The organism is Lujinxingia vulgaris (assembly GCF_007997015.1).
Taxonomy (GTDB): Bacteria; Myxococcota_A; Bradymonadia; order Bradymonadales; family Bradymonadaceae; genus Lujinxingia; species Lujinxingia vulgaris.
Window position 1 is genome coordinate 172,477 of the sequence record NZ_VOSM01000001.1, and the last position, 461,373, is coordinate 633,849.

Annotated in this window: 368 protein-coding genes, 5 tRNA genes and 1 pseudogene (2 of these 374 cut by a window edge); 186 read left to right on the top strand and 188 right to left on the bottom strand. The window is 64.6% G+C overall.

Annotated elements, in window-relative coordinates; all coding sequences use genetic code 11:
* From FRC98_RS00690 to FRC98_RS00700, 3 genes are all read right to left on the bottom strand, one after another.
* Positions 1-545, bottom strand: partial view of a phosphate/phosphite/phosphonate ABC transporter substrate-binding protein gene (locus FRC98_RS00690; protein WP_230467136.1) — the 5' portion only. Its footprint begins 406 nt before the window's first position; only the first 545 of its 951 coding nucleotides appear in the window; the start codon lies at positions 543-545; its stop codon lies beyond the left edge, outside the window.
* 249 nt (positions 546-794) lie between these two features.
* Positions 795-1,937, bottom strand: a complete 1,143-nt coding sequence (locus tag FRC98_RS00695; RefSeq protein WP_230467137.1) for a 4-hydroxyphenylpyruvate dioxygenase family protein — start codon at positions 1,935-1,937, stop codon at positions 795-797.
* 191 nt (positions 1,938-2,128) lie between these two features.
* On the bottom strand, positions 2,129-2,731 hold the full coding sequence (locus FRC98_RS00700) for an HD domain-containing protein (RefSeq protein ID WP_146979388.1): 603 nt from the start codon (positions 2,729-2,731) through the stop codon (positions 2,129-2,131).
* Between the two features lie 82 nt (positions 2,732-2,813).
* Between FRC98_RS00700 and FRC98_RS00705 the strand changes: the two genes are divergently transcribed.
* The 9 genes from FRC98_RS00705 (at position 2,814) to FRC98_RS00745 (ending at position 13,739) form a co-directional block, all read left to right on the top strand.
* Positions 2,814-3,722 carry an NAD-dependent epimerase/dehydratase family protein gene (locus FRC98_RS00705; RefSeq protein WP_146979389.1) on the top strand — a complete coding sequence of 303 codons (909 nt, stop codon included), beginning with the start codon at positions 2,814-2,816 and terminating at the stop codon, positions 3,720-3,722.
* A gap of 415 nt (positions 3,723-4,137) precedes the next feature.
* The gene (gene cpaB, locus FRC98_RS00710; protein ID WP_230467138.1) at positions 4,138-5,016 is read left to right on the top strand and encodes a Flp pilus assembly protein CpaB; all 879 of its coding nucleotides are present in this window, start codon (positions 4,138-4,140) and stop codon (positions 5,014-5,016) included.
* Positions 5,017-5,268: 252 nt separating this feature from the next.
* Complete coding sequence (locus tag FRC98_RS00715; protein ID WP_230467139.1) at positions 5,269-6,648, top strand: secretin GspD/PilQ domain-containing protein; 1,380 nt, start codon at positions 5,269-5,271, stop codon at positions 6,646-6,648.
* A gap of 12 nt (positions 6,649-6,660) precedes the next feature.
* Positions 6,661-8,520 (top strand): TadA family conjugal transfer-associated ATPase, encoded by a 1,860-nt coding sequence (locus FRC98_RS00720; RefSeq protein WP_146979392.1) that lies wholly within the window; start codon positions 6,661-6,663, stop codon positions 8,518-8,520.
* A 183-nt stretch (positions 8,521-8,703) separates the two neighbouring features.
* Positions 8,704-9,558 (top strand): type II secretion system F family protein, encoded by an 855-nt coding sequence (locus FRC98_RS00725; protein ID WP_146979393.1) that lies wholly within the window; start codon positions 8,704-8,706, stop codon positions 9,556-9,558.
* Between the two features lie 51 nt (positions 9,559-9,609).
* Positions 9,610-10,539, top strand: a complete 930-nt coding sequence (locus FRC98_RS00730; RefSeq protein ID WP_146979394.1) for a type II secretion system F family protein — start codon at positions 9,610-9,612, stop codon at positions 10,537-10,539.
* A 58-nt stretch (positions 10,540-10,597) separates the two neighbouring features.
* Positions 10,598-11,917: an FHA domain-containing protein gene (locus FRC98_RS00735; protein WP_146979395.1), complete on the top strand. Its 1,320-nt coding sequence runs from the start codon at positions 10,598-10,600 to the stop codon at positions 11,915-11,917.
* A 16-nt stretch (positions 11,918-11,933) separates the two neighbouring features.
* Positions 11,934-13,256: a tetratricopeptide repeat protein gene (locus tag FRC98_RS00740; protein ID WP_230467140.1), complete on the top strand. Its 1,323-nt coding sequence runs from the start codon at positions 11,934-11,936 to the stop codon at positions 13,254-13,256.
* 39 nt (positions 13,257-13,295) lie between these two features.
* On the top strand, positions 13,296-13,739 hold the full coding sequence (locus FRC98_RS00745) for a Flp family type IVb pilin (RefSeq protein WP_146979397.1): 444 nt from the start codon (positions 13,296-13,298) through the stop codon (positions 13,737-13,739).
* A 25-nt stretch (positions 13,740-13,764) separates the two neighbouring features.
* On the opposite strand, the gene FRC98_RS00750 is transcribed toward FRC98_RS00745, so the two are convergent.
* From FRC98_RS00750 to FRC98_RS00790, 9 genes are all read right to left on the bottom strand, one after another.
* The gene (locus FRC98_RS00750) at positions 13,765-14,457 is read right to left on the bottom strand and encodes a heme exporter protein CcmB (RefSeq protein WP_146979398.1); all 693 of its coding nucleotides are present in this window, start codon (positions 14,455-14,457) and stop codon (positions 13,765-13,767) included.
* Between the two features lie 16 nt (positions 14,458-14,473).
* Positions 14,474-15,181, bottom strand: coding sequence for an ABC transporter ATP-binding protein (locus FRC98_RS00755; RefSeq protein ID WP_146979399.1), 708 nt, complete (start codon positions 15,179-15,181; stop codon positions 14,474-14,476).
* A 27-nt stretch (positions 15,182-15,208) separates the two neighbouring features.
* Positions 15,209-16,531 carry a hypothetical protein gene (locus FRC98_RS00760; RefSeq protein WP_146979400.1) on the bottom strand — a complete coding sequence of 441 codons (1,323 nt, stop codon included), beginning with the start codon at positions 16,529-16,531 and terminating at the stop codon, positions 15,209-15,211.
* A complete protein-coding gene (locus FRC98_RS00765) occupies positions 16,528-17,094 on the bottom strand; it encodes a zinc ribbon domain-containing protein (RefSeq protein WP_146979401.1) in 567 nt (188 codons plus the stop codon). The genes FRC98_RS00760 and FRC98_RS00765 overlap by 4 nt, the downstream gene beginning before the upstream one ends.
* Positions 17,091-19,280 carry a heme lyase CcmF/NrfE family subunit gene (locus FRC98_RS00770; RefSeq protein ID WP_146979402.1) on the bottom strand — a complete coding sequence of 730 codons (2,190 nt, stop codon included), beginning with the start codon at positions 19,278-19,280 and terminating at the stop codon, positions 17,091-17,093. Before FRC98_RS00770 ends, FRC98_RS00765 begins: the two co-directional genes overlap by 4 nt.
* Before the next feature lie 15 nt (positions 19,281-19,295).
* Positions 19,296-19,838, bottom strand: coding sequence for a cytochrome c maturation protein CcmE (locus FRC98_RS00775; protein ID WP_230467141.1), 543 nt, complete (start codon positions 19,836-19,838; stop codon positions 19,296-19,298).
* A gap of 251 nt (positions 19,839-20,089) precedes the next feature.
* Positions 20,090-20,926 carry a hypothetical protein gene (locus tag FRC98_RS00780; protein ID WP_146979404.1) on the bottom strand — a complete coding sequence of 279 codons (837 nt, stop codon included), beginning with the start codon at positions 20,924-20,926 and terminating at the stop codon, positions 20,090-20,092.
* A gap of 38 nt (positions 20,927-20,964) precedes the next feature.
* Positions 20,965-22,953, bottom strand: coding sequence for a protein kinase domain-containing protein (locus FRC98_RS00785; RefSeq protein WP_146979405.1), 1,989 nt, complete (start codon positions 22,951-22,953; stop codon positions 20,965-20,967).
* A 62-nt stretch (positions 22,954-23,015) separates the two neighbouring features.
* Positions 23,016-24,125, bottom strand: coding sequence for a TadA family conjugal transfer-associated ATPase (locus FRC98_RS00790; protein ID WP_146979406.1), 1,110 nt, complete (start codon positions 24,123-24,125; stop codon positions 23,016-23,018).
* A 324-nt stretch (positions 24,126-24,449) separates the two neighbouring features.
* On the opposite strand from FRC98_RS00790, the gene ccsA reads away from it, so the two are divergent.
* From ccsA to FRC98_RS00810, 4 genes are read left to right on the top strand one after another with little or no spacing between them, the layout of a single operon-like run.
* A complete protein-coding gene (gene ccsA / locus FRC98_RS00795) occupies positions 24,450-25,157 on the top strand; it encodes a cytochrome c biogenesis protein CcsA (RefSeq protein ID WP_146979407.1) in 708 nt (235 codons plus the stop codon).
* 57 nt (positions 25,158-25,214) lie between these two features.
* A complete protein-coding gene (locus tag FRC98_RS00800; protein ID WP_146979408.1) occupies positions 25,215-25,502 on the top strand; it encodes a CcmD family protein in 288 nt (95 codons plus the stop codon).
* The gene (locus FRC98_RS00805) at positions 25,502-26,644 is read left to right on the top strand and encodes a hypothetical protein (protein WP_146979409.1); all 1,143 of its coding nucleotides are present in this window, start codon (positions 25,502-25,504) and stop codon (positions 26,642-26,644) included. The genes FRC98_RS00800 and FRC98_RS00805 overlap by 1 nt, the downstream gene beginning before the upstream one ends.
* Positions 26,645-26,686: 42 nt before the next feature.
* Entirely contained in the window at positions 26,687-27,658 is a 972-nt protein-coding gene (locus FRC98_RS00810) for an NAD-dependent epimerase/dehydratase family protein (protein ID WP_230467142.1), read from the top strand.
* Between the two features lie 361 nt (positions 27,659-28,019).
* On the opposite strand, the gene FRC98_RS00815 is transcribed toward FRC98_RS00810, so the two are convergent.
* Positions 28,020-29,945, bottom strand: a complete 1,926-nt coding sequence (locus tag FRC98_RS00815) for an arginine--tRNA ligase (RefSeq protein WP_146979411.1) — start codon at positions 29,943-29,945, stop codon at positions 28,020-28,022.
* 428 nt (positions 29,946-30,373) lie between these two features.
* On the opposite strand from FRC98_RS00815, the gene FRC98_RS00820 reads away from it, so the two are divergent.
* The 3 genes from FRC98_RS00820 to FRC98_RS00830 all read left to right on the top strand — a co-directional run bounded on the left by FRC98_RS00820 (position 30,374) and on the right by FRC98_RS00830 (position 32,468).
* On the top strand, positions 30,374-31,132 hold the full coding sequence (locus FRC98_RS00820) for a hypothetical protein (RefSeq protein ID WP_146979412.1): 759 nt from the start codon (positions 30,374-30,376) through the stop codon (positions 31,130-31,132).
* Positions 31,133-31,379: 247 nt separating this feature from the next.
* Positions 31,380-32,111 (top strand): hypothetical protein, encoded by a 732-nt coding sequence (locus tag FRC98_RS00825; RefSeq protein ID WP_146979413.1) that lies wholly within the window; start codon positions 31,380-31,382, stop codon positions 32,109-32,111.
* Between the two features lie 126 nt (positions 32,112-32,237).
* Positions 32,238-32,468, top strand: a complete 231-nt coding sequence (locus tag FRC98_RS00830) for a hypothetical protein (protein WP_146979414.1) — start codon at positions 32,238-32,240, stop codon at positions 32,466-32,468.
* A 31-nt stretch (positions 32,469-32,499) separates the two neighbouring features.
* On the opposite strand, the gene FRC98_RS00835 is transcribed toward FRC98_RS00830, so the two are convergent.
* Positions 32,500-33,729 carry a hypothetical protein gene (locus FRC98_RS00835; RefSeq protein ID WP_146979415.1) on the bottom strand — a complete coding sequence of 410 codons (1,230 nt, stop codon included), beginning with the start codon at positions 33,727-33,729 and terminating at the stop codon, positions 32,500-32,502.
* Between the two features lie 185 nt (positions 33,730-33,914).
* Here FRC98_RS00835 and FRC98_RS00840 point away from each other — a divergent pair, with 185 nt between their 5' ends.
* Positions 33,915-34,874 (top strand): hypothetical protein, encoded by a 960-nt coding sequence (locus FRC98_RS00840; RefSeq protein ID WP_146979416.1) that lies wholly within the window; start codon positions 33,915-33,917, stop codon positions 34,872-34,874.
* Positions 34,875-34,979: 105 nt separating this feature from the next.
* Here FRC98_RS00840 and FRC98_RS00845 read toward each other — a convergent pair whose 3' ends face one another.
* The gene (locus tag FRC98_RS00845; RefSeq protein ID WP_230467143.1) at positions 34,980-35,837 is read right to left on the bottom strand and encodes an alpha/beta fold hydrolase; all 858 of its coding nucleotides are present in this window, start codon (positions 35,835-35,837) and stop codon (positions 34,980-34,982) included.
* A gap of 289 nt (positions 35,838-36,126) precedes the next feature.
* On the opposite strand from FRC98_RS00845, the gene FRC98_RS00850 reads away from it, so the two are divergent.
* The 4 genes from FRC98_RS00850 (at position 36,127) to FRC98_RS00865 (ending at position 39,938) form a co-directional block, all read left to right on the top strand.
* Positions 36,127-37,020: a hypothetical protein gene (locus FRC98_RS00850; protein WP_146979418.1), complete on the top strand. Its 894-nt coding sequence runs from the start codon at positions 36,127-36,129 to the stop codon at positions 37,018-37,020.
* Positions 37,021-37,049: 29 nt separating this feature from the next.
* On the top strand, positions 37,050-37,589 hold the full coding sequence (locus FRC98_RS00855) for a polyhydroxyalkanoate synthesis regulator DNA-binding domain-containing protein (RefSeq protein ID WP_146979419.1): 540 nt from the start codon (positions 37,050-37,052) through the stop codon (positions 37,587-37,589).
* Between the two features lie 108 nt (positions 37,590-37,697).
* Positions 37,698-39,095, top strand: coding sequence for a zinc-ribbon domain-containing protein (locus FRC98_RS00860; RefSeq protein WP_146979420.1), 1,398 nt, complete (start codon positions 37,698-37,700; stop codon positions 39,093-39,095).
* Between the two features lie 3 nt (positions 39,096-39,098).
* Positions 39,099-39,938 carry a hypothetical protein gene (locus FRC98_RS00865; RefSeq protein WP_146979421.1) on the top strand — a complete coding sequence of 280 codons (840 nt, stop codon included), beginning with the start codon at positions 39,099-39,101 and terminating at the stop codon, positions 39,936-39,938.
* 106 nt (positions 39,939-40,044) lie between these two features.
* Here FRC98_RS00865 and FRC98_RS00870 read toward each other — a convergent pair whose 3' ends face one another.
* Positions 40,045-41,421, bottom strand: coding sequence for a phosphomannomutase/phosphoglucomutase (locus FRC98_RS00870; protein ID WP_146979422.1), 1,377 nt, complete (start codon positions 41,419-41,421; stop codon positions 40,045-40,047).
* A gap of 148 nt (positions 41,422-41,569) precedes the next feature.
* Positions 41,570-42,343, bottom strand: coding sequence for a hypothetical protein (locus FRC98_RS00875; protein ID WP_146979423.1), 774 nt, complete (start codon positions 42,341-42,343; stop codon positions 41,570-41,572).
* A gap of 159 nt (positions 42,344-42,502) precedes the next feature.
* On the opposite strand from FRC98_RS00875, the gene FRC98_RS00880 reads away from it, so the two are divergent.
* On the top strand, positions 42,503-44,362 hold the full coding sequence (locus FRC98_RS00880) for a hypothetical protein (RefSeq protein ID WP_146979424.1): 1,860 nt from the start codon (positions 42,503-42,505) through the stop codon (positions 44,360-44,362).
* A gap of 13 nt (positions 44,363-44,375) precedes the next feature.
* Here FRC98_RS00880 and FRC98_RS00885 read toward each other — a convergent pair whose 3' ends face one another.
* Both FRC98_RS00885 and FRC98_RS00890 read right to left on the bottom strand, forming a co-directional pair.
* Positions 44,376-46,769, bottom strand: a complete 2,394-nt coding sequence (locus FRC98_RS00885) for a transglycosylase domain-containing protein (protein ID WP_146979425.1) — start codon at positions 46,767-46,769, stop codon at positions 44,376-44,378.
* Positions 46,769-48,211: a hypothetical protein gene (locus FRC98_RS00890; protein ID WP_146979426.1), complete on the bottom strand. Its 1,443-nt coding sequence runs from the start codon at positions 48,209-48,211 to the stop codon at positions 46,769-46,771. Before FRC98_RS00890 ends, FRC98_RS00885 begins: the two co-directional genes overlap by 1 nt.
* Positions 48,212-48,383: 172 nt before the next feature.
* On the opposite strand from FRC98_RS00890, the gene FRC98_RS00895 reads away from it, so the two are divergent.
* From FRC98_RS00895 to FRC98_RS00910, 4 genes are all read left to right on the top strand, one after another.
* Positions 48,384-49,343, top strand: coding sequence for a bifunctional riboflavin kinase/FAD synthetase (locus FRC98_RS00895; RefSeq protein ID WP_146979427.1), 960 nt, complete (start codon positions 48,384-48,386; stop codon positions 49,341-49,343).
* Entirely contained in the window at positions 49,336-49,797 is a 462-nt protein-coding gene (locus FRC98_RS00900) for a PaaI family thioesterase (RefSeq protein WP_230467144.1), read from the top strand. The genes FRC98_RS00895 and FRC98_RS00900 overlap by 8 nt, the downstream gene beginning before the upstream one ends.
* A 169-nt stretch (positions 49,798-49,966) precedes the next feature.
* Positions 49,967-51,034 carry a DUF3078 domain-containing protein gene (locus FRC98_RS00905; RefSeq protein WP_230467145.1) on the top strand — a complete coding sequence of 356 codons (1,068 nt, stop codon included), beginning with the start codon at positions 49,967-49,969 and terminating at the stop codon, positions 51,032-51,034.
* Positions 51,035-51,038: 4 nt separating this feature from the next.
* The gene (locus tag FRC98_RS00910) at positions 51,039-51,986 is read left to right on the top strand and encodes a CPBP family intramembrane glutamic endopeptidase (RefSeq protein WP_146979430.1); all 948 of its coding nucleotides are present in this window, start codon (positions 51,039-51,041) and stop codon (positions 51,984-51,986) included.
* Between the two features lie 805 nt (positions 51,987-52,791).
* On the opposite strand, the gene FRC98_RS00915 is transcribed toward FRC98_RS00910, so the two are convergent.
* The 6 genes from FRC98_RS00915 to FRC98_RS00940 form a co-directional block, all read right to left on the bottom strand.
* Entirely contained in the window at positions 52,792-53,301 is a 510-nt protein-coding gene (locus FRC98_RS00915; protein WP_146979431.1) for a GNAT family N-acetyltransferase, read from the bottom strand.
* 78 nt (positions 53,302-53,379) lie between these two features.
* Entirely contained in the window at positions 53,380-55,728 is a 2,349-nt protein-coding gene (locus FRC98_RS21195) for an FG-GAP repeat domain-containing protein (RefSeq protein ID WP_230467146.1), read from the bottom strand.
* A 30-nt stretch (positions 55,729-55,758) separates the two neighbouring features.
* Positions 55,759-57,243, bottom strand: coding sequence for an ABC transporter permease (locus FRC98_RS00925; protein WP_146979432.1), 1,485 nt, complete (start codon positions 57,241-57,243; stop codon positions 55,759-55,761).
* Positions 57,240-57,956: an ABC transporter ATP-binding protein gene (locus FRC98_RS00930; protein WP_146979433.1), complete on the bottom strand. Its 717-nt coding sequence runs from the start codon at positions 57,954-57,956 to the stop codon at positions 57,240-57,242. Before FRC98_RS00930 ends, FRC98_RS00925 begins: the two co-directional genes overlap by 4 nt.
* Positions 57,957-57,958: 2 nt before the next feature.
* Positions 57,959-59,722 carry a hypothetical protein gene (locus FRC98_RS00935; RefSeq protein WP_146979434.1) on the bottom strand — a complete coding sequence of 588 codons (1,764 nt, stop codon included), beginning with the start codon at positions 59,720-59,722 and terminating at the stop codon, positions 57,959-57,961.
* A 265-nt stretch (positions 59,723-59,987) separates the two neighbouring features.
* Entirely contained in the window at positions 59,988-60,938 is a 951-nt protein-coding gene (locus FRC98_RS00940; protein ID WP_146979435.1) for an isopenicillin N synthase family dioxygenase, read from the bottom strand.
* Positions 60,939-61,289: 351 nt separating this feature from the next.
* Between FRC98_RS00940 and FRC98_RS00945 the strand changes: the two genes are divergently transcribed.
* The 4 genes from FRC98_RS00945 to FRC98_RS00960 are packed head-to-tail and all read left to right on the top strand — an operon-like array spanning position 61,290 to position 68,249.
* Positions 61,290-63,221 carry a hypothetical protein gene (locus tag FRC98_RS00945; RefSeq protein WP_146979436.1) on the top strand — a complete coding sequence of 644 codons (1,932 nt, stop codon included), beginning with the start codon at positions 61,290-61,292 and terminating at the stop codon, positions 63,219-63,221.
* Positions 63,218-65,413, top strand: a complete 2,196-nt coding sequence (locus FRC98_RS00950) for a hypothetical protein (protein ID WP_146979437.1) — start codon at positions 63,218-63,220, stop codon at positions 65,411-65,413. Before FRC98_RS00945 ends, FRC98_RS00950 begins: the two co-directional genes overlap by 4 nt.
* Positions 65,410-67,200, top strand: a complete 1,791-nt coding sequence (locus FRC98_RS00955) for a WD40 repeat domain-containing protein (RefSeq protein ID WP_146979438.1) — start codon at positions 65,410-65,412, stop codon at positions 67,198-67,200. The genes FRC98_RS00950 and FRC98_RS00955 overlap by 4 nt, the downstream gene beginning before the upstream one ends.
* Entirely contained in the window at positions 67,197-68,249 is a 1,053-nt protein-coding gene (locus FRC98_RS00960; protein ID WP_146979439.1) for a hypothetical protein, read from the top strand. Before FRC98_RS00955 ends, FRC98_RS00960 begins: the two co-directional genes overlap by 4 nt.
* Positions 68,250-68,282: 33 nt before the next feature.
* Here the strand turns inward: FRC98_RS00960 and FRC98_RS00965 are convergent, their stop codons facing one another.
* The 3 genes from FRC98_RS00965 to nirK all read right to left on the bottom strand — a co-directional run bounded on the left by FRC98_RS00965 (position 68,283) and on the right by nirK (position 71,819).
* Positions 68,283-69,101 carry a class I SAM-dependent methyltransferase gene (locus tag FRC98_RS00965; RefSeq protein WP_146979440.1) on the bottom strand — a complete coding sequence of 273 codons (819 nt, stop codon included), beginning with the start codon at positions 69,099-69,101 and terminating at the stop codon, positions 68,283-68,285.
* Positions 69,102-69,154: 53 nt separating this feature from the next.
* Positions 69,155-70,168: an SCO family protein gene (locus tag FRC98_RS00970; protein WP_146979441.1), complete on the bottom strand. Its 1,014-nt coding sequence runs from the start codon at positions 70,166-70,168 to the stop codon at positions 69,155-69,157.
* 133 nt (positions 70,169-70,301) lie between these two features.
* On the bottom strand, positions 70,302-71,819 hold the full coding sequence (gene nirK, locus FRC98_RS00975; protein ID WP_146979442.1) for a copper-containing nitrite reductase: 1,518 nt from the start codon (positions 71,817-71,819) through the stop codon (positions 70,302-70,304).
* 570 nt (positions 71,820-72,389) lie between these two features.
* Between nirK and FRC98_RS00980 the strand changes: the two genes are divergently transcribed.
* From FRC98_RS00980 to FRC98_RS00995, 4 genes are read left to right on the top strand one after another with little or no spacing between them, the layout of a single operon-like run.
* Positions 72,390-73,631 (top strand): NnrS family protein, encoded by a 1,242-nt coding sequence (locus FRC98_RS00980; protein WP_230467147.1) that lies wholly within the window; start codon positions 72,390-72,392, stop codon positions 73,629-73,631.
* Positions 73,632-73,641: 10 nt separating this feature from the next.
* The gene (locus FRC98_RS00985; RefSeq protein WP_230467148.1) at positions 73,642-74,136 is read left to right on the top strand and encodes a CopD family protein; all 495 of its coding nucleotides are present in this window, start codon (positions 73,642-73,644) and stop codon (positions 74,134-74,136) included.
* A gap of 54 nt (positions 74,137-74,190) precedes the next feature.
* A complete protein-coding gene (locus tag FRC98_RS00990; protein WP_146979445.1) occupies positions 74,191-74,655 on the top strand; it encodes a hypothetical protein in 465 nt (154 codons plus the stop codon).
* Positions 74,655-75,050, top strand: a complete 396-nt coding sequence (locus tag FRC98_RS00995) for a hypothetical protein (RefSeq protein ID WP_146979446.1) — start codon at positions 74,655-74,657, stop codon at positions 75,048-75,050. Before FRC98_RS00990 ends, FRC98_RS00995 begins: the two co-directional genes overlap by 1 nt.
* Positions 75,051-75,069: 19 nt before the next feature.
* On the opposite strand, the gene FRC98_RS01000 is transcribed toward FRC98_RS00995, so the two are convergent.
* The 5 genes from FRC98_RS01000 to FRC98_RS01020 all read right to left on the bottom strand — a co-directional run bounded on the left by FRC98_RS01000 (position 75,070) and on the right by FRC98_RS01020 (position 80,282).
* Positions 75,070-75,870, bottom strand: coding sequence for an ABC transporter permease (locus tag FRC98_RS01000; RefSeq protein ID WP_146979447.1), 801 nt, complete (start codon positions 75,868-75,870; stop codon positions 75,070-75,072).
* A gap of 29 nt (positions 75,871-75,899) precedes the next feature.
* Entirely contained in the window at positions 75,900-76,904 is a 1,005-nt protein-coding gene (locus tag FRC98_RS01005) for an ABC transporter ATP-binding protein (RefSeq protein WP_146979448.1), read from the bottom strand.
* A gap of 55 nt (positions 76,905-76,959) precedes the next feature.
* On the bottom strand, positions 76,960-77,820 hold the full coding sequence (locus FRC98_RS01010) for an ABC transporter permease (RefSeq protein ID WP_146979449.1): 861 nt from the start codon (positions 77,818-77,820) through the stop codon (positions 76,960-76,962).
* 27 nt (positions 77,821-77,847) lie between these two features.
* Positions 77,848-78,783, bottom strand: coding sequence for an ABC transporter ATP-binding protein (locus tag FRC98_RS01015; protein WP_146979450.1), 936 nt, complete (start codon positions 78,781-78,783; stop codon positions 77,848-77,850).
* A 62-nt stretch (positions 78,784-78,845) separates the two neighbouring features.
* The gene (locus FRC98_RS01020) at positions 78,846-80,282 is read right to left on the bottom strand and encodes a serine/threonine protein kinase (RefSeq protein ID WP_146979451.1); all 1,437 of its coding nucleotides are present in this window, start codon (positions 80,280-80,282) and stop codon (positions 78,846-78,848) included.
* Between the two features lie 126 nt (positions 80,283-80,408).
* Between FRC98_RS01020 and queG the strand changes: the two genes are divergently transcribed.
* From queG to FRC98_RS01035, 3 genes are all read left to right on the top strand, one after another.
* The gene (gene queG, locus FRC98_RS01025; RefSeq protein ID WP_146979452.1) at positions 80,409-81,563 is read left to right on the top strand and encodes a tRNA epoxyqueuosine(34) reductase QueG; all 1,155 of its coding nucleotides are present in this window, start codon (positions 80,409-80,411) and stop codon (positions 81,561-81,563) included.
* Between the two features lie 139 nt (positions 81,564-81,702).
* Positions 81,703-82,596: a R2-like ligand-binding oxidase gene (locus FRC98_RS01030; RefSeq protein WP_230467149.1), complete on the top strand. Its 894-nt coding sequence runs from the start codon at positions 81,703-81,705 to the stop codon at positions 82,594-82,596.
* A 43-nt stretch (positions 82,597-82,639) separates the two neighbouring features.
* Positions 82,640-83,512 carry an N-formylglutamate amidohydrolase gene (locus tag FRC98_RS01035; RefSeq protein ID WP_230467150.1) on the top strand — a complete coding sequence of 291 codons (873 nt, stop codon included), beginning with the start codon at positions 82,640-82,642 and terminating at the stop codon, positions 83,510-83,512.
* An 87-nt stretch (positions 83,513-83,599) separates the two neighbouring features.
* Here the strand turns inward: FRC98_RS01035 and FRC98_RS01040 are convergent, their stop codons facing one another.
* Both FRC98_RS01040 and FRC98_RS01045 read right to left on the bottom strand, forming a co-directional pair.
* The gene (locus FRC98_RS01040) at positions 83,600-84,190 is read right to left on the bottom strand and encodes a YqaA family protein (protein ID WP_146979454.1); all 591 of its coding nucleotides are present in this window, start codon (positions 84,188-84,190) and stop codon (positions 83,600-83,602) included.
* A 124-nt stretch (positions 84,191-84,314) separates the two neighbouring features.
* Positions 84,315-86,093: a hypothetical protein gene (locus FRC98_RS01045; protein WP_146979455.1), complete on the bottom strand. Its 1,779-nt coding sequence runs from the start codon at positions 86,091-86,093 to the stop codon at positions 84,315-84,317.
* 174 nt (positions 86,094-86,267) lie between these two features.
* Between FRC98_RS01045 and FRC98_RS01050 the strand changes: the two genes are divergently transcribed.
* From FRC98_RS01050 to rpsU, 4 genes are all read left to right on the top strand, one after another.
* Positions 86,268-87,398 (top strand): esterase/lipase family protein, encoded by a 1,131-nt coding sequence (locus tag FRC98_RS01050; RefSeq protein WP_146979456.1) that lies wholly within the window; start codon positions 86,268-86,270, stop codon positions 87,396-87,398.
* A 152-nt stretch (positions 87,399-87,550) separates the two neighbouring features.
* On the top strand, positions 87,551-89,431 hold the full coding sequence (locus FRC98_RS01055) for a choice-of-anchor D domain-containing protein (RefSeq protein WP_146979457.1): 1,881 nt from the start codon (positions 87,551-87,553) through the stop codon (positions 89,429-89,431).
* A gap of 261 nt (positions 89,432-89,692) precedes the next feature.
* A complete protein-coding gene (locus FRC98_RS01060) occupies positions 89,693-90,370 on the top strand; it encodes a coiled-coil domain-containing protein (protein ID WP_146979458.1) in 678 nt (225 codons plus the stop codon).
* A 111-nt stretch (positions 90,371-90,481) separates the two neighbouring features.
* The gene (gene rpsU, locus FRC98_RS01065; RefSeq protein ID WP_115603347.1) at positions 90,482-90,706 is read left to right on the top strand and encodes a 30S ribosomal protein S21; all 225 of its coding nucleotides are present in this window, start codon (positions 90,482-90,484) and stop codon (positions 90,704-90,706) included.
* A 109-nt stretch (positions 90,707-90,815) separates the two neighbouring features.
* On the opposite strand, the gene FRC98_RS01070 is transcribed toward rpsU, so the two are convergent.
* Both FRC98_RS01070 and FRC98_RS01075 read right to left on the bottom strand, forming a co-directional pair.
* Positions 90,816-92,330 (bottom strand): serine/threonine-protein kinase, encoded by a 1,515-nt coding sequence (locus FRC98_RS01070; RefSeq protein ID WP_146979459.1) that lies wholly within the window; start codon positions 92,328-92,330, stop codon positions 90,816-90,818.
* Between the two features lie 107 nt (positions 92,331-92,437).
* Entirely contained in the window at positions 92,438-93,475 is a 1,038-nt protein-coding gene (locus FRC98_RS01075) for a PEGA domain-containing protein (RefSeq protein ID WP_146979460.1), read from the bottom strand.
* A gap of 234 nt (positions 93,476-93,709) precedes the next feature.
* Here FRC98_RS01075 and FRC98_RS01080 point away from each other — a divergent pair, with 234 nt between their 5' ends.
* Entirely contained in the window at positions 93,710-95,710 is a 2,001-nt protein-coding gene (locus FRC98_RS01080; protein WP_146979461.1) for a serine/threonine protein kinase, read from the top strand.
* A 121-nt stretch (positions 95,711-95,831) separates the two neighbouring features.
* On the opposite strand, the gene FRC98_RS01085 is transcribed toward FRC98_RS01080, so the two are convergent.
* The 6 genes from FRC98_RS01085 to FRC98_RS01110 all read right to left on the bottom strand — a co-directional run bounded on the left by FRC98_RS01085 (position 95,832) and on the right by FRC98_RS01110 (position 101,769).
* Positions 95,832-98,036: a fused MFS/spermidine synthase gene (locus FRC98_RS01085; RefSeq protein WP_146979462.1), complete on the bottom strand. Its 2,205-nt coding sequence runs from the start codon at positions 98,034-98,036 to the stop codon at positions 95,832-95,834.
* Between the two features lie 112 nt (positions 98,037-98,148).
* Positions 98,149-98,664 carry a hypothetical protein gene (locus tag FRC98_RS01090; RefSeq protein ID WP_146979463.1) on the bottom strand — a complete coding sequence of 172 codons (516 nt, stop codon included), beginning with the start codon at positions 98,662-98,664 and terminating at the stop codon, positions 98,149-98,151.
* Between the two features lie 70 nt (positions 98,665-98,734).
* On the bottom strand, positions 98,735-99,172 hold the full coding sequence (locus FRC98_RS01095) for a Fur family transcriptional regulator (RefSeq protein WP_146979464.1): 438 nt from the start codon (positions 99,170-99,172) through the stop codon (positions 98,735-98,737).
* Between the two features lie 123 nt (positions 99,173-99,295).
* Positions 99,296-99,988, bottom strand: coding sequence for an SDR family oxidoreductase (locus tag FRC98_RS01100; protein WP_230467151.1), 693 nt, complete (start codon positions 99,986-99,988; stop codon positions 99,296-99,298).
* 142 nt (positions 99,989-100,130) lie between these two features.
* On the bottom strand, positions 100,131-101,255 hold the full coding sequence (locus tag FRC98_RS01105; RefSeq protein WP_230467152.1) for a hypothetical protein: 1,125 nt from the start codon (positions 101,253-101,255) through the stop codon (positions 100,131-100,133).
* Entirely contained in the window at positions 101,146-101,769 is a 624-nt protein-coding gene (locus FRC98_RS01110; protein WP_146979467.1) for a membrane protein insertion efficiency factor YidD, read from the bottom strand. Before FRC98_RS01110 ends, FRC98_RS01105 begins: the two co-directional genes overlap by 110 nt.
* A gap of 184 nt (positions 101,770-101,953) precedes the next feature.
* Between FRC98_RS01110 and FRC98_RS01115 the strand changes: the two genes are divergently transcribed.
* Positions 101,954-102,850, top strand: a complete 897-nt coding sequence (locus FRC98_RS01115) for a universal stress protein (RefSeq protein WP_146979468.1) — start codon at positions 101,954-101,956, stop codon at positions 102,848-102,850.
* 106 nt (positions 102,851-102,956) lie between these two features.
* On the opposite strand, the gene FRC98_RS01120 is transcribed toward FRC98_RS01115, so the two are convergent.
* Positions 102,957-103,724 (bottom strand): SDR family oxidoreductase, encoded by a 768-nt coding sequence (locus FRC98_RS01120; RefSeq protein WP_146979469.1) that lies wholly within the window; start codon positions 103,722-103,724, stop codon positions 102,957-102,959.
* Between the two features lie 135 nt (positions 103,725-103,859).
* Between FRC98_RS01120 and FRC98_RS01125 the strand changes: the two genes are divergently transcribed.
* The 6 genes from FRC98_RS01125 (at position 103,860) to FRC98_RS01150 (ending at position 112,515) form a co-directional block, all read left to right on the top strand.
* Complete coding sequence (locus tag FRC98_RS01125) at positions 103,860-104,954, top strand: hypothetical protein (protein ID WP_146979470.1); 1,095 nt, start codon at positions 103,860-103,862, stop codon at positions 104,952-104,954.
* 55 nt (positions 104,955-105,009) lie between these two features.
* Positions 105,010-108,222 (top strand): [protein-PII] uridylyltransferase family protein, encoded by a 3,213-nt coding sequence (locus tag FRC98_RS01130; RefSeq protein ID WP_146979471.1) that lies wholly within the window; start codon positions 105,010-105,012, stop codon positions 108,220-108,222.
* A gap of 130 nt (positions 108,223-108,352) precedes the next feature.
* The gene (locus tag FRC98_RS01135) at positions 108,353-109,276 is read left to right on the top strand and encodes a branched-chain amino acid transaminase (protein ID WP_146979472.1); all 924 of its coding nucleotides are present in this window, start codon (positions 108,353-108,355) and stop codon (positions 109,274-109,276) included.
* A gap of 168 nt (positions 109,277-109,444) precedes the next feature.
* Positions 109,445-110,524 carry a class I fructose-bisphosphate aldolase gene (locus tag FRC98_RS01140; protein ID WP_146979473.1) on the top strand — a complete coding sequence of 360 codons (1,080 nt, stop codon included), beginning with the start codon at positions 109,445-109,447 and terminating at the stop codon, positions 110,522-110,524.
* A 92-nt stretch (positions 110,525-110,616) separates the two neighbouring features.
* Positions 110,617-111,438 carry a hypothetical protein gene (locus FRC98_RS01145; RefSeq protein ID WP_146979474.1) on the top strand — a complete coding sequence of 274 codons (822 nt, stop codon included), beginning with the start codon at positions 110,617-110,619 and terminating at the stop codon, positions 111,436-111,438.
* 183 nt (positions 111,439-111,621) lie between these two features.
* Positions 111,622-112,515 (top strand): universal stress protein, encoded by an 894-nt coding sequence (locus FRC98_RS01150; protein ID WP_230467153.1) that lies wholly within the window; start codon positions 111,622-111,624, stop codon positions 112,513-112,515.
* Between the two features lie 18 nt (positions 112,516-112,533).
* On the opposite strand, the gene FRC98_RS01155 is transcribed toward FRC98_RS01150, so the two are convergent.
* On the bottom strand, positions 112,534-113,148 hold the full coding sequence (locus FRC98_RS01155) for a hypothetical protein (RefSeq protein ID WP_146979476.1): 615 nt from the start codon (positions 113,146-113,148) through the stop codon (positions 112,534-112,536).
* Positions 113,149-113,409: 261 nt separating this feature from the next.
* On the opposite strand from FRC98_RS01155, the gene pdhA reads away from it, so the two are divergent.
* The 4 genes from pdhA (at position 113,410) to FRC98_RS01175 (ending at position 117,928) form a co-directional block, all read left to right on the top strand.
* Positions 113,410-114,486, top strand: a complete 1,077-nt coding sequence (gene pdhA / locus FRC98_RS01160) for a pyruvate dehydrogenase (acetyl-transferring) E1 component subunit alpha (RefSeq protein ID WP_146979477.1) — start codon at positions 113,410-113,412, stop codon at positions 114,484-114,486.
* 10 nt (positions 114,487-114,496) lie between these two features.
* Positions 114,497-115,474 (top strand): pyruvate dehydrogenase complex E1 component subunit beta, encoded by a 978-nt coding sequence (locus tag FRC98_RS01165; RefSeq protein WP_146979478.1) that lies wholly within the window; start codon positions 114,497-114,499, stop codon positions 115,472-115,474.
* A gap of 88 nt (positions 115,475-115,562) precedes the next feature.
* Positions 115,563-116,858 carry a pyruvate dehydrogenase complex dihydrolipoamide acetyltransferase gene (locus FRC98_RS01170; protein WP_146979479.1) on the top strand — a complete coding sequence of 432 codons (1,296 nt, stop codon included), beginning with the start codon at positions 115,563-115,565 and terminating at the stop codon, positions 116,856-116,858.
* Between the two features lie 101 nt (positions 116,859-116,959).
* Complete coding sequence (locus FRC98_RS01175) at positions 116,960-117,928, top strand: NAD(P)H-dependent flavin oxidoreductase (RefSeq protein WP_146979480.1); 969 nt, start codon at positions 116,960-116,962, stop codon at positions 117,926-117,928.
* 75 nt (positions 117,929-118,003) lie between these two features.
* Here the strand turns inward: FRC98_RS01175 and FRC98_RS01180 are convergent, their stop codons facing one another.
* The 6 genes from FRC98_RS01180 to FRC98_RS01205 form a co-directional block, all read right to left on the bottom strand.
* Complete coding sequence (locus FRC98_RS01180; RefSeq protein ID WP_146979481.1) at positions 118,004-118,777, bottom strand: toxin-antitoxin system YwqK family antitoxin; 774 nt, start codon at positions 118,775-118,777, stop codon at positions 118,004-118,006.
* Between the two features lie 148 nt (positions 118,778-118,925).
* The gene (locus FRC98_RS01185; RefSeq protein WP_146979482.1) at positions 118,926-119,390 is read right to left on the bottom strand and encodes a hypothetical protein; all 465 of its coding nucleotides are present in this window, start codon (positions 119,388-119,390) and stop codon (positions 118,926-118,928) included.
* Between the two features lie 4 nt (positions 119,391-119,394).
* Complete coding sequence (locus FRC98_RS01190) at positions 119,395-119,919, bottom strand: GtrA family protein (protein ID WP_146979483.1); 525 nt, start codon at positions 119,917-119,919, stop codon at positions 119,395-119,397.
* Positions 119,920-119,983: 64 nt separating this feature from the next.
* Positions 119,984-120,868, bottom strand: coding sequence for a GNAT family N-acetyltransferase (locus FRC98_RS01195; protein WP_146979484.1), 885 nt, complete (start codon positions 120,866-120,868; stop codon positions 119,984-119,986).
* A 12-nt stretch (positions 120,869-120,880) separates the two neighbouring features.
* Positions 120,881-121,663, bottom strand: coding sequence for a hypothetical protein (locus tag FRC98_RS01200; RefSeq protein WP_146979485.1), 783 nt, complete (start codon positions 121,661-121,663; stop codon positions 120,881-120,883).
* Positions 121,664-121,824: 161 nt separating this feature from the next.
* On the bottom strand, positions 121,825-123,069 hold the full coding sequence (locus FRC98_RS01205; protein WP_283809630.1) for a serine/threonine protein kinase: 1,245 nt from the start codon (positions 123,067-123,069) through the stop codon (positions 121,825-121,827).
* A gap of 310 nt (positions 123,070-123,379) precedes the next feature.
* On the opposite strand from FRC98_RS01205, the gene FRC98_RS01210 reads away from it, so the two are divergent.
* Positions 123,380-123,628 (top strand): hypothetical protein, encoded by a 249-nt coding sequence (locus tag FRC98_RS01210; protein ID WP_146979487.1) that lies wholly within the window; start codon positions 123,380-123,382, stop codon positions 123,626-123,628.
* A 108-nt stretch (positions 123,629-123,736) separates the two neighbouring features.
* On the opposite strand, the gene FRC98_RS01215 is transcribed toward FRC98_RS01210, so the two are convergent.
* Positions 123,737-124,894: a calcium/sodium antiporter gene (locus FRC98_RS01215; RefSeq protein WP_146979488.1), complete on the bottom strand. Its 1,158-nt coding sequence runs from the start codon at positions 124,892-124,894 to the stop codon at positions 123,737-123,739.
* Between the two features lie 157 nt (positions 124,895-125,051).
* Between FRC98_RS01215 and tgt the strand changes: the two genes are divergently transcribed.
* The 3 genes from tgt to FRC98_RS01230 all read left to right on the top strand — a co-directional run bounded on the left by tgt (position 125,052) and on the right by FRC98_RS01230 (position 129,764).
* Positions 125,052-126,584 (top strand): tRNA guanosine(34) transglycosylase Tgt, encoded by a 1,533-nt coding sequence (tgt, locus tag FRC98_RS01220; RefSeq protein ID WP_146979489.1) that lies wholly within the window; start codon positions 125,052-125,054, stop codon positions 126,582-126,584.
* Between the two features lie 165 nt (positions 126,585-126,749).
* Positions 126,750-128,984, top strand: a complete 2,235-nt coding sequence (locus FRC98_RS01225; RefSeq protein ID WP_230467154.1) for a transglycosylase SLT domain-containing protein — start codon at positions 126,750-126,752, stop codon at positions 128,982-128,984.
* A gap of 57 nt (positions 128,985-129,041) precedes the next feature.
* Positions 129,042-129,764 (top strand): NAD(P)H-binding protein, encoded by a 723-nt coding sequence (locus tag FRC98_RS01230; protein ID WP_146979491.1) that lies wholly within the window; start codon positions 129,042-129,044, stop codon positions 129,762-129,764.
* Positions 129,765-129,825: 61 nt separating this feature from the next.
* On the opposite strand, the gene FRC98_RS01235 is transcribed toward FRC98_RS01230, so the two are convergent.
* Positions 129,826-130,476 carry a M23 family metallopeptidase gene (locus FRC98_RS01235; RefSeq protein WP_146979492.1) on the bottom strand — a complete coding sequence of 217 codons (651 nt, stop codon included), beginning with the start codon at positions 130,474-130,476 and terminating at the stop codon, positions 129,826-129,828.
* A 106-nt stretch (positions 130,477-130,582) separates the two neighbouring features.
* The gene (locus FRC98_RS01240) at positions 130,583-131,935 is read right to left on the bottom strand and encodes a glutamate--cysteine ligase (RefSeq protein WP_146979493.1); all 1,353 of its coding nucleotides are present in this window, start codon (positions 131,933-131,935) and stop codon (positions 130,583-130,585) included.
* 267 nt (positions 131,936-132,202) lie between these two features.
* Here FRC98_RS01240 and FRC98_RS01245 point away from each other — a divergent pair, with 267 nt between their 5' ends.
* Both FRC98_RS01245 and FRC98_RS01250 read left to right on the top strand, forming a co-directional pair.
* On the top strand, positions 132,203-134,560 hold the full coding sequence (locus FRC98_RS01245) for a hypothetical protein (protein ID WP_146979494.1): 2,358 nt from the start codon (positions 132,203-132,205) through the stop codon (positions 134,558-134,560).
* Positions 134,557-135,600 (top strand): type I phosphomannose isomerase catalytic subunit, encoded by a 1,044-nt coding sequence (locus FRC98_RS01250; protein ID WP_146979495.1) that lies wholly within the window; start codon positions 134,557-134,559, stop codon positions 135,598-135,600. The genes FRC98_RS01245 and FRC98_RS01250 overlap by 4 nt, the downstream gene beginning before the upstream one ends.
* A gap of 383 nt (positions 135,601-135,983) precedes the next feature.
* Here FRC98_RS01250 and FRC98_RS01255 read toward each other — a convergent pair whose 3' ends face one another.
* Positions 135,984-137,288, bottom strand: coding sequence for a hypothetical protein (locus FRC98_RS01255; RefSeq protein ID WP_146979496.1), 1,305 nt, complete (start codon positions 137,286-137,288; stop codon positions 135,984-135,986).
* A gap of 323 nt (positions 137,289-137,611) precedes the next feature.
* On the opposite strand from FRC98_RS01255, the gene FRC98_RS01260 reads away from it, so the two are divergent.
* Together FRC98_RS01260 and gcvPB are read left to right on the top strand one after the other, a co-directional pair.
* The gene (locus tag FRC98_RS01260) at positions 137,612-138,379 is read left to right on the top strand and encodes a ParA family protein (RefSeq protein ID WP_230467155.1); all 768 of its coding nucleotides are present in this window, start codon (positions 137,612-137,614) and stop codon (positions 138,377-138,379) included.
* Between the two features lie 171 nt (positions 138,380-138,550).
* The gene (gene gcvPB, locus FRC98_RS01265; protein WP_146979498.1) at positions 138,551-140,116 is read left to right on the top strand and encodes an aminomethyl-transferring glycine dehydrogenase subunit GcvPB; all 1,566 of its coding nucleotides are present in this window, start codon (positions 138,551-138,553) and stop codon (positions 140,114-140,116) included.
* 94 nt (positions 140,117-140,210) lie between these two features.
* Here gcvPB and FRC98_RS01270 read toward each other — a convergent pair whose 3' ends face one another.
* The 28 genes and pseudogenes from FRC98_RS01270 to FRC98_RS01400 all read right to left on the bottom strand — a co-directional run bounded on the left by FRC98_RS01270 (position 140,211) and on the right by FRC98_RS01400 (position 165,570).
* Complete coding sequence (locus tag FRC98_RS01270) at positions 140,211-141,359, bottom strand: acyl-CoA dehydrogenase family protein (RefSeq protein ID WP_146979499.1); 1,149 nt, start codon at positions 141,357-141,359, stop codon at positions 140,211-140,213.
* Between the two features lie 91 nt (positions 141,360-141,450).
* Positions 141,451-141,930, bottom strand: a complete 480-nt coding sequence (locus FRC98_RS01275; protein ID WP_146979500.1) for a cyclic nucleotide-binding domain-containing protein — start codon at positions 141,928-141,930, stop codon at positions 141,451-141,453.
* 147 nt (positions 141,931-142,077) lie between these two features.
* Complete coding sequence (locus FRC98_RS01280; RefSeq protein WP_146979501.1) at positions 142,078-142,566, bottom strand: hypothetical protein; 489 nt, start codon at positions 142,564-142,566, stop codon at positions 142,078-142,080.
* 275 nt (positions 142,567-142,841) lie between these two features.
* Positions 142,842-143,696, bottom strand: coding sequence for a hypothetical protein (locus FRC98_RS01285; RefSeq protein WP_146979502.1), 855 nt, complete (start codon positions 143,694-143,696; stop codon positions 142,842-142,844).
* 18 nt (positions 143,697-143,714) lie between these two features.
* On the bottom strand, positions 143,715-144,263 hold the full coding sequence (locus tag FRC98_RS01290) for a hypothetical protein (protein ID WP_146979503.1): 549 nt from the start codon (positions 144,261-144,263) through the stop codon (positions 143,715-143,717).
* A 6-nt stretch (positions 144,264-144,269) separates the two neighbouring features.
* Positions 144,270-145,358 (bottom strand): hypothetical protein, encoded by a 1,089-nt coding sequence (locus FRC98_RS01295; RefSeq protein ID WP_146979504.1) that lies wholly within the window; start codon positions 145,356-145,358, stop codon positions 144,270-144,272.
* Positions 145,358-147,160, bottom strand: coding sequence for a hypothetical protein (locus FRC98_RS01300; protein WP_146979505.1), 1,803 nt, complete (start codon positions 147,158-147,160; stop codon positions 145,358-145,360). The genes FRC98_RS01295 and FRC98_RS01300 overlap by 1 nt, the downstream gene beginning before the upstream one ends.
* Positions 147,160-147,921, bottom strand: a complete 762-nt coding sequence (locus tag FRC98_RS01305; protein WP_146979506.1) for an OmpA/MotB family protein — start codon at positions 147,919-147,921, stop codon at positions 147,160-147,162. The genes FRC98_RS01300 and FRC98_RS01305 overlap by 1 nt, the downstream gene beginning before the upstream one ends.
* Positions 147,918-148,694, bottom strand: a complete 777-nt coding sequence (locus tag FRC98_RS01310; protein WP_230467156.1) for a motility protein A — start codon at positions 148,692-148,694, stop codon at positions 147,918-147,920. The genes FRC98_RS01305 and FRC98_RS01310 overlap by 4 nt, the downstream gene beginning before the upstream one ends.
* A gap of 63 nt (positions 148,695-148,757) precedes the next feature.
* On the bottom strand, positions 148,758-149,495 hold the full coding sequence (locus tag FRC98_RS01315) for a tetratricopeptide repeat protein (protein ID WP_146979507.1): 738 nt from the start codon (positions 149,493-149,495) through the stop codon (positions 148,758-148,760).
* Positions 149,496-149,514: 19 nt separating this feature from the next.
* Complete coding sequence (locus FRC98_RS01320) at positions 149,515-150,792, bottom strand: hypothetical protein (RefSeq protein ID WP_146979508.1); 1,278 nt, start codon at positions 150,790-150,792, stop codon at positions 149,515-149,517.
* Entirely contained in the window at positions 150,792-151,781 is a 990-nt protein-coding gene (locus tag FRC98_RS01325; RefSeq protein ID WP_146979509.1) for a hypothetical protein, read from the bottom strand. The genes FRC98_RS01320 and FRC98_RS01325 overlap by 1 nt, the downstream gene beginning before the upstream one ends.
* Entirely contained in the window at positions 151,778-153,754 is a 1,977-nt protein-coding gene (locus FRC98_RS01330) for a hypothetical protein (RefSeq protein ID WP_146979510.1), read from the bottom strand. The genes FRC98_RS01325 and FRC98_RS01330 overlap by 4 nt, the downstream gene beginning before the upstream one ends.
* Entirely contained in the window at positions 153,751-154,452 is a 702-nt protein-coding gene (locus FRC98_RS01335; RefSeq protein WP_146979511.1) for a porin family protein, read from the bottom strand. Before FRC98_RS01335 ends, FRC98_RS01330 begins: the two co-directional genes overlap by 4 nt.
* The gene (locus tag FRC98_RS01340) at positions 154,449-156,071 is read right to left on the bottom strand and encodes a hypothetical protein (RefSeq protein WP_146979512.1); all 1,623 of its coding nucleotides are present in this window, start codon (positions 156,069-156,071) and stop codon (positions 154,449-154,451) included. The genes FRC98_RS01335 and FRC98_RS01340 overlap by 4 nt, the downstream gene beginning before the upstream one ends.
* 190 nt (positions 156,072-156,261) lie before the next feature.
* Positions 156,262-157,347 (bottom strand): hypothetical protein, encoded by a 1,086-nt coding sequence (locus tag FRC98_RS21200; RefSeq protein ID WP_230467157.1) that lies wholly within the window; start codon positions 157,345-157,347, stop codon positions 156,262-156,264.
* A gap of 166 nt (positions 157,348-157,513) precedes the next feature.
* Positions 157,514-158,188, bottom strand: a complete 675-nt coding sequence (locus FRC98_RS01350; protein ID WP_146979513.1) for an MBL fold metallo-hydrolase — start codon at positions 158,186-158,188, stop codon at positions 157,514-157,516.
* Positions 158,185-159,159: a hypothetical protein gene (locus FRC98_RS01355; RefSeq protein WP_146979514.1), complete on the bottom strand. Its 975-nt coding sequence runs from the start codon at positions 159,157-159,159 to the stop codon at positions 158,185-158,187. The genes FRC98_RS01350 and FRC98_RS01355 overlap by 4 nt, the downstream gene beginning before the upstream one ends.
* 71 nt (positions 159,160-159,230) lie before the next feature.
* Complete coding sequence (nusB, locus tag FRC98_RS01360; protein WP_146979515.1) at positions 159,231-159,677, bottom strand: transcription antitermination factor NusB; 447 nt, start codon at positions 159,675-159,677, stop codon at positions 159,231-159,233.
* Positions 159,678-159,689: 12 nt separating this feature from the next.
* Positions 159,690-160,160 (bottom strand): 6,7-dimethyl-8-ribityllumazine synthase, encoded by a 471-nt coding sequence (ribH, locus tag FRC98_RS01365; protein WP_146974188.1) that lies wholly within the window; start codon positions 160,158-160,160, stop codon positions 159,690-159,692.
* 38 nt (positions 160,161-160,198) lie between these two features.
* Complete coding sequence (ribB, locus tag FRC98_RS01370; RefSeq protein WP_146979516.1) at positions 160,199-161,344, bottom strand: 3,4-dihydroxy-2-butanone-4-phosphate synthase; 1,146 nt, start codon at positions 161,342-161,344, stop codon at positions 160,199-160,201.
* A 21-nt stretch (positions 161,345-161,365) separates the two neighbouring features.
* The gene (locus FRC98_RS01375; protein ID WP_146979517.1) at positions 161,366-162,004 is read right to left on the bottom strand and encodes a riboflavin synthase; all 639 of its coding nucleotides are present in this window, start codon (positions 162,002-162,004) and stop codon (positions 161,366-161,368) included.
* Positions 162,005-162,007: 3 nt separating this feature from the next.
* Positions 162,008-163,165, bottom strand: coding sequence for a bifunctional diaminohydroxyphosphoribosylaminopyrimidine deaminase/5-amino-6-(5-phosphoribosylamino)uracil reductase RibD (gene ribD, locus FRC98_RS01380; RefSeq protein ID WP_230467158.1), 1,158 nt, complete (start codon positions 163,163-163,165; stop codon positions 162,008-162,010).
* Between the two features lie 6 nt (positions 163,166-163,171).
* The gene (gene nrdR / locus FRC98_RS01385) at positions 163,172-163,693 is read right to left on the bottom strand and encodes a transcriptional regulator NrdR (RefSeq protein ID WP_146979518.1); all 522 of its coding nucleotides are present in this window, start codon (positions 163,691-163,693) and stop codon (positions 163,172-163,174) included.
* Positions 163,694-163,714: 21 nt separating this feature from the next.
* Positions 163,715-164,173 carry a ribose 5-phosphate isomerase B gene (gene rpiB, locus FRC98_RS22145; RefSeq protein WP_347342145.1) on the bottom strand — a complete coding sequence of 153 codons (459 nt, stop codon included), beginning with the start codon at positions 164,171-164,173 and terminating at the stop codon, positions 163,715-163,717.
* Positions 164,174-164,230: 57 nt separating this feature from the next.
* Positions 164,231-164,437: pseudogene (locus FRC98_RS22150) on the bottom strand (acyl carrier protein); the annotation flags it as partial.
* Between the two features lie 256 nt (positions 164,438-164,693).
* Complete coding sequence (gene rpmF, locus FRC98_RS01395; RefSeq protein WP_111727862.1) at positions 164,694-164,882, bottom strand: 50S ribosomal protein L32; 189 nt, start codon at positions 164,880-164,882, stop codon at positions 164,694-164,696.
* A gap of 100 nt (positions 164,883-164,982) precedes the next feature.
* A complete protein-coding gene (locus FRC98_RS01400; protein WP_146979520.1) occupies positions 164,983-165,570 on the bottom strand; it encodes a YceD family protein in 588 nt (195 codons plus the stop codon).
* A 189-nt stretch (positions 165,571-165,759) separates the two neighbouring features.
* On the opposite strand from FRC98_RS01400, the gene FRC98_RS01405 reads away from it, so the two are divergent.
* Complete coding sequence (locus FRC98_RS01405) at positions 165,760-166,230, top strand: LEA/WHy family protein (RefSeq protein WP_146979521.1); 471 nt, start codon at positions 165,760-165,762, stop codon at positions 166,228-166,230.
* 38 nt (positions 166,231-166,268) lie between these two features.
* Here the strand turns inward: FRC98_RS01405 and FRC98_RS01410 are convergent, their stop codons facing one another.
* Positions 166,269-167,429, bottom strand: coding sequence for a hypothetical protein (locus FRC98_RS01410; RefSeq protein WP_146979522.1), 1,161 nt, complete (start codon positions 167,427-167,429; stop codon positions 166,269-166,271).
* Positions 167,430-167,918: 489 nt separating this feature from the next.
* Here FRC98_RS01410 and FRC98_RS01415 point away from each other — a divergent pair, with 489 nt between their 5' ends.
* The 10 genes from FRC98_RS01415 (at position 167,919) to FRC98_RS01460 (ending at position 182,901) form a co-directional block, all read left to right on the top strand.
* Positions 167,919-168,911, top strand: a complete 993-nt coding sequence (locus FRC98_RS01415) for a M23 family metallopeptidase (RefSeq protein WP_230467159.1) — start codon at positions 167,919-167,921, stop codon at positions 168,909-168,911.
* 47 nt (positions 168,912-168,958) lie between these two features.
* A complete protein-coding gene (locus tag FRC98_RS01420) occupies positions 168,959-169,678 on the top strand; it encodes a glutathione S-transferase N-terminal domain-containing protein (RefSeq protein WP_146979524.1) in 720 nt (239 codons plus the stop codon).
* 151 nt (positions 169,679-169,829) lie between these two features.
* On the top strand, positions 169,830-172,418 hold the full coding sequence (gene leuS, locus FRC98_RS01425; protein WP_146979525.1) for a leucine--tRNA ligase: 2,589 nt from the start codon (positions 169,830-169,832) through the stop codon (positions 172,416-172,418).
* A gap of 1,296 nt (positions 172,419-173,714) precedes the next feature.
* Entirely contained in the window at positions 173,715-174,149 is a 435-nt protein-coding gene (locus FRC98_RS01430) for a hypothetical protein (protein WP_146979526.1), read from the top strand.
* Positions 174,150-174,869: 720 nt separating this feature from the next.
* Positions 174,870-175,271 carry a BlaI/MecI/CopY family transcriptional regulator gene (locus tag FRC98_RS01435; RefSeq protein ID WP_230467160.1) on the top strand — a complete coding sequence of 134 codons (402 nt, stop codon included), beginning with the start codon at positions 174,870-174,872 and terminating at the stop codon, positions 175,269-175,271.
* A complete protein-coding gene (locus FRC98_RS01440; RefSeq protein WP_146979527.1) occupies positions 175,271-176,230 on the top strand; it encodes a M56 family metallopeptidase in 960 nt (319 codons plus the stop codon). Before FRC98_RS01435 ends, FRC98_RS01440 begins: the two co-directional genes overlap by 1 nt.
* A gap of 92 nt (positions 176,231-176,322) precedes the next feature.
* Complete coding sequence (locus tag FRC98_RS01445) at positions 176,323-177,501, top strand: TolC family protein (RefSeq protein WP_230467161.1); 1,179 nt, start codon at positions 176,323-176,325, stop codon at positions 177,499-177,501.
* Complete coding sequence (locus FRC98_RS01450; protein WP_146979529.1) at positions 177,498-179,213, top strand: efflux RND transporter periplasmic adaptor subunit; 1,716 nt, start codon at positions 177,498-177,500, stop codon at positions 179,211-179,213. The genes FRC98_RS01445 and FRC98_RS01450 overlap by 4 nt, the downstream gene beginning before the upstream one ends.
* A 9-nt stretch (positions 179,214-179,222) precedes the next feature.
* Complete coding sequence (locus tag FRC98_RS01455; protein WP_146979530.1) at positions 179,223-182,339, top strand: efflux RND transporter permease subunit; 3,117 nt, start codon at positions 179,223-179,225, stop codon at positions 182,337-182,339.
* Positions 182,340-182,493: 154 nt separating this feature from the next.
* Entirely contained in the window at positions 182,494-182,901 is a 408-nt protein-coding gene (locus FRC98_RS01460) for a VOC family protein (protein WP_146979531.1), read from the top strand.
* A 197-nt stretch (positions 182,902-183,098) separates the two neighbouring features.
* Here the strand turns inward: FRC98_RS01460 and FRC98_RS01470 are convergent, their stop codons facing one another.
* Positions 183,099-190,865, bottom strand: coding sequence for an IPT/TIG domain-containing protein (locus FRC98_RS01470; RefSeq protein ID WP_146979533.1), 7,767 nt, complete (start codon positions 190,863-190,865; stop codon positions 183,099-183,101).
* A gap of 535 nt (positions 190,866-191,400) precedes the next feature.
* Positions 191,401-193,359, bottom strand: a complete 1,959-nt coding sequence (locus FRC98_RS01475) for an ABC-F family ATP-binding cassette domain-containing protein (RefSeq protein WP_146979534.1) — start codon at positions 193,357-193,359, stop codon at positions 191,401-191,403.
* Positions 193,360-193,504: 145 nt separating this feature from the next.
* On the opposite strand from FRC98_RS01475, the gene FRC98_RS01480 reads away from it, so the two are divergent.
* The 4 genes from FRC98_RS01480 (at position 193,505) to FRC98_RS01495 (ending at position 198,894) form a co-directional block, all read left to right on the top strand.
* Entirely contained in the window at positions 193,505-193,801 is a 297-nt protein-coding gene (locus tag FRC98_RS01480) for a GNAT family N-acetyltransferase (protein ID WP_146979535.1), read from the top strand.
* Between the two features lie 240 nt (positions 193,802-194,041).
* Positions 194,042-196,216: an alpha-ketoacid dehydrogenase subunit alpha/beta gene (locus FRC98_RS01485; RefSeq protein ID WP_230467162.1), complete on the top strand. Its 2,175-nt coding sequence runs from the start codon at positions 194,042-194,044 to the stop codon at positions 196,214-196,216.
* Positions 196,217-196,362: 146 nt separating this feature from the next.
* Positions 196,363-197,496 (top strand): MBL fold metallo-hydrolase, encoded by a 1,134-nt coding sequence (locus tag FRC98_RS01490; protein ID WP_146979536.1) that lies wholly within the window; start codon positions 196,363-196,365, stop codon positions 197,494-197,496.
* A 105-nt stretch (positions 197,497-197,601) separates the two neighbouring features.
* Entirely contained in the window at positions 197,602-198,894 is a 1,293-nt protein-coding gene (locus FRC98_RS01495) for a hypothetical protein (RefSeq protein WP_146979537.1), read from the top strand.
* A 101-nt stretch (positions 198,895-198,995) separates the two neighbouring features.
* Here the strand turns inward: FRC98_RS01495 and FRC98_RS01500 are convergent, their stop codons facing one another.
* The 3 genes from FRC98_RS01500 to FRC98_RS01510 all read right to left on the bottom strand — a co-directional run bounded on the left by FRC98_RS01500 (position 198,996) and on the right by FRC98_RS01510 (position 205,806).
* On the bottom strand, positions 198,996-199,466 hold the full coding sequence (locus FRC98_RS01500) for a KR domain-containing protein (protein WP_230467163.1): 471 nt from the start codon (positions 199,464-199,466) through the stop codon (positions 198,996-198,998).
* 196 nt (positions 199,467-199,662) lie between these two features.
* Positions 199,663-201,369, bottom strand: a complete 1,707-nt coding sequence (locus FRC98_RS01505; protein WP_146979539.1) for a hypothetical protein — start codon at positions 201,367-201,369, stop codon at positions 199,663-199,665.
* A 234-nt stretch (positions 201,370-201,603) separates the two neighbouring features.
* On the bottom strand, positions 201,604-205,806 hold the full coding sequence (locus FRC98_RS01510; protein ID WP_146979540.1) for a hypothetical protein: 4,203 nt from the start codon (positions 205,804-205,806) through the stop codon (positions 201,604-201,606).
* A gap of 242 nt (positions 205,807-206,048) precedes the next feature.
* Here FRC98_RS01510 and FRC98_RS01515 point away from each other — a divergent pair, with 242 nt between their 5' ends.
* The 3 genes from FRC98_RS01515 to FRC98_RS01525 all read left to right on the top strand — a co-directional run bounded on the left by FRC98_RS01515 (position 206,049) and on the right by FRC98_RS01525 (position 210,079).
* Positions 206,049-208,001: a hypothetical protein gene (locus FRC98_RS01515; protein ID WP_146979541.1), complete on the top strand. Its 1,953-nt coding sequence runs from the start codon at positions 206,049-206,051 to the stop codon at positions 207,999-208,001.
* Between the two features lie 312 nt (positions 208,002-208,313).
* Positions 208,314-209,117, top strand: coding sequence for a hypothetical protein (locus FRC98_RS01520; protein WP_146979542.1), 804 nt, complete (start codon positions 208,314-208,316; stop codon positions 209,115-209,117).
* A gap of 383 nt (positions 209,118-209,500) precedes the next feature.
* Positions 209,501-210,079: a hypothetical protein gene (locus tag FRC98_RS01525; protein WP_146979543.1), complete on the top strand. Its 579-nt coding sequence runs from the start codon at positions 209,501-209,503 to the stop codon at positions 210,077-210,079.
* Here the strand turns inward: FRC98_RS01525 and FRC98_RS01530 are convergent.
* Complete coding sequence (locus FRC98_RS01530; protein ID WP_146979544.1) at positions 209,980-210,267, bottom strand: 4a-hydroxytetrahydrobiopterin dehydratase; 288 nt, start codon at positions 210,265-210,267, stop codon at positions 209,980-209,982. The two genes, FRC98_RS01525 and FRC98_RS01530, sit on opposite strands and share 100 nt — an antisense overlap.
* 33 nt (positions 210,268-210,300) lie before the next feature.
* Positions 210,301-214,473: a serine/threonine-protein kinase gene (locus FRC98_RS01535; protein ID WP_230467164.1), complete on the bottom strand. Its 4,173-nt coding sequence runs from the start codon at positions 214,471-214,473 to the stop codon at positions 210,301-210,303.
* A 327-nt stretch (positions 214,474-214,800) separates the two neighbouring features.
* On the opposite strand from FRC98_RS01535, the gene FRC98_RS01540 reads away from it, so the two are divergent.
* The 4 genes from FRC98_RS01540 (at position 214,801) to FRC98_RS01555 (ending at position 218,865) form a co-directional block, all read left to right on the top strand.
* Entirely contained in the window at positions 214,801-215,592 is a 792-nt protein-coding gene (locus tag FRC98_RS01540) for an exodeoxyribonuclease III (RefSeq protein WP_146979546.1), read from the top strand.
* Between the two features lie 112 nt (positions 215,593-215,704).
* Positions 215,705-217,171: a M20/M25/M40 family metallo-hydrolase gene (locus tag FRC98_RS01545; RefSeq protein WP_230467165.1), complete on the top strand. Its 1,467-nt coding sequence runs from the start codon at positions 215,705-215,707 to the stop codon at positions 217,169-217,171.
* Positions 217,172-217,319: 148 nt separating this feature from the next.
* On the top strand, positions 217,320-217,988 hold the full coding sequence (locus FRC98_RS01550) for an L-threonylcarbamoyladenylate synthase (RefSeq protein WP_146979548.1): 669 nt from the start codon (positions 217,320-217,322) through the stop codon (positions 217,986-217,988).
* Between the two features lie 82 nt (positions 217,989-218,070).
* Positions 218,071-218,865 (top strand): CAP domain-containing protein, encoded by a 795-nt coding sequence (locus FRC98_RS01555; RefSeq protein WP_146979549.1) that lies wholly within the window; start codon positions 218,071-218,073, stop codon positions 218,863-218,865.
* Positions 218,866-218,947: 82 nt separating this feature from the next.
* Here the strand turns inward: FRC98_RS01555 and FRC98_RS01560 are convergent, their stop codons facing one another.
* A complete protein-coding gene (locus FRC98_RS01560; RefSeq protein WP_230467166.1) occupies positions 218,948-220,711 on the bottom strand; it encodes an ABC transporter ATP-binding protein in 1,764 nt (587 codons plus the stop codon).
* A gap of 284 nt (positions 220,712-220,995) precedes the next feature.
* Between FRC98_RS01560 and FRC98_RS01565 the strand changes: the two genes are divergently transcribed.
* From FRC98_RS01565 to FRC98_RS01575, 3 genes are all read left to right on the top strand, one after another.
* Positions 220,996-223,476 carry a hypothetical protein gene (locus FRC98_RS01565; protein WP_146979551.1) on the top strand — a complete coding sequence of 827 codons (2,481 nt, stop codon included), beginning with the start codon at positions 220,996-220,998 and terminating at the stop codon, positions 223,474-223,476.
* A 10-nt stretch (positions 223,477-223,486) separates the two neighbouring features.
* Positions 223,487-224,737: a DUF1501 domain-containing protein gene (locus FRC98_RS01570; protein ID WP_146979552.1), complete on the top strand. Its 1,251-nt coding sequence runs from the start codon at positions 223,487-223,489 to the stop codon at positions 224,735-224,737.
* Positions 224,738-224,910: 173 nt separating this feature from the next.
* The gene (locus FRC98_RS01575) at positions 224,911-225,579 is read left to right on the top strand and encodes an HD domain-containing protein (protein ID WP_230467167.1); all 669 of its coding nucleotides are present in this window, start codon (positions 224,911-224,913) and stop codon (positions 225,577-225,579) included.
* 3 nt (positions 225,580-225,582) lie between these two features.
* On the opposite strand, the gene FRC98_RS01580 is transcribed toward FRC98_RS01575, so the two are convergent.
* Together FRC98_RS01580 and FRC98_RS01585 are read right to left on the bottom strand one after the other, a co-directional pair.
* Positions 225,583-226,482, bottom strand: coding sequence for a histone deacetylase family protein (locus FRC98_RS01580; protein WP_146979554.1), 900 nt, complete (start codon positions 226,480-226,482; stop codon positions 225,583-225,585).
* A gap of 7 nt (positions 226,483-226,489) precedes the next feature.
* On the bottom strand, positions 226,490-227,329 hold the full coding sequence (locus tag FRC98_RS01585; RefSeq protein ID WP_146979555.1) for a TspO-related membrane protein: 840 nt from the start codon (positions 227,327-227,329) through the stop codon (positions 226,490-226,492).
* Positions 227,330-227,505: 176 nt separating this feature from the next.
* Here FRC98_RS01585 and FRC98_RS01590 point away from each other — a divergent pair, with 176 nt between their 5' ends.
* Positions 227,506-228,054 carry a hypothetical protein gene (locus FRC98_RS01590; protein WP_146979556.1) on the top strand — a complete coding sequence of 183 codons (549 nt, stop codon included), beginning with the start codon at positions 227,506-227,508 and terminating at the stop codon, positions 228,052-228,054.
* Between the two features lie 215 nt (positions 228,055-228,269).
* On the opposite strand, the gene FRC98_RS01595 is transcribed toward FRC98_RS01590, so the two are convergent.
* Positions 228,270-228,343, bottom strand: a tRNA-Leu gene (locus tag FRC98_RS01595).
* A 117-nt stretch (positions 228,344-228,460) separates the two neighbouring features.
* On the opposite strand from FRC98_RS01595, the gene FRC98_RS01600 reads away from it, so the two are divergent.
* Entirely contained in the window at positions 228,461-229,312 is an 852-nt protein-coding gene (locus tag FRC98_RS01600; protein WP_146979557.1) for a hypothetical protein, read from the top strand.
* A gap of 46 nt (positions 229,313-229,358) precedes the next feature.
* Here FRC98_RS01600 and FRC98_RS01605 read toward each other — a convergent pair whose 3' ends face one another.
* Positions 229,359-231,329, bottom strand: coding sequence for a polysaccharide deacetylase family protein (locus tag FRC98_RS01605; protein ID WP_146979558.1), 1,971 nt, complete (start codon positions 231,327-231,329; stop codon positions 229,359-229,361).
* Positions 231,330-231,337: 8 nt separating this feature from the next.
* Positions 231,338-233,260 (bottom strand): hypothetical protein, encoded by a 1,923-nt coding sequence (locus tag FRC98_RS01610; protein WP_146979559.1) that lies wholly within the window; start codon positions 233,258-233,260, stop codon positions 231,338-231,340.
* Positions 233,261-233,464: 204 nt separating this feature from the next.
* On the opposite strand from FRC98_RS01610, the gene FRC98_RS01615 reads away from it, so the two are divergent.
* The 3 genes from FRC98_RS01615 (at position 233,465) to FRC98_RS01625 (ending at position 238,963) form a co-directional block, all read left to right on the top strand.
* Positions 233,465-234,025: a hypothetical protein gene (locus FRC98_RS01615; RefSeq protein WP_146979560.1), complete on the top strand. Its 561-nt coding sequence runs from the start codon at positions 233,465-233,467 to the stop codon at positions 234,023-234,025.
* Positions 234,026-234,106: 81 nt separating this feature from the next.
* Positions 234,107-238,078 (top strand): tetratricopeptide repeat protein, encoded by a 3,972-nt coding sequence (locus FRC98_RS01620; protein ID WP_230467168.1) that lies wholly within the window; start codon positions 234,107-234,109, stop codon positions 238,076-238,078.
* A 102-nt stretch (positions 238,079-238,180) separates the two neighbouring features.
* Positions 238,181-238,963: a double zinc ribbon and FHA domain-containing protein gene (locus tag FRC98_RS01625; protein ID WP_146979562.1), complete on the top strand. Its 783-nt coding sequence runs from the start codon at positions 238,181-238,183 to the stop codon at positions 238,961-238,963.
* A 240-nt stretch (positions 238,964-239,203) separates the two neighbouring features.
* On the opposite strand, the gene FRC98_RS01630 is transcribed toward FRC98_RS01625, so the two are convergent.
* Both FRC98_RS01630 and FRC98_RS01635 read right to left on the bottom strand, forming a co-directional pair.
* Positions 239,204-239,425, bottom strand: a complete 222-nt coding sequence (locus FRC98_RS01630; protein WP_115603245.1) for a cold-shock protein — start codon at positions 239,423-239,425, stop codon at positions 239,204-239,206.
* 460 nt (positions 239,426-239,885) lie between these two features.
* On the bottom strand, positions 239,886-240,692 hold the full coding sequence (locus FRC98_RS01635; protein WP_146979563.1) for a tetratricopeptide repeat protein: 807 nt from the start codon (positions 240,690-240,692) through the stop codon (positions 239,886-239,888).
* A gap of 137 nt (positions 240,693-240,829) precedes the next feature.
* Here FRC98_RS01635 and FRC98_RS01640 point away from each other — a divergent pair, with 137 nt between their 5' ends.
* Positions 240,830-241,243, top strand: a complete 414-nt coding sequence (locus FRC98_RS01640) for a hypothetical protein (RefSeq protein WP_146979564.1) — start codon at positions 240,830-240,832, stop codon at positions 241,241-241,243.
* Here FRC98_RS01640 and FRC98_RS01645 read toward each other — a convergent pair.
* Entirely contained in the window at positions 241,240-242,916 is a 1,677-nt protein-coding gene (locus FRC98_RS01645; RefSeq protein WP_146979565.1) for an MYXO-CTERM sorting domain-containing protein, read from the bottom strand. The two genes, FRC98_RS01640 and FRC98_RS01645, sit on opposite strands and share 4 nt — an antisense overlap.
* 108 nt (positions 242,917-243,024) lie before the next feature.
* Between FRC98_RS01645 and FRC98_RS01650 the strand changes: the two genes are divergently transcribed.
* Positions 243,025-244,812 carry a hypothetical protein gene (locus FRC98_RS01650; RefSeq protein ID WP_146979566.1) on the top strand — a complete coding sequence of 596 codons (1,788 nt, stop codon included), beginning with the start codon at positions 243,025-243,027 and terminating at the stop codon, positions 244,810-244,812.
* On the opposite strand, the gene FRC98_RS01655 is transcribed toward FRC98_RS01650, so the two are convergent.
* Positions 244,799-245,659, bottom strand: a complete 861-nt coding sequence (locus FRC98_RS01655; RefSeq protein ID WP_146979567.1) for an SIR2 family NAD-dependent protein deacylase — start codon at positions 245,657-245,659, stop codon at positions 244,799-244,801. The genes FRC98_RS01650 and FRC98_RS01655 overlap by 14 nt on opposite strands.
* 55 nt (positions 245,660-245,714) lie before the next feature.
* The gene (locus FRC98_RS01660) at positions 245,715-246,278 is read right to left on the bottom strand and encodes a hypothetical protein (RefSeq protein ID WP_146979568.1); all 564 of its coding nucleotides are present in this window, start codon (positions 246,276-246,278) and stop codon (positions 245,715-245,717) included.
* Between the two features lie 326 nt (positions 246,279-246,604).
* Between FRC98_RS01660 and FRC98_RS01665 the strand changes: the two genes are divergently transcribed.
* Entirely contained in the window at positions 246,605-247,723 is a 1,119-nt protein-coding gene (locus tag FRC98_RS01665; protein WP_146979569.1) for a hypothetical protein, read from the top strand.
* Between the two features lie 312 nt (positions 247,724-248,035).
* Here FRC98_RS01665 and FRC98_RS01670 read toward each other — a convergent pair.
* Positions 248,036-248,119: transfer RNA gene (locus FRC98_RS01670), tRNA-Leu, on the bottom strand.
* A 212-nt stretch (positions 248,120-248,331) separates the two neighbouring features.
* Between FRC98_RS01670 and FRC98_RS01675 the strand changes: the two genes are divergently transcribed.
* The gene (locus FRC98_RS01675; RefSeq protein WP_146979570.1) at positions 248,332-248,901 is read left to right on the top strand and encodes a hypothetical protein; all 570 of its coding nucleotides are present in this window, start codon (positions 248,332-248,334) and stop codon (positions 248,899-248,901) included.
* A 184-nt stretch (positions 248,902-249,085) separates the two neighbouring features.
* Positions 249,086-249,241: a hypothetical protein gene (locus FRC98_RS21205; RefSeq protein WP_230467169.1), complete on the top strand. Its 156-nt coding sequence runs from the start codon at positions 249,086-249,088 to the stop codon at positions 249,239-249,241.
* Positions 249,242-249,441: 200 nt separating this feature from the next.
* Here FRC98_RS21205 and FRC98_RS01680 read toward each other — a convergent pair whose 3' ends face one another.
* Positions 249,442-250,851, bottom strand: coding sequence for an HD domain-containing protein (locus FRC98_RS01680; RefSeq protein ID WP_146979571.1), 1,410 nt, complete (start codon positions 250,849-250,851; stop codon positions 249,442-249,444).
* A gap of 94 nt (positions 250,852-250,945) precedes the next feature.
* On the opposite strand from FRC98_RS01680, the gene FRC98_RS01685 reads away from it, so the two are divergent.
* The 9 genes from FRC98_RS01685 (at position 250,946) to FRC98_RS01725 (ending at position 261,577) form a co-directional block, all read left to right on the top strand.
* On the top strand, positions 250,946-252,013 hold the full coding sequence (locus tag FRC98_RS01685; RefSeq protein ID WP_146979572.1) for a glutathione S-transferase: 1,068 nt from the start codon (positions 250,946-250,948) through the stop codon (positions 252,011-252,013).
* 289 nt (positions 252,014-252,302) lie between these two features.
* Entirely contained in the window at positions 252,303-255,104 is a 2,802-nt protein-coding gene (locus FRC98_RS01690) for a DUF4397 domain-containing protein (protein WP_146979573.1), read from the top strand.
* Positions 255,105-255,594: 490 nt separating this feature from the next.
* Positions 255,595-255,666, top strand: a tRNA-Gln gene (locus FRC98_RS01695).
* A gap of 216 nt (positions 255,667-255,882) precedes the next feature.
* Positions 255,883-256,506 carry a 50S ribosomal protein L25 gene (locus tag FRC98_RS01700; protein WP_146979574.1) on the top strand — a complete coding sequence of 208 codons (624 nt, stop codon included), beginning with the start codon at positions 255,883-255,885 and terminating at the stop codon, positions 256,504-256,506.
* A gap of 87 nt (positions 256,507-256,593) precedes the next feature.
* Complete coding sequence (gene pth / locus FRC98_RS01705) at positions 256,594-257,205, top strand: aminoacyl-tRNA hydrolase (RefSeq protein WP_230467170.1); 612 nt, start codon at positions 256,594-256,596, stop codon at positions 257,203-257,205.
* 114 nt (positions 257,206-257,319) lie between these two features.
* On the top strand, positions 257,320-257,529 hold the full coding sequence (locus FRC98_RS01710; RefSeq protein ID WP_146979575.1) for a hypothetical protein: 210 nt from the start codon (positions 257,320-257,322) through the stop codon (positions 257,527-257,529).
* 100 nt (positions 257,530-257,629) lie between these two features.
* A complete protein-coding gene (gene rpsF / locus FRC98_RS01715) occupies positions 257,630-258,031 on the top strand; it encodes a 30S ribosomal protein S6 (protein WP_230467171.1) in 402 nt (133 codons plus the stop codon).
* 9 nt (positions 258,032-258,040) lie between these two features.
* Positions 258,041-258,484, top strand: a complete 444-nt coding sequence (rplI, locus tag FRC98_RS01720; protein WP_146979577.1) for a 50S ribosomal protein L9 — start codon at positions 258,041-258,043, stop codon at positions 258,482-258,484.
* 120 nt (positions 258,485-258,604) lie between these two features.
* Positions 258,605-261,577, top strand: coding sequence for an FAD-binding and (Fe-S)-binding domain-containing protein (locus tag FRC98_RS01725; RefSeq protein ID WP_146979578.1), 2,973 nt, complete (start codon positions 258,605-258,607; stop codon positions 261,575-261,577).
* 29 nt (positions 261,578-261,606) lie between these two features.
* Here FRC98_RS01725 and FRC98_RS01730 read toward each other — a convergent pair whose 3' ends face one another.
* Together FRC98_RS01730 and FRC98_RS01735 are read right to left on the bottom strand one after the other, a co-directional pair.
* Positions 261,607-263,025, bottom strand: coding sequence for a redoxin domain-containing protein (locus FRC98_RS01730; RefSeq protein ID WP_146979579.1), 1,419 nt, complete (start codon positions 263,023-263,025; stop codon positions 261,607-261,609).
* Positions 263,026-263,124: 99 nt separating this feature from the next.
* On the bottom strand, positions 263,125-263,919 hold the full coding sequence (locus FRC98_RS01735) for an alpha/beta fold hydrolase (RefSeq protein ID WP_146979580.1): 795 nt from the start codon (positions 263,917-263,919) through the stop codon (positions 263,125-263,127).
* Between the two features lie 96 nt (positions 263,920-264,015).
* On the opposite strand from FRC98_RS01735, the gene FRC98_RS01740 reads away from it, so the two are divergent.
* Positions 264,016-265,170, top strand: a complete 1,155-nt coding sequence (locus FRC98_RS01740) for a metallophosphoesterase family protein (RefSeq protein WP_146979581.1) — start codon at positions 264,016-264,018, stop codon at positions 265,168-265,170.
* On the opposite strand, the gene FRC98_RS01745 is transcribed toward FRC98_RS01740, so the two are convergent.
* The 8 genes from FRC98_RS01745 to FRC98_RS01780 form a co-directional block, all read right to left on the bottom strand.
* Positions 265,153-268,179, bottom strand: a complete 3,027-nt coding sequence (locus FRC98_RS01745; RefSeq protein ID WP_230467172.1) for a hypothetical protein — start codon at positions 268,177-268,179, stop codon at positions 265,153-265,155. The two genes, FRC98_RS01740 and FRC98_RS01745, sit on opposite strands and share 18 nt — an antisense overlap.
* 10 nt (positions 268,180-268,189) lie before the next feature.
* The gene (locus FRC98_RS01750; protein WP_146979583.1) at positions 268,190-268,915 is read right to left on the bottom strand and encodes a hypothetical protein; all 726 of its coding nucleotides are present in this window, start codon (positions 268,913-268,915) and stop codon (positions 268,190-268,192) included.
* A 179-nt stretch (positions 268,916-269,094) separates the two neighbouring features.
* Positions 269,095-270,198, bottom strand: a complete 1,104-nt coding sequence (locus FRC98_RS01755; RefSeq protein ID WP_146979584.1) for a hypothetical protein — start codon at positions 270,196-270,198, stop codon at positions 269,095-269,097.
* A 218-nt stretch (positions 270,199-270,416) separates the two neighbouring features.
* Positions 270,417-271,265, bottom strand: coding sequence for a hypothetical protein (locus tag FRC98_RS01760; RefSeq protein ID WP_146979585.1), 849 nt, complete (start codon positions 271,263-271,265; stop codon positions 270,417-270,419).
* Between the two features lie 62 nt (positions 271,266-271,327).
* Complete coding sequence (locus FRC98_RS01765) at positions 271,328-272,833, bottom strand: hypothetical protein (protein WP_146979586.1); 1,506 nt, start codon at positions 272,831-272,833, stop codon at positions 271,328-271,330.
* A gap of 28 nt (positions 272,834-272,861) precedes the next feature.
* Positions 272,862-274,574 (bottom strand): putative ABC transporter permease subunit, encoded by a 1,713-nt coding sequence (locus FRC98_RS01770; protein WP_146979587.1) that lies wholly within the window; start codon positions 274,572-274,574, stop codon positions 272,862-272,864.
* Positions 274,571-275,416, bottom strand: a complete 846-nt coding sequence (locus tag FRC98_RS01775; protein ID WP_230467173.1) for an ABC transporter ATP-binding protein — start codon at positions 275,414-275,416, stop codon at positions 274,571-274,573. Before FRC98_RS01775 ends, FRC98_RS01770 begins: the two co-directional genes overlap by 4 nt.
* A 50-nt stretch (positions 275,417-275,466) precedes the next feature.
* Complete coding sequence (locus FRC98_RS01780; protein WP_146979588.1) at positions 275,467-277,026, bottom strand: hypothetical protein; 1,560 nt, start codon at positions 277,024-277,026, stop codon at positions 275,467-275,469.
* Between the two features lie 204 nt (positions 277,027-277,230).
* Here FRC98_RS01780 and FRC98_RS01785 point away from each other — a divergent pair, with 204 nt between their 5' ends.
* Entirely contained in the window at positions 277,231-277,716 is a 486-nt protein-coding gene (locus FRC98_RS01785; RefSeq protein ID WP_146979589.1) for a hypothetical protein, read from the top strand.
* 27 nt (positions 277,717-277,743) lie between these two features.
* On the opposite strand, the gene FRC98_RS01790 is transcribed toward FRC98_RS01785, so the two are convergent.
* The 7 genes from FRC98_RS01790 to FRC98_RS01820 all read right to left on the bottom strand — a co-directional run bounded on the left by FRC98_RS01790 (position 277,744) and on the right by FRC98_RS01820 (position 287,420).
* A complete protein-coding gene (locus FRC98_RS01790; protein ID WP_146979590.1) occupies positions 277,744-278,532 on the bottom strand; it encodes a TatD family hydrolase in 789 nt (262 codons plus the stop codon).
* A gap of 21 nt (positions 278,533-278,553) precedes the next feature.
* Positions 278,554-279,741 carry a hypothetical protein gene (locus FRC98_RS01795; RefSeq protein ID WP_146979591.1) on the bottom strand — a complete coding sequence of 396 codons (1,188 nt, stop codon included), beginning with the start codon at positions 279,739-279,741 and terminating at the stop codon, positions 278,554-278,556.
* A gap of 30 nt (positions 279,742-279,771) precedes the next feature.
* Positions 279,772-281,748 carry a methionine--tRNA ligase gene (metG, locus tag FRC98_RS01800; protein WP_146979592.1) on the bottom strand — a complete coding sequence of 659 codons (1,977 nt, stop codon included), beginning with the start codon at positions 281,746-281,748 and terminating at the stop codon, positions 279,772-279,774.
* A 117-nt stretch (positions 281,749-281,865) separates the two neighbouring features.
* Complete coding sequence (locus FRC98_RS01805; protein ID WP_146979593.1) at positions 281,866-283,335, bottom strand: PSP1 domain-containing protein; 1,470 nt, start codon at positions 283,333-283,335, stop codon at positions 281,866-281,868.
* A gap of 63 nt (positions 283,336-283,398) precedes the next feature.
* Positions 283,399-284,427 (bottom strand): DNA polymerase III subunit delta', encoded by a 1,029-nt coding sequence (gene holB / locus FRC98_RS01810; RefSeq protein ID WP_283809631.1) that lies wholly within the window; start codon positions 284,425-284,427, stop codon positions 283,399-283,401.
* A 60-nt stretch (positions 284,428-284,487) separates the two neighbouring features.
* Positions 284,488-285,927 (bottom strand): trypsin-like peptidase domain-containing protein, encoded by a 1,440-nt coding sequence (locus FRC98_RS01815; RefSeq protein WP_146979595.1) that lies wholly within the window; start codon positions 285,925-285,927, stop codon positions 284,488-284,490.
* The gene (locus FRC98_RS01820) at positions 285,924-287,420 is read right to left on the bottom strand and encodes an HAD-IG family 5'-nucleotidase (protein ID WP_146979596.1); all 1,497 of its coding nucleotides are present in this window, start codon (positions 287,418-287,420) and stop codon (positions 285,924-285,926) included. The genes FRC98_RS01815 and FRC98_RS01820 overlap by 4 nt, the downstream gene beginning before the upstream one ends.
* Before the next feature lie 419 nt (positions 287,421-287,839).
* On the opposite strand from FRC98_RS01820, the gene FRC98_RS21210 reads away from it, so the two are divergent.
* The 5 genes from FRC98_RS21210 (at position 287,840) to FRC98_RS01845 (ending at position 293,172) form a co-directional block, all read left to right on the top strand.
* Positions 287,840-289,885, top strand: coding sequence for a hypothetical protein (locus FRC98_RS21210; protein WP_230467174.1), 2,046 nt, complete (start codon positions 287,840-287,842; stop codon positions 289,883-289,885).
* A 212-nt stretch (positions 289,886-290,097) separates the two neighbouring features.
* Positions 290,098-291,078, top strand: coding sequence for a fumarylacetoacetate hydrolase family protein (locus tag FRC98_RS01830; RefSeq protein WP_146979597.1), 981 nt, complete (start codon positions 290,098-290,100; stop codon positions 291,076-291,078).
* A 124-nt stretch (positions 291,079-291,202) separates the two neighbouring features.
* Positions 291,203-291,844: a maleylacetoacetate isomerase gene (gene maiA / locus FRC98_RS01835; RefSeq protein ID WP_146979598.1), complete on the top strand. Its 642-nt coding sequence runs from the start codon at positions 291,203-291,205 to the stop codon at positions 291,842-291,844.
* 9 nt (positions 291,845-291,853) lie between these two features.
* Positions 291,854-292,306 carry a GNAT family N-acetyltransferase gene (locus FRC98_RS01840; protein WP_146979599.1) on the top strand — a complete coding sequence of 151 codons (453 nt, stop codon included), beginning with the start codon at positions 291,854-291,856 and terminating at the stop codon, positions 292,304-292,306.
* Between the two features lie 137 nt (positions 292,307-292,443).
* Positions 292,444-293,172, top strand: coding sequence for a metal-dependent hydrolase (locus FRC98_RS01845; protein WP_146979600.1), 729 nt, complete (start codon positions 292,444-292,446; stop codon positions 293,170-293,172).
* A gap of 132 nt (positions 293,173-293,304) precedes the next feature.
* Here FRC98_RS01845 and FRC98_RS01850 read toward each other — a convergent pair whose 3' ends face one another.
* Both FRC98_RS01850 and FRC98_RS01855 read right to left on the bottom strand, forming a co-directional pair.
* Positions 293,305-293,685 carry a fluoride efflux transporter FluC gene (locus FRC98_RS01850; protein ID WP_146979601.1) on the bottom strand — a complete coding sequence of 127 codons (381 nt, stop codon included), beginning with the start codon at positions 293,683-293,685 and terminating at the stop codon, positions 293,305-293,307.
* Positions 293,682-294,098, bottom strand: coding sequence for a fluoride efflux transporter FluC (locus tag FRC98_RS01855; protein WP_146979602.1), 417 nt, complete (start codon positions 294,096-294,098; stop codon positions 293,682-293,684). Before FRC98_RS01855 ends, FRC98_RS01850 begins: the two co-directional genes overlap by 4 nt.
* Positions 294,099-294,783: 685 nt before the next feature.
* On the opposite strand from FRC98_RS01855, the gene FRC98_RS01860 reads away from it, so the two are divergent.
* The 3 genes from FRC98_RS01860 to FRC98_RS01870 all read left to right on the top strand — a co-directional run bounded on the left by FRC98_RS01860 (position 294,784) and on the right by FRC98_RS01870 (position 297,185).
* Entirely contained in the window at positions 294,784-295,578 is a 795-nt protein-coding gene (locus tag FRC98_RS01860) for a hypothetical protein (RefSeq protein WP_146979603.1), read from the top strand.
* A gap of 179 nt (positions 295,579-295,757) precedes the next feature.
* Positions 295,758-296,447 carry a PH domain-containing protein gene (locus FRC98_RS01865; RefSeq protein ID WP_146979604.1) on the top strand — a complete coding sequence of 230 codons (690 nt, stop codon included), beginning with the start codon at positions 295,758-295,760 and terminating at the stop codon, positions 296,445-296,447.
* A gap of 90 nt (positions 296,448-296,537) precedes the next feature.
* Complete coding sequence (locus FRC98_RS01870; RefSeq protein ID WP_146979605.1) at positions 296,538-297,185, top strand: hypothetical protein; 648 nt, start codon at positions 296,538-296,540, stop codon at positions 297,183-297,185.
* Between the two features lie 126 nt (positions 297,186-297,311).
* On the opposite strand, the gene FRC98_RS01875 is transcribed toward FRC98_RS01870, so the two are convergent.
* Positions 297,312-297,902: a hypothetical protein gene (locus tag FRC98_RS01875; RefSeq protein WP_146979606.1), complete on the bottom strand. Its 591-nt coding sequence runs from the start codon at positions 297,900-297,902 to the stop codon at positions 297,312-297,314.
* Positions 297,903-298,152: 250 nt separating this feature from the next.
* Here FRC98_RS01875 and FRC98_RS01880 point away from each other — a divergent pair, with 250 nt between their 5' ends.
* The 7 genes from FRC98_RS01880 to FRC98_RS01910 all read left to right on the top strand — a co-directional run bounded on the left by FRC98_RS01880 (position 298,153) and on the right by FRC98_RS01910 (position 303,412).
* A complete protein-coding gene (locus FRC98_RS01880) occupies positions 298,153-298,848 on the top strand; it encodes a hypothetical protein (RefSeq protein ID WP_146979607.1) in 696 nt (231 codons plus the stop codon).
* 102 nt (positions 298,849-298,950) lie between these two features.
* Positions 298,951-299,619, top strand: coding sequence for a hypothetical protein (locus FRC98_RS01885; protein ID WP_146979608.1), 669 nt, complete (start codon positions 298,951-298,953; stop codon positions 299,617-299,619).
* Between the two features lie 73 nt (positions 299,620-299,692).
* Positions 299,693-299,766: transfer RNA gene (locus tag FRC98_RS01890), tRNA-Arg, on the top strand.
* 339 nt (positions 299,767-300,105) lie between these two features.
* Positions 300,106-300,879: an HmuY family protein gene (locus FRC98_RS01895; RefSeq protein WP_230467175.1), complete on the top strand. Its 774-nt coding sequence runs from the start codon at positions 300,106-300,108 to the stop codon at positions 300,877-300,879.
* Positions 300,879-302,282 carry an MXAN_6640 family putative metalloprotease gene (locus FRC98_RS01900; protein WP_146979610.1) on the top strand — a complete coding sequence of 468 codons (1,404 nt, stop codon included), beginning with the start codon at positions 300,879-300,881 and terminating at the stop codon, positions 302,280-302,282. Before FRC98_RS01895 ends, FRC98_RS01900 begins: the two co-directional genes overlap by 1 nt.
* An 8-nt stretch (positions 302,283-302,290) precedes the next feature.
* Entirely contained in the window at positions 302,291-302,782 is a 492-nt protein-coding gene (locus FRC98_RS01905) for a hypothetical protein (RefSeq protein WP_230467176.1), read from the top strand.
* A gap of 138 nt (positions 302,783-302,920) precedes the next feature.
* Positions 302,921-303,412, top strand: a complete 492-nt coding sequence (locus FRC98_RS01910) for a response regulator (protein WP_146979612.1) — start codon at positions 302,921-302,923, stop codon at positions 303,410-303,412.
* Positions 303,413-303,434: 22 nt separating this feature from the next.
* On the opposite strand, the gene FRC98_RS01915 is transcribed toward FRC98_RS01910, so the two are convergent.
* Together FRC98_RS01915 and FRC98_RS01920 are read right to left on the bottom strand one after the other, a co-directional pair.
* Positions 303,435-304,109: an HAD family hydrolase gene (locus tag FRC98_RS01915; protein WP_146979613.1), complete on the bottom strand. Its 675-nt coding sequence runs from the start codon at positions 304,107-304,109 to the stop codon at positions 303,435-303,437.
* A gap of 22 nt (positions 304,110-304,131) precedes the next feature.
* Positions 304,132-304,878, bottom strand: coding sequence for an SRPBCC family protein (locus tag FRC98_RS01920; RefSeq protein WP_146979614.1), 747 nt, complete (start codon positions 304,876-304,878; stop codon positions 304,132-304,134).
* 238 nt (positions 304,879-305,116) lie between these two features.
* On the opposite strand from FRC98_RS01920, the gene FRC98_RS01925 reads away from it, so the two are divergent.
* From FRC98_RS01925 to gmk, 6 genes are all read left to right on the top strand, one after another.
* Complete coding sequence (locus FRC98_RS01925) at positions 305,117-306,274, top strand: cysteine desulfurase family protein (protein WP_146979615.1); 1,158 nt, start codon at positions 305,117-305,119, stop codon at positions 306,272-306,274.
* Between the two features lie 171 nt (positions 306,275-306,445).
* Positions 306,446-307,537: a tRNA 2-thiouridine(34) synthase MnmA gene (gene mnmA, locus FRC98_RS01930; protein WP_347342146.1), complete on the top strand. Its 1,092-nt coding sequence runs from the start codon at positions 306,446-306,448 to the stop codon at positions 307,535-307,537.
* Positions 307,538-307,539: 2 nt separating this feature from the next.
* Entirely contained in the window at positions 307,540-308,367 is an 828-nt protein-coding gene (gene rnc, locus FRC98_RS01935; protein ID WP_146979616.1) for a ribonuclease III, read from the top strand.
* A 102-nt stretch (positions 308,368-308,469) separates the two neighbouring features.
* Entirely contained in the window at positions 308,470-308,703 is a 234-nt protein-coding gene (locus FRC98_RS01940; RefSeq protein ID WP_146979617.1) for a Sec-independent protein translocase subunit TatA/TatB, read from the top strand.
* 23 nt (positions 308,704-308,726) lie between these two features.
* The gene (locus FRC98_RS01945; RefSeq protein ID WP_230467178.1) at positions 308,727-309,617 is read left to right on the top strand and encodes a YicC/YloC family endoribonuclease; all 891 of its coding nucleotides are present in this window, start codon (positions 308,727-308,729) and stop codon (positions 309,615-309,617) included.
* Positions 309,618-309,671: 54 nt separating this feature from the next.
* Positions 309,672-310,283 (top strand): guanylate kinase, encoded by a 612-nt coding sequence (gene gmk / locus FRC98_RS01950; protein WP_146979619.1) that lies wholly within the window; start codon positions 309,672-309,674, stop codon positions 310,281-310,283.
* A 98-nt stretch (positions 310,284-310,381) separates the two neighbouring features.
* On the opposite strand, the gene FRC98_RS01955 is transcribed toward gmk, so the two are convergent.
* The 4 genes from FRC98_RS01955 to FRC98_RS01970 form a co-directional block, all read right to left on the bottom strand.
* Positions 310,382-314,434 (bottom strand): serine/threonine-protein kinase, encoded by a 4,053-nt coding sequence (locus tag FRC98_RS01955; RefSeq protein WP_146979620.1) that lies wholly within the window; start codon positions 314,432-314,434, stop codon positions 310,382-310,384.
* A gap of 57 nt (positions 314,435-314,491) precedes the next feature.
* Positions 314,492-315,139, bottom strand: a complete 648-nt coding sequence (locus FRC98_RS01960) for a hypothetical protein (RefSeq protein WP_146979621.1) — start codon at positions 315,137-315,139, stop codon at positions 314,492-314,494.
* 167 nt (positions 315,140-315,306) lie between these two features.
* The gene (locus FRC98_RS01965) at positions 315,307-317,196 is read right to left on the bottom strand and encodes a penicillin-insensitive murein endopeptidase (protein WP_146979622.1); all 1,890 of its coding nucleotides are present in this window, start codon (positions 317,194-317,196) and stop codon (positions 315,307-315,309) included.
* 4 nt (positions 317,197-317,200) lie between these two features.
* Positions 317,201-317,593, bottom strand: coding sequence for a RidA family protein (locus FRC98_RS01970; RefSeq protein ID WP_146979623.1), 393 nt, complete (start codon positions 317,591-317,593; stop codon positions 317,201-317,203).
* Positions 317,594-317,831: 238 nt separating this feature from the next.
* Here FRC98_RS01970 and FRC98_RS01975 point away from each other — a divergent pair, with 238 nt between their 5' ends.
* Positions 317,832-320,726 (top strand): AAA family ATPase, encoded by a 2,895-nt coding sequence (locus tag FRC98_RS01975; RefSeq protein WP_146979624.1) that lies wholly within the window; start codon positions 317,832-317,834, stop codon positions 320,724-320,726.
* A 73-nt stretch (positions 320,727-320,799) separates the two neighbouring features.
* Here FRC98_RS01975 and FRC98_RS01980 read toward each other — a convergent pair whose 3' ends face one another.
* The 5 genes from FRC98_RS01980 to FRC98_RS02000 all read right to left on the bottom strand — a co-directional run bounded on the left by FRC98_RS01980 (position 320,800) and on the right by FRC98_RS02000 (position 326,100).
* Positions 320,800-321,654: a Rossmann-like and DUF2520 domain-containing protein gene (locus FRC98_RS01980; protein ID WP_146979625.1), complete on the bottom strand. Its 855-nt coding sequence runs from the start codon at positions 321,652-321,654 to the stop codon at positions 320,800-320,802.
* Positions 321,651-322,235, bottom strand: a complete 585-nt coding sequence (gene nadD / locus FRC98_RS01985; RefSeq protein ID WP_146979626.1) for a nicotinate (nicotinamide) nucleotide adenylyltransferase — start codon at positions 322,233-322,235, stop codon at positions 321,651-321,653. Before nadD ends, FRC98_RS01980 begins: the two co-directional genes overlap by 4 nt.
* Positions 322,228-323,427, bottom strand: coding sequence for an exo-beta-N-acetylmuramidase NamZ family protein (locus tag FRC98_RS01990; RefSeq protein ID WP_146979627.1), 1,200 nt, complete (start codon positions 323,425-323,427; stop codon positions 322,228-322,230). Before FRC98_RS01990 ends, nadD begins: the two co-directional genes overlap by 8 nt.
* Positions 323,424-324,821 carry a hypothetical protein gene (locus FRC98_RS01995; RefSeq protein WP_146979628.1) on the bottom strand — a complete coding sequence of 466 codons (1,398 nt, stop codon included), beginning with the start codon at positions 324,819-324,821 and terminating at the stop codon, positions 323,424-323,426. Before FRC98_RS01995 ends, FRC98_RS01990 begins: the two co-directional genes overlap by 4 nt.
* A 214-nt stretch (positions 324,822-325,035) precedes the next feature.
* Positions 325,036-326,100, bottom strand: a complete 1,065-nt coding sequence (locus tag FRC98_RS02000) for an AAA family ATPase (protein WP_283809632.1) — start codon at positions 326,098-326,100, stop codon at positions 325,036-325,038.
* A 310-nt stretch (positions 326,101-326,410) separates the two neighbouring features.
* On the opposite strand from FRC98_RS02000, the gene FRC98_RS02005 reads away from it, so the two are divergent.
* Together FRC98_RS02005 and FRC98_RS02010 are read left to right on the top strand one after the other, a co-directional pair.
* Positions 326,411-327,316 carry a dioxygenase family protein gene (locus FRC98_RS02005; protein ID WP_230467179.1) on the top strand — a complete coding sequence of 302 codons (906 nt, stop codon included), beginning with the start codon at positions 326,411-326,413 and terminating at the stop codon, positions 327,314-327,316.
* 117 nt (positions 327,317-327,433) lie between these two features.
* Positions 327,434-328,366 (top strand): hypothetical protein, encoded by a 933-nt coding sequence (locus FRC98_RS02010; protein ID WP_146979629.1) that lies wholly within the window; start codon positions 327,434-327,436, stop codon positions 328,364-328,366.
* 572 nt (positions 328,367-328,938) lie between these two features.
* On the opposite strand, the gene FRC98_RS02015 is transcribed toward FRC98_RS02010, so the two are convergent.
* From FRC98_RS02015 to FRC98_RS02025, 3 genes are all read right to left on the bottom strand, one after another.
* The gene (locus FRC98_RS02015; RefSeq protein ID WP_230467180.1) at positions 328,939-330,750 is read right to left on the bottom strand and encodes an SMP-30/gluconolactonase/LRE family protein; all 1,812 of its coding nucleotides are present in this window, start codon (positions 330,748-330,750) and stop codon (positions 328,939-328,941) included.
* 363 nt (positions 330,751-331,113) lie between these two features.
* Positions 331,114-333,660, bottom strand: a complete 2,547-nt coding sequence (locus FRC98_RS02020; protein WP_230467181.1) for a hybrid sensor histidine kinase/response regulator — start codon at positions 333,658-333,660, stop codon at positions 331,114-331,116.
* Positions 333,661-334,005: 345 nt separating this feature from the next.
* Complete coding sequence (locus tag FRC98_RS02025; RefSeq protein ID WP_146979632.1) at positions 334,006-335,001, bottom strand: lysylphosphatidylglycerol synthase transmembrane domain-containing protein; 996 nt, start codon at positions 334,999-335,001, stop codon at positions 334,006-334,008.
* A 286-nt stretch (positions 335,002-335,287) separates the two neighbouring features.
* Between FRC98_RS02025 and FRC98_RS02030 the strand changes: the two genes are divergently transcribed.
* The 3 genes from FRC98_RS02030 to FRC98_RS02040 all read left to right on the top strand — a co-directional run bounded on the left by FRC98_RS02030 (position 335,288) and on the right by FRC98_RS02040 (position 338,970).
* Complete coding sequence (locus tag FRC98_RS02030; RefSeq protein WP_146979633.1) at positions 335,288-335,662, top strand: hypothetical protein; 375 nt, start codon at positions 335,288-335,290, stop codon at positions 335,660-335,662.
* Positions 335,663-335,671: 9 nt separating this feature from the next.
* Entirely contained in the window at positions 335,672-337,450 is a 1,779-nt protein-coding gene (locus tag FRC98_RS02035) for a hypothetical protein (RefSeq protein WP_146979634.1), read from the top strand.
* 71 nt (positions 337,451-337,521) lie between these two features.
* A complete protein-coding gene (locus FRC98_RS02040; protein ID WP_146979635.1) occupies positions 337,522-338,970 on the top strand; it encodes an HD-GYP domain-containing protein in 1,449 nt (482 codons plus the stop codon).
* Positions 338,971-339,058: 88 nt separating this feature from the next.
* Here FRC98_RS02040 and FRC98_RS02045 read toward each other — a convergent pair whose 3' ends face one another.
* The 12 genes from FRC98_RS02045 to coaE all read right to left on the bottom strand — a co-directional run bounded on the left by FRC98_RS02045 (position 339,059) and on the right by coaE (position 354,255).
* On the bottom strand, positions 339,059-341,803 hold the full coding sequence (locus FRC98_RS02045; protein WP_146979636.1) for a hypothetical protein: 2,745 nt from the start codon (positions 341,801-341,803) through the stop codon (positions 339,059-339,061).
* A gap of 52 nt (positions 341,804-341,855) precedes the next feature.
* Complete coding sequence (gene dnaK, locus FRC98_RS02050) at positions 341,856-343,673, bottom strand: molecular chaperone DnaK (protein WP_146979637.1); 1,818 nt, start codon at positions 343,671-343,673, stop codon at positions 341,856-341,858.
* 57 nt (positions 343,674-343,730) lie between these two features.
* On the bottom strand, positions 343,731-344,849 hold the full coding sequence (locus FRC98_RS02055) for a J domain-containing protein (RefSeq protein WP_146979638.1): 1,119 nt from the start codon (positions 344,847-344,849) through the stop codon (positions 343,731-343,733).
* A gap of 213 nt (positions 344,850-345,062) precedes the next feature.
* Positions 345,063-346,268 (bottom strand): acetylornithine transaminase, encoded by a 1,206-nt coding sequence (locus FRC98_RS02060; RefSeq protein WP_146979639.1) that lies wholly within the window; start codon positions 346,266-346,268, stop codon positions 345,063-345,065.
* 16 nt (positions 346,269-346,284) lie between these two features.
* On the bottom strand, positions 346,285-347,700 hold the full coding sequence (gene hslU / locus FRC98_RS02065) for an ATP-dependent protease ATPase subunit HslU (RefSeq protein ID WP_146979640.1): 1,416 nt from the start codon (positions 347,698-347,700) through the stop codon (positions 346,285-346,287).
* Positions 347,701-347,766: 66 nt separating this feature from the next.
* The gene (gene hslV / locus FRC98_RS02070) at positions 347,767-348,315 is read right to left on the bottom strand and encodes an ATP-dependent protease subunit HslV (protein ID WP_146979641.1); all 549 of its coding nucleotides are present in this window, start codon (positions 348,313-348,315) and stop codon (positions 347,767-347,769) included.
* A 3-nt stretch (positions 348,316-348,318) separates the two neighbouring features.
* Positions 348,319-349,266 (bottom strand): tyrosine recombinase XerC, encoded by a 948-nt coding sequence (locus FRC98_RS02075; protein ID WP_146979642.1) that lies wholly within the window; start codon positions 349,264-349,266, stop codon positions 348,319-348,321.
* 33 nt (positions 349,267-349,299) lie between these two features.
* A complete protein-coding gene (locus FRC98_RS02080) occupies positions 349,300-351,471 on the bottom strand; it encodes a RelA/SpoT family protein (RefSeq protein ID WP_146979643.1) in 2,172 nt (723 codons plus the stop codon).
* A 177-nt stretch (positions 351,472-351,648) separates the two neighbouring features.
* Complete coding sequence (locus FRC98_RS02085) at positions 351,649-352,050, bottom strand: helix-turn-helix domain-containing protein (protein ID WP_146979644.1); 402 nt, start codon at positions 352,048-352,050, stop codon at positions 351,649-351,651.
* A gap of 47 nt (positions 352,051-352,097) precedes the next feature.
* Positions 352,098-352,400 carry a type II toxin-antitoxin system HigB family toxin gene (locus tag FRC98_RS02090; RefSeq protein ID WP_146979645.1) on the bottom strand — a complete coding sequence of 101 codons (303 nt, stop codon included), beginning with the start codon at positions 352,398-352,400 and terminating at the stop codon, positions 352,098-352,100.
* Between the two features lie 84 nt (positions 352,401-352,484).
* The gene (locus tag FRC98_RS02095; RefSeq protein WP_146979646.1) at positions 352,485-353,588 is read right to left on the bottom strand and encodes an SDR family oxidoreductase; all 1,104 of its coding nucleotides are present in this window, start codon (positions 353,586-353,588) and stop codon (positions 352,485-352,487) included.
* A gap of 16 nt (positions 353,589-353,604) precedes the next feature.
* A complete protein-coding gene (coaE, locus tag FRC98_RS02100) occupies positions 353,605-354,255 on the bottom strand; it encodes a dephospho-CoA kinase (RefSeq protein WP_230467182.1) in 651 nt (216 codons plus the stop codon).
* 185 nt (positions 354,256-354,440) lie between these two features.
* Between coaE and FRC98_RS02105 the strand changes: the two genes are divergently transcribed.
* The 5 genes from FRC98_RS02105 to FRC98_RS02125 all read left to right on the top strand — a co-directional run bounded on the left by FRC98_RS02105 (position 354,441) and on the right by FRC98_RS02125 (position 358,958).
* Positions 354,441-355,427: a hypothetical protein gene (locus tag FRC98_RS02105; protein WP_146979647.1), complete on the top strand. Its 987-nt coding sequence runs from the start codon at positions 354,441-354,443 to the stop codon at positions 355,425-355,427.
* The gene (locus tag FRC98_RS02110; protein ID WP_146979648.1) at positions 355,424-356,728 is read left to right on the top strand and encodes a hypothetical protein; all 1,305 of its coding nucleotides are present in this window, start codon (positions 355,424-355,426) and stop codon (positions 356,726-356,728) included. The genes FRC98_RS02105 and FRC98_RS02110 overlap by 4 nt, the downstream gene beginning before the upstream one ends.
* Before the next feature lie 95 nt (positions 356,729-356,823).
* On the top strand, positions 356,824-357,420 hold the full coding sequence (gene yihA / locus FRC98_RS02115; RefSeq protein ID WP_146979649.1) for a ribosome biogenesis GTP-binding protein YihA/YsxC: 597 nt from the start codon (positions 356,824-356,826) through the stop codon (positions 357,418-357,420).
* Complete coding sequence (gene rimI, locus FRC98_RS02120) at positions 357,417-357,902, top strand: ribosomal protein S18-alanine N-acetyltransferase (RefSeq protein WP_146979650.1); 486 nt, start codon at positions 357,417-357,419, stop codon at positions 357,900-357,902. The genes yihA and rimI overlap by 4 nt, the downstream gene beginning before the upstream one ends.
* A gap of 87 nt (positions 357,903-357,989) precedes the next feature.
* The gene (locus FRC98_RS02125; protein ID WP_146979651.1) at positions 357,990-358,958 is read left to right on the top strand and encodes a ribose-phosphate diphosphokinase; all 969 of its coding nucleotides are present in this window, start codon (positions 357,990-357,992) and stop codon (positions 358,956-358,958) included.
* Between the two features lie 92 nt (positions 358,959-359,050).
* On the opposite strand, the gene FRC98_RS02130 is transcribed toward FRC98_RS02125, so the two are convergent.
* From FRC98_RS02130 to FRC98_RS02140, 3 genes are all read right to left on the bottom strand, one after another.
* Complete coding sequence (locus tag FRC98_RS02130) at positions 359,051-359,923, bottom strand: metallophosphoesterase family protein (protein ID WP_146979652.1); 873 nt, start codon at positions 359,921-359,923, stop codon at positions 359,051-359,053.
* Positions 359,924-359,949: 26 nt separating this feature from the next.
* On the bottom strand, positions 359,950-360,456 hold the full coding sequence (locus FRC98_RS02135; protein WP_146979653.1) for an HNH endonuclease: 507 nt from the start codon (positions 360,454-360,456) through the stop codon (positions 359,950-359,952).
* Positions 360,457-360,706: 250 nt separating this feature from the next.
* The gene (locus tag FRC98_RS02140; protein WP_146979654.1) at positions 360,707-361,462 is read right to left on the bottom strand and encodes a ComFC family protein; all 756 of its coding nucleotides are present in this window, start codon (positions 361,460-361,462) and stop codon (positions 360,707-360,709) included.
* Between the two features lie 89 nt (positions 361,463-361,551).
* Here FRC98_RS02140 and FRC98_RS02145 point away from each other — a divergent pair, with 89 nt between their 5' ends.
* Positions 361,552-362,019, top strand: a complete 468-nt coding sequence (locus FRC98_RS02145) for a 23S rRNA (pseudouridine(1915)-N(3))-methyltransferase RlmH (protein ID WP_146979655.1) — start codon at positions 361,552-361,554, stop codon at positions 362,017-362,019.
* A 114-nt stretch (positions 362,020-362,133) separates the two neighbouring features.
* Here the strand turns inward: FRC98_RS02145 and rsfS are convergent, their stop codons facing one another.
* Positions 362,134-362,580, bottom strand: coding sequence for a ribosome silencing factor (rsfS, locus tag FRC98_RS02150; RefSeq protein WP_146979656.1), 447 nt, complete (start codon positions 362,578-362,580; stop codon positions 362,134-362,136).
* Between the two features lie 91 nt (positions 362,581-362,671).
* Positions 362,672-363,988, bottom strand: a complete 1,317-nt coding sequence (locus FRC98_RS02155) for a glutamate-5-semialdehyde dehydrogenase (protein WP_146979657.1) — start codon at positions 363,986-363,988, stop codon at positions 362,672-362,674.
* A 247-nt stretch (positions 363,989-364,235) separates the two neighbouring features.
* On the opposite strand from FRC98_RS02155, the gene FRC98_RS02160 reads away from it, so the two are divergent.
* The 5 genes from FRC98_RS02160 to FRC98_RS02180 all read left to right on the top strand — a co-directional run bounded on the left by FRC98_RS02160 (position 364,236) and on the right by FRC98_RS02180 (position 371,281).
* The gene (locus FRC98_RS02160) at positions 364,236-364,526 is read left to right on the top strand and encodes a co-chaperone GroES (RefSeq protein WP_115603148.1); all 291 of its coding nucleotides are present in this window, start codon (positions 364,236-364,238) and stop codon (positions 364,524-364,526) included.
* 108 nt (positions 364,527-364,634) lie between these two features.
* Positions 364,635-366,293, top strand: coding sequence for a chaperonin GroEL (groL, locus tag FRC98_RS02165; protein ID WP_146979658.1), 1,659 nt, complete (start codon positions 364,635-364,637; stop codon positions 366,291-366,293).
* A gap of 271 nt (positions 366,294-366,564) precedes the next feature.
* Positions 366,565-368,283, top strand: a complete 1,719-nt coding sequence (locus FRC98_RS02170; RefSeq protein ID WP_146979659.1) for a serine/threonine protein kinase — start codon at positions 366,565-366,567, stop codon at positions 368,281-368,283.
* Between the two features lie 20 nt (positions 368,284-368,303).
* Positions 368,304-369,827, top strand: a complete 1,524-nt coding sequence (locus FRC98_RS02175; RefSeq protein WP_146979660.1) for a serine/threonine-protein kinase — start codon at positions 368,304-368,306, stop codon at positions 369,825-369,827.
* 188 nt (positions 369,828-370,015) lie between these two features.
* Entirely contained in the window at positions 370,016-371,281 is a 1,266-nt protein-coding gene (locus tag FRC98_RS02180) for a peptidylprolyl isomerase (protein ID WP_146979661.1), read from the top strand.
* 142 nt (positions 371,282-371,423) lie between these two features.
* On the opposite strand, the gene FRC98_RS02185 is transcribed toward FRC98_RS02180, so the two are convergent.
* A complete protein-coding gene (locus FRC98_RS02185) occupies positions 371,424-374,450 on the bottom strand; it encodes a fused MFS/spermidine synthase (RefSeq protein ID WP_146979662.1) in 3,027 nt (1,008 codons plus the stop codon).
* A gap of 190 nt (positions 374,451-374,640) precedes the next feature.
* On the opposite strand from FRC98_RS02185, the gene FRC98_RS02190 reads away from it, so the two are divergent.
* From FRC98_RS02190 to FRC98_RS02210, 5 genes are all read left to right on the top strand, one after another.
* On the top strand, positions 374,641-375,090 hold the full coding sequence (locus tag FRC98_RS02190) for an RrF2 family transcriptional regulator (RefSeq protein WP_146979663.1): 450 nt from the start codon (positions 374,641-374,643) through the stop codon (positions 375,088-375,090).
* Positions 375,080-375,982 (top strand): pyridoxal-phosphate dependent enzyme, encoded by a 903-nt coding sequence (locus FRC98_RS02195; protein WP_146979664.1) that lies wholly within the window; start codon positions 375,080-375,082, stop codon positions 375,980-375,982. The genes FRC98_RS02190 and FRC98_RS02195 overlap by 11 nt, the downstream gene beginning before the upstream one ends.
* Positions 375,983-376,066: 84 nt before the next feature.
* A complete protein-coding gene (locus tag FRC98_RS02200) occupies positions 376,067-376,348 on the top strand; it encodes a ubiquitin-like small modifier protein 1 (RefSeq protein WP_146979665.1) in 282 nt (93 codons plus the stop codon).
* On the top strand, positions 376,345-377,289 hold the full coding sequence (locus tag FRC98_RS02205) for a PLP-dependent cysteine synthase family protein (protein WP_146979666.1): 945 nt from the start codon (positions 376,345-376,347) through the stop codon (positions 377,287-377,289). Before FRC98_RS02200 ends, FRC98_RS02205 begins: the two co-directional genes overlap by 4 nt.
* A gap of 4 nt (positions 377,290-377,293) precedes the next feature.
* Positions 377,294-377,821 (top strand): M67 family metallopeptidase, encoded by a 528-nt coding sequence (locus FRC98_RS02210; protein ID WP_146979667.1) that lies wholly within the window; start codon positions 377,294-377,296, stop codon positions 377,819-377,821.
* On the opposite strand, the gene FRC98_RS02215 is transcribed toward FRC98_RS02210, so the two are convergent.
* The 3 genes from FRC98_RS02215 to FRC98_RS02225 form a co-directional block, all read right to left on the bottom strand.
* Positions 377,793-380,030, bottom strand: coding sequence for a transglutaminase domain-containing protein (locus FRC98_RS02215; RefSeq protein WP_230467184.1), 2,238 nt, complete (start codon positions 380,028-380,030; stop codon positions 377,793-377,795). The genes FRC98_RS02210 and FRC98_RS02215 overlap by 29 nt on opposite strands.
* A 78-nt stretch (positions 380,031-380,108) precedes the next feature.
* Positions 380,109-380,972, bottom strand: coding sequence for an MBL fold metallo-hydrolase (locus FRC98_RS02220; protein WP_146979669.1), 864 nt, complete (start codon positions 380,970-380,972; stop codon positions 380,109-380,111).
* 47 nt (positions 380,973-381,019) lie between these two features.
* Complete coding sequence (locus FRC98_RS02225; RefSeq protein WP_230467185.1) at positions 381,020-382,582, bottom strand: M61 family metallopeptidase; 1,563 nt, start codon at positions 382,580-382,582, stop codon at positions 381,020-381,022.
* 250 nt (positions 382,583-382,832) lie between these two features.
* Here FRC98_RS02225 and FRC98_RS02230 point away from each other — a divergent pair, with 250 nt between their 5' ends.
* Complete coding sequence (locus FRC98_RS02230) at positions 382,833-384,452, top strand: DUF4388 domain-containing protein (RefSeq protein ID WP_146979671.1); 1,620 nt, start codon at positions 382,833-382,835, stop codon at positions 384,450-384,452.
* Between the two features lie 29 nt (positions 384,453-384,481).
* On the top strand, positions 384,482-384,868 hold the full coding sequence (locus tag FRC98_RS02235) for a hypothetical protein (protein WP_146979672.1): 387 nt from the start codon (positions 384,482-384,484) through the stop codon (positions 384,866-384,868).
* 66 nt (positions 384,869-384,934) lie between these two features.
* On the opposite strand, the gene FRC98_RS02240 is transcribed toward FRC98_RS02235, so the two are convergent.
* The 4 genes from FRC98_RS02240 to FRC98_RS21215 form a co-directional block, all read right to left on the bottom strand.
* Positions 384,935-385,969: a sensor histidine kinase gene (locus tag FRC98_RS02240; protein ID WP_146979673.1), complete on the bottom strand. Its 1,035-nt coding sequence runs from the start codon at positions 385,967-385,969 to the stop codon at positions 384,935-384,937.
* Positions 385,970-386,016: 47 nt separating this feature from the next.
* Complete coding sequence (locus FRC98_RS02245) at positions 386,017-387,534, bottom strand: OmpP1/FadL family transporter (RefSeq protein ID WP_230467186.1); 1,518 nt, start codon at positions 387,532-387,534, stop codon at positions 386,017-386,019.
* Between the two features lie 23 nt (positions 387,535-387,557).
* Positions 387,558-389,117: a class I SAM-dependent methyltransferase gene (locus tag FRC98_RS02250; protein ID WP_146979675.1), complete on the bottom strand. Its 1,560-nt coding sequence runs from the start codon at positions 389,115-389,117 to the stop codon at positions 387,558-387,560.
* Between the two features lie 127 nt (positions 389,118-389,244).
* Complete coding sequence (locus FRC98_RS21215; protein WP_230467187.1) at positions 389,245-389,418, bottom strand: hypothetical protein; 174 nt, start codon at positions 389,416-389,418, stop codon at positions 389,245-389,247.
* A gap of 247 nt (positions 389,419-389,665) precedes the next feature.
* On the opposite strand from FRC98_RS21215, the gene asd reads away from it, so the two are divergent.
* Both asd and FRC98_RS02260 read left to right on the top strand, forming a co-directional pair.
* Complete coding sequence (asd, locus tag FRC98_RS02255; RefSeq protein WP_146979676.1) at positions 389,666-390,523, top strand: archaetidylserine decarboxylase; 858 nt, start codon at positions 389,666-389,668, stop codon at positions 390,521-390,523.
* 167 nt (positions 390,524-390,690) lie between these two features.
* Positions 390,691-392,331, top strand: coding sequence for a class I SAM-dependent methyltransferase (locus FRC98_RS02260; RefSeq protein ID WP_146979677.1), 1,641 nt, complete (start codon positions 390,691-390,693; stop codon positions 392,329-392,331).
* 152 nt (positions 392,332-392,483) lie between these two features.
* On the opposite strand, the gene FRC98_RS02265 is transcribed toward FRC98_RS02260, so the two are convergent.
* The 3 genes from FRC98_RS02265 to FRC98_RS02275 form a co-directional block, all read right to left on the bottom strand.
* Positions 392,484-393,023, bottom strand: coding sequence for a hypothetical protein (locus tag FRC98_RS02265; protein ID WP_146979678.1), 540 nt, complete (start codon positions 393,021-393,023; stop codon positions 392,484-392,486).
* A gap of 28 nt (positions 393,024-393,051) precedes the next feature.
* Complete coding sequence (locus tag FRC98_RS02270) at positions 393,052-395,235, bottom strand: DEAD/DEAH box helicase (protein ID WP_146979679.1); 2,184 nt, start codon at positions 395,233-395,235, stop codon at positions 393,052-393,054.
* 153 nt (positions 395,236-395,388) lie between these two features.
* Complete coding sequence (locus tag FRC98_RS02275) at positions 395,389-395,823, bottom strand: DciA family protein (protein ID WP_146979680.1); 435 nt, start codon at positions 395,821-395,823, stop codon at positions 395,389-395,391.
* Between the two features lie 298 nt (positions 395,824-396,121).
* On the opposite strand from FRC98_RS02275, the gene FRC98_RS02280 reads away from it, so the two are divergent.
* The 12 genes from FRC98_RS02280 (at position 396,122) to sctV (ending at position 409,766) form a co-directional block, all read left to right on the top strand.
* Positions 396,122-396,193, top strand: a tRNA-Val gene (locus FRC98_RS02280).
* A 178-nt stretch (positions 396,194-396,371) separates the two neighbouring features.
* A complete protein-coding gene (gene infC / locus FRC98_RS02285; RefSeq protein WP_146979681.1) occupies positions 396,372-396,896 on the top strand; it encodes a translation initiation factor IF-3 in 525 nt (174 codons plus the stop codon).
* Positions 396,897-397,113: 217 nt separating this feature from the next.
* A complete protein-coding gene (gene rpmI / locus FRC98_RS02290) occupies positions 397,114-397,311 on the top strand; it encodes a 50S ribosomal protein L35 (protein WP_146976317.1) in 198 nt (65 codons plus the stop codon).
* A 64-nt stretch (positions 397,312-397,375) separates the two neighbouring features.
* Positions 397,376-397,732 (top strand): 50S ribosomal protein L20, encoded by a 357-nt coding sequence (rplT, locus tag FRC98_RS02295; protein WP_146979682.1) that lies wholly within the window; start codon positions 397,376-397,378, stop codon positions 397,730-397,732.
* A 147-nt stretch (positions 397,733-397,879) separates the two neighbouring features.
* Complete coding sequence (gene pheS / locus FRC98_RS02300) at positions 397,880-398,911, top strand: phenylalanine--tRNA ligase subunit alpha (RefSeq protein ID WP_146979683.1); 1,032 nt, start codon at positions 397,880-397,882, stop codon at positions 398,909-398,911.
* A 56-nt stretch (positions 398,912-398,967) separates the two neighbouring features.
* Positions 398,968-401,448 (top strand): phenylalanine--tRNA ligase subunit beta, encoded by a 2,481-nt coding sequence (pheT, locus tag FRC98_RS02305; RefSeq protein ID WP_146979684.1) that lies wholly within the window; start codon positions 398,968-398,970, stop codon positions 401,446-401,448.
* A gap of 202 nt (positions 401,449-401,650) precedes the next feature.
* Complete coding sequence (locus tag FRC98_RS02310) at positions 401,651-401,932, top strand: integration host factor subunit alpha (protein WP_146979950.1); 282 nt, start codon at positions 401,651-401,653, stop codon at positions 401,930-401,932.
* A 50-nt stretch (positions 401,933-401,982) separates the two neighbouring features.
* On the top strand, positions 401,983-402,738 hold the full coding sequence (locus tag FRC98_RS21220; RefSeq protein ID WP_230467189.1) for a MerR family transcriptional regulator: 756 nt from the start codon (positions 401,983-401,985) through the stop codon (positions 402,736-402,738).
* Positions 402,739-403,177: 439 nt separating this feature from the next.
* A complete protein-coding gene (gene rpoD / locus FRC98_RS02320; RefSeq protein WP_230467190.1) occupies positions 403,178-404,740 on the top strand; it encodes an RNA polymerase sigma factor RpoD in 1,563 nt (520 codons plus the stop codon).
* Between the two features lie 93 nt (positions 404,741-404,833).
* Positions 404,834-405,958, top strand: coding sequence for a serine/threonine protein kinase (locus FRC98_RS02325; protein WP_146979686.1), 1,125 nt, complete (start codon positions 404,834-404,836; stop codon positions 405,956-405,958).
* Positions 405,959-406,255: 297 nt separating this feature from the next.
* Positions 406,256-407,473, top strand: a complete 1,218-nt coding sequence (locus tag FRC98_RS02330) for a hypothetical protein (protein WP_146979687.1) — start codon at positions 406,256-406,258, stop codon at positions 407,471-407,473.
* 202 nt (positions 407,474-407,675) lie between these two features.
* Complete coding sequence (gene sctV / locus FRC98_RS02335) at positions 407,676-409,766, top strand: type III secretion system export apparatus subunit SctV (protein WP_146979688.1); 2,091 nt, start codon at positions 407,676-407,678, stop codon at positions 409,764-409,766.
* Between the two features lies 1 nt (position 409,767).
* Here the strand turns inward: sctV and FRC98_RS02340 are convergent, their stop codons facing one another.
* Positions 409,768-410,553, bottom strand: coding sequence for a hypothetical protein (locus tag FRC98_RS02340; protein WP_146979689.1), 786 nt, complete (start codon positions 410,551-410,553; stop codon positions 409,768-409,770).
* Positions 410,554-410,770: 217 nt separating this feature from the next.
* Between FRC98_RS02340 and FRC98_RS02345 the strand changes: the two genes are divergently transcribed.
* Positions 410,771-411,727: a double zinc ribbon and FHA domain-containing protein gene (locus FRC98_RS02345; protein ID WP_146979690.1), complete on the top strand. Its 957-nt coding sequence runs from the start codon at positions 410,771-410,773 to the stop codon at positions 411,725-411,727.
* A gap of 24 nt (positions 411,728-411,751) precedes the next feature.
* Here the strand turns inward: FRC98_RS02345 and FRC98_RS02350 are convergent, their stop codons facing one another.
* From FRC98_RS02350 to FRC98_RS02370, 5 genes are read right to left on the bottom strand one after another with little or no spacing between them, the layout of a single operon-like run.
* A complete protein-coding gene (locus tag FRC98_RS02350; RefSeq protein ID WP_146979691.1) occupies positions 411,752-412,669 on the bottom strand; it encodes an alpha/beta fold hydrolase in 918 nt (305 codons plus the stop codon).
* Between the two features lie 3 nt (positions 412,670-412,672).
* A complete protein-coding gene (gene pyrE, locus FRC98_RS02355; RefSeq protein WP_146979692.1) occupies positions 412,673-413,233 on the bottom strand; it encodes an orotate phosphoribosyltransferase in 561 nt (186 codons plus the stop codon).
* Positions 413,234-413,264: 31 nt separating this feature from the next.
* Positions 413,265-414,041: a polymer-forming cytoskeletal protein gene (locus FRC98_RS02360; protein ID WP_146979951.1), complete on the bottom strand. Its 777-nt coding sequence runs from the start codon at positions 414,039-414,041 to the stop codon at positions 413,265-413,267.
* 3 nt (positions 414,042-414,044) lie between these two features.
* A complete protein-coding gene (locus FRC98_RS02365; RefSeq protein WP_115603108.1) occupies positions 414,045-414,362 on the bottom strand; it encodes a bactofilin family protein in 318 nt (105 codons plus the stop codon).
* A gap of 39 nt (positions 414,363-414,401) precedes the next feature.
* Positions 414,402-414,734, bottom strand: coding sequence for a bactofilin family protein (locus FRC98_RS02370; RefSeq protein ID WP_146979693.1), 333 nt, complete (start codon positions 414,732-414,734; stop codon positions 414,402-414,404).
* Between the two features lie 364 nt (positions 414,735-415,098).
* On the opposite strand from FRC98_RS02370, the gene FRC98_RS02375 reads away from it, so the two are divergent.
* Together FRC98_RS02375 and FRC98_RS02380 are read left to right on the top strand one after the other, a co-directional pair.
* Positions 415,099-418,482 carry a hypothetical protein gene (locus FRC98_RS02375; RefSeq protein ID WP_146979694.1) on the top strand — a complete coding sequence of 1,128 codons (3,384 nt, stop codon included), beginning with the start codon at positions 415,099-415,101 and terminating at the stop codon, positions 418,480-418,482.
* A gap of 57 nt (positions 418,483-418,539) precedes the next feature.
* Positions 418,540-419,805: an OmpP1/FadL family transporter gene (locus tag FRC98_RS02380; RefSeq protein ID WP_146979695.1), complete on the top strand. Its 1,266-nt coding sequence runs from the start codon at positions 418,540-418,542 to the stop codon at positions 419,803-419,805.
* Positions 419,806-419,813: 8 nt separating this feature from the next.
* Here FRC98_RS02380 and FRC98_RS02385 read toward each other — a convergent pair whose 3' ends face one another.
* The 6 genes from FRC98_RS02385 to FRC98_RS02410 all read right to left on the bottom strand — a co-directional run bounded on the left by FRC98_RS02385 (position 419,814) and on the right by FRC98_RS02410 (position 426,436).
* Positions 419,814-420,836, bottom strand: a complete 1,023-nt coding sequence (locus tag FRC98_RS02385) for a lamin tail domain-containing protein (RefSeq protein WP_146979696.1) — start codon at positions 420,834-420,836, stop codon at positions 419,814-419,816.
* Entirely contained in the window at positions 420,833-421,504 is a 672-nt protein-coding gene (locus tag FRC98_RS02390; protein ID WP_146979697.1) for a hypothetical protein, read from the bottom strand. The genes FRC98_RS02385 and FRC98_RS02390 overlap by 4 nt, the downstream gene beginning before the upstream one ends.
* Complete coding sequence (locus tag FRC98_RS02395) at positions 421,501-421,992, bottom strand: hypothetical protein (protein WP_146979698.1); 492 nt, start codon at positions 421,990-421,992, stop codon at positions 421,501-421,503. Before FRC98_RS02395 ends, FRC98_RS02390 begins: the two co-directional genes overlap by 4 nt.
* A 131-nt stretch (positions 421,993-422,123) precedes the next feature.
* On the bottom strand, positions 422,124-423,578 hold the full coding sequence (mpl, locus tag FRC98_RS02400; RefSeq protein ID WP_146979699.1) for a UDP-N-acetylmuramate:L-alanyl-gamma-D-glutamyl-meso-diaminopimelate ligase: 1,455 nt from the start codon (positions 423,576-423,578) through the stop codon (positions 422,124-422,126).
* Between the two features lie 29 nt (positions 423,579-423,607).
* On the bottom strand, positions 423,608-424,282 hold the full coding sequence (locus FRC98_RS02405; RefSeq protein WP_146979700.1) for a PilZ domain-containing protein: 675 nt from the start codon (positions 424,280-424,282) through the stop codon (positions 423,608-423,610).
* A 27-nt stretch (positions 424,283-424,309) separates the two neighbouring features.
* Positions 424,310-426,436: a serine/threonine protein kinase gene (locus FRC98_RS02410; RefSeq protein WP_146979701.1), complete on the bottom strand. Its 2,127-nt coding sequence runs from the start codon at positions 426,434-426,436 to the stop codon at positions 424,310-424,312.
* 112 nt (positions 426,437-426,548) lie between these two features.
* On the opposite strand from FRC98_RS02410, the gene FRC98_RS02415 reads away from it, so the two are divergent.
* The 10 genes from FRC98_RS02415 (at position 426,549) to FRC98_RS02460 (ending at position 439,127) form a co-directional block, all read left to right on the top strand.
* Positions 426,549-427,955 (top strand): DEAD/DEAH box helicase, encoded by a 1,407-nt coding sequence (locus tag FRC98_RS02415; RefSeq protein WP_146979702.1) that lies wholly within the window; start codon positions 426,549-426,551, stop codon positions 427,953-427,955.
* A complete protein-coding gene (locus FRC98_RS02420) occupies positions 427,942-429,144 on the top strand; it encodes a DUF790 family protein (RefSeq protein WP_146979703.1) in 1,203 nt (400 codons plus the stop codon). Before FRC98_RS02415 ends, FRC98_RS02420 begins: the two co-directional genes overlap by 14 nt.
* A gap of 166 nt (positions 429,145-429,310) precedes the next feature.
* A complete protein-coding gene (locus tag FRC98_RS02425; RefSeq protein WP_146979704.1) occupies positions 429,311-430,471 on the top strand; it encodes an MYXO-CTERM sorting domain-containing protein in 1,161 nt (386 codons plus the stop codon).
* 68 nt (positions 430,472-430,539) lie between these two features.
* A complete protein-coding gene (locus FRC98_RS02430; RefSeq protein WP_146979705.1) occupies positions 430,540-431,553 on the top strand; it encodes an MYXO-CTERM sorting domain-containing protein in 1,014 nt (337 codons plus the stop codon).
* A gap of 274 nt (positions 431,554-431,827) precedes the next feature.
* Positions 431,828-432,307: a GbsR/MarR family transcriptional regulator gene (locus FRC98_RS02435; RefSeq protein ID WP_146979706.1), complete on the top strand. Its 480-nt coding sequence runs from the start codon at positions 431,828-431,830 to the stop codon at positions 432,305-432,307.
* On the top strand, positions 432,300-433,784 hold the full coding sequence (locus FRC98_RS02440; protein WP_146979707.1) for a TolC family protein: 1,485 nt from the start codon (positions 432,300-432,302) through the stop codon (positions 433,782-433,784). Before FRC98_RS02435 ends, FRC98_RS02440 begins: the two co-directional genes overlap by 8 nt.
* Positions 433,777-434,979, top strand: a complete 1,203-nt coding sequence (locus FRC98_RS02445) for an efflux RND transporter periplasmic adaptor subunit (RefSeq protein WP_146979708.1) — start codon at positions 433,777-433,779, stop codon at positions 434,977-434,979. Before FRC98_RS02440 ends, FRC98_RS02445 begins: the two co-directional genes overlap by 8 nt.
* A gap of 102 nt (positions 434,980-435,081) precedes the next feature.
* Positions 435,082-438,168 carry an efflux RND transporter permease subunit gene (locus FRC98_RS02450; RefSeq protein WP_146979709.1) on the top strand — a complete coding sequence of 1,029 codons (3,087 nt, stop codon included), beginning with the start codon at positions 435,082-435,084 and terminating at the stop codon, positions 438,166-438,168.
* Positions 438,165-438,452 carry a PG0541 family transporter-associated protein gene (locus FRC98_RS02455; RefSeq protein WP_146979710.1) on the top strand — a complete coding sequence of 96 codons (288 nt, stop codon included), beginning with the start codon at positions 438,165-438,167 and terminating at the stop codon, positions 438,450-438,452. The genes FRC98_RS02450 and FRC98_RS02455 overlap by 4 nt, the downstream gene beginning before the upstream one ends.
* A 144-nt stretch (positions 438,453-438,596) precedes the next feature.
* On the top strand, positions 438,597-439,127 hold the full coding sequence (locus FRC98_RS02460; protein WP_146979711.1) for a hypothetical protein: 531 nt from the start codon (positions 438,597-438,599) through the stop codon (positions 439,125-439,127).
* Between the two features lie 88 nt (positions 439,128-439,215).
* Here FRC98_RS02460 and FRC98_RS02465 read toward each other — a convergent pair whose 3' ends face one another.
* Positions 439,216-440,730, bottom strand: coding sequence for a hypothetical protein (locus tag FRC98_RS02465; protein WP_146979712.1), 1,515 nt, complete (start codon positions 440,728-440,730; stop codon positions 439,216-439,218).
* Positions 440,731-441,060: 330 nt separating this feature from the next.
* On the opposite strand from FRC98_RS02465, the gene FRC98_RS21225 reads away from it, so the two are divergent.
* Positions 441,061-442,221, top strand: a complete 1,161-nt coding sequence (locus tag FRC98_RS21225) for a hypothetical protein (protein WP_230467191.1) — start codon at positions 441,061-441,063, stop codon at positions 442,219-442,221.
* A 135-nt stretch (positions 442,222-442,356) separates the two neighbouring features.
* Entirely contained in the window at positions 442,357-443,979 is a 1,623-nt protein-coding gene (locus FRC98_RS02475) for an MSCRAMM family protein (protein ID WP_146979713.1), read from the top strand.
* A gap of 151 nt (positions 443,980-444,130) precedes the next feature.
* Here FRC98_RS02475 and FRC98_RS02480 read toward each other — a convergent pair whose 3' ends face one another.
* Entirely contained in the window at positions 444,131-444,799 is a 669-nt protein-coding gene (locus FRC98_RS02480) for an HhH-GPD family protein (RefSeq protein WP_230467192.1), read from the bottom strand.
* Positions 444,800-445,109: 310 nt separating this feature from the next.
* Here FRC98_RS02480 and dcm point away from each other — a divergent pair, with 310 nt between their 5' ends.
* Positions 445,110-446,306, top strand: coding sequence for a DNA (cytosine-5-)-methyltransferase (gene dcm / locus FRC98_RS02485; RefSeq protein WP_146979715.1), 1,197 nt, complete (start codon positions 445,110-445,112; stop codon positions 446,304-446,306).
* Between the two features lie 4 nt (positions 446,307-446,310).
* On the opposite strand, the gene FRC98_RS02490 is transcribed toward dcm, so the two are convergent.
* The 8 genes from FRC98_RS02490 to FRC98_RS02525 form a co-directional block, all read right to left on the bottom strand.
* Positions 446,311-447,588, bottom strand: a complete 1,278-nt coding sequence (locus FRC98_RS02490) for a DUF6339 family protein (RefSeq protein WP_146979716.1) — start codon at positions 447,586-447,588, stop codon at positions 446,311-446,313.
* Complete coding sequence (locus FRC98_RS02495) at positions 447,585-448,517, bottom strand: hypothetical protein (protein WP_146979717.1); 933 nt, start codon at positions 448,515-448,517, stop codon at positions 447,585-447,587. The genes FRC98_RS02490 and FRC98_RS02495 overlap by 4 nt, the downstream gene beginning before the upstream one ends.
* Positions 448,517-450,424: a hypothetical protein gene (locus FRC98_RS02500; RefSeq protein ID WP_146979718.1), complete on the bottom strand. Its 1,908-nt coding sequence runs from the start codon at positions 450,422-450,424 to the stop codon at positions 448,517-448,519. Before FRC98_RS02500 ends, FRC98_RS02495 begins: the two co-directional genes overlap by 1 nt.
* The gene (locus FRC98_RS02505; protein ID WP_146979719.1) at positions 450,425-451,435 is read right to left on the bottom strand and encodes a PD-(D/E)XK motif protein; all 1,011 of its coding nucleotides are present in this window, start codon (positions 451,433-451,435) and stop codon (positions 450,425-450,427) included.
* Positions 451,432-454,056, bottom strand: coding sequence for a Z1 domain-containing protein (locus FRC98_RS02510; protein ID WP_146979720.1), 2,625 nt, complete (start codon positions 454,054-454,056; stop codon positions 451,432-451,434). The genes FRC98_RS02505 and FRC98_RS02510 overlap by 4 nt, the downstream gene beginning before the upstream one ends.
* Before the next feature lie 12 nt (positions 454,057-454,068).
* A complete protein-coding gene (locus FRC98_RS02515; RefSeq protein ID WP_146979721.1) occupies positions 454,069-454,914 on the bottom strand; it encodes a hypothetical protein in 846 nt (281 codons plus the stop codon).
* A 306-nt stretch (positions 454,915-455,220) separates the two neighbouring features.
* The gene (locus tag FRC98_RS02520; protein ID WP_146979722.1) at positions 455,221-456,102 is read right to left on the bottom strand and encodes an AraC family transcriptional regulator; all 882 of its coding nucleotides are present in this window, start codon (positions 456,100-456,102) and stop codon (positions 455,221-455,223) included.
* A gap of 32 nt (positions 456,103-456,134) precedes the next feature.
* Positions 456,135-457,046, bottom strand: a complete 912-nt coding sequence (locus FRC98_RS02525; RefSeq protein WP_146979723.1) for an NAD(P)/FAD-dependent oxidoreductase — start codon at positions 457,044-457,046, stop codon at positions 456,135-456,137.
* Between the two features lie 816 nt (positions 457,047-457,862).
* Between FRC98_RS02525 and FRC98_RS02530 the strand changes: the two genes are divergently transcribed.
* The 4 genes from FRC98_RS02530 to FRC98_RS02545 all read left to right on the top strand — a co-directional run.
* A complete protein-coding gene (locus FRC98_RS02530; RefSeq protein WP_146979724.1) occupies positions 457,863-458,672 on the top strand; it encodes a hypothetical protein in 810 nt (269 codons plus the stop codon).
* A gap of 227 nt (positions 458,673-458,899) precedes the next feature.
* Positions 458,900-460,030: a DUF4236 domain-containing protein gene (locus FRC98_RS02535; RefSeq protein WP_146979725.1), complete on the top strand. Its 1,131-nt coding sequence runs from the start codon at positions 458,900-458,902 to the stop codon at positions 460,028-460,030.
* Positions 460,031-460,091: 61 nt separating this feature from the next.
* Positions 460,092-460,847 carry an ion transporter gene (locus tag FRC98_RS02540; protein ID WP_146979726.1) on the top strand — a complete coding sequence of 252 codons (756 nt, stop codon included), beginning with the start codon at positions 460,092-460,094 and terminating at the stop codon, positions 460,845-460,847.
* Between the two features lie 238 nt (positions 460,848-461,085).
* A protein-coding gene (locus FRC98_RS02545; RefSeq protein WP_146979727.1) for a hypothetical protein crosses the window boundary here: on the top strand, positions 461,086-461,373 show its 5' portion. It continues 27 nt past the right edge of the window; the window shows 288 of its 315 coding nt (coding positions 1-288); it begins with the start codon at positions 461,086-461,088; its stop codon lies beyond the right edge, outside the window.

The window sequence follows — 461,373 nt, forward strand, 5'->3', positions numbered from 1 at the left end:
TCGTCGATGACCTTGCCCAGCGGGAAGAGGTAGCCCGAGGTGGAGGTCGGCGAGGTAAACGCGATGGAGCGGCCCTTAAGGTCGGCGATGGACTCGATGTCGCTGTCGGCCAGGGCGTACCACTGCGAGTAGTAGAAGGGGTTTCCACCGCGCTCTTCAACGACGAGCAGCTCGACGCCGGCGTTCTCATGGGCGACCAGGTAGGGAAGACCGCTGAAGTAGGCGACATCGGCGTTATCCGAGCGCAGCGCCTCAACCACCGCCGAGTAGTTCGTCGGAAGGAAGATCTCGACCTCGTAGCCGGTCTGCTCCTCGATGAACTCCGCCATGCGTTCGGCGTCGAGCTCCAGGCCCTCCGGGTTTTCCTGCGGCTGGAAGGCGAAGGTCAGCTCGATCTCTTCTGCGGCTTCTTCTTCGGTGGCCTCGGCGGCCTCTTCGGTGACTTCGGCCGGCTCGGCCTCCTCTTTTTCACAGGCGGTCAGCGCGAGGCTGGCACCCAGGAGAAGTGCGAGCGAGGGGCGATGAAGTCGATTGATGTGTGCCATCATATGCAATCCTCAGAGATAAGGAGAGAGACAGCGCCGGGGCGAAGCTCGCCCGACGCACCAGATTTGACCGTCATAGATGAGCGCTGGTGCGTCAGACGTCAATGAGAAATTGATAATTGATTTCAATTAGGGGTGTTTGCCAGCCATGCGCAGAGCAACACAGGCCGACACCGAGATGTCAGCCTGTGCTGCGTGCATGCTGGCATCTCCCGGCTCCCTGCAGGGGGGAGCCGAGAGAACGCGCGATCAGACGCGACCGCGCTCCACCTGGTCACGCTCGATGGCCTCAAAGAGGGCGCGGAAGTTGCCGCCGCCGAAGCCCTGGTCGCCCTTGCGCTGAATCAGCTCGATGAAGAAGGGGCCAGCCTCGGGCTGGTCGTAGTAGATCGCCGCTTCTTTCATGAAGATCTGCAGGAGGTACTTCTCGTCGGCGCCGTCGACCAGGATGCCGTGGTCTTTGAGCACGTCGTAGTCCTCATCGATCTTGGAGACTCCCTGCTCGGCCATGCGGCCCGGGGCGGCGTCGTAGTAGCTCGGCGGGGTGTAGAGGAACTCCACGCCCTTGGCCTCCATCTCTTTGATGGAGCCGATGATGTCGTCGAGGTTGAACGCCGCGTGCTGAACACCGCCACCGCCGAAGTCTTCGAGGTACTTCTGGATCTGGGAGGCGTTGAAGAAGGGGCGCTGCGGCTCGTTGTTGGCGAACTTGATGCCGCCTTCCGGATCCCACATCACGATCGACTTCAGACCGGAGCCGGACTGACGGGTGGGGTCGACATCGCTGGTGTGGAAGGCGATGTCCCAGAACTGCTCCATGCCCAGCACGTCGCGGAACCAGTCGACCAGGGGCTTGAGCGTGCGCACGTTGGAGGTGAGGTGATCGATGGTGGTGAAGTTGAAGCGGTTGTTGCCGCCGGTGTTCACCGTCTCAAAGCCGGCGTCGTAATCGGTGTAGCCCTTCTTCTCGACGAAGCCGTAGGTGGTGTTACCCAGGGGCGTGGCGATCTCAAAGGAGCGACGGGTGCCGCCGCCAGCTTCTTCGGTGCGGATCTCGTCGATAAAGGTGGCGCCGCGCTCTTCGAGGCGCTTCCAGGCTTCTTCGATATTCTGGACGGCGAAGTTGACGGTGCCGATGCCCGCGGTGTGGAACTTGCGGTGGTAGGCCGCCCAGCTGTCCTCGCGCTGCGACTCGACGCACTCAATGATGATGTCGCCGGCGGCGTAGACTTCCGCCTTATCACCGGTCTTCTCTTCCCAGGCCGGGGTGGAACGGGCGACGAGCGTGAAGTCCAGCATATCGACGTAGAACTTGCGGCTGCGCTCCAGATCGAGCGTGACAAAACGAAGACCGTCGTAGCCGGTGATGCCGAGGTTCTTAATTTGCGACATGTGCGCCTCCAGAGTGTGAGGGGTAGAAGCCGTTGAGTGGTGCGCGAGCAGCCCGAGGGACCGCTGCCTCAACGTGCCGGGGGGATAAGCCGCCGATCGAACTAGCCTAATGTTGCACCCCTGTAAAGACGGTGCTTTGTTGGGGCGAACACGTTGGCTCGAAGCAAGTGCGGCAACATCTTTCGTCGAGTTTAGTCGAAGTGGAAGTCGAACCAGCGCCCCTCCCGATAACAGGTGCGCAGGGCGTCGAAGATGGCGCGGGCAGGCTCAACGCCGCGATCGTCGAAGGTCTCGTCGTCGTCGAAAAAGCGCGAGATGTCGCCGCGTTTCTGCTGCCGATACTCCAGGGCCTTGGCAAGCATCTGGATGCGGTCGGCGACTTTGACGATGCGGGCCTCCAGGGTCTTGCCTTCGCGGTACTCGCGGTAGGCGTCGCGCCAGGAGGGCAGGGTGGCCAGGATGTGATCGGCGGCCTGTTCCTCGGCCCGGTCGACCGCCTCTTTGCCGAGGAGTTGCTTGACCGGGCGCGGGAGGTCGGTGAGCATCGCCTCGCTTAAGTCGTGGACCAGCGCGATGCGCATCACTCGCTCGGCGTCAGGCGTAGGCTCGGGGTGGTGATCGGCCAGCCACAACGCGACGAGCATCACGCCGTGAACGTGGGCGGCGATCGATTCGGGTCGCTCCACCCCGCAGATCTGCCAGCCGGTTCGTGGCAGCGCCTCCAGACGTTCGGCGCGGCTGAGCAGCCTCAATAGATCGTTGGCGTTGCCGGGCGCCGGGCGCTGATCGTTCATCGTTTCTCCGGTGGGGCGTTTAGGGGCCGGCAAGCGCGACCCTGGACATAGAGCGACCGGAAGTTTGAACAGTGAGACGCAGATGGCAAGTCAACATGGCGGTAGAGTAGCGATCTGCGGCGCAGACGATCGGGTGGGCGGGCAGATCGCCCGACGCCTCGTGGAGGAGGGGGTGGAGGTACGCGCGTTGGCCGCGCCTGACGCGCCGCGCTGGCATCTCTTTGATGTGGCGGTCGACTGGCATGTCGGCTTGCGCGCCGGTGATCACGCGCACGAACTTTCGCAGGCGTTTGCCGGCTGCGGAGCGCTCTTTATCGCCGACGCGGCGCGCCTGGCCTCCGGGGCCCCCGACGCCTCAACGGCTCGCCGCATCGCGGTGCGCGAGCTGCGCATGCGTCTGGACGCGGCCCGGGCTGCGCAGGTGCCGCGGGTTGTTTTTGTGAGTTGCGAGCGCGCCTTTGACCCGCAGGCGATCGAGGGGGCAGCCGGACTGCCCGATGATCATGGCGAGCCGGTGCGCGAGGCATTGATTGCGATGGAGGCTGAACTCTACCGCTACATCGCCGCCGGAATGCATATCTGCATTGTCGCCGCCGCGCTGGCGCTGGGACCGGGAGACGTGCGTTCGGAGTATGTCGGGGCGCTCGACGCCGGCGGCGCAGGCTGGAGCGGTTATGCCCACTTCTGCGACGCCCGCGATGTTGCCCAGGCGGCGATCAACGCCGCGCGCCGGGGGCGCGCCGGGCGCCGATACCCCTTTATTGGCGAGGCGATCACCGCCGAGAGGTTTGCCGAGTTGAGGCGCGAACACGGGGGCGGGGGAAGCTCACACATCGATGAGGTCAGCTGGCCGCCCTCCTGGGCGATACGTCTCGACGCGCTGAAAAGCGAGCTCGCGGCCGGAGAGCTCGGAGTTCGCTCACGGCCCCTGGCGCTGACCCTTCGTGACGCGGGGCGCTGGTATCGCCGCGCCGGTATGCTGCTCTTTTAGGGGCGCGCGGGGCTCTCAACAGGGCAATCGCAAAGTGGGTCCCCATCACCCGCCACCGTGGGGGGACCCCTTGTGGGTCCCCGCCCTGGGAGTGCCGGAGGAGCACAAGACCCCTTTTTATGGATTGGGTGGGTTCTCCATAAAAAAAACTTGTGGGACTTTGCGATTGCCCTGGGGATCTCAACCGGGATGCTGGAAGCGTTGCGCAGCATCTGTTAGTCTCGTTGACCACACGAGCTATGAAGATTGACCCGCCGGCCTTCTGTCTGGGATGACGCAGGTCGAAGGCTCGGGACTGACTTGCCCATGGCGGGTGAGATGGTGTAGGGAATGTAGTTAAGCATAGATGAAGGCTAACCGGCAGTCGCGCGACGCGCGCTGCGATGCTCAGGGCTCACGGCGAGGAGAAATTAGAATGGCCAAGAAGAAACTACTTATCGCGGCGGTCATCGTCGGCGCGTTTGCCGCCTTCCTGCTCTACCTCTACACCGCGCAGATTCAGGAAGAGAAAGACGAGCTGATGGCGAACCCCCGCGAGGTGATCGTGGCGGCGCGCGACATCGCCGCCGGCACGATGCTCACGCGTGAGCACGTCAACACCAAGACGGTGCCCGGGCAGTTCTTGCCGGCCAACCCGCTCCTGAGCCAGGACCTTGAGATCTACCTGGATATGCCGGTGAGCGAGTCGATCCGCGAGGGCTCGATGATCCTCACCAGCGACTTCGCCGTAGCCGAGGTTGCGCGTACGCTCTCGGGTCGTATCCCGGCCGGTGAGCGCGCGATGACGATCCCGGTCGATGCGATCTCGGGCGTCTCCGGTCTTCTTCGCCCCGGCGATCGCGTCGATATTCTGGGAACCTTCCCGGTGGGCACCGAAGACAACCTGATCCCTGAGGCAGCCGGCAACGACAGCATCGGCTATGTGACGATGAACCTGCTTCAGAACGTCACGCTGCTCGCTGTCGGTCAGGAAGTCTCCGACATTCCCAGCGGTGATGCCCGCGGCAACCGTGGTCAGTACAGCACGGTCACCCTCTCCCTGACGCCGAGCGAGGCCGAGCTGCTGGTGATCTCGCAGACCCGCGGCAAGCTGATGCTGCTCTTGCGCCACCGTGACGACATTGAAGCGGTCACCGTCACCAAGACCACGCTTCGCGAAGTGCTCGAAGAGCTTGAAGTCATCAACCGCGATCGCCAGAAGCGCGTGGAGCGCCGTCCCAATTGCGGCCCGAACCAGAAGCTGAGCGGCGGCAAGTGCGTCGACACCATCGAGTTCCTGCGTGGCGGCCAGTAAGTGATCTGAGAGCTCAACGCTAAGCCTTCATAAAAGGCGTGCTCCTCCGGGTGGGGAGCGCGCTTTTTTTTATGCGTCAAAAGCCTCATCACCCGCGCGATCTCCCCGGATCAGGTAGCCGGGTTTTTCGATTGCGTTTTATGCCACTTCGGGCGAGACTGCCCGTGTTCTATAGCCTAGTCGAGCCAGCAGACCGTCCTGGTGTGCGGATTGCTGAAGTGAATGCACTGGTATGCAGCTGTAAGGAGAACCATGAAGACGCTTGTAAGGGTAGGCGCGCTGTGGGCGGTCTTGTGTGTGGTGATGCCCCTGCTTGTGTGGCCGATGGACTCGGCGCACGCGCAGGAGACGGTCGTTCCCGACCATGAATTTACGATCGCAGTCGGTGAAACGCTGACGATCAACGCGCGCGGCGTGCGCCGCGTCTCCATCGGCCTGCCGGATGTGGCCGATGCGCAGACCAGCAACGACGCGCAGTACCTCTTTATCTCCGGGAAGCGCGAGGGTGTCACCACCGTCAACATCTTCTCGGGCTCGGGCGACGATCAGCGCACGCTGCTGATTCGCGTGGTGGGTGTGAACCCCACCTCCCTGGCCGAAGAAGTTCGCGCGGTGCTTGGCGATCGCGCCGGTGTCGATATCCGCGTGGTTAAAGGCCGCGTGCTCATTGAGGGCGAAGTCGCCAGCGAGATCTTCCAGCGTAAGATCGACCGCCTCACCGAGCTTTACCCCAACCAGGTGCTCAACTTCGCCACCTACCGCGAAGCCTTCGTTGAAGGTGCGCGCATGGTCGCTGTTGATGTCTATTTCATTCAGCTGGCCACCACCAACCAGGACAACCTGGGTGTGCGCTGGAACCAGTTCATCGGCTACAACCTCACCGGCGGCCAGGGCGATGTGCCCCTCTACTATGACGCCGGCGACCTGGGCCCGGGTGTGCTCCCGGCTGAGTCCAGCCTGCCGCCGCGCCCGATGGCGCTTACCGGTGGCAGCAGCCTGACGACCTACTCCTCGCTCGTGGGTAACCTCAACTTCGCGCTCGACCTTCTGGTCGACAGCGGGATGATCAAGACGATTCAGCACGCCACGCTGGTGACCGAGGCGGGCACCGAGACTACCTACCACTCCGGTGGCACGCTGCTGGTCCCGGCGATCACGGCCAATGCGTCGAGTTATGAGACGATCCCTTACGGCCTGAAGCTGGCGATCACTCCGGTTCTGGACTTTGAAAACCGCGTCAAGCTCACCGTGGATCTCGAGTTCAGCGAGCTGGATTACGCCAACGCCGTCGGTCAGGTCCCCAGCCTGCGCAACAACGACATCACCAGCACCGTCAACATGCTCGAGGGTCAGTCGGTGCTGGTCAGCGCGCAGGACAATACGAACATGACCTCCAACGAGCGAGGCTTGTGGCTTCTGAGCCGTATCCCTATCCTTGGGTGGGCGTTTAAGAGCCGCAACATGTTCAACCAGCAGACCAACAACGCCTTCTTCATTACCCCCCGGGTTTACGAGCCCGGTACCGATTACCACCGCACCCTGGTGCAGGGCGTCTTCCAGCACCTGCTCGACGCGGGCGCTCAGGCCGAAGATCTTCCTGAGCTCTCCAACGCGCAGCCGCAGGGTGAATAAGAGGCAAGGCCCATGAAGCAGATTCGCGTCCTCGACAACCGCGGCCAGGAGTACCTCTTCCCGCTGGATAAACCGGTGATGGAGGTCAGCATTGGCCGCAGTCAGAACAACGATATTGTTCTGAACAGCAAGACGGTCAGCCGGCGTCACGCGATCATCAAGCTGATGGGTGAGCGCGTGATGCTCGTCAACCAGTCGGCCAATGGCGTGTTCGTCAATGGTGAGCGCGTGGAGCGGGTGCGCGAGCTTCGGCTGGGAGAGTACGCGGCGATCGAGCCGTACCGCTTCTGCGTGGAGCCGGCCGGGCCGGGGGCGGTGCCTTCGCCCTCGCCGGCGGGCTATGGGCCGGGAAATAACCGCGCGACGATTCCCCCCACCGGGCGCGCCACCCCGGCGCCTGCTGCGGCAGCGCCGGGGCGTCAGGCCGCCCCCGGTGGCGTGGCCACCGCGTCGCGGCCGGAGCGCCGGCCGGTGGCTCCACCGGACAAGAAGAAAAAAGCCGAGACGGTGGAGGAGCTCCTGGGGGATCTGGCGCCCAACCCGGACTACCAGGAGCAGCGCGTCAGTCTGCGCGGTGACGAGGTCGTGATTCACGACCGTAAGGTGCGAAACGCCTTCATTGGCTTTAAGTCTGAGCTGCACGACGAACTTAAAGAGCGCCTCGATCTGCACAGCTTCCAGATCACCGACTACAGCTCGCCGCGGGTTATCCGTCAGGTCTCTGAGAAGCTCAAAGAGCTTATCGGCAGGCGTCAGCGCGAGATTCCGCCGCCTTATACCCCTGACGAAGTCTTCAAAGAGATGATGGACGAGGTCTGCGGCCTGGGTCCCATCGAAGACCTGGTCAAACATAAGGGCGTCTCGGAGATCATGGTCGTTGACCGCGAGCACATCTACGCCGAACTCAACGGCAAGATCGTGCTCACCGACCGCATCTTCAATGACGAGAAGTCGATGATGACGGTCATCGAGCGTATCGTCATCCCGCGCGGTCGCCGCATCGACGAGTCCAACCCGCTGGTGGATACGCGTCTGGCCGACGGCTCACGTGTTAATGCGGTGATCCCGCCGCTGGCGCTCAAAGATCCCTGCCTGACGATTCGTAAGTTTCCCGACGAGCGCCTCTCGGTCAAAGACCTCATCGACTTTGGAAGCCTCACCGATGAGATGGCGAAGTTTCTGGCGCGCGCGGTGCGCTCCAAGAAGAACATCATTATCTCCGGCGGTACCGGCTCCGGTAAGACGACGCTGCTCAACGTGCTCTCGAGCTTTATCGGACTGACCGAGCGCGTGGTCACGATTGAGGACGCCGCCGAGCTGCAGATCTACCAGGAGCACGTCATCAGCCTGGAGACGAAGCCCCCCAACCTTGAAGGCAAGGGTGAGATCGGCATTCGTGAGCTGGTGAAGAACGCGCTGCGTATGCGCCCGGACCGTATCGTCGTCGGTGAGTGCCGTGGTGGCGAGGCGTTGGACATGCTTCAGGCCATGAACACCGGTCACGACGGCTCGATGACCACGGTTCACTCCAACAGCCCCACCGAGGCTATTGCGCGTCTGGAGACACTGGTTCTGATGAGCGGGATGGAACTTCCCACCCGCGCGATCCGTGAGCAGATCGCCGGATCGGTCGATGTGATCATTCAGCAGTCGCGCTTTATGGACGGCAGCCGCCGCATCACCTACATCACCGAGGTGGTGGGCATTGATGATGACGGCTTTGTGAAGCTCGAAGACATCTACCGCTACCGTCAGAAAGGGGTCAACGAGAAGGGCAAGGTCTACGGTTACCACCTGGCGACCGGTTACCTGCCCAGCTTCCTTGATGAGTTCCTGATCAAGGGTCTGGCTAACCCCGAAGACTTCTTCTAAGCGCCGAGTTTTGTGGCGCGGTCTGCCCCGGGCGGGCGAAGTGCGCGGTTGCAGACTCGGGGGCTGCTCGATAGAGTTTGCGTAGCATCGAAAGGCTGGATTGGCGTCAGGTCGACCGATTCAACCCGGTGGGGCCATGGCCGACCGGATTGAACAGGGCACCTACAGCGAGGAAAACACACCGTGTTATACTTATGGTTAGCGTTGGCGCTGGGGTTTGGTGCCGGGTTTCTTGCGATCTGGGCCGGAGGCGACTGGATCGCCGAGCGCCTGGCCGCGGAGCGTGGCGTCTACGAGCGTCTCATCGGTAAAGAGCTGCATCGACTCTTTCTGCCGGTTTCTCCCCAGGAATTTGTGCTGATCCACGCCGGATTTTTGCTGATCTGCGTGCTCGGCGGTGGCCTGCTGGTAAAGAGCCCGATTCTGGGGATTATCGGCGGGCTCCTCATCGGGATCTTTGCCCCACGCGCCTACCTCAAGAAGGCCTGGTCGAGCCGTCTGACGGCGATCGATGAGCAGGTCGAAGAGGCGATGGTCTATATGGCTAACAGCTTCAAAGCCAACCCCTCGATGCCCGAGGCGATTCAGGACGTCTGCAATGCCATGGGCCCGCCGATTAGCCAGGAGTTCGGGGTTCTGCTCAAGGAGTACCGCCTGGGTACCCCGCTCGATCAGGCGCTGGTGAACCTTCAGCGTCGCGTGCCTTCGCGCAACCTGGAGCTTGCGATCTCGGCGCTGGTCATCGGGCGAACCGTCGGTGGCAACATCCCGGAGATTCTCAGCCAGATCTCGGGCACCATCCGCGAGAGCTTCCGTCTGGAGCGCGTCATCGATACGCAGACCGCTCAGGGGCGGATGCAGGCCTGGGTGATGGGGTTGATGCCGGCGGTGGTTATCGCGGTCTTCTACAAGATGGATCCCACCTTGATTCAGCCGCTCTTTGAGACCTTCGTCGGCTACATCGTCCTGGGTCTGGCGGGAGTGTGTAACATCATCGGCGTGGTCATGATCCTGAAGATTGTTCAGATCGACGTTTGATCGAGTCGCGGGCGGGCCTGCTGCGGTCTGCTCAACTTGAGCGAGGTACGTGTGAATTCGACGATCATTCTGTTCGGCGCGCTGGGTCTTATCTTTCTGGCGTTTGCGCTCTTCGTCTGGGGCTTTGTGCCCGAGGAGATCGAAGAGGACGAGATCTACGGCTACCGCCTTACAAGGCGTAAGCGGATGCTGGAGGAGGACGCGCTCTATGCGCTGGTACTCCCGCTGGTGAAGCTTTTTGCGCACTACATCCGCAGCCTTCCGAACCTGCCCTTTGTGAACATGGAGGAGCTGCGCTCGTCGCTTCGCGACAAGCTGATGCGCTCGGGTTTTATGGGCTCGTTTACTCCCAATGAGTTTCTGGGGATGTGCTGCGTTTCGGGGCTCGGTGGTTTTGTTTTTGTGCTGCTCTTTACCCAGCTGATGACGGGGCTTCCAAACGTTGGTCTGGCGTGTGTGGCGGGCTTTCTGGCACTGGGGTTTCCCTGGCTCTCGCTGAGCGGGGCGATCAGCAGTCGTCTCATTGAGATTGACCGGCGCCTTCCCTACACCGTTGACCTCCTGGTGCTCTCGATGCGCGCCGGTCTGGACTTTATGTCGGCGCTCGACCGCGTGGTCGCCCGCGGTCAGATTCAGAACCCGGACGACCCGATGATCCAGGAGCTGGGCGTGGTGCTTCAGGAGATGCGCGTGGGTACGGCGCGTACCGACGCGCTGATCAACCTGTGTGAGCGGGTCAACTCGGAGTACCTCAACTCGATGGTCGGCGCGATCATTCAGTCGGAGCGCCGCGGTACGCCGCTGGCCAACGTCCTGGAGATTCAGGTCGATACGATTCGAAACAAGCGCACCGCCAAGATCGAGAAGGCCGCCAGTCAGGCGGCCGTCAAGATCCTCTTCCCGCTGCTCTTTATCTTCGGAGCGGTCATGATCGTGATCATGGGCGCGATGATCATCAAGGTCTCCGGCACCGGGTTCTGATTGAGGTGCGCTGGCAGCGCTCGCCACTTTACGTTCAGCAATTGCGGAAGAAACCTCCATGTCCTCCTTCTGGTTAGAGTTCGACCATAACGGTCAGACGCAGAACGCCTCGTTTAACAGCCAGTCCGTAACGATCGGCCGCGACCGCGGCTCGGACTTTATTCTCGACCACCCTACCGTCTCGCGTCAGCACGCGCTGATCGTCGAAGAGGGCGGGGGCAACTACCGCCTGGTGGTGCTCTCGCGTGGTGGTCTGACTGCGGTTGACGGGCAGCCGGTCAGCGGAGAGGTTTCCCTGTGGGACGGGGCGATGCTCACGCTGGGCAAGCATTCGGTGCGTTTTCGTGCGCCGGATGCGACGGCGCGTGCACCTCAGGCGGCGCCGGCGCAGCCGGCAGCGATGCCTCAGACGGGCGGCTTCGGTGCGACGCCGGCGGGCGGTGGTTTCGGTCAGCCCGCCGCAGGTGCTGCGCCGAGTGGATTTGGTCAGCCGGCAGGTGGCGCGGCTCCGAGTGGCTTCGGTCAGGCTCCCAACGCCGGTGGTTTTGGCCAGCCCGCAGGGCAGGGCCAGCCGTCGGGTTTCGGCCAACCCGCCCCTGGCGTCGGGCAGCAGCCGGCCCCCGGTGGTTTTGGGGCTCCGCCTCCTTCCGCTGCGCCGGCTGAAAAGAAAGAAGCGAAGAGTGGTGGCGACGCCGGGATCATCTCCTGGGATGAGATCGCGGCCAGCGATGAGGCGCTCTCTGAGGCCGAGGACGACGCCGCGGCCAGCGATTATCAGCGCATTCAGTCCGCCAGCAAGAAGGCCGGCGCCAAGCCCGATGAGACCAACCCCGTCGTGGTCATTATTGGCGTTTTGATCGCTGTGGGAATGCTCGGTTACACCTTCCTTGGTGGTGGCGAAGCGACCGATACCGGGGGCGAGGAGCAGGTGGCATACTCGGAGCTTCCGCCGGTTCAGCTGGACGTGGACTGCGTGGCCGAGACCGATTGCATGCGTAAGGCGCAGGAGACCTATCTGATCGCCACGGATCTTCTCGGCAAGCGCGACGTCGAGAACCGCAATCTTTTCGATGGTTATAAGCGACTTCTCGAGGCCCGTGAGTTGATGACCATGGGTGGGGTTGAGCAGTTCCCCGAGGAGATGAACGGCTGGCAGGCGTTGCACGATGACGCTCGGGCCCAGCTGGATACCTATTACAAGAATTTCCGGGCAGCCTTCCACAGCGCCAAACAGCGCCAGCGCTACATCGAGATGGCCGAGACGCTCAAGCAGATCGAGGCGTTCTTCCCCGATAAGACCTCGCGAGAGAACCGCTGGGCGGCCGAGATGGAGCTGAATATGAAGAGCAGCGGCACCTACCCGCGGACCATGCGTTAAAGGCGATATGAGTCAGATGAATGGACCTTTCGAGAGCCTGCGCTGCGTGGTTGCGCAGGCTCTTCTCGTTGCGATGGTGGCCTTGTTTTGCGGCTGTGTGACAACGCAGACGCTGGGCGACCGCGCGTACAAGAGCGAAGAGTATCCGCTGGCGTTGCAGTACTACGAGCAGGCCATCTCGGAGGGCTCCCGCGATCCGGAGCTCTACTATCGGGCGGCCCGTGCGGCGACTAACGTGGGGGCGTTCTCCCAGGCCGAGCGGTACTACAGCCGCTCGCTTCGGCATGGCGGCGGGGTACATGTGGCGCGTGCGTTGGCTCAGCTTTATGTGCAGACCAACAACTTCGCGCAGGCCGTGCGGGTCTATCAGTATTTGATGCGGGTCGAGGAGGATGTGCAGCCGGTCTACAGCAATATGGGCGCGGCGCTGATGTATTCGGGACGCTACCTCGATGCCGAGTCGTTTATGATCATCGCGCAGCAGATGAAGCCCACCGATCCGGTGCCCTACATCAACCTGGGGGTGCTTTACGATCGGCACATCCGCAATCGCCCGCGGGCGGTGGCCTTTTACAACTGCTTTACTGAGCTCACCGGCGACGCTTCGCAGAAACGCCAGGTGGAGAACCGTCTGTTGGAGATGGCCAATGAAGGCCCGATCGACGCGTCTCGGGTCGGGCTACAGTGTGGCGAGGTGTACCGTCTGCCGGAGCCGGTGGCGGTGGACTTGAGCGAGGCGCTCAAGGACTACGGCGGTGAGGTGGACCTGGGGTTTGAAGTTGAGGCCGGGGAAGAGCCCGCCGAGATCGAGGTGGAGCGCGTCGTGCCGGCTGAGGAGCCTCCGAGCGAGCCTGAGGCCGATGAGTCCGATGCGGTTGAGGCGAGCCCTGAAGCGCCGGGGGATGCGCCAGGTGATGCCGCGGGTGCGGGAGAGGAAGACGCGGCGGAATCGGCGCCTCCGGCCGCTGGCGACGCAGAGGGAGTGGCCAGCGAAGAGGCTTCAGATGAAGCCGAGCTCGCCGCGCTGAAGTTTTACGAAGATGGTCGTTACGATGACGCGCTGCGCGCGCTGCGCGCGCTTGAGGCGCGCAGCGAGGAGGGTGACCGTGTGCTGGGGCTTGCGCTCTACCGCACGGGGCGCTTTGAGGAGGCCACCGAGTGGCTGGAGCTTAGCGTGGAGCAGAAGCCCTCGCCGGAGGTCGCCGGCGCGTTGCTGGACGCCTACCGGCGTCTTGGTCAACGCGATGCGATGGGACCGCTGTGTGAGCGCTTTGAGGGATGGCCGGATTACGAGGCTGTGCTGGAGCGCTGCCCGGGTGAGGGGATGTCGGACGAGTGAGGCCGGTGGTTGTGTCTGCGGTGCAAGAGGAGAGCAGCTATGATGCGTCGAATGCGCAGCGCCTGGGAGCGAACCCCGGCCTGGTTGGGGCGGGGAAGGGGAGCGACGGCGGCGGAGTATATGGTGCTCCTGATGCTGGCAGCGCTCTTTATCGTGGCGATGATTCGGGTCTTTGGCTCGTCGGTGACCTCGAAGTTCGAAGCGAGTCGCCAGGAGATCTCGGGGATCAGCAGTGAGGATCGTGGGACAAGTGCGGCGGGGCAGGGCGCGGCCGGTGCAAATAATGGTGAGCAACGCAGCATGACCCGCACGACGGTTGCGGCGGCGGCCACGAACTCAGCCGCCGCTGAGGCCCGCGCGCGTGGGGAGCGCCCGCAGGCCAGATGGTGGTCGGTGGGAGGCGTGAGCTGGATTGTGGTGGCGATCGTGCTGGGGCTCTTCGGGCTCTTAGGCTACGTGATCTTTGGCGGGAAGAAGGAGTGAGACGCCCGTCTTACTCCACCGCCTCTTACTCCACCGCCGCAAGCACGAAACGGAAGAGCAGCACGCAGAGCACACCGTAGGCCAGATCCATGGCGATCATCGCCTTGACCCACCCCTGAACCTGGGGCCAGTCCTGCCCGGCGAGCAGGGCGGCGCTGATTTTGACCCCGGCGATGAGCAGTGGGATGAGCAGGGGGTAGAGCAGCACCGGCAGGAGCACTTCGCGAAGATCGTTTTTGACGAGCATCGCCGAGACGAGTGTGCCCAGGGTGGCAAAACCCAGGGTGCCGATGAGCACCGAACCCAGATGCAGCGCCCAGGTCGGGCCCAGATCGACGGAAAACGCCAGCAGGAGCAGGGGGATGAGCGCGAGCTCAAAGAGAAGCATGAAGATCAGGTTCGCGGCGAGTTTGCCTATGTAGAGGCTGACCTGACTGCCCGGAATCAGCGCCAGGGCGCGCAGGCAACCGCTGGCCGTCTCATGTTGAAAGCTGCGCCCGATGGCCAGCGTGCCGCTGAAGACGATCGAGATCCACAGGATGCCGGGGAAGACCTCCGCGGTGGCGTCGCCGCTGCGGTAGAAGGCAAAGGTGAACACCGCCATCAGCAGCACCGAGAAGGCCACGGTGGTGGTGAGGATCTCGCGGGTGCGCCACTCCCGGCGCAGATCTTTGGCCAGGATCGTGCGGCTCTGTCGCAGGATGAGCGAGGTCTTCATAACCGATTGCCGGGGCTCAGGCGTGGGCCTGATAATGCGAGACGAGTGGGGTGCCGGGGGGGAGCGGGCCGCTGGCACGCAGCTGGCCTTTGCGCAGGATGAGCACGTTATCAGCCAGCGTCTCAATGAGCGAGAAGTTGTGGGAGATGATCACCACGATGCGGCCCTCATCGCGAAGTTCGCCTAGCAGGCTGCTGACAAGGGCGGTGCCGGCCTGGTCGAGCCCGGTGGCCGGCTCATCGAGGAGCACAAGCTGGGGGTCGTGCAGGAGGGCGCGTGCGATGGTCAATCGCTGCTTCATGCCGCGCGAGTAGGTGCCCACCGGGCGGTCTGCCGCCGCGCTTAAGCCCACGCGCTCCAGCCACCCTTCGACGATCTTCTGGATGTGGGGGATGCCGTAGAGCTGACCAAAGAAGGTGAGGTTCTCGCGGCCGGTGAGCTCGTCGTAGACGAGTGTCTGGTGGCTGACCCAGCCGATGCGGGCGCGGCCGCGGCGGGCGAAGTCGGCAAAGGCGACCTTGCCAAAGCGCACCTCGCCATCGGAGGGGGCGTCGACGGTGGCCAGAATGTTGAGAAGCGTGGACTTGCCGGCTCCGTTATTGCCCAGCAGGGCGGTGATGGAGCCGGCCTTAAGTGTGGTGCTGACCCGGTGGAGCGCAAAGGTGCGCCCGAAGACGCGCGAGACGTCTCGCAGCGTCACTGCGTTGGGGGAGCGTGGGGGCATGGAGCGCTCGGGGATGCCGGCCGACGATCAGCTTTGAGGGGCGTGACCCAGGTCGCGCAGCTTGGAGAGGATGAGCGAGAGACGCTCGCGCAGTAGCCCCACCTCCGCGTCGATCTCCCACCGAGTCTCTTCGTCTGCGCTCTGGCGAAGACGCCTGAGCTCGGCCAACTCGTCGAGGATCAGCTCGCGCTCGGCGTTGAGCGCGCTCAAGATCTCGTCGCGCTTGCTGCCGTCATTGAGCCGGCGGTGCTCCCGAAGTCCGAATCCGACCACCAGGAGCGAGACGAGGATACCCAGCGCCAGCGCGATCCAACCGCCCAGCGGGCGGCCAAAGGGCAGCCCGCGCAGCTGGAAGGCATAGGGCTGGCCGGCGGCCACGTCGCTGCGGTTGGCGATGAGAAACTCCATGTCATCGCGCAGCCCCAGCGAGGAGGCGTCGGTGGTCAGCTCAAAGCCCGGGGCGACCATCTCCAGGGTGCTCAGGCGAGGGGTGCGCTTGTACTGGGTCTGCAGCGGGGCGATCAGCTGGAGGGTGTCGGTCGGCCAGGCCATCTCCTGCTCGTAGTTGAAGACGTCATCGCGCGCCGAGACCGAGAAGCGAATCTGCATCGTCACCGGCTCGCCGGGCTTAATCACGCCCTTCCAGAAGACGACGTTGTTGATGACCTCGAAGCTTCCCTGGCCATCGGCGCGGATGCCTTCGGCTTTGACGGGCAGGCGAATCGGCAGGCCGCGCTCGTATGCGGGGTCGGGGAGCATCGCCACATCGACGGCGTGCTCGGCGTCGAGGGTAAAGGTCCAGGTCTGGCTGAGGATGATGTACTCCTCCCAGGGCTCGACGATGACGCGTTTGGAGGCGACGCGAAGCCCGGAGAGGTCGTGGCCGCGATCGAAGACGCGCACATCCATGCGCACGCCGTCAGCCGCCGCGTAGGCGCGCGAGCTGAAGGGAACGCCGCCGTAGGTGGCGTGGGCGCTGAGACGAAGACCCTGCTGGGCGACCGCGGCCGGCACCTGATTGAAGACGGCCAGGCCCTCGGCGTTGGCCACCGAGGTCCAGCGTGCAACGGGCTCCGGCGGGGTGACCTCGAAGGGCCCCCGGGGACGCGCGGCCTCCAGGATGACCGGGGTGCCGGTGAGATCGGCGCCCGGGTCGGCGCCGTGCTCGAGCTGCACGTTGATCGTCCACGGCTGAGCCGCGGCGGTGGGTGCAGCCTGGGGCTGGCCCTGTGCCATCGGGGCAGCCGGCGCCTGCGGGAGGCCGGGGGCATCCTGGGCGAAGGCCGGGGCGGCACAGAGCGCCATAACAAGCGCGGCGATGGAGGCGGGAAGGAGCGTTACAAACTTCATCCGGTGACCTCGGAGGTCAGGGGGGCAGCGTGGCGGGGGCGCTCGTCCGCATCAGCAGCGGAGGATTCGCGTGGCGTTCCACAAATGGCGCAGAAGCGCGCGCGGGGGCTAAGCGGCTCACCGCATTCGGTGCAGGCGTCAGTGGCCTTAGCGGTCTTCTGGGGGGGCTGTGAGGCATCTTTTGCCCCCGGCGCCTGTGCTTCGGGCTCAGGAAGGGCCTGCTGGCGAGCTGCGACGGCGTCTTCGATGTGGGATTCCCACTCGCGTCCGCCGTGAATGGCGTCGAGACGACGCATGATGGCGACGGCGCGGCGCTCATGGGAGCGCTTGAAGCGGGCGTAGTCCTCGGTGGAGATCTTGGCGGTCTGGTGGTCGTATTCGATATCGCGAAGGGACTGCACCAGGGCGGCCTTGCGGGCCATCAGGCCCTCGATCTCACGGAGCTCCTCATCGAGGACTTCGAAGCGAAGTTGCGCGTCGCGCTGCGCCAGAAAGGGGCGAAGCATGTTGAGCAGGCCCCAGAGCGTAAACGCGATGGCGACGATCAGCAGGGGGAGGCTCATGAGGGCTCCGGCTGCACGGGGGATTCAGCGCTCGGGGTGTCGACGAGCTCGGCGACGGGAGCTTGCTCCAGGCGGCGGACGTCACCCCAGGAGGTGTGCGACTCGACGGTCCAGATGAGCATCGGGGAGAAGACGATCATGACGACGCCGCCGAAGATCGCGGCGCGCCCGATGCCGCCGGCGCCCGGGCGCAGCGACTCCAGGGATTCGCGCGTGGGCCACAGACAGATCAGCGTGCCGAGCACCAGGATGATGCCGCCGAACCAGAACCACCAGGTGAAGGGGCTGACAAAGATCTTGAAGGCGGCCTGGCGGCCGTCCGGGTCGAAGTTAACAAGCGCCACGTAGACGTCTTCCAGCGGGGTGGAGCGGATGTCGATCTCGCTCACGGGCATGTTCGGGCTGGAGTGGAAGACGGACTTCCCGGGGTGCATCTCGTAGAGGGCGCGACCGTCTCGGGCCACCTGCACGGCCGAGGAGTAGAGGACGCGCTCGCGGTTATGCTGATCGCTCAAGCCCTGGTAGGTGAAGGTGAAGTCGCCGATCTGCACCGACTCCCCCTGGGCCAGGCTGACGTCTTTTTCGATCTTCATGGCGTTGCCGGCAAAGGCGACGAACGCGAAGACCACGCCCAGGTGCACGATGTAGCCGCCGTAGCGGCGTTTTTGTTTCATGCAGAGGCGGTAGAGCGACTCGCCGAAGCTCTCATCGTGCATGCGCCGGCGGGCGCTGATGCCGCGGGAGAACTCCTGGACGATGGTGGCGCCGACAAAGAAGCACAGGGCGATGGCGATGATCGCGTAGGTTGCGTCCAGGCTGTCGGGGCTGACCAGGCCCTGGCCTCGCACCACCCAGTAGAGGCCGACGCTTAAGGGGGTGAGGATGAGGGCTGCGGCGATGGGGATGATGAAGTTGCGCTGGAAGTTCTTCCAGTTGGCGCGTCGCCAGGCGATGATCGTGCCGATGCCCATCATCAGCATCATCAAGAGTCCCAGGGGGATCATCCAGCGGTTAAACCACTGGGGCCCCATGGCGATGTCCTGGCCGGTGAGGCCCTCTTTGATGCGCGGCCACAGGGTGCCGAAGAGCACCACGGCGGTCATCGAGAGGAACATCCAGTTGTTGAAGATGAAGGCGGCCTCGCGGCTGACCGGGCTATCCAGGCGCTGCTCGCTCTTGAGTGCCTTCCAGCGGTAGACGAAGAGCGCCACGCTGAAGACGGTCACGGTGAGGAGCAGGTTGAGGAAGTAGGGGCCGATGTCGCTCTGGGCAAAGGAGTGCACCGACTCAATAAGCCCGCTGCGGGTGATGTAAGTGCCGAAGATGGTCAGCAGGAAGGTGCCGATCATCAGGCCGACGTTCCAGCGCTTGAGCATCCCGCGGCGCTCCTGAATGAGCAGGGAGTGGATCAGCGCGGTGGAGGTCAGCCAGGGCAGCAGGGCGGCGTTTTCGACCGGATCCCAGGCCCAGTAGCCGCCCCAGCCCAGCTCCTCGTAGGCCCACATGCCGCCGAGGATGTTGCCGATGCTCAAGAAGAGCCAGGGCCAGAGGATCCACTTGCGGGCGGCCTCGACCCAGGCGTTGGAGAGGTTGCCGCTTAAGAGCGCGGCGATGGCAAAGGCGAAGGGCACGGTCATCGAGGCCATGCCGGTGAGCAGGGCGGGCGGGTGCAGCACCATCTTCGGGGTCTGCAGAAGGGGGTTGAGGCCCTTGCCCTGGGTGGGGTCGTCGATGAGGTGGTAGCCCTCAAAGGGGTTGGAGCCGAAGACCAGGATGATGAGCAGACCGGCGGCCACCGCCATGCTCACAGCCATCACCCAGGGCATAAAGTCCTGGTAGCTCTTGCGGTTGGTGTAGACGCAGATGGCCGTAAAGAGGGTGACCTTCCATACCCAGAAGAGCAGGCTTCCGGCCTGACCGCCCCAGAAGGCGCCTAGCAGGTAGAAGGTCGGCATGCTCTGGTCGGAGAACGCCGCCACGTACTTGATGCTGAAGTCGTGGGTGAGCAGCGCGTGGATGAGCACCATCGAGGCGACTGAGAGGGCGCCGAAGGTGGTGTAGGTCGCAAAGCGCGTGGCGTGTAAGAAGCGCCGCGAGCCGGTGCGTGCTGCGATGATGCCCATCGTCACGCCAACAATCGCGACGTAGAGCGCCAGATAGATGGCAAGGGATCCGAGCCAACTCATAGACTGTCCGGGGTTTTAGCGTGCGGCTTGTGGCGAGAGCTCAGCGCCGGTGGGGGGGGCGCCCTCATAGCGGCTGGGGCATTTGACGAGGACCTCGTCGGCGTGGAGCGTCAAGGTCTCATCGACGACGCCCTGGGCGACAACTTCGCTGTCTTCCTGGAAGGTGTCGGGGAGCGCCCGGGTGTAGACGACTTTCATGCCCACGCCCTGCTCGGAGATGCGGAAGGTGTTGTGGATGCCGCCGGCTTCGCCCTCAAAAGAGCCCGGCTCGACGATGCCTTTGATGCGCACGGTCTTGCCGATGAGATCGTCACCTTTGGCCACGGCCTGATCCACTTCATAGAAGTAGGTCTCGCCCTCCAGGCCGTCGAGGACCAGGAAGGCGATGGCGACGATGGCGACCAGCACGCCGATGATCAGGCCCCAGCTCGGGCCGTCGGCCTGCGAGGAGGGAAGATCATCGAGGGCGTCGAGCTCCTCATCGAGGAGGTCGGCGTCGAGGTCACCGTCCCAGCCGCGGGGGTTGGGGTCGGAGGGGGGCGTGGTATGAGTGCTCATAAGCGGATCCAGAATCAAACGGTTGACGAAGCCACCGTGGGAACGTCGATGTCGGGGCCGGGCATTCCCCGAAAATGCAGCGAGTTCGGGCGCCGGCGACCAGTAGGGAGGGTTAGCGTAAGCGCACCATGCTGGCAAGGCTATGGCTTGCGGCATTTTGACGCGTGACCAGGCCTTAAACGTCAGACGCGGCGCCCCGGGATGTCGGGGGCCGCGTCTGTGGAGGTGCCAGAAGGGTGAGGTCGCGTCGTTTACCAGAGGTTGATGATATGGTTGTTGTCCTCGTCCTCTTTGGGGGGCGTCTTCTTTCTGGGAGTGCGCCGGGTGGTGGAGCGTCGCGTGGAGCGGCGCGGGGCCTTTTTGACGGTGGGATCGGTGAAGTCCTGTTGGATGCGGAAGATCGTCTCGTCGTAGCCCAGCGCAAGCTCGTAGGCGGGGCGGGCTGGCTCGAAGTAGGGGGAGCCGTCGACGCCAGGCTCAAAGGCCGGGGTGCGGATGGTGACCTCGGCGGTGCGACCCGGGACGCCCTCGAAGGCGAACTGGGCGACGCCGCGATCGTCGGTGCGGGCGACCTCTTCACCGTCGAGGTGGATGGGGAGGTTGTTGCAGGCGCCTTCTTTGATGCGATCGTCGCAGTTTGCCTGGACCCAGCCCATGTAGGTGTGGCGCATCGAGATGACCTTCGGTTTGAGGGTCAGAGGCAGGCTGGAGAGCTGGCCGCCGATGGTCTCGGTGACGCGGAGCTGATCGACGAGCTCGCCATTCTCGGCGACGCGGAAGCCCTCGGGCGCGATGACTTTGAGGGAGACCTCGGTGCCGGGCTTCTCAACCAGGGTGGCTTTGAAGATGCCGTCGGCGTCGGTAAAGCCCACGATCTGGCCGTCGAGCTCGACGGCGGCCGCGCCGATGGGGGCGTCTTCGGGGCCGGTGACCTGGATGTCGATGGGGAACTCAAAGTCCGGCGGGGGGGGCGGGGGGGCCTGGGGCTCGGACTCACACGCGCTGAGCGCAAGGCTCAGCAGGGTGAGCATGGCGAGCGCGCCGAGATGGCGAGCGAAACGAGAGGTGCGGGTATGTGAGTTGAGCATCGTAAGCTCCGGGGCGCGTCGGGGAGGCGGCGTGGCGATCACTTATCGGTGTCGTCTTCGTTGCGAGTGACGGCGACAACTTCGGCGGAGGTGGTTGCCTGGATGAAGTCGTCGGCGTTGGCCGAGGGGTCGACGGCGCTGAGATCTTCGTAGTCGTTGCGGGCTTTGCCGACCAGTCCCTTGTCGAGCTCGCCCTCAACGCGCTCGCGCAGGTCTTTGATGTAATCTTTGATCTCGCGGTTGTCGTAGATCTCGCGCCAGAGGGCCAGATCGTCTTCGGCGGGCTCTTTTTGAGCGCGGATGACCTGAGTGACGGCCTCAAGGGCGGGGCGGTAGCTATCGAGCTGCTCGCTGCGACGCGCTTTGTCGCCTTCTTCTTTGAGCCGTCGGGCTTCGGCGCGAAGCTCGTCGAATTGATCTTCGGTGATTTCGGCCGGGCCGCTGGCGGGCGGGTTTTGTTTGAAGCTCTGCGAGATGGTCAGGCGCTGGTCGACGACGACGGTGCCGGGAAGCGGAACAGGGGGGGCGTTGGCCTGGGCTGCGGGATCCTCGGCGGCAGCCGGCGCGGCGGCTGCGGGAGCATTCGGGTCGGCAGCGGGTTCCTGCGTGCCGGGCTGGGCCGGCGCTGCGGCCTGCTGCTGGGGTTGGGGGGCTGGTTGAGCGGGTTCACCGCCCATAAACATCATGGCGACCAGGGTGAGCATCATCAGTGCGGCGACGCCGCCGATGACCACCTTGATGTCGAGCCCGCCGCTGCCGCCGCCGGACTTGAGCGCGGCGGCGAACTCGGCGGGGGTCTGCTGACGCTGGGTCGGGTCGGGGTGAAGGGCGGTCTGCAGGGCCTGGGCGAGCTTCTGATCGCCGAGCTGAGCCAGGCGAGAGCTGTCCAGGGGCAGGCCGGTGAGGGCGGCGGTGGCGACGGCGGCCAGGCTGAAGACGTCGGTGGCCGGGGAGAGCTGACGCTGGGCCGGCGGAAACTGCATCTCGGGGGGGCCGAAGGCACCCAGGCCGCCGCGGTCTTCAAAACGCAGCATGTCGAAGGGCTCGACCATCGCCTCGCCCTGGGGTGTGATCCAGACCGCGTCGGTGGTGAGGTTGGCGTAGGCGAGCTGCTGGGCGTGGATCGTCTCGAGCACCTCAGAGACGGATTTAAGCCAGGCGATGACCTGCTCGGGGTCTTGAGGGCCCTGCTGCTGGATGATCTGGGTGAGGCGGGTGCCTTCGGGGCGGTCGATCTCAACCCACATGCCGGATTTGGAGACGAACATGCCGTTCATCGGCACCAGGTTGGGGTGGCGCAGAGCGTGGAGCTGGGCGATGCGCTGGCGCAGCGGGGTGGACATCTGCTCGGCGGGGCCTTCCCAGACGCGTTTGAGGACGACGGGGCGGCCGAGCTGGTTCTGTGCAAAGATCAGCGTGATGTCGCCGCGCTGGATCGCATCGGGGGTGAAGATATAGCCGCGCTGCAGATCCTGGTCGTTCTCAATGGGGTCGCCGCCGGATGCCTCGGCGCCGGCCATCAGGGCGTTGACGTCGACAAACTGGGTGTTGCCATCGTAGCCGGCGGCCTGCTGCTCGGGGGTGTAGTGGGCGGCCTGCTCGGCGAAGTCTGCGATGTTCACAAACTGGGTGCTGCCCTCGTAATCGGGGGCCTCGTCGCCGACGTAGACCTGATGGCCGCCGGAGCCACCCATGGAGGGGGCTGCCGGTTGTGCTGGTTGTGCCGGGGCGGCCGGTTGAGAATAGCCGCTGTAGTCGGGGGCGCTGCTGGTGATGTGATCGTCGGCGCCGGGGCCGCCCATCATATCCGGAGGCAGCTCAAAGAGCTGGGTGGCCTCGTCGGAGGGGCCGTCGAAGGTGGGAGGGGGCGCGAACTGGGGCTCAGGGGCGCCCTGCAGCGCGTTGAGGTCGACCATCTGGGTCTTGTCATCGGCGTCGGACTCAAAGCCGCCGTCGCCTCCCTGCTGGCGCTGGTTGGCTCGGTCGATGAGGCTTCGGCGGGCTTGTTTGAAACGATCGTCGGACATGTTCAGGCCGTAAAAAGAGGGGCGCAGGCTGCGGGGGGCTCACAGGTGATGCGTCATGAGAATCAGTCGCGGGGTTTGGCGAACCAGCGTTCATCGATAGGCAGGCCGCGCTCGCGGATGGCGTCGATGAAGGTGGGGAGGTTGCCCATGCCGATGTGTTCGCCGAGGACCTTGCCGGTATCCGGATCGTTGCCACGGTTGCGGAAGACGAAGATCGGACGAATACGATATTCGCCGCGCTCATCGAGGCCGAGGACCTCGCAGATGTGGGTGATCTTACGGCTACCGTCGTTGAAGCGGCTGGTCTGAATGATGACCTGGATGGCGGAGGCGACCTGGCTGCGCAGGGCGGCCAGGGGCATGTCGACCTCGCTCATCATGGCCATGGTTTCCAGACGGCGCAGGGTGTCGTCGGGGTAGGTGGCGTGGGTGGTGGACATGGTGCCACCGTGACCGGAGGTCATGGCCTGAAGCAGGGTCAGCGCCTCGCCGCCGCGGATCTCCCCGATGACGATGCGGTCGGGACGAAGGCGCATCGCGGAGTGGAAGAGGTGCTCGATCTCGACGGCGCCGCGGCCTTTGGCGTCGGGGCCGCGGGTCTCAAGCATCAGGCAGTGGGGCTGCTGCATCTGAAGTTCGGAGGAGTCCTCGATAACGATGATGCGGTCGTCGTCGCTGATGAGCGAGCTGACGCAGTTGAGCAGCGAGGTCTTTCCGGAGCCGGTACCGCCGGCGACGATGATGTTGCGCTCCATCTTGACGCAGATGTCGATGAAGTTGGCCGCTTCGCGGGTGATCGAGCCGTAGCTGATGAGCTTGTCGATGGTCAGATCGAACTTGCCGAAGCGGCGAATGGCCATCGAGACGCCGTTGCGGGCGCAGGGGGGCAGCACCACGTGCACGCGGCTTCCGTCAGGGAGGCGCGCGTCCATGCGGGGGTGAAGTTCGTTGAGGGTTTTGCCGACGAACTGGGCGATGTTTTTGGCGCCGCCCATCAGGTCGTCTTCGTTCTCGAACTTCGCGTCGGTCTTTTGCAGCTTGCCCTTGACCTCGATCCAGATGTCGTTGGGGCCGTTGACCATGATCTCGCTGACGGAGTCGTCATCGAGGTAGGGAGTCAGCACGTGAAAGTAGCGCCGGATCGACTGTTCGAAGATTTGCTGTGGGATCATGGTGACTGCTTACGTGAGGCGCGCAGCGCTCTCAAAGAGAGCGGACTGGTTGCGTATGTCGCGCAGCTTTTGCGCTGCAGCGGGTCGGCGGGCGTAAACGATTGTCATCATCGCGGAGTATACACAAGCGCTCAAAGGGGCGTCAATCGGGCAGGATAGGGCCGCCGGGGCGGCTTGTGAGGGGGGGGAGGGCGTGCTAAAGCGGCGCGGGAATGCGGCCTGAAGCCATGGTGTTGTGGGCGGGCCGAAGGCCGGTCGGGCGTTGAGCGCGGGTGTCGCGCGAGATGATGGGTCGGCCCAAAAGTCAGGACGGTGGTTGAGCCGATGTTGAAGTTTATCGACAGGACGATTTTTCCGGTGGTCGCCGCGCTGGCTGTGCTGAGCACGCTTGTGGCGATGGGGCTGATCTTCTTTTACGCGCCGGTCGAGCAGACGATGGGCATTGTGCAGAAGATCTTTTATGTGCACGTGCCCTCGGCGATGGCCTCGTATGCGGGGTTTACGGTGACGGCGGTGTGCAGCCTGATCTACCTCTTTTCGCCGCGTGACCACTGGGATCACGGGGCGGTGGCCGGCGCAGAGCTGGGGCTATTTTACTGCATCTTTGTGCTGATCAGCGGTCCGTTGTGGGCGTACAAGGCCTGGGGAACGCCCTGGACCTGGGATCCGCAGCTGACGGCGACCTTCGTGCTCTTTTTGCTCTACGGGGGCTATGTGCTCCTTCGCCATTTTGGCGGGAGCAGCATGAGGCTCAAGAAGATCGCGGCGGTGCTGGGTGTGATCGCCTTTGTGGACATCCCGCTGATTCACTACTCGGTGCGGATCTGGGGCGGGTTGCACCCGGTGGTTGAGCGCGAGGGAGGCGGGGGGCTGGCGCCGGAGATGGCGCAGGTCTTCGGGGTGAGCATGCTGGCGTTTTTGCTGATGTTTGCCACGCTCTTGTGGCTGCGTTTTCGGGTGCGCTGGCGGGAGGCCGAGCTCGACCGGCTCTACCTGGAAGTTGAAGATCTGGCGCGGGTTCGCGAGGCGTGAGGCGAGGTGCACCTGGCGAGGTTTGGGCGCGCGGGCGTGGTGAGTGAAGGAGAGAGCATGAAGAAGCAGTGGAAAGGGTTGATGAGCGCGCTGATGGTGTTCGCGGCGGTGGTGGGGGCGTCGCCCCTGGCGAGCGCGCAGGGGGCGCAGACGTCGCTGGCCTCGCAGGACACCTCGGTGCCGGGCGGGACGTTGTTGATGATCTGCTACATCATTCTGTGGGTGATGATCGGCGGGTATGTGTTTTTTGTGATGCGTCGGCAGAAGGCGCTGGCCGAGGACCTGGAGCGCCTGGAAGGGCGGCTGGATGAGGTGCTGGGGACCGGTGCTGAGGGAGATGTGTGATGGCGAGTCGAAGTGAAGCGTTGCGGGTTACCCCGGTGGTGGGGGCGAGGGAGAGGCTGGCGTTTGCGCGTTTTGGTCGCGAGATTGGAAAGGGGGATCCGAACCATCGCACGTTGCCGGATCTGGTGGTCTGGAACGACCTTCGCCCGGGCGGAAACCCCTGGTTTGAGCATGGCGAGGCCGAGCTCTTTCTGGCGCGGCGTGGCGACCGGATCGTGGGGCGCATCTCGGCGCAGATCGACCAGGAGCATCTGAAGCGCTACGAGGATGATGCGGGCTTCTTTGGCTACTTCGACTGCGAGGATGATGCGGAGGTGGCCCAGGCGCTGCTGGATGCGGCGGCCGACTGGTGCCGGGCCCGGGGCATGGTGAAGATGCGCGGGCCCTTTTCGTTTTCGATCAACGAGAAGTGCGGGCTGCTGGTCGAGGGCTTTGATACGCCGAACTACGTGATGATGCCGCATAACGCGCCCTATTATGAGAGGTTGATCACGAGCGCGGGCTTTGAGGGCATTAAAGATCTTTATGCGTGGCGCTACCATCGCGAAGATCCGCCGGAGTCGGTGCTGCAGATCGCCGACGCGGTGGCGGAGTATCCGGGGCTGGTGGTGCGGCCGCTCAATATGGATGACATCGAGGGGGACCTCGAGATCATCATGGATATTTTCAATGATGCCTGGTCGAAGAACTGGGGATTTGTGCCGCTGACGCGCGCGGAAGTGCACGCGATCGCGCAGCAGTTCAAGCTGATTGCCGATCCGAATCTCTGCCTGATCGCCGAGGTGGAGGGGAAACCCGCGGCGATGGCGGTGGCGCTGCCGAACATCAATGAGACGGCGGCAGACCTTGACGGCAAACTCTTTCCGCTGGGGTGGGCGAAGTTGCTCTATCGGCTTAAAGCGAAGCCGCCTAAGACCTTTCGGCAGATTTTGCTGGGGGTCAAACGCGAGTACCGGGGTAGCGTGCTGGGGGGCTTAAGTGTGCTGCTTTATGTGACCATCCATCGCACGGCGTATTCGCGGGGTTATCAGGAGGCCGAGGCCAGCTGGACGCTCTCGGATAACGACCGCATCAACCAGGGGATGGCGTTTATGGGGGCGGAGCACTACAAGACCTACCGCATTTATGAGCGGGAGATTTAAGGCGCCGTTTAGGGTGCTATGAAGGTTGAGCGGAGGCTAACGATGCGGGTGTTTCTGACGGGTGGAACGGGGTTTGTGGGCTCGCATGTGGCCGAGGTGCTTCAGGATGCGGGCCACGAGGTGGTGGCGCTGGTGCGGGAGAGCTCGGATGTGCGTCATCTGAGCGCGCTGGGAGTCGAGCAGGTCGTGGGCTCGATGGGGGCGCCCGAGGCGCTTCTGGAGGTGTTGAAGGGCTGTGAGGTGGTGATTCACGTGGCGGGGATGACCACGGGGAAGAGCCCGCAGGAGCTCTTTGAGGTCAACGGGGCGGGGAGCGGGAAGTTGGCTCAGGTGGCGGCCGAGGCCGGTGTCGGGCGCTTTATTTATGTGTCGAGTACGGCGGCGCAGGGGCCGGGTCAGGGGAGAGAGCCCCGGCCGCGGGGTTTGCGGCCGGAGCCGGTGAGCCATTACGGGCGCAGCAAGTTGATGGGGGAGGGGGCGGTGCTGGCGGTGCGTGAGCAGATGGGGGTGACGATTTTGCGGCCGCCGCCTGTGTATGGGCCCCGCGATCGGGATATGTTTCAGGTCTTTCAGCTGGCGAAGTTCGGCGTGGGGCCGGTGCTGGGGGACGGGTCGCGCTGGTTGAGCGTGATTCATGTGCATGATGTGGCGCGGGCGGCGCTGCGCTGTCTGGAGGATGAGGGCACGGCGAACATCTATACGGTGGATGACGGCGGGCGCTACACCTGGCGGGATCTTACGCGGATTGTGGGGGAGGCGGTTGGCAGGCGGCCGGTGCATCTGCCGATCCCGCAGGTGCTCTTCGGGGCGGCGGCGGTGCTCAGTGAGGTGGGGGGCAAGATGGTGGGGGCGACGCCGATCTTTAATACCGACAAGTATGCGGAGATGTCGCAGCAGTCCTGGGTGTGCGGGCATGAGGCCATCGCCGAGAAGCTGGGGTGGGCGCCGAGCTTGAATCTTGAGGAAGGGGCGCGGCAGACGGCGCAGTGGTATCGGGAGCAGGGCTGGATATAGAGGATTTTGACGAGGGAGGGGCAAGCGCGACGTGGTTATGTTCGAGGCCAGGTGAGGTCAGCGAAGCGGTTGCGTTCGCGGGGGGATGAAGGTCAGCGACGTGATTGCGTTTGACGCCTGTTGACGTCAGCAAAGAGGTTGCGTTCGCGGGGGGATGAAGGTCAGCAATGCGGTTTCGTTCGCGGGGGGATGAAGGTCAGCGAAGTGGTTGCGTTCGCGGGGGGATGAAGGTCAGCGAAGTGGTTGATGTTCAGGCTGAATCAAAAAGGCCGCCCGGAGTGCCGGGCGGCCTTTTTGATTATTAAGTTATTTTAATGCAGGACGATCTTTTAAAGTCGTCATTGCACTGACTTGATTGAAACTACATCTCGTCGAGGGTCTCGATGCCGAGGATGGAGAGGCCTGCGCCCAGGGTGTTCTGGACGGCGCGGGCCAGGAGGATGAGGCCGTCTCTACGGGGGCCTTCCAGGTCGACGATGCGGTGGTCGGCGTCGTTGTAGAGGGTGCTGAAGGTTTTGGAGATGTTGAAGAGGGTCTCGGTGATGCGGCCTGGCGAGAGCTGGGTGGCGGCGGTCTCGACGGTGCGGGGCCAGTCCTGGAGCTGGCGGATCACCGCGAGTTCGAGATCGGTGGAGAGGCTTTGGAGCGCGGCGTTGCGGGCCTCATCGCTGAGCTCGGGCCAGCCGCCGAGCTTGCGGGCAATTGAGGAGATGCGCGCGTAGCTGTAGAGGCAGTAAGGGCCGGTGCGACCCTGGAAGTCGATGGACTTCTGGGGGTCGAACTGCACGGTGGAGCGCGGGGAGAAGTCGAGGATGAAGTACTTAAGCGCGGCCAGGCCGATGACGCGGGCGCGGTGGGCTTTGTCTTCGTCGGAGAGCTCGGGGTAGCGCTCGGCGACGGCGGCTGCGGCCAGGGATTCCATCTCGTTCATCAGGTCGTCGGCGTCGACGACGCGGCCCTCGCGGCTCTTCATCTTGCCGTCAGGGAGCTCCACCATGCCGTAGGAGAGGTGGTTGAGGTTGCCCTCAAGCTCGGGGCGCAGCATGGCGAGGATGCGGAAGAGCACATCGAAGTGGTAGTTCTGCTCGTCGCCGACGACATAGATCATGCGCTCGACGTCGTACTCGTCGAAACGGGCCAGGGCGGTGCCGAGGTCCTGGGTCATGTAGACGCTGGTGCCATCGCCGCGCAGAAGGACCTTCTGGCCCTGGAGGCCGAGGGCTTCGAGGTCGCAGACGACCGCGCCGTCGTCGAGTTTTTTGAACTTACCCTGCTGCAGGCCCTCTTCGACGATGGATTTGCCGAGTTTGTAGGTGTTGGACTCGTAGTAGACGCGGTCGAAGTGCACGCCCAGGCGGCTGTAGGTCTCATCGAAGCCGTCGAAGACCCACTGGTTCATGGTCTTCCACAGCGCCACGACTTGCGCGTCGCCGGCTTCCCAGTCGCGGAGCATCTGTCGGGCGGCGCCGCCGAGCTCGCTTAAGGTGTTGAAGTAGGTGTCTTTGAAGGCGGCGAAGAAGGCTTTTTTGAGGGCGTCGGCGTCGTCGCCGTGCGCTTTTCTGGCGTCTTTGCTCTCGGGGGAGCCGAGCCAGGCCTTCAGGCGCTCTTCGGCCTCGGGGCTTGTTTGCCAGGCCTTGTATTCTGTGCGGAACTCCTGGTCGAAGCGCACGTAATACTTGCCGACGAGGTGGTCGCCTTTAAGGTCGGCGCTCTCGGGGGTCTCGCCTTCTCCGAAGCGCTGGTAGGCGAGCATGGATTTGCAGATATGGATGCCGCGGTCGTTGATGAGGTTGACGCGGGTGACGTTGTGGCCGGCGAAGTCCAAGATGCGGGCTACGGAGTCACCGATGAGGTTGTTGCGCACGTGGCCCAGGTGCTGGGGCTTGTTGGTGTTGGGGGCGCTGAACTCGATCATGATCTTGTGAGGATCGAGGACATCGCGCCCGAAGTCGTCGCCGAGCTCCAGGGCCTGGGAGGTGACGATGTTGGCCAGCTGCGCGGGGTTGAGGCGCAGGTTGACGTAGGGGCCATCGGCGCTGACGGCGTCGACGAGGGGATCGTCGGCGATCACTCCTTCGAGGTGTTCAGCGATCTGAGCGGCGATCTGAGGGGGGCCTTTGCGCAGGTGTCGGGCCAGCAGGAAGACGGGGAATCCGCGGTCGCCCATGGTCGGGTCCGGCGGGTTGGCCAGGGTGATCTGTGCGGCGATGTCCGAGGGGATCTCGAAGGCCGCCAGGGCCTGGTCTTTGAGCGCGATGAGGTGGGATTCGATCTGGGCGATGCGCATGGACTCTCCGGTGGGCGCCCTCAACGTGAGCCCCCGGGGGGCAAAAGGGCGAAGACGGTGCGAGACGAGGCAGGGCTCGTCGAAGGTTTTGATCGGGGGCGCCGGGGGGGCATTGAGGCGCGCCCGTTAAGGTTGGCAGCGTCGCCGGGCAAACAAGGTTCGCCGGGCGACTGAGGGCGCAGAAGATAGGAGTGGCGGGCGGCGATGGCAAGAGGGGCGATGTTTGGTGAAGGGGCAGGGGCGTCTAAATTAGGGGTGGAGCGCGACCTGTTAGCCCGAAGTTGTGTGTGGCGGCGGGTCGAGACGACAAGATCACTTGCCGCGCGGAGCCCGATGGCCCGGCGGGGGCAGACGGTGGCGCGGGGAATTCAGCGACTCGGCCTGGGCCGCTCGTCAGCCGGTCGCCAACGTCAGCAGGGGAGTACGCTATGGCGAATAAGGAACAAGGCAGTCGAGAGTATCGCAACGAACCGGTGACAGGTGCGCATGCCTATGGCGAGGAGATCGTCATGGAGGGTGGTGCCTTTGTGGATCGACCAATCTCGCAGATCTCGTGGGGAGCTATTGTGGCGGGGGTCTTTGTGACCTTTGTCGTGCTGACGCTTCTCAACGTTCTGGGGTTGGCTATAGGAGCGGTGGTCTTTGATGCCTATCAGCCCAACCAGGGTGGAGAGCTCGGATTGGGTGCGGCGATCTGGTGGACGGTCAGTGCGTTGCTGGCGCTCTTTGCCGGCGGCTGGGTGACCGGACGCATGAGCGGGGTGCACCATCGCCAGGAGAGCCTCTTGCACGGGATCGTGACCTGGGCGGTGACGGTGACCGCGCTGTTGCTGGCAGTGAGCACGGTGTTTGGCCAGTTGGTTGGCGGAGCGTTCGGGTTTCTGGGCAGCACCGCGTCCAGCGCGGCCGGAGCGCCGGGGTGGCTCAATCAGATTCAGGGTGCGGCCGGGGAGTTGGGCTTGACCGCCGAGCAACTCTCGCAGCTGCAGGCGGATGCGTTGATGGCCGGTCAGGAGGCATCGACGGCGATGGCTGCGGCCTCTTTCTGGGCCTTTGTGGCGATCTTGCTGGGGGCGCTGGCGTGTGCCTTTGGCAGCGCTCTGGCGTCTTCGTCGCTGAGCGAGGAGGAGTTTTATGAGCGCGGTGGGGCCAAAGCTCACCGTCGTTTGCGAACCCGGGAGGTATGAGTTTGAGGCTTATTTTTCGGGCTGATCCGCCCCCGGACGTCGGGGCAGTGAGGCTTGAGTAAGGGCAAATAAGGCCCCCTGCGCTGCGGCGCAGGGGGCGTTTTTTTTGGAAATTTTGAGGGTAGGACGCAAAGGCGGGCGCCGGGCTGCGACAACAAGGGTACGAGGCCCGGTGTGGGCGTCGGGGGCGGCCGAGGGGCGGCCCTGGAGAGCGCTATTTTTTCAGATATGGTTCGGGGAGCGGGCGATGTCCCGCGATGCCCATAAGGAGGGGATGATGCGTATGCTTTTGAATGTAGGTGGATGTGGGTTTGTGTGGGTGATGATGTTGGGTGGGGCGATGCTCTGTGCGGGGTGTGGGGGGAGTGATGAGGTTGCGGCGGCGGCCTCGTGGCGGGGGGATGTGATTCCGGTCGAGGAGGTGTCGGAGAGCCCGGGAGGTGGGAAGGGGGATGGAGGGGCGTCGCCCCTGGCGAGTGAGGGTGGAGGTGCCAGCGCTGCGGAGGGGCAGGAGGAAGCAACGCATGAGGAGGAGGGGGCGGTCGAGGAGGTGTCGGTGCGTGATGAGCGTGCGCATCGCTGTCGGGTGACGTGTTTTAAGGTGATGTGGTGCCAGGAGAGCTCGGAGGCGATGGTCTCGTGTGTGGAGATGTGCGAGCTGGAGGAGGAGAGCGGGGCGGTGAAGGAGCCGGTGGTGCGCTGTCTGGAGGGGGCCGAGACCTGCCGGGAGGTGGATCGATGCCACCGGCGGTTGGAGATCTGCGACGAGGTGTGCGGGGCGAAGCATCACTGCGGGCAGTGGGATGATACGCGGGGGGATTGCCACCTGTGGTGCGCCGAGGAGGTGTGGTCGGGGCGGCTGACCTGGGAGAATCACGGATGTGTGACGGAGCAGGCCCGCGGGATGCGCTGCGACGCGCTGGATGTGGAGCGCTGCGGACTTCGGGAGGTGGAGGAGGGGAAGGTGTACGGGGGATGAAGGTGCGCGCGGCGAGTGTTGGAGGAGGTTGACCGGGGCGCGCAGCCGCGTAGGGTGTGCGCGATCGGGGCGCCGGCGGTGGTCGGTGCCCCGGTGGTGGACTTCTTTTACGAGTGAGATTGAGACGTGAAGTTACGAAAGCCTGGCAACACGACGTATAACCTCTTGCACGGGCTGCCGCTGGTGTTGCTGGCGCTGGGGCTGATCTTCGGGGTGCATATGGGCTACCAGGTGGCGGTGGGGGAGCGGGAGGCCGACGCGGGGCTGGCGATCGCGGGCTTCATCCTGGTGTATTTTGCCTACCGGGCGCACTTTTCGATGCAGATGCTCTTTGTGAAAGACGAGGCGAAGGGCTGAAGCTCGATGTGAGGAGGGGGGCGCCGGGAGGTCAGCCGTGAGCGGGGGCGTTGAGGGCCTTTAGGATGGCGTCTCGGAGCTCGATGAGGCGTTCGGTCAGCGAGGGGGCGTCGTCGGGGGCGTTGCGCCAGCGGTCGAGGAGGCCTTCGCGGGCCACAAGCGCGGTGTCGCCGTGGCGGACCAGGCGAGCACGCTGGAGAACTTCGAGGAGCTCATGGGCCTTTAAGGGGCGGCAGTCTTCGGCCTGATCGCGGCAGTGAGGGACGCGGTCGGCCGGGGTCAGGTCGAGGGTGGTGGCCAGATCATTGAGCGCGTCGATCAGGGGGCCGAGCTCCTGGCCGCGCCACCAAAGGCGCACACCGTACATGTCGTCGGTGAGGGTGAAGGTGTGGCGGCCAGCGCGGTCGCATGAGGTGAGCATGGCCATGATCATGGCGACGTAGGGGTTGCAGGTGACGATGAGGGTGGCCAGCTCGGGGCTTTGTTTTGAGGCCAGCGCCAGGGTGTTGGGGTTGAGGGGGATGGAGCCAAACCAGCGCGCGGGTTGGTCGGGGACATCGTAGGAGGCGCGACTCCAGCGTTTCTGAGGCAGAGGTTCGTTGCGCAGAAAGAGAAGGAGCTGGGCGGGGATGCCGATCCAGATGGCGGTGCGTGAGGAGAACTTGCGGGCGCTAAACGCGCTCAGAAAACTCTGGCCTTCAAAGGAGAGTGCGGCGTGGGATTGGGGCAGGGGCTGGCCGGTGGTCCAGTCGAAGTCCTGGCGGTGGTAGGCGTAGCCGAGCATGGCGGCCAGGGCGGAGGCGCGGCGCTCGACGGTGGCCGGCGCGAGCTTTGTGTGGGCAGTGATGGCGCGGCGACAGGCCTCGCGGGTGGCGGCCGGTTCGGGGGTGTCGGCGAGCTCGGCGCGTTTGAGCTGGTGGACGGTGCGCACGAGCTGGCGGGAGAAGAGGGCGTTGGCGAAGATGCGCGGTCTTGCCGGCGGGCTCAGCGCAAATCGTTGTCCCTCCGCGCTCAACCCCCACTCGCCGCCTCCCTCGATGGTGGCCAAGCCAAGCCAGCGGGAGAAGTCGGCGTAGTAGCGTGCGGTGCGCGGGTCGACCTCCATGGCCTCGGCGATGGCGCTGAGCTCGTGGATGCCTTTGTGGAGCTGGTCGATGAGCGCCAGGAAGGTGGCCAGGTTGTTGGCCTGGGGAGCCTCGGAGATGGCGTCGAGAAGATCGAGCTGGGGCTTCTCGGAGATGTCGTCGAAGGTGTCGTTCATCGCACTACTCTAGCGCAGAAGGGGACCGGAGGCGACGCCCGCGTTTTGCATGGGCGGGGGCTGTGTTATGGTCCGCGCCGAAACCGCCGCCGGCGCCACCCTGCAGCCCAGTGAGGCTTAACGTTGAGGCGCAACCGGCATGAGACGACTGACCACGACTGAAACACAAGCATGGGAGCGACCCGATGCCTACAACCCAGAAGATGATCACCGTGACGTTGATGGCCTGCGCGCTGTGGGGATGCAGCAAGACCGAGGCGCGGGTGCTCAATGTGGTGACGCACGAGATTGAGAAGTGCCGCGCGTCGGAAGACACCTTTTACGAGGTTAAGCTCCACGGCGATGAGACCTACGAGGTGCTGACGCAGACCTGTCATGAGGCGATCTCGGAGGTTGAGATGGCCAGCGAGTGGCGCGGCAAGGTGACGACCGGGCCGGTGTCGTGGATGGCCGGTGAGGATAAGGCGACGCGCGCGTTTGTGCTGAGCAACGTGGAGTGGCCCGAGCTGGATCGCGCCATGCGGATGGCTAACAACCCGGAGGCCAACGCGAAGTCGCTGGCCGAGGCCGAGAAGAGCTTTGCGGCGGCGCAGGCCGAGTACCCGAAGAGCGGTTGGGTGCGTCTGGCGCGCCTGGACAACCTGCTGAAGTTGCGTGAGGAGACGCGCTCGGGCACCGAGGCGCCGGAGACGCTGGGTGAGGAGGCTTCCGCGGTGATCGAGGAGATCGACGCCTGGGCCAAAGAAAGCGGGGAGGGCGAAGTCGCCGCTGAGGCTCGCCTCAAGGCCATCGCGTATTACGAGCGTTATATCACCCGTCAGGAGGGGGCGCTGGAGTCGTTGGGGTCGCGCACGCCCTGGTTTGAGGCGGCGATCGAGCAGGCTAAAAAAGATGGTGATACCGAGACGGTGGAGGAGTACTCCAAGGAGCTTGAGGAGCGTCTGGCGCGGGAGCCGGCTGAGCGTGAGGCGCTGGAGGTGCGGCTGCATCGGCTCAAAGAGCTTCGCTGTGAGCAGACCACGGCGTTGAGTGTGAGCGGCGTGGAGGATAACGCGCTGCGAGAGACGATCAGCTCAAAGCTCTCGGCGATCACCTGCCCGGTGCCGGCGCGGGTGGCGGCCGATGCCGAGGGCGCGGCGGAGTAAGCCGACTTCGCACAAGCTGAGCTTGCGTTGAGGATGTTGGTCTCAACGTATCGACCCGTCACGTGTTGTGGCGGGTCGATGTCTTTTGGGGGGAGGGCGCGGGGGTTATCGGGTGAGGAAGTCGGCCAGGGCGCGGTTGAACTCCAGGGGGGCGTCTTCCATGGGGCTGTGGCCGCAGCCTTCAAAGATGTGAAGGCGGGCGTCGGGGATGTCGCGGTGGAGGCGGTGGGCGGTGTCGAGGGGGAGGAGGTGATCGCGGTCGCCCCAGAGCAGAAGGGTGGGCAGCGCGATGGTGTGACCACCGGCGCTGCGGTCACCGGCGGCGACGATGTCGCTGGCGAGTTTGAGCATGAACTTCAGGCGCGCCGGATCTTTAAGAGGGGTCAGGTAGGCGTCGAGCTCGGGGAGGGACATGCGCGCACGGCGCCACTGCATGGGTTCAAGCAGGCGGATGCCCAGGCGGTTCATGCCCAGGCTCGCCACGGAGGTGGGCAGCGCCTTGATGAGGGGGGCTGTGCGCGGGGAGGTGCGAAGTTTAAGTCCGGGGCTGACCAGGCTTAAGGACTGCAGGCGGGGCTCGGGGCTTTGGCGGGCGTGCAGAAAGCTCAGGGTGGCGCCCAGGGAGTGACCGACCAGGTGGATGCGTGGGGCATCGATGGCGTCGAGGAGGGCCTGGAGCCAGTCGGAGAGGGCGTCGATGGTCGGGGGAATGCGGGGGGAGCGAAAGGTCCGGTCGAAGCCGTGGCCGGGCAGGTCGGCGACAATGACGCGGAAGTTTTCAGCGGCCGGCGAGATCGCCAGGCGAAACGCCATGGCGTGGGCCATGATGCCGTGGAGAAAGACCACCGTGTCGGGGCCCTGGCCGCACTCCCACCAGTGGAAGGGGAGGTTCTGGAATGGCGAGGGGGTGTAGACCGAGCGCAGCGCGGCGGGGGCGGAGGCGGGGATCCAGGCGTTGATCATGGCAAGAATCGGGGGCGAAGGGGGAGAAGTGACGCCGAAGCCTGGCGAGAGCATAGCGGCGAACGGGCAAAGGGAAAGGAAAAGCGCGAGCGGCCATCGCGCGGCAGGTGGTGATGGCGTTGACGGTAGAGGAAAGGGGGGGCGACTTGACGCTCCACACCCCCCTTGATAGAACCGCCAGACGTATTGGAAGTGACCCAGGCTGCACCGGCAGCGATGGCCTCAAGTGAGGGGCTGCGCTGCGAAATGACTGAGCATGCTGCGCCGTCGGGCTGTTGGAGGTTGGTGGATGAGTGCATGGAAACGCCGAGTAGTGAGTCTGTGGAGCGCGCTCAGTGTCTTGACGCTGGCGGCGCCCGCGATGGCCGGCAGCAATGACCTGGAGCTGTCGCGCTTTGCGACCTTCAATGACACCACGGATGAGTCTGGGTGCACGGAGACCTGCGGGTTTGCCGAGCCTGATGATCAGCTCTTCTACGACCTCTCGCGAGATCTGGGGCAGGTGATGGCGCCGCGTTTTGTGGCGCCCTCCGAGACGCTGGGGCAGGCGGGCTTTGCGGTGATGTTTATGGGGAGCCTCTCGGCGATCCCTCATAACGAGCGGCACTGGCAGGAAGGTGTGCGCGACCGCAACCCGGAGTCCACGCTCTTTACCGGGCATTTGCAGGTGCGAAAGGGGCTCCCCTTCTCGTTCGAGGTGGCCGGCAACCTGGGCTACCTCTACGACAGCGAGATGTTCACGATGGGGGCCGATGTGCGCTGGGCGCTCAACGAGGGGTTTTATTATTTCCCCGACGTGGGTGTGCGCGGCACGGTCAACACGGTGGTGGGCGCGCGTGAGCTCAACATGGTCAACGTGGGGTGGGACGTCTCCGCCTCGAAGTCCTTTGCGCTGGGCGGGGTGATGGCGCTGACGCCTTATGTGGGCTTTCAGCAGCTTTATGTGATCAGCTCCAGCCGGGTGCTCAACGCGTATCCGGAAGATCCGCGGCCGCCGCAGTTTAATCCGGACAGCCCCGGCCAGGTGTTTGCGCCGGAGTTTGTGTTTAGCCAGGAGCAGATCCAGATCAATCGATTCCTGGGCGGGCTTCGCATGCACGTGTGGATCTTGAACTTCACGTTGGAAGCGGTCTTTTCGGATACGGTTCAGCAGTATACGTTTGCGGGCGGAGTGGACTTCTAAACTGCGACCCGTCAGCAAGGCTTGAAGGCATGCCAAAGCTCGTAAAGCGCTACGCGAACCGAAAGCTCTACGATACCGAATCGAGCACGTACATCACCCTGGAGAACATCGAAGAGATGGTTCGAGAGGGGGAGGATGTGCGCATCATCGACAACTCCACGGGGGAAGATATTACCAGCGCGACGCTGGCGCATATCGTGCTCGATCAGCAGCGGGCTAACCCGGCGTTTCCGGTCTCGGTGCTGCGGGGGATCATTCAGTCGGGGGAGGAGTTTTTTGCCCGGCTGCAGTGGCCGGTGACGCAGTTTCGCGATGAGTTTAGGCGTCGGGCCGAGGCGTTGGAGGAGGGGGGCAAGGCGATCCGGGAGTTTGTCGACGGGACGCAGCGCTCGCTCGACGATATGCAGCGTCGGCTCGATGATCGCTTTCGCGACGCGGTCGACCAGCTCACGCACCTGCCGGAGATGCAGCGCGAGATCGATGAGCTCAAAGAGACGGTCGAGGATCTCGAAGATCGGCTGGTGCGCCTGGAGGCGATGGCTGCGCAGGAGCGTCAGAACTCGAAGTAGAACGATGCACGACGAAGGGGGGTTGGTGGCGCGAGTGTTTCGCGCTAGATTGGGGGCCGAAGTTGGGGCCTAAGTCCGCAAGATAAAACGAGAAACCGAGGCGTGGCGATGATCATCCGGTGTCCCGAGTGTTCGACAGGATTCAACCTCCCCGACGAGCGGGTCAACGAGAAGGGCGTCAAGCTGCGCTGCTCTCGTTGCAGCCATGTCTTTCGCGTGCGAGCGGGGGAGGGCGACGACGTGGAGATCTTTTATCAGGATGAGGATAACGCCGAGGAGGGCGCTGAGGTGACGTCGTCGGAAGATGTGGGAGAGAAGAAGTTGAAGTTGCCGGCCAGGGGCGGGCTTAGTCTGGGCGGCTCGTCGAGCGCCAACCCCTTTCCGAGCGCGGGCCTGAGCCTGAAGCCGAAGAAGGCCAGCGCGCCGGGTGGGGATGATGCGTTTGAGGGGGCGTTTGATGAGCCCTCGGAGGCCGAAGAGATGGAGGAGGCCGAGGCGCCGGCAACACCAGCGGCGAAGTTCGGTCCGCCTCCGGGGGTGAAGGTGGCCGGGGCACCTCCGACGGCGGCTGCGGCGCCGGCGGCGGAAGCACCGGTGGACGACGCGGGGCCGATACTCGGGAATGGCAGCTCCGCGTTTGGCGACCCTTCGGAGTTTGTGGACGACTCGTTCGGGGCGGACGGGCCTTATTTTGATCCGAACACCGGCAAGGTGGAGTCGCCGGTGGCCCCGGCTGGCCCGGGGGCCGCTGGACCTCCGGCGGGAGCCCGTCGCCCGGGTGCTCCGGCCGCGCGTGGGGCAGCGCCGGCGGCGGCTGCAGCGCCGGCTCCTGTGGCGGCGGCCCCGGCGAATTTTGACGACATCGACGATCTTGAGCCGCATCGCATCGGCGGGAGCGGGGGCTCGAAGGTGGTCACGCTGCTTTTGATCGTATGCCTGGTCGCGATGGGTTTTCTGGGCACGGTGGCGGCGCTCAACGGCGGCTTTTTGGACTTCAAGCAGTTCGGTCAGATGATCGAGGTGGCGTTTGGCGACGGGGAGTACACCCCGCGGGAGGCGTGGGCCAAACCCACGCAGACCACGATCATTCAGGCGCCCGAAGATCCCCTTGTGGTGGAGAGCGTGTACGGCCAGCTGGTCGATGTGGGGCGCAGCGATAAGGTGCTGGTGGTGCGCGGGTTTGTGCGCAGCTACGCCGAGGAGTCCTTCCATAACGTGAAGCTGCGCGCGACGGTCTCGAGCGCCGAGGGGCGTCCGCTGCGCGAGGTCAACGGGGTGGCGGGTGTCGATGTGAGCGCCGCCGAGGTCGCCGGGCAGAAGAGCGTGGAAGATGCGCGCGGGCTGGTTGAGGGTGGCGGTCAGTCGCTGAGCCCGAAGAGCGTGGTGCCCTTTACGCTGGTCGTCGACGAGGTGCCGCAGACGGTGCTTGACGGGGGCAGTTTCGGGCTGAAGGTCTCGGTGATGGATCAGGCCGGCGGTGGTGCGCCGGTGGCCGCTGGCGAGTGAGTGATGTCGGATTCCTCCCAGGAAGAAGAGCTCGGGGAAGAGCCGCCGGCGGCGTCGGGTGAAGTTCCCGACCCGCTGGCGGCAGCTTATGAAGCCATGGTGCGTCACGCCGTCGGTCTGCCGGAGATCCCGATGCGGGCCGCCGCGCTCGCTGAGCGTCTGGAGGCGCTGGAGCCCGATGAGGCGGTGTGGTGCCTCGACCAGCTGATTCGCGGTGCGCTCTGGGGTGATGCCGACGCGATGGAGGCCATGCTGGCGGCGTCTTTCTGGCTGGTGACGGTCGATGTGGACGCGAAGTACGCGACGCTGAAGGCGCTGTTTGAGGCGGCCTATCAGGCGGAGCGGGCGTCGGTGGTGGCGCTGTTGCGCGACGCCCCGCCGGTGCGGGCGCTGGCCAGTGGGCGGAGGTTGCCGGAGGTGCGGCTGCCGCTGGATCGGGAGATCACGCTGGGTGAGCGGCGGATGATGGCCAGCGGGCAGGACCGGCGGCTTTTGGAGCGCCTGGTGATGGATCCGAGCCCGCTTGTGATCGGCAAACTTCTGTCCAACCCGCATACCCGCACGCGCGATGTGCTGGTGATCGCGGCACGACGCCCGACGACGCCCGATCTCTTGTGGGAGGTGGCCCGGCACCCGGCCTGGTGGCGGCGCCTGGAGGTGCGGGAGGCCCTGGCACGTAATCCCTTTGGGAACACCGGCATGGCGCTGAAGGTGTTGCCCACGTTGCCGCTGAAGATGTTGAGGCAGGTGGCCGGAAGCGGGGAGCTGCACGAGCTTGTGCAAGAGTTCGCCGCGCTGCTGGTGAAGTTGCGCGAGGAGCGCACCGCGCCCTGGCGGGTCTGAAGGCTCGCGCCGCGTCGGAAAAGACGTCGAATTATTAAGACGCAAAGAGCCTCCCGGAATGGCCGGGAGGCTCTTTGTTTATGCGACGTCTCGTGTGCCTGTGCGTTTACTGAGCGAGCTGGCGCTTGGCGTCGGCGACGGCGTCGTCGAGGAGCTTGAGGTAGGCGTCGCGGGTCTCGGGGGAGTTGCCCTCGGCGCGCATCACGAGCACGGGCTGGGTGTTGCTGGCACGGACCAGGCCCCAGCCGTGGGGGAATTTGACGCGCACGCCGTCGATGGTGTTGGTCTCAAACTCGGTGGAGAAGTGCTGGGCGACCAGGCCCGGGACGCGGAACTTGAGCTGCTCGGAGCAGTCGCGGCGGATCTCGGGGGTGACGTGGGTTTGGGGCACGTCGGCCAGGAGCTCGCTTAAGGTCTTGTCGGTGTTGGAGAGGATCTCGGCCAGGCGGCAGGTGGCGTAGAGCGCATCGTCAAAGCCGAAGAAGCGATCGTTGAAGAAGATATGACCGCTCATCTCGCCGGCCAGGTGCGCGTTGGTCTCCTGGATTTTGGCTTTGATGAGGCTGTGGCCCACCCGGGCCATCACCGGCTCACCACCATGCGCCTTAATATCATCGAAGAGGGTCTGTGAGCACTTCACCTCGCCGATGATCGTGGCGCCGGGGTTGTCTTTGAGGACCTGGCGGGCAAAGAGGATCATGAGGCGGTCGCCCCAGATGATCTGGCCTTTTTCGTCGACGACGCCGATGCGGTCGCCGTCGCCGTCGTAGGCCACGCCGAAGTCGCAGCCGAGCGTTTTGACGCGATCGATGAGGTCGACGAGGTTCTCGGGGACGGTGGGGTCGGGGTGGTGGTTGGGGAAGGTGCCGTCGGGCTCGGAGTAGAGCTCTTCGACGCGGGCGTTGATGGCGTCGCGCAGAAGTTCGGGGGCGATGATGCCGGCGACGCCGTTTCCGGAGTCGACGGCGATGTGGAGCTTGCGCTGGCCCATGTTGATGTTGTCGCGGACCCACTCGACGTAGTTTTTGCGAAGATCGGGCATGGCCGAGCAGCTCAAGTCGTCGCCGGAGGTGAAGTCGCGGGCTTCGATGAGGCGACGCAGCTCCTGGATGGTGTCTCCGTGGAGGGTTTCTTTGCCGATCATCATCTTAAAGCCGTTGTACTCCCCGGGGTTGTGGCTGCCGGTGATTTGCACGGCGCCGTGGAACTCGGAGGTGACGGCGGCGAAGTAGACCAGCGGGGTGGGCACTACGCCCAGGCTGACGACGTGGGCGCCGGCCTCGCGCATGCCGCGCTGGAGCGCGTCGAAGATGCGATCGGAGGAGCGGCGCGCGTCGCGGCCGACGCCGATGCGCGGGGCGCTCTGGGTGCGGCGAGTGACCATGGTGGCGAAAGCGCGTCCGATGTCGCAGACGAGGTCGTCGTTTAGATCGGTGTCGGCGATGCCACGGATGTCGTAAGCGCGAAAGATCTCGGCGTTCATGAAGGCTCCGTCGTCGGGAGGGCGAAGGTGAGCGGCGCAGACGTCGAGGCCGGTGTGAATAAAAGAGAGCGGCCCGAAGCTAAGCGCGGCAAAACGTTTAGCAAGGCCGGATGTAGCACCACGGTGGCGCGGGGGGCAAGTTTGGGGATCAGGGGTTGCGGTCGGGGCGGATCTCGAGATCGAAGGTGCGCCAGCGGGCGGGCAGGCAGAGGAGCTCATCGCTGAGTTCGAGGCGAAGCCAGAAGCGTACGGAGGGGTCGTCGAGGAGCTCGAGGGCGGGGAGGTTGGGGAGCTCGAAGGTGAGGTCGAGGCGGTGGGCGCTGGCGCGTGTGCGGGTGGAGGGTTGAGGGGGGCGGCGCCCCAGGGAGAGTTCGGCCGGAGCGCCGGCGTCGGGGCGAGTGGCGATGAGGGAGATGGCGCAGAGGTGGGGCAGAAGGCCGAGTTTTTGGGCGGTGCCGCGCTCCTCGATGGCGCAGAGGAGGTTGAGGGTGCTGTGGCCACGGGTGAGCGATGCGCCGGCGACCAGGCGTCGCTGGGGAAGATCGCGGGCCTGGGCCGGCAGCGTGGTGCGGGCGTCGGCGGGGCGAAGTTCGGGGGGCAGGGCGCCGCGGTCGGGGAAGGCCAGCCAGCCCGGATCACCGGGGCTTCCTGTGACGCGGATGGCCACCGGATCGTCGCCCTGCATCATGGAGTAGCCGATGACGGCGTGCTGGCGGGTGAGGCCGGCTTCAATGCGCGCGACGAGTTTTTTCGCGGCGTCTTCGGCCTCAAAGCGCTGCAGGTAGATCTGGCGGTCGAGGGTGCCAACGCGCAGGATTGTGTGGCCGTCGGTGGCGATGACCTCCGGGAAGCGCTGGCCGTCGGGGCCGCGGTGGGTGCGCCAGAGGAGGAAGGGAAGATCGGTGGGTGATGGTGCGGTCAAGGTGGGCCCCTGGAAGTGAGAGTGTGGCGGGTAGGGGAGTGTAATGGCAGCGGCGATGCGATGCCAGCAGCGAGGGTTGTTTTGACCCGGAAGAGATGGTGGTCCACCATGGCTGGCGAGTCGACGTGGCGGTTCTCAAAAGACGTTGAGGGAGTAGCGATGAAGTTGAAGACGACAGGGATGTTGGTGGCGCTGGTGGTGGCGGGGATGTGGGGGTGTGAGACGCCGCGCAGCGGTGAGGGGAGCGAGGAGGGGGAGAAGGGGGCAGAAGTTCAGGAGCAGAGCGGGTCCGGGGAGGAGCTTGTACTGCAGGCGGCGGCGTTGCGCGACCGGGGCTTCGAGGTGCCGGTGACAATCGAAGCGGCCGAGGCGGTCGCCGGGCGACCGGCCTTGCCGGGGGCGGTGGAGGCGGAGCGGGCGCGGATCTCAACGGGGCTTTACGGCGATGCGGGGGCGTTGAGGCTGGAGGCGGATCGGAGCCGTTCGCGGGCCTCGGCCGTACTTTCGGAAGATGGTTTGCGGGTGCAGCAGGTGGGGGAGGGGGCTTCTTCGCAGTGGGCGGCGGCGGTTGCCGCGAGCCGGGCGCTGGAGGAGGAGGTCTTCGGGGCGATGGCGCCGGCGCAGACGGTGGATGGGTGGCTTGCGCGGGAGGTGGTGCTGGGGGCGGGGCCGATGTTTGCGGCGACGCTGGCCCTGGCGCAGGCGCAGCAGATGAAGGTGGATGCGGCGCTGATGGCAAGGCGGCCCGATCTTGTGGAGCGGGTCGAGGGGGTGGGGACGTTGCTCAAGGGTGAGGGGAATGGTTTGGGGGCGGCGGTGACCCGGGAGGCGCTGGCGCTGGGCGCGGCGCTCTACCGTGCCCGAGGTTGGGCGGGGGTGGAGTGGGGGCGGGTTGAGGGGGCCGCTCGGAGCGTGGAGGTGGTGCGACCGGATCGGTGGTTGGCCGGCGACGGGGTGGCGACCTGGCAGTGGCCCGAGGCGTTTGAGGAAGTGCAGGAGGCGCGTGGTTGGGAGGAGGTCGCCCGCGGGGAGGTGGGGCCGCTTCTGACGAGCGTGTGGTTGGAGGAGGTGCTGCCGGCCAGTGAGGCGCGCTCGATCTTCGGGGCGTGGTTGGCCGACAGCTACCGGGTCTATGAGGAGCCGGGGGAGGCCGGGCAGGCCTTTGTGTGGTTGACCGCCTGGCGTACGCCTCATGAGGCGCAGCAGGTGGCCGGGGCTTTGGAGCAGGCGCTGCTGGCGACGTTGGGGCGGGATGCGCGCGCCGGGCGGATGCGCGTGGCGGTGCAGGGGCTCAACGTGGCGCTGACGAGCTATGAGAGCGCTCAGGATCCGCAGCTTCTCGATGATGAGATCAAGGCGCTGGCCGGGGCGGCGGTGGCGTTTTTGCCCGAAGATCCGGCGCCGATGACCTTTGTGCCCACGACCTACGAGCGTTACGTGGAGGCGGCCCGGGAGGCGACGCTTGAGGACTCCACGTGGATCGATCCGGCGGCGGGCTGGCAGATGTCGCTGGGGGCGTTTGATGCGTGGAAGGTCCAGAAGAGCGATGAGGTGCACGTGCGCTGGTTTGCGACCCATGAAGACGGCGCGCTTGTGCAGTGGACGACCGAGCTTGTCGATCCGCTGGGGCCAACGTTTGGCGAGGAGGGGTATGTGAGCCAGCTCAAAGCAGCGTTCGCGAGCTCGGTGGTGGGGTCCTCGCCGCAGGTTGTGGTCTCGCAGGGGGAGGAGGGCCCGCGGGTGCTGCTCTCGGCAGCCGGAGAGGTGGATGGGGAGGCGACAGAGCTGCGCCTGTGGCAGTGGGAGCGTGGGGAGGTGATCGTCTCGTACAGCGTGCAGGAGCCGGGCAGCGGGTTCGGGGAGCGGCTGGGGGAGGCGCAGACGGCGCTGGAGACGCTTGAGGTGTACGGTGAGCCCCTTGTGGCGGCGTCGCGGGAGGTTGAGGTTGAGGCCGGGCAGGAGGGCGTCGACCACCGTGATGAGGCGCAGGGGATACTTGAGTTTCGGGTGGAGGAGTGAGACTCGCTACAGCCTAGCGAATCGCATCAAGGCGCAGAATCTGGCGGGATGCGCGGGTGGGGGCGAAGTCGCCCGGAGCGGTGCCCGGCACGAATAGGTAGGGCTGGCCGGGTTCGCCGGGCCGGGCGCGCAGGCCGGTGTCAGGGTCGATGAGGACTTCGTCGAGGGGGATGTTGCGCTCGGGCCAGGTGATGGCGGGGTTTTCGAGGTGGGGGTAGAGGTCGGCCAGGATGGGGAGGGCTGTGCGGCCGCCGTGTTCGCCGCGGCCCAGGGGTTCGGTGTTTTTGTCGCTGCCGACCCAGACCACGAAGGTGTGGTGGGGATCGGCGGCGGCGATCCAGGCGTCGAATTCGTTGGTGGTTCCGGTTTTGGCGATCAGGGGCCAGCCGTCGGGGAGGTCTGAGGCGGTGCCGCGGGTGGCGACCTGCGTGAGCGCGTGATGCAGCAGGGCGTTGGCGCGGGGGCCCAGGGCCTGCTCGGGAGGGTTGAGGGGGGCGGCGATGCGGGAGAGGCGCGCCGGGGCGGAGGCTGTGAGGGAGGTGAAGTGGCCGCGGTCGTTGATGCGGCCGCTTTTGAGGTCGACGATGCGGTCGATGCTGCGGCTGGAGGTGGTCAGGCCGCCGCGGGCGACGCTTGCGTGGGTGCGGGCCATGTCGGGGAGGGTGACGCAGCTTGCGCCCAGGGCCAGTGAGGCGGTGGGGTCGAGCTCGGCGGTGACGCCCATCTTTCGGGCGCGGTTGATGAGCGCGGGGGCTCCCAGGCGCTCGTAGAGGTGTACGGCGGGGATGTTGCGGCTTGCGACCAGGGCGTCGAGGGCGGTGATGGTGCCTTTGAAGTCGGCGTCGGCGTTGCGGGGCTCCCATCCTCGAGGCTGGCCGCGGGTTTCCACGGTGGTGGGGATGTCGCGTAGGGGGCTTGCCAGGGTGAGGGAGCCGGAGAGGGCTTCGGCGAAGAGGATGGTTTTAAACAGACTTCCGGGCTGGCGGCAGGCGCGCGTGGCGCGGTTAAAGGCGCTGCGATCGAGGCGGTGGCTGCCGACGCTGGCGAGGATGTCGCCGCTGGTGTGGTCGAGAAGGAGCAGGGCGCCTTCGGCGCGGGGGGCGGCGTGAAGCTGCCAGGGGGCGTCGGGGCTCAGGCGGTGGATAATGACGAGATCGCCGGGGTGGAGGAGGTTCAGGTAGGCGTGTGGGTCGCGTGGCGCGTCGGTGCGGGGATTGATGCCGCCGAGCCAGCGGAGCTCGTCTGCGGGGAGGGTGAGCTCACCCCGGGGGGCGTGCAGGAGGATGCCGCGGCGGTCGACGGTGCGGACGAGCGCCGGGGTAACTCGAGTCGCGGCGTTGAGACCCTCGAAGAGGTGCGCGGGAGTGGGGGCGTTGGGGTTGGCGTGTGGGGCGTCTTTTAAACGTGCAACCGGGCCAGGAAAACCCTGGCGGCGGGCGTGGGCTTCGACGCCCTCTTGCAAGGCCTGACGGGCCAGGGCCTGCAGGGCGGGGCGGTGGGTGGTGACGATGCGCTGTGCGGCCTCATTCCAGTCGGTGTCGGGGTGGTGTTCGGCGACGTGCTGTAGGGCGTCGGCGTGGGCTTCGGGAAGTCGCAGGGCTGGCGAGGTCTCGGTGGTCGGGAGGCCCCCGAAGTCCAGAGGGGCTGCGACTTCGCGCTGGTAGGTGGCCGCATCGATGACGCCGATGTCATGGAGGCGGCGCAGCACGCGGTTTCGTTTCTGGGTGGCGATCTCGGGGGAGGCCACCGGGTTGTAGTTGCTGGGGGCGGGCAGGATGCCGGCGAGCATGGCCATCTGACCCGGGGTGAGGTTGTGGGGGGAGGTGTGGAAGTAGCGGTGGCTTGCGGCGGTGATGCCCCAGGCCTGCTGGCCGAAATAGACGTTGCGAAGGTAGGCCGCGAGGATCTCGGGCTTGGTGTAGTGGGCCTCGAGCTGGCGGGCGAGGAGGAGTTCCTGGATTTTGCGGTGGGTGGTCTTCTGCCGGTCCAGGAAATGTTTGGCGACCTGCTGGGTGATGGTGCTTGCGCCCTGCACGACTTCGCCAGCGCGCAGGTTGACGAGGGCGGCGCGGGCGATGGAGCGGGGGTTGTAGCCGCGGTGTGCGAAGAAGTCTTCGTCTTCGGCGGCGAGTACGGTGGTGATGAGCAGGGGGGGCAGATCGTCGTAGGTGGTGGGGAGGGGGGGCGCAGGCGAAGTGATGGGCCAGGCGTCGGCGGTGGTGATGTGGCCGGGGAGCTCGGGGTGCCAGGCGTTGAGGTCGGGCAGCGGGGGGAGGTTGGCGTGGGCGCGGGCGCTGAGCCGGGAGAGCCAGAGCGCGAGCGCGAAACTGGCGAGCAGGGCCAGCATGAAGGTGTAGAGGAGCGCGCGCTTGAGGGTCGAGCGCCAGGCCGGGGGCGTACGCTTCATCAGAAGCTCATGCCGGCGCCCAGGCCGATGTTCCAGAGGCGCACGGTTTCAAAGACGCCGTCGTCGCGCAGCTGCCAGAGGCCGCCGTACTGGGCGTGGGCGTAGAGGGGCCCCCAGAGGCCGAGGCGGCCTTCGGCGACGGTGAGGGCGCCGTCGAGCTCAAAGAGGCCGTCGGCGACGCCTTCGGAGGCGGGGGCGTCGAGCTGCGCTTTGTAATAGAAGGCGCCGAGCTGCAGGCGACTGGCGAGCTGGAGGGCGGCGCGGGTGCGCAGGGCGGCGTTGCCGGGGCCCTGGGCGTCTTCATAGGCGGCGCTCAGGGTCAGGATGCCGGCCAGGCGGGCCTGGATCCAGGCCTGGGCGCCGTGGCGGGTGGCGGGGTCGGTGGAGCGAGCCACACGAAGTTTGGGGCCGGCCAGCCCGGGCTCGGTGGGGGAGAGGGTCTGGAAGCGGGAGACTTCGTAGAGAGGGTCGATGTATTCGGGGAGGTAGCGGTCGGTGAGACGGCGGTACTCCACGCGCGCGGAGAGCTCGACGGGGTCGGCGATGTTCTGGCGCCAGAGCAGGCCGGCGTGCAGGCCGCTTCCCAGGCCGAGGTGGGTGTTGAGGTCGAGGTAGGGGGTGATGGAGAGGCGCGCGCGCTCGACGAGGTTAAAGCGGGCGTCGAGGCCGAGCAGGGTGGTGGGTTGGGAGCTTTCGACCAGGGGCTCTCGGGTGGGGCCGGCCAGGGCTGTGCCGTCGGGGTTGCGCTGAAGGTCGGTCGGAGCTCGGAGGTCGGTGACCAGGGTGGCGCCGAGCTGGAGGCGGTCCAGTGCGCGGGGGGCGCTCTCGATGAGTGTGGTGGGGCGCAGGTGGGCGCGGATTCCTAAGAGGTTGGGGCTGACGAGGTTGTTGGCCAGAAGTTCAACGCCGGCGCGCTTTAAGTCGAGGTGCGCGCGCAGGCCCAGGCGGTAGTGGTCGGTGGTGATGACGTTGTAATAGCCGCCGATGATGGTGCCGTTTCCGAGCGAGGCGCCGCCGAGCTCCCCGAGGCGTACGTAGAGCGGGTCGTTGAGGGTGCCGTACTCCAGGCGTCGGATGATGCGCAGGTAGTCGGAGAGCTCCAGCCAGTCTTCTTCGCGCAGGAGGGCGTCTTGCTCGGGGGCGCGGTCGGCCAGGCGCAGGCGCAGGGGGACTTGCAGTCCGGCGTGGAAGAGCGCGGAGCAGGTGCCGCCGCCTTCGCAGAGGGGCGCGGGCAGGGGCTTGATGAAGGTGAGGCGCGGGGTGAGGTTGAGGAAGATGTCTTCGGCGATGGGGCCGACGCCGGCCTCGGCCGAGAGCATGATCACCGCGGCGTCGGCGCTCTTCGCGTCCTCGTTGGCCTGGGCGCTGGCCCGGGGGGAGAAGGCCAGCAGGCTAAGGCCTGCCAGGAGGGTGGTGAGGGTGCGGTGCCGCAACCAAAGCATAGAGGGGCCCATGGCGAGTTCATCAACAGAGATCCGGCAGGCAGCCTAGCGCGAGGCGTCGGGCGGGACAACCGGGGTGGGGAGCGGCGGGCTTGTCGGGGCGCAGGTGGATCATTACACTCCGCGCGATCCTGCGGCCTATGAAGGGCCGCCATCGACCGGTGAGCAGAAGATGACGCGAGTGTACACGACGATCGAGGAGGCCGGCGCCGAGCTGGAGCGCTCGGTGGTGACGATAGGCAACTTTGATGGGATGCACCGCGGGCATCAGGCCATCTTTGCGCAGGTCAAGGAGCAGGCCGCGCAGCTGGGGGCGACGCCGGTGGCGATGACCTTTGATCCGCATCCGGTGGCGTTCTTCAGGCCGGAGGCAGCGCCCGCAAAACTCAGCGTGGCGCCGCAGAAGTACGCGCTGATGGGGAGCTACGGGGTGGAGGCGGTGGTGGCGCTGCGCTTTGATAAGGCGCTGGCCTCGATGAGTCCGCAGGCGTTTATCGAAGAGGTGCTTGTCGAGGGGCTGGGGGCGGTGGAGGTGGTGGTCGGCGAAGATTTTCGTTTCGGGCATCAGCGCGAGGGGACGACGGAGCTTTTGAGGGAGCAGGGGGAGCGTTTCGGGCTGAAGGTGGTGGTGCCGAAGCTCGTGGAGGTGGAGGGGGAGGTTGTCAGCTCGACGCGGGTGCGCGCGCTGGTGGCTTCGGGAGAGCTTGAGGCTGTGCGCCGTCTGCTGGGGCGGCCTCATCGGCTGGCTGGCGAGGTGGTGCATGGGGAGGCGCGGGGGAGGGCGTTGGGGTTTCCGACGGCGAACCTGGAGGTGGCCGAGGGCATGGCCCTGCCGCCGGACGGGGTGTATGCCACGCGCCTTGCCGTGGGCGGCGCCGGTGGGGGCTGGCAAGCGATCACCAATATCGGGACGCGACCGACCTTTGGGGGCGGGGCGCGCACGGTGGAGACCTTTGTGTTGGAGGAGGGGGTGGAGGAAGAGCTCGACCTCTACGGGGAGGAGGTGATGCTCTCGCTTTATCGTCATGTGCGCCCGGAGATGAAGTTTGAGTCGCCTGCGGCGCTTGTGGCGCAGATTCAAGACGATGTGGCGCAGGTGCGCGCCTATTTTGAGGAGGGCGGCGATGCCTGATCCCGATGTTCTGAAGCGCTTTGCTTCCGAGGAGCACAGCGAGGCGACGTGGCGGTCGATGTGGCAGGAGCTTCGCCGCGGCACCGCGCTGGAGGTGCACGAGGTGGAGCTTATCGCGGTGGATGACGAGGGTATTACGCTCTCGATGGCGATGGGGCCGCACGCCTTGCAGCCTTTCGGGCTTTTGCACGGGGGCATCAGCATGCTGCTGGGGGAGTCGGCAGCGAGTATGCATGCATGCTGGAAGCTGGACCTGACGAAGCGTGTGCCGGTGGGCATTGAGATCAACGGCTCGCATATGCGCAGCGCTACCGAGGGGGTGATCGTGACGCGGGGGCGAGTGCTGCGAAAGAGCCGCACGTTGATTCACCATGAGGTTGAGATCGTGCAGGCTGAGAGTGGGAAGACGCTCTCGGTGATTCGGGTCACGAATCTCTTTAAGGCGATCGCCTGAGTTTGTCGGGGGATGGGGGGCGTTGGTGGCAGAGCGAGTTGCCAGGGGGGGGCGTCTTGTTCTCTGCGATGTTGTGTCTAAGCTGGCGGCCGAGTACGTGCCGGGCCCGTTGCCGGGCTGCGTGATGAGTCTGTTGTTCGCTCCGGGCGTTTTACGAACGGAGCTGTGTGTGAATGAACATGTCGTTCAACCTGAAGTGGAGAAGTCGATGTTGAAGTTGCAGAAGTTGGGCGTTGCGCTGGGTAGTGGTCTGGCGGTGATGGCGATGGCAAACGGGGCGTTTGCGCAGGATGCGGATGCGCCGCAGTACGTGGGGCAGGAGGCGCTCGATGTGAACGAGCAGCCGCAGGGGTTCAGTGGCAACCTGGGTGTGGAGGCCAGCTTCAACCTTGTCTCCAACCAGAATGTGATCGGTCAGAACGAAGGCACGTCCTTTTTGCTGGGTGGGGCGGTCAACGGCGGACTCGATTATTTTTCGGGCAAGCATCAGTGGCGCAACACGCTTGGCTACAACACGAGCTGGGCGCGCACGCCGGTGCTCCAGGAGTTCGTGAAGAACAACGATAAGCTGGAGCTGGAGAGTATTTATAACTACCTGCTCAACGACTGGATCGGTCCGTATGCGCGTGCGAGCGCCGAGACGAGCTGGTTTGCCACGGAGCTGGTGAGCGCGGAGCCCACCGGATATCTGATCACGCGCGAAGATGGCACGGTGGACGGGGAGGTGACCGATCGTCTGCGCGTGGCCGACCCGCTCACTCCGCTCAACCTCTTCCAGTCTGCCGGTGTGGCGCTGGAGCCGGTGCGTCAGGAGGCGGTTCGCGCCACGCTTCGGGTGGGCTTTGGTGCCCGTGAGGCGCTGGCCGCCGGCGTGCTCGTGGTCCAGGACGACGATGCGACCGCCGATGTGGAGCTCGTGGAGTTGAGCAACGCGTACCAGGCCGGTGCTGAGGCGTTCATCGGGGTGGAGGGTAAGTTCCCCGAGCAGCGCGTGGACTACCGGGTGGGGGCCACAGCGCTTGTGCCCTTCTTGAACAATGATGACGAAGATCGCTCCCCCTTTGAGCTGACGCGTATCGGGATGACCGGAAAGGTGCGCGTGGCGATTGTGGACTGGATGGGGCTGACCTACAGCCTGATGGTGTTGAGCGATCCGCAGCTGCTCGATGAGACGCAGGTCCAGAACAGCGTGCTGCTGACCTTTAACTACACGCTGATCGACACCGCCGAGGAGTAAAGCTGTGGGAGAAGAGCGCGCTGCGGTTTCGGGTGAAGGGGGGGCGTTGAGGCGCTATCTGGTGTGGACCTTTATCGCTTGCTGGGGATGGGCCGGCGCGTTCTATCTGGGAGGGGTGGAGTTTGGCGGGGCGATGGGGCTTCTCATCGCCCTGCCTTATATGCTGATCCCGGCGATCGTGGCGATGGTGGTGGACCGCCGTGCGGGTCGGCGAGTACGGGAGAGTCTGGCGATTCGGCTCAAGATTAATCGGTGGTGGCTTGTGGGCTGGGGGTTGCCGGTGGTGCTGGCTTTTGCGGCGCTTTTTGCGGCGCTTTTGATCCCCGGGGTGGGGTTTGATGCGGGGCTGGGGGGCATGCTGGAGACGCTGGGGCGCGTGTTGCCGCCGGATGAGGTGGCGAAGGCCGAGCAGGCGCTGGAGCGTTTTCCGCCGCTGCTCTTTTTGCTGATTCAGCTGGCGCAGGGATTGGTGGCCGGGGCGACGATCAACGCGGTGTTTGCGTTTGGGGAGGAGGCGGGATGGCGCGGGTTGATGCTGCGGGAGCTGGCGCCGATGGGGTTCTGGAAGAGCGCGCTGGTGATCGGGGCGGTGTGGGGCGTGTGGCATGCGCCTTTGATTTTGCAGGGGCATAATTACCCGGAGCATCCGGTGCTCGGGGTGGGGATGATGACGCTGTGGTGCGTGCTGCTCTCTCCGCTCTTTAGCTGGGTGACGGTCAAGGCGGGGTCGGTGCTGATGGCGGCGGTGATGCACGGGACGCTGAATGCGACCTTTGCGTTTTCGTTTCTCTATCTCGATCGCACGATTCCGCTGGTGACGGGGCTCAACGGGCTTGTGGGGATGGGGGTGTTGGTGGTGGCCAACGTGCTCTTATGGCGAGTGGAGCGGCCGGAGCTCGATGTTACGATGTGGTCTTCGGGGGCGGGGCGTGAAGGTCGGCGCGTGGAGTAGCGGATCTTGGTAGCGAGAACGGCAGGTCGGCGCGTGGAGTAGCGGATCTCGGTAGCGAGAACGGCAGGTCGGCGCGTGGAGTAGCGGATCTTGGTAGCGAGAACGGCAGGTCGGCGCGTGGAGTAGCGGATCTCGGTAGCGAGAACGGCAGGTCGGCGCGTGGAGTAGCGGATCTCGGTAGCGAGAACGGCAGGTCGGCGCGTGGAGTAGCGGATCTCGGTAGCGAGAACGGCAGGTCGGCGCGTGGAGTAGCGGATCCTGGTAGCGAGAACGGCAGGTCAACGCGTGGAGTAGCGGATCTTGGTAGCGAGAACGGCAGGTCAACGCGTGGAGTAGCGGATCTTGGTAGCGAGAACGGCAGGTCGGGCGCCCGAGTAGCGGATCTTGGTAGCGAGAAGCGGAGGTCGGGTATCCGAGTAGCGGATCTTGGTAGCGAGAAGCCAAGGTCGGGCGTCTGAGTAGCGGATCTCGGTAGCGAGAAGCCGAGGTCGGGCATCCGAGTAGCGGATCTCGCCAGCGAGAAGCGGAGGTCGGGGGTCCGAGTAGCGCTTCTCGCCAGCGAGAAATGCACTTAGTCGAGCCAAACATCATTTCTTGCTGGCAAGAAATGATGTTTGGAATGTTATGTTTGCTGTCATTATGTGGAAAGCGGCATCTGTCGGAGGGGAGGCCGTGCTGGCCCTTCGCCACGTCAGCCAGGTCTTTCACCATGCGCGTGGCCCCGGGCCGCACGCTACCTGGCTCCAACGACGCCCGCACCGAGCTCGCCGCCAACGCTCTCCCCGAGCGCTACATTATCAGGCGATCAGCTCACCGCACCCTTTCCTACGCGGCGCTCCATGAAGAGGGCTCCCTCATCGTAGCCTACCGCGGGGCGGATCGGGCAGAACCCCTGTTTTTCCCAGAAGGGCGCGGCGTCTTGCACGGCGACCAAGGTGATAAGGTCAAAGCCATGGGCGATGGCCGCGTCTACCAGCGCGCTGATAAGCGCGGAGGCGATGCCACGGCCACTGTGGGCGGGGTCTACCGCCACGTCGTGCAGGTGAAGGGCGTCGGCGCGCTCCGGCAGCGCGGTGAGAACGCGAGCGAGACCGGGGCTCTCTTGTGAGGGCCAGGGGTGCGCCAGCAGGTAGGCCGCGAGGCGACCGGGGGCGTCGGCCGGGGCGCCGAAACAGAACTCCGGGGCCAGCGTAATCTTTGAGAGCAGCGCGGCGGTGGGTTCCTGGAGTCCGTCGCCGTAGGCCAGGCGTTGGAGGCGGTCGAGCTCCGGGGCATCGCTCGGGTGGAGAGGGCGAAGGGAAGGTGTCGATGTCATTTTGAACCTCGTTGCGGACAAAAAAATACCGGCCCCTTAAAGGGGCCGGTGTCGGGCAACAGTTACCCCTTCGTTGGGTCAGCCCGGGACGGGCGCGCATACGCCGTTGTTGAGGCAGTAGTAGTTCTCAGGGCATTGGTCGCTGGAGGTGCATTTGCAGCCGACGGTCGCGCGCAGCTCGTTGTTCTCTTCGTTGCACTCGCGGAAGCTGCGCTGGCCGGTGCCGTCATCGTTGATGCGGGCGATGACCTCCATGTGCTGGCCGTCGCCGGCGGAGATGGGGGCGTCGTACCAGTCGTAGGTGAACTCAAGGCGGGAGCCCGGGGCCATCAGGTCGTCGGAGAGGACGACGTCGATGAGCGTCTCCTGGTCGCCTTCGACCAGGTAGAGGGCGACGGGGAGGCCTTCGATGACACCGCGGCTTCCCTGGTTGGAGGCGATGAAGGTCAGGGTGACGTGGTCTTCTTTGCAGACGCCGCCGCCCTGGCTGACGACCAGGTCGGGGGCGTTGAAGAGGCCTTCGCCCTGGACGTTCTGGCGGTAGTTGTTGAGGTAGTCACGGCGCCAGTTGTCGATGCGGCCGGAGGGAATGGCGCCGGGGCGGTTGACGGTGCCCGGGCAGAGCGCGTCGTCGATGCCGTCGCAGACGTTGGTGACGCTGTAGGCGTGCTGGTTCCAGACGGGGCGAGTGGCGACCCAGCGGTTCTCAATGTCGCGGATGACGCGGACGCCGTTGGAGGCGCCGCCGAGCTCTTCAAAACGCGGCCAGTACTGTGCGCAGCGGGTGCCGACGCCGGAGTAGTCGTTGGAGATGACGACGATCTCGGCGTGGTAGTCGGCGTCGACGTCGACGATGACCGGGAGCTCGCGGGTGGTGCCGCTGGTGTTGGCGATCTGGAAGAAGATGTCGGTGGAGCCGTCGGGGTTGCCTTCGCCGTCGTAGACGCGAAGGAAGCATTCGTCGCCGTAGACCACCTCGGCTTTGCCGTCGCCCTGGAAGTCGAAGACCGAGGAGCCGGTCACTTTGCTGGAGAAGTCCTGGGAGGGGAGCTTCCACATCAGCTCCCCGCGCTCGTTGAAGACGACATAGAAGCACGGGCCGGCGGTGGAGATGTTGGGTAGGCCATCGCCGTTAAAGTCGGCGATGGTGGGGGGGCCGGAGCCGCTGGTGGTGCATTCTGCGGTGGAGTAATGGGGGTGGCCTTCGGTGGGCATGGGAGCAAGCCAGATGCGCTGGCCGGTGAGGCCGTCGTGGAGTTTGACGGAGTCGCCGACGTTTCCGGTGACGACGGCGACCTCGGGGAGGCCGTCGAAGTTGCCGTAGTCGAAGGTGCCGCCGACCATCTGGCCGAAGTCAGCCACCGCGGGGAAGCCGCCGACGCCGTCGTCGTAGGTCCAGAAGGTAGGGCATTCGGCGGTGGTATCGGAGGTGCGGTTGAAGCTGAAGGCGCCGCCGGCGGCGACGACCTCCAGGTTGCCGGTGCCGTCGAGGTCTGCGACCAGGGTGTTTTTGGGCGCGCCGCCAACCTCGGTGTTGACGCAGAGCTGCGCGCCGGTGATGCCGTCGAAGACGCGGTTGGCGCCGACGACCTCAATGCGGCCGTCGTGGTCGAGGTCGACGAGGTAAGCGCTGTCCCAGCTCATGGAGAAGCTTCCGGTGCGCCACATCTCGGTAAACCCTGTGGTGTGGTCGTCGAAGGCAATCAGCCCGCTGCCGCCGCTGAGGACGGCGACCATCTCGTTGCGACCGTCGCGATCGATATCACCGACGGCGACCGAGGCGGCGCCGGAGACGCGCACCGAAGGGTCGGTGAGATCGAAGACGGGCTCGTAGGTGCGCCCGTTGACCGCGCGCAGGATGCCGTCGGAGGTGTACTGGCTGCCGGCGAAGGTGGAGAAGATGATCTCGGGGATGTTGTCGCCGGTGATGTCGACGACAGCCGGGGTCATCATGATCTGTTTGTGCGTGGGGACCGGGGTGTTTTCGTCGGCCTGCCAGGCCACGTCGACCACCGGGTCAAAGACGTCGCCTTCGGGCTGGTAGATGCAGGCGTCGCCCAGGTCGGGGAGGCAGCGCTCCAGGGTGGGCTCGCAGAAGTTGCCCTCGGGGCAGTCCAGGGTGTTTTCGCAGGCGTCGCCCGGGGTGACGCAGCCGCCGGCCAGGCAGAGCTGATCGGGGGCGCAGCAGTCCTCGTTGCAGATCTGGAGGGCGGGGCATTGGGGCGCGGCGTCGGGGGTGTCGGCGTCGGTGCCACCGTCGGAGGAGGGATCGGTGTCGGGGAGGGTCGCGTCGAGTGAGGTGTCGCCCTCAAAGACATCGCGATCGTCGCCGGGGCCGGTCAGGCCGCCGGTGTCTGCGCAGTCGCCGCAGCCGGAGAGGGCCAGAGCCAGAAAGGCCACTTTCAAAGGGAGTGAGAGCGTGCGCATGCAAGACCTCGACGTGAGCAGGAAAGTCGATCAGCGAGCGGTAAGGGCGGCTGCCGGAGAGATGGCTCCGGCGCGGCGCGCCGGGAGAAGTGCGCCAAGCCAGCAGAAGAGCAATGCGGTGGCCAGGCCCAGGGCAGCCATCCAGGGCTGCCAGCTGAAGAGGGAGTCTGGCTTAAAAGGAAAGTCGCCTACCAGCGAGCCAAACGCAAGGTCGAGGCCCATCGCCGCGAGCCAGCCCAGGGCCAGGCCTCCGAGCGCAGCGAGGAGTGCCACGACGGTGGCCTCCCCGAGTACGAGCAGGTGGATGGTCCGGCGCGTGGCGCCCAGCGCCCGCATAAGGCCAATCTCGGCGCGGCGCTCCAGCACCATCATCGAGAAGGTGTGGGTGATGTTGAGCGCGGAGATGCCCAGGATGATGAGTGCGATGAGGTTGAAGAGCAGCGTGATCAGCGAGATGAGCAGGCCGATGCGTTCGGCCTGTTGATGACGTGCGGAGAGTTGCAGGCCGAGCTCCTCGGTGAGTCGGCGAGTGAGGGGGGCGACCTGGTCGTTGGAGCGGGCCTCGACGAGGAGGGAGTGGTAGGTGTCGGCGCTCTCGTCGCCGGAGTAGCGGCGGTTGAGGCGTTGCACCACGCTTAAGGGCAGGGTCGCGCCCATGGGCATGGCGCGCTCGGAGAAGGCGACAAGGCGCGCACGTTCGGTCTGGCGAGCGGCGCGCTCGTTGCGACCGAGAAAGCTCTGGCCGAGGACGAGGTCAAATTCCAGGCCCACCAGCATCTCTTCGGTGAGGCGCGGGAGCTGGCCGCCGATGCCCTGGCTGCCTTTGAGTGCGGTGCGCAGACTTCCGTTGAAGAGCTCAATGAGGTTGGGGTGGGCGATGACGGGGATGGGCCAGGCGCAGGTGCGTCGTTGGGCGTGGCAGTAGGCCTGCGCCCCGCAGGTTTCGCTTACGTTGTCGCCGGGGGTGCAGGCGGCAGGCTCACAGACGTCGCCGGCGCATTGGAACCCCGTGGGGCAGGGAGCGTTTGCGCTGCAGGAGGCCGGGTTGGCGTGGTCGACAAAGCCCAGGGGATCGGTGATGGGATCGTCGACGAGGTCTTGAGGGATGCCGTCGGCGATAAACTCGATGGTGAGATCGCGACCGAGCAGGGAGCCCCCACCGCGGGCGCTGGCCGGGAAGGTGAGTTTTTGTTTGGGGAAGACGGCCTCGACTTCTTCGAGCTCGGCGACGCGGCGCACAAGCCCGTCGTCGAGGCCGCCGCCGGAGCCGAAGAGGCCGCCGAGCGAGGGGCCATCGGCGGCCGGGTCGACGACCTCGAGCTGGCCGATGACGAAGACGCGCTCCAAAATCTGGGTGCGCACCCCTTCGCCCAGGGCGGTGAAGAAGAAGAGGGTGGCGATGCCCACGGCCACACCGAGCCCGGAGAGGGCGAAGTGGGCGCGGTTGCGGCGCAGGCTCTGGGTGACCAGGGCCACCAGACGACTTCGGGAGGAGGTGGGGGCAGAGGAGCTCACGCGACCTCGGGGGAGAGCGGGGTCTGGGCGACGTCTTCGACGATGCGGCCCTGATCGAGCACCACGCGGCGGTGGGCCCGGGCGGCCACATGATGTTCGTGGGTCACAAGAATTACGGTGATGCCCTGCTCGCCGTTGAGGCGCTCGAAGATCTCGAGGATCTGCAGGCCGGTGTCGCGGTCGAGGCTGCCGGTGGGCTCGTCGCAGAGCAGGATGTCGGGCTTGGCGAAGAGGGCGCGGGCGATGGCCACGCGCTGCTTCTGGCCGCCGGAGAGCTGAGGGGGGCGAGCGTCGGAGAGGTGTTTGAGGCCGACGCCCTCCAGAAGGTCGAGGGCGCGTTGGTGGGCGTCGGCGGCCGAGAGGCCGCCGCCGAAGAAGGAGGGAAGCGCGACGTTTTCGGCCGCGCTGAGGTGGTTGAGCAGGTTGAACTGCTGGAAGACGTAACCCAGGTGGCGCTGGCGGGTCGCAGCGAGCTCGCGCTCCGAGAGGGTGTGCAGGGCGGGGGCGTCGGGGCCGCCCAGGGTGACGCTGCCCTGGTAGTCGGTGTCCAGCCCGCCGATGGCGTTGAGCAGGGTGGTCTTGCCGCTGCCGGAGCGTCCGACGATGGCTACAAACTCACCGCCCTCGATCGTCAACTCAATGCCATCAAGGGCGGTGACCTCACGCTCGCCGGCGTGAAACCGGCGAGTGAGGTTGTGTACGACGAGGTTCATGACTACTCGGTCGGGGCGTCGGCGGGGGTGCCCGGCTCGGGGAGGGGGGCGACGAAGTCGAGGGAGGCGGTGGCGAAGAGGCCTTCGTCTTCGACGGCGACCTCGATCAGCAGCTCCTGGAGGGGGTCGAGGGTGCTGATGACGTTTCCGATCATGGGCATCGAGCCGAAGTTCTCGCGCAGGCGCTCGAAGTTGAAGTAGAGGCCGTTGAGGTTCTTCTCGGAGGCGAAGCGGGCGCCCAGATCCAGGCCTTCGACGTCTTTGAGGGCGGGCTCGTCGCGCTTGCCGGTGAGGTATTCGTAGACGGCGTCTTCACCCATGCCGGCCGCAGCGATGGTGAGGTTGTCGCCGCGCTGGAAGAGGCGGGCGGGCAGGGCGTTGAGGTTGGCCGGGACGAGCACGCGGGCGTCTTCGACGGGCTGGCCCTTGTAGTTGAGGGGGCGGAGCTCGGCGTAGCCGGTGGCGAACTGGCCGAGGCCGTCGACGAGGGCTTCGAGTTTGCGCTGTTCGCTGAAGTTGGCGGAGACGAGCAGACCGCTGGCCGAGATCACGCTCAGCGCCTGCTGGATGGGGGCGCCCTGACCGAGCGCGCCCATCAGCTGACGGGTGCCGATGCCGTAGAAGGCGATGAGGGAGTGGCCGCTCATCGCGGCGATGACGTCGTCTTCGAGGTTGAGGTTGTAGTTGCGGCCCATCTCCACGAGGTTGCGACGGATGGCGCGGCTGTTCTCTTCGGGGAGCCCGTCGAGGAAAGCCTGGTAGGCTTTGGGCATATCGAAGCTGGTGCGGATGCCGAGCATGGTGTTTTTGGTGAGCAGGTTGGCCCAGTCGGCCTCCATCTCGCTTAAGTAGGCTTCGCGGGCCTTTTTGACGAGCTCGTCATCGCCGCCGGCGTACGCTTTGAGCAGAATGCGGGTGTCCGTGGCCTTTAAGCCCACGCCCGCGCCTTCGGCGTTGTTTTTGGAGAAGAGCGCGACCTGCTCGATGAGCTCATCGACCGGGGTGGGGTTGGGGTTAGGCGCCTGCTCGACGCGGGCCAGGTAGCGGTCCGGATCGACGTAGACGCTTAAGGGGAGGTCTTTGGCCAGGTTGTCGCGGAAGGCGATAAAGGGCGCGCTCTTTCCGAGCGACTCTTCAGTCTTGGTGGTCTGAATCTGGGTGGCGATGGCCAGGGCGGTGCCCTCTTCGAGCGCTTCGATGGCGTCGAAGGCCGGCAGGGCCACAAAGGCGATGTTGCCTTCGTAGAACCAGGCAAGCTCCAGCCCGCCGGACTTGCCGCTGATCTTGAGCGAGGTGTCGCCCATCTTCTCGTTGCGCACCGGCTCGGTGATCTCAAAGGTCTTGCGCAGGCGCTCGACGAAGACGCTCTCAAAGGCCTGCTTGTCGGCGACGTACGTGACCAGCACCGGTCGGTTGACGACCATGGCCACCATCAGGGAGCCATCGGGGGTGATGCCGGCGCGCTTCCAGCTCTCCGGGTCGTTGAGCTTGATGCCCCACTCGCGTTGAATCTGAGATTCGATCATGCGGGCCGCCGGGTTGAAGGCTTCGGTGCGGCGCATGACGATGTCGAGGGCTTCTCGGGTCTCATCGAGTTTGGGGGCGATGATGAGCGCGTCGGTGCTCAGGGGGAGCTGCTCGGAGAGCTGGGTGATGCGATCCTGAGCCGAGGCGGGGATGGCTCCCTTCTTGGAGCCGCACCCGTCGCAGGCCGGCGCCACGAGAAGCGCGGCCAGGGCGAAGAGGAGGATGAGTAGACGTTGCATAGAGGCACTCCAAAAAGGGGCAGGCGTTGAGCCCCGGTAGGGGGAGAGGTTTTTTAAATCGCCGGGGGGGCGTGTTGGCCCGGGGCGAAGCACGGCTATCGTAGCGCGGGCCAGATAAGAGGACAAAGGGGGCAGCGTCAAGAGTGGCGAGCGTGCGGAGGCTGTCTGGCTGTCTGGCAGCGCGTCGCGGGCAAAAGAAAAGGCCGCGAGCGAGCTCGCGGCCTTTTCTTGCGACGCCCCTGCGGGTGCAGGGGATGAGGCGGCCTTACTTCAGGCCGATCTCACGCAGGCGCTCAAAGAGGAACTCTTCGGCGGTGATGGGCTCGCTGGCCGGCTCTTCGCCCTCGTCGAGGCAGGTGTCGAGCACCTCCAGGACGTAGTCGGGGTGCGGGTGCACGAAGAAGGGCATGGAGTAGCGGCTGGTGGCGTCACCCTCGGGGTTGACCACGCGGTGGGTGGTCGAGGGGAGCTTGTTGTTGGTGATGCGGGCGAGCATGTCGCCGGAGTCGACGATCATCTGACCTTTGATGGCGTGGATGGGGCGCCAGGTGCCGTCGCGCTCCAGAAGCTCCAGGCCGGACTGGGTGGCTTCCGGAAGCAGCGTAATCAGGTTGATGTCTTCGTGCTCGGCGGCGCGCATGGTGCCGGGCTCATCAAAACCGTCGCAGACCGGGTAGTGAATGACGCGGATGATGGAGTTTCCATCCTTGATCATGTTGGGGAGGAAGCTCTCTTCCTGACCCAGGTAGATGGAGATCGCCTTGAGCATCGTCTCGGCGGAGTTTTCCATGGCCTGGTAGAGCTCCTGCGCCTTCTCGCGAAGTTTGGGGACCTCTTCGGGCCAGACGTTTTTCTGGATACGCTCGGCCATGGGGTGGTCGGCGGGAAGGTCGCGGCCCAGGTGCCAGAACTCTTTGAGGTCGGCCTTCTCGTTGTTTTTGGCGTGCTCGACGCCAAAGGAGGTGTAGCCACGCTGGCGGCCGGTCTCGGGAGACTCGTAGCGGCGCTTGGTGTCTTCCTCAAGAGCGAAGAACTGCTCGAAGAGGTCGTAATTTTCGTAGAGGAGGTCGGTGTCGACGCCGTGGCCTTCGACAGCCACGAATCCGAGCTCTTTGAGAGCGTCACCGATCTTTTTAACGAAGGCCTGGCGGGCGGCTTCGTCACCGTGGGTGTAATCGCGAAGGTCGACGACGGGGATGGTCTGTTCCTTTGCCATGACAGCAACTCCGAGGGGTTTGGCGCGGGGGCCAGAGGGGGCGTGTGTGCCGCGGGGAGAGCGGCGCGGGGGTGCTGGGCAGGAACACTTACCAGAAGGTGAGACAAACGCAAGGGAGGGGGGCGCGGGGGGGCTGGCCTGTAATTCGACTGACACAAAGGCGAGAGGGGGGCCAATCGGGGTGGAAGTCGTGGCCCTGCGCCGCGTATCGGTGCACGGAGCGGTGGTGGTGGCGACCGTTGATTGTGGGATAGCGCTTCGCTAGATTTGTTGCGCTTTGTTACAACTATGTTCATGAGGGCAGCGGAGATGATGGTGGCGGGCATGATGCCACGAGCAGTGGGGCCGTAGATGATGCGAAGATGGGCCGGAGCAGGGGTGGTAGGGGTGGCGCTGTGCGCCTGTGTGTTGGGGTGCGGATCGGGGCAGGGGTCGGAGACTCCTGCGACAGGGGCCGACTGGGAGGTGCATGGGGCGCGCTGTGAGCCGATGATCGGCGCGAGCACGTACGTCGCGTTTGACGCGGCGGGCCGCGGGCTGGGGGTGATGCTCCAGGACCTGGATGTGGCGCTCTACTCCAACGACGCAGGGCGAAGTTGGCGACCGATGTGGGACGTTGCCAATGATGAGCAGGGCACGCTGCGGGTGCTGAACTCGGAGCTGAGGTATGGGCGCGTCGGCGTGGCGGTCGATGAGACGCACGTGTTCGTGTTCGGTGTGCGTGCGTTTCCGGGGCTTACCATCAGCGATCGCTTTGAGCTCGATTACGCGTATGCGAGCGCCGACGGTGGCGAGAGCTTTGAGGTGCTCACCGCCGAGTTTGGGGTCTTTGATGTCGTGGGGCAGGAGTGGTTCGGGAATCGACGCTATGTCATCGGTGATGCGCAGCTTGTGAGCGATGGGGAGCGCTTCGCAGCGAGCCTCGACGGGGGGCAGAGCTGGGAGGAGCATCGTCCGCGCACTGCGATGGCCGAGGTGGGAGCGGATCTGGCGCGTTTTGGCCCCAACCCGAACGGGAGCGGAGGCACCGCGCCCTATACGACCTGGAGCGACGGGGCGGTGCGCCTGAACTTCTTTGGTCAGGTGCATTTCGACAGCCCACAGAACTACATGCCCTACGAGCGTATCGATGAGGCGACGGGGGAGGCGGAGCTTGCCTGGTTGAACTTCGGGGGGCTTCCGCTCGACGGAGTGGTGGCGGTGTTGAGCGTGCGGGAGGGTGAGGTCGATGTGGTGGTGGCGATCGATCCGCAGAGTGTTGGCGAGCAGCTCGACTACCGGATGCGTTGCACGCTGGGCGCTGAGGTGCAGCCGCAGCGTGGGACGATGCCGCAGCCGAAGGCGCTGCGTGACGTGCAGCCCGGTGAGGTGGCGATCTACTCGCCGGTCAGGATGGGCACCGATCGCCACCTCAACACCGAGCGCAACTTTGGGCTGACGCAGGCGCTCAAGGTGTACACGCAGAATGAGCAGAGCGTGATGACGGGCAGCGCCCACTCCGGGCGCATTAACCGCGCGATCCCGGGTGCGTTCGACGGGGTGGAGAGCCTGGGGAGTTTGACCCGGGTGCGGGAGAACGAGGTCGAGGTGCTCTTCCAGGCCGATGATGCCTTCGGAGGTGGCTACTCCAGCGATGGGCTGCGGCGCTTCAATGCGCTCAACGGCGCGGTGCTCGGTGACGGTTTGACCGGCTACCGAAGTTTTCCGACCAGCAGCAAGGGGATGGATTCAGCGAGCTCGACGATGGGGGTGACGATCGCCAATCGGGATGCGGGCTCGCTGGAGATTCGCTCGCCATCGGGCGGTCCCGATGCACAGGCCTGGCGCTTTGGGGGCAACACCTTCTTGAGCGGCCGCTTTATGATCAACGCAGGGTCGCATCGTCAGTCCAGCGATGAGCTTGGGGATATTTATGTGCAGGTCAGCGATGTGCTCGGTGCTCGCAACGCCGACCATCTTCGGTGTCTGGAGGATCTGAGCCTGCCGGGCTGTGCGGTGTTGCCGGATTCTCCGGGGTGGAGCCTGCACGGGCTGGGTAAGCGCATCATGACCACCGACCGGGAGGGGCGCCTCTACGCGATTGAGCCGATGCGACGCCAACTTCTGGTGCATCGGCCTGAGCGAGGCGTGGATCAGTGGGATGTGGTGGTCGAGGGGCTCCTGGAGCCCGTCGATCTGAAGATCGTGCATCGCGACGGGCGCACCTTTGCGCTCATTCTGGATCACGACATCATCGCGGTGGATGTGGAGAGTGAGTTGCCGGTGCAGCGGAGGGTGTGGTGAGACGACCGAATCTCGTAACAGGCGTTATGGCTTTTCTGGGCGCCGCGATGCTGCCCGGGCTGTGGATGTTGGAGCGCGCCGCCGATGAGAACGCCCCGGTGTATCGGCCAGAACTTGTGGGGTGCGCGTCGTTGGGGCCCTGTCTGGACCCGACCCAGGGGGCTCAGGGCGTCATTCGCCTGAGCGAGAGCCAGACCCAGGTCTGTGTGAGCGGTGCGAACCTGGGGAGTGGTGGTCAGGTGATGATCGATCACCGGGCCTATGCGGCCGATAGCTGGAGCGCGCAGCAGGTCTGTGTGTCGCCGGGTGCCGATGGGCTGAGTGGCGGGCGCATCTGGGTGGAGCGCGAGGATGGGCTGCGCTCCAACTCGCTGGGGATCTTCGGGGCGGCGCAGGTCGCGGGTTGGGAGGTACCCGAGGAGGTCTATCCCGGCACGCTGCTTTATGTGCAGGGGGAGCAGCTTGAGGGCGTGGGTGTGGTGGGCCAGGGGGCGACGATTGTGCGCGCCGATGATGATCGCGTCGCGTTTACCTACCTGCGTCCGGGCATCTACCAGGCGCAGGTGGGCACCGAGCCCGGACCTACCATCGAGGTGCTCCCGAAGCTGGAGCGAAGCTGCCAGGTGGGGCCGAACACGCACTGTTCGCTGGTGATCAACCGGGTGGAGAGCAGCGCGCAGGTCCTCTCGGTGCAGGTGGGCGGGCTTGAGGCCGAGGTGGTGCGGGCAGGTGAGTTTGAGCTGAGCTTCGCCTGGCCCGAAGGGCTGGAGCCCGGCGAGCACGTGGCCATCGTCGAGATGACCCACGGTCGGGTGGAAGCTCCAGTGGAACTTCTGGCCTATGACGCGGCCACGCTTGTCGATTTTTCGCCCGCCGGTGGTTTTATCCAGCGGCGCGCCGAGCGCCTGCCGATCTTCGATGGGTATCTGGTGGCGCCGATGTTTTCGCATTTTCAGCAGAGTGACGGGCCGCCCGTCTTTGATAGCTACGGCCTGGCGAGGATGCCGCTGGAGCCGGCCGCGCAGCAGGCGGCCTTTCCGGAGGGGCTGCGCGAAGGGCGAACCCCGGAGCGCGCGCGTTATCTTTTTGATCGCCTCGTCGATACCACGCGCAATCCCTGGTTGAGCGTGGATGATGGCGTGCTGCGGGTGATGAATAAGTCGGGTGAGGCCGATGGCCTGCAGGTGGTTACGCTTGGGCCGGGGGAGACGCCGGGAGCCTGGCAGCGCACCGTGGGGGGAGCGGGCGGCGGGGCGTTCTACACCTTTTTTCGGGTGGCGGGGGCGCGGTGGTTTGGGGCGTCGCCGGTGGTGGCGGTGGGGCGGCCTTTTGCTGATGTGCCGGTGGATCTGGATCTTCGCGGGGTGGAGGTTGCGGAAGATGCGCAGGCGGCGCTCGACGCGCTGACGTACCGGGACACCTCGGTGGGTTGGGTCAGCGAAGAGGCCGTGTTTGCGTCGACGTGTGGTGAGGCCGGAGCGCCGGCGGGGGTGATGCGCCTTAGCCTTGTAGCCGATGAGGTGGAGGGCACCCTTGTGGCGAGTGCTCCGCTGGCGGTTCGCGATGGCCTTGATGAAACCCGCGCGATTTTAGGGTGCCATGGCCGCGAGGAGGGCTTTTACTGGGTGGAGCGCCACGACGGGGTCGACGCGCTTTTCTTTCTGGGTCATGACGCCGCCGAGGCGGAGCTTGTCGTGGAGCTTCCCGCAGATATTCCCGGGGTTGGCGATCGCTACGATGTTCCGCGCGCTGCCCCCTCCGACCCGCAGCGCTGGCGAAGCGGGCTCGCGAACTTTGAGGTGCTCAATGGCGGCGATGTCGTGTTCTTGATGTCGCCCACCGACGCGCCGGCAGAGCTTGTGGTGGCGCGCTGGGATGCGGCAGCCGAGAGCTGGGAGGTGGGTGAGGCCCAGGAGGTGGTGATGCGCGACGGCCTCGGAGATCGCTGCGTGGGGCCGGTGGAGACGCTAAGCTGCATGCGGGAGATCGGGCTCTACGGCTGCGGGCCGATGGCCTGCGACGTGGGTCTGCGCCTGCCCGGGGTGCAGGAGGGCGTGTGGGTGCGGGGCGCGAACTTCCGCGTTATCGACAACGCCGTGCATGTGATGCTGGAGGCCGAGCATTTAAGTCGACCCAACCACGATGTGTGGAACCGCCACGAGCTGCAGTATCGACGTATGGAGTTGCCATGATGGAAGCGATGCGTGGAGCCCGGGGGCTTACCCTGCTGGGCGTATGCGCGATGGTGGCGGTGAGCTGCGGACCTGGAGACGATCCCGACGCCGCCGAGAGCTGGCCGCCGCGTTTTGATGCTTTTGATTTCGGAACCTCCAGCCTGGTGCTCTTCCCGGGGACCTGCCGGGTGGTCGACTTTACGATGCGCACCTCGCCGCCAACCCCACTCGATGCGGTGGAGCTTGTGATTGAGGAGGGCTCCACTGGCATCGAGACGCTGCGGGAGTTCGGCCAGGACGAGGGCAGTCCGGAGGCCAACGCAATGTGGCGCGTCTGCGCCAGAGAGGGCGAGCCTGCCCCGGGGCGTATGGTTGTGAGGTTTCGCGAGCATCCTGACTACTATGCGGAGCTGCCGATCACAGTGCGCACCTCCCAGAGCGATCTGGAAGGGGAGCGGCCGGCGCTGCGCCTGCCGCTGCCTGGTGCGGCAAGCTTCGCCACCGACGTACGCTGGGATGAGGCGCGCGGCCAGATCGAGGCGGTCAGCGACTCCGGTGAGGTCGTGATCTTCGAGGATACGACCCTGCAGGTGGTGAAGAGCTATGAACTCGAGCCGGGCCAGCTCAGCCTGTACGGGGAGGGGCGCGTGATGCGCGTCGATTCGCAGCGCTCGCTGGCCTATCACGTCGATCTCGCCAGCGCGAAGGTGCTCTCGAGCTTTGGCTACGAGAGCTTTACGCCTTTTGAGAGTGTGGGTGGGCCGCTGCTCGACGCTGCCGGTAGGCCGGGGCTCGTCGCGCAGGCGGGGCTTGGCGGAATCGGCTGCTATGTGGCGGCCCTCGATACCCGAAAGGGCCAGCTTCACGAGATTGTTGTCAACGGCATGACGACCAATGGGGAGTCGATGATCCCGCGGGTGAGTGTCTCCCCGGATGGCTTTCGCGTGGCGTGGACGGGGGTATGTGCCTCGCAGAATTTTGCCGGAATTCATGACGTGCGCCTCGGGCAGACCTGCAACCTCCCGGTGTACAGCTGGACCGGGACCGGCGTCCGTCCGGTCTTCTCGCCAGACTCCAACTGGCTGCTCGACTCTCCCGGGCGGGGCGACTTCGACTTGAGCGTCTACAACGTGGCGGCGTGCGCGCGACGCGCAAAGTTGGATAAGCGCAGCACCAACCCGGCAGTCTTGCGTGGCGCGGCGATCGCTTCGGGGGGCGATCGCGTGGCGCTGGTGCGCAACGGGCTTGAACTCTTTGAGGTGCCTCAGGGCAGCAATCAGGATCTTGTGCCGCTGGAGCTCGGTGATGGGAGTTACGCGCACGCGCTCTACCCCGAGCGTGAGCCGCGCACCTTCAGTGATGAAGAGCATGCCGTGCTTCCAACGCTTGTTTTTTCGAGTGACGGGCAGCGGCTGGCCGGTGTGAACAGCGCCAGCGCCAGGGTCTTCGATCTGCAGGCTCAGACCTATGTGGAGACCCCGCGTTTTGATGCCGAAAAGGTCAGCGCAGGGCCGGGTTATGTGCGCGTGGGCGTCGAAGAGGGCAGCGCTTCGGGCGATGTGATTTATCAGGTGGGGATGGAGGTCTCGCTCGCTGCGGTGCTGGAGCCGGGCGATGTGTTTCTCGGGTTTGATGCCGCCCCTTACCTCTACTTTGAGCGCGCCGGGAGTTATTACCGACAGATGTTGCCGGCCGGGGAACCGGAGCTTCTTGGCGAGGAAGCGCCGAGCTTTGAGCCCTTTGATGACGCCAACTCGGCGTTGCGAGTCGAGGTTGGCGAGCGAGCGATTGAGGTGTGGCGATGATCGTTTCAGTCTGGAAGAACATCCACGATCGCGCGTGGTTGACGTTGGCGATCTTCGCGGTGGCGCTCATGGGAGCGGCGTGTTCTGGGGCGGATGACGATTCCCAGGACGATCCCTTTGCGATCGACCAGTCTGGTGAGGTGTGTTTTGCCAACACGCTCGACATCGACGCGCCCACCGCCTCGACAATGGGCACGGCGAGCTCGCGGCGAGAGTGGGACTCGGAGCTGCTATGCTGGACCTATGATCGGGAGGAGCTCGAAGGAGATCAGGTGCGCTTTACGCTCTCACGCACCTTCTCCGTGAGCCCGGACGGCCGGCGCTTCGGCTGCCGCTTAGACGGGCAGGGCAACGCGCTGCGCGGGGAGATCACCTCGGGGAGCTGTGTGATCGAGCAGGAGCAGGGATTTTTGCGCATGGAGCTGCGTGAGCCGGCCGAGATCTCGTTGCAGGACATTCACAGCACCAGCGCGCTGCTCAACTTCACCTTTGAGGAGCGGCGCGGGGAGGTCTACCAGCGAGGAAACCTGGCGCGCCTCTCGATTCGCAATCAGCGAAGTCTAGTGCAGGGGCTCGACCGCGGTGAGGAAGACCTCGATGTGCGCGGTCCTTCCGGTGATCCCTGGGCCGGGGAGTGCCCGCAGCTCCCGACCTGCGTTGACGCCGACCTCTCAGGCGGCCCGCAACTCTTTGGGGAGTCGCTGGCCGACGAGGAGGCTCAGGAGGTCTGCCAGGATCTGGCCGATCAGCTGAACTACGGCGTGATACGTCTGGGCGTTACCGACGACGTGCAGATCGACTGGCAGGGCACCGGCGATGAACTCTACCCCGGGGTGCGCGAGCTCAACCTCTGCGAGGTGACCGCCTTTTTAGGGAGCCTGGAGACCCGCAACATCTACCGGCTGCGCCTGGGGCAGCAGAGCGGCTTTACGATGGAGCTTCGGGGGCTGCATCAGGCGCCAATCAACGGCGTGACGCGCACCCGGCTCTGCGAGCTGCGCTGGAATGCGCCGACCACTGCGGTGGCGTGTGAGGCAGCGAGCGAATAGCACACCTGCGCTCGCTGCCTCGAGCCCCTGCGCTTATTCGGGAAGTCGTCCCACCACCATAAACTGCCGATCGAGTTTGATCTCGTGGAGCTCGGCTTCAAAGCCGCCGGCCTCAAGCTCGGCGATGATCTGCTCGGGGGTCATGCGGTGTTGGGCGGGCGGGCCCTGGGGGGAGTCTTTTGTGTAGTCGACGATCCACACCGAGCCGCCCGGGCGGAGGCGAGTGGTGAGGTGCTCGGCGTAGGCCTCGCGATCGGGGATGTGGTGCCAGGTGTTGACGCTTAAGATGCGGTCGACCGACTCGGGCTCAAGCCCGGAGGCATCCGCGCGGGCCTGGACGGTCTCGACGTTGACCCAGCCGCGGGCTTCGGCCTCCTCGTCGATGTAGCGCAGCATCGCGTCTTCCATATCGACGGCGTAGACAAGCCCTTCGGGGCCGACCTGGCCGACCAGGTGGGGGATGAAATAGCCGGTGCCCGCGCCGATGTCGGCCGCGCTCATGCCCGGCTCAATCTCCATGGCTTCGACCACAGCGGCGGGACGTTGCCAGAGGTCGCGCTCGGGGCTGTTCCAGCGATCGACGTAATCTTCGGGGTTTTTAAAGGCGTGGTCGTGATGCCCGTGGGAGTCGTGGGCGTGGTCGTGGGAGTCGTGGTGCTCAGTCACAGCGGGCTCTTCGGTGGCGCCGTCTTCGACGGCGGGTTCATCATCGTCGGCCACAACGGCCCGGGCGGAGTCGTCAACGACCGAGGCCTCGGCCTTCTCCATCGTCGAGGGGCCAGAGCAGGCAAGCGCGCCGGCCAGCAATAAGGTCAGCGCGCCGGGGCAGAGGCGCAAAAGGTGCGATGTCATCACAGATCTCCATCAAGCGGTGAGGGACGTTATCCACAGGTCACCGCTCCACCTTACTCGAAGACCCGGATTCGGATCACCTCCTGCGGCACCGCCGTGCAGCCGAAGTAGAAATCGCCGGGCTCATCGAACTTCTGCAACGCCGACTGGCCCGGGGCCAGGGAGATGTCGCCGACGAAGTGGTACATGTAGTCATCGTTCTTCCAGCGGATGGCGTCGCCCACGTTCACGCGCAGATAGGAGGGCAGGGTGGGGTTCTGCTGAGCCGCACGGGTATACGAGCCGGCCTCAATCGAGACGTCGCGGACCTCGCCGACCTCCGGCATCCGCTCACCGAGGGAGGGATCTTTGAGCAGCGCGCGCACATCTTCGGTCATGGCTTCGACCGAGGTGCCGTAGGGGTAGCTCACCGCGATGCGCTGGCCGTCCATCACCAGGTAGATCTGACCGCTGTGGTCCCATTTGTAGTCGCGGCCGGCGATGGGTTTTTCAAGCTCGACGCGGCGGCGGACCACGCCCCAGGCGTCGTAGGTGGGCTGAAGATCCTGCCCCTCGCGGGCGGTCAGGCCGACGATCTCCCCTTTGTAGTGGCCCAGGTAGGCGCGGAGCTCCTCGGGCGTTTCTTTCTCGGGGTCAATGGTCACGAAGAGAAACTGCACCTGGTCGGCGTCTTCGCCCAGGTTCTCTTCGATCTTCTCAAATTTTTTGAGGTTGGTGGGGCAGACGTCCAGGCAGCTGACGTAACCAAAGAAGACCATGGCCAGGGGGTGGGGCTGGCGCTTGAGCGAGAAGGCTTTGGCGTTGTGGTCGACGCCGTGCAGCGCCGGTGCGAGCCGGGGCGGGTTGTAGTGGATGCCGCGCAGCTCGTGGGGGGCCTCGGCGGTGGCGGCCGGCTCGTCGGTGTCGTCGGCCACCAGCGCGCTGTTGAAGATGATGGCGCTCAGGCCACCGAAGACGAGCAACGCGGCGGTGATCAGGAGGTTGCGACGCGTCAGGAAGGTGGGGGAAGCGGGGCGCGCCGGATCATGTGTCGGGGCGATGGGGTCGGGGAGAAGTTCGGCGGTCATGGGAGCCTCCGGCGCGGCGGGTGGGGCTGAGAGGTCGGTGTGGCGTGGGGTGCCAGGTCATGGCGTGCTCATGGTTTGGGACAGGTTCGGTGCGTTGCCTCCCGGGCCGCGAGCGGCCCGGGAGGCAGGGGGGTCAGTGACCGGCGGGAGGCAGGCCGTCGAGACCCTTGAAGATGCTGTCGTCGGCTTCGCCGCTGACCTCCAGGATGCCGACGGCACCCTTATCGAGGCGGCTCAGGGCGTGGTCGACGAGCAGGTAGCTGCCCGGGTAATCGACCTCAAACTCCACCATCGTCGCGCCGCCCGGGGGCACCGAGGTGGTCTGCACGTTGAGCAGCGGCTCGTTGAGCAGGGCGCCCTCGGGGTAGACCCGGTCGAAGATCTCACCGATGACGTGGAAGGCGCTGTGCAGGTTGGGGCCACCCACCCCGAAGAAGATGCGCAGGGTGTCGCCGACTTCGGCCTTCATGGCGCGGTCGCCGGTGATGGAGCCCACCCGACCGTTGAGCAGCACGTAGGTGGGGAGCTCATCGAGCAGGCGCTCGCCATCTTCCTCCATGTGTCCGTCGGTGCCGGGGCGGGCGTTGGTGTAGTATTCGCCCTGGACGACGTAGTACTCGTGGTCGACTTCAGGCAGGCCTCCCGGGGGTTCCACCAGGATGAGTCCGTACATGCCGCGCGCCATATGCGTGGGGATGTGCGGGGTGGCGCAGTGGTAGACGTAGATGCCGGCTTTGAGCGCCTTGAACTGCAGCGAGCGACGCTCACCGGGAGGAACCTGCAGGTAGACGGCGCCGCCGCCAGGGCCGGTGGCCGAGTGGAAGTCAATCGAGTGCGGCATCAGGCTGGTCTCGTGGTTATCGAGGTGGATGACCACATCGTCGCCTTCCATCACGCGGAGCATCGGGCCGGGGACTTTGCCGTTGTAGGTCCAAAGCTCGAAGGTGGTGCCGTCTTCGATCTCGGCGATGACCTCTTCGGTCTCAATCACAAACTCGACTTTCTCGGGGCGAGTGCGGTTGAGAGGGGCGGGGATGTCGGAGGCGTCCCAGCCCACCTCATCGATCGTTACCCGTTTGGCGGGCTTGAGCGAGGCGCCAAAGCCCGGGGCCGGGCCGCCGCCGTGATGCGCCATCGCGGGGGCGTTGGCCGTGGCCACCATCTCGGGGGCCGCCGCCGAGCCTTCAACCGTGAGCTTGCCGACCATGCCCGCCTGACGGTGGCCGGGGATGGTGCAGTAGTAGGTGTCGCTGGCGGTGGCCACAAAGGTGAAGGTGGTGGTCTCATCGACCTTCATCACCGCGTCGCTCTTGGTGCCGGCGCTCTCCAGGCCGATGTCATGGGCCATCGCCTCTTTGTTGATGAGGGTGATGGTGACCTCGGTGCCCGGCTTGACCTTAAGCTCCGGGTTGATCTGGCCGTCGATGGCGCCACCGACACCTTTGTAGCCGGTGATGTGGGCTTCCAGGGTGAACGCAACCTGCTCGGCAGGGGCCTGCTTTGTGGCCCCCTGCTTGAGCACCGAGCCGGGGGTGTGCGCACGCTCAGTGTCTTCGAGGATGCAGCCGGTGAAGGCGATGGAGGTCAGCAGCAGCGTCGCCAGTATGGCGAGTCGCCGGGGCGAAGGAATCTGGAAAATATGCGTGGTCATGGCCAACCTCCATTGCGATCTGTGGCGCCGTAGATAGGCGCCGGGGGCCTGACGTGTGCTGGCGAGGCCCTTCGCCAGTGCTCCTTTCGGGTGGAGCGTTTGATTCGCCCCGAGGTAGTGCGAGAGCTATGCCACCGATGAAAAATTCCCGTGTGGCAAAACTGACCAGGGGTTAAGGGCCGCATGAATTCTGGACTTTACGGCATACTACAAACGCAGAAATTTCTGCCCGAGGTCGTGGGAGGCGCCGATCCTCCCGGAAGAGGCGCAGGTCTTGCTCCGCAAGAAATGCGCGTGGCGCAAAAAGTGCGCAATTCTTGCGTCGGCGTTTTGAAATGCGCGTGGGGTTTCTCGAAAAATTCATGGATGCAGCGAGGGGTGGGAGGTCGGCTGAGGACGTGGATTGCGTCGTCTTTTCAGGGGGATGCGAGGAATGTGAGCGTGTGCAAGCGCGCCCCCCTTCAGGATAAATGCCCTGGCCCGGTACAGAACTTGCGACAAGGGAGGTCGCGACGTAGTGATGCGCAAAAGTTGCGCGTCCCTCGCAGACAACCAGACTTTGAGGTGAGCATGGTTCAGATCGATCTTTTGGCCCCGAACGCGCCCGCGCCAACGCGCGCCCCCCGCGCGCTGTGGGCCTGTGGGTTTCGGCCCTTCTTTCTGGTCGCCGCGATCTTTGCGGTGGTCGCGGTGCCCTGGTGGGCGACGATTTTTGCGCGCGGTCTCAGCGTGGCCACAGGCTGGTCGGCGCTGAGCTGGCACGGTCACGAGATGATCTTTGGTTTTGCGCTGGCGGTGATCGCGGGCTTTTTGCTCACGGCGGTGCAGAACTGGACCAAAGGCGTCACCGCGCAGGGGCCGTGGTTGATGGCGCTGGTGGCCCTGTGGGTGGCCGGGCGCGTGGCGATGAGCGGGGTGTGGGAGCCGGGAATCCTCGGCGCGATCCTGGACCTGAGCTTCATCCCGGCGTTGGCGGTGGCGATCGGGCGGCCGCTGTTAGCCTCGAAGAGTCGTCGTAATTACAAATTTCTGGGGATGCTCGGCGCACTTTTTGCGCTGAACCTCCTGATGCACCTCGCTTCGCTCGGTGCGCCTGTTGCTGGAGAGCGCCTGTGGCTTTTAGGAGCCCTCGACCTCGTCGTGGTGATGATGCTGGTCGTCGGGGGGCGCGTCATCCCGATGTTTACCAGCAACGCCACCGGCGTGGCCGTGCGTAAGTCGGCCTGGCTGGACAAGGCGCTCTTCGCGTTTGTGGGGCTGAGCATTGTCTCGCAGATCGCGATGGGGCTCGGTGCGCAAAGTTTGCGCTGGGTCGCCATCCTGAGCTCGGCGCTGGCCGGCGTGGCTGTTATCGCCCGGATGGTCGGCTGGGGCACCCGCGCCGCGCTCAAGGTGCCGCTTTTGTGGGTGCTGCACGCCGGTCACGCCTGGATCGGCGTGGGATTTATGCTGCGCGCGACCGCCTACCTCTGGCCCCAGGTCTCCTCGGCAATGGCCACCCACGCCATCACCGTCGGTGCGGTGGGGATGCTCACCTTAGGGATGATGGCGCGCGTGGCCCTGGGGCATACCGGGCGCAAACTTCAGCCGCACCGCTCGCTGGGCTGGGCCTTTGCGCTCCTGGGCGTCGCCGCGCTCGGCCGCACCTTCCTCCCCATGGTCGCCCCGGCGCTACTCGCCGGCGCCTGGCCGGGCTATTACGTGGGTTTTGTGAGCTTCTCTGCTGCGTTGTGGGCGGTGGCCTTTCTGATCTACGCGGTGGTGTACCTGCCGGTGCTCACGCGACCCCGGGTCGACGGCCGGCCGGGGTGAGGAGGCGATGATGGAGATGCTCTACAAGGTCGCCGTGGCCACCCACGTCATCGCGGCCACCATCTGGGTGGGCGGGGTGCTCTTTATGGCGCTGGTGGCCATTCCGGTGGCCCGCACGCTTGATCCGAAGTCGCGCGCGAACATCACCTCGGCCATTGGACGCCGCTTTCAGCGGGTGGGTTGGGCGAGCCTGGGGTGGCTGGTGCTCAGCGGCTCGTTCATGATGTACTTCTGGGGGGCGCGCTGGGCCAACCTCGTCGATCTTTCTTTCTTCCAGGCGCCGCATACCCGGGTGCTCGGCCTGAAGCTCGTGGTGGTTACCCTGATGATGCTGCTGAGTCTTACGCACGACTTCTTTGTGGGGCCGCGCGCCTCCGGGGGCAGCACCCCGGAGCAGATTGCGCGCTACCGCAAAATGGCCGCGTGGCAGGGGCGAATCACCGGGGTGCTCGTGATTCTCATCGTCATACTCGCCACGATGGTCGCGCGGCCCTGGCTTGTGTGATTATCTTAACGCGTTGATTTTGCTTGTGAATGTTCGTTTCTGGAGGCGTCTTGTATGCCCACATTGAGCCGAATCTTTTTGAAGCTGGGGCTTTTGTATTTTGTGCTGGCGATGCTCGTGGCCGCGGCGCTGGCCTGGGTGGGGGGCGCCTGGTCGGCGCTCTTGCTGCCGACCTACCTGCATCTTTTTATGGTGGGGTGGGTCACCCAGTGCATTGTGGGGGTGGCGTTGTGGCTCTTTCCAAAATGGAGCAAGGAGCAGCCCCGCGGCCCGGAGTGGCTGGGGTGGACGAGCCTTGTGGGGCTGAACCTGGGGCTTGTGCTGCGGGCGGTCGCCGAGCCGATGCTCGCGCTGCAAGGCGCCGATGAGGCCGGGATTTTCGGAGGGCTTCTGGTGGTCTCGGCCATCGCGCAGTGGGCCGGCGGGCTGGCCTTTGCCGCCGCGATCTGGCCGCGCATCAAAGACCCGAAAGCCGAGCGGGCGCGGCGCAAAAAACAAGCGCGCGCCGAGGAGGGCTGATGGCACCGCTCTCCATACGTGCGTTGCGCCTGGCGATTTTGCATCTGGTGGTGGGGTTGAGCGCCGGCGCGTTGCTGCTCGCCAATAAGGGCCCGACGATCCTTCCGCTGGGCGGCCTGGGCAGCACCGAGCTCTTGCGCATTCACCATCACACGTTGCTCTTCGGCTGGACGGTGCAGCTGGTGATGGGCGTGGCCTACTGGATCTTACCCACCTTCGGCGCGCGCACCGAGCGGGGCAGCGACGCGGCGATGCTCGCAGCCATCGCCGCGTTGAACCTGGGCGTGGCGATGGCGGCCGCGGGGCTGCAGACGGTGGGCTGGGCTCTGCAGGCTCTTGCCGCGCTGAGCTTCGGCGTGCACGCCTGGCCGCGCGTCAAAGCGTTTGGGGAGTGATGGAGTGAGGGGCGTCCCCTCAGACGTGAAACTGCTTCTCGCGGAAGATCGCGGTGGCCGCCGCCGTGGCCAGCACCGTGATGATGCCCGCGACCAGCAGCCCGAACCACCACTCGAAGTTCAGCGGCTCATCGAGGATGAGCTTATCGAGCCAGCCGGCGCGGTCGGCGCCCTGCAGCCCGGCGATGGTGCGCACATGGAACTTCACGCTGGCGAGCTCCACCACCGGGATCGCTGCGACCACCATCTCCACGACCACGTAGTAGATGATCCCTAAGAGCAGGCTCGACGAAAAGATCACCGCCAGCATCGCAAAGAGCGCCGTGTAGGTCACCGCGCCCACCGCCGCCGCGCCCAGCATCTGCCCCAGCGTTCCGAGCTCCGCGCCAAACTCTCCCGAACTCGCTGCGCAGACCACAAAGAGCAGGGCGATGGGGATGGTGCTCACGAGCGTCGCGCTGACCATCGCGCTTTTGAGCTTGGCCAGGTAGAGCAGCGCGCGCGGGATCGGCCGCAGGGTCAGATAGGTGATCGTGCGCCCCTCGATCTCATCGACCACCGAGGGTCCGCCAAAATAAAGCGCGGCCAGAGGCACCAGAAAGGGCAGGTACACCGACTCCAGGCTGTTGCGGAACATCGTCATCCCGTCGAGCTCGCCAAAGGCGACATACGCCAGGGCGACGAACACCGGCAGAAGTTGCACCGCGAAGAGCACAAACGTCTTTCGCGCGCGGAGCTGGCGGCCAAAATCCAGCGCAAAGAGGCTCGTGGCCTGGCGCACCACGCCGAAGTTGCGGGCCGGAAGGGAGGTTGTGCTCATGGCAGACTCGTCGGGAGCAAAAGGACTGGTCAGGAGACCAGGTAGCGGAAGACCGCCGAGAGATCGTTGTCGGTGGAGGTGAGCGCGCGCAGCGTCAACTTATGCTCCACCGAGAGTGAGGCGATGCGGCTGTAGGCCAGATCGGGCTCGGAGGTGGAGACGAAGAAGCCACGCTCGGTAAAGCTCAACTCCAGGGTGTCTTCAAAGGCGCTCAGGAGGCTGGCGAGCTTGCGGGGCTCCTCGCACTCCACATAGATGCGGTGGGGGTGCTCATCGATCATCTCGCGGATGCGGTAGATGTTGCCGTCGGCCAGCACGCGGCCGCGGTTGATGAGCACAATATCGGAGGTCATCGCCTCGACCTCGTGCAGGATGTGGCTGGAGACCACCACGGTGCGCCCCTCATCGCCGAGCTTGCGGATCAGGTCGATGATCGTGCGTCGGCCCACCGGATCGGTGCCGGTCAGCGGCTCATCAAAGAAGAGCACCCGGGGGCGATGCGCGAGCGCCTGGGCGATCTTGATGCGCTGGCGCATGCCCTTGGAGTACTCGCGGATCGGGCGGTGAGCCTGCTCACTCAAGCTGACCGTGGCGATGGCCTCTTCGGCCAGCGTCGCCGCGTCGCTTTTTGAAAAACCCTGGAGGCGAGTGAGGTGGGTGACAAAGGCGCGCCCGCTCATCTCTTCGTAGAAGGCGTCCTGTTCGGGCACAAAGCCCAGCTTTGAAAACGCCTGAGCGTTGTTCCAGACCCGCTGCCCGCCGATGGTGGCCATGCCCGTGGCCGGGCGAAGCTGGCCGGTGAGGCATTTGAGCAGGGTAGATTTGCCGGCGCCGTTGGGCCCGAGAAGTCCCACCACGCCCTGGCCGATGTCGATGGAGATGTCGTTGACCCCGATGACCTGGCCGTACCAGTAGGAGAGCTTGCGGGCGGCGATGACCACATCACCGCGGCCCACACGGGTGACCTCCGAGTTGGCTGCACCCTGCGGGGCGGCACCGGTCGGGGCGTCAGAAGTTGGAGCGGGGCTGGACATCAGCGCCTCGTCGCAAAAGGAGCAAGAGAAGAAGTCGCGGTCAAAGAGAGGAGCATCAGGCGATGCCCTCCAGACGGCTGACGCGGTGGCCCAGCGCAGCAATGCCCGCACCGCCCAGCCCCAGCGTCACCACAAAGGGCGCCCACATCGGCACCGTTTCGGGGAAGTCCGGGCCGCCCTCAAGCATCGCCTGACCCAGAAGCGTGAGGTTGCCGGTGAGGCTGAAGAGCGCCGCAGCGGCGTGACCGCCGCTGACCGAGCCGAAGATCGCGTGCAGAATCAGCGGCACAATAAGCGCGCCCAGCCACCCCAGCACCGCGTAACCTGTGCGGCTGGTCAGGCTGCTCAACCCCACGACCATCGCGCTCATCACCGCCACAAGGCCCACCGCCATCACGACGCCTACGGCATGCAGCGCGGCGACCTGGCCGGCGTATTCGGTGGAGGCAAAAAACGCCACGCGCAGCCCGCTTAAGAGGATCGCCGGCACAATGGCGGTCAGCGCGCCCAGCATAAAGAGGCAGAGGAACTTCCCGAACGCATAATCAAAGCGGCTGATGGGCTTGGAGAAGTAGAGCTGCACGGTGCGGTGGCGAAGATCGTCGCTGATGATCCCGCAGCCGTTGGCCACATAGACCAGCGCCAGCGCAAAGACCTCGAACTGCAAAAAGACCACGACCGGCCCGCGCCCCGGGGCCTCGGCTGCGCCCATCTGGCCGAGCTGCGAGCGCATCGCGTACTCGCCGACGATGAGCACCCCGAAGATCAGCGGGATGAGCCAGCTGCCCAGCACCACAAGTTTGGTGCGCCAGAAGCGCCAGTAGGTGCGAAGCGAGATCCAGGCGATGGTCCACCAGGCAAATCGCTCAACGAGGGGACCTTCGTAGCGGGTATACTGTTGATCGCGGATCGACATAGGTAAGAACCGGTGAGGGGAGGGGCTTTAAGCACCGAGCTCCGGGCGTGCCCGGGAGGTTTCTTGATCGAGGAGCGCCAGAAAGGCCGTCTCCAGCGTGAGACGCTGAGGCAAGAAGTGGCGAAGTTGCACCTTATGCTCGACGGCCAGGCGCACGAGATCATCGGCGCTCTGCGTGCCGCTCAAGCGCACTTTGAGGTGCATGCCGGCCTGCTCGACCGCAAAGCCCGCCTCGGTGAGAAGTGTGACAAAACGCGCGTTCTCATCGCGGGTGCCCACCTCAATGACCGGGTCATCGCTCTTCTGCAGCTCGGCCAGCGAGCCCACATGCACCAGCGCGCCCTGGTTGAGCATGACCACGCTGTCGCAGATCTTCTCAACGTCGGGCAGAAGGTGGGTGGAGAGCACAATGCGCACATCGCGCTCGCGCACATCCTCAATCAACTCCAGCATCTCCTCTCGCCCCTTCGGGTCGAGCCCGTTGGTGGGCTCATCGAGAAAGAGCAGGCGCGGGCCGTGCACAAGCGCCTGCGCGAGCTTGGCGCGCTGCTTCATGCCCGTGGAGAAGCCGCCCAGCTGGCGGTAGCGCGCCTCGCCAAGCCCCACATAATAGAGGACCTCGTGGGCGCGCCGGAACGCCTCGCTTTTGGGAAGCCCGCAGAGCTGGCCGTTGAAGCTGACGTAATCGACGGCGGTCATGTAGGGCAGATAGCAGTCGTTTTCGGGCATGTAGCCCACCGCGCGGCGGATGGCCCGGGCGTCTTGAGGAAGACGCATGCCCAGAACCTCGGCGCTGCCGCCATTGATGGGGATGAGCCCTAAGAGCGCTTTGATGAGCGTGGACTTGCCCGCGCCGTTGGGGCCGAGCAGCCCGACTGCGTTCGACTCCAGCTCGAAGCTGATGCCTTTAAGCGCGGCGAAGCCTTTGTAGTCCTTCTGGACGTTGTCGAGTCGAAAGAGCACGGAAAGAGCCCCCGGTCAGAGGTCGAAAGCGCGCGCGGCGAGGTCGCGACGCGCGCTTTTTTTCAGCGAGTGAGCAGGTAGCCGATGATGGCCACGAGCACCAGAAAGATGAAGGAGGCCAGGCCGATCACCACGGTGATGATCGTGCGCGTGGAGTCGTTGGATTTGGCGGGCTGAGACGGCTGTGCGGCGGCGGCTGCGGCCGCGCCTGCCGCCGGGGCACCCGTGACCGGCGCGGCCATCGCCAGCGTCGGCGCGCTCTCGACCTCTTCGACCGATGCCGCCGGAGGCAGCCCGGGTTGCTCCTGGCTTAAGTCGATGGCGCGGTACATGCCGGTGAGCTCCATGCCGGGCACGTAGGCGGCGCGGCCGCTGAGGCCTCGCTCGCGAATGATCTCCTGCTCGCGGGCGACCAGCGCCTCGAACATCGCCATGGCGTCTTCGAAACGATCGGCGGGATCTTTGGAGAGGGCTTTGAGGATGATGCGCTCCATCGTCGGGGCGATCGGCCCCGGTGCCACCGAGGAGGGTTTGGGAACCTCATTGAACACATGCGCGGTCAGGATCTGCACGGGGGTCGTGCCCGTGAAGGGAACCTTGCCGGTGAGCAGCTCGAAGAGCATTACGCCCAGGCTGTAGAGGTCGGTGCGGTGGTCCAGCTCCAGGGCCTGGGCCTGCTCCGGGGAGAGGTACTCCGGAGTGCCGTAGACGATGCCGGCCTGGGTGAGCTTTTGCTGCTCGGGGCCGCCTTCGACCTCGTTGATCTTGGCGATGCCGAAGTCGAGGATCTTGACGAAGTTCGACTCCCCGCGGAAGTTCGTGAGCAGCACGTTGTCGGGCTTGAGATCGCGGTGAATGATGCCCAGGTCGTGCGCTTCGGAGAGGCCGCTGCAGAGCTGCTTCATCAGCTTGATGGCCTGGATCTCTTCCATCGGCTGCGAGCCCATGCGGTCGCGCAGGCTCTGGCCCTCGACGTACTCCATCGCCAGGTAGAGCAGACCCCCGTCGGTGCGCCCGAAGATAAAGACGCGGATGATGTTGGGGTGGGTGAGCATCGAGACGACGCGCGCCTCGCGGTGAAAGCGCTGAATCAGCTCCTCGCTCTCGGCGGAGTGCTCGTGCAGGACCTTCACCGCGATCTTCTGGTCGATGGAGTTCTGCTGCGCTAAGTAGACCGCGCCCATGCCCCCTTCACCCAGCTTGCGGGTGATGGTGTATTCGCCAAAAAGGCTCTGTCCGACGAGGTTGTTCGGATCGAGAGGCGGGCTGGTATCACGGCGCGCGGCGGCCGGCGGATTGGTGCGCGTCGGCGCGCGCCCCGGCTGTTGACCGGAGTGCTGCTGGCCTGTGGGGTGCGGGTTTCGCATCGGCGCAGAGGCCGGTGGTGCGCTGTCGGCCGGCGTGGGATTATCGACGCGGTGGACGAGCGCTTTGCCGTCATCCGGACAAAAGAGCGTGTTGTCGGGAAAACGACGGTTGCATTTGGGACAGATCCGCATCGGAAACTCCAGGACCTCGCAGGGAGGTCGTCTCAGGCGACCTCTTTTGTCGGGTTAGCGCGCCCGGCTTATAGCACAGCGCTTCGCAACACAACAACGGCGCGCAACGCGCCAGAGCAGGGCAAGATGACCATGGTAGAAGCCAACCCCGAGGAGCGGCGCGCGCTGCGAGAGGCGATTGAGGCACAGGCGCTGCGGCTGGGCTTTGAAGCCTGCGCCATCATACCCGCCGAGCGTCTGCCCACGGCGAGGGCGTATCAGGAGTGGCTCAGCGAGGGTCGCCACGGCTCGATGCATTATATGGAGAATCATCAGCCGCTGCGGGTCGACCCGAGCGTGCTGGAGCCGGGCACCCGCTCGGTGATTGTGCTCCTGAGCAACTACCGTCAGCCCACCGACCTCTTTGAGGGGGGAATGCGCGTGGCGAGCTATGCGCACGGCGACGACTACCACGACTTTTTATGGGACCGGATGCGCACGCTGGCGGCCTTCGTTCATAATGAGACCGGCGCCGAGGTTGCGACTCGCCCCGCGGTCGATTCGGCGCCGCTGCTGGAGCGTGATCTGGCGCGGATGGCGGGCCTGGGCTGGGTGGGGAAAAACGCGCTGCTTATTCGCCAGGGGCTTGGGAGTTTTACGATCATCTCGGAGGTGCTCGTCGGCCTCGATTTAGGGGAGCCGGCCGAGCCCGCCGCCGACCGCTGTGGACGTTGCACCCGCTGCATCGATGCCTGCCCCACCGGCGCGATCATCTCGCCGCAGGTGATCGACGCGCGCCGCTGCATCTCGTATTTGACCATCGAGCTTCGGGGGCCCATTCCACGCCGACTTCGCCCGTTGATCGGCGATCATCTTTTTGGCTGCGACATCTGCCAGGCGGTCTGCCCCTGGAACCGGCGCGCGCCCCTCAGTGAGGATGCGAGCTTTGCGCCCCGGGAGGCCTACCGCGCGCTCAGCCCGCTGGAACTTCTGGGCTTTAATCACGCGCGCTACGTCGAGACCTTTCGGCGCTCGCCCATGAAACGCGCCAAACTCGGGGGGCTCAAACGCAACGCCGCGGTGGTGGTGGGAAATACAGGGTCCGCGGCGGACGTGCCCACACTCCTGCGTTACCTCGAAAACGAAGACGACGCGGTGGTGCGCGGCCATATCGCCTGGGCGCTGGGGCGCCTCGGTGGCGACGCGGCCCGGGAAGGCCTGCGAGTGGCGCGCGAGAGCGAAGATGATGCGCTGGTGCTCGATGAGCTGCGCTTTGCCCTGGCGATGGCCGGCGGCGCCTGAGCGCGGCGGCTGAATCTTTTTACGCAGAAGTCCTTGCTCGCTGCGCGTTTCGGTGCCTACACTTCCCCACACACCGAACTTCAGATCGGGAGCGGGCGCTGCTGCGCCGCCACTGATCTCACTCTCCGAGGAGCGAGCAATGACGATGGCAAGCGCTGGTCAGGCCCGTGTGTTTAAGTCCACCCGCGTCGGCGGTTTGGACTTTGAGAGCTTCCCGATGCGACTTTTTCAGAAGGCCAAGAAATTCGGCATCTGGGATCCGCAGAGCTTTGATTTTTCCAAAGATCGCGCCGACTGGGAGTCGTTTTCTCCGGAGCAGCGCGAAGTGCTCCTGCACTTGAGTTCGCTCTTTCTGGGCGGCGAAGAGTCGGTCACCCTCGATCTTCTGCCGCTGATCGGGGTGGTGGCTGAGGAGGGGAGGTTGGAGGAGGAGATGTATCTGACCTCCTTTCTCTGGGAAGAAGCGAAACATGTGGAGGTGTTCCGGCGTTTCCTCGATGAGGTGGCGCAGGACGCCAGCGACCTGACGCGTTTTCACGGGCCCTGCTACCAGGCGATCTTCTACCAGGAGCTCCCCACCGCGCTGGGACGCCTTCGCAACGATCCCTCGCCGGTGGCGCAGGCCGAGGCGTCGGTGACCTACAACCTCATCGTCGAGGGTGTGCTGGCGGAGACCGGCTACCACGCCTATTTCCAGATGCTGGAGGCTAACGATGTGATGCCGGCGATGCGCGAGGTCGTCGGAAAGCTCAAGCAGGATGAATCGCGTCACCTGGCCTACGGCGTGTACCTCTTGAGCAGACTTGTGGCCGAACACGGCGATGAGGTCTGGGAGGCGATCGATCGGCGCATGAATCACCTCCTCCCGCTGGCGCTGGGCATGATTGATGAGATGTTTGCGGCCTATGACGAGCTGCCCTTCGGGCTCTCCATGGACGATTTTGTGATGTTTGCCACCGCGCAGTTCCAGAAACGCTACGAGCGAGTTGCAAAGGCACGCGAACAAGATCTGGAGGAAATCGTCGGGACGTGATACTTGCCTGCATATGGTCGAGGCAGTCCACCCGAGAGGGAGCATGAGCGAACCAGGTATCATGAGAGTCGAGCGTCCGGAGGAGCAACGCGTTCCGGTGATCGTCGACGTGCCGCACGCCGGGGAATGGATCCCCGACGATGTGCACGAAGAGATGGTCATCGGTGAGCGCGTCTTGCGCCGCGATCTGGATCTTTATGTGGATCAGATCTGGGCAAAGACCACCGAGCTGGGGGCGACGCTGGTCGCCTCCAACGTGTCGCGTTACGTGGTGGATCTGAACCGCGCCGAGGACGACATCTCCCCGGAGACGGTCGAGGGCGGCAAGCGCATCTTGCGACCCGGCTACTATCAGGATCGGGGCGTGGTCTGGCGCACGACCACCGCGCGCACGCCGGTGATGGCCGGGCCGATGAGCAAGGCGGCGTTTAAGCGCCGGCTCAACACCTTCTACCACCCCTACCATCAGACGCTCCGCGAGGAGATCGAGCGGGTCAAAAGCCAGTTTGGCTACTGCATCCTGCTCGATGGCCACTCGATGCCCTCCATGGGGCGTAAGGGCCACGATGATCCGGGGCGCCGGCGAGCCGAGATCGTGCCGGGTGATGTGGAAGGGCAGTCCTGCGACACGACGTTGCGCTGGCTGGTCGAGGAGCATTTCCGCGAGCAGGGCTTCAGTGTGCGTTCCAACGAGCCTTATAAGGGCGGCTGGATCACGCGCCATTACGGCCAACCCCAGCAAGGGGTGCACGCCATTCAGATCGAGATCCGACGCGATCTTTATATGGATGAGCGCAGCTTCCGCATCCGTCGTGAAGGGCTGGAGCGGCTGGCCGAGGCCTGCACCGCGTTGATCCCGCGCTGTGGCGAGCTCGATGAGGAGGCGCTGCGCCCCTCGAAGCGGCCGCGTTTCTAAGAGCGTTTGAGTTGAAGGAGGGGAGAGGTTGGCCTGTGGAGCGCCCGAGCGGGCGCTTTGCCTGAAGGTGGACCTCTGCGCGGGGGATCAGGCCGCGGCGCTGGCCCAGCCGAAGGCGAAGAGGGCGTAGTAGACGCAGACCCGGGGGACGCGCACCAGTGTGGCGGTGAAGAAGCGTTTAAAAGGCATGCGGTAGATGCCGGCCAGCCAGCAGACCACCGAGAAGGGCATCGGTGTGACCGCGGCGATGCCTACGGCCCAGGCGCCCCAGCGCTTAAAGAGGGCTTCGCCGCGGGGGCGAAAGAGCTCCAGGCGGCGATCCAGAAAGGGGATGCGCGCGACCTGAGGGCCGACCACGTAGGCCAGCGCGCCGCCCATCAGGCTGGCCAGGCTGGTGGCGATGAGTACCGGGATCACCGCGGCGTCGGCGGCCACGCCGGCAAAAAGGTAGGTGGAGGCAGGGATGGGGAAGCTGATGGCGTCGGCAGCCAGCACACCCAGAAAGATCCCCAGCGGGCCGAGCACCTGCACAAAGCTCGTGGCCATCGCGGTGATGGGCTCGCGCAGCCAGTAGCCCAGCAGGGCGGTCACGGTAAACATCACGACCATGATGCCCAGGCTCTGCCAGAGCAGGCGTCGCATCAGTTTGTCGTCGGCAACTTCGGGGGCTTCGCTCAAGGTTCAAACTCAGGCTGCAAGGGACGAAGAGCAGCCATAGTGCCCTTGTTCGGCGTTTGAGGAAAGTCACGCGTCGTCAAGAGCGCTGCGGGCGGCTGATGGGAGGTATAACGCGCGGCAGAACTTACTCCTTCCGCCGGCATGAAGGCGAAGATCGCTGCTGGACCTGCGCGGCGCGCAGGGTGCAGGCCAGCGCGCGGGTGGGGGCGCAGTCGGGGGCGAGCTCCAGCACGCGCTGGGCCCGGTCGAGGGCGCGGGGAAGATCGCCGCGCTGGTGGGCCTGGTGGAGCTCGTCGCGCAGGGTGGTCAGGGCGGCGTTGCGGCTGAAGGGGGCGATGAGGGCGTCGCGATAATCGGCGCGTCGCTGAGGGCTGGCCAACGTGGCGTGAGCGAGGTCCAGACGGGCCAACAGGCGATCTTTGAGAGGATGGAGGTCTGGCGAGAACTCGGGGGTTAGGAGCTGCTCACGCAGGCTGAGGTAAGCCCGCTGGACAAGCGCGGAGTAGGCCGTCCAATGAAGATCGAGGAAGGCAAAGTGGTCATCGCTTTCAGCACGAGCTTCCAGGCGGCGCAGCACGTTGAGTTCGGGATCCTCAAAGGCTTCATCGCCGGAGGCGGCGCTGCGATAGGCGGGGGTGTGGGTGTGCAGAAGATCGAAGTGATGCAGCGCGAGCATCGCCGCGGCGATGGTGGGCTCGGGAAGTTCGAGGTTGCAGAGGTGCGTCGGGCGGCAGGGGCCGTCGAGCAGAGCCTGCACCACCGGGGTAACTTGCGGCGAGGCGGCAAGCTGCCGGCGCCCCAACCCGGAGCGCTCGCGGAGAAGAAAAGGCCCGGCGCCGAGCTGACACATCTGCTCGAGAAGTTCGTGCTCGGGCAACGCCTGCAGCGCCTTGAGCGTGCGCCCGAAAAGATGGGTGCCCAACTCCACGCGCGTCGACGGATCGAGGGTAGGGGTCTTCTCGAGCGCATAGAAGCTGGCTTTGCCGCGCCTCCAGCGCGAGCCGATCGGATCGAGCACGTAAAGGATCCGCGCGCGACGGGTCAGCGCCAGATGGCGCGCCGAGAGGAGCTTGAGCTCCAGCAGCGCCTGCTCCAGCGAGCAGGCCTGAGCCTCGGCGCGCGCTGTGGCCCGGGCGATCTGCTCGGCGTCGAGCTGGCCGCCGCGCAGCAGCAGGGTGGAGAGCGCAATGGACTCGGGATGGGGCACCTGCCAGACCTCCCAGACCGCGCGTTCGGCGATCAGAAAGGTTGTGGTGCGCTGTGCCTGAACCACCTGCAGGTAGCCCGGGGCGGGATCATCAAGGTGCGTGCGAAGGAGCTCGGTGAAGGGGCGCACACTCAGATCCACACTGTAGCGAGGGGACTGCGTGGTGAGCACCGGCGGGGCTTCGGGCATCTTCACCACCGCCTCGTCGCCGCCGATGGCGCCCAGCAGGCGCCGGAGCTCCTCGCCGCGAAGTCGCGTAGCGAGGCCCGGGCGCTCCACTTCGAGAAGAAGCGCGCCCGGCTCGACACGGGCGCGCCGAACCTTCAAGGTGAGGGTGCCGCGCGCGCCGCAACCCCGGGCGCGAGGCCCGCGCAGCCGCAGACTCCCCGGGGTGCGCGCCTCACCGGGGGGCATGCGCACGCAGAGGCGACTCTCGGCGAGCACCCCGCGCCAGATGCGCTCGAAGCGGGCCAGGTTGTCGATGGCCACCTCCAACACCGCCGGGGTTGCCGCGCCGGGCAGCCAGCTTGCGTCGGGGAGCTCCTCGGGGGCTGCGGTGCGCACCCGAAGATCGCCGCCGAGGCGGTTGAGCTCCTCGGCGATCGCATCCTCCGGCAGGCTTGCCGTAAACTCCGCAATAACCTCTGAGAGCCGCTCGCTGAGCGCGCGGCGCACCTCTCGACCCTGGTGGCTCATGCCTTCCCCCGTGTTGGGCGCGCCCGGGCGCCCCTTCCCCCCTGTTGCCTCACCGATGCCTCTGAAGTTAAGGCGCAGAGCGGCACAAGCCAGCGTCCTCAAAAGATTGCTTTCGCCCCGCAGGCGTGCACAATACCCGCCCAACGTTTACCGCAGCACCTGGCAGGCAGCACTATGGCTCATCACCACGTTTATCTGGTCGCAGGTTTCTTCGGGTTCTCCAACCTGGGCGGAATTACCTACTTTCACCACGTGCGCGAGGCCCTGCAGACGGCCTTTGAGCGGGCGGGCCACAGCGTGGAAGTCCACAGCATACCCACATTGCCCACCGGGTCGATCAGGCGGCGGGCGGCGGTGTTGGCCGAAGTGATCGCCCGGAGCGCCGGGGAGCGCGGCCCGATTCACCTTGTCGGCCATTCCACCGGCGGGCTCGACACTCGCCTGCTGGTCACCCCCGGCGTCTCATTGCCCGCCGGAGAGGGCATCGACGTGGAAGTCCTGGCCCGCCGGGTGCGCTCGGTGACCACCGTGGCCAGCCCGCACCTGGGCACGCCGATGGCCTCGTTTTTCAACAACTTCTTTGGCGAGAACATCCTTCGCGCCATCTCGCTGGGCACGATCTACACGCTGCGTTTCGGGAGGTTGCCGCTGCGCGCGTTGATCGAGCTCGCCGGCATCGTCACCCGCCTCGACCGCCTGGTAGGGCTCGATAACACGATCCTCGACCAGTTCTACCACGAGCTCTTTAAGGATTTTGACGCCGAGCGACGCGATGAGATCAGCGCCTTCCTCGACGAGATCCGGGTGGATCGCTCGGTCGTCGGGCAGCTGACTCCCGGTGCGATCGATCTTTTTAACGCGTCGACCGGCGATCGCCGCTCGGTGCGCTACGGCTCGGTGGTCACCCGGGCGCCGGGCTTCTCGCCAAAAACGACTTTGCGCCTGGGCGTGGATGCCTACGCCCATGCCTCGCATGTGCTCTTTCGGGCGCTGCAGATTATCACCGCCCGCAGCGGCGACTACCCTCCCTTAAAACCCGACCAGCGCCAGGTGCTCCTGGAGGCCTACGGGAGCCTGCCCGGGCGGCGCGAGAGCGACGGCGTGGTGCCCACCCTCTCGCAGGTCTGGGGCGAGGTGATTCACGCCACGGTGGCCGACCACCTCGATGTGTGCGGACATTTTAATGATGCCCACCACACCCCGCCCCACGTCGACTGGTTTATCTCCGGCTCGGCGTTCACGCGCGATCGCTTCGACCGCCTCTGGGACGACGTCGCGGCCTTCCAGCTCGCCAGCCTGCGCTGACCCTTCTCGGTGGCTCCCGCACAGGGCGGCGCACAGCGGCTTGCATTGAACCGCCCCGGGCCGCTAGGTTATCGCGGTTGAACGTACCCTGCCAGCGCCAACCTCTGGCAGGCGCTCAGGCTGGCCCCAACGAAGTGAACCGGAAGGTAGAGATGAATCGCATTCAATCGCTAGTTGCCATGGCTCTGATGAGCCTCGTTATCGGCGCGTGTGGGGGCAATGATTTTAGCTCCGACGCTGTGCCCGAGCTGACCATTGACCTGACCGAAGCCCAGATCCTGCTCGACGCGGTCGGACCTTCGGATAACACCCAGACCATCGCCACGCCGATCACGCTTCGCAACTCCAGCGAGGGCGATCTTCGGGTGACCAAGATCGAGTGGGTCGCGCGCCCCGAGCGCCTGCAAGGCTACTTCAATGGCCCCATCAGTGAGGCCAATGAGGGGACCTCGTGCAGCGCCGACGCCGACTGCGGCACCGGCGGCGTCTGCCTTCGCAGCCAGATCTGCCGCGACGCGGGCTTCAAGCCCATGCCCATTGAGGTTGGCAATCGCGAAGATCTGAACTTCCTGCTGCTGCGCGGCGACACCGTCACCTGCCCGACCCCGGGCGCCGATGTGCCCGCCGCAATCCAGGATAGCTACTGCGGCGAGCTGCGCATTGAGACCAACGCGTCGAATAACGCCGGCATCGTCGAAGATGGTGCGGCCACCATTTACTTCATCACCTCCGGCGGCAGCGGTGAGATGGCGCTGCAGCCCGGGCTGATCCAGTTCACCAACGCCACCGCCGGCGTCTCGCAGAGCGCGCAGTTCACCATCGAGAACCGCGCCGGCTCGCCGCTCTACATTGAGCGCGGCGACTTCGGTGAGAACGCGCAGGTCTTCGAGATCACGCCTTCGGTCTTCGGACGCGAGATCGCTGGCAACAGCACCGAGACCTTCACGCTGACCTACGCCCCCTCGGTGGAGGCGGAGCTGGACTTCTCAACCACGTTGGAGTTCGCCAGCAGCTCGGTGACGAGCTCCTCCTCGGCGATCACCATTGAGGTGACCCAGGGCGTAGGCGATGCACCGCTGATCGAGGTTGATCCGCTGCAGCTCTCCTTCGCCGACGCGAGCTCGAAGACGCTGACGGTGCGTAACTACGGTGGCGCCACCCTGGCGTTGAGCCAGATGCGCATCGTTCCCAGCGAGGCCGCGGCCTTCTACCGCATCATGGTCGACGAGGTGAACCTGCTCGAAGAGTACACCACCCAGCGCATCCCGCGCATGAGCGACGATGTGCCCAGCGAGCTTGAGCTGACCGTGGAGTACGACGCCACCGCCGAAGGTTCTTCAGTCGGCACGCTGGAGATTCGCCATAATGACTCGGGCTCCGGCAATATCACCAACGTCTCGCTTCTGGGCGACGCCACCGAGGTTGCCGTCGGCGATCTCTACCCGCAGACCTTAGCGCTGCGCTCGGACGGCCCGGCCGTGGAGCGTGAGGTTGCCATCTACAACAACGGCAACGACGACCTGGTGATCACCGGCGTGAATCCGCAAGCGGTGGGAACCACCACCAATCTCGACCTCTTCCGCTTTGAAGGCTTTGAGGCCACGGTGCCTCCCGGTGGCGTGCATACCGCCAAAGTCTTCTTCGACGGGGAAGATCAGTTCAATCACGGCGTTACTGCTGCGATCGAGTCCAACCACGCCGGCCAGGCGCAGTCGATGACCCTGCTTATCAACGCCCAGGTCATCAGCGCCTCGCCGATGGACCTGAGCGTGGAGCCCTCCTTCTCCAATGAGGCGGTGGTGGGGCAGTCGACCACCCTGACGCTTCGTGACGCCGCCGATGCTGCGCTGCTCAACAACGCTCGCTGGTACATCCTGGAGCGCCCTGAGGGCAGCACGCTTCTGACGCGCGGCTTTGGTGAGAGCCTCACCTTTGAGCCCGACGCCGCCGGCACCTACCGCTTCGGCGTTCTGGCCAACGACTCGACCAACCGCGAAGAGCAGGTGGTCTTTGAGTTTGAAGCCGTCAACTAAGGCTCAAAAGGATCGCTTCTGAGCTGAAGCATCACACCCAGGCCCACCCGGTGGTCAACGCTTGACACCGTAGGTGGGCCTACTTATATTCCGCCCCCGGTCCAGATCTGCGTAAAAACAGGGTCGACCCAGAACACCCGCAAAACTTGCAGCGGGACAACATACATTGCACACGACAGACGTGGTTTCGCACACGCATCCGGGCGTCGCTTTTTGATGGATGATGAAGAGCGCCGCGCGAGCATCAGGGAGAAAAGCCTCATGGCCGAAGTGTTTCAGAACGTCAATAACTTCTTTGTCGACGAGCGACTGCAGCAGATGCCGACCTTCCCGGAGTGGGAGAACGAGGCGATTGAGCAGTCCCTTCGTGAGATCGAGGAGCTCCTCGAGAAGCGCCAGGCGCAGCTCGAAGAGAGCCCCGGTGAGCTGGAGACCCAGTACTACTGGATGAGCTACGTGTTGCGCGCGCTGGGCTACTGCGCGTCGGTGGCCGAGCCTCCCCCCCAGGGTGTTGACGCTGAGGACGTGCGCCCTGACTTCACGCTCTTCTACTCGGCGGAAGATTTCCGCCGTGTGGTGGGCATGCGCGGCGAGCGTGAATTCTTCGCCAACGCGCTGGGCGTGGTCCGCACGCTGAGCTGGGGCTCCTCGCTCGATGAGTACGAGTCGGAAGACGGCACCTACAGCCCGGCCTTCGATGTGGACCGCCACCTGCGGAATACCGGCACCAACTGGGGCATTCTCACCAACGGAAAGGTCTGGCGTCTTTACCACCGCGACTCCTCCGGTCTGCTCAACACCTACTTTGAGTTCGACCTGATGGGCGCGCTGGAGTCCAACGACCTCGACGCCTTCCGCACCTTCTGGCTGGTGTTCTCGCCGGAAGGGCTGGGCGGCTCGGAGGTTGGTGGCGCGATCGTGCAGCGTCTCCTCAACTGATTCTGAGTCTTTGATACCTATGTCGCGCGACGCTCCGCTTAAAGCGGGGCGCGCGTAGCAACCTTTTTGCCGGCGTGAGACCACCCGGCACCCCACCGGAGGATTTTGAACATGGCCCGACGAGACGATAAGCTCGGCCCCCTCGAAGTTGAAGTTCGCGACAACAACGTCAACCGCGCGATCAACCGCCTCAAGCGTGAGATCGGTCGTGAAGGCGTCAGCCGTGAGCTTAAGCGCCGCCGCTTCTACGAGAAGCCCAGCGTCGCCAAGCGCCGCAAGCAGCGCGAAGCGGAGCGCCGCCGCCGTAAGGAAGAGCGTCGCCGCGAGAACCGCTAAGGTTTTTGAGGGGCGCTAAGCCCTGAGAAAAAAGCCCCGACACGCATCAGGCGTGTCGGGGCTTTTTTTGTCGGGCGAGACGGCGATTGGGGCATGTGACTGGCGAGCGTCAGCTCAGCAGGAAGATCACAAAAAGAACCAGCGCCACGACGCAGAGCAGGGCGACGATGATGTTCAGGGGAGTCAGCCAGGTCGGCTTTGAGGTGCGGGAGGTCGTCGGGGCGCTCAGGCCCGGAGCGGGGGGCTGCGGGCCGGCCTGAGCGGGCTGGAGGTCGACGGAGGGGCCAAAGCCGCGGCTGGCCGGCTGGGGAGGCGCGGTGGGGTAGGTCGGGCGTTGTGCCTGGGCCACAGGCCTGGCCGGGGAAGGGGCGGGCGTGGGTTGGGAGCCTGCATTGGCGCCGGCGGTCGCATCGGGGCCGAAGGGGCCCTCACCGCGCTCCTTCATCTGGCGCAGTGTTTCCAGGGGGTTCTCCATCATCTCGGTGGCGTCGGCGTCGCTCTCCAGACGCTCAAAGAGTGGGAGCATGTCGGTGTTGGTGTCGGGCTCATCGTCCAGAGCCATCTCCTGGGTGGCGTCCGCCCCGAAGTCGGGGTTCTGGCGGTACTGCTCGAGCATTCCGGCCGGAAGCGCCTCCATGACCATGGTGGCGGCCTCGTCCTGCGCCTCCGGGCCAACGGCGCTCATCTCCTGGGTGCGCTCGGCAGCCAGCTCGGTGGTGGCGTCGACGTTGATGGCCTGGCTGCGAATGGTGGCCGGCTCCCGAGGAGGCGGCATCACCTGGTCGAGCGCGCGCAGCATCGCCTCGGCGCTGGCGTAGCGCTGGTCCACATCTTTGGCCAGCGCGCGTGAGAGCCAGGGCCAGAGAGGATGGCGTGCCAGAACCTCCGGGGCGGGGAGGGGCGTGGGGGCGATCTGGATGCGCGCGCGCTCCAGGGGCGTGGCCCCCTGGACCAGTGGCGAGCCGATGATCGTCTCGGCCAGGGTCAGCCCCAGCGAATAGAGATCACTGGCCGGGACCGGCGCCTTGCCCAGCAAGAGCTCCGGGGGCATGTAGGTGGGGCTTCCCAGCGTCATGCCTGCCGAGGTCAGATCGTGGTTGCCGAGCATGGTCTTGGCGATGCCGAAGTCGAGGACTTTGACGAAGTCTCGCTCTCCCTCGAAGTCGCAGAGCATGATGTTGGCCGGCTTTAAGTCGCGGTGCACGATGTCGAGTGCGTGCGCCGCGCTCAGCGCCCGAAGCACCCCGCGAGCCACCCGCGCGACCAGCGCCGGCTCAAAGGTGCCGCAGCGCACGATGCGCTCGGAGAGCGTCTCGCCACTGAGCAGCTCCATGGCGATGTAGAGCGCGCCGCACTGCGGGCAGCGCCCGTGCTCGTACTGACGAATGGAGTGGGGGTGTTGCAGTGCGCTGGCCATGATCGCTTCGCGCTCAAAGCGTTGCTCCAGCTGTTGCTGATCGAGCTGATTGCCGGCGGCGTGCAAGATTTTGATGGCCAGCTCGCGAGGCTCCCGAAGATCGTGGGCCCGGAAGATGATGCCAAAACCCCCGCTGCCGATCTCTTCGAGCAGCTGGTAGCGCTGCGCGAGGGTATCTCCGACCTGTGGTGCCTCTTCGACCCGCATCGTAGCTCCCGTAGGTTGCCTACACACAAAGTCGGTGCATCCGGAGCCGACCCCCGGCACCGGTCAGACAAGGGCCGCCCCCCACAGTCAGGGGGCGGCTGAAAGGCTTAGAAGTGCCCGCCCAGTACAAACCCGGCGCTCTCCTTGCCGATGGCAGGCGCCACGCGCAGCCCCAGGCGGCGCTGGATCGCGTCTTCATCGGAGGTGTCATTCGCGCTGTTCTGGGTCATGTAGTCGTAGAGCAACCACGCGCCACCACCTGCGATCAGAAGTCCGCCGGCGACGTAACTTCCGATGGCGATGTTCGCGCGGCTCTGCCGACGCTGGGTCAGCTCGTTGTACTCTTCGGTCTGGTTGGGCTCGAGCTGGCTGCGCTCCTCGTCGATGCCGGGGATGACGACCAGGTCGAAGACCAGGCCGTTGGCCAGCGCGAGCGTACCCGCGCCGAGAAGTCCGTAAGCCACGTAGTTAACGGGCGCGCCTGCCTCCTCAACCTCCGCCGGCTCTTCGATCTGCGGGGTCGCCACGGGCTCTTCTTCGGCCGGGGGTTCTTCGAGCAGCGCGCCGACGGTGGCGTCCTGCTGGGCGACGACTTCGATCTCGCGGGTGAAGTCGGCGTAGCCATCGAGCTCCACGCGCACCTGGTAGGTGCCCGGGGTCATCCCGGCACGCTCGGTGGGGGTGGTGCCAACGAACGCATCGTCGATGTAGACGCGGGCAAACATCGGCTCCGACTCAAACATGATTCGGCCGCCGAGCTCTTCGCTGAAGTCGGCACACTCCGCTTTGCCCGCATCGAGCGCCTGTTGAGCGCTGGCGATGAGCTCTTCCTGGGCGGCGGGATGGCGAATAAACGCCGCGTAGTACACCAGGCTCGTTGAGCAATCGCCGGCCTGTGCGTAGCTGCGCGCCACGTTGAGCAGGAGGCGAGGATCGGGCTCTTTGCGGTTGGCGAGCAGCAGGCGCTCGATGGCCACATCGTACTCGCCGGCCTCGTAGGCCTCGCGCGCGAGCTGAACGAGGGTGGCCAAATCCGAGTCGGCCAACTCCTGCTTGGTCACCGGCTCCTGGGCTACGGCCGAGCCGGCCATCATCGCCGTCGTCAGCGCCATCACCGTCAGGGCTGTTGCAATCTTAGTTACCACGGATCTTCCTCCAGAAATTCACCACTTCAGGTGGCCATACGCATCAATTGGTCAGGCCAGACGTCGCTCGCATGGAAAAAACGCCGGCAGATCATGTCGAAGATCATCACGGGGTGTAGCATTTACGCCCCTCTCTGACAACGATCGCCGCGCAATGCTTGGAGCATCTGCGCCGTCTATGGTACACCGCACTACATGTCTTTGCCGGAGCACGCACCCTAAGGAAAGAACCTCATGATGAACCTGCCCGAGCTTGGTGACGTCATCGACGACACCTATGAGATTCGCGACATCCTTGGAAAAGGAGGCATGGGGGCGGTGTATCTGGCCCGCCAGATCAACATGGACCGCGATGTCGCCATGAAGATCCTGGTGGCCAGCGGCCCGAAGTTCGAAGAGATGGTCAAGCGATTCCGCCGCGAGGTCATGGCGATTCGCAACCTCTCGCACCCCAACACGGTGCGCATCTACGACTTCCGCGATGACCCCGAGGGGCTGCTCTACTACACGATGGAGGCGCTGCGCGGAGAGACGCTCAAAGATCTGATGCGCCGCGAGGGGCCCATCTCGCCCAAACGCGTCAAGCACGTGGTGCGTCAGGTGCTCAAGAGCCTCTCGGAGGCGCATAGCTACGGGATTGTGCACCGCGACTTGAAGCCGGCCAACATCATGCTGGTCGACATGCACGGGGAGACCGACTTTGCCAAAGTCCTCGACTTTGGCATCGCCAAGGTGTTCTCGGAGTCGGATGACGACGAGGAGCTGACCTCGGCGGGCATCGTGGTCGGGACGCTGCGCTATATGGCGCCCGAGCAGATCGCCGAGAAGCACGTCGGGCCGCCGACCGACCTCTACGGGCTGGGGCTTATCGCCATCGAGATGCTCTCCGGTCAGAGCGTGTTTGCGGGCACTGGCCAGTGGAATCTGATCCATCAGCAGATCAGCGATGATCCGGTGCCGATCCCCGAGGCGATCCTCAATACGGCGCTGGGCCAGGTGCTCAAGACCTGTGTGGAGAAGAGTTACGAGGCGCGTTTTCCCACTGCCGATGCGATGCTCAAGGCGCTCGACCAGATTCCGGAGAGCGCGCTGGAGACGGCGCCGCTCTTTGAGCGGGCGCCCGGTGGCGAGGGCTTTGTGGCGGCCGGTGGTGCGAAGGCCGCGCCGGTGGATGACGCCGCGACGATGATCACCGAGTCGCCTTTTGCGGCCGACGGCTCCATGCCCGCGCCGAGCGCAGCAGCGCCGGTCGGGCAGCCGCAGCGTGTGGGCCGTGAGCCGGCGATCACCGGCAACTTCGGGGCCTCAGCCGCCGCCGCGAGCCAGCCGGTGTCGGGGAGTTTCGGGGCGCCGGCGGCCCAGTCGCAGCCTTTTGCCACGGCGCCCGGCGCCGAAGCGCTGCCGCAGATGGGCACCTTTCAGAGCCCGGAAAAGCCGGCGTCCAAAAGCAAAGCGCTGCCGATCGCGGCGATCCTCATTCTCTTGCTCGCCGGCGGCGGTGCCGCCTGGGTGTTGACCCAGGGAGGTGGTGAGGGCGGCGAGGAGGCCGTCGCGCAGGCCACGGCCGAGCCGACCGCGGGTCAGCCTCAGGCCGGCGATGCGCCGGCACCTGAAGCTGCAGCACAGCCCGAGGAGGCGGCGGCTGCGGAGGCCGGCACGGCCGAGGCCGAGACGCAGCTTGTGCGGGTGCGCAGCGAGGGCGTACGCGCGATGGTTTTTGCCGGCGATGAGCTGATGGGGCGCACCCCGATCAGCATCGAGGTTGGCGATGCGCCGGTGGCGCTTCGCCTGGAGGCCACGGGTTTTGAGACGCTGACCACGGTGCTGGAGCCGGGCGGCCCTGCCGAGGTCGATCTGGCGCTCATCGAAGAGGAGGGCACCGAGCAGGAGGAAGAGGAGGTTGTGGCCGAGCGCGAAGAAGCCTCTTCAGCGCGGGCATCCTCGGAGTCGGAGCGTTCTTCGGGCAGCCGGAGCGGGGCGTCGGGGCGCGACTCGGGGGCGCGGTCGGAGCGCGGTGGCGACACCCGACGTGCAGCTGAGCAGGCTCAGGAGCCCGCCGAGGAGCAGGCCGCTGCACCGGCCGATGATGGCTGGGTGGATCTGGGCGCGGTCGCACCTCGCGAAGACGATTCGAAGAAGAAAAAGACCGCGCCCGCAGACGACGGCTGGGTCGACATCGCCGCGCCCGCGCCGCAAGAAGAGAAGAAAGAAGAGGTCGATATTCCGCTCTTCTGAATGTGTGTAAGTATTTGACAATAAACGCAAAAACGCCGGCCTTATTGCCGGCGTTTTTGCGTCTCGGGCAGAAATTTTAAGGCAATTTTCGCGCGTGAAGCGTTGCCCGAATTCGCCCCGTTTAGAAGTCGAGGATGTAGGCGTCGAAGATGTTGGCGTAGTCGTCGGTCCACACGCGCAACCGGGGCTCGGGCTTGTATTCATGCCAGGAGGGGTGGTCGATAATGGCGCCAAAAGCCTCTTCGTTTTTGGCCATCATCACCCAGTCCGAGCCGTCGACGTAGAGGTTGTAGACGGGGTCATTGGCATCGACCCAGTGATCGCGTCCGCGCACCACAAGCCCGAGCTCTCCGGCGATGCGGGTCAGCGGGGGCTGAAGATCCAGGTGGCGGTTGGAGATATGGAAGGCCAGGATTCCGTCGGGCGTAAGCTTCTTGAGGTACATCTCGACGGCCTCCAGCGTCAGCAGGTGCACCGGGATGGCGGTGGAGCTGTAGGCATCGAGCACGATGAGCTCGTAGCGCTCGTCGGGCATCTGCGCGAGCTGTAGGCGCCCGTCACCCAGAATCACCTCGCACTCCCCGGGGCAATCCTCCAGGTAGGTAAAGTAGCGCGGGTCGCGGGCGATGCGGGCGATGGCCTGGTCGATCTCGAAGAAGTCGGCCTCCTGGCCGCGGTGGGTGTAGGCGGCGATGGCCCCCGTGCCCAGCCCCACCACGGCAAAGGGGTGACGTTCGGGGCGTTTGCTCAACACCTCAAAGAGCTGCCCCAGCGGACCGGTGAGGTAGTAGTAGGAGAGGGGGACCAGACGAAACTCGTCGTCCTGGGCCTGCACCCCGTGCAGGGTCGTGCCGTTGTAGAGCTTGTGGTAGCCGCCGTCGGGTGTTTTGACGACCTGATTGGCGGCAAAGAAGCTGCGCTCGGCGTGCAGCTCGTTGCCTTCGGGTTGGCCCAGATAAAAAGTGGAGATGAGCAGCGGCACCGAGAGCAGCGCAGGCGTGAGCACGCGGGCCCGGGTGAACGCGATGACCGTCGGAATCCCCAGTGAGAGCGCTACGGCTGCCAGCGTGGCGAGCTCGCGGGAGCGCTCCAGCCCCAGGTAGATCATCACGTCGCGGCCCACCAGATAGCCGGCCAGGGCCGCGCCTATCAGCAGCGTGATCTGCACCGCGCGCCGGCTGTAAAGCGCCGGCGGAAAGGCCAGTGCTGCGATCACAAGGAGCGCCGGATAATCGAGCAGGCGATCGAAGATCAGCGGGGCGAGCAGGGCGTTAAAGACCCCGCCCAGCGCGCCTCCCACGGACATCCAGCAGAAGAACTCGGTGAGGTGACGGGTCGCCGGGCGGTCGGCAGCCATCAAGCCATGAAAGACCAGCGAGATGATGAGCAGGCCGAGAAAATGGATGCCGGCGACCCACTCCAGCGGGCTGCCAAGCTGCACGAAGAGCATCGCTCCGAGCCCCAGCAGCGTCAGCGGAAAGAGGGTGAAGACTGGCAGTGAGCGGAACCACTCCACCCGGGCAAAGACCAGCACAAAGGAGAGCAGGTAGATGGCCAGGGGGGGAATCCACAACATCGGCACCGGCGCGATGTCGGTGGTCACAAAACTGGTCACTGCCAACATCATGCTGGAGGGAATGAAGGCCCACAGCACCCAGCGGCCGCGCCGTCCCCAACTCAGCGGCAGCACTGCCGCAGGCGGGCTCGCTTCGCTCGCCGCCGCTTCAGGCTCCGCGCTGCGCCACAGCGCCAGCGCGCACCCGGCCACCGCCGCGATCAACACCACGTAGCAGATCATCCACAGCGTCGTCTGCGCCTGAACCCCGATGCGCGGCTCGATCAAAAAGGGGTAGGCCACAAGGCCGAAAAAACTCCCCACGTTGCTCGCTGCATAGAGATGGTAAGGGTCGGCCGCGTCCGGGTGGTCGGTGGTGGAGAACCACTTTTGCAGAAGCGGTGCGCTGGTCGAGATCACAAAAAAGGGCCAGCCCACCCCCAGAAAAAGCGCCCCCAGAAGCCACAGCGCCGGGTTTTCCAGGCTCGTCGCATCGGTGGGCGGCTCAAAACCGATGGGCAAAAAGAGCACCCCGACGATCATCACCGCCAGGTGCACCAGCGACTGCCGGCGTGTGCCCAGCCACCGCGTGGAGGCGTGCGCATAGACGTAGCCACCGAGCAGCAACGCCTGAAAAAACACCATGCAGGTGTTCCAGACCGCCGGTGATCCGCCCAACACCGGGGTGACCATCTTGGCGACCATCGGCTGCACAAAGAAGAGAAGCGAAGAGCTCAAGAGCAGCGTCAGGGCGTAGAGAAGATAACGCATGAAGACTCACAGGAGGGGTGTGCCACCGGGGCAAGAAGCACATCAGGCGCGACCACGCTGAAGCGGTCGCGCCCGGAGGGTGTGTTACGCCGTTCGGATCGATGCGTAAGGTTCAGTCATGGTCGTGATCATGAGCTTCCGGCTCAATGATAAGACTCAGCGTCGATGCGTCGCTCGGGCCAAGCTCAATGACGTAGCTCTGCGCCTCCAGCGAGACCCGGTGCGACTGCGCGAGCTCCGCACAGCCGTCGACCGCCTCGACGCTTACGTCCTGTGCCACATCGTTGGTATCGAGCACCCGAAGCTCGACCTCCGTGCTGGTGAAGATCAGGTAGTCGGCGTGCTCGGCGGCCTCATAGCTCAGGTAGCCCCGGTAATCGCCGGAGCCGGTCTCGGTCTCCTGGAGGGTGACCTCGTAGAGGGTATGGCGCTGGCTGACGTCGGCGTCGAGCCCGGCAAGCCCGGCGCTGGCCGCGACGGTGGTCGGGCTGTCCTGGGCGTGGGTGCAGGCTTCTTCTTCGGCGCTGAGCTCTTCATGATCTTCATGATCATGATCGTCGGCGTCGCCGCAGCCTGTGCACAGGACTACCGTTAGAAGGCTCAAAGATAAGAGAAGATGCCACTTCATCGCGTCGCTCCGGGGGGAGTTGTGAAAAAGGATCGTCGCGTCGACCGGGCTCCCGGAGGGCGGACGCGGCTCAGCCGCATTTGGCGCAACGCCCTTTTAGAAAAATCTCGCTGATCTCGGCGACAAGCGCCGGGCTGGTGTCCTGCCGGTTCATCTTGATCTCGATCTCCGCCAGGCAGGAGATCTCGCCACAGTCCACGCACATAAAATGGGGGTGTTCGCCATCGTCGTGATGATGATCGCCGCGGAACTCAAAGCGCCAGATATGGTCGCCCAGATCCAGGCGGTTGAGCAGGCCCACCTCGGTCAGGTCGGTGAGGTTGCGGTAGATGGTGGCCTGATCGAAGCCCTGGGGCACAAGCTCTTCGGAGAGGTCGGCGTGACTCAGCGGCGCGTTGGCCCGGGCCAGCCGTGCGAGCACGGTGGTGCGCGAGGTCGTGCAACGCAGCCCGGCCTGGCGGATCATCGCCTGGAGCGCGTCTTCGGTATAGTCGTTCGAAGTGACCATCAGGTGCGTGCCTCAAGAGGGTAAGAGCAGGGCGGCGCAAGCCTCATTGACCTATCACGAGGGGCCTCGCAGGCGCAATTGTCGGGCCGACGGGGGCATGCGGCGCCTCACTCTTAGAAGGGTTCACCAGGCGATGGTGTTCCCGTTCCACTCCTGGAAGCTGCCTGAGGTTGAGGCGTCGGCCTTGTCGATGACGTCGAGCAGGCTGGTGACGCTGGTCTCGGTGTCGATCAGCGCGTTGGGGCCGCCCATCCGCGTCTGCACCCAGCCGGGATGCACCACAAAAGCGATGATACCCTCGTCGGCCAGATCCAGCGCGAGCGAGCGCGTGACCATATTGAGCGCCGCTTTGGAGGCCCGGTAGGCGTAGGAGCCGCCGCTGGAGTTCTCGGCGATCGAGCCCATCTTCGAGCTGAGGTTGACGATTTTTGCGCCGTCTTTTGCGCGACGCAGCGCCGGCAGCAAGAGCTCAGTCAGGCGCAGGGTGCCGATGGTGTTGACCTGAAAGGAGCGCTCGATGACCTCGTAGTCGATCTCGCCGAGCGCGCCGCAGCGCTCCAGGATGCCGGCGTTGTTGATGAGCACATCGATCGCGCGATCGCCAAGCTCCTTCGCAAAATCCTCCATGCTCGCCACGTCGGCGATATCGAGCGCAAAGATCGCGAGGTGCTCGCCATATTCGTTTTGCAGCGTCTTCAGATCTTCGGCGCTCTCGGGGTTGCGGGCGGTCGCCACCACCGATTCGCCGCGCTTAAGAAGCTCGCGGGTAAACTCAAGGCCGATACCACGATTTGCGCCGGTCACCAGATACGTCATGAATGCTCCATAATAAGGGGGAAAGGTTGCAGTCGCGCGACTGGCGCGACGCTTCAAAAGGTTCGGCCAGAAGCTGGACATCGTTGCAGTGAAGGCAAGTCGCCCGACAGAACTTTTGGAACATGTCTTTTGGAGCACGTTTTTAGAGCATGTCCGGGATGGGGGGCTCGCTGGAGGGAGCGGCCGGCTCCGGGGTAAGCGCCGGCCAGTCAAAGCCGAAGCTGAAGATCACCGCGTTATCCTGCACCTCAAAGCGCTGGCGGGCCCAGAGGTCGGCCTGAAGCTCGTCGTAGTAGCGCTGGTAGCGCGTGGCGTTGATGCGCCGCGCGTCGACCAGCGCGTTGGCGATGTTGCCGCTGTAAAACCCCAGCGCCACAAGTCCGGCGGCCACCGTCAGCGGAATGCTCTCCAGCCCCCGGTAGGCGTAGACGCTGGCCGCGCCGAAGACGCCGGTAAAGCCCAGGGCCAGCAGGGCGTCGACCGGTCGCCCGTTGTAGAGTTGGCCCGCGCCGGGGACGATCGCCGAGAGTGTCGCGGCCAGCCAGGGCTGTTTTAAATCAAGCTCGTCAAAAGCCTTGTGGCGCGCCACAAGCTCGCGGGCCGCGCCGGCCAGCGCCGGGTCTTCAAAGGAGGCGACGCGCGCCTCGGTGACCCCTGGCGAGCGCAGCAGCGACTCCACAAAGAGGGTCTGGTAGCGCAAGAGCTCATTGAGCTGTGGGGCGTCGTCGGCGGCGCGCTCCTGCAAACCCACCAGGGTCTCGTAGCAGGTGGCGATGGCGCCCAGGTTTAAGCAGAGCTCCTGCAGCCCGAGCACATAGCTCTGCAGCTGCGCCTCTTTGCCCGGGGCGCTGCGGCTGGCCTCGAAGAAGTGTTGCATCGCCAGCTCCGACATGGCGTTTCGCCGGTAGATCTCACCGATGAGCAGCGCAGCGAGGTGGTCGGCGTCTGGCGAGCCGGTGAGCAGGCGGTAGCGCTTGATGCTGGTGATCGCGCGGTAGTCGTCGCCCTCATCGAAGAGGCGCAGCCCGATCTCGATCTCCGCGCTGGCCTGCCAGCTCAGGTAGGTCTCGAAGTCGGGAGCAGCGGCCCCGGGCGCGCTCTCGGGCGCCGGTGCCGACTGGCGAGAGGTTGGCTCAGCATGCGGTGTTGCCGGCTCTTCAGCGTTTGCCGGCGCCGGGCTCCACAGCAGCATCAGCAGCACGATGGCGCCCGAGAAGATCGTCGGCCAGGCCCGAGCGTTGCGCCTGCACAAAGAGGTACCAGCCATGATGGGGGGACTCCGCGTAGGGGGATCGATCGAGGGTGGGGTCGTCGCCCCAGACGGTGTACGCCTGCACCGGGTCGATGAGTTTGCCGTCGGGGCGGCGGGCGTAAAAATCATCGGGGCGCTGGTCGCGCTGCAGCCGCCCAAACGTCCACACAACGCCCAGCGGGCCGTCGGCCACGGCGTTGAGACCAAAGCGTGAGCAGCTCGGCGAGAAGTTGCAGCTGGCGCCGTCGACCCGGCTGTAGGTCGCGCTGTAGGCGCGCCACCACAGGTAGGCGGTGGCCTGCGCGGGGCCGCCTGCCAGGTGCTCATCGCCATGCTCCCCCTCATGCCCATCGGCCAGGCTGACCGTTATGAGGTCGCCGGCCAGCGCGGCCGGATGCGGGCGAAGACGCTCCGGAGCAAAGGGGGTAAGCCGCTCCACGCGCGCCTGGTGATGGGTCGGCTTAAACCCCGGCGCGCTCACACACGCCAGGCTCGTCGAGGCAAGGGCCGCAACGATCGCGCCGGACATCAAAGCTGAAGAGGGCAGGGGGGGCATCGGCGTCAGGTCAATGAGTTTCGAATTTCCTTTGAGCACACGGGCCGATGTTTACTATAAGGCCTCTGGTGATACCAGCTTTGGTGAGACCCCTGGCGAGCGTGGGCTCGTGCACGGGTGATGATACGCCATGATTTGACGGTCGAGAGGAGGCAGGATGCAGGGCAAGCGAGTGGTCATCGGGACGGATCTTTCGGAGAACGCGCAGCCGGCGGCGCGCTACGCGCTCAATCTGGGCCGTCTTCTGGGCCTTGAGGTGCATGTGCTGCACGTGATCGACGTCTCGCTCAAAAGCTGGAAGAGCGCCTTTGAAGACGTCAGCAGCGCGCAACTTCGCGAGGAGCTCGACTCCCGGATCGCCACCTGGTTTCAAGAAGCCACCGGCGAATCTCCCGACGGCGTGATGCTGGAGGTGGGCTCACCGATGCGCTCGACCTGTGAGATGTGTCAGAAGGGCGATGTGGCCTTTCTCGTCATCGGGATGTCGGGGCGCGGGGCCTGGAACAAGTTTATCTTCGGCTCTACGGCGATGGAGCTCGCGCACACGCCGCCCTGTCCGCTGATCATCGTGCACCCGGAGCGCGATCGGGTCGAAGCCGGCATGGAGATCGCGCTGGGCACCGACTTCAGCGAGCGCTCCGATCGGGCGATGGCGGTGGGCGTGCCCCTGGTCAAGAAGATGCAAAGCCCGATGCACCTGGTGCACGCACACGCCCTCTCGGCCACCACGATTATTCTGGACACTGAGCTCCCCGAGGCGCTTCAGTCCACCGCGATCGTCGACTGGGCCGAGGAGGCGATGGAGGCGTTCCTCAAGCGCCACAGCGCGCTGCTCGAAGGCGTGGAGTGCGACGCGCACCTGCTCGCCAAGAGCCCGGTGGCGGGGCTTCGCGACTATGTGGAGTCGGCCAACATCGATCTGGTGATCATCGGGCATTATCCGGCCGATGCCGGTCGCCTCGACCGCCTGGCGAGCGTGATGGTGAAGTGGGTACAGAACATGAACTGCACCACCTTGATCGTGCCCGCGCCCGGAGCGGTGGCGGCCCACTGAGGCGCATGAATACACAACGTCTCGGTGATGCCGGGAGGTTGCAAAGCCAAAAAAACGCGGGCGCTTCAAACGAAGCGCCCGCGTTTCTTTTCGGATGGTGCGCGCTTTAGATCGACACCCCGCCGTCGACGTCGATGCAGCGGCCGGTGAAGTAGTCGCACTCGATGATGAAGCGCACCGCCATAAAGATCTCTTCCGGCGTGCCCACGCGCCGAAGGGGCACGCGGCTGAGCATCGCCTGGAGCATATCGTCGCGCATCCCCTCGAGGATCGGCGTCTCGATAAAGCCCGGCGCCACCGCCCCGACCCGGATGCCGTAACGCGCGAGCTCCTCGCCCCACAACTTCGTATCGGCGATGAGCCCGGCCTTGGCCGCCGAGTAGTTCGACTGGCCCTGGTTGCCGTGACGCGAGACCGAGCTGATGTTGACGATCACGCCGCCTTTCTCGTCGTTCTCCACCATCCAGGCCGCGACCTCGCGGGTGAAGAGGAAGGGGCCGGTGAGATCGACATCGATCACTGCCTGCCAGTCTTTGAGGCTCATCGTTTTGACCTTGCCGCTCTCCCGATCTTTTTTAACGAGCAGACGATCGCGGAAGATGCCGGCGTTGTTGATCACGCCGTTGACCTTGCCGAAGGCATCGACGGTGGCGGCGATGGCACCTTTGACGGCGTCTTCATCGCTGACGTCGCCCGCATAGGTCGCAAGCCGCCCGGGCAGATCGCTGGCCTCGGCGCTGAGTTTGGCCAGGGGCTCCTCGGCGATATCCACCGCCATGACGTCGGCGCCGGCTTTTACAAGCTCCAGCGCAAAGGTGCGGCCCATGCCCTGAGCCGCCCCGGTGACAATGATCTTCATCTGGTCGAGCTTCATACTCACCTCAAATGGGTTTGCCTTGCGCCGGCGTTACCACTAGAAAAAGTGGCGTTGAGGGCCCGATGGGGCCCGGCGTCATCGCGTTAAAAGCGCCGGCGCATGGAGCAGGTTGACTAGCCAGGGTGAAGTATCATGAGTCGTACGACCTTCAAAGAGCTCAAGGAGCGGGCCGATTCCATCTACCAGCGCTACGACGCGCATTTCGCCGGGAAGGCTCGCGCCACCCGCGATCTGGAGCTGCTCGATACGCTTCTCAATGAGCTTGAGGCGGTGATCGAGGAGGGGAAGACCGAGATCAACGGCTCGCGCGATCCGGCGATCGTCTCGCTGCTGGAGATGGCCCGCGATAACCAGCAGGTCTACCGCGATGAGCGCCAGGCCATCGTCGAGGCCAAAGAGGCCGGGCCGATCTCGGAAGAGGCCGCGCGCGTGATCGCCGACGCCAACCTGGTCTTCGGCCAGTATCGCCGCCACTTCGCCGGCAAAGACCGCCGCACCCGCGACATGGGCCTGCTCATGGAGATCATCACCGATCTCGAAGAGGTGCGCGCGCGCATGAAGGCGCTGGTGAAGTCGCACCGCGCCGAGATCGAGCCGAACCTGCAGATCGTCGAAGACAACCTGCGCATGTACCGCAATGAGGCCCACCAGGTGGAGGCCGCCCAGACCCAGGGCACCCCCCAGGAGCAGGCCGACCTGCTGGCGACGCTGGCCAACAACCAGTTCTCGCTCTACCGCGATCATTTTGCCGGAAAGTCGCGCCATACCCGCCGCGAGGGCCTTCTCGAGCGCATGATCGAGCAGCTCAAGCGGGCTCGCGCCAGCATGCAGCGTCTTAAAAAACGCGGGCTGCGCTCTCAGGCCAACGATCGCAACGTGGGCATCATCACCGATAACGTGAAGGTTTACGCCCGCGAGCTCGCCGCGATCAAAGAAGCCAAGGCCGAGCTGACCACCGAGCAGATCGCTGGCAGCCTGGGCTCGGCGGCCAATGAGGTGATGGCGGAGTACCGCGAGCATTTCGCCGGCCAGAACCGCGCCACCCGCGACCTCGCAAAGCTCTCGTTGATGTGCGACCAGCTGGCTGAGATCGGCCGCCAGATGCACGCCATTGAGGTGAAGTCGCCCCTGGAGATGAACGCCAAGAACCTCGACATCGTCAACGACACCCGCACCATGTACGAGCGGGAGTACCGCGAGGTGGAGAAGGCCAAGGTCGGCGCTTAAGTTCGGAGCACGCCCCCGGGGGGGATTTCGGGGGATCCCAACATCGGAGCAGGCCGTGGCGTCGTTGCATCGCGAAAGACTGGGGGAGGTGGTTCGCGAAGCCGGCGCTTCGCTGGACGCCGAGGTGATCGCCAGGCTTGATCGGGCAGGCGACCAGGGCCGACTCGACCTTGAAGCGCTCCTGCGCCGCATCGACGGCCTGAGCTGGCCTGCGGAGGTGCTCACCGAGGTGCTGCGCCTGGTCGACACCCTGCTCGAACACCCGATCGACCTGGCGATGGCCGGGGAGGTCGATGTGGCGCTGAGCCTGGGCTCGGCCGGCCGTCACCCCTGGCGGGCGCTGGCCCGCCAGCCCGAGCTTGTGGGCTGGCTTGCCGCCGGGCGCTGGCGCGATGAGCCGATGCCCCCCCAGGCGATGGCCGAAGACTTAAGCGCCTACCTCGACGCGGTGGTCGCCCGCCTGGCCGATGAGGCCACCCGCGAGGAGCGTTTTGCCGCGCTACACCGCGCGCTGCGCTGGTTCAAACATCGCCAGCTGCTGCGGATCTTTTTGCGCGAGATCGAGGGTGCCTCGGTGCGCCATACCACCTCGGAGGTCGCTGAGGTGGCCAGCGTCTGCCTTGACGCAGCGTTGCGATCGGCCGCGTCCATTTTGGGCGCCCCCGAACTCACCGATCATTTTTGCGTGCTGGGCATGGGCAAGCTCGGCGGGCGCGAGCTCAACTACAGCTCCGACATCGACCTGATCTTTGTGGCCAGCGACCACGCCATGGCCACCGCCGAGTCGCGCGCGAAGGTCGAGGCGCTGGCCCGCGAGGTGGTGCGCGCGATGGACACCATCACCGAGCAGGGTCAGGTGTTTCGCGTGGATCTTCGCCTGCGCCCCGACGGCTCCCAGGGGCCGATTGTGCAGGGGGCCTCGGCCACCATCGACTACTACTTAAGCTGGGGCCGGGGCTGGGAGCGGGGCGCGATGCTCAAGGCTCGCCCTGTGGCAGGATCGATCGTGCTTGGCGAGGAAGTTCTGCAGGCGCTGGAGCCCTTTATCTTCAGGCGCTACCTCGACTTCACGGCGATCGACGAGCTCCGGCGCATGAAGGCGATGATCGACGATCAGGCCCGCGCCACCCGCGCGATCTCGCGGGCGCGCACCCCTCAACCCGAGGCCTCGCCACACGCCCCCTCCTCGTCTTCGGCGGCACCGACCGCGGCGGTCTCGCCATTGCAGCAGCGCCTGCTCGCAAAGCTCGGCCGCGCCGCGCCCTCGACCACCCCGAAGGCTCCCGCGCAGGCTCCAGCGCGCGCGTCGAAAGCATCGGCAGACGCCGCCGGCGAGGAGGGCCCCCGGGGCTGGGACGTGAAGATCGGCCGCGGCGGCATCCGCGAGATCGAGTTCTTTGTGCAGGCCCTCCAACTCGTGCACTGCGGCACCCGCCCCACACTGCGCGTGCGCGCCACCCTGGAGACCCTCGATCGCCTGCTCTACGCCGGACTTCTGGGCGCCGAGGAGCATCGCGCGCTGGCCGATGCCTACGATCTTTACCGGCGCCTGGAGCACCGCGTGCAGATGGCCGGCGATCGCCAGAGCCACAAATTACCCGAGGACGCGTCCAATTTCGCGCTGCTGGCCTGGCGTATGGGAGAGTCCTCCGAATCGCTTGAGGGGCGCGTGGAGGGCTTCCAACAGGCCGTTCACGGAGTCTTTGAGCGCCTCTTTGAGCAGTCCCCCCGCACCTCCGAGCAGGCCACCGTCGCCGACAGCTCCGCCGAAGATCTGGCCGCGCTCCTGGCGATGGATCCCGACGAACTTCTGCAAGACGCCGGCGTGCGTGCGCTCAGTGAGGCCGGGTTTGTGCGTCCGCGCCAGGCCGCAGGCCAACTTCAGGTGCTGGCTCAGAAGCGCTACGGCCCGTTCTCAGCGCGACGGGCGGTGGGCGATCCGGCCCAGGCCCGCTACCTGCTCAGCGCCATCTGTTCGGCGCCCGATCCGGAGCAGGCCCTGGGGCACCTGGTGCGATTTACCACCGAGGTGGGTGATACCCCGGGCACCTGGCGGATGCTGCGGGAGAACCCCCACGCCGCGCGACTGCTGATGCATCTCTTCGGCTCCAGCGCACCGCTCGCGCGGATGCTGGCGACCGAGCCCGACGTCTTCGTCAAAATGATCGCCAGCTCCACCGCCGCCATCGAGCGCGATCAGGCATCGATGGCGCGCGCGCTCGAGAGGCGCGTGCGCGAAGTGGACGATCCGGCGCATAAGCTCGGCCGCGTGCGACGCTTTCACCAGGAAGAAAGCCTGCGCATCGCCCTCCATGAAGTCGCCGGCGTCGTCCCCATCGATGTGACCTGCACCCAGCTCAGCGAACTCGCCGAAGTTGTGCTGGCGCGCGTCGATGCCATCCTCGCACCGGACGATGAGGCGGGGCCGCGTGCGCTCTGCGTGGTCGCGATGGGGAAGTTCGGCGGCAAAGAGCTGGGCTTTGGCTCGGACCTCGACTTTATCTTCGTCTACGACGACGAGGGCCCCGGTGCTATCGAGCATCAGGAGGCCACCCGCCGCGCGCGCCGCATGGTGCGCGCGCTGAGCGCGGCGACCGAAGCCGGCGGATTCTACGAGGTGGATCTTCGCCTTCGCCCCTCCGGCTCGCAGGGCACGCTGGTGACCTCGTTTGACGCCTGGCGCGCTTACCACGAGGAGCGCGCCGCGCTCTGGGAGCGCCAGGCGCTGGTCAAAGCCCGTCCCATCGGCGGCACGCCAGAGCTCCGAGAGCGCCTGGAAGCAGAACGCCAACGCCTGGCCTTCGACAGACCCCTCCCCGAAGACCTCGCCAGTCAGATCGACCAGATGCGAGAGCGCATGATCGACGCCGCCGCAATCCCCCGCGGTGAGATCGACATCAAGCAGAGCCGGGGCGGGCTTATCGATGTGGAGTTTATCGCCCAGTACCTCCAGCTCAGCGCCCCGCAAAGTGCGCGCCAGGCCCGCTCCACCATCGCCGCCTTCGCCGCACTCGGCCACACCCCCGAGCTCAGCGCCGGGCTCGATCTGGAGGGCCTTGCCCGCGATTACCTCTGGCTGCGCCGCCTGGAGCTTCGCCAGGCCATCGCCGGCGCCTCCACCCGCGTGCCCCGCGGCGGCTCCCAGCTCGCCGCCCTCGCCAGGCAGATGGGCCACCAGGGCCGCGATAACGTCGCGCAGTTCCACGACGAGCTCGCCGCCACACGCCAGCGCATCAGTCAGGCCTGGACACAGATCTTTGCGCGTTGATTCCTTTTCCTCGGACTCACAGGTGTGATAGCCCTGTCGCAAATTTCGACGCGCGTTGTTGTCTTCTGACAGCGTGGGAACATCTTTGCCCCGATTCGATGACATCGGGGCGCTGGACACAGGAGGAGACGTGGCGATTAAGGCTGATAAAATCTGGATGGACGGTGAACTCGTACCTTTCGAGGACGCCAACATCCACGTGCTCACGCACACCCTGCACTACGGACTGGGCGCTTTTGAGGGCATCCGCTGTTACCAGCGCGAAGACGGCGCCTCGGCGATCTTCCGCCTTGGCGAGCATATTCGCCGCCTGCTGGAGACCTGCCATATCTGCACCATCGAGAGCCCCTTCTCCCGCGAAGAGCTGGAGCGGGCCTGCGTCGAGACGGTGCGCGCCAACGGCTTTAAAGACTGCTACCTGCGCCCGGTTGTCTTTCTGGGCCACGGGGAGATGGGCCTGAGCGCGATGAGCAACGACGTGCGCGTGGCCGTGATCGCCTGGCCCTGGGGCGCCTACCTGGGCGATGAGGGCCTGACCCAGGGCATCCGCGCCAAGATCGCCAGCTTCAGCCGCCACCACGTCAACTCCTCGATGGTCAAAGGCAAGATCAACGGGCAGTACGTCAACAGCATCCTGGCCAAGCGCGAGGTCATGAAGGCCGGCTACCAGGAAGCGATCATGCTCGACACCAACGGCTACATCTCCGAGGCCAGCGGTGAGAACATCTTCGTGGTCCGCGACGGCGTGATCTACTCCACCCCGCTGGGAAGTTCGATCCTGGGCGGCATCACCCGCGACACGGTGCTCACCCTTGCCCGCGAGCGCGGCTACGAGATCATCGAGCAGCGCGTCACCCGCGACTTCCTCTACGTCGCCGACGAGATCTTTATGACGGGAACCGCCGCCGAGGTCACGCCGGTGCGCGAGCTCGACGACCGGCAGATCGGCACCGGCAAGCCCGGCCCGATCACCAAGACCCTGCAGGACGCCTACTTCGACCAGGTCCGCGGCTCGGCCACCGACCACATGGAGTGGCTCACGATCGTCGAATGAATGAAGCGCAGGTTGGCCTGCGCAACGAGAGACGTTGAAGCGGCGCGGTAACTCAGGCTTTGAGTGTGGCGCCGCTTCTGCGTATGTACCACCCGAAGTTGGGATGACCGCCCCCCGGCGAAGTCTTTGCCGCACCACTCATGTTCACTGGATTTATGGAGGAGAGAGATGACCGCATCGATCGACCGCATCGTTGAGCTCCTGGGCTCGGACGCCGACAACCTTCTGGGCTACCAGTCCAAGACGATCGCCAAAGAGCGCCTCAGCCTTCCCGGGCCGGATTTTGTGGAGCGCGTCTTCATGAACAGCGACCGCTCCCCGCGGGTGCTGCGCAACCTTCAGGCGCTCTACGAGGGGGGACGCCTCAGTGGCACCGGCTACCTCTCGATCCTGCCGGTGGACCAGGGCATTGAGCACTCTGCTGGTGCCTCCTTTGCGCCCAACCCGGACTACTTCGATCCGGCTAACATCGTGGAGCTTGCGATTGAGGGCGGCTGCAACGCGGTGGCCTCGACCTTCGGCGTGCTCGGGATGGTGGCGCGGCGCTACGCCCACCGCATCCCCTTTGTGGTCAAGCTCAACCACAATGAGCTGCTCTCCTACCCCAACGGCTACGATCAGATCATGTTCGGCACCGTCGAGCAGGCCTACGAGATGGGTGCGGTCGCCGTGGGCGCCACCATCTACTTTGGCTCGCCAGAGTCCACCCGCCAGATCGTGGACGTCTCGCGCGCCTTTGCCCGCGCCCACGAGCTGGGCATGGCCACCATCCTGTGGTGCTACACCCGCAACAACGCCTTCAAGACCGGTGGCAACGACTACCACACCGCCGCCGACCTCACCGGCCAGGCCAACCACCTGGGCGTGACCCTGCACGCTGACATCATCAAGCAGAAGATGCCCGAGACCAACGGGGGCTTTAAGGCCGTCAAGCACGACGACGGCTCGCGGTTCGGTCGCACCCACCAAAAAGTCTACGACGAGCTCAGCAGCGAGCACCCCATCGATCTGACCCGCTACCAGGTCGCCAACTGCTACATGGGCCGCGCTGGTCTGATCAACTCCGGCGGCGCCTCCGGCGACAACGACCTGGCCGACGCGGTGCGCACCGCCGTGATTAACAAACGCGCCGGCGGCACCGGGCTTATTCTGGGCCGCAAAGCCTTCCAGCGTCCGCGCAACGAGGGTATCGCGCTCCTGAACGCGGTGCAGGACGTCTACCTTTGCGACGACGTCACGATCGCGTAAGTTAGTTCACATGCAGCACGCTGAAATGCTTGAGACGGCCGGCCACAAGGCCGGCCGTCTCGCTATGACACGAATCGATGATCGAGGTGAGTATGAAGTCGCGTTGGAAAGCAAAAGTCGCAGCAGGGGTCATCGGCCTGAGCCTGGTCGGGTGCAACACCAACCAGATCGCCGGCCGCATCATGGGCAACGCCATGGCCACCACCGAGCAGCGCATCGGCGAAGAAATCGGAAACCGGGTAGCCGGCGCTTTGCTCAAAGATCTGACCCCGGCGCTGATGCGCCAGTACACCGTGGGCCTGATGCAGATGCTCTTCTACCAGGGCGGCTACAACATGGAGTTCGCCGAGTACCAGCCCGGCGAGTACACCCGCTGGAAGGCCGAAGGCTCCGACTACGGTCAGGAGATCGTCAAAGCTTTCCTGCGCCGCGAGGAAGATGGCAAAGAGTGGTGGCGCATCGAGTCGCGCGCCACCGATGAGGCCAACGATGAGGAGGTCGAACTCATCATGGAGGCGCTCTTCGAGCTTGGCGAAGACGGTCAGCGCTACATCCGCCGGGTGCGCGCAAAATACCCCGGCGAAGAAGAAGCCCGCGAGGTGCCGGTGCACGAAGACGACGCCGAGCGCTGGGTGGTCTACTCTCAGGGCCAGCTCACCGAAGAGAGCATGGAGGGGCTGCGCAAGGGCGAGGAAACTCTGGAGACCCCTGCCGGCAGCTTCGCCACCGAGCGCTACGAGATGGATTCGACCCAGGGCGCAACCACCTTCACCTGGTGGGTCACCGACCAGGGCGTGCCCGGCGGGCTTGTCGCCACCGAACATCGCGACAATGACGATGAGGTCTACCAGCGTATGGTGCTGCAGGCCTATGGCGACGACGCGGTGGAGTCGAAGCTCGGCGTCTTCGAATAAGCGACCCTGTCATGCGTAAGCGCCCGGGAGGCTGCCGGCAGGGCCGGCAGCCTCCTTGCGTTTCAAACAGGCAACAATTGCGCCTCGGGGCTTTGCCCGGACACGCTTGTGTGTACTCTTTGCGCGCCGCGCCTCACCATCGAGGTGCCACCAGCAAATTGAACTTTGATGTGGGAGACTCCAATGACTGTGCTCTGCGCCACCGACTTCTCAACCAACTCCCAGGCGGCCATTCGCCTGGCCGCTGATCTTGCGCGCCGCACCGGCCGCAGCCTCCTCCTGACGCACGCCGTGGATCTGGCCGCCGACGATCAGGCCTGGCGCGTGCTGGTCGAAGCTCCCGACGAGATCGAGAAGTCGGCTGGCGAGCAGGCCGCCGCCCGTCTGGAGACCTTCTTTGAAGAGAGCGTCGATCCGGCGCTGCGCCCCAAACTGGTGCGTTTTGAGGTGGGCATGGGCTCGCCGGCCGAAGTCATCCTGGAGCTGGCCGAAAAAGAAGCTACAGCGATGGTGGTCGTTGGCACCCGCGGTGCCAGCCGTCTGCGCGAGATCTTTCTCGGCAGTGTCGCCAACAGCCTGGTGCGCCAGAGCGAGGTGCCTGTGATTCTGGCCCCGCCGGAGACGGCCAACGGCGCGATGAAGACGATCGTCGTCGGCCTGGACCTCTCACCGGTCAGCGCCGTGGTGCTACGTCGCGCCGCCACGCTCGCCCGCGAGCAGCGGGCTAGCGTGCATGTGGTGCACTCGGTGATCGTGCCGGAGGTCACCGGCCTTGCGATGTCGCTCAATGAGCCGGCCTCGCGTCTTCCCGAGCTTCGCGCAGAGCGCCACGCGCAGCTCAAAGAGCTCATTGTCGATGAGGGCGCCGAAGACGTGGTCGCTGAGGTCAAGGTGGTCGTCGACGCGCCGGATCGTGCGCTGGTTGATTACGCCGCGAGCGTGCAGGCCGACCTGATTGCGATGGGAACGCGTGGTCGACGCGGCTGGGCGCGCTTCTTCCTGGGCAACAGTGCTGAGCGCACCATGCGTCGCGCGCGCTGCCCGGTCTTTGTGGTGCCGATCGGCAAGGACGACTAAGGAGAAGAGCGGGGCGCGTCAGCGCCCCAGCCACTCCAGCCAGGTCGCGTCGCGCCCCAGCCAGTAGAGCGCCGTCAGTCCGATCACCACCACGAGCGACTGCCGCAGCGTGTGGGTGTCGCTGGCGCGACGCCCCTGCATCGGCCCCAGGTAAAGGAGGAGCAGGAGCACGCCGAGGGTCAGCAGAAGTCCCTGACTTGCGAGCACGACCGTGCGCGGCCCAAAGCGCTCCGGCCCAAAGCTAAAGAGCCCCTGCATTCCCAGCCAGCCCGCCGCGCTCAGCGCCAGGATGGCGACCAGATCGCGCGCCTTCGGCGCGCGGCCATCACTGAAAAGCGCGAGCACCCCGGCAACCACCGGACCTCCCATCAGCGCGCCGAACACAATCAGCCACGGGTGCAACGCCGCGGCCGGCTCCGCCGGCTCCGCCTGCGAGCCTTCGCCGCGTCGCGCGCGCATCAGCTCCGGATCGATCCCCTGCATCGCCGGCGGCGCGTCGGCCCAGGCCCGCTCCAGATCATTCTCATAGATTTCGGCCGAGGCCCCCTCGTCCTCAACCTCGGCCTGCTCGGCGGCGGGGGCGGCTTCATCATCTTCTCTTTGTCGCCGTCGGCGGCGTCGATCGCGAGACATCCTGGGTGGCTCCTGGCAAAACCCGTCAAAGACCGCGCGCAGCCTAGCACAGCGCGCCCCGGGCAGGCGATCGGAGGCTGCCCCCTTCTTGACGCCGCGAAGACTGGGCACTATTGATCCTCCCGGGCACTCGCCCCCCAGCCATACACCGGGCCCGCCATCTTCTGGCGCGGGCCTGACGCACTGCCATTGAACCTCAAGACGTCGATGCCCAACTTCTCCCCGGGTGTCGGCACGGGTCGACTTTTACCTGGACGAATCATGGCACAGACCAAAGCAAAAGATGATGAGGCCAGCCAGCAGGCTGCCCCTCAGGTGGAGGCGCTCAACCTGGAGCTTGCCGCACAGGTCCGCGAGGAGCTCGGTGATGAGCGCCTGGTGGCGATGCTGCGCGATATGCTCCTCTTGCGCCGTTTTGAGGAGTACGCCGGCCGCGCCTACCAGCGCCGCAAGATCAAGGGCTTCTGCCACCTCTACATCGGCCAGGAGGCCGTAGGTGTGGGCTCGATGGCCGCGCTGACCGACGCCGACAAGATCGTCAGCCATTACCGCGAGCACGGTCACGCCCTGGCCCGCGGCATGGACCCCAACGCTGTGATGGCCGAGCTCTTCGGCAAGGCCACCGGCTGCACCGGCGGCAAGGGCGGCTCGATGCACCTCTTCGACGCCGAGAAGGGCTTTCTCGGCGGCTGGGGCATCGTCGGCGGCCAGATCGCGCTGGCCGGCGGGGTGGCTTTCTCCCAGAAATACCGCGACGAAGACGCCGCCTGCCTGTGTTTCCTGGGCGACGGCGCCGTCCACCAGGGCATCGTGCACGAGACCCTGAACATGGCGTCTCTGTGGGACCTGCCACTGATCACCATCGTCGAGAACAACCGCTACGCGATGGGCACCTCCATCGAGCGCGTGGCCGCGGTGACCGAGCTGGCCAAAAAGTCCGAGCCCTACAACATCGTCGGTGAGACCGTCGACGGGCAGGACATCTTTGCGGTCTACGACGCCATCAAGCGCGCTCGCAAACGCGCCGTGGAAGAGGGCCGCCCCACCTGGCTCGACGTGCTCACCTACCGCTACCGCGGTCACTCCATGACCGACCCGGCCCCCTACCGCACCAAGGAGGAGGTTGAGGAAGAACAGGATCTTCGCGACCCCATCGCTCGCATGAGTAACTGGATGGTCAGCGAAGGCATCCTCACCGAAGACAAGGTCGGCGAGCTCGACGACGAGGTCACCCAGATCAGCAAAGACGCCATGGCCTTTGCCGATGAGTCCGACTTCCCGGACCCCTCGGTGCTGACCGAAGACGTGTACGTTGAGTGGCCCTGGGACATTGAATAAGGACGACGTCATGCGTGAAATTGCATTCAGAGACGCCCTCAACGAAGCACTCGCCGAAGAGATGGAACGCGACGAGTCGGTCTTTTTGATGGGCGAAGAAGTCGCCAACTACAACGGCGCCTACAAAGTCAGTAAGGGCCTGCTCGATAAGTTCGGGCCCCGCCGGGTGGTCGACACCCCCATCGTCGAGCTGGGTTTTGCCGGCATCGGCGTGGGCGCGGCGATGGGCGGGTTGAAGCCGGTCATTGAGATGATGACCTTTAACTTCGCGATTCTGGCGCTCGACCAGATCGTTAACCACGCCGCCAAGCTGCGTTATATGTCCAACGGTCAGCTCAGCTGCCCGCTGGTGATGCGCGGCGCAGCCGGCGCCGGCGGCTCGCTGGCCAGCCAGCACTCCCAGTCGCTGGAGCAGCAGTACGCGCACATCCCCGGGCTCAAGGTGATGATGCCCGCGACGCCCTACGACGCCAAAGGGATGCTCAAGACGGCCATCCGCGATCCGGACCCGGTGATCTTCATCGAGTCCGAGGTGATGTACGGCATGAACGGGGAGGTGCCCGAAGAGGAGTACCTCATCGAGATGGGCAAGGGCGATATCAAGCGCGAGGGTGCCGATTGCACCATCGTGACCTGGAGCCGCGCGGTGCACTGGTCGCTGCAGGCCGCCGAGATCGCCGCGGAGCAGGGCATCGACGTGGAGGTCATCGACCTTCGCACCGTGCGCCCCTTCGACAAGGAGATCATCGCCGAGTCGGTCAAAAAGACCAACCGCGTCATCGTGGTCGAGGAAGCCTGGCCGATGGCGTCGGTGGGCGCCTCGGTGGCCGAGTGGATCGGCCGCGAGCTCTTCGACTGGCTCGACGCGCCGGTCGGGCGCGTGCACCAGCGCGACATCCCCATGCCCTACGCCTACAACCTGGAGCCGCTCTCCTTGCCCTCGGCCGAGAAGATCGCCGAGGCTGTCAAGAAGGCCTGTTACCGCTGAGGTTTTTGCCACGCCAGTCCGATCGGGCTGGCGTGGCGAGGGCGACCTGACAACGATCAATGGTTAGCTAAAGCATATCGAGGCACCGATGGCAGAAGTGATGGAGATGTTGGCGCTCAGCCCCACGATGGAAGAGGGCACCCTGGCCGAGTGGACCAAGGCCGAGGGCGATAGCGTCGCTGAAGGCGATATCCTGGCGGAGGTGGAGACCGATAAGGCGACCATGGAGATGGAGTCGTTTTATTCGGGCACCGTGCTCAAACTTCTGGCCGAGCCGGGGCAGACGGTGCGCGTGGGCGACCCGCTGGTGATTATCGGTGAGGAGGGCGAAGACATCTCTGGGTTGCTCTCGGAGCTCGGTGGTGGCGCTAAGCCCGCGGCCAAAGCGAAGCCCGAGCAGGCCGAGCCGGAAGAAGCCGAAGCCGCGCCGGAAGACACCCGGGAAAGCGCTCCGGCCGCTGCGGAAGAGGCCGGAAACGACGATGGCCGCCGCATCAAGGCCAGCCCCCTGGCCCGCAAGATGGCCGAAGATAAGGGCCTCGACCTTGCCAGTATTGAAGGCAGCGGCCCGGGCGGGCGCATCATCAAACGCGACATCGAGTCGGCCAAGGCCGCCCCGGCCAAAGCCACCCGCGCTGCCGCTGCGGCGCCCTCGGCGGAGCTTCACGCCGCCGCCGGCATCAGCGAAGTTCCGGGTGAGCAGCAGCCGCTGAGCCAGATGCGCAAGACCATCGCCAAACGCCTGGTCGAAGTCTGGCAGAGCACCCCGCACTTCTACCTGACGATGGGCATCGACATGGCCGCGGCCATGAAGGTGCGCAAAGACATCAACGCCCAGCTCGCAGCGGCAGAGGCCGGCTACAAGGTCTCGGTCAACGATCTGATCGTCAAAGCTGCCGCAGCCGCGCTGGCGAAGTACCCGGCGATGAACACCGGCTTTGCCGGCGACTCGCTCTACGCCTTCGATGAGGTCAACATCGGGGTGGCTGTCGCCATCGAAGACGGCCTGATCACCCCCACGGTGCGCAACGCCGACCAGAAGGCCCTCGGTGCGATTGCCCGCGAGGTGCGTGAGCTCGCCGGTCGCGCCCGCGACAAGAAGCTTAAGCCCGAGGAGTACAGCGCGCACACCTTCTCGATCAGCAACCTGGGCATGTACGACATCGACGAGTTTATGGCGGTCATCAACCCGCCGGACGCCGCGATCCTGGCCTGTGGCGCGGTCAAGCAGGTCCCGGTCGTCGTCGACGGGGAGCTCGCCGTGGGCACGCGCATGAAGCTCACCCTGGCCTGTGACCACCGAGTGGTCGACGGGGCCACCGGCGCTGAGTTCCTTAACGAGCTTCGGCGCAACCTGGAGAACCCGATGTTGCTCCTGGTCTGACAGCCGGAATGAAACACACGTGAGGGCGGCTTTTTAAGCCGCCCTCGTTGCGTTCTACCCTTATCATTTTACGTCTCGCCAACCGCCTCGGAGTTGTACCTATGGCCCTCCCCGCGATCTTTAAAAATAACCGTCTGCCGGTGGTCGCCGCGCCCATGTTTCTGGTCTCCGGTGATGAGCTCACCATCGCCACCTGCAAAGCCGGCATCACCGGCACCTTTCCCGCGCTCAACCAGCGCACCACCGAGGGCTTTGAGGAGTGGGTGGTGAAGATCACCGACGAGCTCAACGCGTTTCGCGAGGCCAACCCCGACGCCCCCTGCGGCCATTTTGGCGTGAACCTGATCGTGCACCGCTCCAACCCGCGCCTGCAGGCCGACCTGGAGGTCGTGGTCAAGCATAAGGTGCCGCTGGTCATCACCTCGCTCGGCGCGGTCAGCGAGGTCGTCGACGCGGTGCACAGCTACGGCGGGGTGGTCTTCCACGACATCACCAACCGTCGCCACGCCGAGAAGGCCGCCGAGGCGGGCGTCGACGGGGTGATCCTGGTCGCCGGCGGTGCCGGCGGCCACGCCGGCACTCTCAACCCTTTTGCGCTGATGGCCGAGATCCGCACCTTCTTTAAAGGTACGATCCTGCTGGCCGGCGCCATCTCCAGCGGCAGCGATGTGGTCGCCGCTCGCGCCATGGGCGCCGATCTGGCGTACATGGGCACCCGCTTCATCGCCACCAAAGAGAGCAACGCCCAGCCCGAATACAAGCAGATGATCTGCGAGGCCCGCGCCGAAGACATTGTGCACACCCCGGCGGTCAGCGGGGTGCCGGCGAGTTTTATGCAGCAGAGCCTTGCGGCAAATGGTTATGATCTCGAGAAGTTGCGGGACCCGGCCGCGGTGGATTTTGGCAAAAAACTCACCGTCAACGATGAGGCCAAAGCCTGGAAGACGGTCTGGTCGGCCGGCCACGGCGTCAGCGCCATCGCCGATGTGCCCACCGTCGCCGAGCTCGTCGATCGCCTGGAAGACGAGTACCGCCAGACGCTCAAGCGCCTGAACGCCGATCCGGGATAAGACGCGACCATCCTCGACAGAGCGCAAAAGGCCGAGCATTGCTGCCCGGCCTTTTGTTTTGAATGTCCAATAAAATCAGTAATTTACGACGCTGGCTTCCAGGCCGTTGCGGGTCCAGCGGATCCAGGCACCCACACGCGAGCCCTCGTAGTACTCGCCCTCGCTGGCCGGCTCACCATTGGTATGCCACTGGGTCCACAGACCCACGCGGGTGCCGTTGAGGTACTCACCTTCCTCGGCGATCTGGCCGTTGGGGTGCACGCGCATGTAGGGGCCGTGGCGCGTGCCACGCGTGGTGGCGCAGTACTGCTCGTCGCGGGTGGCCACACGGTGGGTGCGCGCCGGGCAGCTGAGCTCGGTGTTGGAGAAGCGGTCGACCTCCACGATCACCACCTCGGTGTGGTGGTGATGCTCGACCACCGGACGCGGGTAGTGGTGGTAGCGGCGGTGAATGCGCGAGCGGCGCGGGCCACGGTAGGTCTCATAGCGCGTGCGGTAGTGGCGGTTGCGATGCCGCGCGTGGTGGGGCGGGCGGTAGTCATGGCGATGACCGTGACCCCAGCCGCGATGGTCGTGGTGGCGGTCGCCGCGGTAGCGATCGCCTCGCCGCTCGTCGCGTCCGCGGCGGTCGTTGCGCCCGCGGCGCGCGTCGGGGTTGGGGCGCACGTTGCGCACCCGACGCTCGGAGCGGGTCGTGGTGGTGGTGCGCGTGGTCCGTCGCTCGGGCGCCGGCGCGCTGCGGGCGTTGGACTGCGCGCTGGCCTCCGGCAGCGTCGGGCCGCCGGCAAAAGACCAGGCGGCGATCAGCGTGATCACGAAGATGGAGAGTCGCAACGGGGAGTGCTTCATGGGACGGCTCGCTGTCGAGAGGTTCCGGTTAGCCCACACATCGGCTGTCGGGTTGGACGCGGGCCTCGGCAACTTATTCACAACGCGCCGGATGGGCAGCCTTACATCGGATCGTGCCAGTGCTCGCCAGGGGGCAAAAGACGCCCGATCACCAGCAGGTTGCCGGGGGGCACTGACCCTCAATGGGGTAGCCCTTATCGCGCCGCGCCAGATCGAGGGTGGCCTCACAGTGCGCGCGGGCGCGCTCGCGCGCGGCGATATCATCGGGGTGCGCTCCCCAGCCGCAGATCAGATCTTCGGGCGACTCGCTGCACTCCGGGGTGAGGTCGCCGGGCTCGCAGAGTTTGACGCAGGAGAAGCAGGCCGGCGTGCGCGGATCGGCGCGCTCGATGCGCCCGCGGGCCTCTGCCGGCTCGGCGTCGGGGGGCAGCGCGGCACGAAGGAAAGGATCGCCCTCGGCAGGAGGAGGGCGCCCGATGAGCGTCTCGCCAGAGCGTGCGGTGTCGCGGGTGGAGCTCGGCTCTCCTGACGATGCGCATGCGCCAATACCGAGCGCCAACGTCATGAGAATCATCACCCCGATTTGTTGCAAGGACTTCGGGTACTGCGTCATGGCTTTAGCTCGGCGTGTCTGCGTCGCGAAACGCCCAGAAGTGACTGGCTAAGAAGTTCAGGGCCATCCCGCACCCGATGCCGGTGAGCACACCCAGGGTGGGCGCGAGCTTGTAGCCGGCGATCTGCCAGCCCAGCATCACCCACAAAGGCAGGCTGGCCCAGGCCGTGATCATCTGCACCGCGCCCGCCCCGGAGGCCGCCACGTAATAGCGGGTCAGGCGGCGGTACCAGTCGCGGCGGTCGCCTTTGACGCGATCACCCCAGGTGAAGCGGTCGTTGAGCACAAAGTTCGTGAAGATGCTCACGATCACGCCGGCCAGGTTCGCCAGCACAAAGCGCAGATCCTCGCTGAGCGTGGCCGGAACCAGCAGGTGAAAAAAGAGCTTGAAGACCAACAGGTTGACGCCGACCCCGCTCAAGCCCACGACCCCAAAGGTGAGCAGCCGCGCGCCACGCGCGCGCCATCGCTCCGAGGCCGGTTGAGCCAGCTCAAGTTCGGTGGAGATGTCGAGGGGTTCGATCGTCATAGAGGGTGTATCCTGAGAGAAGCAAACGCGTCGCGGCACACCCTAGCGGGCCTGCCAGCGCGCTTCAATCGGCAATAAATACCGTCTGGTAGGGCTCGCAATACCGAAACCCCACGCGCCGGTAAACCCGGCAGGCCGCCTCATTGCTCTCGTTGACGTAGAGGGTGATACGCGGAAGTCCCTGGGCGAAGAGCAGGGCGCAGAGGTCGCGCATCGCCCGGGTGGCGATGCCCTGATTGCGGTGCAAGGGGTCGGTGTACACCCCCGAGATCTGCGCGCCGAGTGAGCCCCGGGTGGAGATGTCGGCCTTAAAAAGCAGGCGACGATCGTCAAACCAGCTGAAGGTGCGACCGTTCTCAATGCGGTAGCGCACATGCCTGCGAAAGCCCTCCGGGTCGCGCTCCAGGGGATCTTCGAGCGTCTCCTCGCGGTGCATGCGCGCGCTTGCCAGAAAGATCGCCTCAAGCTCATCCTGGCGAGCGCGACGCAGGCCGGAGGGCTCGCCGCCACCGGCCAGCTCGGCCGGTGTGAGCACATAGAGCTGCTGGTGCTGAATCAGACGCGCCTGAACGCTCGACTCCGCGCTGTACGTCCTCCAGAACGCTTCCGCGCAGGCGCGGCGAGAGACGATGTGCTGAAAGTAGGTGCCCCGGCGCAGAAAGAACGCGCCGAACTCACTGCATCGCGAGGGATCGTGAGCTTCCACCATCACCAGCCGCCCGGCCAGATCGAGGGCGGCGGCCTGTAACTCTCGCTCGGCGTCGAAGAGTCCCCAGAAGGTGAACTGGCCGCGGGCATGCGCCTCAACCCCGTGACTCTCCAGCCAGCAGAGCTGAAAGAGGTTGGCCTCCACACGCGTGTCGTACAAACGCGTCAGCGCCCGCCGATGCCGGTTTTGCAGCTCGACGGGCGCTGAGAGCGGTGCCTCGTTGGCGGGGTGTGTCGCCATCAACTTGCCTGCTTAGAAACCACCGCCGAAGGGATCGAAGTCCAGATCGATGTCGAGCTTTTTCTTCTTCTCGGTCTTCTTGGTGGTGGAGCGGGCCGGACGCGAGCGACTGGAGGACGAGCTCGATGCGGAGCTGCGTCGCGAGGAGCTGCGGCGCGCGGCGGGTTCGGGCTCCGGCTCCGGCTCGGCTTCGGGGATGGGGTTAAAGCCCAGCTCCACCACGCTGACCTGGGTCTCCGAGGGGCTGTAGACGGCCTTGGGGTAGGTGGTGTTATCGACCTGGTAGCCGGCCGGCATCAGCAAAAAGGCCACCACACCCGCGCCAATCACCGCGACGACCAGCGCCGCGAGCACCATGAGCTGAGTGCTGTTGGACTTGGCCGGAGCGGCCCCCTCGGGCTGCGTGGCCTGCACCTGAGCAGGCTGCGCCACAGCGGCGGCCTGGGCCACCGGCGGCTGCGCGGCGGCCTCAGGAGGGGCTTCTTTCTTGAGCTCTTCGGGCGGCTCCCACTGCCCGCTCTCTTTGAGCTCTTCGATGCGCAGCGCCTCGATCTTCTGGGTGCGGCGCTTCTCAACTTCTTCCAGGCGGCTCTTCTCGGCGGAGAGTCGGGCCTCGGCCTCGGCGCGCCGGCGCGCATCTTCTTCTTCTTTGCGGCGGCGCTCTTCCTCTTCGCGCGCGGCCATCTCGGCGGCGATGCGTTGCTGCTCGAGCTCGGCCTCGGTGGCCGTCTCATCTAAAATCCCTGCGAGCAGATCGCCGGCGTCGTCGTCGCTGGCCCACTTTTGATTCGCCACGGTCTCTCTCCTCAAACTCTCGGCCCAAAGCCGATCCACGTGAAGCTCAACAGGCGCCTCACATCAAGCGCAAGCCCCTTGAGTATAGTGGCCGCAGCCGGGGGCGACAACCACGCATCCTCCCCGCGCTACAACCTGCAACGTGCGTAGAAAAACCACGCTCAGCTGCGTGTGTTAACCCGGAAGCGAAAAGGCCAACGCTCGGCCAGCGTGAACACCTCATCGTTGCGCAGCACGTGGCGCGCGATCTCCCGATCGTCAACACGGGTGCCCGTCGGGCTGAGAAGATCGATGAGCAGCACCTCGCCAATCTCCAGCGGCAGGATCATCACATGCTCCGGAGCTACCGCGTCGTCGGGGATCACCACGTCGCAGCGCCCCGGGTGCCGGCCAATCTTCAGCCCGGCGCGGCGCAGAAGAATGCGCCCGGGAACAAGTCTCCCGGAGAGATCTTCAAGATAGCCAAAGGCGCGCGGCTCCGGCAGCGGCGAGGGCTCCGTGGGTTCAAAGCAGCGCGGATCGCCGCCGCGGGAGCGGCTCGCTGCGGCGGGACCGGCGTCTTCGGCGCGATCGCGCAAGATCGCCACCCGGCAGCGGCTCAGCGCGGCCTCCATCTCGCCGGCCGAGTAATAGCGCTCGTCGGGCTCTTTAAAGAGCGAGCGCATCACCACCTCAACCAGGCAGTCGGGAAGATCGTCGCGCAGGGTGCGCGGATCGGCGGGCTGCTCCTGCTCAATGCGCTTCATCAGCGGGTAGCCCTCATCGCCATCAAAGGGCACCTCGCCAGTGATCATCTCGTAGAGGGTGACGCCCAGGCTGTAGAGGTCGGCGCGGTGGTCGACGGTGCGCGGGCTGGTGAGCTGCTCCGGCGCCATATAGACCATGGTGCCCACCAGGTCGCGCGACTCGGTCACGCGGGCGTTTTTGCTGCCCACTTCGGCACGTGCCACCCCGAAGTCGGCGATTTTTACGCGACCCTCGGGGGTGACCATGATGTTTTCGCTCTTGATGTCGCGATGCACCACCCCGTGATGGTGGGCGTAGGCCAGAGCATCGAGGGCCTGAATGGCGATGTCGATGGCCACCAGCGGATCGACCACCTCGACCTCCTCATCGAGGATGTCGGCGATGGCGCGGCCGGGCACAAACTCCAGCACCATGGCCGGGCGGCCCTTGACCACCAGCGGCTCATAACAGGTCACAATGCCCGGATGCTGGCGCCCGAGCATGTTCTGAATGCGCGCTTCCTGGTGCATGCGGTAGACGAGCACCTCGTCGCGGGCGCTCTCTTCGCTGAGCACCTTGATGGCTACCGGCATGCCCGTGGGCCGGTAGACCCCGCGGTAGACCGTCGCCATGCCTCCGCGTGCCAGGACGCGGCCGATTCTGTAGTTGCCGATGATCACGGCGGGTTCCCTGAAAAAAGAGGTCGCTTCGCAGGTGGGGGACCTGAGCCGACAGTATGCACGCCGCGCGCGATCTTGGCGATGCTCATTGTAGCCCCGTGACGGAGAGGCCGGGCCGATGATGCCACCTCCCAACTAATCGTCGTCCGGGGGGGGGCGCGCAGGACCAGAGAGGTGCCGCCACCCGTCGGGAGGTTTTCTTGACAGCTTGCGTCATTCAGCTTATTCCCGAGAAGTAGGCGTTTTTACAGCAGGTGCTGTGAAGACGAGATCGCAGAGTCGTAAAAAGAAAAGAAAGAAGAGGTCGCACATGTTCCGTCTTGTTGCCCTGATGTTCATCGCAATGTTCGCTTTCACCGCCTGTGAAGAGCCCGCTCCGGCCGAAGAAGCCGCTCCGGCCGAAGAAGCTGCCGAAGCCGTCGAAGAGACCGCTGAGGCCGCCGAAGAGGCGACCGAAGAAGCTGCGGCTGAGACCGAAGAAGCTGCTGAAGAAGTCGCCGAAGGTGCCGAAGAGGCCGCCGAAGGCGCTGAGGAAGCTGTGGAAGAAGCCGCCGAGTAAGGTGGCAGCGTGTCGGATGCCTGAAGGGTGTCCGATGCTCTTCCAACAAAAAAGCCGACCGGGTTTTCCCGGTCGGCTTTTTTATGTCCTGGGCCGGCCGCTCAATGATCAGTCTGCGGAAGCGCTGGCCTGCTCGGCTTCCGCGCGTCGTTTCATAAAGCGCCACTCGCGCAGCCCCAGCACGCCGAGCGTCAGCAGCACCAGCGGCCCGATAAAGCCAAAGGCGGCAACTTTGAAGTCGGCGGCATAAGACTGCTCGGTGGCTGTGAAGACCACATAGAGCACAAAGGCCAGGTAGAAGGCCATAAACACCACCCCCTCCCAGCGATCGACGCGCTTCGAGGTGAAGACGATCGGCAGGCAGGCCACCGCCACGGCCACCATCAAGGGCAGGTCGAAGGCCAGGGAGGCCGCCGCCACACTTAAGCCCTGCGGGCTTACCACCCCGGCCGCACCCAGCACCGCGAGCAGGTTAAAGATGTTGGAGCCGATGACGTTGCCCACGGCCAGGTCGCGCTGGCCGCGCAGCCCGGCGAGCACCGAGGTGGCGACTTCTGGCAATGAGGTGCCGGCGGCCACCAAAGTCAGCCCGACCACAAGCTCACTCACTCCCAATCCCAGCGCGATGGTTTTTGCTCCGTCGACAAGCCAACCCGCTCCCAGAACAAGCAATCCCACGCCGGCCGGGATCATCGCTACCTGTAAAAGACGCGCTTTCCAGGTGGCGCCACCAACCGGATCTTCGGGCGACGTGGATCCTTCGGATGCCGCGTGTTCGGCGGCCGCCTCGACGAGCGCGGCATCGAGAGGTTCAGGATTGGCGCGGGCTTCCAGGAGCAGTGCGACGATGTAGGCGACAAGCCCGCCGCAGAGCGCGACGGCCTCCATGCGCACAAGGACGCCGTCGCGGGCCATCCACCACACCAGCGCCGAGGCGGCGATCATCACCGGCACGTCGCGGCGCACAATCGCGTTGTGCACCACCAGGGGCGTGATGATCGCCGAGAGCCCCAGGATAAAGAGTACGTTGAAGATGTTGGATCCGATGACGTTGCCGAGCGCCAGATCGCCTGTGCCGCCGAGCGCTGCGCCCACACTCACCGCGATCTCCGGGGCGCTGGTGCCCAGCGCCACCACGGTCAGCCCCACCACCAGGGGAGTGATCCCCATCGCCAGCGCCAAGCCCGAGGCTCCGCGCACGAGCACCTCGGCGCCGAGCATCAGCACCACAAACCCCACAAGCACAAGCCCGACCGCGATCAACATAGCTTTCACCTTGACGACACAACGAGGAAGTTGGCGCGGCGGTTGCGTTTCACCGCCGCGCTGAGGCATTTTGGCCGCGCCCCGGGCAGCGCACCTTGATTCGCGCGATGAGCACCCGGATGGACTCACCGACCGACTTACCCACGATAAAGATCTTATGACCGATACCACGCAGGAAGGCGCGCCCTCGCAGGCGCTCAGTTTTGAACTTAAATGCACCGACGGGCGCGCGCGCCGGGGGCGAGTGACCGTGACCCACGGAAGCTTCGAGACGCCGGCGTTTATGCCCGTGGGCACGCGCGGCACGGTCAAGGGCATGACGCCCCGCGATCTTCGGGAGACCGGCGCCGAGATTTGTCTGGGAAATACCTACCACCTCAACATCGCGCCGGGTGGAAAGATCGTCAAGAAGCTCGGCGGTCTTCACGGCATGATGGGCTGGGATGCGCCCATTCTCACCGACTCCGGCGGCTTCCAGGTCTTCTCGCTGCCCAAGCTCGAGATCGAGGAAGAGGGCGTAACCTTTGCGTTCAAAAAAGGCGGCAAAGCCATTCAGCTGACGCCCGAACGCAGCATGCAGATTCAGGAGGCGCTCGGAGCCGACATCATCATGGCTTTTGACCATGTGGTCGCTCACCCCGCTCCCTACCAGCTGGCCGAGGAGGCGGTGTACCGCACCTCGCGCTGGCTGGAGCGCTGCCGCAAGGCGCACACCCGCACCGACCAGGCGCTCTTCGGGATTGTGCAGGGCTCGACCTTCCCCAACCTGCGCCGTCTTTCGGTGGAGCTTATCTGCTCGCAGGACCTGCCCGGCTACGCCATCGGCGGGCTCTCGGTGGGGGAGGGCCACCAGCTGATGATGGACACCATCGATCAGACAGAGCCCTTTATGCCGGCCGAAAAACCGCGCTACCTGATGGGCGTGGGCTACCCCGAAGATCTGGTGGAGGCGGTGGCCCGCGGCGTCGATATGTTTGACTGCGTGCTTCCCAGCCGCCTGGCGCGCTCGGGCATCATCTTTACGCGTCACGGGCGCTACCGGGTGACCAAGGGGCGCTACAAGGCCGATAAGTTCCCGCTGGATACCAACTGCAACTGCTACGCCTGCCGCAACTTCAGCCGCGCCTACGTCAACCACCTGATCAACTCCAAAGAGATCCTGGGCTCGGTGCTGGCCACCCTGCACAACATCACCTTTTACCAGGATCTGATGCGGGCGATGCGTCAGGCCATCGAAGAGGGGCGCTTTGAGAGTTTTCGGCGCGCCTTCCTCGACGAATATCTTTCGGACGACCGCAAAGAAGAGCTCGACCTGGAGGAGGTGCTCGGCACGAGCGAGCACGACGCCGACGATCTTCCCTGGAAGACCACCCACTCGGTGGTTCCACCCACCACCGTCGAGGAGAACCGCCGGCGCTCTCGCCGCGACGCCGAGGTCAGCGCCCCGGAGGAGCGGATGAAGGAGCATAAACGCGCCTCCAAAGGCGGTGCTCGCAAGGGCTCCAAAGCCGGAGCGAAGGGCCAGGGCAAAGCCCGCCGCGCCTCTTCGGGACGCTCACAGAAGTCCTCAAAGTCTTCGAAATCCGGCAGGTCGAAGTCGGGTGGCAAGGGCTCGGGGAGCTCGTCGAAGTTTGCGAAGTCTAAGAGTTCCAAAAACTCCAAAAACTCCGGGTCGGGTAAGCCCAAATAATCGCGCGTAGAGCGTGTTAAAGAGGCCGCGCAGCAGGGGTGCGCGGCCTCACTGCGTCTGGCCGCAGGGGTGTGGACGCCCGGCGCTCGGTGACGTTATTCACTGCGCTTTGTTTTAAGGGGCAGAGCGTGGGTCGGGGAGAATCGAAGCATAAGGATGTTGGCTTTGAATGAGCACATCACAGCGAATCTGCAAAAATCGCGCGTCGCACAACGCTCGCAGCCCGGGCGTTTTGCCAGGTTGATCGGGCTGGCCCTCGTTGTTTGCGGCGTGGTTTTTGCCGCGCCGGTGATGGCGCAAGACGAGCCGCCGGCCGAGCTTGTGGCGGACTACCAACGCTGGCGCGCCGAGATCGAGACCGAGCCCGCCCGGGTGCTTGAGGAGCTTGAAGACGCCCCGAGTTTTGGGCCGGTGGAGGAGCTTCGCCAGCACCTGGTGGCAGACGCCGCCATCGCTGCGGGCCGACTCGATGTGGCGGTCGAAGCGCTGGCCTGGCTCTTTGATAACTCGCAGGACGGCACCGATCGTTTTGCGGCGGGCATGGACCGGGCCGAGCTGTTGGTGCTCCTGGGCCGTGAGGACCAGGCTCGAGCGCAGCTCGACGACTTAGGAAGAGCGGAGCCCGAAGGGCGACGCGCGGATTCGCGGCATCTGGCCGCGCGCCGCGCCCGGCTGCGCCATGATTTGGCCCTGGCCGCAGGCCAGGGTGAGGCGGCAAGCTCTTACGCGCGCGCGCTCCTGACGCGCTATCCGGCCGAAGATGCCACGCGCCGCCCGGGCTTAAGTGTGAGCGTCAACGAGCTTGATGACGCTGCTAAAGTGCGCCGCGGTCTGGCCCTCTATGAGGCCTGGGATTACGCGGAGGCCCGCACCGCGCTTGAACCTTTTGCCGATCACGACGAACACGCCGCCACCGTGCGCTGGCACCTGGCCGACATTGCGCTCAACCGCCTCCGCGACGATCCCGTACTCGCCGAAGAACTCTACGGCGAGCTCGCCGCCGGACGCACACGCTTCGCTGAAGCCGCACATTACCAGTACGCCCGCGCCCAGATGCGCCAGGAGCGCTACGACGACGCCCTCGACACCCTGGAAGGCTACCAGGCCCGCTACCCCCGCGGCACCTGGTCGGAAGCGGTGGATTATTACCGCGGCTGGCTCCCCTACGATCACCGCGAGAATGAGCGGGCCATCAAGGGTTTTGAGCAGTACATCGACAAACGCGGCTACCGCACCGCGCGCTCCTCGCTGGTCATCGGGTTCTGGGCCTGGGCGCATATGCGCCAGCAGGAGTGGCAAAAAGCCATCGAGGTCTACGAGCGCCTGCACCGCTACGGAAACATGCTCGTCGAGGGCAAGGCGCTCTACTGGCAGGCCTACGCCCACCTGCAGCTCGAGGAGCGTGAGGAGGCCATCGCCCGCCTCGATCGCCTGCGCCAGCGCTACCCGGTGACCTACTACGGGATGCTTGGCGAGCAGCTCCGCGCAATGATTGAGGGCAACGACCCCACCGCCTCAAAAGTGTGGTGGCCCGAAGGCGCGGGCAAGGCCGATGACAGCCCGCGGGTCGACATCGACGATCTTCCACTCAGCCGTCTCAGCCCCGCCGACCGGGAGCGCTGGCAGAAAGTGCGCTGGTTTGTGGCCTTCGGCGAGCCGGAGCGGGCGCGTGAGGCCTTTTTAGCGATGCGCCGCCGCGTCTTTGCTGCGGTGCCCGCCGGGCAGCAGCGCGAGTGGATTCACGCGCTCGGGCAGTACGTGGGCGACTACCACACGATGTGGAATGAGGTCACCGGTGGATCCATCTCGGCGATGCCGCGCCTTCCCGATACCGCCGCGCTGGAGACGGTGATGGCCTACCCGCGCGCTTACCGCCAGGTGGTGGAGACGGCCACCGCCGAGTTCGATCTTCCGCCGGAGCTGATGTGGGGCATCATGCGCCAGGAGTCGCGCTACCGCCCCGGCCAGATCTCGCACACCGACGCGGTGGGGGCCCTGCAGATGATCCCGGCCACCGCGCGCCGCATCGCCGAGGAGCTTCAGGTCGACTACAACGTGCGCACCTTCCACCGGCCGGAGGTCGGCTTTCGCTTCAGTGCGTTTTATATGCGCCGGCTCCTCGATGTCTTTGAGCAGCGCGTGGTCTTGATGGCCGGCGCCTACAACTCCGGTCCCGACGTCATCAAGCGCTGGGTGGAGAAGAACCCCGAGGGCGATTTTGCCGGGCTTATCGAGGAGTTCGAGTACAACGAGGGCCGCAACTACGCGCGCAAAGTCACCGAGCATATGCTGCGTTACCTCTACATCTACGAAGACGACGCCGAGCGACGCGGGATGTGGCTCGACCGGATGTTCCCGCTCGACCGGGCGATCGAGCTTCCGGATGATGTAGGTTATTAATTCAATAGATTCAATGGCTTATGGTTTGCCTGTGAGGCTCGTTTGGACGCGGTGGACATGAACGAAGGATCGAAAAAGAGCGCGTTTGTGGCCGGGGCCACCGGCTACACCGGTCAGCAGGTCGTGCGCATTCTGGCGGAGCAGGGCGTCGACGTGGTGGCGCATGTGCGCCCCGACTCGTCGAGCCTGGAGCGCTGGCGCGAGACCTTTGAAGGGTGGGGCGCCCGGGTCGACACCACGGCCTGGGAGCAGGGGGCGATGACGGCCACGCTCAGTGAGCTGCGCCCCGATCTTGTGTATTGCCTCATTGGCACCACCCGCGCTCGCGACAAAGCGACCGACGAAGACGCCGGCTATGAGGCGATCGACTTTGGTCTGACCGATCTTCTGGTCGGGGCGTGCGCGGCGGGCTCGCCAGAGTCGCGTTTTGTGTATCTGTCGGCGATGGGCGTGAGCGCGTCGTCGGCGTCGGCCTACTACAAAGCGCGCTGGAAGGCCGAGGAGTCTGTGCGCGCGAGTGGGCTAAGCTACATCATCGCCCGGCCCGGACTTATCACCGGCCCGGACCGCGACGAGAGCCGCCCGATGGAGCGGGTCGCCGGGGTGGTGTCCGGGGCGATCTTCAAAGGGCTGAGCGCGGTGGGTGCCGACAAACTCCACGATCGCTACGCCCCCACCGATGCCGTCGAGCTCGCCACGGCGCTTGTGCGCCGCGCGCTGGAAGCCACCGACGACCAGGCCGTGCTGGAGACCCCCGAGCTTCGCTGCGGCCGCCTCTGAGCCTGAAGCTTGCTCCAGGAGGCGACCGTCGGTCTTTGACGTGTGTGCCGGCCCGACAGGATCAGTCGGCCAGCGCCATCTGCGGCTGGGCCTCGCACATCGGGCGGCTGAGCTCCTGGCCGGTCTGCGGCTGCGGATGCTCCGCAAAGCCCGCCGGCACCGACTGGCACCACCAGCTCGAGCAGCTGCGCTGCACCTGAAAATGCAGATGCGTGCCGCACACCCAGCCCGAATCCCCCACTCGCCCCACCACCTGCCCGGCCTCCACTTTGTCGCCGGGTTTCACGGTGACCGAGCCTGCGTCCAGGTGCAGAAGCAGCGCGTCGTAGCCGTTTTTCAGATCGATGACCACGTAGTTGGCGTCCCAGGCAAACTCCGGACCGCAGCCGTGGCGGGTGGAGTCGTCGCGCACAAGCCGGACTTCGCCATCGGCCGGCGCGCTCACCGGAGTGCCCACCGGAAGATCGAAATCAAAGGCCCAGGTGCCAAGCCCGGTGTGGCTTCCCACGTCGTGGGTCTGGGTGACCCGAAACGCCGCCGAACACTCCCAGGGGAGCTCCAATTGCCCGAGCTCCGCCAGCGGCGGGGTGGCCTGTGTATGGGAATGATGCGAGGGGGGCAGGGTGGCCTCGGCGCTTCGCGCTGCGACAAAAGGCAGCACAAACGCGGCCAGCAGGGCGAAGAGCACGCCCGGCAAGAGATGGCGAATCATAAACGCTCTCGTTCAACGTCTCGAGAAGTGCGGGCGCTCCCCGAGAATTCGGGGAGCGGCAGGACGTTGAAGTAACACTGTAAGTTTATGATTTTATTTAAATTTTTTAGATCGCGTGGCGCTCAAGCAGCTTTGCCAGGTCGCCGCCGGTGTGCTCGAAATCCTCGGCAAAGCGGTCGGCCAGGCTGCGGCGACTCTCCACAATCTCGACCAGGGGCTTGAGGAAGACCGCCTCACTCGCATGGCCGTATTCGGCGGCCAGGGCATCGAGCCCGCGCGTGGCGATGGCCACAAGTTCGCGGGCGAGCTCCAGCACCGGCCCGTAGGCGCTCTCGGCGTGAATGCCGCCGTCGATGGCCTGGGCGTAGAGCGCGCGGTGGTTCGCCTCATCAAAGGGCTCAAAGAGCGAGACGACATCTTTGCGGCTGGCCTCGTGGTAAAGCAGCCCTTTCCACAACGCGGGCAGCGCCACGATGAAGTCGCGCGGGCCGCCGTCGGCGCTGCGCACCTCGATGTATTGCTTGAGGCGAACCTCGGGGAAGAGTGTGGAGGCGTGCAGCTCAAAGTCGCCGAGCACCGGATCGTAGTCGGGGTGCTTGCCGTCGACGAAGTCGCGGAAGGAGTAGCCGGCCAGGTTGATGTAGCCCTCCTCGCGGCGCACAAAGAACATCGGGACGTCGAGCAGGTACTCCAGATACTCGCTGTAGCCCCAGTCGTTTCGGTACATAAAGGCCGGCACACCGCTGCGATCGGGGTCGGTGCGCGTCCAGATGTGGTTGCGGAAGGACTGCTTGCCGGTGGGCTTGCCCAGGCGCACCGGGCTGTTGGCAAAGAGCGCGCCGACCACCGGGCTTGCGAGCACGGAGGTACGAATGATGTCGGCGGCGTCGTCTTCGCTGACATAGTCGAAGTTCGCCTGGATGGTGCAGGTGCCCTTCATCATCCAGTGGGCAAGGTCGCCGCGGGTGGGCAGATAATCGCGCATGATCCCGTAGCGGGCCTTGGGCATCCAGGGGATCTGGTCGAGGTCGTAGGTGGGGTTGAGTCCCCAGCAGGCAAATTTGAGGGCGTCGCCGCCGGCCGCTTTCACTTCGCGGAAGTGGGTGTCGATCTCGGTGGCGGTATCAAAGACGGTCTTAAAGATCGCTCCGCTCAGCTCGAACTGCCCGCCGGGCTCCAGCGTGATCGCCGCCCCGTCGCGTACCAGCGCCACCAGGTGGCCGCGGTCCAGCGCGGTGGCCTCCCAGCCGTGCTCTTGCACCAGGCGCTGCAATAGATCGCCGATGCCGCCTTGCTCCTCGTAGGAGGCCATCTTCTGGTCGGAGGCGCGCAGCACGAATTTCTCATGCTCGGTGCCCACGCCGCGGTGGCGTCGGTCTTTTTCTCCGGCGCGGAAGAAGTCCAGAAGTTGCTCGCGATCGACGATGGGCGAAGTGTTGATGTTCTGGTCGCGGGACATGTACGGCTACTCGGGGAGGGGGATGGCGAGGGGCGTGGGAATGCAGGCGGGGCTAACAACCATAAAAAAGACCGCGAGCAGCGGGGCTCGCAGCGGCGCCACACTAAAAGAAGCGCGGCAAAGGGATCAACTGCGCACACACAAGCAATGAGCGCGGGCAAAACTTCCCCGGAAGGCCACATTTCGTGAATCTCTGGCAGCTTGCTGGAGACTTGGCCGCTGTGCTTAGTATGAGTGCTGAAAATTGGAGTGACTTTTGGAGGATGCATGACCAGTCAAAATGCGATGTCCGGGCTACGAAACTTCCTGATCCTGGGCACGCTTCTGGGGCTGAGCGCGGCCTGCGCGTCAACCCCGCAGGGGCCGGTGGCCTGGCCTGATACCGCCATTGAGACCGCGCCGGCCGGCGATCCGCAGGACGAGGCGCGTTTTGAGCGCGGTGACGACGGTCTTCTTTATGTGGTGGGCGGCGAGGAGCTTGATATCGGGCAGACCGTCTACGGTCGCTACGATGGGGTCTGGCCCCTGGAGGGCACCGCCCCGCCGGCGCTTTTTGTGGGGCAGGTGGTCGAAGATGCTGGCGAGCAAAGCTGGCGAGTGCATCCCCTCTACATGTTCCCCGAAAGCGATGTTGTGGCGCTCAAACCCGCCCTGGAGCTCGCCGATGGCGAGCCCGAGTCGATGGGCAAAGGCGTTGGCGAGCTGACCTCCATCGACTACAGCGGCCCGACCCATCTGGGCGTCAACCTGGGCGGCATTGAGGGTGTGCAGCAGGGTGATATGTACCTGGTGCTGCGAAACCCCGAGGCCGAAGATGCCCCCGTCGGGCAGATATCCCAACGGCTGCTGGGCGTGTGCATGATCGTGGAGGTTGAGGCCGAGACGAGCACCTGCCGGCTGCGCGTGGGGCATCACGACTACGGCTGGGCGGGCACGATTAAAGAGGGCGATCAGGTGCTCTTCGCCGAGCCGACCTTTGGCAAAGCCCCGGCCGAGGCTGTGATTTACGTCAGCCCGGTGGAGGGGCGCGATGAGCTCAACGCGAAGATCGTGGCGCACCTGCAGGCCTATATCGATCGCATGCCCGGCGCGCGTGTGCGCGTCGAGCCTTTTGACGCGGCGGTCGACGCCACCGATGAGAATTTTCATCGTTGGGGCTCGTTGGCCAACTCCAACGATCTTCCGGCGATGCTCCTGGGCGTCTCGGTGGTCGAGCGCGAGGGTGATGCGCACCTGGTGCTCAACTACACCGGCCTGAGCCCCGCGCTCGGCAGCGGGATGGTAGCAGCACCGCCGGAGGGCGGTGTGGATATGGGGCCGGTTGACGATCTTGGCAACGAAGCATTTGGCCAGGTCGGCGCGACCGTGCTGGGCGCGCTGATGATCTACCGCGGTCAGAACACCGAGGCGCTGATGCACCTTCACGACGCGCTTCGCGACCCCAACCTTGGAGGCCCCTGGCGCTGGCATGTGCGCGATCAGTACGCGATGCGCTGGGGCGCGATGGGATATTTTGATGAAGCGCTCTGGCTGGTCTTGCAGGATGAAGCCATCGCCCGCGCCGATAGCAACGAACGTGCGCGCCTCAACGCCCTGGGGACCCGCGTGCGCCTGCTCGACTTTCTGGAGCAACCCGAGGCGGCGCTGGCCGCATCCGAGATGTACCTGCAGGCGCGACAGGACGAGCGCCCTGCGACGAGCTACCTCTCCGCGCTGAGCATGCAGGCTGAGATGTTGGCCGGCGTCGGCAACTTCGGTCGGGTGCGTGAGATCGTCGATGAGCTCGTGGAGCTCTGCCCCGACGCCTGCCAGGGCGATGTCATCGGACTTCTGGCCGGCATCTACTGGGCGGCGATGGATGATCCCGACCTCACCGCCCACATCGTCGATGAGATGCTCACGCTGAGCACCCACACCGAAGACGACTCCATGGCCAGCGTGCGCATGTTCCAGGGGTGGACGGCCATGGGCGAGCGTGAGATGGAGCAGGCCTTGATCGCGTTTCTGGAGGCGGAGCGTTTGTTTGAGGAGGAGGGCTCGACCTACGGTCAGGCCCGCGCCAACCTCTACATCGCGATTGTGCAGATCGGCCGCGACGAGCCCCAGGACGCCTTTGAGCGCGGCATGAGCGCGTTGGAGACGATGACCGAGCTGGGTGACTACGGCTCCACCGTGCAGGTTTACGAGTATTTGAGCGGTCTTTACGCCGACATCGATCCCTCGCAACCCCCGCAGCCCTATCTGGGCGGCGCGGTGCAGGTGCTGCAGGGCAACCTGCAGGCCAAGCTCGCCACGGGCGACTTTGGCGGCGCCTCGGAGGCAGCCTTTAGCCTTGCGAATTTTCTCTTTCGGGTGGGGCAGGTCGAAGATGCCGAGAACCTCTTTAAACGTGCGGTGACCCTGGGGTTGCGTTCGACGCGTTTTGATATCTGCGCGCTCTCGCATCTCTTTTTAGGGCTTGCAGCCCGCGCTCAGGGCGATATGGAGGGGTTCCAGGACGAGGTGCTCCGCGCCCGCCTGATGAGTGAGCTCGCCGAAGATCCGTTGATCGACGAGCTGATCAACAACCTGCTCTCCCCGCCCGGTGATGGTGGCGGCGATGACGTACCGACGCAGATGTTATGAGCGATATGACGCCTTATATGTTGAAGATGCGCCCGCTGCTGATCGAGAAGATCTGGGGCGGGCGTAAGTTGGCCTCCCATTTTGGAAAAGATCTTCCCGACGCCGGATCCTATGGCGAGAGCTGGGAGGTGGCGGATTTGCCCGAGGGACAGTCGCGGGTCGACTCCGGTCCGCTGGCCGGCCGCACGCTCCATGAGGTGGTCGAGCTCTGGGGGCGCGATCTGGTGGGCACCGCCGCGCCCGATGCCGGGCGTTTTCCGCTTCTTGTAAAAGTGCTCGACGCGGCGGCGGATCTCAGCGTGCAGGTGCATCCCGGGCATGCCGACCTGCCAGAACTTCCCGGGGCGAACTCCAAAGATGAGTGCTGGATGATCCTCGACGTCGAGCCCGGCGCCTCGATCGTGCATGGGCTCAGCGAGGAGGTCGCGCCCGAAGACTTTGCCGAAGCGGCGCGCCAGGGGACGCTTAAGCCGATGCTTCATCACGCCCCGGTGCGCCCCGGGCAGGTTGTGCGGGTGAGCCCGGGCACGGTGCACGCCATCGGCGCGGGCGTGGCATTGCTGGAGGTTCAGGAACCCTCGGACACCACCTACCGGGTCTACGACTACAATCGCCCCGGCCTCGACGGGAAGCTGCGCGCGCTGCACCTCGACGAGGCCATGAAGGTCAGTCGGCTGCGCCCCTCCGAGGAGGTGGCCGTGGAGCCTGTCACCCTTGGCGAGGGCGTGGAGCTGCGCGTAGACGCGCCGGGCTACCGCCTGGAGACTTTGCGCCTGCCTGGCGAGCGGCGGGTGAGCTGGGAGGTCGATCGCAGCACGGCGCAGGTCATTTTCTGCGTGAGCGGCCGGGCGTTGCTCGACGACGGGGCGGGCGGAACGACCGCATTGGAGGCCGGGGAGACGGCCGTGGTGCCCGCGGCATTGCGACAGGTCCGTGCCCGCACCACCGACGCCGAGCTTGCGGTGGCGGGCCTGGGCGGCGCGCTGCTCATCCGCGAGCTCAGCGCGGTGGAGGTTGGCGAGGAGGTCGCGCCGGCCTGATTTTTTCAATCAGGTTTATTGACCAGGTTTTTCGGCGATGGGAGTTCGGCCTGATAGTCGCGCGAACTGAGCCTGAACGAAGAGCCCGCTCCTTCGATGTCGAGGGGCGGGCTTTTTTGTTGGGGGAGGGGTGAGGATGGCGAGCGCCACGGCACCCTTGTGTAGCGGGCAGGGGCGACGCGACACCGGGGGGACTGCGCGGCGTGGATCTGGCTGAAGAACCCGACACCCGATCACACGGACTGCGCGTGGTGCACGCGCTTGTGTGCGGTCTGAGGTCGAACAAAAAGGTCGGGCGTACAAAAAAGCCCCGCGCCCTCGGTGAAGAGGGGGCGGGGCTTTAGCGTGCTAGCTGTGCCCGAGAGGCACGTGGTGTGTTTTACTTAGAAGGGGTTGGGCACGCAGAAGTCACCCAGTCCGAAGCTGTCGCCACAAAATGACCCGTCGGGGCAGCCACCCTGAAGGTTGAGGAAGCTACCTTCGCAGCCCGAGCAGAAGAAGCCATCGCAGGTCAGGCCGCCGTCGCAGGTGCAGTCCGGGTTGCACAGACCGCAGCCCAGCTCACCACCGCCGCCGGAGCACGTGTTGGTGGCCGGGTCGCAGAAGCCCGGGAAGGGGCAGGAGGTCGGATCGTTGGGGTCGCAGGAGCCACCGGCGTTGGGGAGCTCACAGGAGCCGCTGGCGGTGCACTCGTAGCCGGCCGGGCAGGCGTTGGGGTCGGTGGTGCAGTCGGGTGCCTGGCCGCAGAAGCCGTCGATGCAGAGCTCACCGTTGGAGCAGTCAGCCGCGCCCACGCACTCCGAGCAGCAGTTGTTGATGCAGTAGGGGGTGCCGTTGCCGGACTGTCCGCAGACGCCGGGTTGGTCGTTGGAGCAGGGGGTGGCGCAGCCTTGCTGCTGCTCACAGACCCCGGCGTTGCAGACGCGACCGGCGCCGCAATCACCGGCGTTTTCGCACTGCACGCAGGCGCAGGATGACGGGTCGAAGATGGGGTTGGTCGGGGTGCAGTCTTCCGGACCGATGTCCGAGCAGTTGTTGACCTGGCAGGTGCCGGTGCTCTCGTCGCAGTACTCGCCAGACTGGCAGCTGGCGCCCTCAAGGGTGCAGTCGGGCTGGCAGGTGCCGTAGCCTTCGACACAGCGCTCGCCAGCTTCGCAGGTTACCGTGTCACAGTCGACGATGGCGGCGCATTGGTTGATGCTCAGGTCGCAGAACTCGGTGGCCTGGTCGCAGTCGGCGTTGCTCTCGCAGGTGTCGTCGCTGCTTCCGGGAACGCATTCGCCGGCCAGGTTGCAGACCTCGCCCTCTTCGCAGTCGCTGCGGTTCTGGCATTCGTCGTCGTTGTTGTCGCTTCCGCCGCAGACGTTGTTGACACACGCTTCACCGTTGGGGCAGTCGTCCGGGCTGTAGCACTGAGGCGCGGAGCAGGAGCCCTCGGGGTTTTCCGGGGTCACCAGACAGATCTGGTCAGCGGTGCAGAACTCGCACTCGGCGACGATGCACAGGCTGTTGGCGCCGCAGACGGTGCCCAGCGCGCAGTCGGTGTCGGTGACACAGGTCGTGGCCGCGACGTCGTCACCGGAGCAGCCGGTGGAGAAGGCCGCGACCGAGAGAACCAGCGCCAGGGAGGCGAAGAAACGGCGCGTACACAGCGCCAGACTTTGAGGAAGAGTCGTGTTCATCATCATGAATCAATCCGGTGTATCAATGCGTCCGCGAAGCTGCGCGGGATCATCCCTGGAGAGCACTGCGGCAAAAAAAGCAGACGCAGGTCAGCAGCGAGGCCGTGACGCGGGGGTTCTAGTTGCCCTTGAAGGGACTGTCCACCATACGGGTTTCGCCTTGTAAGTCAAACGCTTCTATGATGTCTTTTCGCCGCTTCGGCCAGGCGGATTCACCTTAAAAACGAGCAAAGGCGATCATGCGCAATCTGATTTCGACAGGCTTACGAAAGTTGGTCAAAAACGAGTCGCGTTACCCCAGGGGGAATCGCAGTGCGGTGGTGATTGCCGTGGCGACGGTGAAGGGGGGTGTAGGGAAAACGACGACCGCCGTCAACCTCGCCAGCGCCCTGGCCACCTTTCACGACAAAAAGGTGCTCCTGATTGACCTCGATGCGCAGGGGCATTGCTCCACGAGCTTGAGCTCGGCGCTGCCAACCGCCGGGCCCGAGCCCACGCCGATCAGCGAGGTGTTGCTCTCGGAGGAGCGTCTCGATGTGCTGGATGCGCGTCGCTCCACAACGATCACCAACCTCGACCTGACGCCGGCCGACCGTGGTCTGGCCGAGGCCGAGGGGCGTATCAGTCAGAAGATCGGAAAGGAGCTGCTTTTGCGCGACGCGCTGGAGTACGCGCGCACCCATTATGATGTGATTTTGATGGACTGCCCGCCCAACAAGGGAAACCTCACGCTCAACGCGCTGCTGGCGGCCGATCAGGTGCTGATTCCCACCGATCTCTCGCCGCTGAGTGTGCAGGGGGCGGATGAACTTCTGGAGACGGTGCTCACAATTCGGGACCGACTCCATCACCGTGTCGAGATTCTTGGGGTGGTGCTCACGCGGGTCGACGGCCGCAATGTGACCATCAACCAGGAGATCCTGCAGAGCATCGAGGCGGCCTGGGGCGATCTGGTGCTGGGGCAGACCATTGGCATTAATACCCAGCTTGCGCGCGCGCAGCTCAGCGGAGAGTCGATCTTTGATCACGCGCCGCAGAGCCGCGGGGCGGCGCATTATAAGGCGCTGGCCGATGAGGTGATGGCGCGCCTGGGCTGAGGTTTTCAGGGCTAAGGTTGCGGGCTGTGTCGGTGTTGCTTGCGCGCAGGCCCGCGCCTCTTCTATGAGCAATGCGACACGCGGGCAGAAGGCGTAAGGCCTGGTTCGGGTGTCGCTGGCGTCTTTCGCATCATCGATGCGAGGGAGATTGAGCTGATGACGGAGCAAGCGATGGAAAACCCTGTGGGGCTTGATGCCTTTGTCGATAACGCGCCCATCTCTCCGGCCGAGCGCGTCTCGCGCGGCCTGCAATTTGAAGAGCCGCTGATCTTTGAGCGCAGCGAGCCGGGGCGTCGCGGTTTTGTCTTCTCCGAGAGCGACTGGGACGTGGAGCGGGTCGATGTGGCCGGCGAGCTGGGCGAACTTCTGCGCGACGCCGACGCGGAGCTTCCGGAGGTGACCGAGCCCGATGTGGTGCGCCATTACACCCGGCTGAGCCAGTGGAACTACGCCATTGATACCGGTTTTTATCCGCTGGGCTCCTGCACGATGAAGTACAACCCGAAGATCAACGAGGCCACCGCGCGTCTTCCGGGCTTTGCGCGTCTGCATCCTTATATGCCTGAGGCGTGGACGCAGGGGGCGCTGGAGCTTCTGTGGAACCTGGAGGGGCTGCTCTCGGAGATCGCCGGCCTGCCGCATTGCTCCTTACAGCCGGCCGCCGGCGCACAGGGCGAGCTTACGGGGTTGATGTGCATCCGCGCGTACCATGAGTCGCGGGGTGATACGAAGCGCACGCGTATCATCGTGCCGGACTCCGCCCACGGGACCAACCCGGCGTCTGCGGCCTTTAACGGGTTCAGCGTGGTGGAGGTGCCCTCAAGTCCTGATGGGACGCTCAGCGCGGCGGCGGTCGCCGCGGTGATGGATGAGACGGTCGCCGGCCTGATGATCACCAACCCCAACACCATGGGCATCTTTGAGGGTGAGATCGCCGAGATATGCAAGGTGGTCCATGAGGGAGGCGGCAAAGTCTATATGGATGGCGCCAACATGAACGCCATCCTGGGCCAGGCGCGCCCGGGGGACTTCGGCATCGACGTGATGCACTACAACGTGCACAAGACCTTCTCGACGCCGCACGGCGGCGGTGGCCCGGGCGGCGGTCCGATCTGCGTGAGCGACGATCTGGCGCCCTTTTTGCCGGTGCCGCGCATTGAGCGTCACGAGGTCGAGGGCAAGGCGACGTTTAAGCTCGTGCGTGAGGGCTACGCGCAGTCGGTGGGCAAGGTCAAAGCCTTCTGGGGCAACTTCCTGGTGTACGTGCGCGCCTACACCTACCTGCGCGAGTACGGCAGCAACCTGCCCAAGATCAGCGAGCGTGCGGTGCTCAACGCCAACTACGTGCGCACCCAGCTCAGTGACACCTACAGCGTGGCCTACCCGGGCACGTGCATGCACGAGGTCGTCTTTGACGACCGCTCCTACAAGGCGTCGGGAGCGACCACGCTCGATATTGCCAAGCGCATGATCGACTTTGGGATACACCCGCCCACGACTTACTTCCCGCTGAACGTGTCGGGGGCGCTGATGGTGGAGCCGACCGAGACCGAGTCGCTGCGCACGCTCGACGAGTTTATTCTGGTGATGCGCACCATCCACCGCGAGGCGCTGGAGGCCCCCGAGAAGCTCAAGGGCGCGCCGCATAACGCGTTTCGCACGCGCCTTGATGAGACGAGCGCGGCGCGTAAGCCCGTGCTCACCTACCGCCAGGCGCGCGCGCAGCGCGAGGGCTGAGCGCACGTAAGGCAGCGCAGAGCAAAAAAGCGCCTCCCGCAGGGGAGGCGCTTTTTTCGTGGCCGAGACGTGGTTCAGAGTCTCACAGCCCCTCTTAGAGTCCCATCACTTTGGAGATGATCTCCTTCATGATCTCGGTGGTGCCGCCACCGATGGAGAGGAGGCGAGTGTCGCGCCAGGCGCGGGCCACCGGGCCCTCTTCGACGTAGCCCATGCCGCCATGGAGCTGCAGGCAGCCGTCGATGACGCTCATCGCCGTCTCGCCAACCATCATCTTGGCCATCGAGATCTCGCGCTGGCAGGGGATGCCGCGCTCAAAGAGCTGGGCGGCGTGGTAGGTGAGCGCGCGGCAGGCTTCGAGCTGCGTCTCCATCTCCACGAGTTTGTGGCGGGTGACCTGGAAGCCGGTCAGGGGGCGGTCAAACGCGTGGCGCTCTTTGCAGTAGGTGATCGTCTTATCGAGCACGATCTGGGCGCCGGCGGTGCCGGTGAGGGCGCCGACGAGGCGTTCGCCCTGGAAGTTCTGCATGATGTAGTAGAAGCCCGCGCCCTCATCGCCCAGCAGGTAGCGGGCGGGCACGCGGCAATCTTCGAAAAAGAGCTCGGCGGTGTCGGAGCTGTGGTTGCCGATCTTCTCGAGCTTCTTGCCGACGCTGAAACCCGGGGTGTCGGTGGGGAAGAGGATCAGGCTGACGCCGCCGTAGCGGTTGTCGGGGTCGGTGCGTACCGCCAGGGTGATGAAGTCGGCGCGGGTGCCGTTGGTGATCCAGGTCTTCTGGCCGTTGATGATGTAGTCGTCGCCGTCGCGTTTTGCGGTGGTGCGGATGCCGGCCACATCGCTTCCGGCGCCGGGCTCGGAGACGCCCAGCGCGGCGATCTTTTCGCCGCGGATGGCGGGCATCAAGAACTCTTCTTTTTGCTCGTCGGTACCCAGCTCGCCAATGATGGGGGTGGCCATGTCGCTCTGCACGAGCAGCGCCATCGCCAGGCCGGCCATCTCGCTGCGGGGGAGCTCTTCGGCAAGCACGGCGGTGTGCCAGATGTCGCCTCCGGCGCCGCCGAGTTCTTCGGGGTAGCGGCAGCCGATGAAGCCCAGCTCGCCCATCTTCTTAAACACCTCACGGGGAAACTCGCGGGCCGCCTCCCATTCCTCAGCGTGCGGGGCGAGCTCTTTGAGGCAGAAGTCACGCACGGCCTTGCGGAACATGTCGTGTTCGTCGGTGAACTGGGCGTACTTTTTCATGCGGCGTGCTCCCTTTGGAAAGTAAGTATGTGCTTAGATAGCCGCAGTTTACGGTTGCATCGCGCCGGCGACAAGGTCGCTCGACCGGGGCTCACTCGAACATATTGGACATGGCGAAGAAGGCGATCTTCTCGTTGCTCTCCCGAAGTCGTGAGGAGAGTGTGCCCACAAAGCTCCAGAGGATCTCGTTGGCCAGGTCGCGGTCTTTGTTCATGAGCTCCAGGAGGGCGTCGCGCTGAAGCACGCCCAGGTGGCAGGTGCCCCCGGCGATGGCGTGGGCGCTGCGCACGGCTTTGTCATCGAGCAGCGCCATCTCGCCGAAGTAAGAGCCGGCTTTTAAGAACGCCAGCGCCTCCTCGCCAACCCCGTGGATGTCTTTCGAGATACGCACCTCGCCCTCCAGGATGATGTAGAGGGCGTCGCCTTTGTCGCCTTCGCGGAAGATGAGCTCGGCGGGTTTGGGGCGCATGGTGGTGGTGATGGAAAGGAGCGACTCCAGCGCGCGCTCGCTGACACCGGCAAAGAGATCGACGTCGCGAAGGGTGGAGATGTCGAGAAAGGTCCAGCTCACAGGCGCCTCGGCGGTTGAGAAGAGCCAGTCGGGTAAGTACGCGAAGAGGAAGTGCACACGAGTGTACGCGCTGGAAAGGGGGGAGCCATAAAAAAATCCCCGACACCCTGAGGTATCGGGGATAAAGAACGCGACTGGTGAGGTGAGTTATTCGCCGACGCTCAGGCTCAGCGCGGGGGTGGTCCACTCAAGCTCGCCATTGTGGTGAAGCTCCAGAACGATGGCGGACTCGCCAGCTGCCAGCGCTTCGATGTCGATGTGATCGCCGTGGACCTCCAGGCCGACGATGCCTTCGGGGCTTTCAGGAGCGACGAGGACCTGGAGGGTGTAGTCAGCGCCGAGCTCGATGGGGTTGCCCTCGGCGTCGGCAATGCTGACGCCGACTTCGAGCACGTCGCCGACGTAGAGTTCGGGCAGGTCGCCGTCCCAGTGGTCACCGTGGGCGTCGGCCAGCACGTCGTCGGTGGTGGGGTCGAAGAGCATGATGTCGAAGGTGTCGGTGTGCGCGTCGTCGTGACGATCGTGGTCATCGCGATGGTCTTCGTGCTCGGCGTGGTCGGCTTCGCCGCAGGCGGCGACGCCGGCCATCGAGAGCAGGATGAGCAGAAGCAAGGCGGGGAAACGAAGGCGATTCATGTCTAACCTCAAAACAACAGGGGTAAGCGGGTACGTGCGCGTGTAGTGCGCTTCGGATGATGTCGGCGCAGTCACGTAGAGCGCCTGCCTGGGTTCTTAATGCAAGTTGGTTGCGTTTGCAATGTTAATGCAATGAAGTTGCAAAAGGAGCTGTGTGGTCGCACCAGCGCGTGGTCGCACCAGGACACTCGCCATGGCGAGGAGCAACAAAAAAGCGCCCCCGAGAGGGGCGCTGGAAGAAGATGCGTTACATGAATGTGTTGGAGCGCTCGCGCTCAGTCGGCGCTGACGACGATGGGGAGCGCGGCTGGGGTGTGCATGCTCATGCCGAAGTAGTTGAGCTCCAGAACCACCTGGACCTCGCCAGGGGCCAGTGCCGTCAAGGTGACGGTCTCGACATCGACGCTCCATTCCACCACGTCTTCTGCGGAGGCGTCGGCGAGGACGGGGAGGACGACGTGGTCGCCCATCTCCATCGGCGCGTCGGATTCGCCGATGTAGAGGACTTTGACGGTCAGCGACTCGCCAGCGCTGAGCTGTAGCGGGTCGCCGGAGTAGGCGTCGCCTTCGATGGAGGTGATGAGCGTGTCGTCGTCGGCGTTGATGATGTCGACGCGGGAGATGTCGCCGTGGTCGTGGACGTGCTCCTCGCCAAGGGTGACCACGCGGGCGAAGAGGGCGGGGGATTCAAAGCGGAGGGTGTCGTCTTCGAAGAGTTGCACGTGGAAGGAGGTCTGGCCGCGTTTGATGGAGGTTAAGGTGAGGAGGTTATCGTCGAGGCCGAGCTCGAGGATGTCTTCGGGGGCGCCGTCGGCGAATCGGAGCTCGGCGTGCAGGTTGCCGGAGAGGTCGAGGGGGTTCTCCTCGGAGTCGGCGAAGTCGAGGGCGACCGTCAGGGATTGTTCTTCGGCGACGGGGGGAAGCTCGCCGTGAAGATGGCCCGTGGAGGCCACCACCAGCACCTCGCCAGAGTCGGGCTCGGTGATGGTGAGGCGGTCGCTTTCGACGTCTTCTTCATGGTCGTCGTGGGCCTCGTCCTCGTGATGGCTGTGGTCGTGCTCGCTCCCGCCGCAGGCGCTCAGCGGGGTGATGGCCAGCGCCAGGGTAAGAAGGATGATGCGGTACTGCATGGGATGCTCCGGTGGGACTTAGAGGGTAAGGCCGAAGACAAGGCGGCGGTGGGCGGGCGCCAGATCGTCGGGGAGGGTCCAGTCGGCGATGCGGGCTTCGAGGCAGCGTCGCAGGCCTTCGGTGAGGGTATCGGGACCGGCGTTGAGGCTGACCTCCTCGATGCCGCGATCCTCGTTGAGGGTGATCGTCACGCTGAGGCGGTAGGTGGTGCCGGGGTCGCGGGTGCAACCTTGAAGTGAGATGGACTGGTCGCGGGCCCAGGCCAGCAGGCGCTGGCGATCTTCGGCGGTGGTCGGTGGCGGGCTCTCCGGCAGGGGAGGATCGCGTTTGATCGGCTGAGCGCGCGAGGGGTTGACGGGTTTTGCGGGCGCGGTTTTTTCAACCTCGGGAGGAGGCTCCTCGGGGCAGCGCTCCACGATGCGGGTTGTGGGTTCGGGGCAGGCTGCAGGGGGCTCGACCTCGGCGGGCGGCGGCGCGCAGAGCCGCGGGCCAAGAAGCAGGCCCACGGCGAAGCTCATGGCCATGGCGGCCACCTGCGTGGCGATCTGGGAGGCGCGAGGTTGCATGGAGGCTCAGCGCAAGACGCGTTGCAGGTAGGCCGCCGCGGTGAGTGCGGCGCGGTCTGCGCGAGAGGAGAGGGCCTGGCAGAGGTCGACGTTGTAGCCCTGACCGCCCTGGGCGCGCAGCTCGTCGATGAAGGGGCCAAAGTAGGCGTTCTCGGAGGGCTCCATCACGTCGAGGGCGCCGGCCGGGAAGTTGGGTTCGGCAAGGCAGCGCTCGGCGAACTGATCAAAAGAGACTTCCTCGGCGGTGGCCACGGGCATGTGGAAGATGCGCGCGGGGCTTAGGCCGGAGGGGCCGGGAAGGGCAAGCCAGCTTGCCAGGTCGGCCTCATCGGTGGCGGTGAAGTAGCTGGCCGGGCTTGTGCCGTCGAGCTGGCAGGCCTGGTCACCGTGCGCGCAGGGGCGAGATGTGCCGGTGAGGTAGATCACCACAAAGCCGTCGGCGGCCTCTTTGAAGTAGGCGCGGGAGTCGGTGATGGTGCCGCTCGGATCGAAGATCGTGGCGCGGTCCAGATCGAGGCCGAGCGCCGCGAGGTTTTCGCCGGGGACTTCGGTGCGGGTGTCGAGATGTCGGTAGCCCTCGTCGCCGATGTAGTAGAGCAGGGTTTCGGCCAGGCCGAAGGTCTGACCGGGGCCACCGCCGATATCATCCCATTGAGGCTCACCCGGGGTGGGTTCTTCATCGGGTTCGGGGCGAGGCTCGGAGGTGTCGCCCTCATCGGGGGTGGGCTCGCGGAAGTTGCTGCCGTCGTTGCGGGGCGTGACTTCGCTTTGCCCCGAGGTAGAGGTGATCGCGGGGCGGCCGAAGATCAGCGGCGGGGTGTCGCCCTGGCGGCGGTAGAGCGGGGCGACGGCGACCTGTCGGGTGGCGATGTTGTATTCGCTCAGCCCGTATTCGAACATCTCCATAAAGCCGGCGTAGCCGGCCATCAGGTTGGCCGAGCCGCGAGGAAGATCGACGAGCACGAGCACGTCGACGACTTTCGGATCGGGTTCCTCGCCGGGGGGCGGGGGCGGGTCGACGTAGCGGATCAGCGTGCAGCTGCTCAGAGTAGAAAACGCCAGGGCGACTATCAGCATCAAAGAAAGGCGTCGCATCAGAGGACCTCGGGCTCGGTGGGCGGGGCCTGCCGGGCGTGGGCTCCGCGGCGCAGCGCGTTGGCGTTGTAGGTGGCGACCTCAAAGCCATCGCGTGCCAGGGTGGTGCGCAGTGTTTGAGAGAAGGTACGGCGCGCCTCCAGAAATTCCGCGCGGGTGGAGGGGATGTCCAGCGAGAGCTCGGTGGCCAGGGCCTGTCGGGTGGAGACGGGGGCGCGCGCCAGGAGGTGATCGGCGATGTCGCGGCGGGTGCCGCGCATAAAGAGCGCCAGCGTGTCGACGGGGATGCGGTGCAGGGCGTTGGCCAGGGGCTCGTCGGGGACGTGCATCGCCGCCGACTCCAGGACCATCTGGGAGAGGACGACCTCTGCGACGGCCGGCTTTTTGGCGAGGATATCGCGCAGGATGTCTTCCTGCTCGCGCAGCGCCAGCGCTTCGATCATCTCGAGCATCATCGAGGCCTGGCCCTGGGCTTCGCGGCCGGCGTCGATGAACTCCTCGGCCATCGCGCGCTGGCGTGCGGCGAGCTCGCGGGCCTGGGTGCGGGAGAGGGCGTCGGCGTCGCTGGTCTCCAGGAGAAGATCGCGCCGTTCCTCGCTCTCAAGCCCCTCGAGGTAACGCGAGCGCACCACTGGCGAGAGTCGTGTGAGCACAAAGGCGCGCTCCCGACGGGTGCAGCTCTCCAGCAGGGTGGCGATATGCGCCAGGCCCAGGCCTTCCAGAAACTCCCACTCGGCGTCGGTGGAGCCGTCGTCGAGGACCTGCTGGGCGGTCAGGCGCGCGCGGGCTTTTTCGGCGATGGCGTGGGCCTCATCGGCGTCGAGGGGTTGGTCGCGGCGGGCGACCTCGTCGGCGATCGTCTCCATCGGGGCGCGCAGGGAGGCGTCGCGGCGCACGTCGCTCAAGATGCCGGAGCCCACAAGACGCACCAGCAGGGCGACCTCGGCCGGGTCGTCAGCGATCCAGGCGCGGAGCATGCGGTTGAGCACGGGGCGAGAGTGCTTGAGCTCGTCGCGCAGAAGATCGACGTCGGGCATCGCGCGTGGACGGGCGTCGGGGGCATCGTCCAAGGGGCGGGCGGGCTCGGGGGTGGGCTCATTGCGGCGATCGGTGAGCGCTTCGAGCCGGCGCAAGATCATGATGATCAGGAAGCTCAAGATCAGCAGCGTAGCTAAAAGCGCGATCCAGGGGAGCGCGTCTTGCCAGAGGGGGCGGCCGTCGTCGGCGGGCTCCTCCGGGGTGGGGAGGGGCTCTGTGGCGGGTTCGGGCTCGGGATCTTCAACCTCGGGTAAGGGGGGCAGAGGCGCGGGGCGCGGGGCGGGCCGGGGCTCTTCCTGCATCATCGGAGGCATCGGCGGGAGCTGCGGCTCGGGGAAGTCTAAAAACTCCGGGCGCACCTCGATGGTGGGGGCGATGTCTTGCAGGCGAAACTGCGCCATGCGCGCGATGTTGGCGCGGAAGTTCTGCGGCAGCTTGCTGTCGAGGAGCACCGTGGCCTCAATGCGGCTCACCCGGGTCTCGTAGCTTGAGCCGGCGACAGCGTCGCCAAAGCCCGGGGTGACGCGGCCTACGGCGCGCGGGGCCTCGACCACCGCGCGCAGCTCCACGAGCTCGCAACGCCCCGGGCAGAGGCGGCTCAAGAGCCCCTCGAGCTCGGCGCGGGCCAGAGCCTCGGCCTGGGCGCGGGTGCCCTCAATGGCGGCGCGCTCACCGGTGCGACCCTGGGCAAACGCTGGAGACGCACAGAGCGCAAAGGTTGCGGCAAGAAGAGCGAAGATAAGATGGTGGCGAGCTCGTAGCATCAGAAGATCTCCTGGGGGCTTTCCGGCACGGCTTCGCCCGGGGAGTCGGCGTCGGGGTAGAGGCGTTGCACAAGATCGGGGTCGAGCGAATCGATGCGAATGACCACGCGGCGGTTCGCTCCGCGAACCTCATTGAGCGCGGCCTCATCGAGGGCGTCGACGGTGGTGGTGTCGTAGAGGTCGACCTCGGTGGCCGGGCGCGTGTCGGCAAAACCCTGCACCGACATCCGGCGACGATCGAGACCGGCTGCGGCCAGGCGCTCCATCACATGGATGGCGCGGGAGGTGGAGAGCTCCCAGTTCGAGCGGTAGCGCCCGGAGACCACCGGCACATCATCGGTATACCCCTCGATCACAAGACCGTAGGTCGGGCCTAAGTCGTCGACGAGGTGGCGCTCAATGGGCGCAAAGACCTCCAGGGCGCGCGGCAAGAGCTCGGCGCTGCCGGAGTTGAAGAGCAGCGCGTTCGAGAACTCAATCTTCAGACCCTCGTCGTCCAACAAGGTCTGCACCTCGCCGCCGAGGGCCTGCTCTTCGATGACGCGATCGATCTTCTCCTGGACCTCGTGGAGGTTTCCGGCGCGCGATCCGGTGAAGGCCTGGACCAGAAGATCGTATTTGGTCTGCGCGATGGTCGAGATGGAGAGGAGCAGGATCATGAAGGTGAGCAGGATCGTCATCATGTCGGCATAGCTCACCAGCCAGCCGGCCTGGCCGGTGGGACTCTCTTCGCTAAAACGCTCCTGAATCAGCTGTGTCACGCGCTCCTCCTGGAGGGCTCGACCGGGGTGAGCGCGGCCTGGCGTCCCTCGCTGAGAAGTTGCTGAAGTTCATGCAGTGGGCGGCGCCGGGCGATCTTGAGCATGGCGTCGACGACCAGGTTTAAGTTCTCCGCACGCTGCAGCCGGCGCTGGCCAATAAGCCGCGCGAGAGGCAGGTAGAGGAGGTGCGCGAGCAGAAGTCCGTAGAAGGTGGTCAAAAGCGCAATCGCCATGCCCGGGCCGAGCTTCTCAAAGTCGCGCATGTTGGCCAGAAGTTGAATCAGGCCGATGACGGTGCCGATCATCCCCATCGCGGGCGCGAAGTCGCCCAGGCTTCCGAAGACGCGCTCGCCATTCTGGAAGGTGGAGAGTTCGCGGCGGCCGATGACCAGGGCGTCGAGCTCCACTTCTTCGGCGTGGGTCTGCTGGAGGACCTGGCGGCCGAGGTGTTTGAACATCGGATCGGGCTCCCGCTCAATGATCGCCGAGGCCTCGGCGGGGCGCTCCGAGCGGATGGCGCGGGCGAAGCCTAAAAGATGCTCGACCAGGCGGTCGCGCTCGGCGGCCGGGTTGCCGATGAGCGCGCGGCCCAGGCCTTTGAAGGCCGAGCCGATGACGCCGAAGCGGTAGGTCAGGATCATCAGGCCGATGGGCACCCCACCGAGCAGGATGGCGGAGTAGAGGTTAAAAAAACCGCTGAACTCCGCACTGATGTACTGAAAAGCCGTCAGAAAAGTGGCGATGACGATCAGCGCGCCGATCAAAACGTGCATGGTATCTCCGTGCAGGGGGCGCCCGGTGAGGGGCGCGCGCTGCGTGTGGGGGAGGCGGTGTGCTCAGTCGAGATCTTCGGTCTCGGGGCCCTGGTCGAGCTGACGCAGGGCGTCGATGACTTCGCGGTTGTCGGGCTCAATTTGCAAGACCTGTTCCCAGGCCTGACGGGCCAGGGCCTCACGGCCCAGGAAGCTCCAGAGGGTGCCCTTCATCATCAAAAGTTGGACGTCGTCGGGGTAATAACGCTCCAGATCGGTGAGGTGCACCATGGCCATCTCGTGGTTGCCGGAGGCGGCCAGGCGTTTGATCTCTTCGACGCCGCGGTAATAGCTGGGGCGAGAGGGGGCGGGAGCGTCTTCGGCGCGGCCGTCGGGGCGCTGGCGAGGTTCGGTTTCAGGGGCGCCGGCGGTGCGGTCGGTGACGTGTTCGCCGTCGACGAAGGTGCCCTCCCGCTCGAAGTTGGGGTTGGTGCGGCGCAGATGTTCAATGAGCTCGCGGTCGGCCGGGGTGAGCGGGTGATGGGTGGGGTAGACGTCGCTCTTTTCATCCTCGTTGCCCAGCGGGATGCGCATCTCGTAGCCGGTGGCGACTTCGGGGAACTCCACCTCCCAGTCGCGGGAGCCGTCGCTCATGCGCACGACGTAGCGCTGCGGCGGAATGGAGCCGTCGCCCTGGTACTGCGGCGCAGAGGTGGCGGCCGTGGGCACGATGATCGGGGTCTGGGCCGCTTGTTTGCTATTGGCGCAGGCGCTCAAGATCAGGGCCCCGGCAGCGAGCAAGAGTATCTGGCGAGTGTTCACGTCGGATCCTTCGGTCGAGTTACCAGTTGAAGCTGGCGCGCGCTTTAAAGCCAAAACCACCCAGGTCGTAGCCGGCGTATTCGGTGGGGAGGAAGTACATCAGGCTCAACCCCGCCCCGAGGCGGAACTGCAAGACGGCGTCCAGGCCCCACTCCACGGCGAAGGAGTTGCCCTCGCTGCCGGCGAAGAAGCCACCGACGGTGGGGCCGGTGCGCAGCTCGATGCTGTTGAGGTTGGGCGGCAGAAGCTCGCGCTGGAAGGTCGCGCCCACAAAGGCGCCGAGCAGGCCGTTGGCATCGGAGAAGTTCGCAAAACCTTCGGCACCGACGCCGAAGAGGTAGCGTCGATCTTCGCCAAAACGCTCGTAGAGGCGGTAGCCAATGGCGGCGCCGGTGATGGCGCCGGCCGGGCCGTCGTAGGGGATGGTGCTCATGCCCAGGTAGAGGGTGTGGCCGTAGTAGGGGCGCTCTTCGACCTTGCGCTCCAGCTCGCGCACGCGCTCGGCGCGACTCACCACGCGGTCGCCCGAGCGCAGGATGGCGGCGCTGGTGGCATCGGAGCGGTAGGTCTGACTCCAGAGGATGGCGCCATCGTCAGCCCGGAAGATCTCGAGCTGCATGGCGGCGACGTTGGCCTCGGGGAAGAAATGAAAGCGAAGATCGAGGTAGGTTTTCACGCCGAGGCGCTCGGCCTCGCGGCGCAGATCTTCGTGTTCGGTCAGGCCCAGGCTCACCACCCAGTCGTCGCCTTCGACGCGGGAGCGCATCGCGCGGCAGGCGATGCAGCGTTTGATGCGGATGTCGGTGAGGTTGGCCACCGACGAGATGAAGGTGCTCTGCACGAAGTCGCCAAAATGGATGCTCAGGTTTGGCGAGACGTCGAGGTTTCGCACCGCCACCGGGGCGACGGCCGTCGGGTTGAGGTCGGCGATGTCGGAGATGGCCTCGTCGACCATCTCTTCGGCGAGCTGGTAGAGGGTGACGGTGTTCGCGCTGGTTTGAAGTTGGCGCGCGACGCTCTCGGAGGCCTGTTGCTGGCGATCTTCGGCGGTGGGAGCCGGGCGTACCCCGGGCTCGTTGTTGCTGGATTCAGCCGCGTCGTCGGGCTGCGCCTCGTCGTCCGAGGCGTCTTCGGCGGCGGGGGCGTCTTCCAGGCGAAGATCGTCGGCGGATTGCGCCAGCGCCGGCGAGGCACTGGCGAGCAGCCCGCATAACACCATCAGGGCCAGCAGCGCCGGCGATATTTTCGGCGAGGGCGCGCGGCGCGGGAGGTTGTGGATTGGGTTAAACATCATCATCAGAAGGCCCATCCCAGGGTGAAGTCAAAGCTAAAGAGGCCGTCGGAGTTCATGTAGGCGCGGAGGTTGTCGCGGGCCTGGCGGTCGTAGGCACCGGGGGCGTAGCTGACCTGGTTGTAGAGCACGCGGCCGTGGGTGACGCCCAGGCGCGCGTTGAGGCCGATTTTAAACTGGGCCTCAAAGCCCACCGCGGCGGTGACCAGGTGGTATTTGACCTGCGTATCGGAGCTGCCCCCGCCCGAGTAGCTGTAAAAGTCGCCTGTGCCCATGCTGAAGCCGGCGCTGATGTAGGGGGAAAACCAGCGCGACGAGGGCAGGTAGGTGGCCTGGGCGGTGCCCAGAATGAAGGATTGGTTGCCGTCGATCGAGCCCAGGGAGGGATCGTCGGGCTGGTAGTAGAGGTAGTTGTCGACAAAGAGGGCGGTGGCCTCGGCGCGCAGGTGACCGCCTAAAAAGCTGCGACCCACGAGCATGCCCGGGCCCAAGAAGCGGGCGGTAAAGCCGACCAGCCAGGGTTTGTCGACGCGGTGGATGTCTTCTTTGCGGCGGGCGAGGATGGCCTCGGCCTGCTGGCGCGTCTGAAGCCGCTGGCGAGCGATGTCGAGGTGGCGGCGGGCGCGCTGCTCTTCTTTAAGTCGCTCGATGCGGCAGCGGCGGTTCTGGCCACAGACCCGGTCGGCGCCGCCGTCGTAAGGGGCCTGGGATGGCAGCGCTGTGTCCGAGGCGTCGCCCTGCGTAGTCGGGGCCTGTGCCTGGCGTTCTGCGGTGGCTTCTGGCGAGAGGCAGACGTTTTCAACGCAAGACCAGCCCTCATCGCATTCGCTGTTGAAGGTGCAGGGGGGGCCCTGGTTTGCCGCGCTGTCGTTGTCTTTGGAGCCGAAGAGCCCGCTTAAGCATTGGGCGTGGGCGGCAGGGGCCAGTGAGGCTGCCAGCAGGGTGAAGAGGGCCATGATCGCCAGCGCTGATGCGCATTTTAGCAGATGGTTCATGGCGCCTCCGCGGGTTGCTCGTCGGACGTGTTGGATTGCGGGCGTTCGTCGCGCTCAAAATCGAAGCCCGTCGGCCACGTGCTCAGCTGCCCCTGATCGCGGGGCACGATAAGCAGAGAGCGCACCGAAGGCCAGCTCATGCGCGGGTTGGGCGCGTCGAGGGCCAGGTAGGCCGGCGGCACGTGCACGGTGCCCAGAATCAGCGCGGTGGCCTCATCGCGGCCCACCCGCTCGGCGTAGCCTCGCGGATGGTCATCCAGCAGCTCGCCGGCCAGGTGGTAGAGCTCCTGGAGTTCGTCGCCGACGGCGGAGTCGGGGGTCGTGCGCATAAAGCGTTGAAGCTCCTCGATCATCAGGCTAAGCCAGCGCTGGCGGCGGGCCTGGTCGGCGGGGGTGTCGCCCCACTCGGCCATCAGGGGCAGCGCGGCGCGGAGCACGCGCGCGAGCTGGGCGTCAGCTTCGGCGAAGAAGGTGGCGCGCCGCCCGGCGGGGATCACTTCCATGATGGCGTCGGGGCGAGGGGCGATGAGGCGAAGGGCGTCGACAAAGGCGGGGGCGTCGTCGAGGAGGAAGGCCGCCAGAGCCTGGGTGGCGTGGTAGCGCGGCCGCCGGCGCGCGTCCCGATCTTCATTCAGAAGATGCAACGCCAGACTCTCGGCGACGCGGGGGCGCCCGGCGTCAATGGCCACATCGGCCAGCTCGGCTGTGCGCTCCAGGAGCTTGTTGCGGGGCCCGAACTCTTCGAGGATCTCAAAGGTGCGCGCGTCGACCTGGTAGGTGGCCAGCTCGCGCAGCACCTCCTGATAGACGGCGCCCAGGTAGGGGTTTTTGGCGCGGTCGCGATCGCGCAGCGCCTCGCGGGCCGCCCCGAAAAACGCGTCGGTGCGACCGCTGCGGCGAAGCGCCGTGACGCCGAAGTAGGCGTGGGCTTCAAAATAGCCCGACTGCGGCGGGGGCAGCGGAAGCGCAAGCTCGGCTGCTTCGTCAAAACGGCCCTGCAGCCAGAGCAGACGCAGGCGCAAATAGCGCGCAGCAAGCGCAATGGGGCCCTCGACCTCTTCGCTGAGAAGGCGCAACGCGTCGCTGGCAAGCTCGATGTCGTCGGTGGCCATGGCCAAAGACGCCTGTCGGGCAAGCGTTCCCGGGGAGGGGGCGCGATCGTTGACGCGCTGGATGTGATGAAGAGCGTCGTCGGCAGCGAGCGTGACGTGGGCGCGCTCGCGGGCCAGGCTTACAATCGTAAGGGGATCGGACGCCCCGCTGTCACGTTCCAGACGCAGGAGCGAAAGATCGACGAGGTGCGCGCTCAGTGCTTCGTGCACGTGCCCGAGGTCAGGTAGAGGGCTTGTGTCGAGACGTTCAAGCACCGTGCGGGTCTGATCGGATTCGCGGGCCAGCCAGGTGTGGCTTGAGATGTCGCGCGCGCGTTTTCCAAGCGACTCGCACGCCCAATCAATGTCTACAGCCGCGGGTCGCTCGCCAGGCCAGCGCTCGGTGTGGGCGGGCCAGGTCACAGTGTCTTCGGGGGGGTCGGCGGGCTCGGTGTTGAAGGCGTCGCGGGAGGTCAGCGTGCTGTGAATGGTGCCTTTATGCCAGCCGGCGCGCCGCTCGGCGGGGAGTTCAAGGGACTGGCGGATCAGGCGCAGGCGTCGGGTATCTTCGAGCGCGATGAGGCTTGCGAGGAGATGCTCGGGGGTGTGCTCGTTGACTTCGGTGATGTTCGCAAACGACGCGGGCTCCACGCAGGTGGCCAGGGCGATGAGGTCGTAGGCGATGGGGTCGAGTGAGGTGGTGGCGCCGCGCTGCGCGCGGTGGGCCAGGCGCTGCTCGGCCTGGCTGAGATCACCTTTGTGGAGGGCATCAAAAGGCCCCAGGGCCGGATCTTCGACGGTGTCGAGGGGGATGCAGGCCGTGAGCAAAAGCGCGGCCACAGTCAGGCCCAGGGGCGCTTTGGTGGAGGGGCGCGGGGTCATCGCTGGCCTCCGCGCGGGGGAGACCAGCCGAAGCTCAGCGTGGGGAGCACCCCGAAGGCCGGGGTGACGCCGCGCTGGCGACGCTCGAAGTTGGCGGTGAGCAGAAGATCGAATTTGACCTGCAGATCCCATTTGAGGTGCACGAGCACGCCGGGGCCGATCGCGATGCTCGGGGCGATGCGCTCCTCGGCGAAGAGCACGCCGGCGTGGGCGACGAGCTGGGGATCGAAGCGGGTAACAAAGCGATCCCAGAGGAGAATCTTGGCGTAGCCCACCGAGGTGCGTACGCCGGCGCTCAACCAGACGTCGGGGGCGCGCAGGTCGGGGGCCAGGCCGCTCTGCTGCAAGACGGTTTTGCCGGCCCGGGAGAGGGAGCTGTGGAGGCGGAGCACCCGGAGCTCGGCGCCCCAGCGCTCATTGAAGTAGTAGCCGGCGTCGAGCCCGTAGCCGGGGCTGTCGTAAAAGTCGTTGCGCACAAACCAGGTGCCGGAAGCGTGGGCGTAGAAGCGCGAGGCTTTGTCGCCGACGCGATTCTCGACGGTGGCGCGCGCGCGTAAAGGTTGGGAGGCGGCACGCTCGTTGAGGGCATCCGACTCGGCGGAGCTCTGGGCGTGCGCGGCTGGTGAGCCAGCGAAGAGTGCGCATATCGAGCAGATCGCGAGGGCCAGGAGCCATGTCGGGCGTATGAAGGCGGTCATGGTCCCCCCCACTGGCAGGCGTTGGGGGTGTTGAGCCAGGAGTCGTAGGTCAGACCGTTACGCGCCTGGAAGGCGTTTTCGCAGAAGGCGTCGCAGACCTCGTACACAACCTCGATGGAGCCCCCGAAGAAGTCGGCAAAGTACGCAAACTCCGTCGTGGTCAGCGCGTAGCGAAGACGCGGAAGTTCGCCGGTGGGCCATTCGAGCATGGGCGCGTTGACCGGGTACTCGCGCTGGCCGGCAATGTAAGTCGTGGGGATGGGCAGGAGCTGGCAGAGTTTGGTGTATTGCGGGCGCTCCGAGCCCGGGGGGATCGGCAGCTCCAGCTCATAGTTCTCCAGCGGCGGGGTGCTGGAGAGCGGGAAGATGTAGCGGACGGCCGAGCGCAGGGGGGGCTCAAAATCGCGGCTCTCCAGCGCCTGCCAGGGGCTGTTCCAGGACCAGGTGATGCCGGGGTAGGCCGCTTCTGAGCCCACCAGCCAGCCGAAGCTGTAGGGGGCGTCGGGCTGATCGCTGGACTGGTTAAACGCAAGCAGCTGCGCCAACTTCTCGGGGGTCGCGGTCAGCTGCAGGTTGTTGATGACGACCAGCGTCAGCGCCGGGCGCTCCACCTCATCGGCCATCGCGTCGCGGGCGTCAGCGAGTATGGCGTTGATGGGATAGTCGATGCTGGAGGACTGGTCGCAGCCCGAGGTCGGTTGGCCCTGGCGGTCGCGCGGGTAGTAGACCCCGAGCTCGCGCACCGGTTTTCGTTCCTCGGCAAACTCGCTGAGGATGGTCTGGCGCACGGCGTTGACGATCTGCTGGCAGCGACCGGCGTTGGTGACCTGAAGATCGATCAGGAAGGCGATGTGGGTGGGGTGGCGGATGGCCTCAACGCTCTGATCGAGCTCGGCGACGTTGAGCACCGGGCCGGGTTTGAGACGCGCGGCAAGATGCGCGGCAGGTCGGTCGTTGCGACGGGGGCGCAGCGCCATGCATGGAGGGTTGTCTGTCCAGCTCTGGGGTAGTTCAACCCGATCGCTGAGGCGTTGCCAGCCTTCGGCGGGGGGGGCGGCTGCGCAGTCGGCCAGAGCGTCAGCCGGAGCGGCGTCGTAGAGGATCCACTCGAAGGTGCGGCGATGCGGAAGATCGATGGTTTTGAAAAGATCGGTGAGGCTGGCGTCGGCGAAGTTGTTGTTGGCCGTGGCGACCGGCGCGATCTCAAAACTTGCGGCGATCTGCTGAGGTCGCACCGGTGCGGAGGGGATGGGACCGAAGCGCGTGTGTGTGGCGCGCAGCGCGGTGACGTTGGCCGGGGGGCTCCAGCGGCCGGGGACCTGGAACTGCAGGCAGAGGTAGAGGCGATCGCAGGCGAAGGGCTCCGAGGGCATGGGAGCGTCGCTGAGATCGATGGGCTGAATTTCGCCGTTCTGCCAGAGCTCGAAGCTCAAAAGGTCGGGGTCGGCGACGTCGGCGATGCGCCAGACCAGGTAGGTCAGGTCATCGTGCTCGGAGTAGACGGCCTGCAGTGCGCGGGGGGCGTAGGGGCTGGTCTCGAAGTCCACAAAGGAGCACGAGCCGGCGCCGAAGGCGGCGGCGATCGTCAGCAGCAGGATGGGAAGGCGAAGAGGGGCCAAGCGTGAGCTCCGACCGAACAGAGATAAGGGACGGTCTCGGGCTCGGCAAAGCTCATGCCAGCACGTTCAGGGGGGCTCCGAGACGTCATCACATCGTGGGGCACCCTAGCCGAAAGGCAGGCAAAGCTCCAGCCGCCGCGCGGGTGCGCGGCGGCTGGATTTCAGGAAAACAGGGAGGTTTTCGGGGTGTTCAGGGAGAGGACTGGCGGTTGATGCGTTCAGCGACGACGACGGCGTCGACGATCGACCAGATGTGCACGACCCAGCCCAGCAGGACGAGCCAGAGGAGGATGCAGAGGACCATCATGATGATGCCCTTGCTGACCTCGCCATTGTAGATCTGGCCGGTGCCGCAGAGGATCAGGCTGAGCAGCAACGCCATGCCCGGCTGATGTTCGGGCTGGTCGAGGGCGTTGGCCTGGCTGAGCGCGAGCTCTCCGGCGCCGGCGGGAGCCAGGGCGGTGGAGGGTCGCGGTGCGGCAAAGCCGAAGGGAGAGCTCTCGGGCTGGGGGGCGTAGGGCGTGGCCTCGTAGCCGGTGCAGGAGACGACGGTGGCGCGCTGGTTAGCGAGCGGTTTGGGCTCGCAGCTGGCGGCGGCGTCGACGATGACCGAGCTGGAGTCACAGCCTGCGGTGGAGGTTGTCGAGAAACGCTCGGCGGAGCGCAGGCCGCCGTCGTAGCCCTCGCGGTGCGAGAGGGTGGAGCGATTGTTGCGGGTGGAGACAACTCCGTAGTCGAGCCTCGGCTCACGGATCGTCCCGGGAGGCGGCGCGAAGTCGGTGTGCGCGCGTTCGCCGCGATCGCGGGAGGGGTCGGGGTAGCGCTGCAGCGGAGCGTGGGGCTGTTGGACCGGCGAGAAGGCCGGGGCGTCGGCGGCGTCATCGAGGGTCGCTCCGAAGGGGGAGCGGGCCGGGTCGACGGGAGCCGGAGCCGGCGCGGGGCTCGTCTGGCGAGCGTCCCCGGGCTTGGTAGCAGGGGACACCTGGGGGCGCCCGGCGGCGATATCGGCGGCGGCTTCGAGTTCTTGCCAGCTGCGGTCGAGCTCCTGGCGCGGGGGGGGAGCGTGGAGGTTCTGGCCGTTGGGCACCTGGTAGTAGAGGTTGCCGTCGGCGTCGCTGTCGAGCTCGAGCACCCCCTCTTCGAGAAGTTGATTGAGCAGGCGATTGGCCTCCCTCGAAGGGATCCCGAGGTAGTAGGCGACCGAAGCGGTCGTGATCCGGGCGTCGGTCTCAAAGGCCATCTTCAAAATGGCTTGTTCAAATCGCTGCACTTCCATGGGGCGCCACCCTCTTGGTTACCACATCACCAGTGAACGAAACGGGCCGGGAAGCCTGCGCGCTCACTCTTAAAACTATCGTAGCGAGGCGAATTGTTCCCAACAAGCCAGGCTGCGAGCATGCATAGACTATGCCGCGAGGTGTGTTGGTGGTGGGTCTGAGGCCTTAAGCGCGCGGCGTACCCATCACGATCACCCTGTTATTAAAACTAAGCAGAGCGCCATCACATTCAACGCTGCCGCCCACCTCTTCGACAGAGCCGGGCGATCCGGCCAGAAAGTGGGCGGTGGGGCGCAGGTTCAAGCCGACGCGAGGGTCGGCGCCGTGGGCCGGCACGATGACCCGGGGGCTGAGCGCGCGGCACCACTCCCAGGCCTGGGCAGCCCCGATGGTGAAGAAGCCGCCCACCGGCACGATCAACACGTCGATGCGCGGGCCTGCGCTCAGGGCTTTAAGATCGAGGGGGCGCGGGCTGTGGCCGACATCGCCCAGGTGCACCAGCCGCCTGGAGGCGACCTCCACACTGAGGATATCGCTTGTGCCGCCGCGCCGCACTCCGCGGTACTCGTCGTGGTAGACCCGCGTGCGAGAGATTCTGAAAGGCCCTACCTCGCCAACTTCAACCCGGGGGGCGGGGTGGATGAGCGCGTCGAGGGCGGCGTGATCGTCGTGCTCGTGGGTCACGACCACCGCGTCAAAAGCGTCCTCGATGGGAGGGAGCGCCATTTTTCCGCCGAATCCTCCCGGGCGGTAGGGGTCGATGAGCAGGCTGCGGTCGCCGCAGCGAAGCCCGAAGCAGGCGTGGCCGTACCAGGTGAGGATGAGCGGGGGAGGGCTCATGGCTTGCGAGTGTCTTCAGGCGCATCGCGCCTGTCGGCATCTGGCGTATCGCCATCGTGCGGATCGGCTTCGCGCTCTCTTACGTCCTCTTCGATCAGGTTGCGATCCAGCCAGCTCGCCAGGGCCTGGCGGGAGAGGGGAGGCAGCTCGCCAAGGGTGAGCGCGAGCAGCGCCGCGTCGCTAAAGCGGGCCGCGGCCGGCGGCGCAATGAGCGCGTCGCTGCCCTCGACGATCGCGCGGGGGCGAGCCTCACTGCGGTCGATGGTGAGGGGAGAAGAATCGCGGTAATCGCGGGCCAGCGACCATCCGTGGGCCGGAGCACGTCTTAAGGTGGCGGGGTTTTGCGTCGCATCGTCGGCCGGAGCATCGGCCTCGTCAGTGTTCCGGGCGGTGGCGGTGAGCGCGGCGCTGCGCGCCGCGGCGGCCGCACGGCTGACCTCCGAGATGGCCTCGGGGCCCACCGGCTCCGCCTGCTCGGGGGCTGCCGAGTCGCCCTCATCGCTCAAACCATCATGGCGAGTCGAGGCGGCGCCCGGTGAGGTGAGCGCGGCGTAAAGGATATGATCGTCGGCGCTGAGATCGTCGGGTAGCTCCGCGCTTTGCGGGGCGTGTGCTGCAGCATCACTGCCGGCGCCTTCCCGGGGCCGGGGAGGTTGCAGAAGCCCCAGAAGTTGGCCGCGGGCGTCGAAGATCGCCCAGCGCTCATCGGCGCGCTCCACCCGCCAGTGGCCGCTGAGCTCGGCGACATCCTCGCTGATCCAGGCGCTCGTGGCGTCTTCACCCTCAAAGCTCGCCGCGATGATCTGAGCGTCGTCGCTCATGCGCACACGCCCCACCGGGCGCAGCGCGCTGTCGTAGACGCGGACCTGGTTTGAGCGCAGGCGCACCTTAAAGCGCTCGCCATCGGCACCTTCAAAGACCAGCCGCTTTCCGCGGGTGGTGTACTGCTCATAGAGTCGCTCGCCAGGCACAAACCGAGCGAGCTCGGGAGGCTCACTCAGGCACCCGGTCAAAAGCAGCAGAGCCCCCCCAAGGGCCAGCGTCAGCCCTGCTCGTCGGGTGCGGCGATGGTGATGTCTCGGTTTTGACATAGCTGGTCGAGGAGTCCGTTGATGAAGCCCGGGGTACCTTTATCGCCAAACTCTTTGGCGAGCTCCACACAGGCGTTGATCACCACCAGCGGCGCCGTCTCTCCTTCCAGGAGCTCGCTGACTCCCAGGCGAAGCAGGTTGCGGTCGACCGCGGCCATGCGTTCGATGCGCCAGCGCGGGCTGAGGATACGAATCTCCTCATCGATGCCGGCCAGGTTATCGATCACCGCATGCACCCGCGCGACCACCAGATCCCAGTAGCGGGCGGGGTGATCGTCGGGCTCGGCCAGGGTGGCGCGAATGGTCTCCAGCGCGTGGCGAGCCTCGTAGCCCGAGACGTCAATCGCGTAGAGGGTGCGCAGCGCCGCTCGGCGCGCGCGTCGTTGCTTATCGATCATGAAAATTCTCTTTTAGCCTGAGAGCGCGTCGTAGAGGTTGACCATCTCCAGGGCGGCCATGGCAGCCTCGACACCCTTGTTACCAACTTTGGAGCCGCTGCGCTCCACGGCCTGGTCGAGCGAATCGCAGGTGATCACGCCAAAGCTCAGCGGCACCTCGCCATCCATCGCCAGCTGCCCGATGCCCTTGGTGGCTTCCGCAGCGATGTAGTCGAAGTGCGGGGTGGAGCCGCGAATGAGCACTCCTAAGCAGATGATCGCATCGACCTTGAGCGTGCGTTTGACGCGCGCGGCGGTCATCGGCAGCTCAAAGCAGCCCGGGCAGCGCACCACGGTGATGTCGTCTTTGTCGACCCCGTGGCGCACGAGCGTGTCGATCGCGCCGCTGAGAAGTTGCTCCGAGAAGAAGGAGTTCCAGCGCGAGGAGACGATCGCAAAACGCTTGCCCTGGCCGTGAAAGCCACCTTCGATGGTGTTGGTCATAACATAATCCTTTTTAAAATCAACCGCTTAGGCTGCGCTCAGCGGGAGGGGATGGGGATCTGGTTGACGATCTCGATGCCGAAACCGTCGGAACCGACGATGGTCTTGGGGCGGTTGGTCATCACTTCGACCTTGCCGCAGCCGGCGTCGCGCAGAATCTGGGCGCCGATGCCCAGCGAGCGCAAGATCTGGCGGGGCTGGTTGACCTGGCGGGCGCGCTCGGCCTCGTCGAGCTCTTCGGTGGCTTTGTGCACGTAGCGGCGCACGAGATCGGAGGCGCGGGTGGCGGGCTTGTCCAGGTAGACGATGACGCCCGTGCCGGCCTCACCGATGGCCTGCATGCAGTCGCCCAGCAGCGAGGCGCTCTCGCTCTTGTCTTTCAAAAAGATGTCGAAGCCATCGACGCGGGGCTGCACGCGCACCGGCGTGGGGGTCGCGGCGTCGGGGGTGCCGCAGATAAAGCAGAGGTGCTCGGCGTTGTCGACGCGGCTGCGGTAGACGCGCACTTTCCAGTCGCCGGGAAACTCAGTGGGGAGCTCGGCCTCTTCGACCACCTCCAGCAGGGACTCGCGCTGCAGGCGGTAGGTGATGATGTCGCTGACCGAGAGGAGCACCATGTTATGCTCTTCGGCAAAACGCTCCAGGTCGCTTAAGCGCGCCATGGTACCGTCGGGGTTCATGATCTCGCAGATCACGCCGGCGGGTTTGCTGCCGGCCAGGCGAGCCAGGTCGACGCTGCCTTCGGTCTGACCGGTGCGCACGAGCACGCCGCCGTCGCGGGCGCGAAGCGGGAAGATATGCCCGGGCATCACGATGTCGTGGCGGGTTGCCCCGTCTGCCACAGCGGCCTCGATGGTGCGGGCGCGGTCGGCCGCCGAGATGCCGGTGGTCACGCCCTCGGCCGCCTCAATGCTCACCGTAAACGCGGTGCCAAAGGGGCTGGTGTTGCTGTCGACCATCATCGGGATGCCCAGCGTCTCGATCTGGTCGGGGGTCAGCGTCAGGCAGATCAGCCCGCGGCCGTACGTGGCCATAAAGTTGATGGCCTCCGGGGTGACCTTGTCGGCGGCCATGACCAGATCCCCTTCATTTTCGCGCTCTTCGGCATCGAGCAGGATCACCATCTCACCGTTGGCGATGGCTTTGAGTGCTCGTTCTACCCGAGCGATTGCGGCGTCAGACATCGGCGCTACCTCCAGAAAGGATCATTGAAATCCGAAACGTGCGAGCTTCTCCAGGTTCAACCCGCCGGTGGCGTCGGGCTCGACGAATTTGCGGACATATTTGCCCAGCACGTCGGCCTCCAGGTTGACCCGCTGACCGACGGTGTAGTCGGTGATCTTGGTCTTGTCGGATGTAAAGGGGATGATCGCAAGGCCAAAGCGCGTGCCATCGACGGAGTTGACTGTCAGGCTGACGCCATCGACACAGACCGAGCCCTTATCGATGAGGTAGGGCGCGACCTCCGGGGGGGCTTCGACCTCAAAGAGCCAGGCGTTCTTTTCTTTGCTGCGCTTGCGAATCACGCCCACGCCGTCGACGTGCCCGAGCACGAGATGACCGCCGAGGCGATCGCCAACGCGCAGCGCGCGCTCCAGGTGCACCTTATCGCCGATGCGGCGCTCGCCAAGCGTGGTCTTGCGCAGGGTCTCGGGGCTGGCGTCGACGCAGAAGCCATCGCCGGAAAGCCGCGTGACCGTGAGGCAGGCGCCATCCACAGCGATCGACTCGCCGAGCTCAATGGTGCTTAAGTCAAAGCTCGTGGCGATGGTGAGCTCCCAGTTCTCGCCAGCCTGGCGTCTGGCGCGAACTTCGCCCAGATCGGCGACCAATCCGGTAAACATCGTTTAAGCCTCGTCGAAGATCGAAGGGAGCTGTGCGCGGCGCTCCGCCGGCACCTCGCCATGAATGAGCAGATCGTCGCCCAGGCGCTCTACCGCCGGGGCGCTCAGCGTGACGGCGTCGTTCATAAGCTCAAAGCCGCGGCCGCCAAGGGGCGCGGGTCCGCTTCCGCCAATAACTTTCGGAGCCACAAAGGCGTAGGCGTAGTCGACCAGCCCCTGGTCAAAGAGCGCGCCGTGGAGCGCGCTGCCGCCTTCGACCAGCACGCTCAAAAGATCGCGTGAGGCGATGGTGCGCAGGACCTGCTGAAGATCGAGGCGGCCCGAAGCGTCGCGCGTCACGTGGATCACCTCCACGTTGGCGCGGGCCTCAAGGGCTTCGGCGCGTGCCGGGTCGGCGTCTTCGGCGCAGAGCACAAAGGTCGGCGCGCTGGAGTGTTCGAGGTTGTAGATCGCAAGCTCTGGCGAGGACTTCAACGCGGCGTCGAGCACAAAACGCGCCGGATCGCGGCCCTCTTCAAGGCGGCAGGTCAGGCGAGGGTTGTCAGCGAGCAGGGTGCCGGTGCCGATGAGGATAGCGTCGAGGCGATCGCGAAGTTGGTGGACGCGCTCGCGAGCGGGCTTTCCGGTGATCCAGCGGGAGTCGCCGGTGCTCGCGGCGATCTTCCCGTCGAGGGTCATCGCCCATTTGGCCGCCACCCAGGGCATGCCCGTGGTGATGTGTTTGAAGAAGGGGGCGTTAAGCGCGCGCGACTCCGCGTCGAGCACGCTCTCTACAACCTCAACGCCGGCCTCACGCAGCCGTCGTACGCCGCGCCCGCTGACCTTCGGGTTGGGATCGATGGTGCCCACGACCACGCGTTTGATCTTATGGCGAATGATCGCGTCGGAGCAGGGCGGGGTGCGGTTAAAATGGCTGCAGGGCTCCAGGTTGACGAAGAGCTCGGCGCCCTCAACGTCGCCGCCGGCATCTTTGATGGCGGCGATCTCGGCGTGATCTTCGCCGGCGCGCACATGGTAGCCACGCCCGATCACCTCGCCATCCCGCACAATCACACACCCCACCATCGGGTTGGGCCGGGTGCGGCCCTCCGCACGTCGGGCAAGCGCGATGGCCTGGGCCATGTACTCGCCATCGGTGGGCTTCTGCAAAGACGCTACCATGGGATCTCAGTCCTTCGTCGCCGGCTCATCGGAGTCGTCGGAGTCGTCAGCAGCTGGCGAGGGGTGACGGTCGCGCTCAAATCGGTCGAGTTCGCGCAGCTCGTCGAGAAACTCGTCGATGTTATTAAACGCGCGGTAGACGCTGGCGAAGCGAATGTAGGCGACCGGGTCCAGATCGCGCAGCTCAGTTGTGATCGTTGAGCCGATCCAGTCGCTGGTGACCTCGCGGGCGCCCAGCTCGAGCATGCGTTCCTCGAAGCGGTCGACGACCTCCTCGATCTGGGCCACCGAGATGGGGCGTTTGCTGCAGGCCAGGCGAATGCCGCGCTGGATCTTCTGGCGGTCGTACTCCTCACGGGTCTCATCGCGTTTGACGACCTGCGGGAAGACCTCCTCGATCTGCTCATAGGTAGTGTAGCGCCGCTCGCACTGCAGGCACTCTCGCCGACGGCGAATCGCCGCGCCCCCGCGAGCCTGGCGGGAGTCCACAACGCGATCTTCGAGGTGGCCACAGAAGGGACAGCGCATAGCACGTCTGAGAAAAGAGGATCAGGAGTCGGTGTCGCCGCGCGCTTCCAGCTCGCTGATGCGCGCCACGCGGCGGCGGTGGCGCCCGTCATCGCCCGGATCGAAGGGTGTGGTCAAGAAGGCTTCGATGCACGCCTTTGCCATATCGGGGCCGGTCAGCCGCGCCCCCAGGCATAAGACGTTGGCGTTATTATGCTTGCGGGAGAGGGCGGCCTGCACCGGATTGGTCACCAGCGCGGCGCGGATGCCGTCGATCTTGTTGGCAGCGATCGACATGCCCACGCCCGACCCGCAGATCAGGATCCCCAGCGTGGCCTCCCCGCGCGCGACCACGCGGCCGACCCGCTCGGCGAAATCCGGATAGTCGACCGAGGCGCCATCGGAGGGGCCTAAGTCGCGCACCGACTTCTGCTGCGAGTGCAACCAGGCGCAGAGCTCGGCTTTGAAGTCCACGCCGGCATGGTCGGCGGCGATGGCCACATCGTCGACCTCCACCACCTCGCTCGGCTCGCCACGCAGGGGCTCGATCAGCGCCACAAGATCGCCGACGGTTTTCACCGACTCCAGCGCATCTTCGGGCAGCTCGCCCAGCCCGAAGACCTCTTCGACGCGCCAGACCAGGTTGACCACATCCAGGCTGGTCACGCCCAGATCTTCGGCGAAGCGGTCGCTGGGGCCAATCTCTTTTGCGGGGATCTCGAAGACCTCTGAGATCACCTCGATCACACGCGCTAAGGTCGACATAAGTTTCCGGGCGTTACGACGCCATGAGCCAGCGTTGAGGCCATGTCTGCTGTATTGAGAGCACCCTGAGCTAAAGCAACGCCTGCGCGTTGCGCCTTGCTCACATCACTCTCAATCTCGCATCCAGCGGCGTCACCATTGCCTCATGGCGTTAAACGCAGCGCGCCGGTAAACCCGCCCCCGTTAAACATTCGGGCGAGATCACCGGCGACAGCTGCTTCATCATCTTCAGGTCCGACCAGGTCGGCATGCGGGCTCAGTACTGCTCCCACACCTCAACGACCTGCTCTTCGCCGTAGAAGCCGCAGTCGGCGCAGGCGCGGTGCGAGCGCTTGGGCGCGTAGCACTGCGGGCAGCGCTGCAGCTTGATCGCGGTGAGCTTGTCGTGGTTCGCGCGACGCGAGCGCGTCTTGGCCTGGGACTTACGTTTCTTGGGCACAGCCATGGTAGCCTCCTCTCATGCTTCTTGTCTGGCGCAGGCTCCCAGCCCTTGCCTTCATCAAAATTGCCTTAAAGCCACCGACATCTGTCGGGGCCGGGGTCACTTATTCTTTGTCGTCGCTCTTGAGCTTGATCTCGCGCAACTTCGACCAGCGAAGATCGATGGAGTTGGCCTCATTGGCCTCCACCGTCTCTTCTCCCACATGCGCCTCGAAGGCCGCGTCACACGACGCTTTATCCTCCTCGGGGCACCGCGCAAAGGCGGGGAGCTCCAGAACTACGGCTTCTACGATGAGCGGGCGAAGGTCAATGATCTCTCCCTCGTAGAAGCTCACGTCGAGGTCGTCGGCACTTAGCACGATCTCTTCGCGATCGCCATAGGCCTCCTCCCACGAAGCGCGAGACATCAACACAAACTCCACCGAAGAGTCAAGCTCGAAGCGCCGCTCACGCATGCAACGGCCACACTCGTAGCTCAGCGCGCCCTCCACCTCGCCATGAAGACGCACGGTGGTCTCAATGAGCTGGGCGCTCAAGTCGACCTCAAAGGGGACGTCGTCGGCGGGGCGGTACCCGGTGGCTTCCAGGCCTTTGGCCAGCCACTCCAGCTCCTCAATCGGGGCTTCAAAACTAAGCTCGATCGGCTCGCCCTGAAAATCCAGGAGATCGAGCTCAAAATTGGCGCTGTTCATCGGGTGCCTCGGATGGTCTCAGGTGATGATCGATCGTGCGTTGCCCGCGGGCGCTGCGCGAAGGGCGGACCTTGTACCGATGGTGTGCACCGGCGTCAACGCGCTTGCTCTAACGGGCGATGATGACGCACCATTTCGCCCGAAGGTGCCGCCTGTTGCGATGATGTTCCAACTTGAAGGAGAAGACCCATGGTCGAACACGCCTCGTCACGATGGCGCGTGACCTCCGCGCTTATGATGCTTTTTTTTGGGGCGGTGCTGGTGGTGGGATGCGCCGCGCCGCGCGCCTCGGTGCGGGATGTGGAGTTTCGCTCGCTGAACTTAAGCGGGCTGAACTTCGGGCTGATCTTCGATCTTGCCAACCCCAACGAGTACGCGCTTCCGCTTCGGGAGGTGGACTGGCGCGTCGATCTTTTCTCGGCCTACCTGGCCAGTGGCTCCGCGCGCCCCGATCAGACGATTCCGGCCAGAGGCAGCGCCCGGGTCGATGTGCCGGTGTCGGTGCGCTTTGCCGAGGCGCAGCAGAGCGCCTCGCGCATCATTCGCGAGCCTGTGATCCCCTGGCAGGTCTCCGGGGCATGCCATTTTGAGACGCCGATCGGCAGCATCCCGGTGAGCTTCAGCGACGCCGGGCAGTGGGACAATCCGCTGGTGCGCTGAGCCTTATTCTCAAGTCTATAAAAAGAAGGGAGCGATCCTCAGAGCACGCCCTCGTCGCGCAACTTCCTCAGCTCTTCCTGGAGGCGGTGGGTGGCGAAGTCGACCCGGCGCATGCGATCGGCGTATTCGGGGTGACGCCCGGCGAAGAAGGCGTGGGCGTTGAGGTAGACGAGGTAGCCGGCCATCGCCACCTGGCCGCGGGCGGCGTGGGCGTGAAGCGTCTCGATGGTGTCGTGGGTGTTTTTAAAGGCGCGCTCGGCCAGAGCTTCGGCAAGCGCCACGGCGTCTTCGCTCAAGAGGTCTGCGGCCTCACCCCAGCGCTCGCCACGCCAGTCGCGGCGTTTGCGATCAAAGCGCTGGCGGGTGGCCTCGTCGCGCCAGCGGCAGCTCGCGTCGTAAAGTGGCGCGTAGAAGTCGGGGGTGCGGTGCACGATGTCGGCGTAGAAGGCGTAGAAGTCGCTCAGCTCCTCATCGAGCGCGTCGCGAAGCTGGCGCACCCGGCGCATCTTCCACCACTGCTCCAGGCGTCGGCCGAGGTCGCCGCTGACAAAGGCGCCGAGCACGGCCGCGGCGTCGAGGTTGCCGATGCGGTCGACGTCGAAGATCGCCGATCCCCGCTCCGATAGACCCAGCGCGGCACCCCAATTGCCGCCGCTTCGGGTATCCCCGCGCAGCGCCCGCCGCTGGCGGGCCTCCTGTGGCGAGGGCACGCCGCTGCCGGCGCGGCGCAGCACCGGCAGGTTGTCGTCTTCCGCTGCATCGCCAGCCGGCGTGGCATCGACCTCCAGCAGCCGGCGATCCTCATAGCTCAGCGCCGGCAGCTGGCGCCGGCTCCCCACTTCGCGATGTTCTGAGAAAAACTCGCCAATGGCCTCCAGGCTGTCTTCTAAAAACGCGTCGTAGCTGCCGTGGCCGGCCACCAGATCTTCCAGCCGCGACCACGCCCCGAAGATCGCGTCTTCGGTGGAGGGCAACAGGTTGTGGTGGTGCATCAGCTCCAGCGCCCAGCTCGACGCGCCGAGATCCCAGTACACATCAAAGATCGACACCCGGGTGTTGCCCACCGGCCGCGAGACGCGCAGCGCCTGGCGCAGCTTGGCGCGCTCAATGGCGCGGCGGCGCTGGCGAGCGGCCTGGGTGACCCCGCCGCCGGCCAGCAGCACCAGCGTGGTCAGTATGGCCAGGGTGATCGGTTCCATGATGTCCTAAGCGTGCAGAAGGGCGAATCGATGCATGCATCCCTACAAAACCCCGGATCGAAGGCGCGCGATGATGTCACCGGCGTTGCGGCGCTGTCAAAACGCCGCTCGGAGCAGGGCAATCGCAAAGTCCCACGAGGTTTTTTTATGGAGAACCCACCCAATCCGTAGGGAGGGGTCTTGTGCCCCTCCGGAACTCCCAAGGCGGGGACCCATAAGGGCTCCCCCTACGGTGGCGGGTGGTGGGGACCCACTTTGCGATTGCCCTGCCGCTCGGAGCGCCGTGGGTTGACGCGCCGGCGGTGCGGCACCATCATCCTCGCCACTCTGCACCTTGCGAGGTCTTCGGGCGCGGTCCGCTCGCGGGTGCACATCCAGAGTATGTCGTCGATGGTGAGGCGCCTCGGGGAGTTCGGGGCCGGCAGGTGATCAGCAGTGCGAGCAGTCGGGAAGTCTCAGAGCGCGGCGGCGCATCCAGGGTGGGAGCGCGTGGCAAAGCGCGGCCGCATCGTGGTGCTGCTCGTGCTGCTCGCGATTGTGGCCGGCTGCGCCACCTTTCGTTCGCCATCGCCGGTCTGCCTGGCCGGCGCTCAGCTCGACAAAAGCGGCATCTGCCGCAACCAGGTCACGCCCCAGCATAAGATCCCCTTTCGCGAAGGTTATAGCGCCGAGGTCACCCAGGGCTTTCATGGCTACACCAGCCATAAAGAAGATCTGGCCTTCGCGGTGGACTTCGCCTGCGAGGAGGGCACGCCCGTGGTGGCGTCTCGCGATGGGGTGGTCTGGTCGACACGCGGCGACTCCAACGTGGGGTGCTCCGATCCGGAGTGTGTGGAGGAGGCCAACTACGTGGTGCTCGACCACGGCGACGGCACCTACACCTCCTACTACCACCTGCAGCATTTCGGGGCGCTGGTGCAGCCCGGTGAGCAGGTCTGCGCCGGGCAGCTCGTGGGGCTCTGTGGCAACACGGGCTTCTCCAGCGGCTCACACCTGCATTTTGCCCAGAGCAACCTGGCGGGCGTAACGCTGCCGGTGCGCTTTGAGGAGGCGCGCCGGGCGGGCTACGCCTTTCCGCTGCCGCGGGCGACCTATGCCTCGCGCAACGCGCTCTCGTTGACCTGCGACGACACCGATTACTCCACGCTTCCGCGTGATGCGTTTGCCCACCAGGGCATCTTTTTAGAAAAGCGCCTTCCCACGGTGCTGGAGCTCGGCCAGGGCCTGGCCGGCCAGCGCATCGAAGGGGAGTACCGGGGGCGTTTTCCCAACATCACCATTCACCGCCGCGCGGTGGGCTCGGATCAGTGGGAGGAGACGTGTGTGCCGGTCGATGAGCGCGGGCGTTTTGATGCGCTGCTCCCCTGGGCTCCCGGGGAATTTGGAGCAGGCTACTACTTCTTCATGATCACCGGCAGCGACGCCGAGTGCGGCTCACCGGGCTGGGCCTGGTCCTACCGCGTGCGCGTCGACCGGCCCTGATCTTTGTTGAACCTCCCTCGTCGGCGCGCCTGCGCTCAAGGAAAGCGATGTCTGCTCTGAACAACGTCCACTCTCTGATGGTCTCGATGATGCGCGCGGGACGAGGCCTTTTTGTGACCTCGCATAACCGCGAGAACCCGCCGCGCCCCGCCAAAACGCTGGAGCTCTACGAGTATGAGGGCTGCCCCTACTGCCGAAAGGTGCGCGAGGCGATGAGCGAGCTCGATCTTGAGTTCATCAACCGCACCAGCGCAAAAGGCGATGAGGTCAAACGCGCTCGCGCCCTTGAACTCAGCGGCAAGATGCAGTTTCCGATGCTGGTGGACCCCAACACCGACACGGTGCTCCTGGAGTCGGAGGCGATCATTGCCTACCTGCACGAGCATTACGGCGATGGGCGCGGACTTCTCGACATTGTGACGAGCATGCCGAGCACGGTGGCCGGCTCCATGGCCACGATGCTGCGCCCGAAGGGGCTCCGCGTACGCCCGGGCTTTGAAACCCGCGCGCAACCGGCATCAACGCTCGTTCTCTACAACTTTGAGGCCTCGCCATTTTGCCGAAAGGTGCGCGAGGCCCTCAACGAGCTCAACCTCGACTACCACGTCAAAAACGTCGCCAAAGGCTCCGCGCGCCGCCCCGAGTTTCGCGAGCTGGCGGGGCGAGTGATGGTGCCCTACCTCATCGATCCCAACCACGATGTGGCGATGTTCGAGTCCGACGATATCGTCGCTTACCTCTACAAAACCTATGGCGCCGACGCCTGAGCGGGCGTAGGCCGGGGGGCCGGCGCTCCTTGCCCCCTCTTCGGGGCTGGGCTACACCTGCCCCGCAGCCCCCCGCGCCAGTGTGCGTGGGGCGCAACGATTGAGCTGTTCAGCTGGATTCAACCGCGACTTTTTCCAAACGAGCCCGAGCATGTCCGATTTTCGTCCCGATCAGATCGAGCCCAAGTGGCAGGCCTTCTGGCAGAAGAACAAGACTTTCAAGGTCGAAGAAGATCTCAGCAAACCCTCCTTCTTCGTGCTCGATATGTTCCCTTACCCCTCGGGCTCCGGGCTGCACGTGGGACACGTCGAGGGCTACACGGCTACCGACATCATGGCGCGCTTTAAGCGCGCGCGGGGCTTTGATGTGCTGCACCCGATGGGTTGGGATGCGTTTGGTCTTCCGGCCGAGCAACACGCCATCAACACCGGCACCCACCCGCGGGACACCACGGTCAAGAACATCGAGACTTTTAAGGGGCAGCTCCAGGCGCTGGGCTTTGCCTACGACTGGGATCGGGAGATCAACACCACCGACCCGGACTATTACCGCTGGACGCAGTGGATCTTCCTCAAACTCTATGAGCAGGGGCTGGCGTACATCGCCGAAGTTCCCGTGAACTGGTGCCCGGCCCTGGGCACCGTTCTGGCCAACGAAGAAGTTATCGACGGTCGCAGCGAGCGCGGCGGCCACCCGGTGATTCGCAAGCCGATGCGTCAGTGGATGCTCAAGATCACGGCCTACGCCGAGCGCCTGCTCGAAGATCTGGAGATCATCGACTGGCCCGAGCACCTCAAAGATATGCAGCGCAACTGGATCGGGCGCTCCCAGGGGGCGGAGGTCGACTTCAAGGTCGACGCCGGCTCGGCCAAGGGGCTCGACGCCAACATCCGCGTCTTCACCACGCGCCCCGACACCCTCTTCGGCGCCACCTACATGGTGCTCGCCCCGGAGCATCCCCTGGTGGATGACCTGGCCAGCGAGGCGCAGCGCGAGGCGGTCGACGCCTACCGCAAGGAAGCCGCGACCAAGAGCGAGCTGCAGCGCACCGAGCTTCAGAAAGAGAAGAGCGGCGTGTTCACCGGCGCCTACGCCATCAACCCGGTCAACGGCGCGCGTATCCCGATCTGGATCGCCGATTACGTGCTCTACGGCTATGGCACCGGCGCGATCATGGCCGTGCCCGGCCACGATGAGCGCGACTGGGAGTTCGCAAAAACTCACGGCCTGGCGATTGTGGAGGTGATCTCCGGCGGTGACGTCCGCGAAGCGGCGCATACCGGCGACGGCGAGCTTGTGAACTCGGACTTCTTGAGCGGCATGAAGGTCAAGGAGGCCAAGAAGAGCATCATCGCCTGGCTGGAGGAGCGCGGGCTGGGGCAGGGGACCATCAACTACAAACTTCGCGACTGGCTCTTTAGCCGCCAGCGCTACTGGGGTGAGCCCTTCCCGATTTTGCATCGCGAAGATGGCGAGATCGTGACGCTGCCGGAAGAGCAGCTGCCGCTGACCCTTCCCGATGTGGAGCGCTACCAGCCCAGCGGCACCGGTGAGTCGCCGCTGGCGACCATCGAGGACTGGGTCAACACCGTCGATCCGCGCGACGGCACCCCCGCGCGCCGCGAGACGAACACGATGCCGCAGTGGGCCGGCTCCTGCTGGTACTACCTGCGCTACATCGACCCTAAAAACGACGAAGCGCCGGTCGATCCCGAGAAAGAAAAGCGCTGGATGCCCGTCGACCTTTACGTCGGTGGCGCGGAGCACGCGGTGCTGCACCTCTTGTACGCGCGCTTCTGGCACAAGGTGCTCTACGATATCGGCGTCGTCTCCACCAAAGAGCCCTTCCAGCGGGTGGTCAACCAGGGGATGATCCTGGGCGTGACCTACCAGTACTTCAAAACCCCCGCTGGCGAGCCGGTGAGCTTTAAAGAGGTGGGCGATCGCCAGGATCTCTCGCCGGCCACCATCCCGGCCGACAAAGTGGTCTGGAAGAACGACGTTCCTTTCCACCCCGAGCACGGCGTGGAGCTTGAGGAGATCGTCGAGAAGATGTCGAAGTCGCGCGGCAACGTCGTCAACCCCGACGACGTGATTGCCGAGTACGGCGCCGACAGCCTGCGTCTCTACGAGATGTTCATGGGACCGCTGGAGCAGACCAAACCCTGGAACTCCCGCGGCGTGAGCGGCGTGCACCGCTTCCTCTCGCGCATCTGGCGTCTGATTGCTGGCGACGAAGGTTTGAGCGCGACGATGGTCGACGAGGACCCGACCGATGAGACCTTGCGCCAGCTGCACCGCACCATCAAAAAGGTCACCGAAGACACCGAGGAGCTGCGCTACAACACCGCGATCGCCGCGATGATGGAGTACGTGAATTTCCTCTATAAGCTCGACACGGTGCCGAAGAGCGCGGTCGCCCCGCTCGTGCAGATGCTCGCGCCTTACGCGCCGCATACCGCCGAGGAGCTCTGGGAGCGCCTGGGGAATGAGCCTTCGGTGATCAACGCGCCCTGGCCGGCGTTTGAAGAGAAGTGGCTTGAGGACGACTCCTACGAGCTTGCCGTCCAGGTGATGGGCAAGCTGCGCGGGGAGATCACGGTGCCCAAAGACGCCGACGAGGAGGCCGTGGTGAAACTCGCCCGCGCCAACCCGAAGGTCGAGGAGCATTTAGCGGGCAAGACCATTCGGCGCGTGATCTTTGTGCCGGGGCGGATTCTCAATTTTGTGGCGAATTGAGGCCTTCGGTGCAGGCGGCCGGGAACGTGTAAAGGGCGTCTGACGACCTTCGTGACGAGCGCGCAACGAAGGTCGAAACGAAAGTTCAACGAAGCCAGAATATGAACAAAAAACGCCGGCGGCCGAGAGGTCGCCGGCGTTTTTTGTGTGGCGCTTGTGATGGGAGGGTGGGCGAGCAATGGTGACGCGGGTGTGCCCTCGATCTGGAAAGAAAGTCTGGATCAGTGGCGTTGTCGAAGTACTGCGTGGAGACGTGCGCGTGCCTAGTTTTACGTACAGAGCGATCGGGTATCACGGATGCTCCCAGGAGAAGGCCCTCGCGGTGATGAGGGAAGGAGCGTGGCTACCATCGAAGAGCGGCTGGCTCGGTCCGGGAATCTATTTTTGGGATAACGACGAGAAAACCGCCGCGTGGTGGGCGAAGAGCGTTGCCGAACAACAGGGGCCAAGAGTCATGAAGGCGCAGATCGATCTGAGCGAATGTCTCGATTTGAGTACCGTCGTCGCTCAGAACACGCTGCGAAAAATTGCGAACTCAGTCGTCAGGTCGAAGAACAGCGAAGCCGCTCTAAGGGGATTGGAGGCTCGCGGATTCACGCGGGACGGCGCGCTCGTTCGATTGCCCAGGAGGCGTTGAAAGCCGCCGGCCGGCCGCCTGTAAAGGGCGTGCGGATTGCGGTACATTTGAAAGAGGGGCAAGTAACGACACAGTCGGTAGGAACTCAGTTGGTCGCGGGGTTTCGTATGGTGATCGTCGTTTTTGATCCTTCTATCATCAAAAAGTGCGAGGTTTGCGATGGCGCGTGACTTAGAAAAAGACTTCGAAAAAGCGTTGGAGGTTATCGAATCTGCGTCGGAGGATTGGATTGTTTCTGCATTGCACTCCTATGGGGCTGAATTGTCTGAACATCCCGAGGGACCGGTTCTTGGACGAGGTCTGAATCATGTGCCGTCAGCAGAGTCCGCCTTCACAGGGGTTGTGAAGGATCATTACGAGCGTCATTCAACGCACACTGACATGAATTTCCGACGGGCTTCGAACCCGCATGCCCTTGTGACTGTCAGGACGTGGAGTGAGATGCTGCGTTTGGAAGGAAGTAGCGATTCCTTTTATTGTGATGGCCCATCCTCCGTAAATCTGGTGCTGGAAGAGTCTACGAACGCGACGGTCATAAAGCGTGTGGTACCGAACCGTCCGTACGTCAGGCATAAGAATCACGGTAAGGGCGAGGTTACACAGGTCCGAGTCGTGGGGCGAAACGCTGCGGATGACGACGCTGATGAGGTTTATGCCTGATGGATAATGACTACTTGAGTCCGATTCAGCTCGTAGGGACTTCGCTTCGTGAACTTCATTTTAAGTTTTCGGAAGAGCGAGAGAGTTTTGACCTGAAAGAACTCGACTACAAACTATCGCTCCAGGGAGGCGTCGGGGTTGACGAGCACGATCCCAACGAGGCGATTACAACGTTTCGTGTCGAAGTGGAGTGGGAGGAGGGGGACGGACCCTTCGAGTTGCGTATCGAATACGCTGCGATCGCCAGGCAGGACGGAAGCCTGAGTCGCGAGGTGTTTGAGAAGCAGTGTCGGCTCAGCATCATGTCGGCGATTTTGAGTTATATGAGGCCTATGATCTCCAGGCTCATGGACGAAGCTGGCGAGTCGTTTCGCTTGCCGCTCATTGACCTTCGTCAGTTGGCCTCGAGCTCGACTCAAGACGACGATTCGTAGAAGGTGGTCGAGCGCAACGCGTTTTTTGTCGTGTCGCCAACGACTTAAGCTGCGAACTCAACGAAGCCAGACGATGAACAAAAAACGCCGGCGGCCGAGAGGTCGCCGGCGTTTTTTGTTCAGGGAATAGGCTAAAATACGAGATCGAGCGCCGTGCACGCGTTTTGGGAATCCAAAATGCGAGATTGGGCGTCGCGCACGCGTTTTGAGAACTCAAAACGTGAGATCGAGCGCCGAGATCGCGACGTCCCGGTTCAAAACGCGGGATCGAGTGTCGAGCTCGCGTCGTCCCGGTTCAAAACGTGAGATCGAGTGTCGAGCTCGCGATCAATTTGGACATCAACACGAGATCGAGCGTCGGGGACGTGTTTTGTATCGGAGACCCCGCAAGCCCGAGCGTCGGGGACGTGTTTTGTATCGGAAACCTCGCGAGCCCGAGCGTCGGGGACGTGCTTTGTATCGGAGACCCCGCGAGCCCGAGCGTCGGGGACGTGATTTTTTGCAATTCAACGCGAGCGCGGCGCTCGCGGTCGAGGTTTTTTGCGTTTCGGCTCGAGATCGGCACTCGCTCGTGGAGTTCATGCCCGAGCAGCAAGGGGGATTGGCAGGTGGGCGGGGCGCTTTTCAGACCGGAGGTACGCCCGTGATGGAAAGTCCGATTGACGCTCGGAGTTTCGGGGGGTACTCCGGAGGTGGTTTTTTTGACGGAGGAACATGTTTATGGCCCACGAATTACGCATGCCCCATCTTGCGCTGGGGGATCTGGAGCAGGCGGTGCTCGATGTGCTCTGGCGGGAGGGAGCGCTCAATCCCGGTCAGATGCATCAGGTGCTGGGAGAGGAGCGGGGGATCTCGGTGAACACGGTGTCTTCGGCGATGAAGCGTCTTTTCGATAAAGGCCTTCTGGAGCGGGAGAAGGTCAGCCACGCCTATGAGTATCGGGCGGCGGTGAGCCGCGCCGAGCTTCAGCGTCAGCTGATCGCGTCGATCGCCGAGCGCTTCTCCGGGGAGGAGCGCGCCGGGTTGCTGGCGGCGTTTGTCGACATCGCTCAGGCCGATGGTGAGGAGACGCTGCGACGGCTGGAGGCGCTGGTCAACGCGCGGCTGAAGGGCGGTGAGTGATGGCGGGCTTGATCGAGACGATGGCATTGGCCGGAGGCATGGTCGGGGTGTGGGTCTGGGCGGCGGTGGCGGTGATGCTGCCGGCGTTGGCCACGCGGCGTCCCGCGCTCGTTCGGGGTGCGGCGAGTGCGCGTCTGTGGCTCTACGCGCCACTGTGGGTGCCGGCGTTGATGCTCGGGGCCGCGTTGTTGCCGGGGATTGTGGGGAGTGTGACCGGGCATGGGGATCATTGCCTGGAGCATGTGACCCATCATCATCTCTGCCTGATTCATCCGCCGCATGTGGCGCATACCTGGTCGTTGTGGGGGCTCGCGCTGCTGCCCTGGCTTGGGGCATCGGTGATGGTGGGACGTCATCTGGGCGCGCTCAAAGGGGCGCTCGCCAGCACGCGCACCCTGGTGGGGGTGAGTAGGGCGCTGGGCGATGATTCGAAAGTTCGGGTGGTGGAGACTGGCGAGGCGGTGGCGTTCAGCGTGGGGCTCTTGCGGCCGGTCGTGGTGGTGAGCCGCGGGCTGGTCGAGGCGCTCAGTGAAGCGGAGCTGCGCGTGGTGCTGGCCCATGAGCGCGCGCATTGTGCGCGCCGCGACACGTTGTGGGCGCTGGCCGATCAGTGCGTGGCCTGGTTGCTTCCGGCGCGCGCGCGCCAGGTCCTGCTCGACGCCATTGAGCTCGGTCGAGAGCAGGCCTGTGATGCGCGCGCGGCGAATGAGGAGGGGAGGGTGCAGGTGGCCGCGACGCTCTTAAAGGTGGCGCGCTTGAAGCTCGCGACGCCGGCGGTGGGGCTCTCGCTGGGGGCGTCGTCGCTGGAGCTTCGGGTGGAGCGTCTGCTGGCGCAGAACGAGCCCGCTCGCCAGACGCACCCGGTCGGGGTGTGGTTGGCAGTCCTTGTCATCATGGGGTTGGGAGCCGGTCCTTTTCATGGCCTGATGGAGCGTGTGATCGCGCTCGCGTTGCACTGAGGTAAAGCGCTTTGAGTGATGTGAGACGACCTACGATGAGAAAAACTCCGAGGCTGGCTCGGTTTTTGGGGCCGGTGATGGTCGGTGTGCTGATGAGCGCGTCGGCGTACGCCCAGAGCTCCGCGCCCGCTGAGGAGGTGAGCGTGTCGGAGGCGGTGCGCGCGGCGCTGTCGCGGCCGCCGGCCGAGCTTTTGCTGGAGCGCCGCCTGGACGCCGCGCGGGCCGGCGTGGATGAGCAGACTCGCCGGTCTGCGCCCACGTTGAGCCTGGACTATGAGCGGGTCGGCGGGTCGACGGAGCTGGCGGCCTCGGAGTTCAGCGCGGTGGTTGAACAAAACTTCGATGTGAGCCGCTGGCGCACAAGGCTTCGCCAGGGGCTTACGCACCGGGAGCGCGCCGAGCGCGCCGAACATGAGCGCTGGCGTCTGGAGACGGCGCATCGGGTGCGCGTGGCGTTTTATGAGGTGCGACTTCATCAGGCGCGGCTGGCCGAGCATGAGCGCTGGCGCGCGCGCCTGGAGGAGGCGCTCCAGGCGATGCAGGCGCGGGTGGAGCGGGGGGATGCCTCGGCCTACATGAGCGGTCGCGTCGCGCGGGAGCTTGAACTTGCGGCGGCGAGTGAGGCGGCGGTGCGTAGCGCGTTGGAAGGGGCCTGGGCGGAGCTGACGTCCCATGCCGGCTGGGAGCAGCGGCCGGAGCTCGGTGGTGCGCTCGAACCCTCAAAAGGCGGCGATGCGGCCGAACCACGCTCGCCAGATCAGGCCATCCTGCAGGCGCGGATTCAGGCCCTGGGCGCGGAGATCGACGCCGTGCGTTCACCCTGGCTGCGGGACTGGACGGTGGGAGTGGGCTATCGCCAGGACCGGGCCGGCGCGTTGACGGGCCACGGCGTCATCGTGGCGCTGAGTCTGCCCCTGGCGCTCTGGAACCCCGACGCGCCACGCCAGGCCAGGCTTCAGGCTGAGCGCGCCGCGCTGCAGCATGAGCTGGAGCTTGTCAGCCAGCAGTACGAGCGCGCGCTGGAGGGCGCAAGGCAGCGTCGCCGTGTGGCGATGCAGGCGTTGCGTCCGGCCGAGGATGCGGCGGCCGACGCGGCGTTGACGCGCCAGGCCCTTCAGTCCTTTGAGGCCGGCGAGTCGTCGCTGGCCGAGCTTCTCGACGTCTATGAGAGCGAGCTCGAACTTCAGCTCGCAAGGATCGAACTACAGTGGGAGGCGCGCCGCGCCGACCTCGACTTGCAGCGCCTTCAGGGTGTGGGAGCGTCCCGATGAATCTCTCGTCTACGACATTTCTGGCCATCGGGGGGCTGCTTGCCAGTCTGCTCGTCGCGAGCGCCGTGGGGTGCCATTCCGGTGACGATCACGCGCATGGCGACGAACACGCGCATGGCGACGAACACGCGCACGGCGATGAGCACGCGCATGGCGATGATCACGCGCATGGCGACGAACACGCGCATGGCGACGAACACGCGCATGGCGACGAAGACGCGCATGGCGACGATCATGGCCACGAGGGTGCCAGCGAAACCGTGACGCTCTGGGGCGATGCGACGCAGCTCTTTGTGGAGTTTCCGGCGTTGGTGCGTGGCGATGAGAGCGCGTTTGCGGCGCACCTGACGCGTATGAGCGATCACCGCGCGTTGGAGGAGGGGACGGTCGTGGTGGAGCTCTCCGGCGGCTCAAGCCCCGCGGAGCGCTTTGAGGTCGATGGCCCGGCTCAGCCTGGTATCTTCCGACCGATTGTGACGCCGGCGCATGTAGGGCCGCGGGAGGTCAGTCTGCATATCAGCGCGCCCGGGATCGACGAGCACCATGAGCTGGGGCAGTTCATCGTGTTCTCCAGCCGCACGGGCGCCGGAAACGCCGCGAAACAGCACGGGGATGACGAGGGGCATGACGAGGGCATCTCCTACCTGCTTGAGCAGCAGTGGCAGGTGGCGTTCGGGGTGACGCGGGCCGACGATCGGGAGGTGCGCCCCACAATCGCGGCCTTTGCGCAGGTTCATCCGGCGCCGGGGGCAAGCGTGGAGGTCACCGCGCCGCGCAGCGGTCGGGTGGTGGTGGGACCGTCGGGGCCGGCGCAGCTTGGCGGGAACTATGAGGCCGGGCAGGTGCTTTTGCGACTTCGCAGCGCGCCGGGCGATGGCGCTGACGCGGCCACGCTCGACCTGGCGGTCGACCGCGCCCTGATCCGTCGCGACCGCGCCTCGCTGGAGGTCGAGCGCCTTACTCCCCTGGCCGAGCAGGGCGTGGTGCCCCGGAGCCGGCTTGAGGACGCGACCAGTGAGCTTGCGTCGGCCCGTGCGGAGCTGGAGAGCGCGCAACGTCGGCGCAGCAGCCTTACGCAGACCCAACGCCTGAGTGGCGGGGCCGACACCCTCAGCATCCCCGCGCCGATCGCGGGCAACCTCGCGGAGCTCTATGTGTCGCCGGGGGCCTGGGTGGAAGAGGGCGCGCCTCTGGCGCGCATCATATCGCCACACCAGCTGATGCTTCAGGTCAACGCGCCCCAGGCCTATCTGGATCGACTCGATGCGGTCTCGGGCGTGTGGTTTAAGCCCTCCGCAGATGCGGCGGTCATCGACTTGAGTCGCGACGCGCTCCTCGCCGTGGGGCAGGAGGTCGACGCGGCCACGCGCACGCTCCCCGTCTACTTCAACCTCGATGGTGGCGAGGTTGAGGGGGCGCGGCTTTACGCCGGGATGCACGTGCGCGCGAACCTGGTCAGCGATACGCCGCGCGTCGCTACGGCGATTCCGGTCTCGGCGCTCGTCGATGATAACGGCACCGAGGTGGTCTTTGTGCAGACCGGCGGGGAGTCCTTTGAACGGCGGGTGGTGCGTCTGGGGGCGCGTGATGGGGATTGGGTGGAAGTGACGCAGGGGGTGGAGCCTGGCGAGTGGGTGGTCAGCCGCGGCGCCTACGCGGTGAAGCTGGCATCGGCCAGCACCGAAACAATCGGTCACGGCCACGCGCACTGAGGAGAACCTATGATTGACGCGATGATTCGATGGTCGCTCGCCAACCGCCTCTTTGTGCTCGTGGGGGCCGCGGCGCTGATCGTGTGGGGGGTGCTGCAGATGCGGCAGATGCCGGTAGATGTGTTTCCGGATCTGACGGCTCCCACTGTCACCGTGATCACCGAAGCGCACGGGATGGCGCCGGAGGAGACCGAGCAGCTCATCACCTTCCCGCTGGAGTCGGCGCTCAACGGCGCGAGCGGGGTGCGGCGGGTGCGCTCGTCGACGTCGGTGGGCATCTCGGTGGTGTGGGTGGAGTTTGAGTGGGGGAGCGACATTTACACCGCACGCCAGCTGGTCGCCGAGAAGATCCAGCTCGTCGCGCCCTCACTACCTCCGGAGATCGATCCGCCGGTGCTCTCTCCCATCAGCTCGATCATGGGCGAGATCTTGTTTGTGGGGCTTCGCGCCGAGGATGGGGCGCATAGCCCGGGGGATCTTCGTACGGTGGCGGACTGGCAGGTGCGGCGGCGCCTGATGGCGGTGCCCGGCGTCTCGCAGGTGGTGCCGATCGGCGGCGATGTGATGCAGTACCAGGTGCAGGTGCGGCCGGAGAAGTTGGCCGAGCATCGCGTGACGCTCGAAGAGGTTGTGGAGGCGGTGCGCGCCACCAACCAGAACACCTCGGCGGGTTTTTATGAGCAGGGGGGCCAGGAGTATCTGATCTACGGGCTGGGGCGCGTGGGGAGCACCGAGGATATTGCCAACGCGGTAGTTCGCCCGGACCCGAAGGCGCCGCTGCGGGTGATGGATCTGGCCGACGTGGTGATGGGGAGCGCCATAAAGCGGGGTGATGCGGCGATCAACGGAGCGCCGGCGGTGGTGATGGGCATTCAGAAACAGCCCGGGGTCAACACGCTTAAGCTCAGCGAAGAGCTGGAAGCGGCGCTGCAGACGGTGGCGGAGGGACTCCCCGAGGGGATGATTCTGGAGCAGCGCCTGCTGCGTCAGGCCGACTTTATTGAGACCGCCGTCGACAACGTGACGCACGCGCTTCGCGATGGGGCGCTTCTGGTGATCCTGATCATCGGCTTCTTTTTGCTCAGCGGGCGAGCGACGTTGATCACGGCGCTGGCGATCCCGCTCTCGCTGGTCGTGACAGTGCTGGTGCTCTCGGCGATGGGCGCCAGCCTCAACACGATGACCCTGGGAGGCATGGCGATCGCGGTGGGCGCGCTGGTCGACGACGCGATCATCGACGTGGAGAACGTCGTGCGACGGCTGCGGGAGCGGGCCGCCGCCGGTCATCAGGGCTCGCTGCTCGAGACGGTGTACCTGGCCAGCAAAGAGGTGCGGGGCTCGATTGTGTTTGCCACGATGATCATCATCCTGGTGTTTTTGCCCCTCTTCTTTCTGCAGGGCGTGGAGGGCCGACTTCTGCAACCGCTGGGGGTTGCCTACGTCGTGTCGCTGGCGGCGTCCTTGCTGGTGGCGCTGACGGTCACCCCGGTGCTCTGCGCCCTCCTGTTGCCGGGGAGCCGCGCGGTGCGAGATGGCGAGGAGCCGGGGCCGGTGCGCTGGCTGCGCCGTCATTACGATGCGCTCTTAAGCCGGGTGATCGGGGCCTGGCCGCTGCTGGTGGGGTTGTCGGTGGTGGGTGTGGTGGTGGCGGCCGTGGGGGCGTGGAGCGCCGACCGCACCTTCTTGCCGGAGTTTAACGAAGGCGCGCTGACGATCTCGGTGGTCAGCTTCCCGGGGACGTCGCTGGCAGAATCGAACCGCCTGGGCGACCAGGTCGAGAGGATTTTGCTGGAGCAGCCCGAGGTGCAGGCGACCTCCCGACGTACGGGGCGCGCGGAGCTCGATGAGCACGCCCAGGGCATTCATGCCTCGGAGATCGATGTGCGGCTGGAGAAGAAGGAGCGCAGCGAGGCGGCGCTGCTGGCGGAGCTTCGGCGCCGGTTTGAGAGCGTGGTCGGGGCCAACGTCGTCATCGGTCAGCCAATCTCCCACCGCATCGACCATATGATCTCGGGGACGCGCGCCAACATCGCCGTAAAAATCTTCGGCGAGGATCTTGGTGAGTTGAGGCGGCTGGCCGAGGAGGTTCGCGCGCAGATGGAGGGAGTGCCCGGCGTAGTTGACCTGGCGGTGGAGGAGCAGTCGAACCTGCCGCTGGCGAAGGTGCATTTTGATCGCGATGCGCTGGCCACCTACGGGCTTCAGGTCGATGACGTGGCCGAGACGATTGAGACGGCGTTTTATGGCCGCACCGTCTCCCGGGTGCTGGAGGAGGGGCGCGCCGTCGATCTTGTGGTGCGCTATCCCGAGGAGGCGCTTGAGGACCTCGATGCCGTGCGTCAGACGATGATTCCCACCGCCGGCGGGGCGTGGGTGCCGCTGGAGGCGCTGGCCGACATCCAGCGCGACCGCGGGCCCAATCAAATCAGCCGCGAGAACGGTCAGCGCAAAATTGTGGTCATGAGCAACGTCGGCGAGGGCCAGGCGTTGGGGGCGGTGGTCGAGGAGGTGAGTCGGCGTGTCTCGGCAAACGTGGTGATGCCGCCCGGCTATTTTGTGGAGTACGGCGGGCAGTTTGAAGCCGCCCAGGAGGCCACACGCACGTTGAGCTGGCTGAGTCTGATGGTGGTGTTGGGCATCTTCCTGCTCCTCTACGTCGCGCTCTCCTCAGGCCGCGATGCGGGGTTGGTGATGCTCAACTTACCCCTGGCGCTGATTGGCGGGGTGATCGGGGTGTACGTCTCCGGGGGCGTGATTTCGGTGGCTTCGCTCATCGGGTTTATCACCCTCTTTGGCATCGCGACGCGTAACGGCATCATGCTCGTGACGCATATTCGCCATCTGGTCGAAGAGGAGGGCGTACGAGACCCACTCGAAGCGGTGAGCCGCGGCGCATCCGAGCGCCTCGCGCCGATCCTGATGACGGCGCTGGCCTCCGGGCTGGGGCTGCTTCCGCTGGCGCTGGCCAGTGGCGAGCCGGGCAGTGAGATTCAGGCGCCGATGGCGATCGTCATTGTGTTCGGGCTGATCTCGTCAACGGCGCTCAATATGGTTGTGGTGCCGGCGGTGATGTTGCGCTTTGGCTCGGTGGCCAGGGCTGTGCGTGGGGAGGATGCGAGGGCGTGAGTTGGGTGATGGCCTTTGAAGAGCTTTACGAAGTACCTTCAGCATGTTCTGAATACGTCTATTGGGTGAACATGCAGCCCGCTTCTGGTGTTCAGGTCTGAGCGCGTTCAACGTGTCAGATTTTGATGGTCATGATGCATTGAAAGGAGCCTCTATGCTCGGACTTCGCACCGTCATCTACCCCGTCGACGACTTAAAAGCCGCCACCGCCTGGTACAGCGAGGCTTTTGAGACCACCCCGTATTACGAGACCGAGCATTACGTGGGCTTTGACGTCCACGGCTACGAGCTTGGCTTGATGCCCGTCGCTGGCGATCTGGCGCCATCGCTGGGGGGCTCCGAGACGCTCTGGGGTGTCGAGGATATTCAGGCCTCGTTCAAACGATTGATTGAGCTCGGGGCGACCTCACTCGTCGAGCCCTGGAACACCGGTGAGGAGATCTGGGTGGCGTCGCTGGCCGATCCTTTCGGCAATCGGTTGGGGCTGATTTATAACCCGCATTTTCGAGTTCCGCAGGTGCCGAGCCTTCATGAACTTGAGGATGGTGCTGCGGACGAGTAGCCGAAGATGGCGAGAACGGTCGGTGAGTTTCCCATCGCTCCCGTGCCCTTGATTCTCGCCCGACCTCGGCAGAATTTGCTCCTCTTTTCAGCCCACTCCCCTGATCGAAAAAAGCCGACCTCCTTGCGGAGGCCGGCTTTTTTACGTTGAGCGCTGTCGATGCGCAGGTCGGCCGAAGCCAACCCGCGCGAGCAGCGTTAGCGGGTGTAGACCGTCGCGTTGATCGTGCCGCTCTCAAGCAGCGTGGCGGTGTTGAAGTCCACGATGTTCGCGTTGATCAATGCGTTGATCGGCAGCACGAAGGTTACGTCGTCTTCGCTGGCGTAATCGCCCTGGTAGACCAGCACGTCGCCGGTGGTCTCGAAGCGAGCGCCCCCGCGGACCTCCAGGCTGTCGAAGGTGTGTGCGGCGCGCAGCGTGTCGCCCTCGGCCACGAAGCTGGAGAGCAAACTTCCGCCCAGGGGCGCCACGTCGAACCAGAAGTCCGTGGCGTTGTGACCGGTGATGGTCAGGACGAGGTCATCGCGAAGATCGCCGTCGTTGGCCTGGGAGGCGATGGGACGGATGCTCTGACCGGCGAAGAAGTCCGGGGCCATCGAGAGGCTCAGGCTGGCCAGACCATCGGCGAAGACCTCGTCGACGGTGGCCGTGGTGACATCGACCATCGGGGTCACTCCGGGGAGCGTCTTGTTGTCGATGATCAGATTCCCGTAGGTGTTGTTGACGCCCTTGAGGAAGATCGTGCCTGCGCCGGCCACGTAGGTGCCACCGCCGCCCTGAGCGAGCACATGGTCGAAGATGGTGGTGCCGGCAAAGCTGCCCTGCAGGCCACCTGCGTCCATGCCGTGGAGGGCGATGCGACCGCCTCCGCCCGACCCACCGCTGGTACGGCCCAGACCACCGCGTGCGGTGATCACGCCGCTACCGGAGAGCGTAGCCGTCTCAATGAGGATGGAGCCACCGGAGCCGCCGCCCTGGTTGGAGCTTGAGCCCGGGTTTCCGTCGGCGCTGATACGACCGTGGAGCGTGAGCTCGCCGCCGGGGGCCATGGTCAGGTGGAGCTTTCCGCCGCCTCGGTTGCTGCCGTAGCCGGAGCTGCCGAAGGTCGTCGGCCAGATGTACGAGCCATAGGCGCTGTTGCTGGTTCGACCGCCGAGGCCACCGTGAGACGCACCGGCGTAGGTGCCCACCGATCCGGTGTTGGGCTGAACCTGGTTAGGAGCCAGGCCGCTGAGCTCGATTGCGGCGTTGGCCGCGATGCTGACCTGCGCCGGGGAGTAGATGCTCAGGCCTTCTTCGTTGCCGGCGGGGTGCCTGAGCATGGCGTTGTCGCGCAGCTCCAGAAGGCCCGGGAGGTCCACCCTCTCAAAGCGGGCCTGCGAGGCGCCAATGATGCGGATGTTGTTGTCGCTGCGAACTTCCTCACCGCTGATGGTGCTGTTGGCGATGCGCACCACCGAGCCAGCCCAGAGCTTCTCAATGGTGCCGGTCGCGGCGACGGTGTTCACTGTGTCGACCACCGAGATGGTCTCTCCGCCCACGACCGTGCCGAAGCCGCCCTCGTAGATCAGGCGGTTGACGCCAGCGAGCTCGGTGAAGTCGGCGTTGATCGCCCCGGAGAGACGCATGGTGGAGGTGTCACCGCTGTGGATATCACCCTGGCGCACGAGAATTTCAGCCCCCGGAGCCTCCAACTGTGCGCCACCGCGAACTTCCAGGTTATCGAAGACATAGACCGTGCTGAACACCCGGTTCTCGGCGCTGAGTGCGCTTGGGTCACCGCTGAGTTCAAGCGTGGATCGGCTATTGCCGGTCACCCGCAAGAGCTGATCATCGCTGAGCGTATCGGTGGCGTTCTGAGCCACGTTGGGATTGATGCGCACGCCGCGGTAGAGGTCGGCGGGCATGTCCAGCGCGGTGTCTTCGATGCTCGAGGTGGTGATGGTGTCGACGGTGCCCGTGGGAATCACCAGCAGAGGCGTGGGTCGAATCGCGTCGTTGTTGTCGACAATCATGTCGCCGTAGTTCTGCGCCTGGGAGCGCAGCCACACGGTGCCCGCACCACCGTTCTCGTTGCCACTGCCGCCGCCATACGCGGTGAGGGTGGTGTCGATGAGCTCAGGGGCGAAGTTGCCGGTGAGATTGGCGGGGGTGAAGCCTTCGACGGCGATGCGTCCGCCGCTGCCGCCACCGCCCGAGGAGCCACCCTGGCCACCATTGGCCTCGATGGCACCGGCGCCGCGCAGGCTGTTGGTGTTGATGTAGATGCTGCCGCCGGCGCCGCCGCCGTAGGTATTGCTGGAGTAGCGGGCGCCGTTGCTCGCGATGGTCCCGTCGAGGTCGATCACCCCGCCGGGGGCCATCTCAATCCACACGGCACCGCCGCCGCGACGGCTGCCGTAGCCGCCACCACCGAGATGCCTCGGCGCGCTGTAGTCGCCATAGACCTGGCTTGAGCCGTTAGACCGACCACCCAGGCCGGCGTGCGTGCCGCCGTCGTAGGTCCCCACGCTGTCGTTCAGGAAGCCCGGGCGACCGGTGTAGCCGCGCTCGCTCACATCAATGCTGGAGCTCGCGTCCACAAAGATGCCCGAGGCGCCCATGATGGCGAGACCGTCTTCGCTTTCCGTGGTGTGCGTGAGCACGCTGGAGGAGAGCACATCGACGTAGTCTACGGTGATGAGGCTGGCGCTCAGGGTGCTTCCCTCGGCGCTCAGATCACCCGGGCCATCGATGTTCGTGATGGTCACGGTGCTGTTGGCCACGCGCGCGATGTCGTTGAAACGAAGCGACTCCATGGTGCCCTGGGCTGCTTCCACATCGACCCAGTCGATACGCGCCACGCCATCGGGCGTTGACCAGTGGCCAAACTGGCCGGTCAGGCCCATACGCGTGACGCCCGGCAGGTCGAGGAAGTTGGCGCTGACCGCACCGGAGGTCTCAAAGGTCGAGGTGTCGCCGCTGAAGCGGTCACCTTCGAGCACCAGGATGTCGCCGGGGCTTGTGAGCTGCGCGCCGCCGATGACCTGGAGGTTATCGAAGATGTGCATGCCCCGGTAGCTGTCGCTGACCGTCGCCGCCGTCGTCGGATCGCCGTCGAGGATGAAGCTCGTGGCGTCGTGGCTCACAATCGCCAGGGCCGTATCGTCGCTGAGCGTTTCGGTGGCGTTCTCGGCGACGTTGGGCTTGATGTAGCTGCCCACGTACCAGTCGGCCGGAACATTCAGGCTGAAGTCGCTGATCGACTGTCCGTCGAGGGCGTTGATGACGCTGTCGCCTAGGGCAAGCAGCGGCGTGGTGGCGATGTTGCCACAGTTGTTGACGATAAGGTCACCGTTCTCCTGGTCGGTGTTGCGCACAAAGATCGTGCCCGCGCCGCCGACCTCGTTGCCGGTGCCGCCACAGGACTGCACCGCGTCGACAACCGACTCGCCAGCAAAGCTATCGTGGAGGCCACCGACCGCGAGGTTCACAAGCGCGATGCGGCCGCCACCGCCACCGCCGCCAGAGCTTCCGCCCTGACCGCCGTTGGCGCTGATGACACCGTCACCGCGCAGCTGAGGGGTGGAGAGGTAGATCGAGCCGCCGGCGCCGCCACCGTAGGTGTTGCTGCTGTAGGGCTGGCCATCGGCACGAAGCGCGCCGTCAATGCGGGTGTAACCGGAGGGACCCACGGTGATGCGCGCCACGCCGCCACCGCGCCGGCTGCCGTAGCCACCGGAGCCGGGTGTCGAAGGCGACTGGATGTTGCCGTTGACCTCATTCGAGCTGCGACCGCCCAGACCACCGTGGGAGCCGCCCCCGTAGGTGCCGCGCTCGCCAGAGCCCTCCACCGCACCCAGGATGCCCTTGGCGGAGACGTCCAGGGCACTCGCCGCGTCGATGCTGAAGATGGTGTCGACGCTGATGTCGAGGAAGCTGTCCTCGTCGTGCGTCAGAACCGCGCCGTCTTTGAGCTGGAGGCACTCGAAGTGGTGGGTGCCGTTGATGGTCACGGTGATGGGAGCGTCGATGACCAGGCAGGCGTCCTCAAAGGTCTCGTCGCCGGCGTCGATGGTCGTGTCGGTCACGATGGTCGAGGAGACGACATAGGAGAAGCCGTTGGCAATCGTCACCGACTCGCCATCGGTGTCGGTCACGGTCACGTCCGCCGAGCCCACACTTCCGGCCGGGCTACGGCCTTCGATGCGGGTCGGTGAGAGGATCGCAATGCCGGTGGCCGGCGTGCCGCCAATGCTCACGGTGGTGCCGGGGACAAAGCCCGAGCCTTCGAGCACGAAGGCCGTGCCACCGCTCTCGCTACCGTAGTTGGGCTGAAGGCCGGTGGCCGTCAGCGTGCGGGTGAGCGGGTCGGTGCCCTGGTCGAGCTCGTCGCCGTCGTTGATGCCGTCGCCGTCGGTGTCCGGATCCAGAGGATCGGTCTCACCGGCGTCGACAACACCGTTGCCGTTGATGTCTTCTTCGCCATCGCGCAGGCCGTCGCCATCGGCGTCCGGGTTAAGCGGGCGCAGATCTTCACGGTCATTGACGCCGTCGCCGTCGGTATCCGGGTTGAGCGGGTTGGTGATGACGCCGTCGCTGCCGGCGGTCGTCTCTTCAACGTCGCTGAGGCCGTCGCCGTCATCGTCAGAGTCGAGCTCGTCTGGCGTGCCGTCGCCGTCGGTGTCGCGGCTGTACTCCGGGGCAGCGGGCAGGGCGTCTTCGCCGTCGGGGATACCGTCGCCGTCGGTGTCCGCGTTGAGCGGGTCGGTCTCACCGGAATCAAAGACGCCGTTCAAGTTGCGGTCTTCGTAGCCGTCGCTCAAGCCGTCGCCGTCGGTGTCCGCATTGGTCGGATCGGTCTCGCCAGCGTCGACGATGCCGTTGGCGTTCTTGTCTTCCTGCCCGTCGAGCAGGCCGTCTTCGTCGGTGTCCGGGTTATTCGGATCGGGGTCGACCGCGTTGGGAAGCCCGTCGCCATCGAGGTCGCCGGTGGGGTTGGTGTCGGCGATAAGAGGCTCGGGATCGACGCCGTCGAGGATACCGTCACCGTCGGTGTCGTTATCCAGAGGATCGGTCTCGCCAGCGTCGACGCGTCCGTTGGAGTTGCGGTCTTCCTGACCGTCGACCAGGCCGTCGCTGTCCGTGTCGGCAATGATCGGAGAGGTCTCATTCGGGTCAACGATGCCGTCGCCATTGCGATCTTCCTGGCCGTCGAGCAGCCCGTCGTTGTCGGCGTCAGCGTTGTTCGGGAAGGCGTCAAAGATATCAGGCACCCCGTCGCCGTCGCTGTCCGCATCGCTTACCGGAAGATCCGGGTTCAGCGGGTGACTGTCCACACCGTCGAGGATGCCGTCGCCGTCGGTGTCCGGGTTAAGCGCATCGGTCTCGGTGCCGTCGGCGATGCCGTTGGCGTTGCGGTCCTCCGTGCCGTCATCGATGCCGTCGTCGTCGGTGTCCGCATCGTTGGGGTCGGTTTCACCCTGATCGACGATGCCGTTACCGTTGCGATCTTCCTGGCCATCGAGCAGCCCGTCGCCATCGGCGTCAGCGTTGTCGGGATCGCCGTCCACGCTGTCAGGGACACCATCAAAGTCGCTGTCGAGCTCGCCCGGAAGCGGCAGCGTCGGGTCCAGAGGGTGGTTGTCGACACCGTCGTAATACCCGTCACCGTCGGTGTCGGGGGTGAGCGGGTCGGTCTCATCGGCGTCGACTTCGCCGCTGCCGTTGAGGTCTTCCAGTCCGTCGTTAAGCCCGTCGTTGTCGGTGTCCGCATCCATCGGATCGGTCTCACCGGCATCGATGACGCCGTTGGCGTTACGATCTTCCTGGCCGTCGAGCAGCCCGTCGCCGTCGGCGTCGGGGTTGTTCGGATCGGGATCGACCGCGTCGGGCAGCCCATCCCCATCGCTATCACCGATGGTCGGGCCCGGGACGAAGGGATCGAGCGGGTCGGGATCAACGCCATCGAGCACGCCGTCGTCGTCGGTGTCCGCGTTGTCGGCGCGGGTACCGATGGCGACTTCGTCGATGTTGCGCAGACCGTCACCGTCCGGATCGTCAAAAGCGTCGCGGACCAGCGGGTCGGTTCCCGCCGCGCGCTCCTGACTGTCGGTCATCGTGTCGCCGTCGGTGTCGGCCAGCAGCGGATCGGTGCCGATGGCAACCTCAACACCGTCGTTAAGCCCGTCGCCGTCGCTGTCCGGATCGAGCGGATCGGTGCCGTAGGCCGACTCCAGCCCGTCGTTCAGGTCGTCGCCATCGGTATCCGGATTGAGCGGGTCGGTCTCACCCGCATCGACGATGCCGTTGGCGTTAGCGTCCTCGTCGCCGTCGCGCAGCCCGTCGTTATCGGTGTCCGGATCGTTGGGATCGGTATCCGAGACCTTGACCTCAAGACCATCGGAGAGACGGTCGTTGTCGGTATCACCGCTGAAGGGGTCGGTCTCGCCAGGATCGACGATGCCGTTACCGTTTTTGTCTTCCTGGCCGTCGAGCAGCCCGTCGTTATCGCTGTCCGGGTTGTCCGGATCGTTGTCGATGGCGTTGGGCACGCCGTCGCCGTCGCGGTCAGCCGCGCTATCGGCTTCGCTTCCGGGCACGGTCGGCTCATCGTCAACGCTGTCGAGAATCCCGTCGCCGTCGCTGTCCGAGTTGTTCGGGTCGGTCACCGCGCCATCTTCACCCGGGATGCTCTCCTCGAAGTCGTCAAGGCCGTCGCCGTCGCTATCCGGGTTGGTCGGGTCGGTCTCACCCTCGTCGACGACGCCGTTGCCGTTTGTGTCTTCCTGACCGTCGAGCAGCCCGTCGCCGTCGGTGTCGGGGTTGTCCGGATCGGGATCCACATCGTCCGCGACACCGTCGCCGTCGCGATCCGCCGGGCCGCCTTCACCGGGCACGTTGGGATCGGTGGGATCGGGGTCGACGCTGTCCAGGATGCCGTCGTTGTCGGTGTCGTTGCTCAGCGGATCGGTGACAAAACCGTCGTTGCCGGGGACAACCTCTTCCCCATCACTCAAGCCATCGCCGTCGCTATCCGGGTTGGTCGGATAGGTCTCACCGGGGTCAACTTCGCCATTGAGGTTCTCGTCTTCCTCCCCATCAAAGAGCCCGTCGCCGTCGGTGTCAGCGTTGTTGGGATCGGGATCGAGGTCGTCGGAGATGCCGTCGCCATCGGCATCATTGTCGGCGGCCGGCTCAAGCGGGAAAGGATCTTCGCCATCGGGGATGCCGTCGCCGTCGGTGTCGGCATTGGTCGGGTCGGTCCCCAGCTGGACTTCGTCGTAGTCGCTGATCCCGTCGCCGTCGGTATCGACCTCGTTGGGGTTGGTACCCAGATCGAGCTCCTCGGCGTCGGTGAGTCCGTCACCGTCGGTGTCCACGTTCGGGTCGCTGAAGGGAATCAGGGGGTTGGGATCTTCGCCGTCGAGCAGCCCGTCGTCGTCGGTGTCCTCATCCAGAGGATCGGTCCCCAGCATGATCTCGTCGCCGTCGGAGAGCCCGTCGTCGTCGCTGTCGTCATCGAGCGGGTCGGTGCCTTCGGCCTTCTCCTGATCGTCGTTGAGCCCGTCGCCGTCGGTGTCTTTCTTAAGCGGGTCGGTCCCGTCATCGACCTCGTCACCGTCGTTGAGCCCGTCCCCATCGGTATCCGGGTTCAGCGGGTCGGTGCCCGCCGCCATCTCCTCGCCATCATTAAGCCCGTCGTGATCGCTGTCGACGTTGAGCGGATTGGTGCCCTGGCTGACTTCACCACCATCGGTGACCCCGTCGCCATCAGTGTCCGGGTTGTTGGGGTCAGTCCCGAGCGCTGCTTCTTCGGCATCGGTGAGGCCGTCGCCGTCGGCGTCATCGGGGAGCACCTCTCCAACATCGGCGTCGGGCTCGCCGGCGTCGACATCCGGGTTGACGTTGGATGCCACCCCTTCATCACCGCAGGCCACGGCGACGGAGAGAAGCACAGAAAGCAAGACGAGACGAAATCTCATGACAAACCTGGATCGAGGGTGTGACAAGGACTCAAAATCTCCCCCGCAGTTGGGGCGGACAGAGGCCCGGCACCACACACATGGTGTTCTTTTGCTGAGTTCGGAAGGTAGAGCAGGGGGGACTCGGGGAGGGGGTAGAGCTAAATACTTTCAAAGCCTTACAATACTAAACGATTTTTTACAACCGAGCCCCTGAAACGGGAGCTGGCCCCCATTTTATGCGGTAGATGCGCTCGCATTGCCGGAACTACGAATGGAGAGTGGCGACGGCGAGTACGCTTGTTTGGAGAAAATGAGCATGAGGAGGGAGGAGACTGTGAGGTGCCTCCGTCCTTCGCCACGAACATGGTTTCGCGATGATGAAGGACAGTCAGACGATCACGGCCCCCGGGAAGTTGTCAGGTCCAGGCAAGGAGAGACGCTGGCGGTCGGGACCCGGGGGCCCGACCTCGCTCATCTTCGCGGGATGCGATGGGTTTCAGGCGCCGCACACGCCTGCATTCTCCCAAATTATCTGAGGCGGTGGGGCAGGGCGTCAGCGCTTCTCTTCCAGCGCGCTCCACTCTGCCCACAATCGCTTGATGGACTCACTTAAGGCTTGCAACTCTCGGTTAAGCGGCCCCACCTCCGCGCTCCGGCTGGCATAAAGCGCCGGATCACTCAGCTGCGCTTCGATACCCCCCTTCTTCTCCTCGAGCTTCTCCAGCTCGCCTTCAAGCTCCTCAAGGCGTTGACGCTCTTTAAAGCTCAACCCCACGCGCTCCGGCTTTGACGTGCGCGTCTTCTGAGCCTCTTCCTTACGCCGCACCTTAGCGTTCGCGGTCGCGTTGGCCGCCCCGCCCACCGCCGAGGTTTTCGCCGGGGAGCGCGCCGGCCGCCGCGCGCGGTACGCGTCGTAATCGCCCTCATAACGTTGCAGAGTGTGATCTTCGACGGCCGCGATCGCCGTACACGTCGCGTTGAGGAAGTAGCGGTCGTGGCTCACCATCACCACGCACCCTTCAAAGCCGGAGAGCGCCTCTTCCAGCGCATGCAGCGCCATCATATCGAGGTCGTTGGTGGGCTCATCGAGGATGAGCACGTTGGCGTTCTGCGCGATGACCTTCGCCAGCGCCAGGCGTCGACGCTGCCCCCCGGAGAGGGTGCGCACCTTTGCGCGCTGCAGGTGTTTGTCGAAGAGAAAGCGCGCCAGGTAGTCGCGTTTATGCAGGCGCTGGTTGCCCAGCCACACATAGTCGCTCACCCCCATCGCCTCCAACACGGTGGCCTCGGGAGGCCCGCCGCTGGCGTCCTGCCGAAGATAAGCGATCTCGGTCTGCTCCCCGTGCTCCACTCGCCCCGCGTCGGGACGCAGGTTTCCTACGAGCATCTCCAGGAGCGTGGACTTGCCGCAGCCGTTGGGCCCCACGATCCCCACCCTGTCTCCGGGGCGAAGGCTCAGATGCGCCGATTCAAAGAGCGCCACCGCCTCGCTGCCCTCGCGCCGCGCGCTATCAAAGGACTTCCAGATGCCCGCCGCCACCAGAATTTGATCGCTAAAGGGGCCCGGCGGCGGGATCTCAATCTCGATCTGGCGCCGCTGGTACACAGGCTCCTGCCGCCCCGCCTCCTCGATCTCCTCCACCCGCCACCGCGCTCGCCGCGCCGTCGATTTCGCGCTTCCGTCGAGCCACTCGCGCTCGCGCTCCAGCTCTTTCTGACGTTTTTCTTCGGTGCGCTCCCGCACCTCCATGCGATGCAGCCGCCGCTCCATATAGGTTTTGAAGCTGCCCGGGTAATCGTAGAAGCCGTCGTGGTCGATCTCGAGGATGCGTCCGGCGACCTGTTCCAGAAAGTAGCGGTCGTGCGTGATCAGCATCAGCGCGCCCTGGCGAGCCTGAAGCCATCCCTCAAGCCACTCCACGGCCTCGGCGTCGAGGTGGTTAGTCGGCTCGTCGAGCAACAAAAGCTCCGCATCGTCGAGCAGCGCGCGCGCAAGCCCCACGCGCCGGCGCTGGCCGCCGGAGAGCAGACGCATCGGAACATCGATCAGCGCCGAGAGGCCCAGGCGATCGAGCATCTCTTCGACGCGATGCTCCCAGTCCCAGCCTCCGATAAGCTCAATATGGTGTTGAAGCTCGGCCTGGCGCTCCAGCAGCTCCGCCATCTGCGCGCTGTCCATCGGCTCGGCGAGTTGTGTGCTCACCGCGTTGAAGTCTTCAATCGCCTGGCGCGTCGGCGCCATCGCCCGCGCCACGACCTGCCGGCAGGTGGTCTGCGGCCCGAACGCGACCTCCTGCGCGAGGTAGCCCACACGCGTGCCGCCCCGCAGCGTGATGTCGCCCTGGTCGGAGTTGAGCTCCCCGGCGATCAGCTTCAGCAGCGTAGATTTGCCGCAACCGTTGGGGCCAACCACCGCCACCCGCTCTCCGGCGTCGAGCCCGAAGCTCACATCCCGGTAGAGCGCCCTGGCACCGAAGCTCATGCTTAAATTTCGAACGTTTAAGAGGTTCATGCGCTCCGTTTATCACAGGTAAGCGGTTGAGGTCAGGCTCGGCCTCGGTTCACCCTGAGGCCCTGAAATAGCGGGTGAGTGTGAGTTCTTCTTCCATTGAGCCCCGAAGACCCACTGGCGATCCGTCACGAGCAAGGAGACAACGATGAACCTGATCTTTAGCGCCACCCGGAGCCCAGCCACCCTCACCGATGCAGAGCACGGGATCGTCGTCTCGCGCATCGACTTTCGCACCGAGGGCGACACCTTTTTTCTCGACTACCTCTGGACCAACCCGGAGTTTCGGGGGCAAGGACACGCCCGCACCATGATCGATCACTTCGCCGACGTTGTGGCCGAGAGGGGAGGGCGCATCACCCCCATCTGCGGAGTGGCCCGGGCGATGCTGCAGAGCGACGCGCGCTACGCCGATCTCCTTCAGCCGAGCCTGCGCCCCCGCTAATTCACAGCCCTCCTCAAAAGCACCTCAACTTCCTTCGGGCTGACGCATCGCGTCAGGCGATCCTCCCGCCAATTCGCCCCGAACCTCCCTTGTCGCCCCGCTTAAGCGTGTGTTAGTTCTGCGCCAAATCGAGCCGACCGCTCGCGCGCCACGCGCTCGCGCGCGGATGCCCAACCCGGGCATGCGCCGACCCCGTTTAACCTGTCGACACACGCGTCGTACGCCCGCACTGGAGGTGAAGTGGTGGAACCTACACAGCAAGGTAACCTGAGCCCGTCCACACAGCCCACAACCAACGGTTCGGGCGCCACGCATCAAGGCAATCAACCCTACTACGGGTTGAGCAAAGATGAGCTCGTCGAGATGTTCCGGCTCATCTACACCTCGCGAAAGCTCGACGACGCCGAGATCAACCTCAAGCGTCAGCAGAAGATCTACTTTCAGATCTCGGGCGCCGGCCACGAAGCCGTGCTCGTCGCCGCTGGCAAGGTGCTCAAGCCCACCTATGACTGGTTCTACCCCTATTACCGCGACCGCGCCCTCTGCGTGACCCTGGGCATGACGCCTCTGGAGGTCCTGGCCGAGGCGGTGGGCTCCTCCGAAGACCCCAACTCCGGCGGTCGGCAGATGCCGGCGCACTGGGGCCACAAAGATCTCAACATCGTCAGCCAGTCTTCCTGCACCGGCACGCAGATGCTGCAGGCTGCCGGCGCCGCACAGGTTGCCCGCATCATGGCGGCGGTCGAAGGCCTCCAGGATCGCAAGGACCAGTACACCGGCGACGAGATCATCTACGTCTCCATCGGCGATGGCGCGACGAGCGAGGGCGAGTTCTGGGAGGCGGTCAATACGGCCAGCGCGATGAAGTTGCCGGTGATGTTTATGGTCGAGGACAACGGCTACGCCATCAGCGTGCCCGTCAGCGTTCAGACCGCCGGTGGCTCGATCTCCAAGGCCTGCTCCGGCTTTGAGAACCTTTTCATCACCGAGTTCGACGGCTGCGACCCGGTGGAGAGCTACGGCAAGTTGCAGGAGGCCGCCGACTACATCCGAAGCGGCAAGGGCCCGGCGCTGGTGCACGCGCACGTGGTGCGTCCCTACAGCCACTCGATGTCTGACGACGAGAAGCTCTACAAGCCCGACCACGAGCGCGAAGCCGAGGCCCAGCGCGACCCGGTTAACGCCTACCCGGCCTGGCTCATCAAAGAAGGCATCGCCACCGAGGATGAGATCGCCGCTGTGCGCGCCGAGGTCGAGGCCACCGTCCGTCAGGCCGTCGATGACGCGCTGGAGCTGCCCACGCCCCACCCGGACACCGCCCTCGACTACATCTACTCCCCCGACGTCGACCCGACCTCCAGCGCGTTTGAGACCTCCCCGGTCTACGAAGACGACGCCCAGGAGACCACGATGGTCGACCTCATCAACGATGCCCTGCGCACCGAGATGCGCCGCGACCCCTCCATCGTGGTCTTCGGCGAAGACGTCGCTGACGTCACCAACGAGGAGCTGCTCGGCAAGGTCAAAGGCAAAGGCGGCGTCTTCAAGGTCACCCACCGCCTCCAGGAAGAGTTTGGCGGGGTGCGTGTCTTCAACAGCCCCCTGGCCGAAGCCAATATTATCGGTCGCGCCATCGGCATGGCCACCCGCGGCCTCAAACCCGTCGTCGAGATCCAGTTCTACGACTACATCTGGCCGGCTTACATGCAGCTCAAGAACGAGCTCTCCAACATCCGCTGGCGTTCCAACAACAACTTCAAGGCTCCGGTCGTGGTGCGCGTGCCGATCGGCGGCTACCTCAAGGGCGGCGCGCCTTACCACAGCCAATCCGGCGTCACGCTCTTCACCCATGTGCCGGGCCTGCGCGTTGTGATGCCCTCCAACGCCGAAGATGCCAACGGGCTCTTGCGCACCGCCATCCGTAGTGACGACCCGGTGATGTTCCTTGAGCACAAGCACCTCTACCGGCAGACCTACAACAAGGGACGCAACCCCGGCCCCGACTACATGATCCCCTTCGGCAAGGCCAACATCGTTCAGGAGGGCACCGACCTGACGATCGTGACCTACGGCGCCCTTGTGGAGCGCAGCCGCCGCGCCGCGAAGATGCACCCCGAGCTCAGCGTCGAGATCCTCGACCTTCGAACTCTGAGCCCCTACGACTGGGACGCCATCAGCGCCTCGATCAAGAAGACCAACAAGGTCATCGTCGCCTACGAAGACAACATGAGCTGGGGCTACGGCACCGAGATCGCCACCCGCATCGCCGACGAGCTCTTCGAGTACCTCGACGGACCGGTCAAGCGCGTGGCTGCCCTGGACAGCTTCGTGGCCTACCACCCCGACCTCGAAGATCGCATCCTCCCCCAGATCGAAGATCTGGCCGAGGCCATCGAGTGGCTGGCGAAGTACTGAGCGTCGCAGGGCAGAGTGCTGCCTTGCTGCGTTGATCACGAGAGCCGGGAGCATCCGCTCCCGGCTTTTTTGTACCCGCGGCGTTCTCAAAAACATCTTTCAACGCACGAACAGACTGACCCACTGGATTCAGGCGGACCTTTCCGATGCACACATCTCCTTTCCTGCGCGCAACACTTCTGGGGGGCGCTGCGATCCTCGCTGTCTCGCTCCTCGCGCTCCTTCACTCCACCGCCTGGCTCGCCAGCCTGGGAGGCTCGCTTCAGGGAGAGCGCCTTGAGCGAGCGAAGGCCTCTCCCAACTGGAGCGACGACGAGAATATCTTCCTCAACCCGGTAGAGACCTCGGTGATGGAGCCCGGTGGCACCTGGGAGACGACCCGCGGCTGGTTCTCCAAGCCCGATGACGCCTTCCCCTCGCGTGAACTTCCGACCCTCACCCCCGATCTCAGCGCGCCACCGGTTAGCGGACTGCGCATGACCTGGCTCGGCCACTCCTCAACCTTGCTTGAGATCGACGGGGTGCATCTTCTCCTCGATCCCATTTTTTCGGAGCGCGCTTCTCCCTCCACCCTCGTCGGCCCCAGGCGTTTTCATCCCCTGGTGCTCAACCCCGAGGACCTCCCCCGGCTCGACGCGGTGATCATCTCCCACGATCACTACGACCACCTCGATATGCAGGCCGTTCGTGACCTGATGCGCCTGAGCGCGGCGGTCTTCATCGTTCCCCTGGGCGTGGGTGCCCACCTGGAGCGCTGGGATGTGCCCCGGGAGCGTATCGTTGAGATGGACTGGTGGGATGAACATACCATCAAGGGCCTGACCATCGCCGCGACACCCTCACGCCACTTCACCGGCCGCGGGCTCTTCGACAGATTTGAGACCCTCTGGGCCTCCTGGACCTTCGTCGGCCCTGAGCACCGTGTCTTCTTCAGCGGCGACACGGGATTCTTCGAGGGCTTCCGCGACATCGCCGAGCGCTACGGTCCCTTCGACATCGCCATGTACGAGATCGGCGCTTACCACCCGGCCTGGGGCCAGATTCATCTCGGCCCCGAAGGCGCCCTTGATGCCTTCGAGCTCATGGACGCCGCGCTGGTCATGCCCATCCACTGGGGCAGCTTCGACCTTGGCCTGCACGGGTGGACCGAGCCCATCGAAACCTTCGTCAGACTGGCCGAGGAGCGCGGCCACCCCTGGGTGACCCCGGCCCCCGGCGCTTCGGTGGAGCCGGGACTTATTGAGCCTCGTTCGCCATGGTGGCGCGTCAACGATCCTTAACCGCCATCGTCTTGAACTACCGGATCGCCGCGCTAGGGTAGGGGCTCTCTCTTCGATCGCCGGCCCGCGCCCATTCCGGGGCGCATCACCGCCTTGGAGCCCCCTATGCGTCAGCCTCACCCTCTTTCTGTGCTCGTGTTCGCGACTCTCATTGCCTGCGCGACGTCCTGCAACGAGCCATCGTCCGACGTTGACCAGCCCTCCGATGCAGGGACAACCGGCGACACCGCCTTATCTGACACGTCCTCCTCCGACGCCGACCCCATCGATCCGGACACCGAAGGGCCCACCGACGCCGAGGCCCCTGACGTCCACGACACCTCGCCAGACACCCCCGACACCGAATGCCCCGCCACAGAGGTTGATGGCATCAGCGCACTGCTCGGAGCCGCCGAAGAGGGGCATCCCCTGGTGATCTGCGGACGAGGTTTCGGTGATCTGGGACCCACGACCTACTTTTTGGATGATTTTGAGTCGGGCCGGGTTGGAGCACCGCTTGGTGCGGGCGCAACCCGAGGGGCGTGGCTCGATCCCCGCGGCACCTACGTCGACGACGCCGCGCTCTCCGGCACCAACGCGCTTCTGGTCGCCGACAGGATAGAAACCGAGGGACGAGGCGTTGGTGCGGTGCTTGGCTTCCCCGACGAGCAGGGGGATTTCGGCCTGAAGCACTTCGATGAATTCTTCGTTCACTGGTCGATGCGTGACCTGGGCGACTTCCCCGGCAACGACTCCAGCCCCACCGCCTTCTCATCCGACTCCAGCGCCAAAGACGTCTGGGTAATGTACGGCGACCGCGGCGACAATTACGACTATTCCTGCAGCCAGGGCTCCTGCAACGGCAACGACATCGTGCTCGCCACCCACACCGGGAGAGGAAGCTTCAAAATCGACGGTAACACCACCAACACGAGCTGGTGGCTTGGCGATTACTGGGCTTTCCAGCAGTGGAACACCCTCTCGACCTACCTCAAAATCAACGCGGACGATCCTTACGGTGCCGTGACCGGCGTCTTCGAACATCTCACACAGGGGCAGGGCGTTTACCGCGACACCTACAACGAGGGCGTCCTGCGCGAAGACCTCACTGAGATTCCTCCCCTCTGGGATCGTCTGAAGTTCGGCGCGTGGTACCGCAGCGCCGGTGATGTGCGTCGAGTGATGGATGACATCTACGTGGCGGTAGGTCCCGGCGCTGCAGCGCGCGTCGAAGTGGCCAACGCCGCCAACTTCGACGAAGCCACTCGCGTCGTCATTTCCCCCACCACATCCTGGAGCCGGGGGCGCATCGAAGTCGATCTGCGACTCGCCGACCTCTCTAGCAGCGACAGTGATCTCTACCTCTTTGTGGTCGATGCCGAACATCGCCGTAGCGCGGGCGTGTTGCTCCCGCGTTAGTGAGCGTGTGGTTAATTCGGTGACGCGTCACCACGACAATTCAGGACGATGTATGGCTCCTCAAAAAGTCTTCATCAGTGCTGACGCGTACACGACGTCGATCACCAGACTTCTCCCGGCTCACGCGCTGATGCGTGAGCTCGCCATCGCAACACTTCTGAAGCGCTCCCCCGAAAGCGGAACCCTAAGGGGAGCGGCTGCGGCCCCGGAGACGAGCTCATTGAGTTGGCGGCGGCCTTTCCCTCCTGAAACATCATCGCCGTTGAGCCTGCCGAACCCATGGCACGCGCCGCCAGGGCAGCATGCGCGTCGGGAACATCCACACACATCACCACCACATCCACGTCTGCGATCGCTGCTTCAAATTCAGCCCGATCGCCCACGTCGACCTGACGCGCTCCGACCTCGACGCCTCCAGCTTCCAGGTAGAGTTCGGACGCGAAGCGTTGAGCCTCCTCCTCCCGTCGCCCCCCGACGATGACGCGCACGCCGGGCAACGCCGCTACCATCGCGCTCACGCGTCGACCCACCTCACCGTAACCACCCACGACCATCACCACCGCACGATCCATCGCTCTACTCCTCGAAAAGGTCAGCGTGACCTCCGAGCCCTTTTCGGAGGTCATCCTCCATAGCGACGGATGTGAAGTCCCCCGGATTACACTCAAAAATTCACCGCACGAACGCTCCGACTCGCGCTATCCCGGATACGAAAAGAGGCCCCGAAGGGCCCCTCTCTCGAAGCGATGCAAAACCTGCCCAACGACCTCAGTCCACCGGCACCGCGATCTCCGCACCCCAGCGGCCCAGCCGTTCTTCGCGATGCTCACCCGTAAGCTTCATCCCCTCGTCGAAGTACTCCCCCTCATCAAGGTTCTCCAGATCCACGATCTTCGAGGATGTGGGCCAGCTGCCCTCATCCAGGATGTTACGCTCCGTGATCACCGTCCCGTCGGGCAGGTTCACAACCGGGTCGCCCTCGTAACTGATCCGCTGACGCAGGCTGTTACGGTAGATCCACACCGGCGTCTCGCTCCTCCACCCGTAATCACTCAGGGCCGAGTTGGTCCACAGGGTTAGCGCCCCGGTGCGACCCGAGTCGTAGGGGGTATGAATCGTGTTGTACGCCAGCTCAATGTTGCGTGCCCTCAACACGCCCAGCGCACTCTTGCGATTAGGCCACGCGTTATTCTCTACGAATTCATTGGCCCGCAGCGTCACATATTCATTGTTGCCACTCTTGATGTAGATGATGCTCCACACCGACCCATCCGCGACCGTAAAGACCGCGTCGACGGCACGATTCTTCTCAAACACCGAATGCCGCAGCTGATAGCTGCTCGTCATGATTCCGTTCGGGCCGCTCAACGTGTTGTTGACCACCGCGACATGGTTTCTCCCGTTATCGTTCTTGGTCAGCATCATGATCGAGGAGTTGCCCAGGTTCACGTTCGTTCCTACCCCCTGAAAACGTGTAAACTCCACGTCATGCACTGTGTAGCGGTCGGTGTCGTACCAGACCGTAATCATATGAAGGTAGGAATCCTCCATCGGAAAGTAGTCCTCATGGTGACGATGCTCCAGGTTCGCCATGTAGAAGTCCGGGCGGTCGAGAACGATCTTCCCCTCATAGGCCTCCAACACCCCGCTTCGTCCTGGCCAGCCCACCCAAACCGCCGGTGTCGGGGTGTCGTCGGCGATGCGCAGGTTGCCGTTGTCGCGATTGCCATCCATCGGGACCACGCCGCCGACATACACACGGTGTCCGGCGGCCGCTTCACCCAGCGCGTGAATCTGATCCACGCTGGCAAAAGGTGCGTCCAGGCTGCCGTCACCCTCCGGGCTGCCTGAGCTGCCATCGACGAAGATCCACCCATCTTCACCCACGCGCAGACTCACCTCGACGTCCAACGTCGATCCGTCCTGGTCGCTCACGCGCAAGGTGACGTCGTAATCACCCTCCTGCGGGTCATTCCACCACAGCACGCCGTACTCCGGCGTCACGCGATGCACGATGAATCCGTCGACCTCTTCGCGCATAAGCTCGCCGCCGATCTGCAGCCCCTCGGCACCGCCGTCATCCACGATCGCATACTGAAAGGGCCATGCCCCTCCTTGCACGACAATCGGGATCTCCCAGCGTACGCCGGGGTGGGCGTTCTTCGAGTAGGCCCACTCCGCCGCTTCCGGTCGCGGATGCACAAGCGTCATCTCCATCTTCGCCGGAACATAGTAGCCCTCCGGGAGTCGCCAGCTCCCGGGGCCGGGCTCCGGCCTCTCCTCGGCGTCAGGCGCGCTCCCCACGTCCTCGCCGGCCGCGTCGATGGGCTCGAACACGTCTTCCAACGCGACATCGGCGTCCGGCGCAGGATTGGCGTCAGCCGGAGTCTCCGAACATCCCGAAGTCCACAACAGCGCGCCCGCAAGAAGCGTCCATCGCCAGAAAGGAAGGTGGGGCCAGTCGAGGGGCTTCATTCGTGTCTCCATCGTATGAGTGGAACGTCGATTTGAGTCGTGCCCGATGTCATCTGGTTCGCTATGGCGTCATCGTGGCGCAAACCATCCGCACTCACACCTGAAATCGCCTGATACCCGTCCGCCTTCACACCTGCGGTGCGCAGCAAAAAGCCCGGCGACGTGCCGGGCTTTCGTCTTCGCGGGGTGTGGTGTTGCGCGTGTCGCGTCGCTGCCCCCGACCTCCGCGAAGCGTCAAGGCATCGGCACCTTTTGATACTGCGCTTCAATGCCTCCGGCTCGCGACAGATCGCGGCCTTCATCGACCACCTGGTAGAAGACGTGCACGGCCTCGTCCTCGACCAGCATATCGCCGTAGTACACCACCACCTCGGCGTTCGGAACCTGTCCGATGGGCGACACAGGGCAGGCGGCCGGGCTACAGCCGTAGCGACCGATTCCCTCCTCACATTGACCGGGCGGAAGCGGCCCCACACACAGGCTTCCTGCCTGCGCCTGCGTCGATACCCCGAAAGGTTCACCGATCGACCACACCTCGGCGGACGCGTCCCAACGTGCCAGGTAGGCTCCGCGCCCGTCTCCCTCCCGAGCCGCGAGCATCACCAGCCAAACATCATCGACCTTCGCCATATCAAGCACCGCGGGCAGGTCGCCCTCCGCGCTCTGCCCCACGCCGGGCAACTCCGTGGGCAAAACAGGGCCAGCGAGTTGTTCCCCGGCGGCCGAATCCCAGGCATAGATGCGTTCGACGGACCCCGCGCGCTCCACCCAGGCGAACCCACCCTCGATGACGTCGCACGCCAACAGGCTCGTCGTATCGTTCTTGAGGACGAAGGGGCCTTCCGACACCAGCTCCCCTGCCTCGCGGCTCAGACGAAGGTGATAGAGCTGCGCGCTCCCCTCATTGGCGTAGCAGTTGCCCGCGAAGACCCCGGCCTCATTGACCCAGCTGCCGTGCGCCGCGATCGCCGCACCTCCGGATCGGGTCCCGTAGGCCCCGGGTAACTCCCCTAAGAGGCGCGTCGTCATCGTCTCCAGATCAACGACGACCGCGCGCGTGGTGTTGAGGTTGGTGCGCAGCACCACAACGAGCTCGCCATCCACAAACCCCGCGCCGGAGAACCCTCCCAGACGCGAACCATCACTGCTGGAGAGAAGTCCAAGGGGCTCCCAGCTCAACGCATAAAACTGGTCCGTGGGCGGTCCCAGCCGCGTTATCGTGACCCCGCCGGGCATGTTGCCGATACCAAGGGTCTGCGTCCCATCGCTGACCACCCCCAGCGTCGCCGTGTTGCTCAGGTTGGCAACCTGGTGGCTCTGCGCACCACGACTGGTGATGCTGGCGATCGCGGTCACCGGTGAGGGACCCTGGAAGATGCGAACCGGCGAAATAAGCCCGAGCTCGGAGAAGATCGGCGGCGTCAGCGATCGATCGTAGGTTGTAGGCAGGGGCGCGTTGGCGCTCAACACGTCAATCGCCGCGGGGAGCAGTGTCACAGATGCCTCCATCACGCCGCCGTCAACCTGCAGGGCCAGGGGGTGCTCTCCGGGCTCCAATGACTCGGGCCACGCGAATCGCATATAGGGCGGGTCCCATCGCAACATCTCAGCGACCTCACCACCGACGCGCACCTCTCCGGTGGCCGTGGGCATGCCCATAAGCACCATCTCGCAGGGCTGGCCCGGACCCGAAACGCAGCTCTTCGCTACCGTCGGAATCACCTCGACCGGCTGATTCGCGAGCGCCTCGCCATCTCGAAACACCGAAACCACGCCGCTGTGGGGCGCAAGCACCTCGATCGCGTCATCGCTCGCGCTCACCATCGAGCCTCCGCTGACCAGCAGCCCGTAACCGCCCATCAGGTTCGTTCCCCGGAAGGTGATCGGCGAGGTTGACGTCAGGGGGGCCGGCACATCGATTCCGAAGATTAGACTGGGGCCGTAGTAGGGCACCGCCGGAGGCCTCAAGCCGTCGGCGCGCGTGAGCGTAAGCTGTCCGTTGCGCCCCTCCAGCTGCGCAGCGTCAAAGCACACCTCCGTTGCCGACCAGTCCGCATCGATCACGTCCCGCTCAAAGCGCAGCGTCCCCGACTCACCAAACTCAACCCCTGGAATGCACAAGCGCCCCTCGCCGCGTAGCACCCCACCGAAAGCCTTAAGGTCCACGCAGGGCTGTCCCGTCTCACATGACGAGGCCCGCGCGAGTTCGCCGGACCCACTGTTCTGAGCGCCGGAGCGATGCTGGCGTGTGGCAAGGGTGGCGGTGTCGGGCGAAAAGGCCCAGATGTCGCCGTCGTACACGAGCACGACGTCCTGCCCCTGATGTTGGGTGAGCCGGATGTCCGCCGGGGAGACAAAGCCGGTGGCGATGACCTGCGCCTGACGACTCTGCGCCTCCAACAGAAGGACTCGCCCGTGGCGGTAGTCCAGCGCGTAAAGATCCCCGAGGTCGTTGACCCGCGCCGCCACAATATCTGCATCTTCGAGGGCGATGCAGTACTCCGGTGGCTCCTCGGCGTAGGTGCACTCCTCCACGTCAGGAACGCGGCCCTCGTAGCTTGTAAATCGGGCAACCCAGGTCGGACCGTCCTGCGCGCGAACCGCTCGCGCATAGGAATACCCCCGATCGAACGCGTACCCCTGGCGGCGACCCACCACGAGGTTGCCCGGCCACTGGACCCGATCGCTGATACGCGCCCGGGTCAGCTCCGATAAGAAGAAGGTGCCCGACGCAGTCGCAGCAAGCTGCGCGTCGAAGACCTCCTGATACGTGAAGATCTGGTCTTTTCCGAACCCCATCGAACTTCGCTGACTCAACGCCGGATCGACAAGGTTGACGCGGACGCGCTGCGTGGGAGGCGGCTCCAGAAGCGAGGAGGGCGCCCACGCCGTCGTGACAAATCCCGTGTCGTTGTAGTTAAGAAAGGTCCGCACCGAATAGCCGACAAGGTCGGCCAGGGCCGGGTCGGCCGGCGGCACCTCCAGCAAGGGGAGCGCGTCGTAATCCGGTGGTCCCGCGTAGGCCGCGCCGTCGGAGGTCGCGAACACCGTGCCCGCCGGGGTCCGCACAAAGCGGTCCGCCACGGAGCTGCCCGCGCTGACACGCGCCACGCGATGCATCACACCCGGCTCGGCCACCACCTCGTCCAGAGTGCCGAAGGCCATCGGCTCAACGCCCTGTTCCACATCCGGACCCACGCGGCAGAACATCGTGCTTCCGAAGTACTCTGTGCCCCGGTGCTCGCGCTCCTCGCGTGTGCGCGCGACAAAAAGAAGCCCACCATCATCGCGGGGCAAGACCGCGGGCACCCCGTCAAAGGGCGCCGCTTCAAAGTCCAGACGCAGCCGCTCAAGGAGCTCGGAATCCTCGCTCAATCGCATCACCGCCGGCGCATCGCCGGACTCTGCCGGTACTCGGGTGTGAATCCACAGGGTTCCGTCCTCCCCTTCGCGAAACCCGACGTTGGTCGCCACGCCCGTCGGCCATGGCCACTGCCGTACCTCGCCATCTCCCAGCGGTATCGCCCACAGCTGCAGCCTGCCCGGACGCTCGCTCTGCCCGGCGGGCCCCCCGGCCACAACGACAAGCGAATCGCCCCAGAGGCCCCCGTCCACGACGCGCCACCCCCGGATCGCCGACGTCCCCACGTTCGCGATCACCTGCGGCGGCTCCCCCGGGCGCACGCTGTAAAAGTCCCCGTTCCCAAAATCCTTGATAATCGCCAGGTCCGTCCTCGCGCTGACCGTCTCTGTGGAACGAAGGTTCGGGTAGACGTCTCGGGTCTGAGGACGCCACCCCGCAACCTCCCACGGTCCGTCGTCGATCGACGCCCACAGCCACATCCCCGCCTCGGCCACGGTCACATCGCCGTAGCGCCACACCCGCGCCGACCTCTCGCCAGTGGGCAAATCCACCCGCTCTCCATTCGCGAAGACGTCTTCCCCCTCACCATCCTCAGCAAAGAAGACCAGCCAGTCCCGATCGCTGTACTCCTCCTCCGGCCCCGGCAGTCGGCTCGTCCCCGCTACGCCCACCGTGCTCATGTAGAGCCCCCGGCCGAGCTCAAAGATCCCGTGGGTGCTCTGATTTGTCGCTTCCAGCGGTCCCCGGTACACGGGTTCGTTGGGCTTGACCATCGACGCCACGGGCCGGGTAAAAGATCGACCTTCGTCCTCAGTCAGAAGCGTAAGAAACGCCATCGAGACGTTGACCACGTTCTGGCGACGAGGCTGGTAGCTGATCGCGATCCGGTCGCCCACGTCATGCAACTCGTAGGCGTGCACCGACGAGTAGCAGCGCATCGGCGCATCTCGCCAGGTGTAGGTCGTCTCCATCGGCGTCGATGTGTCCTCCGGATCATCGCCACATGACCACAACGCAGGAGAAAGGAGCAGCGCCCCCCACAACAACCGACCCGACATTTGCATGCGCATCATACATCTCCAACGCTACTCGGGACCGCCCCTCCATTAGGAGGAGCGTCCCTGTTGATTCTGACTGCCGTTACAATGCGTAAAGCTAGCAGGTCTCGAAGTCCCAAACGAGTAAAACGCATTGCGGTCGCGACAACTCACCCGGCGAGACGCTCTCTCCCACCTTGAATCCGGGCCCGGACTCATTACCATCGCCGTGTTCCTGTGATCCTTACCCCTGTCTACTGACGTTGTCTGGAGTCTCTATGTCTCGATTCCCCGCGCGCTCCTCGCTCTACCTCACAATGCTTCTCACCTCAGCGCTCATGCTCTCCGCCTGCAAATCGACCGTTCCCGACGAGTCGCCTGTCGACGACGCTCCCGCGACCAGCGTCGATCTCAAGAGTCTGCCGACCCACGAGCAACTCACGTACCTGCTACCGGCCGACACCCTGGTCGTGGCTGCCTACAACATCGAGGGATTTCGCAAGCTGCATCACCAATCCCCCCTGCCTCAAAACATCTCCCAGAGCCTGATCCTCGATCTTCCTCTCGTCAGCGAGGTGCTCAGCCACCAGGGCGGCCCCGAGCCCATTGAAGGCCTCGACACCAGCCGCGCGATCTACCTGGCAACCTCGCGCGCCGGGTTTGAACGCGCAATCGATGGCCTGCGCACCGCCAGCCCCGAGCTTCTCGCCACCACAGACCTCGGCTTCCCCGACGCGTTCCACGTGCGCGCGCTCCTCCCCGTCGCAGACGCCGAGACAGCCAGCGCTCAGATCGCCCAACGCTATCAGGGGGCCTACCTTACGACCGCCCGTGGCGACTTTCTGGTGATCGACTTCGCGGCCGGCATCATCTCTCCCGAGATCCAACCCTGGTCCCAGGCATCCCCGATTATCGAAGGCCTGGCCCCGGCGTCTTCACCCGCCTGGGCCGCCTTCAGCGGTCGCGATGCCCCCTTCGCCCTTTATGGCCAGATGAGCGGGCTCTTCGACCAACTCGCACTCATCGAGCTCGGCTCAACCTTGCTCATCCCCCGCACCCCCGCCGAAGAGGCGCGCATCGACGCCATACTCGCCACGGAGATCGCCGCGACCGCCCGGGAGTTCAGCTTCGATAGCCCTGAAGTTGCCGAGTCCGAAGACCTCGCCATCCTCCTCGACCACCACAATGACGTCCTCACTCTTGATGCCGTCGCCTCATTGACGGAGTACGGCCAGTCACTGGTCAATGCCGTCGCCCGGAGCGCGCCGATGCGCGCCCGACAGGCTGAAAACGTCGCCCTGGACGTGCATTTTGGCCTCGACCTCTCCAGTGCCATCGACCAGCACAAGACCCCGCGCTGGGCTCAGGACATCGCCGGCATGGAAGAGGCCACCTTCAAGCGTATGATCGAAGGACAGACCCGCGACTCCGCCTGGGGCTTCCCCCTGGGAGTGTTGCGTTCCCCGATCACCGGTTACGCGCTCTTCGATCGATTCGTCGGTGAACAAACCACCCCCGCCGAATTCGGCCTCGTCCGCGGTTTCTGGATGCAGATCCTCGGCGCCAGCAACGAGCAACTCGTCACCGCCCTCGGGTTGAACCTCCCGACTGACGCCCCCCGTGAGCCCTTTGAAGAGTTCGCCCGACTGGCCCTCACCCCTCTTGGGACTCCTGTGGATATCAAGATCTCCGAGCACGCCGATCGTCTGGAACTGATAGCCTCGTCCGCCCGACCCACCGACGACGTGTTTGCAGAAGGACAGCGTGAGGTCGCCCCCGGTGTCGACGCCTTCATCGATCTGCGTCAGATCTACCAGATCCTTCAATCGGTAGACTCCGTGGCCCTCACCCCGGTCGCCATCATGGGCCTCAACGCCATCGCCAACCTCGGCTCGCCACGTATCTTCGCCCACGCCTCCTTCACCGAGGCTCAGGGCATCGCTCGCCTCCAGTGGGGTGGTGACGCGTTGATCGAGCCCCCCGCGGTGTCGACCTCTCACGCTCCTACCGCGCTGGCGCCCCTGGATGCCTGCCTCTTCACCGCTCGTGAGTGGTCCATCCTCGGCCTGGGAGAGTTCGCCTCCCTCTCCGACCCGACTACCCAGACCCCCATCCTCTCCGAAGAACTCGCCACAGCCATCGACGAACTCGCCACCCAATGCCACTCCGAGGAGGCCTCGGCCACCGTCCGAGACCTCGCCGAAGACTGGCGCGAGTTTGGCCAGCGCTAACCCTTGAACATTTGGCCCCCGGTAGCCCGGAGGTCCTCGCGCTCCCGAAAGCCCCCGACGCCCCGGTGCGTCGGGGGTTTTCCGTCTTAAGGCCGTCAGCTTCGATCGGGCCGGACAACGTTCGCTCGCAACTTTTTGAAGGTGGGCGGCTCGACAACTCTTTTCATCGCCGGCACCCGGTGGTAGCGTTTTCTCAATCTCACCACATGCCGCATCGCTGGGGGACTACTCGTTGTTGCCGCTTCGCGCCGTCGCGACAGGCTCATCGATGGCTGTTCACTTCTATTCCAGTTCTCAAACATGGAGGAGTCAGTGACACAAGAACCCCTACGCACCTACCTCAACGGGAAGGTGCTCCCTGCCGGGCGTAGAATCCTTGCGCTCGAGTCCATCCAGGCACTCGCCATGCAGATGGGTGACGACGCACTTGTGATGCGTTGTGACACGGCACTTGATTCCAATCGCCAGGCGCGCCGAACTCAGGTGCGCTATGAAACCCACAAGTCCCAACACTCCCGCGCTCGCGGCGACTCCGTTGAGCTTGATGCAAAAGTCGGAGAAGTTCTCACCGGCATGTGCACCGTCGCTCAAGGTCAGGCCGTTGGCGATGACGAGGTCGCTCGCGCTGCCAGGGAGTTCATCCGGGAGGTTGCTCCTAACGGTATCGCGCCCCTGACGCGTCAGTCCTTCGAAGATCAACTCGCCGATGGGCGCGTGCTCCTGGAACGCTTCGATAGCGATCTGGCGCGTCACATCGAGTTGATCGGCCTGACGCGGCACCGTAATCACCTCCGCGGCCTTCTCCCTCGCTTTGCACGGGAGCTCCTGGCCGAACGGGTCGAGCCCTGCACCTTCAGCGAGGTCAAGGAGAGCGATGCGGTAGCACGAGATGCTTTCGCCGCGGTTATCTTCCATGTTCTCGCGAACTACGCCGATAACGCGGTGAACCGAGCGTCCCTGCTCACCGAGTACCATCGCCAGCTCGACCTCCTCTCCCGGTACTACCGACGCCAACGCAAACATGTGGATGTCGACCCCGGTACCGGTGAAGTTCTCGACGATAGCGATGATGATCAGCCCTCCGATGTCCCCGCTATCTCGGAGTCGGAGGCCTGATCGTACCCCTGTGTGACGGCGCAGAGTGGTTTGAGTTCGCCCCGTAAGCCCTCCGGCTTACGGGGCTTTCTTTTGCATACGTCGCGTCTGCGCTCACCATGTCCTCACCCCCACAGCACCTCCAGCCCGCTTCTCCCCTTGCCCCTGACTCCCCATCCCCGGCCGGCCCTCCGCCTCTACCTCTCCCAATAACCTGGGCCGCCAGGTGATGCGTCGGCCCGGAGCAGAGCACTTCCTCGGCAAACGAGTGTTGTGAGGGCTTCCAACTGTCCATATCCCCGACTTTCGAGCTTTCGTCACGACCAGCCCTGTTCACAACCCCGGTGCTCGACGGATTCCCGGGCCTGATTCGCACCGAAACCTAAACACGTCAGAGATTCGAGGTGCTCGATCTGTTCACAACCTCGGCAGGTGAGAGATTCGAGGTGCTCGATCCGTTCACAATCTCGGCAGGTGAGAGATTCGAGGTGCTCGATCTGTTCACAACCTCGGCAGGTGAGAGATTCGAGGTGCTCGATCCGTTCACAATCTCGGCAGGTGAGAGATTCGAGGTGCTCGATCTGTTCACAACCTCGGCAGGTGAGAGATTCGAGGTGCTCGATCCGTTCACAATCTCGGCAGGTGAGAGATTCGAGGTGCTCGATCTGTTCACAATCTCGGCAGGTGAGAGATTCGAGGTGCTCGATCTGTTCACAATCTCGGCAGGTGAGAGATACGAGGTGCTCGATCTGTTCACAATCTCGGCAGGTGAGAGATCTGAGGGCCTGAAGGCCTCAACCCACGTGGAGAGTGAGGAGGGGAGGGTGGGAAGGCGCAGCGCGACGCTCCCCGATGGGGAATTCGAGGAGCGATGGAGCCTGGTTCAGGTGACGACCGCGTCGATCGCCTCGGCAAGGTCAAAATCTTTCGCGGTCAGGCCCCCGGCGTCGTGGGTGGTCAGCGTGAGCTCGACGCGGTCGTAGACGTTGAAGAGCTCGGGGTGGTGGTCAGCAGCATCGGCCAGCGGTGCGATGCGCTTGATGAAGGCGATCGCGTCCATGAAGCTGTCGAAGTGGAGCTCACGCTTGATGGCATCGCCATCGCGTCGCCAGCCGTTGAGCTTCTTGAGTCGCGCATCAATGGAGGCTTCGTCGAGCAGGGCAGGGGGCATGATCGCTCCGTGTCGGGGACGGTGAAAAGGTAATCACTGGCGAGGAGCGAACTCCTCGTCAAGTTTATCTGCAAGGCTGAGTAGCTCACGGGTCTGCTCGGCACGGCCGTAGCGTTGCCAGACGGTGGCGACAGCACGCAGTTGACGCGCGGCCTGCCGCGAGGGGGATTGTTCCGCGCTGTGCGTGGCGAGTTGACCGAGCACATCCAGCCAGATCTCCCGGTCGAGTTCGGCCAGGATCTCGTGACCATCGACCTCCGCGATAAGCGACTCGTACGCGCTATGCGACTCGGTCAGCAGGGCATAAAACGCGGCGTTTGCCTGGCAGAAGACTTCCACGCGGGGCATGTCCAGGTCTTCGGCGTCGGCGCGGGCGCGCCCCAATTCCAGGGCGGCCATCTGCAGGCGACTCAAAAAGCACTGCAACAACCCCATCAGGCTGCGAGCTTTCGCCCGATCCTCAGCGGTGCCCTGGGCGTCCACGTGACGCAGCGTTTCGCGCAGGGTTCGTTCGGCGCTCTCCAGCTCTCCGTGCCACATATCCACCAGCGCCAGGTTATTGCGCAGGTCAAACAGCCCCCAACTCGTGCCGAGACTCTCTTTGAGTCGGCGAGCCTCGCGGAGGATGGTTTGAGCCTCGGCGAAGCGGCGCTGATTGATGAGGACAATCCCTTTATTCAACAGGGGCTGGGAGATTGCCACCTGATCGCCCATGCGCCCGAACACCTCGGCTGCGGCATCAAAGTGGCGTTCGGCCTGTGCGTAGCGCCGCGTCATCACCATCAGGATGCCCATCGCATTATGCGAGGCACCGATATTGAACGGCGTGCCCAGGGCCTGATGAATATTCAGCCCTTGTTGGAGCAGGCCCTCGGCCTGGGCGAAATCTTCGGTCTCCAGCTTGAGTTGCCCGAGCTGTCGAAACGCTTCTGCGAGACCGTGGCGGTCACCAATCGTGCGTTTGAGCTCAAGCGCCTCGCGCAGCGTCTGTTCGGCTTTCTCGAAGCGGTCAGGCGCATTGAGCGACGGCGCCATCAGGGCACCTCCCAGCGCGATCAACGCGTCGCTCAGGCCCTGGCGATCCTGAGAGGCCTCAAAGGACGCTCTTGCCTTCTTCAGATAGTCGTAGCGCCGGTCATGATCACCTCGACGCTGAGCTGCTTCCGCCAGATGGAGCAGCACTTTGCCGCCGACCTCGGCATCGTCCAGGGTCGATAGCATCATCTCCAGACGGTCACGGACCTGCTGACCTGCCAGCGCGTCGGCCTGCGTCAGGTGAACCCGCGACAGCCCGATGAGGGCTTTGGCAACGCCGGGGACATCCTGAATCTGCTGGCTGTAGTCCAGCGCCTGGCTGTAGAGGTGTGTCGCCTCATCAAAACGCGACTGAATGGTCAACAGGTGTGCGAAACCACGCAGGGATCGGCTGCGCTCTGCGCCCCGCGCGCTGTCGGCATCGACGACCCGGCGGTAATGTTCCTCGGCCAGCCCGAATTCGCCAAAACGTCGGGCCAACTCAGCCATGGCGAGGTTGGCTTCGGTCCAGAGGTCACCGCGCTCTTCGCGACTTTCCAGCAGGCCGAGCAACTCACGGTAGCGATCTCGCGCGCCGCGTTGGTCAAACCGGTTCATTGAGCGCTTCGCTGCAGCGCTCAGGGTGTCGCGGTAGCGCTCCAACTCACCGGCCTGACGCCAGTGGTCAGCGATCTCGACAAGGGGAACCTCCAGCTGACGCTCCCCGTAGAAGCTCTGCTTGAGTTGGGCGGCGCCCTGGTGCATGCCACGCGTGGTCCACTGCTCTCGGAGCTCTTTGAGAAGTGCCTCGCGCAGTAAGCTGTTCTCAAATTCTACACAGATCACGTTCTGATGCAGGCTCTGGCGAGCGATCGCCTCTTCGCTCAGCGCACCGAGTTCGCGATCCAGGTCCTCGAGCTCCATTGACTCAAAGCGCTCCAGAGCCGCTTTAAGCAGATCGACGGGCACGCGCATGCCCAGCACGCTGAGCCACTCCAGCACCCGGCGAAGTTCGGGCTTGTCGCGGTGTTTGTGGATGGCTTGTTCGACGCGAAGGGCCATCAACTCCATCAAGTCCGGAGGGAGCTCGATCTTTCGGGGGTTGCCACTTTTAAGACTCCACCGCGAGCCCTGACGCGCCAGGTTGTTCTCGTTTTGCAGGTAGCGAATGATCTGAATCGCGTGCAACGGCACGCCCTGGCTAAGCCAGCCCACGCGCTCCTTGAGCCGCGACTCAAGGGGGAGGATCGAGTCCAGAAAGACCGAGAGCGCCTTGCCCGAGAGCCGCCTCAACCGCTGACGAGAGAAGCTAACCCCGACATTCGCCCCGATCGTACGCAGATGATCCTCAAGATCGGGGTTAAGCCCTCGCTCTTCCGGCCGCATTGTCAGGATGACGACGACCGGACAGGCCTGAGTACGCATCGTAACCGCAAAGTACTCCAGAAACGCCAGGCTGCCGCTGTCGGCGTACTGGACATCCTCCAGCGCCAACACCAGCGGGCGGCGCTCGGCCAGACGAAGGATAAGGCGCTCCAGCCTCGCAAAGAGCACGCCGGACTCCGCCTGGGCCAGGTCGCCGGCCTCCATAACGCGCGGCCTCAAAAAGTCGACGATCGCGCTGATCTCGCTGTCGGAAAACCCGCCCAGCTGGCGCAAATCCTGGCGAACGGTCGTATCGACCTGCATCCGCTCGCTATGCGAGACGCCCCAGAGCCCGGCAAGGACCTCACGCAACCCTTCCATCGGCAAGGAGCGTCGCCGAAACGCGGCCGTCGAGTAATCCACCGCCTCGTCGCTCAGCGCGCTCATAACGGCATGAACCAGGTGGGTCTTTCCCACGCCCCCTTCACCTTCGAGCAAGACCACCTGCCCGGAGCCCAGCTGCTTTACGCTACGCACCAGGCCCACGAGCTGATCAAACTCGCGATCGCGACCGATCAAGGGAAGATCGAAGCGTGGACGAGAATGCGCCCTGGCCTGGAAGGGGTAGCTGGGACGTGCAGCTTCCGCCGGAGCCGGCTCCTGGCGAGCGATGCGCTTGATCTCGACCCGGGGCGCACCTCTCGGCAAGGGCGGTGGCTCAGGACGCGCCGAGGGCACCTCGATCAAGTGGGTCGCGTCGATCTCTTCGCTCACAGTCCTGCCGGCGCTCTCCGGCAACGTCGTCAGCACCGTCTCATCAATAGCTGCGCTGGACTCTTCCGTGGTGCTCGTGTGCCGAAACGCCCCCTGAACCTCTTGTGGCACGATATGCGACGCCGAAACCTCCGGTCGACTCCCGCCGCCCTGCGGCGAAGGTTTGATTCCCATCGCTTGCATGGCGTCGAGAAAGCCGTCGAGCAGAGCGGCGGCATCCGGATAGCGCACCGTCGGGTCTTTCTCGCAGGCCTTTCGAATAAGAACGCCCATCGGCGTCGCTTCCATCTCTTCGGAGAGCTCCGGGACGGGATCGCGAATCTGCTTATGGATGACATCCATGCGGTTGCGCCCTGTTACCGGCGGCAGCCCGGTGACCATCTCGAAGAGCAACAATCCCAACGCATACACATCCGTCGCCGGCGTGATCGGCTCGGCGCACGCCTGCTCCGGGGCCATATACAAGGGGGTGCCAAAGATTCGGCCCGCCCGCGTCAGCGCCTCCTCCCCGTCCCCCTCATCTTCGGAATCCGCCAGCGTCATCTTCGCCACGCCAAAGTCCAATACCTTGACGTAGTCTCGCTCGCCGAACATCTCGCAGAGGAAAATGTTTTCGGGTTTGAGGTCGCGGTGGACAAGCCCCCGGCGGTGCGCTTCGGAGAGGCTTTTGAGTACCTGGATGTAGACGTGTGCGGCCCGCGCCCAGCCCAGCCCGCCCTGCGACTGGATGATGTCGCCGAGCGCGTCCCCCTCCAGAAACTCCATGACCATATACGCCAGGCCGTCCTCGGTCTGGCCGTAGTCGTAGAGCGTGATCGTGTTGGGGTGACGAAGCTGGCTGACGTGGAATGCCTCGCGCCGAAAGCGCTCCACGTTGATCGGATCCTTCGCCACAACGGGCGTCAGAAACTTCAGCGCCACATCTCGCCCGATATTCTCCTGGACGGCTCGGTAGACCGTGCCAAACCCCCCGGTCCCCAACACTTCCAGGATGCGAAAGCGCCCCCCGATCAGATCCCCCGCCTCGGGAAGAGTGGCGTCGATTGCTGTCATAAATCTACTCCGGAGCGACTTGCCTCCGCGCTGCCCTGGTCGGCAGCGGCACCTCGGTTTCGACGCCGCTTCCTGCCATGCTTTCTGCAACGCTGGCTGCGCTTGATCGCCCCCTCTCGTAGTCCTCGTCGACGGGGGCAAAACCGCCATCTTCTACCCCTCCAGCTCTAGCACGCACCGCGTTACGTGCGCAACCGGGGCCCCCGCCGTTTGACGGCCTGGCGCATGCGCCGATACATCTCTTCCTCCGAGCGCCGGGTTGCCTCATCCTGCAGGTCCTGCCCCGCTCAACTCGCGTTGTTTTTACGTTTTTGAAGGAGCTCCCTCTTGAAAGTCTACAGCTGGAACGTCAATGGGCTGCGCGCCTGTGTCCGCAAAGGTTTCCTCGATTGGCTCGATGCGAGTGAGGCTGATCTGATCGGCCTCCAGGAAGTTCGCGCACTTCCCGAGCAACTTACACGCGCCAGCCGCGAGCCGGAGGGCTGGCATACCTACTTCAACCCCGCCGAACGCAAGGGCTACAGCGGTGTGGGGATCTACAGCCGCACGCCACTCGACAGCGTTCTGAACTCCGTGGACGTCGAAGCCTTCGATGTCGAGGGAAGAGTTCAGATCGCGCAGGTGGGTAAGCTAAAGATTCTCAATGTCTACTTCCCTAACGGCAGCGGTAAGAACCGTGACCTCAGCCGCATCCCCTACAAGCTCGACTTCTACAAGCACCTCCGTGAGATGCTCGCTGAGGGCCTGGCCAGCGGAGAGCGCATCCTGGTGATGGGCGACTTTAACACCGCGCATCGCGCCATCGATCTCGCGCGGCCAAAGTCCAATGAAGCCACAAGCGGTTTTCGTCCTGAAGAACGCGAGGAGCTCGACCGATGGCTCGACGCCGGGTGGGTCGACACCTTTCGCGCGGTCCACGGCGACGTCGAAGAGCGCTACACCTGGTGGAGTCAGCGTGGCGATGTGCGTGCCCGCAACGTAGGCTGGCGCATCGACTACATCTACGCCTCTCCGGCCGCGATGGAGTTTGTCGTCGACGCCCGCATCCACGATCAGGTCATGGGATCCGACCACTGCCCGATCAGCGTCACCCTCGACCCGGCGATTCTCGCGGAATGATCGTCGTTTCGAAGTCGCGTCACGTTTCGCTCACTCGGCCGGCAGGGCAGGGCCTGCTACTCTGACCGTCGACCTGAGCGGGATGAATAAACTCGGTGGCACTGGAGACTGGATGAAGACCCTGTGGATTCGCGCCGCGATGCTCATCGGCCTTGTCGTGACGGCACTTCTTGCCGTCGCAATCGTGCGTGCCGCTCTACTCAGTCCCTCCACCGAGCCCGCCGAGCTTGACCCTCCGTCCCTCTCCGACGAACTCGCTCCGATCACCCGACTCGCCCAGGCATTGACCATCCCCACCACCTCGCCGACCCCGGATACCCCCGATCTGGAACACTTCCGGGAGCTCCATCGTCAGCTTGAGGAGTGGTTCCCGCGCGTTCACTCGCGGGCATCAAAAGAAGTTATCAACGACGCCACCCTTCTGTTTACCATCCCGGGCTCAGAGCCGGATCTTCCGGCGGTCGCGTTCCTTGCACACCAGGACGTGGTCCCGGTCGAGGCCGGCACCGAGAGCGATTGGACACATCCTCCTTTTGCGGGCGCAGTTGAGGACGGCTACGTCTGGGGCCGCGGGGCTCTCGATAACAAACACAACGTGATGGCTTTGATGGAGGCGTTGGAGCAGCAGCTCGAACGCGGCAAAGAGCCCCGTCATACCCTTCACCTGATCTTCGGACACGACGAAGAGGTGGGCGGCACCCGGGGCGCCCGCGTGGTCGCACAGAGATTCCAGGCCGATGGCGTAAAACTTGCCGCTGTCTACGACGAGGGCCTGATCATCGCCGATGGCATCGTCCCCGGTATTGAGGGGGCCATCGCTCTGGTGGGGATCACCGAGAAGGGCTACGTCACGATCGAACTCACCGCCTCATCCGAAGGTGGGCACGCCTCCATGCCGCCGAAGGAGCTCGCTGCGCTCAAGCTGGCCCGCGCGCTGGAGCGAATTCATCAGCATCCGATGCCCGCGGCCATCGACGGTCCCACGCGCATGATGTTCGAGGAGGCCGCTCCCCATATGGACTTCGGGATGCGCCTGGTTTTTGGAAACCTCTGGCTGACCGAGCCCCTGGTGATTGCGCAGATGGCGAAAAGCCCCTCGACGCACGCCGCGCTCAGAACCACGTTTGCGCCTACCATGCTGCGCGCAAGCCCCCGTGAAAACGTGTTGCCGCAGCAGGCCACCGCCACGCTCAACATTCGAATTCATCCCCGCGACTCCATCGCCTCCGTGATCGCTCATATCAATGAGGTCGTCGACGACCCGGAGATTTCCGTAACACCGGTCGGGGAGATGCGCGCCGAGCCGGGGCCTCTCGCATCGATGGAGAGCCAGGGGTTTCTGGCCCTGCGCGACGCCGTTCATGAGGTCTTCGGACCTATCCCCGTCGCCCCCAATATGTTGATCGCGGCAGCCGACGGTCGCCACTTCACCTCCCTTACCCCCAACGTCTTCCGCTTTCAGGCCGTCGCCCTGACCGCCCGAGATCTCGAACGCATCCACGGCACCGACGAGCGCATCGCCACAGAAGCCTACCTCGATCTTGTTCGCTTCTACGTGCAGCTTCTTCAAAAGTGGTGAGCCGGCGAACTCCACCGGACGAAAATTCGCTCATGGGCCCGTTCCCTCCTCGTGCTATGATAGCGCTGCGGTGCGTACTGGCCGCTGTTCACCGGGCGTCATCCACACCGGCTGGCCCCTTCGTTCCTTTGCCTGGAGGCTTTTGTCTATGAACATCATCAAGCTGGAGTCCGACGCTGCTGCAACCGCTGAGGCCATCAATGAGTCGGTTCGTGTCCTGGAGCAGGGGGGATTGATCTGTCTTCCTTGCAAAGGCACCTATCGCATCCTGGCGGACCTCAAGAACGAAGACGCCGTCATGCGTGTCTTCCAGTCCAAGCGCCGCGTCCACAAAGCTCCCTGCCTGGTGTTCATCGATAAGATCAACCGCCTCCATGAAGTCGCCAGGGATGTCGACCCGGCTGCCAGCGCGCTGATGAAAGCCATCTGGCCCGGCGGCCTCACCCTCCTCTTTGAGGCCAGCGATGAGCTCCCCCGGGGCGTGGTCAAGCAGCTGACCAAAGCCAACGGCAAAATCGGCGTTCGCGTGCCCGAGTCGACCCTGGTCCAGAAGGTCGTCGAGCGCTTCGCCGGCCCCGTACTCGTCTCCAGCGCCAATCGCGGCAACAAGTCCGGGGAGAGCTCTCCGGCTCAGGTGAGAAAAAACTTCGTCGGGCGCGTCGATCTCTTTGTTGATGCCGGTGATCTGCCCCAGGCCCCGGGCTCAACCGTGGTCGACATCACCGACGAGGAGGTCGTGATCATCCGCCAGGGAGCCGTGCCGCGCGCGCGCATCGAAGAGGTCATCGACGCGCTCGACGAGGATCTGGACGCGTAACACCCCTTATGAGAAGGTTTCGCCGGCCTGCCCCCGCTCGCAGGCCGGACGCCTTTCTCACTGCACAATCTGGAGTCGTACCATGCGCAACATCCTCAACTTCTGGCAGCTCGCCGCGCTCGTCCCCGTGGCTGCCCTCGCGATCGGTGTGGGCTGCGGAGAGCCCGACGATGAGCCGCTCTATATCCCGGATGACCCCCAGGAACTCTGCGAGATGGCCTGCGCCAACATCTACGAGACCTGCGACATGAACCTCACCTACACCGACGGCGCGCGTATGGGGCAAAACGCCTGCGTCACCGCCTGTGTCGAGCAAGACTACTTCCAGGGAGAGGCCTTCTGCGCCGCGCAGGCCTCCTGCTCGATGGAAGCGCTCGAGGCCTGCCTCCCCGATAAGGCCCCCGTCGCCGACTGCTCCTCGCTCCCCGACTGGGATGAGGAGCTGGCCGCGATGGAAGAGCAGGTTGTGCACATCGTAAACCTGCGACGCGCCGAAGGCGCCGACTGTGGCACCGAAGGCGTCTTCGAGCCGGCACCTCCCGTCATCGGAGAGGGCGTGCTGCGCTGCGCCGCCCGTCTGCACAGCAAAGACATGGCCGAGCGCGACTACTTCGAGCACGTCAACCCCTTCACCGGGGAGACACCCTTCGATCGCATCGATGCGGCCGGCTACACCGGCGGTACCCCGCAGGGCGAAAACATCGCCGCCGGCCAGACCAGCGCCGAAGAAGTCATGGCCGGTTGGATGGACAGCGACGGACACTGCTCCAACATCATGAACCCTGACTTCAATGAGCTGGGCGTCGGCGTCTTCCGCGACCGTAGCCTGAGCAATGACTACGGCATCTACTGGACCCAGAAGTTCGGACGGCGCTGAGCTCTTACGACGACGCCTCACACAAAAAAAGAAGCCCCGGCACACGCGTCGGGGCTTCTTTTTTGTCGGGAACTACGAACGCCTACCAGCTCGTCGTCTTTGACACCGAGTCCTCAATGGCCTGCATCTGCACCATACGGGCGTAAACCCCGCCCTTGTCGATCAGCTCAGCCGGTGAGCCCGCCTCCACCAATACCCCTCGGTCGAGCACGATCATCTGATCGGCACGCGCGACCGTCGACAGGCGATGGGCGATGATCAACGTGGTACGACCCTCCATCAGGCGATCGAGGGCTTCCTGGACCAGCGCTTCACTCTCCACATCCAGTGCGCTCGTCGCTTCATCGAGAATCAAAACACGGGGATCTTTGAGCAGGGCTCGCGCAATCGCTACGCGCTGCTTCTGACCACCGCTCAGCCGAACACCTCGCTCTCCGACCACCGTATCCAACCCTTCCGGGAACTCCTCGACGAAGTCGAGCGCGTTTGCTGCCCGTAGCGCTTCGCGTATCGCCCCCTCATCAGCCTCGGGCCGTCCGTAGCGCACGTTCTCCCGGACCGTTCCCGAGAAGAGCACCGGCTCCTGCGCCACCATCCCGATGCCATCGCGCAACGCCTCCTCCGAATATGCCTCCAGCGTTAACCCATCGACATAGACCTCGCCGTCATCCGGCGCGTAGAAGGCCGAGAGAAGGTTGGCGATGGTGCTTTTGCCGGCTCCTGATGCGCCGACAATCGCCAGCTTCTGCCCCGGGTGCACCTCAAACCTCACACCTCTCAGAACCGGTGAGTCGCGTCGCGTCGGATAGGTAAACGAGACGTCATTGAACTGGACGTGTCCGCGGGTGATGACCGCCGATGAGCTACCAGCGACGGATCCCTCGCGGCGTCGGTCGGCGGTTGCGGCATCCAAAAGCCCGAACACGCGTTCGCCCGCCCCCAGCGCACGGGCGAAGTCGGTCCAGAGCCCGCTGAGCACCCCGAGAGACACGGCCACAAAGAGCACGTAGAGAATATAGGCGGTCAGCTCCCCGGCGCTCATCGCTCCGCTCAACACCTGGTGTCCTCCCACCCACACGATCACCGCGATGGTGGCGTACGCCAGAAACGTGACGCCGCCGCCAAAGATACCCCCCAGCACCGCCCGGCTCTTCGCCAGAGAAAAGCTCCGCTCAATCGCCTCACTGTAGCGCTCTCGCTCGGCAGCCTCGCGTCCGAAGCTGCGCACCGTGCGCACCCCCGCGATGCTCTCCTCAGCCAGCGAGGTGGAGTCGGCGATCGCGTCCTGCACCTCGCGTGAGAGCCGTCGCACCCGTCGCCCGTAGACCATCGCTGCGCCTACCACCACCGGCAGCACCACGATCATCACGAGCGAGAGGCGCACGTTGGTCACAAAGAGCAGCACCAACCCGCCCAGCGCCTGAACGCCGTAGCGCAGCGCCATCGAAAGGTTGGTCGTCACGACACTCTGCAAAAGCTGGGTGTCGCTGGCCAGGCGGCTCGTCAGTTCGCCGGTGCGCGTACGGTCGAAAAACGCCATCTCCCGGCCAATGATCGCGCCGTAGAGCGACGTTCGCAGGTCCGCCACGACTCGGTCGCCCACCACCGTGAACAGGTAGTAGCGCAGGCTGAAAAAGACCGCCTGCACCAGGAAGAGTCCCAGCAGCGCTCCGCCTACCGTGCTCAGATCGTAGCTCGCTCCCTCCGAGAGCACCTCATCCACCACCACCCGTCCCACCTGGGGGTAGGCCAGCGTGATACCCGAGCCGATCACCAGCGCCAGTGTCGCAAGCGCCAGGGGACGCCAGTGGGGACGAGCCAGCCCGAAGAGGCGGCGCCACGTCATCGTGGCGCTCTCCGGTTCATGGGAATCGCCGCCTTCGGGAGCAGAGGAGGCAACAGGGGAGGGCGACGATGCCGGGTCTGTAGATGGTGACATAGGGGAAGCCTACGACGTGATGAAACAGTGTGTGAAGCGTTGTAAGTGCTTGTTTTTGTTGGTTTTTTGCTTTTTTGGGCTGTGTTAGCTTGCCCAATCCTCGAGCGACCCGTTCTGGCTCGCATCGAGGGGAAAGCTGGCAACACCGTCGCAGTGCGACGTCCTGGCGAGTCCAGCCGACGAGGAGTACCATGGACATCAGACACGACAAAGTAAGGGGGTTGACGCTGTTGACCCTGTGGGTCGCCACCCTGGCGCTTAGCGCTTGCGAGGGCCAACTCAACGTGGAGGGACACCCCGACAAGGTTCCCGCTCCCGGGGAGGATTCTGTCGACAGGCCCGATGATGGCTACGTGCCTGAGGACCCTTCCAACCCCTTTGAACCCGGTCAGCCTGGAAACCCCTTCGATCCCTCGAACCCTTCGGATCCGGACGACCCCGCCGACCCTTCTGATCCCGTCGATCCCCACCCCGGCAACACCCCGGACGGGGAAGAGCCCTGCCGCTCCCACGCCCAGTTCTTTGAGCGCGAGGTGTTCACCGAGGTGATCGAGCGCCAGTGCCAGTCCTGCCACGGAGAGAACGGCTTCGGCGCGGTCAACAGCGACTTTGAGCTCGCCAACCAGCGCCTCTATGCCGAGGACTACCTCTCGCGTAACTACGATGAACTCTCCGGCTTTGCCCGAGAGCGCCTCGAGGAGTTCGACGACCAGCCCCTCCTGCTGCTGAAGGCCACCGGTCAGGTGATCCACGGCGGCGGCGAAGTCTTCGCCCCCGACAGCTGGCAGGCCGACAACCTGCGCGAATTCTCCACTCGTCTCGACAGCCCCGATCCCTGCCCCGGCGGCGTGGAACTCGATGAGGAGGGCTTCTTCGAGGGCGTCACTTTCATGAACGACCTCGACTGGCTCAGCCGCATGACCCTGTCTCTGGCCAGCCGCGTGCCGACGGCGTCTGAGATCGCGCTGGTGCAGGCCGAAGGCGAAGAAGGCGTCGAGCAGGTGCTCGAGACCCTCTACAACGAGCAAGCCTTCTACGATCGCCTCGAAGAAGGGCTCGCCGACATCTTCTTGACCGACTATTTCATCAACGGCAACCCGCCCGACAACGTGCTCAACTCCAACCACTACCCGGACCGCCGCTGGTGGGCTGAGATGGGTTTGAGTGTGGAGGAGCGCAATGAGCTGGCGTTGCTGGGGAGGCACGGACTGGGCCGTGAGCCGCTGGCCCTCTTCTCGCATATCGTCAAAAACGACCTGCCGATCAGCGAATTTGTTACGGCCGATTACCTGATGGTCAACCCCTACTCGGCGAAGTCCTACGGCGTTGAGGATCAGGTCACCTTTGAAGACCCCACCAACAAGCTGGAGTTCAAACCGGCGCAGCTCTCACCGGTCTCCGGCATGCAGGGTGAGTATCCCCACGCCGGTGCCCTGACCTCGTATATGATGACGGGGCGTTATCCCTCGACGAACACCAACCTCAACCGGCGACGCTCCTCGTTCTTCTACCTGCTCTTTCTGGGCGTCGACATCAACAACCTGACCACCGAAGCGTCGGACCCGACGGCGGTGGCCGATATTGAAAACCCCACGCGAAACGCGGCGGATTGCGCGGTGTGCCACGTCCCGATGGACCCGGTCGCCCAGCTCTACCGGACCTACAACAATTACGGGCACTACCTGCCCATCCGCGATGACCGATTTGACGGGATGTTCCCCGCCGGGTTCAACGGAGAGGAGATCCCCGAGGAAGATGTCTGGCAGGGGCTCCGTTGGCTGGGGCAGCGCGTGGCGGATGACCCCCGCTTCTTCCACACGATGGTCAGCCACCTCTACCAGGTGGTGCTTCGCCGCCCGGTACTCAACAAGCCCGCGGATCCGACTGCGCCCAACTACGAGGAGCGCCTGCGCGCCTTCCGCGTACAGGATGCCTTCCTGCAGCGTGTCGCGACCCAGATGCGAAACAGCAACGAGAGTGCCCGGGTGGCCTTTCGTGAGTTGGTCTTTAGCCCCTACTTCCGCGCCGAGGACATCGACCCGCAGACGTTGACGCCCGAGCGGCAAGTGCAATTGGAAGAATTCGGCGGTCCGCGCCTTCTTCACCCCGAGGCGATGACCCGACGTATCACTTCGGTCTTCGGCCGCCAGTGGATGTGGGGCCCCTTTGAGGCCTTCGCGCCCCACCTGTACCGCTACCTCTATGGAGGCATCAACTACGACAACCTCACCGAGCGTCTCGACACGCCCAGCGGCGTCATGGGTGCCGTCTCTATGGTCATGGCCAACGAGTTGGCCTGCCAGAACGTGCCTCATGACTTTGAAGAGCCGGCCGCTCAGCGATTGCTCTTCCCCCATGTCGAGCGCGACGACCTGCCCGGCAATGCGCAGGCCGAAGCGCGCATCCGCGAGAACATCCAGCACCTTCACCTGCGCATCCTCGGTGAAGATCTGCCGGCGAACCACGCCGAGATCGACCGCACCTACGAGCTCTTCGTCGATCTCATGGAAGACGGGCAGGCCGGTATGGCTGCGGACGACCCTGACTACCCCGAGCGACTCGAAGATTACTGCCGCGGAGACTCCCTGGAGCGCGATCCCACCTATGCGGTGCGCGCCTGGGCCGGCGTGATCAGTTACCTCGTGTCCTCGTTTGAGTTCCTCTACCTCTAAGGAGGTTTCTATGAACCGTCGCGACTTCATCAAACTCGCTGGCATCGCCGGCATGACCGTTGTGTCTCCGATGGCCCTGACGCGTAGCGTTCGCGCTGAAGAGATGAACTACCCGGGCCCCTACTACGTGATGGTCAACGCCATCGGGGGCTGGGATACCACCTACCTCTGCGATCCGAAGGGCGTGAACAACATCAACCAGGCCTACGGTCAGGGAGATATTGGCTCCATCGCCTCCAGCCCCATCACGTACGCGCCGGTGGGCAACAACCAGTACTTCTTTGAGAAGTACGCCAGCGAGTTGCTCGTGCTCAACGGTGTGGATATGGCCACGACCAGCCACGCCGCCGGGGAGCGCTACGCCTGGACCGGGAGCCTGGAGAACCCGGAGTACCCGACCTTCGCTGCGCTCGCTGCCGCGGCGCATGCGCCCACCTTACCCCTCTCGTACTTGAGCTACGGGGGGCATGACGCCACCGGTGCGCTCCTGCCGCTCACACGCGTGAGCAACGTCAGCCACCTGCGTGGGCTGGCAGACCCCGACCATAAGGAGGGACACGCCAGCAAGCCCTACCACGCTCCCCGGGCCGCGGAGATGATCCGCCAGGCCGTGGATGCGCGTCACTCGGCCCGGCAGAACGCCAGCCATCTTCCCACCGAGCAGACCGCGCGAAGCGCCTTATTCACCGCCCGCATGGGCGCCCGAGAGCTGCGTCGGGTGCGCGAGCATCTTCCCAGCGAACTTCCGCGCGATAATGAGATGAAGGCTCAGGCCCTGGTGGCGCTCGCTGCCTTTAAGGCCGGGCTTTCCGTCAGCGTGAACCTGGTGCTCAACGGCTTCGACAGCCACGCGCAGAACGACAGCGAGCAGCTTCCCAAGCTGCAGCTGGTTCTCAACGCGGTGGACTTCCTGCTCGAAGAGGCCGAGCGGATGGGGCTGCGCGATCAGATCGTCGTGGTCATGGCGTCTGACTTCGGGCGCACGCCGACCTACAACCCCGACCAGGGTAAGGACCACTGGGCCATCGGATCGGTCATGGCCCTCGGTAACGGCATTCGTGGCAACCGCGTTATCGGCGCCACCGACGAGGAGCAGCGCCCCTTCAACGTCAACCCGACCTCCCTGGCGCTGGAGTATGAGGGGGTACGGCTGCGTCCGGAGCACATTCACCGCGCGCTGCGCCGTCATGCCGGCATCGCCGACAGCCCCATCGCACAGCGCTTTGCGTTGAAAGAAGACGATCTCGATATCTTCAGCTAAGCGCGACGGATATCTCCTGATCCACCCCGAGGCGACCTCCATCCAGGAGGTCGCCTCCTGTGTTTTCGGTCGGGATAACATGGAGTGCGAACGCGATGACTCGCTTGCATCGAAGGCTGCTACGTCGGAGAAGGGGGCGAAGCGATGTGTGACAACAGAACCAGGAGGAGATGATGACGGACACCCTCAAGCACGCGACATCCACGACGTCGCTGGCGGAGTTGGCCAAAGCCCACGCGCACACCGCGATGGCCTCGACCGCGGGCCACGATATGGCGCACCTGGAGCGGGTGCACCGCGTCGCGATGATGCTATGGGAGCAAGAGGGAGGGGACCGCGAGGTGATCGAGGTTGCCGCCTGGCTGCATGATCTGGTGAACCTGCCCAAAGACCATCCCAATCGCCGCGATGCCTCAACCCTCTCGGCCGAGGCTGCATTGACGTGGGTCGGAGAGCGGATGAGCTCGGAGCAACGCGACCTGCTCTTTGAGGCGATCCAGCGGCACTCGTATTCGGCGAGTTTTGTGCCGGAATCGCTCGAGGCGAAGATCGTGTGCGATGCTGATCGTCTCGACGCGCTCGGAGCGGTCGGGTTGATGCGCACGCTGGAGACGGGCGGAGCGCTGGGTCGCGCGTCTTTTCACACCGACGATCCCTTTTGTACGGCGCGCGAACCGGATGACGGCGTCTTCACCCTGGACCACGTCTTTGCCAAGCTCTTCAAGCTGCCCGCGATGCTGCACACGGACGCGGCCCGTCGCGTCGCGCGACGTCGGATCGCGGTGATGGAAGACTTCTTAAAGGCTCTGGGCGATGAAGTGGGCCACCCTTACTCGCGTTGAGCCTCAGCCGCCAAAGATCGATCGGGCGATACGGTAGGTCTGCAGGTAGGCCTCGACGGTGGGTTCGATGGGACGAGCGTAGCCGCCGCCGAGTGTCAACGCGACAGGGACGTTTCGGTGGTAGGCCTGGGAGAGCACCATGCGGTCGCGCTCAGCAAGCCCTCGTAGTGTGAGGTTCATGCGACCCAGGCTGTCTTCGGCCAGCGGATCGACGCCGGCCTGGTAAATAATGAGCTCGGGACGGTGACGCCAGACGGATTCCAGCGCCTGTTCCAGCGCGCCAAGGTAGGTGGCATCGTCGCAGCTGTCGGGAAGCGCGACGTCGAGGTCGCTCGCAGGTTTATGAAAGGGGTAATTCTTTTCGCAATGCACGCTCAAGGTGAAGACGTCGGGGGTGTCTTTGAGGATTGTCGCGCTGCCATCGCCCTGATGCACATCCAGGTCGACGATCGCCACGCGTCGGACGTCTCCGCTGGCGATGAGGGAGAGCGCAGCGATGGCAAGATCGTTGAACACACAGAACCCGCCCCCCTGATCGCGATGGGCGTGGTGAGTGCCGCCGGCAAGGTTGCCGCTGATGCCGGATTCGAGGGCATGGAGGGTGGCGAGCAGGGTGCCACCCATGGAGGTACGAACCCGCTCAACAAAAGCCTCGCTCCAGGGCAGACCAATGCGTCGTATCGCGGATCGTTCCAGCGTCCCCGCCAGGAAGGCCTCGACGTAGGCGGGATCATGCGCGGCGATGAGCTGGGCAGGTTCTAAGGCCGGCGACGGATGGAGCTGGCCCGGGCTCGCCACGCCTTCTTCCAGGAGGGCGCGGTGGAGCATTCCGTACTTGGCCATCGGGAAGCGGTGCCCGGGAGGCAGCGGAACCTGCACATGATCGTTATAATAGATCTTCAAAGGGGACTCAGGCGGGGTCGGCCTCGGTGACGACGGGAAGGCTGGCGCTGGCCTCGGTGTGCTGGCGCTCCGGGCGGTCGCTACCTGCGATCCAACCCCGCGCTGCCGGCAGGGCCAGACCAAGAAAGAGCAGCGCGAGCCCGCCGGCCACGCTTTGCACGCTGAGCGGCTGTCCTTCAGCCAGCACGACGGCGATAAGCGCCCAGACAAAGACCAGCGCGACCGCGGGCTCATCAAGACCTATGCGCAGCGCCACGCCGATCACGGCGGCGGCCAGGAGCATGATGACCGCCCAGGTCGCCGCGCTCAAGCCCCATCCCTGCCACCCGGCGATGACGAGCACGCTGGAGGCGTTGAGTACCGTCGCGAGCGTCAGCCAGCCGCAGTAGGTGCCCAGCGGCCAGCGAATCACACGCGCCAGCGACCAGCCCTCGCGCAGCGTCGGGTCGGGGTGCCCCTGCTGTGCGGCGAACGCCCGGTAAAGCCACAACGCGCTGGCAAGTTGTCCGACGATCACCACGAGCGCCCAGCCGAAGAGCAGGCTCTGCCAGACGAGCAACCACGCGGCATTGAAAAGCATGTTGATGATCAGCGGCAACCTCGCGCGGGAGTAGCGCTCTTGCCGGGCAAAGCGCGGCACGATCTGAGCGACCGCCAGCGCGAGGATGCCTGCGTAGATAAACCCCCAGACAGCGAAGGCGTATCCTGCCGGGATGATCAGCACCTCCTCAAAGAAGCGGTCGGAGATGGCTCCCACCGAGCGACCGGGGGCGGCCGCAAGCTGAGGCAGGGTGATCGCCAGGGGCGGAATGATGAGCGCGAGTACTTTGAGCAGGAGCGAGCGCATACGACGTCTCGTGTAGGGGAGCGGAGTCACCTCGACCTAAGTAAAAGCACGAGAGCGCGCGGGAGAAGCATCTCCCTTGCGAAGGGAGGCGCATCTGGCGCAGACTTTCTCCCACCTGCTTTCTCTCAAATGCTCAAACGGCCGATGTGTCTAACGGCCTGATGTATGGAGTGGTGATGCGACACGATGCTCTGGTTCGATCATGTATGGCGGCCTGCGCGCTGGGCGCCTTTTTTCTTCTGAACCCGATTGCGCTGGGGTGTGGGGACGAGGCTGTGGAGGGCTACAGCTTTGGCGCCAGCGAGATGGCCGAGGTTGTGGTGGGCCAGTGGTCCGGCAATCTCACCTACGAGGGGGCGGAGGTGGCGTTTACGCTGACGCTGGAGCCGGCGCCTGTCGACGCTCAGCAGACCGGAAGTCTTCGCCAGCACCTCTGTGGGAATCGCACGTTGATCGCGTCGGCCGACGCCTGTATCGCCACCAGTCAGTACGACGTTGCTGGCGAGGTGCAGGTGGTCGGGGAGGAATCGCGGGAGGTGGAGGGAAGTCTGGTTGCCTACGGCCAGGATCTCGATGATGGAGAGCTCACCCTTTATGGTGCTGGCGAGGTCTGGTTGGTGCAGATGAGCGACGCTGCGCTGGCCGACGGAGGAGAGGTCCGGGATCAGGACAGTCGCGAGCTGCTCGGGGAGTTTACGCTCGAGCGGCAGCCGTCGTCGGACTGAGGCGCAGGGGGCGTGAGAGAGGCAGAGCAAGGGGAGCCCGCACATGCCGGGAGAGCTGGCCAGAGGGCCGGCTTCGATCCCTGAGCGCGGGGCGGAGTGGCGAGGCGGCGGAGGACAGATAAACGGGGGGACGCTGTCGTCGGGATAGCCGCGTGTGCCTGACGCCGGTTTGGGGGGCAGGCCTCAGCGCTTAGGTTTGGAGAGTTGAAGGCAGATGCCCCCACCGGGATTCGAACCCGGACTGGACGGATTTTAAGTCCGCTGCCTCTACCGGTTGGGCTACGGGGGCGGCGACAGGCCCGGGTAGGGGCGCTGTTGCAGTGGCCGCAGGATGTAGCATTGAGCCCGCAGCGGCGCAAGGCCGGCCGCCAGCAGTGCGTTGATGGTGACGCAAAGGGGGAGGGCGATGGCAGAACAATCGAGGAAGGTGGAAGCGAGGCCGCCCACGGGCATGGATGAGCTGGGGCAGAACTTCTCGCGCCTGGTACGCCTGGGGTGGGGCACGGTGCTGGTGCCCTGGCTGGCAATCGCCGCGGTGGATTTCGTCTTCGTGGCGGTAAGTGCAGCGTTGATCTGGGGGCAACAGGCCGGCGATCCGTTGCCGGCCGGGGGCATGCAGGCGATCCTGCTGCAGAGCATCAGCGCGCTGGAGATCGCGGTGGTGCTCACCCTGCGGGTGTTGCTTTTTCGGGTGCTGCGCGACCTGGCGATGCTGGGGCCATCCTCGGTGATGTCGTTGCGCGACGTGGTGCGCGGGATGCTCGCGCGTCTGGGGCCGACCTTTCTGGTCAATATCCTGGTCGGTGCGATCGTGTCGGTGGGGCTGGTGCTCTGTGTGCTTCCCGGGCTTGTGGCGATCTACTTTCTGGCCTTCGCATCCTATCTGGTGGCGGTGGGGCAGTCCGGGGTGTTGGAGGCGTTAACACGATCGGCGACGATGGCCCGGCGTCACGTCGCGATACTCCTGACAGGCTTTGCGGTTGCGGCGGTCTTTGCCGGGGTGATGGGCTGCTCGCTGGGTGCCAGCGCGGCGGTGATTCAGGGCTCAGCGGGTGTGGCCGGCGGATTGCTGGTGGGGTGGGTGATGAACACCGTGCTGGGATATCTGGCGTGGCTGTGGTGGGGGGCGGTTTATATCACCGCGGAGCAGCGCGACCAGGCCTGGCGCATTCGAAAGAGTGCGGTCTCGGTGAGCGAGCCACCGGTCGGCGCGGAACCCGGGGACGCTCCCGAGGATGTGCCCCCTCCGCAGGTTTGAAGCGACGAGCGCCAGGAGAGGGCGCACCTCGGGCGCACCGCATCTCTCAGTCGTCGGTGGAGGCTTCCGTCTCTGCGTCCGCGGGAGAAGGCGCGGGCGCTTCGTAATAGACGGTGATGACGTGGCGACCCGGCGTCATCTCCAAAATCCGCTCGTCACCGGGGCCGCTGCTGGCCAGGCGAGTGGAGGCGACCTCTTCATCGTCGACGAGCACGCGGCGGATGGGGCGACCGTCGAACTCACGGGGGAACGCGACGCTGGCGATGGCGCCGTCGGGAGCGCTTTGCAGCCGCGCGCCGAGCACATTGACCGAGATCGTGAGCCGCTGCTCCGCCGGCGACCACTGGCTGGTGAGTACGGACTGGCGGCGAGCGATCAGAAAGTCGATGAGGTCGCCGGTGGTGGTGACCCAGTGCTGGTGATCGCGGGCAAGGGCGTGAAGTTTGCGGAAACCCAGGAGGATGCCGGCGGCAGGCTCGCGTGCCATCGCGTCGGCGGGCACGCTCACCGTGAGCGGTTGATGAAAGTAGGTCTCGCTGTTGACGAGCATGCGCTGCAGGCGCGCCGGGTCGATGTTCGCGCCGCTGAGCACGAAGGGCGCCTCAAGAACCGGCAGCGGCAGCCCTCGGGAGTCAATCGGGTAGAAGGGCATCGCGCTACCGAAGAGGTAGCCAAAGCTCTCCGCACTGGTGGGACCGAAGCTGGTGTCGACGCGAAGCCCGGCAGCAGAGATACGCCGGAAGGTGGAGTCCCAGTCATTCTCCCAGAGCGAGGCTTCGGTGCGCATCAGTCGGACCGGGCGCTTGTCGCCCAGGTTTGCCTGCAGCATGGCGCGTTGTTCGGCCAGGGGAAGCTCGCGTAGCCAGGGCTGCAACGCGCCGACGCCGCGACTCTCCGTGAGGGCGGGGCGCTGCTGGCCCAGCACCCATAAGAGGCCGAGCTCGGCGCCGACCTGATCGGCCAGCGCAGCCTGAGAGGCGGTGAAACGATCGGCGGCCGCGAAGATCGTTGCGGCACCTTCATTCTTTCTGGCCCAGTCGGCGTAGCCCAGAGCGGCACGAGGCGACTCGGCGCTGGGGTGAGCGTTGGTCACCGCCCCCATATGATGTCCGGGGAAGGGCCAGAGGCGCGGCACGGGGCGATGCTCCGAGAAGCGATCGAAGAGCGCGCGTTTTAGAAGGTCGGCATAAGGGACATGTGAGCTGAGCAGGCGCTCATGCGCCACGCGTCCCTCGGTGGGCTGCCAGCGTGGGCTGCCGGGAGGGCCGAACTCCATCTGTCGCGTGGGTTTGCCCTGATGCAATGCGGTGAGCGAGCAGGCGTAGTCGAAGAGCAAGGTGAAGACTTGCCCATCACCCAGAGGTTGCACGAGCAGGCCGGGCTGCTCTTCGACCTCAAGGATGACGGGGCCGGCCGGTCGCGGCAGCATCGGCGCAGTGGGCAAGAGCGGGCCGGAGAGGGGCACGTCGACAAGGTGCTCTCGAATCGGTCCGTGGGCGCCCAGCCCGTCAACGGAGGTGACGCGTCGGGCTTGACCGATGGTTCCGGTGGTGGAAACGCCGGTGATCGTCTCCCAGCCCTCACGCGGCAGCTCCACAACGAGCTGGCCACCGTTGCGGGCGAAGTCTTCGAGGGCACCGAGCGCGGCGCGGGGCAATCCCAGGGCCACACGCTCGGGCACGATGACCACGCTACGTCCGGCGAGGATCTGCGGGGAGAGGTTATCGCTCTGGGCGGTGGCAAAGGCGCCGTAATGATGCCAGAGCGCGTTAAACCATCCGTAGCTGCAGTCCAGCGCGCGAAGCTCCGCGGCCTGCGCGGCGGGGGTGGCCGGCAGCAAGAGAAGGACATCACCTTCGGTGCGATCGGGAGGACGTGAGCCGTTGGCCTGAAGCGACTCGGTACGCTGCACGCTCGGCTCTTGAAGGCTTCCCCAGAGCAGGGCCAGGAGTCCCAGCACGATCAACGCGCCGAGATCCCAGGTTAGCGCTCCCAGTATTGTGCGTTGTCGCGCCATAAGCCCTGTCAGTCGTAGTAGAACTCAAAGGTGTTAAAGCCCTGCGAGAGCGGTACCTGCTGCAACTCCAGCCCGATGAGCGAGGTCTCGGTGGTCTCGACTTCGCTGGACATCAACTCCCCGCCGACCCTGCGCGTTCCGCTGCGCGCGCCGATAAACGCTTTGCCGCCGATGCGGGCCGGGACCACCACACTCATGTTGCGCTCTTTGGCTTCGACGCTCAGGCGCATGATGGTGCCACGGCGGGGGCGATCGGCAGACTGCCGGGTATGGGCAGGGAGGTCGGTGTCTTCGATGATGCGGCTGCGGATCGAGCCAGCGCGTCGGGAGCGCTGAAAGGCGTCCAGCCGCAGGGCGTTCATGACGGTGTGTCGGTGGGTCTGGATGGACTCGAATTTGGCGAGCCAGGCCTCAAAGTCGTCGACGTTGGGGTAGTCGGCGAAGGCGGCCGGGTCGGTCAGAACGCTGACGACCTGGTGATGGCCTTCGGCGCTGGCCTGGAGCAACGCGTCGAACTCCGGCCCTTCCATGCGGTCGGGGGGGAAGACCACCGGCAGCTCACGAAGTCCAAGCGGGACGCCATCATTGCTCATGGCCAGAAAGGGAAGTCCGCTGCCAAAGGCGTAGCCGCTCTGACCCGGCACGGTATAGCTCGCGTCGATGCGGATGTTAGCCTCGGCCAGCGCGGTCAGCGGCGAGCTCCAGTCCTCGGACCAGGTGCCTTCGATGGAGCGGGCGGTACGCACGTAGTTGACGGGCAGAACATCTCGGAGTTGCGCGAGCTGCTCTTCGATAGAGACCGGTCGTTCAAAGGGTTGAAAGGCCCCGAACCCATCCGGCGCATAGGTCGCGGTGGAGGGGTGAGGGAAGCGCCAGAGCAGACCCATTTCTCCGCCGCGTGCGTGAATGGCCTCGGCGCCCTCCTTACTCAATCCGGCGTCGACGGTGGTCAGCAGAGTGCTGCTGGCGCGGTGGCTGTTTTCGTATTCGAGCATCCAGGCGCCGCCATCACCCAGGCGCGCGTCTTCGTGGAGGAAGACCACCGCGCCCTGAGCGTCACCGGGGAAGGCCCAGAAGGCCGGGACCGGGGCAAATCGCGTGATCACACCGTGGGCGATGTAGCGCTCGAGGAGATCGGCATAGGGCACGTCGCTGCCGACGAGTTTGGGATCGGCGACAAGGTCGGCGGTGTTGGGCGCGCGTTTGGCGCCCTTGTGACGGACACGGTACGTTTCGTCGGGGCGGCCTTGCTGCAGCGAGACGAGCTGCTCCCCGAAGTCGAAGTCTACGGTCACCACGTGACCTCGACCCACGGGCAGGGCGTAGATGACCGGGGCGCCGTCGATCGACAACAAGGTCTGGGCGCCCTCGCGCGGCGAAGTTGAGCCGACGAACTCGGTGGCGACGGGGCTCTGTCGAAGCTGGGTGAGGTAAGGCTCGGTGAGGCCTTCGGCGTGGGTGAACCGTTGGGCGCGCCGGATGCCGGCGCGTCCGTTGGCCGAGAACATCTCGCGAAGCTCTCCGCGGGGTCTTTCCACCACGATGAGGTTGCCTTCGCGGGCCCGTCGCCTTACTGCATCAAGCGTGCTCGGTGGAAGATCGCCAGAGACGCTCGACGTCAGAATAATAACCCTCGCCTCATCGAGCATGCTCGCGGCTAACGTCTGGGGCGTGGCGATGGCGACCGGCCCAAACTCCTGTTCGACGAGGTTGATCCAGGCCGCGCTGAAGTCGCGCTGGCTAAACGCCGGGCCGCTTTGACGGATGGCGTCGTAGTCCAGTACCACCAGCACATCGGCGCGGGCCTCGCGCGTGATCTCTACCCCTTCGCTGGCGATCAGCTCGGCATCGACGGCCATCGGGTTACGTTGTAGCAGGACCACGGCCGCGATCAGCGCGACCAGGCTCCACAACGCGAGCCGATAGGGCAAGACGTTGACTTGTTTTCGACGTAAGCTGACGACCATAACGAGGTGTCGCGAGAGAGAAAGGCGTCGACGCACAGGGGCCGGGAGGCCGGCGGGCCAACCGACCCGGTGGGCGGTGGCATTCCCGCCCGTCATACACTGATTTGGCTTGATGATTAAGTCGCGTGTGGCTCGCCACGCGTATTTGACGGTGTTTTCAGGAGAGAGATGGCAGACATCATTGTGGCAGCCGAGCGGGAGGGCGCCCTGGAGGTCGGCCGAAGCCGTCTGGGCCAGGCAAGGGCGGCGGTGGGGCGAGCCGCGCTGGCGTTTCCCCTGGTGATGGGGGCGCTGGCGCTGGTGCTTTTACCCGACTATCTGGGGCGTTACCGCGAGGCCGAGCCGGTGGCCGGACTCTACTGGGTGGCGCTGGCGATGATGGCGCTGCTTTTTGCGGCGATCGTGGGTTCGGTGAGTGCGCTTCGGCACGAGCGCTGGATCTTTGATGGTCCGGGGCGCCAGCTGCAGGTGCAGGTTCGTCTGATGGCCAGTGTGCAGGAGGCCGCGGTACCGATGCGCGATGTGGAACGGCTGCATCTTATGCGCGGGGCAGGCCTCAGGCCTTCGCGGCTCGATGTTGTGCTAAAAGAGGGGCGGCGAGAGACGCTGGCGCGAGGTTACTTTGTGGGGGAGCGACTTGAAGAGGTGGGGCAGGTGATTTGCGACTACCTCAGGTCGCATCGCTTCTTCGTCGAGCTGGAGTGTGATTCGCCGGACGAAGGGCGCTGAGGAATGGTCATGGCGAGCGATGAGGTTGGGTCACACGGAGGAGGCACCATGGTCGAGCGGAAATCCAAGGGGAGCAGGCAGATGAGCAAGGTTGGGCGTTGGTGCAAGACTACCACGGCGGCGGCGATAGCCGCATCTACGTTGGCGCTGACGGCGGCGCCGGCTCCGCTCTTTGCGCAGGATTTCGAGGTCACCAGCGGCGATGAGCGGCAGCAGCGCATCGTCGAGCGCTACATGGAGCTGGTGGAATCCAACCCCGCCGAAGATCGTCACCTGCAGAGCCTGCTCTTTCACGTGGGGCGCGGGGCGGGGCTTAACGGATTGATCGAACATTACCGGCAGCGGGTGGAGCGAGCGCCCGAGTCGCTCAACCTCCACCTTGTTCTGGGGCATCTTTTGAGGGCGCGCGGGGATTTTGAGGACGCGCTGGCGGTGTACGAGCGCGCTGTGGAGCTGGGGGTGGAGAGCTCCAATGCCTGGCTGAGCCGCGGCCAGGTGCGCTTGATGATGGGCCAGCGGGCCGGCGCGCTTTCTGACTTTGAGCGCGCGCTGGAGCTGGAGACCAGCCGCACCCGACGCGGAGAGATCCTGCAGAACCTGGCGGAACTCTCCTTCTCCCAGCGAGATTTTGAGCGGGGCATCGACTTTTATAAGCGTCGGATCGCGCTCTCTCCCAACGACGAGTTTGTGCGCCGCGACTTCGCCGCGTTGCTTTTGCAATACCGTCAGTGGGAGGAGGCGCTTGAGCAGTACGACGCGCTGCTCGGCATGGTCGGGCGCGATACGGCGCGGCGCGCGGAGTTCCTCTCGGAGCGCGCGGAGATCTTTGCGTCGATGGGCCAGAACGATCGCGCGTTGGAGAGCCTGCAACAGGCCATTGGATTGCTGCGCGCCGACAACTGGAGGGTCGGCGAGATGCGCGCGCGCATGGTGGACATCTACCGCCAGTCCGGTGAACTCGGCGCTTTTCTGGAGCGTTACGGCCGCGCCTGGTCACGCGGCAGCTACGACCAGCAGATGTTGGTGGCCGATGTCTACGCCGAGACCGGGGAGCTTGAAGATGCGTTGAGCCTGTACCGGCGCGCGGCGTCTCGCGATCGTCGCGCGGAGGAGCCGCGTCAGAAGATCATTCGCATCTATGAGAGGATGGGGCGAGAGCAGGATCTTCCGGCGGCGTACCGCGATTTGATGCGTGCAGCGCCGCAGCGCCACGGCTTCGGGCTGGAGCTTGCGCGTCATTACATGCGCATGGGGCAGCGCGACCAGGCGCTCGACGTGTTGCGCGAGCTGGAGCGGCGCTTCAACGACGACAGTTACGTGCTCCTTGAGATCGCCGATCATTACGCACGATGGGATATGGAAGATCGGGCCGAGGCGACCTTCGCCCGCGTCGAGCGGCTCGATCCGGAGGACGAGGTCGTCATCCTCGCGCTGGCCGAGTTTTATTTTGCCCGTGGCGAGCGTCAGCGCGCCATCGAGACCTGGCAGCGCCTGCCCGAGTCGCGGTTGGGACGTATTGAGGGACTCGCGCGCATGGGCGAGGTGATGGTGGATCGCGGCCTCACCGACCTCGGCGTGGGCGCGTACCTCCGCGCGCTGGAAGAGGCTCCGGAGAACGTCGGCGTGCGGCGCGGGCTGGCCAACGCGCTGGAGCGTGCGCGTCGTTGGGAGGAGGCCGCCGAAGCCTGGGCCCAGGTGTACGCGCAGGCCGAGCAGGAGCAATGGCGTCAGGAGGCGCGCTCGCGCATCGTGGAACTCTACCGCCGTCAGCAAACGCTGCGCGCACAGATGCAGACCTGGGTCGCCGAGCTGGCCTCCGAGTCCGATGTGCAGGCGGGCTTCTTTCTGGCCGAGGCGCACCTGCGATTCCGGGAGTTTGACCAGGGCGCCGAGGTACTTGAGAGGGTTATCGACTCGCTCGCTGCGGAAGATCCCGAGATGGTCAGTGCGCTCACCCTGCTGGAGCGTGCGCATGTCCAGGCCGGTCGCTACGACCGCGCCATCGAAGCCCTGGAGCGACTCACCGAGCTGCGTCCGGAGCTCGCCGGCGATCTTCTGGCGAGAATGTCGGAGTACGCGTTGGAAGGTTCGTCGGAGGCTCAGGCGGTGGACTTTGCCGTGCGCTCGCTGGAGGTCAATCCCGACGATGCGCGCGCCCAGGCTCGCGTGGCCGGCATCTACGAAGAGGCCGGGGCGTTGGAGGAGGCCGTGCGTCATTACCGGGCGGCCACCGAGATCGATCCTCAAGCCTACGATCTTCGTCTGGCCCTGGGGCGAGCGTTGTTTGCGTTGGGACGCGCGGCCGAGGGGGAGGATGCGTTGTGGGAGGTGGTGCGCGACGCGACCGAAGACGCCATGATCATGGAGGCCGGTGAGGAGTTGTTGCGCCGCGCCGCACGCACCGGGCGCCTCGAAGCGCTGGAGGCCCGCTGGTATCCGCTGGCGTTTCGTTTGCCGGTTCGCGAAGCCCACGGCCGACTGCTGCTGCAGCTTTACAGTCGTCTGAGCAGCCCGATGCTGGTCGCTGCGCACCATGGTGATGACGCCGCCCGGGCGCGCGCCACTGCGGAGCTTCGAGATCTGGGAGGGCGCGCGGCGTCGCTTCTGCTCGATATGTTGCAACGCGACGATGTGGGCCAGCGCGCACGCGCGCTGCGTCTTATCGCCGAGATGGAGGTGGAGCTTGCCGTGCCGATGCTCACGCGGATGGTCGCCGATCGTGGTGAAGCCACCCGCGTCGCAGCGATCGTGGCCGCAGCTCGTCTCAGCGACGCTCGTCTCGTGGGGCCGCTGGTCGATGCGGCCGCAGATACCGATCCTACTGTGCGTCAGAGCGCGCTCTGGGCGTTGGGTTTTATGCCCTCACAGCGCGCCACGATCGACACCCTGCGTGAGGTGGTAGGGCAGGGGGGCGGACAGAGCGACGATGAACTTCTCGCGCTGGCCTCGCTGGGACGTCTGGGGGGGGCGAGGGCGCAATCGATTATCGCCGAGCGGTTGGAAGCGATCAGCGCGACGGGTTCCTCGCGTAGCTCCCGTCATGTCATGGCGGCAGCCGCACGCGTCTTTGAGGATACGAGTCCGGATGCTCTGATCGCGCTGATGCGCGACGCATCCAGCCCCCATAGTCGCGATGCGGCAGAGGTGTTGGGGGCGATCGCGTCGCCCGAGGCCATCGAGGCGTTGTGGAGCCGGTACACGGAGGGCGAACGTGCCGGCGTGGCCGCTGCTGAGGCGGGGCTTCGCGTGGCCCTGGGCGGAGCGCGAACCCAGCCCACGCTTGCGCAGCTGTGGCAGGATGAATCGCAGGCCTTTGACTGGCGACGCAACGCGTGGCGCATCTCTGATCTTCTGGTCGCGCAAACACCCTCGTTGACCCGGGGCGTTGCGCAGGCGTCGTCTACCTCCGCACAGGTGCGTGAGGGACTACTTCGGGTGTTGGGGCAAGATGTTGCCCGCTGGGAGCGTCTCGCGACGGACCTGCTGGGCGACGTCGCGCAGGAGCGCTCCGCAGCGCTGGGCACCTTTGCGCCGATGCGGCACCTGGCCGCTGACATCCGCGACGAAGGCGAACTTCCCGAGGGCAGCGCCGCCGCGCTCCTGTGGGGAGCCTACATCGACGCGATCGAGCTTGGGGCGCTGGTCGACGCTGCCGAACGCGATGTTCTGACAGACGCGCAGGCGCTGCTCGCGATGGCCGCTCTTGCGCCGAAGTCGTCTGTCGAAGGCGACGAGCGTTTCGCGCGCTGGCTCAGCCCTCATCTGCAAAGCCCGGACGCCGAGCTCCGGCTGCAAGCACTTCAGGTCGTGGCACGCCACGCCCCAGACACCGCCGAGCTGGTCGCCACGGTACGCGATCGCCTCAACGCGCAGGCCCCCGGCGAGGTGATCGCCGCCGCCCACGCGCTGGCGGCCCTGGGAGCCGTCGACGCTCTGGATACCATGCGTGAGCTTGAGGCCGGCGCCACCCCGGCGGTGCGCCGCGCGCTTCGCGAGGCTCGCTACGCGCTGGAGCGCACGGACACGCCAGGCGATGCGCCCCGTGGCTCTTGATCCTTTAGCCCCCACCTCTTACGCTTCGCACCGCTGATCCGATGATGTCGACTAGCCGTGAGCCCCGCTGTGGGGAGCGCGGCGTCTGTGGAGGTTTTGAGCATGTCCAGCGCCCGCCTATGCGCCAACTGCAAAGCTGTTGTCCCCGAAGAGCACTTCTACTGTGGTCGTTGCGGCGCCAGCTACAATGAAGACGGCCGCCAGCAGGCCAATGAGACGCTCTTCTTCGGCGCGATGCAGGCCCCCGGGCGCGCCAAGATCATCCTGATCAGCGGTCAGGGGCTGGAGGGCTTGAGCTACCACCTCAACTCCACCACCCATGTGGCCGGCCGCTCCAACGGGGTGATTCTTTTTCCCGATGATCCCTTTCTCTCCGAGAAGCACGCCAGCTTCTTTTATAAGGCCAACAAGCTCTACCTGCGCGACGAGGGCAGCCTCAACGGCACCTTCAAGCGCATCAAGGAGCCCCGGGCGCTTGCCGATGGCGAGGAGTTTCTGGTCGGGCAGCAGCGCTTTCGCCTGGAGCTGCTCGATCTCAAGAGCGAGTACCCCATGCGCGAAGACACGCTGATGTACGTCAGCCCGCCGCGGCCTTATACCTTCCGCATCGTACACGTGGTCGATGGCGGCCGCCCCGGGGCGGCCTACTGCAACGCCGAGAACTCCCTGACAATCGGCCGGGAAGGCACCGACGTGATCTTCCCCGATGACCGGCATATCTCCAAAAGTCACGCCCGCGTCAGCTGGCGAGAAGGGCAGGCCTGGCTGGAAGACCTCGGCTCCAAGAATGGCACGTACGCCCCGGTCAGCGGTGAGGCGGAGCTCGCGCATGGCGATTATGTCTTTCTGGGAAGCGAGCTGATGCGCGTGGAGATCAACGCCTGAGCGCTCCTCAATCTCTTCACGCAGAGTCGAAAAGCCCCACCCGGGTCAACGGGTGGGGCTTTTTATTGCGAGATGGGGTTGCTCCTGGAGTTCTGGCTAGCACCTTTAAGGGATGGGGCCGGTCAGGGCGCGGTGCCTGGACGCAGTGGAGCCCGGACGCAAAAGAGCGCGGGCAGCACCCCTGGCTGCCCGCGCTCTGTATGTGCTCTCAGGCTGACCTCGCGTCAGCCTTCAGCCGTCTCACATCGAGTAGTCGTGCTCGTGGCTGCGCAGCACCCGCGCCGCATGCAAGCCCTTGGGTCCACGCCGAAGTTCAAACTCCACGACCTCGCCCTGCTTCAAGGTCTTAAAGCCCTCGCCCTCAATCTGGCTGTAGTGGACGAAGATGTCGTCTTCTCCTCCCTGAGTGATGAATCCGAAACCTTTGGCGTTGTTGAACCATTTCACAGAACCCGTTGCCATACTAATCCTCCCTCAAACAACAAAGATGTACGTTATGACGCTTCGCTCCACCTCCCTGGTGAGCGACTTCGGCCGCTGCCACGGCCCGCGATGGGTAATGTTCATCCGTCCTTAGATGTCCACGCCCACAGCATCACGATACGAGGAGTATAATGTTAACGCTTTGTATGTGGTCAAGCGGGTTTTGATGTTATTTTTTAAGGTTAAATTTATGCCATATGTGCAATTTGTGTATAATTACAGTGTCGCCAAATCATGTTTATTATTACAGTGAGGGTAGACGTGGTTCATTTTTCCGATGAGGCTGGAACCGGGGCTCACCGACGACCGGTGCCCGGACCGACCTGGAAGAAGGTGGGCGCAACCCTTGAAAATGCGGGCGCATATCGCAGGGGCACACAAAAAAGCCCCCGGAGCCCGATGGGCTCCAGGGGCCTGCAAATCCCCTGTCGTGTCTTCTTCAGCGCCGCCGCAGGCGGTTGGCCTGGTTGCGTGCCCGGGTGGCGTAGGGGCCCTCCGGGGCGAGCTCCAGGTAGCGCTCAAACGCGCGCGCGGCCTCCTCGTTCTCTCCCAGGGTCGCCAGAATAAAGCCCTGATTGAAGTAGGCCGGCGCGTAGTTCGGATCGAGTGCGCGAACCTCGTTATAATGCTCTAGCGCCTCGTCGGGTTTCTCTTCGCTGAAGGCCAGAATCCCCAGGCTGTGCACGGGGCGCGGGTCGTCGGGCGCGAGCTCCGCAGCCTTCTCCAGGGCCTGGCGCGACTGCGGGTAGGCGCGCAAGAACATGTAGGCCGCCCCGATGTTGAGCAGGGTGTCCACATCGAGCCGGTCGCCGTCGACGGCCATCGAGGCCCGGTAGGCCGTCACCGCGTTCTGGTAGAGGCCGCGCTCCTGGTAAATGTTGCCCAGGTTGAAGTACACCTGCGGCTCGTCCTGGCCGCCGGCGGCCAGCGCGTCGCCAATGGCGGCGATGGCGTCGTCGTAGCGCAGCGCAAAGGTCAGGGCGATGGCGCGGTTCATGTGCACATCCCAGCGCTGCTGATCGACGGCCAGCGCCTCATCGTAGGCCGCGATCGCCTCATCCCACTGGCGAGCGTCCAGGGCCTCATTGCCGCGAAGGACCAGCTCCTGGACCGAGATCGAGGGCGCCTCGACGCGCTCCTCGGTGGGAAGCTCGTCGCTTTTTGCGGCGTTGGACGAAGAGCAGCCCGGCGCGCACATCAAAAACGCACCGCCGATCAGTAGAGCGCGCAAACGTTGAGAAGGCATCAATGAGACTCCAGAATCATCGGGTTCAGAACACGTCGTCGCCCCAGATTAGGGCGACGCCAGCAGGTCATCAACGCGCACGACGGTATCGCCTATTGAATCGGGGGGCAAGATGGCCCCTGGTCGCCCTGGCGACGATGCTGGCGCTGACGGTGGGGTGCGCCGCGGGGCAGGCATCCACCTCCTCCGCCGAGTCCGCTGCGGACGCCTCCCAAAAGCTCTCGGCGGCCGAGGTGCTCTTTGAGGCGCTCAAAGAGAGCGTGGAGGCCAACAGCCCAGGGGTTGACGTCAGCTCCCGGGAGCAGCTCCTGGTGGTGAGCCACTACGAAGACCTCAGCGAGCATCGGCGGCGTCGTCTGGTGGCACGCGTGGTGCCGGTGGGACGCGGGGTAGGGGTGCGTGTCGTCGCAGAATATCAGGGGCGCGCCGAAGACGAGGATGGCGCGCAGCGCTGGGAGCCGGAAGTTCGCGCCCGGCACGCCGAAGACGCACAGCGCTGGGAGCTGAGCGTGGCGCGCGACGCCGAGCGGCGCTTTCATCGCCGGCGCTAGTTGCGGCGCCGGCGCTGCCCGATGAGAATCGCGAGCGCAGCCATCGCGAACCCCCCTGGGTGGGAGGGTGCGCCCGGGCCGCTGCTGCAGCCTCCGCCCTCTGTGTTTGGGGTCAGGGGCGGCGCCTCCGGGTCGGGGCCGGGGTCGGCCTGACCGGGCTCAAAACGGCCCAGCGACTCGACTTCGATGGTGTCGGCGTCTTCACCGGCGGTGATTGAAAAGGGGGCCGCGCTCCCGATGAGCCGGGCCTGACCACGGACATTCTCCGCCACCATCTGCGCGCACCACGGCCCGATAAAAAGGGGGGCGGTGTTGGCTTCCCCGCTGAGCAGAAGCTCCTGCTGAGGTTGCAGGGTGGGCTCCAGGTACATCCACAGGCGCACCTCCTCCTGCCAGCGCTCGGCGCTCCATCCCTCGGTGCTTGCGCAGGTCCCGGGAGCTGCGAGAAGTTCAAAGGCGCGCACGAAGGTCGCCGCCTCGGCCTCGTTACGCACCCCCAGGCTGAGCCCCAGCGGAGCGCCGGGGGGCACCGCGTCGCTGGCAAGTGTCAGATCGTCGTAGACCGCCAGCGCGCTCAAGTCGCTGAGCGTTGCATCTCCGCGAGCGGCCTCATAGCCGAAGGTGCGCGTCGCGCCGTGGCCTGTCGCAAGCTCGATGGCCAGCGGCGCGCCGTCCAGCGGCGAGCTCACCGAGAGGGGCGTTGTATCCCCGGCAGTATCGTAGACCAGCAGCCGATGGTTCGGGTGCGGCGAAGTCCACAGCCCGGGCTGGTACGTGGAGACGATGGCAAAGCGCTCGGAGAGAAAGCTCAACGCCAGAAACTCTCCGCCCACGCCCGCATCGGCCAGCGGCGCCTGCCACATCACCTCACCCTCGGCGCTCAACCTCAGGATCGCGCTGGATGTCGCTACGAGAAGCTCTCCGGAGGGGAGCGCCATCATGTCGCGAAGAAGGGAAAGTTCAGGCACCACGCGGCTATCCGACCGGTCGGGGTGCTCGGCCGAGAGCAGCGTCAAAGCCGGCGTGTTGCGATCGTCGCGATCAAAAATAAGCAGCCCCGAAAGCTCGGCGGCCGGCCAGTTTACCGCAAGCGCAAAGCGCTCCCCGGGAAGCACCGCCGTGGCCGCGACCCGGGCCGAGGCGTTGGAAAGCCCCAGGGGCGTCGACCAGATGTAGCGCCCCTCCACCGTGTCATAGACATGTGCACGACCCACCGAGTTATCCCCCATCAAAAGCTCGCCGGGGGTGTTATCGTCGAGCAGCGACACCACCGAGAGCCCCGGTGAGCTGACCCACTGGCCCGGGGGGCTCAGCGACTCAACCTCGTCGCCGCGCGCATCAAAGCGCACCGCGCCTCGCCCCGCACCGTCGCCCAGCAGAAGATGGCCGCCGGGCATCTTCAGCGCGGCGGTGTAGCTGGCCAGGCTCCCATCTTCGAGGTTGATCGGGTTGTCGGCGCGTCGGGTGATCTGGGCGCTCTCGGGGGAGGCCTGCACCTGGTAGCTCCACAGCACCCGGGTGCCGCCGGTGGGCAGCACCCACACCTGTGTGCTTACGGACTGGGCCTGCGCCACGGGAGCCGCACCCAGCTGCAGCGAAACTCCCAGCGCCGTGGCCAAAAGCACTCGTGCCAGCGCCGCGGCGCGTGATACCTTATTGCGATGTTGCTTCACGTGGGGTCTCCCGATCTTCTTTGCTACAGCGGGCGGGCGCATCAAGCGTGTCGACCTTAGAGCAGGCGCGGCCTGCTGGCCAATCCTCCTCGCTTTCAGGATGTCTCTATGACTCATGATGACGCAATCTGCGCCGCCGGACGATTTCAGATCTCGGAGCAGACCAGGGAGGTCATCGCGTTTCATCTGCAGAGCATGCTCAATGTCTGGCTGCGCTACTTCAACATCGAGGAGGTGTTGGTCTGCCCGGGCTTTGAGCACTCCTCGGTGAGCCTTGGCGCCTATGCGGTGCGGCAGGACTCCTGCCAGCCCAGCGACGAGGTGGTCTGGGACTTTCACGAACTTTTGCAGACCTGGCGCTACGGCAACCCGCGCCTGGTGTGGAAGTCGGCCGAGCATCGCCTGATGCCTGTCACCGAGGGCACGCAGGAGGGCGAGGAGGTGATCCTGGGCTTTGTGCTGGTGCGCGCCGACCGCGTGGTGCCCGACCTGGCTTTTGAGGATCTTCCCGCGATGGTCGCCGAGGCGCTGCGCTCGTGCCGTCGAAATGGGGTGCGCCTCTTCTTTGAAGAGCGCAGCGACCTTGCGGTTAAGGCGCAGCTCTACCAGCTGATGAGCAGCTTTTCGGAGTGGCTGGGCTGCGATCACTCCGCCTCGATCCTGCTCAGCCGGCAACCGCTGGATCTTGGTCAGGGCCTCAAACCCACCGCTACGGTCGATGTCCTGGCCGAGCGCCTCTTTTTCGACGGCGATCCGGCTCAGGCGTCCGACGATGAGACCTCGGCAAACGACGCGTGCCGCGAGGGCGCGCGACGCCTGGTCGGCATGGTCCTCAACGTGGAGGAGGGCGCGCCCGCCTCGCTGCTAAGCGAGGCGCTCGTCAGGCAGCTCGCAAGGCCCGAGGCCTGCTGCCACGTCTTTGAGCGCCGTGAGCACGAGGGCGGTGTGGGGGGTGATCTTTCACCCTGGACACACCGCGAGGCACCCGAACAAGCGCTGGATGCGTGGCATACCTTAAAGGATCGCCCGGTGGCGCGAGCCTGCTGGATGGTGCCCATGATCAGCCACACCCAGGGCTCGCCGGAGCTGCTGGGATTTGTGGCCTTTAACTTTGCGCAGCCGCAGGCGCCGGCGCCCCACGCCCTGGCGTTGATCACCGAGATCGCCGCACAGTTGGCCCGGGTGCTTCGCCACTCCTCCATCTATGTGCTCGCTGCAAGCAAACTGCGGATCGTCCAGCAGATACGCCACATCGCCGAGGATGCGATCCGCTCCGGTGAGACTGGCGAGGAGGTCGTCAACGCGTACATCGCGCAGGTCACAGAGCTTATCGCCCGGCAGGTCGAGGTGCCCTCGGTGGCCATCGCCTACGTGGTCGATCGCGCTGGCGAGCGTTGGTTGCGCTACGCGCACCCCCATGGCTGGACGCGTTTTGATCAGCTGGAGATCCCGGTCGATGTGGCCGTGGAGCAGCGGGCCGACTCGGGGATCTCCGCGCTTGCTGTTCGGCTGGGCCGGGCGATCACGCTGGCCGGCGGACACGGCAGCGGCGACAACCTGCGCTTTAAAAACGAACTTTTTATCGATGAGGAGAGCGGGGCGCTGCTCGACGCGCGCAGCCCGGCCTGGTCGACGATCGACGAGCGCTCACGCTGGAGCAGGCTCAGCGACTACTACAAGCCCGCGCGAAGCAGCGCGTACGCCACGCTGGCCTTTCCGGTGCTCTACGCCGATCGCGCGCTGGGCGTGCTCACCGTGGAGGTGGAGCGCTCCACCGACTGGGTGTGGTGGTCGGGGCTGGGCGGACAGCTCTTCTGGGAGCTCGTGGCAGCAGAGCTCGCCTTTGGCTTTGCAGCCCTGGGCGGGCCCCAGTGGCACGCGCTCAACCCCGGTTAAGATCCTGCACCCGGCGCAGCAGCACCGGCAGCACCTCGCCGGTCCTCCCGCGGATGACGATATCGCTGATGTCGGAGAGGGCGCTCAAATGAGGGTTCACCTCAATGAGGGTGGCGCCGTGGCGGCGGGCGGTCTCGGGCAGCGCGGCGGCCGGATAGACAAGTCCGCTGGTGCCGAGGATCAGGCAGACCTCGGCGTTGCGCGCCACCTCCATGCTCTTCTCCAGTGCGTCTTCGGGAAGGGTCTCCCCGAACCACACCACCCCCGGGCGCAGCGGTCCGCCGCACTTCGGGCAGCCGGGCTGCTCGCCAAGGTCGAGGTGAAGATCCTCCACCTCGTAGTCGCACACGTGGCAGCGCACGCTGAGCAGTGAGCCGTGCAGATGGTAGATGCTCGGGCGAAAGCCCGCCGCGTCGCTGGCCGCTTCGAGCAGGTGGTCGACGTTCTGTGTGGAGACGGTGTAGTCGCCGGTCTGCGCCAGACCGATGAGCGCCTCATGCCCCGGGTTGGGGTGGATGCTGTGCAGCTGCTCGCGCCGCTCCTGATACCAGCGGAGCATGTGCTCTCGGTCCGTCTCAAAGGTGTCGACGTGGGTCAGGTGCGCGATCTCCTCGTCGCTGTAGATGCCGCCCGGCCCGCGGAAGGTCGGAACGCCACTCTCCGCAGAGAGGCCGCTTCCCACGCACACCAGCACGCGGGGTTTGCCTTTAAGAACGTGCGCGGCGCGATCGATGGCGGGCAGGTTCATGCGCTGGCTCCTCAGGCGGGGGTCAAGCATGGGCGGCACAAGATCGGCGGCGCGGTCAATGACCTTGCGCACCACGGCGCGGGCGATGGACTTTAACAACTCGGAGCTCGCTCGTAGGAGAAGGCCAGGCCGCAGCGCAGCCGGCGTCTCTCCCTTAGTTCCAGCGGAAGTTAATGGGCGCTGCGCCGGCCGGCTCAAAAGGCGCTCGCGCCGGCGTAAACCCGCTGTAGAAGGGGTTGGAGGTGTTGTTGCGGATCAGCACCCGGGTGTGGCGTCCGTCGGCCTCCAACTCCACCGAAAACTGCGGCGCCACATCGGGGTGGCCCAGGTTGAGCCGCGCGTAGGTCTGACCAAGCTCCATGCCGATCACACGAAGTTGCTTCACTTCGGTATGCGGCACCGCGCCAGGGTCGACCTCTACAAACTCGGTCCGTTGCAGATACGCGCTCTCCACAAAGGTGCGCACCTCGCTGAACGGAATGTCGTAGATATGCTCAAAGTCGATGCGACCCTCGCGCCCAACTTCCCGCGCGGAGATGCGCTCCCAGGGGAAGTTCAATGGGGAGCGCGTAAACTGCGTGGTCACCAGAAGCTCACTCAGCGGTGCCATCTTCGGGGAGTACGACTCGCCATCAGCGAGCGGCGTCTGGGCAAAGCTCAGCGTGCTGGCGAGCGCGACCGAAGTCAGCGTCAGGCAAAACAGAAGGCGTCGAGGCACAAGTCTACTCGCGTGTACAGGAAAAGGTGGGCGCAGCGGGCTCTACAGACATCCGTGCGGCCCGTGATTGTAGCGCGAGAGCGAGCCCTGTCCACCCCGCGCGAGCGACTACCTCGTGACTCGCTCTCTTCGGGGCATTGGCACGGCGCGCGCACTGTCAAGAGATGCAAAGGAGAAACTTGACCCTCGATCCTCTCTTTTGTTAGCGTCCGCACCGATGTTTCGCATCAATGACGAGGCTGGCCCTGATTTCAGCCATGGTAACACCCCGGCCATGATCTCTTTTGGAGAGATCTGGCGAGAGGACACCCCCCCGGAGGCAGTAGATGAAGCTGAACGACACCCTGAAACTTTTGATGGTCCTTCTTATGAGCGCCGGTATGGCGACCACCACCCTGACCGCGTGTGGGGGAGACGACACCGGTGAGACCGACGTTGAGACCGACGCCGGCGACGAAGAAGATTCCGGTGGTGATGAGAACGACGGTGGCGAGGAAGATGCCGGTGACGCCGCCGATGTTGAGCCCGAGCCAGCCGACCCCATCGACCTGGTCCCCCCGCCCGCGCGCTGTGGTGAAGAAGGCGCCTCGGAGCGCTGCGCCGAAGATGCGGAGACCTTCGAGTTCGGCACCGCCTCCAAGATCAGCGCCCTGCAGATCGCCGGCGCTGACTGCTGTTTCGACCTCGATGGCGACGGCCTGGAAGACAACAGCCTCTCGCTTGCGGCCTCGATGGCCAACCAGTCGCTGACCGATGCCATTGCTGACGATAGCCTCAGCCTGATCCTTGAGCATGACGGTCTGGAAGCTCTGGAAGTCGGTCAGGAGTTCGACGTCAACTTCCTGCTCGGCGCCGAGTCCACCGTCGACGGTGAGCTCATCGATCCGGCGAGCTTCGATAGCGGCGTCGCTCCGCAGGCGCTCCTGCCCAACGCGACCATCATCGATGATGGCGGTGTTTCGGTGGTCGAAGCCGGCCCGGGCACCGTGGTGATCGTGCTGGAACTCTTCGGCCTGGAGCTCTCCCTCTCGGTGCGTAACGCCGTGATCTCGGCCGACGTCGTCGCCGAAGAGAGCGCCATGGAGACCGGTGTGACCCTGGAGAACGGCCGCCTCGGTGGTCTGGTGCTCTTCCAGGAGCTGGTGGACACCGTCAACGACGTCACCGCTACCTGTGAGTGCCTGGGTAGTCCTGAGAAGCTCATCGACATGGAAGCCGAAGACGCCTGCATCGAGTACACCGACGTTGAGCTGGCTGGTTGCGTCGACGATGAGTCCATCTGCGCCGACATCGCCAAGAACTGCGGCGGGATCATGGCGCTGGCTCCGGTCATCGTCGCTCACGACGTGGATGGCGATGGCGAGAAAGATGCCATCTCGGTCGGCATGACCTTCGAAGCCGACGCCGCCGTGATCGCCGGTGTCGAAGCGGCTCCCGCCGAGTAAGGTCTTTCAGATAAGGAGCGACGCCCGGCGTCGCTTCTGAGCTGAACGTTGAAAACGCCTCGATCTTCGGATCGGGGCGTTTTTTGTTCAGGGGTTTTTGGAGACGTCGCACGCCAATACTGGCGATTCATTCACGCGCAGACACGCCTGAGAGCATGGTGAGTGATTCGATGGAGGCGCCTCACCAGAAGCTCAATATTGATTGCGAAGAATTCGTCGCCTTTCTGATTCGAAAACACTCACCGGGTCATCCCGGAGGTATCATCGAAAACGCAAAAAGCCGCACCCCTTTCGGGGTGCGGCTTTTTGAGATGCGGAAGAGAGGACTCGAACCTCCACGGTGTTGCCACCACTGGCACCTGAAGCCAGCGCGTCTACCAATTCCGCCACTTCCGCGTGGCTGTTGTCGGTCGTTGTTGCGACGTCCAACGTGAGAAGGTTTCTATAGCCGGTCGGTCATTGTGTCAACGCTAAAAATGCAAAAAAATCACCCTCGGTGTCACTTTGATAATTCGAGGTCCCGGGCATAGAGTCAGCGCGTCGCAGCGCCCTTCAATGAGGGGGCTGATCACGACGACGATTCGGTATGTGAGCGAGGAGCGATGATGATGGCCACAGATCCCCTGGCGAGGCTTGAGCGGGCGATAGAAGTTGGGGGGCAGCGCCCCACACTCCGCTGGGAAGAGGTCCCGGAGAGCGATCCCATCGCCCGGCTCCAGGAGCTGATACGGCGCGGTGACGCCAAACGCGATGAGCCTCCTGTCGAGAGCCTTCAGGAGCTGTTCGCCAGCGCGCGTGAGCTCCCCGAGCCCGAACCCTGGACGAGCGGGCAGGGCGATCCGCTGGAGCGCCTGCGTGCGCTCTGGCGCGAGCCCGCCGCGCCGGCGACCGATACGCGCTCCGAGATGCCGGTGCCAGAAGATGCGAGGAACACCGGCCCGACGGCGTCTTCAGCGTCGCAACCCGGAACTTCGACCTCTGCTCCGTCTTCCCAAAACACATCCGTCTCCACACTGGTCGACGCGCTGGGCGCTCAGGTCTACCGCTCGCTGCGCGAGCGCCCCCTCCCCGGTGAGGTTCGCGCGGAGCTCGCCGCGCGCATCGCCGCGCTCCTGGACGCTCGCCAGGACGATCCCGAACTTCGCGACCTCCTCGATCTCGTGATCTTCGGGCGTTGAACACCACGCCCTTCGCTCGCCGGACTTGATGCGGGGCGATCGGCGTTTACGTTCTCGCTGTGGCGATGCGAGGCCCCCCGCTTCCATTCGTCGCGAGAGCGTCGGCCCGATGTCGACGCGCGTCTCACATCCAATCAGGGTTTGAGGCGTCTGGAGTCGACCCCGAATCGATCAGGAGGACGACATGATTGAGTGGATTGTCATGGCATTCTTTATCGGCGTTCCCGTGCTTTTGCTTGTGGGTGCCGGTGTGGCAATGGTTCGCCAGCGACGCGAGACCTTTAAGCTGGCAGATGCGGAGACCTCGGCAGGTGACCTGCCCGGCTCCTCGACCCCCTGACGGCCAGACGCAACCCGGGGGCGATTCAGCGACGATGATCGCGAGGGGGGCTTAAAAGGCGTGAAGATCATGAGCGTCTGAGACGCGTCGAAAACTCGCCAGAAAAAAAGCCCGACGGAATCTTCCGTCGGGCTTTTTTTGTTTTTCAATCTTAAAAATCGACGTTCTTCGCGCCACGCGCCGGGAGCGCCGGTGGGCTTTTAACGTTTGAGGATCTCGGCCAGCAGGAGATCGTCGAGGCCCTTAAGCTCGCGCAGACGCGCGGCGAGTGTGGGCTCGGCGAAGATACGGATCTTTTTGACGACGGCGATGAAGTCGTCCTGGATGCCCGCCACCACCTGCGAGAGCTCATGCAGGGGGTAATGGCGGCGGCCGCGCACCTCGGGGTAGACCACCTCGATGGTGTCGATGCGATCCTTGTCGCGCGGGGGGATGTCGATGATCAAAGCCGCCGGGTGCAGGGGCATGTTGAGCGCCGAGCCCAGTCGCGCGCTCAGGCGCGCCGTCAGATCGAAGAGCTGCGCGCGCTCCATGGCATAGATCGTCTCATAGGCGCGCTGCTTATCGCGCTCGGCGTAGATACGGCTGAACGTGGCCACCCGCTTGTAGAGCCGCCGGCGTGTGGTCTGCAGCCCGCCGAGCAGAAAGCGCGGCGCGCTGGGATCGGGGGATTGATCGAAGATCCACCCCAGAAGCTGCTCATCGTCGCAGCGGAGCAGGGTGCCCAGAAAATCCTCCGGGTCGAGCTGCGCGCGGCTATGAAAAGCCGCAATGGCGTTCTCCACCATCGCGCTGGCCGCGCGCACGGTATGATGCCAGTACACCTCGCTAAACATCGTGTAGCGGCTGAACACAAACATCTCGGCGGGAACTTTACCTTTGGCCGCGATCGCCAGCCCGTCCTCGTTGGCGTTGAGCGTGAGGTTGGCCAGCAGGCGCTCCCGATCGTAGGTGCGCCCGTAAGGCACTCCGATATGGTGGGAGTCCCGCTCCAGGTAGTCCATTTTGTCGGCGTCGATGGTGCCGCTGATGATCGAGTTCAAAAGCCGGTCGACCTGTGAGGGCTTCTCGCCAAGCGCCCCGGTGCAAAGCCCGATGACCCGCTCGGGGTCGACGCCCCAGTCGCGGCGTAAGATCTCGGCGATGGTGCGCTGGCCGCGCAGCCCCTCAAACTCCCCCATAATGATGCGACCGCCGACCTCTTCATGGCGCGGGGTGTCTTCGCCCTTGAGGTGCAGCGCCTCCAGGCTGTGCGCGAAGGGGTAATGCCCGATGTCGTGGAGCAGCCCGGCGGCGAGCACGCTCAGCAGATCTTCTTCGCTCAGCGAGCTCGCCAGCTGCGGAAGCCGCCCCAGAGACTGCAAGAACCAGCGCGTGCAGCCGTAGACCCCCAGCGAATGCTCAAAGCGGGTGTGCACCGCACCCGGATACACAAGGTGGGTGGGGCCGAGCATGCGAATGCGCCGCAGGCGTTGAAACGCGGGGTGATCGAGGATCGCTTCCACGCGAGAGGTCAACGCGACGTTGCGCAACTCGGGTACGCGAACAGTGGTGGCGAACGCATCGGCGCGCAACTCGGGGAGGCTGGAAAAGGGGTTGGCCTGGGGCATGCAAAAAGTCCGGTGAAGCTGGCCAGCCCGCTGAACTGGCGCTATGTGGAGGGGATAATACGATGCGCATCAAGCTCCCCTGTGAGGATCGCCTATGTCCTATGAATTATTCATCAGCCGCGCCAGCCCCTATTCGATGAAGATCGCCGCGATGCTGGCCTACCTCGGCGTGGAACATCGGCTGGTCATTCAGAATGCCGTCAACCGCTTCTCGGTGATCCGAAGGCTCTCCGGCCGCACGATGGTGCCGATGCTGCGCCGCGAGGACTGGGCGATCAATGACTCCACCGCGATCGCGCGCTACGCGATGCGTCTTCCCGAGCTTCGCCGCACTCTGTGGATGCCGCCGGGCATCGACACGCTGAGCTTTCTCCTGGAAGACTTCACCGACGAATGGATGGTGCGATGGGCCATGCACTCCCGTTGGATGCATGACGCCGACCGTCGCCACATCGAACGCCTCATAGAAAAGGAACTCACCGGGGGGATCCCCGGAGTGGGGCGGCTGGTGGGAAGCACCATCCGAAGCTCGTTGAGGGGCTGGGGCATCATCGAAGAAAACAGCGCAACGCTGGAGGCCAGCGCGCGCCGCACCCTCGACGCCCTGGCCCTGGCGCTGGACGATGGTCGCCTCTACCTCTTCGGCGATCGACCCTCCCTGGCCGATTTCGGCGTCTTCGGGCCGCTCGGGCAATACGCCAGCGATCCTTCCGGTGCAAAGACGCTGGGCTCGTCGGACTTTAAGAAACTTCGCGCCTATGAGGCACGTATCCGCGCCATGCTTGATGGCGAGGTTGTGGAGGGGCAGGCCACCGACACGGCGCTGACGGCGCTGGAGCCCTTGATGGCCGAGGCGCTCGGGACCTACTGGGAGGTGATGGTGGCCAACCTCGATGCCCTGGATATGAAGAAACGCCCGGTCTCCACCAGCGCGCGCCTGCTCGACGGGGCGGCGTTTGAGTTTGCGCCCTCGCGGCACCTGCGCGGGTTGTTAGAGCAGTGGCTGGAGTTGGTCGAAGACGCCTACCGAAGCCGTCAGGAGCTCTTCGGTTCAGAGGGCGCGGTGCTGGAGCGCGCGCTCATCAACCGCATCGAAGAGCTTGCGCGTCGGCCTTCTGGGCGCGACCTGGTAGCAGCCCATCCCGGGCTTGGATTGCGATAAGCAGCGGGGCGATCGGCAAGGCGCCTTGCTTGTTTAGGGTGCCGTGCAAAAACGATCGGTTGACCCTGAACCCGATTCATCCGATAAGGTCACGTCTTTTTGCCGGAGACGCTAAGGCCCCGGCACGACACGCAAAGCGCGTCACGTGACGCTGGCGACGTCAATCGCTGGCATGCCTCTTGTATGCATGCCTTCGAGGTGATTGACACCCGATCTGCCGCTCCACTAAGGTGCGCAGTCCTGCAACGAGTCAAATTTTGCCCATCGCCGGGCATCGCATGGAGGTTCTATGAGTAAGTCGGTAACACAACTTTGGGCGTTGCTCGGCGTCGCTCTCATCGCGCTGATGGTTTCAGCGTGCGGAGACAGCGACGTATGTGTGAGCAACGATGAATGCGGCGCCGGACAGGCCTGCTTTGATGGCGAGTGCATTCTGCAGGTGGTGGACTGCTACGACGACCTGGATTGCGGTGAGAGCTACCAGCAGTGCCTCGCCGGTCAGTGTGTCAACAACACCAGCTGTGACGTGACCGCCGACTGCGCCCCCGGTCAGGCCTGCGACTCCGCCGGCGCCTGTGTGGAACGCCAGTGCTCGCGCAGCAGCGACTGCCCCGGCAGCTACCTCTGTGACGAAGGCATCTGCACCACCACCCCGCGCCAGTGCCGCAACGTCGGCGAAGAGTGCGTGCCCGGTGAGCCGACCCGCTCTGGTTTTGCGTGTGAAGACCTCGGCGACGGACCGACCTGCTACGAGACCTGCACCGAGTACCGCGTCTGCGGTGCCAACGGTAGCGCAACCTCCGCGTTTGACTGCGGCGGTGGCCAGGCGTGTGTGACCGCCACCGAACTGCAGAACCGCCCGGTTTGCCGTCCCTCGCAGTGCGCTGGCATCGCCACCGCAGAAGAAGACTGCGCCGAGATCGTTGCTGCCAATCCGGAGCTTTTCGCCGCCGGCGTCAACTGCGGCATGCAGAATGGCGTTCGCACCTGCCTTCCGGCCGGTGGCGGCGACGAGAACGACGCCTGCACCGACGCCAGCGATTGCTCCGAAGGGCTTGTGTGCGTGACCGGTATCGATGCGCTCGTGGACCCCAACTCGAACACCAGCGCGTCTTTCGTCGACGGCTTCTGCGCGCGTCCCTGCTCCGAAGACGGGCAGTGCGGCGGCGAGCAGGCCTGCATCGGTGAGACCAGCGGCGCGGTGATGGGCAGCGGCTTCTGCGGCGATCGCTGTGACCCCTTCGCGCACACTGGCAACCAGTGTGGCGAAGCTCTGGCCTGCGCCCCGGTCGACGGCGTCGACGGCCTCTGCGGTCGTGAAAGCGACAACGAGCTTGAACTCTATGAGAGCTGCTCCGGCAGCGACTCGTGCCCTGATAGCTCGGCCTGCATCCAGATTGAGCAAGGCGTGCGCAAGTGCCTGCCGCTGTGTGACCCGACCCTGCGCACCACCGCGCAGCGCGACGCTACCTGCCCCTCGGCCGACACCAGCGCGTACATTCAGGTCGCGCACTTCGGCGCCGATCTTCCCGCTGTGGACATCGCTGTTGATGGCGAGCCCACCATCGAAGGCCTGGCCTTCGGTAGCATCGCTGGCGAAGACACCTTCCTTTCGCTTCCCTCCGGCGAACGTCAGATCACCGTGACGAGCGCCGGCGCAAGCCCCACGGTGCTCTACGATGAGACCCTCACCCTGGAAAGCGGTGCCGCGCTGCTGATCGGCGCGGTTGCAGATTCGACCGCCACCAACGGTCTCGCGGTGCTGGTCTCGGAGCTGACGCGTGGCGAAGAAGTTGCCGCTGCTGAAGCCCGCGTGCGTCTCGTGCACGGTATCAACCTTCCGTCGGCCGTGGACGTGGTCTTCGCCGAAGCCGGCGCGGATGTGAGCGAAGCGGCCAACCGTATCTACGCTCTTGAAAATGCGCTCTTCGGCGATGTCGGCAGCTACATGAACCTGGCCGAAGGTGATTACGACGTCTACGTCTTTGATCCCGGCGCCTTTGATTCGGAAGACGCCCTCGCCACGCTGAGCTTCACCGCTACCGGTGGCGCGATCAGCACCGAGTTCATCATCGACGAGAACGCTCCGACCCTTATCGGCGCGGCGTACGACTCGGCTCCGATGGGTCGCGTGCTGGGCGGTACCTGCATCAACCTCTCGCAGGGTGCCGCTCAGATCGGTCTGGGCTTCTGCCTTGAGTCCTGCGCCAACTCCGACCAGTGGGGCGTGGGTGCCTGCAGTGGCGAGAATGATCGCTGCAACGACTTCGGCGACGGCACGGGCATCTGCCTGGGCTCCGGTGGTACGGCCATCGGCGAGACCTGCGAAGACGACAGCGACTGCGTCGACGGTGCCCACTGCGACATGAACGGCACCGGCGAAGGCGTCTGCCGCTCCTACTGCCAGCCCGAAGAGCAGACCAACGACGCGCTCGCCTGCGGCAGCGGCGAGATCTGCGTGGCGTCTGCGGGCACCGATAACTTCGGTAAGTGCCGCATCGCCTGCAACCCGGGTCCGGACAGCACCGACCCGAACTGCCCGGCCGACCAGAAGGGCTGCTTCGGCCCCGAAGGTCAGAGCTTCTGCCAGCCCTCCGGTGATCTCACCGAAGGCGCGAGCTGCGGTAACCCCGAGACGCAGAACTGCCAGCCGGGCCTTGTCTGTGCCCGCCAGGCCAACACCCTGGGCGGCTTCCTGCAGAGCCCCTTCACCGCGCCCGAGTCGCTCGGTGCCCCGGGTGGTACCTGCACCCAGGTCTGTGAGCCCTTCAAGGCGGAGAGTGGTTGCCCCGACGGGTTCGCCTGCTCGCCGATCACCCCCGATGGCGCCAGCGTGACCCTGGGTCACTGCGTGGAGCGCACCGCGGCTCCGATTCGCTCGCTTGAGTCCTGCGATCTGGCCGACACCGGTAAGATGTGCGATGAGAACTCCTTCTGTATCGAAGAAGCGCTCAACGCCTGCGCCGAGCCTCAGGCCATCTGCGTGCAGCTCTGCGACTTCTTCGGCGGTGGCGGCTGCACCGACGGCACCGTCTGTGAGGCCTGGTCCGATGATGGACCTCTCTTCGGCCTCTACGGCATCTGCCGCTAAGCTGACATGACCCCCCGGGCGATGACGCCCGGGAGTCAGGTGGTTTTAAAAAGAACCGCGGGCTTCGGCCCGCGGTTTTTTTTGTTCGGTCTCTGTCTGTGTGTCCGGCGACGCTTTTCGACGCCTCGGGCGTTCAATACGCGCGGTGAGACGAGTCACGAATTCGCCGGCTGCGTGGCTCGATGCTCGCACGCGATGCGTGCAAAGTCCGCGCTCGAAGGAGGTTCTTCGAGGAGGCTCTCAACCCTTACGCCGGGCGATCGCGCAAAGGGCTGTGAGGTGCTCTTAAAAGGCCATATCGGAGCCTCAACGGCGACGTGCTGGCATGCGCGAGGTGGCGAGAACTGGCCCTGAGACGAGGTTTGCGATCGTGTGCAGGATTTTTGATAGAACCTGTTGACAGGGTAGGGGGGCGGTGTTAATTAAGCTGCCCACCGGGTCGGAGGAACATTCCCGACAGCGGTAGCGGCGGCGAAGTTAGCCAACGCACTGGGGTGTAGCCAAGTGGTAAGGCACCTGGTTTTGGTCCAGGCATTCCTAGGTTCGAATCCTAGCACCCCAGCTTCAAGCCAGCTCAGCGCGACGCTTTGAAAGCGCGCAACGACAACGAGCTGACGAGAACGACAATCGCGCTGGGCCTCTCTGGCGAGTACGAATGAGAGGTCAGCGCGTTTTTTTCGGAACGCGGGCGGCATCACAGGCCGACTACGCATCAATCGCGCCCTCGCGCTGGTAAGCAAGTTAAGCCAGCACGTCCAGGGGACCATTGGAGGATGTCATGGCTTCGAAGAATAAACCTACCCTGAACGCGACGGTTCGCGCCGAGTCCGGGAAGGGCGTCGCGCGCAAACTGCGCGCGCAAGGCTTGATCCCGGCCATCTGCTACGGGACGAACACCGAGAACATCTCGCTGGCGATGGACCCGGCGGAGTTCGATAAGATCATGGACACCAAGCGTCAGATCAACTCGGTGTTCAACATCGCGCTCGACAACGGCACCACCGTTGAGAGCGTGATGCTTCGCGACTATCAGTTCGACCCGATCCGTCGCGTGGTCATTCACGCCGACCTGGTCGTCGTCGACATGGACAAGCCCGTGCAGGTCAGCGTGCCGATCGAACCGACCGGCCGCGCCAAGGGTGTTCGTATGGGTGGTCGCCTTCGCGTCATCCAGCCGGTGGTCAAGATCGCCGCGCGTCCCGACGATATCCCCGAGGAGATCGTGGTCGACGTCACCGAGCTTGCTCCCGACGGCGCCATCATGGCCAGCGAGCTGACCTACCCCGAAGGGGTTGAGCCGGCGTACAAGATGGACTACGCGCTGCTGCGTATCCAGATGCCGCGCAAGAAGGTCACCAAAGAAGAAGACGCCAAGGCGAAGAAGGCCAAGAAGGCCGGCTGAGCTTAAGCGCAGGTTGTGTACGACCTTTGAAAGACCGAGAGCCTTTGCTGCTCTCGGTCTTTTGAGTTTTTGAGCAGGAGTTTTCAGGTGTTCGAGTGGATTCGCCGGCTTCTGGCTCCGAAGGAGGATGGGGTGAGTCGAACGCTGATCGTGGGCCTGGGCAATCCGGGGCCAAAGTATGAGGGGACCCGCCACAACATCGGCTTTGCCGCGGTGGATGCCCTGGCGCAGCGCTACCGGATGACCGTGACGCAGTCGAAGTTTCACGGGGTCTACACCACCGGCATCATCGCCGGTCATGATGTGGCGCTCTTAAAGCCGCTGACCTTCATGAACCTCTCCGGCAAGTCGGTGGCCCCGGCGATGAACTTCTTCAACGTGACCCCCGATCGCCTCATCGTGCTGCACGACGAGCTCGATGTGGAGCTGGGGCAGATGAAGATCAAAGAAGGCGGCGGCCACGGCGGCCATAATGGCCTGCGCGACATCGTAGCCAAGACGGGCACCCGCGAGTTTATTCGCCTGCGTTTAGGGATCGGTCGCCCCGAGCACGGCGACGTGACCAACCACGTGCTGGGGCGCTTTCGCCCGGATGAGACCGTGGCCGTCGATCGCCTGCTCGAAGATGCCTGCGATGCGGTCGAGATGGTGCTTGGCGAGGGCGTCGCCCCCGCCCAGAACCGTTTTCACGGGCGTTAAGTCGGTCGCTGGTAATTTCCGCTGGAAAATCTGCGCGAGCAGGTGTATGGGTTCCCCCCCCTTGATGGGTGTCTGGCGACGACGCGCCAACAGGCACCACCCTGGAGTGTGATGATGACGATTGCTGCTACCATCCGCCGCGCCTGCGCGGCCCTTCTCAGCCTGATGGTGATTGTGGCCGCCGCCCCGGCGATGGCCCACCATACCGGCGACGATGAAGGTGGCGACGAGATCGCCCATCACACCGACGACGATGGGGAAGCAGAAGTAGACGCGCGGCTTGCGCACCACACCGATGATGATGGTGAGGCCGAAGCCGCCTGAACGATGGTGTTCAACAGGATTGCGCCGCACCTCGCAAGAGGCCGGCACGAACCTCGCTCCGCCGCATGTTGAGGCGGGGCTTTACCCGAGAGGTTATTTCATGGCTGTAGAGAGACTACGCGAATACGAGACGATCTACATCGTGCGTCCCGACGCCGGCGAAGAGGAGTTCGCCCGGCTTCGTGAGCGCGTTGAAGGGATCATTGAGAACGAAGGCGGCCACCTGCTTAAGTTCGACGACTGGGGCCAGCGCAAGCTCGCCTACGAGATTCACGACAAGTCGGAATCCCGTCGTTTTGAGCGCGGCAACTACCAGTACTACCGCTACCTGGTCGGCGGAAACACGGTTGCGGAGATCGAGCGCAACCTGCAGCTGATCGACTCGGTGTTGAAGTTTTTGACCGTCAAGCTGGAAGACGATCTCATCGCTGAGGAGCGCCTGGCGCGCCCCGAAGAAGAAGAGATCGAAGAGGTCATCCCGGCTCAGGACGACGACGAATAGGAGGCTGTGATGGAAGTCATTCTGACCGAAGATGTGCCCAATCTCGGCGAGATGGGCGAGATCGTGAAGGTTGCTCCGGGCTACGGCCGGAACTTCCTTATCCCCAAAGGTCTGGCGCTGCCGGCCAGCGCCAACGAAAAGAAGGCGCTTGAGCACAAGAAGCGCCAGATCGAGCTCCGCAAGGAGCGCGAGCGCGAAGCGGCTCTGGGCATTCAGTCCAAGCTCGACGGCGTGCGTGTCACCATCGCCAAGCGCGTCGCCGAAGGCGACTCGCTCTACGGCTCGGTGACCCCGCGTGAGATCGCCGACGTGCTCAAGCAGGAAGGCTTCGAGGTGGAGCACCGCTTCATCGAAGTCGGCCGCGGCATCGACGAGCTGGGCATCTACAAGGTGCCGGTCAAGCTCGCCAGCGGTGTCTACGCCCACATCATCCTGTGGATTGTGGCGATGTGAGTTGGCTTTGCCTGCGGGCATAAGCGATAAAGAGCCCACGATGAGCGCATCGTGGGCTCTTTTTTTGTTCGTTTTTGAGGTGGCGCCGCCTCCGTACCATCAAGGCGCATCAGGAGAGAGATGGCGATCGATGTTAGCCGTGCGCCGCAGGCGCTTGAGTCGTTGGCCGGGGAGCTCGAAGGGGAGCTGCGCCTCGATGATCTGCACCGCTCGCTCTACGCGCAGGATGCCTCGGTGTACCAGTCTGAGCCGGTGGGGGTGGTCTTCCCGCGCACGGTCGAAGACGTGCAGGCCATCGTGCGCACCGCCGACGCGCTGGGGCTGGGGCTTGTGCCCCGGGCGGCCGGCACGAGCCTGGCGGGCCAATGCGTGGGTGAGGGACTGGTGGTCGATGTGGGCCGCCACATGAACCAGATTCTTGAGCTCAACGTCGAGGAGCGCTGGGTGCGCGTGCAGCCCGGGGTGGTGCTCGATGAGCTCAACCGTTTTCTGGCGCCGCACGGGCTCTTTTTCGGGCCGGATACCTCCACGTCGAACCGCTGCATGATTGGCGGGATGATCGGCAATAACTCCTGCGGCAGCCACTCGATCCTCTACGGAAACACCATGGCGCATGTGCTGGAGCTCGGCGTGGTCTTTGCCGACGCGAGCTTCGAGCGGGTGGGGCCCTGGAGTGAGGCGCAGCTTAAGGCGCGCATGCAGCGCACCGACAGGCTCGGGGAGTCGCTGCGCACTCTCGATCGCATCATGCGCGAGCATGGCGAGCTCATCGAAGAGCGCTATCCTCGCCGCGACGTTGTGCGTCGCAACACGGGCTTTCCGCTCGACGACATCCTCTGGCGCGCGCCCTATGAGGAGGGCGGTGAGCCCTTCTCGCTGGCGCGTTTCTTGTGCGGCACGGAGGGGACGCTGGGGCTTGTGACCGAGGCCAAACTCAACCTGGTGGAGAAGCCGCGCGAGAAGTGCGTGGTCTGCGTGCACTTCGACTCGCTGGAGTCCTCGCTGCGCGCGACCGTCGCGGCGGTGCGCCACGATCCGGCGGCTGTGGAGCTCATTGACCGGCGCGTGCTCGAGCAGACCCGTCAGAATATTGAGCAGGCGCGCAATCGCTTCTGGGTCGAGGGTGATCCGGACGCGGTGCTGGTGGTGGAGTTCTTTCGCGAGAGCCACGACGCGCTGGAGGAGGCCTGCCAGAAGCTCATCGCCGAGTTCAAAGAGCTGGGGATGGGCTACGCCTACCCGATCTTGCGTGCGCCGCAGGATAAGGCGGTCTGGGAACTTCGTAAGGCGGGCCTGGGGCTGCTCATGGGCATTGAGGGCGATGTGAAGCCGGTCACCGTCGTGGAAGATACGGCGGTGGCGGTCGATGTGTTGCCCGACTATGTGCGCGACTTCGCGGCGATCATGGACGCCTACAACACCGCGTGTGTGTATTACGCGCACGCCTCGGTGGGAGAGCTGCACCTGCGGCCAGAGCTCAACCTCAAAGACCCGGAAGATGTGGAGCGTTTTAAGGGCATCGCCACCGATGTGGCCGACCTGGTGCGTCGCTACCGGGGCGCTATCAGCGGGGAGCACGGCGACGGGCGCGTGCGCTCACCACTGCTGGAGCGTTTTTACGGCCCGGAGATCATGGCGCTGCACCGTCAGGTGAAAGAGGCTTTTGATCCCCGGGGGATCTTTAATCCCCGAAATATCGTGGATCCCAGGCCCATCGACGCGGATTTTCGCTTTGTGCCGGGCAAGCCCACGCCCGAGCTGCGCACCTATTTTAAGTGGGAGGCGGAGCGGGGGCTTGTGCGCGCCACCGAGCTCTGCAACGGCGCCGGCGTCTGCCGCAAAAGCCCGGCGGCCGGTGGCACGATGTGCCCCAGCTACATGGCCACCGGCGATGAAAAAGACACGACCCGCGGTCGTGCCAATGTCTTCCGCACGCTTTTAACCGGTGCGGAGCCGGAGGCCGCTTTTGAGAGTGAGGCGCTCTCCGAGGCGCTCGACCTCTGCCTCTCCTGCAAGGGGTGCAAGAGCGAGTGTCCGGCCAACGTGGACATGGCGCGTATGAAGGCGGAGTTTTTGCAGCAGCGCTACGACCGCCAGGGGACCCCGGCGCGCGCGCTGCTCTTCGGGCATTATGGAAAGCTCAGCCGGCTGGGCTCCTGGCTCCCCTGGCTTGCGAATTTTACGCTGACCTTTGCGCTGACGCGCTGGTTCTTCAACGCCTTCTTCAAGCTCGCGCCCCAGCGTCAGCTGCCCTTGATGGCGCCCAAAAGCTTCGATAGCGCCCTTAAAAACGCCCGCCGCTCTGGCGCGCTGGCCGCGCCGCCGGCGGGGGAGGGAGCGCCGTCGAAAGAGGTCTGGCTCTACGTCGATCCCTTCACCGACTACACCGAGCCCGAGCTGGGGCTTGCGGCGGTGGAGGTGCTTGAGGCGGCCGGCTACCGCGTCGAGCGCTTTGGCATGCGCGATGACGGGCGCACCTACCTCTCCAAAGGCATGGTGCGCGCGGCCCGCGAGCTGATGGAACGCGGCCTTCGTGAGGTGCAAGACGACCTCAAAGCTCACCCGGAGCGTGCGGTGGTGGGGCTTGAGCCCAGCGCGCTTTTGACCTTCCGCGATGAGCTCGGTGAGCTGGTCGATGAGGCGCTGCGAGGGGCGGCCGATGATCTGGCGGGGCGCTCTTTTTTGCTCGAAGAGTTTATCGTGCGCGAGGTCGAGGCGGGGCGCTGGCCCGAGGGGCTTTTTGAGACCGAGGAGGCCAGGCCCGCGCTCTTGCACGGGCATTGCCATCAGAAGGCCATCTGCGGCACCACGGCCACCGAGGTGGCGCTGGGGCTTGCGGGCTATGAGGTGGAGACGCTTAAGACGGGCTGCTGCGGCATGGCCGGCTCTTTCGGGTATGAGGCCGAGCACTATGAGGTGTCGATGAAGGTCGGCGAGCTTGTGCTTTTGCCCAGGGCCCGGGCGATGGAAGAGGGGCAGGTGCTGATCGCGCCGGGCACCTCCTGTCGCCATCAGATCAAGGATGGCGCCGCGCGCGACGCGATCCATCCGGCGCTGGCCCTGAAGATGCGCCTGAGAGCGCGCCAGGGCTAAGCCTCGCCACCCGGCCGGGTGGCGAGGGGCTAAGGGGCCGTGTCGCCATTGTCGGGCCAGGTGAGCTCCAGGCGCTCCCAGGTGCCGGAGTCGGTGTCGTGCTTCCAGATGGCCGGGGCGTGGGTGTCGCAGACCCAGAGGACGCCGTCGGCGCTGGCCAGCGCCGTGGGGAAATCGAGTTTCGGGGCGTCGAGGGTGTCGAGCTCCTCGCGTTCCGGATCGAAGCAGCGCAGCGCGCAGTTCAGGGAGTCGGCGACGTAGATGTTGCCCTTATGCAGGGCGATGCCACGGGGATGTTGCATCAAGGCGGTGCGCGAGGGCCCGTCGACCTGGCCGTGCTCAAAGAGGCTCTTGCCGATGAGGGTGTGCACGCGGTTGGAGCGCAGGTTGAGGCAGCGCAGCGCAGACGAGGTGCTGTCGATGACGTGGAGGCGTTCGTTGTTGGACGCCAGATCGGTGGGCTGGGCGAAGGCTGCGGTGGTGCGGTGGCCGTCGATGCGATCCTCATCGCCGCAGCCGGCATAGTGCTCAATGCTGGTGCCGTCGGCGCTCATGCGCAGGATGGTGTGGGTGCCGGCGCAGGCCACAAAGATCCAGGGGCCCTGGCGTATCAGAGACCAGGGGGCGTGGATGCGGCCCTGCGCATCGGGGGGCATGATGGCCAGGGTGTCGGTGTGGCCGCTGAGCGGGTCGATGACGCGGATGGCGTGGTTGGTGGTGTCGGCCACCAGGATTTGATTCTCGACAAGAGCCAGCCCGTGGGGGCTGAAGAAACGCGCGCGATCGGGGGGGCCGTCTTCAAAGCCTGGCTCCGGACCTCCGAAGCAATGGATGACCTCTCCGCTGGTGTCGGTCAGGATGATGCGGTGATGGCCGGTGTCAGCGATGGCCAGGCGATCGTCTTGCGCGCTGAGGCCGGCCGGAAAACGCAGGGCGTCCGGGGAGGGCTGCGCGGGCATCGGGGTGGGATGGGGGCGGCGCGCGGCGTCGGTGAGCCCGAGCAGGCCTTCGAGCGCGTCGATGAGCTGAAGGGGCTCGGGCACCCCTCGGAGCACGCGGCAGACGTAGCCGCGCGGATCGATGAGCGCGATGGTGGGGAACTCACGCACGTTGAAGGTCCGCGAGATGCGATGCTCGTTATCGGCAGCCACCGCAAAGGGCACCCCCACGCGGCCCACGGCGCTGCGCACGTAATCCAGGTCGTGCTCTCCCACAAAGCGGGGGCTGTGCACGGCGATGATCTGCAGGGGGCGGCCTTCAAAGCGTTGGAGGGCGCGGTACATCGCCGGGAGGCCCTCCTGGCAGCGGATGCAGCTGGAGCTCCAGAAGCCCAGCATCACCACCTGGCCCAGCAGATCTTCGAGGCGCAGCGGGGCGTCGACGTTGATCCAGGGCAGCTCGGGAAACTCCGGCGGGCGAATGCCGTGGGTGCAGGGGGACAGACGCATCGGGGGGCTCCGGGCTGGCGAGTGTGATCGTGGTGGCGCGCGATCACGGCTCAAAGAGCGCCTCAGTCCTCCCCCGGTGGGGTGTGGCAGGTGCTTGAATTAATTGAGGAATTCAAGCAGGGCGTCGCGGAAAGCATCGGGGCGCTCAATGGGAATGGTGTGGCCACAGCGTTCCACACAAATGTGCTCCCCACCCAGCAGGTCGGCCAGAACTTTTGCGCCCTCGCTGGTCACAAGCAGGTCCTGGTCGGCGGAGATCACCAGGGCCTCCACGTTGAGATCGGCGGCCAGTTCGGCGACCGGGGGAAAGGCCATCAGCCCTTCGAGTAGAAGGCGCACGCCTTGCTCGGAGTTTCGTTGCACGGAGGCTTTGATGACGTTGTCGAGAAACTTCTGGTGCGAGGCCAGAAAGTCGTCGCCCAGGATGGTGGGGAGCGAGGCCCAGGCCATCGCTTCGAGGCCGCCTGTGACGAGCACCTGGTGCCAGGCGCGCACGATGGTGTCGGCCAGGGCGGTGGGGCGGGCGGTGGCGCTGCAGAGGACGAGCCGGTCGAGGCGCTCGGGGAAGTCGTTGGCAAACCCTAAGGCGACGCGCGCCCCGTGGCTGAAACCGGCCAGGTGAGCGTGCTCAATGCCCAGGTGATCGAAGAGTTCGGCGAGGTCGGCGGCGTGTTGGGCGAGCGTGGGCGGGGCTTCGGGGGCGTCGCTCCCACCCTGACCGCGGGCGTCGTAGAGGAGCACGCGGAAATGCTCGCGCAGCGCGCGCGCCTGGCTTCCCCAGTGCTGTGTGGACTGGGTCATGCCGTTGAGCAGCACAAGCCAGGGGCCCTGGCTGTGGTCATCATGGGTTTCGAAGTGGAGTTTTTTGCCATCGGAGAGCTCAAAGGTGCTCACGGGGGCCTCGTGCGTGGGGGAGAAATTTTGACAGGGGGGAGGTGGGCCTCAACAATCGCCGGGAATGTCGGGACGTCCTTTTGACCAAGCGATACCATGCGCAGAGAGCTCATTCTAGCCGCGGCCACCCTGGGGGGAATCTTGCTTGCGATGCCGGCGATGGGCGGCACGCCGGTGCGTCCGGTCGAGGATGGGGCCAAGCATGCCACGCCGCGCGAATCGGCCGATGAGGCTAAGCACGCCGAGGCTGAGTCGAAGGCCGAGGGCGATCTGAGCGAGGATGGGGCGTCGCCGGCCGGCGCGGAGTCCGATGAGGATCGGGAGTGGACCGTGGCGGTGCTCTCCGACTTTAATGGCGCTTACGGATCGACCGAGTACGGCGATGAGGTGCACCGGGCGGTGGCCTGGCTCAGCGATGAGGTGCGCCCCGATGTGGTCATCAGCCCCGGTGATATGGTGGCCGGGCAGCGCGCCGGGCTTGATCATCGGGCGATGTGGGCATCTTTTCATGAGGTTGTGACACGGCCGCTGGCCCGCGCGGGCATTCCCTTTGCCATCTCGCCAGGCAACCACGACGCCTCCGGCTCGCCGGCGTTCTGGGAAGAGCGCGTGCATTTTGCGCGGGAGTGGCAGGATCGCCCCCCGCAGGTCGAGATGGTCGAGACGAGCGGGTATCCCTTTTATTACGCGTTTAAGGTGGGTCCGGCGCTCTTTGTCTCGCTGGATGCGACGACGGTGGGGCCTATCGATGAGGCGCAGAGGTTGTGGCTGGACGCGGTGCTCAAGGCGCACGCCGAGCTGAGCACGAAGATCGTCTTCGGGCATCTTCCGCTGCATCCGGTGGCGCAGAGTAAAGAGGATGAGACGCTGGCCGATGAGGCGCTGGAGGCGTTGCTATTGCGCCACGGGGTGGATCTTTATGTGGCCGGGCATCATCACGCCTATTACCCGGGAAAGCGCGGGGAGCTTGGGCTTTTGCACAGCGCGTGCATCGGGGCCGGGCCGCGTAAGCTGCTGGGGGAGGAGCGGGTCAGCGATCGTTCGGTGGCGCTTGTGCGCTACGGGAGCGACGGGGTGCGCTCGGTGGAGGCGTACCGCGGGGAGGGGTTTGAGGAGGCGGTGCCACGTGCGGAGCTGCCGCGTTCGGTGGGGGAGGGGCGGCGCAAGATCTGGCGCGACGATGTGCAGCCGAACGAGGCCGATGTGCAGGCGAAGCGCCGGGTGTGGGGTGGCTTAGAAGGCGGCGCCTAAGAGCAGGTAGAGATCCGTGATGCCCTCGGGGCCAAGCCCTCGGGCGTAGCCCAGGCGCAGGCTGTTGCTGGCGTAGTAGCCCAGGATGGCGTCGAGCTGCAGCTCGGCACCGATGCCCGTAAGAAGATCGGCGTCGGCCAGGTAGCCGTTGTAGGCGGTGCCGGTGTCGACAAAGACCTGGCCTTTGAGCTGACGAAAAAAGAGGGGAAGAGTGGAGAAGCCGCGATCGAGATCGAGGATCGGAAAGCGGTACTCGAACTTCGCGAGCTGGTACTGCTCCCCGCGCTGAACCCCCGGGGCAAAGCCGCGGATGGGGTAGCCGACGCGCGGCTCCTGGAAGATCACCGCGCTTAAGATCTCCTGGGGGCTCAGCCCCCCGATGGCGTACTGGCGCTGCGGGCCGCTGGCGCTGCGGGTGAGCGCGCCTCGAAGTTGCAACGCGAAGACATGGCGATCGATGAGCGGGTTGGGGTGAAAGGCGCTCAGCGCGTACCCAAAGGTCAGCGCGTTGTTTGTGTGGCCCAGCGCAGGGTGCTGCACACCCACAGACGCGCTCATGGAGACGCCGCGCTCCACCGAGATGGAGCGCGCGTAGCGGTAGAGTCGGCTGTAGGAGAGCCCGAACGAGAGCTCATTGAACCAGCCCAGAAGAGGCTCCCGCGGGCGGATGTCGCCGGGCTCCGGGGTAATTCGGGGCCTTTCTTTGAAGGTGGTGTATTCGGCGCGGTAGTTGGTCGTAAAACTGACCCTCTCCGAGAGGACGCGCAGCGGAAAGGAGAGCCCGAGCTGCCCGACGTATTGGCGCTCCAAAAAGGGCACGTAGCGGCTCTCGGCGATGAGCGCGCGGGCGCGCGGGTAATCCGAAAAACGCCCCAGCAGCGTGAGGTTAAAGGGCAGCCCTCCGTAGCGGTAGACAAAGCCCAGGTTGGCGCTCGGATCTTCAAATCCCTCGGCGGTGGTGACCCCGCCACTGAGCGTGTAGCTGTGAAGCTCCAGCGGGTCGTAGCCCTCGATGGTCGCGCCGAGGCCCGCGCCTGAGCGCAGCACGCCCGCATCTGGCATCAGAGTCAGCGGCGCTATCCAACGCCCGGCCTGATAAGGCTCGGGTTGAAGATCGAGCTCCGGCTCCGGATAGGCCATGGGGGGGCGCGCACGCACGCTCTCGGCGGGCATATGCTGGCGTGTGCGCGGGTGGGGAAGGCGCGCGATCTCAAAGCCGCGCGCGGTGTAAAGGCTCACGTAGATGAAGTCGCCATCCGGCGTTACGACCGGCGAAAACGCGCCGGTGATGACGTTGCTCACCTGCCAGCGCTCCAGCGTCTCAAGGTCCAGCGCGAAGATGTTGAACACCCCGCGGGTATCCGCCGCGTAGTAGAGATGGCCCTCGGGACCCACGTGCGGATCGAGCTCATGGGCGGCGGTGTCGGTGAGTTGTCTCAGCGCGCCGTCGCTTAAGTTCACCTCCCAGAGGTCGCGCTGGCGCCGGTCGAGACGCCACCAGCTGAAGATGATCGTGTCGCCCCCGGGGCCAAACACAGGCCGCGAGATCTGCTGCCAGTGGGCATCGTCTTCGGGAGGATGGTGCAGGCCCGAGACCACGACGCGCTCCTCCGATGGCGCGTCGAGCGGACGCACCACAAGCTCCATGGTGCCCCGGCGGTTTCGCACGTGCGCCACGAGCTCGCCATCTGGCGAGACGGCCGGCTCGCGGGCGCGATCGCCCCGGGTGAGTCGGCGAGTCTGGTGGGTGCGGACGTCGTAGGCGAAAAGATCCTGGAAGGAGTACACGCTCTCAAAGGTGTCGGAGCGCGAGTAGATGAGCACATTGCCGTCGGGTGTCCAGGCCGAGGGGCCGGCGGCACCCTCGGCCTGGCGCAGCGGACGTGGGGAGAGCCCCCCGGCGTTCACGCTGGCGAAGACCGGGTGGGCCGACTCGGCGGAGGCGTAATAGGTGATCTCCGGGCGCTCTCCCGGGCGCAGCGTCGGGTACTGGTGGCGGCCGCCGCCCCGGGTCACAAAATCAACCGGGCTCACCCCCTGCGCGCGGGTCAGCGCCTGACGCGCCCAGGCCTTGGCCTGGGCCTCGGCCATAAAGCCCGCCCAGAGCTCGTCGAAGTCTTCACCGCTGATCTGCCGGGCGCTGCGGTTGAGCGCGTACGGAAGCACGCGGCGACCGTATATGTGGTTGAAATCCTTGATGAAATCTTCGCCGTGGCGGCGCGCGATGTAGTCGGCAAAGAAGCCGCCGTAGAGGTAGGCTGCGCTCCCCGAGGGCCAGGCCACCGGCAGGCCCGTGGATTGCCCCAGGGTAAAGAGGGTGTCCTCCAGCGACGCGGTGCGCAGCCACATCGAAAAGAGCGGACTATCCACTCGCCCCGTGCCCGCGCGCGTGGTCTCAAAGTAGGTGGCGATGCCCTCGGTGTACCAGCGGGGCAGGGTGGCGTTGGGGTGAAACTGTTTGCCAAAGACGCGGTTGACCAGCTGGGGCAGGCCCGGGTTGGTGTCGATATGCAGGGTGTGGACGTACTCGTGGTAGACGAGCACGCGCAGCCAGTCGTCGAAATAGCCGAGCACGCTGTCGGCCTCGGGCGGCATCCCGTAGATCGTAACAAAGTTGCGACCGAAGGTGCGGGCAAAGCCGTTGGCCGAGTCGATCCGGTCGGTGACCACCACGTGGGTACGCAGTCGGGGCGTCCAGTCGAGCGTGGGCGCAAGGATCAGGTGCGCCTCCTCAAAGGCCACCGCGGCGCGGCGGGCCAGCGCTTCGGTCTGGTCGTCGTAGTGGATGTAGAAGTGGGGGGTGGTCAGCGTGAAATAGTCACGCTCCGGATCGTCCAGGGCGTGGGCGGTCTGAGCGCCAGACGTCGCCACACATGCCCCTATGAGGATGGCGAACATCCAGAATCGCAGCATCACTGACAAAATGTGGCGGGGGCGCTCGGGCGCATGGAAAGGGCGTAAGAGCATAGCCCGCAGGTTGTAGCAGCGCGCCGGGCGCGATGAAAGCACACAGCGCGCCTCACCAGTACGTCACGCGCTCATCGAGCGGTGCCGATGCCACGGCGGGAGCGGCGCCCGGGTTCGTCTGGACGCTGGCCACGCGGCTCTCCAGAAGTTTTGCCAGGGTGATCGCGTCGTCGACATAACCCTTGAGAAGGTCAGCGTCGAGCACCCGCTTTTTATGCTCGATGAAGAGCGTGCCGTTGAAGATCTTGAGGTCTCCCGCCTTCGTGCTCGTCTTCAGCAGGGCTTCTCGCACCTCCGGGTCGGCGAAGATGCGCCGCATTACGCCCTTGTCTTCGAGGTGGATGCTCAGCTCGTCATCGAATCGATTAGGTGAAAGCGCGCTGAAGATGCCCGGGGCGTTGTCTTCATGAAGCGTTGCCGGCTTCTTTTTATGAACGCGACCGAAGTGCTGCCAGGCCGGGCTCAATGCCACGTTGACACCGACAAAGTAGGCCCGAACGGTTCTCGAGGAGTTATGTGTTCGAACCGTCTCGCTCTCATGGCGCGCCACGATCTGGAGCGCAACGCCCTGGTGGGTTCCTTCGAGCCGATAATTCTTCAGGGAGTCGCCGCTCAGCTTGAGTCCCATCGCCTCACCAGCGTTGGTCCAGGCTGATTTGGCCATATGCTCGATGATCAGCGCGAAGAGGACGACGACGGCGCACATCAGCAAAATGAAAAGGATCAAAAAGACCTGAATGCTGTTCAGGCCGAAGGTTTCCATGAAGACGTCTAACATCGCGCGCTCCGAGCAGGGGGAAGGCGCAAATCTGGCATAACGCGGCGGCGCAGCGCAACGCTCGTCGTGATGTCAGATAGGCCCGGGTGCGCAATCCTTACGAAGTTCGCGCCAGCGGCCGCGGCGCCTGAGCGGGCAGGGCGCTCTGGCAGCCGTGGCGCGTGCTGCTATGCACCGACCTACCGGGCGCCGATCCAACCCTCGGGGCGAATGGTCACATAGAAGTTAGCCCGGCCCTGGCCGCCGACTTCGTCGGCGGGAAGCTCCCAGCCCAACAGCGCCTCTTGCATGCACTGGAGCGCCTCGCCGGAGGGATGCTCGGGGCCGGTCTCATTGCTCAGGGTGAGGTCAATGGCCGAGGGGCGCGCGGGGCCATCGGTCGGGGTGGTGGGCCAGCGCATCTCGACCTCGGCCACGATCAGATCGAGGGGAAGTTGCGAGCGAAGCTGCTCGGCGCAGACGCCCAGCGCGCCGGCCTGGCGGGCAAGCGGGGCGGGAAGCGAGGTCTCCGCGCCGGCGGGGCTACCCTGCCAGCGGAAACCCTCGATGAGCACGGGGGAGGCCGGCTCGCGTTTGGTTTCGGTGGCCACGAGCTCAAAGTCCAGTCGGTAGCTCAGCGTGTAGACCGGAGCTTCGGGCTGGCTTAAGTCGGGCTCAGCGGGGAGCTCAAAACTCACGTTCCAGAGTCGTTTGAGCATGCAACGCGCGTCGGTGGTGGCCATCTCTTTAGGCGTGCCGTGCACCGCCAGCGGGTGGCCATCTGCGGAGACGCGCAGCTCAACCAGCATCGCCGGCTCGGGGCGGTAGGAGCGGGGATTGAGGCAGGCGCTCATCGCTTTGAGATCGCCGGAAAGTTGGCGCTGCAGGCGGTCGGGAGCGACAGGGAGCGTGGTGACGAGCGCGTCGACGCGCGGACGCCAGCGCCAGGGGATCACGGACACATTCACAGGCGCTGAGGATGGGGCCGAGGTCGCAGGGCGGGCCATCGCGCTGCCCTCGGGCGTCGAGGATGGGATGGGCTCAATAAGACCTTCGGCGCCGGTGCAGACGCGTTCGCCCTCGGCCACGCCCTGCGCCTCACAGTTCTCGGTGCAGGTAAAGCAGCGCAGCTCGCCGGGCTCCGGAGCGGTGGCGTCATCGGCACTGGCCTGTGCATCGTCAGGGGGGGACTGGGCCTGGGCGTGGCTGACGCCGGCAAGCAGGAGCCAGGTCAGGGCGATGATCATCCAGCCAATCAGTCGTCGTCTCTCCTGCGGCCCCAGCCCCTCGGGTTCTTCATGCATCGCATACCTCGCCGTCGCGTGGTTCACCGTTCGGGATCGGCGCGTTCACCGTCCCCCCCCAATCGTCTCGGGTGTTTCAACAGGGGCGAGCAAGCCGGCGTCAGGTGCCCGCGCTCGCAGTGCCCCCATGCCCCTCCAACGAAAGGTAAACACGCCGACGCAGCATCCGAAGTCAGTGCATGACGCGAAGATCGTTGCGAGAGGTTCTTAAAAAGAGGTCAGCGCACCACGTGGATCTGAAGAAACTCCAGGTTTGTCGCGGTGATCCGCGCCTTCTCGTCGGTGTAGCGGTGCACGAGATCCTGGGCCTGGCGGATGCGTCGAACATAGCTGGTGGGAGGCGCCTGATCGGAGCGAAAACGCACGGTGGCCTGCTGGTTGGCCAGCGCTCGCTCCAGGCGAAAGCCCGCGCCCTGGTACATCTGCGCCATGGAGCGGGTCAGGTCGACGACCTCCTCGCTCTGCACCTGGGTGCAAGAGGTCGTGGCCGGCGAGGGCATCAGGCAGGGGGTGGGCTCAAGCGTTGAGGTGGCGAAGTCGGAGTGGCGCGCTCCCAGCATCGACCACCAGGTCTCGGCGCTGGCCTGGAGTGCGGCCTCAGAGAGGCTCTGCAGGCTGCTTCGGGTGCGCGCTCGTACGCGCTCCTGCTCATCTTTTCCGGGCTGGGCGGCGATGAAGCGCTCAAAGAGGTTGCGCACCCTCTGCGCGATCGCCTCGGCGTCGGCGGCGCGCACACGACCGCCGGCGTCGACGCGCAGCGTGGGCACAAGACAGCCCAGGCGCTCAACGCGCTCGGGGAAAAGCACCGGATCGAGCACCGGCTCAAAGAGCGCATCGTCGTGTTGTGGACGAAGGATGAGCCCGCGCGCGTCGACCTCCACCTCAAAACTGACCTCGCAGACGCGCAGATGATCCTCGCCACCGCGACCCTCGACGCGCGTCTCCACCAGGCGACGCACCTCCAGACGCTCGATGGGCTGCCAGGCATCGAGCCAGCTGGCGGGGGCCTGCGCTGCGGCCGGAGCGCTGATAAGCAGGGCGGCGAAGAAGGTCAGTGTGGCGTGCATGCGGGGCCAGGTGCCACGACGTGATGACGGCTGTGCAGCGGGCAGGTGTGAAGGGTGCATTTTCACGGCATCACCCAGGTGCCCGGATAGGCCGGCGCAGCCTTGAGAAAACACGCCACGGGTTGGTCCCGATCGCCGGCGAGCAGGGCCCAGGTGGGGTCGGAGTAAAGATCGTCGAAGGTGGCCGGGTGGTGGTCGGGGCGAATCACCGCGGCGTTGATGTTTTCCTGCTGCGCGACGCCCCGCAAAATCGGCTGCTCGCGCGCGAGCTCATAGAGCTTCATGGAGGTCTCGGTGCTCAGGTCGCGCGTGTCGGTGTAGAGGATGGGCTCAATGCGCTCGGGCCGCCACAGCGCATAGGCCAGATAGCCGGCCAGGGTGGGATCGTTGAAGACGCGCAGCTCTTTTCCGGCGCGGCGCAACAGCTCACCGCAGGCCAGCGGCGTGGTGTCGGGGACGACGCCGCGCATCGGGATGGCCTGGCGAGCGTCAGCGTGAACGCGGGTGGTCAGGTCGGCGTGCCAGGGCAGCGCGGGCTGGGTGAGCACGGCGGCAGCGAGCAGCACGAGCGAGGCGAGCAGCGCGAGCGTCGGACGACGAAGTTCAAAACGCTCGGGCGGCACGATGGCCGGCGCGAGCAAGAGCACCAGCGCCAGATGTTGCAGCGGCATCATCGCCGGCATCAGGCTCGCCCACAGCGTCAGCAAAAAGGCCGGGATGGCGAGTGCCGCGGCTTGAGCAAAGAGCATCTGTGTGGCGCGGGCGTGGCGCGCCCACAACGCCAGCCCCACCGCCCCGGTGCTCAGCGACAGGGTCACGCTGAGCGGCCCTGGCAGCCGGGTAGGCAGCGCGGGACTTTTAGAAAGATGCACCAGCACCCCAAAGCCCAGCGGGCTTGCCAGCGGCGCAACAAGCGCGCCGGCGAAAGCCACCGCCGCGCCGAGCTTCGCGCCGGTGCGCAAGGCATAGGCACCCACCGCAAGGGAGGTGGCCATCATCACCAAAGCTGCCGGGAGCGCGAGGTTGACCAGCGCGAAGGCGCTCGCGCTCATCACGATCGTGGCCAGCAGGCCGGGGCGGGGTGAGGTCAACGCGCGTGTGGCGGCGATGAGCCCGAGCGTGGCGATCGGTAGCGCCAGAGATTCGGGCCCCACCGCCGAGAAAAACACCGCCGCCGGCACCCCCAGCCACGCCACGTTGAGAAACGTTTTGGGGCGTGGGCTGCGTTCGGCTGCGGCCCACCCCACCATCGCCACCGCGAGCGCCACCAGCGCACTGCGGGTGACCATCGCCGCCTCAATGCCGCCTAAGTCCACCAGCCGGAAGATCGCCACGCTGGCCAGCCAGCTCGTATCCAGCCAGCCCGCACCATCGGGGGCGGTGAACACCAGAAGCTCTTTGTCGGGGATGCGCCCAAAGGCCGAAATCAACCGCCCGTAGGCCACCCGCCACCAGGTGGCGTCGTGGCGCATCAGGCTTAGTCCCAGCAGCGCCAGAGTGAGCGCGGCGGGAAAGAGCGCTGCGGCCAGCTTGATGCGGGCCGGCGTCTGGCGAGGGGGCGTGCTCATGGGGTGTCCGTACTGCGTAAGAAGATCGTTAGAAGCGCGCGCGCAACGAGCCTGCGCCGGCCTTAAGCGCGATCACAGGCGTAAACGCCGCAATCACAATGCCCAGCACCGCAAATGCCCACAGCCCGAAGCTGATCGTCCCAAAACGCTCGGGTTGGGTGATGGCCATGGAGGGATAGAACCACATCCCCAGCAGCATCAAGGTCAAAAAGATGCACGAGATCATAAAGATCACCGCCCCGAAGCTCGACGCGATCTTCGCCGCGTTCGGGTTATGAAACTGCGGGTAGAGCGCGCCCATCCCCACGGCCACCGCCGCGCAGATCACCGTGATGACCAGGATCTGAATCCCGCTCAAAACACACGTCAGCAGAGGCGTGCCCACCAGCAGGTTTGATGACCAGATCAAGAGCTGTCCGATGATCACAATCGGCGCCAGACTGCCGAGCCACTTGCCCACCAGAAAACGCTCCAATGAGATCGGCGCCTGCAAGATCAGCCAGAAGCTGCGCCCCTCCACGCTGACCGCCGGAAAGAGAAAACGCCCGCAGAGCGTCACCGTCACAAAGCTGCACGCAGCGAGGTTGAAGAAGGAGAGCCCCACATCGCCCAGCAGCGCCTCGTTGGCGGCGATCTCAAAATACTTAAAGTTCACCAGGTAGATGACGATGATCGCCACCACGATCAAGAGCTGCGACCACTGGCTGGCGTCCCGCATAAAGACGGCCTGGTCTTTATGAATCAACGCCCTGAGCGACGAGAGGGGCTGCTCACCCAGCGCACGCAACTTCGCCATACGCTCGGCATAATCGCCGCCGGCACGCCGGGAGCGCTCCACCGCCCAGTTGCGCGCGATCGTCATCAGCCCGCCCCCGTGACGCCCCTCCTGGGTCTTGGTGTAACCCCGAAAGTAGAGCGGGCGGTGCAGCCAGGCCGAGATGAAGTAGAGCGCCAGCGGCGTAAGCCCCAGAAAGGTCGCCGACCACATCCACTGACCGCGCGTGCCAAAGAGCATCGGCGCGAGCATGTTGATGACCCAGTCGCTCGGCAAATACGACGTCGTCGGCACCGAGAGGAGCCGCATCAACTCGCCAATGGAGTCAAAACTCTCCGGGTTGAGCAGGCGCTCGGGCTGCACCGAGCGAATGACCACAAAGAGCGTGGCAAAGCCCACAAGCCCGAAGAAGAGCGCGGCATCACGGGTGCGGTTGGCCGCCAGGATGTTGGTCACCAGTAGCGCCAGAATCGACGCCAGCCCGGTAGGGATGGCCACAAAGGGGATCAGCACCAGCACCAGGTAGGGGTAGAACGTCCAATGCGCCCCCATCCCGTAGCCAATCGCCGAGAAGAGCGGCACCCCGAAGAGAATGATCACCCAGCTCGACTGCAGCATCGCCTCCAGAAAACGCGAGGTGAACATCGCGTCTCTGGGGATCGGCTGGGCCATCAAGAACTCGAGATCGTCGGCCAGATAAAAGGAGCTAAAGGAGGTGACGATGTTGCTGAAGACCAGCAGCCCGAAAAACACCAGCAGCGTGATCGCCAGCAGGCGCTGGACCAGGAGCTCGCCAACAGGCTCCAGCATCAACGACTGCGTCACGATGAAATAGCCGGAGCGAAAGAGCGCTGCGGCAAACATCAGGCTCAAGATCGCAAAGAAAGGCCCGCGCAGCCGGCCCTCATCGGAGCGCAGCGTGCCGCGCACCATGCGGAGTTTGATGCCGATAAGATCGAGAATCACGACCGCTCCCCCGGCTCATGCCCGAAGCGCTCGGCGACGGCCTGGTCGCGCTCGGCCTGCGACTCTTCGGTGATGCGCAAAAAGACCTGCTCGAGGTTGCCGTCGGTCTGCCCCGACTCCAGGCGAAGTTCGCCCAGCGAGCCGCGCGCCACGATGCGCCCGTGGTTGATGATCACGATGCGGTCGCAGACCTCCTCGGCTACTTCAAGCGTGTGGGTGGAGAGCAGAATCGACATCTTCTTGTCGGCCACGAGCTCCCGAAAGAGGCTCTTAATCAGGCGATGGCCGCGCGGGTCGAGCCCGACCATCGGCTCATCGACCACCAGCACCGAAGGCTCCGGAAGCAGCGCACCGCAGAAGACCAGGCGCTGCTTCATGCCGTGCGAAAAGCTCTCAATGAGGCTGTCAGCCCACTCTTTGAGCCCGAAAAGCGTGAGGAGCTCATCGATGCGATCGGCCACGTGGTTGGCCTTCATCTTGTAGAGCCCGCCGATAAAGCGCAGGTACTCCAGCGTCGTGAGCTTGTCGTAGACGTAGGGGCGGTCGGGGATAAAGCCCGTCACCCGACGCGCGTTGACCGGCTCGCGGCCAAGGTCATGGCCGTCGATCACAACATCGCCACGGTCCGGGGCGATGAGGCCCGTGATCATGCGCAGCGTGGTGGTCTTGCCCGCACCGTTTGGGCCCAGCACCCCGAAGACCTCGCCACGGGGAACATCCAGGTCAATGTGGTCGACGGCGGTGAAGTCGCCGTATTTTTTGTGCAGCCCGCGCACCCGCACGATCGTGTCGTCTGGCGAGCTTTCAGGGATGGTCGAGGCTGCTGCTGGATCGGTGCTCATGAGGCTCTCGCAAAGAAGTCGCACAGGGGAAAACACAGAAGAGGGCAGGCTCAGCCGCCGGCCACCTCGGCCTGCTCAAAGAGGGTGAAGAGGCGCGTCACATCGAGCGTGGGGCTTAAGAAAATCTGCAGGTGGTCGGCGCCGAGGGGGCCGGCGCGAAGCGGGTCGATCTCATAGCGGGTGCCATCTTCGCGGATGGCCACCAGCCAGACGCGCGGCCCCAGAAAACCCTCGGTGCCGAAGTTGAGCCCGTGGGCCAGGCGCACGTCATGGCCGGCGCTCTTTGCGGCCAGGTGCACAGCCGCCAGGCAGTCCTGAGGCTGCGTGGCCGGCAGCGCTGCGTCAGCGGCCAGCAGCCTGTTCTGACGATCTTCCAGAGATGGCGCGTTTTGCGCGTCATCACCCGCCTTGGGCCAGGCCACCGAGCGCGCGCCGTCGCGCAGCGTGCAGAGCCCGGCCAGCGCTCGGCGGTGTTGCTCTCTATCGTCGGTAGCGAGGGCCTGCGCCATCGCCTCAATCGCGGCGGGAAGGGTGTCAAAAAGCGCCACCTCCGGCGCTTCGCTCCACGCCTCGCCAGCCCAATGCGGGTTTAAGGGCCCGACCTGAATGACGAGCTCCTCGTCGGTCTCCAGCATCACCCGCTGTCGGGGCGACTCCAGGTCAAGCTCACTGCGATCATCGAGGCCCCGCAGGCCAACTTCGCGCAGGTTGAGCTCCGAGGTCGTCTCCGCGCCGGTGAGCGCCTCGACCTGACCGCCGCCCAGATAACTCGCCATCGTGAGCAGGTCGCCCGTGTCGATGCCCTTGAGAAAGTCCGGCCGCTCTTTGGGCGCCTCTTCAAACGCCTCCTGAGCGCGCCGGTAGTAGGTCGTCGCCAGCGCCTCCGGTAGACGGCTTCCGCGAATGCGGAAGGGGAAGCCCTGCTGCACCACTTCGCCACGCCCGTCCACCAGCACATCGAGGTACTGCGAGCCAATCGCCTGCACAAAACGATGCACCTCCACCTCCTCGCCAAAGTGGCGAATGGTCTCCTCGCCAACATAGCGCAGCGAGAGATCGGTGGGGGCCAGCGTCATCGGGTCGATGAAGTCCTGCGCATACGTCGCGCCCGGCTCAAGCTCGCCACTGGCCAGCAGGCGCGGGATGGCGTGGCCCACAAGCTCCGGCGGCTTTTCCAGCGGGATCGTAAAGCGCTCCTGTTCCCCATCGAGGTAAAGCGTCACATCAAAGGCTTCGCCGGTGTACTGCGCCAGCGCGCGCAGGTGCATCCCAAACGCCTCCACCTCGCCAGAGGCCGAGCGCAGGCGAAGATCGTCGTCGAGTGAGACCTTCGAGTCGAGGTGCACCCCCTGAAGTTGGCCCATGATCGCGAAGGTCGCGTACGCGCTCGTCTCCACAAGCCAGCCTTCGACCAGGCGAGTGCGCTCTTCGCGAATCACGCCGCGGTCATCGTCGCCCTGTTGGAGGGTGATGAATGTGACGCCTTCTTCCAGATCAAACGCGCCCGAGCCGATGGCCTGGGCCTCCTCGGAGGCGCCCAGCGCAAAGACCGCCGTCGCCGCAAGCCAGGCGACCACGACCACGCCTCCGATGATGTCAAAGCTACGCAAGGCTGCACTCCGGGCGGGGGAAAGGAGGGGTGAGGCTTAACGCAACGAAGTGTAGACGATCCCCCGAAGTGCGCCAACCGCGCAGCCCACCGACCTCTCTTCGGGAGCGCCACCCACGCGCGGGGGGTTGATCCCGGCGGCCGCGCGGGGCATCATCGCCGTGGAGCCCCCTCAACTGCAGCCCCCGACGCAAGGCCAGCGCGCATGTCGAAGAGCGACACGACCCACTTTCATTTTGACTTTGGCGGCATCACCCTGGAGCTCAGCGGCGAACGCGAGTTTGTGGAGAAGATGTACAAGCAGGTCATGCGCGATGTGGCCGAAGCCCGCAGCGGCGCGCATAACGCCTCGCGCGCCGCGTCGGCAGGGAAGGGCGCAGTTCAGGGGGCAGTGGCCAAACGCCGTTCGGTCTGGGTGCACCGCTGCAGCGACCTGATGCGCAAAATCTACATGGCCACCCCCGCGGACGTAAGCGCCTCGATTCTGGGGCGCGCCATCGACTCCGAGCCCATCGGCGTGATCTACATCGATAAGGGGGCCTTCAACGGCATCTTCCCCGAGATGGACGGTGGCCAGACCATGTGGGCGGAGTTCACCGCCGCCGGCAAGGCCAAGCTCGCCGAGGCCACGCGCCCGGCGATGCAGGCCCTCTCGCCAGACGTGCTCAAGAAGTCGTCCGGGCAGCCCTGATCCCCCCGAATTTAGCGAACTTCGGCCTCAGTCAGCCGGCCAGTTGTAGACGCGGCAGGCGTTCTCAAAGGTGGCCTCGGCCAGCTCGTTGAGCGCGATGCCGCGGGCCTCGGCGATCACCTCGGCGGTGTGGCGCACGTAACCCGGCTGGTTGCTCTTGCCCCGGTAGGGCACCGGCGCCAGGTAGGGCGAGTCGGTCTCGATGAGCAGTCGATCCAGAGGGACGTTTTTGACGACGTCGAGCAGGTTGCGCGCGCTCTTAAAGGTCACAATCCCCGAAAACGAGACGTAGAAGTCGCGCTCCAGCACCTCGTCGGCCATCTTCTGCGAGCCGGTGAAGCAGTGCAGGATGCCGCCGGTGGTGTCGGTCTCGCGCAGCAGGCGCACGGTGTCTTCCTCGGCGTCGCGGCTGTGAATGACGATGGGTTTTTCAACCTCGTTGGCGAGCTCCAGGAAGCGTCGGAAGACGTCGATCTGCACCTCGCGCGGGGCCTTGTCGTAATAATAATCCAGCCCGCTCTCGCCAATGGCCACGACCTCGGGAAGACGCGCGAGCTCGGTGGCGATGGTCTCAAAGACCTCGTCGGTGCACATCGCCGCGTCGTGGGGGTGGATGCCGGCGGTGCAGCGGATGAAGTCGTAGCGGCGCGCGATCTCCAGCGCCCGGAAGTTCGAGCCGAGCCCGCGGCTCGCCCCGATCGAGACCACCCGCTGAAGACCCAGCTCGCGGCCCCTGGCAAGGATCTCGTCGAGGTTCTCGAAGATGGCCGGGAAGTCCAGGTGGGCGTGGGTATCAAAGAGTCTGGGCGTATCCATAAAAAGTCTCACAGGGGAGGTTCAGGGCGCGCCGTCGACGTCGGCGTCGGGCCGGGCGTGTCGAGGGGCGATGGGTTCAGGGGAGTGGCCAAGTTCAAGCCCGGCGCGGGCAAGCTCGCGAAGTTCGGCATCGGCGTGGTGCTGCGCAACCTCGCGCAGCGCCTCGGTGGCGGCCTCGCCGCCGAAGTCGGCCAGGGCTAAAACAGCGGTGTCGGCGTGATAATCCGAGGTCTTCGCAAGCTGCAGCAGGTGATCGAGGTGCTGCCCCAGGCGTTTGACGCCCACCAGACGCAGCGCGTAGCCGCGCACGTCATTGCGGCGCGCGTTTAACGATGCTGCAAGGTGCGCCTCACCGCGCGCATCACCCAGCTCAATGAGGGCTGCGGCCGCGTCGAGCTTGAGCAGGGGGTGGGCAAACCAGCGCGCGATCACCGCGTGCAAAGCCTCGCGGGCGGCCTGGCCATCAAGCATCGCCAGGGCGCGGGAGGCCTGGGCTATCCAGGCTTCATCGCGAAGCATCGAGGTGAGTTCCTCGACCACCGCGCTCCGGCTGGCCTCGGGCAAAGACTCCGGGCTTAGCTCGCTGGCATCGACCAGCTCGGCGACGGCCACCGCCAGCGCCTGTCGCGCCGGCCCACGCGCGCCCTGCCAGCTCTGCAGAAGCGCCGGCAACATCTCGGCGCGCCTCAACTCCACGGCGATCTGCGCGGCGCTGGACGCGAGCTCGGCGTCCGGATCAGAGAGCAGCGCTTCGAGTTTTTCCTCAATCGCCGGGTGCTCGGGCGCGAGGCGGTAGAGGGTCAGAAGCGCCTGGAAACGCACATCGTCGCGCGCATCATCGAGCAGCTCGGCGGCCACCGCCGCGCTCCGATCGACCTGTGGGGTAAATCGCAACGCAGCGAGCGCGGCGACCGCAGCGCGCGCGCTCTGCCAGTCCAGCGCGCCATCCGGCAGCGCCAGCGAGGCAAGGGTTTGGGGAGGTGGGGCCTGCCCGCGCGCAAGGTGGACCAGCACCTCGATGACCTCCTCGCTCATCAGCGCACCCAGCCCGCGCGCCGCGTCCTGGCGCACGGGCGGGTAGGGATCATCGAGGCAGATCAGCAAGAGCGCGCGCCGATCGGCCGGCGAGCCCTGCTCCTGCTCCAGAATACGCAGAAGCTCGCGGTGGCGAGCCTCTGAGTTGGCGATATGGGCCAGTGTGGGCGTCAAAGCGCCTCCCTTTGTTGCAAACAACGCGCCTTAGCTGATGCGCGTGCCCACCTCAACGCGCTCGTCGTAACGCGCCAGCGCGAGTTTGCCGTCGGTGGTCTTCGCCGCCAGGATCATCGCCTCGCTCTTGATGCCAAAGAGTTTGGCGGGCTTGAGGTTGGTGACCATCGCCACGCGCAGCCCCACGAGCTCTTCCGGCGCAAAGGATTTGGCGATGCCCGCCACAATGGTGCGCGGGGTCTCTTCGCCGACGTTGGCGCTGAGCTTCAACAACTTATCCGCACCCTCGACCTTCTCCGCTGTGAGGACCTCGCCGACGCGAATCTCCACTTTGGTGAAGTCGCCAAACTCGATCAGGCCGGTGCTTTCGCTGTCGTCGCTTTTCTTGCTCTTTTCCACCTTTTTTTCGTCTTTTTTGGCCTTTTTGGCCGATTTTTGATCCTGCGGGGCACTTTTCTCGCTGTTTTCCTCCTCTTCGACCGGCGCTTCGAGCTTCTCGAAGAGCACGCCCGGAGCTTCAAGAGGGGTGCCGGCGGGGAGGTTCGCCCAGGTCTTCAAGGTATCAAAGCTCAGGTGCGCCTCGGTGGTCTGACCGAATCCGGCCAGGATCTTACGCGAGGCGTCCGGGGTGAAGGGCGCAGCCAGAAGCGCGATCCAGCGGATCGACTCCAGCGCGTTGTAGAGGGTCTGCTCCAGACGCTCGGTGTTGCCAGCCTTGTTGAGCGCCCAGGGCTGGGTGCGCTGGATGTAGTTGTTGACCTCACTGGAGAAGGCCATCAGGTGCTCAAGCGCGCGGTGCAGCTCGCGATCTTCAAAGGCTTTGTCGATGGCGTCGCGCGCTGCATAGGCCGCGTCGCGCAGCGCCACATCTTCCGACTCGGTGATGTCGCGCGGCGCCGGGACGCTGCCGCCGATGAACTTGCCGGCCATCGCGAAGGTGCGGTTGACGAGGTTGCCGATGTTGTCGGCAAGCTCCGCGTTGTTGCGCTCCACCACACGCGCGTCGCTGAAGTTGCCGTCGTTGCCAATCGGGATTTCGCGCAGGAGGTAGTAGCGCAGCACATCGAGGTCGTAGCGCTCGGCCAGCTCAAAGGCGTCGATGACGTTGCCCAGGCTCTTGCTCATCTTGATGCCGTCGTTGGTCCACCAACCGTGGGCCACGATCTGTTTTGGCAGCTCAAGGCCCGCGCTCATCAAAAACGCCGGCCAGTACACCGCATGAAAGCGCAGGATGTCTTTGCCGATAAAGTGGATGTCGGCCGGCCAGAAGGCCTCAAAACGCTCGGTGTCATCAAAGGCGCCCACCGCGGTGATGTAGTTGGTCAGCGCGTCGACCCACACGTAGAGCACATGCTCGGGGTGCTCCGGCATGGGGATGCCCCAGGAGAAGGTCGTGCGGCTGATCGAAAGATCGCGAAGCCCGCCCTCCACAAAAGACGCCACCTCATTGCGGCGCCCCGAAGGGGTGATGGCGTTCGGGTTGGAGCGGTACCACTCGAGCAGGGGCTCGGCGTATTTGCTCAACTTAAAGAAGTAGCTCTCTTCTTCGACCCACTCCACCGAGGCGCCGGTGGCGACGGCTTTGCCGTCGGCGATCTCCGACTCGTCGTAGTAGGCCTCGTCGGCCGCGGCGTACCAGCCCTCGTACTTGTCGAGGTAGATGTCGCCGGAGGCCTTCATACGTGCGACCATCTCGGCGACCGTCTTCTTGTGGTCGGCGTCGGTGGTGCGGATGAAGCGGTCGTGGGTGAGGCGCAGCTGCTCAAAGAGCTCGCGAAAGCGCGCGGAGTTCTCGTCGACCATCTGCTGGGGGCTGATGCCGCGATCTTCGGCGGCGCGCTGGATCTTAAGTCCGTGCTCGTCGGTGCCGGTCAGAAAGAAGACCTCGTCGCCTTTCTGGCGGCGGTAACGCGCAAAGGCGTCGGCGATGATCGTGGTGTAGGCGTGGCCGATATGCGGCGCGCCGTTGACGTAATAGATGGGCGTGGTCAGGTAGAAATTCGACATGGGAGAAGTCTCAACGCAGTTGGGAAAACATCAGCTCAAATCTCGCCACGCGCCCATCAAGGGGCGCGCGGAGATAGCAGGGCAGGGTGAACCAGAAGTTGGCGTCGCTGGCAAGGCTCAGTCGCCTTTGGGCTTGGGCGACTCGGTGGCACCTTCGGTGCGGGGGGGCTTATCGCCGCCCTTTTTGTTGCGACCGCGCCGACGGCTGGAGCGGCGCTTGCTCGAGGAGCGCTCGCCAGTGGCCTTCTCGGCGCCGGGATTGCCGCCGGCTTTGGTGGCGTCTTTGCCGGAGGCGTCTTTGCCGGAGGCGTTGTTGGCCCGGGCGTTGCCACCGTCCTGGGCGCGTTGCTCACGCGAGGGGCTCTCGGAGCGGGAGCCTTTCGAGCGTTGCGAGCGGGAGCGGCCGGAGCGCCGGCGGCCGGAGCGCCGCTTCTTGGAGCGGCCCGAGTCGTTGCCCTTGCCGCTCTCGTTGCTCTGCGACGCGTTGGCGGAGGCGGTCGCGGCGCTCTCTTCCGAAGGTTTCTGCTCGGAGCGTTGCGAGTTTCGGCGCCGATTGCGGCCGGAGCGCGAAGATTTGGAGCCCGAACGCGACGACTTCGAGCCGCGCGAGCGTCGGCTGGAGCGCGACGACTTCGAGCGACGCCGGCTGCTGGAGCCCCGGCGCTTGCGACCGCCCCCACGCGCTGACTCGTCCTCCTGAGCTCCGTCGACCCCACGGTCGATGACGTTGGGATCGATGAGCTCGATCTCGGTGACCGGCAACATCTTGCGGTTGTTGTCGGCAAAGCTCACCATCACGCGCCGGTTGATGACGTCGACCTCCAGGATCTTCGCCTCCCCGAGCTCGGTGCGAACCATCTTGCCCGCGCGCGGAAGTTTGGTGCGCATGCGCCGGTAGAGCTGCTGCTCGTAGACCAGGCAGCACATCAGTCGCCCGCACATCCCCGAGACCTTTTTGGGGTTGAGCGTCAGCCCCTGATCTTTGGCCATGCGAATCGAGACCGGCTCGAAGTTATCCAGAAAGGTGCTGCAGCAGAGCTCGCGCCCGCAGGGCCCGATGCCGCCGAGCATGCGCGCGCCGTCGCGCACGCCAATCTGGTGCATCTCGATGCGCGTGCGAAACTTATGGGCCAGATCTTTGACCAGATCCCGAAAGTCGATGCGGCCATCGGCGCTGAAGTAGAAGACCAGCTTGGAGCCGTCGTGCATGTACTGCGCGCGGATCAGCTTCATCTGCAGCTTGCGCGAGCGAATGCGCCCGATGGCAAAGCGGTAGGCCTGCTCCTCAAAGCCGGCGTGTTTGTCGGCCTGGGCGATGTCGGCCTCAGTGGCCTTGCGCAGCACCCTGGGGAGACTGTCGGCGGGCAGCACCTTGCGCGAGACCACCCCGCAGATCTCGGCCAGGGTGGGGCCGCGTTCGGTGTCGACGATGACGTGGTCGCCTTCGCGAAGTTGCAGCTCGCGGGCGTCGGCCTCATGGCGGGTCTGGCTGATGCGAAATCGCACCAGCACCACGTTGTAGAGTTTCTTCTTTCCGCCGAAGGGGCGCGCCTGCTTTTTGGCAGGCTTAAAAAGCGTTGTGGTCATGGAAGTCGTCTATCGTTGCGCGGGTGGGCGCTTTCGCGCGCCTTCGTCCCGGGACACATGCGGTTAGGAGGGCTGACGGATCTGGTCGAGGACACCCTCGACGATCAGCTGGGCGTTGACGTTACGTTTAAGACGCCCGCGGGCCTCGGTCAGCGTATCGAGGATGCGTAGGGTGGCATCGAGCGAGAAGCGCTCCACGCCTTTGTCGATGGTGGCCATCAGGTCGGCGTTGATCACGCGCCCTCGATCGGCGCGCCCGGCCAACATCAGGTCGCGAAAATACACGATGAGCACATCGAGCTGGGCCTCCAGATCGGAGTTGCCTCGCCCGAAGCGCTCGGCCGTCTCCAGCCACTGGTTGGCGCGGTCGGCAGGCACCGCGAGAAATGCCTCCAGAAGCTCCTCGCGCTGCTCAAGCATGCCCGACTCCAGGACCTCGTAGGCCCGACCCAGGCTGCCTTCACCGTAGCCGGCAGCGACTTTGAGCAGCGCCTCATCGACCGGAGCTTCCAGCACGTCGGGCAGGGCCCGGGCGACCTCCTCGTCGCTGAGCGCGCCAAAACGCAGACGCTGACAGCGGCTGATGATCGTGTCGAGCAGGCGATGAGGTTGGTCGGTGATCAAAAAGAGCAGGGTGCGCGCGCTGGGCTCTTCGAGCGTCTTGAGCAGGGCGTTGGCACCCTCCTCGGTCATGGCGTGCGCCTGGTCAATGATCACCGCGCGGTAGCGCGCCTCATAAGGCGGCGAGAGCGCGGCTTTCTGGATGGCGCGGATCTGGTCGATCTTGATGAAGTTGCCGCTCGGCGCGATCTCCAGCACATCCGGATGCTGGCCTGCCTCAATGCGTTTGCAGGCCGTGCAGCGCCCGCAGGCGTCTTCGAGAACCTCGCCAGAGCGCTCCAGGCAGTTGAGGCTGGCCGCAAAACTCAGCGCGGTGGTGTATTTGCCCACACCGGTCGGGCCGCTGAAGAGGTAGGCGTGGTGCATACGGCCAGCGGTGACGGCCTGGGTTAAGACCTGTCGCGTTCTTGAATTTCCTAAAAGTTCCGACCACTTACGCAAAGGAGGGCTCCGGGGGGAGGGGGCCTGCACTGAGGGCGGCGCATGTTAGGGAGCGGGCCGCTCAGGTGTCAATGATCGCCGGGGGAAAGCTCATCGCTCAAAGGCCAGGTACACCGAGCGACCGCGGCGGATGATTTTGAGACGCACCACATCGCCCGCACTCAGCTCGGCGACGGCCTGCTCAAAGCTCTCCTGGGAGTCGATGGAGGTGGTGCCCACCTCGACAATCACATCGCGGTTACGCAGGCCACCCTGGCGCGCTGGCGAGTCGTCGCTCATGCCGGTGACGAGCACGCCACGCTCGTCGGGCGCGCGCACCTGGCGGGCCAGGCGCGCGGTCATAGGGGCCACCTCCACCCCGAAGCGTCTGGGGCTGGTCGGGTCGGCCGGCAGGCTCGCCGGCGCCCCGGGCAGGCTGGGGCGCTCCTGGTCGGGGATGGCCTGCATCTGCACCTCGACATTCTGGAGCTGGCCGGCGCGCATGATCTCGACCTCCACGCTGCTTCCGGCCGGGGTGGTGGAGACGTACCAGGGAAGATCATCGCTGGTGAGAATGGTGCGGCCGGCGAAGCGGGTGATGACATCGCCCTCTTGAAGCTCGGCTTGCGCGGCGGGGCTCATCTCAACGACCTCGGTGATGAGCGCGCCGGCGGCGCTCTCCAGCCGGAAGCTCGTCGCGAGCATCGGCTCTAAATCTTGCACGCGCACCCCCAGCCAGCTGCGCTCGACAAAGCCGCGGTCCTGAAGCTGCGGCAGCAGCGTCTTCACCATGTTGATCGGAATCGCAAAGCTGATGCCCTGGCCCTGCCGGTTGATGGCGGTGTTAATGCCAATCACCTCGCCAGTCATGCTCACCAGCGGACCGCCGGAGTTGCCCGGGTTGATGGGCGCGTCGGTCTGAATGAAGTCACCCTGCTGCTCGCGCCCCTCCACCGGCAGGTTTCGCCGCCCGAGCGCGCTGACAATGCCCGCGCTCACCGAATGGTTGAGCCCCAGGGGGTTGCCGATCGCCAGCACGTACTCCCCCACCTTCAAGGCGTCGCTATCGCCCAGGGGGGCCACCGGGAGCGTCCCATCATGACCTTCGAGCTTCAAGAGCGCGAGGTCCGTGGGTTGGTCCACGCCCACCACCTGCGCCGACATCTCGCGCCGATCGCTAAAACGCACATCGACGCTCGACGCGTTGTCGATCACGTGGAAGTTGGTCAACACGTAACCTTCTTCGTGGATCACAAAGCCGGAGCCCTGGGCCAGGGCCGGCCCCGAGCTTAAGTCGCGCAGGTGGGAGGGGCCGGTGCCCGGCGCATAACTCACCATCACGCTGACCACCGCCGGCCCCACCTCTTCGACAAGCTCCACAAAGGGGGAGTGGTCCACGCCGCGCACACCTCGACCCTCGGTCCACAACACGCGCTCGGCGCCCTGGGCTGCCGCCGGTGTGCTGCCCACGCTGAGCAGCAGGAGCAGCGCACAGAGCGCGGCCGACAGGCGGCCGAGGAAGGGACGAGTGGCCAGGCGCAGAGGTCTCATGATCGCTCGTGGGGCATGGGTTGTCGCGGCGCGCGGAAGTAGTGCATCGGCGAGTAATGCACCAGGTTCTCCACGCGACTCATATAGATGCAGGCGTACACCTCGATCTGCTCGCCGAGGATGGTGTTCTCGTTGCCCATCTTAAAGAGTAAGCCCCAGTAGCGATTAAACTCCCCTTCCAGCTGGCGCTCGACCTGCCAGAGCTCCTGGAGGATGGCCTGGCGACGGGCACGAAGTTGGCTCTGGGTGCGCTTGATCTCGGCGAAGGCCTCCTGCACCTCGGCGTCGCAATCGGGCACATCGAGCTCGTGGAGCCGACGGGCGAGCCCGAGCTCAAAGGCGATCTCTTCGTTGATACGCACCAGCTCATGCTCAATGGCGTCGAGGCGCGCGCGCTCCTCGCGCAGCTCATCGGTGCGCAAAAGCTCGCCCTCGATCTCCTGCACCACCATCGCGGTGCGCCAGGCCGTCGACTTCTTGCTGCGCACGATGTCGCCGTAGATATGGTCGCCGACATAAAGCACGCGGTCGGGGCGGAACCCGGTCATGCGATGAAAGTCGATGAGGTTGCCCCCCTGGTACATCTGCCCGGGCTCAAAATGGCCGAACTCCTCCCCGCTGACTTCTTCGCTGGCGTCGACGCGCAAAAAGGGCTGACGGTCGGTGAAAAAGCCCGGCTTGGACGCGCCTGTGATCACGATGTCGAAGTAGTCCTGCCAGCGCGGAAGCTGCGGCAGCAGCCCGTCGAGCAGGTAGCTCATCACGTGTTCGGTGAAGCGGGCGTAGCTGTTGGTGAGCACGAAGAGCTTTTTGCCGGCGCTGCGCAGGCGCTGCAGCGTGTGGGCAAGGTCCAGGTTGCGGGTGAGGTACTGCTCCATATTCGCGATGATCTCATCTTTGATGGAGTCGTCGCGGTGGGCCAGGTCAATGCTGTAGCGGATGTCTTCGTAGAGGCGACGCCAGTCGTGGCGCTGCCCGGGGCGCGTGCGCTCCAGGTAGTCGACGAGCGTGGCGTAGAGGGCGGCCTCCGGCAGCGCAAAGAGCGTGTCGACGAGCGCGTAGCGCGAGGTCGTCATGCTCATCGCCTGAGTGTGGTACTCGATGATGTCGTCGCCGTGCAGCTCTTTAAAGCCGTGGTAGACGCGCCCCACAAAGCGGTGGCTGTCGAGCTTGAAGATGTTTCCGCGCACCGTGTCGACGACCAACCCTCGGATGGCGAAGTCGGTGGGGACCTTCAAATCGAGGATCTCGCGCGGGTAGCCGCGCTCCAACACCAGCCGCTCCAGCGTTTTTTCCACGCTTAAGCGCTCGATGGCGTCCTGGTGGTAATGCGCCAGGGTGTAGTCCATATCAAAGCCCACCGCCTCAACCTCAGCCAGGTTGAGGTCGCGGTTGCAAAAGACCTGGTGGACCGGAGCGAGCGAAGGCGAATGACCCTTGCGCAGGGTCTGGAGCAGCGAGAGGGGCTGCTCGGAGTCAGGGGGGTTAACCAAGGTTCTCTCGAAGCATAGGTCGTTGTCGTGTGGGCCCCGGGTGTGTTGGGTCGTGGGGCGGCATCATCGCGTTACTATACAGCGGGTGGGCGCCGCAGACGACGCCCACATTTCATGCGTGAGGGCGGGGCAACCAGGAGCCCTGAGGCCGCGATTACCCCTTTCTACAACATGGCGAGGCCAGCTGGGATTCCACCGAAGTCTCGCGCTTCTCGGCCGCGAATCACAGCCTGGGACGTGCCCCCTGAGTGAGCGCTTACAAAGGCCAACATCGAATCACTGGAATCGCGTCCGGGGCTGTGATAGAGCCTCGCCAGTGTTGAGCTTGCCCCGGCAGCCCGCGCAGGAGAGGTCTCGCCGGCAGGTGCCCGTGAGGCCCCGGGGCAACAATGTAGTCACTATTTTGACGGAGTAACACCATGTCCAGGAAGTTGTTTGCAATGCTGCTGGTCGGTCTGTTGACCGCCTCGGTTTCCGCCTGCGGCGGCGACGATACGCCGGTCGATACCCCCGACACCGATGTGGAGACCGATGCCGGTGATGACACCGATGTCGATCCCAACGAGCCGCACCCCTTCGAAGACGAAGTTGACGTGTGGCTTGGCGACGCCAACGACGCTGAAACCCCCCAGGCGATTGAAGTTGGCGAGACCATCGGCGGCCAGCTCAATGGCGCGGCTCAGTACTTTGAGCTGACCCTGGAAGCGGGCACCGCCCTTAAGGTGACCGTGGACGCGGTCGACGGTGACCTCACCGGCGAAGACACCTTCGGTGTCACGCTGCAGACCGTGGCCGATGAGTCCAACCGCGCGCTCTTCTACGCCGAAGGTGCGACCAGCCGTGAGTTCTTCATCTACGCCGATGGCAGCCACCTGCTTGTGCCGACCACCGGTGAAGAGTTCAGCGGCGCCTACAAGATCACCACCGAAGTGGTTGAGCTCGATCCGCAAGAGCCGACCCTCCCCGGTGTGACCGAAGGCGACATGAGCGACGGCTCCATCCAGGTCTACGAGGTTGTGGCTGACCTCGACGGCACCCTGGCCGCCGAGACCTCCGCCCAGCGCCTCGCGCCCGAAGGCGGCGTCGACACCTTCCTGCACGTCTGGGACGTGGCCGCTGAAGCCCGCATCGCCCAGAACGACGATATTGATTTCGACGGTGGGAACTACGACTCGCGCGTCTTCACCAACATCACCAGCGGTAGCACCTACTACGTCATCGTCGACGCCTACAGCAACGACGCCGACGGGCTCTTCGAACTGACGATGGAGACCTACGAAGGCGGCAGCACCGAGCCCGTGGTCATAGCCGATGGCGCCGAAGAGACCGGCAACATCGAAGCTCGCCTGGTGGGCACCGACATCAAGGCCTACTCCCTGACGGTGGAGCCCGGCGAGAACTTCCGCGTGCTCGTGGAAGCCGACGATGCCCTGACCCCGGCGATCGTGGCCGTCTCCGGCCCGGCTGGCGAAGAGCAGCAGGCCGGTAGCTCGCTTCCCGTCGAAGGCCGCGCCGGTATGTACGTTGGCGTCGGCGCCGACGAAGAAGAAGGTCAGACCTTCACCCTTTACGTCTCCGATGAGCGCAACCTCAGCGAAGAGGCCGAGCCGGTCGGTGGTGAGGGCTTCGGTTACACCCTGACCGTCGAAGCCGCGACCCGCAACGCGGTGTCGCTTGAAGACACCACCTCCTCGGCGCAAGTGCTTGCTGATGTCGGTAACGTGACCTGGTTCGACGTGGTCGTTCCGGCCAAGACCATCGTGAGCCTGGCCGTGGAGACCGAAGTCGCCGAAGACGACTTCACCCCGCTGGTTGTCAGCGCCGACTTCTGGACCTTCTCGCCGGCCTTCGGTTCGGAAGCCGTCCTTTATAACGACGCCGACGAAGCCGTGACGATGCCGGTGCTGGTGCGCGACTCCGCCTTCCGCGGCGCGGCCGCCACCACCTACACCCTCAACGCGACCTTCGTGGACGGTACCCTTCCCGAAAGCCCCACCACCTACACCTTCACCGACCCGCTGCTGACCAGCGCCGACGCTGAAGTCATCGAGCTTCCCGCCCAGGTCTTCGGCATGCTCGACTCGGAGGCGGCCGCCGCCATCGATGAAGCGGCGACTCCGGTCCAGTTCTTCTCCATCGACCTGGTGGCCGGTGACGTGCTCGTGGCTCGCACCCAGCGTGGTGCCGAAGCTCCGGCCGACGAGGAAGAGGACGATCCCTCCACCACCGACACCGTCCTGCGCCTCTTTGAAGGTGACGGCACCACCCAGATCCTCGAAGCGGACTATTACGTCGGTCAGGCCGACGCGGAGACCTTCTTCTCGGCCTTCTCCTACGAAGTGGAAGAAGATGGCACCTACTTCCTGAGCGTTCAGCCTTACTGCCAGAACATTCTTGGAATGAACTTCTGCTCCGACGGTGAGTACCGCCTCGACGTGTTCACCCAGACGCCGGTCGTTGAATAAGGCGAAGGTCTGTCGGTGATCTTCGGATCGCCGGCGGCCAGCCCTGCGACTAGAATGCGGGCGCCTCCGAGTTTCGGAGGCGCCCGTTTTGTTTCTTGAACATGGCACCTCAAAGCGAGCGTGGACGCCGGGAGCATTGACACCCTGCAGGCCCGTGGCTACGTCTAAGGGCGAAAATTCGCACTGAAATGAACCAACCTGGAGGTTGATGCATGAAGCTGGCAACGCTACGCAACGGTACTCGTGATGGCGCGCTCGTGGTGGTGGGCAAAAACAACACGGTCTACACCTCGGCGTCCGAGATCGCCCCGACGATGCAGGCCGCGCTCGATCAGTGGGACGAGGTCGAGCCGAAGTTGCGCGCGCTGGCCGAGAAGCTCGAGCGTGGCGACGTGGAATCGACCCCGGTCGACGCCTCGAAGATGATGGCGCCGCTTCCCCGCGCCTACGAGTGGATCGATGGCTCGGCCTATATCAACCACATTGTGCTGGTGCGTAAGGCCCGCGGCGCCGAGCCGCCCGAGACCCTCGAGACCGACCCGCTCGTCTACCAGGGCGGCTCGGGCGTGTTGCTGGGCGCCCATGACCCCATCGAAGTCCCCAACGTCGAGTGGGGCGCCGATTTTGAGGCCGAGGTCGGCGTGATCCTCGGCGACACCCCCCGCGGTGTGAAGGCGGCCGACGCCTCGAAGTACATCAAGCTCATCGTCATCCTCAACGACGTGACCTTCCGAAACCTCATCCCGGCGGAGCTGGCCAAGTCCTTTGGCTTCTTCCAGTCCAAGCCGGCCACCGCCTTTGCGCCCTTCGCCGTCACCCCGGAAGAGCTCGGCGACGCCTGGAAGGAGGGGCGCATCCACCTGCCGCTCAACACCTACTACAACGGCGAAAAATTCGGCGATCCCGAAGCCGGCCCCGAGATGCACTTCTCGTTCAACGATCTTCTGCAGCACCTCTGCAAGACCCGCGCGTACACCGCCGGCACGATCGTGGGCAGCGGCACCGTCTCCAACGAAGACCGCAGCCGCGGCTCCTCCTGCCTTGCCGAAAAGCGCATGCTCGAGAAGATCGACACTGGCGAGTTCACCACGCCCTTTATGAAGCCCGGCGACACGGTGAAGATCGAGATGCTCGATAAGAGCGGCAACAACATCTTCGGCACCATCGACCAAAAAGTCGTCGACGCCGACTGAGCAACACGCAGCGAGCTGTTGAGGAGCGCGCCGCCGGCCTTTTGTGCCGGCGGCGCGTATTGGTCTGAAGCATACATCGGAAGCACAGGCCTGACGGGCGGACATTTTACAAAGGCGGCGAGTGATGATTCTTCACGGATACTGGCGAAGTTCCTCAAGCTGGCGGGTGCGTATCGGCTTTGCGCTCAAAGAGCTCGACTACGAATACCGCGCCGTGCACCTGGTCGAAGGCGGCGGAAAGCAGCACAGCGCCCAGTACCGCGCCAAAAACCCCATGCGCCAGGTGCCGATGCTGGAGTGGGAGGAGAATGGCGAGGAGATCTACCTCACCCAGTCCCTGGCCATCCTGGAGTTTCTCGATGAGCTGCGGCCCTCGCCGGCCATCCTGCCCGCAAACCGCGTGCACCGGGCCTGGGCCCGCGAGATGGCCGAGATCATCAACGCCGGCACCCAGCCCCTGCAGAATCTGGCGGTGATTCAGAAGATCAAAGCCGAGACCGATCTCGACGCAAAAGCCTGGTGCCGCGACTGGATCGAGCGCGGCCTGACCGCCTACGAGCTGCTCGCGGAGCGCCGCGCCGGCGCCTACTCGGTGGGTGATGAGGTCAGCCTGGCCGATATTTGTCTGATCCCCCAGCTCTACAACGCGCGGCGTTTTGATGTGGATCTGGAGGCTTTTCCGACCATCCTGGCTATTGAGGAGCGCTGCAACGCGCTGGAGGCCTTTCAGGTCTCGCACCCCGATCAGCAGCCCGACGCGCAATGAGGTTGTGACGTGCAGAAGTACGCGCTGAACGCGCAGATCAAAACCTTCGAGGAGCTCTCCAAGATGGAGCTCTACGAGGTGATGGTGCTGCGCAACGAGGTTTTTGTGGTGGGCCAGAAGATCACCGCCGAGCCCGAGGTCGACGGCCTGGATGTCGAGTGCGCCCATGTGCTTTTGCGCGCCGACGGGCGGCTGGTGGGCACCGCGCGCGTCTTCCACAAGGCGTCGCCGATGGTCGTCGGGCGCGTGGCGGTGCACCCCGAGTGTCAGCGGCAGGGGCTGGGCACGCAGGTGATGGAGGCGGTGCAGCGCTACCTTGGCGAGCGCCCCGCCGAGCTGCACGCCCAGGCGCATCTGGAGCGCTGGTACACGACTCTGGGCTGGGAGCGTTTCGGGGAGCCCTTTGTCGAGGCGGAGATTCCCCACGTGATGATGCGCTGGCCTTCGGGCCGCTCGCGTTAAGACTCTGCGGCGCGGCGTCCCGACCTATGCCGAGGCGAGGGCCTTTTCGGGAAATGAAACTCGCCGGCGATCGTGTTCGGTCGGTGCTGCATCAAGTGAAGTTGCAAACCACGACGTAGACCTATGAGGAGGCATCCATGGCGTTGGCAGGCGTAAAAGTACAGTGGCTGGGGCATTCGACCTTTGTGATCACCACCCCCGAGGGCAAGAACATCCTGGTGGACCCCTGGGTGCGCTCGAACCCCAAATGCCCCGCAGAGGCGCATGATATCAGCCCCGACGCCATCCTGATCACCCACGGCCATAACGACCATATCGGCGATGTCTTTGAGGTGGCCGATCGCTGCTCGGGCCCCATCGTGGGCATCTTCGATCTGACCACCTGGCTCGGGAGCCGCGGCGTGGCCTCCGACAAGCTTGTGGGCATGAACAAGGGCGGTACCGTCGAGCTCGAAGCGCTCGATGTGCGCGTTTCGATGACCGACGCGCGCCATAGCTCCTCGTTCACAGACGAGGACGGCACGGTCATCTACCTTGGCGAGCCGGCCGGTTTTGTCGTGGAGTTCTCCAGTGGCGAGTCGCTCTACATCGCCGGCGACACCGCGCTCTTTGGCGATATGGCCTGGATCGCCGAGATCTACGGCCCCACCGTGGGTATTCTGCCCATCGGCGACCACTTCACCATGGATCCCCTCCAGGCGGCGCTGGCCGCCGATCTCCTGGAGCTTGAGGCGGTGATCCCCTGCCACTACGGCACCTTTGAAGCGCTGACCGGCACCCCGCAAGAACTCGTGGAGTACCTGGAAACCTACGAGCTTGAGGTCGACGTGATCGCGCTGGAGCCGGGGCAGGCGCATAGCTTCTAAGTGGCTCCAGAGTGATGTTTTCTGATTAAAAAAACCGCCGGCCATTGAGGGCCGGCGTTTTTTTTTGTTGAAGCGTCCCGGGTGGCCGCGCGCCCGGAAACGGGCCGATTTTGCTAGGGCCGACCGCGCCGGTCAGGCACACAGCGTCAGAGCCAGCGCAAAGCTCCCCACAGCCCCACCCACCGTCAGGACCACGTACTCCAACGCTCGCCAGCCCGAGCTCGCCAGAAGCTGCCGGGTCTCCACCGCGAAGGTCGAAAAGGTCGTAAACGCCCCGCAGAACCCGAGCCCGGCAAACATCAAGAGGGGGCTCTCGTAAATCGGGATGTCGGCGCTCCGGGCGGAGGCCATCAGCGCGCCCAGCAGGGCGCTGCCCCCCAGGTTGATGAGCAGGGTGTTGAGCGGAAACCCCCGTCGGTTGGAGAATCCCGCCAGCGCGCGCGTGAGGGCAAAACGCATAAGCGCGCCCAACGCCCCGCCCGCACCCACAAGGGCTGCCATCTCCCAGTTCACGCCCCACCTCCGGCGTGTGAAAGGGGCGCGCCGCCCAGACGCGCGCCCAGCGCCGCCAGCGCCAGGCCCCCGGCAAGCGAGAGCGCCACGTAGGTCGCCATAAGCCCCGGCGACGCGTCTGCCACAAGCCAGAACGCCTCCGACGCGAAGGTCGAGGTGGAGGTGAACGACCCCAACAGCCCCACGCCCACGCCCTGCTGCAGCCAGGCCGGCGGTCGGCTCAAGGTCGCGACCTTCGCCGCCACATACCCCAGCAGCAGGCAACCGATGAGGTTTGCCGCAAGCGTGCCCGTGGGCATCGCCCCCATGGCCGGCAGCGCCAGCCCCACGCTAGCGCGCAGCAGCGCGCCGAGCGCGCCGCCCAGGGCGACGAGCCCAAGCGTGGCCAGGTGGGTCGGGGGGGAGGTGGGCATCGTTAAAAAAAACTCGGTGTTTCGATCATGCGCTCCGGGGCGCGGAGCGCGGCGGGCCCGGGAGAGTTAGCATGAGGGCTGGGAGGGCGCCAATTCGGCAGCTCCCGGGTGCGCGACGGTCGCGGTGGGGGCTGCGCGGGTCAAAACGTCTTCGCGCGCGTCGAGAAGGCGGCATTCCGGGCTCAAAACGCGTCATCGGCGGTCGTGGAAGCGATAGAGCCGGAGAACATCCGAAGCTCGACGGTCGTGCGCGCGCTTCACGCTGTTACGAGCGCGAACCCGACGCTCGTGCTCCTGGTGCCGGCCGGCGCAAGCGCGAGTCCGAGGCTCGCGCTCATTCCTTGATCTGGGCCGCCGTGTGCTCGCCAGTTGCGTCGCTCGTTTGGGCTGGCGTGCTCCCCGGTCGTCGGCCGGGGAGGTGCTTTGAGAACTCAAAACGCGTTCCGCGGCGGTCGCAGAGGCGTTTTGAACACTCAAAACGTGAGATCGGCACTCGCGAAGACGATGTGAGGTCGGGCCAGAGAGGTCGCGCCGGTTTGAGCTTCGGGGGGCATTTGCTAGGCTCAGCCGCATACCCGAGTTGTTTTGCCGTACGGGGGCCCGTTTGCGCCTCGTTTCAGGTCTGCGCGCGCGATCGTGCGCTGGCGAGAGGCGCATCATCTGCTTTTGGAGACAGGAGTTTGTGATGAGTAACAAAGTGGGAAAGACGGTAGAGAATCGTGTGAACTGGGGGCGCTGGGTGGTCTCCTCCATTCAGGTCCACGGAGAGAACGTCGCCGCGAAGCTCAAGGGACAGATGGGTTTTGATGCGCCGGATTGGCGGCGCTTCATTGATGGGCAGGGCAAAGACCTGGGCGATCTGACCGAACGCCTCTGGCAGAAGGAGGCCGAGCTGGCCCGGGAGCGTGCCGACGATAGCGAGCACCGCACAGCCCGAGATGAGGCAGCTGCCCGGACCCTGGAGACGCTCTCGCGCGTTCGTTCGCTGCTGGACGTCGGCGGCGCCGGGCTGGTGCGTCGCTTCGGACTCGACGGCTCGTTGCCCCGCGAGCCCAAAGCGCTGGAGTCCTTTGGTCAGAACGTGGCCGACATGTTGCGAGAAGCTGACGTTAACGTCGACGCCTTCGGCACGGGCATCTCGACCCGGGAGCTTGCCGACACGCTTCAGGCCCCGATCGACAGACTGCGCACCAGCCTGAAGAGCCTCAACGAGGAGGAGCGCGAGGCCGAGCGCCTGCTCTCAGAGCGAGACGCCCTGATCGACGCCTGGTCGCGCATCTACCAGGCGGTCGCCGGGATCATGGAGCAGCTCTACCGCCTGGCCGGAGACGATGAGCTCGCCCGACGCGTGCGACCCACGGCCAACCGCACCCTGGGCGCGGTGTCGCCCGTGGAAGATGGCGAGCCCGACACTCCGGCGTCGCCGGCTGCTCCCGGGCTGGAGGATTCGCCAGAGCCGCAGCCCGAGGTGGCGGAGTAAGTTTCAATCCTAAGAATCGCTGAACGTGGCTCGGCCGCCGGAGTGTCTCCGGCGGCCGTTTTTTGTTCAGGGTTCAGGGATACGAGTCGCCCAAAAGGCTGGAAACACGATCGATACTCCGGCACACTGCCCCTCTCCATTCTCATAGATGTTATGGCCTGCAGACACCGAGATATCTCATGCAAAGTATAGTATTCGGCCGGGGCACGAGCACCATCACGCGACGCGCTTCGCTCCTGATCTTCGGGCTCGCTGCCGGGCTGGTTGCGCCGGGCACTGTGCCCCTCGCCATCGCTCTGGACTGTGACGAGCCGCCTGTCTACGCGGAGATCCAGGGGCAGATCGATGAGGTCTGGACGAGCGAGGCGTTCGATTGCCTGGTGGTTCAGCATGAGTTCGCTGTCCATGAGGGCAACAGCTTTGTGAACGTCTCCACAGACCTGGCCAACGCATGTGGAGAAGACCTCTGGGTGAGGGCGGATGCGGACTATCTCTACACCGCCGGTGACCGGATGGACGAGGTGCGGGTGGAGGACGGCGAGCTCGTGACCGTACGCGCTTCGCTTGAGATGCGCCCCCGGGAAGAGGGGCAGGCGGAGCTGATTTTTGAGGTGTTGCCGGACGCCGAGCGCGACGCGATGGAGGCAGACCCTGATGCGTACGTGCCGCTGTCGCGGCTTCAGTATTCGTACTCCGGCAGGCTTTACGACATGGACGACTGGCCGTGCAGCAACGCGACCATGTTCGGGTGTTCGTCGGCCGCGAGCGCGCCGGAAGCGCCGACGCCGGGGCCGCTGAGCTGGATGATGGTGGGGCTGGGGTTGGTGTGGCTGGGGAGGCGTGGGCGGCGCAGCGCACGCGTCTCCTGAAAGCTTTTTATAAAAAAGGGAAGCCACCTCCGGCACACTGCTCGACCTGCCCCATCCGAGTCATCCAAAGCTATTTCATTCGGACATGCCATGCTGCCATCCCATCGCCCCACGCTCATCCCTTTCAAGAAAAGGTCGGCCCTCCTCCTGGTGCTCGCCGCAGGATGTGTCGTTCTGGGAGGGGTGCCTGGGGCGAACGCGGTTTGCATCGCGCCCGATCGCTACGATGAGCTCAATGCCTATATCGACGAGATCTGGTCCACCGAGAGTTACGCATGTCTGGACGTCGAGGCTGACGTTACCACCAACGCGGAGATGGGGGCCGTTTGGCTCGTCACCGACATCGTCAACGGGTGTGAGGAGGGGGTTATGGTCGAGTTCGAGCGCGATGAGGGCATTCCCATGGACTCGCCATCTCCGGATAGCGAGTTCATTTCAGCGGGGGAGGCGGTGACGTTGGAGGTGCAGGTGGAGAGCTACCAGAATGCACCGGAAGGGGACGGCGAGCTGGCGTTTCGCGTGGCCGGCGAGGACGAGCCGATCGTGCGTGTTCTTTATTCTTTTGAAGGGACGCCCCGCGATAACAGCGACTTTGAGTGCAACGACACAGGCTCCGTGGGGTGTGGCGGTTGTGCTGCCTCCAACGCGACTCCGGCCCACGCGCCGCTGAGCTGGGTGATGGTGGGGTTGGGGCTTGTAGGGTTGGGGAGGCGTGTGCGGCGCACCGCGCGCTCCTGAGCTTGACGCTTCGCTCGATGGTTGCGCCGGGCACCACGCTTGAGCGTTGCAGCAAACAAAAAAAGCCGCCGGAGAAGAGTCCGGCGGCCCTTTTGTTTCTTGCCTGTGGGGAGATGCGGGGGGGCGTCAGCGGGTCAGGCCGAAGGCGACCTCGGCGATGCCGGTGACCTGCTCATCGCCGTTGTTTTCGCGGACGGTGATCTGCACGTCGCGCACCCCCTCCACCTGCTCAAACTCATAGACCGCCGCGCTCGCCAGCTCCGGCTCGCCGGCCAGGTCTTCAAGGAGCAGGAGCTGTTCGCCGTTGGCGTCGAGAAACTCCACGTCGAAGCGGGTGATGGCGTAACCGTCGCTGTAGGCCGGGGGCATCGTGGAGCGATGGTGCCAGATGTAGAGGGTGTCCATGGTGGCCGGCCCGTTGAAGCTGTAGGTGGCCCAGGCGCCCTCGACGTCGCCGTCGGAGGTGGTCCAGTGGTTGCTGCCGCCGTAGTCGGCGTGGGTGTCGGCCGGTCCAAAGCCTTCGGGGAGGCCGGAGCCGTTGATGGTGTGCGCCACGCTGTAGGAGTTGGACCACTCCGAGCTGGCCATGGCGTCGTCGGGCTGGAAGAAGGCAGATTCATAGCGCTCTGGCGAGGTGCCATCCTCCGAGACGCAGGCCACACAGAGCGCGAGCAGGGCGAGGAGGGCGAGGGGGCGAGGCGTAAGCAGAGAGATCACGGCAGCTCCTTTTTCATCAAACGGTTCAGACATCACGTTGGGATGCGTTGAACCCTAGGACCTTCCCTGCGGGGGTTCAAGACCCGGGGGTGGGACTTCAACATTCGTTTCAAATCCGCTCCGAGCGGGCGTGCAGGCAGCGCAGCACGCTTCTTTCTGGCAAAGGGGTGGAAAGGCGATGCGCTTTTCGGGCACACTGCCCGCTCCCACCAAAAGGCCAATGAAAGCGAAGCATGGATAGGGCGAGGGCATGATGAGGATGAAGTCTGGCGAAGGCGCAAAAGAGCGGGTGTTGATGGTCACCGCCTGTGGGTTGGGGCTGCTGTTGGGGTGGGGCGCGCTTACGGGCGTGCCGGAAGCCTCGGCCGTCACGGTGTGCTCAGGGCCCTATGCCTACGGGGACCTCGATGTGCAACTCGACGAGGTGCATAGCGAGGCCGCCTTTGATTGCCTCGCTGTGGAGTATGAGATGGGCGAGGACGAGCACTATGGTTTCGTACGCCTGGCGCTCAATGTTGCGAACGCCTGCGGGGAGGACATCGCCATCGCGATGAACATCGACAAGCCCTACGGGGAACCCTACCTGCATGAAGAGATCGTCGCTGAGGGGGAAGCGCTGCGCTTCGGCGGTCCGATCAGGGAGCTTGAGGATGAAGAGCAGGGCGAGGGCATCGCCGAGATTCGCGCGATTCCTGCCGCGGAGCGCACTGGCGAGGAGATGGGGTTTGAGGAGTATCGTGCGATGGCGAGCGTGCATTATTCGTTTTCGGGCACGCCCACCTACGCGGACCCCTACTACAATGAGGGCGCCTGCGGCCCGGGGACCACGTTCGGATGCGCGGTGACGAGTTCGGGGCCGCAAGCGCCTTCGTCCTGGCCGCTGGTGTGGGTGGTGTTGGGGTTGGGGGTGGTGGGGGTGAGGCGGCGAATGCGCGAGGGCAGCTGAGATTCGGCTCCACGAAGGTAGTAGTGCTCGCCGCTTTACAGTGCGCCTATGCGCGTTGACTGGATTGACGCGAGGTCCAACCGCCTCGCCGAGGAGATATGAATGAACGCGATGCTCCATCCACCCAACACATCATCTTCGGGGACCTTGCCTGCTGTACCGGCGGTTCTCGTCGCGCTGGCGGCGCTTGCGACATTGCTGGCACCGATGTCGGCCCACGCGTTGAGCTGCGTGCCGCAGCCGGAGTACCTCGAGCTCGACGCGCAGATCGAGCAGGTGTGGAAAGACGAGCGCTTTGATTGTCTGGTGGTTCAGCCCGAAGTTCGACCCGAAAAGTACAGGGGGAGCGTGGAGGTGTTCGTCGACTTCGCCAACGCCTGCGGTGAGGATGTCTGGGTTCTCCTGGGCGACGAACGCGCCCCCGGAGAGCGCGTCGCCGACGGCGAGCTCCTCACGCTGAGCGCGGAGGTCGACCAGCTCTATGGCGAGTCCGAAGGGGAGGGGGAGCTTCCACTCAGCGTGCTCTTTGGCGAGGGCCAGGTCGTGGAGGAGGTGTGGGCTGATGAATACGAAGGGTTGGCCTTGATTCAGTACTCGTACTCCGGAGTCCCCAACGACCACGACGGGAGCTGCGGGGACGACAGGCCTTTTTATGGATGCGCAGCCTACGGGGGAGGCGGGGAGGGGCAGGGGCCCGCGGGGCTGATGTGGGTGGTGTTGGGGGTGGGGGTTGTGTGGGTGGGGCGGCGCGTGGGAGTGAGGAGAGGGTGAGGGGCACAAAGCAGCTTGATCTGCGCGCCAAGGGGTGCGAAAAAAAGCGTCGCGGCCAGCAATGGCGCGCCCAGACCCCGTAGCTCAGTTGGATAGAGCGACGGATTCCTAATCCGTAGGTCACAGGTTCAATTCCTGTCGGGGTCATTTGTGTAAGGTGTTGAAAGTGTTTGGGAAATTGCCTCTCCGGGTTGGGTTTGGAGGGGCTTTTTTGTCGTTTTTAACATCGCATTCAAGTGTTTGGGGGAGGTGTCAGTGTGGACGCTTCGCCTGACTGTAGAGTGGGAGAGGGGGGCTTGTTTGAGCGTTCTTCGCGCGATGGCGATGGGGCCTTTCGCGGGCAGTTGAAGCGTTTGATGAACACCACCGATTGCCCATCGCCCCCCCTTTCCGCTATGACGCCTTGAAGGTTCAGGAATGTCGCCTTGTGGGCGACTTGACGATGCGCGGTGCGCCGAGGCGTGCTGCACGAGGGCAGGAGCAGCGATGAAGTTGAAGTATGCGTGGATGTGTGCGGTGCTGGGCGCGGGGCTGATGGTGGGGTGCGGGGAGAGCAGCGAGCAGGAAGAGCCGACGGTGATCGAGGCAGACGCCGGCGATGAAGACGTTGAGCAGATTGGCGAGGTCGATGATCGCGACGCGCTGGCGGAGCTCCCCTGTGGGGAGGAGATGCTGGCGGACTGGCCGCTTCAGGAGGAGGTCTCGGATGCCTCGGTGGAGATCACCGAGGAGGGCGGCGTGTTTACGGCGACCCTCGACGCGAGCGCCGGGGGGACCCAGGGCGCAGCGAGCAACCCCTTCGTCTACCTCAACCTTACGACCGGTGAGAAAGCGGAGCTTAACGATGTGGAGGCCGCGCTCAGCGAGGGGTGGCATCTCGGGTTTAAGCGTTTCATCATTCGCAGCAACAGCGGCGATTCGGGCCCGGGTGGGGTCGTGGTGGCGAAGGTGAGCAACACGACCTTTGAGGATGTGGATTCGGTGCCCGGCGACCCGGAGGCCTACCGGACCGACGACACCTACGATGCGAGCTGCACCCCGGAGCTCGACCCGATCGGCACGCCGATGACGGCGTTCAACTACCTCAACCTGGACAACCCGTCGGGCTCGCAGTCCTGGTACAGCTACGGCGGCGGCATCTCGCCAGTGGCGGGCGACGTGTACGTGGTGCGCGATCCGGGGGCCGGGGTGGCCTACAAGCTGGAGATCACCGGGTGGTCCGACGGTGAGTTTGAGCTGCGCTGGGCGGAGTTGAACTGATGCAAGGACACGCGCAGCAGAGGATCGTGGCGGCAGCTCTGGCTGCGGCGGCGTTGGTGGTGGGTGTGAGTGAGGCGCAGGCGCTGCGCCCCACCGACCCCGGGCATCTGCAGAGTTACGGGGTGGAGGCTCGCTACCTGGACAGTGCGGGCGGGCATGTGCGGGTGTGGTACGCCACCGAGGGGGAGCACCGATCGCCGCGAGTCGCCGAAGATGGGGAAACCCCGGAGATCGCCGCGACCGTCGCCGAGGTGGGCGATGACGTCTTTGAGGCGATGGCGACCCACGGCTTTCGGATGCCTCTGGTCGACAGTGAGCTCTATCCGGCCAGCGCCGATGATGGTGGTGATGAGCGCTTTGATATTTACCTGCTCAACTTTGAGGCCGGCGACGGGCAGTTTGTGCCCGAATACTGCACACAGGAGTCGCCCGAGCGGTGTGCGGGTTATGCGATGCTCGACCACGCTTTTGTGCCGCTCTACTACCCCTCGCGGGAGCTTGCGGTGAAGATCGTGGTCAGCCACGAGATCTTTCACGCGGTGCAGTCGGCCTACCGCGCCGATTGGCCGGCGTGGGCCTCCGAGGGGAGCGCGAGCTGGTATGAGGAGCTCGTCTACCCGGATCAGGACGATTTTGAGCGGCTCACCGGCTACTACTTCGAGGACTCGGCGCGCAGCCTCAACGACCGGGCGCGCGGCCCCTCCGATGGGTTTGCGTACGGGGCGGGGATCTTTTTCTACTTTCTCGATGTGGTCTTCGGGCCGGAGATGATCGTGGCGGTGGCGGAGCGTTTTGCGACCACGGAGACGATCGAGGAGGCGCTTCAGGCCGAGCTTTTGGAGAACTTCAGTGAGGCCGACGACGCGCTGGAGCTTTTTGCGATCTACAACCTCTTTACTGGCGAGCTGGCCGGGGAGGGGGAGGGCTACCCGCAGGCAGAGCGTTTTGACGGGGTGGAGGTCGTGGATCTTCCGGGCGATGGCGCGTTTAACTGGGAGCAGAATGTCGACGCGTTCAGCGCGCGTTTTGCGCGCTGGGAGGTGACTGTGCCGATGACGCTTACGCCGGTGGAGGCGGAGGGGTGGCCGGCGGCGAGGCTCGCGCTGATCCGGGGCGGTCAGCAGGAGAGTGATGGCTATGAGAGCCTGGAGGTCGGCGACACGGTGGAGGTCGGGCCGGAGGATTCGCCGGTGTACCTGGTGGCCAGCCAGGGGCTGGAGGAAGACGCGGTGATCAGCGCTCAGGGGCGAGTGTTGCGCGAGGATCCGCAGGTGCCCTCGAATGATGGGCGTGATGAGGAAGGGGGCGGTTGTTCGCAGGCCGGCTCCGGGAGCACGTCGGGCGTGGTCTGGGCGCTTCTGGGACTATGTTTGATGGGGCGGCGCGTGCGTCGCAAGCGATGATGGAGGGGGTGAGCGCGGCGGTCGAGCGTCTGGCCGAGGCGCTCGGCCTGGGGCTTGTGGAGACCACATTGGGGGTGGTGGCGGTGCTGGGGTTTGTAGTGGCCCTTGTGTGGGGGCGTCTGCGCAGGCGTTGGCGCAGCGCGCGGGCACGTCGCCAGGGGAGGTACGCGCGTCGAGCCGAGGTGCGGGCCGGCCGGTGGCTGCAGAAGGAAGGCTTTGAGCTCATTGAGGAGCAGGCCTGGCGCGACTGGGTGGTGCGCGTCAACGACGACGAGGAAGTTGTGCGATTGTCGGCCGACTGGCTTGTCGAGCGCGCCGGCAAGCGCTATGTGGTGGAGGTTAAGACTGGCAAACGCGCTCCATCGGTCCGCAACTCCGCCACGCGGCGGCAGATGCTGGAGTATCTCTGCGCCTATGAGGTCGACGGGGTGATCCTGATGGACATGGAGTCGGGGGAGCTTGTGGAGGTGGAGTTTCCGGTCCGCGTGGTGCGGGAGTAGGTTGTGTAAGTGATTGAAGGATAACGAAGTTTCACACGGAAGAATGGAAGATGCGTGCCCGGGGTGCTGTTGAAGCCTGATGTGTCGGGGAGCGTCAAAGGGGATGGTCAGGTGAATCAGGTCCATGAGGGCAGAGCGATGACGACAGGGCAGATGCAGGCAGTGGGGAGGCAGGAGCAGGAGGCGTCGCAGCGAGCCCATAGCGGGTTGGCGGGGCGTTGCGTGCTGCTGGTTGAGGATGATGAGGCGGTGCGCGAGCTGATCGCGATCTTGCTCAAAGACCTCGGGGTGGAGGTGGTGGAGCTGGGCGATGGTATCGAAGCGCTCAACTATGTGGCCGCCTCGGAGGTGTATCGGCGCTCGGTGCGTCGCCCGGACCTGATCGTGGCGGACATCAACATGCCCAACTTCAGCGGGCTCGATCTTATGATGGGGCTGCGCGAGAGCCGGGTGCGCCCGCCGGTGGTGCTGGTCACCGCCGTCAACGACGAAGACATCCAGGCCGAGGCTCGCCGGCTGGGCGCGGTGAGCATCGTGCAGAAACCCTTTGAGGTCGACGATCTGCTCGGTGAGGTCGCCGGCGCGCTTCTGCGCGCAGAGCAGGTCGACGAAGATCTTGTCGAGAGTTGAGCTGTGAGCTCAGCGGCGGGGGTTAGCGGGTCCAGTCTTCGATGGTCCAGCCGCGGCGCTGCGCCTCGCGCCGAAGGCGCGGGTCGGGGTTGACCACCCGGGGGTGCCCGACCTCCAGGAGCATGGGCAGGTCGGAGTATGAGTCGGTGTAAAAGTAGGAGGCCTTGAGATCGACGCCGGCCTGCTCGGCCCATTTCGTGGCCCAGAAGACTTTGCCTGGGCCGTAGCAGATGGGGCGCTCAAAGGTGCCCCGCAGCGCCCCGTCGGCGTCGATGGGAAACTGGTTGGAGAGCCAGGCGTCGAGCTGCCAGTGGTCCGCGGCAAGTTTGGACATAAAGGGGCTGCTGGCGGTGAGCAGCACCAGGGGGTGGGCCTCAGCGCGGTGACGCTCAAGCGCGGCCTCGGCGCCGGGCTGCACCGTTTTGAGCACATGATCTTCGAAAAATTGGCGGGTGCGCTCGCGCAGTGATTCGGCGGGCTGGCCGCGGTAGTGGCGTACGGCCTCGGCGAAGGCCCGCTCCATATCGACCAGCGAGAGGTGGTAGAGCCCCATCCACGCCGACGCCTTCAAGAATTGCAGCGCCGAGATACGCCCCGCCCGCCGCTCATGGCGCGCGTAGACAAACGCGCTGTTGATGGCGATGAGGGTGCGATCGAGGTCGAAGAAGGCGGCGGGACGCCCGGTGGGTTGGGTCATGAGGATGAACCGGTTCAGAGTCTCAGTGCAGGGTGGAAGAGGCTGCTTCCACCCGGTCGGGGATGCCAGCTTCGAGGACTTCGCGAATCCTGGCAAGTTCGCCGGCGGGTGAGAGTGGCCCCATACGGCCGAGCAGCTCGACCAGGCGCGCGCCGGGTTTTCCGCCCGGGGCGAGTACGCGCAGGTGAAGGTCCACCTCGGTGGCTGCGCCTCCTTCGACGGGCGCAAAGCTCACCCAGCCTTCGTGAAAGAGGTCGGAGGGCTCCACCGCGCGCCATACCAGGAGACGCTCGGGCTGATCGTCAATGATCTCAACCTCACTCTTCACCACCACCTCGCCGGGGCCTTTAAAGCTCCAGATGGAGCGCTCGTCGTCGATGCGGTCGATGTCGTGGATGCGCGGCAGGTAGATGGCCAGGTTTTCGACCTCTCGCCAGAAGGCGTAGACTTCGGCCGGAGCGCGGTTGATGGTGATGGCGCGGTGGATCGGCGCCATCTCGCGGGCAGCGGTGTGCAGCAGGCGGCGATGCCAGCCTTTTTCAAAGAGCTGCTCATCGCGGGCCGCCCGGTAGGCCACGCCGACGCCGATGCCGGTTAAGAAGTAGCCAAAAAATCCGCGGCGCTTGAGCCCGTAAGCGCTCAGCAGCGCGCCGGCGATGAGCGGCAGGGGGTTGATGGCCTCCAGGCCGGCGCCGCTGCGCGCGCCCGGCTCGCGGCTCAGGGCGTTGAGCGCCATCACGGTGTCGGAGCGTTGGTCGCGGGAGCTCATAGACGAACCTCGGAAAGGGGAATAGAAGCCGTGCGCTCAGGTTGTGAGCCGTAGGCCGGCGCTCACGCCAGGCGGCGGCCTGAGATAATGTGTTGTTTTAAAGCCTAAGCACCGGGATCGGGAGGCGCCAGCGCCCAGCGCTTGACCCTGCCCCGGCCACCGACTACTAGCAGGGCGGCGTCGGGCAGGCCCTGACGCGCGTGAACGATCTGTGATTTTGAGTCCCCGGAGACCTTCGATGAGCCAGCGAATCTACCTCGATTGGAATGCCACCGCGCCCGTACTTCCCGAAGTGCGCGAGGCGATGGTGGAGGCGCTCGGTGCGGTGCACGGCAACGCCTCAAGCATTCACCGTGAGGGGCAGGCCGCGCGCGCGGTCGTCGAGCGGGCCCGTCGCGCCGTCGCGCGCGCGGTTGGAGCGCCGGCGCAGGCTGTGGTGCTCACCGCCGGCGCTACCGAGAGCAACAATCAGGTCCTGCGTCAGCACGCCCGCCAGACACCCGATCCTTTTATTGTCTGCACCGCCGTGGAGCATCCCTCGGTGCTGGAGACGGTGCGCGCGCTCGAAAAAGAAGGCGTGCGCGTGGCGCTGTGGCCCGTCGATACGAAGGGGCGACTTCAAGAGGGCTGGCTCGAGGAGCAACTCAACGCCGGCGCCACGCTGGTGAGCGTGATGTGGGCGAACAACGAGATCGGTAACATCTACGACGTGGCTGCCATTGGCGAAAAGGTGCAGGCCGCCGGCGCCACGTTCCACGTCGATGGCACCCAGGCGCTCGGGCGCATCCCGGTGGATTTTTCGTCGAGCCATATCGACTACATGACCCTCTCCTTTCATAAGATGGGCGGGCCCAAGGGCATCGGCGCCATCGTGACGCGTGAGGGGCTCAAGGTGGAGGCGCTGCTCACCGGCGGGCATCAGGAGCGGGGCCGCCGCCCGGGCACCGAGAACGTGCCGGCGGCCGCGGGTCTTGAGGCCGCCGCGCGCGCGCTGAGCACGCAGCTCGACGCCTGGCGCGAGGCCCTTGGCGAGCGCCGCCGCATCTTCATCGACGCGCTGGCATCTCAGATCGAGAATATGGAGCTGCGGGGAGATACCGAACATCAGCTGCTCAACACCCTCAACGTGGCGTTTGACGGGGTCGACGGGGAAGATCTGCTCCTTGCCATCGATCTGGAAGGAATCAGCGCGTCGAGTGGTTCCGCCTGCACGGCGGGCTCGCTTGAGCCCAGCCACGTGGTGCTGGCGATGGGTTTTGATGAGCCCTCCGCGCGGCGTTCGGTGCGCTTGAGCTTCGGGCCGCACACCCCGACCGACGATCTGGAGCGCGCCGCGAGCATCATCGCGGCGGTGGTGGCGAGGCTTCGCGCCATGGGTGCCAACCCGTCAGTTTAACTTTGCTTTTGCACTTTTTTAGCGCAGCGGTTAGCTGTGTCGCCGCGTCAGGTCGTTGAAGACCTGCGGTGGTGAAGAAAGTTCCAGGACAAGACGATGTCGCAGACGATCACAGACATGCAGAGCTGCTCGGTGGATCAGCGCCCCCCGAGCCTTGAAGACGCCGATGACATCGCCAGCGCGGTTCAGGACCGCGTGGTGGTGGCGATGAGCGGTGGGGTCGACAGCTCGGTGACCGCCGGCATTCTCGCTGGCGAGGGCTACGACGCGGTGGGCATCGCGATGCGCCTCTACTCCACGCCGCAGGAGTCCTACACCAAGAGCTGCTGCTCGCCAGACGATCTTTTCGATGCGCGCACGGTGGCCGACTCGCTGTCGATCCCCTTTTACGTGGCCAACTACGAAGATGCGTTTCGCGAGCGGGTGATCGAGTACTTTGTCTCGGAGTACCGCCGCGGCCGCACGCCCAACCCCTGCGTGGCGTGCAACGACCACCTGAAGTTCGACATCCTGCTGCAGCGATCGCTGGCGCTCGGGGCGAGCTACCTGGCGACGGGGCATTTCGCGCGGATCGATCGGAGCGGGGATGTGCCGAAGTTGTTGCGCGGGGTCGATCGTAACAAAGATCAGTCCTACTTCCTCTTCGGGCTTCCGCGCGAAGCGCTCGGGCGCATCCTCTTCCCGCTGGGCGGCATGACCAAAGATGAGGTCCGCGACATCGCCCGCACCATGGGGCTGGAGACGGCCGAGAAGGCCGAGAGCCAGGAGATCTGCTTTGTGGGCGGGGGCGACTACAAGGCTTTTGTGGCCAAACTGCTCTCCGAGCAGGAGCGCACCCCGGGTCGCATTGTGACGACGTCTGGCGAGGTGCTCGGTGAGCATGACGGCATCCATAACTTCACCGTGGGGCAGCGTCGCGGGCTGGGGCTGAGCTACCACGAGCCGCTTTATGTGAAGGCGATTCGCCCCGAAGACGGCACGGTGGTGGTCGGTGGTCGCGATGAGCTGGCCGCCCGCGGGCTTGTGGCCGAGCGCTGCAACTGGCTCTCCTTTGATCGCCCCAACGGGCCGATTGAATGCCAGGTGAAGATCCGCTACGCCGGTGAGCCGGTGCCCTGCCTTTTGACGGTGGGCGCCGACCCGACCACGGCATTTGTGGAATTTGAAGAAACGCAGCGCGCGGTCACACCCGGGCAGGCGGCGGTCTTCTACCAGGGCGAAGAGGTCCTGGGTGGGGGCTGGATCGAAGAGCCCCGGAGCTAAAGATGGGCGCGATGAAGCACAAACGCGACGAGCTTCAATACGAGCACCGCGAGGACCTCGAGACGCTAGAGGAGGCGCTGGGCTACAGCTTTGAGCGGCGCGAGCTTCTGGAGCGCGCGCTCACGCACCGCTCCTACGTCAATGAGACCGCTGGAGTTCAGGGCGATAATCAGCGCCTGGAGTTTCTGGGGGATGCGGTGCTCGGCCTTGTGATCGCGCATCTTCTTTTTGAAGACGATCGCCAGGCGGCCGAGGGCGCGCTTTCCAGCCGCCAATCCGATCTGGTGTGTGAGGCGGCGCTGGTGCAGCGCGCCGATGCGCTCTCCCTTGGTGAGCATCTTCGTCTGGGCCGCGGTGAAGTCCTCACCGGCGGTCGCAAGAAACCGGGACTTCTGGCCGATGCCTACGAAGCGATCCTGGCGGCGGTTTACCTCGATGGTGGGTTTGATGCGGCGCGCGACGTGATCGCGCGTCAGCACGGACGGCTTATCACCGTGGGCGTCCTTACCCAGCCGCTTGCGACGATGGTCGGGGAGGGCGCTCAGAAATCTCCCACCGACTTCAAGAGTTACTTGCAGCGAGAGGTGCAACGCCAGTGCGAGGAACACCCGCGCTACCTCATCGTGGCCGAGGATGGCCCCGACCACGCCCGCACTTTTGTGGCCGAGGTTCACGTGGATCACATCGCGCTGGGGCGTGGCCAGGGCCAGTCCAAGAAACAGGCCCAGCAGGAGGCCGCGCGCCAGGCCATCGATCGTCTGGAAGCCGCCGGCGGTGATTTGTCGCAGCTCAAGCTCGCTGCGTTGCCCCCGGAAGGCAGCGCAGGGTAAAACGCCGGGGTAAGGGCGCGGCTGAGCGCCTCGCCATCTTCACCTTCTACAGCTCGCCAGGAGCTACCTGGCAGTGGTCAACGTCACCACAGTGAGGACCCTATGTTTGGTCTCGGAACCACCGAACTTCTTATCATCGCCTTTATCCTCGTGCTGATCTTCGGCCTGGGCAAACTTCCCCACGCCGCCAAGCAGCTGGGCCTGGGCGTAAAGAACTTCCAGGACTCGGTGCGCGGCAAAGACGAGGAGCAGGCATCGATTGAAGATAAGTCGGCCGAGCGCGCCACCCGCGACGCCGCGGTGACCAGCGATGAGCGCGTCGACACCAAAGCCTGAGCCGAGGACGACCGATGCCGGTCATGAGCATGACGGGGTTTGGGGCGGCGCAGCTTGAGCTTCACGGGCGCAGCGTGCGTGTGGAGTGCAAGAGCGTGAACCACCGCACGCTTGAGGTGCGCGTGCACGCCGCCCGTGAGCTGCGCTGGCTGGAGCCCCACGTGCTGCGCGCGGCCCGCGCGCGCCTGGGCCGCGGGCGCGTCGATGTGCGCCTGGAGCTCGGCGCGGCTGTGGAGCGTCAGGGCGGCTTTGACGCCATCGACGCCGCGCGTTTTGACGAGGTCGCCGGCAGGCTGCGCGAGCTCAGTGAGGCCAGCCTGGGCTCCGGCACCGTGACGCTCTCCGATGTGCTGGCCTATCGAAGCCATTTTGAGCGCGACGACGCCGAGCGTTTTGATGAGAGCGCGCTCGACGCGCTGCTCCCTGCGGTGGAGCAGGCCCTGGATCGACTTCAGGCTGCGCGCCGCAGCGAGGGGGCGGGCATTGATGATGACCTGCGCGGCCATCTTCGTGACCTGGGCGCCCGCATTGAGCAGGTTGACGCCCTCGATGAGGACGAGCGCCCTGCCTACCGAAGCCGCATTGAGACCCGACTTCGCCAGGCCGTCAGCGACTTTGGTGTGGGCCAGCTCGATGAGGAGCGGCTCGCCCAGGAGCTGGCCTATGTGGCCGAGCGCGGCGACATCTCCGAGGAGCTGCAGCGTGCGCGCTCGCATGTGGAGCGTCTCGGGCAGGTGCTCGATGAGGCTGGCGAGGATGGCGTGGGCAAGAAAATCGACTTCTACCTCCAGGAGCTCATCCGCGAGGTCAACACCATGGGCTCCAAGGGCCACCTGGCCGCGCAGAGCGACCTTGTGGTGGAGATGAAGAGCATCATCGAGAAGATGCGCGAGCAGAGCGCCAACGTGGCGTAAGCCGCCGCTGTGGCACCCGACGTTTTACGATTCACGTAGTAGAAGGACTCAAAGATGGCCGAGCAGGGCGTGTTGCTGATCGTATGTGGACCTTCCGGCGTGGGAAAGACCAGCCTGTGCCGGGCGCTGCTGGAGGCGCGTCCGCGGCTTACGCCCAGCGTCAGCTACACCACCCGCGCGCGCCGCGGCCAGGAGGTCGACGGTCAGGCCTACCACTTTGTGGATGTGCCCACCTTTGAAGCCATGATCGAGCGCGAGGAGTTTGCCGAGTGGGCCAAGGTACACGGCAACTACTACGGCACCTCATCGAAGGTGATTGAGGCGGCCTGGGCCCAGGGGCGAGATGTGCTCTTTGATATTGATTACCAGGGGGCGCGCCAGCTGAAGGAGCGCTACCCGCACGCCACCACCGTGCTGGTCGCGCCGCCGGATATGGCGACCCTGGAAGGACGACTTCGGGGCCGGGGCACCGACGCCGAAGAGGTGATCGAGCGACGCCTCAAGGCGGCGCGTCACGAGCTCAATCAGCATGAGCTTTTTGAGTTTTTGCTGGAAAACCGCGACTTCGACGCGGCGCTCGGGGCGCTCAGCGCCATCTACGATTCGGCGCGCCATGCCCGCGCGATGAAGGTGGACTGGCTCAATGCGCTGCTCAAAGAGAGCTGAGCAAACACGCGTTTATCTGCAAAAAAAGAGGCCGCCGGCGCATCAAGCGTCGGCGGCCTCATTGGTTTTCAGTACATCTCGTGGCGCGAGTCACGGACTCAGCTCAGCGCCTTGCGCAGCCGCTTGATATGCAGCGAGAGCTCGGCCAGCCCCTCGTACCACCCGATCTCTTCGGCCAGCGAGCGGGCGCTTCGGAAGTACTCCTTGGCCTGCTCCAACTCGCCGGCCTCCATGGCGGTGATACCGAGGTTGGTGAAGATGCGGCTCTGGTTGAGCAGGTCGCCGGTGGCGCGGGCAAACTGCGCGGCGTTCTCAAAGTACTGCTGGGCGCGTTTGACGTCGCGCACGCTCAAGCTGAGCGCGCCGAAGTTCGACATCACGCGCACCAGGCCACGGAAGTCCTCGATGGCGCGGGCCTGCTGGTAGGCGGTCTGCAAAAACTGCTGGGCACGCTGGTAGTCCTTCTGGCGGATGAAGAGGGTGCCCAGCTGGTTGTAGGCCGTCCAGAAGAGCTTGCGGTCGTCGGGGTCTTGCAGGTCGAGGTCGCCGACCTGCTCGACCTTCTGGGAGACCTGCATCAACAGGTTGGCGGCGTGGGGGAGCTGGTTCTCTTTTTCAAAAAGCTGCGCGAGCGCAAGCAGGGCTTTGATCTCGCGCTTGAGGTCGCCGGCTTCGACGGCCTCGTTGAGGAGCGTCTCCAGGCTGGATTTGCTCTCTTCGATGCCGCCGGCGTCCATGGCGATGAGGCCGCGCTCGTAGAGAAGATCGTGGCGCAGCGCCCCGTCGAGGGCGTCGAGGTCGGGCAGGGCGTCGATGACGCGCTGGGCGTCTTCCAGGCGGCCGGACTCGCGCATCGCCACGAGCTGGCGGGCCAGCGCGGTCAGTCGCGTCTCGTGGGTGGCCTCCACCTTGCCTTCGAGGAGCTCGACGGCTTCCTGGAAGTTGTCGATGGCGCCGGCGTAGTCGTAAAGCTCCAGCAGAAGCTCACCGGCGCGGGTCAGGTAGTAGGCGGCGCCCTCAAAGCCCTCGACGGCGCGGTAGTGGAAGGCCACCATCAGCGGGTACTCGATGGGGTCGACGGCGGCAAAGTCGGGGGCGCCCTCCAGAAACTCGATGATACGCGAGTGCAGCTGGGCGCGCGTAGACTTCGGCAGGCGCTCGTAGGCGACCCGGCGCAGCGCGCGGGGCTGGAAGGCCACGTGAATGCGCTCGAAGCCGTCGAAGCGGGCCTCCAGGAAGTTCAGGGCCACGAGGTCTTGCAGCGCGCCCTGCGGGTCCAGGTGGGCTGGCACGATCTGCATGAAGAAGTCTTCGCGGAAGCTCTCACCGACCACCGAGGCGATCGCGAGCACGTCGCGAAGTTGGTCGGGCAGCGCGTCAACGCGCGCGGCGAGCAGCTCCTGGAGGTTGAGCGGGACGCCGGCGTCGAGGAGTTCTTTTTCGCTGGCGAGCTTGCCGCCGCTCTTCTGCAAGACGGCGCGTACCAGCTCGTAGAGGAACATCGGGTTGCCGCTGGAGCGGGCGTGCACCTGGGCGACGATTTCCGGCGGCGGGGTGTAGCCCAGGACCTGCGCGACGAACTGGCGGGACTCATCTTCGGAGAAGCCGCCGATCTGCAGGATCTCGAAGTTGCCCGGGAGCCCGTGATCGAGCGCGGTCGACTCGATGCGGCGGGTGACCGCGATGAGAATGGGCTGCTTCTGGATGCCGGCCAGGAGGTTGTCGATAAAGTCGATGGTGAAGCGGTCTTCGACCATCACATCATCGATGGCCAGCAGCACCGGGCCCTTCTTCATCGCAAAGCGCAAAAGGCGGTAGAGCAGGGCGGCGGCGAAGTTCGAAAAGCCCTGCGCGTCGCTCCAGGGCACATCGGGGGTGTTGAGGGCGTCTTTTTGCTGGCCGAGAAAGACCTGCAACACCGGGGTAATATGCTTCTTATTGAGCCCGATGGCCTCGCAGGCCTTGGTGATGAGCACGGCCGGGTCTTTGTAGGTCTGGGCGATCTGCCGGATCCAGGAGCGCACCGGCTGCAGCGCAACCTGGGCTGCGCCCAGCTCGGCGTCTTTGACCACGAAGGTCTGCCAGCCAGACTCGCTCAGCGCGCTGGCGTAGCGGTTCAGCAGCAGGGTCTTGCCCGTGCCCAGGTCGCCCAGGATGGCTACGCCGCCGCCGGCGCCTTTGCCCGGCTCGGTGCCGCGGGCGGTGGTGGCGCGGCGCATCAGCTCATCGAAGTAGACCGGGCGCGGGACGTAGACGTCGATCTCGGCCAGGTCGCGGGGGGCCTGGGCTGCCGGGGCTTCGATCCCTAAGACCTCGGCGGCCTCTTCGCCGGCGACGGCGCGCAGGTTGGAGAAGCGCACCTGCTCGCGGGTGGCGTCGATGAGATCTTCGTCGGCGAAGATCTTGGCCTCGCGCACGCCGCGGGCGATCTCGATGGCGCGATCGATGGCCTCGCCATAGGCGTTTCCGCCTTTGCGGTCGCTGACAAAGACTTCCCCGTAAACCAGGCCGATGCCGATGTGGTCGGCGCCCTGCTCCAGCGAGCGGAACTTCTGCTGGAGGGCCACGGCGCATTCGACGGCGCGCACGTTGTCGCCCACGCGGGCTTTGCGGGCGCCGAAGAGCACGGTGTAGGTGCCGCCCAGGTTGGAGTCGATCTCGCCATCGAAGTGGCGCACGACCTCTTCGATGAGTTTTTTCTCCTGGCGGCTGCGTCTGGCGAGCTCTTCGGGGTCGATGCCGGACTTGCGGCGCGAGCGCTGCTGAATGGCGAGCACGGCGACCTTGCGGCGCTCGCCAGCCAGGCTTCCCTCCAGGGCGTCGGCGCTGAAGGTCTGGTCTAAGACCGAAGTGCCCGCGGCGATGCCGGTGGCCAGGCGTTGCGATTGCTCCAGGCCCATCGCGCCGAACCCGCCGGAGCGGGTGTAGAGGCTGCTCAGGCCGGTGCGGCTGGTCGATCCGCTGTCGGGGCCGGGGCCGGTGGCCGGGCGCATGTTGCCCGTGCCCCCGCGCATGTTGCCGGTGCCGCCGCGCACAAGGCCGCTGGCAGCCAGCGAGCCGCTGTAGTTGCCGCTGGCGCTGCCGGTGTCGCCGCTGTAGAGCCCGACGTTGCCGGTGTGGCCGCTCTCCAGCTCGTTGAGGGCGCGCTGCAGGGCGTCGCGCATCTCTTTGGCGGTCTGGTAACGCTTGCGGACGTTGCGCTCCATCGCCCGCATCGTGATGTGTTCGAGCACCGGCGGAATGGGCACGTCCGGGGCGATCTCGGAGGGGGGGCGAATCGGCGACTGCATCACCCGCCCGATGATCGTGACGGCGTCTTTGGCGTGAAAGATGCGCTTACGGGTGAGCATCTCGTAGAGGATGACCCCGACCGACCAGACATCGGCGCGACCGTCGAGGTCGTCTTTGCGCATGATCTGTTCGGGGCTCATGTAGTCGAAGGTGCCCACGATGTTGCCGGCCTGGGTGTAGGGGCCGGCCTCCATGGCGGGGCCTTTGACCTTGGCGATGCCGAAGTCGAGCACTTTGACGAAGTCGGGCTGGCCGGCGACCTTCTCGACCATGATGTTGGCGGGCTTGAGGTCGCAGTGCACGATCTCGGCGTTATGCGCCTGCTCCAGGGCGCTCAGGAGCTGAATGAGGATGCCGCAGATGCGCTTGGGATCGAGGGGAAACTCTTTTTTGATGACGTCTTTGAGCGTCAACCCGGGCAGGTGCTCCATGACCAGGTAGAGCGTGCCGTCATCTTCTTTTCCGTAGTCGACGATGGTGATGATGTTGGGGTGGCGCAGCATATTAATCGCGCGCACCTCCCGCATAAAATAGAACTCGCCGTCGGGGTTGTTTTCGGTGGGTTTGAGGACTTTGACGGCGACCTTGCGCTCCAGGGGGTACTGAATGGCGGAGTAGACGTTGCCCATGCCCCCTTCGCCGATCTTGGAGACGAGCTCGTAGGTGTCTTTGAGGCGCGTGCCGATGAGCGGGTCGACGGCGCGCTGGCGGGCGGGACGCGAGGGCGATGAGCCCACCGCGGAGACGCCGCTGGGAGAGGTCCCCGGGCGGTGCGACTGGGAGATGGAGGCCGGGTCATCGGGGGCGAGCGGTTCGACTTCGACGTCGAGCAGCTCGGGGATGTTTTTGTCGTCGCTCATAGGATCGCGCCATCTTCGCGGGGGTGTCTCGGGGGGCCGGTGCGGGCTGTCCGGTGTTCAGTCGAGCTTGAGGTTCATCAGGTCGGCGATGATCGCCTCGCGCTTCTGGCGTTCTTCGGCGATGAGGTCTTCGACGGTTTTGGAGAGCGCCTCCTCATTGCGGGTGAGCCAGCCGAAGGAGGTGTCCAGGAAGTCGCCGGAGCCGACCAGGTCGATCTGCCACTGCTCGTCTTCGGTCTGGACCATGACGAACTCCTGCTGTCCACGAGTGACGACCAGGGCGGTGGTACCGTCTTCGGAGACGCGGATCTCGCTGACGCCGGAGCCAAAGACGATGGCGTTATCGTCGGGCATCCGGGCCATTGCAAAGACGTGCTCAAAGAGCTCGCGTCCGTTGCCTACCGTCGCGAGCAACTCGACGCCGGACTGGCTTCGGGCCAGGCGGTGGTCGGTCTGGGGCAGGTAGCTCTCGATGAGCTGGTTCATCTGCACCAGGCGATCGTAGCGCTCCTGGAAGTAGGCGCGAGTCTGCGGGTCGAAGCGCTCCCAGACCACGTCGGGCTGACCGGCGAAGAGGGCATCGCGGAAGATCGTGTAGGCGTCGCCCGGATCGGTGGGGTCGAGCTCCGAGGAGCAGGCCATCGCACCGAGTGAGAGGGTGAGCGCCAGCAGGGTGACGAGCAGGTTAGACGCGAGGCGTTTCAAGAGCAGACACCGAGTGCGAGGAGGGGTACAGGCGGGTGAGCGCAGGGCTCAGCCGGGCTTGCGCTTTGAGGCAATAAGCTGGGGAGAGTGTAGCCCCCGGGGGAGCGCCATGTAAAGGTGGGCGCCGGGCCAGGAGGCTCCCTCGAAAGGGTTAAGTGAGTGAACGCTCAGGAGTCGTCGTCGGAGGCGTAGGGGTTGTTGGGCCCGAGCGTGGTCAGGTGCGGCGGCATCGGGGGCAGTCCCATGCGTTGCCAGCGGCGCTCAAACCAGCGGCGCCAGTAGAAGTTGGCGTCATGGCGAGGCCAGCCCAGGCTCTGGGGCTCATTGCCGGAGAGGCGCATCAGGGTGCGCTGAGCGTTGTAGCTCAAGTGGGGATCTTCGGCGACGGCCTGGCAGAGCTCCCAGACGTAGCGCAGGCTGATCTCTTCGACTTGAAAACCTGCGATCTGGAAGCCGCGGGTCAGCCACTGATCGCGGGTGAGGCGGCGGTGCTCCTCGTACCAGGCGCGCCACAGGGCGGCCGGGGAGTCGTCGTCGGGGCGCGTGTCGAGGGCATGGGCGACGGCATTGAGATCGTGGTTGGTGAGGATGCGCAGGGCGTGTTCGATCTGGCGGCGCGTGATGGGGTCGGCCGGGTCCAGCGCCTCGATGAGGTCGGGGACCGGCGCCGGATCGTCGCGTCGGGCCAGGGCCTCGGCGGCGAGTGCAGCCAGAGGAAGTTGGCCTGCAGAGCCGAGATCGACGGCCTCGGGGCGTTTAAGAAGGCCGGCCAGCGCGAGGGTGGCGTCGGGATCGGCGGTGCGGGAGAGGCCGTGAATGATCTCGGCGATGACCCGGGGGTGGGTCTCAAAGTTGAGCCGGGAGCGCAGCGCCGGGAGGTGGCTGCCAAGGTCGGGGAGCGCGCGGGCGACGGCGGCGCGGACCCGGGGAGAGGGATCGTCGAGCAGGGGCAGGACCTTGCCGGCGGCGGAGCGAGCGCCGAGCAGCGCGAGTCGCTCGACGGCGGTCGCCCGGAGCGCGGGGGTGGGGCTGGCGAGGAGGTCGGTTGCGCGGCGCTCAGCCTCGCGGCGCGCGGAGAGGTCGGGGCGAAAGCCCGGGCCGCGTCGGCCGCGCTCCACACACCCGGAGGCCAGATCGAGCGGGGTGCAGTGGATGCGAAGATGAAAGTGATCGTCGTGAGGCAGCGCGCCGCCCGGTTGCACGAGCAGGGTGGCCGCGCGCTGCAGAAGTTCGCGGGGCGCGCCGCGGCGGCGGCCCTCGGCTAAGAGCATCGCGCGCAGCGGGTTGGAGATGAAGATGTATTGAAGCTCGGCTGCCTTTGAGCGCAGCAGGCCTTCGACGAGCGTCCAGTTTCGGGCGACATCGAAGTGCAGCATTTGCGGGGGCTGCGTCTCATCGATGGCGAGCAGGACCTGGCCCTGATCATCGAGGGAGAGAAGATCGTCGAGGAGCGCGGGGTTGCCCGCATCGTCGAGCATGAAGAAAGCGAGGTCGGCGTCGCGGCCGTTGTTGTGGCTCACTGAGTAGGGGATGTCGCCGCCGCCTTTGCGCCCGAAGTTGCCTAAAAAGACCACGCTGCCGGGGTGCTGCGCGGCGACGTGGGTGGCGGCGTTTTCGATGAGCGCGATCATCGGATCGGTGGTGTACATCAGCCCGCGGGTGCGCTGCACCGGGAGCACGGCCAGGTGCGGGTGAGGCAGGGGCAGAGGTCGGGCGTTGATCAGATGTCCGGTCACGACGTCGCCGACCGAGCGTGTGGGGGAGGCGTCTTCGTCGGGAAGATAGGGGAAGTAAGGATCGGAGGCGCCGACCTCGGGCAGCACCCAGAGCTCCGGGCCGGGCTGTGGCGGAGGGATATAAGGCGGCGGCTCGGGAGGTCGGGGCGCGGGCTCCACGACCACCACCGGCTCCGGCGCCGGGGGGCGCGGCGGCGGGGCGCTCTGGCAGGCCGAGAAGATCCACGTGAGACAGACCAGCGCCCCCGACACCCCGGCCGCGCGCAGGCGTCGGCCGGGGCTCCATGAGGAGCGCGAGAAGATGTGGGGGGCGCAGGTCATGTGCTCAGGCGGTGGGGGAGGCGGCGATCACGTCGATCTCGACGAGCACGTCTTTGGGAAGACGCGAGACCTCCACGCAGGCGCGCGCCGGCGGGTTCTCGTCGAAGAAGGCGCCGTAGATGGCGTTAACTTTCTGGAAGTCCTGCATGTTCTTCAAAAAGATCGTCGAGCGCAGCACGTGCGTGAAGTTAAGGCCGGCTGCGGCCAGGACGGCCTCCAGGTTGGCCATGACCTGCCGGGTCTGGATCTCCACGCCGCCCTCCACCAGCTCGCCGGTGGCCGGGTCCAGCGCGATCTGACCGCTGACGAAGTAGAGGCCGTTGTAGCCCACGGCCTGGGAGTAGGGGCCGATGGCCTGGGGGGCGTTTTCGGTGCGGACGATGATCTTCTCAGTCACGGTGACTCCATCTTGAGTTGGGGGGGCGAAAAAAGGAGGGGGCTCCGGCGGTGCTCCGCGCGGCGCAAGCTGGCAGAAGTATTGAGCAAGCTCGGGCCGCCCGCAAGGCCGGGCGATGTGAGTGCGGCGCAAAGGTGCTTTACCATCCTAAGGCGGCGGTGTTAGCTTCGCCCCTACCTGACGTGATTCACCATGAAGAAGTTGTTGAAATCTGTACCGCCCGGAGGCACGAGCAAGGATGAGTCTACCTCTGAGTCGCGAAGTGGGATCTGTCTATCAGCAGGCCCAGAAATTAGCGGAGCATCGTGGGGAGCCGGTCAGCAGCGGGCATGTGCTGCTGGCGCTCTTTGAGGTGCCCAACCAGGCGGCGACCTTTCTGACGGATCGGGCGATCTCGGTCTCACAGATGCGTCTTGCGCTGGAGCATGAGCGGGCTGAGCCGGCCGAGGTCATGTCGCGCGTGGGCGATCGCAGCCAGCGCCTGGCGTTGAGTGGCGGGGCCGAGGCGGTGACGAGTCTTCACCTGCTGGCGGCGCTGATCCGCGAGACGCGTGGGCAGGCCTACGGGCTGCTCTCGGCTTCGGGGGCAAATGTAGGGGCGATCCGCGCGGCGGTGATGAGTTATGCGACCTCCTCGCAGCCGGTGCCGCAGCGTTTTCAGCGAAGCGATGTGTTGCCGGCGTCTCGGCGCGGTGGACGAGAGGCGGCGGCCAGGCCGGTGGAGCAGTCGCTCACGCCGATCGGGCTGCATCCCTTCTTCAGCTCGGGTGGGCGAGGCGCGACCAGCGGTGCTGTGCCGCCGGCACAGATGCAGGTCGAAGAGGCGGAGGCGACGCTCGAAGAGCCCTCTTCACCGCAGCCGACTGCGACGCCGCCGCGAGCGCGCACAAGCCCCCGGGAGCGCGCCCCGCTGCGCGGGCCACGCTCCGGTCGCGGCGCGATCGACGCGCTGCGCGAGACCGGCGGGGGGCTCTCGCTGGATAACCACCCGGGCATCAACCGTGGCGGGAGGCCGCGTCAGGCGACGCGCCCCAACCCGGCGATTCAAGACGAGCAGCCGGAGCTGAAGGGTGACGCGCCTGCGCCGAAGGCTCCCGACGCCGGGGCGCCGGTGGCCGATGCGACCGACGACGCCCGGAAGACCGCACGCAGCCTTGCTGAGAGGCTGCTGGCCCGCGGGGGGCTTGAGCCCGTGGAAGACGCGTCGAGCGAGCCGGCGGAGCCGGCGCGCGAGGTCGTCGATGTCAGCCGCAGCTCGCCATACACCGAGATCGCTCGCCCCGACGAAGATCTTGCGGCACGCTACGCGCTGAGTGAAGACGACTTCCCCAACCTGGTGCGCTACGGCCGCAACCTCACCGAAGAGGCGGCGTTGGCCAACATCGACCCGGTGGTCGGGCGCGACACCGAGATCGCGCAGCTCATCGACATTCTGGGCAAGCGCCGCTCCAACAACCCGCTGCTCGTTGGCGAGCCGGGCGTCGGTAAGACGGCGGTCGTTGAGGGGCTGGCCTGCCGGCTGGCCGAGATGGCCCGCGGCGGCATCGCCTTTGGCGAGCGCGTGATCGTGGAGCTTGAGATGGGCCGGCTTTTGAGCGGCACCCATCTTCGCGGAAGTTTTTCGGAGCGCCTGCTGGGCATCAAAGACGAAGTCGCACGCGCCGGCGGTCAGATCATCGTGTTCCTCGATGAGGTGCATACCTGGATCTCGGCCGGGGCCAGCGGCGACGGCACCGACGCGGCCGGTGAGCTGAAGACGGCGCTGGCGCGCGGGAAGTTCCCGTGCATCGGGGCCACGACCCACGATGAGTACCGCAAGTTCATTGAGAGTGACCCGGCCTTTGAGCGGCGTTTTCAGACGGTGACGGTGGAGGAGCCCGATGAGGCCACCGCGCTGCGCATCATCGAGGGCGTTCGCACCCATTATGAGCGGCATCACGGGGTGACGTTTACGCCCGACGCGCTGGCCGCCGCGGTGGGGCTCTCGGTGCGTTATGTGCATGACCGGCAGCTGCCCGATAAGGCCATCGGCGTGCTCGACCTGGCCGGGAGCCGTGCGGCGCGCCAGGGCATCAGGGAGGTCGATCGCGAAGCGATTGCGCGGGTGGTCGCCGATGTGGCGGGCATCCCCGCCGACCGCCTCACCGGCAGCGACCGCGAGCGCTTTTTGCATATGGAGGCGTTCCTCGCCAGAGGCGTCGTGGGCCATCAGGAGAGCGTGCGCACCATCTCGGAGCTTATTCGCCGCAACTACGCCGGCTTCCGCAGCAAGCGCCCGATCGGCAGCCTGCTCTTCCTGGGGCCGACCGGCGTCGGTAAGACCGAGATGGTCAAGGTGCTGGCGGACTTCCTCTTCCATGACCGCGACGCGATTGTGCGCCTGGATATGTCGGAGTTTATGGAGTCGCACTCGGTGAGCCGCTTTATCGGCGCGCCTCCCGGGTACGTGGGCTACGAGCAGGGCGGCCAGCTTACCGAGGCGGTGCGCCAGCGCCCCTACCAGGTGGTGCTGCTCGATGAGATCGAGAAGGCCCACCCGGACGTGCTCAACCTGCTCTTGCAGCTCTTTGATGAGGGGCGTCTTACCGATGGTCGCGGCCGGCAGGTGGATTTTTCCAACACGCTCGTGATCATGACCAGCAACCTGGGCGCCGACGCCTTTGATGCGGCGCCGCAGGAGAGTCGCGGGGCGCGTATCGGGTTTGGGGCGCGGGCGCTGAGCCCGCGCGAGGAGACGCGCCAGCGCGACGGGCTGCGCGATGAGGTGCTCACCGCGGCCAAGGGGCATTTTACGCCGGAGTTGTGGAACCGCATCGACGAGCGGCTGGTGTTTATGCCGCTGACCCGCGAGGAGGTCGCGCGCATCGCCACCTTGCAGCTGGGCGACAGCCAGCGGCGCCTGTGGGAAGAGAGCGCGATTCGCCTGGAGTTCGACGACGCGGTCGTCGACCACCTCATCGCCAACGGCGGCTACGACGCTCGCCTGGGCGCGCGGCCGATGCGCCAGACGATTCAGCGCCTGGTCGAGGGCGCGGTCGCCCAGGAGATCTTGTCGGGGCGTGTGGTGCGCGGCGGCACGATTCGGGTCGTGGTCGATGGGGAGCGGCTGCGCTGCGAGACGCTGGCAGGATAAACGCACTCGCGGCGCCGGAGAGGCGCCGCAAGTGTGATCTTTTTGATAAAACGAGGGGAGCGCGCTTTTTTCGTCAGTCGTCTTCAGGCGGCTGCATCAAGCGTCGTGCGCGCTCGGTGAGAAGATCGTAGATCGCCAGCAGGTCGCTCTCATCGCCCAGGCTGGCGAGCGCCTGGCGGTGCTGCTCGATGGTGTGTTCATCGCCGCGGGCTACCGGGCCGCTGAGCGCGCGGGCGGGCGGGTTGCGGCTGAGGTTGTCGAGGCTTGAGCCCGCCAGCTCCACGAGCGCGGTGCGGGCGATGTCGGGATCGATGTGGGCCTGGGCGGCGATGTCGATCGAGGCGTCGATGAGGCTGACCAGGAGGTTGGCCGCGGTGACGGCGGCGGCGTGGTAGTAGGGTTTGGTCTGAGGCTCGATGCGCTGGGGGGCGATGCCCGCCGGACGCAGGAGTTCCTGGAGAAGTTCGACGGCGCGGTCGTCGCCCTCGACGCTCCAGAAGGTGCGGTGGAAGCGTTGCACCGCGCGCACAGGCTCGGTGATGGCCTGGAGGGGATGAAGTGAGGCGACGGCGCAGCCGGCCGGGGCCGGTCGGAGCTCGGTGCTGGCGAGGCTGCCGGAGGTGTGCACGAGCACCGAGCCGGGCGCGATGTGGTCGGCCAGCGCGTGGGCGGTGGTGGCGATGGCGTCGTCGACGACGGTCAGCCAGACCAGCGCAGGCTCATTGAGATGCGCCAGGAGCGCTTCGGGCAGGGCGCCGAAGGTGCGGGCACCCGGAGCCGGAGGGGCGGCGTGGGCTGCGGCCTCGGTGCGGTTCCAGGTCGCTTTGACGCGCGCGCCAAGCTGATGGGCGAGCAGGTGCAGAGCCTGCCCCACGCGCCCGTAACCCACGATGATCCAGGGCAAGTCGTCGGAGGTGGAGGTGCTCATGCGCAGTGCGTACCCAGGTAGAGCTGATGATGATCGATGATGTCGAGCACGTCGGCCGGGATCCAGGCGCGCACGCTCTCGTAGTCGCAGCGCGCCAGCGCATCGCGGATGATGGTGGAGCTGATGTCCGGGAGCTCCAGGTCGATCTTATCGGGTGAGGTGCCCATAGCGTGGCCGCGACGGCCCACGACGATGAGGTTGACCATCTCCATCAGCTCGTCCCAGCGCTTCCAGCGGTCAACTTCGCTTAAGATGTCGGCGCCAACCACCAGCGAGAAGCGGGTGTGGGGGTGGCGCTCCTTGAGCGCGCTGACCGTATCGATGGTGCGGCTCTCCCCGCCGAGCTCGCGCTCGATCTCCGAGATGCGAACATCGCGAAAGGGCGCGATCGCCGCCTGGCACATGGCTTTGCGGGCCTCAAAGCTGGCCAGGTCTTTGTTGAAGGCGTGCTGGTAGGTGGGAATCCACCAGACCTCGTCGACGGGCTGGGTCTGCAAGACCCACAGCGTGGCCAGGGTGTGGCAGACGTGCGGCGGGTTGAAGCTGCCGCCGAAGAGCGCGACGTGTTGGGGATCAGTCATGATAGAGCAAACACTCAGTGCGGCGGGACTCGAACTCGGCGCGGGCGGTGCGATTGGCCATGGCGAGTTCGCGAGGATCGACGCCGTCTTCCAGCGCCTTACGCTGGGCCGGGTCGCCCAGCAGAAGGTCGATGGCCAGGCGGTCTTTTACGAACTCGTAGGCCTGCTCGCGCCATTTAAAGTCGGAGCTACCCTGGGCGATGACGCCGGCGATGATCGCGTAGCTCAAGGTCAGGCTGCGCAGGCGACGCCGGTCGGTGATGTGAAGTTGCAGACCGCGGCAGGTCTGGCCGGCGTGTTTTTGAAACATCGGCCGAAAGGCGACCAGCCGGTAGGCGACGCCCTCCAACTTCAGGGATTCGAGGTAGGCTTTTAAGACCGGCGCGTCAACATAGGGAGCCCCTACGAGCTCAAAAGGGCGTGTGGTGCCGCGGGCCTCGCTTAAGTTGGTGCCCTCGATCAGGCACTGGCCCGGGTAGACGGTGGCGGTGTCCAGGGTGGGCATGTTCGGGCTGGGCATCACCCAGGGGAGCCCGGTCTGGTCGAACCACATCGCGCGCTTCCAGCCCCGGAGCTCGACGACCTCGAGCTCACACCGCCAGTCGGTGAAGCGGTTAAAGTAATGCGCGAGCTCGCCGGCGGTCATGGCGTGGCGGGTGGCGATGGGCTGCATGCCCACAAAGGAGTCGTAGCCTTCAAGGACGATGTTGCCCTCGATGTCGACGCCGTTGATGGGGTTGGGGCGGTCGAGCACCGTCACCGGAATCGACGCCTCACCGCAGGCCTGCATCATCAGCCCGATGGTGTAGACGTAGGTGTAGTAGCGCGCGCCGATGTCCTGAATGTCGCAGATGACGCGGTCGAGGCCCTCGAGGTGTTCCTGGCGAGGTTTGAGGCTCTCGAAGGTGTGGCCGTAGAGGCTGATGCAGGGGAGCCCGGAGAGCGGGTCGACGGTCTCTTCGACGACCTCCATATCCTGGGCCTCGGCGCGCACGCCGTGCTCGGGACCGAAGAGGCGCACGATGTTAAGTCCGGCCTCGCGCAGCGCCTCGATGGCGTGGTCAAGCGAGGCGGTGATGCTCGTGGGGTTGACCAGCAGCCCCAGCCGCTGGCCCTTGAGCGCGTTGAGACGCTCGGGCTCGGCCAGAAGACGGTCCAGGCCGGTTTGCACGACGGGGGCAGAGAGGGTCATGACGGAACATCCTCGGTGGGTTTTTCAGGTGCGGCATCGCGAGAGGGTTTGGAGGCGCCTCCCATCATCAGGGGCACGCCCTTGATTTGGGGGGAAGCACCGGAGGCGGAAGCGCCGCCCATATCACTCCAGTCGCCGGGGGAATCGTCATCGTCGGGCATGGCCTTGCCCTGCAAAAAGGCGCTCATCACGTTGAGGTAGTGGGCCAGGCTGGCCGCATCATCGTGGTAGCCTTCGTTGGGGAACTGATAGTCGCGGTTGCCGGAGATGACCTCCTGGACGCCCTGCTCGATTTGAGCGAAGCGACGGGTGTAGAGGTGCAGGCTGAGAAGCAGGAAGATCACACCGACGGCCAGCACACCGAAGCCCACACGAAGCGTCAGCGCCTTGGCGTGCTTCACCGGCGCCAGGGTGGTCTCCATATTGGCCAGGAGCACCATTCCGGAGCGCTCGTTCTGGTCCCTCGCCCGGTTGAAGTGGCGCACCAGGGCGCGGTAGGGCGTCTGGTTGATGGTGACATCGACAAAGCGTTCGAGATCATCGGTGGGCAGGTCATCGTCGGTGAAGAGCTGGTCGGCCAAAGCGCGCTGGTTGTTGGTGCTCAGCGTCGAGCCGTAGATGCGGCCATTGCGGAAGAAGGCCACCTCGGGCACCAGGGCGGCCTCGCGGGTGTCGGAGTCCGGGGTGTACTCGCCACTGGAGGCGCCGGCGAAGAGGCCCTGGCTGCGGCGGGCCACCCCGTCATTGACGAGGTTGCCCAGGATCACCGCGCCGACGGTCGCATCGCTACCCGGCTCGCGAAGCGGCGCGATGGCCACCCGGTAAAGCTGGCGGTCTTCGGTCGCGCTCCAGGACCAGTTCCAGGAGGCCAGGCGCGGCTCACCGCTCTCCATCACCTCAAGCACCAGGGGGAAGTCCCTGGCGACGTTCTCGCCCATCCAGTGAGCGAGGTTATCGCCCAGGGTCGCCACGCCACGGCCGGAGCGGTCGATGGCCATAAAGATCTCGTGGTCGGCCGGGCGGCGTTCGGCCAGCGGAAGGTCGAGGTTACGGATCCCCTCATTTTTGGGAGCGATAAACTCGGTGAAGCGGATCTGGTCGCGCTCCAGAAGTTTATGAACCTCAACGTGGCGCTCGTACTCCGCGTCGCCGGGATACTCGTTGATCATCGCCTGCTGCAGGTCGTCACGGGAGGCTACAAAACGCGCCTTCTCCAGCAGGGAGTATTCATCGAGCCTGCGCGACTTCTCGGCGATAAGGGCGGTGCGCTGCAAGGCGACGTCGCCGTCTTGCTGCAGCGCCGGTCCCAGGGTGTTTTCGATCACCAGGTAGGTCGAGGCCAAAAACAGCGCGACTAAGACCACGTAACCGAGGACGATTTTGAGTCGAAACATAGCGCGCTCCTGTAAGAAAAATGCTCCCAAAGCGGGGGGGCGAGTTCACAGGTTCTGTCGCCGGGGCCGGATGTCCGGGGTATGGCGAGCGTCGACGTGCGTATGAAAGGCCGTGCAGCACCGGGGGGGACGCGTCTGGCCCGATGTCTATCGGGGTGTTGATCTCCTCAAGTGTACTGGTGGCGCGCTCCCCCCGCAAGGTGGCATAAGGTGCTCAGGCGGTGGCCTGAGCGCGACGTTGATGCTCGCGGACCACCCAGTCGACGACCTTCTGGTAGTCGGAGGCGCCACGGCTGTCGGGCGCGTACTCAAAGATGGACTGGCGGTGCTGCGGGGCTTCTTTGAGACGGGTGTTCACGCGGATGGGCGGGAGCACCTTGTCGTGGAAGTAGCCTTTAAGGGTCTTGATGGACTCGTCGCTGATGTTGTTACGCATGTCGTAGAAGGTGGGCAAGATGCCCATGATGCTGATGGGGTGCAGCAGGACCTGGTTGACGTTTTTGAGCGTCTTCATGACCTGTTTGACACCGACGAGGCTCAAGAAGTCGCAGGAGACCGGCACGATGAGGTGGTCGGCAAAGGTCAGCGCGTTCATGTTGAGCAGCGAGAGGCTCGGGCCGCAGTCGAGCAGGATGAAGTCGTAGTCGTGATTCTCGTGCAGGACCTTGCGCAGAAGTTTATCACGACCCTCGTTTTTGCGAGCCAGGAAGATCTCGGCGCTGGCCAGGGTGTCGTCGCCCACGAGCACGTCGAGGTTGGGGCGGGCGTTGATGACGCACTGGTTGAGGGGACGCTCCTCGACCATCAGGTGGTAGAGGGTGTGTTTGCCTTCGATGCCCAGACTGATGGCCACGTGGCCCTGGCTGTCGACGTCGATGATGAGCACGCGGTGGCCGGCCAGGGCCAGGCCGCTCCCCAGGGCGACGGTCGTGGTGGTCTTGCCGGTGCCGCCTTTCTGGTTGAGCACGGCGATGCGCATCGGCCCGCGCTCGGTGTGGGTGCGGCGCTGGCGGTAGTCCTGGACGGCCGGGGTGCGGCAGGCCATCGAGCAGTAGTGGACCTGGCGTCCGTCGACGGTGGCCTGCTGAAACGCATAGGTCGGCACGAAGGCCTTATCGCAGCTGGAGCAGTGCACCTGGCCCTGCTGTTCGGTCTGCTCCTGACGGCAGGCCTGGCTGCAGTAATAGACCATCTCGGAGCCGCGACGCTCGATCTGGAAGCGAAATTTGACCAGAAACTGCTTCTCGCAGCTGATACAGGTTTTGAGTGCGGGAGCCATCAGACATCCTTGTCAGGTCCGTGTTGCGCCGGGGCGCGGAGTGGGGCGCCGCTAAAAAGTTTACAACGCAAGGGCGGGGACAATAACGCTAAACGATCGCAGGGTAAAGCGCGTCGCAGGGGGCAACTCCGCGGTGCGCAGGGGCAACGCAACATTCGGAATCAAGTACGTTAGTATCGTGTCTCCCAGAGTACCGGGAGGGCAGTGGTGTGAGACGTGCCGCCCCTCACACACTCAGACTTCAATCGCGCAGAGGCCGCCCATGGGACACCATCACGATCATAATAACGCGCTGAGTCGACGAGCATTTATGAACGCGTTGTTCGCCGCCGGAGCCGGTGTGGCGGCGGGGTGGGGAGCAGCCTGTTCGCCGCAGTCCCGCGGAGGAGCGACGACGTCGGAGCGTGACGAAGGGGCATCATCGCCGCTTAAGGCGGGAGGTGGAGAGCGTATGCCGGTGGGCTTTGTGGGGCATGGCGCACCGACCCTGGCCATCGACCCGGGCAAGGGTGGCGATCTTGCGCGCTGGTCGAAGAACCTGGCGCAACCACGCGCCATCCTGGCCATCAGCGCCCACTGGGAAGATGCGCCGGCGAGCGCCGGAACTACGCGGGTGCAGGATCTGATGTACGATTTTTACGGGTTTCCCGACGAGCTCTACCAGATCGCGTATCCTTCCCCCGGGGCGCCGGAGCTGGTGCGACGCATCGGGGCGCTGATGGGCGAGGAGATTCGGCAGGAGGATCGGGCGCTCGACCACGGGGTGTGGGTGCCGCTGTTGCATATGGCGCCCCGGGCCGATGTGCCCGTGCTGCAACTTTCTCTGCCCTCGCGCGAAGGACCGGAGGCGCTCTTTGAGCTCGGACGAAAGCTCGCGCCCCTGCGCGATGAGGGCGTCTTTATTCTGGGGAGCGGCAACGTCGTTCATAACCTGCGCCGGCTCTCCTGGGATGATCCGCAAGGCGTCTCACCGCCGGCCTGGGCGGCGGAGTTCGACCAGTGGGTACAGGAGGTCATCGACCGTGGTGCGTACGATGCGCTGGTGGACTATCGGCATAAGAGCCCGGGGCTGCGCGTGGCGCACCCGACCGAGGAGCATTTTCAGCCGCTGCTGGTGGCGGCCGGTGCGGCCAGCGTCAAGCGTGACCCGGTGAGCTATCCGGTAGAAGGGTTTGAGTACGGGAGTATCAGCCGGCGTTGCGTGCAGTTCGGCTGAGCTAAACACGGTAGGCCGAAAGGCAACGAACTTTCGAAGATTCCTTCCCACGATCTGCCTTCATGGAGTACGCTGCTGCGCACCATCCACTGTGAAGACATTTCTGGGAGTTGTACCGTGAAGTTTACGCGAAGCTGGATTTATGTGTGCGCCGCCCTGTGCGCGGGTTTGGTAACGTCGTCGGTGAGTGCCGAAGAGCTCGTCGAAGAGACGGTTGATGAGGAGCTGGTCGAGGAGCTGGTAGCGGAGGAGTCGAGCGCGCAGAAAGCTGACTTCGGCGGGTTTCACCTGAACTCTTCGCTGGCGATTCGCCCCCTCCCGATCGGGCTGGCGCTGCGGACCCAGGGCGGCTTTAAGAAGGGGCTCTTTGAGAGCGGCTCGCCACTGCTCTCGGGCACTTATGTGGATGGGGGAATCTCGACCTCGTTGAGTCCGGCGGCGTTCTGGGCGGGGCCCTATCTTGAGTTTTTGCCGGTGGCGGTGCTCAAGCTGAAGGTGAGCGCGAACTTCATGACTTATTTTGGCACCTGGGGATACCTCTACGTGCCGCAGGACGCCGCCCAGGACTGGAGCCTTGATGCCCTGAGCGCGTCGGCGGAGCAGGGGCTGGGGCAGTCCACCACCGGCATGATGGTGGAGGCCGAGGCCACCCCGCAGATGAAGGTGGGGCGGGTGGTCTTCCAGGCGCCGACGACCTTTGGCTGGATGAAGATGGACGTGGCTGACAACTTCTACGAGCCGATCTACGACCTCTTCTTTGCGCCGGAAGACACCTACTGGGTGACGCGTCCGACGCTGGGCTACATTCTGGGTGAGAACCCGGCGGAGAGTTTCCTGCTGCTGGGCGCGCGCTGGGAGCACACCTCGATCGCCAATTCCGGAGTGGTGCGCGACACGGTGGGCGTGCTCTTCAACTGGAAGATGCCCTCGCGTTATTTGAGCTGGGGTGATCCCTCGCTCTCGGGCTTCGGTGGTGTGCACGTCGACCATCCCAACCGCGGCGAGATCTCGCCATACCTGGGGATTCAGGTCGGGGTCACGATCAATTAACGCGTGCAAATCGTGGTTTGAAGCTCTGCGCTCCGCAGGTTTTCGGGGGTGCAGAGGGCTGCAAGCAGGCCGGGCACCGTGAGGTGCCCGGCCTGCTGTGCTCTGGGGAGCAGGGTAATGCCGGTCGGCCGTCGCTCTCCAGGCTGTTGCTGTTGCAGCATAACGTACGGGGCGGGCGGGCCGGTGGAGGTCGTAGAGCGATGCGCCCGGGCGTTGCTCGGAGGTCGAAGGGCCCTCAACGCGGCGTTAAATAAGGGGAAGGCGGACGTGCCCCGGGGGGCAGTGTGGCGCGCCGAGGCCTTTCAGGAAGCCGACGGTCGATACGCGGAAGGGGCGTGAGCGTGCGGGGGGCTGCGGGAGCAGCGACTGCGTGAAGGGGACATCCTGTGCTCCCGGGTGCGATGGGCGCGCTCAGGCAGGTGGCGTGGTGATGTGATGCGCGAAGCGTCCCCCCGGAAAACGAAACACCATGAACGAAAAAGCCCCGGGAGAGTGTGTGCTCCCGGGGCCTTAAAATGTGCGATGTTCTGCCGGCGGTGCTGACGTCTTCGTCAACGCCGCCGGTGTGTCACTCAGTGCCCGTGGCCGTGTCCGTGACCATGTCCGTGTCCATGGCCGTGTCCGTGACCATGACCCTTACCCCTTCCGGGGCCGCCGTCGGCGCAGCGCAGCGCGCCTCTGCCCCGCGGGGAGATCTTGACCACGGAGTTGTCGGTATCGACGCTCACGTAAATCACGCCGCAGTCATCCACAGCGATGCCGTTGAAGATGTAGGTCGGCGGCATCCCGGGGGGGCCGGCCATGCCGATGTCGAGGCCGCTGGCCAGCACGGACTTCTGGCCGGTGGCGGGATCGATCTTGGTGACCTGGTCGATGCCGGTCTCCACGACCAGGAGGTTGCCGTCCTTATCGACGGCCATGCCTTCGGGGAAGGAGAGGCCCGAGGCGACGAGCTGCGGCGCGGCCAGTGCCTGGCCGTCGTCGGCGATCAGGTAGACCGAGCCGGTGACCCAGTCGGCCGCCCAGAGGTCGTCACCATCGGTGGCAAGACCGGTGGGCACGGGGATCGCCGCCAGCACTTCTTTGTCGGTGGTGCCGGCTTCGCGACGTACCACGCGGTTGGCGGAGAGCTCCGAGACGATCAGATCACCCTGGTAGCGCACGGCGTTGAGCGGGGTGGCGAAGTCGGAGTGGCTCTCCACGACGGCTTCCAGCGCGGGATCCCAGGTCTGAACGACGTTGGCAAACCAGGAGCTGGTGAGCACGCGGTCGCCGTCGGCGGTGGCCGTCAGCGGGGTGGCCAGCGCGGAGATGCCGATGACGGAGTGAATCGAGGCGGTCATGCGCCCGGTCAGGGTGGAGAAGCCCTTCATCGAGAGGGCGTCGGCCACGAAGACGGTCTGCTTGCCCTGGTAAGGCACCACCGCCACGCCGCCGGGAGCCACGAGGCCCTCGTCGGTCAGGCTGCGCGTGCGGCCGTTGGGGAGCACCTTGCGCACCCAGCCGTCGTGGGCGTTGGTGATGTAGATGGTGTCGTTGGCGTCAAAGGCCAGGTTGTCGGCGCCAACTTCATCGGCCACCGCGACCACCTCGGTCTCACCGGTGTCCAGGTCCAGCGCGATGATCTCACCGGTGTACTGGTCGACGACGTGCAGGATGCCCTGGGAGTCGAACTTGACGGCGGCCGGCACAGAGAGCCCGTCGAGCACGGTGGTGAACGCGCCGGTCTCGATGTCGACACGCGCGACCTCGCCAGTGAACCAGAGCGGACCGTAGAGGTGACCGTCCGGGCCAAAGCGCATGCTGTTGAGCCCGCCGAAGCCCGTGCCCACCAGACGAGGGGCGTCGACGCCGTCGGGGTCGAGCTCGTAGAGGGCGTCGCCCAGGAAGATGACTGTGGCGAAGAGGCGTCCATCCGGAGACATGGCGATGGCGTTCACGCCGGGGGTGAGCTGGGCGACGGTGGTCTTCACGCCGTCGGGGCTCAAGCGACCCACTTCACCGGTGAGAAAGGAGGTCCAGTAGAGCGAGCCGTCCGGACCAAAGGTCAGGTCATCGGGGGAGTCCACGCCACGCTCGGGGCCGATCATGTCGATGATGCGGCCGGAGCGGGGATTGACCACCGCGATGGCGCGGGAGAGCACGCTGGCCACGTAGAGGTTGCCATCGGGGCCCACCACGACGCCGTTGGTGGCGTGTAGATCTGCGCCGGTGGTCAACGTGCGCATCCGGTAGTCGGAGTCCACAGACGCTGAGGAGTGCGACAGGGCCGCCTGCGACTCTCCGGTCGGGTCCTCGTCCACACCACCACACGCCGCAAGGAGCAAGGCTCCGGCGGCCAACTTCGACGTCCAACGAGCAGCGCGAATTGATACAGCTTTCATGATCCACTCTCCCGGTAAAGGCATGCTGCCCCGAAGTGGGGTCAGCGCTCAAACATGCCACGATGATAGGAGAGAGACGGATGCCCATCAATTGTTAAGTTATATGGAATTCGCTCTTGACAGATCATTTAATGCCACCCCTAAGCCCTTGCATTGATTGAACAAAACGCGTTTGGGGTGGTCGCGTGTCGGGGGCTGTGCGTGGGTGTGCGACAGGGTGGTTGGACGTAGGTGGATGTGTTTTTGCGTCAATGACGATCACCGTATTTCGGTATGTCGATATGCGAAAAAAAACGACCACCGGGGCCTTCCGGGCCGCGGTGGTCGTCGGTGCTTCGAGTTTAGCAGTGGGCGAGGCTTCGCTCAGGTCGCTGCATCCTCGGGGGAGGGGGCAGGGCGCTTTTTGGAGATCACGGTGCGCACATGCTGGCGAACCTGGGCCAGGAGGCGTTCTCGATTCTCGCCAAACCCGTCGCTGGCCTTGCCACCCTTGGTGAGGATCTCGCTGGTATCGCGTCGCAGCTGGGCCTCCTCGACTGCGGAGAGCTCGCGGGCGGTGACCACGATCACCGGCACCTTTGCGTAGTCGGGATGGGCGCGCAGGCGGCGCAAGAACTCAAAGCCGTCGAGGTTGGGCATCATCAGGTCAAGGAGGACCAGCGCCGGCTCAATCTGCTCGAGCTTCTGCAGGCCCACGCGGCCGTCTTCGGCCTCGACCACACTCCAGCCATCGTCTTCCAGGGTGCGGCGCATTAACGAGCGGGTGGGCTCGTCGTCTTCGACCAGCAGGATCTCGCCAGTGGTCTCATCGGGGCGTCGGTAGTTGTTGAGCGTCTCGATGAGGCGTTTGCGGTCGATGGGCTTGACGAGATAGTCGTCAGCGCCCAGCGCAAAGCCGCGCGCGCTCTCATCGAGCATGGTCACCATCACCACCGGGGTGTCGCTGAGCTCGGGGTGATCTTTGATCTTGGAGAGAAGCGTCCAGCCGTCCATCGAGGGCATCATCACGTCGAGGGTGATGACGTCGGGGCGAAGCTGCTCGGCCAGGATCAGGCCTTCGGAGCCGTTGGCGGCGGTGACCACGGCGATGCCTTCGCGCTCGAGCAGACGCCGCAGAAGATCGCGCATGGTGGGGTCATCGTCGACGACCAGCACGGTCTGGCTGCCGGCGTTGCGCAGCGAGGCCGGGAGATCTTCGGCGCGGGTGGCGCCTTCGCTCTCGCCGTCCGCATCAGTGTCGGTGGCGCGCAGGTTCATCGCCAGGGTGACCTTAAAGAGGCTCCCCTTACCGGGGGTGGACTCCACCTCGATGCCGCCACCGAGAAGCTCACAGAAGTGACGGGTGATGGTCAGGCCGAGGCCCGTGCCGCCGAACTCGCGGGTGGTCGAGGAGTCGGCCTGGGTAAAGGCTTCAAAGATGGCCTTGAGCTGCTCCTCATCGACGCCCACCCCGGTGTCTTCAACCTCGCAGACGACGTGGCTGTAGGTCTCACTGGGGTACATCCGCATGGTGATGGTGCCATCGGAGGTGAACTTGCAGGCGTTGCTCAGGAGGTTGAAGAGGATCTGACGCATCTTGGTGGCGTCGGTGTTCATGTAGCCGAGCTCATCGCTGATCTCGACGTTGAGCGTATTGCGGTTCTTCTCGGCCAGGGGCATCACCGTGGAGCGGATGTCTTCGACCATGTCATTGATGTCAAACATCTCGACGTGCACGCTCATCTTTCCGGCCTCGATCTTGGAGAGGTCGAGGATGTCGTTGATCAGCGCGAGCAGGTGGGTGCCGGCGGTGCGAATGCGGCTTAAGTCAGGCAAGAACTCACCGACGACGCTGGCGTCTTTGGGAGAGTCCTGCTGCAGGAACTCGATCTCCTCGATGATGATCTCGGAGTAGCCGATCACGGCGTTGAGCGGGGTGCGCAGCTCGTGGCTCATGTTAGCCAAAAATGCGCTCTTGGCCTGGTTTGCGTGAATGGCGGCGTCGCGGGCCTGGCGGATCTCTTGCTCGGCCTGCTTGCGCTCGGTGATGTCGCGCAGCACCAGGATGAGGCGGTCGCCCAGGGTGCCGAAGGCGATCTCGGCGGGGAACTCCCCGGAGGCGCGCACGCCGGTGTGCTCCAGCGATTCGCCAGTGTCCAGATCTTCAAGTGTGCCCGGGTCCATCGAGCTGATCAGCTCGGTGATATGTTCGCCGGCGATTGTGCCGTGCTCGCGTTCAAAGATGCGGGCGGCGGCTTCGTTGGCCGTGAGCACTTTGCCGTCGTTGTCGACGGTGATGATGCCGTCAGGCGCCGTCTCGAGCACCGCGCGGGTCTCGCTCTCGCGGATGCGGACTTCTTCGGTGAGCCAGCTCTGCAGGTCGTCTTTCAGCTGCAAGACCACGTGCGCGGTGACCGCCATACCGATCAGGCTGATACCGCGCTGCACGTTGGCGACCACCGGAGGCAGCGCCGTGGGCGTAAATTCGTAACCGGTGAGCGTGCCGACGAGCACCGCCCCCCAGCTCAACACGATGGCGTAGAGCCAGACTTTTGCGGTGCGGCGCCCCTGAAAGAGGTTGGCCAGCAGCGGGAGCATCGCCGGCCAGACAATCGCCGGCGCCGAGAGCCCGCCATTCTGGTGAATCAAAAAGTAGAGCAGAATGTAGATCGGCCCGACGATCAGGTGGCCGGCCCAGTCCATGCGTGCGGTGGAGCGCAGCAGAACCGGAGCGGTGGCCACCGTGCTGCCACAGAGCACCAGGGCGAGCGCTGCCTGATAGGAGCCCCCGGAGAAAGAGATCGCCGCGGCGAGGAAGGCCCAGAAGACAACGGTAAATGTCGTCTTTACCCCGATTTGAGCACGCTTAAGCTCGATGCCGTTTTCGGCTTTGAGCGACTCCGGGATGAAAAAGTCCGTGTACTTACCCATATGCATACATCCATTCTCAGCGAGCGTAGAGCTGGCTGTTTTCGTGAGCGCGGACGCGCAAATTGCTGCCCTTGTCGCGGTTGATGCGACGCGCAGGCAGCGGACCCTTACAAGCGTGGTTGAGCCGTCTTGACGATGAGCTCAGCCGGTCAATCTTCTTGATCGAGTACCACATTCGGGGTGGAACGCCGAAAAAATTTGATGTCGTGACGAAGGTGTCTATCCCGCGATAATCAATTTCAGCGGAATCGACAAGGGAGGTTTTGAGACTGACCGAAAGGTAAGCCTGCCGGTCGCCACCACGTTCCCCGCAGCGGACAACGCCGGCGACAGACCGGCTTCGATTCACAGGGAGTCTGAGTGGCCTGTCGGCGGGCGTCGCTCATAGCTCAGAAGTGAAAGCGCCCCCACGCCGACGCCAAACCAGAGCGTGGCCAGGCGAATCAGGTAGGTCGCGGCCAGCGCCGGGGCGTTCGCGGTGAAGAGCCCCAGCAGCATCAGCGCGCCGACCATGCTGCCTTCGGTGAGCCCCAGGCCCCCGGGCAGAAAGCTCAGCGCCCCGAGCAGGGTGGAGATCGCGTAGACAAAAAGCGCCTTGTACAGCGTCAACTCCGAGGCCCCCAGCGCATCGAGGATGCACCAGAACGCCAGCCCCTCCAGCGACCAGGAGAGCGCGCTGAGCAGCGTCGTCGCGCCGAGCAAAGTCGGTGAGAGCAGCGTGCGCGTCGAGCTGTATGCCTGGCGCAGCGGCGCCTGCAGACGAGCGAGCCTGGGGATGCGGCCCACCCCGGTGAGCAGCGCGTTGATAAGTGTCTGGGATTGCAGTGCGCCGATGAGCGCGAGCACCGCCGCCAACGCTCCAACGAAGACGCCGGCGCCGAACTCAAAGGTGAGCACGCCCAGCGCTCCGATGGCGAAGAGCCCCAGAAGGTCGGTGAGGCGTTCGGCAAAGACTACCGGCGCGCTACGCGCGACGGGCACACCAAAGCTGCGACGCAAAAGCGCGCTCTTGAGCACCTCCCCGACCTTTCCTGGCGAGATGGACATGACGAGGCCGGCCAAAAAGATCTGCAGGCTGGGCCGCCAGGGAACATCAATGCTGAGGCGCTGCAGGTAGAGCTGCCAGCGCAGAAAACGAAATCCGTAGTTCACCGCGCTGAGCGCACACGCCAGAATGACCACTTTTATGGGCACCTGCTGAAGCGCCGGGATGAGCTGGTCGAGATCCGCCCAGAGCGCAAATCCGCCGTAGAGGAGCACGGCCAGCACGACCGCCCACATCAGGCGCGCCAGGCGCAGGGGAGCCGGGCCGGGATCGGGCGTTGGCGAGGACGAAGACATCGGTGTAGCCGAGGGCAGGGAAGTTCATGGCGAGCTTTACGCTCCTTTTGCTGCCGGGTTACCATGGCGGCGACGGGCGCCGAACGCAACGCTTCATCCATTGAGTGAGAGCATGATTTCAGGGACACACGTAAGTCAGCGAAGCGCAGTCCGGGTCGTTGTGGCCCTGGCATGCCTTGCACTCAATGCGTGCGCATACAATTACGCCGCGCGAGAGGCGCGGCGCGCCTCACCGACCTCACCCGAGGCGAGCGCCGAGGCTGCAGCGCCTGCGGACGAAGCTCAGGTGGAGCAGGCGACCACGTCGCCCGCACAGGCCGGTGGCGAGGACACTCCCGAGGAGGATGTCTGTGCCCGCCTCACCTTCGAGGTGCATTATTTCGATGATGAGGCGCGCCACCTTCGACAGGTCGCCTGTGAGAGTGGTGAGGTGCTCAGTGTGCAGCGCGTCCCGATGACGAATTCATTTATGGAGCGCGCCCGTCAGGCGCGACATCCCGAACGCACCTGGTTTGTGCTGGTCGATCCGGAGGGGCTTCGTACCCGCTACCTGACCAACCGCCAGCTGCGCGAACTTCAGGCGCGTTATCAGGTCGAACTCGTCGGGCGAGATCCGGTCGATGACGTGCTGATCTACCAGCTTCATAGCGACGGTTTCTAGGAGGCCGCAATGCAGGACGGTCAACCCTCGGGGGCGCAGGAGAGCAGCGTCGCGATCAGCCCCGAGACGCAGGAAGAGGTGCGCCTGGCCAGGCGATGTTTCGCTCAGATCGAGCGCCTGACCACGGTGATGACCGGCTATCCGCCCGGGCACCCGGTGGTGGAGAACGCGCTGAAGGCGGTGCGCGATGCCTTTTACGACTTCTTCGAGATCACCGACCGCCTCACCGTTCAGATCCATCCTCACTGGATGGACCTGTACGGCTCTGGCGAGATGGTCTGGGAGACGAGCGAGCCGCGCGACTACTGCTTTGCGCTGAGCCGTGACGGGGTCTACCTCATTCACATCCTTGCCGGGGTGGATGAGGCTGAGTTGCGCGTGCTGGTGGGCGTGCTCAACGAGCTCGTCGATCAGCGTGATCTCACCTCCGATGCGGCGTCGCTGCTCTTTGAAGCGGGCTTTCGCTACATCTCCTACGATGCCATCGACGAGTCGCTTGCGTTGCTTGCCGGCCTGGATAACGACGTGCGCAACCGCGACACCCGTGAAGAGCAGGAGATGATCGAGGAGCTCTTCAACGATGCCTTCGACAAAGATCTCGAAGAGAGCGCCGGCGGGGGGCAGGGCATGGAGCAGGACTTTGAGGTGCGCCTGCAACGCCGTGGTGAGCAGCAGATGAAGCTCGAGGTCGGCTCCCGGCAGTTTCTGCAGCTCGATGAAGAGGCCCAGGCGCACCTGCTCGATTTGAAGCGTGGCTTTACCGAGCATCATGAGCTTGAGCATCGCCAGGGCGAGGTGCTCTCGGCGCTGCTGGGCGCGCGCCCCCGCGCGAAGTTGCGCCGGGGTGCGGTCGCCCAGATCGGCAACGTGATGGGCACACTGCTCGAAACGGCAAAGCCCTGGGAGGCGCTCTCCTTTCTGAAGTTGATTCACCACTGGCGTGACAAGTTCCCGGCCGAGGTCGCCGGCGAGCTTAAAGACGCGGTCAAAGAGTGCTTTACGCCCCGGCGTATTCAGGCGCTCAACAAGCAGGTGGCCACCGCCGAGCAGGGGCCCCGTCGGGCGATTTTGCAGATGTACAACGCGCTGCACCTGGAGGCCGCCAGCGAGGGGCTCGTGGAGGTGCTCGGCTGGAACCTGGAGGATGAGACCCGCGACGATATCCTGCGCTACATCCGGCAGCGCGCGCGCCGCGGGCTCGACTTTATTGAGCGGGCGCTTCCCCGGGTCAGCGGGGAGCGGGCCGAGCCCCTGGTGGATCTTCTGGCCGAGATGATGCCGCGCTCGCGCGCGCTGCTCCTGGAGATCGTGCGCGGGCAGATGGAGCCGCCGATCAAACTCAAGGCGCTCAAGGCGATGCGCGGCACCTGGGGCGATGTCAATGAGGTTCGCGACGTGCTCGTCCCGCTGGTGCGCGGCTCCCACAGCGGGCTTCGGCTGGAGGCGCTGCAGGCACTTGCTGCGGCCATGCCCGCGCACGTGCTGCGCGTGGTGGAGCCGCTGCTTGATACGAAGCTGGCTAAACGTCCTGAGGAGGAGGTCCGCGAGCTGGTCGGTGTGCTGATCAAGCATGGCGGGGCGCCGGCCGTCGAGAAGTTGCGCGAGCTTGTGCAGCGCCGGGGTATTGTGGCCGAAGAAGAGCAGGAGCTGGCCGTCGCGATTGTGCGCGCGATGATCAAGAGTCCTACACCGGAAGTTGTGGCGCTCCTCAACGATGTGGCCAAAGACTGGCTGGTGGCCGGTCGTATTCGCTCGACCTGTAAAGAGGTCGTGGAGTTGATTCAGTAAGTGCGTCGACAGCGTCCCATCCAGCCGCGTGTGCGCGTTGGGTGGGGGCTTCTTGGAAGAAGGTGCAAGCGATGAGCGAAGAGTTCGACTCCCAGGCGCAAGGTCTCGATATGGCAGCTGCCAGCGTGCCGCTGAGCAGCGAGGATCCGCAGGCTTTCGGGCGTTTTGTCGTCGACAGCGTCTACCGGATCATGAAGGTCGCCTCGATCTACAGCGTCGAGCATAACCAGACGCGTCAGGCGATGGAGGCGTTTATGCCGGCCTTCCGCCAGAGCGTCGCCCAGGTCGACGGCGGGGCGATCTCGCTGACGATCCGCGGCGAACTCTGCAGCGTCAATGGCGACACACTCCGGCTGCGACGTAAGGAGCAGGAGCGTGTCAATGAGCTTCACGGGATCTTTAAAGCGGCCACGATCCGCGGCATCGCCTTCGAGGAGGCGATGACCATCGATGATCTGGTCGCGTTTCTGGGCGCGCTCAATGAGGCCGGGCGAAGCGGCACGGGCATGGAGCATGTGCACGTGCCCAACATCGAGATTCAGCATGGCACCCCTGATCAATCGATCATGGAGGCCATCGCCCAGGTGAATAAGGCGATGTATGTCGCCCACATCTACATCCGCGCGCTGGTCAAAGTGCGTAACATGCATGAGCACGTGCAGCAGACGCAGTCGCCGGAGGTTCCCACCGGGGTGGTGCGCCGGATCTTGCAGACGGTCTCGGAACTTCTGGCCGACGATGACTTTACGATCCTCGGGCTTTTGCCCCTGCGTCTTGTGCCGCCGGACGTGAGTTCGCACTCGGTGAACACAGCGATTTACGCGATGCTTCTGGCCGACCGTCTGGGGCTCGGTCAGCAGATGACGGCGTACGTGGGCATGGCCGTGATCTACCAGGACATCGACCGTCTCGTGGGCATCTCGGTGGGGCATCGCGACCGGGATCCGGGGCTTGATTCTCACCGACAGTTCTCAGCGAACCTGCGCGACGTGGCGTTGATGCTCGACCATGTTGACGGCGACATCATCTCGACGTTACGCGTGCTGCTGACCTATGAGCGCGGCTGCGCGTTTGAAAACGAGGTGGGGCGTCCCTTCTACCGCGCGCCTCGCAAGCTGCACCTGATCTGCCGCATCATCGATCTCTGCCGCACCTACGATCTTCTGATTCAGGGGTTGCAGGGCTATAAGACGCGCCGCCCGGACCTGGCGATTCAGTATGTGGAGAGCCGCGCCGGCGAGGTGTTTGACCCGCACCTGACGCGCCTTCTGGTCTCGACGCTGGGGCTCTTTCCGATCGGCTCCACCGTGCAGCTGAGCTCCGGTGAGTCGGCGGTGGTGATTCGCACGCCCTCGCCGGCGGCCGACCCGCGCCGCCCGGTGGTGCGGGTGCTTAACCGCCGCGATCCGATCGTCATCGACCTGAGCGATCCGCGCTACGAGCATATTGAGATTGCGCGCTCCATCGACCTCGATGAGAGCGCGGAGACCAACCCCTCGCAGGTCTTTTTGCTGACCTGATCGTCGCGCTTGCCCGCACAAAAAACGCCGCGTCCTTCTCAGTGGAGGCGCGGCGTTTGTCGTCTGTGGGAGTCAGCGCTCCGCGAGGTCAGTGCGGGTCGACGCCGATGATGCCCTTATCAAAAAGGTCGGCCAGGAGCGTCAGCGTCTCCAGCCGCGACATCGAGCTCATGTCCAGGATGTCTTCAAAGCAGAGCATCCCGTCGATCTGACTGAGCAAGAAGCCGGCGCGATGATCCAGATCCAGCCCGGCGATATCACCCATAGAGACCTTGAGCGTGGGGACCTGCACCAGCGAGCCGAGGCGGTCTTGCTGGATGCGCTCCATCTCGCCCTCGAGCACGCCGCGCAGCTGGCGGGCCTCGGCGTGATCGGTCTGGTTGAGGACGTCGCTGACGATCTCGTGCGCGGTCTCAAACTCACCCTTCTCGTAGAGCCTGCGCGCCTGGGCGGTGATGGCGTCGAAGTTGGCGCCCTCTGCGGGGATCTCGGAGGGGGGACCGTCGACCTCTTCGAGCACAAACGAAGAGGCGGCCATCTCGCTCAAGGGGCGGTTGCGCACGCCGGTGGGGGCGTCGTGGGCGAAGGGGTTGGACGAGGGGCTGGGGCTCTCGGGGGCGGGCTCGGCGTGGGCCGGAGTGGGTTCATTACCAACCTCGCGCACGACCGGCTCACCGCGATAATGCGAGGGGCCACGGTGGTGATCGGAGAGCTCGAAGAGCGAGCTCATAGAGCTCTCCGAGGCCAGGGAGTCGGCCAGCGCGAAGAACTCCTCTTCGTCGACGTGATCGCGTTTGGTGGAGATCACCCCGGAGCTGGGCGCGTCGGCCGCAAAGGGAATCGGCGTGGTACCGCGCGGAGGCGTAGGTTCGGCCTGCTTGAGCGCGGCGACGTTGGGCTGCGGGGCAAGAGGCGTGTCCTGGCGCTGCCGGGTCCGCTCCAGCGAGGGCATCTTGCCAGTGGGGCGCTCCTGGGTGCTGCCGGCCGAGGAGGAGGGCGCCGGGGTGCGCGCCGTAGGCGGCTCGGGGCGGGGGGCCGAGCGTTCTGCGCTGGAGGGCGCGTCGAAGATGGAGTCGCGCACCGGAGCAGAGTCCTGCGCGGTTGAAGCCGGACTGCCCGCAGCGTTGAGCGGAGGCGGAAAGAAGAAATCATCTTCGGGTTCAACCATCTCCCCCGGCGCGGCCGCGCTCGTGCCGGCGTTGAGCGGGGGCGGAAAGAAGAAGTCATCCTCGGGCTCGACCAGGGGGGCTTGCGAGGCGCTGTCAGCCTGCGCGTTGAGCGGGGGCGGGAAGAAGAAGTCGTCTTCGGGCTCGACGACCTCACCGGGCACCGAGTCGGCGACCTGAAAAGGTGTGCTCGGCGCGGGGGCCGGCGTGGCGCCGGGGCCAAGATCGAAGTCGAAGTCCAGATCATCGGCGGGCTGGGCCGCGGTCACCGGCTCGCGGGCCGGTGCGGTCGAGGGCCGCTGCGAGAAGCCCGAATCTCCGGCGGTCGATGAGGGGGAGGCAAATGGCGAGCGCGACGACGTTTCTGGAGGAGCGGGGGCATCGAAGTCGAAGTCCAGCGCGGGTTCGGGCTCGCTGGCCCCCTTTGTTGCAGGCGCCGCGAAGCCGAAGTCGAGATCGAAGTCATCATCCTCGGAGGAAGAGGGCTCATCGAAGCTAAACTTCAGATCACCGTCGGAGGGCTCATCCAGGTCAAAGCCCGAGCTTCGGGGTGTGGAGGTCTCGGCGGCGGAGGGCTCGGAGATCTCGTTGAGGAGATCCTCAATGGGCGTGGAGATGGAGGCGCCCATCGCAAAGTCGTAGTCGGCCGCCGAGGCAACTTCGGTGCGGTCAACGTCAACCGGCGGCTCCGGCTCAAACTCGCCAGACTCCTCAAAAGGCACCGAGAGCGCGGCGCCCAGGGCAAAATCGTAGCCTTCCGACTCCGCGTCGGGGGAGCCCGCGTCATCGGGCTCGTCGAACTGGTCGAAGAAGCTCTCGATCGAAGGCGCGACCGAGGTCTTATCGACGTGGTCTTCCGACGAGGAGAGGGACTGGGAGACGCCCGTGGGTTCGTTGGGGCCGGCAAAGGAGGGCTCAGCAAAACCCTGAGACTGCTCCTCGTGGGGCGCAGACGCCTCTGGCGACGTGTGCAACGCGTGCAGCTGCGCCGGGTCGAACTGGCGGGTGTGCTCGGTGAAGTTATCCCGCAGTGACTCGCCGGCGTCTTTTGACGGGTTGATGCCCAGCTGGGCCAGCGCCGCGCTCGGGTCGATGCGGCGAGTGTGCTCCCCGAAGTCCTGGGCGGGCGGTGCGTCGGAGGGGGCTGGAGCATCGTCCGGGCTTGCGACGCTGTCGTCATCGTCGAGGGCGTCAAAGCTCCAGTCGACCTCGCTCTGCGAGTCGGCGACGTTGAGGTGTTCAAAGAAGCCGCCGTCATCGCCACTGTCGAGATCAAAGAAGGCGTCGAGCGCGTCTTCGCCGACCTCGTCGATGTCGTCGATCTGCAACATCTCGGCGCCCTCGACTTCGAAGTCTTCCATGCTGACCAGATCATCGAGGTCGTCGAAGTCCCCGAGAAGATCGAGATCATCGAAGAGGCTGGCTTCTGTCGGGGCGTTGAGTGCTTCGAGTTGAGTCTCACACCACCGGGTGGCGGCCTGGAAGTCGGCGGCGGAGGGAGCGTCGCTTAACGCCCGGATCAGCTGCGCCGACTCCGCATCGTTGAGCCCGGAGAGACGCACCAGACGCAGGAGCGCCAGCGCGTTGGGCGCGTCGCCTCGTTGGAGGCAGGTGCGCAGCTTCTCTAAGTGGCCCCGTTGTTGTTCGGCGTCAGGCGCTTGGGTCATGAAGTTTCACCAGATCTACTGCGGCAACATAAGGAGGCTACAACGTGGGTTTTCAGGCGCCCATGGCGGCGGCTTTCACCGACTGGAGGACCTGCTTGATCTCATCGGCGGTGGCGCTGAGCCGGGCGGTGTCTTTGGAGTCCAGGGCCTCGCGGGCCTGCTCTACGCTGCGAGTTACCCGGCCGCGCAGGTGCTCGAGGAGGTGGCCGTCGCCGTTGCTGATGGTGCGCTCGGTGAGCTTCTCAAGCTCGCGCACCGTCTTGCGGATCTGGCCACGGACGCGCTCAAGCTCCTCGTCACGCTTGAGCTCGACCAGGTAGTCCTGGTTCTCCTCGATCATGTTCTGAATTTCTTCTTCGGTCAGGCCGCTGGTGGCGGTGACCGTGATCGACTGCTCTTTGCCGGTCTCCAGGTCGCGAGCTTGCACCGAGACGATGCCGTCGGCGCTGATCTCAAAGGCGACCTCCACCTCGACCTCGCCAGCCGGAGCGCGGCGCAGTCCGCTGAGCACAAACTCACCCAGCATCTCGTTCTCCTCAGCGTTGGGCGACTCGCCCTGGAGCACGATGATTTTTACCGAGGTCTGGTTGTCGCGCACGGTGGTGAAGATGTGGCCGTGGCTGGTGGGGATGGTGGCGTTGGCCTCAATGAGCACTTCGAAACCGCCGCCGTGCACCATGATCCCGAGGCTGTGCGGGGTGACGTCGAGCAGGAGCACATCGCTGCTGCCTTCGATGAGCGCCGCGCCCTGGACGGCGGCGCCGAGCGCCACGGCCTCATCGGGGTGCACCTGCTTCGACGGCGCTTTGCCGAAGTAGTCGCGCACAGCAGCCTGAATTCGCGGCATACGCGTCATGCCGCCGACCAGGATCACGTCGTCGATGTCATCGACCTCAAGGCCGCTCTCCTGGAGGGTGGCCTGACAGATCTTGATGGTGCGCTGCACAAGATCGATGACCAGCTCCTCAAACGCGTCGCGGGTCAGCGTGGTCTGCAGGTGGAGGGCCTCGCCATCATCGCGGCTGTGGATGAAGGGCAGGCTGATCTCGGTCTCGGGCATCGAGGAGAGCTCGATCTTGGCCTTCTCGGCGGCGTCGCGAAGACGCTGCAGAGCCATCTCATCTTTGCGAAGGTCGACCTTATGCTCGCGGGCAAACTCAAAGGCCAGGTGCTCGATGATGCGCGCGTCGAAGTCCTCGCCGCCCAAAAAGGTGTCGCCGGCGGTGGAGAGCACGTCGAAGACGCCTTCGTGAATGTCGAGAATGGAGATGTCGAAGGTGCCGCCGCCCAGGTCATAGATGGCGACGGTGGCGTCGATATCTTTGCCAAAGCCGTAGGCCAGGGCTGCGGCGGTGGGCTCGTTGATGATGCGCACGATATCGAGCCCGGCGATGCGGCCGGCGTCGCGGGTGGCGGTGCGCTGATTATCATTAAAGTAGGCCGGCACGGTGACCACGGCCTTGGTGGGCTCTTCGCCCAGAAACTCCTGGGCGACGAGCTTCATCTCCTGGAGCACGATGCTGGAGAGCTCGGGGAGGCTGTACTCTTTGTCGCGAAGTTTGATGCGCACATCTTCGTGAGGGCCCTGCACGATCTCGTAGGGGCAGGTCTCAATGCAGTGGCGGACCTCCGAGGAGTTCCACTTTCTGCCGATGAGGCGCTTGGAGGCGTAGACGGTGTGGCGGGCGTTGGTGATGGCCTGGCGCTTGGCCATCTGACCGACCAGGCGACGTCCGCTCTCGGTGATCGCGACCACGCTGGGGGTGGTTTTGTAGCCCCCTTTATTGGGAATCACCTGCGGGGTGCCGCCTTCGACGATGGCGACACAGGAGTTGGTGGTCCCGAGGTCGATTCCGATGATGCGCTCCATGCGTTCTCCTTAGCGGGTCGTGCGACGTGGCAGGTGGCGGCGTTTGCCGGCGGTGGTTCAGGCGCGCAGCTGGTGAAGGTGCGCGAGAATGTCGGCGTCGTCGGGTCTCAGCTCCAGAGCGCGCTCCAGATGGTAGATCGCGTCGGAGGGTGATTGTTTCATTATGTATAACTCGCCCAGAATTCGCAGCGCGTCAACGGAGCTTGCTTCGATCTTATGAGCGGCGCGCGCAAAAGCGACCGCGTCGTCGAGGTGTTCACCGCTCTCTTTGAGGTTTTTCGCCACGCGCAGGGCCAGCGCGTGGTCGCGCTTGAGGGTGAGCGCCTTTCGGAACTCGCGCAGCGCGGCGGCGACATCATCGCGCTCCAGGTGGGCGTCGCCGCGGCGAACCAGGAGCTGGAAGGCCATCTCGCGTTTGCGATCGCTGGAGACCTCCTCGATGGGCTCGCTGCGCTGGGAGAGCGGGGTGGACGCCTGGGGCGGGGTGCCGACGGGCTGGCGCCCCTGCTCCAGGAGGCGGTCGTACTCGGCGCGCTTGGTGCGATTGGAGAGGGTCTGGTAGGCGCGGGTGATGCGCTGGAAGATCTTTTCGATGCGCATGCCGTAGTCGCCCAGCACTTTTCGGAAGAAACGATCGGGGTGGTAGCGCTTCGACATGGAGAAGTAGGCGCTGCGAAGTTCGCGTCGGCCGCAGTCGGCAGAGACGCCCAGAAGACCGTAATAGTCGACCTCATCGAGCTGGGCGTACACAAAGACGACCTCGCGTTTGAAGTCATCGTCAAGCTCGACGCTCTGCTCGAGGAGCTCGCGGTCAAAGGCGAAGTCATCCATCGCTACCGGGAAGCGGGTGAGGATAGCCTCGCTGAGCTCTTCGCCCGGGTCCTGGTCGGCCTCCGAGGCCGACGACGCCGAGGAGGCTGCCGATGAGGTGTCAGCCAGGGGGGCCGGAGACGTCTGGCCGGGTAGCTCAATGAGGCCGTTCTTCCAGAGGTTTTCGATGCACTCCAGGGTGCGCGCGCGGCCGAGCCCGCTGACCGAGCAGAGCTGGGCGACGGTCATGGAGCCGTCGACCCGCGAGAGCACAAAGAATTCTTCGGGTGTCAGCGGTGACTTCAGGCTTTTGAAGTCGACCCCGCTCAGCGCGCGCGGGGCGAGCGTCTCATCGATTGAGGACATCGTCTGACCGGTAGGGGAAAGTGGGGGCGCGGGCTGTGAGCACGCGACCGCCAGCCGAGCTGAAGTTCGAGAGAAGTCCCCGGAAGCTTTTAAGGGGAGAGCCGCCCGGGAGCGCTAGCATCCAGAATGAACAGGTAATTACCTGAAGTGGAGGATACTTTGGAGCCGGCGTTGTGGCAAGGAGGGCACCGGCACTTCCGGGCGGCTCGGGGCTCAGGAGGCGACCTTCTCGATGGCGCGCTCCAGGCGCTCGAGCGCCTCGTCGACGTCGGCGTCGGTGATGATCAGCGGGGGCACAAAACGCAGCGTATTTCCGCCGGCGGTGTTTATCAGCAGCCCTTCGTCGCGGGCGGCGGTGGCGATGGTCGAGGCGGCGTCTCCTTTGCACTCGGCGCCGATCATCAGGCCCAGGCCGCGGACCTCGGTGATGACCTCGAAGCGCTCGGCCAGGCGGCGAAGGCCGGCCTGGAGGCGTTCGCCGCGGGCGCGGGCGTTTTCCAGAAGGCCATCGCGGGCGATGACCTCGAGCACGGTGTGACCAGCGCGTGTGGCCAGCGGGTTACCCCCGAAGGTGGAGGCGTGGCTTCCGCGGGTCCAGCCCGCCCAGGCTTTCTCGCTGGCGAGCGTCGCCCCCAGGGGCACGCCGCCGCCCAGGCCCTTGGCCAGGCTCATGATGTCCGGGGTGACCCCGTAGTGCTGATAGGCAAAGAGTGAGCCTGTGCGACCCACGCCGGTCTGCACTTCGTCGAAGATCAGCAGCGCGCCATGCTTGTCGCAGATCTCGCGCACCGCCTTGAGATACGCAGCATCGGCCGGGCGCACACCGCCCTCGCCCTGCACAGGCTCCACCATCACCGCGGCGGTGTCGCGCCCGACGGCCTGTCGCAACGCGTCCAGGTCGTTGAAGGGCACGTAGCTAAACCCGGGGACCAGCGGCTCAAAGCCCTCATGGTATTTGGGCTGGCCGGTGGCCGTGATCGCCGCCAGCGTACGCCCGTGAAAGGAATGTGTCATGGTGACGATGCCGCTCTTGTCGGCTCGGCCCGCGACGACCTTCTGGTAGCGGCGCGCAAGTTTGATGGCCGCCTCATTGGCCTCCGCCCCGGAGTTACAGAAGAAGACCCGGTCGGCGAAACTCTGCTCGACCAGCGCCTCCATCAGCGCGATCTGCTCGGCGGTGTAGAAGAGGTTGGAGACATGCAGGAGCCGCCCGGCCTGATCGCGCAGGGCATCGGTCAGGGTGGGGTGGGCGTGTCCGAGCGCGCAGACGGCGATGCCGGCCACAAAGTCCAGGTACTCTTTGCCTTCGGTATCAAAGAGGCGCACGCCCTGGCCGCGATCAAAGATGATCGGCGCGGGCGCGTAATTGGGGCTGTTGAGGTCGTTGGCTTTGCGAAGTAGCTCGGCGGTGTCCGTCATAAGAAAGATCCTTCGTTTAGAGGATGTAGCGGCTCAAATCTTCGTCCTGGAGCACGTCCTGAAGACGCTCGCGCACGTAGTCGGCGCTGACCACGATGTCTTGATCGTCGATCTCGGGAGCGTCAAAGGAGAGGGCTTCAAAGACCTTCTCCATGATCGTGTGCAGGCGGCGCGCGCCGATGTTCTCCAGGGTCTCGTTCACCTGGTAGGCCATCTCGGCGATGGTGCCGATGGCCTCGTCGTCGAAGCTCACCGTGATGCCCTCGGTGCTCATCAGCTCGATGTACTGGCGGGTGAGGCTGTTGCGGGGCTCGGTGAGGATGCGCTGGAAGTCCTGCTGGGTGAGGCTCTCAAGTTCCACGCGGATCGGGAAGCGCCCCTGAAGCTCCGGAATCAGGTCGGAGGGCTTGGAGACGTGGAAGGCGCCGGCGGCGATAAAGAGGATGTGGTCGGTTTTGACCACGCCGTGTTTGGTGGTGACCGAGGAGCCCTCCACGATGGGCAAAAGATCGCGCTGGACGCCCTCGCGCGAGACGTCGGGGCCTTGCTGGGACTCGCGCCCGGCGATCTTGTCGATCTCGTCGAGGAAGATGATGCCCGACTGCTGGGTGCGCTGGAGCGCCTCCTGGGTGATCTGATCCATGTCAATCAGCCGGCCTGCTTCTTCTTTGACCAGCGAGCCGAGGGCGTCTTTGACTTTGACGCGCTTCTTCTTGCGCCGGCGGGGGAACATGTTGCCAAAGACGCTTCCCAGATCCATTTCCTCCATGCCCTTCTGGCCGGAGAAGACCTCGATGACGGGGTTGGAGGAGTCAGTCAGCTCGATCTCGATATAGTCGTCGTCGAAGTCGCCCTGACGGAGGCGCTGGCGCAGGTGTTCACGCACATTTTTAGGCGCCTCGGAGGTGGACTGGATGGTGCCGTCTTCGCCGACGATAAACGACTTCTGGCTGCTGTGGCGCTCGTCCAGGGGCGGGCGCTCGGGGTTTTTGAGCTCGAGCTGGTCGAGGATGCGTTCCTCGGCGATCTCGCGGGCGCGCTCTTCGACGCGCTCCTCGGCCTCGGCTTTGACCAGGTTGATGCCCAGCTCCAGCAGATCGCGAACCATGCTCTCGACATCGCGGCCCACGTAGCCAACCTCGGTGAATTTGGAGGCTTCGACCTTGAGAAAGGGCGCACGCGCCAGCCGGGCAAGTCGGCGAGCGATCTCGGTTTTTCCGACGCCGGTGGGACCGATCATGATGATGTTTTTGGGCATGATCTCGTCGCGCAGCTCCTCGTCGAGCTGCTGGCGGCGCCAGCGGTTGCGCAGGGCGACGGCGACGGCGCGTTTGGCGGCGTGTTGCCCGACGATGTAGCGGTCGAGCGCGGCCACGATCTGGCGCGGGGTCAGTTCCAAATCATCGTGTCTGGGGGTGGGGGAGGTGGCCATGGTCGGTGATCCCTTGGGCTTTCGTGCGGCGAAAAAGGGCGCCTGCTGGTGAGCTTGTCGGAGCGCTCAGCTTGAGGATGTGGACAGCTCCTCGATGGTCAGTGAGTCGTTGGTGAAAACACAGATTTCGGCGGCGATCTTCAGCGAGGACTCCGCGATGGTGCGCGCGTCGAGCTCGGTGTGGCGCATCAGGGCGCGGGCTGCGCTCAGCGCGTAAGAGCCGCCGGAGCCGATGGCGATGACGCCTTCTTCGGGCTCGATGACGTCGCCGGTACCGCTGATCAGCAGCGTGACTTCGCTGTCGGCGGCGATGAGCAGGGCCTCGAGTTTGCGCAGCATGCGGTCGGTGCGCCAGTCTTTGGCCAGCTCGACCGCTGCGCGGGTGAGGTTGCCGTTGAACTTCTTGAGCTTCTCTTCGAGTTTTTCAAAGAGGGTGAAGGCGTCGGCGGTGGAGCCGGCAAAGCCGCAGAGGACTTTGTCGCCATGAAGCCTGCGCACCTTTCGGGCGGTGGCCTTCATCACGATCTTCTCGCCCATGGTGACCTGGCCGTCGCCGGCGACGACGACCTTATCGCCGCGGCGAACGCTGACGATGGTGGTGCCTCGAAAGCTCATCGCTTACTCATCATTGGAAGTGGGGGAGGGCTCGGTTTTGCGGCCGCGAGACGCCGATCGAGCGCGCGGGTGGGCAGCATCGTAGACCTCCATAAGCCTGTCAATTGAGACGTGGGTGTAGCGCTGGGTGGTCGAGAGGTTGGCGTGGCCTAAGAGCTCCTGGATGCCGCGCAGGTCGGCCCCGGCGTCGAGCAGGTGGGTGGCAAAGGAGTGGCGCAGCCCGTGCGGGGTGAGCGAGGTGTCGAGTCCGGCACGCACCAGATGCTCTTTGAGCAGGCGTCGCACCGAGCGGTCGGTGAGCCGGCCTCCACGGTGGTTGAGGAAGACGGCGTCGGGTTCGGTGTCGCCGTCGACGAGCTCGTGGCGCCGCGCCAGATAGCGCCTGAGCGCGGCGCAGGCCTTCTGGCCCAGGGGAACACGTCGCTCCTTGTTGCCCTTGCCGATGGTTTGAACCCAGCCAGCCTCAAGGTCGATGTCGCCCCGGTTCAGGGAGACCAGCTCCGAGACGCGCAACCCCGCGCCGTAGCCCACCTCCCAGATGGCCATATCGCGGATGCCTAAGACCGTGTCGCCCTTGTGGCCGTCGAGAAGATGAAAGATCTCGTCGACGCCCAGGTAGTTGCGAAGTGGCTTTTGGACTTTGGGGGTGGAGAGGAGCTCGGCGGGGTTTTTGTCGACAAGGCGCTTCTTGATCAGAAAGGTCCAAAAGGAGCGCAGCGTCGAGATCTTTCGAGCCAGCGAGGAGGCCTGGTTCTCATCGAAGCGGTCGGCGATGAACGCACGCAGATCGTCGATGGTAAGCGTCCCGGGGTCGGGGTTGTCGCGGCCACGCTCGGCCAGAAAGTCGGCCAGCTGGCCCAGATCGCTGGCATAGGCGCGGCGGGTGTGCGCGCTGGCGCCGCGCTCCACACGCAGGTAGGTGATGAACTGGTCGATGCGCTCAGCGAGCATGGGGGGCCGTCGGTTAGAGGTAGCGTCAGTGGCTCAATTCATGGTGCGCTCGACTTTGTACACGCCTTTGATTTTCTCAATGTTACGCATGGCGCGTTTGAGCTGATCGGTGTTCTGAACGAGCACCTCAAAGGTGTTCACCGCGCGGTGATCTTCGGTAGTCACGCACTGGGCCTGGCTGATGTTGACGCCGGTGGCCGAGAAGGCCTGGCTGATGTTGGCCAGAAGCCCGGGCTTGTCGGTGCAGTAGACCCGCACGCTGACCGGCCGGCGCGCGTTATCGGGCACGCTCGTATCGTTGGCCCAGCGCACCGAGATCTGCCGCTCGCGCTCCAGATGCGAGACGCGGGTGCAGTCGCGGGTGTGCACCGAGAGGCCGCGTCCGCGGGTGACAAAACCCACGATCTCATCGCCCGGCAGCGGGTTGCAGCATTTGGCGTACTGCACCATCACATCTTCGATGCCGTCGAGGACCACGCCGGTTTTGCCGCGGTGGACGAGCTTGTCCCAGAGCTGGCCGATCTTGGATTCGGTGTCGGCCGCGCGCGCCTTCTTGTTCTCGGTGGGGTAGATCTTCTCGACGATGGTGTCGGGCTGGGTCTTGCCGTAGCCGATGTCGGCGAGCATGTCGTCGATGTTGTTGAAGCGGCTGAGTTCAGCGGCTTTGGCCAGGTTCCCGGCGCGCTCCCAGGCGCGGATGTTGGTGTGGTAGCGCTTGAGCTCTTTGTCCAGAAGCTCGCGTCCCAGCTCCTGGCTGCGTTCGCGCTGCTCGCGGCGCACAGCGTTGCGGATCTTGGTGCGCGCGCGGCTGGTGGTCACGAAGTTGAGCCAGTCCTTGTTGGGGCGCTGATTCTTATGCGTGAGGATCTCGACGATGTCGCCGTTATGCAGCTCGGTCTTCAGGGGGACCATCATCCCGTTGACCTTGGCCCCGGAGCAATGCGCGCCGACCTCGGAGTGGATCGCGAAGGCGAAATCCACGCAGGTCGCGCCGGCCGGGAAGCTCAACACGTCGCCGTCGGGGGTGAAGACGTAGACCTCGTCGTGGAAGAGGTCGATCTTGACCGACTCCAGAAACTCCATCGGATCTTCGTGATCCTGGTGCTCCTCCATCAGGCGGTGGAGCCAGGCGAACTTCTGGTCGTCGCGGTCCGGGACGGCTTTGCCCTCTTTGTAGAGCCAGTGCGCCGCGATCCCCTCCTCGGCGACCTTATGCATGTCGTGGGTGCGGATCTGGATCTCGATGCGCTCCTGATAGGGGCCGATCACCGAGGTGTGCAGCGACTGGTAGCCGTTGGGCTTGGCAATCGCGATATAATCTTTGAAGCGCCCGGGGATGGGCTTCCAGAGGTTGTGGACAAGGCCCAGCGACTCGTAGCACTGCACCCGCTCATCGACGAGGATGCGAAACGCCAGCACATCGAAGACCTGCTCAAACTCGATCTGGTTGTGGCGCATCTTGCGGTAGATGCTCCAGAAGTTCTTGGGCCGACCGTAGACCTCACCGCTGATGTCGTTCTCGGCAAGGAGCTCCTGGAGGATCGTGATGACCTCGCGGATGAAGTTCTCGCGCTGGCGCTTCTTCGACGCCACCTTCTCGGCGATGTCGTAATAAGCCTCGGTGTGCAGGTAGCGAAAGGAGAGGTCTTCGAGCTCGGTCTTGACCCAGTTCAAGCCTAAGCGATGCGCAAGCGGGGCGTAGATGTCCATCGTCTCGCGGGAGATGCGCTCCTGGGACGAGGGGTTCATGTACTTGAGCGTGCGCATGTTGTGGAGGCGGTCGGCGAGCTTGACCAGGATCACGCGCAGGTCGCGACTCATGGCGATGATCATCTTGCGGATGTTCTCGGCCTGAGCTTCTTCGCGGGTGTTGAACTGAAACTTGGAGAGCTTGGTGACCCCGTCGACCAGGAATGCGACGTCTTCGCCAAAGCGACCGCTGAGCTCTTCGACGGTGGTGTCGGTATCTTCGACGGTGTCGTGGAGCAGGCCGGCGACCAGGCTGGCCACGTCCAGGCGCAGGTCGGCGATGATGTCCATCACCTCCAGCGGGTGGCTCATGTAGGGCTCACCGCTCTTGCGCATCTGGCCTTCGTGCATGGCCGCGGCAAACTCATAGGCCTCGCGCAGCTGTGCGATGTCCGGATCGGGGTGGTAGGAGCGGACTTTCTTGATGATGGAGTTCAGGCGGTTTTGCAGTTGCATCGACTCGACGACTCCCGGGCTAAGGGCCGGAGCATAAGCGCTCAATAAAAAGAACCGACCGCGGGAGGCATTCATTCGCGGGGGGGCAAGGGGCCGGGTCGGCTGCTCGCCAGGGCGGCGAACATCGCTCATGGTAACGGAGCCAGGCGTCGAATCAAAGAAAGAAGGGTGGGGGGATCAACCCGCCGAGGGGCGATGTTCCGAGTCATCGCGGAAGGGGTTGTCGATCAGGGAGCCCGCCGGGATTTCGAAAAATGCGCTGAGCTTTCTGATCTGGTTGAGCGAGAGCTGACGATGACCCTTAAGAACAGCAGAGAGGTGGGTAGGCTGGAGTTTAGCCTGACGCGCAAGCTCAGCCTGCGTCAGGCCGAGGCGCTCCATATGAAACTGGATCACGTCGGCGGGCGGCGCCTGCGCGATCGGGTAATGCTTTCGTTCATAGGCCTCGACCAGCGTGACCAGAATGTCGAGAAGATCGAACTCATCGGTCCCCTCGGTTGGATCTGCGTCCATCAAGTCGGAGATGCGACGCAACGCGTTCTCGTAGTCTTGGGGGGTCCGGACGGGTTGGATGTTCATTGAGGGCTCCTGTCATACTGACGGGGTGAACTTCGAAAAAAGACCCGTTAGAAGTCGTTGACACTAAGAGCGTCTATTTTGTCGTATTCGGCGTGGGTACCGAAAAACTTTATGTAGACGACTTGTGACCGATAAGCGATGGATACGATGAGGCGGTAGGTGTTGCCCTTGATGTTAAAAACAACTCGGTTGCCCGCGAGAATACTTGCGTTAGGGTACCGATTTTTGACGTCCTGCGGAGACGTCCAAACTGCTCGTTCAGTGTCAGCGAGCCACTCCTCTAAACTCTGTTTAACGTTAGGAAATCTTGCATACTGGTCGGTGATCGTCTTTTTCTTCACAATACGCATAGTTGACCTCAATAAAATAGTTAGTAGGTCATAATTATTACCAAGTTGGTAACAAAGGCAAGCGAAACTTTATTCGCAGACACGTCACCCCATGATCTCCACCCCCAGCGGCATCTCCAGATCGAGGTCGGCGGCGCGCACATAGGCGATGAGCGCGTCGAGGTAGGTGGGCAGCGGCGGGCAGAGGTCCTGGCCTTCGAGCGCATCGAGGGTGTTGATGGAGTTGTAGATGGTCAGGTGGTTGAAGTCGTCCATAAACTGGCGGGGGTTGCGCGTAAAACGCTCCAGGTAGGGGAACTTCATCAGAAGGCTGGTCAGGCGGTAAGGGAGCATGCCGACGGGGGCGCTGCGGCCGGCGCGGTCGGCGACCAGTTGGAAGACGCGGCGCGCGGAGAGGGGGTTGGGGTCGCAGAGGTGGAAGGTGCGTCCGGCGGCGTCGTCGCGGCGGCTGATGCGGTGCATCGCGCGGCAGACAAAGTCGATGGGCACGAGGTTCAGGGGTTTGTCGCCGCGGCCGGGCATGGGGATGGGCACGATCGAGGGCATGTTGACCAGGGCGTTGATCAGGTAATAGGGCCCGGCCATGCGGTCGATCTCACCGGTGCGGGAGTCGCCGACGATGATGCTGGGGCGGAAGATCGAGATGGGCAGATGTTCCATCGCCTGGCGCATGGCCTGCTCGGCCTTGAACTTGCTCTCTTCGTAGGCGTTGCGAAAGCCCTGCCCCTCGTCGAGCTCCTCTTCCATGATGACGCCGGCGCGGTCGCCGCTGACGAAGGCCGTGGAGAGGTGGTTGAGGCGCTCGAGGTGCTGCATCTCGTAGGCGGTATCCAGGATGTTGCGGGCCCCGCGCACGTTGACCTCAAAGGCCTCGGAGCGCTCCACGCCTAAGAACCAGATGCTGGCGATGTGGTAGATGTCGGTGACGTTGGCGATGAGCTCCAGGTACTCGCGGCCGGAGAGCCCCAGGTCGAGAGCCACGACATCGCCGCTGAGCAGGTGAATGCGCTGGCGGGAGGCGTCGAGTTTTTGGAGCTGGCGGTCGGCCTCATCGAGGGCGTCGGGGCGCACCAGCAGGCGGATGGTGGCGTCGGGCTCGTCGTTGAGGATCGTCTCGACGAGCTTTCGGGCCACAAAGCTGGGGAAGCCGGTGATGAGGATATCGCGCTTTCGGGAGGGCTCGGTCATCGCGGTAAGTCCGTGCTCAGTCGTCGGTCGGGCGCGCGCTGCCTGTCTGGCGGATGCGCGCGTCGATGGAGTTAAAAAGTTCGTCTACCTGGCGTCGAGTGTGGTCGAGGCTCTGATCGTTGTCGATCACAAAGTCGGCGACCTTGAGCTTCTCACCCAGAGGCATCTGGGAGTCGATGCGCGCGCGGGCGTCGTCAACGCTTAAGCCATCGCGGGCCATCAGGCGTTGAAGTTGGGTCTCTGGCGAGCAGGCCACCACGATGAGGCTGTCAAAGGCCTTAAAGAGCCCGTTTTCCACGATTAGCGCTGCGTCGTAAATCACCCAGGGCTCGCCGCGCTCAAAGGCCGCGGCGCTCTGGCGGGCCATCTCCTGCGCGATGCGCGGGTGGGTGATGGCGCCCAGGCGAGCGCGCAGGTCGGGATCCTGGAATACTCGGGCGCCCAATGCGGTACGGTTGAGCGTGCCGTCTTCGTTGAGGATGTCAGGGCCGAAGGTCTCCACGATGTCTTCGAGCGCGGGTTGGCCGGGCTCGACGACTTTTCGAGCGATGCGGTCGGCGTCGATGACGGTGACGCCCAGCGATTCAAAGTGACGGCTGACGGTGGATTTTCCGCTGGCGATGCCACCGGTCAGGCCGATGATCACGCCGGGTGAGTTCGTTGACACCTTTTGGCCCCTCGTACTAGGACTCGCCGGGACTGAAGCGCCGGCATATGGCGGCGATTGTAAAGCAGGTTGAGCGCCTTAGAGATAGGGCGGTTGATACCATCGACAAGGAAAGCATGCAAAGGCGTGCAGGCAGGATAAGTGCCCGCTTTCAGGGGCGGCGCAGGAGGTCGCAGCGCTGGTTGATGACGCTGGCGAACCCGGCTGTGGCGGCCGCATCGCTGGTGTTGGCCGGGCTGATGGCGCTCTATGCGGCGGCCGGGGCGCCGGGGTGGATTGAGGCCGGACCGATGCCCCAGGTGGCCAGCGCTACGGCGCTTTTGTTGAGCCTGGCGGTGGCGTCGATGGCGATGCGCTGGACGACGCTCAAAGGTCGCTCGGAGCTCGGAGCTCCGGGCCTTGCGGCGATGGTGCTGGGCGGCGCGGTGCTGGCCGGCGGCTGGTTGACCGGGCATGGGACCTTGCCGGTCGGTGAGCTGGTGCTGCCGATGCATGAGACCCGCCAGGCCTATGAGGTCAAGCAGGGAAGCCGCCAGGTGGACGTGATGCTGCCGCTGCGCATGACGCTCGAGTCCGTGGTGCTGGGAGACGAGCCGCGCGTCGATGTGGTCTTTTCGCGTCTGGGCCCCGACGGGGTACCGCCGCAGACGCTCGGGGTTGGTGAGAGCCTGGATGTGAGCGGGCTTCGTTTTGCGTTTGTGGGGCTTGTGACCGACACAGCGGTGTACCGGGCGGTGGTGCGCAGTGAGGCGGAGAACACCATCCCGGCTGCGGGTGTGGTGGGCGATAGCCTGAGCGTTTCGATCAACGGACCGAGTTATACGGTCGTGGCGACGACCTCAAACTACCTCGACGCCATGGGGCCCGCGGTGCAACTCGAAGATGGCGAGGGGCGGCGTTTCTGGGTGTTTGAAGAGCCCGAAAGTGAGGCTCGCCCCGACTTTGCCGACGGCCTGTGGCTTGAGGAGTTGCAGGAGGTGCCGGCGGCGGTGATGCAGGTCTCCCCGGTGCGACCGTTCGGGGTGCTGGGGATCGGCGCCGGGCTGTGCGTGGCGGGCTTCTTGCTGCTCTGTTTCGGCGGGCTCGGGATGGGGCGAAGCGCTGATGAGAGCGCGGAAGGTGGCGCAGCAGATGATGCCGGTAGCAGCGATGATGTGGAGGACGAGCAATGAGCCAGGAGCCGAAGCAAGAGTGGCGGCGCGGCGCGTTGCGTCTGAGCGTGGTCGGTGCGGTGGTGGGGGGCGCGGGGCTTGTGGCCTCGCTGTGGTTTGGCGCTGCCCCGGGTATGCTGGTGATGCTGGCGGCGCTCGGGAGCTTCGCTGGCCTTGTGGGCCTGGGCCCCCTCTCGGGCGCCATTGCGACCCGTGATGTGCAGTTGGGCGCGAGTTTGCTGGCCGTGGCGGTGATCCTGGGATCGTTGCTCACCCTTGGTGCGGGCGCGCCCGGGCCGCTCTCCACCCTGGGCGCGATGTGGACGGTGCAGGGTGCCGCCTGGCTCGCTTCGCTCGCCATGCTTTTTGTGGCGGCAGCGGCCGCAGGCCGCGCGCCCCAGGCCGTCGGCGCGTTGAGCGCGGCGCTGGGGCTGGGCGTTCTGGGTGTGTGGGCCGAGCGCGCCCGCGAGAGCGCGGTGAGCTTTGCCTGGCCGCTGGCCGCCGGCGAGGAGCCGCTTTTGTGGGGGCTTCCCTCGGTGCGCCAGGCCGCTGATTTGAAGGTGCCCGTGGTCATGGGCGCTGAGAGCGCCGCGGGGCTTGTGGCCACGGCGGTGGTTGTCGCGGGCATCGCCGCGCTGGCGAGCTCCGGGCTCATCGACGCAAAACATCGCCTGCGTGCGCTGGCCGGGAAGTTGTGGGCCGGCGCGGCGATGCTCTTCGCGGTGGCCGTGGGCATGGTGCTCGGCACACCGGCGCCGCCCGCCGAACGGCTGGTCGACGCGGGGCTCAAAGCCCGGGCGGCCGAGTGGCTCTCCGGCCGCCAGCTTCCCCCGGGGCTCTCCGAGCAGGGGGAGTTTCTGGTGGAGCTGGCAAGCTCCCCGGCGGTGCATCTGGCGCGGATGGGGGCGGAGGTTGTGGCGTTGCTCATCGCCGCGCTGCTCTGCGCCTGGGTCTCCTGGCGAGGTGGGCGCGGCGGCGATGATCGTGGTTCCGAGGTGCAGGCGCCTGGCGAGCAGGCGGAGGCGCTGAGTCGCGGGCTTGTGGGGCGCGCGGTGGCGCTGATGATGCTGGGCTGGGCCTGGGGGCTTCTGGTGACCTGGGAGTCGAGCGGGGCGTTCGGGGTGTTTACACGCGCGGAGTGGGTGGGCTTTGGCGTGCCGCTTGTCGTGCTGGGCTTGCAGCAGGCGATGTACGAGCAGGGCACGCTCGGAGCGCTGGCGCGACGAATTACCCCGGTGGTGGCGCTTGCGTTTGTCAGCCTGGCCCTTCTGTGGGTATGGAGCCACGGGGCGGCGCCGGGTGTCGGCGCGCGTCTTTTCTGAGTTATCGAAATCATCTGGCAAGAACGTTGCCCGAACCTCCCTCTGAGCGCGCTGTCGCGAACGATGAGAATGAGACGGGCGCCGAGGAGCATCACATGAGCGCGATCTACAAGGTCAACAAGGCGGAGTTTATGACGAGCGGCACAAAGCCCTCGCACTACCCGCCCACCGAGCTCCCGGAGATCGCCTTTGGCGGCGCGAGCAACGTCGGAAAATCCAGCCTGATCAACTCGCTGGTGGGGCGCACCAAACTGGTCAAGACCAGTAAGACGCCGGGGCATACCCAGACGATCAACTTCTTCAACATCAACGACGCGATGGTCTTTGTGGATCTTCCGGGCTACGGCTTTGCGAAGGTTCCCCTCTCGGTGAAAGCGGCCTGGGGACCGATGATCGAGGGCTATCTGGCGGGGCGGCCCACGTTGCGTGCGATGGTCTGCGTGATGGATCTTCGCCGCGGGGTGCGCGACGACGACATGATGCTCATCGAGTCGGCGCCGCTCTTCGGCATCCAGCCCATCCTGGTGTTCACCAAGGCCGATAAATACGGGCGCAACGCCGCGCAGCAGCGCCGCCGCGAGATCGCAAAAGATCTGAACTGCCCGCCCGGAGAACTTCTCCTCTACTCCAGCACCAAGGGTGAGGGAGGGGAGGCGTTGTGGGATCGCATCCGCCAGGTCACCGGCGTATGAGCGCCGAGGGCTGGGGCGAGCCCGGCGGCGAAGGTGTGGGGGAGGGGCTGAGCGTGCGGCGGGCGACGCCGGAGGACCTCGACGCGATCATGGAGGTGGAGCGCGCCGCGCACGCCCACCCCTGGCAGCGAGAGAGCTTCGAGCGGGAGTTCACCCTGGAGTGGTCGCGCATCTGGGTGGCCACCGAGGGGGAGCGCGTGGTGGGCTTTCTGGCCTACTGGCGGGTGCTCGACGAGCTGCACATCCTGGATGTGGCGGTGCACCCGGACGCTCAGCGCCGCGGGATTGCCCGGGGGATGCTGGAGATGCTCATCGCCCTGGGGCATGCCCACGAGGTCGTCTCGGTGCTCCTGGAGGTGCGCGTGAGCAATAAGGCGGCCATCGCCCTCTACAAACGCCTGGGCTTTGAGCGGATGGGCCGGCGCAAGCGCTATTACGAAGACGGCGAAGACGCCTGGGTGATGTGCGCCGAGCTGGGCTGAGAGTTCTGGCGAGGTTGATCCTACGCGCTGAGTTTTGTAAGGGGGAGGCGTCGCACGCCCCCCCACCACCCCGCTACGGAGTCCCTCGTGAACAAGCAGCTCAAAGTCTTTTCCGGCGGCAGCCATCCGGAGTTCTGCCAGTCGATCTGCGGATATCTCGGCATCGACGTCGGAAAGAGCACCACGGTTCGGTTCAGCAATGAGAACATGATGGTGCAGATCGAGGAGAACGTGCGCGAGTGCGACGTCTTCGTCGTGCAGACCTCGGCCTCGCCGGTGCACGAGAATCTTTTTGAGCTGCTGATCATGATCGACGCGCTGCGCTCGGCGTCGGCCTCGCGCATCACCGCAGTGATGCCCTACATCCCTTACATCCGCAGCGATAAAAAAGATCGTCCGCGTATCTCGATTACCGCGCGTCTTGTGGCCGACCTGCTCAAGACCGCCGGGGCCGACCGGGTGCTCACCATGGATCTGCACTCGGCTCAGGCGCAGGGATTTTTCCGCATGCCCGTCGACCAGCTGCTGGGCGCCGGTCCCATCTGCGATCGTCTGCGTCAGGAGGAGGGCCGCGAGAACTGGGTGCTGGTCGCTGCCGACGCTGGCGAGGCCAAAGATCTGGGCCGCTACGCCAACCGCCTCGACCTGCCGATGGCGATCATCGACAAGCGCCGCGACGGCGACGATGAGCGCCCGCGCGCCGTCAGCCTGATCGGTGATGTGAAGGGCAAGGTCGCCGTGATCGTCGACGACGAGATCGCCAGCGGCGGCACGCTCATCGAGGCGGCGACCTTCCTCAAAGAGAAGGGCGCCGACAAGGTGCTGGCCACGGCCACCCACCCGATCTTCAGCTCCAACGCCGCCGAGCGCATCGATGGCGCGTTCATCGACAAGGTGTTTGTGACCGACACCGTGCCCCTGCGCGACAACCAGCAGTCGGAGAAGGTGGAGGTGATCTCGGTGGCCAAAGAGTTCGCCGAGGCCATCAGCCGTATTCACGACGGGCGCTCGGTCAGCGAGCTCTTTCACGCCAAGAAGCCCATGAAGCAGTCCTGAGGATAGATTTTTGATCTTCTGAGGATCAAAAAGCCCCGGTGCGAAGGCGCCGGGGCTTTTATATGCTCGTTTATGCTCGGAACGCAGGACGGTTAAAAACGCCCGGAGGGCTCAATCATGTTGAGAAAATCGACCATGGAGATGCCCGGTTCATAGACGGCGTCGAAGTCATCGAGAGCGTCGAGGGCAGGCTCGCGCTCGGTGAGTTCCGCCCATTTTAAGAAGGGCACCAGGAAGGGGCGGGCGGCCTCCACCTCGCGGTAGAGAAGATGAGCGGTGATGTCGCCTTCGTCGAGAAATCCCGAGCTCTGGTAGTGCTCCAGAAAGCCCTCGCGGTCGTACTCGACCTGGCGGAGGGTGACCTCGCGGGAGGGGCCGCTCCCGTTGAGGATGGCGTATTGGGCACGCCAGTCGCCGTTGAAAGGAAGTCCCACGGAGCCGACGTTGACGATCAGGCCGTCTTCAAAGCGGTGGACGAGCGGGCGGTGGGTGTGGGCGCAGATGAGCGTGGAGCCCTCGATCGCGTCGAAATGCTCGCGCAGACGATCTTCGGGGGTCCAGGCGCCGATGCCCTCGCTGTGGGAGCGTGGCGAGCCGTGGAAGACTTCGAGAGTGGGATCGGTGGAGGCATGAAGGGAGAAGGGCAGGGCGTCGATGAAGGCGACGGCCTCTGCGCTGAGTTCGCGGGCCATCCAGCGCGATCCGGCCCATTCATCGAGGGTGCGCCAGGGGTCGGGGATGTCGCCGCGGCAGAAGGAGAGGAGGTAATCCTCGTGGTTTCCGCGCACGCTGCGCCAGCCCAGCTCGGCGATGCGCGCGACCACGGCGCTGCCCTGGGGGCCGCGTCCGACCAGATCTCCGGCGACGATGACCTCATCGACCTGATGGGCGGCGATGTCGGCGATGACCGCGTCGAGGGCGAAGAGGTTGGCGTGAACATCAGCGAGGATAGCAATCGTAGGCATGAAGGCTCAGCGTGCTGGCGAGGGGGTCAGGTCCAGAGGTAGGGCTTCCAATCCTCGGGGTGCTCCTCAAGGTTACCCGCCCCGGCGCTGAATGGCCACCAGCGCGGCTCGTAGGGCTGGGTGATCAGCGGCATGCGCGCCTCGGAGGGGGTGCGGGAGTTTTTGCGACGATTGCAGGGCTGGCAGCTCGTGGCGATGTTGGTCCAGGTGGTTTCTCCACCGCGACTTCGGGGCATGACGTGGTCGAAGGTAAGGTCGGCACCGTTAAAACGCTCGCCACAGTACTGACAGCGGTAGCCGTCGCGGCGGTAGACGTTGTTGCGCGAGAACTGCACGCGTCGCCGGGGGATGCGCACCCGGCGCAAAAGGCGCAGCACCGAGGGCAGCTCCAGCGAGGTGTGGGCGGAGTGCACCTGGCGCTCCTGGGAGACGAGGACTTCGGCTTTGCCCAGCCATAAGAGCGTGACGGCCTTTCGCCAGTCGACAATCGAGAGGGGCTCGTAGGAGGCGTTGAGCAAGAGGGCGGGTTTCATGCGTGCTCCGAGCGATGGCCTTGCGGTCGAGGGGGACGCGATGCCTCAGCAGGCAACGTCGGCAAAAAAACCGTAGAGCAGGGTGAGCGTATTTCCTTCGATTTTCAAAGGTTTACAGAACTTCCTTCTCGGGCGTAGATGACGCGCCGCGGCGAAGACGCGGGGTGAGCGCGGGCGATGCGCGCGTCCGGGGGGCCTTAGCGGGGGTATGTGCAGCCAGGCGCGCGTCTTTGCAGAAGATGATCGAAAGTTATTGACGGGGGAGGCTTCGGGCCAGCACCAGAGCGTGAATTTTTTCAACGCCGGCCTCCCGAAGCGCGCAGGCGGCGGCGTCCAGGGTGGCGCCGGTGGTGAGGACGTCGTCGACGATAAGCGCGCTTGTCGCGGGACGATGGGCTTTGTGAGCCTTAAAGGCGTCGCGCAGGTTGGTGCTGCGCTCGATGAGCCCCAGGCTTGCCTGGGCGCGGGTCTGGCGAGTTTTGCGAAGGGTAAAGAGCGCCGGGCGGTGGTGGGTGCCTTTTGCCCAGCGCCGGGCAAGCAGCGAGGGAAGATGAAATCCGCGCTCCCGCAGGTTTTCGGGGCGCGCGGGCACCGGAATGATGAGCGACGGGGGGAGCGCCCGGAGCGTCGGCGAGATGAGGGCGGCCGAGGCGTTTAAGAGGGACTGTGCGGCGACCAGATCGCCGGAGTATTTGATGCGTCGCAGCGCCTCGGAGACCGCGCCCTCGTACTCCCAGATGGCGGTGGTGCGGCCTATGGGCGAAAAGGGGCGTCGCGCGCAGCCGGGGCAGCCGCCGGCCGCGTTGTGCGACGCGTAAGGAGAGCGGCTCAGCGGAAGGGGAAGCGCGCACCTCGGGCAAACGCTGGATGGCAAGAGGTAGCTGTCCTCCTCGCAGATCGCGCAGAAGGCGCTCTCGGGGAGTGCCGGATCGTCGCAGGCCGCGCAGCCGGGAGGAAGCAGGCGATCAACGGCCTGCTGAAGGAGGTGGACAAGGCGTTGAGGCACGGTAGTCTCCGGGGTGTGGGCCGCCTGGGTTTTTCTATTATCGCGGCGGCCGGCCGAAGTTTGCGTGCCTTAAACGTGTGGAGCAGTCGATGAAGATCAGCGTGGTGGCGATGGGGAAGATGCGAGACGCTCGCCTTGGCGAGCTCGCAAAGGAGTATCGCGAGCGGCTGGCGCATCATCTGCCCGTGGAAGATGTGGAGGTGCGCGAGGTGCGCGTCAGTGGCAACGATGTGGCCGGGGCTCTGGCCGAGGAGGCCGAGGCGATGCGCAAAGCTTCGCCGGAGCCGGCGCTCACCATCGCGATGACCGAGGGAGGGAAGCAAATCGACAGCGCTCAGCTGGCCGAGTGGATGGACGGCTGGATGGTCGGTGGTCAGCGCCATGTGGTCTTCTACATCGGCAGCGCGCACGGGCTGGATCGGCAGCTTATCAAAAGCTGCGATCGGCGCCTCTCGCTCTCGAAGATGACCTTCCCCCACGAGATGGCGCGCATGATGCTCTGGGAGCAGCTCTACCGGGCGATGACGATCATTCGCGGTGAGCCCTACCATAAGTAAGAAGCGAGACGTGAAGTTGATGTGACGATAAAAAACGCCCCGGCAGCCTGGCTGCCGGGGCGTTTTTTAATCAGGGTGCTGCAACGCGCATCGCGTTGGCTTGCGGCCGTCGTATCAGGCTCCGAAGGCTTCGCCGTCGAAGTGGCCGTAGAGCTCTTCGGGGGCGTCTTCGAGCTCCAGGCGAGGGGCCTCCGACCACATGCGCTCCAGGTCGTAATCCTTGCGGGCGTCCTGGTGGAAGATGTGCACGATGATGTCGCCGTAGTCGAGCAGGGCCCAGCGGCCGGTGTCCAGGCCTTCGGTGCCCATGCTCTTGCGGCCGGAGTCGCGCATCTCGGAGTCGACGCGTTTGGCCAGTGCCTGCACGTGACGCTCGGAGGTGCCAGTGGCCACGATGATAAAGTCGGTGTAGCTCACCCGACCGCGCAGATCGATGACGGTGGTGTTGAGCGCTTTAAGATCCCAGGTGACCGCGGCGATGCCGCGGGCCACGTCGATCAGCTCCTGATCGATTTCGGACTGAGGGGTGTTCGGGGTGGAAGCGGCGCTGTCTGTCTTCATTCCTCTCCTGGTCAGGTTTGCCCGGCGCCTCTGGCGCCGGTGACCTCATCCATCCTCGACGTCTTCGTGGATGGTGAGGCGAAATCGCGGGTCACTCCCGGATCTGTCCCGTACCTAACACAACGAATTTGGTGGTCGTCAATTCCTTTAAGCCCATCGGGCCGTAGGCGTGCATGCGGGTGGTGCTGATGCCGATCTCGGCGCCCAGCCCAAGCTGGCCGCCGTCGCTAAAGCGTGTCGACGCGTTTATGAGTACCACCGAGGAGTCCACCGCGTCGATGAAACGCTGAGACTGGGCATAACTCTCGGTGAGAAGGGCCTCGGAGTGGCGAGAGCCAAAGCGATCGATGTGCGCGATGGCCTCGTCGAGGTCGGCGACTACGCGCACCGCCAGCTCCAGGCTTAAGAACTCGGCGGCGTACGCGTCGTCGGTGGCTTCGCAAAAGTCGATGTTGGCCGCGCGTGCGATGGCGGCGCTGGCCGGGCAGAGGTGCAGGCGTACGCCGGCCTCCGACAAGGACTTAAGGCAGCGGGGCACATGCTCCTCAAGCGCGCTCTCGGTAAAAAGCAGCGTCTCGGCGGCGTTGCACACCCCGGGGCGCTGCACCTTGGCGTTGAGCACCACCCGCTCCACCGTCTCCGGGCTGGCGGAGCCGTCGACGACCAAGTGGCAGACGCCCTCATCGTGTTTGATGACGGGGATGCGGGAGTGCTGATGCACAAATTGAATGAGCCCCTTGCCGCCGCGGGGGATGATCACATCGATCGCGTCGCTCAGGGTGAGCAGGTGGGCGGTGGCCTCGCGCTGACGCGTCTCCACAAAGCCGATGGCCTCGCAGGCCTCCGGCGGAAGATCGCTCTGTTGGAGACCCTCGCGCAGCGCGGTGACGACCGCCAGGTTGGAGGCAAACGCGTCGCTGCCCCCTTTGAGCATCACGCCGTTACCGCTCTTTAAGCAGAGCGCGGCCGCATCGCTGGTCACGTTGGGGCGGGCCTCGTAGATGATGCCGATGACGCCCAGAGGAATGCGCTTTTTAGCGACCTGCAGGCCGTTGGGGCGCATCCACATCTCATCGTAGCCGCCGAGTGGGTCGGGCAGGGCGCGGACCTCGTCGAGGGCGCAGGCCATCTGCTCGATGCGCTCGGGGCTCAGGCGCAGGCGATCGATAAACGAATCCTCCAGGCCGCTGGCCCGGGCGGCCTCCAGGTCGGCCTGGTTGGCGCTGAGGATGGCGTCGGTGTGGGCGCGCAGCGCCCGGGCCATGTGCAGGAGCGCGTCGTCGCGCAGCGCGCCGGGCTGGCGCGCGAGCTCGCGGGCGGCGCGACGCACACGGCGGGCCTGGGCGTGAAGCTGGGAAGGATCAAAAACGTCGGTCACGGAGCACTCGCAAGAGTCGTGGTTTACCATGCTCGGTTGCCCCGGGCGCCCGCCATGGCGGTGCGCGTTTCGGGGACTGCAGCGAGCGACGATAGCGCCAAAGTCGGCGTAATTAAAGGGGGAGCGAAGCCTGTCAAACTTTTCTGCTTGACTTGGTTAGGTCGGCGCATACGGTATGCCGCGTTAGCACTCCCCCCTTGAGAGTGCTAAGGGGCCCAATCAGCCCCTGTTTTCCAACACTCAACGTGTTCCTTAACCCATTCTACGAGGTGAAGCGATGAAGATTCAGCCCCTGTACGATCGCGTCCTTATCCAGCGCGTGCCCAGCGAAGAAAAGACCTCGACCGGCATCATCATCCCCGACACCGCCAAAGAGAAGCCGCTTGAAGGTATCGTGCGCGCCACCGGCAAAGGTAAGCCCGGTGATGACGGTAAGCCCGTCGCGCTGCAGGTCAAAGAAGGCGACAAGGTCCTCTTCGGCAAGTACTCCGGCACCGATGTGACGATCAACGGCGAAGAGCACCTGATCCTGCGCGAAGAAGAGATCCTGGCGGTCATCACCGACTAAAGCTCGCTGCTGAGCTCGCGCTGCAATCAGCGCGAGGGATGTCCTGCGTATGAATCTGGCTCGCCGACTCAGGGCGAGCAACCCAACCGAAATTTCAGGAGACAGACCATGGCCAAAGAGATCATTTTTGATACCCGCGCTCGCCAGCGCATCCTCAACGGCGTTAACACCCTTGCCAACGCCGTGCGCGTGACCCTGGGGCCGAAGGGCCGCAACGTGGTCATCGAGAAGAGCTTCGGCGCTCCGCTCATCACCAAAGACGGCGTGACCGTCGCCAAGGAGATCGAGCTTGAGGACAAGTTCGAAGACATGGGCGCCAAGATGGTCAAAGAGGTCGCCTCGAAGACCTCCGACACCGCCGGTGACGGTACCACCACCGCGACCGTGCTGGCTCAGGCCATCCTGCGTGAAGGCACCAAGCTTGTGACCGCCGGGCACAACCCGATGGAGATCAAGCGCGGCATCGACAAGGCCGTGACCGCCGTGGTCGAAGAGCTGCACAAGATGGCCACCGAGACCAGCGAGCGCGGCCAGATCGCGCAGGTCGGTACCATCTCCGCCAACAACGACGAGTCCATCGGTAACCTCATCGCTGAGGCCATGGAGAAGGTCGGCAAAGAAGGCGTGATCACCGTCGAAGAAGCCAAGGGCCTGGAAGACGAACTCGAGTTCGTCGAGGGGATGCAGTTCGACCGCGGCTACCTCTCGCCCTACTTCGTGACCGACGCCGAGCGTATGGAAGCAACCTTCGACAACCCCTTCATCCTGCTCTTCGACAAGAAGGTCAGCTCCATGAAGGATCTTCTGCCCCTGCTGGAGCAGGTCCACGGTCAGGGCAACCGCCCGCTGCTGATCATCGCCGAAGACATCGACGGCGAAGCGCTGGCCACCCTGGTGGTCAACAAGCTGCGCGGCGTGCTCAACGTGGCCGCCGTCAAGGCGCCGGGCTTCGGCGACCGCCGCAAGGCCATGCTCGAAGACATCGCCATCCTCACCGGTGGCAACGTCATCAGCGAAGAGCGCGGCATGAAGCTTGAAGCCGCCACCCTTCAGGACCTGGGCACCGCCGGCACCGTGACCATCACCAAGGACTCCACCACCATCGTCGGTGGTCAGGGGACCAAAGATGCGATCACCGGTCGCGTCAACCAGATCAAGGCCCAGATCGAGTCGACCACCAGCGACTACGACCGTGAGAAGCTCCAGGAGCGTCTGGCCAAGCTCGTCGGTGGTGTGGCCGTGATCAAGGTCGGCGCCCAGACCGAGATCGAGATGAAGGAGAAGAAGGCCCGCGTTGAAGACGCCCTCAACGCCACCCGCGCTGCCGTCGAAGAAGGCATCGTCCCCGGTGGTGGTGTGGCCGTGCTGCGCGCCTCCAAGGTGCTCGACAACCTCTCCCTGGAGCGCGAGCAGGCCTTCGGTGTCGACATCGTGCGCCGCGCCGCTCAGGAGCCCATCCGCCAGATCTCGGCCAACGCCGGTGTGGAAGGCTCCATCGTCATCCAGAACGTGCTCGGCAAGGATGGCAACTACGGCTACAACGCCCGCACCGACGTGTACGAAGACCTGGTCAAGGCCGGCGTCATCGACCCGGTCAAGGTCACCCGCACCGCGCTGCAGAACGCGGCCAGCATCGCCGGTCTGATGCTGACCACCGAGGCGATGATCGCCGAGAAGCCCAAGGCGGGCGACGATGACGCCGCCGGTGCTGCTGGTATGGGCGGCATGGGTGGTATGGGCGGCATGGGTGGCATGGGCATGATGTAAGCCCTTTGCGCGTCGGCAGCGCGTCGTAAACATCGCGCGCCGACGCCGCCCTCAACGCCTGAAGCGTTTGAAAAGCCGCCCCCCCGTGAGACACTCGCGGGGGGCGGCTTTTTTTGCGTTCAGGGGCAACGACGAGCTCGAATGTCAGGGTTGTCTCCATGGCATCGAGGTCGCTCAGCGCAGCCGGCGATGGACCGCCGAGATCTCGGGTGTTAGATTCGTGCGCCCGCCCTCCTGCGGGGTAAAAGCTGTATTGAGCCAGAGAGTCTGCATGACCCACCCAGAAGCTGAGACCCGGGCGTTTTGCGAGCTTCGCGCCGGGGTGCTCTTTGAAGGAAAATACCGCATCGTGCGGCCGCTGGGGGAGGGAAGTTTCGCGACGGTAGTGCACGCGCGCCACGAGGTGATGGATCGCGATGTTGCGCTGAAGTTTCTGCGTCCGGAGGTCATGGCGGCCCATCCCGAGGTGGCCGAGCGCTTCATCAACGAGGTGCGCGTGGCCAGCCGCCTCAAAGATCCGCACACCGTGGCGATCTTCGACTTCGGGACCACTTCTGACGCCATCCCCTACATGGTGCTGGAGTACGTCGACGGGCGCACCCTCGATGAGGTCATTGAGGCGCGTGGAGCGCTGGGCAAGCGCCGCTCGATGGAGTGCTGCCTGCAGATCCTGGCGAGCCTGGAAGAGGCGCACGCCCACCACGTGATTCACCGCGACTTAAAGCCGGCCAACCTGATGGTGGGCCGCACCGCCCAGGGGGGCTGGACGATCAAAGTGCTGGACTTCGGGGTGGCCAAGCTGGTGGAGCGCGCCGAGGAGAAGATTCAGACGAGCTCCGGGCGACAGTCCACCCAGTTTATAGGCACCCCGCGCTACATGAGCCCCGAGCAGATCCTGGGGCAGAAAGTCAGCGCAGCCAGCGATCTTTATAGCCTGGGGCTGATCTTCTTTGAGATGTGCACCGGCCGCGCCTGCATCGCCGAGACGAGTGTGGCGAAGGTGGCGCGTTTTCACCTGGCCGAGGAGCCGCTACCCCTCGACGGCATCGAAGAGCTCCCCGAGGCGCTTCAGGCGATCATTCACCGCGCGACGGCTCGCCACCCCGAGGCGCGTTACGCCTCGGCGCGCGAGTTCCGTGAAGATCTGGAGGCGATCCTTCAGGGACGCGCCCGCCGCCGCACGTCCAACCCGACCATCCCGCAGACACCGAAGGCGAAGTCGGAGCAGTCCGACGGCTCCGCCGACGTTTTTTCCGGTAAGGGTTATGTGCCTCTTCCGGAAGATTCCGAGTCGGAGGCGAAAAGCAACTCTGCCGCCCAACGGACGCCGTCGGGAAATATGCGTCGCACTACCGGCATGCGCCGCACCACGGGTGTGCGCCGGGCCAGTGGTCCCATCAGCGCGCCGCCTCCGCAGCGCACCGTCTCGCAGTCGGGTAGCGCTTCGGTCAGCGATCTTGACCTCGATCTTCATTCGGTGGCGCGGCAGCAGCATCAACTCGCCACACGGCAGACGCCCACCGTCGATGAACTTCGTCAGAGTCAGGATCGCGCTGCCAGCCACGCGCACTGGCGTCTGACGCTGGTCAGCAGCGTGGGGCTTGTGCTTGTCGCCATGCTATCGTTTGCGCTGGTCTCGGCGGCGGCCTCGCCACTGGGGAGTGCAACGCGCGCGGTGGTCGGGGTGCTGCCTTTTCTTCTGGCCTTTCTGTGGGTAGCCTTCTCCAACACATTGCACTTCCCCGACGTGACCCGGCGCTGGCTTCTGCCCTGGCTCAAGCGCACGTCAGCGGCCAGCGCGGTGGGGCTTGTGGTGATTGGCCTTGTGTTTCCGACAGCTGCCGCGGCCGCTTTGCGCGAGGACGCGCTGTGGTTTCTTGGCGAGCAGGTTGGCGGGGCGCCGCTTCCCCTGCGCTTGACGATTCGCTCGCTGGCCGGCGCGCTGGCCGGACTCTATGAGCTGATGGCCGGCCTGCTTCCCTGGGCCTGAACTCCCGAGACGAGGATAGGATGAGCAGCCCGCATCGACGACTGCAACAACTTATCCGCCAGGGCGATCTTCTGGTGGGGCGCTATCGCATCGGCCGGCGTGTGGGGGCGGGGGCCTATGGCATGATCTTCAGCGCGGTCGACGAGATCACCACCGAGCGCGTGGCGATCAAGGCTATTCCCCCGGCCGACAGTCAGAGCTCGGAGACGGCCATCGGGCGTTTTCAGCGTGAGATGAAGGTCGTGCGTGCGCTGGTGCACGCCAACATCATCTCGCTCTATGACTTTGGGCGCACCGAGGACGGCCTGATCTTCATGGTGCTGGAGTACGTCGATGGGGAGACGCTCGATAAGGTTGCCCACGCCTCGCCATTATCGCTGGAGGTGGCCGCCGATGTGGTCCGCCAGATCGCGATGGCCCTGGAGGTCGCGCATAACGCCGGGGTGATTCACCGCGACTTAAAGCCGGCCAACGTGATGCTCACACCCACGCGTTACGGGGGCTACCGCGTCAAGGTGCTGGACTTTGGCATGGCCAAGGTGCTCTCGCGCCTCGAAGACGAGTCGATTGTCGATCTGACCCGCGAGGGCATCGCCGTGGGCACGCCGCGCTACATCGCCCCGGAGCAGGCGCGCGGGCTTCCGGTGGGCCCGGCCGCCGATATGTATGCGGTGGGGCTGCTTTTCTACGAGATGTTGGCTGGCGAGCAGGCGGTGCGCGCGTCGAGCGTCGAAGACGCGATCAGCGCGCATGTCTCCCGAAAACCTCTGGAGCTTGCGCGCTTAAGCTCAATTGACCCCCGAGCGCACGCGCTTCTCCGAGCGTTGCTGGAGAAAGATCCCGAGCGACGCCTCAACAGCGCCTCCGCCCTGCTGGGCGCGCTCGATCGCCTGGAGCGCGGCGAGGAGGCGGCCCCGAAGATCAACATCTCGGAGGTCAGAGATGGGGCGATCGGAGAGCAGGTTGATATCCTGGCCAGCGTTGACCCCGATGAGTTCAAGCGAAAGCGCGGCGCCGCAGAGGTCGTCGGCGGCCTCTTCGGACGTGGCGAGAAGCTGGAGCTGGATTACGACGCCTACCGCGACCACGCCCCTCGCGAGCGCGACCCGGTGGCCCGTCGTCGTCAGCTGCGTTTCGATCGTTTTTTAAGGTTGCCGCGTTCGGCGGCGGAGTGGGCTGAGGTCTGGCTGAGCGTGCTCCTCTTCCCGATGGCCTTTTTGATGATCGGCGCGCAGGCCAGTGAGCTCGATCATCTGCTGCGCCTGGGCGTCTCGGTGAGCCCCTTTGTGATCGCGCTGGTGTGGTCGCTGGCCTCGCCATCGAGCGACTGGTCGGGCTCGCTGGGGAGGCTGACCTGGCTGTTGAGCCTGGTCGGTGCGGGAGTCGCCCACGCGCTGGGGCCCGCTGATCTGGTCAATGATATGGCGCGAGATCCGGCCTGGTTTGCCCGCGGCATCGACCACCTGCTGGTGGTGCAGTGGGTGGGGGGCCTGGCGACGTGGTTTTCCAATCACTGGTCGGCGCTGGTGCAGAATCTGCTCTGAGCCTTCGCGTTGTCTTCACGGACTTCTCTTCTTCGGTGGGGGAATGCGTCGCTGCATCCTGCGGTTGAGGCCGGCGTACCCGTCAAGCCTTGCACAACCGCCGGCTTGACACTGCTCCGGCGTGGGTTGTAGGCCAAAGCGCGTTCTTTCGTGCCAACCCATGCACCTTTATTACCCCGGGAGATTTCATGCTCTTTGAGAAACGCCGACTGATCGGGCTCGCGCTCGTCGCTGCTCTGGGAGGCGGCGTCGTCGCCTGCGATTCCTCCAAATCCGAAGATGAAACGACGGCCAACGCCGAAGCCGAGCTCGCTGAAGACGAGAGCGCCGAAGGTGAAGCCAGCGCTGAGGCCGGCGCCGAAGCCGCGCCCTCGCCAGAAGATATCCCTCTGGAGGATCTGCCCTTCCACGCCACCGGCCCGGTTGCCAAGGTCAACGGCAAGGACGTCAGCGAAGAGACCTTCAACGAGATGGTCCGCCACCGCGCCGCGCGTCTTCCCGAGAAGGTGCCCGCGCAGATGCTGGAGATGCTCAAATCGCAGACCGTGGACCTCGCCATCGACCACTACCTGGTTGAGAGCACCCTCGATGAGGCCAGGGTCACCGCGACGGAGGAAGACGTCGAGAAGCTCTTTAGCGAGTTTCGTGAGCGCTTCCCCAACGACGCGATGTTCAAGGGCTACCTCCAGCAGATGGGCATCGAAGAAGGTGAGCTGCGCCAGAATATGGCGCGCGACGCCCGCCTTGAGAACTACCTGGCCGAAAAGTACGACCTGGAAGTCCCGGCCGACGAGATCGAGACCTACTACAACGAGCACACCGATCGTTTTACGCGTCCCGATGAGGTCCGTGCGCGCCACATCCTGATCAAGGTGGAGCGCGGCGCTGACGATGAGGCTGTGGCCACCGCCCGTGCCAAAGCCGAAGAGGTGCTCGCGCTGGCCAGGGCCGACGGTGCCGATTTTGAAGCGCTTGCCAAAGAGCACTCCGAAGGCCCCACCGCCCCGCGCGGTGGTGACCTGGGGTTCTTTGCCAAAGAGCGCATGGTGCCGGAGTTCTCCGAAGCCGCCTTCGCGATGAACGCCGGCGAGGTCTCGGAGCTTGTGCGCACGCAGTTTGGCTTCCACATCATTCAGGTCGTCGAGAAGCGTGAAGCCGCCACCGCGCCGCTGAGCGAAGTCTCCGAGGCCATCTCGGTGGAGCTTCGTCACCAGCGCCGCACCCAGCTCTTCCAGCGCATGCTGACCGAGCTGCGCGAGTCGGCTGAGATCGAGCGCATCGATGACAACATCACCGTCAACGAGAAGATGGCCGCCGCGCCCTCGGAGATGGCCCCGGGCATGCCGCAGATGAACCTGCCCGGTCAGGTCGCTCCGCAGCAGCAGGGGCAGAAGACGCTCCCCGGCCAGCAGGGAAGCCGCCAGCTCAAGCTCGATCCGAGCCTGCAGCCCTGATGACGTCGCCCGAAAGGGCGGTGTGATATGACGTTGAAAAAAGCCCCGGTGCCAGATGGCGCCGGGGCTTTTTTTCGGTGGGGTTGAGGCGCGTCAGACGCGCCCCAACTTCCCGGCGTCTGAGTCGTTTAAGCCATTCAGCTCAGGGCGTGGACTCCCCGGGCGTTGAAGCGGCCCGGGAGTCTGACTCCGAGGCCTCAGGGTCAGGCTGGCCAGCGGCCCTGGCGAGCGCCTGATAGGCGTCTCGGTAGCGCCGGCGTGTCTTGTACACCTGTCCGGCGAGCAGGGGGTAGAGCTCGGTGGAGGTGATGCGGGTGTCGTCGCGAAGATGATCGAGCTGGCGGCTCGCCCCCTTAAGATCGCCGGAGAGCATCAGGGCCAGCGCATGCACAAGCCCCCGGCGACCGCTGTATCCCTGGCGAGGTGCCTTCTCCTCGGCATAGAGCGCTTCGAGAACGGCATCGGCGCTCTCTTCATCCGAAGCGCGGCGTGCGAGTCTGGCGAGTGAGTCGGCGGGAGCGGCGAAGGTGCGCCGCGCCGCTGGCACAATCGCGCGGGTGTCGGCCTCAAGCACTTCGAGAAGTTCGTCGAGCTCGGCGTCGAGCCCGCGCGCCTGGCGAAGGTTCTTCTCCGCGAGAATCGCCTCCGTGAGCTCGGGCTTGCCCGCCACCCAGGCCGCCCGACCCAGCCGGGCGACTTGCCGCGCGGTCCAACGCCCTTCGTCCGGCCACCCTTCGAGGTAAGGGCGAATATCCCCGTAAATCTCGCCACTGAAGTAGTGCGTTGAGAAGAAGAGCTCGCCAATCGAATAGAAGATCAGATCGTGGGGGGCGTTGAACTCCAGAAGACCGTTGTCGTCGGTGTTGAGCTCGGCGCCGGCCGCAAACGCCTCCATCTCGGCCTGGTTCATAAACATCAGCCCGTAGAGCTCGGTGATGTCTTCGATGCCCACCCGCTCAAGCTCGTCACGCACCGACTCGATGGCCCAGGCCCGCTCAAAACCCTCGGGCGGAAAAACCAGCGGCCGGTCGCTGCCGATCAGGATCAGGTCGGTGCTTTTGGCTTTGGACGAGAAGGCGTGCACATGGGGGAAGGCCGCCAGAAAGGTCGCAAAGACGCGCCGCACATTATCCGGGTGAAGCTCATAGAGTTGCACCCACTGCCCGTAGACCCCGCCCGGGTTGAGCTTCTGACGCACCCGCTCAAAGTACTCCACCGTAAAGAGGGCGGAGACCCCGGCGATCCAGGGGTTGGAGGGCTCTGAGACGATCACATCGTAGGTGCGCGGGGTGTATTCGAGGTAGTTGCGCCCGTCGCTCTCAATGAGCACATGGCGCGGATCTTCGAGGGGGCGGTGGTTGACGTGATCAAAGAAGCGGGAGGCCTCCACCATCGTGGCTTCAATCTCAACGACCTCCAGGCGCTTGAGCGGCCACTGCAGGCTGGCGCCGGCGGTCACCCCGCTGCCAAAACCCACCATCGCGGCCTCTTCCTGCCCTATGGTGACATCCTCAAAGGCGCTGCGTGCCACAAAGGGCAGAAGCCCGACCAGGATCTGGGTGTCCATATCGGCCCCGTCGCTGGCCTCGGGCTTGCCGTTGGCTTTCAGCGCCACGCCGCCCCCGCGCCGCTCCACCGACGTCGTGGCGGTGAGGCCATCTTCGTAATAGAGGATCTCCGGGGTGCTCGTCTCAAAGCTCTTCGGGCTGTAGACCTCGCGGGCCAGGTGCACGCGAAACATCCCCGCGCTCAAACGCGCCCGATCGATGGGCGGCGCCACAAAAAAGAGCGTCAATCCCACGCCCAGCGCCATCGCCATCGCCAGTGCGCGCGGCCCGTGCCGATGCTGATGAAGTTCCATCGCCGCCAGCACTACCGCCGCGCCCAGGTTGATGAGGATCATCGCCGCGATGGCCTTCTGCATGCCCAGCCAGGGCATGATGATAAAGCCCGCGGCAAAACTCCCCAGGATCGACCCCGCCGTATTGAACGCATAGGCCGTCCCCACCTCCTCGCCGGTCTGTTCCACCCGCGCATTGACCGCACGCACCACCACCGGAAAGCTCATCCCCTGAAAGAGCGAGGGCAAAAACACCACCAGCGCCACCAGCCCGAGCTGGTACGCATAGATCTCACCGACGCTTGTGATCGTCTCGCGGGCGCGCTCGTAAAGAAACCCCGGGATGCGGTCGAGCACATAAAATCCCACCGTGGCGCTCGATGCCACCAGGGCCTGCAACATCGCAAAGACGAAGATCGGCCGGCGCACCCGGTCGATGACCCGCGCGATCAGCACGCTCCCGAGCGCGATGGCGATGAGAATGGCCGTGAGTACGAGTGTAAATGAATAGGTCGAGCTCCCCAGGGTGATGACGTAGGCGCGGGTCCAGAGCACCTGGTAGCTCATCGCCACCACGCCGCTGAGCCCGAAGAGGATCAGCGTCAGCCGCAGCGCCCAGGCCGGCAGCGCCGCTGCGGGAGCATCGGTGTCTGTGAGCGCAGCATCGGCCTCGGGAGCAGCATCGTCTTCCAGCAGCGCATCGGCGCTGACGCTCTGCTCGATCATCTTAAAGCTCGCCAGCACCGTCGCCCCGAGCGCCAGGTTGACCGCCACAAAGATCAGGTTGGTGGCCTGCAATCCGAAGTTCGGCAGCAGTACAAAGCCCGCCAGAAAACAGCCCAGGCAGGCCCCCAGCGTGTTGGCCCCGTAGAGCAGCCCGATGCTGCCGTGAAAGATGCGCCGGCGATCGGCCAGCCACTGGCTCACCAGCGGCAGCGTCGCCCCCATCAGCGTGGTCGGGATCACCAGCACCGCAAACACCGCCACAAATCGCAGCAGGCTGAAGAGGTAAAAGTCGCTCATAAAGCGCTCAAAGAGCGGCGCGTAGAGCGAGGGCAACACCCCCAGAAGAAGCGGGACGAGCAGGGCGTAAAGCCCGATGGAGCCCTCCAACACCCCGTAGAGCTTGAGCTGGTTACCCACCCGGCGAGCCAGGCGGCCGCCGAGCACGCTGCCAAGCGCAAGGCCGGCCATAAAGGCGGTGAGCAGCGTGCTGATCGCAAAACTCGTCGTGCCGAAGACCTGCTGGAGCATCCGCGCCCAGATCACCTCGAAGACCAGCGAGCTAAACCCCGAGAAGAGAAAGAAGATAAAGACCAGCCGATGCACCACCTGCTCCTTTGCGCGGCGTGGGCGCCGCGGGTGAAAGACACCGGGAGCTTAGCGGAAGTTGCTGACGGCGTTGAGGCGGGAAATAGCCCCAGCCCGTTGACGGTTGGAAAGGCGTAAGTTAGGGAAAGTTGAGTTTGTTGGTCGGAATTGTTCCGAATAAACCTGATGAAACCGGTCGAGAAAGTCGATGCGCCTTTCAAATCGCGCGATCTACGGGCTCCGAGCCATCTTTGATCTGGCCTACCACAGCGGTGGCGAGCCCACCCAGGTGCGCGAGATCGCCGAGCGCGCCCGGGTGCCGGTGCGCTTTCTCGAGCAGATCTTTCTCGATCTGAAACGCGCCGGTTTTGTGGAGAGCAAGCGCGGGCCGCGCGGCGGCTACCGCCTTGTCGCCGACCCGGCGGCGCTGACATTGGCCGGGGTCTTCGGCGCGCTCGAAGATCTGCCCGAGCTTCCCGACGTGCTCGTCGATGAGGTCGAAGAGAGCGCGGCGCAGGTCCCCGATGTGGTCTGTCAGGAGATTTTTTCGAAAATGATCGATCTGCTCAGCGAGGTCACCGTCGCCGACCTGATCGAGCGCGGCGAAGAGCTGGGGTTCTCCCGGCAGTGCTACGAGGGGTTCACCTATGTCATCTGATGCAGCCAACTCCGCGCCGAAGGCGCCCGTGGTCGAGCGTATGGACCAGCTCGTGGGCAACACCCCCCTGGTGCGCCTCAAACGCACCGGTGAGCAGGGCGGGGCGACGGTGTATGTGAAGATGGAGCAGTTCAACCCCAGCGGCAGCCTGCGCGATCGCTACGTGGCCGAGATCCTGGAGCGGGGCATCGCCTCGGGCAATGTGGTCGAGGGCGACACGGTGGCCGTGGCCGGTCTCGACGACTCGGCGGTGGCCGCCGCGCTCATCGGCGATGTGCTGGGGCTGAAGACCCGCGTGTTTGCGCCCAGGAACGCCAGCCGGCGTCTCTTTGATCTGGTGGTTCGCTACGGCGCGGCGATCGAGTGGACCTCCGAGGAGGGCGGACTCGCAGAAGCCATCGAGAAGGCCGCCGGCTGGGCGCGCCAGGCCTCCGATCGCCTCTACGTCGACAGTTACCGCCGAGAGGCGGTGCGCGACGCCTACGCCGCGATGGCCAGCGAGGTGCTCACCGCGCTGGACGGCGCGCCGCTCGGCGCCTTTATCACCTCGATCTCCACCGGCGGCACCTTCCGCCATGTGGCCCGGGAGCTGCGCGAGAGCTACCCCTCGGTGCGCATGGGCGGCGCGATTTTAGGAGATCTGGAACTTCCCGCCTTCAAAGAGCATCGATTCAATGAGCTCGCCCGCTTCTCCATGCGTGAGGCCTTTGCGCTTCGCGATGAGCTGGCAGCGGGCGAGGGCATCCTGCTCGGCCCCAAAGGCGCAGCGTGCGTGGGGCTGGCTCTGCAGCTGCAAAAAGAGCTGGGCCCCGACGATGTTATCGTCGCGCTGAACCCCGACAGCGGGCAGCGCTACCTGGGGTGGGAGCAGGAGTTCATCGACCCGAGCTAAACACGATCCTCCGGAGCAACGCTTCGGATGCCCCTTTGAGGGGTGTTGTAAGTGTCTGAAACCTAAAAAGAATCAGGAGAAATTATGAGCGTCAGTGTCCGCATCCCTACCCCCCTGCGTAAGTTCACCGAAGGTCAGGAAGTCGTCACCGTTGAGGGGAGCACCGTCGGTGAAGCGCTGGCCAACCTGGCCGAGGCGCACCCGGAGCTCAAAGCCAAGATCTTTGGAAATGACGGCAGCGTGCGCCGCTTCGTCAACATCTTCGCCAACGAAGAAGACATCCGCTTCCAGGACAAGCTGGAGACGACGCTCAACGACGGCGACTCCCTCTCGATCGTGCCCGCGATCGCCGGTGGTCTGCGATGAGCGTCAACCCTGCATGGACCGGACGTCTGCAGGCCACTCGCCCACCGCAGCGGCGAGAGTCGCTGGTGGATCAGGTGGGGAACACACCGCTGGTGCGCCTGAGTAAGGTCACCGAGGGGCTCCCTGAGGCGGTAGAAGTCTGGGTGAAGCTCGAGAGCATGAACCCGGGCGGCTCGGTTAAAGATCGCCCCGCGCGCCAGATTTTGCTCGATGCGTTTGCGCGCGGCGACCTCGGCCACGGCCAGATCCTCATCGACGCCACCAGTGGCAACACCGGCATCGCCTACGCGATGCTCGGCGCGGCCATGGGTGTGGAGGTGCATCTTGTGATGCCCGAAAACGTCTCCCCGCAGCGCAAGCATATCGTGGAGACCTTTGGCGCGAAGATCATCTACAGCGATCCAATGGAGGGCAGCGACGGGGCGATTCGCCTGGTGCGCAAGCTCGTGGCCGAGGACACCGAGGGCAAGTACTTCTACGCCAACCAGTACGGAAACCCCTCCAACCCGCGCGCCCACGAGCTGACCACCGCGCCTGAGATCTGGGCGCAGACCGCCGGGCGCGTTACCCACTTTGTGGCCTGCACCGGCACCTCCGGCACGGTCATGGGGACGGGGCGAGGGCTTAAGGGGTTCAGCGAGCAGATCCAGGTGATCGGCTGTCAGCCGGCGGATGCGTTTCACGGGCTGGAGGGGCTTAAGCATATGCCCAGCTCCATCAAACCCGGGATCTACGACGAGTCGAAGCTCGATCGGCTGATGTGGCTGGAGACCGAAGACGGCTGGGATATGGCCGAGCGCATGGCCGCCGAAGAAGGCATCGCCTGCGGGAACTCCGCCGGCGCCAGCGTGTTTGCGGCGTTGCAGGTGGCCCGCGAGCTTGAAGAAGGCGTGATCGTCACGGTGATCTGTGACCACGCCGACCGCTATTTTGGAGAATGATCCGATGAGCGCTTCATCGAAGACGATCGACGCCCGCTGGACCCCGGCGCTGCTCAATGAGCTGACGCGCTGGGTATCGCGCGCCTACCCCGAAGAAGGTTGCGGCCTGATCCTGCAAGGAGAGGGCGACGCCTGGCGTTTTCACGGCTGTGAGAACGTCGCCGATAAGTACCATCGCCTCGATCCGGAGCAGTATCCGCGCACCGCGCGTGACTTCTACATGATCGATCCGATGGAGTTTGTGCGCGCCGATGAGCGCGGCGAGGCGCTGGCGGTGATCGTACACAGCCACCCTGACGTGGGCGACTATTTCAGCGCGGAAGATATCGCCGCGGCGACCTTTCCGCGCGACAGCGATGATGAGCCGCTGGAGCCGATCTACCCCGACACCGACTACCTGGTGGTGTCGGTGCGAAAGGGGAAGGCCGACGGCGCCACGCTTTTTCGTTTCGATGAAGAGCGTGGCGAGTTTGCCAGCGTGAAGCGCTTTACCGAGCAGGAACTCACTGGCAGCGCGGCGCCGGTGGCGTAACCTCGCCATCGGAGGTCTGCCCCGCGTCGCCATAGCGAAGCGTAAGCTCGCCGCGGGCGACAGCGCGGGCGTAGACCGCGCCGCAGCGGGTGGTGGCCAGGCGCTCGACGCAGCTGCCACCGGCCAGCCCCAGCATGTCGGTCGATGCGCTGATGGGAACCTGGCCGCCCTGCGGGTCGTTGAGGCAGACGTCGAGCTCCGGCGATGCGATGGGCTGGCTCGTCGCGCAGAAGGCGCGGCTGAGCGCAAGCAGCTCACGGGTGGCCACACAGATCGAGGCGTTATCTGAGGAAGATGGGGTAAGGGAAGACGACGCTGCTCGAAGGCTGTGCGCGACGAGCTCTGCGTGAAGGTCGAGATGGCGTGTGGGTGAGAGCGCGTCTGCGTCGCGCTGCTCGACCTGGGCCAGGAGCGCGTCGGTGGGATGGGCGCGCATCCAGCCGCTCAAAGGATCGACCGACCACCAGCCGAAGCGCTCCACGCCGTCGACGTCCACATTCTGAAGTGGGGAGAGGATGACGTGGCCCTGGCGGCGAATGAGGTCGCCAAGCTGAGCGCGAATCGCGTCGCTGATGCGCAAGGTGTCGAGCTTCTCGATGGTGCGCGCATCCACGGTGGTGAAGGGGATACGTTGGTGGGTGGCGCGCCGGAAGATGCGCGCCACGGTGAGCATCCGGCGTCCGCCGTGTTGTTCGAGAAACTCGGCGGTGAGCGTGTCGAGAAGGTGGCCGTACAAGCCGCCGAAGGCGGCGGATGCCACCTCTGGTACCTCGCCAAGCGGCAGCGCATCGACGCGGTCGCCGGAGAGTTGAAGATCGACAAAGACCTCGTCGCCGCGCCGCAGAGACGCGGTGACGACCGCCCGAGGTTGGCTGAGCACCGGCCGCACTCCGAGTTGGTTCGCACTCTGTGAGATGCTGCGATCCAGGCGACGGATAAAGGCCGCGGGAAGCAGCGCGCTGAGCTCGTGCATCATCGCGTCGGTGGCGCGGATTTCGTCGGAACCCGTGTCGGGCGCATCACCGGTGCTCGCCAGATCATCGGCGTAACTCTGCAACGCCTCGAGCGCGTTGGTCGCCGAGGCCTTAGCGTGGCGGGCCAGCCAGGCATCCGAAGACCACCCGGGCATCAGCGTGATGCTGAAATGCTGCGCATCAAAGGCGAAGATGTCGAAGTCTGCCGCGCCCCGGTAGAGCGTCTGCGTCCAGCGTTGCTCACGTGCGCCACTCTTCAGTCGGAAGTTAAGCTCCAGCGATTCGAGCGCGTCGACCGGAATGGCCTGGCCGCGACTTGCCTGGTCGCCGACCATCAGCACCGGGATGCGACCGCGAGCCCGTGTGGCATCGGGCTCAAACCCCAGCGTCAGCGTGCGATAGGCATAGCGCGACAGAGGACCGGAGATGGTCAGGTGGCTGATGCGCTGGGTGTCGGTGAGGCGACCGACAAGCTCAACCTCCAACGTCGTGGCGAGCGCTTCGGGAAGTCGATCGTGATGAGCCTGCGCCCTCGCCGGCGTCATCCCCACAAGGGGCGCAGCGACGGGGTCGACGGCGATGAACTTCCCACGATGCTCAACTTCAACCCAGATATGATCGCGCAGGCGCGCAATGAGGGCGGCGTCCGGTCCTTCAGACGTCACCTCGGCGGGTTTGCCATCGCGCTCCACGCGTGCGCTGGTGTCCAGGCTCGCGAGTACCTCAATGATGTCGGCGTCGTGCAGCCGCCCGGTGGCAAGGCGCGTGGTGTGGCCGGCGCGGCGCAGAAGTTCGCGGGTTAATAAGGCCTGATCCACCGCGTTGCCCGACCCTGCGATCAAGGTCCCCTGAACGCCGCGAAGCGCGCCTGTGTAGGGCTCAAACGCGATCGTATCGCGCACCCATCGGTAGATATTGCCCGGGGAGTGAGGGCGCGGAATCTGGCGCAGCGCCTCATCGACGCTCAGCACTCGGGTGTCTTCGCCTTGCGAGTTCAAACGCCGGGCCTCGCCACGCAGCTCCGAGATGCGCGCCTTCAGCGTGTTCAACTCGGAGGCGGTGATCGATGGTCCCGCAACGTCCTGCGCGCTGGTGTTTTCCGTTGTTTCTGCCCCGTCTTGACCCGACCCCTGGGCGGAAAGCGGCGCAGCCCAGGCCAACATCATGACGAAGGTGACGGCCCGCAGCAGCACCGCGGCGCGGGTCGAATGGCTATGTCCGAAAATCTCGCGCATCGCTGGCCTCATCTGAAAACGTTCGCGTAATAAGTGCACGCTAACAGTGACGGCAAGCCCGCGCAAAGATTCAGGTGGTCAGGTGTGCGATAATGTCTCCACCGGGACCGGAATCACTCTCCCGCGCCCGTCGACATCAATACGCGCCATTGCCGTGGTGGGGTCGTGCTCAAAGATCAAAATCCAGTCGTCGCGACGGGCGTGATAGAGGATCTCGCGCTTCTCTTCGACCGTCTTAAGCGGTTGGAGATCGTAGCCCATCACATAGGGATCGCGCAGGTGAGACGCGGTCGGGATAAGGTCGGCGACGAAGGCATAGGTCTGGCCGGCCGCCTCGATCTTGACGACCTGCATTCCGAAGGTGTGACCGTGAACCGGCAGCACCTCCACGCCGTCGAAGAGCTCGGCGATGCCGTCGATGAGGTTAAGCGGTGGGGCGTCGGCGGCGTCGAAAAGATCGAAGTCGCCTTTTCGGTAGCTCCCGGCATCGCGCGCGCTGGGGCTATGGGCCCAGCTCCAGTTCTCGCGCTGCACCCAGTGGCGCGCGTTGGGGAAGGTGGGGCGAAGCGTGCCGTCGTCGGCCGGGGTGCGCAGGCCGCCGGCGTGATCAAAATGGAGGTGGGTGAGGATCACCTCGTCGACATCCTCCGGCCTCAGTGAGTGCTGGCTCAACGCCGCGCGAAGTCCGGCGTCCTGATTGCGGATGTTGTAAATCTCGCGCTCCTTATCGCTAAAGCCCACGCCCATACCGGTGTCGATAAGTGTGACGCGATCCGGGTCGATGATCAGCAGGCAGCGCGCGCTCATCTGGATGCGGTTGGCCTCATCGGGCGGGTTGGTCTTCGCCCAGAGCGGACGCGGGATAATGCCGAACATCGCGCCCCCATCCAGGCCAAAATGGCTCTCTTCCAGGGCGATGATCGTGCGGTCGGGGTGCGACATGCATCCTCCAGAGATCGGGTCAAAAAGGCAGTGGTATCAGGTCGAAGTCAGGGGTGTTCAGCGTCCCCTTCGGTAGCAAAGAGCCTGTCAAAGTCGTCCGTCTCACCATCGATGGGCAGCAGGCGGGCCGGTCCCCCGCCGCTGGGCGCGAGCCAGTGAAGGTTGAGCTCGGCGAAGAGGGCGCGCGGATCGATGGGGCTCTCATCGCGCACCAACGTCTCGAAAAGCTGGAGGGGCACCGGGCCAATTTCGGCGCAGAGCTCGCGAAAGGCGCCTTCCAGCAGATCGGTATCGTAGGCGCGGGCGGTATCACGCAGGTGAGGCTTAAGCAGCTGCACAAGCCAGGCCTCGAGTTGCACACGGCCCTGGCTGGCCTCACTCAGCGCGGCGTCCAGACTCAATGCGATGAGCACGCCGCGGTCGTAGGGAAAACGCGTCCGATCGAGATCGTTGGCGGGCGCTCCGCGCGCCAGTGGGTTCTGGCTGTAATGCCGGGCGGCCGCAGCCAGCTCACGCAGCACCGTTCGGCGATCCACAAGCCCTTCGCGGGCCAGCGCCTTGAGGGCAAGATAGTGGGTGAGCCCTTCTTTAAACCACCGCGTCTCGGCTTCAGCCGCCGGCGCCGGAACGAGCTCGTGACCGTTCCACATATGCAGCGCTTCGTGGGCCATTAAGAGCAGAAGTTCCGGTCCCATCTGCTGATGACGGGGCACCTGAACCACAAAACCACCGCGGCGTCCCATGCCCTGAAGTTCGCTGCCCTCGGCAGATGTGTCACTCGGGAGAATCGCGGCGACGACGTCGTCGTAGATCCCGTACCGGGCCATGAAACCTCGCACGATGCGCGCCGAAGGCCCGGTCAGGTCGTCGATATCAAAGCGCATCGCCGGCGACTGCACCACGGTCAGCGTGCCCGGGTGAAGTTCCACCTGGCGAGAGGGAAGATCTTCGCCGGCGAGCACGAAGGCGTCGCGCAGGGTACGGACATTTTCGGCCAGATAGCCGGTGACCTGGCGATCGCCACGCGCGCTGAGCGTCGTGGCGGTGTGCCGCGGCCAGGTGGCGCTGACGTTCCAGCCGCGCGGGGTGTGAACCTCCACGGGGATGTCGCGAACCTGGCGGGCGAGCCCCTCACTGGGCAGGACAAAGATGGTAGGGGCGTAGGCGAAGAGCTCGCTGGCAGTACGACGCGGATGAAAGCGGGAGTGGGGCTCACCGGCGCGCGGCGCTCGCACCCGGTAGGTCAGCTCCAGCCAGGCGGCCTCACCCGCTTGCACGTCAATTCGGCCGGCCTCACGCACCAGGTGCATCGGCAGCGCACCTGCCGGGCCGCGCGTCGACTCCACAACGATCCGCTCGTCGAAGTCGTCCTGTCCGGCCCAGGGACCGGGCAGAAAGAAGCTGGCCGCTGCCGGCGGCGCGTTGACGCGCAGGCGTACGCGCAACTCCTCGCCAGTCAGATCGAGCTGATACCAGAGCGCGCCGCGTTGCGCCGGTGCGGGCGCCGGCGTGGGCGCGTACGAGGTAGTGGAGCTGGACTCCGGCGCGCCGACCATCGCGTCGTCGCCCGGCGCCGGAGACGAGGTCTGCGGCGCGGCGCAGGCGCTCACTAGCGCGCTACAAAAGGCCACAATGAGCGTTGCTTTCCACCGCCAGGATTGGCCACCACAGCGCTCGACCCTCCCTTGCCGGGGGGGGGAAAGCGTGGTTATATAGGGCGCGTTTTGGGCCCCCTCGCCTGCTTCAACAAAACGCACCCGCGGCCAGAGCGCAGGCGGGTCCGAGGGGCGATGAGCGAGACGCTTGGCGGGTTGATTGAGCACGTGGCCTGCACCAGACTTAAGACCGTGACCGGAGCCGATGGCGAAGATGTACCATATATTGATCGTCGACGAAGAGGAACATCTGCTGTGGGCGCTGGAGCGCAACCTTTTTCCCCAGCGCCAGGACATCGCCGTCCACACCGCGCGCTCCGGGGAAGAGGGGCTGCGCATTCTGGACGACCAGCCCATCGACCTGCTCATCTCGGACATCAAGATGCCGGGGGCGGTCGACGGGTTTCAGCTGATCCTGCGTGCCAAGGAGATGGCCCCGGACGCCCGGGTGATGATCATCACCGCCTTTGGCACCCACCGCATCCAGAACTTCGCCGAGCGCATCGGCATCAGCCACTACATCGAAAAACCCTTTACGGTCGATGAGGTGCGCGACGCCATCCTGGAGATCCTCAACGAGAAAGAGGGCTTCCAGGGGGTGCTGAGCGATCTGGAGCTGACCGACATCATTCAGATGCTCTGTCTGGCCAAGCGCACCGCGCTCTTGCACCTGAAGCATCGCGACCACCGCGGCCGCATCGTCTTTGACGCCGGTGAAGTTACCCACGCGGAGTTCGATGGCGAGGTGGGACCGGAGGCGGTCTACCAGATGCTCGCGCTTCGACAGGGCGACATCTTTATGCAGTCCGACTTTGAGCCGGTGCCTCCCACCATCGATATGGGCTGGCAGGATCTTCTGCTCGAAGGGGTGCGCCGCACCGACGAGCAGCGCTTTGAGGAAGAGCAGCAGGCTGGTCCATCGATCGGCGGCGAAGTCGCCGGTGAGGTGGAGCCGGTGCTCGACCTTGATCTTGATGACGAAGACTTCGCGCCGAGCCGCTCGCTGACGCCGATGGGTGTGGGCGCGGCGACGATGTTCGCCTCAACTTTTGAGACCGAGCCCAGCCAGCCCGGTCTGGCCGAGAGCTCATCGAGCGCCGCGCTGCTCTTCTCGCAGGCGGAGCTCGACGAGATGGCCGCAGCCTCCGGCGGTGCTGTCGAGGAGGCCGCGCCCCTGGCCCAACCCCGGCCCGAGCCTGCCGCCGCGCTGAGCTCGCCGGGCATCGAAGAGCTCTCCGAGGTGGAGATGGGGCCGGCCGTCTCGCAGAGCGACTTCCCCGGGCGAAAGCGCCGCAAGACCTCGCCAGGGATGTCGGCGGTCAGCGCACAGGTCGTCGTCACTGAAGAGAGCGGGGAGTTTGAGCTCTTCGCCGCGCCTGCGCTCAACGGCCGCCACGCGGAGTCCAGCGCTGAACCGCAAGCTGTGTCCGGATCCGACACCGCGCCGGGCTCGCTCCTCGAGGAGTTTGTGCGGGAGTGTCCCGGGCTTCGCGCCACCGGTCTGGTGAACGCGCAGCAGGGGCAGGCCCTTGAGTTTCTGACCCTGCGCGGCGACACCGCCCTCGATGAGTCGGAGCTCTCGGTGCGCCTGGCCGAGGTCTTCCGTCGCGCGCACCGCTCGGTGCGTGCGCTCTACCCGGATGACGCTCTCGAAGAGATGCAGATGGCGATGGCCGGCGACTACGTGCTCATCCGTGCGCTCGAAGGCTCGCCATACGTGCATCTGGCCATTGTGGAACGCGAGGCCAGTCTGGGCATCGCCCTGGTGCTGATGCGTCAGCTGGGCCGCCGCCTTACCCGCTCCAACGTGCTCCCCGACGCCTGAGCGTCCCCTCCCGTTTCTGAGAGAACTGCATGTCGTCTACGCTTTACGAGCTGCTCACCGAGATCACCACCGAGCTCCCCGGCTGGCTGCACACCAGCGTGGTGGATCGCGAGACCGGGATGTCGCTTGCGTCGCTCTCGCAGGGCGATCCGCTGGAGGCGGCCGGCGCCGACGCCTTTCACAGCGATCTTTACCGCATGACCGCCGCGTTGCTCGAAGGCTTGCCCCTGGGCGATCAGGCCGACAGCATGGTCCTGAGCAGCCAGCGCGCCACCTTCGTCTCGGTGCCCATGGCCGATATGAATTACCTGTGGCTGGTGGTCACCGAGCGGCGCATGACGGTGGGCTTTACCCAGGCCTTGATGCGCAAGCATCAGGCGCGCATTGAAGAGAGCGTGCGCGCGCTCCTGCACTGAGAGAGACGGCCGGAGCCCTGAGCGACGCGCCAGAAAACGCGTCGGCAGCAGGGCGCCCGGGCGCGCTCAATACGAACGAAAAAGTTGGGAGGTCGTCGTCACCGGCAAGAGCAGGGTGACGCGGGTGCCTTTGCGCGGCTCGGTCTCAAAGCGCCACTGGCCGCCGGCGTCGCGCAGCGCGTCGCGCGCGTGCGCAAGCCCCATGCCCAGGTGGCCGGGACGCGTCGTGAAGAAGGGATCTTCGGCGCGCTTTCGCACCCGCTCGTTCATGCCCTCGCCATAATCCTGCACGACGATGTGAGCGAACCCCTCATCGAGCTCTTCGATGGTGATCTCGACCTTTTTGCCGGCGCGTGAGGCATCGATGGCGTTCTCGACCACCGGCAGCACGACCCGCTCAATCGAGGAGGCGGCGATCAGCGTGCCCATATCGACGTCGCGAACTTCGCAGCGCACCTCAACTTCGCGGCTTCCCCAGGTGCTGATGACCGCTTCGAGATCGGCCAGGCGCACCGGCTGATCCTTATAGTCGGTGTGCGCCTGCACATCCGGGATGCCCGTGATCACGCGGTTAAGCGCCGATTTGAGCTCATCGACCGCCGCCAGCATACGCGGAGCCGATTGTTCGACCAGCTGCGGAGCGTCGCGCAGGGTCTCGGCCAGAAGCTGCACGGTGGCAAGGCGATTTTTAAAATGCGCCGAGAGCGAGTTCTGAACGTCTTTTAAAATCTCGCGACGCAGCCGCCGGTAGTCCCAGTCGTGGGTCTGGGTGATGGCCGTCTCATCGACGATGTAGAACGCCACACTGCCGGGCATGTACGCGTCGACCTGCCAGTAGCGAAAGCTGCGGCGAGTACCGAAGAGCCCCTCCACTTTGACGTGGGTTTCGGTGGCGCCGTAGGGGTGACGGAAGATGCGCGTCACCGACAGAAAGGGCGCCCGCGTCGGGTCAAAGAGATGATAGATCGAGGGAGCGTCGCGATGCTCCAGGTAGAGCGCCTGCTTGAAAAAATCGGGCGCTTCTAAGATCGCGCCGTCGTCGGCCAGCACAAGGCGGCCGCCGGGGCGTGCGGGGGCGGGGGTGTGGGGATCTTGGCTCATGCGGGTGGGGTCCGTCGGAGGCTTCGGGAAGGTGCAAAACGTCGCAACTAGTAGCGCCAGGTCAAGCCGGCACTCAGCAGTTGAAAGGAGGCCGTCCAGCTGCCTTCGTTCTGCGGGTTACCGGGCGGGGTGCCGGCCTGCTCGCAGCTGGGGTGATCAAACTCAGGCCCGGCGCACTGGCTCATGGGGATGGGGTTGTAGATCTCGCCATGGCTGACCTGCCGATCTGGCGAGAAGATGTGCATATAACCCACCTCCAACTCCAGGTTCGCCGGAAGGTGCACGGTGGCGCCGGCGCTCAACCCGTAGCGCTCCCAGCTCACAAAGTCCACGCTGGTGTGGGCGTTGCGTTGGGCGGGCGTCTCCATCATCGCGCCGCCGTGGGCGGTGAGAAAGCGGTTGATCCCGTAGCTCGCGCCGGCGCGCAGGCTGTAGGCATCCTGATAATTCTTTACCTGGTAGATCGGGTAGATCGGGATGCGCGGCGGGTTGCCGTTCTCGTCGGGGGGCACGTCGGCAAGCTCAATGTCGCCGGCGATCTCGATCTCAAAAAACTCCACCAGCGACCAGTTCTCCCAGACCGCGTTTACTTCCAGATCGAAGCGGGCCTGCTCGGCGTTGGCCGGGTGCTCGCCAAGCTCCACCCCCCAGCCCAGGCGCAGCGAGCCGGCCTGCCAGGTGGAAAAGGTCATCGCGTCATCGGTGAGGTAAGCGCCGGTGGAGGTCAGAAAGTCGGGGAGCTCTACCGTCGCCTTTCCTTTGGTCTCCCAGTGGATCGGCGGTCGGTAGGACGCCGCCAACCTCATCGGGCCGTCCTGGTAGGCCAGGCCCACAATGGCGCTGGGCCGCCAGGCTTTAAGATCTTCGGCGCGGAAGTAGGCCTCCGCACGGGGATCTTCGGACCAGGGCGGGGAGACGTTCGGGTCGCTCTCCACCGCGATGCTGAAACTTGTGTCCTGGTAGGCGGCGATCGCGGTCAGACCAATCGCCAGCGATCGCTCCGGTCCAAGATCAAACTCATAGCCTGCGCCCAGGCTGAAGTAAGCCAGAAAGAGGTCTTCGCTGACCAGCATCCCCCGCGCCGGGCTCTCCGGATCGAAGGTGCATTCACCATCGACCATCGCCCCGTAGCAGGGGCGGCCGTAGGCGCTCGGACCGAACGCGCCAAGCGCCAGCGCAAAGTTCTCCGGTCCCACATCGAAGCTGGCCGTTAAAAAGGGCGCCGGGAACCACTCGCCCTCGTTTTGCACCGGTCCGAAGGTCTTGGTGCGCGTCTCGTTGCGCCCGCGCAACACCAGATCGTCGCGCTGAAAGCCCAGGTTGAGGTTGAGCAGGTTGGCGTTGAGCAAGACCTGATTCCCCTGAGCCCGCGGGAGCAGGGCCGGGTTAAAGTAGAGGGCGGACGGGTCCGATTTGTTCACTGCGCCGGTGCCCCCACGGGCCAGCGAGCGGGTGGTGTTCTCGCCCACCTCAAAACCCGCGGCCTTCACCTCGGGCGCAAGCGTGCATGTCGCGGCGATCACCAGCAGCGACGCCACAACACGCCGCACATCATCAACAGCCATCATAGCTCCCAGCGCGTTACAATTCAGTGCGAAGTCTCGGGCTCGGCGCTCTCCGACTCCGAGGCTTCTGCCTCGGACTCCTCTGCGTCGGCCTCCGAGGAGACCTCTTCCAGGCTGTACTCGCCACTCTCACTGGCGTCGTCATCGGGATCGCAGGCGGCGACATCGCCGTCGGAGGCGCGCTCGCCAGAGGGCTCCGAGCCATCCTGGTGATCTTCGGCTTTCACATAGGAGAGGGGCTTGGTGAAGATGCCGGTGGTCTCCCCATCGAAGGAACGATCCTGCTCGTCGTGCGGCAGCTCGTAGACGCCCGTGGGCTGATCGTCGGTCTCCGTGTAGGCGTGATGTTGCCAGCGGTGCACCGTGTCCACCAGATGCTCGATGTAGCGATCCCGCTCGTGAAGTTCCTGGCGGGTGCGCACAAAGAGGTCCTCCATATCGGCGCGCACCTGCTGGTAGAGGTAGGTCATCTGCTCGAGCTGCTCGCGGATCTGGTCGAGCCCGCGCTGATGATCGGCCTGGGCCTGTGCGGAGCGCTGACCGTAGTCGTAGGGCTGCGGCGGCTCGACGTTGGCGCGTCGGCTGCGCTTCTCCAGCGCCCAGTGGTTGAGCGCGCGAAACTCCGAGGTGGTCTCACGTTCGGAGAAGCCTCCGCCGGACTCGACCACATCGCCAAAAGACGGGTCGCGCTGGGAGGGGTGCTGGCGGATCTGCAGGTCGGAGATGAGGTTGTGCAGCCGGTCGACCAGCCCGGCATAAGGCATGCGAATCTCGCGCAGGGTAGGGGGGGGCATGTGCGCGTCGCCGCAGAAGAGCAGCTCCACGTTGGAGGCGTCGCCCTCATGCTCCCAGAGCTGCTCGTCGATGCCCAGCCAGCGCCCGGGGCGCTGGTCGGTGTTCTCGGCGCTGTCCTCGCGCGGGGCATCGCCCACCCACAGGCCGCTCTCATCGGGCTCTCCCGACGCTTTGCGCATGGTGTACGGGCGCGCGGCGCTTCCCTCGCGCTCGCAGTTGAAGTCAAAAACGTAGCTGTAGCGCGGCTGCTGTAACACCGAGACGACCGTCTCAAAGCTCTGGCGCAGGTTGCCGATCTGGGGCACACGATCTTCGGAGCGGTTAAGCTCCACGCTCTCCGCGTTGTCGGTGTAGCCATAGCGCGGGAGCAGGCTCTCCACTCCCTGGATGTTGCGTCGCTCCACAGCGCAGACGTACTCGCCGCCGGGCTTGAGCACCCGCTTGATCTCGGCCAGCAGGTTGAGATCGGTCACCGGCGAGGTCGGGTCGAGGCAGAGCACCATATCGAAGGTCTGGTCGGGAAAGCCCAGCTCCTCCCAGAACATCACATGAAAATCCAGCCCCTGTTTGGCGTGTTTAATACGCGCCAACTCCAGCACCGCCGGGCGGTGATCGATGGCGTCGACGTGCTCCGCTCCCAGCTCCAGCAGCAGCGATGATCCGATGCCGGTGCCGCAGCCAATATCCAGGACACGCTTGCCTTCAAGGCGATCGGAGAGCAGCGCATAGCGCGGAAGCAGGCTGTGCCACTCCCCTTCCAGAGTGTGAATCCCAAAATAACGCGTCATAAGAGCTGCCCGCCGGGTGGGTTAACATGACTGCCAGTACTGCGCCGGGAGTATAGAGGAGGAGATTCTGCAGGCGCAACATCAAGGGCGAGTCATCATCCGGGGATCGGCAGCGTCAGATCGCAGCCTAGAAACGAAGCCCCCACTCGGCGCGGTAGCGTAGCCAGCGGTAGGTCAACCACGCGGTCACCGGCACGCCGGCAACCAGCACCGTTGAGGAGAGCATTGCGGCAAGCGCGACGGTTGCCGTCGCCGAGCCCAGCGCCAGATATCCTTTGGAGCGGGCGTTCTGTTTGGTCATCTCCGTGCGTCTCATTGCAATATCCGGGGTCATGGGGGGGGGGAACAAGGTGTCGCTGCGCGTCGAAGGGCCGCTGATGATGTAGGGGCACTATCCTTCAAGAACAACCATAAACACAGGAGCCCCGCGGTGGATTCCGCCGCCGAAGATTGACGCGCCCACGGCCATCGGGCATCTCTGGGCGGCGCTGGCGCCGCGGTGGCGACGGCAACCAGAAGAATCGACAAGCGGGCTGAGGAGTTGCGTAATGGTGATGGAAAAAGCGGCGGTGAAGGTCCTGGAGAGGTTGCCCAAAAACCTGGTCAGTCGGGCCTTTGGGGTCGTCAGCGAGGTGGAGTTGCCCCGACCCATTCAGAAGGTGGTGAACAGCTCCTTTGCCGAGCTGGCCGGCATCAATGTGGATGAGGGCGAACGCAACCCGCGCGAGTACGACAGCCTCAACGCCTATTTTACCCGCCGGCTGCGCAGCGGCGCGCGCCATATCGAGAGCCAGCAGGCCGACACCCTGGTGAGCCCGGTCGATGGAAAGGTCGGGGCCTTCGGCAACATCAACGCCGGCACCCTCCTGCAGGCCAAAGGACGTACGTACCGACTGCTCGACCTGGTCGACAGCGCCGAGGAGGCCGCCCGCTTCGACGGGGGCGCCTTCATCACGATCTACCTCTCGCCGCGGGATTATCACCGCATCCACGCGCCAGTAGCGGGGCAGGTCGACGCGGTCAGCTACATCCCGGGCTACCTCTTTCCGGTGAATCCTTTTGCGGTTCGCAACATCGATGAGCTCTTCGCGGTCAACGAGCGCCTGATCAGCTACCTCGCCACTGAGAAGCTGGGGCGAGTGGGCGTGGTGAAGGTGGGCGCGACCTGCGTGGGCCGCATCGGGCTTGCGTTTGACGGCTTTGAGACCAACGGCACCTTCCGCCGTCGGGAAGACTTCTCGCCGCGCGAGGATCTTCACGTGGATCACGGCGATGAGCTCGGCGTCTTTAACCTGGGCTCCACCGTTATTCTGCTCATCAGTGAGCCGACCTTCCGCTTCCGCGAAGATCTGCGATTTGGGGATGTCGTCCGCCTCGGCGAGCGTCTCGGCGCGATCGAAGGCTGAGAGCTCGGGAGGACTTCGCCCGACGAGGTAGGCACTTGTGGGCCCGCACCCCCTGCGCTACACTCGTCGGGCGTTCACACCCGCTGAAAACCTACGCGCGTGGCCTGCGCGACGCGGCCGCACGAGCGCCCCGAGGAGGCTGGCTTCTGACCAGCGTGGTGAGGCTGATGTTTGCGCCCGACCGGGGCTGCGAGGAGTTTGAATTCGTGCCAAATTCTGCCGATAAGTCCCCCGAGATCGGGCCGCACCTCGACGAGGAGAGCGACGTGATTGAGCTGACCGAAGAGGTCAGCAAGAACCGCGTCGCACCTTCAGAACTCGATGGTCTAAGCCTGGAGATGCCGGCCTTTCGCGTGCCCGAGAGCGTCCTCGATGAGGAACTCGATGGGGAGACCAATCGCCTCGACGCGCAGAGCCTGGAGGACGCGGGCTACGATCGCCAGGAGATGGTCAAAACGATCTCGATGAAGCCTGTGCGCCGCGAAGATCTCGAGGCCATGGCGCCAAGCCGAGCGCCGGAGCTCGATGAGCCCCTGAGCGATGCGCGTTTTGCCCCTGATATCGTGACCGCGCCCCCGCGCGTTCTGATCAAGCGCTGGAATGAAGGACTTCCGCTCGCTGCGCTGAAACTGGTCTCGGCGCCTCCGCCCGGATCTCCACCTCCGGTGGTGGCTGCTGCTCTGGCGGCCGGCTCCGAGGCGCCGCCGGCGCCCGTTGAGCCGGCGCTTGATGAAGACAGCGACGTGCTGGAGCTCGACGAGATCGAGACGATTCAGGAGCCTCCGGCGCGTCCGCCCGCCGGCGCTCCGACCGCAGCCCCTCCCACGCCCGAGCTGCCGGCAACCCCCGACCCCGAGCAGCGCCAGGCCCCGGACGTCTCCGCTGCCGAACCTGAGCCCACGCCGGCCGAGCCTGCTTCTGCTGAAAGCGCCGCTTCCTCCGAGCCCGCCGCCGGCGACTCCGAGATGCAGGGCCTGGTCAAAGAGCTGCTCGAAGAGAAGAAGGCCAAAGCGCAGGGGCCCCGCACCAAACGACTTCGCCCGCGCGATGTGTGGTTTCAGGAGGTCTTCAGCGAGGAGTACCTGCGCACGATCCCGGCCTCCATCGGTGAGCGCACCGAGCAGGAGGTGGAGTTCATCCGCAAGAGCCTCAAGCTCAAGCGTGGCTCGCGCATCCTTGACCTGGCCTGCGGCTTTGGCCGCCACGCCATCGGGCTTGCCGAGCAGGGCTACGAGATGGTCGGTGTCGATCTCTCGATGCCTCTTCTGCAGAAGGCGCTCGCTGACGCACGTCAGCGCTCGACCAACGTGAAGTTCATTCACGGCGATATGCGCGAGCTCAACTTCAACGAGGTCTTCGACGGCTGCTACGTCTGGGATACCTCGGTGGGCTACTTCGACGATCGCACCAACCTGCGGGTTTTTCAGGGGATTCAGCGCGCGCTCAAGCCGGGCGGCCGCATCCTGGTCGACGTCATCAACCGCGACTACGTCGTGCGCGAGACCCCCACGCGCCTGTGGTGGGAGGGCGAGGGCTGCATCTTCTTGGAGGAGAGCGAGTTCGACTTTCAGACGAGCACGCTGCACGCCAAGCGCTCCTTCATCTACGAAGACAACTCCCCGCCGCTGGAGCAGAACAGCTACATCCGCCTCTACAACGTCCATGAGCTGCGCCAGATGCTGCACGTGGCCGGCTTCAACGTGCTGGAGATCAGCGGTGAGCGTTTCACGCGCGGCTACTTCCTGGGGGCGTCGAGCCGCCGGGTGATCGTGCTGGCCGAGAAGCGCGCGCGCAAAGATACCGTCTGAATAAACGCGCGCCTCGATGGCCCTGGCACCGGAAGGTCGCCGCCGGCCGTCGGAGTAGCGAGCACCACAAAAAAGGCCCGACCGGAGCTCCGGTCGGGCCTTCTTTTTGATCTCAAACCTGGGGCGCTCCGGTTAACCCGCGCGCCCGGTCGTCAACCTTTGGGGACCTCGTTGTCGTCGATGGCTTCCAGCTTGAGCAGACCGTTCTCCGAGGAGACAAAGCCCTCCGCCATACGCTGGTATACCCCTTTAAACGCGTAGCTCTCACCCTCGCGAACGCGTGCCTTCTTGATGAAGTCGTTGGTATAACCCACGACCATCATCTCATGGCGCGCGTCGGCATCATCGCGAATCAGAAGATGAGGTTGCGGGCAGGACTCACCGCGCTGGCGGGCACGCTTGGGATCGCAGTCGCCCTTGATCTCCATGACCACCCCGCGCACCACCACTTCCTTGTCCATATGGCGATCGCGGTAGCCGACCAGCCCCTCCACACGCAGGGTGTCGTCCTCGTTCTTTTCGTTGATCTCAAAGGCGCTGGCCGGTGGCGGGGCCGGAAGATCGACCACCGCCGGTGGCAAGTTCTCATCGATCGGGAACTCGTCGGCGGGCACCGAGGGGGCTTCTTCCTGGCAGGCGCTCATCGTGAGAAGAGCGCCGGCGAAGAGCAGGGCTACGAGGGGTGTGCGCATAGCTCAGACCTTATCGCGACCAGATGGGTTATTTACGAGCGGCCTCGGCGGTGAGGTTATTGCCTTCCCAGACCTGCCCGTTGAGCGCCACGACGACGTCGCGGAAGTACTCGCGGCGCACATGAATGAAGGAGTAGGTGCTCTCCATCTGAAGATCACCAAAGTCCTCCGGGTCCATGCCGGACATGTAGCATAGCATGGTCACCAGCTCTTCGTCAGAGCCGAAGGTGGAGCTGCCCAGGTTCAGATACATCTTACGCGTGTCGCGAGGCGCGGGGGCCGCAGGCGCGGCCACGGCCACGGCCACCGGAGTGGGCACGGGGGCCGAAGCGCCCTTATTTCCACCCTGGCTGCTGCCACTGCGCGCCGCACGCGAGCGGCGGCGGGTGCGCTCCCGGCGAGGCTTGTTTGCCTCCGGAGCGGGGCTGCTTTCCTCGGCGCTCGGCGCCGTGGGCGCCTTCGCAGCAGCCTCTTCCTGCACCTCTTGCGGCTGCGCGCTGGAGCCATGGCTTCCGCGCGAGCGACGACGCGCTCCCCGACGGCGACGGCGCCGACCGGAGCCTTCTTCGCGCTGCTCGCCACCACTCTCCTGCGTGGTTTCTGCCGATTCTTTCTTGTCTTCGGCCTTCTTCTCTTCGGCTCTGGGAGCTTCGGTCTTCTTCGCTTCGACCTTCTTCTCGTCGGCTTTGGGAGCTTCGGTCGTCTTCGCTTCGACCTTCTTCTCTTCAGCCCTGGGAGCTTCGGTCGTCTTCGCTTCGACCTTCTTCTCTTCGGCTTTGGGAGCTTCGGTCGTCTTCGTTTCGACCTTCTTCTCTTCGGCTTTGGGAGCTTCGGTCTTGGCCGCAGGGGCAGCCGCCGCGGAAGCTTCCACCGACGCGCTCAGGGGAGCACCCTTTTGCACGCGCTCGGCGATCGCGAGAAGTCGTGCCACGGTGCGCACCGGGTCGAGATCACCGCCTTCGCTCGCCTCATTAAGAAGGATCTCGGCGATGCCCATGTGCGCGCCGTAGGGAAGATCGTTGCGCCCCTCCAGCTGGGTGGCGATGCGGGTGAGACCGCGGCGCTGGCGCGCCTTCATGATCTCCACCGGCGTGGGCAGGCTGCGCTCGATGAGGTTCACCGAGTACATCTTGCGCACCTGGAAGAAGGTCGCGACCTCATTGGGCGCGATCAGGCTGATGGCCTTACCCTTCTTGCCGGCGCGGCCGGTACGGCCGGTGCGGTGGATGTAAACCTCGGCCGAATCCGGGAGCACGAAGTTGATAACGTGGCTCAAGTCCGAGATGTCAATGCCGCGGGCGGCCACGTCGGTGGCTACGATGTAGTCGATCTTGCCATCGCGCAGCGCGGCCAGCGTCTTCTCGCGTTCTTTCTGCGGAAGATCGCCGTTGAGCACGTCGGCGCGGTAGCCGTGGCGCTTCAAAAACGAGGTCACCATGAAGGTATCATCTTTCGTGTTCGCAAAGATGATCGCACTGTCGGGCTCCTCATACTCCAGCACTTTGATCAGGTCGCGGGGACGCCCCACGCCACGCACCGGGTAGTACGAATGCGCCACGTCGACTGAGGCGACCGAGTCGGTCGAGAGCAGCACGTTCTCCGGGTAGAAGAGCGTCTTGTTGCCCAGGGCCTTGATCTCATCGGTGATCGTCGCCGAGAAGAGCAGGCTCTGACGCTCCTCCGGGAGGAAGGCCATGATCGCCTCGATGTCGTCGCGAAAGCCCATCGAGAGCATCTCGTCGGCCTCATCGAGGCAGAGCAAGCGAAGCTGGCTAAGATCGATCTTGCCCCGCTCACACAGGTCAATAAGACGCCCCGGGGTGGCGACCACGATCGAGGACTTTTCCAGCTCCTCGTACTGGCGCTCGTAGGAGGTGCCCCCGTAGATGGCGGTGGCTTTGACGCGCTTGAACTGGCCCAGGCGCTCAAACTCATTGCAGACCTGCTGGGCGAGCTCACGGGTGGGCGCGAGCACCAGCACGTCGATGCGGCCGGGCACCGGCTCGAGCATCTCGATCATCGGGATGCCGAAGGCGGCGGTCTTTCCGGAGCCGGTCTGCGACTGCAGGATCAGATCGATGCCGGCGAGGATAAGAGGAATGGCGGCAACCTGCGCCTTGGTGGGGCGGGTGTAGCCGATGGCGTCGAGAGCACGACGCATCTCATCGCTGAGGTAGAAGTCGTCAAAAGTATGTTCAGCGGTCGTCAGCATGTTCCTCTTTCTCGTCAAAAAGACCCGGGGGGTAGGGCGCCCATTGCGCCAAAACGTGAACCGCCTGCGGATCAATGCGGCTCGTCCTTACCTAATGTCGGGCGAGGTCGCAAGGTGCGGCGCGCCCGCTGCTACTCGGAGCGACAGATGCGCTCATCCCTGGCCGCGCTCCCGACGCAGCCGCTCGATCGACGCGATGAGTCGTTTCATCTCATCGTCGAGGTCCTCTTCCATCATCTGAACGTCGCCGCGCTCAAAGGCCTCAACGACCTCCCTGGGGGGAGGAGGCAGGGGTTGGCCTGCGCGCTCATCGAGCTGAATCTCGATGCGCTCCACCGGCCAGGGGGCGTAGCGTTGAACCCGACGCAACAGCGCCAGGGGACGGCGCTTCCATTCATCGGCCAGCGAGGGATGTCGCACCGCCACACGCAGCGTGCCCTCAAAGAGGCTCAGCGGCTCGCAGAGGTGGGTGAGCTCCTCACCCACCATCGTCGGCCAGACCTGACGCAGGAAGCTTCGGGTCGGTGCGGGCAGCTCGCCGCGCTCTTTGCCGGCACGTGCCGCCGCCTTGAGTATGTCGTCAAACATCGATGATCTCCGTGGTGATCGTCATATCCCCACCTTATTATAGGACCCGTACTTTGAGGCAAGCCTCGTACGGTCCGGGATCGCGCGTCTGCCAGAGGGGGTGGTGGGTGGATGTTGTGTTGTTGAAGTGTAACGTGCTGATATCGCTTGGAAATGTGGCGCCATGTGGCGAATGGGGGGCTGCGGGGCGCAAAAAAGTATGAAAAATCTGTTGACACTCCGGGGGGGCAGGGCTACAAACCGAATCGTGCCGCGGCGGTGAAAAACACTGCAGCAACGAAGCACAGAATCCCATTCAAGGCGCGTAGCTCAGTGGGAGAGCACTTCCCTGACACGGAAGGGGTCGGCGGTTCAATCCCGCCCGCGCCTATATCATCGAAACCCAGAACGTGTCGCCTTCGAGCGGAACCTTCGGGCCGAAATGACAACTGAGAAATACAGGCTGGCGGCTCCCTCGCATTGAGCGTTAGGGGGCTGCTCTGGCATTTAGACGGGGTTTTTGGAGCTACGGCAACGACAACCCCCGCTTAGAGCTTTGATCGAGGTCCATGGCGGATAAAGAACCGAAGATTAATCGTCGCATTCGCGCTCCTGAAGTGCGTGTGATCGATCCCGATGGCGAGCAGCTGGGTATCATGAGCTCGGACGACGCGCTGGAGAGGGCCGAAAGTTTCGGCCTGGATCTGGTGGAGGTCGCCCCTCAGGCGCGCCCGCCGGTCGTGCGGATCATGGACTACGGTAAGTTCAAGTATCAGCAGAAGAAGCGCACCGCTGAGGCCCGTAAGAAGTCCTCACGCGTCGAGCTCAAAGAGGTTAAGTTTCGTCCGAAGACCGACGAACACGACTTCCAGACCAAGCTTCGTCGCGCCCGGCGCTTCCTCGAAGAGAACAACAAGGTCAAGCTGACCGTGATGTTCCGGGGCCGTGAGATCACTCACCCCGAGATCGCGCGCACCATGCTTCAGCGCGCGGCCGAGGAGCTGGCCGATGCAGCTCAGGTTGAGCAGAGCGCACGGATGGAAGGGCGCAACATGACGCTTTTTCTCACCCCGAAGAACGTCAGCGTGAGCTGAGTGTTCTGAGCTCGAAGATGTAAGACGCCGGACGTTTTCGTCCGGCGTTTTTTTATGAGGGCGCCGGGCCGGGCAACGACCTTTTGAGCCGACTTCGCGCAACGCGGCTAAATTGAGGGTTGCCAGACGGATTTCATTCAGGTAGCTGTATGCGCCCTTTCGAAGGGAGCTTTTGAGCGTGTCGACAGTCGACGCGCCATCTGTCCAGGAGATTGATATGTCGAAGATGAAAACGCATCGCGGAGCCGCCAAACGCTTCAAGATGACCAAGAGCGGTAAAGTGAAGTACCGCCGCGGCTTCCGCGCCCACATCCTGACCAAGAAGAGCAGCAAGCGTAAGCGTCAGCTCCGCAAAGACGGGTACATCCACCCGGCGGACGAGCCTCGCGTCAAGAAGCTTATTGGCGAAGGTTAAGACACCACGTTTGCGGTCTGACCTGGTTATGATCTGGGTTGCCCCACCACCATGAGGAAGAGCTATGCCACGCGTCAAAAGAGGTTTTAAAGCGCGTCGTCGTCGCAAGAAGGTCTTGCGCGCGGCCAAAGGTTTCGTCGGCGGTCGCCGTCGTCTGTTCAAGAACGCCAAAGAGACCCTGCACCGCTCCTGGGTCTACGCTTACCGCGATCGTCGTCAGCGCAAGCGCCAGTTCCGTCGCCTGTGGATCACCCGTATCAACGCCGCAGCTCGCCAGAATGGCATGAGCTACAGCGCGCTGATCGGTGGTCTGAAGCGCGCCGGCGTGGAGCTGGACCGCAAGGTCCTGGCGGATATGGCCGTGTTTGACTCGGCCGGGTTCGCTCAAGTGGTCAGCGCGGCGAAGAACGCCACGAACTGATCGCGGCGCTCGCTAAGAAGCGCTGCAGGTTGAGTGACGCCCCGTTTCGAATCATCAGTCAGGATGAGGCGATCGGGGCGTTTGTTTTTTTCTTGGCGGTCTTTCCCGCCGGATAACGATCGACGCGAAGCAAAAGGACAAGGCGCGATGAACGTGGAAGAGCTCAGCAAGAAGCTCGAAGAGCTGGCCGCGCAGGCCGTCGAGGAGCTGGCCGTGGCACCTCGTAAAGAGGACGCCATTCAGATCAAGAACCGCTACCTGGGTCGCAAGGGCGATGTGCAGGAGCTGATGAAGGTGCTGCGCGATCTGCCCCATGAGGCGCGTCGGGTGGCCGGGCAGGCCTCCAACGCCTGCAAAACGGCCATCGAAGAGGCCTTTGAGTCGCGTATGCGTGCGCTGGCCAACGAGGAGCTCGAGCGCAAGATGCGCGAAGAGGCCGTCGACATCACGTTGCCCTCGCGCCCGCTGCACGCCTCGATGGGGCATCCGCTGCGCCAGATCGAGCAGGAGCTCATCGGCATCTTTGAAGAGATGGGCTTCGAGGTGGCCGAAGGCCCCGAGATCGAGAGCGACTACTTCAACTTCGAGGCGTTGAACTTCCCGCCGGATCACCCCGCGCGCGATATGCAAGACACCTTCATGCTCGACGACCAGCGCCTGCTGCGCACACACACCTCGCCGGTGCAGGTGCGCACGATGCAGGCCTACGAGCTGCCGGTGCGCGTGATCTCGCCAGGGCGCGTCTACCGCTGCGACAGCGACATCACCCACAGCCCGGTCTTCCATCAGATCGAGGGGCTCTTGATCGATGAGCACGTCACCTTTGGCGATCTCAAAGGCACGCTGCAGCTCTTCGCCGAGCGTTGCTTCGGGGAGGGCACGCCGATTCGTCTGCGCCCGAGCTTCTTCCCCTTCACCGAGCCCAGCGCCGAGGTCGACGTCGGCTGCATCTTCTGTCGCAGCCAGGGCTGCCGGGTGTGCAGTCACACCGGCTGGCTGGAGATCCTGGGCTCGGGCATGGTCGACCCCAACGTGCTTGAAGCCTCGGGCATCGATCCGCAGCGCTACAGCGGGTTTGCTTTTGGGCTCGGTGTGGAGCGGGTGGCGATGCTCAAGCTGGGCGTCAACGACATCCGGCTCTTCTACGAGAACGATCTTCGCTTTCTGGAGCAGTTCTGAGCAGGGTGCCCTCGTTAAGCGCGCCAACAGACGACTTTTTGAACGACGAGTAGACGATGAAAGTGAGCTTGAACTGGCTCAACCAGTGGGTGGAAATCGAAGATCTGGATGCCGACGAGCTGGCCTCTCGCCTGACGCTGGCCGGCCTGGAGGTCGAAGAGGTCGAGCGCATCGGCGAAGGCCAGGAGAAGATCGTGGTCGGCCGCATCGACGCGATCGAGGAGCACCCCAAAGCCGACCGGCTGGTGGTGTGTAAGGTCGACGCCGGTGAGGGGGAGCTGCGCCAGATCGTATGCGGCGCCAAAAACATGAAGGCCGGCGACTTTGTACCGGTGGCGCTCCCCGGCGCCGAGCCGCCCGGCATCGACTTTGCCATCGGCGCGCGAAAGGTCATGGGCGTTGCCTCGGCCGGGATGTTGTGCAGCGAGGAGGAACTCGACCTCGCCACCGAGAGCGAAGGACTGATGCTCCTCGACCGCAGCCTGCCTGTGGGCAAGCCCATCTTTGAAGCGCTGGGTCTTAAAGACGTGGTGCTGCATATCGGGCTGACGCCCAACCGCCCCGACTGCCTCAGCCACCGCGGTGTGGCGCGTGAGGTCGCCGCGCTCTACGGGCGTACGCTGCGCGCGGAACGCCTGCAGACGAGCGCGCCGGCGTGGGAAGGCGCCGGCGAGTCGATCGAGGGGGCCGCCGCCCTGGAGGTTGTCGATGTGGAGGGATGCCCGCGCTACACCGCGGCGGTGCTTGAGGGCGTCAAAGTCGGCCCGAGCCCCCTGTGGCTTCGCCAGCGCCTGGCTGCGCTGGGGATGCGCAGCGTCAACAACATCGTCGATGTGACCAACTACGTGCTCATGGATTTGGGCCAGCCCCTGCACGCCTTTGACCTCGATAAGCTCGAAGGTCAGCAGGTCGTGGTGCGACGCGCCGCCGCCGGGGAGACGATCGAGGCCATCGATCACAAGACCTATAAGCTCGATGAGGCCGATCTTGTGATCGCCGATGTATCGCGCCCGGTGGCAATCGCCGGCGTGATGGGCGGGGCTGAGAGCGAAGTCACCGAGGCCACCACGCGCATCCTGCTGGAGTGCGCCTACTTCGATCCGCGCTCGGTGCGCGTGACCGCCAAGCGCCACGGGCTGCACTCGGAGTCGAGCCACCGCTATGAGCGCGGCATCGATCCGGGGGCGATCGTCGATAACCTGGGAGAGGCGGTTGCGCTTCTTCTTCAGGCGCAGTCGCACCTTGAGGGCGATGCACCGGTCGTGCGCAGCGGCATTCTGGATGAAGGTCCGGGGGTTGAGGCTACGCCGGCGATCTCCCTTGGAAAAGATCGCGCCAACCAGGTGTTGGGCACCGATATTGAGCCCGCCCAGGTGCTCGCCTACCTCAAGAGTGTGGGCGTAGAACGGGTAGAGGAAGATGACCAGGGCTGGCGCTTCCGCGTGCCGACCTACCGCCCGGACCTCGAGCGCGGGATCGATCTCGTAGAAGAGATCGCGCGTTTGCACGGCTTCGATAAGATCGAAGCGACACTTCCCCGCGCGCTGATGGGGCACGCCCACCAGCTGCAGAAGGACACCGAGCGCGGCACGATCGTCTCGCGCGCCGAGCGCCGTGCGCTGAACTGGGTGCGCGATCTTCTGCTCAGCCAGGGCCTGCGCGAAGCGGTGAACTACAGCTTTATGGGAGAGGGCGATCTTGATCGTCTGCGCTTTGATGAAGACGACTCCCGGCGCCTTGCACCCCGGGTGGCCAATCCGCTAGTGCAGGATCAGGCGTTGATGCGCACCACGCTCATCCCCAGCCTGCTTAACAACCTCAAGGTCAACCGGGCGCAGCGCCGCCAGGATGTGGGGCTCTTTGAGATCGGTCGTCGCTACTTCATGACCGAGGAGCGCCGCACCCTGGGCATTGCCCTGACCGGTCGCAAGCGCACCCACTGGAGCGGTGAGGTGAGCTGGGACTTCTTCGACCTTAAGGGCATGGTCGAGGCGCTGGGGCAGGCGTTTGACGCTGCTGACGCGCAGTGGAGCAAGCCTCAGGTCGATGAACCCTACCTCCACCCGGGGGTGCAGGCGGTGTGGACGGTGGGCAACCAGCCGGTCGCGTTTATCGGGCAGCTGCATCCGGCGGTCGCGTCAAAAGAGGGGAGCGATCAGCCGATCTTTGTGGCCGAGGTCGACCTGGAGGCGTTGATCGAGGAGGGCGCACCGGTGCGCAAGTTCAGCGCGTCGGCTCGCTTCCCGGCGGTGGTGCGTGACTTCGCGCTGGTGGTCGATAATGAGGTGGCCTACGCGAAACTTGAAGACGCGATCGCCTCGCTCTGCGGCAGTGACGCTGGCTTCGGCGAGCTCTTTGAGAGTGTCGCGCTCTTCGACATTTACACCGGCCAGCCGATCCCCGAGGGCAAGCGTAGCCTCGCCATTAAGGTGACCTACCGCGCGCCCGATCGCACGCTGACGGAGGCCGAGATCGAGGCCGCCGACAACGCGCTGCTCGCGGCGGTGGAGTCCCAGACCGGGGCTCGTCTGCGATAAGTCACAAAAATCGTGTTTCCTAAGACGGGGCCTTGTCTTAGACTGGGCCCCGTCTTGTGATTTTGATGTCCCGGGTGGGGATCTTCCGGGAAGTTTTCGCAGCCCTGATCTGAGGGTTGCGTGCTGCGGCCGCGCCGACTACAAACCGGCCCGCTGCCGGAGTGTCTTACGTATCGATGTGAGGAGCTGTAAGAAGATGACGATTACCAAAGCCGATATTGTCGACACCGTCTACGAGAAGGTCGGGATCACCAAACGCGAGGCGTCGGACTACGTCGACACCATCTTCGAGGTGATGAAAGAGACCCTTGAAGATGGCGAGGAGATCAAGGTCAGCGGATTTGGCAAGTTTGAGGTGCGAGAGAAGGGCGAGCGCGTGGGACGTAACCCGCGCACGGGAATTGAGATCGTGATCCCGGAGCGTCGCGTGTTGCGCTTTAAGGTCAGCCAGGTGCTCAAGGATTCGATCAACGGCAAGCGTTGATCGCCGGAGTGTTGTAACGAGCCTTGAGATTCGATTTCGCTGACTACCAGATGAGCACTGAGCCCATGACCCAGACCTCCGAGAAGACCTCGCCGGCGATGATTGAGCTGCCTGAGAAGACCTATTTTAAGATTGGCGAGGTCGCCAAGCTGCTTGACGTGGAGCCTTACGTGCTGCGCTACTGGGAGACGGAGTTCGACACTCTGGAGCCGGAGAAGACCAAGAGCGGTCAGCGGGTCTATCAGCGTCACGACATTGAGCATTTGCTGGAGATCAAAGAGCTTCTCTACGTGGAGATGTTCACGATCGCCGGGGCGCGGCGGCAGCTGGAGCGCGGGGCGTCGGTGCGTCTTTCGGGCTCGGCCAGCGGGCCTGCCGGCAGCGTGGTAAGCGCGGATGAGGAGCTTCTCGAGGAGTTGACTCAGGCGCGCCGCGAGCTCGCCGAGGCGCAGCATGCGCTGCAGGAGGCCCGGGAGTCGCAGGACTTTGAGCAGCAGCGTCTGCTCAAAGCGCATCGCGCGTTGGAGCAAGAGCGCGACGCGCTGGGCGAAGAGCTCGGTGAGGCTCGTGCGCAGCTTGCCGCAACCCCGGTCGGGGACGCTGAAGAGACGCTTCGCCTGGAGCAGGAGGTCGAGGCGCTGCGTGAGGAGCTCGCGCGGGAACGCCGTCGCCACGATGAAGTGGCTGAGGCCGGGCGGCGTATTGCCGAGGAGCGGGAGCAGCGCCGTCGCCGCGTGCTCTCGCAGATGCGACGCGAAGTCGATTCGCTCGCAGTGCTTGCGGACGTCAACCGTTCGCGGCGTTAATCGCCACCTTACGTCCAGGCCGGCTCCCTCCGTGGGGCCGGCGCGTTACCAGTCACATCTTGAGGGGGAAGAAGCGTCCCGGGCTACGCGTTGAGCCGGATGAGGCGCCTCGCTGCGCTCTGCCCCCGGTCTATGAAAAGTTTTCATAGCGGGGTCAACGATCCTCAGCGCTTCGGATGAAGTGGAGTAGCAAACCCCCGATAGGTGAAACGTTGCTCCGCATCGCGGATGCCTCATGTGTCATGGCCGCGGCGGGTAAGTCTTTGCCGTGGCTAGCGAAAGCGCCATCCAAAATCAACATCTGTTGTTGGTATAAGATGTGCATGAGTGTGGAGGGCCGGCTCGGTGTGGAGCGGGTACTCTTCTGAGTCTGTCGAACGCAAGGGCTGCTACCATGACCAATCTCGAACAGGCCTCCAATGCCAGGCGCGGGGACACGATGACCGAAACTGAGGACGACTTCATCGCCCAGCGGCGACAGAAGCGGACAGAACGCAAACGAACCCAGTCGGTCGAAGACTTCCGCGATCTCGATCCGGTGAAGATGTATCTGCGAGGCATCGGCCAGGTCAGCCTTCTGACCCGGGAGGGCGAAGTTGCCGTGGCCAAGGAGATTGAGGCCGGCCGCGAGATTGTCTTCGAGGTGCTGGTGAACACGCCGGCGGCCATCGAGATGATCCTGGCCGTGCCGGATCGTCTTCGCGCCGGGACGGCGAGGGCGCGCGAGGTTTTTGACGAGTACGAGCCCAGTGGCGAGGACAGCGACGCGCCGGTGGCCCCCGAGGTCTTTGAGCGCTTTGATAAGTTGCGGCGCACCTGGCGTGCGCTGGAGCGCAAAGATGCCGAGCTCGCCCGCGCCCGGGAGAAGGGAGAGGCCGAGGCGATCAAAAAGGCCGAGCAGGCCCGCAAGCGCGCGCACACCCGGATGGTGAAAGCGGTGGAGGGCTGTCTGCTCTCGCAGCGCTTTATCCACGAGATCGTCGATAACTTTAAAGGCGCCGTCGATAACATCGACCGCTGTGAGCGTCGCCTTCACCGCTACGCGCAGCGCGCCGGCGTGCGGCGCGAGAAGATGGACGCCTGGCGGGAGCTGTACCGTGCGGGTGAGCGTCCGAACTTTGAGAAAGAGCGCATTCACGCTTCCATCGCCGCCGAGATGGATCAGGCGCTGGAGCAGTCGGTGGCGATCATCGACAGCATCGAGCATGAGCTGGGCATGTCGCAGGATGTCTTGCGCCAGACCGTGCGAGACATCGAGCGTGGCGAGCGCCGCGCTGAGCGCGGCAAGAGCGAGATGATCCGCGCCAACCTGCGCCTGGTCGTCTCCATCGCCAAAAAGTACGTCAACCGCGGCATGCATTTCCTGGATCTTATACAGGAGGGCAACATCGGGCTGATGCGCGCGGTTGAGAAGTTCGAGTACCAGCGCGGTCACAAGTTCTCGACCTATGCCACCTGGTGGATTCGCCAGGCGATCACGCGCGCCATTGCCGACCAGGCGCGCACCATCCGCATCCCGGTGCACCTGATTGAGACGATCAACCGGATTCTGCGCACCTCCCGCCAGCTGGAGCAGGAGCTGGGGCGAGAGCCGGAGGCCGAGGAGATCGCCGAGAAGCTGGAGATGTCGGTTGAGGCGGTGCGCCGCGCGATGAAGATCTCACGTCATCCGGTGAGCCTGGAGACGCCGGTGGGCGACGATGAAGACAGCCAGCTGAGCGACTTCATCGAAGACATTAACTCGCCAAGCCCGATGGATGAGGCGGAGACGCGTAACCTGCGCGAGCAGACCCTGGAGCTTCTGGCGACGCTGACGCCGCGAGAGGAGAAGATCCTGCGTATGCGCTTCGGCATTGGCGAGAAGAGTGACCACACGCTCGAAGAGGTCGGCCAGGACTTCAACCTCACCCGCGAGCGTATCCGTCAGATCGAGGCCAAGGCGCTCGAGAAGCTGCGCGTGCCCAACCGCGCCGACTCGCTTAAGCCCTTCCACGAGAGCTGAGAGATTTTTTGACACCTCCCCACCCTCTGTAACACTTCGGGCAGGAGCTCCCATGGACGGGAGCGCCACCTGAAGTGCACCAGGGAGGGTGTCATGACCAGCCACATTCGCCGCGCGCCCGGCGCGCCGACCTCGCAGCCCCAGGCTACGCTAAGTTACGGCCAGCATTTCGGCCCCTACGTGATCACCGGTTTTGCCGGCAGCGGGGCGACCAGCTACGTCTACAAAGCCAGGCGACGCGACCGCTTTGAGCCGGTGGCTATCAAGGTGCTGCACCCTCATCTGGTCGCCGACGCGACCAAGCGCCTGAAGTTCTATCAGGAAGCGCGCATCATGATGCGCATGCAGCACCCCAACGTGGCGCGTTTTCACGAGATTATTGAAGACGGCGATACGCTGGCTTTCGTGATGGAGTACATCGACGGTCACACCCTGGAGCACTGGCGCGCGCTGCACAGCGAGCAGCTCGATGAGGCGACGCTCGGGTGTGTCTTTGTCGATGTGTTGCGTGGGCTGACCGCCGCGCATCGCCAGGGGGTGGTGCACCGCGATATGAAGCCGGCCAATGTGATGATCGCGCAGATTGAGGGGCGCTACACCGCCAAGATCATCGATTTTGGGGTGGCGCGTTTCATCGAAGATCCGCTCAGCGAGAGCGAGCGCACCAAGATCGTCGGCACCGCCGCCTACATCTCGCCGGAAGAAGTCGTGAACCCGGAAGACGTCTGCCTGGCCAGCGATATCTACAGCCTGGGGGTGATGCTCTATGAGGCGGCCTGTGGCCGGCGTCCCTTTGAGGGGATGGAGGTTCGCGAGCTGATGGAGGCCCACGCGCGTCGCGCGCCGGACCGTCCGCGTCAGCTCAACCCGGGGCTCTCCGGTGGGTTTGAGGCGGTGATTTTGCGCACGCTGGAGAAGCGCCCGGACTCGCGCTTTGGCTCGGCCGCCGAGATGATCGGCGCCATTGAGATGGCTCTGCAGGGGGCCTATGAGCTTGAGCAGGCACCGATGCCCGGCAGCGGGGAGGGGGAGGAGCCGACCGCGGAGTGGACGCGGGTGGCGACCGAAGTTGCGCAGCAGAGCCGACGACGCAGCGTGGGGGCCTGGCTGCGACGCTGCGTGGAGGCGGCCGTCTCGCATCTGAGCTCGGAGCCCTCCCACGACGATCCGGTGCATTTTGCGCGCCGACCGGCAGACGCGGTGATGCCCTTTCGCTGAGCGTGTATGACACGCTGCGACACGTTCTTGACACAGAAGGTCAGATTCGTAAGGTACGCTGGTACGTTTCTGGCGAGCTATAGGATCGGAGCAGGTTGCGCTGCCCGCCAACAACACCCTGGTTGTTGCATGTGTTTCCGCTGATCCCGGCTTTGGCTAAGAATCACGTGTTGGCCTTGTCCTCCTTGGTGGAGGGCTCAGCCGTAGTGTCCGGGCAAGGACGAGTCGCACCCTGAAAGCGCTTGTTTATGACGCGGGCACGCAACGCAACCCGTTTGGTTTGAGGAGAGAGTAGTGATGATGAGCAAGAAGAAGAGCATGTTGCGCAATGGCATCCTGGCCGGTCTGGCCACGATGTTCATGGCGTTTGGTGTGGGCTGTGGCGAAGACGAGCAGGACAGCCAGTGCACTGAAGATCAGGCCTACCTTGTGATCGGGTCGAACCCGGCACAGTGCTACGACACGTGCGAAGTTGTTGCAGGTGAGGAAGATCCCTGCGGTGAAGGCTTTGCCTGCCGTCCGGCCGGTGAAGTCAGCGTGTGCCGTGAGACGACCGATCCTGATCCTGATCCCGATCCCGATCCTAACGCATGTGATCCGCAGGTGGTCTGCGAGAGCTACTGCGAAGCTCAGTTCGGTGCGTGCATCGATGAGCACTGTGGTGGCGATGCCGACGTGCGTAGCCAGGAGCTTGACTGGTGCCTGAACGGCCAGACTCTTCAAGGTCGGGACGGTCAGCCGATTGAGATCAGCGAGGGTTGCCTGGCGGAAGCCGAGGCCAGCGAAGTTGCTTGTGAAGAGTTTGAAGCTGAGGCCGAGCAGCTTGATGGTGCCGGTTGCGCTGGCGATGAAGGTAAAGCGTTCGCATGCTCGGAGCTGGGCGTTTATAACGCGCAGGGTGGAGATGTGATCTTTAGCGACGTGTGCGGCTGCGAAGCGGCGCCGATCGGTGGCGAGTGCACCACCGATGCCGATTGCAGCGGTTCGGCGTACGATGGTTTCTGCGTCACCGAAGACAATGAGGAGCCCATTGAGGGTGGTTACTGCGTCTCGCTCTGCGAAAAGACGGGCAGCCTGTATGAGCCCGACGTCAACTGTGGAACTGATGGGGGATATTGCTCCACCCAGTCGGTTGATGGACAGTCCATCTCGATCTGTCAGCAGGAGTGCCTTGAGCTCGCCGACTGTGGTGATCGCGGCAACGCGACCTGCCGTCCGTCGCTCTTCGGCTCGAACCAGGCCGGTGACCTCTTCGCGTACGGCTCTTGTGACGTCCAAGATTGCGATCCGACGGCAGAAGTCACTGGTTGCGAAGAGAACACCGCGCAGCAAGGTATTCCCGCCGCGACCGCGTGCCACCCCTTCAAGTTCTGCACCCAGCCTTGCACCTATAATGCAGAAGACGAAGTTTCGGACTGCCCGGCGATTCCGCTCTCGGGTGAGTCCAGTGTTCAGCTGACCTGCACCGAGGCTGGCTACTGCGATTACCCCTGGGCTCCGGCTCCTGAGGAGTAATCCGCGGAAGACGACGCGCTGAGCACTGGATTTGGAGTGCGCAGCGCGTTCGACGTCTTTGCTAAAACGCCTCCCCGGCACCCGGGGAGGCGTTTTTTTTTGTCTTCGACGCAAAACTTCAGCGCAGCGCACGACAATAGAGGGTGGGCCGTGCGCACGGGGCGCCGGTCCGGCCTAAAGGACCTGCGTTGAGGGACAGACGATGATGGGAATGGAGCGGTGGTTAAAGCGCTACAGCGATGTGTTCTTGGCGGGGCTGGTGATCGGGATCATCGGCATGATGATCGTGCCGCTTCCCACGCTGGTGCTGGACTTGTTGCTGGCGTTGAACATCGCGCTGGCGGTGACGCTCTTGATGGTGAGCCTGTACATTCCCAGCGCGCTGAAGATTGCGGCGTTTCCGTCGATCTTGCTCATCACGACGCTCTTTCGACTGGCGCTCAATGTGTCGTCGACGCGTCTGATCTTGTTGCACGCCGACGCCGGTGACGTGATCGCGGCGTTCGGGGATTTTGTGGTGCAGGGGAACTTCGTGGTGGGGGCGGTGATCTTTTTGATCCTGACCTTGATTCAGTTTCTGGTGATCGCCAAAGGCTCGGAGCGAGTCTCGGAGGTGGCGGCGCGCTTTACGCTGGACGCGATGCCGGGCAAACAGATGTCGATCGACGCCGACCTTCGCGCCGGGGCCTTCGATCTGGATGAGGCGCGTCGCAGGCGCGCGTTGGTGCAGCGGGAGAGCCAGCTCTACGGGGCGATGGACGGGGCGATGAAGTTCGTTAAGGGTGATGCGATTGCGGGCATCATCATGACGGCGATCAACATTGTGGCCGGGATGATCATCGGGGTGATGCAGCTGGAGATGTCGGCCGGGGAGGCCGCCCAGGTCTATACGCTTTTGACGATCGGTGATGGGCTTGTGAGCCAGATCCCGGCGCTTTTGATCGCGACGACCGCCGGCATCATTGTGACGCGGGTGGCCAGCGACGATGAAGGGGCGCACCTGGGGGGCGATATCTTCTCGCAGCTTCTGGAGCAGCCCAAGGCGCTGGCGATTGCGGCGGCGCTATTGATCGCGTTGGCGATGATTCCGGGCTTGCCGGTGGTGCCCTTTCTGGCGCTGGGCGGGGCGGTGGGGGCGGTCTCTTACGCGCTGCAGCGCTCGAAGGGGAGCGGCGATGGCTTGAGTGAGCAGGAGGCCCGGGAGGTGGCCTCGATTGAGCGTGAGGCCGAGCAGGGCGCGCGTCAGGCCCGGGCGATGATTCCGGCGGTGACGCCGCTCACCGTGGAGTTGGGGGCGGCGCTGGCCGAGGCGATGGGCGAGGAGCGGGAGCTTTGGTTGAGGGAGATGATTCCGGCGATGCGCGAGGGGATCTTTTTTGAGACCGGGGTCAAGGTGCCCGGGGTGCGCATGCGGGTGGGGAGCGGTCATGGCAGCGCGATGGCGGTGATGCTCGATGAGATCCCCGTGGAGCGCGTCGAGGTACCGCTTGATGAGGTGATGGTCGGCGATGATCCGGAGGGGGTTGCGGTGTTTGGCATTGAGGCTCGTCCGGCGCGCCATCCGGTGACCGGCCAGCCGGCATGCTGGGCTCCGGCCGATGCGCGCGAGCGGCTGGAAGAGGCCGGCTACCAGGTGTGGGACACGGCGGACTACGTGTTGTTGAAGATGAGCGCGGCGATCAAGACCAACGCTCACCGATTTGTGACCCTGCAGAGCGTGCGCGGGATGCTCGATCAACTCGAGGGGCCCTATCCGGCGCTGGTGGCCGAGGTGGTGCCGCGGCAACTCGGGCTTCAGGAGCTCACCGAGATATTGAAGCGGTTGGCCGAGGAGGGGATCTCGCTGCGAAACTTGCCGACGATCCTGGAAGTGCTGGCAGACCGGGCGCGAAGTGAGAAGAACCCGGTGAAGCTCACCGAGGAGGTGCGTGCCGGGTTAAGCCCGTACATCACGCATAAGTACTCCGGTGGGGAGGGGAGCGTGCTGGTCTATCTTGTGGACCGGGAGATCGAGGAGGTGATTAAGAGCGCGATTCGCATCGGGGAGCGAGGCAGCTTTTTGACCCTGGCGCCGGAGGACATTCAGGAGATTCTGGGGGCTGTGCGCGCTCAGGTCAGCGGGGATGTGGAGGGGGCGCGTGCGCCGATTCTGCTCACGGACCAGCGGGTGCGGCGCTACCTCAAGCGACTGGTGGCGATGGAGATCCCGGATGCAGTGGTGCTGGCCTACCAGGAGCTCGACCCGGCGCTGACGATTCAGCCGCTGGGGCGTATTGTGGTGGGGCGTGGCTGATTCAGTCGGGGCGGGCGGCGCTGGCCTCGGAGGTGGGGGCGGCGTCGTTGGCCAGAAGTTGCGAGAGGCCGGAGTCCTGGCTAAGCGTGTCGGTGACGGTGCGGCTGATGTTTTGCCGCGTGACATCTTCGTTGAGCTGACGGCTGTAGAACTCGCGGTACATACGGTTAAACCACATCGTCTCGCCAGTGCGCGCGTCGACGAGTTTGGCCTGAAAGTGGCTGACGACGCAGGGGCGCGGAAACTCCGACGGGGCGTCGGCCGTGCTGGAGGTGCGTGCGTAACGGGTGAACTCGTCGGGCGACTGACGGCAGGTGCCGCGGCTGTGGTAGACGATCTGTCCGACGAGCAGTGTGTCGGCGGGCAAGGCGTCTTGAGACGAGAGGGTGCGCAGGGTGAGGACTTCGACCCGGGGCTCGGGTTGGTCTTCGACGGGCTCGAAGTATCGGGTGAGTGAGCCTCTCAGGAGCACGCCTTCTTCAAAAATCTCCCACTGGTCGCGCTCGCGAAGATGACTCTCCAGGGCATCGGGGCCGATCACTTCAAAGCCCATTTCTTCGAGCCAGGCGATGGCCTGGGCCTGGTAGGCCAGTCGCAGCGGCTCGAAATTCGCGTCGGGGAGGCCAAAGGTGCCGGAGGCATAGAAGGGCACCACGGCAACCGAGCGGACCTTCGCGCTGCGGTAGTCGTCGCGCACTCCCACATCCGGCGTGGTGGCGCAGCCGGCGACGAGTACCATCAAGAGAAAACAATATGCGATAGGGCCAACGTTCTGTGTGCGCATCATAAGACGTCCCCCGGGAGACGTAAGAGGCCAGTTGGTCAGGCGACTTCAAGGTAGCACGTGGCGAGGCTCTCGCAATGGTGCGCACCGCGGGGGACAGAGACCAGGGGCCGGTGCGGGATGCGATCGGGGAGGAGGGCGACGCGCTGGAGGTTTTGGTGATGTCGTCGACCGTGTTGCGTGGGGCGGGCTTCCTTGTTAGAAAATCGAGCCTGTTTCCATGCCTGATTCGCGTCGCACTTTAAGGGAGCCGCCGGTGATCATTTGTAAGAGCTGTGGTCGGGAGAACGAGGACGAGTTTAAGTTCTGTCTGGGGTGTGGCTCGGCGCTGGAGGCGCCCAAGCCCAAAGCCCAGCCCGACACGTTGGATTGTCCGCATTGCGGTGCGGCGGTGCCGGGGGGCTTTAAGTTTTGCGGTGCCTGCGGCGGATCGCTGCAGCAGACGGTGACGGAGCCCTCGGTGAAAGAGACCACCCTCACCGGCGGACCGCGTCCGGCCAGCAGTGAGCCCGAGGAGGAGGCTCGCCGACTGGGTGAGCTGACGGTGATTCGGCCGGATGGCTCCGAGGGCGCGCGCATCGAGCTGACGAGCAAAGGGGTGACGCTGGGACGTAAGAGCGAGCACGAGGTGCTCGCCAACGATCCCTTCCTCTCCCCGGAGCATGCCGCGGTGAGTTATGAGAGTGGGCGTGTGATGCTGCGTGATCTCGACAGCATCAACGGCGTCTTCTGGCGACTTCGCGACGATGTGGAGCTGGAGCACGGCGATATGATTCGCGTCGGCCAGGAGCTTCTTCGTTTTGAGATGGCGGAGACGTTGGAGGCCCTGCCCACCGATTGGAAGGGAGATGACGCGGAGGTCAAGCGTCAGGGCAGTCCCGATCGCGGGGTGTGGGGGCGCCTCGCGCTGATCGGAGGACCGGACGTGGAGACGCGCGCCTACGAGGTGCACACAAGTGAGGTGACGCTGGGGCGCGAGATCGGCACGATCCTCTTTCGGGATGACGGGTTCGTCTCGGGCAAACACGCGCGCATCTACCGCGATCAGGATCGCGTTTACCTGCGCGACCTTGGGAGCAGCAATGGCACCTACATCAAGATTCGCGGTCAGCGGCAGCTTGCCAATGGCGACTTAATCTTGATGGGGCAGCAGCTCTTCCGTCTTCAGATCGGCTAAGATGCCGGTCTGAAAACCTGAGGATCAGGACGAGCTCGACGCGGTGTGCGTCGGGCTTGTTTTGTTTGAGGGGGCAGCGAGAAGATCGTGTTTGATGAGGAACTTCTCCATGGCCTCATTGACCAGGTCCGGCATCTCCAGAGGGGCGACGTGGGTGCCCTGGGGGACGACGACGAGCTGGCTGTTGGGGAGCATCTCGCTCATCTCCACCGAGCGGTACATGGGGGTGAAGGTGTCGTTTTCGCCGGCGATCACAAGTGCGGGGATGGTGATCTCGCTCAAGAGCTCTTCGGCCGAGTGCAAGGAGAGGGCCGAGAGCAGTGAGAGGAAGAAGTTGAGATCCATGCGCGAGGCGTGTTCCAGGTAGGGCAAAAAGTCCTGCTGGCGCAGCAGCTGTCCGTTGACCTCGGCGGCCTGCACGGCAACTTTGTACCAGATCTGGCGCGGAAGCACGGTCTCCCAGGTGCGCTGGATGGCCTGGGGGGCGGAGTCGACAGCGCGGCGCAGGTAGGGGAGCACGCGGCGCATCAAATCGGAGCCGTGGAAGGTGTCCAGGGGGTGTTTGTAGCTTCCGCAGATGGGGATGAGCGCACGCACCCGCTCCTGGTATTGCTCGCAGAAGTTTAAGATCACCTGCACGCCCATGGAGTGACCGGCCAGGATGGCCTGGTCGATCTCGAGGGCATCGAGGACGAGGGCCAGGTCGTTGCACATCTGGTCGAGGCTGATCTTTTCGGGGTGCTCGGGCACCGAACTTGCGCCGTGGCCGCGGTAATGCCAGCGCACGATCGTGAAGTCGTCGATGAAGCGGTCGATGACGTAAGGCCAGATGAAGCCGTCGCAGGCCAGGCCATCGCAGAGGACAAGGGCGGGGCCGCGGCCGACGGTTCCGTACCAGATCTGGGTTCCGTCGGGGGCGGTCAGGTAGTGGCTGCGTTCCAAGGCTTAATGTCCTGTGAGCTCATCGATGGTGAAGAGGGCGTGGAGGGTGACGCCGATGTCGGCCAGGGCCTGGCGACCGCCGGCCTGGCGGTCGACGACGGTGAGCGCGTGCTCGACCTTGAAGCCTGCGGCGCGCAGGGCCTCAATGGCCTGGAGGGTGGAGGTGCCGCTTGTGACGACGTCGTCGACGGCGACCACAGACGAGCCTGCGGCCAGGGTGGGGGGATGTTCCAGGTAGCGCTCGGTGCCGTGGGCCTTGGGGGCTTTGCGCACGATGATTGCGTGGAGGCAGTGGCCGGCCTGGTGGGCGGCGATCGAGGTGGCTGTGACCAGGGGATCTGCGCCCAGGGTCAGCCCGCCGATGGCCGCCGGCGCGGGCTCAAGCGCGAGGGCGGCCTCGAAGAGGGCCTGGCCGATGAGCCAGCCGCCTTCGCCGGTGAGCGAGGTGGCTTTGACATCGACGTAGACCGAGCTTGTCTGGCCGCTGGCCAGACGGAAATGCCCGGTCCTCACCGAGTGGGTGGTGAGGAGCCGGGCGAGTGTGGCGCGCGAGGCGTCGTTCATGGCAGTTCCGCGGCGCGGGCTGAGAGGTTTTTCAGCTCTCGGCCTGAGCTTGAGCCTGGAGCAGGCGTTCGATGAGCTCGGACTTTGTGCCGCTGACAGGCAGGTCGAGGGCACGAAGTTGTTCTTTGAGCTCTTTGACGGTGAAGTCTTCCTCGAACTCCTGGATGGTCTCCGGATCGATGTCGGCGTCGGCCTCAACCCCGGCGTCGGCCAGGGCTTCGACTTCGGTGACCTCGGAGACTTCCGCGCTGCTTTCGACTTCGGCGACCGGCTCGGGCTCAGCCTCAGGCTCCTCTTCGACGACGACCGTGGTGGTGGTCGTGGTGGAGGGGGCGGCCTGGGTGGCGGTTGAGCTCGGAGTTGAAGCCGCAGCGGTGCGGGCCGGCGCGGCGCTGCGCGAGGAGGCGCTGGTGGTGGCGGTGCTTGCCGGCGCGCTGCGGGTTGGCTGGGAGGTGCGGGCCGGGGTGCGCGCCGCAGTGGGAGCTTCGGCGTCGACGCCGATGTTGAGCTCGCCGCGAAGTTGCGCGCCGTCGGCCATCTCCACAAGGGGAGCCAGGATGTTGGCCACAGCGCGCGCGGTGGCGCTGAGCACCACGCGCTCCTCGGCGCTGACCTCGCCGTCGACGAAGCCCTCGATGATGACCTGTCGAGCACGCACGGTGCCGGTGACCACGCCGCCTTCGGCGATGGTCAGCGTCTCGCTGAGCTCAATGGTCCCATCGACGCGGCCTTCGACCGAGAGGTCAGCGTCGCCGCTGATGCGCCCGGAGACCTGAGTCTGGGCGCCAATGATGGTCGGGTCAGCCATAGCTTAGTCCACGTCCATGTCGATGTGACCTTTGAAGCCTGCGCCGTCGGCGATCAGGATGCGGGGGGCTTTGATGTCGCCGACCATCTTGCCGATCGAGGCGATCTCGACGCGCTCGGTGGCGACGATGTTGCCGGTGACCTGGCCGCTGACCGCGATCTGAGGGGTTTCGACGTCGGCTTCGACCACGCCGTTTTCGGCGACGGTGACGAGCGCGTTGACCGCGATGCGTCCTTTGACGGTGCCTTCAATGGTGACCGGGGCGTCGCCGGAGATCTCGCCATCGATGGTGATGTTGGGGCCGATAAGTGTGTCCGCCATGATGTGCTCCTACAGCAAAAAGAGAGGGTGGAGAGGGGTTCAGGCGTCGATCTGGACGTCCATATCGATGTTGCCCTTAAAGCGGGCGCCTTCCTGGATGATGACGCGCGGGGCGCGCAGGTTGCCGGTGACCAGGCAGCCTTCCAGAAGTTCGATGACGTCGTGGGCGACGACTTCGCCGTTGACCTCGCCACGGATGGCGATGGACTGGACGTCGATGTCTGCGACGACCTTGCCGCCTTCTTCGACGGTGAGGCGGCTGGAGAGGGCGACGTTACCTTCGATGGTGCCGAAGACGACGACTTCGTCGTCGCCGGAGAGGCGGCCATTAATGGCAACGCCCGGTCCGATGGTGCAGCTCGTCGGGGCCATGGGGGGACTTCTCCGAAAATAATCATTCGTCAGTGGACTTCGGCCGCCGCCCTTTTTGCAGCGTTTCAGGAGGGCGTGTGGCCATGGCGCTCGGTTCTAACATCGAAGGTTCACCCCTTCAAGATGACTTAGTCCACGGGGCGGGGTTTGCGCCGAGCAGCCGTCGCGAAGTGGCGGGCTGTGAATCGGAGGTGAGCACCCGCCGAGGGGCGATTGCAAACGCTGACCGGGTGTTTAGGCGTGGTTGCCAAGCCCGGGCAACCCGCTATGATGGGCGCGCAACGATTCCAATTGAGCAGGCCTGAAGGTGGCGGTGTCTCGCATGTGCGGGGTGCCGCCAACGAACCGATGATGCGGAGGCTTCATGAGATGGCGAGCGGTACCAGCGGTGCTGGCGACGGTGATGGTGTGGGCGTGTGCTCCGGAGATCCCCGAGCGCGATGCGCCTGTAGAGCGGGTGGAGGCGATCTTCGATCCCTCAACCTCAACGATTCCCCTTCCGAACGATGCGGCGCTCCAGGAGGGGAGGTTGCCGGCGCTTGAGGGCGCCGGCGATGCCACGGCCGCCGGGCAGTTCGGTGCGTTTCTCACCCAGCTCAGCGGGTGGCTTCCCAGCACGCCGATTGAGATCCCTTTTAGCGGGGCGCTCAATGAGGAGACGCTGACCGAGGAGAACATTCGCTTCTACCGGTTCGATGGCGATCTTGAGCCCCTTGAGGTTGCGTCGATTGAGGCTCTGGACAGCGATGGCGAAGGTCCGGTGGTGGTGCGTGTGACGCCGGCGGAGCCGGTGGTGCGCGGGGAGCACTACGCGGTGGTGGTTACCCGTGATGTTCAGGGCGCCAACGGGGAGTCGGTGAGCGAGCCCCCGGCGATCTTCTTTGCGGCCTCGGAAGAGCCGCTGGTCGATGAGAACGGTGAGCCTGCGCTCGATGTGCTCGATGATCCGGAGAACCCGGGACAGGCCGCGTCGCTCGAGGGGCTTCGCCAACTTCTGGCGCCGCTCTTTGCGGCGGCCGAGGGCGAGGGTATCGCGCGTGAACAGGTGGTGATGGCGTTTCGCTGGACGGTGAGTCCGGATCCGAGCGCGCTCTTTGACCCGGTCACCGCCCAGGTGCCGCTCCCCAACACCGCAGCGCTTGATCCGGACGGGACCTTCCCGGATTCGGCCGGATGTTATGTGGACGAGAACAGCGCCAACGGTGTGCTGGATCGCTACCTGGCGGGGCTTTCGGGCTGGCCGGCGGCCACGCCGATCACGCTTCCTTTGAGCGCGCCGATCGATCCGGCCGATATCGGTGAGGATGATGTGCAGCTCTACCGCTGGCTCGATGATGGGAGCCTGGAGCGGGTGGAAGATGTGACGGTGACTTACCTTGAGGAGCAGACCGACCGGTGCACCGGTGAGGTCAGCCCGGGGTATTCGCTGGTGCTGACGCCGGCGGAGCCGATGGGCGATAAGGAGCGCTATTTTGCGTTTGCGACCCGCGCCATTGGCGGGGATGGGCAGGGGCTTTTGCCCGACGTCGCGATGTTTATGGGGATGCAGCCCTACCCGGTGGTCGATGAGGGCGGCAGCTCGCTTGTGGGCTCGTTCAGTGACGAGCAGGCCCGGGGGATGGCGGGCATCCAGGCCTCGATCGCGCCGATGATGGCGTATCTGGAGGACGAGCTGGGGTTGACCTACGAAGATATGGCCGCGGTCTGGGGCTGGGGCACCTGGAGTGACACCTTTGTGGTCTTTGATCCGACGAGTGGTTCGATCGCGTTCCCCAGCGCGTTCCTGGTCGACTCGGAGACCGGCCAGATCAACCTGCCGGTGCCCGAGGGGGCCGACCCGCTGACCGAGGGGATCATCAACCTGCTCAATCAGCGTCGTGGTTTCTCGACGACCGCGCCCGGCTGGATTCCGGTCGATGGTGAGGTCGACGCGAGCACCATCGACGAGGACTCCGTGGTCATGGCCTCGGTCGCCGGTTTCTCGCCGCGGGTGCTTCCGCCGGAGGAGTACAGCGTGAGCTACGAGCCGGAGTGGGGCCATATGGTGGTGGAGCCGACGGTGCCTTTCCGCGAGGGGCTTCAGCACGCCGGGATTGTGACGACCTCGCTGCTGGGAACGAACGGGCGGCCGGTGCAGCCTACGGCGGTGTTTGCGCTTCTGCGCAGCACCTTCCCGCTTGTGAACGAGGAAGGGGAAAGCCAGGTGTATCTGCTCGATGATGCGACGGCGGCCGCCCTGGAAGAAGCTCGCAACGCGTACAGTCGCCTCTTTACGCTGGCGGTTGTGTTGCCGGGTGGAGGTTATGAGCGCGACGAGATCGCGACGGCCTGGGCATTTACTCCCGAAGATCCGGCGCTGCTTCTGCAGCAGACCCGCGCAAAGGCGATGGCCGCGCTCGACGCACGCGCTGAGGTGGTGGCTGAGCGCTTCTGCGACAGCGAGCCCAACTGCAACAACGATCCCTATTTCGAAGAGCTGGCAGCGGACACCTTTGCGCACCCCACCTCGGCGGGAACGATGGTGGACGTGTCGAATCTGGAGGCGATCTACAGCGGTGGTGAGTACGACTCGGTGTTGGTGGCAAGCCCGCTGGGTGATGTGGCCGATCCGCAGGATGGCTCGACGCGGGTTGGGGTAACGGCGATGTTGCCTCGCGCTCAGCAGGATGGCGGCGACTGTGTGGCGCCCTTTGATGTGGTGATCTCCCAGCATGGTCTGGGCGGAAACCGTTGGGGCGGGGCGTTGATGACGGCCAATGAGGTTGCGGCCTTCCCGAGCTGCAAGGCGACGGTGGCGATCGATCTTCCGCTGCATGGCGGCCGCTCCACGGCAGCCACATCGCTGCATCCGGCAGAGGCGATCCCCACCTCGGGTGCCGGGTTCCTCACCAGCAATCTGATCGCGAGCAAGGTCAACTTCATGCAGGCCTCCATCGACCTCTTCGTGCTCTCGCGGATCATCGTGGGCGATGGGGCGAGCAGCGGTCTGACGCCGCTCTTTGCCGATACGCCTTACAGTGGCGAGGAGCTGTTTAGCGGTACGATCGGATTTGTGGGGCAGAGCCTGGGCGGGATTGTGGGCGTGCCCTTTGTGACGCTGGAGCCCTCGGTGGACACCGCCGTGATCAGCGCGTCGGGTGGTCGTCTGACCTGGATTCTGGAGGGCGATGAGGCCGGTCCCTCGACGATCGGTGGGCCGATTCTCGATGCGCTGGCCGACCTGGGCGCGGTGCCCGGTACCTTTGCGTTTATCCGCACGATGGCGCTGGTGCAGTGGACGGCCGATGTGATCGATCCCTTCGCGTTTGCGCCTTTCACCACCGATCGTCCGCGTCAGAACCTTATGTACGATGCGGGCAGCGATACCTTCGGGCCGGTGACCGGCGATCTCTGCGAAGAGTCCAGCGAATGCCCTGAAGGGTGGTCCTGTGAGGCGGTGAGCTCTGACGTGGATCGTTGCGTGGAGCTGCTTCCGGCCAGCCAGATGATGCTGCAGATGGCCTCGGGTGACCGCACGGTGGTCAATCGCTCGACCGAGGCGCTGGCGCGGGCGTTGGGCGTGAGCCTGGACGACACGACCTTTGAGGACGCGCCTCACTCCTTCCTCTCGACGCTCAATCCGGCCAGCGAAGGTTTTGAGGCCGGTCAGTGCGCGCGCGAGCAGATGGGGGCCTGGCTTGCCAGTGGCATGAGCGGTGTGGCGGAACTTCCGGCCTCGCTGAGTGCCTCGGCCTGTCTGGCGCAATGATCCTGAGACCCACATTGAGATGATGTCGAAGTTTGATGCTTCGCAGGAGAATCGACGATGAAGATGCAGCATAGAGAGCATGCATGGATGGGGCTCGGGGCGGCGCTTGTGATGTGCGCCGGCGGGCTCTGGAGTGTGCCGGAGGCGCAGGCCGCCGGCTTTGCCAACACCGCCCAGAGCGGTACGGCCACGGGCATGGGCGGGGTGGCCACGGCCAACCCCGATGAGCCCAACGCCAACTTTTATAACCCGGCGGCGATGGTGTTCAGCGAGGGGTTCAGCGCCTATGTGGGCCCCACGTTGATCAAGCCCTCGGTGAGTTATGAGGGGCAGGGCATTGAGGAGCAGACCGAGCCGGCGCTCTTTCCGCCGCCCAACGTCAACCTGACGCTTCCCTTCGGGGAGCAGTACGCGGTGGGCCTGGGGGTGACGCTTCCCTGGGGGCTGGCGATCCGCTGGCCGGATCATTGGGTGGGGCGAGAGAACTTCCGCGCCCAGCAGCTGCAGACGATCAATGTTAACCCCAACTTCGCCTACAAGGTGCCGGGCATTGACCTGGGTCTGGCGGTGGGGGTGCAGGCGATGTACTCGACTATCACGCAGGAGCGCACCGTGATTCTGCGCGACGATCTGGAGGTGCCGGTTCTGCTCGGCGGCCAGGGCTTTGGTGTGGGAGCGACGGCGGCGGCGTTTTATAAGCTCAATTCCCAGTGGTCGATGGGCTTGAATTACCGCAGCGCGGTGAACCTGAACTACGAGGGGCGCGCGCACTTCGGCGAAGAGGTCGAGGGCACGCCCTTTGAGCAGCGCTTTGTGGATCAGGGCATCACCACCGAGCTGACGGTGCCGCACACCCTGAACCTGGGCCTGGGCTATCAGGCCACCGAGGCGCTGTGGGTGGGGCTGGATCTGAACTACATGACCTGGTCGACCTACGATCGCATCGAGATCAACTTCGATGAGCAGAGCCCGGAGGGTGAGCCCGGTGAGAGTGAGCCGCCGACGGTGGTGGAGGCGAACTGGAATGATGCGCTGGCGGTGCGCCTGGGGGCGCAGTTTGCGATCACCGACGCGCTCAAAGCGCGCGTCGGTTTTGCCTACGATATGACGCCGGTGCCCGATGCGACGGTGGGCCCTTCGCTTCCCGACAACAATCGCACGGTGGGGGCGCTGGGGCTGGGCTATGAGGTTGCGGGTTTCCGCGCCGACGTGGCCTACCAGTACATCTACTTGCCCACCCGCGAGATTCGTAACGGGAGTGTGGATGGTGATTACCAGCTGAACTCGCACCTGGTGGGCCTCAACGTCGGTTATGGTTTCTAAGCGTTGAGTCAGCCCGGCTCGGAGGCTTCTGCATCGGGAGCGTTCGGGTCGGGTTGGGAGTCATCTGGAGGCGACGGATCTGTTGAAGATCCGTCGCCTTCGTCGTTTTCGTCGTTTTCGTCGTCGGGGAGGTCGGTTGTTGCCGTGCAACCGGAGGTCAGAGGGCGGCCGTCGGCGCAGGTTCCCGGGCTGAAGATCGCGTTTTCAGAGAGCGCGGTGTGATGCGCGAAGCCCGCGTCGCTGAGCTCCGGGCTGCGGTTGAGCGAGCGGGGCGGGGCGTTGGTGTAGAGGGCCTCGTCGATGAGCTGGCCCTGCGCGTTGAAGAGGGCGACGCGGCCGCCGTCGTTGGCGAATTGAAAGCGGGAGTCGGCAAGCCAGGCCTCAAAACCCTCACCGGCGGGGGGAGGGGCGCCGATGGAGCTTCCGGCAAAGATCACCGCGCCATGGCCCGGGGCCAGGCAGTGTGGGGGGAAGGTAAATCGGATGCGGGTGTCGTTGGCGACGCTTACGCCCTGGAGATCGAGGGTGTGTGGGCTGATGTTGACGAGCTCGACGAACTCATCGTCGTGGGCGCTGCGGGTGCCGTCGGCGTTGGCGTCACCTTCGGGGCCGGTGGGGACGTTGGGCAGGATCTCGTTGATGAGGAGCAGTCCGGCTGCGGCCTGGCGAGCGTCGGGGCAGGGGTGGGGAGTGGCGGGGACGTCGGGGTTGTCGCCGTCGGTGTCCGAGCCTGTGTCGGAGCTCCCGGGTGGCGAGTTGGCGGGGAGGTCGGTGGCGTCGTGATCGGAGTCGGCGCCGGCGTCGGCTACGTGGTCGGCGTTCTGCTCAGAGTCGTCGCCGATGATGTAGACGCAGCGCGAGAGGCGGCAGAATTGTGCCGGAAGGCAGTCGGTGGAGGTGCGGCATTCGGCCTCGGTGGCGGGTCCGCAGCCGGCGCCGGAGAACAGTATGGCGAGGAGCGCAATGCACACCCGTGAGGCTGAGGCGAAGAGGGAAAGTTGGCGATCCACGTGAATCCATGCGCTCTTCATCGCTTGCCTCCCTGTGCGAGTTGGAGTTGCTTGGAGAACCAGCCGCCGGTCAGCGCGTCGAGGCGCGCGGTCAACGCCTGGATCTCCAGGTGGCGGGCCAGCGCCTCTTCGTCGGAGTCGGGCACGAGCAGCATGTCGTGGAGTTGATGGCGCCGGCGAGCGAAGTAGGTCTCGGTGACGGTACGCAAAAGGTCGTCGCGGTGTTTCCAGCGGGCGCGCACCTCGCGCTGGATCACCATCTCCTGGGGTGTGTAGACGAGCTGGCTTAAATCCAGCGAGAGGCGCAGCGAGTAGAGGGTGCGCGAACGGGTGTCGTCGTAGAGGTAGTGCTGGGCGTAGTCGCGCTGGTAGGTGCCGCTCTCATCGGCCTCGATGTTTTCGCGAAAGCGGTTCTGCAGATCGTGCTGATCGAGCCAGGCCACCTGGCCCTGGACCTGGGGGAGCAGGGCGGAGAGACGGGCGCGGCGCGTCCAGTGGTCGAGGTCGGGGGCGCCCATCTCCAGGTGTTGCAGGGCGGCCCGGTGGGTGGCGGCGACGGTGGGTTCGTGGTCGAAGGCGCCGGCGGCTTCTTCGATCTGAGCGCCGGTCAGCGCGAGGGCGGCCGGTGTGCTCAGCGTCATGACGAGGGTGGTGATGGCGATGAAGAGAAGGAGTGTGGAGCGCGTCATCGGGCACCTCCGCGTGGGGAGTGGCCGGTGATGAAGGCGCGCAGCGCCTGGACTTCCAGCCAGCGGTCGATGGCGGCCTCCGGCTCCAGCAGGGCGTAGGCCGAGGGGCGGTTGAGCTCCAGGAGGAGCAGGCAGGCGTTGAGCTGCGGGAGGATTTCAGCAGTGTCGGAGGTGGGTTGGTTGGCGAGCTCAGGGTGACGCCCGAGGCCGCGCCAGGTGGCGCTTAAGAGCCAGGCGGTGGGGCGGCGCTCATTGGCCTGGTTCAGGGCGCTGGCGCCATCCAGGAGGCCCGGGGAGGCCATCGCCTCGCGGGCCTGCTCATCGAGGCGTTGCCGGGCCTCAAAGGCCGTGGTCACGCTCAGGGTGAGCGTGGGCAAGAGCTGCGCAAGACGTGGTGAGGCTGCGGGCTCAGGCCAGGTGTAGGTCGAGGGGCAGTGCGGCTCGATGGTCGCCGCGCTCAGAAGGGCTATCATCGCAAAGAGGTGCATGGGCTCTCTCCCGGTCGAAGTTCAGTCAGGCCCTCCGTGATGGAGGGTGTGCGACTGTTATCGAGCGGGAGCGGCGGTGTTTGCGTACATGCCGAAGTTTTTGACGACTTTTTTAAGAGGGGAGCGCGGGTTTAAGGCTCAAAGCGCTCGCGGAGCGCACTGGCGAGCTTGTGGTGAAGCCCGCCAAATGCTGCGCCGGAGAGGCCCACGATGAGGTCGCCGGGCTCGGCCTGGCCGGCGACGTGGCGCACGATGTCGTCGACCTCTTCAATCAACTCGGTGGTGGGGCCCAGCTGGCGGATGGACTCGGCGATGTCCGAGATGTCGACGCGCATCTCTTCGGGCAGGTCGTCGTCTTTTTTCCAGGGGCGCGAGAGGATCACGCGGTCGGCCAGGGCAAAGGCCGGGGGGTAATCGTCCTGGAAGACGCGGCGACGGGAGGTGTTGCTCTTGGCCTCGAAGATCGCCCAGAGGCGGCGGTCGGGGAACTGGCTGCGCATCGCCTTCAGGGTGGCGCCGACGGCGGTGGGGTGGTGGGCGAAGTCGTCGTAGATGTCGATGCCGGCCACATGCGCGATGTGCTCCTGGCGGCGGCGCACCGACTTAAATCGCCGCATCGCGTCGGCGACTTGCTCAAAACTTAAGCCTTCGTCCATGGCGATGGCCGTGGCGCCGAGTGCGTTGCGCACGTTGAAGTCGCCCAACGTCGCGAGATCCAATTCGCCGAGCATCTGGTCGTCAAGCGAGACCGTGGCGCGGGTGCGGCCCTTCTCAAAACGAAGATCGGTGGCGCGAAGCGTGTTGGCTTCGCCCAGGCCAAATGTCTTTCGGATATCCTGGCGATGTTCGGAGACGGCCATCGCGCGTGCATCGTCGCCGTTGACCCAGAGGGAGCCTTTTGTGGGGATCAGGTCGCAGAAACGTCGAAACACATGCTCGATATCTTCGACGCTCTCGTAGATGTCGGCGTGGTCAAATTCCAGGTTGTTGATCGTGGCGCGGAAGGGGGCGTAGTGCCAGAACTTGGGCACTTTGTCGAAGTAGGCGGTGTCGTACTCGTCGCCCTCGATCACGAAGCAATCGCCTTTGCCCAGGCGGTAGTTCGAGCCAAAATTGCCGGTGATGCCACCGACCATAAAGCCCGGATCGCGGCCCTGGTCGGTGAGGATCCAGGCGAGCATGCCGGTGGTGGTGGTTTTGCCATGGGTGCCGGTGAGGACGAGGGGGCGGCGGTCTTCGAAGAAGAAGTGGCGCAGCGCCTCAGGCAAGCTCAGGTAGGGGATGTTGCGCTCGCGGGTGGCCACGGCGTCGGCGTAGGTTGCGCGGCTGACGTTGCCGACGATGACGATGTCGGGGTTCCAGTCGAGGTTGGCCTTGTCGTAGCCGCGCATGATGTCGATGCCGCGCTCTTCGAGCCAGGTGCTCATGGGCGGGTAGGCCATCGCGTCGGAGCCGCGAACTTCAAAGCCGCGCTCTTTGAGCATGGCCGCCAGACTCCCCATGGCCGTGCCGCAGATGCCGATGATGTGGATGCGCTCGATGGTGGCGGGGAGGGCGGGGAAGTCGCGGGGCTTATCGGCGGTCATGGGCGCTCTGGGAGGCTTGGGGAGATGGTTCAGTTGGAGGTGTTCTGGCCGGCGAAGAAGCGGTCGAGATCGGTGGTGTCGTGCGGCAGGGTCAGCGAGAGGCGCAGGCCGCGCTCGCGGATCGAGCCGTCGACGACTTCATCGACGCGGGCGTCGATGGTCAGCGTCTGGCCGCTGGTGGGGTGGGAGACCAGGCAGTCGACGCGGGTGCCCGCCGGATGAAGATCGGGGGTGCGCAAGAAGAGCTGGCCGCGGGCCAGGTCCACCTCGCGGAACTTCTGCAGGACCGAGGGCGTGGGGATGCGCACGCGCACCGCCGGGCGGCGCGAGCGCTCGACCTGGGCGCGGGCCTCGGGGTTGGCCTCGTAGGCCTCGTCGATGAAGTCGCGCCAACGCTGGGCGGTGTCCTTGCCCAGGCTGAAGAGTTGGATGCCCATGCCCGGGGTTTTGCCGCTCTCGTAAGCGTCGCCGGCGCTGACGGTGTGAGCGACCAGCCCCAGCATCTGCAGCTCTTCGCCGGTGGTGGGAAGGCGCGTGCGAAAGCGAATCAGCTTGCGCAGCGGGAGCGGCTCTCTGGAGACGATGAAGACGCCTTCGTAGGAGGCGTCCTGGGTCTGGAAGGGCACGTCGCCGTCGACGGTCTGCACGATGACATCGAGGCTGGCGAGTATGCGGGGGGAGCGGCGGTTCGCGGCAGAAGCCATGGGCGTCCTCAGCCAGGGCGGGGGGAATTACCAGCGGACGTAGTCACCCTTCTGGGTGTCATCCTTCTCGGTGTTGCGGGTGTTGCCCGGTCGTGTGGGCGCGGGCATGGAGGGGCGCGTGGGGGCCGGGGCGGCGCGGCGCTCCGGCTGGGGCGCAGGCGCTGCTGGTTCCGGCGTGGCGCGCGGGCGCGTCGGGGCGGGGGGAGGGGCAACGATGGCACCGCCCTCGCCGCCCTGCACCGCGGTGGGTTGACCGTCGTAGAGGCCGATCTTCGTCATGGCGACCTCGATGCCGTCGGCCATGGTGAAGGAGAGGGTGCGGTTGGCCTCGGTGACCGGGGTGGGCTCGAAGTTGACGTCGACGTTTTCGCGGAAGAACCAGTTGGGGTCGTTGCGCAAAAAGTCGGTGACGCGTCCGGCCATCGCAAAGGACATGATGATGCAGGCCGCCGCCGCAAAGATCGTGGTGCCGATGAAGATGCGGGCCAGGCGATCGGTGGGGCGTTTGACGACGTGGAAGCGCTCTTTCTGGCTGTTTTCACCCAGGGCGGTGAAGAGCGGGATGGAGAGCGCGAGCGTGCTGGCCACCCCCAGCTTGACGGTGCCGTGGGCGAAGTCACCCAGGAGCGCGCCGGTGGTGATGAAGGTGATGTAGCAGAAGAAGACGGCCAGGATGCTCAGGAAGATGAGCTTTACGACGGTGAAGGCAAAGGAAATCAAATTATCATCGCTGCCCGCACGGGGGGGCGGTTTTGGGGTTGCAGAGATGGCGGCGGCGTGCGCGCCGGAGCCTGTCGCTGCGTTCGGTTGGGCCGGCTCCCGGGGGCTGGCCGGAGCGAAGGGGCTGCTGTCGTTATACGCGTCGGGGGGCAGCGGAAGCTCGGAGCTGGGGATGCCCAGGAGGTTTTCTTCTGAGAGATCGTAGTCAACCTGGTTGCCCACAAAAGGCGCCGCTTCGGCCGGGCTCAAGCCGGAGTCGGCCGGGCTGGTGTCGAAGTCGCGTTCGGTGAGGTTGCCCTGGAGCCAGCCTGCGTCCGTGCCTGACTGCGCGCTGCCGGACTGCGTGCCGGCGTGGACGCCCACAGCGGCGCCGAATCCCGGCGGTGGCGCGTGCGCGGGTTGGGCGCGGGGCTGCGGGGTGTGCTGGTGGGTGTGGCGCGGGGTGTGAGGGTGAACGCCGCTGGGATCGGTGCGGGGCACCGCGCTGAAGTTGCCGCTGACCGCAAAATAGCCGCCGGTGGCTGGCGAGTAGCCCTGCTCCTGGGAGAGGGCCATCATGGCGTGGTCGATCGACTCGCAGAACTCCTCGGCGGAGCGGAAGCGCCGCGCGATGTTCTTCTGCGTGGCGGTGCGGATGAGATCCTGGAGCAGCGGGTGCAGCGCCATCAGGCTGGGCAGGCGCAGCGGCTCGGGCGTGAGCTGCTGGCTGATTAGCCCCATCGTCGTATCACCCTGCACCGCCGGCTCGCCGACGAGCATCTCGTAGAGGATCAAGCCCATACCGTAGAGGTCGCTGGCACCGGTGAGGGTTTCGCCGCGGACCTGCTCCGGGCTCATGTAGCGGGGCGTGCCGATCAGCGCACGCTCGCCCTCGGGCACCCCGACCGAGGTGAGGTCGTCGTTCTGCTTGCCCAGAAGGCGAGCGACTCCGAAGTCGAGCACTTTGACAAAGTCGGGCTCGGTGTCGAGGTCGGTGACCATGATGTTGGCGGGCTTGAGATCGCGGTGCACCACGCCGTGGCGGTGGGCCTCGGCCAGCGAGCGGGTGATCTGGCGGGTGAGCGCCAGCGCGCGCATCGGCGTCTGGGCGCCCTCGGCTTTGAGGATGTCTTTGAGAGTTTGCCCTTCGACAAACTCCAGCACCATGTAGACGACGCCCTCAAAGGTCTCGCCATAGTCGTGGATGGTGACGGTGTTGGGGTGGCGAAGTTTGCTGATGATTTTGACTTCGCGCAAAAAGCGCTCGCGCGCGCTGGGGGCTTCCGAGCCCACCCCGGGCTTGAGGACTTTAAGGGCGACGTGGCGGTCCATCGCCACCTGGAAGGCCAGATAGACCATGCCGAAGCCGCCGCGGCCGAGCTCGCGCAGGATGCGGTACTTGCCCTCAAAGAGGTGTCCTGGCTCTAAGCTGTATGTTGCATCGAAGACGACCACGGAGGTGGACTCCCCTGGGGCATAGACCTATGGTTGGCATCATCCTTAAGCCTGCTCAGGCTATCAACGGCCCCGGAGCAGGTCAATCTAAGCGGGCCGCAGAATTCAAGCGATGTCCAGTATCTCAGAAGACTCAGAAGAACAGAGTGGGGCGCAGGTCGATGCGGCGTTGTCGTTTGAAGAAGGCACGCTCGTGCTGCGCGGCGAGGCGGGCGCGGTTGGCCCCGGGTGGGTGTATGACGCGCGGGTGGACGCCTGGCGCGCGCCGGCCTGGCGTTACCGTCAGGTGCTGGCCGCGCTTTTGCGCTCCGGGTTGACGTTGCGCGATGAGGCCCGCGTCTACGCGAAGCATGGCCTGAAGATGGGCGGGCGGCGCTTTAAGCCCTACGAGCACCAGAGCGAGGCGCTTGAGGCCTGGAGCCAGGGGGGAAGGCGCGGGGTTGTGGTGCTTCCGACCGGCGCGGGCAAAAGCTATGTGGCGTCGATGGCCATCGAGATCACCGGGCGCACCACGCTTGTGGTGGTGCCCACCATCGATCTGATGACCCAGTGGGTGGGTAACCTGGAGGCGGCTTTTGGTCAGCCCATCGGCATGCTGGGTGGTGGGTACCACCAGGTGGAGCGCATCACGGTGTCGACCTACGACTCGGCGGCGATTCACATGGCGAGGCTCGGCGATCGTTTCGGGTTGATGATCTTCGATGAGGCGCATCATCTGCCCGGGGAGGTGTACCGGCAGGCGGCGTTGCAGAGTATTGCGCCCTTTCGGCTGGGGCTGACGGCCACACCGGAGCGAAGCGACGGAAAAGAGCGCGATCTTGATGATCTTGTCGGCCCCCAGGTCTACCGTCGCTCCATCAAGGAGCTGGCCGGGGAGGTGCTGGCTGATTATGAGGTGCGCACTCTCGAAGTGGCGATGAACGAGGAAGACCGCGAACTTTATGAGAAGGCGCGCGCGGTCTACCGGGGGTTTGTGGAGTCGCAGGGCATTCGCCTGGGCGGGCGCCACGGCTGGCGCAACTTCCTGGCGGCCACCAGCCGCTCCGATGAGGGGCGGCGCGCGCTCAAGGCCCACCGGCTGCAAAAGCGGCTGGCGCTTGTGCACCAGGAGAAGTTGGCGCTGCTCTTCGACCTTCTCGATGAGCACCCCGACGAGCGGGTGCTGATCTTCACCAACGATAACGCCTCGGTCTACGCCATCAGTGAGGCGCTTTTATGCCCGGCGATCACCCACGAGACGAAGATCAAGGAGCGGCGCGAGATCTTAAAACGGGTGCGTGAGGGGACCTACCGCGTGCTGGTCACCAGCAAGGTGCTTAACGAGGGGGTGGACATCCCGGAGGCTTCGGTGGCGATGATCCTGGCCGGCTCGGGAAGCGTGCGGGAGCATGTGCAGCGGCTGGGCCGAATTTTGCGGCGAGGAGAGGGGAAGCGGGCGTTGTTGTACGAGCTGGTGACGGCGGATTCGGTCGAGGGGTTTGTGAGCCAGCGACGTCGGGAGCACGATGCTTACCAGTGATCTTTTGAGGGTGAAAAAGACGCGCGGCGCCATCGTTCCGCGTTATCTGGATGTGGAGGCGCCCGAGGCTCTGGAGCGCGCTGAGGCGCTGGTGAGCATCTTTGACGACCACCTCAACAAGCCGCGCGCGCTGGTCGATGAGCGGGTGGAGGAGGCCATTGGCCATGGCACCGATTTTCTGATCTGGCGGGGGCTTGCGAAGCTTCTTTACGACCGCAGCGCGTTCGAGGTGCGCTCGGAGGCGGAGCCTTCCGAGGTGCGCGAGGCGCTCTTTCTGGCGGCTGCCGAAGCGGGCAATCCGCATCGGGAAGAGGCGCGCGCCGCGGTGCTTGAGGAGGTCGGGCGGGCGATGGGGTTGAGCGCGCAGGCGCTTGAGGTGGCGCTTTATGCGGACCTTGAGGAGCGCCAGGTGCTCAGCTCTTTTAAGACGATCGACGCCGAGGGCCTGCTGCATCGTTACAACCTGGCGCTGGCGCAGGCGGTGCTCTACCGGGCGCTGAGTCTGAAGATCTCGCTCCAGGGGCAGGACTCCAACCGGCTGCGTTATCTTTTTCAGATGTTGAAGTTTCACAGGCTCATGCATCGGACCGAGCGGGTCAAAGGCGGCTATGTGATCGAGGTCGATGGGCCGGCCAGCGTGCTCAAGGGAGGGAAGCGCTACGGGTTGTCGATGGCGAGTTTTTTGCCGGCGGTGTTGCATCTCAAGGGCTGGCAGCTTGAGGCGGTGGTCGATTGGGATAACAAAGAGCGCACCTTTGAGCTGGGGCCCGACCAGGGTCTGAAGAGCGATCGGCGAGTGCGGGGGCAGTGGGTGGCCGAGGAGGAGCAGTGGTTTGAGGAGCGTTTTCCCGACCAGGCGCCCGAGGGCTGGGAGCTTGTGCGCCAGGGGGAGGTCGTGGACCTGGGCGATAACGAGGTGCTCGTTACCGATTATGTGGTGCGGGAGCCCGACGGTGGGGAGGTGCTTCTGGAGATTGTGGGGGCCTGGCGAGCGTCGTATCTGCGGCGTCGGCTGGAGCGGCTGGCCGAGCTGAAGAGCGCGCGGCCGGTGATTCTGGTGGTCAGCGAGCGGCTGCGGGCCGACCGCGAGAAGATGGAGGCCGGGGTGGCCGGGGTGGTGTTTTTTAAGGGGGTGATTCTGAGCGATAAGGTCGTTGAGGCGGCCAGCCAGGCGCTGGGGCTGGGCTGAGGCGGTCCAACACGGGTCTGAATGCTTCGGGGGGCACGTCTGGGAGGTGCAGGCGGAGCGCGGAGGTGCGCGACGCGCTGGCGCTGAGCAAGCGCTGCGTGCATGGTGAAAGGTGTCTTACGCATACTGGTGAATGGTTGGTGTTCAGCAAGCAAACGAGGCGACGATGCGATTGGAAAAAGTGACAGGTGCAGCTCTTCTGGGGCTGGCGGTAGGTGGGGCGATGACGGTGGGGCAGGTGGCGGTTGCCGATGCGTGCATGCCGCCTCTGGGTCAGATCACCGACACCTACCCTTCGGAGGGCGCGGTGGTGGCTCCCGATGTTAAGGGGTGGCTCTTTGGGTTTGGGGCGGGGCAGGAGCCCACCATCGAGCTCCGAGACGCCGACGGCCAGCGGGTTGAGGCCACGGTGCTCACGACCCACCTGGCCTCCTTCTTCGGGGTGGCCCGCTCGCTGCAACCTGCACAACCTCTGGCGGAGGGCACCTACACGCTCAGCGCCACGTACGAGCATAGCCCTCAGAACAACGTCTCAAGCCTCTTTACCGTCGATGCCGAGGCGGCCTGGCCTGCGCCTCCGGCCCCTCCGGTGCTGACCTGGTACCGGGAGACCTTCGACCAGGCCGTGGGCAATAGCTGTGAGTTTGGCGATGAGCATCACCGCATCAAACTTCATCCCGCCGCAGGTGCTGTGGCTTACCGCGTGGAGCTTGAGACCGAGTTTGATACGGCCCTTGAGATCGGCCCGATGGTCGGGCGCGCCGACATCGAGCACGGCATCACCCTGGGCGATGTGGTCTGCGTGCGGGCGTATGCCATCCGCGGCGACGGCACCGAGAGCGAGGCCTCGGAGCGCTGCGTGCCCCAGAAGTGCCGCCATTATGGCCGCGATGAAAGCCCCGGCATGCTGGGAACCACCGACTGGAGCCTTGTGAGTGAGGGCAGCTGCCCGGGCGAGCCCGGTGAGGGAGACGACCCGAGCGGGGGCGATGTGGGTGGCGATGCTGGCTTTGATGTGGGTGAATGGCCCACCGACGATGTGGGGCCTGAGCCCGGCGATGATGTGGGGCCTGAGCCCGGCGATGATGTGGGCCCTGAGCCCGGCGATGATGTGGGCGATGATCCTCAGGTCGACGCGGGAGATAGTGTTGATGCGGGCTCCGGCGATGTGGGCACAGGCTCCGGCGGTGACGTCGCCCTGGGCGATGATGGTTCGCAGCAGGCTGTCAGCGGAGGCGGTTGCTCCTCGTCGGGAAGCCCGGCAGGCGGCGCACTGAGCCTGCTCGTCGGTGCGCTGGGAGTGCTGGTGTGGCGTCGGCGTCGCTGAGCTCTTTAGAGGTCTGATGTAAATCTTCAAAAATATGGCCGCCCTTTAAGGCGGCCGGGAGTATGACGATGTGGAATGTTGGAAATGGCCTGGCGATCGGTGCGGGGGTGATGCTCGCAAGCGGTCTTTATGCCGTGGAGGCTCACGCCTGCGATCCGGCGCTTGAGTATGTGGTCGATGCCCTGCCCGCCGAAGATGCGGTGGTGGCGCCCGATGCGCAGCTTCTGATCTTTTTTAACGGCGCGCAGGACGATCCGACCATTGAGCTTGTGGACGAGGCCGGCGAGCCTGTGGCGGTGAGCGTAGAGCGGATGAGTCAGGCCGCGTTTTTCGGCTTTGTGCGCGAGCTTTTGCCTCAAGCGCCGCTGGCCGAGGGTACCTACAGCATGCGCGTGACGTACGGGAATGAGTACCAGGACGACTTTGAGCGCAGCTTCGAGGTCGACGCTGACCATGCGTGGGCGCCGGTTGAGGGCGCGCCCGAGCTGACCTGGTACCGCGAGACCTACGCCGAGGGCACCGGCAACAGCTGTGAGTGGGGCGATGCGTATCAGATGATTCGTTTTGGAGCGGTGCCCGGGGCCGTGAGCTACTACGTGGAGCTGCAGCGCGGCGACACCGTCCTGGAGCAGCGCTACCTGAGCGATAAGGTCGATGCGTTTCACGGCTTTGTGATGGAAGGCGTCGAGTGTGTGCGCGTTGCGGCGCTCAGCGGCGACGGTGGCCCGGGTGAGTCTGCCGAGCTCTGCGTGCCCGATAAGTGCAACCACTTTGAGGGGGAGATGCCCTGGCAGTTTGGCACCACCGACTGGGACGAGGTCGACGGATGCGAGACCGAGGTGCCGGTGGAGGGCGATCCGGACGACAGCGACGCGGGCAGCGATGACGTCGGCGCGGGCGATGTTGGCTCCGGCTCCGATGCGGGCAGTGACGCCGGCGGCTGGGATGTGGAAGAACCCACCGGCGGATCGGACGACGAGGGCGGTTGCAGCAGCAGCGGCGGATCGCCGCCACTGGCCTACTGGTTTTTGATCGTGGCGATGCTGATGACGGGAAGGTGGCGTCGGCGACGCAGGGCCTGAGCGGCGCTCAGGTCGGCCTGAACCGACATCGATCGAAGTAAAAGCGTGACGCGCGGCCCGGAGGGTCGCGCGTTTTTATTTTCATTCGGGTGGCTGTCATGGGTCTAAGTTGTTGATCGTGTTCGGTTTTTGGTGGGTGGTTTGCCTTTTTGGGAAGATGCGGTTGACGCGGCGTGAAATAGTCTCCAGATTAGCGCCGTTAGTTCGTTCAGTTCATACTGAATGTTTCATATGGACAACGCATGACACGCAGAACACCCACTGAGACGAACCTATGAATGACGCAGAGATCGAATTCATTGAGCGCTTCGGCCTGCTCTTTGAAGAAGACGGCGCCCCCCGCATCGCCGGCCGCATCTTCGGCCTGGTGCTGATCGAAGATCGGGCGCTGACCCTCGACGACATGGCCGAAATCCTCCAGGTCAGCAAAGCCTCGGTGAGCACCAACACTCGCCTCCTCGACGGTATGGGGCTGCTGGAGCGCACGACGGTGCCGGGCGATCGTCACACCTACTACCGTCTGGCGCCGGACGCCTTCGAGGTGTCACTGGCCCGAGCGCGTCGTCGCATGGTCACGGTGCTGCAGGTGCTCGACGACACCATCCCCGGGCTCCCCGAAGACAACGTCGTGGCGCAGCGCCGCCTGACGAAGATGCAGGAGTGGCATCGCTTCCTGGTCGAGGACATGGACGCGATGCTCGTGCGCTGGCGCGATCGTCAGGACGCAAAGGAAGAGGAGGGCGCCGATGCGTAAACAACGCATGTTTCGTGTCGCCGGCGCCGGCGCCTTCGGGCTCTGCGCGCTGATGCTCCTGAATACGCCCGCAGGGGCGCAGGAGATGCCCGACGACGCTTCCGAGGAGGCGGTTGAGGGTCAGGATGGCGGCACGGCAGAGGCCGAGGCCCCTGAGCGTCCCCAGCTCGCGCAGCCAGGCCCCGATGATCGCCAGGCCGCGGAGCAGCAGGCCGGCGCGGCCCGGGTGCTGACGCTCGATGAGGCGGTGGAGCGGGCGACGAGTCGCGGCAACCAGATCGCGCTTGCTCAGGCCGACGTGCAGAGCGCCGAGCTCGCCCTCAAAGAAGCGCGCTACGGGCGGCTTCCGCAGGTGAGCGCCGAGGGGCAGTACTCCAACTACATCCGCACGCCCTTCATTGTGCTTCCCGAAGACAGCCCCTTCGGGGGCGGGGTGTTGCGCACGGGCAACAAGCATAACTTCAACTTCTCGGCTCAGGTCTCGGTGCCGCTGTGGTCGACGCAGCTCAACCGCAGCATCGATCTGGCCGAGGCCAGCGCGGAGCTCAGCCAGCTGGTGGTGGAGGCCTCGCAGACCACGGTGAGCGTGGAGGTGCAGCGGGCGTATCTCAACGGGCTCATCACCCTGGAGTCGTTGCAGGTGCTCGAAGAGAGCTACGCGACCCTGCAGAAGAACCTGGAGCTTGTGCGCGCGCTTTACGAGCAGGGGGTGGCGCCGGAGTACGATTTGATCCGCACGGAAGTGCAGGTGCGCAACGTGGAGCCCGAGATCAGCCGGGCGATGAGCAACCATCAGGGCGCGCTCAACTACATCAAGCTGCTCACGGCCATCCCGATTGATGAGGACATCCGGCTGGCGGGTTCGCTGCGCGAGCTTTTTTCCGAGGCCGATACCGCCGAGCTGGAGCCGAACTTTGAACAAAACGCCGACCTGATTCAGCTCAGCGGCCAGCGCAGCCTGGTGGAGCGTCAGGTGGCGCTGGAGAAGGCCGCCTACTGGCCGACGCTGGCCGCTTTCGGGAGCTTTACCTACCAGGGGCAGGCCAACGACCTGAAGTTCTGGGATTACGAGTGGGGGGAGACGGCGATCGCCGGGCTGACCCTCTCGGTGCCGATCTTCAGCCCGGGGCTGCGCCAGCGGGTGGAGCAGGCCGAGGTCGATCAGATGCGGCTGGGGCTGCAGGAAGAGTTTTTGCGCCAGTCGCTGCGCTCGGAGTTCGAGATCGCGAAGGCGCGTCTGGCCGACCTGGAGAAGACCATTGAGGCCCAGGAGCGCAACGTCGCGCAGGCCGAGCGAGGGTACCGCATCGCGCAGGCCAGCTACGAAGAAGGCGCCTACGGGCTGATGGAGGTCAACGACGCCGAGAGCGCGCTGACCGACGCGCGGCTTAACTACACCGCCGCGCTCAACGACTACTTAAACGCGCTGCTCGACCTTGAAGAGCTGGTCGGAGCCGGGAGCGAGAACGATGACTGAAGCGATGATGATGACCTCTGCGAAGAAGGTGCAACGAAGGTTTCAACGTGGCGCGGTGATGCTTACGGCGCTGGCGCTGCTGGTGAGCAGCGCGGCGTGCAAGCCCCCGGCCGAGGAGAAGGCCACCGAGGCTGAAGAGAGCGTGGAGCGGGCTGCGCCGGTGCGTGTGAGCTCGCCAGAGGAGCTGACGCTGCCACGGCGCGCGACCTACTCCGGGACGCTGGAGGCCTGGGAGGTGGCGCAGATCACCGGTCAGCAGGGCACGCGCATTGAGCGCATGCTCGTGCAGGAGGGCGACCGGGTGCGCCGCGGCCAGGTGCTCGCCAGGATGGATGACGCCACGCTGCGCCAGGCGCAGGTGGAGCTGCGCACCGCGCAGACCGAGCTCGACCGGGCCAAACGCCTGGTGGACATCGGCGCGGTGGCGCGCCAGCAGCTCGAGCAGGCTCAGGCGGCCTACGACTCCATCAGCGCCAACATTGAGCTCCTGGAGAGCAACACCGTACTCACAAGCCCGATCTCTGGCGTGGTGACCAACCGGTATTTTGTGGCCGGCGAGCAGTTTGTGGTGGGGGCTCAGGCCCCGGCGCTCCTGACGGTGCAGCAGATCGATCCCCTCAAGGTGATCATCGATGTGGCCGAGCGCTATTTTCCGCAGGTGAAGATGGGGATGAAGGCCACGGTGAACCTGGACACCTACCCGGGCGAAGATTTTGCCGGGGAGGTCACGCGGATAAATCCGACGATTTCGCCGGATAGTCGCAGCTTCCGGGTGGAGATTCGCCTGGACAATGAAGACGGGCGGCTCAGCCCCGGGATGTCGGCCCGCGCCAGCCTGGAGCTTGGCGAGGTGGAGGGGCTCTTTGTGGCGCGCAGCGCGCTGCAGACCCAGCCCGGCCGCGAGCGGCCTTTTGTGTGGGTGGTGGAGCCCGGCAACAAGGCCCACCGCGCGTTCATCGAGGTGGGGGAGCGCTTTGAGGATCGCCAGCTTGTGCGCTCCGGTCTTGAGGCCGACGCGCAGGTGGTGATCGAGGGGATGTCTCGCCTCAATGAGGGTACGGAGGTCGAGGTGGTGGGGGCGCCCGAGGATCAGTCGGAGGGGGGCGATGAGGTTACCCCGGAGGTCGATGAGCGCGATGTGCGCGCCGAAGACAAGGCCGATGATGAGGCCCAGAGCGCCGATCAGCCCGGCTGATGCTGGCGGGCGCGCGCTCATTTTCAGCGCGCGCTCGCAACCCCGGGTGGCTCTCAACGTGTTGCGGCGACGCTGCCTGTTTTGCTGCATTGAGGACGCATTATGAACATCTTTCGCCTGGCCGTCTCTCGGCCTATCGCCACCTCGATGGTCTTTATCGCCATCATGGTTTTTGGCATTTACTCCTACATTCGCCTCCCGGTGGACCTCTTCCCCGAGGTCGATTCGCCCATCATCTCGGTGATCACGAGCTACGAGGGCGCCGGTGCGCTGGAGGTCGAGCGCAACGTCACCGAGCACCTGGAGAGCGCGCTGGGCACCACTCCGGAGCTTCTGGAGATCACCTCCACCTCGATGGATAACGTCTCGGTGGTCACCCTGGAGTTTAACGGTGGCGCCAACATGGACGAGGCCACCAACAACGTGCGTGACCGCCTGGGGCAGGCTGAGTTTCTGCTGCCCGATGACGTCAATGACCCCATCCTTCAAAAGTTCGATGCCAGCGCCATTCCGGTGGTCATCTACTCGGTGACCGCCGAGGAGAGTTATCCGGAGCTCGAGCAGATCATCGACGATTATATCGTCAACCCCATCAACCGCATCAGCGGGGTGGGGGATGTCTCGGTGACCGGCGCGCCCAGCCGGGAGGTGCAGGTGGTGCTCGATCCGGAGCGGCTGCGCGCCTACAACCTCGACGTCTCGCGCATCGCCCAGGCGTTGCAGGCTGAGAACATCTCGTCGCCGGCCGGTCGTGTGGACCTGGGGACCGAGAGCTACAACCTGCGGGTGAACACCGAGTTTCGCTCCGTCGAAGATATCGGCGGGGTGATCGTGGCCAACTACCAGGGCCGCCAGGTCACGCTCGATCAGGTCGCGAGCATCCGCGAGGGCTTTGCCGATGAGGACGCCATCTCGCGCGTCAACGGTCGCCAGGGGCTGACCTTTGCGGTGCAGAAGCAGACCGAGGCCAACACCGTCGAGGTCAGCGAGCGGGTCATGGCGCAGATGCCGGCGATCGCCGAGTCTTTGCCCGATGATGTGGAGATGACGCTGATCATCGACACCTCCGACTTCATCGTGGATGCCATCAACAACTTAAGCTCGGTGCTCTTCTACGCGGTGGTCTTCGTGGTGCTGGTGGTGCTGATCTTCTTGCGCCAGTGGCGGGCCACGATCGTGATCGCGGCGACGATCCCGGTCTCGCTGATTGTGGGCTTTATCTACCTGACGCTTGTGGGCTCGACGCTGAACATGATCTCGCTGAGCTCGCTCTCGATCGCGCTGGGGATGGTGGTCGATGATGCCATCGTCGTGCTCGAGAACATCATGCAGCATATCGAGCGGGGGTCGACACCCAGGGAGGCCGCGATCCACGGCACCGGGGAGGTGGGTGTGGCGGTTGTGGCCACCACACTCACGGTGGTGGCGGTCTTCTTGCCGCTGACCTTCCTGGAAGGTCAGACGGGCGTGTGGTTCGGCCAGCTCGGCGCCATCGTTGTGGTCACCGTGGTGACCTCCACGGTGGCCGCGCTCACGCTCACGCCGATGATGGGCTCGTTGATGATGAAGCCCGTCGATGAAGAGGGGCGCGGGCCGCTGAAAGCGCTGGCCCGCGGCATCGATAAAGGACTTCGGGGCATTGAGTCGGTCTACCGCGGGAGCCTGCGCGTGGCGGTGCGTTTTCGCAAAACCACCATGCTGGCAGCGCTTGTGGTCTTTGGCCTGAGCGTGGCGCTGGTGCCGCGAGTGGGCACTGAGTTTATGCCCATCAGCGATGACGGCTTTGTGACGGTGAGCGGTGAGCTGGAGACCAGCCGAAGCCTCGATTATACCTCCGAGGTGGTTGGCAGGCTGGAGGCTCAGATCACCGACGCGGTGCCCGAGCTCAAACGCCTCAACAGCACCAGCGGCACCAGCGGCTCGATGTTTGGCGGGGTGGGCGGGGGCAAAAACGAGTTTCAGCTGCGCATGGAGCTCATTGACCAGGACGATCGCGAGCGCTCGGTCTTTGAGGTCGCCGACCAGATCCGCGGGATTCTGGCCGGCACTCCCGAGATCGTGACCTCCACGGTGACCTCCGGTAACAGCGGCGGTGCGGGGAGCGCGCAGCCGGTCTCCGTGGAGATTCGCGGCTTTGATCTGGAGCAGACCACCGCGCTGGCCCGCGACCTTGCCGAGCATATGGAGGGCATCGAGGGCACCCGCGACGTCAACTTAAGCCGCGGTGAGAGCCGCCCGGAGTTTGAGATCATCTTTGATCGCGAGCGCCTGAGCGACTTCGGGCTGACCTCCGCCCAGGTCGCCCAGGTGGTGCGCGGCAACATCGCCGGGCAGACCGCCACGATCTTCCGCCGCGGCGGCGACGAGTACGACGTGGTGCTGCGCTACGCCGAGGGGGAGCGCGGCTCGCTCGAGCAGGTACGGGAGATGACGATCAATACGCCCACCGGCGCGCGCGTGCGCGTTGAAGATCTGGGTGAGATCAAAGAGTTCATGGTGCCGCCCAACATCGAGCGCATCGACCGCGAGCGCATGCTCACGGTCTCCGCCGGCATTGAGGGCCGCCCCCTGAACCTGGTGATGGAGGACGTGCGCGAGTGGGTCGATGCGCAGAACCTGCCTCCGCAGATCGCCATCACCTACGGCGGCGACTTCCAGGAGCAGCAGGAGTCTTTCCAGGACCTCTTCCTGATCCTCGCCCTGAGTCTGATCCTCGTCTACCTGGTGATGGCCGGGCAGTTTGAGTCGCTCAAAGAGCCCTTTGTCATCATGTTCTCGATTCCCTTTGCGTTTACCGGCGTGATTCTCGCGCTGTTGATCACCGACACGCCCCTGAGCGTCATCGGGCTTATCGGGGCGATCATTCTGGTGGGGATTGTCGTGAAAAACGCGATTGTGCTCATCGACTACATCAAGTTGTTGCAGGGGCGCGGCCAGCCCATCTTTGAGGCGATCGTCGACGGCAGCGTCTCGCGTCTGCGTCCGGTGTTGATGACGACGCTGACGACGATTCTCGCGATGATTCCCCTGGCACTGGAGATTGGCGAGGGGGCGGAGCTGTGGAAGCCGATGGCCATCTCGGTGATCGGCGGGCTGAGCTTCTCGACGGTGGTCACCCTGATCATCGTGCCGGTGCTCTACGGGATGTTTGAGCGTAACGCCGAGACCAAAACCGGAGGTATGACGTGAAAGCGGTGATGATTACCTACAATGAGGTGCTCTCGGAGCGCCTGATTCACCTGCTCGATGAGCTGGAGCTGCGCGGCTTTACGCGCTGGAACGGCGTGCAGGGCCGCGGCACCACCACCGGTGAGCCGCATATGGGGAACCATATCTGGCCCTCGCTTAACGGGGCGATGTACGTGGTCGTGGAAGATGAGCAGCTCGACGCTCTGCTCGATGCGCTTGCCGAACTCGACTCCCAGGGGCGAGGACTGCGGGCCTTTGTGAGCCCGGTGGAGAAGGCGATTTAAGGGTTTTTTGGGGGGGGATCGCCCCTGGGGGGGAGGCCCGGGCTGTCATCGCGCGTGAAGGTGCGCTAATTTAAAAGCATCGTGAATCGATTGCGGGTGCCACGTTGTGATGGCGATGGCCACGACCTTCTCCGGGGATTGTTTATGCAGATGCTGCGCAGGGTGTTGATCACGTCGTTTTTTGCGATGGCGTTTTTGGCGACAGGTTTTGCTTCTACTGCCTCTGCCCAGACGCCCGACTTCAGCGGCAGCTACGTGCTCGATGAGGCGGCAAGCGACGACTTTCTGGCGGCCTTTGAGCCGACGCTCGAAGAGATGAACCCCATCAAACGCGCGCTGGCCCGGCGCTACCTCAAAAAGAGCGATGGCCCTGATACGCGCATGCGCATCGAGCAGAGCGAGGAGACCTTTACCGTGCAGGGCGAAGATCGCACCCCGGTGGCGATTCCCCTCTCTGGCGAGCGCATCTCGCGGGAGGGAGAAGACGGCAAGACGGTGCACTTTACCGCCGGGCTGCGCGGTGAGGTGGTGCGTGTGACGATGCTCACCGAAGGCGGCCCCTTCCGCACCGACTACCGCATGCTGGACGACGGGCGTATGGAGATCCGCGTGCGCCTGGAGAATGAACATCTGCCGCTTCCGGTGACCTACAGGCTGGTGTATCGGGCGCAGTGATGGGAGGGTTTTTCTCCATGCAAGTATCTGACTTTAAATGAAAAAAAGCCCCCGGGACGGGGGCTTTTTTTGTGGGCGCGTGAAGGGCTCAGTAGGTCTCGACCATCGGGTTTCGCATGAGCACATGGCGTTGACCGGGAGATGTCTTCTTTTGAGTGAACGCGTCGCTGGAGGGCAGGGTCCAGAACATGGTGTTGTCCCCACCACCGCGGTAGGCGCATTCGTCGGCGCTCAAAATGCCATTGAAGTTCGTATCGTAGCTTATCGTGCACTGGGGCGTGTCGTGGATGGGATCGAAGTTCATGCCATCGAGCTCGGTGGTGTGAAAGAGCCCCAGGTAGTGGCCCATCTCGTGGGCCATGACGTGCCCCGCCAGCTGTGGATCCTCGAAGATGAGGTAGCCAGCCACGCCGACACCCGAGCGCGAGAGTCCGGGCCAGGAGGGGATGCCGGGGATGCCGCACGAGGCTCCCAGGAGGCCGCCCGAGGCGAAGTGGCTGGCGATGACGAGGTTGACCCCCGGTAGCGTGGTCTCACTCAAGGCGTCGCGCATGTTGGCGCACATTGAATCGACGCCCTGGGGAACGCTCAAGGCGCGGGCGTGACCCTCCGCGAGGTTCTGGTAGGTGACGCGATGGATGTTGATGCGTTTGCGCGCGTAGAGCGAGCGCAGCTCACGCAGGGCCAGCTGAAAGTTGGTGTCGTAGGGCGCGTTATCAGCGTCGACCAGGGTGTCGTCGGCGAACCAGAGGTTGACCTGAAGACGCGCGCCACGCGGCTCACGAGGCAGGCGCTTGACCAGCACCGAGGCGCGCACCTCGGTGGGCCAGGTCGTCGTGAACTGCAGGCCGTACTCGCCAGCGAGAAGGGTGAGGTCGGGGGTGTTATGAAGGTAGATCACAAGCTGTCCGCCGCTTTCCCGGGGGAACACCTTGATGCGATCGTTCTCCGGGGCCTCGGCGTCGAAGATGAAACGATCTCGGGGATCGAATACGCGCTGCAGCGTAAGGCCGTCGCGGGAGGAGGCTGCCTCGATAACGACGAACGCCGAGGAGACGCCGGCGGGAAGCTCGAAGGCGGCCTGCGTAAGATCGCCGGCGCGCACCTCGCGCTCAAAGAGCGGGAGGTGTTCGGTGTGGTCCTCAAACTCCGGCTCCTGGCAGCGACCTTTCAAGCCGCATATATGCCAGAGCCCGCAGTCGGCGTCATTTTCGCAAGCTTGAATGTCCTCGCGAGGGCCGCAGTCGGCGCAGTCGCTGCCGGGGCTACACAGGGGAAAGGATTGCTGTCCGGAGCCGTCATTACACACGCCATCATGGGCATGAGGGCAGGTGTTGTCGCATACCGGCGCCACAGAAAGTGGCGCGGTCGGTGCTTCGCCGGCAAAGCGCTCACCGCAGTCGTTGCAGTCGGTGCCGTATTCGCAGTTGTCGAAGGCCGCCCCGGCGCCGCCGTCGTCGCAGACTCCGTCGTTGGCGGTGAGGCAGGTGCTCTCGCAGAGCGCAGGCCCCTGTGCATCGCCCAGGCCGCAGCTCGCATGTACCAGTAACACCCACAGCCCGAAGGCGATGATCGCAGGAAAGTGTCGATCGTCTGTGCTCATCGCGCCACCTTGCCAGAAGAGTGTGAGCCGGAGCCGCATGACGCCAGCAGGCTGCTGAAAAAACACGTGTCGCGAAGATTCATCATATCCAGCTCAACCCATAACTCGACATCAGGTGGACGTGTGCCAGACCTTAGGGCAAGAGCGCCGAACAGGGAAACGAAGACCACACAGAGGACAGTTTGAGCAATTGTGTTTCGGAGGCTATTCTGAACAGGTGCTACCTACACCTACATGGTTTGGGATCATGCCTTTCCCCGAGCCTCTTGCGCGAAAGGAATGCGGATGAACGCTCAAGCAATGTCCTGCGGTCGGTCTCTGAGAAGGCATGTGGCTCGTGGCGCGATGGTGGTGCTCCTCGGGCTGGCGGTGGGGTGTATGCCGCCCTCGATTCGGATGGTGAGTGAGACGGAGAGCGACGCCGGAGACTGGTCGCTTGATGAGGATGCCGGCGGGTTTGAAGACGCCGCATTCCACGATGTCGCGCTCGACGACGCGGGCTGGGGTGACGCCGACGCGGAAGAGGACGCCGGCGTTGCGCCGGACACCTACGAACCCGAACCCGAACCTGAACCCGAACCTGAGCCTGAGCCCGAACCCGAACCCGAACCCGAACCTGAGCCTGAGCCTGAGCCTGAGCCTGAGCCTGAGCCCGAACCCGAACCCGAACCCGAACCTGAGCCTGAGCCCGCGGTGAACCCCGCCTTTGAAGCGGTGATGACCTTCACCACCGTGAACATCGGTCGCAACTACGCCGACCGCGCGGCGATGGAGACGGTCATCGATCGCGTGGGCGACAACATCGGCCCTAAAAACGGGCCCAACATCCTGGGCTGGCAAGAGATCGGCGCGGCCGACCCCTGCGGCTCCACCTGCGAGATCGAAGCCGTGCGAGATCGCTTTCGCTCCCAATGGGGCTGGGATACTCGCCGCCCCAGGGGCACCCGGCCAGGCGGGGGGCGAGAGCGTGTTAACGTGCCGGTGACCGTGCGCGGCGCAGACACCTTAAGGGTGCGCACTGCCTATGCCTCGGCGGGTTGGGCCGGGGTGAGCTCCACGCGTTTTCATACGGTGGTCTATCTGCCGGAGCGCAACCTCTCGATCATCAACACCCACCTCATCGCCGGTGCCTGGAGCTGCAAATCCAACGTAGAGCGCCGCAAACGCTACTGGCGCGAGGCCTGGAACGTGCTCAAAGACGAGGTCGCCCGCGAGCATAACCGCGGGCGCAACGTCATCGTCACGGGCGATCTGAACCGCCCCCGAAACGCCAACCGCTGCAACCCGGCGTGGGATCCAACTTCACTTCACCCCCGCTCGCGCATCATCGGCGGTGCCACCATCGACTATGTCTTTGCGGTGCCCGCAGCCGGGTGGCGCTTCCAGTATGACCGCCGCGCCAATGGCGACATTCGACGCGGTGCGGTGACGCTGGGGATCGACAGCCATAGGGCGTTCTGGGTGCGGGGGAGCTTCCGCCGTCGCCCGTAGGATACGTCGAAACACCTCGTAACATCTCGCAGGCTGACGCCGGCCGCGCGCCGGTTGTAGACTCCTCCACAGCACTTTTCGCTACAACTGAATCAATTTGCGTCGCGCTACAGCGACGCGCTGTAAAAACGTTTTATGAAGAACGCACGATGGATGGTGTGTGCCGCGTTGGGGTTGGTCTTTGCGCAGGCCTGCGGAGGTTGCTCCGACGCCGCCGGCCCCGGCGAGGTCTGTGATCCGGAGGTGGCGGAGCCCTGTGAGGGAAGCGACTTTGCGCTGGAGTGCCGGGCCGACGCCGAAGGCACGAACCGCTGCCTGCACCCCGATGGCGGGCGTTGCGACACCGACGAAGACCCCTCGCTCTGTGGGCCCAACGCCAGCTGCCTGGTGCCGGACGATGGTGAGGGGGCGCGCTGCCTGCTGAGTGAAGCCGCCGCCTGCGACCGCGCCGACGACCTGTGCGCCCCGGGCCTGGTCTGCGAGGCGACCGAGAGCGGCGAAGATCGCTGCCACACCGCGCTCTATGTGCAGGGGCAGGTCTTTGATTCGGCCACCCTTGATGCCATCGAGGGCGCGCAGATCATCGCCTTCAACGAAGAGGGAAGCGCGCTGAGCGACGTCTCGGTGAGCGACGCGGCGGGCACCTACCGCCTGCAGATCCCCGCGCTTCGCGATGCGGAGGGCGCGCCCGTGCAGCAGTTCTTTACGCTGCGCGGCAGCGCCGCCGACTTCCAGACCTTCCCCGGCGGCCTGCGCACCGCGCTGCCGATCGACGCGACCACCGCGGTGGTCGACGCCGAAGACGGCGGACTTGTCATCGACACCGCCCAGACCGATGTGGCGCTCCTGCAGCTTCCCGAGGATGAGCAGGGCTTCTCGTCGATCAGCGGCCGGGTGGACATTGACGGCGGCCTGGGCGGAGTGCTCGTCGTGGCCGAGAGCAACCCGGACACCGGCATCAGCGGCGTCTCGGCGCGTGACGGGGCGTTTACGATCTTCAACGTGCCCCCTGGCGAGTATCAGCTGCGCGGCTACATCGCCGGCACCCAGGTGGAGCCCGAGCAGGTGACGATGGCCGACGCGGCCGTCGAAGACGTGGTGCTCACCGAGTCGGCCGAGGGCCTCAAAGACGTCAGCGGCCAGATTCAGATCGTGGCGGCCTCCGGCGGCCTGCAGAGCTCGGTGGTCTTTGTGGTCGCCTCCACCTTCGACGAGACCTCGGTGCGCGGCGAGGTGCCCGCCGGCCTGCGCGCGCCGCGCAGCGGCGCGCCCAACGTCGACGGCGCCTGGACCATCGAAGGCGTGCCCGCCGGCGACTACTACGTGCTCGCCGGCTTTGAGAACGACGAGCTTGTACGCGACCCCGACGAGGGCATCGCTGGCACCGAGCTCGTGCGCACCACCATTGAAGCCGGCCAGGGTAGCTTTGAGGTGACGCCCTCCTTCAAGGTCACCGCCGCCCTCGACACCGTCAGCCCCGGCGCCGAGGGCCCCGAAGGTCTCAGCGAGCCCCCCACGCTCACCTGGGGCCCGGCCAGCAACGCCCAGAGCTACAATGTGGTCGTCTTCAACGCCTACGGCGACATCGTCTGGGAGGCCAACGACATCCCCCCCGCCGGCGGCAGCGCCAACCTCAGCGTCGCCTACGAGGGCCCTTTCGAGGACGGGATGTACTACCAGTTCCGCGCCACGGCCTACCGCGCCGACTCGGCGATCGCGACCACCGAAGATCTGCGGGGCGTGTTTTTTAAGCAGTGAGATGCGCGTCGAGATAGCGTCGCGATGAATGAAAAAACGCCCCCGGGACGGGGGCGTTTTTTGTTGGTGTAGAGAGCAGATAAAAGGGCGGATGGTGCCGGTTGTTTGCGGTGACGTCTCAGCCTGCCACCACCTTCGAACCCAAAAACACTCATTCAGACATAGAGTTTTGCCCGAACGTACACTGCTCACGCAGCGGACATTTCGAGCAATGCGCCTTGCGCGCGCAGATCTCCCGCGTGAAATCGAGTAGGGCGTAGCCGAACGTGCGCGGCTCATAGTCGTGGTCGAAGAGCTGTTCGACCAACTTAAGGAACCAGCGTTTGCGACGGGTCTCGCCATCCTTTTCAAACCCAAAGAAGCGCGCCAGCAGACGCACGACGTTGGCATCCACGAAAGAAGCGTGTTTGTTGCGATGCAGCGCCTGAAAGGCTCCCGCGACATAGGGACCCACACCAGGGAGCTCGCGAATCTCGTCGGTGGAGTCGGGAACGACGCCATCGGTTTTAGCGAGAGCCGCCCCAAGCTCACGAAGGTATTTCGCCCGCCATGCCAGGCCGAGCGAATAAATCGCCTCAGCGACCTCTTCTTCGGAGGCATCGCCGAGACTCGCTGGCGAGTTAAAGCGCGCAAAAAACACGTTTCGTTCGTCCGCCACGGTTTCAGCGCGTGTTCGCTGCAGCAGGACCTCGGTCACGAGAAGGCGCCACTCTTCATCCGGAGCGCGCCAGGGGAAGTTGTGGTCGTCTTCGGACCACCAGTCGACAATCTGTGTCTGGACGAACTTCCAAACCTGTGAATCCACAACGATTTCGGCCAAAACTTCTTGCCTTGTTAGAGAAGGGCACAACGGCTACTAACGCCTGCTTGTCGGCGACAAGCACTGTACGAATGGCTCTCGTCGGGCTATACGAATGCGCAGGTTGTCCGGCCGAAAACGACGATGCCGGCAACCGATGTCTGAAAGATATACGGAACGGGCGTGTAGTAAATTTCCTCGCCGGCCTTAAAGGCGAGCCTAACTTTTCTGTTCAACTATTGAGGACGGCGCTGTTTTTCCGACCGTCAACGATATCCGCCCAATCCTGCGAGTTGTCGCCTACCCATCGCTGTCCGGACAGGAGAGCCCTATGAATGCGTTCAAAGACAAAAACTTCCGCTTTATCGATCTCTTCGCCGGTATCGGCGGAATCCGGATCGCGTTTGAACGCCAGGGGGGGAGATGCGTCATGACCTCCGAGATCGACAAATGGGCGAGGGAGACATATAGGGCATATTTTAATGATCCAGATGGGCATGTGTTTAATGAAGATATCACAAGTATAGAACCTGACGATGTTCCAGATCATGATGTGTTGACAGGCGGGTTTCCTTGCCAGCCCTTCTCGCTGGCCGGGGTCGCAAAGAAAAACTCCCTGGGACGTGCCCACGGATTCGATGATCCAAATAAAGGTAATTTGTTTTTCTATATACAGCGGATATTAAAAGAAAAAAAGCCCCGGGCTTTTCTGCTAGAGAATGTCAAAAACTTACGTTCTCACGATAAGGGGAGGACCTGGAAAGTAATCCAGGCACTGTTGTCTGAAGCAGGATATGTTTTTACCGATCAAACCATAGACGCCGCACGGGTCGTTCCCCAGCATCGAGAACGAATATTTATCGTAGGTTTCAACCGTGAGCACTTCGACTTGCCAGAGTATCTTGATTGGAGCGGTTTTTGGGACGAGGTTGAACAAGGGTTGGTGATTGAAAAAACTCGACTTCGCAAAAGATATTCAAAAAGCGTAGATGAAACGATAGTTGAATGGCCCCTGGTTAAATATATCCTTGAGCCGCATGAGAATGTTCCGGAGAAATATACCCTCACACCGAATCTCTGGCGTTATTTGCGAGAATATAAGGCAAAGCATCAGGCGCTCGGAAATGGCTTTGGGTGTAGTGTGTTTACTGGTGAAGAACGCTATACCCGAACCATAAGTGCACGTTATTATAAGGATGGGTCTGAGGTTTTAATTAATCAGGGAGAAAAGAAGCGACCGAGGCGGCTGACACCCTACGAGTCAGCTCAGCTTCAAGGGTTTCCCGAAGATTTCCTCAGAATGTTTAACCGAGAAGATGACGGCTATTTTCAACCGGTAAGCGATACGCAGGCTTATAAGCAATTTGGCAACAGTGTCTGCGTGCCCGTCGTCACTGCCATCGCTAAAACGATGGACCGCTACCTGCGCGAACCCGAACTGTTGAAACAACTTCCGCACGCTGCCCCCCCGGAAGAACAGCTTCAGCTAGATGGCATCCCCTCTTTAATGGCGCAGATTGGACGTTGAGTGTTCACACGCGACGATGCAACTGCTCCCGAAGGTATTCTTCAATTTCATCGGGAACGTCTTCGGATACGCCGATCGCGTCAAGGGCACCACGCACCTGAAGGTAGATTGGTGTCCCTTTGGGTAGAATGAAGGCGTGAACGCGGTCTTCCCCTATAAGACTCGCAAAGAGAACCATATCTCCCTCCATGGCCTTCTCCATTGGAGTCTTCTTCGCGGGATAATAGAGCCGCCATTCTGAACGGTTTGGATTGGTAGCTCGTGCGTCGTACCACTTCACTGTTGAAGTTTGTGCGTCACGGACAGTGCCATCGCCAAAATATAGTTTCCAGATACAATCCAACTCGTTCGTGTCATCTCCCAGCAGTGCACGGAGCTCCTTAACTCCCTGGATTTCATGCTGATTGCTAGTTGACGATGGTAAGTCGACCGTTGATAGCTGGCGCGCCGCAAATCCTCGATAGACTCTGCCTGGTGAGGGAACTCGTCCCCCATGAGCAAGAATTCGTTCGGCGAATATGTTTCGGATCGAATCCAGCCGTTTCTCTTCCGGAATAGCATCGAGGTTAGCGAAAGCGCCCAGTCGAGAAATGCGAACCATAGCCTCCCTCAAGAGATCTTCCTCAGATAAATTCTCAGTGCTTTTAACGAACTGCCGATATCGCACGAACTCATGAGCAATCGTCTGAGTTAAGTTGCGATAGGTCGAAATTCCAGGGCGTTCCAGAAGTTGTACGAAATTATCTTCCGTTAAACCTCCCGCCGTGGAGTCCAGTAGCCAAAGCTCATCTTCTTCATTCGTTGGGTCGCGCAAAATAGCGACCCGCCACCAGAGCCTTTGAAATGCATTTCGTACCCCCGGTAATAGGCGCTCTGGCGATGTCTTCCAACCTTCGTCATCTTCGCGCCCGAATCGCCATGCAACAATCTCCGGAACAAGCCGACAAGTTAAGTAGGCCCAGACCTCATCTCTCAAGGTCTCTGCATTCACAATCGGCAGATTAAGAAGGCGACGAGAGAGCTTCAAATCGAAACTACGCTGCCCTTCGAGTGTGCGAGAATCGGGAAACCCCTCTCCCCTGGCGAGTGACAACAACTCGGACCGGAGCGAGCTTAAACCGTCCTCAGATAGTTTGACTCCTCCTGTCGGCGCATACGTGACACCTTCCAATGCGTCCCAGACATTACATTCGCTGATTTGAACCGGTGATAACTGGCTGTACTTTTCGGCAAGTAACTTTGAGTTCGCCGAATTTAATCGCGGAAACAAGTACGTTTTCATCTCTCCTCCTCTACAGCGCTTAGTACATCTTCGATTTTGAGGTTGGTGCCCTGCAATTGCGACTCAAATCGATCTGGCGCATCTGCGAACAAACTTTTTATCTCCGGAAGAGAGGACTGGCCGAAAATATTGCGTAATACCATTCGCAATGAGCTGCCGAGGCTGCCTTCAGAATATTCGTGATTCGGATCCGTAAATGCTTCATGACGAAGTGCCATCATTAGTAGTTGTCGTTGAACATCGTATCGTAAAATTTCAATCAGTAGGGTCGACGCGGCAGACGGCTCCTCGGGTGTTAACAGGCTCACTAAAGTTCGTTTGCGTGAGTTTAAATAAATTACCATTCCCACGGAAGCAGAGTGCTCCAAGCCATCCAACGTGAGTTCTACGTGCCAGGATGCGTTGGGATCATCGAATTTTGCCGGAAAGTTCCCAAAGTTTTCTACGCATATGGGCAGTCGGGCCCCGGGGGCTTCAAGGGTGACCGCTTCTCGGTCCGACCAAAGAATACTTCCAGCCTGAGTTGCTCCGGGGAGACGCGTACTGCCGGGGTCATGCACGATGATGATGGTCTCCAGGTAGAGTTCTCCTCCGACCTCGGACCCTTTTATCGGAAGATGAAGTTCAATTTCTTCATGATTGTCCCCACTGTTGCTGCAGGTCAGAATCTGTTCCGGACTGCGTGCCCGGGCGTAGCTAGACAGAGACGTGGACCACTCTGCGAAAATGCTAATGGTAGCGTCCTCTGCCAGGCAGCAATGCTCCCAGATAGCCTTCCTGTTGAGCTCGAGTACTCGGGAGTAGGAAAGATCCACCTGGTAATCCCAGGTTTTGGCTCCAGTGGCCTCGTACCACTCGTACGCATGCAGAAACTCCAGCGGAGCTTCGTTGGGAAGCTGGACAAAGGGGCTCAGACGTAGGCTCGCCATTAGGCCACCTCCCCAGTTTCATCGTCTGTGAACGACTCCGTCTTGATAGCCAACTCTACGAAACAGTCGGAGGGTTGCTCCAAGAGAAGCAAACCCTCGGTAATATCTGCAGGAACTTGTAAGGTGACTTCCGGTTGATTCAACGAATCTTGTTGAACGTCTTCGGAGCCAAAAACAACCCTTCGAAAAACAGGTTGTTCGAAGCTTGTGACGCTCTTGGACTCTTTCCCTCCACCCGCGATGACGACCCGGGCTTCGAAGATGAGGGTTGAACCTGATGTCAGCCGTAGGTGCTTGATATTAAAAGGAATCTCTTGAAGCGTGCGCCCATCTTCCACTCTTCGAGTAGGGGTTCCTAAGGTGACCTTCGGCTTACGCGCACTCGATCCACCCGAGCTAAGCGGTGAGTTACGAGCTTGTTTTCCTCTTGAGGTCGTATCAAGACCCGGAAGAGCCCCCGCAAGTTGGTCTGCGAGCCCTGCAACGGAGCGATGATAGGTCGTGGCAATGTTGGTGGGGGAAGGTGTGATAAATTGTCGGGTCTTCTTCTCAATCCGATCAAAAGCCACATTAATATGGCTACGTTCCACTCGCGTCGAAAGGTGAGCCGCGACCCAGTCATCGTGAGAGGGTGGCTCTGATCGCTGAAAAATCCCCTCTACTTCTCGATCTGTAAGAAACACGCCGGCGAACTGCTCTCCCTCTACGGGAGCTACCTTCATCGGGACGTATTTCAAGATGAGTCTTGTGTTTCTCATCAAAGCGACGTGGCGAAGCGGCTCATCGTCCCCCACGGGACAAGAGAACGCCAAAGTGTCACCACCTTTCTCAAAGGGGCGTTTGGCTACCCCTAACTGTCCCAGAAGGCGTTTAGGTCTTTTTAGTTTGATGTCAAAAGAGCTAGCCATTGCGCTGGAAGATTCGGTTTTTCGGATGGCGTCATAGGCGCGCACAAACACTCGCAGCCGCGGGTGCCTTCGTATATCGGGAATTTCAATACTTTCGCCGTTCCATCGCACTGAAAATTTTATCGCTTCATCGATGATTCGTGGCCAACAATTCCAAATAATACTGGAGACAATCTGATCTTGAGGTGAGACATCGGGAACTGCTCGATCCCCATCATTCTCTTCAGCGAGATAAGGTTCAAGGACAGGGTCGAGAATCATGACAGTAGTGCCCGATTCATGGTTTGTTGCGACATCCATCCCCAGTGACATCGCCAACGTGTCGGCATCGTCACCTACGAGTGGACCGAATCTCTGATTCTCATCTCGGACACCCCACCAATGGCGACCTGTGTAAATTACTTTTGTTTCGTTATTATGGTATTTGTCTTGCCATGAAATGCCCACAAATCGGCTTTCAAGTTGGCCTTCCACGAGAGCTCGAGAATGTACCAGGATAGTTTTTGCGCGACTCGCCCGAAAAAATGATGAACGGCCATAGCCATAGCTGCCGCCAGATGCGCTCCCCTGGTGGTCTGTAGAAGGCTTTGTTTCCCCGATCATAAAGACAAAGTTCACAAAATCACTTGTGCCTTCGGTGTGTACGTCCGAGCGCGTGGTACCTCCAAGTCCTTTTGTGTTTCGATCACTGACGATTAAGACGTCTTGCTTGGAGCCCGTGCCGAGCTTCTTTAACGGCTCTGGGCTGGCTGGCGTCAGACCACTCGTGATGTGATTGCGAAAAGCTGTCAGCTCCTCATTTCGAATCTCTTTAAATTCGACGTTGAAGTGAATTGAGGTTTCGTCCTCTCGGCGAGCGTCCCAACTATTCTGGACTGACTCCCGAATAAGTAACTCTAGTGGACTCAGGTCGGGTGCGCCGAGGAGTTTCCCCAGGCCTCCTCCGGTGATTCCTCCAACTTCCGAAACGTGTTCTGCGAGAAACTCAAGACGTTCCATCTACTGCCTCATCGTTACGAGTAGGGTGCTGACTTCATCTTCGCTTAGCGGAGAGAGCGACGGTACGTCGAGGTTCACTTCATAGCTCACTTTACCAATGCCCTCGGGGAGCTTGTCCGCAAAACTCTCTTTCGTCAGACGGGGAAAGCCAGCGTGGTCCACGCGGTAGAGAAAGGCTTCTACAAATTGAAGAGGCTGCTCCAAGTACGCCTCTTTTTGGTCCGGTTGATAACCTGCTGCCAAAAGCTTTTTGTGGAGATCGATCGAATTCACTCCTTTAAGGAGAAGCTCGTCAATCATACCAGGCAGCGTCATACCGGTTCCGGTGGGCGTTCGTATTTTCACAAAAAACAAATAGAGTTTTTGTTCTTTCGAAATATCGAGCTGCTCCAAAGACTGGACGGAAATATGTCGTCCATTTTCGCGTGCCGACGTTTTGACCTCGACATTAATATTTCGAGAAACGAAATCGTGACTGGCACCATCTGGACCCACCCAGTGGTTTAAAACGTCGGGTGACTTATCCGCGAGCTTTGACAGAAACAGAAGTTCGCCCATTAAACCTGCAACTTTTCCTTTGGAGAGCACCCGCCCTGGCATGCGTTCGAGAAGTTGTCGCCATCTCTCGAGGACTTTTAGTGCCAAAGGAAATGGGGAAGCGTCCGGCTCATTCAGTAGGTGGTCAATGATATCCTGAGCGACAACCGTAAAGAGCTCATTAAGCTCCTCCAACTTACAGGCGATATCACAGAACAGAACCTCTTTGCCCGATACGATATAGGGTCGTACCTCGATCGAAATCCCTTGACTGTTGTCCTCTCGCTCCTCATTCGCATTGTCAGGAACAGGAACAATCACATGGCGCCGTCCCTTTGAGTCGATTCCCAGGTAGATATCACCCCAGGCCGTCAGGGTGTTTGTGGGAAGAAGTTTCAGATCACTGAGAGCGAGGCCCGATTCGGTGATCTCACCGGCGATCAATTTCCATTGGTCCTTTAGCTGCAACTTCATCCTTCCAATTCCTCTTCGTCTTCAGGAACATCTTGATCTGCTTCCTCGGGAATCTGCGCTTCGAGTTCGTCGCCCCGGAACAAGCCTTCCAGATTATTCTGAAGATAATCTTGTTCGTTGAGCTTTGACTTGGGAAAGGACAGACCGATGCCGATGACATGATCCGCTGCATTAAGATCCCTTCGGTCTTTTGATTCTCCTGCGGGGCCTGAGTCTTTATCGATCGGGTAGATGAGAAGCAGGCCGCTATCAGGATATTGATTGTTTCGAAGGCTGCACAGGGTTTCGTGAGAAAGGCCTTTTAGCTCTCCCTCCCAATCCAGGTCGATGATCCGATCTGCGCGTGTCGTGAGCGCCTTTATGTTGGCAGGCTTAATGCTCTGAAAGCGAGAGCGGTTGACGAGGTGCACCGGCCGATCCAGTCCCAGGTCGATTGTGTCGCGATTTCTGCTGCCAATGATTCCAATATTCCAGTGAGTTAGACCACCTGCTGCATGCTCTTTCTCTAAATAATTGAGCAGAAGCCGGTTATCAAAGTCTTGGTGTAGAGATTTATACTCTTCGAGGAAATCATAAATAATTTTATATGGAACGGACCTGAAGAGCGATCGGCTGCCGCTCTTCTCTTCAAGCTGACTTACTGAGGCGGCTTCTTGAAGAACAGACCGGGTCGCCTGGAGGTTGTGTTGCAGCCACTCCAGGTTCTCATGGTCAAACTGGAAGGTCTGGTAGTGACTGTCGCTATAAGATGCTGACGCGAGCTTGACGTTCTGCATCTTCAGTCGGGAGGTTACTGCGAGCTTTGGATGGGTTTGCACCCGAACTGCAAAGTCTCTCGGTGAACGTCCTTCCGATTCGTATCTGCGGATATCGTTACGAATTTCTTCTTCGACGGTCGCTAGATGAATGAATTGGTCCAGCAACTCGGAGGTCATCCACACTCTCGGGAGGTCTTCGTATCCTGGCCGGTATCCAAACCAGCGACCCATTTGAAGAAGAGTATCGTAAGCGGATGCCGTTCGAATAAAGTAACTGACGATAAGACCCTCCAATGTGAGGCCCCTGGAGAGCGTGTTTCCACCAATAGCGATATGGACTTTTTTGTCGTTGTTTGTGTAAGTGAGCCCACCCCCAATCCTGCCATTGTCTACGACAATTTCGGAAGACTCAAAAACGTCGTTGAAATGCTGGATTAACTCATCAAAGTCTTTCTTTTCCACAGCCATATTAAGATCGGATGATGTCACTCGAAGGTGTTCCTCATCCCACACTTCGCGTAACCGGGCCGTTAGTGTGTCCGGGCTGTTGGTCCACTCATCCTCCAACTCGCTAAAGAACGTCTTCACGATGGACTGAAGCTGCCCATGTGTGTGTGTGTAGAGGGTGGTGTGGATGAGCATGCTCGTGTGTTTTCGTTCTTGCCCCCGGGCGAATCTGCAGGCGCTGGCAAGAAAGAAGTACAGTATTGCGCGCTCGAGAGACGGCGTCATCGATGGCATAAAATTGAATCGGCTGTCTCGCCTGGGAGGGCAGAGTTGCTCGACGTCTGACTCCGGTACATCGCGGACCATATCAAGCCCATCATATGATGCTTGATCCTCTTCATTCTGAAGCATCTCTCGACCGAAGATTCGCTCGGCACCGAAGTATTGGCGGGGACGGGGAAGGTCGACGATAAAGTCCCGCGGATACAGGTCTTCTGGAAGAGAAGGGTCGATGAAGATATTCGCGAAGGGGGTCGCGGTGTAACCGAGATAAACGGTCTTTGGAAGGATCTCGAGTATCTCAACGATTTTACGGTTTATTGCGCTGCGCTCGTCAGCCTTCTGGCGCGTGTTGACGCTGGCCTGGTCGGCTTCATCGTCGATAATTAGCACCGGGCAGTTTCGCCGCGTTTCTTCGGTCGCCGCGTCAAAGAATGAACGAATTCGTTCTAATATATGAACGTTCTTTTTGACGACGCAGAGAACCCGGCCATGACGATGCTTGGGGTTCAGTAAGTAGTCTGGAGACCCGACACCCTGGAAGTCTTGAGAGACCGATGTCAGTGAGTTCCAGTTCTCTGGATTTTGTGCGCAGAGCTCCTCATCCAGCCGTCGCTGAGTTTGGCGCCGAAGAGAGCTGGTCATACCAGTGAGGACAATGACCAGTTTAAAACCGTAGTCAGCCGCTTTGGCGATCACGCCGGTGTAGTTGGCAGTCTTGCCGCTTTGGACATATCCAACGACCAGTCCGCGTGTATTTATGACACCCTCACCAGGGTGGGGAAAGTGCGCAAGGATTTTTGTTGTAGCGTCATCGACGTTTTTGACTGTGCTCTTTCCCCAGCCTTTCTCCAGCAACAGGTTTTTATAGTTCGGCCAGCACCATGCCTGTGGAAAGTCAGGTCCCGGATAGCTTGTTTCGATATTTGGTGCGCTTCGTATTACTCGTGGATCGATAGCATCGATGAAGCGTTTGGTGCGTTTGTGATAGGCTGCCACGACTTTTTCGACAAGTTGTTCATCTCCGCCGGCATATCTTAGTAAGCGACCTTTGGCCTTGGTCGGTGGGTAGCTAAGTATGAATGATCCATAATCTTCAATAAGCTCTTCCAATAGATCGTTATCGATGTGGTTCATAGCTAAGTCCTGTTATTTGGTGGTTAGTTTAGAAGGTGATACGGTCAGGTCTTCTCTTCCGAGTCTACGCGCTACTTTATTGAAAACCGCGGCATCATCGTCAAACCCGCCCGCTTCGTAGTCCGAATTTGCATCTTCGCTGACTGTGAAATACCGGACCGCTGCCTGAAGGTGACGATAGTCTTCACTGTCAAAATCTGATGATAGTTGAGACTCTTTCAGAAGAGTGATTAACCCATTGGCGATCGCAGTGGCTACGCCCATTTCGATGGAGGGGGAGTCTTTGTGTTCGTCTCGAAGAAGCGCCATGTAGCCGCTGACTTCAAATTGAAGACTCAGGGGGCGTTCCGCCGGTTCGGCCATCAACTGCGCGAGGAGTGCGGCTGCCATCGGGGTCACTGTCGGCTCGTTGCTTTCAGGCTCAGGGGGCTCGACTATTACGTCTGAAATTTCATCGATAAACCGCTCAGCATCACCATCTTCGTATAAAGGGTGATCAGGGTGAGTTGGAACTGACTGTAGAAGGGTATGTGCCTGAACCCGGTCGCTAGAGGTTGATTCTGAACCGTTCTGGGGAGTTGAATCGGCGCTGAATGCCTTATCTTGTAATCCTTCTCGCTGAAAAGTGGCCAAGCAGCCGTCAAAGAAGGTTTTCCACGATTCGGTCTTTCCTATGTTATAAATCGCTGTTCGATAGGAGCGCACCCATGACCCGGGAAGATGTCGAAACTTGGGACGTCCATCCTTGAACTCAAAGAAGCCGTCAAGAGCCATCAAGTGTGCGACGACATTTCCAGTGTGTTTGTCGTCCTCAATGTATCCGCGAAATTCAAATATGTCGATTTGACCCTCAGGCATATCGGCTCTCTCGTGCTAAATCTTGTGATCAAACAAGAAGTTCTGTCTGTCCGCGACGCGTATAGTTTCCCCGTTTAAATTCAACGGCAGTTGATTGTGACGTACTGTATCGAGGGCGATTTGTTCCGGCAAGAGGCGAAGGACTGGGGATGGGCGGACCCGTCTTCGGTGTGAGCATGGTCTGAGGTAGTCCACATTAGGTAAGGTGACGGATCAAGTGTTGTTTTTGAGTAATTACGATCAAATCTCCTGGGCATCTTAAAAGAAACGGTTGTTGGCCCAAAGACTTGTGAGGACTTTGAACTTTCACGCATCCCGCCTCCCCCCACCCCCATGCACCCCCCGCCACTCCCCCGGACTCACCTGATGCGCCTGCCTGAACACCCGGTGGAAGTACGACGCGCTCGCATACCCCACACGCTCCGCAATGATCTCCACTCGCTCGTCGCTGTGGAGCAACAACTGCCGGGCTCGCGACAGCCGAGCCCGGGTCAACCACTCCATCACCGTGGCGCCGGTGTGTTGGCGGATCAGCGTCGTTAAATAGGCCGGGGATTTGCCCATCGCCCGCGCGACCTCTTTTAACGAGATCGGCTCGCAGGCGTGACGCTCGATGTACCCCAGGGTCTCGGTGACCAGCGGCGGCGTCGTCACCCCGCTCGCCAGGCCGGGGCGCGGAGCGGCGCGTTGTACCTCGGTCATGAGCAGGGCCAATAAGCCCAGGGTTGCGAGATCGTGGTGGGGGGCCTGCGCCTCCAGTTCCTTCTCCAGCCTCTTAAAAAGCGCGATCACCTCCGGTAGGCGCCCGGGGTCCACGCGGCGCACCGCGCAGGCGCCGGCGGCGACCTCGTCGAAGGCGGCGGTGATCAGCCCGTCGCCCTGCACGGCAAAGCAGCTCGGGCAGATGGCGAGCATCCAGGATTCGCCCACGCCTCGGGCGGCCTCCGGCGCTCCGAGCGCGCCGTGGGGGGCGCCCTGGGGCACCAGCAAAAACTCACCTTCGCGCACCCGGTAGTCGGCGCCCTGCCAGACGCGCAGCTCGCCATTGACCACCAGGTTGAGGCTTGCGTGGTCGTGCACCACCGTGGCGTCGTGGTGGGGGCGCTCGCAGGGTTCGGTGCTGTGGCGCACGACGAGTGTTTTGTGGCCTTCAAGTGCGGAGCGCAGCACGGGTTTGCGGGTGGGCATGGCGGGCTCGGGGCAGGGGTGAGTTAGCCGGGTCAGTGGGCGGGCATGGTCAGCGTCATGATGATGGAGGCCGCGGCGCGGGCGCCCTGGGCGGCCGCTTCGAGCACCTGCTGAAAGCCCGAGGTGATGTCGCCGGCGGCCCAGAGCATCGGCAGCGGCGTGCGTTGCATCGGGTCGACCTCGACAAACTCAAGACGTTCGCCCTTCAAAGGAAGTTTGAGCGTGTGGATGAGCTCGTGGTGACGCTGCCCGAGTTTGACAAACATGGCGCTGCGCGCAACCCGGGTGCCATTCTCCAGAACAATGGTCTTAAGCGCGCCATCCTCCCCCTCCAGATCCACGATCGGGCTCGTGTAGAAGGGGATCTTCAAGTCGTTGAGCAACGCCTTCGTCTCCTCATCAAAGGGCTCGCCATGCGAGAGCACAATGACGTCGTCGCTCCAGTTCGTGAGCACGGGGCCCATATGACGGGCGTACTCGTTGCCGCCGACGGCGGCCACCGCCTGATCGCGCACCTCCCAGCCGTGGCAGAAGGGGCAGTGGTGAATGCTCCTGGCCCAGCGCTCCGCATAACCCGGGATGTCGGGGTGAACGTCCACCACGCCCACCGCCAGCAGCACGGCGCGGGCTTGCAGCGTCTGGCCATCGTCGGTGCGTGCTCGCCAGTGGTTGTCTTCAAACACAAGGCCGTCGACGTAGGCCTGTCTGTGGTCGATGGTCGGGAACTCCTGGAGGTCATCCCACGCCAGCTCCCGCAGCCCGGCAGGAGAGACACCCTCCCTTGTCAAAAATTTGTGCACTCCGCTGGAGGGCGCGTGCCGCGGCTCGCCGGCATCCACGACCAGCGCACGCCTGCGCGCGCGGCCAAGGTAGAGCGCGGCGCTTAAGGCCGCCGGGCCACCGCCGATGATCAGAACGTCCAGGTTGTTTTCAATCATGCTCATAAAGACTCCGCCGGAAGGGGGTTCGGGCCGATCAGGCCGCTATGTATGAGGAAGCCGGGATCGCCTCCCTCATTAAAAATAACGAGCGCCGGGGAGCGTCTGTAGGGCCGATCTTTGGCTGGAAGTGCTCGATCTTTTTATTTTAATGATGGGTTGGGAGGTGGGTGCCGGTGGGGAGGGAGGAATGGTTTTGCGTCGATTGGGCGATCGGCCAGTCTGCATGCGCTTTATCGACCCTCTTTCAATTTGAAATTTTGATTGCGACGCGTTCGGAACACGTGTTGGGGGGCGCGGTGAGGGCTGCGAAGGCTTCGCGACATACCGGGGGACGTAGCGGGTGGTCGCGAAGCGCTGAGGGCGGCGCCGGGAGGAGGCGAGGGGATTGCGAAGCGTTCAGCGAGGGGCCTGCGCGTTGAACTCCTGTCTCGAGACGCTTCGCGGCGTGTGTTCCAGATCCAGGGAGGGGCGCGAAGGCTTCCGGGAGTTACGGGGCGTCAAAAAGCGCGCGGCGAAGCCTGTGTCGAGCGTGTTGGGCCGCTGAGAAGCGGGGCGAAGCCTTCGCCGGGGCCGGTGGGCCGGAAGCGGCGGCGTCTAAGGCTAAAACGTGGGCATGTCAGCGACGAGAGGGGCGAACATGGCGTTCGCAGCATGGTGAGCGCGCGTCCGGCGTACTGGCGAGCTTGGATGGCGGGTTGCATCAACGAAAAATCTGGGGCTAGAGTCTGCGTATCAACAATAATCTGTCCTCGAAGTCGGGGGCCGGGCTCGACTGGCGAGCTGGCCTGTCCGGGGGGCCGTAGAACCGTGAGGTTTGGTATGGCGAGGATCTCAAAGCAGGTAGCGAACCGTCAGGCGATCAAAGAGAACATCCGCTCGTCGGTGGCGCGTCATCGCGATCAGGTGGTCGAGGCGGTGGAGCGTGCGCTCTTCGGGGGTCAGGCGCCGGCGACGCTGACGATGGGTGAGTTTTTTGATGCGTTGACCGGTAGCCTGGAGTCGGCCCATCAGGAGTTCGCCGCGCTTGAACAGCAGCTGGCGGTGGAGCGCGGCGAGGAGTCGCGGGCACGGGCGCGCCGGGATGAGGCCGCAGAGGAGGTACGTCAGGCGTTGATCCGGGTGCGCGGCGTGATCGAGGGCTTCTGGAGCCCGCAGGCAGCGGTGCAGGCCGGGTTTATCGGGGTAACCCCCCAGGTGCATCGCGACCTGGTGGTGTACGCGCAGAACGTGGAGGCGAACATGGAAGGCGCGCTCCAGAACGCCGAGGCCGCGCTGTCGTTGGCCCTTCCCGACATCGGGGAGCTGCGTGAGACGGTGCGCACGGCCCGCACCGGGCTGGAGGCTGCGCTTGTGGAGGTGGGCGCCGAGGAGCGCGACGCCCAGGACCTTCAGAACCGCCGCGACCAGGCCGCCGAAGCCTGGAACAACACCTACATCCCGGTGGCCAACATCGTCGAACACCTCTTCCGCCTGGCCGACATGCACGCCTGGGCCGATCAGGTCCGCCCCACCGCTCGCCGACGCGCCGGCATTGCGGAGCCCGAAGACCTTGACGCGTTGGGAGACGACGCGGAGATCGAGGTGGTGGAGCCGGTGGGCGGGGAGGAGCCGGCGCCGGTCGCCGAGTAAGCGGTGACGTAACCTGAACGAAAAACCCCGGGCCGCGGAAGCGGTCCGGGGTTTTTTAATGATGGCGAGTAGGGATCCAGGGGGAGCCGTCGCGAATCCCATCACATCAACGATGAGCGCAGGTGCCGGACATCGTTGTTACAGCTGTTACAACTTGAAACAAACCTCGCACGGGCGTATAGAGCCGGTATCACCCAACTACAGCGATCACGAGTTCTGAGGGGAGCATGAGATTTCAAAAGCGCATCAAAGTGTTTCCAGGCGTGCGGTTGAACCTGAGCAAAAGGGGCGTGAGCACCACGATCGGGGTTCGAGGGGCCAGCGTAACGCTGGGCAAGCGGGGGGCTTATGCAAATGTGGGGATACCGGGCACGGGGATCTCGCATCGTCAGAAGCTGGGCGGGAGTAAGAGAACGTCGGGGGCTTCCGGGCGATCGGCGGCGGGTGGCCGTTCAACGTCCGGGTCGAATGCGGTGGAGGTGGTCTACGAAGCTCCCGCTGAAGTGATCGCCAGCGCCGATGTGGAACAGGTCACAAGCGAGGGGCTTGTGAGTCTCCGGCAGACCCTGCAGGAGGTCTATCAAGAGCGTGAAGCGTTAACGGCGGAACGAGCACGCGCGCAGGCCATGAACACGCTTTCGTTGGTCCTTCTCGGCGTCTCCTATGTGTTCATTGTCGGCTTTTTTGTCGGATGGTTTAAAGCATTTCGAAACGCGCAGCGCGAGAAGCTGGATGCCGTCAACGAAGGGTTGGAGGCGTGTCATTTGAACATAAGCCTGGAGATGGATCCTGAACTTTCCGGTTCATGGAAGCGACTTGATGCAGCGTTTCACGAGTTGAAAAGTTGTCATCGTATCTGGGATGTGACGACAAGCCGTGAGATTGATCGCGTCGCCAAACGCTCCGCTGCAGGCGCGGAAGTCTCTCGAACTCCCACTCGCCTCGACACCGGCGAGATCCCCAATGTTGTCTCGGATCGGCAGGCGCTTCGTTTTGAAAATGTGAATGGACCCGATCTGTATTTGTTTCCGGGGCTTCTGGTCTTGCTTCCGCCTGAAGGGTTGCCGGGAATCGTTGATATTCGTGAAGTCGATTTCAAATTTTCAGAGGTCCGTTTTCAGGAGTCCGGGCCGATTCCCGGGGACAGCGTTGTGATCGACCATGTATGGGCCAAGACGAATAAGAATGGAACTCGTGATAAGCGTTTTAAAGATAATTATCAGATTCCGGTGGCGCAGTATGGTGAGATCCATGTGAAGAGCCCGGGCGGGGTCAATGAGGTGTTTTGTTTTAGTGATTGCGGGAAAGCGGCAGCCTTTGCGGCGAGCATGGATCGTTATAAGAGCTACTTTTCTTGATGGGGCGTATGTCTGCTCCGGGGGAGGGCGCTGTGTTTTGGGAGCATGTGGGAGGTAAGGTTTGATCGTTCAGGTTCGTGCGATTCTCTACGAGTTGATGGTCTCGGAGTCCAATCGGCAGGCCGCTCGTATGATGCGGGTGTTTTTAACCCTTCTGATCAGCGTTAACGTGGCGGTCTCAATTCTGGGGACCGTTTCGGCGTTAAGTCAGATCTATGGTTCTGTATTCTACTATATCAATCTGATCTCCGTGGTCATTTTCGTGATTGAATACCTGGTCCGAGTCTGGGTTTGTGTCGAGGATGGGCGGAGTTCCGTTTTGGGGCGGATTAAGTTTATGGCGTCACCGATGATGCTTATTGACCTGGTGGCGATCGTACCTGCCTTTTTGCCTCAAGGGGTTGTGGATCTCCGAACGATTCGTGTTTTCAGGCTATTGCGAATCTTGAAGTTAAGCCGGCATTCCCGAGCGTTGCGGGTGATGTTGACCGTGGTGCAAAGCAAAAGAAATGAGCTGGGAGCCACGGCTTTTGTAGGCTTTTTGATGCTGATCGCGGCGTCGACGGTGGTGTACTACCTCGAATTTCCGGTGCAGCCGGAGGTGTTCTCGAGCATTCCGGCGACGATGTGGTGGGGCGTGGCGACCTTGACGACCGTAGGTTACGGCGATATGGCGCCCGTGACGCCGCTGGGCAGGATCGCGGGGGCGGTGGTGGCGACGATTGGTGTGGGGATGTTTGCGCTGCCTGCGGCCATCCTGAGCTCGGGGTTTGTGGAGCATCTTAAGGGAGACTCGGAGCCGGACGGGCAGGTGTGATGCGGTGTGTGCCGCGAGATGGGTAGTCGAATGGGCGCCGGTAACTACTCGACCGCGGGCGCGTGCTGACGCGAGATGAACGAAAACCCCGGGCCGCGAGAGCGGTCCGGGGTTTTTTGATCAGGGCGGGCGGGCATGGCGCTGCGGCATGGACGCCGCGCGGTGAGGGTTTTAGGGTGGAATCGCTGGATAGTGGGTGAGACGCCGATGTCGCTTATGCCCGAATGTGGAGGTTTTTATGGTCTCAGATAAGAACGCATCAAAGCCTGACGAAGCGCGCGCGTTGTCCACCTCTCCCGAGGAGCTGCGCGACCCGGCAACAGGCCTGGGCCCCGACGAGATCACGGAGGACGGGGTCGATCGCACGCTTATCCGGTGGTTTCTATCGCTGACGCCGGACGAGCGTTTGATGTGGGCGCAGGGGCACGCGCAGGCGGTGCTAAAGATGAGGGGAGGGCGCATTGTCGGCGCGAATGCCGGGGGCGCGGACTGTAAGCCTGAGGTGATCAGGGCCGAGCCGAGGGGG

Bases quoted from the DNA above. Each gene is read 5' to 3' on its own strand.
- yihA (WP_146979649.1), top strand. From the start codon at position 356,824: ATGAGCGCGATCTACAAGGTCAACAAGGCGGAGTTTATGACGAGCGGC.
- FRC98_RS01095 (WP_146979464.1), bottom strand. From the start codon at position 99,172: ATGGTCACTTCGAACGACTATACCGAAGACGCGCTCCAGGCGATGATC.
- FRC98_RS02510 (WP_146979720.1), bottom strand. From the start codon at position 454,056: ATGAACCACATCGATAACGATCTATTGGAAGAGCTTATTGAAGATTAT.
- FRC98_RS01910 (WP_146979612.1), top strand. From the start codon at position 302,921: ATGACGACAGGGCAGATGCAGGCAGTGGGGAGGCAGGAGCAGGAGGCG.
- FRC98_RS01965 (WP_146979622.1), bottom strand. From the start codon at position 317,196: ATGACCTGCGCCCCCCACATCTTCTCGCGCTCCTCATGGAGCCCCGGC.
- FRC98_RS00715 (WP_230467139.1), top strand. From the start codon at position 5,269: ATGAAGACGCTTGTAAGGGTAGGCGCGCTGTGGGCGGTCTTGTGTGTG.
- FRC98_RS02180 (WP_146979661.1), top strand. From the start codon at position 370,016: ATGCTCTTTGAGAAACGCCGACTGATCGGGCTCGCGCTCGTCGCTGCT.
- FRC98_RS02015 (WP_230467180.1), bottom strand. From the start codon at position 330,750: ATGAAAGCTGTATCAATTCGCGCTGCTCGTTGGACGTCGAAGTTGGCC.
- FRC98_RS02505 (WP_146979719.1), bottom strand. From the start codon at position 451,435: ATGAAGTTGCAGCTAAAGGACCAATGGAAATTGATCGCCGGTGAGATC.
- FRC98_RS00915 (WP_146979431.1), bottom strand. From the start codon at position 53,301: ATGACATCGACACCTTCCCTTCGCCCTCTCCACCCGAGCGATGCCCCG.
- FRC98_RS01885 (WP_146979608.1), top strand. From the start codon at position 298,951: ATGAACGCGATGCTCCATCCACCCAACACATCATCTTCGGGGACCTTG.
- FRC98_RS02395 (WP_146979698.1), bottom strand. From the start codon at position 421,992: ATGCACCTCTTTGCGATGATAGCCCTTCTGAGCGCGGCGACCATCGAG.
- FRC98_RS00720 (WP_146979392.1), top strand. From the start codon at position 6,661: ATGAAGCAGATTCGCGTCCTCGACAACCGCGGCCAGGAGTACCTCTTC.
- FRC98_RS00820 (WP_146979412.1), top strand. From the start codon at position 30,374: ATGGCGAATAAGGAACAAGGCAGTCGAGAGTATCGCAACGAACCGGTG.
- FRC98_RS00900 (WP_230467144.1), top strand. From the start codon at position 49,336: ATGCCTGATCCCGATGTTCTGAAGCGCTTTGCTTCCGAGGAGCACAGC.
- FRC98_RS02045 (WP_146979636.1), bottom strand. From the start codon at position 341,803: ATGACCCAAGCGCCTGACGCCGAACAACAACGGGGCCACTTAGAGAAG.
- FRC98_RS01955 (WP_146979620.1), bottom strand. From the start codon at position 314,434: ATGAGCGACGACAAAAACATCCCCGAGCTGCTCGACGTCGAAGTCGAA.
- FRC98_RS00825 (WP_146979413.1), top strand. From the start codon at position 31,380: ATGTCCCGCGATGCCCATAAGGAGGGGATGATGCGTATGCTTTTGAAT.
- FRC98_RS00800 (WP_146979408.1), top strand. From the start codon at position 25,215: ATGAAGAAGCAGTGGAAAGGGTTGATGAGCGCGCTGATGGTGTTCGCG.
- pheT (WP_146979684.1), top strand. From the start codon at position 398,968: ATGAAAGTGAGCTTGAACTGGCTCAACCAGTGGGTGGAAATCGAAGAT.
- FRC98_RS00930 (WP_146979433.1), bottom strand. From the start codon at position 57,956: ATGAACCTCGTCGTACACAACCTCACTCGCCGGTTTCACGCCGGCGAG.
- FRC98_RS00810 (WP_230467142.1), top strand. From the start codon at position 26,687: ATGCGGGTGTTTCTGACGGGTGGAACGGGGTTTGTGGGCTCGCATGTG.
- rpsF (WP_230467171.1), top strand. From the start codon at position 257,630: ATGGCTGTAGAGAGACTACGCGAATACGAGACGATCTACATCGTGCGT.
- FRC98_RS01740 (WP_146979581.1), top strand. From the start codon at position 264,016: ATGCGCAGAGAGCTCATTCTAGCCGCGGCCACCCTGGGGGGAATCTTG.
- rpmI (WP_146976317.1), top strand. From the start codon at position 397,114: ATGTCGAAGATGAAAACGCATCGCGGAGCCGCCAAACGCTTCAAGATG.
- FRC98_RS02495 (WP_146979717.1), bottom strand. From the start codon at position 448,517: ATGGCGAGCCTACGTCTGAGCCCCTTTGTCCAGCTTCCCAACGAAGCT.
- FRC98_RS02365 (WP_115603108.1), bottom strand. From the start codon at position 414,362: ATGGCGGACACACTTATCGGCCCCAACATCACCATCGATGGCGAGATC.
- FRC98_RS02430 (WP_146979705.1), top strand. From the start codon at position 430,540: ATGTGGAATGTTGGAAATGGCCTGGCGATCGGTGCGGGGGTGATGCTC.
- FRC98_RS01995 (WP_146979628.1), bottom strand. From the start codon at position 324,821: ATGTTTCGACTCAAAATCGTCCTCGGTTACGTGGTCTTAGTCGCGCTG.
- FRC98_RS02110 (WP_146979648.1), top strand. From the start codon at position 355,424: ATGAGCCAGGAGCCGAAGCAAGAGTGGCGGCGCGGCGCGTTGCGTCTG.
- rplT (WP_146979682.1), top strand. From the start codon at position 397,376: ATGCCACGCGTCAAAAGAGGTTTTAAAGCGCGTCGTCGTCGCAAGAAG.
- FRC98_RS01285 (WP_146979502.1), bottom strand. From the start codon at position 143,696: ATGCAGTACCGCATCATCCTTCTTACCCTGGCGCTGGCCATCACCCCG.
- FRC98_RS02205 (WP_146979666.1), top strand. From the start codon at position 376,345: ATGAGCGTCAACCCTGCATGGACCGGACGTCTGCAGGCCACTCGCCCA.
- FRC98_RS01190 (WP_146979483.1), bottom strand. From the start codon at position 119,919: ATGACGATCGAACCCCTCGACATCTCCACCGAACTTGAGCTGGCTCAA.
- FRC98_RS02155 (WP_146979657.1), bottom strand. From the start codon at position 363,988: ATGGTAAACCACGACTCTTGCGAGTGCTCCGTGACCGACGTTTTTGAT.
- FRC98_RS01070 (WP_146979459.1), bottom strand. From the start codon at position 92,330: ATGCGGGTCGAAGAGGCACCACAGGTCGGAGATACCCTCGCGCAGCGC.
- FRC98_RS01210 (WP_146979487.1), top strand. From the start codon at position 123,380: ATGTTCCGTCTTGTTGCCCTGATGTTCATCGCAATGTTCGCTTTCACC.
- FRC98_RS01990 (WP_146979627.1), bottom strand. From the start codon at position 323,427: ATGACCCTCTCTGCCCCCGTCGTGCAAACCGGCCTGGACCGTCTTCTG.
- FRC98_RS01145 (WP_146979474.1), top strand. From the start codon at position 110,617: ATGAAGTCGCGTTGGAAAGCAAAAGTCGCAGCAGGGGTCATCGGCCTG.
- FRC98_RS00740 (WP_230467140.1), top strand. From the start codon at position 11,934: ATGAATGGACCTTTCGAGAGCCTGCGCTGCGTGGTTGCGCAGGCTCTT.
- FRC98_RS01685 (WP_146979572.1), top strand. From the start codon at position 250,946: ATGTCCTATGAATTATTCATCAGCCGCGCCAGCCCCTATTCGATGAAG.
- FRC98_RS01845 (WP_146979600.1), top strand. From the start codon at position 292,444: ATGGCGTTGGCAGGCGTAAAAGTACAGTGGCTGGGGCATTCGACCTTT.
- FRC98_RS01725 (WP_146979578.1), top strand. From the start codon at position 258,605: ATGGCGATCGATGTTAGCCGTGCGCCGCAGGCGCTTGAGTCGTTGGCC.
- FRC98_RS01295 (WP_146979504.1), bottom strand. From the start codon at position 145,358: ATGCGACGCCTTTCTTTGATGCTGATAGTCGCCCTGGCGTTTTCTACT.
- FRC98_RS00745 (WP_146979397.1), top strand. From the start codon at position 13,296: ATGATGCGTCGAATGCGCAGCGCCTGGGAGCGAACCCCGGCCTGGTTG.
- FRC98_RS00750 (WP_146979398.1), bottom strand. From the start codon at position 14,457: ATGAAGACCTCGCTCATCCTGCGACAGAGCCGCACGATCCTGGCCAAA.
- FRC98_RS01605 (WP_146979558.1), bottom strand. From the start codon at position 231,329: ATGGCGCGACAACGCACAATACTGGGAGCGCTAACCTGGGATCTCGGC.
- FRC98_RS02190 (WP_146979663.1), top strand. From the start codon at position 374,641: ATGCGCCTTTCAAATCGCGCGATCTACGGGCTCCGAGCCATCTTTGAT.
- FRC98_RS01330 (WP_146979510.1), bottom strand. From the start codon at position 153,754: ATGACCCCGCGCCCCTCCACCAAAGCGCCCCTGGGCCTGACTGTGGCC.
- FRC98_RS02105 (WP_146979647.1), top strand. From the start codon at position 354,441: ATGACGCTGGCGAACCCGGCTGTGGCGGCCGCATCGCTGGTGTTGGCC.
- FRC98_RS01400 (WP_146979520.1), bottom strand. From the start codon at position 165,570: ATGAACAGCGCCAATTTTGAGCTCGATCTCCTGGATTTTCAGGGCGAG.
- FRC98_RS02245 (WP_230467186.1), bottom strand. From the start codon at position 387,534: ATGGCTGTTGATGATGTGCGGCGTGTTGTGGCGTCGCTGCTGGTGATC.
- FRC98_RS02375 (WP_146979694.1), top strand. From the start codon at position 415,099: ATGAGATGGCGAGCGGTACCAGCGGTGCTGGCGACGGTGATGGTGTGG.
- FRC98_RS00865 (WP_146979421.1), top strand. From the start codon at position 39,099: ATGTCGGATTCCTCCCAGGAAGAAGAGCTCGGGGAAGAGCCGCCGGCG.
- FRC98_RS00780 (WP_146979404.1), bottom strand. From the start codon at position 20,926: ATGCTCAACTCACATACCCGCACCTCTCGTTTCGCTCGCCATCTCGGC.
- pyrE (WP_146979692.1), bottom strand. From the start codon at position 413,233: ATGAACGACGCCTCGCGCGCCACACTCGCCCGGCTCCTCACCACCCAC.
- FRC98_RS01865 (WP_146979604.1), top strand. From the start codon at position 295,758: ATGCAAAGTATAGTATTCGGCCGGGGCACGAGCACCATCACGCGACGC.
- FRC98_RS01170 (WP_146979479.1), top strand. From the start codon at position 115,563: ATGGCAGAAGTGATGGAGATGTTGGCGCTCAGCCCCACGATGGAAGAG.
- FRC98_RS00965 (WP_146979440.1), bottom strand. From the start codon at position 69,101: ATGACATCGCACCTTTTGCGCCTCTGCCCCGGCGCGCTGACCTTATTG.
- FRC98_RS01900 (WP_146979610.1), top strand. From the start codon at position 300,879: ATGCAAGGACACGCGCAGCAGAGGATCGTGGCGGCAGCTCTGGCTGCG.
- FRC98_RS01430 (WP_146979526.1), top strand. From the start codon at position 173,715: ATGGATAATGACTACTTGAGTCCGATTCAGCTCGTAGGGACTTCGCTT.
- nrdR (WP_146979518.1), bottom strand. From the start codon at position 163,693: ATGCGCTGTCCCTTCTGTGGCCACCTCGAAGATCGCGTTGTGGACTCC.
- metG (WP_146979592.1), bottom strand. From the start codon at position 281,748: ATGTCGAATTTCTACCTGACCACGCCCATCTATTACGTCAACGGCGCG.
- FRC98_RS01110 (WP_146979467.1), bottom strand. From the start codon at position 101,769: ATGTCCGGCGCGATCGTTGCGGCCCTTGCCTCGACGAGCCTGGCGTGT.
- FRC98_RS21195 (WP_230467146.1), bottom strand. From the start codon at position 55,728: ATGCGCACGCTCTCACTCCCTTTGAAAGTGGCCTTTCTGGCTCTGGCC.
- FRC98_RS02530 (WP_146979724.1), top strand. From the start codon at position 457,863: ATGGCGAGGATCTCAAAGCAGGTAGCGAACCGTCAGGCGATCAAAGAG.
- FRC98_RS01100 (WP_230467151.1), bottom strand. From the start codon at position 99,988: ATGACGTATCTGGTGACCGGCGCAAATCGTGGTATCGGCCTTGAGTTT.
- FRC98_RS00895 (WP_146979427.1), top strand. From the start codon at position 48,384: ATGACGCGAGTGTACACGACGATCGAGGAGGCCGGCGCCGAGCTGGAG.
- FRC98_RS01115 (WP_146979468.1), top strand. From the start codon at position 101,954: ATGCAGGGCAAGCGAGTGGTCATCGGGACGGATCTTTCGGAGAACGCG.
- FRC98_RS01730 (WP_146979579.1), bottom strand. From the start codon at position 263,025: ATGCGTCTGTCCCCCTGCACCCACGGCATTCGCCCGCCGGAGTTTCCC.
- rnc (WP_146979616.1), top strand. From the start codon at position 307,540: ATGGGCGCGATGAAGCACAAACGCGACGAGCTTCAATACGAGCACCGC.
- FRC98_RS01805 (WP_146979593.1), bottom strand. From the start codon at position 283,335: ATGACCACAACGCTTTTTAAGCCTGCCAAAAAGCAGGCGCGCCCCTTC.
- FRC98_RS02090 (WP_146979645.1), bottom strand. From the start codon at position 352,400: ATGCGTATTGTGAAGAAAAAGACGATCACCGACCAGTATGCAAGATTT.
- FRC98_RS02075 (WP_146979642.1), bottom strand. From the start codon at position 349,266: ATGCTCGCTGAGCGCATCGACCAGTTCATCACCTACCTGCGTGTGGAG.
- FRC98_RS00985 (WP_230467148.1), top strand. From the start codon at position 73,642: ATGGAGATGCTCTACAAGGTCGCCGTGGCCACCCACGTCATCGCGGCC.
- FRC98_RS01375 (WP_146979517.1), bottom strand. From the start codon at position 162,004: ATGTTTACCGGATTGGTCGCCGATCTGGGCGAAGTTCGCGCCAGACGC.
- infC (WP_146979681.1), top strand. From the start codon at position 396,372: ATGGCGGATAAAGAACCGAAGATTAATCGTCGCATTCGCGCTCCTGAA.
- FRC98_RS02220 (WP_146979669.1), bottom strand. From the start codon at position 380,972: ATGTCGCACCCCGACCGCACGATCATCGCCCTGGAAGAGAGCCATTTT.
- FRC98_RS01005 (WP_146979448.1), bottom strand. From the start codon at position 76,904: ATGTCCAGCCCCGCTCCAACTTCTGACGCCCCGACCGGTGCCGCCCCG.
- FRC98_RS01310 (WP_230467156.1), bottom strand. From the start codon at position 148,694: ATGCACGTTTTGATCGGCGCGCTGATCGTCATCGCCACTTTTCTGACG.
- FRC98_RS01510 (WP_146979540.1), bottom strand. From the start codon at position 205,806: ATGATGCGCATGCAAATGTCGGGTCGGTTGTTGTGGGGGGCGCTGCTC.
- FRC98_RS00755 (WP_146979399.1), bottom strand. From the start codon at position 15,181: ATGCCCCCACGCTCCCCCAACGCAGTGACGCTGCGAGACGTCTCGCGC.
- FRC98_RS01060 (WP_146979458.1), top strand. From the start codon at position 89,693: ATGGCCGAAGTGTTTCAGAACGTCAATAACTTCTTTGTCGACGAGCGA.
- hslU (WP_146979640.1), bottom strand. From the start codon at position 347,700: ATGGCCACCTCCCCCACCCCCAGACACGATGATTTGGAACTGACCCCG.
- FRC98_RS02265 (WP_146979678.1), bottom strand. From the start codon at position 393,023: ATGCGCACACCCCTCGTAGCCCTGCTCTTCGCCGGCGCTCTTCTCACG.
- FRC98_RS00850 (WP_146979418.1), top strand. From the start codon at position 36,127: ATGAGTGCATGGAAACGCCGAGTAGTGAGTCTGTGGAGCGCGCTCAGT.
- FRC98_RS00885 (WP_146979425.1), bottom strand. From the start codon at position 46,769: ATGAAGCGTACGCCCCCGGCCTGGCGCTCGACCCTCAAGCGCGCGCTC.
- FRC98_RS02370 (WP_146979693.1), bottom strand. From the start codon at position 414,734: ATGGCCCCGACGAGCTGCACCATCGGACCGGGCGTTGCCATTAATGGC.
- FRC98_RS01590 (WP_146979556.1), top strand. From the start codon at position 227,506: ATGCGACACGATGCTCTGGTTCGATCATGTATGGCGGCCTGCGCGCTG.
- FRC98_RS02240 (WP_146979673.1), bottom strand. From the start codon at position 385,969: ATGAGCCAAGATCCCCACACCCCCGCCCCCGCACGCCCCGGCGGCCGC.
- nadD (WP_146979626.1), bottom strand. From the start codon at position 322,235: ATGACTGATCCCCAACACGTCGCGCTCTTCGGCGGCAGCTTCAACCCG.
- FRC98_RS02500 (WP_146979718.1), bottom strand. From the start codon at position 450,424: ATGGAACGTCTTGAGTTTCTCGCAGAACACGTTTCGGAAGTTGGAGGA.
- FRC98_RS01975 (WP_146979624.1), top strand. From the start codon at position 317,832: ATGAGTCTACCTCTGAGTCGCGAAGTGGGATCTGTCTATCAGCAGGCC.
- rplI (WP_146979577.1), top strand. From the start codon at position 258,041: ATGGAAGTCATTCTGACCGAAGATGTGCCCAATCTCGGCGAGATGGGC.
- FRC98_RS02415 (WP_146979702.1), top strand. From the start codon at position 426,549: ATGTCCAGTATCTCAGAAGACTCAGAAGAACAGAGTGGGGCGCAGGTC.
- FRC98_RS02020 (WP_230467181.1), bottom strand. From the start codon at position 333,660: ATGGGTAAGTACACGGACTTTTTCATCCCGGAGTCGCTCAAAGCCGAA.
- FRC98_RS01255 (WP_146979496.1), bottom strand. From the start codon at position 137,288: ATGATGATGAACACGACTCTTCCTCAAAGTCTGGCGCTGTGTACGCGC.
- FRC98_RS01515 (WP_146979541.1), top strand. From the start codon at position 206,049: ATGTCTCGATTCCCCGCGCGCTCCTCGCTCTACCTCACAATGCTTCTC.
- FRC98_RS00955 (WP_146979438.1), top strand. From the start codon at position 65,410: ATGATGGAAGCGATGCGTGGAGCCCGGGGGCTTACCCTGCTGGGCGTA.
- FRC98_RS02130 (WP_146979652.1), bottom strand. From the start codon at position 359,923: ATGCCTACGATTGCTATCCTCGCTGATGTTCACGCCAACCTCTTCGCC.
- FRC98_RS02000 (WP_283809632.1), bottom strand. From the start codon at position 326,100: ATGGCTCCCGCACTCAAAACCTGTATCAGCTGCGAGAAGCAGTTTCTG.
- FRC98_RS02450 (WP_146979709.1), top strand. From the start codon at position 435,082: ATGAACATCTTTCGCCTGGCCGTCTCTCGGCCTATCGCCACCTCGATG.
- FRC98_RS01940 (WP_146979617.1), top strand. From the start codon at position 308,470: ATGTTTGGTCTCGGAACCACCGAACTTCTTATCATCGCCTTTATCCTC.
- FRC98_RS00940 (WP_146979435.1), bottom strand. From the start codon at position 60,938: ATGGCAAAGGAACAGACCATCCCCGTCGTCGACCTTCGCGATTACACC.
- FRC98_RS02005 (WP_230467179.1), top strand. From the start codon at position 326,411: ATGAACGCGTTGTTCGCCGCCGGAGCCGGTGTGGCGGCGGGGTGGGGA.
- FRC98_RS02525 (WP_146979723.1), bottom strand. From the start codon at position 457,046: ATGAGCATGATTGAAAACAACCTGGACGTTCTGATCATCGGCGGTGGC.
- FRC98_RS01700 (WP_146979574.1), top strand. From the start codon at position 255,883: ATGGCTTCGAAGAATAAACCTACCCTGAACGCGACGGTTCGCGCCGAG.
- FRC98_RS01000 (WP_146979447.1), bottom strand. From the start codon at position 75,870: ATGAGCACAACCTCCCTTCCGGCCCGCAACTTCGGCGTGGTGCGCCAG.
- FRC98_RS01620 (WP_230467168.1), top strand. From the start codon at position 234,107: ATGAGCAAGGTTGGGCGTTGGTGCAAGACTACCACGGCGGCGGCGATA.
- FRC98_RS00695 (WP_230467137.1), bottom strand. From the start codon at position 1,937: ATGTCGCAAATTAAGAACCTCGGCATCACCGGCTACGACGGTCTTCGT.
- FRC98_RS01895 (WP_230467175.1), top strand. From the start codon at position 300,106: ATGAAGTTGAAGTATGCGTGGATGTGTGCGGTGCTGGGCGCGGGGCTG.
- FRC98_RS01785 (WP_146979589.1), top strand. From the start codon at position 277,231: ATGTCGAAGAGCGACACGACCCACTTTCATTTTGACTTTGGCGGCATC.
- FRC98_RS00815 (WP_146979411.1), bottom strand. From the start codon at position 29,945: ATGCGCATCGCCCAGATCGAATCCCACCTCATCGCGCTCAAAGACCAG.
- FRC98_RS01615 (WP_146979560.1), top strand. From the start codon at position 233,465: ATGGCAGACATCATTGTGGCAGCCGAGCGGGAGGGCGCCCTGGAGGTC.
- FRC98_RS01565 (WP_146979551.1), top strand. From the start codon at position 220,996: ATGGACATCAGACACGACAAAGTAAGGGGGTTGACGCTGTTGACCCTG.
- FRC98_RS01600 (WP_146979557.1), top strand. From the start codon at position 228,461: ATGGCAGAACAATCGAGGAAGGTGGAAGCGAGGCCGCCCACGGGCATG.
- FRC98_RS01120 (WP_146979469.1), bottom strand. From the start codon at position 103,724: ATGAAGCTCGACCAGATGAAGATCATTGTCACCGGGGCGGCTCAGGGC.
- FRC98_RS01035 (WP_230467150.1), top strand. From the start codon at position 82,640: ATGAGCGAACCAGGTATCATGAGAGTCGAGCGTCCGGAGGAGCAACGC.
- FRC98_RS01440 (WP_146979527.1), top strand. From the start codon at position 175,271: ATGGCGGGCTTGATCGAGACGATGGCATTGGCCGGAGGCATGGTCGGG.
- gmk (WP_146979619.1), top strand. From the start codon at position 309,672: ATGGCCGAGCAGGGCGTGTTGCTGATCGTATGTGGACCTTCCGGCGTG.
- tgt (WP_146979489.1), top strand. From the start codon at position 125,052: ATGACCGATACCACGCAGGAAGGCGCGCCCTCGCAGGCGCTCAGTTTT.
- FRC98_RS01335 (WP_146979511.1), bottom strand. From the start codon at position 154,452: ATGACCGCCTTCATACGCCCGACATGGCTCCTGGCCCTCGCGATCTGC.
- FRC98_RS01175 (WP_146979480.1), top strand. From the start codon at position 116,960: ATGGCCCTCCCCGCGATCTTTAAAAATAACCGTCTGCCGGTGGTCGCC.
- FRC98_RS02175 (WP_146979660.1), top strand. From the start codon at position 368,304: ATGAGCAGCCCGCATCGACGACTGCAACAACTTATCCGCCAGGGCGAT.
- FRC98_RS01915 (WP_146979613.1), bottom strand. From the start codon at position 304,109: ATGACCCAACCCACCGGGCGTCCCGCCGCCTTCTTCGACCTCGATCGC.
- FRC98_RS01080 (WP_146979461.1), top strand. From the start codon at position 93,710: ATGATGAACCTGCCCGAGCTTGGTGACGTCATCGACGACACCTATGAG.
- FRC98_RS02405 (WP_146979700.1), bottom strand. From the start codon at position 424,282: ATGGCTTCTGCCGCGAACCGCCGCTCCCCCCGCATACTCGCCAGCCTC.
- FRC98_RS01050 (WP_146979456.1), top strand. From the start codon at position 86,268: ATGGCTCATCACCACGTTTATCTGGTCGCAGGTTTCTTCGGGTTCTCC.
- FRC98_RS02435 (WP_146979706.1), top strand. From the start codon at position 431,828: ATGAATGACGCAGAGATCGAATTCATTGAGCGCTTCGGCCTGCTCTTT.
- nirK (WP_146979442.1), bottom strand. From the start codon at position 71,819: ATGACCACGCATATTTTCCAGATTCCTTCGCCCCGGCGACTCGCCATA.
- FRC98_RS02340 (WP_146979689.1), bottom strand. From the start codon at position 410,553: ATGATGCGCACACAGAACGTTGGCCCTATCGCATATTGTTTTCTCTTG.
- FRC98_RS01765 (WP_146979586.1), bottom strand. From the start codon at position 272,833: ATGAGCACGCCCCCTCGCCAGACGCCGGCCCGCATCAAGCTGGCCGCA.
- FRC98_RS02260 (WP_146979677.1), top strand. From the start codon at position 390,691: ATGTTTGCGCCCGACCGGGGCTGCGAGGAGTTTGAATTCGTGCCAAAT.
- hslV (WP_146979641.1), bottom strand. From the start codon at position 348,315: ATGAGCTTTCGAGGCACCACCATCGTCAGCGTTCGCCGCGGCGATAAG.
- FRC98_RS01675 (WP_146979570.1), top strand. From the start codon at position 248,332: ATGGCCACAGATCCCCTGGCGAGGCTTGAGCGGGCGATAGAAGTTGGG.
- FRC98_RS02230 (WP_146979671.1), top strand. From the start codon at position 382,833: ATGGCGAAGATGTACCATATATTGATCGTCGACGAAGAGGAACATCTG.
- FRC98_RS00805 (WP_146979409.1), top strand. From the start codon at position 25,502: ATGGCGAGTCGAAGTGAAGCGTTGCGGGTTACCCCGGTGGTGGGGGCG.
- FRC98_RS01920 (WP_146979614.1), bottom strand. From the start codon at position 304,878: ATGAGCTCCCGCGACCAACGCTCCGACACCGTGATGGCGCTCAACGCC.
- FRC98_RS01290 (WP_146979503.1), bottom strand. From the start codon at position 144,263: ATGCAACCTCGCGCCTCCCAGATCGCCACGCAGGTGGCCGCCATGGCC.
- FRC98_RS01815 (WP_146979595.1), bottom strand. From the start codon at position 285,927: ATGAGACCTCTGCGCCTGGCCACTCGTCCCTTCCTCGGCCGCCTGTCG.
- FRC98_RS02080 (WP_146979643.1), bottom strand. From the start codon at position 351,471: ATGCAACTGCAAAACCGCCTGAACTCCATCATCAAGAAAGTCCGCTCC.
- FRC98_RS02390 (WP_146979697.1), bottom strand. From the start codon at position 421,504: ATGACGCGCTCCACACTCCTTCTCTTCATCGCCATCACCACCCTCGTC.
- FRC98_RS00890 (WP_146979426.1), bottom strand. From the start codon at position 48,211: ATGCTTTGGTTGCGGCACCGCACCCTCACCACCCTCCTGGCAGGCCTT.
- FRC98_RS01495 (WP_146979537.1), top strand. From the start codon at position 197,602: ATGCGTCAGCCTCACCCTCTTTCTGTGCTCGTGTTCGCGACTCTCATT.
- FRC98_RS02420 (WP_146979703.1), top strand. From the start codon at position 427,942: ATGCTTACCAGTGATCTTTTGAGGGTGAAAAAGACGCGCGGCGCCATC.
- FRC98_RS01010 (WP_146979449.1), bottom strand. From the start codon at position 77,820: ATGTCGATCCGCGATCAACAGTATACCCGCTACGAAGGTCCCCTCGTT.
- FRC98_RS01125 (WP_146979470.1), top strand. From the start codon at position 103,860: ATGAGTCGTACGACCTTCAAAGAGCTCAAGGAGCGGGCCGATTCCATC.
- FRC98_RS02160 (WP_115603148.1), top strand. From the start codon at position 364,236: ATGAAGATTCAGCCCCTGTACGATCGCGTCCTTATCCAGCGCGTGCCC.
- FRC98_RS01490 (WP_146979536.1), top strand. From the start codon at position 196,363: ATGCACACATCTCCTTTCCTGCGCGCAACACTTCTGGGGGGCGCTGCG.
- FRC98_RS02195 (WP_146979664.1), top strand. From the start codon at position 375,080: ATGTCATCTGATGCAGCCAACTCCGCGCCGAAGGCGCCCGTGGTCGAG.
- FRC98_RS01545 (WP_230467165.1), top strand. From the start codon at position 215,705: ATGAAGACCCTGTGGATTCGCGCCGCGATGCTCATCGGCCTTGTCGTG.
- FRC98_RS01530 (WP_146979544.1), bottom strand. From the start codon at position 210,267: ATGCCCCCTGCCCTGCTCGACGAAGCCTCCATTGATGCGCGACTCAAG.
- FRC98_RS21220 (WP_230467189.1), top strand. From the start codon at position 401,983: ATGAGCACTGAGCCCATGACCCAGACCTCCGAGAAGACCTCGCCGGCG.
- FRC98_RS01030 (WP_230467149.1), top strand. From the start codon at position 81,703: ATGACGATGGCAAGCGCTGGTCAGGCCCGTGTGTTTAAGTCCACCCGC.
- FRC98_RS01585 (WP_146979555.1), bottom strand. From the start codon at position 227,329: ATGCGCTCGCTCCTGCTCAAAGTACTCGCGCTCATCATTCCGCCCCTG.
- FRC98_RS01775 (WP_230467173.1), bottom strand. From the start codon at position 275,416: ATGAGCACCGATCCAGCAGCAGCCTCGACCATCCCTGAAAGCTCGCCA.
- FRC98_RS21215 (WP_230467187.1), bottom strand. From the start codon at position 389,418: ATGACCAAACAGAACGCCCGCTCCAAAGGATATCTGGCGCTGGGCTCG.
- FRC98_RS02060 (WP_146979639.1), bottom strand. From the start codon at position 346,268: ATGACGGACACCGCCGAGCTACTTCGCAAAGCCAACGACCTCAACAGC.
- FRC98_RS02440 (WP_146979707.1), top strand. From the start codon at position 432,300: ATGCGTAAACAACGCATGTTTCGTGTCGCCGGCGCCGGCGCCTTCGGG.
- FRC98_RS01505 (WP_146979539.1), bottom strand. From the start codon at position 201,369: ATGAAGCCCCTCGACTGGCCCCACCTTCCTTTCTGGCGATGGACGCTT.
- FRC98_RS01550 (WP_146979548.1), top strand. From the start codon at position 217,320: ATGAACATCATCAAGCTGGAGTCCGACGCTGCTGCAACCGCTGAGGCC.
- FRC98_RS02380 (WP_146979695.1), top strand. From the start codon at position 418,540: ATGAAGATGCAGCATAGAGAGCATGCATGGATGGGGCTCGGGGCGGCG.
- mpl (WP_146979699.1), bottom strand. From the start codon at position 423,578: ATGACCGCCGATAAGCCCCGCGACTTCCCCGCCCTCCCCGCCACCATC.
- FRC98_RS01180 (WP_146979481.1), bottom strand. From the start codon at position 118,777: ATGAAGCACTCCCCGTTGCGACTCTCCATCTTCGTGATCACGCTGATC.
- gcvPB (WP_146979498.1), top strand. From the start codon at position 138,551: ATGGAAAACCCTGTGGGGCTTGATGCCTTTGTCGATAACGCGCCCATC.
- FRC98_RS02035 (WP_146979634.1), top strand. From the start codon at position 335,672: ATGCAGGACGGTCAACCCTCGGGGGCGCAGGAGAGCAGCGTCGCGATC.
- FRC98_RS01560 (WP_230467166.1), bottom strand. From the start codon at position 220,711: ATGACGTGGCGCCGCCTCTTCGGGCTGGCTCGTCCCCACTGGCGTCCC.
- FRC98_RS01680 (WP_146979571.1), bottom strand. From the start codon at position 250,851: ATGCCCCAGGCCAACCCCTTTTCCAGCCTCCCCGAGTTGCGCGCCGAT.
- FRC98_RS01690 (WP_146979573.1), top strand. From the start codon at position 252,303: ATGAGTAAGTCGGTAACACAACTTTGGGCGTTGCTCGGCGTCGCTCTC.
- dnaK (WP_146979637.1), bottom strand. From the start codon at position 343,673: ATGGAGCGCATCATCGGAATCGACCTCGGGACCACCAACTCCTGTGTC.
- FRC98_RS01300 (WP_146979505.1), bottom strand. From the start codon at position 147,160: ATGCTACGAGCTCGCCACCATCTTATCTTCGCTCTTCTTGCCGCAACC.
- FRC98_RS02490 (WP_146979716.1), bottom strand. From the start codon at position 447,588: ATGAAAACGTACTTGTTTCCGCGATTAAATTCGGCGAACTCAAAGTTA.
- groL (WP_146979658.1), top strand. From the start codon at position 364,635: ATGGCCAAAGAGATCATTTTTGATACCCGCGCTCGCCAGCGCATCCTC.
- FRC98_RS02085 (WP_146979644.1), bottom strand. From the start codon at position 352,050: ATGAACATCCAACCCGTCCGGACCCCCCAAGACTACGAGAACGCGTTG.
- FRC98_RS00980 (WP_230467147.1), top strand. From the start codon at position 72,390: ATGGTTCAGATCGATCTTTTGGCCCCGAACGCGCCCGCGCCAACGCGC.
- FRC98_RS01410 (WP_146979522.1), bottom strand. From the start codon at position 167,429: ATGGAACCGATCACCCTGGCCATACTGACCACGCTGGTGCTGCTGGCC.
- FRC98_RS01155 (WP_146979476.1), bottom strand. From the start codon at position 113,148: ATGTCTCGCGATCGACGCCGCCGACGGCGACAAAGAGAAGATGATGAA.
- FRC98_RS02275 (WP_146979680.1), bottom strand. From the start codon at position 395,823: ATGTTTGACGACATACTCAAGGCGGCGGCACGTGCCGGCAAAGAGCGC.
- FRC98_RS01880 (WP_146979607.1), top strand. From the start codon at position 298,153: ATGATGAGGATGAAGTCTGGCGAAGGCGCAAAAGAGCGGGTGTTGATG.
- FRC98_RS02535 (WP_146979725.1), top strand. From the start codon at position 458,900: ATGAGATTTCAAAAGCGCATCAAAGTGTTTCCAGGCGTGCGGTTGAAC.
- FRC98_RS02170 (WP_146979659.1), top strand. From the start codon at position 366,565: ATGACCCACCCAGAAGCTGAGACCCGGGCGTTTTGCGAGCTTCGCGCC.
- FRC98_RS02465 (WP_146979712.1), bottom strand. From the start codon at position 440,730: ATGAGCACAGACGATCGACACTTTCCTGCGATCATCGCCTTCGGGCTG.
- FRC98_RS02200 (WP_146979665.1), top strand. From the start codon at position 376,067: ATGAGCGTCAGTGTCCGCATCCCTACCCCCCTGCGTAAGTTCACCGAA.
- FRC98_RS01055 (WP_146979457.1), top strand. From the start codon at position 87,551: ATGAATCGCATTCAATCGCTAGTTGCCATGGCTCTGATGAGCCTCGTT.
- FRC98_RS02425 (WP_146979704.1), top strand. From the start codon at position 429,311: ATGCGATTGGAAAAAGTGACAGGTGCAGCTCTTCTGGGGCTGGCGGTA.
- queG (WP_146979452.1), top strand. From the start codon at position 80,409: ATGACCATGGTAGAAGCCAACCCCGAGGAGCGGCGCGCGCTGCGAGAG.
- FRC98_RS01235 (WP_146979492.1), bottom strand. From the start codon at position 130,476: ATGATTCGCCATCTCTTGCCGGGCGTGCTCTTCGCCCTGCTGGCCGCG.
- FRC98_RS01630 (WP_115603245.1), bottom strand. From the start codon at position 239,425: ATGGCAACGGGTTCTGTGAAATGGTTCAACAACGCCAAAGGTTTCGGA.
- rsfS (WP_146979656.1), bottom strand. From the start codon at position 362,580: ATGAAGACAGACAGCGCCGCTTCCACCCCGAACACCCCTCAGTCCGAA.
- FRC98_RS01140 (WP_146979473.1), top strand. From the start codon at position 109,445: ATGACCGCATCGATCGACCGCATCGTTGAGCTCCTGGGCTCGGACGCC.
- FRC98_RS01105 (WP_230467152.1), bottom strand. From the start codon at position 101,255: ATGGCTGGTACCTCTTTGTGCAGGCGCAACGCTCGGGCCTGGCCGACG.
- FRC98_RS02385 (WP_146979696.1), bottom strand. From the start codon at position 420,836: ATGAAGAGCGCATGGATTCACGTGGATCGCCAACTTTCCCTCTTCGCC.
- FRC98_RS01855 (WP_146979602.1), bottom strand. From the start codon at position 294,098: ATGCCCACCTCCCCCCCGACCCACCTGGCCACGCTTGGGCTCGTCGCC.
- FRC98_RS00770 (WP_146979402.1), bottom strand. From the start codon at position 19,280: ATGAGTTGGCTCGGATCCCTTGCCATCTATCTGGCGCTCTACGTCGCG.
- FRC98_RS02135 (WP_146979653.1), bottom strand. From the start codon at position 360,456: ATGAAACCCGCCCTCTTGCTCAACGCCTCCTACGAGCCCCTCTCGATT.
- FRC98_RS00935 (WP_146979434.1), bottom strand. From the start codon at position 59,722: ATGCAACGTCTACTCATCCTCCTCTTCGCCCTGGCCGCGCTTCTCGTG.
- FRC98_RS00960 (WP_146979439.1), top strand. From the start codon at position 67,197: ATGATCGTTTCAGTCTGGAAGAACATCCACGATCGCGCGTGGTTGACG.
- pdhA (WP_146979477.1), top strand. From the start codon at position 113,410: ATGGCACAGACCAAAGCAAAAGATGATGAGGCCAGCCAGCAGGCTGCC.
- FRC98_RS01555 (WP_146979549.1), top strand. From the start codon at position 218,071: ATGCGCAACATCCTCAACTTCTGGCAGCTCGCCGCGCTCGTCCCCGTG.
- FRC98_RS02475 (WP_146979713.1), top strand. From the start codon at position 442,357: ATGAAGAACGCACGATGGATGGTGTGTGCCGCGTTGGGGTTGGTCTTT.
- FRC98_RS01570 (WP_146979552.1), top strand. From the start codon at position 223,487: ATGAACCGTCGCGACTTCATCAAACTCGCTGGCATCGCCGGCATGACC.
- FRC98_RS01195 (WP_146979484.1), bottom strand. From the start codon at position 120,868: ATGGCGACACACCCCGCCAACGAGGCACCGCTCTCAGCGCCCGTCGAG.
- FRC98_RS02360 (WP_146979951.1), bottom strand. From the start codon at position 414,041: ATGGCTGACCCGACCATCATTGGCGCCCAGACTCAGGTCTCCGGGCGC.
- nusB (WP_146979515.1), bottom strand. From the start codon at position 159,677: ATGATCGATAAGCAACGACGCGCGCGCCGAGCGGCGCTGCGCACCCTC.
- FRC98_RS01480 (WP_146979535.1), top strand. From the start codon at position 193,505: ATGAACCTGATCTTTAGCGCCACCCGGAGCCCAGCCACCCTCACCGAT.
- maiA (WP_146979598.1), top strand. From the start codon at position 291,203: ATGATTCTTCACGGATACTGGCGAAGTTCCTCAAGCTGGCGGGTGCGT.
- FRC98_RS01090 (WP_146979463.1), bottom strand. From the start codon at position 98,664: ATGAAGTGGCATCTTCTCTTATCTTTGAGCCTTCTAACGGTAGTCCTG.
- ribD (WP_230467158.1), bottom strand. From the start codon at position 163,165: ATGGTAGCGTCTTTGCAGAAGCCCACCGATGGCGAGTACATGGCCCAG.
- FRC98_RS01575 (WP_230467167.1), top strand. From the start codon at position 224,911: ATGACGGACACCCTCAAGCACGCGACATCCACGACGTCGCTGGCGGAG.
- FRC98_RS01185 (WP_146979482.1), bottom strand. From the start codon at position 119,390: ATGACGCAGTACCCGAAGTCCTTGCAACAAATCGGGGTGATGATTCTC.
- FRC98_RS21205 (WP_230467169.1), top strand. From the start codon at position 249,086: ATGATTGAGTGGATTGTCATGGCATTCTTTATCGGCGTTCCCGTGCTT.
- ribH (WP_146974188.1), bottom strand. From the start codon at position 160,160: ATGACCAACACCATCGAAGGTGGCTTTCACGGCCAGGGCAAGCGTTTT.
- FRC98_RS01450 (WP_146979529.1), top strand. From the start codon at position 177,498: ATGAATCTCTCGTCTACGACATTTCTGGCCATCGGGGGGCTGCTTGCC.
- sctV (WP_146979688.1), top strand. From the start codon at position 407,676: ATGATGGGAATGGAGCGGTGGTTAAAGCGCTACAGCGATGTGTTCTTG.
- FRC98_RS01665 (WP_146979569.1), top strand. From the start codon at position 246,605: ATGAAGCTGAACGACACCCTGAAACTTTTGATGGTCCTTCTTATGAGC.
- FRC98_RS00855 (WP_146979419.1), top strand. From the start codon at position 37,050: ATGCCAAAGCTCGTAAAGCGCTACGCGAACCGAAAGCTCTACGATACC.
- FRC98_RS00765 (WP_146979401.1), bottom strand. From the start codon at position 17,094: ATGAGCCTCCCCCTGCTGATCGTCGCCATCGCGTTTACGCTCTGGGGC.
- FRC98_RS02270 (WP_146979679.1), bottom strand. From the start codon at position 395,235: ATGCTGACGACCGCTGAACATACTTTTGACGACTTCTACCTCAGCGAT.
- FRC98_RS02330 (WP_146979687.1), top strand. From the start codon at position 406,256: ATGATGAGCAAGAAGAAGAGCATGTTGCGCAATGGCATCCTGGCCGGT.
- FRC98_RS01925 (WP_146979615.1), top strand. From the start codon at position 305,117: ATGAGCCAGCGAATCTACCTCGATTGGAATGCCACCGCGCCCGTACTT.
- FRC98_RS00990 (WP_146979445.1), top strand. From the start codon at position 74,191: ATGCCCACATTGAGCCGAATCTTTTTGAAGCTGGGGCTTTTGTATTTT.
- FRC98_RS00790 (WP_146979406.1), bottom strand. From the start codon at position 24,125: ATGATCCCACAGCAAATCTTCGAACAGTCGATCCGGCGCTACTTTCAC.
- FRC98_RS02040 (WP_146979635.1), top strand. From the start codon at position 337,522: ATGAGCGAAGAGTTCGACTCCCAGGCGCAAGGTCTCGATATGGCAGCT.
- FRC98_RS21200 (WP_230467157.1), bottom strand. From the start codon at position 157,347: ATGGAAGTGCAGCGATTTGAACAAGCCATTTTGAAGATGGCCTTTGAG.
- FRC98_RS01445 (WP_230467161.1), top strand. From the start codon at position 176,323: ATGAGCGCGTCGGCGTACGCCCAGAGCTCCGCGCCCGCTGAGGAGGTG.
- FRC98_RS02055 (WP_146979638.1), bottom strand. From the start codon at position 344,849: ATGTCCTCAATCGATGAGACGCTCGCCCCGCGCGCGCTGAGCGGGGTC.
- FRC98_RS01020 (WP_146979451.1), bottom strand. From the start codon at position 80,282: ATGCGGATCTGTCCCAAATGCAACCGTCGTTTTCCCGACAACACGCTC.
- ribB (WP_146979516.1), bottom strand. From the start codon at position 161,344: ATGTCTGACGCCGCAATCGCTCGGGTAGAACGAGCACTCAAAGCCATC.
- FRC98_RS01710 (WP_146979575.1), top strand. From the start codon at position 257,320: ATGACGATTGCTGCTACCATCCGCCGCGCCTGCGCGGCCCTTCTCAGC.
- FRC98_RS00700 (WP_146979388.1), bottom strand. From the start codon at position 2,731: ATGAACGATCAGCGCCCGGCGCCCGGCAACGCCAACGATCTATTGAGG.
- FRC98_RS01270 (WP_146979499.1), bottom strand. From the start codon at position 141,359: ATGAAAAAGTACGCCCAGTTCACCGACGAACACGACATGTTCCGCAAG.
- rpoD (WP_230467190.1), top strand. From the start codon at position 403,178: ATGACCGAAACTGAGGACGACTTCATCGCCCAGCGGCGACAGAAGCGG.
- FRC98_RS01945 (WP_230467178.1), top strand. From the start codon at position 308,727: ATGAGCATGACGGGGTTTGGGGCGGCGCAGCTTGAGCTTCACGGGCGC.
- dcm (WP_146979715.1), top strand. From the start codon at position 445,110: ATGAATGCGTTCAAAGACAAAAACTTCCGCTTTATCGATCTCTTCGCC.
- FRC98_RS01280 (WP_146979501.1), bottom strand. From the start codon at position 142,566: ATGAATCGCCTTCGTTTCCCCGCCTTGCTTCTGCTCATCCTGCTCTCG.
- FRC98_RS02025 (WP_146979632.1), bottom strand. From the start codon at position 335,001: ATGTCTTCGTCCTCGCCAACGCCCGATCCCGGCCCGGCTCCCCTGCGC.
- cpaB (WP_230467138.1), top strand. From the start codon at position 4,138: ATGGCCAAGAAGAAACTACTTATCGCGGCGGTCATCGTCGGCGCGTTT.
- FRC98_RS02095 (WP_146979646.1), bottom strand. From the start codon at position 353,588: ATGACCGAGCCCTCCCGAAAGCGCGATATCCTCATCACCGGCTTCCCC.
- FRC98_RS02215 (WP_230467184.1), bottom strand. From the start codon at position 380,030: ATGCGCGAGATTTTCGGACATAGCCATTCGACCCGCGCCGCGGTGCTG.
- FRC98_RS01535 (WP_230467164.1), bottom strand. From the start codon at position 214,473: ATGACAGCAATCGACGCCACTCTTCCCGAGGCGGGGGATCTGATCGGG.
- FRC98_RS01320 (WP_146979508.1), bottom strand. From the start codon at position 150,792: ATGATGATGTTTAACCCAATCCACAACCTCCCGCGCCGCGCGCCCTCG.
- ccsA (WP_146979407.1), top strand. From the start codon at position 24,450: ATGTTGAAGTTTATCGACAGGACGATTTTTCCGGTGGTCGCCGCGCTG.
- rimI (WP_146979650.1), top strand. From the start codon at position 357,417: ATGAGCGCCGAGGGCTGGGGCGAGCCCGGCGGCGAAGGTGTGGGGGAG.
- FRC98_RS01250 (WP_146979495.1), top strand. From the start codon at position 134,557: ATGAGCGATATGACGCCTTATATGTTGAAGATGCGCCCGCTGCTGATC.
- FRC98_RS00735 (WP_146979395.1), top strand. From the start codon at position 10,598: ATGTCCTCCTTCTGGTTAGAGTTCGACCATAACGGTCAGACGCAGAAC.
- FRC98_RS00775 (WP_230467141.1), bottom strand. From the start codon at position 19,838: ATGAGCACTCATACCACGCCCCCCTCCGACCCCAACCCCCGCGGCTGG.
- FRC98_RS01500 (WP_230467163.1), bottom strand. From the start codon at position 199,466: ATGGATCGTGCGGTGGTGATGGTCGTGGGTGGTTACGGTGAGGTGGGT.
- FRC98_RS00970 (WP_146979441.1), bottom strand. From the start codon at position 70,168: ATGACCGCCGAACTTCTCCCCGACCCCATCGCCCCGACACATGATCCG.
- FRC98_RS01150 (WP_230467153.1), top strand. From the start codon at position 111,622: ATGACTGTGCTCTGCGCCACCGACTTCTCAACCAACTCCCAGGCGGCC.
- FRC98_RS02515 (WP_146979721.1), bottom strand. From the start codon at position 454,914: ATGCCTGAGGGTCAAATCGACATATTTGAATTTCGCGGATACATTGAG.
- FRC98_RS01870 (WP_146979605.1), top strand. From the start codon at position 296,538: ATGCTGCCATCCCATCGCCCCACGCTCATCCCTTTCAAGAAAAGGTCG.
- FRC98_RS01085 (WP_146979462.1), bottom strand. From the start codon at position 98,036: ATGCGTTATCTTCTCTACGCCCTGACGCTGCTCTTGAGCTCTTCGCTT.
- FRC98_RS01435 (WP_230467160.1), top strand. From the start codon at position 174,870: ATGGCCCACGAATTACGCATGCCCCATCTTGCGCTGGGGGATCTGGAG.
- FRC98_RS00835 (WP_146979415.1), bottom strand. From the start codon at position 33,729: ATGAACGACACCTTCGACGACATCTCCGAGAAGCCCCAGCTCGATCTT.
- FRC98_RS01650 (WP_146979566.1), top strand. From the start codon at position 243,025: ATGACTCATGATGACGCAATCTGCGCCGCCGGACGATTTCAGATCTCG.
- FRC98_RS01420 (WP_146979524.1), top strand. From the start codon at position 168,959: ATGTCTGCTCTGAACAACGTCCACTCTCTGATGGTCTCGATGATGCGC.
- FRC98_RS02345 (WP_146979690.1), top strand. From the start codon at position 410,771: ATGCCTGATTCGCGTCGCACTTTAAGGGAGCCGCCGGTGATCATTTGT.
- FRC98_RS01325 (WP_146979509.1), bottom strand. From the start codon at position 151,781: ATGAACCATCTGCTAAAATGCGCATCAGCGCTGGCGATCATGGCCCTC.
- leuS (WP_146979525.1), top strand. From the start codon at position 169,830: ATGTCCGATTTTCGTCCCGATCAGATCGAGCCCAAGTGGCAGGCCTTC.
- FRC98_RS02145 (WP_146979655.1), top strand. From the start codon at position 361,552: ATGAAGATCAGCGTGGTGGCGATGGGGAAGATGCGAGACGCTCGCCTT.
- FRC98_RS01165 (WP_146979478.1), top strand. From the start codon at position 114,497: ATGCGTGAAATTGCATTCAGAGACGCCCTCAACGAAGCACTCGCCGAA.
- pheS (WP_146979683.1), top strand. From the start codon at position 397,880: ATGAACGTGGAAGAGCTCAGCAAGAAGCTCGAAGAGCTGGCCGCGCAG.
- FRC98_RS01245 (WP_146979494.1), top strand. From the start codon at position 132,203: ATGACCAGTCAAAATGCGATGTCCGGGCTACGAAACTTCCTGATCCTG.
- FRC98_RS02460 (WP_146979711.1), top strand. From the start codon at position 438,597: ATGCAGATGCTGCGCAGGGTGTTGATCACGTCGTTTTTTGCGATGGCG.
- FRC98_RS02235 (WP_146979672.1), top strand. From the start codon at position 384,482: ATGTCGTCTACGCTTTACGAGCTGCTCACCGAGATCACCACCGAGCTC.
- FRC98_RS21210 (WP_230467174.1), top strand. From the start codon at position 287,840: ATGTCCAGGAAGTTGTTTGCAATGCTGCTGGTCGGTCTGTTGACCGCC.
- FRC98_RS01640 (WP_146979564.1), top strand. From the start codon at position 240,830: ATGCTGGCGCTGACGGTGGGGTGCGCCGCGGGGCAGGCATCCACCTCC.
- FRC98_RS01475 (WP_146979534.1), bottom strand. From the start codon at position 193,359: ATGAACCTCTTAAACGTTCGAAATTTAAGCATGAGCTTCGGTGCCAGG.
- FRC98_RS01755 (WP_146979584.1), bottom strand. From the start codon at position 270,198: ATGCATGAAGAACCCGAGGGGCTGGGGCCGCAGGAGAGACGACGACTG.
- FRC98_RS00860 (WP_146979420.1), top strand. From the start codon at position 37,698: ATGATCATCCGGTGTCCCGAGTGTTCGACAGGATTCAACCTCCCCGAC.
- FRC98_RS02325 (WP_146979686.1), top strand. From the start codon at position 404,834: ATGACCAGCCACATTCGCCGCGCGCCCGGCGCGCCGACCTCGCAGCCC.
- FRC98_RS01830 (WP_146979597.1), top strand. From the start codon at position 290,098: ATGAAGCTGGCAACGCTACGCAACGGTACTCGTGATGGCGCGCTCGTG.
- FRC98_RS01405 (WP_146979521.1), top strand. From the start codon at position 165,760: ATGGTCGAACACGCCTCGTCACGATGGCGCGTGACCTCCGCGCTTATG.
- FRC98_RS01860 (WP_146979603.1), top strand. From the start codon at position 294,784: ATGAGTAACAAAGTGGGAAAGACGGTAGAGAATCGTGTGAACTGGGGG.
- FRC98_RS02210 (WP_146979667.1), top strand. From the start codon at position 377,294: ATGAGCGCTTCATCGAAGACGATCGACGCCCGCTGGACCCCGGCGCTG.
- FRC98_RS00760 (WP_146979400.1), bottom strand. From the start codon at position 16,531: ATGAAGTTTGTAACGCTCCTTCCCGCCTCCATCGCCGCGCTTGTTATG.
- FRC98_RS02520 (WP_146979722.1), bottom strand. From the start codon at position 456,102: ATGCCCACCCGCAAACCCGTGCTGCGCTCCGCACTTGAAGGCCACAAA.
- FRC98_RS01470 (WP_146979533.1), bottom strand. From the start codon at position 190,865: ATGAGATTTCGTCTCGTCTTGCTTTCTGTGCTTCTCTCCGTCGCCGTG.
- FRC98_RS01215 (WP_146979488.1), bottom strand. From the start codon at position 124,894: ATGTTGATCGCGGTCGGGCTTGTGCTTGTGGGGTTTGTGGTGCTGATG.
- FRC98_RS01240 (WP_146979493.1), bottom strand. From the start codon at position 131,935: ATGTCCCGCGACCAGAACATCAACACTTCGCCCATCGTCGATCGCGAG.
- FRC98_RS01790 (WP_146979590.1), bottom strand. From the start codon at position 278,532: ATGGATACGCCCAGACTCTTTGATACCCACGCCCACCTGGACTTCCCG.
- FRC98_RS01045 (WP_146979455.1), bottom strand. From the start codon at position 86,093: ATGAGCCACCAGGGTCGAGAGGTGCGCCGCGCGCTCAGCGAGCGGCTC.
- FRC98_RS01460 (WP_146979531.1), top strand. From the start codon at position 182,494: ATGCTCGGACTTCGCACCGTCATCTACCCCGTCGACGACTTAAAAGCC.
- FRC98_RS00995 (WP_146979446.1), top strand. From the start codon at position 74,655: ATGGCACCGCTCTCCATACGTGCGTTGCGCCTGGCGATTTTGCATCTG.
- FRC98_RS00870 (WP_146979422.1), bottom strand. From the start codon at position 41,421: ATGAACGCCGAGATCTTTCGCGCTTACGACATCCGTGGCATCGCCGAC.
- FRC98_RS00880 (WP_146979424.1), top strand. From the start codon at position 42,503: ATGAAGTTGAAGACGACAGGGATGTTGGTGGCGCTGGTGGTGGCGGGG.
- FRC98_RS00840 (WP_146979416.1), top strand. From the start codon at position 33,915: ATGCCTACAACCCAGAAGATGATCACCGTGACGTTGATGGCCTGCGCG.
- FRC98_RS01625 (WP_146979562.1), top strand. From the start codon at position 238,181: ATGTCCAGCGCCCGCCTATGCGCCAACTGCAAAGCTGTTGTCCCCGAA.
- rpmF (WP_111727862.1), bottom strand. From the start codon at position 164,882: ATGGCTGTGCCCAAGAAACGTAAGTCCCAGGCCAAGACGCGCTCGCGT.
- FRC98_RS01750 (WP_146979583.1), bottom strand. From the start codon at position 268,915: ATGTTAGACGTCTTCATGGAAACCTTCGGCCTGAACAGCATTCAGGTC.
- FRC98_RS00705 (WP_146979389.1), top strand. From the start codon at position 2,814: ATGGCAAGTCAACATGGCGGTAGAGTAGCGATCTGCGGCGCAGACGAT.
- FRC98_RS01760 (WP_146979585.1), bottom strand. From the start codon at position 271,265: ATGCACGCCACACTGACCTTCTTCGCCGCCCTGCTTATCAGCGCTCCG.
- rpsU (WP_115603347.1), top strand. From the start codon at position 90,482: ATGGCCCGACGAGACGATAAGCTCGGCCCCCTCGAAGTTGAAGTTCGC.
- FRC98_RS02250 (WP_146979675.1), bottom strand. From the start codon at position 389,117: ATGACGCGTTATTTTGGGATTCACACTCTGGAAGGGGAGTGGCACAGC.
- FRC98_RS01230 (WP_146979491.1), top strand. From the start codon at position 129,042: ATGAACGAAGGATCGAAAAAGAGCGCGTTTGTGGCCGGGGCCACCGGC.
- FRC98_RS00845 (WP_230467143.1), bottom strand. From the start codon at position 35,837: ATGATCAACGCCTGGATCCCCGCCTCCGCCCCCGCCGCGCTGCGCTCG.
- FRC98_RS01455 (WP_146979530.1), top strand. From the start codon at position 179,223: ATGATTGACGCGATGATTCGATGGTCGCTCGCCAACCGCCTCTTTGTG.
- FRC98_RS01350 (WP_146979513.1), bottom strand. From the start codon at position 158,188: ATGAGCCCTCCCCCGCTCATCCTCACCTGGTACGGCCACGCCTGCTTC.
- FRC98_RS02445 (WP_146979708.1), top strand. From the start codon at position 433,777: ATGACTGAAGCGATGATGATGACCTCTGCGAAGAAGGTGCAACGAAGG.
- FRC98_RS00945 (WP_146979436.1), top strand. From the start codon at position 61,290: ATGATGCGAAGATGGGCCGGAGCAGGGGTGGTAGGGGTGGCGCTGTGC.
- asd (WP_146979676.1), top strand. From the start codon at position 389,666: ATGGTGATGGAAAAAGCGGCGGTGAAGGTCCTGGAGAGGTTGCCCAAA.
- FRC98_RS01980 (WP_146979625.1), bottom strand. From the start codon at position 321,654: ATGAGCACCTCCACCTCCGACGACTTGCCCTGGATCATCGTGGGTTAC.
- FRC98_RS00785 (WP_146979405.1), bottom strand. From the start codon at position 22,953: ATGTCCGACGATCGTTTCAAACAAGCCCGCCGAAGCCTCATCGACCGA.
- FRC98_RS01635 (WP_146979563.1), bottom strand. From the start codon at position 240,692: ATGCCTTCTCAACGTTTGCGCGCTCTACTGATCGGCGGTGCGTTTTTG.